Source organism: Flammeovirga pacifica, from assembly GCF_000807855.2.
In the GTDB taxonomy this organism is placed as follows: Bacteria; Bacteroidota; Bacteroidia; order Cytophagales; family Flammeovirgaceae; genus Flammeovirga; species Flammeovirga pacifica.
Window position 1 is genome coordinate 1411224 of the sequence record NZ_JRYR02000001.1, and the last position, 461373, is coordinate 1872596.

Sequence of the window (461373 nt, forward strand, 5' to 3'; positions counted from 1 at the left end):
TTCAGCTTTGATATACTCTAAACGTACTTTCACCTCGTTTACAGCACCTGCATGTACAAAACCTTCAACAATAGATTTATAAGCATCTGGAAGCTCTACATATTTACCTACTAAACCGATTCTGATTTCTCCTTGTGGATTTTTCAATTTTTGTAGGAAACTTAACCAATTATCTAAGTTTGGTTCTTGGTAAGCAGGAAGACTTAGTTTCATCAATACGATTTCATCTAATTTTTCTTTCTGCATTAATAAAGGCACATCATAAATTGTAGACGCATCGCATGATTCAATCACTGCGTTTAGATCTACGTTACAGAATAATGCAATCTTACGACGCATCTCCATAGGAATATGATGTTCAGTTCTACAAACCAAAATATTTGGTTGAATACCTGCTTCTAATAATTGTTTTACTGAGTGTTGTGTAGGTTTTGTTTTCAACTCCCCTGCTGCTCTTAAATAAGGCACCAAAGTAAGATGAATAACCATAGCATTCTGAGAACCTAATTCTAATCTAGCCTGACGTACAGCTTCTATAAAAGGTAATGCTTCGATATCACCAACACAACCACCAATTTCTGTAATAACGATATCGTAATCGCCATTTTCTGCTACTTTGTAGAAGTTTCTTTTAATCTCATCAGTAATATGAGGAACGACTTGAACGGTTTTACCTAAGTAAGCCCCTTCACGTTCTTTAGTGATGACATTATTATAAACTCTACCTGTTGTAACGTTATTTGCTTGAGATGTAGGAACGTTTAAGAAACGCTCATAGTGTCCTAAATCTAAATCTGTCTCTGCTCCATCATCTGTAACATAACATTCCCCATGTTCATAAGGGTTCATTGTCCCTGGGTCAATGTTAAGATATGGATCGAATTTTTGGATGGTGACAGAGTAGCCTCTTCCTTGTAATAATTTTCCAAGTGAAGCAGAGATGATTCCTTTACCTAATGATGAGGTAACACCTCCGGTAACGAAAATAAATTTGGTTTGTGTACGAGAAGACATACTTCGATGATTTCACATTATGTTTGTGCAAAACTAAAGCAACGAATTAGATTTAACAAATAAAGTATGTCAATGCTTGTAACTACTTTAAAAAAGTGCTCTTTGTTCGGCTTTTTCTCTTAAAATTGGGTAGGTAAATTTCCAATTGTAATCATTTTCGGATTTTTTACCGATATGATTCCCTATTTCTGGACACAAAATATCTTCGGGTTGATGAGCAAAAAAATAAACTTCTTGCAATCCTTGTTGTTTAAATCTATCTATTCTTTTTAACCAAAGATCTACCCTACTAAAGTCTGTTGGACTTAACTCATTCCCTACAAATCTGATCAAAATTACAGGGGTAGTAACACGCATATGTAACACATCTCTTCTACCTGCAACATCTGTAATGATCATTGCTTGACTTCTTTCTGTCATTATTTCAGATAAGTCGTTTAAAACGGCTTGATCTTTAAACCAAGAGTCATGTCTTAGCTCTAATGCCAAAGGTATATCTGATGGGTATTTTTCTAGAAAAGTAAAAAGCGACTTCCTTTCTTGTATATCAAAATCTGGAGGCATTTGTAACCAAGTATACCCTAATTTGTGTTCAAACAACCTCATTTGATCTGTAAACTCATCGACATCAGATTGCACATTATTTAAACGTTTTCGATGAGATACGCTTTGAAGCATCTTAGGGCAAAAACGGAAATAATCTCCTACAGAAGATTTCCATTTAAGAATAGTAGCCGATTGTGGTATACCATAGTGCGTACTATTTAATTCTATAGTATCAAAGTGTTGTGCATAGTGATGTAGAAAAGTAGAAGGACTTGATTTATCTGGGTAAATTTTACCTTTCCATTCTGTACAAGACCATGCTGGAGCTCCTAGTCTAAAATCAAAATTACCAACAAAATTTGGATGATTTCTTAACACCATTTGAGAATAAGGATCCTCTTCTGGTAAAGAAAAATCAACTCCCGAAATATCTTTTAGTCTTCCAAAATCCATACACATAGTTAGAAATTTAGATCAATTTTTGAAGGACAATATATAAAAAATGACTTACTTCTCCCCCTTTCTCAGATGATCTCAAGATTAATCTTTAGTCACTACAGATTGTTCTTTTATAAAATTATCTATCTCCTTATAATGACATTTACTGATTAATGTATTGATTTTCTCTTGGATTACTTGATCAGACTCCACATTTCTACTTCTTAAGGCTTCTTTCATCAAAGCTGAAATTTCAGATGTATGTGCCTGAGCCAAATCTAATAAGGGCAACTCAATAAGGTTATGGTATAAATTAGACTCTCTAGGAGAAAAAGAAATTTGACGGGCTGTTTCCAAAAGTGTTTGAGTGTACCTTGGAGCTAATTGAAGTAATTTTCCTATGTATATATAATCATCCAAGTTATCATCACTTGTTTCTATATAATACTTTAATTCTTGCAATCCTCCTGTATTCACTTCACTTTCAGCCATCATTTTTTCAAATGCAGTGATTGCTTCATCATGGGTTAGTTGATGAATTTCTTGAGCGAAACTTTTAAATCCAATGAATAAGAAAACAGATAATAGAAGATGTTTCATTTTTAATATATTTATATCTTGATATGCAAATTTAAATGAAAATGGTTCTTTGATAATCTTCAAGTAATTGTTTTTAACATTGTTTGTGTCATTTTTAAGATTTCACCACTTTCATTACTCCTACTTTACATGACTTCTATTGTAAGACAACAAACATTATCCATTTGTTTCATTGTATTCTTGATACAAACCTCTTTTTGTCAAGGATTAGAAAGGAAGACCAATGAAAACATAAGTAGACAATTTGCCTTAATCATAGGCACTGATAAATACAATGGTAAGCCGGATTGGGCTGATTTACAAAATCCAATTTTTGATGCTGAAACTATAGCTGATGTTTTCATTAATGAATACGGATATCAGACTCAAATCCTTAGAAACCCTGATAGTAATACTCTGTTAAATACCATCATTGATTATCATGAAATTCTTAAGAAGAATGATCGTTTCATTATTTACATTGCTGGGCATGGAGATTATGATGAAAGAATTTTTGATGATGGATTCATAGTTTGTCATGATTCCAAACCATTAAAAAATGATATGAATCGCAAAACATATATCTCTTATAAAACTGTAAGTAGTGTGGTCAATAAATTACCTGCAAAACAAATACTTCTACTTCTTGATGTTTGCTTTAGTGGTTCCTTTAATTCTAAGATGAGAAATTACCGATCTGCCCATCGATCGGATATCTACTCTGATATTGATGCTAGTGCATATGCCGCAAAAAAAATGAAACTAAAAACCAGAACAGTCATTACTTCTGGTGGATTAGCACCTGTTTTAGACGGAGTTGCTGGTCAACATTCTCCTTTTGCCTATAAATTAATTGAAGGATTAAGAGTATTGCCTGATCAAAAAACTATCATTACTTCTAACGATTTATATTCTTATGTATCAAGAGTTAAATCTCAACCTATAATTGGGCATTTTGGCGATCATGAACCTGCAGCTGAGTACATTATTGGAATGGCCAACTCTCAAAAAGGAAATGAAATAAAGGTAAAATATGAACCTACAATAGAAGATTTCATTCAGTCGAGAGGTGTTTCATCTTCTAATTACAATTATGATAAAATTCATGATTTAACAGGAAAAACAGTAGTTCCTCAAAAGTATTACATCCAATTATTATCGGAATCTAATGAAAAGGCTCTAGAAGAAAGTATTGATCTTTACAATCAAAAATTAAAACAACACTTATTGATTCAAAGAATTTCTATAGAAAATAAAGATTGGTATCGATTGTTTGTTGGTGGGTATGATGATCTGAATTTCGCGAAGAAACAATTATCAGAATTAAAACAAAAACACACCTCTGACAAACATTTTAAAGACGCATACATAAAAGGGTTCGAGCATCCACAGAATGACCTATTGAAAGATAATACATTGTATAATCTTCATTTAAAACCCATCAATATCAAAGGGTATGGCATTCAAGTATTTTCAGACCCCTCTTTATCTTTCACCTTGGATAAGGCAAGGGTTTATGAAGAACAATCAATTCCTGCATTTGTAGAAAAAACTAAAGTAAACAACAAAAATTATTATCGACTTATTATTCAAAATTTTAAGGATAAAAATAAAGCTGATCAATACCTCAATAAACTAAAAGGAAATACAGAAGATGTGAATATTCAGGGGGCGTATATCCGGAGTTTTTAAAATAAATAACCATAGAAGAGCATCAAAAAAAAGGGCTAGTTTCTATATAAAAAGAAAACACACCATTCCTATAAGAAATGATGTGCTAAATATAATCTGAATTGGTTAAACGACTCCTTCCCTCTATCAAGGAGTCGTCTTAAAATATACTTAAATGAAATGTGTACTATCCAGTAAAGGACCTAAATGAGAACTTGTACTCATTATTCATAAAAAAAATCTCTTTTTTTTAGAATTGATTCATTTTTCATCACTTATAGACAAAAAGTTATCCCACAAATCATCATCTAAAAAAATCAACGAAGAGTATAAAGACGTTTTTTGATAAAAAAAATAGGCTGTCTCATTCAATAATGAAACAGCCTATTTTTATATATTTAATTGAATCTTATTTCAATTATTTGCTCACTTTTAGCTTTACCTCTACACCGTCTAAATCTAGAACAGTAGCGTCTGCTACAGAAGATTCTACAGTAAGTGATAATGCTTGAGTTTCATCACAGATATATCCTTTAAATGACTCAAATGCTGCATTTACTAAATCTTCACCTTGCTCAGCAATGATGTTGATTTTGTCTTGCACTTCTAAGCCCATGTCTTTACGGAGATTCTGAACTCTGTTGACGATATCACGAGCGATACCTTCTTTACGAAGTTCATCTGTTAATGTAATATCAAGTGCTACAGTAATACCTTGATCTTTTGCCATTGACCAACCTGGGATATCATCCGAAGTGATCAATACATCTTCTACACCAAGAACTACTTCGTTGCCATCTACATCAAAAGTACATGAACCTGTAGATTCGATTGCTTTGATATCCTCTTGTGACATTTGGTTTACAGTAGCTGCGATACCTTTCATCAATTTACCATATTTTCTACCTAAAGTAGCAAAGTTTGGTTTGATGTGCTTCACGAACATACCTTCATTTTCCTCAGTCAGGAACTCAATCTCTTTGATGTTTACCTCATGTGAGATCACATCTTGAACCGCTTTAATCTGACCCGTCACCTTTGTATTAACATCAGGAATTAAAATACGTTGTAATGGCTGACGTACTTTCATCTTCTCTTTCTTACGGATAGAGTGAGTTAATGATGAAATTACCTGAGCCAAATGCATCTTTTCTTCCAAGTCGATATTGATCAAATCTTCGTTTACTTGAGGGAATTTCGCCAAGTGAACTGATTCTGCTTCGTCTTTACCTGTAGCTTTATTCAAATCCTGGAACAAACGATCCGAGAAGAATGGAGCAATTGGGGACATCAATACTGAGATAGTCTCCAAACAAGTGTATAACGTTTGGTAAGCAGCAATCTTATCGGCAGCATATTCACCTTTCCAGAAACGTTTACGGTTTAAACGTACATACCAATTCGACATATCTTCGATAGTGAACGATTGGATGGCTCTTGCCGCTTTTGTTGGCTCGTAATCGTTTAATGCCTCGTCTACTTCTTTGATCAAAGTATTTAATCGAGACAAGATCCAACGATCCGATTCGTGACGTTCTTCCATTGGTACTTCAGCTTCTGAATAAGTGAAGTTGTCCAAATTCGCATAAAGCGAGAAGAACGAGTAAGTATTATAAAGTGTTCCGAAGAACTTACGTTTCGTTTCTTTTACGCCCTCCAAGTCAAACTTTAAGTTATCCCAAGGGTTAGCGTTTGAGATCATGTACCAACGAGTAGCGTCTGCACCGTGCTCTCCCATTGTATCAAATGGGTTAATCACGTTACCTAAACGTTTGGACATTTTTACACCGTTCTTATCCAATACAAGACCATTAGAAATCACGTTTTTAAACGCAACATTGTCTTGTGTCATTCCAGCAATTGCATGTAAAGTGAAGAACCAACCACGTGTTTGGTCAACACCTTCCGCGATAAAGTCTGCAGGGAAAGAACCGTCAAAAATCTCTTTATTTTCGAATGGATAGTGCCATTGAGCGTAAGGCATTGCACCTGAATCGAACCAAACGTCAATCAAGTCTAGCTCACGATACATCGGCTTTCCATCTTCTGATACTAAAATAATATCATCTACGTAAGGACGGTGTAAATCGAATTCCTCTACTAGTTCACCGTTTGCATCGATGTACTTAGGATTCTTAGGCATTACTCCTGCCGCTACAGATTTCTTTACTTCTTCGGCTAACTCAGCTACAGAACCAATACATTTCTCCACTGATTCATCCTCTGTTCTCCAAATAGGAAGAGGAGTACCCCAATAACGAGAACGAGATAAGTTCCAATCTACTAAGTTTTCTAACCAGTTACCGAAACGACCTTCACCAGTAGCTTTTGGTTTCCAGTTAATCGTTTTATTCAACTCTACCAAACGATCTTTTACTGTAGTTGTACGAATAAACCATGAATCTAACGGATAGTACAATACAGGCTTATCAGTTCTCCAACAGTGAGGGTAACTGTGGACATATTTAGCTACTAAAAACGCTCTATTTTCCGTCTTTAATTTAATGGCTAAACGAACATCCATCGATTTGTATTCCTTCGCAGCAGATACTTCGTCTTCTTCGTATTCAGCTTTAACGAATTGCTCACCAAATTCTCCCATTTCTTTTACATAGCGACCTGTACGATCTACTAATGGAAGAGGCTTGCCTTTTTCATCAAAAACTACAACTGCAGAAATACCAGCTTGATTGGCTACTCTTTGGTCATCGGCACCAAAAGTTGGAGCGATGTGAACGATACCAGTACCGTCCTCAGTAGTCACATAATCACCAGGAATTACTTCAAATGCTTTACCTTCAGGTTTCACATATGGTAATAATTGCTCATATTTCACCCCTACTAAGTCAGCACCTTTATATTCTCCGATTACTTGAGCAGGAACTAGTTTAGCACCTTTCTCATACGCATCGAAATCAGCATCCAATTGCTTTTTAGTCACATAAGCATTCAAACGATCTTTTGCTAAGATCACTGTAATTGGCTCATGTGTATAAGCATTGTATGTTTTCACCTTTACATAGTTGATTTTCTCACCTACCGCTAAAGCAGAGTTAGAAGATAACGTCCAAGGAGTTGTTGTCCAAGCAAGGACAAATACATCGCCGTGTGCTCCTTCAAAAAGAGAAGCAGACTTATCGTCTTTTTCCACTTTAAATTGAGCTGTAACTGTTGTATCTGTTACATCTCTATAACAACCTGGCTGGTTCAACTCGTGAGAAGACAAACCTGTTCCTGCTGCTGGAGAATACGGTTGGATAGTATATCCTTTATAAAGAAGATCTTTTTTGTATAACTCTTTTAGCAAGTGCCAAAGAGTTTCCATGTATTTTTTATCAAATGTGATATAAGGATCATCAAGGTTTACCCAATATCCCATTTGTCTTGTTAGCTCATCCCACTGCGATTTGAATTCCATTACAGTCTTCTTACATGCAGCGTTATAATCATCAACAGAAATCTTAGTACCAATATCTTCCTTAGTAATACCAAGCTCTTTTTCTACTTTAAGTTCTACTGGAAGTCCGTGAGTGTCCCAACCTGCTTTACGCTTCACTTGGAAACCTTTCAACGTTTTGTAACGGTTAAAAAGGTCTTTTACAGCACGGCCCATCACGTGGTGAATACCTGGAGCACCATTAGCTGAAGGCGGACCTTCATAAAAAACAAATGATGGATTTCCCTGTCTTGATGAGACAGACTTATCGAAGATATTTTGCTCTTCCCAATATTGGCGAATCTCTGTGTTCGCTGCTACAAGGTCAAGGCCTTTGTATTCTTTAAATCCCATTGGATGATGTAACTGTCAATTATTATATTAAAACTCGACCCATAAGGGTACAATTCGCACAAATATCGTAATTTGTTTCTAAATGAGAAACTAACTTTTGATGATCTTCGATATTATTTGCAACAAGGGATTAATAGTCAAAGAAATAATGATTTTTTAAATTGCTTTTTGAAGCGAATATTCGTGTTTATTTACAGAAAAAGAAGATTATTTTTTGATTCAACTAAAAAATAGACCTTTTCCATTAAAATGTTGTTAGGTGTACAAGCTTTCTTATCTTCATCAATTTATTTTCCTATTGATCAAAAGTATAATTGTCGATACTATAGAATCATGAATTTTAGATCTAAATTTTCTAATAAGAGGTTTATATCACTATAAACATCAAGCATTACATTTTTTTTGATTAATAATTTCCTCTTAATACAATTTCCCTCATCTCAGTCTCTTATGATAAATCACATAAATCCCCTATTTTTATAATTAAACTATTACTCTCTAAAATCAAAAATGCAAAACCTTCAAAAATCAACTACTACAGTTTTAAAGAAAAGAAAATCCACACTCTCTAATTATAAAATAGATGGCGAGATATTCATCCCCTATACTTCAGTAGGATTTCAAACCAAAAACAATATTGTAGGAAAACTTAAAAGGTGGATAGGAGGATTATCATTAGGAATGCTTTCAGTAAATCTAAGCTTCAATTTTTATGAGCTCTATACCCACGGCCTTGACTATTATGATTTTTATGATTGGATAACTTTCGTTCCTGATGTAATAGAAATAAGTGGAATTATTGGCCTATATACATTCGCACGTAGAATGAATAAAAAGTCTTTTTTATTCGAATTTCTCGGATTAACTGATGACGAAATTCAAATCAACTTATTTTATAAAAAACACAGAATTAAATTAAAAGATGTTTTAAACTATAGATTTTCTACCTCTCGCCACAATGTTAATTACTTGATTTTTCAGCTAAAAAATGGAAATGAGTATAAAATCAAATGGCTACAAACTTTTCTCATCAAAGAACATCAAGAAATTGTAGATGATTATTTTGAGGAAATTGATAAAAGAATTAATCAATAACAATCAATGAATATATATTTCATTTATTGTTAAGTATATAAGTTTTCCTTTTTTAATTACATGATACTATGCGATTTAATATAAATTTCCTCTTAGAATCAATCTTTTTTATCAGCACAAAATTTTCGTCGTAAAAATTATAATATTTGACTTCATTTCCATGGTCTCCAATGAATGTTACTACTTGTTCATATTTATAAATTTTATCATAAAAAACTCCCTCTAAATTACCTTGATATTCCGTCAATAAAGTATTTTTGATAACCTCCTGATGGATAATATATTCATTAAATGGATGTTGATATATTATTGATTCTCCCTTTGTTAATGGTAGATATTTCAATTCAAACTTTCTTGTTTTATATAATTTTTCTCTTTCAGAGTCATTTATATCCGAAAATTCTAGATGTGGATCAAAAAATATTTTTGTAGAATCCCAGTCTAACATTTTATAAACATATTTTTCTTTAATTAGAAATTTATCTTTTTGAAATATTCTTCTATTTTCGTATTCATATTCAATTTGAGAAAAATCATCTGTTCTATGTAAGTTACATTTAACAAATTCTTCTCTATCATATACTTTTAACTTATAACAATACTGCTCCTGAAAAACTTTGCTTTCACAGCCTGATAATAAAAAAAGAAGAAAAATTATTTTACTGGTATTCTTTTTTTTAATTCCCCACATGCCATTTTCATATTATTAGATTGAATAACCAATTCTATTCAAATAACTGAATTTCAAATTATTTGCAGTAAGCTAGACATTCCAAAATGTGATATATAATTAGTTTTTTTTGTAAAAAAAATTGTGAAGTACACTTGTCGATATTCTTTTAGAAATTTATTTCTAATAATATCATCCTCAATAGATTAAAATCTGTCTACTCTACTATTAAATATTAATACTCTTTACTAACTTAAGTGGTGTAAATTCAATCTCAAAAAATATGTTGATAAAAAAGTACTACTCCATAAAAGATATGATTTTATGGACCCGAAGAGAAACTATTATTTTCATTCTTTTATCTGCTATTCCTACTATTGCATTTGATCTATTCGGACAAACATGGATTGGATTACCATGGACTCCCATTGCTCTAGTGGGTACGGCAGTTGCTTTTGTTGTTGGTTTTAGAAATAATGCTGTATATGGAAGACTGTGGGAAGCCAGAAAAATTTGGGGAGGTATCGTAAACGATTCGAGAACATTTTCTATTCATGTTGGTGATATGGTCACCAATGAATATGCAAAAGAAGGTGAAGAGCTTACAGAAGAACAACTATTCTTAGAAAGACAACAAATTGTGCGTAGACATATGGCTTGGCTCACAGCATTAAGATATGCAATGAGATCAAAAAAGTCTTGGGAATCTTTTATGGATCATAGTACGAATAGAGAGTGGGCTCAAAAAATCCACATTCCTGAATTCTGTATTGATGAGAAAGACGCTTTATCTGAATATTTATCCCCTGATGAACTCAAATGGGTAATGAATATTGGAGGTAATAAAGCTGCATCTATTATAAAGTTACAATCAAAACACCTTAGAAAATTAAAAGAAAAGGGATTGATCTGGGAGTTTTCATTTCTAGCGCTTGAAAATATTTTAAGAACATTATTAACTCTGCAAGGTAAAAGTGAACGTATTAAAAACTTTCCATATCCCAGACAATACGCCACATTAAATGTCTATTTTGTATGGATTTTCTTGATCATCTTACCATTCGGTGTTACCCCTGAATTTGCTAAACTAGGTGATTCTATGTTAGGTGATTTTCCATTAATTGGTGATTATTTTATCTGGTTCAGTATCCCTTTTTCTACATTGGTTTCTTGGGTATTTCATACTATGGAACGTATTGGTACTGTAGGAGAAAACCCTTTTGAGGGATCAGCTAATGATGTCCCAATTTCAACGATTGCACGTTCTATTGAAATTGATGTACTCACTTGTGTTGGCGACCCGAACATACCTGCTCCTTTTGAGGTAAAAGAGAATGTTCAGATGTAATAAATAAGAATTCAGTATCAGTACCATATAAAAGTTTTCTCAATTATATTTGGGATACAAACTCTTTTAATTTTAGAATATATAAGATTTAAAGAGTAGTAATTTCTAAATATTAACACTTTTATATGATGTTGATCACTTTTTTATGATGATTATCATTACTTTTACAGAGTTGATAACAAAATAAGTTTCATCTCATACGCTCATATAAACCCACTTAATGATCTACGAAATAAAAAATAATGATCAATACGTTGTTCTTGAAGTAAATGGAGAACCTGATGTAGAAATCATGATTCATGCTTTAATGGATACTAAAGAATTCCTTAATGTAATGGATCAACCAATTCTTATGGTGATTACAGATCAATTGAATAAGCCATTTGAAATATATGAGAAGCATTACATTATTTCATCCCTTGATAAAATACATTTATCTAAGAAAACAAAAATATATATCATGACAAGTCTTAAATCAGGAGACCATCATTTGATAGAAACTTTTGGAAAAAACCGTGGATGGAATATTAAAACGTTCAAACACCTACCTCATGCAGAAGATATGATCCAAAGAGAGATATCTCCTTCCATGACTAAGAAAATATAAAACAAAAAAGGATTAGCTACTCACTAATCCTTTTTTTTATAAACTCATATAATATCTTATGGACTTTTCTATATCTTCCCATTCGATAAATTGATCGTAAGTACACTCTCCTATTTTAGTTAATAAAGAATGACTTAACTTTTTACCTGTATTCTTTTTATCTTGAAGTAAGTATGCATACAAATGCTCTAAATCACTTTCAAGTAACTCTACTTTACCATAAACTGATAAAATATATTTTTGGATATCCTTCAATTCTTCATCAGATAACCCAGTAAACTTTGTGGATAACCAAGCTTCAGCAATCATACCTACAGCAATAGCTTCTCCATGTAATAGTTTTCTACCTGGAATATCAAGTAGATAAGATTCTATAGCATGACCTATAGTGTGCCCAAAGTTTAATATTTTTCTTAATCCTTTTTCAGTAGGATCAGAAGTTACCACTTTGTCTTTTATATTAATAGAATGTGGTATAATAGCTTCTAAATCTTGGTCAGATAATGGTTTTGAAGACACTGTTTTCCAATGCTCAGCATCCTGAATCAAACAATGCTTAATAACTTCTGCAAAACCAGATCTTAACTCATTCGCAGGTAAAGACTGAATAAATTTCGGGTAAATTAAAACATTATTAGGTACTCTAAATACACCAATGTGATTTTTCAATTTACCAAAATCAATCCCTAATTTACCTCCTACCGAAGCATCTACTTGAGATAGTAAAGTGGTCGGCATTTGCCAGAAATCAATACCTCTTTTATATGTAGAAGCACAGAAACCACCCATATCACCAATAACACCACCGCCTAAATCTAAAACAGCTGCTTTTCTATCAAACCCAGCGTCCGTTAGTTCTTGCCATATATGCTGACAAGTCATTAAGGTTTTATTTTCCTCACCACTTTCAATTTCGATCAAAAGGTGATTTGGAAGGAATTCTTTAACGATTGGATAACAATCTCTTTTTGTATTTTCATCTACGATGACCCCTAGGTTGGTATAACCTTTAAGATCTTCAAAAGTAGAAGCGTCAACGCTTTCTAAAAAAGTAACTTTGTTGATACTCATCATACGTTTTTTAATACCTAATAGGATTCTTTGATGTATTATCAAAAAGAGGCGATCTCTTTTATATTGAAAAGTAGAGAACTATGATAAAATCAAAAATGTTTCATCCTCTCTACCGTAAAATAAAACGAGGTTGTCCCATTAAATAATGGAACAACCTCTTTTATGTATCCTAAAAAGCTTATGCTTTTTCTGTGTTTACTACTTTAGTTTGAACACGGATAGACTCATCGTGAATCAATTTGAATAATTGTTCCATGAATGATTTGCCGATACCTAATTTCTCAGCTTGTTCTGGACGGTTTTGGAAAATATCGATCCAACGACCTGCTTGGAATACAGTCAAGTTGTTTTCTCTTTTGTAATCTCCAATTTCGTTCACAACACTCATTCTTTGAGACATCACATCAAGAAGTTCAGTATCTAAACGGTCAATTTTCGAACGAAGATCATCCAATTTATTATTTACTTCTTCAGCATCAGTTGTGCTCTTTCTAATTTTTACCTCATTTAAGATTTCAGCTAAACGCTTAGGAGTAACTTGTTGAGAAGCATCAGACCATGCATTATCAGGGTCTCTATGCGTTTCAATCATTAATCCATCAAAATCTAAATCGATAGCTTTTTGAGATACTGGATAAATCAAATCTCTAGTACCACCAATATGTGACGGATCACAAATTAAAGGTAAGTTTGGTAATTCAGTTTTTAGGGCAATAGCTAATTTCCACATAGGTACATTTCTGTACTTAGTTTTCTCAAATGATGAGAACCCACGATGGATACCAGCAATTTGTCTGATACCTGCACCATAAATACGCTCGATAGCGCCTTTCCATAATGCTAAGTCTGGATTAATTGGGTTTTTGATCATTACAGGAACATCAACACCTTTTAATGCATCCGCAATTTCTTGGATGGTAAAAGGGTTAACTGTAGAACGAGCACCAATCCAAAGAACATCTGCACCATACTTAAGAGCTAACTCAACGTGTTGAGCATTTGCTACCTCAGTAGTAATAGGCATATTCAATTCTTTTTTTACATTGGCAAACCACTTTAAACCTTCCTCACCGATTCCCTCGAATGATCCTGGTCTAGTACGTGGTTTCCAGATACCTGCACGAAGCATAGTGATATCTATCTCTTCAGTAATCTGACGGCAAGTTTCCATCAACTGCTCTTCAGACTCCGCGCTACATGGTCCTGCAATGGCAATAGGACCGCCATTTTTAACTACAGACCAACTTTCTAATGGTTGTATATCTTTCATATCAGATTCTATTCAGATAGTTTATATTATTGCAAAATTACAAAAAATTAAAAATAATCAAGAACTTATTAAAATAATTATACGTATTAACATACATTTTTGATTATTTACAATAAAAAACACTTTATAAAGTGAATTTCGTATTAAGAATTACAATTTTGGCTTTACTTTGTATGTTTTGAAATTGCAAAGAAAGTAAATAAACAGCATACTTGTAAATTGAAACAGGTATGTTATGATTTTATTGGTAACGATTCGTTACCTTTACTTAAGAACCAGTATATATTTAACACGTGGGACAAGAAAAAAAACATTCTCAATTTCTGGAAGATCAAAATGTCATTCCTGATATCTCAAAAATTGCCGTAATTGGTGGAGGTAGCTGGGCAACTGCATTAGTAAAGATCTTATCTGATGGAGGTAAAACAAAATTACATTGGTGGATTAGAAATCAAGACGATATAAATCATATTAGACAATACAACTCTAATCCTAGATATTTACCTTCAGCTAAAATATCACCAGAGAATGTAATTCCGTTCAGTAACATAAAAGATGCGATTCGAGAAGCTAATACAATTTTATTAGCTGTTCCTGCTGCATTTATTTTAGATGCAATCAAAGATCTTACGCCAAAAGACTTTGAAAATAAATTTGTCATTTCAGCTATTAAAGGTTTAATACCTGATCAACATATTTTAGTCACAGAACACATCGAACAAAATTTCAATGTGCACCATAAAAGAGTAGCTGTAATTGGAGGCCCCTGCCATGCTGAGGAAGTAGCTATGGAAAAACAAGCCTACTTAACAATTGCATCTGGCAGTAAACGATTTGGTAAGGCTTTATCTGAAGCCATGCAAAATAGATATATTAAAACCACTTCTATTCGTGATATCTATGGCGTAGAATATTCTGCAGTAATGAAAAATATTGTTGCCATTTCTTGCGGTATAGCACATGGGTTAGGTTATGGGGATAATTTCCAAGCAGTACTTGTGTCTAACGCTATGCAAGAAGTGCAATATTTCTTAAAAGCAGCTTATCATATTAAACGAAATTTATTAGGTACTGCCTACTTAGGTGATATGCTAGTTACCTCTTATTCTCAATTTAGTAGAAATAGAACCTTTGGTAATATGATTGGTCATGGTTATTCTGTGAAAGCTGCTCAATTGGAAATGCAGATGGTAGCAGAAGGGTATTATGCCGTAAAAAGTATCTTTGAAATTGCCAAAAGATTAGATATCGAAAAAGAAATGCCTATAACTAGGGCTGTTTATAACATCTTATATGAAAGAATTTCACCAATTGTGGAGTTCAGAATTTTGAAAGATCAACTTAACTAACTATTTTGACGTTATAACACATACACTACTTGCTTTTACTTTGAAACAACATTAATTAAAATATAAAGGTGGTTTGACCACCATAAAGAGCATGGCTTATAATATGATGGCATTTATTAGATCAATTATATTGATTTCATAATGGCTGAAATATTAGATTCATGCTCTTTTTATATCCTGTTTGCAACAGTTCTTGTTCAAACATTGTTTTACACATACCAATTTAAACACACAATTATTTTTACTCACATGCTAACATCGGAGAAACAACTGCGTACAGATGTAGATTTCTTACCTATAAACGGTACAGATCACATCGAATTCTATGTAGGAAATGCAAAACAAGCAGCCTATTTTTATCAGACTGCTTTCGGATTCAAACAAGTAGCCTATTCAGGTCCTGAAACAGGCGTAAAAGAAAAGGCAAGTTATGTCTTACAACAAGGCAAACTAAGATTTGTCTTTACCACCTCACTCAACACCAATTCTGAGATCGCAAAACATGTACACCAACATGGTGATGGAGTTAAAGTCTTGGCACTTTGGGTAGATGATGCTCGTAAATCTTATGAAGAAACAATAAAAAGAGGTGCCGTTTCTATTCAGGCTCCCTACTCTATTTCCGACGAAAATGGAGAAGTAGTTTTATCAAGTATCAAGACCTATGGAGATACTATTCATACTTTTGTAGAAAGAAAAAATTACTCTGGCGCATTTTTACCTAATTTTGTTGCTAAAGATCCTCTAATGGAAGTAAAAGACGTAGGACTTAAATACGTTGACCACTGTGTAGGAAATGTTGAATTAGGTGAAATGGACCAATGGGTTAATTTCTACGAAGAGGTCATGGGATTCAAGTTATTGTTAACTTTTGACGATAATGATATCTCTACAGAATACACTGCATTAATGTCTAAAGTAGTGTCTAATGGTAATGGGTATGTAAAGTTCCCTATTAATGAGCCTGCTGATGGTAAAAGGAAGTCTCAAATTGAAGAATACCTAGAATTCTATAATGGCTCAGGTGTTCAACACATTGCAGTAGCCACGGATGACATTTGCTATACTGTTAAAGAACTTAGAAGAAGAGGCATTGAATTTCTTCATGTTCCTGAAACCTATTATCTAGATTTAAAAGACAGAGTGGGTGAAATTGATGAAGAAATCAACCACCTAAAAGAATTAAATATTTTAGTTGATAGAGATGAAGAAGGTTACCTTCTACAGATCTTTACAAAACCTGTAGAAGACCGACCAACATTATTCTTTGAGATTATTCAAAGAAAAGGTGCCAAGTCTTTTGGCAAAGGGAATTTCAAAGCATTATTCGAAGCTATTGAAAGAGAACAAGCTTTGAGAGGTAATCTTTAGATCGAAGTATTTCACATTAACAAGAGGTCCTATTTAAACAATCAAGAACAAGTTGATTATTTAAATAGGACCTCTTTTTCATTCACTCAACAACAATTCTGAATTATTGAGTTAAAGAATATTTGAATTGTACACCAAATGCAGTTGAAGTTCTTCTGAATGCATTTGAAACTTTAGGATCATTAATTGTTCGATCAAAATAGAATTGTAAATTAGCTCTATCGTTAAGCATATAATTGATTGTTGGTCTAAAGGCAAAGTTCATATTACCTGCAGTCACTACATTCTCTTCTTCCATTCTATATTGAGTAGTTTGATTATCTCTAATAGACATCGCCAAACGGAAAGTGATATCATTCTTTAACGTTGTCGTTCTACCTTTAGAACGGAAAGGCAATTTCATTCCTGCTGCAGTATAGCCAATATCAACGGTAAAATCATTACTTAATTGTTCTGTTACCTGAGCATTTGATAAATTTAATGATAACATTCTACCTTTATTATAATCAAATTTGATTTGTAAGTCATTCATCAATTTGATATTAATACCAATTAAAGGACCGAATCTTTCTTCAATATTCACTTGGTTAATCACATAAACAGGAACTAAGTTTCCTTCACTATCTGCTCTTGCATTTGGCTGATCATTTAAATCTCTATCAGGACCAATTTCTGTAGCATTATAAAGTAATGAAGAGTTATAATTACCTACTGTATAATTTGATTGATAAGCGTGAGCCAATGTTATTGACTTCACTTTATCTTCAAAAACTTTCCATTTTGACAAACCAGTATAACGCACATCCCAGTTAGGAATTGGAATTGATGAAGGGAAAGCTGATAGACCAACTCCTGAAGCACTTTGTCCGGTATAAGCTGCAATAAATGAAGGAATCAAAACATCCTGATCATTTTCAGAATATTGAGCACCTGTATTCGTAGAATTTAACCTATCCTTTACTGTAGTTCTATTATTAGCAAACTGATTAAATACTTCAGATTCATTATTTGCATTAGGTTTTGAGAAAGCAGTCCCCATTGAGAAGAAGCTAATTCCAAAAGTACCCGTTCTTGTTGGTGAAAAAGAATTATAACCACTAGCACCTTGATCAAATCTAAATACCTCAGAATATGATTCTGTTTTATTTGACGTCGAAGTCAATATCACTTTGAAATCTTTGAACGGCTCTAAGTTAGCTCGAATTCTATATTCTTCTCTTTTTGTTTGTACAAATTGATTATTCAGGTATTCACTTGGAGCCAACCATCCACTTTCTGCAGCTTTAAACCTAATATTAGGATCTTGACTACCTAATAAGAACGGCAATCCTGGAGCATTATTCTTGGAGTCAAAGCCCACATATTCTGCTGTAGGCATATAACCAGGAAGAGTAGTAGTATTATTTGCAGAATAAGTCATATCTATATCTTTCAACATAGTTAATAAACGAATTCCAGCATCACCTAATTTCTCACCTCCACTCTTAACAGGTTCTTTTCGTTCTTTTAGTTGATCATTTACTGCTAATAGTTCTTTTTCGGTTTCTTTGATCTCTGCAGCAATTTCTTCCAACTTTTTATTTTTCTTAGGATCTTCTTTTGTCAACTGAGCGTCCAAAGTATCCATCTCTACATTATAGGCTAGAATTTTTTCCTCTAGTGATGAATAATCCTTTTCTTTGATCTTATACTTTTCAATCTTAGATTTTAGCTTTGTTATTTTAGCTTCAATCTTTTTCTTATCAGCACCTACTTTATCTTTTTCAGCGTTTTGAATCTCCGTTTGCTCAGTTCTTAGGCTTTTTAGCTTATCTTTTAATTTTACTTTCTGATAAGCCAACCTAGTATAATCTTTCTTCGGCTTTTTAGGCTTTTTATTTTTATTTTTATCACCTGTTTGTTGTTGTTGATTTCTTGATCGAGAACGAGATCTACTTCTAGTACTCACACCGTTTTCTAAGTGGTTTACGTACCCAATCTTTTTATATATATTTTTGAAATCAAACTTAGAGTTCAATGATATTTGTTGCGCATTGCCTATTGTATTACCCAAAGTATCTGCAATTCCTAATGTTCCTGCAGTCCAATTTGTTCCTGCTACATATCTTGCATTTGCACCAATAAAGTCCAAACCAGGTATTTTATTGATTGGAATATTATACGTACCAGATAGATTTTGGGTGAACAACTTCATACGTCCAAAATCAAGTAGATTATTAATAATAGAATCTTTAGCGAAATCAGTATCCACTGCTCCTTCAGGTTCGTCTACTAATGCATTGGCTGTAGCTTGATAATCTATTTTCAAACTCTTGGCTAAATTCCAACCTAAGTTATACCCTCTATTGAATAAGAAACTCTTTTCGTATGTTGGTAATATTCCTTCAGTTACAAAACCTTTATCTTGTTCATAAGATCTAAACTGAGTATATCTATACTGACGGTCTAAATCTCCTCGAACCGTAATAGAACTAGGTAAAGGGTTCAAGTTAAAATCGGTTACTAAAGAAGACCAATCTCCTCCTTGGTTATCTTTAAAAGGCTCCCATGCTTTTAATGGTGATTGATAAGAATACGCTGCCCCTAATTTCCATTGTTTAAAATCTTTAGCTTCTGTATTCTTGTCTCTCATATTTCTATCAGAATATGATCCACTTAAACTAAAGTTTTCAATGTCCCAAGGGAAACTTTTGGCCTCAGGATTCATTTTTACCTTTGTAAGGTTTGCAATATTAATACTTCTCGCCTCTTCAAAATATTGTACCTGTTCTGCGTAATAATTACCCCTTACTTCTGATGATACATCGAGTGGAACATCAGGGTCTAATGGATCAAAATATGGATTAGAGCCTTTTCGATCATAACTCATATATATCGGTACAGATAAACCAATTCTATTTAAGAAAATCTTATCTAAATTGATATTAGCAGCTATACCAAATTCTAAATTATCTTCCATCTGACGATCTCCAATTTTATCTTGAATACCACCAAAACCTACTGTACTATATCTAACATTTGACTTGATATTAGCAAAATCAGCTAAAGTAGCATCAATTGAAGCATTTGCAGCCCAAGAAGAGAAAGTAGAATATTCTGTGGCTCTCAATTCATTGGCCCAAATTTTAATATCTTTATTGGCATTATCAGTTGTTTTATTCCTAACACCAATCATTGCAGTTTGCACAGCACTCATATCTGGATTACCGACAACCCTCACCCTATATTGTCTAACGTTAGGTCCTGCTGTTTCAAGGTTTGTTGGATAAGGAATGTCTCTATCTGCATTTTCGGAGTTACGTTGAATTTTAATTTTATATAACTCCTCTATGGCGACATTAATCTCATTTTCTCTAGGCCAAATAACTTCAGGTGTAGTCGATCCTTTAGGTGTGATCTTTAAAGGAACTTCTATTTCATAATAGTTATCTGTTAAATCAGTACCTATTCTTAAGAAACCCCTAACCTCATCATCTCTTGTTATATCTGAAGGAGATTGGGCATGGAGTTCCATCCGTAATCTTTTATAGTTGACTAGATTTAAGCTAAAATTCTTAAAAATACCTACTCCTTCATCTACTCTTAAATCTTCAACATTTAATTGAATAGATTGTTCATTGATTCTTCTTGTTACTGTAGAAGTTGCATCATAGTCACGTTCAAAACCTGGAGGAAGAACGTAAGGGATTTTTCTAGTTTGATCGTCTGTAACCCCATTTTGCTCAATATTTACTGATGAAATTTCAACTTTTGCATCTGCAGGTTGTAAATCTTCATCTTCAATATTATCAGTATACTGACGCCATTGAGCTCCTACTAATTGGAAGTTTAACATACGAAGTACAACAGGTTGTTCCCAATCTGTCATGAATAAACGCATGAACTTGATAGATTTAAAACTATCAATACCACCCACTTTAGTATAATTATTATCATCACGAATCGGAATTCTAACTTGGTACCAAGTCACTAATTCTCTTGACTCAGGAGCTTCTGATGTAACACGATCTACTACGAATTTATTATTTTCTAATTGTCCAGGACGGAAATCTAATTCATACTCAAAATAAGCGTTTAACTCATTTAAAGTATTATCGCCATTCAAATCTTCATTATTAGGATAACTTGAGTTAGAAGGTGTATAAGTCCCTCCTCCTTGATTTTCTGGAGAGTTACGTTCAGTACCATTAAAGCGTTTATATCTTTCTAAAACTTTTAGATTTTGAGCATCAGCAGCGTCTCCTAAATAATATTGGAAATCATCTCCTGAAGGGTCATCAAGGATAGCTTGGAGTGCCTCAGGTGTTAATACACCTGGTAATCTGTCTATAAATTCACTTCTAAAGAAATCAGCCTCTTCCGCACTGTTCAAACCATCGTAACCAATATCTTGAGCATCTCTAGGTACGGCAGTACTAAACACATTATTGACAAATTGAGTAGTTGGAGTATAACCCCAAATTGAACGGTTTAGTAGGTCTTTATTGGTTGTCATACCATTCTCGAAGAAATGTCTTCCATCAGGAACGACATCTTCAGAGACACTACCTAAATCGATAAATAGTTTACCACCAGTCGTATTGTTTCCTCCCTCAATTTCTGCATTTTTACCCGATATAAAAGGGTCCATCATCCAGAACTCGATATATTGTACATTTAGATTATCAAAATCGACGTCTGTGGTAATTGCTTTAGTTATTGCACCAAAATTTTCTTTTGGATTTCTCAAAGACCCATCATTATTTAAATCAGTATTATAATTATAAGGGCCTCTTTCTTGTGGATAATAAGCTAAATCAAAAGTGACTTCATTGGTGTTAATTTGATTTGCTTGACGATTTTTGAAGACTTCATCAAAAGGTACTAAACGCACATAATGATTTTGCATATCTTCATCAGTTATGTTATTAGGTCTGGAAGTATTACCTGTAGTATAATAGAAAACATTATCAATATTATACCAAGCCATTAATGCTCTTCTGTGATTATATGAAAGAGAATCTTCAGCAGTTACTGGAGGAGATATATTCCAACCTTGTTGATCTAAAATATATTCTGGTGTACTACCATGAGCCCAAGAAATAGGGTTTAATCCTAAATCATAAGGTACCTCAGCTCCTTCAAAATCATCAATATAACCAGTCCCATCAGTACCAATTAACGATGGTGTTCCGGGAATTAGTTGAGCAAATTCACCTTTAAAAGTAAACATGGATTTCTCTTGAGTATCTATACCAGGTATAGCATCTACCATTTTTGTTAAGAACCTCGATTCTGTAGTGTAATCCATTGTAAGACCCCACATTGTATTTTTTACAGGTTCAGATCCTACATTCACACGAGAAATTAAAGGCTTTTCAGAAAGGTGCATCAAAGTACCAGAAATGATAAAATCTTCACTTACATGATATTCTAAATCAACCCCTGCTAAGGTTTTGGTTTGGAAGTTAAATAAGTCGGCTCTTTCATACGTAATTCTAATATCTTTACCTGAATTCAAAACACCTTCATCTAAGATAGTTACTCTACCAAATTGATAGTCGACGGTATATTGAACTCCCTCTGTTAAAGTCACTCCACCGGCAGTAATGACCACAGAATTTTCAGCGATATTAATTCCTGGCAACAGTATTTCATTAGAGGATCCACCTTTATAGCTACCTTTCATGAAATATTTGTTCTGTTTCGTATTTAGAACAGCATCTGCTTGAGTTTTATCATACAAATCTGTGAAGACGTATTTATTTACTAAATCTGCTTCTCCAGTTGTAAATTTATTTTCTAAAGTTGTTCCAAAAGGTTCTAGTACAGGAAAAATAATTCTACCATTCCTTGAATCAATAGTCACTCCTTCAATATAGTCAAAGTTACCATCCTTTTGTAGTTCCATGTTCATATTCAAACGGTCTAAACCTGTCACCTCAATTAAAGGTACATTGGCTAGGTTCACACCTTCTTGAATAGAAGGATTGTCTACTCCTGTTCTATCATCTCTGTAGATAATTCTAAATTGAAAGTCTTCCTTTTGTATTGAATTAGCTTGTAATGAATAAATGTTTTTCATCATCAATTCCCACATAGGAAATACTTTCGAAGGGTCATTGGGGTCTGTAGTAATAATAGTTGAAGGACTTAACATTTTCATGTACATCACTTCATCTTGAGCTAGGTTCGGTAAATCTTCATTTAATTCACCGACTTTATATGTTTGTCCGTTATAAGTATATTCAAAAGCAATAGCTAAGATCTCATCATTTCTTAATGGAGTATTAATAGATAAATAGGCTAATTGCTGATTATAACTAAATTCTGTTGGTCCTAATTCTCTTGCAGAGCGTAAAATTTCAAATTCAGTACCATTCTGTAAACCTAAATTTTCTAATTGCCCTTTGATGGCATCAGAATTACGATTTAAATTTTTCACATTATCATATAATGTGTTGGCATCATTACTTGCTGCTGGATTTGCACTTCCTCCCCATGCAGGGTTATAAGGATTAGCTTCACCAAGGTCCATTAGACCTACTAAGTTTCTTTGTGTTTGTGTATCATTAGACCTATTGGTAACGTACACTTTCATACGAGTAACAACAACTCCAGAAATAATATTTGGTGTTGTTTTTAAAGCTTCTTCGTATTTATCTCGGAAAAAATGACCAATAAAAAAGTGTTTGTTATTATCGTATGTATCTGCTCTAAATTCGAATTCTCTATTTTGTCCACCATTCTTAATTGTGATCGTTTCTTGAGAACCTCTTTGACTAGAAAATACACTTGATACATAGAGGTTACCAAACCTCAATTTACTGTATACACCAAATAAGTTTTGTGCTCCCGAAATAAGGGAGTTACGTACATTAAAACTCACATTACCTACTTGTATATCTTGAATAATGTCATAATCATAAGCAGTGTATGACATATTATATTGTTGATCAAATTGGAACGTACTTTTAGTATCAAAATTGGCTGACATTTCTAATTTGTCTCCAATCTTACCAACCATACCTAAACCTACTTGCTGATCAAAGTTAAAACCTCCGTTTCTTTGTTGTGTAACTGGAACCTGTGGATTATCTACCCTTTGAAATAGAAATCCAAAATCTAACATCGCATTACCGTTCAATTGAAAATCTAATGTTGATCCTCCAAATAAGAAGTCGGCCACTTTACCTAATTCTATATCTGGAATTAGTTTACCGTTGCCTTGTCCTGGTAATGCATCACCTCCATCTTGTTGTACCGATAGATTTTTATAATAATTGGCCATATTCTTCCTATACAGATAATCTCTGTAGGCGTCATATGGTAAATATGATGGGTTTCTATATTGTACATCATCTCCTATAGTTTCTTTTACATCATAACCTGTTCCAGAGGAATCAAGTTTAATTGTTGTATTCACATTAGGACTCGTACCAATTATAGGGGAACTATATTGTGGTGTAGACACAGGGTCTCCTAGCCTATCTTTTTCGTAAGGCTTTTGCGGTTTATACAGCGTTGTATCTTGGTCCTGCGGGTTAACCTGAGGATTTGATTGCTGTAATACGTTCAATACTACTAACTTTTTAACGTTTGCTGTCACATCAAACATTGATGTAAAAAAAATAAAAGCTAGTAAGTATCTTAAATTTGCTATGTTGAAGCGGAACAAAATGAAGTCAAGTATTTATGTTACTAAAATCTTAGGTTCGAAGACCTATAGCATTTATACATAAGAGTAGCAATAGATTACTATTGCAATTGTGAATAGAAAGACAAGCATGTTTGTATATAAAGAGTAATTTATAATATATACAATGATTATTTTGCTTAAGTGATAATTTGCTCAGATAAATGCTAAAAAAAAGTAATAGTAATATGCTTATAGGCTAATTCTGTTTTAATGCCAATTTAATTAATTTCTCCACAGATAGATCGTTGCCATGTTTCTTTTGAATAAGTTTGACAGATTTTTGAGCAGCTGCCCTAGTAAACCCTAAAGCTACTAATGCATCTATTGCTTCGTTGACAATACTTGTGTCTTGTGCATTTGCTATTGCGTTTTGAACAAGTTCTCCAGAGTACTGCAATTTAGAAATTTTATCTCTTAATTCAATAACAACACGTTGTGCTGTTTTAGCTCCAATTCCTTTTACACTTTGTATCGTCTTTACATCTTCTTGCATAATTGCAGAACATATTTCTGCGGTAGTTAAAGAAGATAAGAAAGCCAATCCAGTTGAAGGGCCTACGCCAGAGATACTTATAAGTTGTAAAAATACCGTTCTATCATTTTCAGAAAGAAAGCCAAACAATTGTTGCATGTCTTCCTTTACATAAAAATAGGTATAAAGTTTTACATTATCACCCTCATTGGCTGCACTATATGCACTTAAAGGCCATCTTATTTCATAACCTACCCCATTTACATCAATAATTGCTGAGGTAGGTGTCTTTTTGACCAGTTTACCACTTATATAGTAATACATTTTTATTAATAATCTTTAAATGTCTTCAATTGTGCTTCCATATCTCTCATCAATTCTCTTTTATCCATTGATGGAGCAAAAACAAAACCTTCTAAATAATATAAATGAGTACCCTCTTTGTCTGTAAGTAAGTAGCTAATAAAAGGTCCTCCCATCGAATAAGTATTTGTTCTCCACAAACCTCTAATTTCGACAGCTTGTCTACCTGCAACTTTTGCATTTTTAATTTCAGGAGTTACTTTATCTTCTGTGATCACATATGATTCTTTATTTTCAGGATCTCCATATAGATATGTTTTAGCCAGTTCATTTCTTAATTTAAGAATATGGTTGGCATCAAACTGCTCTTCATTAGTATATGGAATTTTCAAAAAGAAGATATTATTATCAAACGCGATCTCTGGATGTCTTAACCATAAGAAATTCTCATCAGAACGAGCTACTTTATATCCTTTTAGTAAAGAAATTTCAAGATTATATTTTTCCTTTAAGAATCTAGTAATTTTATGATCTCGTTCTTTTGTTATTTTTTCAGCCAAACGTTTATTTTCAATTTCATGAAAAGGTTGAGTTAAATAATAGATCTTATTTGGATCATCTAATATCTCCGCCATTTTAGCTTCATTTTCTGCGAAAAATAACATTACTGTTTGCCCTTTAGCCCAGACATCTTTTTTCACATAAAAGAACTTCTTAGTATCTTTCGCTAAGGCATCAATCACACCCTCTCCAAAAAAAGAATTTAATATAGCAGATTCTCTTCCTCTGTTATCAAATGTAGTTACAATCATTACATTTCTAGCTTGTCTTAATATACTATTAAAGCCAGACGGTTGCACTTGAGTTACTGTAAACTGAGGTTCATTTTGTGGTAAAATACCTCTTGTAGTACCAAGTACTTTTGTATACAATTGTCCTCCTATACTTTCTTTGGTTCCCCATTGTGTGGAATCTATCACTAAAACCATTTCACCTGGTTTACCTTTAGAAGAGGGTAAATAAGATTTTTGAATTTCAGTATGAGCTCCACTATTATCCATACAAGAAGTAAAAGCTAATAATACGAAGCCGAAGTAAGTTAGATATTTGATGATATTCTTCATGATGTAAGTTCGTTGTCCAATTTCTTTACATTGTATTTTTTTTCAATATAAAGATTTGAGTTGTGAATTTAACTTAAAATATTTTTGTTGACAATGAATACTTAGATATTGTCTAATATTAAACTAATAATTATAACCTATTCTATATAATCGTTCCTAAGACGTATTAAAATAGACTTTTCATCAGTAAGTAATTTGATATAATGTTGAAATTTGTCCTTATCAATCATTTTTGTATTTATAGGAAAAGACAACACCTCTCCTTTCATAACACTTCTAGGTAATTGAATGGGTTGTAATTCTAAGGTATTACTACTGATCGATTTTATATGTAATGTTTTCTCTCCAACATTTGTCACATACAAAGGAACAGTTATATCCTCTCCTTTTTGTGATTTGATGGTATACTGGTAATTGGATAAAATGGGCACAGACTTCTGTTGCGTCGCCCAATTCACTTTTATGGGTTCTTGGCCATGCTGATTGGCATCATCAGAAACATTCCCTTGCAGAATTATTGTGTAATGTGATATTTTCCCATCAGAAAGCATGACAATATTCTTATAGAATGGAGTCTCGCCTTCTACAGGAATAAATGTTATATTTAAGTGGGCGGTATCGCCTTTTACTATTTTCTGATGATTGACATAAGCATCTGAACAACCGCAGTCTGTATCTACCTTTAAAATATTTACTTCAGAATTACCGATATTTACAAAGGGGATGATAATTTGATAATTCTGACCTGCTTGTACATTACCTAAGTCTATTTTCTGATTCGCGAATCGCAGTACGCCATCTCTCTTTTGAGCTTGAAGCTTAGTTAAACAACAAACAAAAAAAATAATGATGAATCTAATAAAATACTTTTCTCTCAATACCTTTTTTCTTTCTTAAAATGCCTCTGATAATCTTATTTACATCAGCATTGTCTTTATATTTTGAAATGGCTTTTTTTAATTTTAGTGGATCATAATTACCACTTTTCTTCACATAACCAAATCCTTTATAAATGCCATTTTCAATTTGAACAATTCCTCTTTCATTGTCCTCTCGGCCTTTATCAATTAAGAACACATTTGGAGCACCGTAACTAAATCGCATCGCCGCTTCTAATGCTCTTTTATTATAATCCTCGGCTTGTTCATCTCCACAACATGCACCTTTACAGCTCTTTAAGTGATATCTAAAACATGCTTTTGGACTATGATCTACACCACAAAGTTTCTGACAAAGTGTATTTTTTTCGATCATTCTGTCGAGAATACGATCCGCTTCTTTTCTAGAAAACGTTGTTGTCACAGGATAATCACCTTCGCTTAATGGTGCAACTCTAAAGTTGATATAATCATTATCATCAAGATATTTATATATACCAAAATATTGTTTTGTTCTTCTCTGTGCTCTATTAAATCTAGGTTGATTTTTTTTGATCTCATCAGATTCTAATAGTAGAGCAATCAGTTCGCTACCTGTAATAGTGGTCTTTACATTCCTCACCATCTCAGCCATTCGAATGGCTCTAGGTGCACTTTTATTTGATAAATGTTGAAGAATTCGTTTTCTGATATTTTTCGACTTACCGATATATATCAATTCTTCTTCTTCGTTATACAAATAATATACTCCAGTTTCATCAGTTAAAGCATCAATAACTTCCTTTTTGATCATATAGTGTTTCTTTGAACTATACACATCATAAACAGTCATTTCTTCAAGGATATTTTCTGCATTCTCCTGTGCTAAAAGTAACTGAAAAAGCTTTGCAGTTGCTTCAGTATCACCAATAGCTCTATGTCTTTTATTATGAGGAATCCCGATCTCGTCACACAGTTTACCTAAGCTATATGATTTTTTTCCGGGTAGAAGAATTCGAGATGTTTCTACAGTACAAAGAGAGTTTCTAAGATAGGTATACCCTAGAAGTTTGAATTCGTCTTTTACAAAATTGTAATCGAATTCGGCGTTATGTGCAACAAAGGTACACCCCTCAGTAACTTCAACTACTTTTTTGGCAATTTCAAAAAACTTTGGTGCTTCTTTCACCATTGCATTTTTAATTCCAGTAAGTTGTTGGATAAAAGGAGGGATACTCATTTCTGGATTTACAAAAGATTCAAATCGATCTATCTCGACACCATTCTCTAAAACAATAATGGCAATTTCGATGATCTTTCCTCCTAAGGCTACAGAACCTCCTGTTGTTTCAAGATCTATTACAGCATACTTCATAAGTGTACAAAATTAATAAAAAAAGCACTCCTAATGGAATGCTTTTCTATAAATATTTTCATATTAAGATCGAATCATACAATATTTTACAATTATTGAATAATTCAGAGGAGGATTCTATTTTAGTTTAAGGGATGTGTAGACAGGAAAATGATCAGAAACCTCTCCTAAGTCATATAAAACCTTCCAATCTAAGAGTTCAAAGTGTTTTGTAGAAAAGAATACAAAATCCAATTGCTCTATAGGTTTATCTGTAGGATATGTAAGTGTTTTATCACATAATAGATCTTCTTTAGAGCACATTGCTCCAATTCTATCATCGTCATACATTTCTAAAATTGCTGCATTATCATAAGAAGGGTCTGAATTAAAATCACCCAACATAACAACAGGCATTGTTTCCGCAGTTCTCAAAAACCAATCTTTTAAGAATAATATCTGTTGAGTTCTGGTTTTTTGGTCAAATGCTTCAGTGTGAGCATTAAATATCATTACTTCTTGATCTCCTACCTTAACTTTAATTCTTTCTACTAGACGGTCTAAGTACATTGATGAATAATAGTAAGGTTGACTTTGCACTCTTGACAAAACCACTCTTTCGTAATCAACAATTTCAAAGTTTGACATGACTGCTTGCCCACTCAACATTTTTTTAAAATGCACAGAAATTGGGAAATAAGGAAATGGCACGTATTTCTTATCCCAATTAATTGAACGACAACCATTGTAAAACTTTAATGCTTGCGCAAGTTCTTGATATTGATTGACATGATACGATCGATTCCCTCCGAAGTCTATTTCTTGTAAAGCCAAAACATCTACAGGGTACTTTTTTAATCGCCCAATAATATCTTTCAAATTTTTATCATAAAATTCTTCAGTGGGTCTTACTGAAGTATTATTAGTCATTCCAGATAAGTATCCAATATTATATGTAATTAATGAAATGGTAGAATCGTTGTTGTTTTTAGATGATTCATTCCCATCAAATTTCATCACTTTAGCGTACTCCGACTTGTCTAAATTGGGTGATTTAGCCCAAAAAAAGAAAGCAAGTATCCCTAATATTAATACAATAATTATGTATAACACGATCTTAAATTTATTTTTCATAAATATTACAAATGAAGTATATCTGTTATTTTGGTTGACTTTAAGAAAAGTCTTATCTAATTAAAATAAAAACCTATTTAAATATTGAGGATTAAAAATCAAAATCATAGTAATAGTTCTCTTTTTTATCATCATTTCAATCTACTCTAAATAGAATTTATATAACATCAACGGATTGAAATATCAACTTTTGATAAAACAATTAAAATAGGTGAAAATTTTACTATCAATTGATTGAAATTTGAAATAATACCTATAAATTGTATTCAATATATTTCTGTCCTTATTTTTTTGACATTACATACTCCCTTAACAAACATACCGAATGTCTAATAAAATTAACATCTTATTTGTATGCCTTGGTAATATCTGTAGATCACCTCTTGCAGATGGTTTAATGGTTCATGCTATTGAGCAGAGAGGTTTAGACATTTATTTTTCTATTGATTCTGCTGGTACTTATGCAGGACATGCAGGCAATAGAGCAGATGAAAGAATGAGAAGAACTGCTTCTAGTCATGGTGTGGAATTACATTCAATTGCAAGACAATTTGTAAAGGCTGATTTTGATCTATTTGATCATATTGTTGTAATGGACGATAGCAATTATTCTAATGTAGAACGATTGGCTAAAAATGATAATGATAGGAATAAAATTTTTAAATTAAGATCATACGATAATCAGCAATCCAACAAAGACGTTGATGATCCTTATTATGGGGGAATGCAAGGCTTTGAAAATTGTTTTAGTGTGGTCAATGAAAGTGTTAATAATTTTTTAGACTTTCTTGTTCATGAGAACCAAATAAATACTAACAAGTAAAATGCTACATATTTTTAAGCAATCATTTACAACTTTACTTTTAATTTTCGCTTTATCCCTTCTACAATTACCATCTTTTGCCCAAACTAAGAATTTCGTGGTCGTTATTGACCCTGGACATGGAGGAAAAGATCCTGGTAAACCAAGAGGAAGCAAGGTACATCGTCATGAAAAAGACCTAAACCTCATCATTGCAAGAAGAATTGGAATGTTGATTAGGAATTCTATGCCCGATGTTCAAATATATTACACAAGAACAAATGATAATTATGTCAGTTTAGATGATCGTGTGAAATTTGCTGAACATGCGAAAGCAAATTATTTCATAAGTATACATAGTAACTCTAATCCAAATAAGTGGATTGTAGGGGCTAAAGCTCATATTGATACAGATGCTGATAAAATAAGCTTAGACTTAGCACATAGTATTCTAAATAGTATTGAAAGAAACACATTGATTCAATCTAGAGGTATTATGAACAAAAATGACAGAGGATACAATCTTTTTGTTCTTAAAAACACTTCGATGCCCTCTGTTTTAGTAGAATGTGGATTCCTTTCTAATCCTCATGAACGCATTTACCTTAACTCGTATAATGGACAAAAGGAAGTAGCTGAGGCTATTTATAAAGGCTTTAAAGAATTTCATGAAAAGATGCATCAGCAACAAGAGCTATACAGTGTACAAGTTTTAGCTACTAATAAAAAAGTACCTCATTCTAACTCTACTTTAAAGAAATTAACTGGTGCAGGTTTAGTAATCAATGAAAACGAAACAACTAGAAATCATTCTAAAATTTATAAATATACTGTTGGTACCGTAGCCACCCCTCAAGCAGCATATAGATTAAAAATGAAGGTAAGAAGCCTTGGTTTTAAAGATGCTTTTGTTGTGGCCTCTCCTCATTAAAATTGCCCATTTACCCTAGTACCAAAAAAATCATTTCTAAAATAATTTGGAAGTTTATTTTATACACTTTATAATTGTGTATCAATTCACTTATTAATAGTCTAATAATGTCATTAAAAACAATTACATATTCCCAGTATGTTTTGGTTGGTCAGTTCTTTGACACATCCCAGTTGTTGGCATTCTCATAATTATTAGATCTTATATTTCACTTCTATTTTCCTAGTGTACTCTCCCATTTCCAACCATAAATGGGTTTAAAGTCGTACATCATAATATTTCATTTAGATACACATCATGGACATTAAACTTCTTACTGTTCGTTCCGAAATTGCAGCAGGAACGAGAGGAGCTGGTATGGGCATTGACGCCCTTATCGTCGCATCATTAGATCAAAAGTCTACATTTTTCAGCGATAATCACGTACAAAATATTGACGACGTCAACAATATACTTTTCAAAAACAATCAATACCCTAATGCAAAACATATAGATGGTGTCCATACTATGCTTGAGAGAGTTAGTAATGCCACTTCAAATGTTTTAGCTAAAGGAGAAACTCCATTTGTTTTAGCAGGAGATCATTCTACAGCTGCTGGAACTATTTCTGGGATCAAAAAAGCATTTCCAAATAAAAAATTAGGCGTAATATGGATAGATGCTCATGCAGACTTCCACTCCCCTTTTACAACTCCATCAGGAAATATGCACGGAATGCCATTAGCAATGGTCACACATTTAGACAACCAATCCGAAGCTGTTAACCAACCTGATGAAGAAACTTTAGATTATTGGGAGAGAATTAAATCTGTGGGTACTTCTGAACCAAAATTAAGTCCTGAGGACATTGTATTTATTGGAGTTCGAGATACTGAAACTCCTGAAAATACTATTATGAATAAGTTCAACATCAAGAATTTCACAGTAGATGAAGTAAGAAAAAATGGGGCTATAGAAACTGCTTCTCAAGCATTATCTCATTTAAATGATTGTGATATGATTTACATATCATTTGATGTAGACAGCATGGATCCTAGTATATCAAAAGGCACAGGAACACCTGTTGCAAATGGTTTAACAGTAGAAGAAGCTTTAGCAATTAATACTACTTTAGTGAGTAATCAAAAAGTAGTTTGTTGGGAAATGGTTGAAGTCAACCCAACTCTAGATCAGCACAATACAATGGCGAATAACGCCTTTCACATACTTACCGATACGGTAAAATCATATAAACACTCAAGAATTGTCAAAGTATAATTACTTTACTATTCTTTATAAACATAAAAGCCACTTGACAATTCAAGTGGCTTTTTTTATATTTTAATTTATTTCAAATTATCTATTTACATCATACAATGTTGTCTCTGCAAATTTGAAATCAGAAATATTTTGAGAATTATCTTTAAACTTAACAAATACTCTCTTGATACCTGCTCCGGCTTCCAAGCTCCAAGTAAAGCTTTCTGCGTATGGTCTCCATACTGCTCCTTGGAATGATTGAGAATTTGATATCATCATAAATTTAGCATCTCTCGCTTTGGTGTTCACCGTAACTGTAGGCGAATCAACAGCTGTTGCACCACCATTAATTTTAACGTATTGTGGTATTGGAGGTGTTGTATCCAGAATAATTCGTCCTTCTGTTATTAAAGACTCGTTTCCTGCTTCATCTTTAAATTTCACATAAACGAATTTCTGACCATCAGTTGAGTGCTTGATTAACCAATCTTTAGAAGTGGCATAAGGCTCCCATTTGATATTTTGTTTAAAATATCTATCGTTAGATACTTTCATTTTCACAGCATCTTCCGCGTATATTTCTAAAGAAACTCTACCAGACTTTTCATTTGTATATTCTTCACCGTTGTTGATAATTAACTTCTCATTTACCGGCTCTTGTCTATCTAGAATAACACTTGAAGAAACCATATCAGTTACATTTTCTGCATCATCTTTAAACTTAGCATACACTGTTTTTTCACCGTCTTCTGCTGCTTCTAAATAATGATCATAAATATAATACTTGAACTTTTGCCATTTAGCATCAGTAAAATCTTTATCATTAGAAATCATCATTTGGGTCGCTCCTCTTGCGTTAAGTTTCACACGAACAACCGCATCAGGATCAGTACAGTATTTATCACCATTTGATACCAAAATACTACCTTCTCTTGGTGCATCAGTATCGACACCCACAGAAGCATATGTTGGTCTTGACAAATTGCCTACTTCATCTTTGAAGATTACATAAACGAATTTAATACCATCACCTTGTGGGAACTTCCACTTTCTAGCTTTAGAATACTTCTCCCATTCAGCACCTTTAAAGTCAGATCTTTCAGACAACTTCATTTGATGTGCTCCTTCAGCATTAATTACAAGGTTTACATCAGTTAAATTTGTCAACTTATCTTTTGCTTCAAGGATTTCTACACTTCCTTTAACAGGCGGTGTTCTATCTAAAGTTACATTCACAGAGTAAGTATCAGTAATATTACCTGCCTCATCCATAAAACGTGTATAAATTTCTTTTACACCGTCTTCACCTGGAAGTCTCCAAGGAATATTATATTCTGAGTATCCTATCCATCTGATTTTCTCAAAATTAGGATGGTTACTAATTTGCATTTTAATTGCATCTTCTGCGTTAACACGAATAAGTGCAATAGCATCTGGGTGATTCACTACACCATCCTTATGATTTTTAACTAGAATTGAACAGTTAAACGGAGGCTTAGTATCTAACTTAATATTATTCGATGCAGGTTCTGAAATATTCCCCGCTAAATCTTTAAAACGAACGAAAACAGTTTTCACACCATCTCCACCGTCTAATTTCCAATTTTTGATGGTATTATATGGCTCCCAATTTATATTCATAAATGTAGGATCATTACTCACTTGCATAAAATCAGCTTTACGAGCAAAGACCTTTAGTTTAACCATATGTTCTTTATCGATACTGTATTCTTTATTATTATCAATCACCAATTTACCACCAACAGGAGGCTCTGTATCAATTAGAATTCTATCAAAAGCAGGTTCTGAAACATTTTTTGCTCTATCCATAAAACGAACAAAAACACTTCTTAAACCATCAGCACCGGGCTGAAGCTTCCAATTCTTCATCTCTTCCTTATAAACCATCCAACGTGCACCATAGAAACTCTTTTGATTTGAAATCATCATAAAACGAGCATCTTCAGCACTAATTTTCAGATCAACAATTTGCTTATCATTCTTTAAAAGCTTGACGTTGTTTGCAGTGTCTTGCACTATACCTTCAGCAACAATATCAATTTTAGGATTTTGAGGAGGAGTTGCATCTAGCATTACAGAAGAACTGTAAATCTCTGATTCGTTATCAGATTGATCTTTAAATTTTACAAATACTGTTTTCTTCCCATCTCCAATAGGGAAATTCCAAACAGGAACAACAGGGGTATATGGTATCCATTGGGCATCGCTTAAAGATTCATTATTTGAAATCTTCATATGAGTTGCTCCACGAATAATCAATTGTAGTTTATGTTTCGCATGATTATCAATGAATTTTCTACCATCATCAATAATAACTCTTCCTAAATCTGGAGGAGTGGTATCAACAATTACTCTACCTGAAACAATCTTTGAATAGTTACCCACTTCATCTCTGAAACGAGCATACACTACCTTTTCACCTTCACCAGGAGGTAATTTCCATTGTACTTGTTCTGCATAATCAATCCAGCCATCACCACCTCTAATTTGAATATGTGATGCACCTTCTGCATAGAAGTTAAGCGTAACAACAGAATCTTTAATGTATTTCTTCCCGTCATTAATTTTCATTTTTCCATTAACAGGAGGCGTGATATCGATTGTTATTTTAGAACTAATAACTTCAGTTTGGTTTCCTGCGGCATCTTTGAATTGCACAAAGATTTCTTTTTCACCATCAAGACCAAGTAATTTATATTTTTCTACTTTTGGACGGAAAGGCACCCATTCTACTCCATGAAAGTCAGGACGGCTAGATATTCTCATCTTTTGAGCTTCATCAGCTGACAAGAATAAAGTCACCATTCTAGACTTATTATTAGTATATGGTAAACCGCCATTAATAAGTAATTCCGGATTTTGTGGAGGGGTTCTATCCAGTTCCACCATTAAAGTGGCAACCTCAGAGACGTCTCCTGTATCTTCGTTTTTAAAAACTGCATAAATAGTTTTTAAACCATCTCCTGCTCCTCTTCGAATAATAGGAAAATCAGGTTTTTCCCAATTCACTCTTTCCCAAACAACACCTCTAAAACTCTCATCTCGAGAGATTTTCATATGAGTCACTGCAGAAGAAGCCTTTATTCTCAAATAAACTCTTCCTTGTGGATCATTGGTTACAATCTTATCACCTTCAACATATATTGAACCTGAAACTGATTGAGCAAAACCAGTACTAACGGTAAGAAGAAAAATAAATCCTAGTAAAAAAATCTTCATAGAAGCTTTATTAAGCATATTGAATGCTACCCTTTTCTGTATAATCGAACAACAATAAATCATTAACTCTACAACGCAAGAATCTTTGAATTATTGAGTAATAATGACTCAATAATCAAATTACATACCAAGTCGAGTTTTAAACACTTATTTCTTTCAATATTTATTTAGGTAAGGAATTCTATATTTATTCTAAATATTAGTTCTCAATTGCTTAAAATATTTTATTTCTACCCGATTAAAATGTAAGTTTATACATTACATTATATAAACGAATTAAAAAATATAAGCATCTTTAAAAAATGGCTAGACAACGATTTGATGCATTGCGATTGGTAGAGGAAAGAAAACCCGTGAAAATTACTCCTCCTAGTAGCAAAGTTTCCGATTATTACGGTGAAAATACTTTTGGCTTAGCGGTCATGCAAGAACAGCTCTCCTCTGATATATATGAAAAACTTCAGAATGCAATTCATAGAAGTGAACAAATAGATCAAAATGTTGCTGATGCTGTTGCGACCTCTTTAAAAGCTTGGGCATTATCTAAAGGTGTGACCCATTATACTCACTGGTTTCAGCCATTAACTGGATCTACTGCAGAAAAACATGATGCTTTTTTTGAATTGAATAAAGATGGGCAAGCTATCGAACGATTTAAAGGAAGTGCATTATCAAGACAAGAACCTGATGCTAGTTCTTTTCCAAGTGGAGGCTTAAGGCAGACTTTTGAAGCTAGAGGCTATACTGCATGGGATCCAACATCTCCTGCTTTTATTATTGAAAGTGGTGATGGAAAAACATTATGTATTCCAACAGTCTTTGTTTCATATACTGGCGAGTCTTTAGACAATAAGGCACCATTATTAAAAGCATTAGAACGTGTAGATAAAGCAGCTACATCTGTATGTCAGATTTTTGATAGAAGCATAGAGAAAGTGCAAGCTTCATTAGGTTGTGAACAAGAGTTCTTCCTTATTGATAGAGCCTTGGCCGATGCTAGACCTGATATATTATTAACTGGTAGAACCTTATTTGGACGTACTCCTCCAAAAGGTCAACAATTAGATGATCATTATTTTGGATCAATTCCATCTAGAGTAACTCGCTTTTTACAAGAACTAGAAATTGAAGCTTACAAGTTAGGTATTCCTATTAAAACAAGGCATAATGAAGTAGCTCCAAGTCAGTTTGAAGTGGCTCCTATATTCGAAGAAGTGAATGTAGCCAATGACCATAACGTTTTATTAATGGACTTGATGAAGAAGGTTTCATCAAGACATAATTTCAGAGTTTTATTCCATGAAAAGCCTTTCGAAGGTATGAATGGAAGTGGCAAGCATAACAACTGGTCTTTAATTACTGATAAAGGCAAAAACTTGCTTCAACCTAGTACTAAAGCTAAAGAAAATCTAATCTTCATTACCTTCTTTATTAATATCCTTAAGGCGGTGTATGATTACTCTGATTTACTAAGAGCTTCTATTGCTTCTGCTAGTAATGATTTTCGTTTAGGCGCTAATGAAGCTCCTCCAGCGATTATTTCTGCCTTTATAGGTACTCAACTTTTTGATATTCTAACCGAATTAGAAAATAACGGTGATATAAAAGTAAAGAAAGGTGACAACATTTATATGAAGCTTGGAATTAGTAAGATTCCTCCTATCCTTTTAGATAATACTGATAGAAATAGAACGTCTCCATTCGCCTTTACTGGGAATAAATTTGAATTTAGAGCTGTGGGCTCTAACGCAAATAATGCTCGCCCTATGACTGTTTTAAATACAGTTGTTGCTAATCAATTAGATTTATTTAAAAAAGAAGTAGATAAATTGATTGAACAAGATGAGAAAAAAGAAGTGGCTATTATTGATATCTTAAGATCTTATATTCCTTCTGTGAAGAAAGTCATTTTTGAAGGTAATGGCTATGGCAATGAATGGGTAAATGAAGCTAAAAAACGTAAGTTATCTAATAATAAAAATACACCTCGCGCATTATCTGTATTAAAAGAAAGCTCAACAGCAAGGTTATTTAAAAGAATGAAAATCATGTCTCAGGTAGAATTAGATGCCAGACATGAAATCAGGCTTTCGAATTACATTATGAAGATGCAGATTGAATCTAGAGTAATGGCAGATTTAGCGCTTAACCATATTGCTCCAACGGCTATCCGATATCAAAATACGCTGATTGAAAATGTAAAAGGGTTAAAAGATATTGGGCTTGAGGATCAAACTGAAGAAACGATGATTACCATTAAAAATGTAGGTAAACATCTTATTCAAGTGAAAAAGTTAGCTCATGAAATGACTCAAGAACGAAAGCGAATCAACTCTATGGAAAACGTAGAAGAAAAAGCAATCGCTTATTGTGATGATGTCAAAGAAAAATACTTTGAAGAATTACGTTGGCACGTTGATAAGTTAGAAACTCTAATTGATGATGAAATGTGGCCACTTCCAAAATACAGAGAGTTATTATTTTTAAGGTAATCTTAAAAATTAGTCATCAAAAAGCCCGTTTAAAAACTGATTTTTAAACGGGCTTTTTTTTCTTCCACTAAAACAATAACTATCTAATTGCTTGCCTCAACCATCATTCCTCTACTTATCAAAAGCTGAGCAAAAATATAAGTCAGCATAATATAAGCTGTGGATAAATCAAACTCTTTGAATGTATTTAATCCTATCATTATATCTGAAATAATAAAAAGAAGAGCTCCTACTGCCGTAAAAATTGCCCATTTATCCTTTCTAATAAAGATTCTAATGAAAGCAAATGAGAACATCACTGAGATCATAATACTATATGCTAAAACTGGTGCATACAATATAGAATGATTAGAAGCGATATGTTCAGCGACATATATCCCTATTAGAGATAATACAAAAGGAAACACATACCATATAGGCTTATCTTTTACACCAGAAAAGAAAAAAGCAATTATATATAATACATGACAAATAAAGAAGCATCCTAAACCTATTAGCATAACATCTTGATCTTCACTAAACATCATGTATAGATCTCCTATCCAAGCAAAGAAAAAACCGATCATCATCGTTTTATATATGATAGAATTTTCTGATGTTTCTTTCCATGTTGCTGAAAAATAAATTGCTATAAACGGCATTAGTAAAGGTTTGGAGAACTTCATTAAAAGCATATCTCCTACATAATTACTGTAGATGTTTATGAAAAATATGAGTGAAAAAAGACCCCAGAAAATTTTCCTTTGTCGGTTATTCAAGGGTTCTTTTACAATTTTAGTTTGAGACATTAATAAAATATTTATAATACATTTCAATTAATCAAATCATGATTAATTTATTCAGAAGCGTCCATATCTTCAACTAAATCTCCTGCTTTTAATGTTTCTGAAATGATTCTGAATGGACCTTTAATAATTACTTCTCCATCTTCGATTCCACTAAGAATTTCAATATTATCGAAATCTGAAATACCCGTTTTCACCTCTCTAGGAGTTACTTCTTTTGTTTCTTTATTGTAGACAAATACAACTTCTAATAATTCAGAATCTTTTTTCTTAGAGTTGTTCAACATCGTTTTATTTTCATCCTTCACATCATCATCCTCGTCATCTTTCTTTTTCATTTCAGAACGTTTACGAGTAGTTACAGAAGTTAAAGGCACTGTAAGAATATTGTTTTTTGTCTGAGTAATAATATCAACAGACGCTGTCATACCTGGTCTAAATGGAGATTCAGCATTTTGATTCTCTACCATTAAGTTAGCATATGAATTTGGCAAAACACGAATTTTCACTTCAAATTCTGTCACCACATCTGAAGATGTTGCATCTTTTGCTGAGTTGGCAATTGCTGTGACCACTCCTTTAAATTTTAGATCTTTAAAAGAGTATGCATCTACATCGATTATAGCTGTATCAAATTTATGGACACGAATAATATCATTTTCATTCACATCTACTTGTGCTTCCATTTCAGATAGATTGGCAATACGTAACATTTCTGTTGCCGACATTTGACGAGCACCTACAACCATCTCCCCTTTTTCTACTGAAAGCTTAGAAATAACACCAGACATTGGAGCAAATATTTTTGTTAGTTGAAGAGACTCTTTGGCATCATCTACCTGAGCTTCTGCACTTTTTACAGTATATCCAGAGGCTCTCATACTTTCTTTCGCTGCTTCTAAATTGGCTTGGGCAATCTCAAACTCGGCCTTACTATTTTCAAACTCTTGGTCAGAAATCACTTTATCTTCCCATAATTGTTTATTTCTATTAAATGTAAGTTCTGATTGCTTTAATCTTGCTTCGTTCTGAGCGACATCTGCTCTAGATCTTGCCAACTGTGCTTTTTGAGAATTCAAAGATGCTTTAGCTTGATCTAAAGCTGATTTAAAGTTATCTGGACGAATCTGTGCTAACAATTGTCTTGTATGTACAGAATCCCCTTCTTTAACATATAATTCACGAATTTCTCCTGAAACTTCTGATGACAAAGTCACTTCATTAATAGGTTGCACTTTTCCAGAGGCACTTACTTTTTCAGTAATTATTCCTTTAGTTGCGGTAGCAAACTCTACTTTAATAGACTTAACTTTTGATTTATTATAAAAATATCCTCCTGCCATCATTGCAACAAGGATTATACATAATATGATATAAATTGTAGTATTGGAGCTCTTTTTCTTTGCCATAATAGTTTAGTGACTTTATGTTAGTATTCTAAGAGAAGTTTATATTGATTGGACTTAATTTGACTTTCAAATCAAGATAAAAAAATAATTTTAGTAAAAATATAGAATAGTTTCGAATTTCAAGCGTTATAAAGGCATGAATCGAACTAATTTTAGATAAAAATAATGAGCGTTTATCATTCCATCCTTGATTTACTTAAAAATAAGTGGATATTGTTCTCCTCGCCTGATTACCCTTCTGGAAAAATTAAAGATTTAAATATTCTTTGGGCTGATTACTTAGAGTGTTATCAATTACAAATGACAATCATGTTATTTAATTCCTCCGAAGTAAAAATAAGAATACCTTTAGAAAATGATAATGAAGAGTATTACATCAAGTTATTAAGAGGAAGTTTAGGAATTCTTTTTGATAAAGAAGAAGAACTTCGAAAGCATATTAATGCAGAAAAGGTGATATAAAGAAATTATATCACCTTTTTTATCACTTATATTTTTTCTAAAATAACAGCAGAGGCTCCACCACCACCGTTACAAATTGCGGCTAAACCTTTACTTCCTTTTTGAGCATTAAGAACACCCATTAAAGTTACCATTATTCTCGAACCTGATGCCCCTAAAGGATGTCCCATTGAGACTGATCCTCCATGAACGTTTACCGTATCGAGTGATAATCCCAATTGTTTTGCAAAAGCAAGTGTTACTACAGAAAAAGCCTCATTTACTTCCCAGAAATCAATATCCTCTTTAGTTAACCCTGCTTTTGACAATGCTTTCTCAGCAGCATCAGGTGGAGCAATTGTAAACCATTCAGGAGCTTTAGAAGCATCGGCAAAGCTAATCACCTTAGCGATAGGCTTTAATCCTAACCTTTTCACTGCATCTTCACTTGCTAATATAATTGAAGCTGCCCCATCATTTATTGTAGATGCATTTGCTGCTGTAACTGTCCCTTCTTTAGTAAAGACTGCTCTTAATGCCGGAATCTTCTCAAATTTTACTTTTGAAAATTCCTCATCCTTATCTACGATAACATCATCACCTCTTCTTTGAGGAACTGCCACAGGTATTATTTCATTTGAAAATAAGCCTTCTGTAGTTGATGAAGCTGTCCTTTTATAAGATTGAATCGCAAATTCATCTTGTTCTTCTCTAGAAATCTCACATTTAACAGCTGTAGCATCTGCACAGACGCCCATTGCATTTCCATTGTATGCATCTGTTAAGGCATCTTTTACTAGACCATCTAAAAGTTGACCGTGACCATAACCATGACCATATCTCCCTTTTGGTATGTAGTATGGAATATTAGACATCGATTCCATGCCACCAGTGACAACAATATCGTTGTCACCTAACATTATGGATTGAGCCCCTAACATTAAGGTTTTCATGCCAGATGCACATACCTTATTAATAGTAGTACAAGGAACATCATGCCCAATACCAGCGCCTAGTGCTGCTTGTTTTGCTGGTGCTTGACCAAGGTTGGAGGCAATTACATTTCCCATAAAAACCTCATTTACTTCTGATGCATTTATGTTTGCTTTTTCAAGAGCTCCTTTAATAGCAGAAGTTCCTAATTGAGTGGCTGATAGTGAAGATAATACACCTCCAAAGCTACCGATTGGCGTTCTTACGGCCGATACGATATATACTTCTTTCATAGTGTTATTAAGTGTTTAGTGTTTATTGGTATAAATGAATGATCTTTTCGGGATCATATCACAATATTAGTATTTTTTTTGAAATAAACGATATATCTTAAGATATCCTATATCAATAGTAAATCTGATAGTTATAGTGATATACTAAAGACCTATTTCCTCTATTCAGTAGCAAAAAAAGAAGGCGAAAATATTGACGTCAAGAGTTTAAATATCAGAATTAAAAATAGATTGAATACATTCTTCTAATTTAAAAACTTGTTGAGCATATTGATAGTTCAACCATACATAACTGTAAGGACTTAGTGGTGTATGTTCATCTGAATTTTCATTATATAATTTTTCTAATTCAGCTCTAGTAGAAGTTAACTTTAAATTGACTACTTCAGGTTTGTGGTATTTATTCAATCTTAATTGATTAACAATTTCATGAATTCTTGTTGAAATGAATTCTTGTTTTTCTTTTATAGAGTAAAGCTGACTTATGTATTTATTCCCAATTTCTGAAGCAATTGCACTTGAATTAAGTAATTCAACAATTCCGCCTAGTTTTCTCAAAATAATAGTACAATTCTCTAAATCTTTTCTTTTTGATTTCAGGTGTTTACTTTCTCTTATCACATGATCATAGGTCTTCCTCTGTAAGCGTAATGAATTATATACTTTTTGAATATCATCTAAATACTCTTTATACTGGAATTTCCCTTCTATTGTTGAAATATATAACTTATCAATCAACTCAATACTATTCGCCATTTCGAAACGTAATTCTTTAACTCCTCTAACAGGAAAAATGAAAGAAAATAATAAAGTAATTAATCCTCCACAAATAATATTACCAGATCTCCAAAGAGCTGATTCAATAGACTTATCCTCAGAAACTCCTAAAATAATAAGCGTGGTAAAAACGGAGACCAAATAAGCATATGGGTATTTTCTAAAGACATAATAAAAAGTGGGAATCAAAATAATTATTGCAATTGTTTGAAACCATAAATTGTTATGAAAAAAGAAATAGATGGTTACTGAAGTAGTTGAACCAATTATGGTTCCCAATATCCTTTGTTTAATTCGATGTATTATTCCTCCAAATTCAGCATAAGCACCTAAAAGCACAGTAACGGTAATACACATCCAAGTGCCATGAGGTATTTTTAAAACATTGACAAAAACAAAAGTGAAGGTGACAACAAAAATAGTTCTATAGAGATGAACTTTGTCCACATTCTTATAAATGTAGTCATCAATAGATTTTAATAGAGTCATATATAGTTTAAGAATTTATTAAGTGTACAATATAAAGTATTGTAACGAAAAAAGGCTACTTCTTTCGAAGTAGCCTTTATATATGTAGATTATATTCATCTATGAATTACATAGACTCATGGAATGTTCTTTGAATCACCTCTAATTGGTGAGCTCTTGATAATCTGATGAAGTTCACAGCGTAACCCGATACACGGATTGTCAACTGAGGGTAGTTCTCAGGATTTTCGTAAGCATCCATTAGTGTTTCTCTATTCAACACGTTTACGTTCAAGTGATGAGCCATACCGCCTTCTTCAGCAAAGTAACCGTCCATCATTGCTACTAAGTTGTTCACTTGAGTATCACGATCAGAACCAAGAGATTTAGGAACGATTGAGAAAGTATTTGAAATACCATCTTGAGCATCGTCATAATCTAACTTAGCCACAGAGTTTAATGAAGCAATTGCACCATTAGTATCACGACCGTGCATTGGGTTAGCACCTGGAGCGAATGGCTCACCAGCCTTACGACCGTCAGGAGTAGCACCAGTTTTCTTACCATACATTACGTTCGAAGTAATTGTCAATAATGACATTGTTGGAACTGCGTTACGGTAAGTTTTATGCTTCGCTAACTCAGTGAAGAAAATATGAGTGATTTCTTTAGCGATATCATCTACCTCGTCGATGTCGTTACCATATTTAGGGAAGTCACCTTCGATTTCGAAATCTACAGCTAAACCGTTTTCGTCACGAATAGGTTTCACTTTAGCATTTTTAATTGCTGATAATGAATCGGCAATAATTGAAATACCTGCTGCACCATAAGCCATATCGATACCTGGGTTAGAATCCAAGAATGCGAATTGTGCTTTTTCATAATAGTGCTTGTCATGCATGTAATGAATGATATTCATTGTTTTTACATAAACACGAGCAACGTCTTTCATTGTTTTCTTGAATTGCGTCATTACTTTGTCGTAATCCAAGTACTCATCACCAGTCATTGCATCAATATCATCAGCAACAAGAACATTTTTGTTCTCATCATGACCAGCGTTGATTGCCATTAATAATGCTTTTGGCAAGTTTGTACGAGCACCGAAGAATTGAATACGCTTACCAATATGTTGGTAAGATACACAACATGCGATACCGTAATCATCAGAACCTCTATTTGGTCTCATCAAGTCATCATTCTCATATTGGATTGATGAAGTATCGATTGATACTTGAGAACAGAAGTTTTTGAAACCTTCAGGAAGATCGTTAGACCAAAGTACAGTTAAGTTTGGCTCTGGAGATGCTCCTAAGTTATAAAGTGTTTGTAAGAATCTGAATGATGACTTAGTTACTTTAGTACGACCATCAGAGTACTGACCACCAATTGCTTCAGTAATCCAAGTTGGGTCACCACCAAAGATTTCATCATAAGCACCAGGACGTAGGTGACGAACCATACGTAACTTCATTACGAAGTGGTCGATATATTCTTGTGCTTCTACTTCAGTAATAGCACCAGTTTCAAGATCTTTTTCAATATAAATGTCCAAGAAAGAAGAAACATTACCAAGAGACATTGCAGCACCATCTTGTTCTTTTACAGCAGCAAGATAAGCGAAGTATACCGCTTGAACAGCTTCTTTTGAGTTTTTAGCAGGACGAGTTACATCACATCCATAAGATGCTGCCATTGTAGCAATATCTTTTAATGCTGAAACTTGAGAACTAATTTCCTCTCTTAATTGAATTTGCTCCGCAATATCAGCACCTGATCCAGTGATTAAACCACCTTCGATAGCTGCGTGATCATTTTGCTTTTGAGCGATTAAGAAATCAGTACCATATAAAGCTAAACGACGGTAGTCACCAATTATACGACCACGTGCATAATTATCAGGAAGACCAGTAAGGATACCTAATGAACGGTAAGTTCTAATTTCTTTATCATATGCAGAGAACACTTGGTTGTTGTGATCTTTAGCATAGTTGAATACATTTTCTACCGCTGGGTTAACTGTTTTACCTTTTTCTTCTACAGCGTTTTTAACTACTCTGTATCCCCCGAAAGGTTTCATTGCTCTTTTAAGCAACTCATCAGTTTGTAAACCAACAATTGTTTCTAATTCTTGGTTGATATAACCAGGATTATGAGAAGTAACAGTTGAGATTGTATCCGTATCGATGTCACGGCAACCGTCATTTTCTCTCTCCTCTTTCATTCCTGCTAAGCAGATGTCCCAAAGTTTTTTTGTTGCTTCAGTCGCTTCAGCTAAAAATGAAGAATCTCCGTAAAATGGTGTTACATTATTGATCACAAAGTCATATACATTAACTTCGTTCTGCCAAGCAGTACCTTTGAACTGAGATGTTTTTACAGCGTTTTCCATGTTATTTTTTTTGTTTTTCTTTACAATCTACATCAACACTAACGGTAATTTTTCACAATTAGATTAATGTATTTGAATTTATTAAATAAATCGGTGTTAAAATATGATTATTGTTATTGTTTAATCAACTCTTCCTCGATTTGTTTTTCTTGTTTATCTGCATCTGGTTTTACAAACATCCACCAGTAGATAGTTCCGACAAAGAAGGCTCCACCAGCAATGTTACCTAACGTTGCAGGAATTAAGTTTGTAATGATAAAATCTGACCATGCTATATCTGCTCCATTAAAGATGGCTGCAGGTATTACATACATATTTGCAATACAGTGTTCAAAACCAAAAGTTACGAATGTCATTACTGGAAACCATATTCCAATGACTTTACCCATAACATCTTTAGCAGCATAAGCTTGCCAAGCGGCTAAACATACCAACCAATTGGCTCCTACTGCTTTAAAGAATGTTTTATAAAATGGATTCCCTACTTTATGATGAGCTACATTTAATAATGCATCATGAAATACTTGTCCATCAACCACTCCTGTTAGTGTAGTAATAAAATAAGCTACAAACAGAGAACCAATGAAGTTACCTAAGTAACCAAACACCCATACTTTACCTAGCTTAGAAATTTTTTGATCTCTAGACAGTACTGAAACAGTCATTACTGCTGTACTCGAAGTAAATAATTCAGCACCTGCTATAATACACAGAATTAGACCTACTGGGAAAACAGCTCCCATAGCAAACTTTGCTAATCCTGGGTTTTCTGCTGCAATACCTGGCATCCCTCCTCCAACTACGATGGCTAGTAAGAAACCAAATGCAACATATGCACCGCCTAAAAAGCCAAATACTAATAGTTGTTGAACGGACATTCCGCCTTTTTGTAAAGCACCATTTCTGATGTTACTTAAAATATCTTTTGGTGATGAATAACCCATGCTTAAATTTATTATGAGATTTACCTCTCTTGGTTGTTACAAATATGAAGTGGCCTAAAATCTGTTTTGGTGACGACCGTCATCAATTTCACTTTTACAATAATTTACATATCATAAAGCTCACTATTACAGTCTTTTACCCACGATTTACTAACGATATTTTTTTTGAAATAGTTTTTAAAATTCATGTTGTTTTTCACTCATTACGAATCATTTAGAAATGAAAATTCTCACTTAGCGTAATGCCTCAATTTGCGAAAATTCGCTTTGCTTATAACGTATTTTGTACACGTTTATAATATCCTATTATTTGATTATCTTTATTTGATATAAAGTATTTGATAAAGTATAAAGCTAATACCATTATGGGACATCATCACAATCATCATCATACACACGGGCAACATGATGATAGTACTTCTAATATTGGATGGGCATTTTTTCTCAATCTAATATTTACCATTCTAGAATTTATTGGAGGCACCTTAACTAATTCAGTTGCTATCCTATCAGATGCGATTCATGATTTAGGAGATACTATTGCTATTGGTCTCGGATATTTCTTTGAAAAGTATTCAAATAAAAAAGAAAACAATACCTACACTTATGGCTATAGAAGGTATTCAACTTTAGCGGCTATCATTAATGTAATTGTTTTGACAACGGGTTCTATCATTATGCTTATTAAAAGTATACCTAGAATATTTGCCCCTGAAGAAGTGGATGCAAAAGGGATGGTAGTTTTTGGAATTTTAGGTGTGCTTGTCAATGGTGCTGCTGTTATCAAATTAATGAAAAATAAAAATTCAGCGAATCAAAGAGTAATGATGCTCCATATGCTTGAAGATACACTAGGTTGGATAGCTGTATTAATTGGAGCAATAGTCATCTATTTTTTCAATTGGCCTATTATTGATCCGATATTATCTACAGGGATAGCTATATATATACTATATAATGCTGTAAAAAACCTTTTTAAAATTCTTCCTATCTTTCTTCAAGCAACACCCTCCAATATTGACCCCAATAAAATAAAGGAGAGAATAAAATCATTAAAAGGTGTATTCAACATACATGATTTACATTTATGGTCATTAGATGGAGAGTTTAATATTATGAGTTTGCACTTGGTTCTTGATCACAATGTAAACAAAAACCAAGCTGCTCATATTAAAAAGGAAATACGGAATATTATCCAAAAAGATGAAATTAGACACATTACTATAGAAATAGAATGGGAAGATGAAAACTGTGATCTTCTTAAAGACTAAACTTTTCGAAGAGGTACTCCAGCCGTTTTTTCAGATGCGATCGCCACTTTATGGAAAGCGTCACCTACCCTTAATATTTCTTTTTTCAAAAATCCACCAACTTCAGCCAAATCAATTGTACCCGTAGTTATAGCTCCTCTGATATTGACGATGCTATCCTTGCCATCCAGTTTCTCTAATGATTTGAAAAACTGTTCTGCCTTTGTTTCAAATTTTTCTGTTTTTGTATTCTCCCAAACACAATACATTCCATTTAATTCGTACTTATCTACATTTCCTTTATGCTTAAATAATTCTTGGTTGATCTTATATGAAAGCTCTTGAACCTTTTTTAGCTGATCTACTTCATTATCTAAACTATAATCCCATCGAATATGCATTACAACAAATTCTTTTTGTTTTGGGTGATAAAATCTAGAAAACACCATATCAAATAAATCTGTTGCCCCTAAAAATTTATCGACCTCAAAAATAAAATGATACAGACCGAAAAGGACGATCATATATATTGCCCTGCCTAAGAAAAAGTCAGATTCAAAAGAATGAATGATATGTTTTATAACTTCACTAAAGGTTAAATCATCCGATACCATCCCTTTAATAATATCTTCGATTAAGATTGTTATAAAGATAACAGCAGTATACAGTAAGGATTTTAACCAAACTATATTCAATAGTTTAGTTCTATTCAGTTTTAAATCTATACCTACAGACTCTAAAATAACTACAACCTTACCTGTTAAAGCAGCAGAAAATGTAGCTGCACCTATATAGCCCCATTTAAAATCGATTTTGTCAGATATTAGCACTGCGAGTATCACTAATAAATTTAAGCCAATGGCAAAGTAAGTGGTAACTAAAAATGTTTTCTTTACCTCGTGTACAATTTTTTCTTTAAGGTTGCTCATCAGATGATTTTATTTTTTTGGTTAATTTTTGAAGTTCTCGTCTCAAATATACGCCTGCTAAACTAATAGATACTAGATCTGAAAAAAAGAAGGAAAACCAGGTGCCATTAATTCCCCAAAAATAGGAGAATATATACACAAACGGAATTCTAAAAAATAATTGTCGCATTAAAGTAAGCATCAATGCATCTCTAGCTTTTGCTAATGCTTGAGCATACATACTCGATATAATACCTACTGTTATAAAAGGTAAAGCAGCCATTACTCCCCACATTGCTGGAATACTTTCTTTTATTAATTCTTGATCTTTTGTAAATAAACCTGTCAGGGGTTCATCAAAAAAGAATAACAAAACAGTGATTATACTATTAATTACTACACCGTACTTTATTCCATTTATTACGGTCTCTTTTACTCTATGATATTTGGCCGCACCATAATTAAAACTACAGATAGTTAAAATACCTTGACCTAATCCTATGATTGGAAAAGTAGCTAACAAGAATAATCTACTCACCACACCATATACTGCTACACTTACTTCTCCTCCGTAATTAAATAATATATGATTTAATATTATTGCAATGATACTTGATGCAGCTTGCCTAGCAAAAGAGGCTGAGCCTAACCCTAAGATCTCTTTTACAATCTTTTTCTTGTATTTTAAATAGGTAATGGATAAACTTAAATGAGTATTACCTTTAATAAAGAAAAACACTAGAAATAAGAAACCAATCAAATAGGAAATAAGAGTTGCATATGCAGCACCTTCCATTCCCATATCAAAAGTTATAATAAAAATAGGGTCTAGAATGATATTACAGATACTTGGTACTACCATTGCAAACATTGCTGTCTTTGCATGACCTTCCGATCTTACAGCATTGTTTACTATCATGGACCAAGTTAAAAAAGGCATGCCCCATAATACTATATTAAAGTATGATTCAGCATAAGGATAAATATCTCCATTTGCTCCAAAAAAAAGCAACAGTTCTTTTTCAAAAAAAAAGCCCACAATAACTGCTAAAACAGTTAAAGTACCTCCAACTATTATCTGATTACCTAATACATTATTGGCTCCTTTTATATTTTTAGCTCCTAACGAAATTGAGATTAACGACGCCCCTCCCATTCCAATTGCCATACCAATAGATTGAATCATTAATATTAATGGTGAGACAACAGAGATACCCGCAAGGCCTAAAGTTCCTACCCAACGTCCTATAAAAAATGTATCAGCCATTTGATAAATAACCATCACCATCATTCCTGCAGCAGCAGGTACAGACATTTTAACTAATAGTCTTGGTATTGTCTCTTTCCCCAAATTAGTTTGTTTGGCCATTTTTTACATTTAGAATTTTGGATATATCAATTTACAATGAAGTTAATTAAAGATACTTTGAAACTATAACTTCTCGCTTTTTATTTTGCTGGTATTGCAACTCTAAATGTTGAACCTATATTTTCTTCTGATTCACATACAATGACACCCCCATGAATTTCTACAAATTCTTTGGCAATCACTAAACCTAAACCTGTACCTTGAATATGATCTGTGTTACTTGCTCTAAAAAAAGATTCGAATAAATGGGAGAATTCATTAAGAGGAATTCCAATACCTTTATCAATTATTTCAAACAGAAAAGACTCTCTTCTTACATTTATATTAATAATCACATCCTTACTAGAATATTTTAGTGCATTTGAAATTAAGTTATCAAAAACATGAGAAATTAAATCCATATCTAACCAAAAATGTGAAGTAGATAAATCAAAATTTAATTTTACCTCTCTATCATTAGAGGTTCGATCATTATACTCTTGCAAATAGGAAGTAAGAAACAATTCTACATCTACATATTCAGGATAAAAGGGTGTTTTACCTGCTTCAATTTTACCCAACTGCAATACCTCATCCATTAAAATATTTAAACGGTGAGACTCATTTTCCATTCTTGAAATGTATTTATCAATTTGTAAATCTTGGAGAGATGCTCCCTGTTTCTGTAATTTCAATTCCAATAAATCCAAATTGGTTAATATTGTAGCTAATGGGGTTTTAAATTCATGAGAGGCCATTGAGATAAATTTCGACCTCATTTCATTTAATTCTTTCTCCCTCTCAAGGTTTTTTCGTAATTCAAATTCAATACGCTTTTGGTTAAACACATTCCTAATAATCATAAAGTAGAGATAGTTATTTGAGAGGGGTAACATAATCATACTAATTTCAGTAGGAAACTCTTCACCATCAATACTCATAAATTCCCATTCAAATCTTAATTCTCCTTGTTTATCAACACTGCTTTTCATGTCTTTGAAAAGACTTAATGAGTTCATTCCTTTAGGCTGTTCTATAGGAGAATTTCTTTCTACCCAATCTAAGAAGTTCACCTCTCGTAATTTCCCAAAAAAAGTATTTACTTTCTCATTATATACATTAATCCTAAATTTAGAATCAAGTATAAAATAAGCATCAGATGATTTATCAAAGATTGTCCTAAATTTCTCTTGCTTAAATTTTAACTCATTAGGGGTATTAACAATGAATTGAGCAAGAGAACTTATTGGAGAGGTTGTTTTGTTTTTTTCTCTTTCAATCGTCTTTTTGTTCTTGAGTATTATTTCCCAAACAAGACACATAAATGTTAAAGTACATAATGCTATTTTTAATAGATCATTAGTAGATAAATAACATATAATGCCAACACTAAGAACTAAGAGTAAGGATTTGGGTTTGAATAAAATATATAGTTTCTGAATCATTTAAAGTAAATTATCAACCTTAATGAAGTTAATAATTTCACGTCAAATTATTTCATTTTCGACTTATCAAACATGGAATAATGCTGATTAAAATACTTTTTAGCCATTTCGTAATTAGTCATTTCTCTATCGGTAACACGAATTGGAGTTGTGGTTTTAAAATATACAGTAAGTACATTAAAAGTTGATTTCCCTATCACTCTTTGGTTTTCCTCCCAAGCAAGTAGTTGTTCTTTTATTTTCACCTTCTGTTTACTTCCTAATCTTAATGGGTAACTTTCAGTCATCTCACCTTGATCTATAGTTACTTTTTTATAGGCAAACATCACTCTAACTAACATCATTAAAGTAATTAATGAAAATAGTATTAATAATAACGTATTGTACCAAGTAACACCTGCAAATGACATCCACCTTAACGACCCAACCGTTAATGTGGTTGTGATTAATAAGAAAATACCTAAGGCAAAAAATGCGGGGGTTTTAGGATATAAAGCGATTGGCTTACTAACTTTCTTCTTTCCTTTCATTTTTATCCAAATAAAATGATTAATGCAGATATAAATGCTCCACCTGTTATAAAGATATTCCAATCACGTTGAGTACAAGCGGTAAAGCCCATAACAATTGCATTTACTAACATTACTAAGGCTACAATTGCTAATTGACCTAACTCTAAACCGATATTAAAGGCTAATAATGGTTCCCAAATTGATTCTTGACTACCCAACAAAGTTTTCAAATAATTAGAAAAACCCATTCCGTGTATTAAACCAAAGATAGTAGCTTCAAAAAAGTACCTTTTGAATGGTATATTTCTATGAAGATAATGTGGTTGATTTTTTTGATCTTTTGTATTAAATAAATTTGAAATACATACAATTAAAATTGTAATCGGAATTAGTGTTTCTATTAAAGCAGGATCAAATGGAATAAGATCTAAAGTGGATAAGGCTAAAGTAATAGAATGTCCTAAAGTAAACCCAGTTACTAACCAAACAATGTATTTTAGTTCTTTAGTACTAAATGTAGCTATCAAGGCTAATATGAACAAAATATGATCATGCCCTTGAATATCTGTAATATGTTCTATTCCAAGTTGTAAGTATAGCCAAAAATCTGACATTTGATATTATTAGTTTATATAAGTTTATACAAAGGTATATTAGAAATTTACTATAAAATCCCAATATCTTTTAATATGATTTTTCAATATTTATTATTAACAATAATCTTTCCTTTTTTGACCTTAATCAAGTAAGGATATCAAAATCATTTCACTCAAAATAAAGTTTATTCTTCTTTAGACTATTATTATATGTTAGAAATGAATATTTTTGATACTTCTAAACCATTCAATATAGTTTTCATGACGTTTTTATTTAGACTTTTTACTTTCAGCATTTTTGTGTTACTGCTTACCACGAATAGTTACAGTCAAGATTCTTGGGATAAAATCAAAAAGGAACACAAAGGGAGCATTACAGTATACTATATCCAAAACAAACCATTCATTTATTCCTTAGCCAATGGAAGTATGGGAGGCATTGAGTATGAGATGTTTTCTGAAATGATTAAAGAAAAGCGCAAAGAACTTAAAGCTGTTATTGATATTAAATGGGAAGCTGTAGATACATGGGATCAACTTTATAATACTATTTCGAATGAAAATGATGGGGTCTTTGGTATGTCCGGAATCACCCTCACAGACAGCAGAAAGGATCAAATTGACTTCTTACCTCCTTACATGCCTGATATAGAAATCATCATTTCATCAGAAGAAGTCAATATATTTCAGAAAAAAGAGAATTTTAATACCGCAATGCAATCGTTACAAGCGGTAACCATCAAAAACTCTACTTTCGAAAGAAATTTGGTGAAATTAAAAAATGAAAAACTTCATGCTTTAGAATATTCATACGTAAATAATGTAGAAGATTTAATTAATGAAATCGCCAATTCTAATGAACATTGGGGTTACACTAATTTATCAAATTATGCTTATGCACTTTCTAAAGGATTACACCTACAACGTCAACTTTTTTATCAAACAGAAAATCAAGGACTAGCAGTTATATTACCATTGAAGTCAACTTGGAAAACTCCACTTTCTGAGTTTTACAACTCTCCTACCTTCAAACCATATATCAATGATTTAATTCGTAAATATTTGGGTGATAAAATCACCGATTTGATTTGGGATATTTCATCTGATAGTAATAGTAGCTTAATTGATACTCTTAGAAATCAACAAAGAGAAATTGGTTTATTAACTGTAGAATCTGAAATTCGATTATTGAGATTAACTCAAAAAGAACTTGAGATTTCTCAACAAAATACTATTCGAAATATCTTAGTAGTTTCTCTATCTGTGACGTTACTATTTTTAGTAATGTTATTTCACTTTAATAATTTAGTAAAGAGATCTAATCAGAAATTAGGGCATCAAAATCAAGAAATTGAAGAACAAGCTAAATCATTAAAGAATGCCTATAAAGATCTTGAAACATTAAGTCAGATTGGAAAAAATCTTACAGCTAAGTTATCTGTAAATGATATTATCAAAATCGCATATCAAGAAATTAATGAGCTAGTAGGCACCCCTATTTTTGGTATTGGGCTGTATGATGAAAAAGATAACCAACTTAAATTTCCTTATGTTTTTGAGGGGGATGAACTCCTCAAAAATAAAGCTTATGATATGAATGAGAAAATGAGATTAGCAGTCATGTGCTTTGATCAAAAGAAAGAAATTTTCATTCAAAAATTCAGTACAGACCATAGAAACTATGTAAAGGAAGTATTAAAACCTATTGCTGGTAATAATGCTGAATCTATTATTTACATTCCGTTAATAGAGAAAAATAAAAAACCAATAGGTGTTTTCACAATTCAATCATTTGAAGCCAATGCTTTTGATAGCTATAAATTAAACTTAGTAAGAAACATAGCGATCTTTATTCGTATTGCTTTACAGAATGCTAGTACCTTCCATGTAAAAGAAGAGAAGCAGTTAAAATTAATGGAAGCCAATATCCATATTATGGAGCAAAAGGAATTGATTGAAGAAAAAAATCATGAACTGCAAACCGCTAATGCTGAAAAGAACCATTTATTAGGTATTGTAGCTCACGATTTACGTAACCCTTTAGCTAGTTCTATTACTCTTCTATCTATGTTAAATGCCAATGAGGATAAATTTGACGAAGATGAAAAAATGTGCATTGAAGGGTCGTTAAAGGCCATGCATCGTATGAACAATATGATAGAAGAAATCTTAGACGCTAGGGCTTCTGCAAACAAAGAGGAACAAGCCACTCAACAAGCAGCAAAAGATATCATTTCTGCATCAGAAATTGTTCAAAGTGTGATCAATGATTTTGAAACTTATGCAGAAAGAAAAAACATAAAACTTGGTCTAGATATACAGTCTGATGGTTTAGTTGAAGTGAATGAACAACATTGTCTTCAAGTAATTGAAAATTTGGTATCGAATGCCATCAAATTCTCTCCAAAAGGTACAAGTGTTGTTACAAGTATTGAAAAAACACCTGATTTTATTCAAATAAGAATTATTGACCAAGGGCCTGGTATATCTGATATAGATCAAAAGAAATTATTCAAGAAATATCAAAAGTTAACTCCTAAACCGACTGGTGGTGAAAAGTCTACTGGACTAGGGCTATCCATCGTAAAAAAATATATTGAAGAAATGGGTGGTGAGGTCGAATGTCAAAGTGAAGTGGGTGAAGGTAGTACGTTTAGTGTATTTTTACCTTATTTATAAAATATCATACATAAAAAAAACTTGATGAAAATAAATTATTCATCAAGTTTTTTATCAAGCTATAAACTTTCTTTTAACTGTTTAATACGCTCTTCGAAAGTTACTTTCGATATATCAACAGAGTTATTTTGTATTGTTTTAAGGTAATCCAATACCTCTGGCTGATGATCAGTACTTTTACCTGATCTCGGGTCAATATATTTCATTGTAGACCATAGAACTGTTTTTAATGACTTCTTAGCATCATCTAACATATAATATTCTACGGTGATAGAGTTTTCATCTACATTTATAATACTTGACTTTATACGTACCCACTCCCCTACAGCTGCTGGTCTTAAATAAGAAATTTGATGGTTGTATATTACCCAACCTGTACCAAATTCTTTATAAACGTCTGCAATATTATACCCATATAATTGAGGCACCCTATCTTCTCTAGCATTGAAAAAGTAATCAAAGTATTTTGCATTATTCAAATGGCGAAAAGGGTCACAATCCTGAAATCTAATGATTACCCTAGATTCAGTTTCTTGTGGATAGCTTTTTTGGTTATCGTGGTAAAATGGCATTTTTTATTGGAATCTATCGTTTCTATCAATCCATGAGTTACGTTTCTCCCATTTTAAGTCCTGAAGCATGGCTGCTTTTACAGCAATAGTAATATTGTATGACTGACGAGGACCAAAAGGAATCCAATTGGCAGTAAGTTGCCAACAGTGCAAATCTCTGGTTAAATCTAATGAGGTATAAGAAAATGAACCTAATTTAAAATCGTAACCAGATCTAAAAGCAACTTTCCACTTAGGGGTTAAAGACAAGTCACCACTAAATGTTAGTGTCTGAGTTACGGTAGGTTCTGCTAGTCCTAATTTACTATAATTTAAACTATAATTTAAAGACAATGACCAAGGAATATCAAAATCCATGTATAGATCTGGATTACGTCTCATTTCATCTAACATTTGACGTTCCATTTCATTTCTTGGCTCCATTTCATCTAGTTTCTTCTCTTTCTTTTCTTTACTTCCTTTGGGTTGTAATCTTGTACCAACTGCCACAGTTAAGTTACTTAATTGAGCTAGCCCTCCATTCGTTTCAGCCAATAAAAATTTTGATTTGTATTGACTAGTCACCACTTCTTTTCCTAATTCTTCATCGTATTGAGTATCTTGAGCAATGTAACGGTACGGGTCCCATCTTGAGTTTACACTTACATCTACTTTCTTAAGTAATGTTGTTCTAAATCCTGCATTAATATCAGACCAATTTAATGAATCTCGTTCAAAGTCATAACCAGAAGACATATTCAGGTTATTCAATATCATCGTTTTCTTTGCTTTTCCGTCTTCGCCTTTTCTTCCTGATTTCAGCTCAAGAATATTGTTAATTGAAAAACTCAATGCTTGACTTCTAGCACCATTAGGAGCTCCTACTAAACCTCCTTGAGATCTAAATACTTTTGTTCCATTAGTATTCGACTCATTAGTTTGAACCCATTGGTAATAATCAAAAGTAGGGTCACCAAAGTCAGGGTTAAAATTATAAGATATTGAAGGCTGAATTGTATGTCTTATTATTGAACCACCTTTCATGTTATAAAACATAAACATGTTAGTGTTAAAGCCAACTGATGTTCTATACTCGCTATATCTAGTCAATTCATTTGTTGTATCAACAAGAACAGCATTTTCAGATTCAAGATAAGTATAATCGTAACTTACAGGGTGCCAATATTCTTTGTAAGAAAAACTTGGTGATAAAGTAAAGTACTTCAACACTTTCATTTGAGTAGAAACAGGAATATCATGTGTTACTCCCCATCTAAACTGATCAGAATAATCACCTAAATTGGCCAATAGATCAGGATACTTTCCATCTTCACCTAAACCATCATCATCCGTATTGTCCGCTCCTACAACATCAAAAGGCAATTTATTCGTACCTAATTTGTTTGTCATCTCACCTCGGGCACTCATATTATAAGTAATACCTATTTCTGATATTGGGTTTGACTTTTTGAATAAAGTTTTGAAAGGTCTCGCTCTAGCCATATTCAAACTGGCTTCAGGTGCTAAAGTAGCTTCACCAGTTTGTACATTCTGTTGGTAACGTGTTTGTGCAGTAGTTGAGAAATTAACATTACCTACAGCAAAACTATTACTGTAACTTACAGAAGAGTTCATTGATGATTGCAAATAATCATTTGGGTTTTGAGAGTTATTTCTATTATAATCTGAATTGGCAATATTTACATTGGCAGAAAATCTAGAATTCTTTTTACTCTCTTGAGAGTGAGTCCATCGTATTGAGTAATCTGTCTGTGTTGAGACAGAACCATCATTTTCTTGAAATAGGTTATTGATATAATCAAACCCGAAACTACCACTAAACGCGTATCTCTTACGGTATTGTGATTGGGTTCTAACACCCCATCCACCTAAAGTGTAAGCAGATCCCAAAACTTGTAGGTTAAAGTAATCTGTTAGTGCTAGGAATACACCACCATCTCTTAGGTAAAATCCTCTATCTGTAGATTCTCCATAAGTTGGCATTATAAAACCTGATGTATTGTTTGTTGTTGCAGGGAAAATACCAAAGAAAAAGCCTAATGGTAAAGGACTTTCATTTAATTCCACTAAAAAGGGACCAGACACAATGTTTTTTTCTGGAACAACTTTCAATTTCTGAGTTTTAAAACCAAAATGAGGGTGTTCTAATCTACAAGTAGTGTATACATTGTCAGACATATACATCTCTTCACCGGCTGTCTTTTTCACTAGTTGAGAAGTAATAATACCATCACTTTCCTCAGTCACAATACCTTTAATTAAACCTTTACCAGTCTCATAATTATAAATCATTTGATTGGCATTAAAGGTAGATTGTCCATCCACAAAGACTGGTTTCTCTACAACATGACCTGTTGAATCTTTTATACCTTGTGCCTTTACAATATGCGTCACAAAGTTCATTTCTATTGACCCTGAGTTAAGCTTTTGTTCTCCAAACTCTACCTCAGCATTTCCTTTGAGGTACATCGTCTGTGTTCTCATCACAAAATCAGATGAATCAGCAGTATATTCCACAGGATCATCGATTGGATCTTCAACAGATGCAATAGACTCTGCTCCTTCCGTTTTTAAAAGGTCTAAAGTATTATATATTTCTTCAGGGCTTACATAATTTTCACTGTTAGAAAACTCTAATAAGATATTATCTAATTCATCAAAAACTTCAACATCAACATTGTCCCATTCGAATTCATCATCAGATACTAAAGCATTGTTTAGGTCAACGATTTGTTCTACGATATCTGGGTCAGACATATCTTTCCTCACCTGCTGCAATTCTCTATCACCTCTAAAAAGTATAGAATCAGAGAATGCATACAAGGCAGCCGCATACTTTTCTAAAGTCTCATTTTTAGAAGTAGCATTCAACTGTCTAATAGTTTTTGACAAAGTACGTACAGCCTTTCTACTTTTGGCTGTATCATTTTCTACTTTATAGAAAAAGGCGACATCTTCTTCGCTCAATTCTCCTGCTTCAGCATGTGTTCCTGAAAAACAAATAATCAGAAAGATGCTAGCAAGACCATACAATAGGTTTTGCAAAAAATTAAGTATATTTAGTGAACGACTAAAAAGCTTAAACATAAAGTCAGCATATAATTTAAGACCAACTTCATACAAATTTAATGTAATATTTTGAGTCTTCAAGATCAAAATCCAAAAGAAATGTAGATAAAATAATATTCTTTGATAAATTTGAGGAGTCTTAATGAAGCTGCAAGCTACAATTAGAACGAATAAATTCAAATCAAAACAATTAATCGTGTCCAAATTAAAAATCGAATTTTCAAACGAAGTAAAGGTCGCATTATTTGCAACTATCTGTTTTGTTGTACTTTGGGTAGGATATAACTTCCTAAAAGGAATAGATGTTTTTTCTAACCAAAAAGTCTATTACGTCGTTTACGATACTACTCCAGACCTACAAGTCTCTAATAATGTCACAATAAATGGCGTGAACGTTGGAAGAGTATCACAAATGGAATTGATGCAAAATGCTAATAATAAAGTTAAAGTAACCTTAGAAGTAAATAAAGACTATGCCATTTACAAGGGTACTGTAGCAACTATTGCCGATAAAGGAATGCTTGGAGATAAACAAGTAATTTTATCTTTTCCTGAAAAAGGAGGACTTGCAGAAGAAGGAAGTACTTTAACTGGAGATGTTGAAATGGGTATGATTGCCGCTTTGTCTGATAAAGCAGCGCCAGTACTATCTTCATTAGAGGCTACTTTAGATACCGCTAGATATGTTATGTCTACTTTTAAGACAACAAGTTCAAAAGTAGATCAGTTGATAGAAACTGCCAATTATAAGATGGCAAGTATAGACACAAAATCTTTGAATGAGTCGATTCATAATTTCGAGAAAATTTCTACAGATTTTTCTAAAGCATCTGCTGATTTACAACCTATGTTAGCATCTTTCAAGAATATTGCAGATTCTTTAGACAATGCGGACCTTAAGAAAACAGTAGAAGAAGCCCAATTATTATTAGCCAACATGAATAAAACGTTGGATAATGTAAACAATCCAGATGGTACTGTTGGTGCGTTACTTACACAAAAAGAAATGCATGATCAAATGGTGAAGACTTTAACAGACTTGGACTCTTTATTTTTAGATTTCCAAGCACATCCTAAAAGATATATTCACTTCTCTGTTTTTGGTAAAAAAGACAAAGCACCAAAAGAAGAGAAGAAAAAATAATTAGATTCAAAATAACAACCTAAAATGATCACAGGTAGCGAATTAATTACCCTTGTTAGGGATAATGAACTTTACAATGCCATGACGGCTTTAAAAAGAGAGTTCTTAAAAGTAGATCCTGCTTTTATGGACCTCAGTGATGACGACTTCATATCAATCACACTAATTTCACCATCCATTGGAATTGCACTTGCGAATGGCAGTGTAAGTCACTATGAAGAGATCACTTTAAGAAGAAAAGCGAGAAAACTTTCTAGAAGAAGCTTTTTTCAAAAAAATGATCCTTTAGCCCCTGCGTTAAAATATCTATCTTACAATTTCCCTGAATGGGAAGATCGTTTTTATGAATTAATTAAATTCACAATGCATTCTTCTCTAAAAGCGAATGATGTAATTCTAGAAACACTAAAAAACCCAGGTGCATTAACAGGAGATCTTAAAAGAGATATTTTAAATGCTCCATTTATTTTTGTGAAATTCCTTTCATTCTTATTTATGGAAGAAGATGATGATCTATTAAACGAAAGATCTATTACTGAAGTGGAATTAGAAAAAATTAAACTGATTGCTAAAAAGTTGGAAATTGATAATGTCCCAATTTTTCAATCATTTTTAAATTCTTTCGTCATAAGACCTTCAGGTATCAACTAGAAAACACCTTCAAATCAACAACTTTCTATGTTGATTTGAAGATATATTACTATAAGACGTTAAGTTTATTAAAGCGGGTAAGTAAAATTACCCGCTTTCTTTTATTTTTGTGATATGAGTAAGGAAGCCATCGAAATATTAAACAATGCAGACTTAAGAAGAACTGCAAGCAGAATAAGTATTCTAAAGATTTTCATGAGCATTAATGTTGCTTTATCAGAAAATAACTTAGAAGATCATTTATCTGGTATTTGTGATCGTGCAACTATTTACAGAACTCTAAAAACATTTATCGAGAAAGGAATACTCCACCGTGTTATTGATGAAAATAGCATCGTAAAATATGCTATGTGTAACTCAAACCATTGTTCGGAGCATGAACATTCTCACGATCATGTGCATTTTAAATGTCAAAAATGTGGTGATACAGAATGTATGGACGATTTACCAATACATGCGGTAAAATTACCTCAAGGATATTCTATAAACGAAACCAACTACCTTATTGTAGGAATATGTAAAAATTGTAACAAATAAGGTCACCCTTCATTTGTTACTGATTTATCCAATTAATGCCCTCTCAAAAAACTATTTCCTCTCAATTGCTAAAAAATAATATTATTTTAATATCACTGTGCAACCTTTCTAATTTTCATAAGTCTTTAAACTGAATCGAAACCATCGAAAAAATGACTGCAACACTTGAAAGATGTAGAGAAGGTGATAGAAAAGCACAATTTGAAATATATCAACAGTACTCTAAAGCAATGTACAACGTAGCTGTAAGAATTGTAAATAATTTAGAGGAAGCTGAAGATGTATTACAAGAAGCTTTTTTAAATGCATTCCGCAACATTCATCAGTTTAGTGGTACTTCAACCTTTGGCGCTTGGCTAAAGAGAATTGTTGTTAATCACTCTATCAACCATGTAAATAAAAGACGGATAGATTTTGTAGATACAGAAACGCATCCAATAGATCAAATAAAGGAAGACACTCCTATTGATGATGAATCGATGTACAACATCGAAAAAATTAGAGAAGCACTACAATTACTTCCTGATGGATATAGAGTTGTTTTTTCACTCTATTTATTGGAAGGATACGATCATAGTGAGATTTCTGAAATATTAAACATTAGTGTTTCAGCCTCTAAATCCCAATATAGTCGTGCGAAAAAAAAATTAAGAGAAATTTTAATTGCATCAATGTAAATATGGAAAAATTAGAAAAATATATCCTCGAAAATAAATCGTCTTTGGATGTCTATACTCCATCTACAAAATGTAATGATCGTTTTAAATCATTATTATTTGATGATATTGAAAAAATATTTGTAAGCCAAAAATCTTTATTAGATAAAGAAGAGGCATCCGATAAAGTTTGGGACAATATCGCTGAAGCGCTAAATGATCAAACTGACGAACCAACTATAAATATTTCTTCTCCTAAATCTTTAGATAAATTTGAAGCCCCGTCTAATTTATGGGACAAAATTTCTACTGAATTAGATCAAGATGAAATACTGAAAAACGAGTTAACTAAAACATCAAAAAATAATACACAAACTAAAGAAGTTACTTTAAAATTTATTTATAAGTGGTTAAGTAGTGTAGCCGCTGCAATTGTCATTGGTATTAGTATTGGATTGCTTTTTAATCAATCAAATACAACACCTATTGAAAGTAATTCTGTTGCAGGCACTAAAACCGAGTGGAAACAAGCAGAACAATATTTTCATCAAGTAATTGATTCAAAACAGCTACAAATAAAGAAATTAAACTATCAAGATGTCAGATTATTATCCGATTTCGATTCACAGTTAGGTACTCTTAAAGACAATTACAAGGACCTTAAGAAGGAACTTAAAACGTCACCTCAGCCGGAGATCATTAAAAAACAAATGATCATTGTACTGGAGCTCCAAGTAGAGCTACTTAACAAACAAATGGAAATAATTATAGACCAAAACAAAGAAGAGTCACAAAATGAAAACATTCAACAATATAATATATAGTCTCCTTTTCTTCTGTGTTGCGATAAATGCCTCTGCCGCACAACAGCCTAATTTAATAGAAAAGAGAATTAATAAATCCTTTGATAATATCAATGCTAATTCGCTATTGAATATTAGTAACAGGTATGGCGATATTAATATTGAAACATCTAAAGATATTAATAAGGTCACTATTGAAATTATCTTAGAGGCTTGGCATAGTTCGAAATCAAAAGCAGAAAATACATTATCTTCTCTTTCTATTTCTGACAATTCTAGTGGAAATAACATTTCATTTAAAACGAATACTCCGAGTAACTCTTCTATTAATGATAGAAAAGGTTTTAAAATCACTTATAATATCAAAGCCCCTACTTCTATCAACATCAATTTAATTAATAAATTTGGTGGGATATTTTCTGATGATATTGATGGCAAAGCATTTATAGAAGTAAGCTACGGTAATTTAACTATTAAAGAATTACGAAATGAGGATAATGAAATTATTATTAAGTATGGCAACGGCGATATAGATTTTATTGAAAAAGCTTCTTTAGACACTAAGTACTTAGGTAAATTAAATATCGGACAAGCCAATGAGTTAGAAGTGACCGATTCTTATGGAAATATAAACCTTGGAACAGCTGGTATTATTTCTGGTTCATCAAAATATTCTAATTTGAATATCTCAATATTAAAAGGGCAATTGGATTACAAGATAGGCTATGGTAATATTAATATTGAAGAAGTTTCTAAAAGTTTTTCTGGTATCAACGCTAGTAGCTCATATGGATCTATCAAATTAAACTTTAATACTAATACAGAATTCTCTTATGAAGCTTATGTTAGGTATGGTTCTTTTAAGTCTAATTTATCTACCATAGAAAACTACTATCAAGTAGAACAAAATACATCTTCAGAATTCAAAGGGTTTAATCTAAAACGAAATAGTGAGAATAAAGTCTATTTAAAAGCGAGCTATGGTAGTTTAAAAATCAATTAATTCTGTTATTTTAATAAAATATTATTTTTAGAGACCTCCATTTCTTAAATTTGGGGGTCTTTTAATTTGGGATATAACATGTTATCTTTTTTGACTTATCCTCTTCTAAGATTTTCATCAAAAAAACGATTATATCTTCTATATTTACGTTGAATTAAAAAAAATGGACAAGCTAATTTAAGCCGACAAATTTAAACTCCTTATAATTAAAGAGTTATCATCTTTTAACATCGATGATATTTAAAACCTTTTTTTATCCGTCGCCTTAAATCTAGATTTGCAGTTATGTTGAGTAAGAGAATTATTATTGCTTGTGCAATTTTAGGTACATTATCCTTTTCTTGTAGTAAGTTTTCGAGAATATCTAAAAGTAGAGACATCAACGAAAAATATGATGCCGCTCTAAATTATTACGATAATAAAGATTATTACAAAGCCTCAGTATTATTTGAAGATATTATGGGGGCATTTGTTGGTGCTGCAGAATACGAGAAAATTCAATTTTATTATGCTTATTCTCAATTTGAGCAAAAGCAATATTTAATTGCTGCACATCATTTCAAAAGTTTCTTTGAAACTTACAACCGCTCTCCTTTTGCTGAGGAGGCTTTATTTATGAACGGTTATTCTTTATATAAAGATACACCAGATTATAATCTTGATCAGTCGGGTACTTCACAAGCTATTGAAGAATTACAAAACTTCATTAACAGATACCCTACAAGTCAATATGCTCAACAATGTGATGACTTAATCAATGAATTAAGAGCAAGATTAGAATTAAAAGCTTTTGAAATATCTAAACAGTATTCACACTTAAGATACTATAAAGCTGCTGCAATTGCTTATGAAAACTTTATGAAGGATTATCCTGATTCTGATTTCAAACCTGAAGCAATGTTTAAAAAGATGGAAGCTGAATACGAATTAGCTAAGATGTCCGTCTTTGATAAACAACAAGAACGATATGAATCTTCTGTAGAAACTTATACTAAATTTGGACAAAGGTACTCTGATAGTAGTGCTTATGCCGATGCTACTAAGCTTAAGAAAGATGTCGATAAAGACCTTAAAAAACACCTTTCTAAGAAAGCTGCTTGGGAAAAAGAACTAGCCAAAATTAAAGCTGATGCTGCGGCAGGAAAAATTTCTAAGGAACAAGCTGAAAAAGAAATGAGTGATGGTCCTAAAGAAACTAGGAAACAGAAGCGAAAACGAGCGAAAAACCTCGAACAAATACAGGAATCGGAAAGAGAAAATGAAGAGCCTGTAGCACCTGTTGAAACAGAAAAACAATAAAAATTGTCAAAGAAAGGACGTTAATAATGTATTAACGTCCTTTTTTTTTGATATTAAATCTCGAATTAAACATATTTAGCTAGTAATTGATGATTGCATTAAGTCCACATGTTTTTTAACAATTGACTTTTTAATACATCAAGACAAGAAATAATTATCAATAGTTATTCTTATATAACTTAACTTTTTGGACAAACATGCTCAATAATATCAGCTTAAAATTATCTTGGATATTTTTTCTTCCCCTTATTCTTGGAAGCTGCTCCACGACTTTAACATCAAAAAAACAATCTGTAAGTGAGGCTTCTCCTACTTTGATTTTTATTGACGATCATGCGATAAGTAAAGAAAACTTTGTTTACTTATATGAAAAGAATTACAAGCAAGACTCTTCATTTTACACTACAGAAAGTATTCAGGAGTATTTAGACCTATTCATCAATTTTAAATTGAAAGTTGTTGAAGCAGAGGACTTAGGTTATGACACATTAGATGCCTTCAAGAATGAATACAAAATGTATGTTAGTCAACTTGAAGAACCTTATCTAACAGAATCTGTATTCAATGATAGTTTAGTGAAGCAAGCATATGAACGTCAAAAAGAAGAAGTTCGAGCTGCACATATACTTATCAACTGTACAGAAGATGCTAGCCCAGAAGACACTTTAACGGCATACAATAAAGCTTTAGAAATTTTAGAACAATATAAGAGTGGAAAAGACTTTAGTACATTAGCTTTTGAATTTTCTGAAGATCCTTCGGCAAAACAAAATAAAGGAGATTTGGGTTATTTCACTTCACTTCAAATGGTTTATCCTTTTGAAGAAGCTGCATTTACTACTGCAGTAGGTGAAGTTGTTGGTCCTATTCGTACTCAATTTGGATATCACTTACTTCATGTTACTGATAAAAGAGAAAGATATGGAACACTTCAGGTGCAACATATCATGATTAAATCAAGTAGTAGAGCGTCTGAAGAAATTAGAAAAGAGCAAATTAAAACAATCAATAACATCTATGATAGCCTGCAAAACGGAGGTCAGTGGGATGTTTTATGTAAGACTTTTTCTGAAGACAAAAGAACATCTACAACCAAAGGTATTTTGCCTTCAGTAAATGAAGTTCGCTTCCCTCCTTCTTTCTTACAAGGAATAGAATCACTTAAAAACATAGGCGATATTTCTAAACCTGTGAAAACTGATTTTGGATGGCATATTATACGTCTGTATAAAAAAGAACCCGTTAAACCATATGATGTAATGTATGCATCATTAGAAAAAAAGGTAAAAAGAGATAGTAGGTCTTCTACAAGTAAGCAACAATTTGTTGAAAAACTTAAAAGAGATAATCAATTTGTAGAATTTCCTGAAAACAAAACATTGGCTTATTCTGTGATTGATTCTACTCTATTTGAAGCAAATTGGAAGCTGAATGATGAGGTTACTCCTAAAACTCAAAAGAAGACATTATTCAGCTTAGGTAAAAAGAAAGTGATAAATAATGACTTTTTTAATTTCATTCTAGAAAATCAAAAAAGAACAAACCAAGATAGTCTTGCCCTACTTTTAGATCAGTACTATGATAGATTCGTGAATAAGGTCTTAATTGAAGCTGAAAGAGAGCAATTACCTACTAAATATCCAGAGTTTGCTCACTTATCTCAAGAATATAAAGACGGGTTATTACTGTTTAGGGTAATGGAAGATTCTGTATGGAATAAAGCTACCTCAGATCCTGTCGCTTTAGAAAATTATTATAAAAATAATATCAATGATTATCAATTTGAAGATCGCGTTGATATTGACATTTACAATACAGGAAGTAAAGAGTTGGAGAAAGAAACTTTATTAATGCTTGATTCTGGTTATTACAAAGTTTTACCAACAGATATTACTTCTCTCTATTTCAAAAATGGAAGTTCATATCTATATAAATCAACTATTGGTGATTTGAACAATATTACAAATACGTTAAATCAAAACAATCAGTTATTTGTTGTATTCGATATTCAAATGCCAAAAAATAGTGGTACTGTACTTAAGAAAAATCGAATTAAGAAAATCACTGCATTCTTACAAAAGTCAAAAATTGACACACAAAAAATTCAATTTGTAGAAAGTGAAGGGAAACAAAATGTTGGTGTTAGTTTTTACAGCACACAATTATCAAACTATATTCCTACAAAAAATCAGATAAGTAATTTGTCTGTAAGCTTTGAAAAAGGTGTGTTTACTAAGGACAAACTTCCTTATGGTAACCAAATTGAATTTAAAAAAGGACGTTATCTATTTAAAGATAATGATAGATACATTATAGCAGTTGTAAAGGATTTCTTACCAAAAGGCCCAAAACCTTTTGAGACATCAAAAGGTGCTGTTATTGCAGATTACCAACAATACATTGAAAAAACGTGGCTAGACGAGCTACATAAAAAACATAATGTACAAGTAGATAGTGCTATATTAAACTCTTTATACGAGCATAAAAAGGCTATATAAAGTTAATATTAGAGGCACAATGTTAACTTTAAGTGAACATAGCAACTATATTAAATTACTCTTGGAGTAAATGCTTTGAAGAGTGCTATCATATCAATAAATTAGAGGAAATTCTAAGACAAATTAAAGTTATCAATAAGAATGCCTACTGAAGTTGAACGTAAAATACTCGTAGTAGATGACGAGCCAGATATAGTAGAAATATTAAGTTATAACCTAGAAAAAGAAGGATATAATGTAAAAACTGCTAATGATGGGAAACAGGCTGTTGAGATTGCAAAAAAGTTTTACCCAGAACTAATCATTTTGGATATAATGATGCCTGTTATGGATGGTGTTGAAGCATGTCGTCAAATCAAAGAGAATCCTGAATTATCAGAAGCACATATTATTTTTCTTACCGCAAGAGCAGAAGAATATTCAGAAGTAGCTGCATTTGATGTAGGTGCTGATGATTATATAGTAAAGCCTGTGAAGCCTAGGGCTTTAATGAAAAGAATTGAATCTATTTTTAAAAGAAAGAGTAAAAACAAGACATCGAAAAAAGACATTATCAATATTGGTAAGTTTTCTATCGATAAATCAAGTTATACTTTATACATAGATGGTGAAGCTAGAACTTTACCTAAAAAAGAATTCGAATTATTATACTTCTTGGCAGAAAGCCCTAACAAAGTGTTTAATAGAGACGACCTCTTGAGAAACATTTGGGGAGCCGATGTTTATGTTTTAGCTAGAACAGTAGATGTTCATATTCGACGTGTTAGAGAAAAAATAGGCGACGGATACATTAAAACAGTAAAAGGAGTTGGGTATAAGTTTGAAGCTTAACCTACATTTTACGACATTTGTAAACCTCATAACTAAATGTTGTGGGGTTTTTTATTTCAAAACATATCTAATATGTATTTCAACGCGAAATCTGTATCTCTATTATTAGCACTATGTGTTGGTGGCATTACTTCTGCCTTTTTATCCATATTGCCGGAAGTATCTACCATGGGGGCAATAGTAGGGTTAATCATATCGTTTTCTTCTACTTTCCTACTCACTTACTTTGTACTTGAGTTTATTTTTTTTAAAGAGATTGGAAACATCCATAGACAGATCCATGAATTAAGACAAAAACAAACCAAGAGTTCTTCTAAAGAAGTCAAGCAAAAAAATCCTATAGTGGATATTAAATCTCAAATAAACCACTATGCTAAAATGAAGGAGGATGAAATTGCTCAATTAAAAAAAATGGAGCAATATCGTAAAGAATTCTTAGCTAATATATCTCACGAGTTAAAAACCCCTATTTTTGCAACTCAAGGTTTTATTTTAACATTATTAGATGGTGCTGTAAATGATAAAAATGTGAGAGATCGTTTCTTAAAAAAAGCAGCTAAATCTCTAAATGCACTTAATATTCTTGTAGAAGACCTTTTGACTGTCTCTAAAATTGAAGCCGGAGAAATCAATATGGAATTTGAAGAATTTGATGTACAAATAATGCTAGTGGATGTTCTAGAACAAATAGAGCAAAAAGCTGAGAAAAAAAATATAACCGTTACCTTTGAAGCTCCAAATGATGACCCTATCTATATAAATGCTGATTACAACCGCTTAAAACAGGTAGTATTAAACTTAGTTGTTAACGGTATCAAGTATAATAAAAAAAATGGGTGGGTTAAGGTAATTTTGGAAGTAAAAGAAGATATAGTAACAATTAACGTGAAAGACAACGGTCAAGGTATTCCTGAGGAAGATCAAAATCGTATCTTTGAACGTTTTTATAGAGTTGAAAAAAGTAGAACAAAAAAACAAGGTGGATCAGGCTTAGGTTTAGCCATCTGTAAACATATTTTAGAACGCCATGATACTAGTATTTCTGTGGTCAGTACAAAAGAGGAAGGTTCAACTTTTTCGTTTGATTTAAAATTACTGAACGATACCGAAAATGAAGATACCGAGCTTTAAAAAGTGGATCATTTTTGAAAATGATAATTATATTTTAGTAAATAAACCCCCTTATATATCTAGTTTAGAAGATAGAGATAAAACTCTTCCAACAGTATATCAAGAGGCTAAAAAATACGCCGGAGACACTCAACTTTGTCATAGATTAGACAAAGAAACTTCTGGCGTTATGGCTATTGCTAAGAACCCTGAAGCTTACAGAAACCTTGCGATTCAATTTGAGAAAAGACAGGTAGAAAAAGTATATCACGCTGTGGTTGATGGTGTAGAAAATTTTGATGGAATCATGGTAGATAGAAACATTTTAGTTTCTGGTCGTGGTAATGTGAGAATTGATATCGAAGGTAAGCCTTCTCAAACACTAGTAAAAACAGAAGAGATCTATAAATTCCATTCTTTAGTTGCTTGTAAACCTTTAACTGGTAGAATGCACCAAATTAGAATTCATATGGCCTATTTAGGTAGTCCTATAATTTCTGATGAAGTATATGGTGGCCAAATCCCCTACCTTTCTCAAATTAAAGGAAGGAAATTCAAATTAAAAGAGGGTACTGAGGAACAAGCATTAATGTCAAGAGTTGCTTTACATGCAAGGTCTTTAAGATTTAAAGATGTGGATGGATCAGAAATATTTATTGAATCTGAATATCCTAAAGATATGAAAGCAGTGATCACACAAATGAAAAAATTCAAATAATATGATTTCTCCTTATTTTCAAGATCATATGTTGGGAAATGTTTGTTTTGGTTGTGGACTAGACAATCAAGATGGACTCCACATAAAAAGTTTTTGGGAGGGTGATCAAGCGATATGCGAATGGTTACCTGAAGAAAAATACCATGGTTGGGCTAACTTATTAAGTGGTGGTATTTTGGCTACTGTCATAGATTGCCATTGTATGGGCACCGCTATGGCTGATGCTTACAAAAATGAAGGTAGGGAACTAAATTCTGCACCTCATTATCGCTATGCAACTGGTACAATGAATATTAAATATTTAAAACCAACCCCAGTTCATCAAAAAGTTAGAATTGTTGCAGAAGTAACAGAAAGAAAAGGTAAAAAGGTAGTAATGACTTGCTCCTCGTGGTCAGGTGATACAAAAACTGCTGAAGCAGAGGTAATTGCTATTCAAGTCTTCAATAGCAATGATACAAAAGACACGAATCCATTTATTGATAAATAAATAACTTAATGCCTCACATTACACATCCCCTTATCGATCAATATATTGAAGATGTAGCTACTCCAGAAAATGAAATTTTAAAAGCATTAGACCGAGCTACACATTTAGAAGAAAATATGCCTCATATGGTCTCCGGCCATCCACAAGGTTTATTTCTTACAATGTTAGCTAAAGGAATGTCTGCAAAAAAAGTACTCGAAATTGGTACTTTTACAGGATATGCGGCTATAGCGATAGCACAAGGAATGCAAGAAAATGGTGTGTTACATACTATAGAAGTTGATGATGAAAAAGAAAAAATAATTTCAGAATACATAAAAAAAGCTAAACTCGATCATATAGTTCAACTTCATATTGGTAAGGCCGTTGAAATAATTGAAGGTTTAGGCGATCAATTTGATATCGTTTTTATTGATGCTGATAAAATGAACAACGATACTTATTATGAAATGTGTCTACCATTATTACGAAAAGGCGGATTTATCCTGATAGACAATGTTTTATGGAAAGGAAAAGTGGTCGATCAAAATGCCAATGATAAAATGACACAAGCAATTATGTCATTCAACAATAAAGTAACTTCAGACAAAAGAGTACAAAGTTGTATAATACCCTTACGTGATGGGATATTAATGGCTCAAAAATTGTAATTTCGCCATACAATAATTAATTTATTACGGAGAGTTATACTCTCAACCATTAATGACTTCACAAACTCAAGGTATACATAACCTATTATGAAAAAAATATATACTATAAGTTTACTTTTTGGAGCTTCAACACTGTTTACCTCCTTTAATAAACAGACTGATAATATCTCCTCAAATAAATCAGAAATTGTTGTCAATTATCAACCATTACAATCTGATAACCCTTATCCTATTATCACTAATGTTCAAACTAAAACAGTGAATGGTGAGGAAATCACTTTAGTTGATGCCAATAATATTCCAGCTTTTATTGCAGGACCAAATCAGAATTTAATGTTAATTGCCAATGCCTTGGGAGTTGATGTTAAAAAAATATACAAATTTAATGATATGGACTCTTTTGATGATCTTCAAGAGGGACATGTTTATTATCTAAAAGCTAAAAAGAGTAAAGGGCTAATCGTAAATCATACTGTTGATACTGAAAAAAACCTTTGGGAAGTATCACAAAGATATGGTATTAAGCTTTCTAAATTAGCGAAGAAAAACAGAATGAAAACAGACGAACCTCTAGCTAGAGGTCGTGTTTTATTCCTTCAAAAGAAAAGACCTAAATCTGTTCCTCCAAAAGTGGTAGACCTTCCACCTTTAGAAGAACCAATTGTTGAAGAAGAAATACAATCTAAGGAAGCCCCATTGGTGGAAACCACTGCTGTTATTTCTATAGGTGTTGATAGCGCCGCTCTTAACATTGATCCAAACAGCAAAACCCATACTGTTCAAGAAGGAGAATCTCTATTCACAATATCATCTATGTATGATGTTACTATGCTTGAACTTAAAGAATGGAATGACATTGGAGATAATTTAGCATTAGAAGAAGGACAGGTACTTGTTGTTGGTAAAGATGACGAAGTTGCTGTTGAAAATATAGTAATTTCAAATGCTGTTGCAGAAGAAGTTGCTGTTGAAGAAACAGACAACTCATTTGAAATAATGCCTTCCAATCAGAAAAGTTCTGGTGGTACTATTACTATTGGAGAAGCTGCTGTCGCAGGTGGTGCTGTCGTTGTTGCTGCTGGAATTGCAGAAGAAGAAGATAGCGGTAACACTGAAATGGCTGCTATACAAAAACACACTGTTCAGCCAGGAGAATTCTATTATGGTATTGCACGTCAATACGGAGTATCCGCTAAGCAGTTACAATCTTGGAACAATAATGTAGAATTACACCCTGGTGCTGAAATTTATGTTTCTAACCCTGAAGGACAAAATGCTTATAAAGCTGTCGCTGCAAACACAGCGATTGATGCGACAGGTGAATACACAGGCACTGTTTTAACACACACGGTTGAAGACGGAGAAACGCTTGCTTCAATAGCTAATAAATACGGTGTATCAGAACAAGATGTAATTAACCAAAACAAGAATCTTCAAGACCAAGGAGATTACCATAGACTTCCTATGTTCTTACAGATTCCTCAAAAAAATGATTCAGAACCTACTTTTACATCAAGAGGCCCTGCAACAACCACTGTTGATGAAACAATGTATCATCAAGCTGCTGCAGAAGTAAAAGAAGTAGACCCATATAATCAACCTGCTAAAGAAACTGAAGTAGTAGTTGCTACTACACCTGTAGCTGTTACAGCAACTGCAGAAGTTGCCTCTACTTCTAAAGCAGAAACTCATACTGTAGCAAAAGGTGAAACATTATTTGCAATTTCTAGAAAGTATGAAGTTTATCATAAAGATTTAATCCAATGGAATAACCTTCCATCAAATGGTGCTATTAATGAAGGGCAAGTTTTAAAGCTTACTGATCCAAACAGTGGAAGTGACACTTCTTTTCCAGAGTATCATATGGTAAGTGGTGGAGAAACTCTTTATTCTATTTCTAGAAAATATGGAATATCAATTAATGATATTAAAAAATTAAATAATATGGATTCTAACAATGTCAACAAAGGACAACGTTTAAGAATCAAATAATTTAATTCAAAATCTTATGAGCCATGATAGTCTTTACTATCATGGCTTTTTTTATGCCGTTAATTATAATTGACGATAATGTATAAATGATCTGCTTTTTCATACAAATCATTGATAGACAAAACTGAGACCTTTGTAAGGTTATCAATCACTAGATAATCTTTAATAATTCAATCTTAAATATTTCAATTTTGCTATCACTTATGAAAAAGAACATTATTATATTCGTTTTGATCCTTATTTCATTTATTTCAGTTCAAAACTCATACGCTCAAGGCTCGGTTTCAAACATCGCTATTGAAGATGAATTTCAACGTTATACCGATAGCTTAAAACAAACAGAATACGAATGGCATTTTCCTATTATGGGTGCTAAATTAAGAAAAATGGGATTTGATTTGCCTTTCCCAAATGGTATAATGATTAATTATGCTTACTCAAGTCAAGATCTAATGGTCAGTAATCTTAATGTTGGCTTCTCTCCTGATAAATTAATGAACGTTGATGGTTTAGCACGCTTTAATAGCATTACTCCAAATGTAAAAGCTGTTTCAGCAAGATATGACTTTTGGTTATTACCTTTTTTAAATGTTTATGGAATTGGGGGTTATATAAAATCAGAAACTCAAGTTTCATTAGGACTACCTTTTAATGCAGATTTCACAGCAAGAAGTGAAGGCCCTACAGTAGGTTGGGGTACTGTTGTTGCTGGAGGAGTTGGTCCTTTAGTTGTTTCATTTGATTACACCCAAGTTTATACTTTTACAGGGAGTACAGATAAAGCAACTAAAACGAATGTCTTTGGAGCAAGAGTCGGTCATATGTTTCGATTTAGAAAAAAACCATACAAAAATATAGTGGCTTTAGTAGGAGTTCAATATTTAGGCCTCAATAAATCTAGTGGTGGTAAAGTAGACATTGAAAATTTAGTAGGTATTACTCCTGAAGGAAAAATTAGAGCTAGTCAAAATTTAGATACTTGGTATGGTCAGCTGAACCCGACCGAACAACAAATTCTTAACCCTGTATATGAAGGGGCTAGTAGATACCTAAACAGCACAGACCCTGCGAATCTACATTATACTTTTGATAAAGCTTTATATTACCCTTGGAGTATGTCATTAGGTATTAATTACCAACATAATAAAAGGTACCAATTTACAGCATTATATTCTTTTTTAGGGAGTAGAAATCAAATTGTTTTTGGCGTCAATTATCGCTTTGGCTTTAAAGGTAAAAACCTTTTGAAAGGAGTAACTTTATAAGATATAAATCAAAAAACACTGAAAGGTATTCGAATAACGGATGCCTTTTTTTGTATATCAACCTATCATCAATTCGCACCGAACATTTATTAACAACAAATATTGACAACATCAATCTTTGAAGTGTTATTATACTGGGCTAGTCCAAAAATTTAATGAATGATCAATATATCACTAGATAAATTTTTGTACCTTTGCCGTGTTAAAAGTAAACGAAAAATTATTCAATTTTAATTATATAAATTATGCCAGGAACGGAATATTTTGGTGATGAAGAAAGAAAAGAAGTAATGGACGTTTTAGAGTCCGGAATGCTTTTTAGATACAATCATGATGATCAAAGAAATGATCATTGGAAAGCTAGAGAATTCGAAGAATTATTCCAAAATTATACTGGTGCAAAACATGCTCACGCTGTTTCATCTGGATCTGCTGCTGTAGCTTGTATGATGGCTGCCGCTGGAATCGGACATGGCGATGAAGTTATTTGTACTCCTTTTACATTTATTGCTCCTATCGAAGCTGTATTATTTGCTGGTGCTATTCCAGTATTTACTGAAGTAGATGAGACATTAAACTTAAGTGCTGCCTCAATCGAAGCTGCAATTACACCGAGAACTAAGGCTGTATTATTAGTGCATATGTGTGGTGCTGCTGCTGACTTGGATGGTATTAAAGCAGTTTGTGATAAACATAATATTAAATTATTAGAAGATGCTGGACAAGCTTTAGGTGCTTTCTATAAAGGAAAACACGTTGGCCTTTTTGGTGAAGCTGGTGCTGTATCTTTTGACTTCTTCAAAATTACTACTGCTGGAGAAGGTGGTGTTTGTTTTACAAACGACACTGATAAATATGAAATAATGGGTCAGTTCTCAGATCATGGTCACTCTCACGTAGGTGATAACCGTGGTATGGAACCTCACCCAATTATGGGTTTCAACTACCGTTTAGGAGAGCTTAATGCTGCTGTTGCAGTAGCTCAAATGCGTAAGTTGGAAATGATTCGTGAACAAAACAAAAAGAATAAAGCTATTCTAAAAGAACGTTTACGTAAGGAAGTGCCATTTATTACTTTCCGTTGTCTTCCAGATGAAGAAGGTGATTCTGCAACATTCTTAAACTTCTTTATGGAAACTCCTGAATTAGCGCTTAAAGCTTCAAAAGAAGTTCAAGGAGTAGCATATTGGTACACTAACATGTATCACTTTATTAATCAATGGGATCATTTAAAGGCATTAAAGTCTCCATACAAATTGGCTATTCATGATTATGAACATCGTCAAGATTGGAACACTATTGAATTGCCTAAATCACAAAACATCATTGGTAGACTTTTATCTATCGGTATCCGTGCAACATGGACTGAAGAAGAAATCAATGCTTTTGCTGACCAGTTAATTTCTCAATTGAAAAAAGTTGTAGCGTAAGACTTATGCATAAGAATTTTAAAAATATCGACAAAATCGTTTACGGTAAAGGTTCATTCAATCAAATTGATGACATCCTTGCTCCTAAGCGTGTAGAGAATGATAAATTCATGGTATTTATTGTAGATAAATACTTTGAAGGTAAAGATCTTGCAGATCGTATTCCTGCTCATGATGGTGATATGGTATTCTTCGAGGATATCGATCAATATGAGCCAACTACAGATCAAGTAGATAAATTAAGAGATCAAATCCTTGCAGACAAGGGTCTTCCTGCTGGTATCGTTGGTATCGGTGGTGGTTCTATTATGGATATTGCGAAAGCTTTATCTTTAATGGTAAATAACGAAGGGTCTTCTCAGTTATACCAAGGATTAAACCTTGTGAAAAACCCAGGTATCTACCACATGGGTGTTCCTACTGTTGCCGGTACAGGTGCTGAATGTTCTATGACAGCAGTTTTAACAGGTCCTGTTAAAAAGCTTGGCTTAAAATGTGATTGGACTGTATTTAATCAAGCAGTTCTTGATCCTGAATTATTAGCTACTGTTGATAGAAACCAATGGTTCTATACTGGTATGGACTGTTATATTCATTGTATTGAAGCTGAAAGTGGTTTATATTTCAATGCTTATTCAAAAGCATATGGAGACCAAGCTTTAGCTCTTTGTCGTGAAATATATTTAGGTGATGATGCAGGTCAAACTTTAGAGAACGATGAGAAATTAATGATTGCTTCTTTATTTGGAGGTCTTTCTCTTACTTACTCTGAAGTAGGTGCATGTCATGCTATTTCTTACGGTTTATCTAAAATCTTAGGAATGCGTCATGGTTTTGCTAACTGTATTGCTTTCAATCATCTAAAAGAATTCTATGGCGAAGCTGTAGATGAATTTAAAACTATGATTGAGACACATAAAGTAGATTTACCTCAAGGATTATCTAAAGAATGGTCTGAAGAAACAATCGACGCTATGGTAGAGGTTTCTTACAACCTACCTCACATGTGGAATCATGCGATCGGTCTTGATTGGGAAGAAAAATGGACAAGAGAAGATATTAAAAAGATCTTCAAACGTCTCTAATAATATAAAGATTGAAATTAAGTCCTCCATAAATTGGAGGACTTTTTTTATCTTCTTATTTTTTGACAACCATATTTATTTAAAACTATTCAAATGACTTCAAAAACAAACATTATTCTTGAAAAAGGTGAATGTAAAAATTGTAACTACCCTATTGATGACGACAAAAGGTATTGTCCCAATTGTGGTCAAAGTCGAGTAGATTACAATGTTAGCTTTTCAATATTAATAAAAGAATTTGCGGAAGAATTTATTAATTGGGACTCAAGACTTCTACATACAATACTACCTTTTTTATTCAATCCTTCTAAACTCACCAAAGAATACTTAAAGGGAAAAAGAATTAGATATGTACAACCTTTCAGAATATATTTTATTTCCTCTGTCATTTTCTTTTTTGTAATGAACCATTTAATCATTAACCCTGATGACATTACAATATCCAAAAACAATAATTTGACTGCTGCTGTTGATTCTATCGATTTAGCTTTAAACAAAAGTATAAAAGCTGAAATTGATCAAAATAAGAATAAACAAGATGATATTGATATTAATTTTGACGCTTCAGATATCACCGATTCTAAACCAAAATTCAGAAAAATCATTAATGCATATAAAAATAAAGATGATATTTCATCTGAATATATTAGAGATTCACTTGGAATAAATTCTTGGTTTGAATCAAAAGTGATTGAACAGGGTAAGCATGTATTTGATGATAATGGAAAGTCGTTTGTTAATGCAGCCTTAAGTAACCTTTCTATAGCATTTATGTTATTGGTACCACTATTTGCTTTATTCTTAAAACTGCTTTATATCAGAAAGAAAAATACAGATAATTTATATATTCAACATCTTATTTTATCTACTCACCTTCATGCCTTTTCATTATTCTGGTTTACAGTAATGTTGATGCTTGGGTACTTTTTCAAAGGTGAATTTATCACTCAGGTGAATGTTGTTATTTTCTTATATACTATTGTTAGTATCTATTTTATGCTTAAAAACTTTTATGGTCAATCCTGGTTAAAAACGATAATTAAAGCTCAAATTGCTTTTGGGTTTCACTTTTTTATCATCCTCATTTTATCCATTTCAGAATTGATCATATCCTACATCATATTCTAAAAAAAAGAAACCCACTGAGAGACGCTTTTCTCAGTGGGTCATAATATCAACCTAAATCCGTTTAATTAAACAGAAGCAGGTTTTTCATCGAAAATCGATTCTAAAATTGACATGGCAGCTTCTCTACCATCAAGTGCTGCAGTTACTACTAAATCTGCACCTCTTACGCTATCTCCACCTGCATAAACATTCTCTAAAGAAGTCATTCCTTTAGCATCTGTTTTTACAGCTCCCCACTTGTCAGTCTCCACTCCTGCATCGGTAATCCACTTCAATTTTTCATTATTGAAACCTAATGCAAGAATAAAAATATCAGCCTCAACAATAGCTTCAGATCCAGCAATTTCGCTTACTGCTTGACGACCTGACGCATCTGGCTCTGATAATTTCATATCTACGAATTTAGCTCCGTATACATTTCCATTATCATCTGCTACGAAAGATTTTGGAGATTTCAAGAAATTAAATTCAACCCCTTCGTCTTTTGCAGCTCTAACTTCTTTTCTAGAACCCGGCATGTTTTCTTCATCACGACGGTAGAAACAAGTTACTTTAGCAGCCTTTTCACGAATTGAAGTTCTCACACAGTCCATAGCAGTATCTCCACCACCAATAACAACTATACGCTTACCTTCAACATCATATTTCTTATCGAACTGCTTGTCTCCAATTTTCTTTTGAATGTTAGTCAAGAAAGGAACAGCCATATAGATGTTATCAGTATTGTATACCTCATCATCTAATGATCTACCTGCCATAGCACCTACTCCTAAGAATACGGCATCATAGTTTTTTCTCAACTCATCTAGAGTAATATCGTGTCCGATATCCACACCTAAATTTAACTCCATTCCAGCTTCTTTCAGCAATTCAACTCTACGTTCTACTGCTTCTTTTTCTAGTTTAAAACCAGGAATACCGTAAGTTAAAAGACCACCAGCTTTATCTGCTTTATCAAATACTACTGGCTTAACACCTGCTCTTAATAAGAAAGTAGCACAGCTAAGACCTGCAGGGCCAGAACCTACGATAGCAACAGTTTTACCTGTCATCTTATCAGCAAATTCAGGTTTGAAACCCTTTTTAAAGCCTTTCTCTGAAATCGCTACTTCAATAGATCCAATTGTAATTGCTCCAATTGTTTCTTCTTCATTACCATCGTTTAATGTACAAGCACCTTCACAAAGACGGTCCTGTGGACAAATACGACCCAAGATTTCAGGGAATGGTGAACTTTCGTTCGATATTTTAAACGCTTGCTCTAAATCTTTCTCAGCAATAAATCTTAACCACTGAGGGATGTAGTTACTCAATGGACAACCTACTGAAGAACAATAAGGGTTACCACATTGAACACATCTAGATGCTTGAGAAGCAGTTTCTGAGGTAGTATATACCTCATTTATTTCATTAAAATTTCCTACTCTTTCATCCGCAGGACGAAGTGTAGGTGTAATTCGTTCTATTTTAGTGAACTCGTACATAATAATTTCTTTTTGGTAAGGTATTGATTATATCTCGAGAAGGAGGTCTACTCCTTCTCGATAATCTATTAATTACCCTCCATTGGGTTTAATGGAGATTTCATGTCTTTAGATGTTACCATATAGAAGTAACGAACCTCTTCACGGAAGTGATCAAGAATATGCTTCGCTTTAGTAGAACCTGTTCTAAACAAGTAACTACGAAGAATTCTTTGTAGGTAGAATCTACCTTCATCTCCTTCATCTGTGTCAATACGAGTTGCTTTAATCAACTCTTGGTTCATTTTATCTATAAATGAGCTGTCTTTGTCATAAACAAATGCAACACCACCTGTCATACCTGCACCGAAGTTATTTCCTGTTTTACCAAGAATAACTACTGTACCACCTGTCATATATTCACAAGGGTGATCTCCTGTACCTTCAACAACTGCTAAAGCTCCAGAGTTTCTTACAGCAAAACGTTCCCCTACTTGACCTCTAACAAAAAGTTTACCTCCAGTAGCACCGTATAAACATGTGTTACCTGCTAAGCTTCTTCCTTCTGTTGCACCGTCTTTTGGAGTAATAATGATGTGTCCACCACTCATACCTTTACCAACATAGTCGTTACCAGTACCTTTTAAAGAAAGTAACATACCGTGGCTCAATAAACATCCGAATGACTGACCTGCTGTACCATTAAGATTAATCGTGATTAATTCTTTTGGCAATCCTTTTTTACCATGGAATTCAGCAATTTGTCCAGAAATTCTAGCACCGAAACTACGGTTAGTGTTTACTATATCTTTTTCAAGAACTGTTCTATAATGTGGGCCTTTAATTACAGGCATTAGTTCTTCTAAAATATCTTTTTCAAATTCATTTGGATCAAAAGGATCGTTAGATGCTTTCTCTCTGATATTTTTTCCTTCAGCGTAATATAATACGTCTTTGAAGTCGAACTTCTTCGCAAAATCATTGTCAACCACTTTTAACAAGTGAGTTTTACCAATCACTTCATCTAATGTCTCGTAACCAAGTTCTGCAAGGATTTCTCTTACTTCCTGAGCCATAGCTTGTAAGTAATTTACCACCCCTTTCACAGTACCCATATAGTATGCTCTCAATTGTTCAGACTGAGTTGCAATACCTACAGAACATTTATTTAAATGACAAACTCTTAAGATTTTACAACCAATAGTTGTCAATAAAGAAGTACCAAATGCAAAACTTTCTGCACCGATGATTGAGGCTTTTACAAGGTCTAAACCTGTTTTTAAACCACCATCAGTTTGTACTTCTACAAAATCTCTAAGTCCATTAACTTTTAAAGCATTGTGTGCTTCTGCCAAGCCTAATTCCCAAGGGTTACCTGCGAATTTAATTGAACCTAATTGAGCTGCACCAGTACCACCATCAGCACCTGAGATAATAATTTTATCTGCATATGCTTTTGCAACACCCACTGCAATTGTACCTACACCTGCTGTAGATACTAACTTAACACAAATTCTAGCCTTAGGATTCACTTGCTTCAAGTCATAAATTAACTGAGCTAAATCCTCAATAGAATAAATATCGTGGTGTGGTGGAGGTGAGATTAATGTCACACCAGGAATTGTACATCTTAATTCTGCAATCAATGATGTTACTTTTGATCCTGGAAGCTGACCACCTTCACCTGGTTTTGCACCTTGAGCTACTTTGATCTGAATCTCTTCTGCATTTCTCAAATAGTGTGGCGTTACACCAAATCTACCTGATGCTACTTGCTTGATCTTAGAGTTTTTGATGGTATTGAAACGAGATGGATCTTCTCCACCCTCGCCTGAGTTCGATTGACCACCAATAGTGTTCATTGCTTGAGCAAGTGCTTCGTGTGCTTCAGGTGAAATAGAACCTAAAGACATCGCTGCAGAAGTAAATCTTTTAGTAATTGATTCAATTGGCTCTACTTTAGAGATATCAATTGGCTTACGTTCAGATTTAAATTCAAAGAAGTCACGAATCATACGTAAACCTCTATTATTTACTTGATCTCTCAAATCTGCATAATCTTCTGCTCTACCTGTAACAGCAAACTTTCTTAAGCTTTTAGCAACAGTTGGAGCAAAATCATGATACTCACCACCTTCAGCATACTTGTAGAATGAACCTACTTCCAAAGGATACATCTTTTTGATATATCTTGTTTTGTATGCTGATTTATGATAAGCATTCAATCTTTCTTCGATATCTGCGAAATCAAGACCAGGAATCAATGCTTCACTTCTACGGAAACATTGACCTACAATGGCATTGCTTAATCCAATCACATCAAATAATGATGAATTTTGATAAGATTCGATAGTTGCAATACCCATTTTAGACATGATCTTTAATAAACCTGCATTTAAAGCCTTTTGAACTCTAATTAAAGATTTTTTACGAGTCATGTAAGAATCTGCACCTAAGTTTTCTGCTACTTGAAGTGCTGTACCGAATAATAAGTATGGATAAATACCTGTTGCTCCGGTAGCTAATAGAACGGCTGCTGAGTGGGAGTCATACACCTCACCTGTAACTGCAACGATTGATACTTGAGATCTCAGACCTTTATCAGCTAAATAATTACTAATGTAACCTACTGCCATTGGCATTGGGATCAACAACTGAGAATTAGATAATTGTCTATCATCTAAAATAACAATTGCAGTATCTTCGTCTCTTACAGACTTTTCTACTTCTTCACCTAAACGATGTAGAGATTTTTCTAAATCTACAGTAAAGGCTGTGTTGAATATTTTTGAATTATATTGATAATCATATAACGAATCTCCTTCTGTACCAAATCTTCTCAGTACATCGTAGTGTTCATATGATAATATTGGCGACATTGATTTTAATCGGTGAGCATTCATTGCTCCATCAATTAAAACGTTATTGTTTCTACCGAAAGTAACCGCAGTTGACATCACCATTTTCTCTCTTAATGGATCAATTGGTGGGTTGGTAACTTGAGCAAATTTCTGACGGAAGAAGTCTGTGAAGTTTCTTTGAACATTTGAGAAACAAGCAAGTGGTGTATCATCACCCATTGAACCTGTATCTTCTTTACCCGTCTCTATCATAGGACGAATAACACCTTCAAGAACTTCATTGGTAAAGTTATGGTAACGTTGTTTATCAACAACATCGTCATATCTATAATCACTCATAGACAAGAAATTCTTATCTACGTGCTCCATTAAGTACGCACTGTTTTCGTGAATCCATTTACCCCAAGGACGTGCATCCTTTAAGTAAGTATTGATTTCATCGTGCTTTAAAATTGTTCCATAACGAAGATCTATACCAATCATTTGGCCAGATTGCAATTTACCTTGCTCTCTGATATTATCTTCTTCAAGATCAATTACACCGTACTCAGAACTAATAACAATTCTATTATCATTAGTGATAATATATTTTGCAGGTCTTAAACCATTTCTATCCAACACACAACCAAGGTGACGTCCATCACAAAGGTTTAAAGCGGCTGGTCCATCCCATGCTTCAAAGTTACTTGCTGCATATTCATAGAATGATCTTAGTTGAGCATCTAAATTAGGAACGTTTTGCCAAGGCGCAGGAACTAATGATCTAGCTGCTTGGAAAAAGTCCATCCCTGCCGTTACCAAAAATTCAAATGCATTATCTAATGATGCTGAATCTGAACCTCCAGGAACTAAAATTGGGAATATTCTATCTAATTCTTCTTCTGTGAAAACATCAGATTTTAGTACTTCTTCTTTAATTGAGAAGTTGAATCTGTTGGCTTGAATGGAATTAATCTCACCGTTATGAGCTAATGTTCTAAACGGCTGAGCCAATCTCCATTGAGGAAGGGTGTTTGTTGAGAAACGTTGATGGAATACCGCAAAAGACACTTCAAATTCCTCTTGTTGTAAATCAACAAAAAGTTCTTTGATATGCGTAGGCATTACCAAACCTTTATATGAAACTACTTTTTCAGAAAAAGAAGGAATATAAAAACCTTCATCCTCTTTCAAAGCGTGTTCTACTTCTTTTCTCGTTAAATAAAGTAAAGCTGAGAAACGTTTTGTTGACATTAAAGCATTAGGAACTACAAATGCCTGTACAATTTCAGGTAGTAATTCAAAAGCTTGTTTACCCAACACTTCAGTATTTAAAGGTACTTTTCTTGTAAAAAGGACTTTTAAGTCATTCTTTTCACAATACTCTGAAAATACTTCTTTTTGTTTTGTTGGATCTGTCAAAAACATCATTGCCACTGCATAACGTTGCGGCAAATCAATTCCATTCATTTCAGCCTCTTTTCGCATAAAGCGATCTGGCATAGAAAATAAGAAGCCGGAACCATCTCCACTGACACCATCTGCAGCAATTGCACCACGGTGGATCATACGAGAAAGGGCTTCAATAGCGTCTAAAGTCATTTGCCTTGAGGGCTGGTTCTTGTAGTTGGCGATCATACCAAAACCACAATTATCCTTAAAGGCCGTTAATCTGTGTTCCATAAATAAAGCGTCTTCCGATTTTCGATATTAGTTTGGACTTTGGAGGTTTGTTGTTAGCTATAGCAACTTTTTGTTGAATTTCCTCAGAATAATAATTACTATCTATTCTATTTGTTTTGTCTTTTCCTCCTAAATCTCCTTTTCACAACACTCTCAAATATAAGAGTATTTTTTAATAAATCATTAATAAATACCACATCTTAATGAATATTTCGCATTAGAATTGAATATTATGACAAAATATATCAAGGTTGTTATATTTGAAACGTATAGTCTACTTGTTTAAAAATTGTATTTTATACATTTTATTTACGAATAATTCACTTCTTAAAATTATAAAATTATAGTGTATTTTTAGTCCATTGCAGAAATTAAAGCTTTTTTATTTTTTAGTGTTATCGAAGTTCTAGTATAATCAATCCAACCTTGCTTTTTATACTTACTCATTTGCTTTGAAACTGTTTCTCTAGAAGTCCCTATCAATTTAGCAATATCATTTTGAGAATAGGGATGTTTTATCGTTTCATTTTCATTAAAATTATCATCAAATAGATCTTTGATAAATTCTAACAAGCGTTCCTCTGCATCTTTACACACTAAAATCTCTAACCTTCTTTCAATTTTTTTTACTCTTAAGCCTATCAATTTATAAATAAACAAACCAAACTGTTCATTATCTCTCATTAGGTTCCTCATCTTATCAATAGATAAGAGACATAAGTATGTAACATCTCCTTCTGCTATGGCATATTCTTCTCTTTTAGCTTGCCCTAATAAAGTCTTCTCTCCAAAAATCTCTCCTTTAGATAGGATTAATTTCACCACCTCTTCCCCATCCTGATTGTAATTACAAAGCTTTACTTTGCCTTTACTTACCAAGTATATTTTTTGCTCATCATCTTCTGGAAAGTAAATTACATCCCCTTTTTTAAAAGAAAGGCCATTGGTTTTAAAGTAATCTTTGATTTTTGAAGGGCATAATATTGAATAAAGATCAAAATTATCCATGTGCCATATTTCACTCATATAGATTTTCTTTTAGGGTAAGATTAGTTAGTATGAATAAATTCTATTGTCATACTCTATTAAAAATAACCTTTTTAAAAAATAGAATCAAAGATTCTGCGTATCACTTCAAATTTAAACATAAAAAAAGGTGTCCGAAGACACCTAATCGTTTTTTTAATTTTTTATTGCTGGCTCAATCATCTTAAACAATTGATAATCGTACAATTCTTTATCCATAAGATGAGAGGGTGATACATTTTTTATTGAATTAAAAATCACTTCAGACCTATCTGGGTAATCCTTTTCCCAATCTTTCAGCATCTGCTTAATCATTTGCCTTTGTAGTTTTGGTTGAGAACCACATAAATTACACGGGATAATAGGAAATTCTTTTAACTGAGCGTATTCTTCAATATCTTTTTCTTTACAATAAGCTAATGGTCGTATAACGATATGTTTTTGATCATCTGTCTTGTAAATAGGCGGCATTGCTTCTAATTTACCACTAAAGAACATATTCAATAAAAAAGTCTCAATAATATCATCTCTATGATGCCCTAAAGCTATTTTTGTAACACCTAATTCTTCTGCGGCTGTATATAAGGTACCTCTTCTTAATCTTGAACACAAAGAACACATTGTTTTTCCCTCTTCTAACTTTTCAGTGACAATAGAATAAGTGTCTTTATTTAGAATTTTATAATTCACCCCTTTGTTTTCAAGGTATTCGGGCAAGATATGTTCTGGAAAACCAGGCTGTTTTTGATCTAAATTTACAGCGATAATCTCAAAGTCATATTTTTTTGTGGATTGTATATGAAGTAAAATCTCTAACATTGCATAACTATCCTTACCTCCAGAAAGACATACCATTACTTTATCACCATTTTCTATCAAATGGTAATCATCTATTGCTTTCCAAACGTTTTTGTGAAGACGCTTTTGAAGCTTTATTTGTTCTGCTGTTAATATTGCTGTCATTATAAAATCAAATTTCCACAAAGATACATGATTATAACAAAGTACCCTTGTGGAATATTTAAATGATTATTTATATCAAATGATAATCTAGTGTCCTACAACAAATTTGATTGGATTTCCAATAACATTACCATCTTGACTATGTCTTAGAATATAGACTCCAGAAGGCAGATCGTCCACATCAATTTTATATTTAATACCTGAGAATACACCTTCTGAAATTTTCCGCCCTTCTAAATTGGTTAATACCCACTCACAATTCATTATTTCTTTAGGAGCAGTAATATTTACCGTTTCTGAAGCTGGGTTGGGATACAATGACCAAACCAATTGTTCATAATCAATAGATGTTACATCAGAAGGGTCTGTAGAAACTAGATGACTGACAGGTACTCTAATCGCTTGATAAATTTCTTTGGTAATATTGTTTTGCACCAAGGCAATGACTTCCGCTTGAGAAGTATCATATACTTGAGGGTTATCCCATTGCACCGTAAATGTTTCAGAACTGCCTTTTGTCCAAGAACGGCCAAAGAAATTAGTCCCTTCTGCACCAGGTGCAGGTGACATAGATTTCATCACATTTTTATGTGTATATAATCCTTCAGATACTTCTATGCCGTTAATTTCTCTTTCGATAGTAATTAAATGTACTATCACTTCTGTTTCTTCTGCTGTAAAATTATTATTAGCAGTGATCGTAATTTGGATTTCATCTGCTTCTCCAACATTTGGTAATTGTAATGATATATCAAACTCAGGATCTAGAAGAATTCTCGACATAATTGGTTGGACATAATTCTTATTATTGATAAGGTCAAATGTAAAACCTTTGAAAGCATTACCATCTACAATAGTTGTTGGTGCATCAGAAATACCATATTGGAAAGTACGTCCACTTGGAGGTTCTGGGTTATCTAAATTAAGAGAATCTGATCGACCATCTTGTTGAATATGATAATTAATAGATATTACATCAGAGCTAAACTCATCGTTTATCACACTATCTAATCGATACATATTATTATTTACAGAAGCCTCTCCTGCATTGGTCATCGATTCTAAAATTACCGATTTCCTTCTATTTCCTATCCAGAAATTATCAATAAGGACACCTTCATCTTCTAAGTCTGAATTCGATTTGAAGGCAAACCTGAATCTTAAATGCTCCCTTTCGTCTCCTCTAAATTGGTCTAAGCTATGACGTATAGATTTTGACTCTCTAAAAATACCTCCTTCCGCTTCTGTAGAACCTGTCCATCCTACTGGGTCAGGTTGTTCTTGAGAAGACACTTGTCTACCTGGGTTAGAACGTATATTATTACTATTATACCAATTGATAGGATCATTGGTATTACCTAATACTTGCCATGTTTGTCCAGAATCAATAGAATATTGTAAAACAACACCATCTGTACCTGTTTCACAATCCAATTGCATATCAAAGGTTAACATTGGACGATCTAATCCAGAAATATCAAATGATGGGGTATTTAAGTATGATTCTTCTAGAATATTATAATTAGAGGTAAGATCGGTTACCCAAGCATTTGATGCAGATATTAACCGTTCTCCAGCCGCAAGGCCATATTCCCATGAACTTAAAACCCCTACTTGAATCCAATCGCCGTCATCTAAGTCGAAGTTTTCATCATATTCATCATCAGCTGAAGTTAAAAATACTCTTGGAAGAACATAAACTTCTTTCGTAAGAATCTGTGAACATCCCTTTACAGTGTTTACACTTAGTACCACATTGTATTTACCAGGGTTTGCGTATTGATATGAAGTACTCCCCTTCATGGTTAAGTCATTCAAATCTGCCATAATAGATTGGGAATTTCCATCACCAAAATCCCAATTCCAACTAAAGATGGAATCCCTTTCTGCTGGTGAAGAGAGATCTTCAAAAACCATATTTGCCCCAAATTCTGACACCATCCAGTTAAAATCAACTGTTGGAGGTGAGCCAATAAATACATTTTTAGATATTGATATATTCGAACAACCTTGACTTGTAAATATGGTAAGAGAAACATTTTTCTCTCCTGATGTTGCAAACTGATGAGTATAAGATTGTGCTAAAACTGGATCTGTAATAGTGTGTGATCCTTCATCTCCAAAATCATAAACCCACCTAACGATAGATGTAGTATCCATGATAACAGTAGAGTCTGTTAATACAACCTCTCTACTATCACACAATACTTGAGCTCCAAAATTCACCTCTGGAACATCAACTACTAAGAATGCATAATCAATAGAATCTTGACAATTATTTTCGTTCGTGTATATATATCTTATCACATGTGCACCTAATGGTGAATCTTCAACATCAACTGAGAAATTAGAATTATTTTGAATGATTGATGCCCCTGTCGGTGATGTAAAGAAACCTCCAGTGGGAGAACCACTTACACCAATCTCCCCTTCACTTTTACAATAAACACTGTCTTCCACTAATGAACCAACCATCGTTAATTCGGGTAATGGATGAATGGTTACTGTCACAGGAGTGGCTGGTCCTTCACAACCTAAATGAGTATCTGTCACATAGTAAGTATAACTAGTCTCAGTTGTTACAGTAGTACTTACTGTTGGAGTATAAGCTAAATTATTTCCGATGGTTGCGGTTAAACCGATATCTGAATACCAAGTCACATTATTATCAACCGAATTTGTAATTGCTAATTGATTGAATGTCCCACCTGAACAGATTTCAAATACACCATTAACTACAGGTGCATCTGGTGTTTTATTAATTATTATAGTTACCTGAGTAGTATCACTCTCACAGCCATTTACAGTTTGTGTCACATAATATACTTGTGAGTAATCTACTAATGAATTAGGATCAATTGGTGTAAATGTAGTATTAGTAGAGATTACCGTTGATAATGTAGGTTCATTATACCACTTCACATTCACACCTGATGTAATATTAACTGGATTAATAGTTTCACCTGAACAATACACATGGTAATTATCATCCACTATTGGTTTAGAAGCTCTAGGATATACTGGGATATCTACTTTTGTTGGTAAAGATGTACAACCTCCTACAACCTGAACTACCCAATAGTTTAATGTATCTAAAGTTGGGTAACTAGGTGCATTAATCATTGGATTAAATGTTTGAGTAGTAGATACTGAAGCTGTTAAAATTTCATCAGAAAACCATTCATAACTGGCCCCAACCTCTCCCGTTGCTGTGATTGACGCCAAAGGCTCATCTTCACAATATACAGGTATTGAACTTATGGATGGTGCTGCCGGTAAAGCTCTAATAATTATATCTACTTGGGCTGTTGCACTTTCACAACCACTAGCAGTTGATGTTGCATAAAAACTCACAATGGAATCATTAACAACATTGGTATCAAATGATGGTGTATAACTTAATGCATACGATGGATTTAATGCTGGATTAGTCTTCGCTGCATCGTCATACCAATTGACATTTTGACCAGTAGATACGCTTAAAGATGGAGGCATATCTCCTGAACATATTTCTGCCACTGGATTAAATGTAGGAGCATCTGGGGATTTAAATACACTAATGTTTAAAGTTGTTGCTGGTCCCTCACAGCCATTAGTCGTTTCGGTAACATAATAAACAAACGTAGTATCCCTAGGAACTACCGTATTTATCACTGGCGTAAAGTCATCACCTAAACCGACAGGTGTTACCGTATTTGTAGATGTATACCATTTCACATTAACTCCTGGATTTTGAACAGACATTTGTCCAACAGTTTCTCCCGAACAGTAAGATGTGATATTTGACACAGATAATACTGGGGCGACAGGTTTTGGGTAAATGGTGATGTGTACTTGAAGAGTATCACTTGTACAACCTTCTAAACTAGTTTGAGTAACATAATACGTCTCAATTCGTGTACTACTAACAGTTGGAGCATCATTAGGAGTTAAAATATTAGTAGTACTTTCCACTAAGGTTAATAACTCATCAGAATACCAAACAAAAGACGCCCCTGTTTCTCCAGAAACTTGAATATTTGCTAAGCCAGTATCATCTGAACAATAATCTGGTATTGTTGAAACTAAAGATGGTTTTATTGGTAATGGCTTTACATAAATTGTGTCATTAAAACTGTAAGTACAGCCCAATGAATTGACATACGCAAATGTTACAATATGTTGAGAATAATCACCTGTACTTGTTTCACCTGCAGCAACTGCAGCTACCGAAGGGTCAAATGATGCAGTACCATCTCCGTTATCCGTTAAACCTCCAGTATTTATTGTATAAGTACCACCAGGCATATATTGGGTAAGACCAGACATTGCTGTAAAAGTAACATTAGATTCTGAATAACAGATAGAATCACCTGAGGCATTAGTTGCTAAAAATACATCTTCATACCCATATACAGTAACAATTGAATCTACATTATTCGAACAACCTGTTGTTGGGTTTACATACTCAAAATTGATAATAAAATCTTCATCTCCATCATATAAATCTCCTCCAGCTAACATTGGATTAAAGGTTGCTGTACCATCTCCATTATCAACTAATCCTGGGTTTCCTGTAAATGTACCTGTACTCACATTTACCCCTCCTACTTTACCTTGTAAAGTAATTGGTGATTGATTAAAACAGAAATCGCCATTATCTGTAGGATTTACATAATCGTAACTTACTTGAGGTAATGGATTAATAGTAATTGTTGTATCTGTTGTTACGCTACAACCATTCCCATCTGCATAAGTATATTCTATATTATAAGAACCTGGGGTACTAGAAGATGGTTGTATAGTAATTGGATTTGATCTTGATGAGCCACTATTTACTCTAAAAGTACCTAATGTAGTATTCTGAACATTATCTAAGATAACATCCACTTGAAAATCAGGATCTGTTAAACAATAACTAATACCAGATATATTAATTTTTGCAGTGTGACTTTCTGTTACAGTAACTGATTGATCAAAACTATAATTTATCGAAAGTATGGAGTAACTACCCGTCACTACTACATCCTGACTTTGGCCTGGTCCTAATCCCAAAGCAGCACAAGCTACATCAGGGTCAAAAGTGGCTCCCCCAACAACACCTGTTCCTGAATAAGTAATATCTCCTTGACTCGGGCCTCCAGTTAATGAAGCAGGGTTAATTGCTTGAATAGTTACTGTTGGGTCATTTCTACAATATTGAGGATCTAAATTAAATGTACTTGATCCATCATAAACTGTATAGGTCACAGATTCTATTTTTTCACAAGGTCCATAAAGAATATGATAATTAATCGTATGAGTACCTTGTCCTGCTATACTTGGTATAAATTTATTAGATAAATTACCGTTACCATTACTAACAACACCTGGTCCAGAACAATAAAAATTTGAACTACCTAATCCTGTCATCGTCAAATTGACTGCTGTGCTTTGTAAATCAGAATAGTTGGTTGTACTTGGTAATGTCACATAAGATGATGGTTCTGCAGGTACATTCACAGAAACTACATTTGATTCTACTATACAATTTCCTGAAGTAGTAATTCTTTTAAAATTATAACTACCAGCAGTAGCAATATTACTAATAAAATAACTTTGAGATGTAGCACTCATTATATTCGAATACCCTCCTCCATTTAGTTCTTGTTGCCATTGGTAAGAATATGCTCCTGTACCTCCTGAAGATCCATCTCCAATTAAAACAATGGCATCATTTATACAAACAGTACCACTAGTAACATTTGTAATGTTTGTTCCTGCAACAGAAGGGGTTAATTCTATGGATATTTCATTTGAAGTACTTGTACATTGTCCACTCGATACTATTCTTCTGTACAGAATTGTACCACTAGTTGTGATATTACTGGATTCTGTAAAGTTTACTGTTGATGTCCCCACAGTTGACCAAGAACTTCCGTTATCAGTACTTTTTTCCCATTGATAAGTAAATGCTCCACCTCCACCTGTTGGCACAGCTCCGGTAAATGTTAGAGTACCTCCAGTGATTGAGCCACAATATTGTGTTTGTCCTGGTGCTGTAAGTATATTATTAGAAATAACTGGATTTATAGTAACAGTCACATCCGTAGTTGAAGAGACTGTTACCCCCCCGCTACTAACCTGCCTTCTATATTGATAAGTACCAGCAGGTAATGACACATTTTCCGTATAGTCTTCCCCACTAAAACTTAGTGAAGTGAACATTCCTCCATTAAAATTACGTTCCCAATCATAGGTGAAATTTGCACCATCTCCACCAGTTGCTGCATCTCCATTAATAGTAAATGTATTTGTTCCTGAACAGTATTCTATAGTCCCAGGTGCATTTATAGTATTCACTATTGGAGGTACAATTTTCACTAAACTACCATCTGTTGTTGTTGTAACAGTAGAAGAATTTCCAGCTGCATCTAAAACACTAATACTAAAGCTTACATCTGAATAAGTAGACATACCATTTACAACTAATGTCTTTGTAGCGGTATAGTCTAAAGAACTATTAGATGGAGTGATGGCTGAAGCATCTAGTGTTACAATATTAGTGGTAATCAAAGTTTCATCTGAGGTAAAGCTTAATGTAACATCATCGTTATTAACACCAATACTTGTATTAGCATTATTAGAAGCAATTGATACAGCTGTTAGCGTTGGTGCTGTTCTATCAATTTCTAAAACTAATACCTGAGAAGCTCCTTGATTTCCATACTCATCTTCTAAATAGTAGGTAAGATTATGAGTCCCTTCACTTAAAGTTGAAGTAATATTTTCTGATTGAGTACTAACTGTTGATACCGTTGCTCTTAGTACCTCCCCATCCAAATCACTTGTCACTACAATTACTGGATTGTTGGTAAGAGTAAGTCCTGTAAAATTTAACTGTGGTAATTGGTTACTTGTGATACCATCGCCCGTAACACCTGTATCTTCAGTAGGATCAGCATCCAAAGAAGCACTAATTGTTCCTATTGTTAAATCTTCTAATATATCTACATTGACAACATTTGAATTACTCGATTCATTTCCAGCTGCATCTGTAACAGTAGCATGATAAGGAAAATTAGCACTTGGCGTAATAGCTGAAGAGGTAACTATGTCGCTACCAGTTGAGATCCCCACCCCTTTTGATGTTAAGCCTGTATATAGCGTAATTGATGTTCCAACTTCTGAAATAACATTAAAAGATGGAGTAGTATCAGTTGTTTTTAAATCACTATTTGAAGTACCTGTATCTGATGATGGGTCCAAAGATATTGAAGGTGAATTGGGAGCTGTTGTATCAATTGTCAAACTAAAATCAGAGGTAGCTCCACTTTCGTTTCCTGCAGAATCTAATAAAACTGCTGTTAAAGTATGTGTCCCTTCAACTAAGGTCGATAATGTAATTGTTTCAGATGTTGACGCAACTACTCTATTCCCAACATCTCCATCATAGTTACTTCTCACAACAACACTGTATACGTCAGAAGTCGGGATACTATTTATTGTTACCTGAGGTGTAACATTATTGGTTATTTTATCTGAAGTAGATGAACCTGTATCATTGATAGATGTTGCTACCCAATCAATTGTAGTAGAGGAAATATCAGGGTCATCATTATCAATTCTCACTTTTTGTGGTGTTGATGTATAGGAAATATTCCCACTTGCATCTACTGAGTAGGCATAAAGATAATATGTCCCCTCTGACAAAGAAGATGTAATAATATTATCAGACCCTGTTGATATCGTGGAAGCAATAGTAGTCTTACCATTTTTTACATAAACTGTTTCACCTGATGTAGCGGTTACAGAAAATACTAAGCTATTGGCACTTGTAATTCCATCCGAATTAGAATAACCACTATCTGAAGAGCTTGATAATACTGGTACAGTGACTGGCGTTAGATTTGATGCCGATTCATCAATTGTAATGATATCTGTCGCATTCGTGTTTAAACTTGATTGTGTATAATTTAAAGTATACAGAGCTCCATCTTCGTAAGAGTCTCCTAATGCTACATAAATGTAATAACCTGTCCCTCCATCTGAAACATTATAAAATTCACAACTAGTAGTTGCATCACCTCCATCTTTATCCATGGAAAATGTACCCATACTTGTGTCTAACAAAGTACCTGTTAAATGATAGGCAAGAACTGCACTATTTGTAGTTGTAGCTCCTCCAGGTTTAACCGTAAAAGTCGAAACTGTTTGAGCAAAAATCTGGCTATTGATCAAAAATAAAGAAAACAATATCAATAGTCTGATTCTTGTTAGGGAGTAGATGTTATTCATGTGAGTAGTAGCAGTAAGAATAGAAAAGTTTAGTTTGAATTAATTACAAGTATAGATCAATCAAACTTATTAAACTTTATTAACTTTTAATAATTTACGTAAGTTTCTTTAATAAGTTATAGAAAACAACATTTTTCTAAGGGTTAGTATGTATGAAAAATCCAATTTTATTCTTTTTCTGAATTATCCACTAATTTAGATAAGTTGCCATCCTTATCTGTTTTTATAAGACAAATCTTTGATAGGTTACCAAAAATAGCAGAACCCACAACTAGAATATCACCATTGGATTGAACATAAATCTTTTCACCATAATCATCGCCTTCAAAGCCAAATCTCTTCTCCCACAACAACTCCCCATTTGGTGTGATCTTCATGATGTAAATATCAAAAGTGTTGTTCCCAAAATTACTAGCTCCAGTAATGAATATTCCTTCAGGAGTTACGTACATATCTCCAGCAGTTTCTTCTTTTTCACTTCCAAAAAAATAAATCGACCCTGGGTTACCATTGTCATCAAGTTCTGTGACTAAAATATTTGAATTTGTTTCCGATTTATGTTGTTCACCCAACACAAATCTAGTATTGGCATAATTGAGGATCTTCTTTCCATAATCATTGAAATTAGACTCAGGCTTTTTATCCCACACTGGATCTAAGAAAGAATTCACTCTAACGGTTCTCACATCAGAAATAAATTCTGAATTTCCATTAATCACTTTCTCTACGGTTACAGATCCAAATAAGTAATAATTCTGATTAGGCCCCTCTACAATAGAATTACCAAAATCATCTGAATTATTTAAAAAACCATTCACTCTTTCTAATGATAGGTTCATACCTACATCATATTTAATACTGATCATATTCCAATCAGAATTTGGTATTGATGTATCTACGTTTTCAAAATTTCGAACCTCTCCAATGATAATAAAACCATCGTCAGAAGTAGCTTCAATATCATTAAAATGTACTTGATTTACTGTGACGGTAGTGGGAGTAACTTCTTTATAGGTAAAGGATTCTGGATTACTTAAATTGACTTTAATAAGTAGTCCTTTGTTTACCCCATCTTCTTGACGGTTTCCTAAAATTACCAGTTCGCCATTATTAAGCTTAGCAATACCAACTGCATTGTCTGTAATTTCCTTACCTTCATTGTCGCCGGCTTCTAGATTTTGCTGCCATATTTCATTCCCTTCTAGATCTGTATAAATAAGAAGCATAGAAGAGTTTAAAGTAGCATTATCTGTATTTCCTAAAAGTAAAATTCCATTGTCATCAATTAAAAAATCCACTCCCTGTTCCATTCCTTCTGTCTGAAAGAATTTAATATAAGTGTCTCCAATTTCATAAGTTTCTTCATTTTCACAGGCCAAAATAAATACTGTGAAAATATATATGATATATCTATTCATTTTAATCAAGTGATCTATATTTTCTATAAATTTTTGGTTTGTAAAAATCAATGGCAATACCAACAGTTAAAGTAAGTACATCCATTCTAACATCGTTATCAACATATCCATAACTAAAGATCAATTCATTATTGCTATATCTTTGATTAGGAAGGTTGAAGTTCTGTAAAGCATAATAATAAGAAGCCATCACAGTCCAATGAGAATAACGCGTTTTCAAATAAAACCCAGCTTGTAAAAGACCTCCATACATCAATGCTTTTCTTTGTGAAGTTATATCGATGGGCGTTGCTTCAATATCTGCGATTTCATCATTATCATAATCCATTATACCTTCAATAGACGAATTCAATAATAATTTTGCACTTCCTCCAAATCCAATAAATGGTTTCATTTTCTTATTAGGGAGAATAACAAATCTCAATGTTAAAGGTATATCAAAATAATTTTGTGTTTCTTTTAATGTAGATGTGGAATAGTTTAGAGGTCTTTCAACTGTTTCAAAAGCAACACTTTCATAATTAGGTGAAGCATTAATTTGTAGATGGTGACTTAAAAAATAATTAAATGAAACACCAACCTTAAAATTAAGAGCTGATTTATATTCTACATCTTGATGATTGACTTCCGGTCCCACTCCAAACGTTTGTTTAACATTGGCTTGGTTATATGTAGCCCCACCAAAAATACCCAATGACATAATTGGTCTGGTTCTAAATTTTTTCCACAGATTTCTTAATTCTGCTGGGTCAGATGAAGTTGGTTTATATTCTGCATTTTCTCGTAATAAATCCATCATTGCCATTTCAGCTTCATCAATCCTATCTGAATATAAATAAGAAAGAATTACAAGTCTTCTGGCACTCAATTGTTTAGATGAGGATTCAAATTTACTATCAATACAATTTTGTAAAATAGTAGGCACTTGTAAAAGTTTACCTTCATTGTAAAAGGTATTTGCCTTATTAAAGGCTTCTTCACATTCTTGAGCATGAAGGCTTCCAAGTGTAAAAAATAAGATGAATAGCAAAAAATTGCATTTCCAATTGAATTGAAACCGCATAATAAATAGTTATTTTGATAGTTAATCAGACAATAGTTTTATTGGTCAAGAGTTTCTCCATTACAAACATTTCTGTTTTCAATGCCTTCTCCTACATACCTCACCCATTCTTTATCTGTCATTTCTTTTCTAGGCATTAATTCACAAACATTTGCCGACATTGTAGGGATATCTAATTCATATCTTCTTAAGTCATGTCCGGAAGTTCCGACATATAACAAGTTACCATGTTGTGCAAATGTTGCTTCAGAGGCCCAAGCTCCTAAATCATTTAATATAATTGGAGATTCGTTTGTTCTTCCATGTTCAACATTCCAAATACGTGCTGATCCATCTAAACTAGTACTTACTAAACGATGTTTGTCTTCATCAAACTTAAGACTGGTCACCTTAGTATCATGGCCTTGAAGGTTATCAATTTCAACCCCTTTTATTCTATCCCATAGAATAAGTTTACCATCTTCAAAACCTAATGCAATGGTCTTCCCATCCTCTGAGAATGCTAAGGCCGTACCTGCAATATTTTTCCCACCATAAACTACGGTTTCATCACAACTGCCATCCAAACAATATTTAGATACTTCGCCAGAATATTTTGTCACCCATAAAGAGCCATCTAAATTCGAAGTATGCATTGAGGTAATTTTTGAAGTGGATGATTTCAATTCTGAAAGAGCGTAAGATTCGGTATCAATAGTATAAATTTTCTGGCTCTGTCCACTCACAAACAATCGATCTCCATATTGATCAAATGATCCTGCCCAAAGCTGACCTTTGCTTACTTTTACCTTTTTCAATTCTTTAAATTCTGGATAAGAGAAAATCCTAACCGTGCCGTTTTCAGAATAAATGGCCGCTCTTGCTTTTGATTTTGATATAATTAAACCACGGATTACCCCGTTATTATCCGATACAATGGTTGATTCTAACTCACCATCTTTCCAAGATCTAATTGCTCCATCAGATCCAGCAGAGAATAAAGTATTTTGAGATTGATCATAAAACAGTGTTCTAACATAATCCTCATGACCTTTCATTAGATTAAAGTTTTCACCTTTAAAACCTTTAATTGCCTGATATAAACCTTGGAATACATCTGGATGAGGATTCAACCCTTTATATTGATCATTGAATGCATTGGCTTGAGAAGCTAATAACGCTTTTTGATCTGACGCTTTTAACTGTAATGATTTTACGGCCAATGCTTGTGCAATTGAAAGGAAACGCAAAGTATCAGCTGATGCTTTTGCTGCATTCGCATTGAGTTTTTGTATCTCTGCTTCTCTAGTTCTTTCTTCTGCTAATTGTGCACTTGCCAAAGCTTCTTCTTTGGCATTCTCCGCATTTACTCTTTGATTTTCTGCCTCTAATTGTGCTAACAAGGCTAACCTTGTTTGTTCTAAGGCTAAATTTTTCTGGAACTCAGCAGAGTCCAATGCCGATTGAGCAATTAAAGTTTGTTTCTGTGCTTCTTTGGCAGCTGCTTCGGCTTTTCTTTGTTCTTCCTCTGCTCTTTTTAAGGCATTCTCAGCTGCTTTTGCATTTTCGTTAGCCTTTTCTCCAAATTCTTGTGCTTCTTCTTTTGCTGAATCGGCTGCACTAGCTTTCATTTGTGCAAAAATCACAAGCATAATAGCCCCAATAGTTGCTGCAGCAAGAATTAAAGCTATAATTTTTGTTCTTTTGACTATTCGTTTTTGGAGCCTTTCTTTTACCCTTTGTTCTTCTTCGTATTCCTCTTGAGAATTTTTAAGAAAAGTAATTGCTCGTTCATATGATGCTTCATATTGAACAGCCCAAGCTAGGTTTGGTTTAAACCTTTCTCTCCATTGTATGGCAATGTATAAATCTGGAGGTCTCCATAAGCCTGCCTTTCCTTGTTGGTAAAGACTAGCCGCTTCAGACAAACGTTTGTATATTTTTACAGCTTCAAATTCCTCATCTACCCAATCTCTACAACGTATCCAAACACGCATTAAAGATTCATGAGAAATATCAACTACAGATTCGTCAGTTAATTCTACAGTTTGATCAGGGGTTAGTAAAGTACGTCCATTTGTTCTAAAACAATCAACTATATTTTTTACAACACTAATTTCAGTCCCAGCTATTTTGGCTAAGTTTTTAACTTTTGTAGGACGACGAATTCCTCTACCATCTTCTCCTTTTTCTGTTAGTGCCTTGAAAATTTTCTCACACACTAACTTTTCTTCCTCAGATAATTCTCGATAAGCCTCATCCGCATGTTGTGATAAAGCTTCTGCCATACCACCAATTGCTTCGTAATGGTGAATATCTAATTCATCTGATATATTCGAATGTCCTGTCCAATACTCCCAAGTTCTCATTAATGCGTGTTGCATAATGGGTAACTGGTCTTGAGTATCACCAAGATCGTTTAATAGTCGTTGTAATAACCTTGAACTAACTTTTGCTCCTCCAACAGCAGCAGGTCCATAAATTGCTTCCTGCTTTTGTGTTCGAGTCATCTGTGGAATCAAATAATGACTCTCATTAATCAAGTAAGTTAATTCAGGAAAACGAGCACAGTCCCCAATATAATCTGAACGCATTGTCATGACTACATAAATAGGAACTTTTACTTGTTTGGTGGCTTCTACTAGTAGTTTTACAAAAGCAGATGCCATTCCCATTGATAAGTCTTCTGATTCAAGTCTTGAGAATCTAAATAATTCTTCAAACTGATCAATAAGAATCAGAAAGTTCTCTCCTTCTTCTTCTTGAAGCCTTTCCACTAAAGTTATTAAACCTTTTGACGAAGAAAGTAGCATGGTTACAGCTACATTTAAAAGTAATTCTTTGTCTTCATCAGATTTTTGATGATAACTTTTAGTAGATTCTAATACCGCTTTCGCTAAGTTCTTTATCGGATCTGTACCAGGTCGAGAAGAGGAAACGTTCCAATGAGAACCTTGTTTCTCCATAAACCCACCTTGTAGGGCAGGAATTAATCCACAATAAATTAAAGATGATTTACCTGAACCTGATGCTCCTAGAGCTGCTACAAATCGATTTTTCTCTAATCTCCAAAGTACTTCTTCTGTTTGTCCATCCCTACCAAAAAACAAAAAAGTCTCATCCGTGCGGAATGGTCTCAATCCTGGAAATGGATTGAACTGTCCTGCAATGATCAGTTTTTGTGCATCTGTATTTGTAGATGAAAATGAATTCATATTAGAAAACTAGAGAAATCTATTTATTAAAATACAAAAAATCTTATTAAAGAGTTGATAAAAAACTAATTAAATCGTCTGAAATCATTACATCATCATCTGTAAAGACTCCAACCGACTGATATAGTGCATTTTGTTCTAACAACTCGGTTAATTTAGTGGCTAAAGAAAAAGAAGAACAAACAAGCGCTTTTATTTTCAAGGGTTCTTTTCTACCTAATCCAGAAGCTCTGAGATTATCCTGAAGCTTTGCTTTAATCCAAGCTTCAGGTGCTTCATCAACATAAATAATTGTGCTATTACACAACTGTAAATGTCTCTGATGCTGCCTTCTCATCATTTTAGCCCCTTGTCCAACATCCAAATTCAAAACACCAAACCCCATAGAATTGAGTTTCTGCTTAAGCCCTTCAGCTTTAACTTTATCTATATTATCATTCATAATATAAACCTTACGTTTATACATATCATCAATATCTTCTAAGTCTTTTTCATGCCTAGAATCCATTAATTCGCCGTGTAATATAGATTTGAACTTCTCAAGATCAGTCCTAAAAGTTAGGGTAAATTCGTGTTCATCTATATTTTTCAATAGCTTTTCAACATAAAACTTACGTTTATCGGTTTGAAAACGAATAGCTGGCGGCACCCAAACAAACTTTTTTAAAGCATTTTCATTCTGTTTTACATAGGTTTCTGACACTTTTTCTTCCCATTCTTGAATAGAGAATAAATCGTTATCAGAAGGTGTCCCATTCCTTCCACCTACTAGATGGATAGATAATTCAGATTTTTGAAGATCTTGCCATTGAGATTTTGATATTTCTTCGGTTTCCATACCATAATTTGAAGTAGGAAGTAATTTATACCCATAAGCTTTTAAGTCTCTTTTGAGTAGAATTCTTTCCATTCTTAAATCATCTGATGTCTCTCCTAAGAAAAGATATCTTTGACCTCGGCTACTTATTGATCTATCATTGTATTCATGAATATCTAAAGCTAAATCAGAGATTAATAACCAAAAATACACACGATACCCTTCTTGAATGGGTAAAGTTAAAGTGATCTTTTTATTTATTCTTGTCTCAAATTTAGATAAGTAATAAGGTTGAATTTTTTTTAATGAATCCGGTTGATATTCATAGGGTAAATCATGTAAGAGTAGCTTATAATTACTTTTTAAAGGATCAATTTCAATATCATTTGTGTATTTAGTATTATCCATCAAAAAATAAATAACTACATCTGAATCTGAAAGAATATGATGATCTTGGCTAACACGTGTTTCAATATCTACTTCTTTCATCTCTTTAAAAGAAACTTGAAGTGCATCAGATAATAAATATCCAAGCTCTTGATGTTCTTCATCCCGATCAGACTGAATAGAAACACATACAATTTGTATTAGCATAGAAAAATCAATTAGTTCTTCAGTAGTTTAAAATGTTTACCTAAACAAATATACATTCATTAACAATAAAGCAAATACGGTAAAAAAAACGACCCAACACAACATTGAATCGTTTTTTATCTTTAAAATTTATATTTATCAAAGAATTATACTAATTCACTCTCTGAAATTTCATCTAATAACTTCATATCTTTTTCAGATAATTCAAAATTAAAAAGTGCGGAATTTCTCAATAAGTGGTCTCTTTCTTCTGCTTGAGGTAAGGTTACCACTCCATTTTGAAGAATCCACCTAAGGGCAATTTGAGACGCATCTACATTATACTTTTTTGCCAATTTTTTCACTTCTTCTAATTCTAAGACCTCTCCATGCTTTAAGGCACCAATAGATATCAATTGAATACCTGTACTTTCACAGAACTCCAACATTTCTCTGTTCATTACAAGAGGATTGAATTCTATCTGATTAGTTACTGGAAAAACATCTGCATTATCAATTAGCATTTGTAATTGTGTAGTAGTGAAATTACAAACCCCTATAGCACGCACTCTTCTTTCTACATATAGTTGTTCTAAAGCACGCCATGTCTCTTCAGTTGATTCGTCTAAAGGATGTTCAATTAGCAGTAAATCAATATATTCTAGGTTTGACTTTCTTAGTGTCTCATTAAAAATGCTGATTGTTGACTTAAAACCATGAAAATCATCTCCTATTTTTAATGAAATAAATAAATCACTTCTGTCGATTGGAGATTCATTGAGTGCCTTTCCAAAGCCAATCATGTTGTTATACCTTGTGGCACAATCAAAATACCTGTAGCCGATACTTAAAGCTCTTTTTGTGGCGTTGTAAATTGGCATTCCTTCGGAAATTTGCGACACATTCATGCCTAAGAAAGGCATTTTTACGGTGTTACGAAGTGTGAAAGTTCCATTAATATCAAAGATATTGAACTTACGTCTGTTAAAGCTAATCATAATTTCTGTTGTCTATGGTTGTTATGTTATCGTTAATCTGTGTGTTTGTCTTTATGTATTAGCAATATCAATTAAATCTTCTTTACAAACATTGATAAATATCAGTGTAAAAAGTACTTTTAATCAGTCAATTTTTTGCGACCTTTTTTATATATTAGGTGTCTGCTTCAAGTGTCACAATACGACTTATCATCAGTTAATAATTGTACTTATTCTTCCACATATTCTTTAGTCGATTAAGCATTTCTTGTTCTCTTGGGTTTTGCTTTGGCTGATAGATTATTTTCCCTTCTAAACTTTCTGGCATATATTCCTGAGGGTGAAAGCCTTGAGGGTCATTATGAGGATATATATATGACTCTGAATAACCTAATTCTTTCATTAAGGACGTTGCTGCATTTCTTAAATGAAGTGGTACAGGTAAATCGCCCGTTGTCTTTACTATTTTTTGAGCATCTTTTATTGCTGCATATGCTGCATTACTTTTAGGCGAACTAGCAAGATAAGTTGTTGTTTGAGATAAGATAATTCTTCCTTCTGGCATACCTACAAAATGTACCGCTTGCATACAATTATTGGCCATAATTAATGCTGTTGGGTTAGCATTTCCTATATCTTCCGCTGCAGAAATGATTAAACGTCTTGCTATAAATTTAGGGTCCTCACCTCCTTCAATCATTCTAGCTAACCAATACACGGCCGCATTAGGGTCTGAACCTCTTATTGATTTTATAAATGCTGATATAATATCATAATGAGCATCCCCTTTTTTATCATAATGAACAGCTTTCTCTTGTGCAATTAAAGCCACTAGATCATCATCAATCAACAGTTCATCCTTCTCATTCTTTTTAGCTGCTTCTACAGACAATTCTAAAAGGTTCATCAAACGTCTCGCATCACCTCCAGAATATCTTAAAAGTGCCTTGTGTTCCTTAATATTGATTTCCTTCTTTTTTAATACTACATCCTGACTTAATGCTCTATGTACAAGTTGAAGAAGATCCTCTTTTTTCAAATTTTCTAAAACATAAACTTGTGACCTTGAAATTAAAGCCGAATTAACTTCAAAAGAAGGATTTTCTGTTGTAGCGCCAATTAAAGTGACAATACCCTTTTCTACCGCATTTAACAAGGCATCCTGTTGAGATTTAGAAAACCTATGTATTTCATCAATAAATAAAATAGTACCGTAAGCAAAACTAGCCTCTTTAATCACTTCTCTCACCTCTTTTACCCCTGCACTTACAGCACTTAATGTTTTAAAAGGTCTTTTGGTTGATTCTGCCAAAAGTCTAGCTAAAGTGGTTTTCCCAACGCCAGGAGGTCCCCATAAAATCATTGAAGGTATAGTTTTACTTTCAACCATTCTTGTAAATACTCCTTCAGGACCTAATAAATGTTTTTGACCAGCCACTTCTTGAATGGATCTTGGACGCATACGTTCTGCTAGTGGGGTAGCTACCATAATACTTACTTTAATTATTGATGTTGCAATTTAAATCAAAAAATGATTCTATTTATAGCAATTGTTTAATTTATTAGAATACTCTCATTAAATTAAATGTTATTGAGAAATCATCAGCATAAAAAAAGGCCAGATGATGTTTCACCTGACCTTCAAAGTATATTTTCTTAAAACTATCCTTTAGAAGAGTAGTTTGGAGCTTCTCTTGTAATTGTTACATCATGTGGGTGAGATTCCTTCACACCTGCACCAGTAATTTTCACAAATTTAGCTTCATGCAATTGTTCAATAGTACCAGCACCACAGTATCCCATACCTGCTTTTAAGCCACCTACTAATTGATACAATACTTCTTCTACTTTACCTTTGTAAGGAACACGACCAGCGATTCCTTCAGGCACTAGTTTTTTAACATCATCTTCTGCATCTTGGAAGTAACGATCTTTTGAACCTTGATTCATGGCTTCCACAGAACCCATACCACGGTAAGATTTAAATTTACGACCTTCAAAGATAATCATATCTCCAGGAGATTCGTCAGTACCTGCTAATAATGATCCGATCATTACTACATTAGCACCTCCAGCGATAGCTTTCACTAAGTCACCTGAGAATCTAACACCACCATCTGCAATAAATGGAACGCCCATCTCTTTCAAGACTGAAGCCGCTTCAAACACTGCTGATAATTGTGGAACACCAACACCTGCGATAATACGTGTAGTACAGATAGAACCAGGACCTACACCTACTTTAATACCATCAGCACCTGCTTCTGCTAAAGCTTTAGCAGCTTCTGCAGTGGCGATATTACCAACGATAACATCTAGATCTGGAAATTCTTTCTTTACTTTTTTCAAGCAGTCGATTACACCTTTAGAGTGTCCGTGTGCTGTATCGATACCGATTACATCAACACCAGCTGCTTTTAATTCTGATACTCTTTCCATGATATCAGCAGTAACACCTACAGCTGCACCAACTCTTAAACGACCGTACTTATCTTTACAAGCATTAGGTCTGTTTTTATTCTTAAGAATATCTTTGTAAGTGATCAATCCAACCAATTTGTTAGACTTACTTACGATAGGAAGTTTTTCAATTTTGTGTTCTTGAAGAATGTCTTGAGCTTCTCCTAAAGTCACACCATCTGCAGCAGTGATTAGATCACCTTTAGTCATCACATCTTTTACTGCAATAGTTAGATCTTTTTGGAATCTCAAATCTCTATTGGTTAGGATACCAATAAGAATTCCCTCATCATCAACCACTGGAATACCGCCAATTTTGTATTCCCTCATTAATTCGTTTGCTTCGAATAATGTTTTGTTTGCGGTTAACGTCACAGGATCTAAAATCATCCCTGACTGAGAACGCTTGACTTTTCGTACTTGGGAAGCTTGTTGTTGAATGGTCATGTTCTTGTGGATAAAACCTAATCCACCCTCTAATGCCATAGCAATTGCCAGGTCAGCCTCTGTCACTGTATCCATCGCCGCTGAAACTAAAGGTATGTTTAGTGCGATGTTTTTTGTCAACATTGTTGTAGTGGTAGTATCTCTTGGAAGAATTTCTGAGAAACCTGGTCTTAAAAGCACATCATCATATGTGAGTGCTTCGTACAAAACTTTACTTGGATCGATAGCCATTTGAAGCAAATAATTTAACTGTTATTATTTGCGATGCAAAATTATAACTTTAATCGGTTTCTCAATTATATTTTGAACTTTTTTTTCCGAATATACTATAATACTTAAAAAACTGATTTTCAGAGCATAAAAAAAGGACACACCTATTCATTTAGGAGTGTCCTTATCTTTTATGTGGGACGTATTGGATTCGAACCAATGACCCCCTGCTTGTAAGGCAGGTGCTCTAAACCAACTGAGCTAACATCCCAATTTACACTAAAACAAGTGTAGATTGGTGGGACGTATTGGATTCGAACCAATGACCCCCTGCTTGTAAGGCAGGTGCTCTAAACCAACTGAGCTAACATCCCAATAAATAATTTGATTGTGGGGCGTACTGGATTCGAACCAGTGACCCCCTGCTTGTAAGGCAGGTGCTCTAAACCAACTGAGCTAACACCCCAATAACACCTTCTGTGTAATAGGTGGGACGTATTGGATTCGAACCAATGACCCCCTGCTTGTAAGGCGGGTGCTCTAAACCAACTGAGCTAACATCCCAAAAAATAATTCTGATCGTGGGGCGTACTGGATTCGCACCAGTGACCCCCTGCTTGTAAGGCAGGTGCTCTAACCCAACTGAGCTAACACCCCAATAACACCTTCTGGGTAATTGGTGGGACGTATTGGATTCGAACCAATGACTCCCTGCTTGTAAGGCAGGTGCTCTAAACCAACTGAGCTCACACCCCAATAACACCTTCTGTGTAATTGGTGGGACGTATTGGATTCGAACCAATGACCCCCTGCTTGTAAGGCAGGTGCTCTAAACCAACTGAGCTAACATCCCAATAAATCTTTTTTCTTGACACCGTTTGTGTCATTGCGAGTGCAAAGGTAAGGGTAGATCTTATAGTTACAAACATTCTTGTGTAAAAAAAAGTAAATGATATAACTAAAGACTGAAATTCAAGCGTATAAAAAATTTAATTTTCTCAATAATAAAATCTTTATACGCTTGAAAAATATTATTTCTCTAACCTTTTGATTGCTTTTGCTGCAATTGTATCACCAATCGCTAAAGATGATGTTGCTGCAGGAGATGGTGCATTTAGCACATTAATCATTCGATCCTCCTCCACAAATAAGAAATCATCAATTAATCCTCCATTCTTATCACATGCTTGCGCACGAACACCAGACCCTCCAACTTTTAAATCTGATTGTTTTAAATCAGGAAGTAAACGCTGTAAAGCCTTTGTAAATGCTCCTTTTGAATAAGATCTATATACTTCACCCAAACCTGTAGGCCAGTACTTTGATGCCACTTTTATGAATCCTTTCCAAGTTAGCGATTCAGCTAATTCAGAAATATTAACGTCGGTTTTCTTATATCCTTCACGTTTATACGCTAGTACAGCATTAGGACCAGCCTCTACACCTCCGTTTATCATTCTAGTAAAATGAACTCCTAAGAATGGGAATGCAGGATCTGGCACTGGGTAAATCAAGTTTTTCACTAAATAGTGCTTACTTGGCTTGATTTCGTAGTACTCACCGCGGAAAGGAATAATTCTAACATCAAGTTGTTTTAATGCTAGTTGTGCTATTCTATCACTGTATAAACCTGCACAATTCACAATCAATTTAGATCGGAATGTTTCACGTCCAGTAATAACTTCAACACCAATACTTCCTAAACGAATTTCTTCTACTTTGCTATTGAATCGTATTTCACCATTATATCTATCAGTAAATACTTCAAGATATTTTTTAGTGACTTCAGTATAATCAATAATACCTGTTTGAGGTACATAAAGACCTGCTATACCTGTACAATAGGGCTCGTATTCTTTGATTTGAGCAGCAGTCAATCTTTTTAAATCAGTTAAACCATTTTCTACTCCTCTTTCATAAAGAGTATTTAAGTTTGCTAATTCTTTTTTATCTGTTGCTACTACAATCTTTCCACAAAGGTCATAATTTACACCCTCGTCGTCACAGAATTTAATTAATTGATTATAACCATCAATACAGTTGAGTGCTTTATGAGACCCTGGTTTATAATATAATCCAGAATGAATGACACCACTATTATGTCCTGTTTGATGTTGTGCTACATCACCCTCTTTTTCAAGTACAAGTACTTTAAGATCTGGTTTCTGTTGTTTAATTTTCATTGCGGTTGCCATACCTACGATACCAGCACCTACAATGATTACATCATAGACCATACTTTGTTGTTATTTTAGTTTGTTATTTACTAATAATGAGCTATCAAAAAGTTTGATAGCTCATTATATATTTATTTAAATTAAACTGCTGTTTCTTTCTTGAAAAGCTCAACGAAATCAGCAACTGTCATCGTTCCGATATCGCCTTCTCCTTTCTTTCTTACAGAAACCGCATTACCATCCATTTCTTTCTCACCTACAATTAGCATGTATGGTGTTTTCTGAACTTCTGCATCACGGATTTTTCTACCAATTTTCTCTGCTCTTGCATCTACAGTACCAGTAAACCCAGCTTCTTCTAATTTAGACATGACATCATATGCATAGTCGTTGTATTTATCAGAAACAGGAAGTAATGTAAATTGCTCTGGAGCTAACCAAAGAGGGAAATTACCACCAGTATGTTCAATCAAAATCGCAATGAAACGTTCCATTGAACCAAATGGAGCACGGTGAATCATTACAGGACGCTTCATTGAGTTATCAGAATCTTTGTATTCTAACTCGAAACGTTGAGGTAATTGATAATCTACTTGAATTGTTCCTAGCTGCCATGATCTACCTAAAGCATCTCTTACCATAAAGTCAAGTTTAGGACCATAGAATGCAGCTTCGCCATATTCTACTACCGTCTTCAAGCCTTTCTCAGCTGCTACTTCTTCAATATCTTTTTCTGCTCTATCCCAATCAGATTCATTACCAATGTACTTGGCTCTATCTTCTTTATCACGTAAAGAAATTTGTGCTAAGTAATCTTCAAAACCTAAAGATTTAAATACATGAAGTACTAAATCGATTACTTTACCAAATTCTTCTTTTACTTGATCTGGACGACAGAATAAGTGGGCATCATCTTGAGTAAAACCACGAACCCTTGTTAGACCGTGTAATTCTCCTGATTGCTCATATCTATATACAGTACCAAATTCTGCTAATCTCACTGGTAAATCTCTGTAAGAACGAGGTCTTGATCTGTAGATTTCACAGTGGTGAGGACAATTCATTGGTTTCAATAAATACTCTTCACCTTCGTGAGGAGTACGGATTGGTTGGAATGAATCTTCTCCATATTTAGCATAGTGACCAGAAGTTACATATAAATCTTTCGATCCAATGTGAGGAGTCACTACCTGTTGGTATCCTGCTTTTTGTTGTGCTTTTCTTAAGAAGTTCTCTAAACGCTCTCTAAGTGTTGTTCCTTTTGGCAACCATAATGGTAAGCCCTGCCCAACTCTTTGTGAGAAAGTAAATAGATCCAATTCTTGACCTACTTTACGGTGATCACGTTTTTTAGCTTCTTCTACTCTTTCTAAATGCTCTGTAAGCTCTTTCGCTTTCGGGAAAGTGATACCGTAGATACGAGTTAACATTTTGTTTTTCTCGTCTCCTCTCCAGTATGCACCTGCTACAGATGTCAATTTGATTGCTTTGATAAAGCCTGTATGTGGAATGTGAGGTCCTCTACAAAGGTCAGTAAACCCGCCTTGCTCGTAGAAAGTGATTTCACCGTCAGCCAAACCTTCCAATAAATCCAATTTATATGGATCTTCTTTTTCTTCAAAATAAGAAACTGCATCCGCTTTTGAGATATCCTTACGAACATACAAGTTTTTAGCTTTTGCTAGTTCTTTCATTTTCTGCTCTACTTTAGACAGATCTTCTGAAGAAAACTCGTAATCACCAAAATCGATATCGTAATAGAAACCGCTTTCAATTGAAGGACCGATACCCAATTTAACACCTGGGTACAATACTTCTAATGCTTCCGCCATTAAGTGTGCTGATGAATGCCAAAAAGTTTGCTTGCCATCCGTATCATTCCACGTTAATAATTTTACATTTGAGTCCGTTGTTAATGGTCTTGTAGCATCCCAAACTTCACCGTCTACTTCAGCGGCTAATACGTTTCTTGCTAGGCCCTCGCTAATACTTTTAGCTACATCGAGAGAAGATGCTCCACTCTCGAACTCTCTTACCGAATTATCCGGTAATGTAATTTTAATCATTGTGGTATAAAATTTTAATTATTCATTCTCCCATTTGTGCCCCTACAACTGACCACAAAATTTGCTGTGAGAATTTCGGTACGCAAGCTAACATTTTTACCTCTTTTTTCCTTACTATTTATTGGAATAAGTGTTATATCTTGTTTCGTTTAAAAATCATTACACTAATTATTGGAATAAAAGCCTAAAATTCGATTGATATTTTAACTACTCTTGATTTAAACGAAATAAAAAAATCAGTATCTGCTTTTTACTCATTAAGACAATTAAATCTGAAAATTCACAAAAACTTTTCAAACACTCAAAATGATAAAGCTTATTAAAAATGACGCTATAGTATCATTTTATATATATCATATTATAAAATTCTTAGGATTCCGTCATTTCTTTCCTATTTTCGCATACTTACAACCTGAGATTTAACTTGGGCCATTATTCACATACTTTCATTTTATTTACACAATGCAACAATTAAACGAGATATTAAGTCTGATCGACAGTTATATCGGTGGTTCTAATTGGTTTGTTGCTCTACTATTGCTAACAGGCTTATTTTTTACAATTTATCTTAAGTTTCCTCAAATACGATATTTTAGACACGCACTAGATGTTGTTAGAGGTAAATTTGATGAAAAAGATGACGAGGGAGATACATCACATTTCCAAGCTTTAGCAACAGCTCTATCTGGTACAGTAGGTACCGGTAATATTGCCGGTGTAGCTTTAGCTATTCACTTAGGTGGACCAGCAGCTTTATTTTGGATGATTGTTACCGCTTTCTTTGGTATGACAACAAAATTTGTTGAAGTATCATTATCACACAAATACAGAGAAAAAACTCCTGACGGAACAATGGCAGGTGGACCAATGTATTTCATGAAAAATAAATTAAACATGAAATGGTTGGCCGTTCTATTTGCTATTGCTACTGTTCTTTCTTCTTTTGGAACGGGTAATTTACCTCAAGTAAACAGTATAGCTTCATCTATCCATGCTACATTTGGTGTTGAAACTTATATTACGGGAGCTATATTAGCTGTTTTATTGGCATTTGTAATACTTGGTGGTATTAGTAGAATTGCTGCAGTAACTGAGAAACTAGTTCCTTTAATGGCTGTAGTTTACTTCATTGGCTGTGTAGCCGTTATTTTCTATAATATTGAAAATATTCCAAGTTCTATAAGTCGCATCATGTCAGATATCTTTAGTGGAACATCTGCTACAGGTGGTTTCTTAGGTGCTTCTTTAGCTTATGCATTTAACAGAGGTGTAAACAGAGGATTATTTTCAAACGAAGCCGGTCAGGGTTCTGCTCCGATTGCACATGCTTCTGCCAAAACAAAAGAACCTATATCTGAAGGTATGGTGGCTATATTAGAACCATTTATAGATACTATAATAATATGTTCACTTACAGGTCTAGCCTTATTATCATCTAATGTTTGGAGAGAGAAATTAGACAATAAATTTCAACAAACAGATTTAGTTGTATTAAGTCAGCAATATGATGATAGTAAGGAAAATCCAAATAACGATAGAGAAATATTAGCTAAACATATAAGTGGTGAAAACAAATTACCGTTATATACAGGTAGCTTAGAAGTAGTAAATGGTGAAATATTAAGTCCAATATCTATTATTCATGCAAGATCATTAGCTGAAAATGTTTCTATTATTTATGAGGATGCTAAGTTTACTGGAAAACTTAATGTTACTGAAGGTAAAATTAAGTTTTTAGACAAACTTCAGATTCATGGCAAATCATTAATTCATAGTTCTCCTTTAACAAGTGAGGCTTTTAAAAGAAGTTATTTTGGTGAAAAGGGTAAATATATTGTCTCAATAGGCCTTTTATTATTTGCTTTCTCAACAGCAATTTCTTGGTCATATTATGGTGATAGAGCTATGACTTTCCTTCTAGGACCAAAATCTGTGATTTACTATAGAGGTGTTTATGTCGCTTCCTTCTTTATTGGTTCTTTTGCTGATACAACTATTATTTGGACGCTGTCAGGCATAACCATTGCCTTGATGACAATTCCGAACTTAATTGGTATTTTGATTCTCAGTAAAGACATGAAGAGTAGTTTAGCCGAATACAAAGATCATATGAAAAATAAATTTGGGGCAGATATTTAAACTGTCTTCACATGAAAAACAAAACGCCTACCTTTAAAAAAAGGTAGGCGTTTTACTTTATGTAGTAACATAAAGTACGTAAACGAGTTGTTTACGATTTCAACCAGCTATGAAAACAAAGGTTAAGACATAATCTCAACTTTTGAATAATTAAATATAGTATAATCTTTTTATTAACAAATGAAAATTAAGAACATCAATATACATTTTATACATATACTGTAAGAAATTCTTTATATAATACAAAAAAGACAGCGATTGAAAATCACTGTCTTTTTTGTATTATTTTTATCTTAATGTCACTATTGTAACTCCAGCTCCACCTCGATCTGGGTGGTCATCAGCTACATTTTTTATACCTCTAAATGATTTTAAGTGACTTCTCACTACCTCTCTTAGTGCTCCTGTTCCTTTGCCATGCAGAATTCTAACTTCTGTTTCACCAAGCATAATTGCAGAATCCATAAAATCGTCTAAAGCATACATTACCTCTTCAGCTCTTTTACCTCTTAAATCTAATTGAGTATTAAAATCAATTCTTTTTTGAGTAAGATTAGATGCAGCACTCATACTCGAATGCTTTTCTCTAGTTTCTTTTCTGAAAGTCTTTTTACTTATTCTTTCTAGGCGATTTAATTTTACTTTTGTTCTTAATTCACCAACAAGTATTTCAGCCTCTCTTTGAGAAACAGAAGCTACCTCACCCATTGTATTTTGACCCTTAACTCTTACAGCATCGCCAACAACAATAGTTCCACCAATCACCTCAAAAACCTCTTCAGGTTGTTCTTGAGTCTTCTTACTTGGTTTATTAGAATTTTTGAAGTTTTCAATATTCTGTCTTAGTAATTTGGTCTTTTCTTTATCTGCTTTTGTTTCTTGAATTTCTTTAATTGCCTTTTCAATCTTCTGATTAGCAGTATCCAATACCTTCTGAGCATCTTCTCTTGCTTTATTCATGATCTTCTGTTTTTTATTCTGAAGATCAATAGATTGTTTTTCAAATTTTTCTTTTGCAGAAGACAGTTTCTGCTCTAATCTTATTATTTCTTTATTTTTTTGGTTGAGTTCTTTTTTCTCTTGTTCAAGATTTCTTAGTAACTCTTCCATGTTGATCTTTTTACGTCCTGCTTTATGACGTGCAATATTGACAACTTTCTTAGGCAACCCAATTTTCTGAGCAATCTCTAATGCAAAAGATGAACCTGGCTGACCTTGCTCTAACTTGTAAAGAGGTTGTAAATTCTCCACATCATATCTCATGGCTCCATTTTGAAGTCCAATCTCTTTTTCTGCATAGAATTTAAGGTTAGCATAGTGAGTAGTAATCACTCCCCACATTTCTTTCCTGTTCATTTCTTCCAAGATCGACTCTGCAATTACTCCACCCAGTTCAGGTTCTGTACCCGATCCAAATTCATCGATCAACATCAATGTTTTATCTCCTCCTTTGGTTAACATTGCTCTCATGTTAGTAAGGTGAGAAGAGTAAGTAGAAAGGTCGTTTTCTAATGACTGATCATCACCATAATCCATCATGATGTCATTAAAAATACCCATTTTAGATCCCTCAACCATAGGAACCAACATACCACATTGAAACATGTATTGCACTAGAGCTACAGTTTGCATAGCAATTGACTTACCCCCTGCGTTTGGTCCAGAAATGACCAATATTCTTCCTCTTTCTTGATCTAGTTCTATTTTTTGTCTTACTACATCTTCTTTTCTTCCTTGTTCTGTAAAAGAATTCAAAAGAATAGGATGAGCAACATGATACCAAGCTACAAGAGGCTCATTGACTATTACAGGCTTAATTGATTCTTGGTGCATGGCAAATTTTGCCTTTGCATTTATAAAATCAATAATACCTAAATAATTGTTTCCTTTTCTTAGACCAAGAACTTCAGGTCTAATTTTGTTAGTAATTTCAGTAAGGATTCTTATTACCTCTTGACGTTCTCTTAATTCTAAATCTTTAATTGAGTTATTTAGATCGAGTAACTCCTGAGGTTCAATAAATACTGTTTGACCTGTTGATGAAGCATCATGTACAAAACCTGTAACATGCCTTTTATGCTCAGCAGGAACAGGAACTACAATTCTACCTTCACGTAAGGTCGGTTTAGCATCATCTTTAGCATATCCACTTTTCTTCATTGTCTGAAGAACAGTAGCAGTTTTAGATCTTAAACTGTTTAATTGCTTATTTAATTGAGATCGTATACTTACTAATTCAGGAGATGCATTATCACGAATCTTCCCTTTGTCATCCAAAATCATATCAATCTGACTTAGGATCATAGGGTTAAATTCAACATGCTCACTCACTTTTACCAACTCAGGATAAATAGTAGGATCACATTCATTAAAGAATTGTAGACATTCTTTTAAAGTAGTTAAAGCAGTTTTTAGATTGAATAGCTCTTCTTCTAGTAAGAAAGCATTAATAATCTCCGATTTATCTAAATAATTGGCTACATCAATATATCCAGAGTGAGGAAAAGACTCCCCTGTTTGATAAATCTTGACACATTCGTCAACTTGAGCAGCTCTTTGTGTAATAAATCTTATATCAGATGTAAATCGCATTTTATCAACATAACTACGACCTACTTCTCCATTACATTTATCCTTTAAAATTTCTCTCAGCTTATCGAAGCCGAGTTTCTCTTCTAAATTTTTCGGATATAACATTGTTTTTTCCTCTTCTTTAAATCGCAAAATGATGATGCATTTTAATACATCATCATTGCTAAGTGTATATTATTAAATCTAATTTACCTTAGATTTTCTTTCATTAATTGAATCTCCTGCTCTAATTTCTCATACCACTCTGCTCCATATTTAGCTGTCAATGGACCTTTAAGAAATTGGTATACAGGAACTTTTAATTCTTTACCTAAGATACAAGCATCACTACATATTTCCCATTTATCATAGTTTACTGCATCATAAGCTTCATAATTTGTAATTCTAGCTGGATACAAATAACAAGAAATTGGTTTTCTGTATGTGATCTTCTCATCTAAGTATGCTTTTTCTATAGCACAGTGAAGATACTTTTTATCATCATAGATTGCATAGGCACATTCTCTGTTGTTGATAGTTGGCGTTGAGTAATCACCTTCAAAGTCTTTGATGTATTTCCCTTGTCTTTCCACTTCTTTAATGCCTTCTTCAGACATATATGGTTTTACAGCTTCATATACTTCTTCTAACTTTTCAAGTTCGTCATCATTTAAAGGTGCACCTAAATCACCTTCAACACAACATGCTCCTTTACATTTATCTAAGTTACAGACAAACTCTTCTTCCATCATGTCGTCGCTTAAAACAACTTTATCTACTACAATCACGGTATTACTATCTAAACATAAATTTTTCACAAAGTTACAAAAAACGTCTTTCTATCTGAAGAAATCACGAAATTCAAGTTAACTTTTGAAAATCAATTCAAACAATTATAATAAAATTGTAGAATACTAGACGTAATTATCAAAAAAATTAGAATAAAAAATACAACTACCTCTAATTCATATCATCATCTTCATAAAAAATGATGATTCAACCATAGCTAAATTTAAATCTCTCAAAAATAAAAAAGGTCGATTTATTAAATAATAAATCGACCTTTTCATATCTTATAAAAATACTATACAGAAACGTTATTGTCTCTTAAAGCATTATTTAATGATGTTTTTCTATCAGTACTTTCCTTTCTTTGACCAATGATGATAGCACATCCTACAGAAAATTCTCCAGCTGGGAATTTCTTTGTATAGCTACCAGGAATCACTACTGATCTTGGAGGTACATAACCTTTATATTCTACTGGTTCGTCACCTGTTACATCAATAATTTTTGATGAAGCAGTTAAAGTAACATTTGCACCTAATACCGCTTCTTTACCAATGTGAACACCTTCTACCAAGATACATCTTGATCCAACAAAAGCACCATCTTCAATAATTACAGGAGCTGCTTGTACTGGCTCTAATACACCACCAACACCAACACCACCTGAAAGGTGAACATCTTTACCAATTTGTGCACAACTACCTACAGTTGCCCAAGTATCTACCATAGTACCCGAATCAACATAAGCACCGATGTTTACATAAGAAGGCATCATGATTACTCCTTTGTTCACAAATGAACCATAACGAGCAATAGCATGAGGAACTACACGAACACCTTTTTCTGCATAATTGCTCTTTAAAGGAATTTTATCGTGGAATTCAAAAGGTCCAACTTTGATTGTTTCCATTTCAGCCAATGGGAAGAACATAATCACTGCTTTCTTTACCCACTCGTTCACCTGCCATCCATCTGCAACAGGCTCAGCACATCTCAATGTACCTTGATCTAATTCTTCAACTGTTGCTTTAACAGCATCAATATATTCTTGTTGTTGTAATAAGGCACGGTCATCCCATGCAGCTTCGATTAGTTGTTGTCTTGACATTTCCGAAAATGAAAACTTAATGTTTGAGATTATAAAAGCCGGAGCCTTTAATTTGAGATGCAAAAATACAAATTCAATTTGATGTTTCTATTGAACGCTAAAAAATAAACATAATACAACACTATCCGTTATATTTATAACAAAAAAAATGCCAACCCTAAGGTTAGCATTTTTATTTATTATATTGAATGTTTTAATTATTCAGAAACTTCTTTTGATTTGCCTTGATGCTCCTCCCAATCTTTTTCAAATTGTTCCACTACTGATCCATTAAATTGATATTCGTGCATCATTTCAGAATTTGGCTTTAAGATACCTTCCACTTCGTCTACCCAATCATCTTCAGCAACAGCAACAATTGCACTTGTTCCAGGCTGTAAAGAATTTTTGATATCTTTTAATAAATCAATTGGAATATCTAATGCATCACTTTTTAGCCAACCTGCTAATGCACCAACCCCCATACTTGCAGCAACAGAACCAGCGAGTACTTCAGCTGTGAAGATGGCAGCTCCATAAATGGCACCAAAAGGGCCGATCAATAACATTACTAAACCTCCAATTACAGCACCCCAAAAAGCATCTCGCCCTTCGGTATTGTGTAATTCAGTTTTTCCATTTTCTTTTTTTGTGATTACGGTGTAAGCATTCAAATCAAGCTCATCATTCTTTTCTTTTCCAAAAAGAATATCAAATTCTTGTTCTGCTTTTTGTACATCATTATAGACGGCAACGATTAATTTTTTATTAGAACTCATAATAGTAGATTTTTTAGATAATTGTGACTTATACGTTAATATTACACTTCTAATATCACTATTTTAATATAAGTTTTTGATGACGACCGTCATCTAATCGAATTCTTTAGTCATTGTAAATTCCTCATTATCAATTAACTTATTGATGATGACCCAAGATGCTTTTAATGCCGAATTATTTAAATCTATTACTACATTTTCCGTGTAAGGTTGTGGTAATATGATATTTTGAAATGTTGGATATTGAGGTAAAACAGCTTCACTTTCGTTTTGCAATTGATCTAAAGAAGTGATTAAATAAGTATAATCTTCTAATCTAGAAGTTCTCTTATCTATAAATTCAAAACAATTATTAGGTACAATTTTTAAGATCTGTGATGGATCTTCAATGTTAGGCAGTTTCCCACGTACAGTTGAATAAATCACGAAATATTTAGGGTAATCTCCATCTTCTGCTTTTTGAGGCATTTCCCATTTTATTTCAACCCCCTGATTAGATGCCATAATTTTTACATTACTTGGACTATGAGGTGCTACTCCATCAATCCAAGGCATTCTAGGCATTAATGCAGGTGTGCGATAAATTGATTTTAAAGAATCTGCAATCCCTCCTTGATTATTCCAAACCGAAGTTGAATTATATAAGATACTTCCATCTACTCCCTTCATATTCCTGGCAGTGATTAACTGTGATGGCATCTCTTTCTTATCTCCCCAACCTCTTTCAAGAGATCTATCTACTCTGTAAACTGCATGTCCTGCATAAAGATGTTTTCCAAATGTATTTTCAGACCACCATTCTAAAGTTGGGGTAAAAGGAATTGTTCTATGCTGTGTAGATTGATACAATTGAGGAGCAACATAATCTACCCAACCATTAATTAACCAAAATCGAACATCAGCATATAAATGGTCATAAGATGTATATCCAGATCTTGTTGGAGAACCATCGATATCCTCTTTTTCATTTCTCCATACACCAAATGGACTAACACCAAATTTTAATGATGGCTTTTTTTCCATTATTAATTGATGTACCCCTTCTACAAAAGAATTTATATTGCTTCTTCTCCAATCTCGGATACTTTCATTACCTACTCTGTATTTTTTCCACGTAGATCGATCAGATTTTATTTCTCCATGATCGGGATAAGGATAAAAATAGTCATCAAAATGTAGGGCATCAATATCATAATTTGAAATTAACTCGTCGATAACTGAATACACATATTGATGCACCTCTGGTATTCCAGGATTTAGAATCTTTAGTGTTTTATAGTCCATAATCCACTCAGGGTGAGTTTTAGAAATATGATCCTCACAAACTTTTACATATTGAGAATTTGTCACCGCTCTAAATGGATTAACCCAAGCATGAAATTCCATTCCTCTTTTATGAGTTTCTTTGATCATAAAATCAAGTGGATCATAAAATGGTTTCGGAGGACTCCCCTGCTGTCCGCTAATACTTAGCGCCCAAGGCTCTATATTACTAGGATAAATTACATCTGCACTTGATCTAACTTGAACAATTACAGCGTTCGCCCCTCTGTTTTGATGAAAGTTTAATAAAGAAATAAAGTCTCTTCTTTGCTGTTCTGCAGAGTCTTTTTCACTAAATGGCCAATCAATAGCATTAAGCGTAGCAACCCATACTCCTCTGAACTCTCTTTTAGGTAATGAATTCTGAGCAAATAATTGGAGTTGAGTAATAAGGAGAACAAAAAGCGTTAAATTAAAAAATATCCTCATTATGCTAGAGAGTTATGCCAATTAACTAGTGGAAAAAAATATATTTCATAAATTTGTCTTTCACAAAATTACGATAATGAATCAATTCTTTATAGAAAAATCAAAATACTTCAAGATATTATTTTTTTTACCACTTACCTTATTAGTAAGTTGTGATTTTTTTGGTCTTGATAGTGAAATGAAACACTTGACTTTAAAAAATTTAGAGTTACAATCCCAAATGGAAATTTATGAGCTTGACCCTGCCGGTGAATGGGTCGAAGGAAACACTGTTAATTATTATAATACAAGAGATAGTGTTGTTCAAAAGAATTTCATTGATATCAATCAAATAAGTAAAGGTAGTATTAATAGAATTCAAATTCAGTCTGTATATCCAACAGATTCTACTTTATATACTATCGACTCTGTGAAGATTTTCTTTTCTAACTTAAGTAGAGACATAGAGGTAGGTTATTTATATGAAATACCAGCCAATTCTACTCCTAAACTTGAGGACGCTCGTATCAATAATGTAAATAATGATGATTTAGGAGCCCTATTCCGATCAGATACGGTCATCATCAAAACAGATTTCCACCTAAGAGCACTCGTTCGTACTGACACACTGAGATTCCAAGTAAACGCCATTTATGGTTTAACAAATCACTAATTCTAACACATACATGAAGACCTTTTTTTATATTTTTATGGCATTATTATGCCTCCCCATTTTTTCAATTGCTCAAAACAATCAAAGTCCATTACAATTAGAGGACATAATGGGTGGTGAACATTTTGTTGGACAAACACCTCACAGCCCATTTTGGTCAAAAGACAGTAAAACAGTTTATTTTTATTGGAACAAAGAGGACAAATCATTTGATCAGTTATATAAAGTAGACGTTAAAACAAGAAAACACGAAATAGTGGATGCAGAGGAGCAAAAAAACCTTCCTTCTTCTAAAGCTGTTTGGAATAAACAAAGAACACTCTCCACCTATTCAAAAAATGGAAATATTTATCTTTTTGATGTTAAAAAAGGAGCTATTAAGCAACTGACAAATACCCTTGATAGGGATAGATCTCCTCAATTTTTAAATGAGAGTCATCAAATATCATTTAGACGTGGTAATAATATTCTCATTATCAATTTGAGTACTGGATTGATACAACAAATTACTAATTTCAAATCGGGTACTGCCCAAAAAGCGAAAATAGATAGTAATCAAGATCAATTTCTTAAAGAACAACAATTAGAGCTTTTTGAAATTGTTCAAAATAGAAAATCTAGATCTGAAGAAAAGAAAGCGCACAATAAAGCTTTAAAACCTTCAACTCCATCAGAAATTTATATGGGCAATCAATATTTATCTGATATTAAGATAAGTAAGGATGCAAATTTTGTAGTTTACTCTTTAGGAAAGTCTGCTGGTAATTATAAGACAGAGATGCCGGTTTGGGTAGAAGGCACAGGTTATGTGAAAATGCAAAATGCCAGATCAAAAGTGGGAAGTCCAGAAGATACTTACTCTAATTATATTTATAATGTTGAAGAAGATACAGTTATCAAAATAGATTTATCATCTCTTGATGGCCTTTCTACTTTACCATCATTTTATAAAGATTATGACCGAAAAGATGCCAACTACAAAAAAGATGTAGTCATGCATCCTCCACACTTTTCTCCTAACACAGGTCATGCCGTTGTAGATATCAGATCATATGATAATAAAGATCGTTGGATAGCTCTATTAAACCTAAATGATGGCACGACTACAACTATTGATCATCAACATGATGAAGCTTGGATCGGAGGACCTGGTATTAGTGGTTGGAATTTCTGGGTTGCTCCTATTGGATGGGTAAATGAGAGTACACTTTGGTATCAATCAGAAAAAACTGGATATTCTCATGTGTATACATATAATGTTTCTTCAAAAGAGACAAAGCAAATTACTAAAGGTAATTTCGAAGTATATACTACTGAAGTATCAAAAGATAAATCACATTTTTATCTAACATCCAATAAAGAAAGACCTGCAGAACAACATTTGTATAAAGTAGCTATTGAAGGCGGCGAGATGCTGAAAATAACTACAGAAGTAGGAAAACACGAAACATTGTTATCACCTAATGAGAAATTTATTGTAGATCGATATTCTTATTCTAATAAACCTTGGGAAATCTATCTTCAACAAAACAAAACAGGTGCTGAGAGTATACAAATCACAAAATCAACTTCGGAGGCTTTCGATAATTACTCATGGAGAGATCCTGAAATCATTACATTTAAAGCAGAAGATGGTCAAAATGTACATGCTCGAATTTATAAACCTTCTACTGAAAAAGATCAACATAAAGCTGTGATTTTTGTACATGGCGCAGGTTATCTTCAAAATGTGCATAAATGGTGGAGTGCGTATCACCGAGAGTATATGTTTCATAACATGTTAGTAGATAATGGATATACTGTTTTAGATATTGATTATCGAGCTTCTGCCGGATACGGGCGAGATTGGAGAACAGGCATCTATCGTCATATGGGTGGTAAAGATTTATCGGATCATGTAGACGGAGCTAAATACTTGATAGATACACATGGTATTGATGCTAATAAAATTGGTATTTATGGAGGCTCGTACGGAGGTTTTATTACGTTAATGGCAATGTTTAATGAAGGTGATGTATTTAAGGCAGGTGCTGCAATTCGTTCAGTGACTGATTGGGCACATTACAACCACCCCTACACTTCAAATATCTTAAACACGCCTGCATTAGATCCCAATGCATACAAAAAAAGTTCTCCAATTTATTTTGCTGAGGGTCTAAAAGGAGATTTATTAATTCTTCATGGTATGGTTGATGACAATGTTCAATTTTCTGATGTTGTTCGTTTATCACAAAGATTAATTGAACTTGAAAAAGACAATTGGGAAATGGCCGTTTACCCTATTGAACCCCACGGATTTAAAGAAACAAGTAGTTGGATCGATGAATATAAACGAATATTCAAACTCTTCCAAGATAAATTATAATCTAAAAAGGTAGTCAAAAAAGGCTACCTTTTTTTTGGTTTTTGAAGTATATTCACTTTTATTTATCAAGTAGAGAGTTGTAATATTTATTACATCCACATATTTTTTTAGCTTTAAAATTCGTTATATTAACATGGAATCACCTGAATTAAAGAAACTTGACTGTTCTTCATTAAATTGTCCTATGCCAATTGTAAAAATTGCAAAAGCTATAAAAACAATGGAAATAGGTGAACAAGTAGAAGTAGTAGCTACCGACCCTGCTTTTAAAGCTGATGTTGAAGCTTGGATTAGAAAAACAGGGCATAAAATGATTTCTTTTGTAGAAGAAGGAAAATCTAAGACTACAGTCATAGAAAAAACTAAATAAACCGAAATTATATTTCTCATGCAGCTAGAAAACCAAGAACTTAAAGCATATATCGACCAATTGGTTGAAGAAAAAGTGAATGAAAAAACTCATCATTTTCAGGATGAATTAAAAAAATTACAGGAATCACTTCCTCAAAATTTAGGAATACAGCAAAAAGATAAAATCACTATGCTTATTACAAGTTTTGAATTAGATAAAGTTATGCCTGCATTTATCATTGCTAATGGTGCTGCTAGTTTTGGAATGGAAGTTACCTTATTTTTCACCCTATGGGGCATCAATGCCTTAAAAGAGAAGAGCATTTATTCAGGAAAAAACATCAAAGAAAAAATGATTACTATGATGTTGCCTAGCCATCCAAAAACCACAACTATTTCACGTTTAAATATGATGGGAATAGGTACTGGTATGATGAAGAGTATGATGCAGGAAAACAATATCGAAACTCTGCCAGACCTTATGGATTTATCTATAGAAATGGGGTCAAAACTTATTGCTTGTCAGATGACAATGGGTATGATGGGCATCACAACGGATGAAATTCGAGATGGTGTTGAATATGGTGGAGTGGCTTTATATATCGAAGAGGCTTCTGAATCTGGTGTTACTTTAACTTTTTAGAATATCGTTTATCCTAATGAAAAATCTTAACGATTTAAATAAAAGAATTGAAGAATTAGAACTCCTTAATAAAGAAAAAGAGGAAAAAATTGCCGCTCTTGAAAAAAGTGAGAGAGCACTTGCTGATGCCAATGTAAGAGTTGCTGAACTTTACATGAATTTAGAAGATGCTCAAGAGAAAATTGTGGATCAAAAAAATGAGATCTTACAACAAAATGAAGAATTGAATGAACAACTTGAAGAACTTTCTCTTATAAATGAACAATTAAATATTGCTCAAACATTAAATGAAAATCTTCATAAACAACAAATTCAAGCAGATATAATAAAAAAAGCACACAATAGAATACTAAGTAGTATTCATTATGCTCAAAATATTCAAAAAAGTATTTTCCCTTCTTCTCAGAAAATAAAAAGTGTTTTTAATAATTATTTCAAACATTTTATTCCGAAAGATTTAGTAGGAGGTGATTTCTACTGGGTAAATAAACAAGGAAATTATGATATTCTTATTGTTGGTGACTGTACAGGACATGGTGTGCCAGGTGCCTTCATGACATTAATTGGTATTTCCTTAATAGAAAGAGTGGTTAATGTTTTAGGAATTACAAACCCCTCTGAAATATTATCACAATTAAATCAATTGATTAATGAACTCTTAAAACAAAAAGATATTGATTGCACTCGTGATAGTATTGATATGACCGTTCTAGTTAGAGATCGTTCAGAAAATACCATTACAATAAGTAGTGCCAAAAGATCATTCATAAAGGTGAGTGAAGATAAAATTCCTCAAATTATTAAGGGCTGTAGATATACAGTTGGAGATTTTAGTGATGGCAATAAAAGATTTATCAATCATGTATTTGATATTAAACCTAAGGATCGCTATTACTTATTTTCAGATGGATTAACTGATCAATTTGGTGGACCTAAAAATAAAAAATTAGGTAATAAAAACTTCAAAGAATTAATTACCTCTATACAAAATGAAGAGTTATTTCAACAAAGTATATCTATAGAAAAGTTCTATACTGAATGGATGGTTGATGAAGCACAACTAGACGACATGGTACTTATGGGTATCGAATTATAACATAATATCCTTATATTTCAATTAAGGTTGAGAACATAAAAAAAGGCGATTTCATAAATAATGAAATCGCCTTTTTAATATCAAATAATAAGATTATTCACCTACTTTTACAAGTACACGGCCGCTAATCCCACCTCTAATAATTTGATTTATTTTTTCTAACAAACCATCTAAAGTCACCTCTTCTGTAATATCTCCAGTTTCTGGTAACCATGATGTTGCAATATTATTCCAAACTTTCACTCTTTCTTCGTAAGGGAAGTTTTGAGAATCAATACCAATAAGGCTCACTCCTCTTAAGATAAATGGGAATACATTTAATGGTAAATCAAATGATGCTGCATTTCCACAACAAGTCACAACACCTAAAGGCAATGTTGCTTTAATTGCAGTAGCTAAATAATCTCCACCAACTGTATCGATAGCTCCAGCATAAAGTGGTTTTAATAAAGGTCTTTGATTTCCTTCTAAGAATTGATCTCTTGAAACAACATTTGATGCTCCAATTCCTTTTAAGTAAGGGATTTTTTCTTCTTTTCCAGAAACAGCGACAACACTATATCCCATTTTTGATAGCATTGCAACTGCATAAGAACCTACACCACCTGTGGCACCGGTTACTAATATATCACCATCTTCTGGTTTAACTTGGTTTGTAAGCTTATAGATACTCATAGCTGCAGTAAGACCTGCTGTACCTACTTCCATAGCCGTTTTTACGGTAAGACCTTTGGGCATTGGAACTACCCATCCTGCAGGTACTTGAATATACTCAGAGTATCCTCCCCAAGTATTCATACCTAAATCATAACTAGTTACAATTACTTCATCACCTTCTTTGAAATTATCATCTTTCGATGATACAACTACACCTGAAGCATCAATACCTGGTGTGTGAGGATAGTTTTTTGTCACACCGGGTTTCCCTAGAGCTGATAATGCATCTTTATAATTTAAAGAAGAATAGGCAACTTTTACCAATACATCACCTTCTGGTAAATCATTTATCGTTTTCGTTGCAATAGATTGTGTATATTCTTTATCACCAATCTTCTCTGTAACGAATGCTCTAAAATTTGTCATTTTTAATTATAATTTATGAAGTTATTATGTAGACTTAATTTAAACAATAAGGTTCACATTTACTATCTACAAACTGTATTAACGATGACAAAAAAAAAATGGCTTAGTATTCTTCTTAATGTTAGTAAATTTGTCCTATTTCTTACTAAAATATAATTTTGGATACTCGAAAAAAAGTTCTGTCGCCTCAGATAGCTCAGACCAATCATTTGCTTCTTCAAAAGACAAAGCTACACAACCACATGTAGGTACATTTTCTAAATAATCTTCCAAAAAATGATTTCGAATATCTGTAATACCAGGATTATGTATTACAAACATCACTGTATTTAAAGAATTATCGAGCAATCGAATTTCACCCAAAAGCTCATCATCAAGAATATGATAAAGATCTTTATTAAAATGTAAAGGAACATCTAAAGTTTCAGACATTTTTGTTGCAGTAATTTTAGTTCTTACAGATGGAGAACTAAAAATAACATCAGGTACAATTTGCTGCTTTAATATTTCTGATGACATTCTATCGAGGTCTCTTTTTCCTCTTTTATTTAATGGTCTATCAAAATCTGATATATCGGGATCATCCCAACACGATTTTGCATGACGCATGAATATTAACCTTTTCAAAGTCTCATTTTAATGATAATAGGTAAAATTAATAAGGGATTTTGTTAATTTAAAAATCATCAAACTTTATATTTGATATATTATCACTAAATTTAGGTATATTAAGATCATACATCATAAATGACTTTCGATACCAAATCAATTTGGCTTTTTCTTTTCATTTATGATGTGTTAAAGTGTACCTATTGTTGATCATCTGTTGAACAGACCCATTTTATAAATGTATTCATCTTTTTTCTGCCGCTATTCATATTTTAAGTCCTTAATATTCATTCTATTCTCGACTTTATCATTCACCGTTGAAGCACAAATCAATGCTCCTAAATATGTCAATGAATATTTAGCTATTGGTGTTGGTGCAAGAGGGTTAGCTATGGGTAATGCACAAACAGAAACTGTAAATGATGCAACAGCTGGCTATTGGAACCCTGCTGGACTACTTAATTTAGAAGATAGATTTTCTTTATCCCTAATGCATGCTGAATATTTTGCGGGTATTGCAAAATATGATTTTGCGGGTTTTGCTACTAAGATTGACAACCATTCTGCATTAGGAATCTCAATGATACGTTTTGGTGTAGATGACATACCTGATACGCGATATTTATTCGACCCTGATGGGTCAATCAATTGGGATAATGTACAAAGTTTTTCTTCAGCAGATTATGCTTTCTTATTTTCTTACGCAAGACAATTTCCTAAATTACCCAACCTTCAATTTGGAGCAAACGCTAAAGTGATCTATAGACATGCTGGTCAGTTTGCAAATGCTTGGGGATTTGGATTAGATATGGGTTTACAATGGAAAAAAGGTGCTTGGCAAGTAGGTGTAACTGCTAAAGACATTACAGGTACCTATAACGTCTGGGCTTATAACCCTGCCACATTTTACGACATATTCAAACAAACTGGCAATACCATTCCTGAAAACTCTATTGAGGTAGCCGCTCCTCGATTAATTGTTGGTGGCGCTAGAAACTTTTCTATTTGGAAAGCAAGTCAACAAGAAGATGCTGAAGAATTAATAGGTGCTTTAGTTTCTTTTGGAGCTGATGTCACTTTTGATGGCAAAAGAAATACCGTTCTTAAAACAGATCTTTTAAGTATTGATCCAAGAATGGGAGTTGAATTCCATTATAAAAAGATGATTTTCTTGAGAGGTGGTGTTTCACAATTTCAGTACATTAAAGAATTTAGTGGTAATGAAAAATTAGAATTCCTACCTAGCTTTGGAGCTGGTTTTGCCTTTAAAGGGTTTGTACTTGATTATGCACTAACAAACATTGGAGACATATCTACAGTATCTCTATATTCTCATATTTTTAGTTTAAAAGTTGATTTTGGGCGCACTCTAAAAAGAGCTTCAAATGCTCCAAAAACTGAAAAGTATTACTAACCTCACTTCAATCGCCTACTTATCAAACGATTAATTGGAATTTTTACTTTATTTTAATATCATTGGTAATTACTCTTACTTACACGTTATACTTTTTAACTTTAATGAACTTAAACAAAAGATCTTTACTTATTCAGCTCTCTTGTTTTATCTTTCTATTTTTATCTTTCTTTTCTTTTGGTCAAACAGATAATCATTATACAGCACCGAAAAACACTGTCACCTTTCATTCAGGAGACCCTTTAAGAGCTCTTTATGAATGTAATAGTTTACTTAAAAAGAATGCTAAGAATAAAGATGCTTTATTTAGAAGAGCTATAATAAAAACAGAATTAGGCGCTTATCATAGTGCTCAAAATGATTTTACGCAAGCACTAAATTTTAATCATAGTAATAAAGTTGAAATTTATTACCGTAGAGGCATCACCTATTTTTTGGAAAATGACTTTCTCAATGCCATCACAGATTTTGATAGTGCAATTAGCATACAACCAAATCATGTGGATGCTCTCTGGAAAAAAGCACAGTCTTATTATCATATAGGCGCTAGATCTCTCACTTTAGAGTCTTTAGATCAGATTTCTATCATACAACCAAACGACCCTATTATATGGCATGATATGGGTACTTTATACTATAAAAATAAAGAATTAAACAAGGCCAAAGACTGCTTTACTAGGGCTATCATAATTGATCCTAAAATGTCTGTTTCCTACAATCATAGAGGTATCATTTTTGAAAATCTAAAAGATGCTGCAAAAGCCTTTGATGATTACAACAAGGCTATTTTTTACGATAGTTGTTTTGTGGAAGCATATAACAATAGAGGACTGATATATCTTCAATTTGAAGATTATTATGAAGCTGAGAATGATTTTACAACCGCACTTAATAAGGACCTTCACCTTAATAAAGAAGCTTTAAATAATCTAGCCATTACAAAATATCTGACAGGCAGACCAAAGGATGGACTTGAAGATATAAACAATGTCATTCAACATTATCCATTTTTTGCCATGGCCTATATTACTAGAGGTAATATTAAAGAAAGACTTCACGATGATGCCGGTGCTTGTTCTGATTGGCATAAGGCTGCTGAATTGGGGTTACTAACTGGACTAGAGTACGCACAAGAAACTTGTCAATAAAATTATTTTATGAAGAGATTACTTATCATACTATTTTCTCTATTTATAGGATCAAATCACATATTCGCTCAAGAAGATCCCGATACTCAGAATATCACCTTAAGTGAAGATGAGTTTGGGTTTGTCTGGCAATTAATTGGTTTAGGTGATAGTCTTTTCTATAATTTTGAACAACCTGATGAAGCTTTAAAGTATTATGAAGGTGCCTACGATTTCTTATCAGATAACTATAGTTTAAATAAAAAAATTGGCGATTGCTATCTTAAATCTGTCACAGAAGATAAAACCCTAAGCTTACCTTATTTAAAAAAAGTAATTCAAAATCATCAAGATTCTTTAAAAAGTGATGATTATTATAACATGGGTAGCTCCTTTCATTTTAATGAAGAATTTGATAGTGCAATTCATTATTACGAACTAAGTTACATCCAAGCAGACACAAGCTTTATCTCTACTATTGAAAAACGTATTTATGAATGTATCAATGGTAGTAAGTTCTATAAAAACTTCAATAATCATATCATTATTAAAAATCTAGGACCATCAGTTAATTCTAAATATGCTGACTTCTGTCCGTTAGTAGATGCTGTTGAAAATAGACTTTATTTTACAAGTAGAAGACACGAATTTAGAAACGACAACCCAGATATTCGTGACCATTTATCAGAAAACATCTATTACAGTCAGCGAAAAGATTTTATCAATTGGAATGAACCTGTACCATTACCTTATCCCGTAAATAATGATGATCATTCAGCGACAGTATCCATTAGCATGGATGGTTCTGAAATGATATTATATGGTAATGGAGATTTACTTTCTTCCTCAATGGAATCTGAAGGCTGGAATAAACCCAAAAAACTTTCTAAGAATATCAATAGTATTTTTGTAGAAACGTCTGCTTGTATAAATACTACAATGGATACTTTATATTTTGTGAGTAATAATGAATATCTATCTCTTGGTGGACTGGATATTTTCATGTCTATCAAAAATGCAAAAGGAAAGTGGGGTAAACCTATCAATATAGGTCCTGAAATAAACACCAAATATGATGAAGAAGGGGTGGCTCTATCCATGGATGGAAATACACTTTACTTTGCCTCAAGAGGACATGATTCTATGGGAGGTTATGATATTTTTAAATCAACAAAAGATTTTCAAGGAAATTGGTCAAAAGCTGAAAATTTAGGTATACCTATCAATTCTCCTTTTGATGATGTTTATTTTATGATCCGAACTAATGGTCGTCACGCCTATTATTCTTCTGCAAGAAAAGGCGGGTATGGAGAAAAAGACATCTACAGAATATCGATATTAGATGATGAAAAACCGTTATCAATAGCACGTAGAGATATATCTTACTTGTATCTAGATAAAGACTCTGTACATTTAGAAAGAGCAAAAACTCATCATGATCCTTTGATGGATATTAAGAAAAATACATTGACTGCAACCACTGATCTTCTCAAAACACTTTTCTTTCACGCTAGTTTAACAACTAAAGATTCTGTGAATCAAGTAGAATAACGTCAATAAATTTAACTGAAAAGTAGCACGTAATGTCTAAGTTGTTATTTTTGCATCTCAAATTTGAAGAAATATGATTTATATAAACAGAAGAGAGTTTTTTAACGCAGCTCATAAATTATATAATCCGAAATGGTCAAAAGAGCAAAATGAAGCTTTTTTTGGTCCTTGTGCAAATGAAAATTGGCATGGACATAATTTCGAGATGGTCATTACAGTAAAAGGAAATCCAGATCCTGATACAGGTTATGTAATGAATATGAAAGACTTAGGTCGTATCACTCAAGAACATATTATCAACAAAGTGGATCATAAAAACTTGAACATGGATGTTGATTTTCTTGAAGGTAAGATGACTAGTTGTGAAACTTTAGCTATGGAATTCTGGAAAATTCTTGCACCTAAAGTAAAAGAGTTTGCTCCTAATGCAGAATTACACTGCATCGAACTTCATGAAACTAGGAAAAACTTTGTTCAGTATTATGGAGAATAATCCTCTGTAGTGATGAACTATTAGATATTCTGAATATAAATAGTTATTCAGGATACAATACAAATAGAAAAGGCTCAATAATTACTTATTGAGCCTTTTCTATTTATAGATGATTATTAGTATATAATCAATAAATCTTTATTGTAAATATTTTTTCTTCTTGCGTTGAAATTTATTTATGCGTTTTTCATTTTCTTTTGATAATTGAAAATCACTTAAATACCAATAAACATTTCGACTAATTAATATATCTTCAGCATCCAATAGAGGAAGTAATTTGGTGATGATAGCATCGTTAATCAAATGGTTTTCTGATAAATGTGTAGTTAACATATTCACCTCTTGATAATCTCCATAATTCAGCTCCTCTAATAGCTGCTCTTGAAATGATGGGTTTTCCAATATATGACCGATCATCAATTGTCTGGATTGTTTTTTAAAGGTCATAGAAAGCAATTGTAGTTGCTGTTCTTCATCACTTATTTGAAGTAATTCTTTGATTTCGGAAGCATAAAGATCATTGGCTTTTCCTAGAAAGTAGACCCAATTCGCCTCTAGTTCTTTTGGATTGGAAATGAAGTATTCAAGAAGATAACTAATTACTCTTTCTTCATCTACATTCATCAATGTTTCAATTTCTTCTTTTTGTAAATGCGATAAAGATTGCTGTCTGATAGCCGATTTTATTTCTCTACTGTTCACCCAATGCCATAATGTAAAACAAGACAACGTGGCCCCTACTACTACATCTTTCTCTGTGATAAATGCTTTTGTTGCTCCAGAATATCCGTCCAATCCTTCTTCTTCATCAAGTTGTAAATCGTTATAAGTAAGACCATCTAAAATAGAAAATGGATCTCTTATTATTTGATTTAATTTCTGATAATCTTCTTGATCAAAGTCCAATGCTTTACCATCAACATATTTTTCAAGAGCTTGTCCTTTAGGAATAATCAATGCTGAAAAATCACCAAACTGATCCCACTCTAAAGTAACTGTAATGATTTTACATTGGTTTGTAAAACAGATAACTGATTCTACATTAGTTGTATATTTATTGTCCTCAGAAATATTTATAGTCAAATGCTGAGGATTTTCTTTCAACCCAGGATGGGATGCTTCCACTTGAAAAGAAGAAGGAGACTGAAAAAATAAAAAGGGTTGAAATAAAAAGAGTAAAATGAAGTTTATTTTCATCATAGTTTAAACACCTATTTCTTGATAAGGTGATAAGTTAAAAAGTCCCGGTATTTATTAGATTTCAGTGTATGTCATCTACTAAATACCGGGACAATATCATAAATATTATTGAGATTATGAATAACAACGAACTTCGTATAATCGAATATTCTTTTCTCCCCAAGTATTTTTTAATTTAAGTCGCATTCCAGTCGTTTTCTTTTGTTCAAAATCTAATTTGATCAACCTACTGATATTGTCCTCCACTTTAGCTACTGATTGCCACTTGCCATTCACTCTTATCTGAGCATCAAAATTCTTGATTAATTCTGGTGGTATATCATTTATCTGATCCTTATTTTTAGCAGGGTTCTTATGCATCATCAAATTACGATGAAGGTTGGTATTTCCTTTTAATTCAATTTTGGATAATGCCACAGGTATATCCCATTCAAAAATAACTTCAGCATCTAAACCATTTGATTCCCAATGGTGAATCTTATTATCAATATCTCTAGATGTACCGTCTACTAAGTATTGAGCGTCTCCAGATGCTGTAGAAGACACTGTGATTTTTGATGCCTTTTTAGCTAGATCATTCTCATCTTGAGCAGCTCTTCTAGGAATATATACATCATCTCTCAATAATTGCTCTTGTAAGAGATTAATATTTTTATTAGCCAACTCTCTAGGTGTCCATTTTTTATCCACACATATTTGTGCTGCTGTACCAATTGCTTGTCCCATTAAACCACATGTCGCCATAATTCTAGTAGACGATAACGCCACATGAGTAACAGATACATTACGACCGGCAAACATTAGGTTACTAATATTTTTAGAATATAAAGAGCGGAAAGGCACTTGATAAACTTCTTTAAACCTTGCATGAAAATAAGAAGGAGGCTCATTAGGGCTTTCAATTCCACCAGGACAGTGCTCATCAAAAGACCAACCACCGTAAGCTACAGCATCTTCAAATTGTATATTGTCTTGCATGTCCTTTTGAGAAAGGATATGATCTCCCATAAATCTTCTAGACTCTCTTCTTCCAGGAAATGAACCTACCCAATCTAAAGCAATATTCTCAGCTTCAGGAAACTTACCAGAGTTTTTGACATAGTCCCAAACACCGTGCATGTATCCTAATAATTTATGTCTATTTTCTTCAAAGTCTTCAATAATGTCGAATTCACTTCCTAGTTCAACCCACCAATAACCTTCTTTAAAATTCTTGATTCCTCTATCATGCATTTTGTCAGCTTCATACGGAATAGTAAACTTTGGAGCGTTATATTTAACAGGCTTGCCCATATCTTTTGTAATCATCATTACGGTAGCTCCCATTTGCCAACCATCTGCTTTATCTGGAGCAAAAGATTCATCAAATTCCGCTTTTCCTTCACGACCAGTTCTGTACTCTGCTCCTGCTTGTGCAGCCATTAAACCATCGCCAGAACAATCACAAAAAACATCTGCTTTGATCGTATAGTAAGTTTCTGTGGTAGACTGCCAACAAAGAATGTCCGTTATTTTATCTTTCTTAGTTTGAGCATCTATTGCTTGTGTGTTTAACATCACATCAAGATTTTCCTCTCTTGTGACAAAATCATATACAACATGATCCCAAACTGGGTAAGATTCCTGAGGATTATAATGCCAATTTTCTATTAATAATTCCTCAACAATACCTGTTTCTCTCTCAGTTCTATTTTTTCTTTTTAATCCTTTTACTCCATTTAAAGTCACTCGGATTTCAGAAGATGCATTACCTCCTAGAACAGGACGATCGTTTACTAATAACGTTTTTGCTCCCATTCTAGCAGAAGAAACTGCAGCACAAATACCTGCAATACCAGCACCTACAACTACTACATCATAAGTTACTGTTTTCTCTCTAGAAGGTATTCCTTTTTTACCGTTACCGACTTGGTACCAATTGTCTTTTTGCCTTTTCTTAGAGTCTGTAATCTGCCCCTTTTTGTCTTTAGCATTAGCTGATGATAGTCCTATTCCAGCGGCAACAGTCGCCATGGAAGTATTCTTAAAAAAATCTCTTCTTTTCATTTCTTTCTTTGTTGATGTTGTAGAACAAATATCAATACAACACCATAACTAAGTGTGATTGTCAATAATTTTAATGTCTTGTATAATATATTTTCATGTATGAGACACTCAAAAATAAGCTTTCCTTTCTTCCTCGTAAAAAAGATGACATTTAGATCCTATAATATAATTAGTAGACTATATCACGGTTCATTACTTTTTGATTAGCATTTATAAATGCTGAAACCACACCTAATTAATTAAAAAATCAGATCATTACTATCCCATAATTTATTTTAAGATGCTTTTTAATAAGTATCCTTTTTTTTATGCCCTCTCCTGTTTAGCTTTGTTCATTATCGTATTCTTAATAATGTAGCAGATGAAATACTATTTAATTGCTGGCGAAAAGTCAGGCGATTTACATGCCTCCAACTTAATGAAAGAAATTTTGGTCAACGATCCAGAAGCTGAATTTAGATTCTGGGGAGGAGAGGAAATGCAAAAAGTCGGTGGCACTATGATTCATCATTATTCTGATATCTCATTTATGGGGTTTTTAGAAGTTGCCAAAAATCTGCTTACTATTAGACGTTACCTCAACGAATGTAAAAAAGATATCTTATGCTGGAAACCTGATGTAGTCATCTTAGTTGACTTCTCTGGATTTAACCTTAAGATTGCTAAATATGTAAAACCTCGAGGAACAAAAGTCTTTTATTACATTTCTCCAAAAGTTTGGGCGTGGAATCAAAGTAGAGCAAAAAGAATACGAACAGCCGTTGATAGAATGTTTGTAATTATGCATTTTGAAAAAGCATTTTACAAAAAATATGATTACGATGTAGATTATGTGGGTAATCCACTTTTTGATGCTATCAAACAATTTACACCTTCTCCAACTTTCCTAGAAGAAAATCAAATTGATGAAAACAAAAAGATTATTGCAATACTTCCTGGCAGTCGCTATCAAGAGGTAAAAATGATCTTAGAGACTATGTTAACCATCATTCCTAAATACAATAAAGAGGAATTTCAATTTGTGGTTGCAGGAGTAGATAACCTTCCTAGCGAACTTTATAGTGAGGTAAAAGATCTAGGGGTAAAATTGGTTTTCAATCAAACTTATGATTTACTAAGCAAAGCTACCTCTGCTGTTGTTACCTCTGGTACTGCCACTTTAGAAACCGCATTATTTGATGTACCTCAGGTAGTGTGTTATAGAACAAGTCCGGTATCGTATAACATCGCCAAAGCATTAATAAAAGTAAGATTCATTTCTCTAGTAAATCTTATTGCTGATAAAGAAGTAGTTAAAGAATTAATTCAAAATGATTTCACTACAGAGAAATTGGCAGAAGAATTAGCTTTAACTCTTACATCAAAAAGAGAAAAGATCTTATTCGATTATAAAGAAATGAAAGATAAAATAGATACAGAAGGAACTTCTAAAAAAGCTGCTTCCTTGATGTATAAATATCTTACAGAAGGAATTCCAGAACAGAATTTCTAATTAAAAAAAAGAAGGTTGTCTTATTACAAAATGAGGCAACCTTTTTTATTCCCCCCACTCTACTCTTAAACTGTTTTCCATCCAAGGAAAATGTACTCGACTATACGTCCAAGGTAAAGTATTCATAAGAATATCATAGGTTGAATTTTCTACTTTAATGAGTATTTCATTACCGAAATTTAATCTAGCGTTTCTCATCAAAAACATGACTCGCAGACCATCGTTATCTTTATTTTTATACACCTTCCAATGTTGCTGTACAACTTCTAATAAATGTTCTACTTCATCCACATAAGATGATGGCAATTCTTCATCAAATTCTAAAAATTGATCTATAGGACATCCAGTAAGAAGTTTCAAAAAGATAACATTATCATCCAATTGAATATTACGCTTTTTCGTGGCCATATAATGAAGCACTTGTATGGCTAATTTAAGATTACCCTCTTCTTCAAATTGTTGATTAACTATTAAATCTAAAGATTTGAATAAATGTGGAATATATGGTGATAATAGACACAGACCAGTATTTTCTATAGCCAATTCTTGTCTTCCATTTTTCGATTGATAAGTAGAAGAATAAGAAGCAGAATGATCAAATAATGAATCGATGGTTTCTTCAGGTAGTCTAAAGAACTCTACGATTGATTTTTTAAAATTGATCACCTTTCCTGTCTCTTTCCTCCATAAATGCTTCTTCCAAAGCAATTGTAATAATTCCTTATAATTGATTTCACTTTTCTGAGTGGATAGCTTTAAATAACCTATCAAACAGTCTTTAAATACAAACACATCCATCAAGCTATTCTTCACTAATAAATTTTTGATGTATACATGTTGTTTGTTTTTTGTATTCATCTCTATCCATAACTCAAGATCATTACCTTTTATATTTGATAATAAAGACATCTCCGGTAGTTCATTTACCATCTTATTTAATTCGGATACATGATTTTGTATACATGTTTTAAAAAAGTGTTTTGGAAATTGAAGTTGATGTTTCAGCCAAGATGTAAATAATTGGTCTACTTGCTCATTAGTATCTTTTTGATGAATAATTTCCTGTTTTTCGTGTGCAGATAGCTCTAAATCATTCAAAAACGAGTTATCCAATACTTTAGGATATCTTTTATACATCCATTGTAGAAAGGGAATAAATTTCACCTTACTATTACCTATTTGAGTTTGAATCAATGATTTTACCTCATCAAATTTTGACTGGATTAGTAGATCAAAAAAGTTGAATATCGTTACTTCAGAAATCACATTTTCCTTAGATAAAAAAATCACCTCGTCTGTTTCTAGAATCAGATTTTGATTTAGTATATACAATTCAAATGATGTAAATGAAGAATACTGACTATCATAACACTTTGCTATTTTCTCCCAAGGGACAAACTGTAATTTCTCTTTTGCTATCAGCTTAAATTGTCGAAATAATTGTACCTCAGAATAAATAGATTTTAATCGATTACCTTTTAATAGTACATTGATTTCATCTAAAAAGAGATTGTTAGTTTTAAATTCACGTATGCTTTTTGAAGCAACACTTTCTTTCACCCAATTCATCAATTTTGATTGTAATTGAGCACCTAAAACATCACTTTTCTGAATTATAGAAAGCGTTTGTTCCTTTTTTTCTTGATGATGATTTAAAAGAATCTGGATAAAAGTATGTAGAAGTCCAATATTGATGTTCATCAAATCACCAATTAACTTATCAAGTATATCTTGAGGAAAGATGCTTGAAAGCTGATGACAATGTTTTACATAATGGTAAATCAAAAAATAGTCTTTAGCTATCAATTCTTTTGAGGAATGATAAATTATTACCACTTCATACCATTTTAATGTCTTTAATGGATTAGAAATTTCAAAATTGAAGGAAGCATTTTGATTTGAGAATGAAAATAATTGATCATACACTAACTGAAAATAGATTGTTTTTTCCTTGTTGACTTTTAGAAAAACATAAATATCTTCCACTATCTCTGTTTGATAATGTTCCATCAAAAGATCATTTAAAAATTGTCTTCCTAATTTTGATAAAACAAGCCATCTAAAATCTCTAATACTACCTTTTTCTCCACTTGTAAATCGCTTAATTTTCTCCTTTAAAAAGGTAGTCAATTCCTTTTGTGTCATTAATGATAAAAAAGAAAAAGCCTCATTTAAAGATTGTATATTCAACAGAGTATTTTCTAAGGTTATTCCTTTTGATTTCCCCTTTGTATTTAGATTTTCATCCCATTCTACCTCTTCATCCTCATACTTATACTCTTTCTCATTCTCACTCTCACTCTCAAGTTGTATAGAATTATCTTGATGATTAAAATCGAATTGTTTTTCAACGATTAGTTCTTCTACTTTCCATTGTATCTTTTGAGGGAGCGATTTTAAATCATCTTGAGCATTTAATTCAAGTATTTCAATCTCTAAACAATCAATGAGGATATCAGATGATACTTGAACACCTTGAAGAGCATTCATGATAGGCCCCACAAGAAACCCTTCTAAATTAGAATGAATGTAGTTTTTGATTTTTTGTAACTGAAGAGAATCAGTTTCAACGTCAATATTGACTTCAGAAATAGTTACGTTAAGCATAGTTAGAATCGTTGTCGTAGCCAAACTATTGATAGGAATAGCATATCACAAACATATAAAAAAAAGGATTAACTCACTTACAAATAGCGAATTAATCCTTTTTTTATCATGAATTCAATCTTTATGGATATTCTCAAAGAAATATACACTTGAATCTATAGTGTAAACCACCTCTATTTAAGGTTTCTTTTTTCTAGCTCTGTTCTATCCACAATAGTATATTTTGAAGGAATCTTAAAAGGCATTTTTATAGCCTCTTCTTCCACTTCAATTTTTGATAGGTTAATATTGACAGATACCTGAGTTGTAATATCAGATTTTTGAGTCCCCTGCCCAATATATACTTCTGTTTGGAAAGGAGCGATTTGTGTACTTTCTTCTTTTAATTTTTGAAAGTTTTTATAATCAACTACTGCAATTTTTTCATCCTTCTTTAGTTTCACTACAATCTCTTCTAACATTTGAGTAGAACGGTTAATAAAAGCACTCGACTCGTATATTTTATTTTTTTGAGTTAAAGAAAACATTTCCTCTTCTACTTTCACCTTAGAATTATCTATGAAAGTTTGAGGTAGATCTCCTGTAAATATCGATTGAAGTAGATCGTAATCAATCTTTGCTCCTAAAAGTAACTCAACATCATAATAACTTAATTTATAGGCTTCTTTACCCATTTTATCCAAAGCAAAAACACTATCTGTTGTTGCCAAAACTCTTAATCCTTCAATCTTTGCTACACGCATCGACATCCACATTTGTTTCCCTTTTTGAATTCTTGTATCAATGGCTAATTTCTGCTCCTTAGTCGTAGACTTAAATACTAATTTCCCTTTGGTTGATAAGTATTCGTAGTCTAGGTTCTTTACGTTCAGTTCAGACGATTTGCCATTAACCGTAATACCTGTTGATTTTTTTGCACATGAAACACCAACTACTAAAAGAAGCACTGATGCCATAAATATATTTGTAATTTTCACTTTAGCGAGGATCATGAGAGTTTAAAAAAAGGCAATTGAGTAGTTACCCAATTGCCTTTCAAATATAATCAAAAAGTTTTTAGAGTTTTGCTATCGCTTCCTCTAAAGCTTTGATTTTATCTTCAGCATCTTGCTGCTTCTGACGTTCCTTTGCCACCACTGCATCTGGTGCGTTGGCTACAAATCTTTCGTTAGAAAGCTTCTTTTGTACTGAAGCAATAAAACCTTTAGTATACTCTAACTCTTTTGTAAGCTTTTCAATTTCAGCTTCAACATCAATTTGATCTGCTAAATCGATAAAACATTTATCTGATTTGTAAACAAATTGAGTTGCTCCTTCTACTTCAGAATCAACCATTGATAGAGACTCCAAATTAGCCAACTTCGTGATGATACCACCGAAACGATCGTATACAGTTGCATCAGAAGCTAAAACTGACATCGGAAGAGGTACTTTAGGACCAATTTGGTTCTTGTTACGAATATTTCTCACTTGAGAGATAATTTCGAAAGCTGCAGTTGCTTGATCCAATAATGTTTTATCAAATGACTCAACCGTTGGATAATCAGCTACTACTAAAGCATCTTTAGTTTCTCTTTCACGTACTGCATGCCATATTTCTTCTGTTAAGAATGGCATGAAAGGATGTAGAAGGCTTACAATCTTTTCAAAGAAATTAATTGTCGCTTCTAAAGTTGCCTTATCAATTGGAGAACCGTATTCTGGCTTCACCATTTCTAAGTACCATGAACAGAAGTCATCCCATACCAGCTTATATACTGACATTAATGAATCTGACAATCTATATTTCTCATAGTTGGCTTCAACATCTTCCAATACTTGATTGAAACGTGCTTCGAACCAATCGATCGCAATTTTATTTGATTCAGGTTGTGCTTCCTCACTTACTTCTAGACCTTTTACTAAACGTAAAGCATTCCAGATTTTATTAGCGAAGTTACGACCTTGCTCACATAATTTCTCATCAAAAAGTAAATCATTACCCGCTGCAGCTGATAATAACAAACCTACACGAACACCATCAGCACCGTATACCTTCATTAAGTCTAATGGATCAGGTGAGTTCCCTAATGACTTAGACATTTTACGACCCTCATTATCACGAACAAGTCCCGTTAAGTATACATTTTTAAATGGTAATTCGCCTTTCCACTCATATCCAGCGATAATCATACGTGCTACCCAGAAGAATAAAATATCTGGACCAGTCACTAAATCATCTGTTGGATAATAGTAGTTGATCTCCTCATTTTCTGGTTGAGTAATACCATCAAATACTGAGATTGGCCATAACCAAGAAGAGAACCAAGTATCCAACACATCCTCATCTTGAGAAAGTTGGTCGATAGTGATATTAGCATCAATTTTTTGAGCTTCTACCAATGCTTCTTCTGCAGTTTCTGCCACTACAAATTCACCGTTTGGAAGATAGAAAGCAGGAATTCTTTGTCCCCACCATAACTGACGTGAAATACACCAGTCTTTTACATTTTCCATCCAGTGACGGTAGGTATTCTTGAATTTTGCAGGATGTAATTGAATATTATCATTCATTACATTCTCCAATGCAGGCTTTGAAATTTCTTTCATTGATACGAACCATTGAGTTGAAATTCTTGGTTCGATCACAGCACCTGTTCTTTCAGAAGTACCTACTTTATTTTGAAGTTCTTCTACTTTTACCAAGTTTTCAGAAGCTTCTAGATCTTTAACGATTTCCTTACGAACAACAAAACGATCTTTACCAGCGTATTGTGCACCACCTTTAGCGTTAATTGACCCATCTTCTTCGATGATATCAATTACTTCTAAGTTGTGCTTAAGACCTAATTCGTAGTCATTAATATCGTGTGCAGGAGTTACTTTTAGACAACCTGTACCGAATTCTATATCTACATAATCATCTCCAAAAACAGGGATTTCTCTATTTGTTGTTGGAACGATCACTTTTTGACCAATCAAATGCTTGAAGCGTTCATCGTTAGGATTCACACAGATACCAGCATCAGCAGGAATAGTTTCAGGACGAGTAGTTGCAATTGTAACAAACTCACCTTCTTGTCCTACGATTGGATATTTTACGTAATATAATTTAGAGTTAACCTCTTTGTGGATTACTTCCTCATCTGATAAAGCTGTTTTCCCTGCCGGATCCCAGTTCACCATTCTTGCACCACGGTATACCCATCCTTTTTTGTAAAGGTCTACGAATACTTTGATAACAGCTTTAGACAATTCGTCTTCCATTGTGAAACGCGTACGGTCCCAATCACATGAAGCACCCAATTTTTGTAATTGGTTCAAAATGATTCCACCATACTTTTCTTTCCACTCAAAAGCATATTTCATGAATTCGTCTCGAGAGATATCAGATTTACCAATACCATGCTCGTCCTTTAACATCTTTACTACTTTTGCTTCTGTAGCAATCGATGCGTGGTCAGTACCAGGAACCCAACAAGCTTCATATCCTCTCATTCTTGCACGACGGACCAATACATCTTGAATTGTATTATTCAACATGTGCCCCATATGCAACACCCCTGTCACGTTTGGTGGTGGGATGACGACGGTGAATGGTTTCTTATCAGGATTAGGCTCAGAATGAAAAAATTTGTTCTCTAACCAGAACTGATACCATTTGTCCTCTACGTCACGAGGATTGTACTTAGTCGCAAGCTCCATTGCTTTGATTTAAAAATTTCAGAAACAAAAAATAATAAAAGGCCAATTTCACCACTTGATAAAATTGGGAAAGCAAATTTAAATAAAAAGAAGAATAGTTAATGATGAATTAAGAATTAATAATTAGATTTTATTTCTGAAGGAGTGATTTTTTGAGATTAATCGGGTAAAAACGGAATAGGAATAAGTAAAAACTAAATAAAATTAGACTTAAACAAGAAAATATTGGACGCCGAGACACCGGATTTAGACAAAAACAAGATAATATTAGATTATAACCAACATGAATACCTAAAAAACAAAAACGAATTAGATAAAAACAAGATGAAATGTGACAAAATAATACTCACACCACTAGTTCAACTCCAATCATAGGTAACTTACCATAATTGGAGTTGAATCTTCTTTATCAAAAAGAAATGCTTTATTCTAAAAAATAAGTTGTCATAAAGTAACCTCTAGCTATTTAAGAAGCTCTTTACATTTTCCAAAGTTATATTCAACAGCTTTCTTCTTGCTTCTAAACTTGCCCAAGCGATGTGTGGGGAATAAAGAATTTTACTCTGATCTTTCACATCCTTAAATGGACTTTCTTGTACCATTGGTTCTACAGTAAACACATCTACACATGTTCCTGCAATTTGATTTTCATTTAAGGCATCCACCAATGCACTCTCATCTACAATTCCACCTCGACCCGTATTTAAAAGAATACTTGAGGGCTTCATCATTTTTAATTCTTCTACAGAAACGATGTTTTTAGTTGCATCATTTAACGGCGAATGAATAGAGATAATATCAGATGTTTGGAATAAGGTTTCTTTATCGACCAAAGTAAAACGTTCGTCTCTAGCAATACCGGAAGTGGAATAATAGATCACATTCGCACCAAAAGCTGTTGCAATCTCTGCCACACGTTTGCCTATATTCCCAAGTCCTATAATTCCGAATGTTTTACCATGAATTTCCTGAAATCCCTTTCCTATCCAAGTAAAAGAAGGGTGATTACTGTAAGAATCATCTTTCACAAACTCATCGTATTCATGAATATTATTCATCAATGACAAAAGCATAGCAAAAGTTTGTTGAGCCACACTTTCTGATGAATACCCTACTGCATTTTTCACAGGAATATTCAAAGCTTTCGCCGCCTCTAAATCGACGTTATTAGTTCCTGTCGCTGTAATTGCTATACCTTTTAGTTGAGTACAAGCCTTCATCATTTCTTTTGTAATCACCACTTTGTTTGTCACAATTACATCAGCCTCTTTAATGCGAGATAATGTGCTTTCTTTTGGTGTTAAAGGATAATGAATTACCTCACCTAATTGATCAAATTGTTGAAGTTCTGTTTGTACGTCGTTCCCTAGGGTTTCCGCATCTAAAAATACGATTTGCATAATTTCTTTTTTGTATTGACTGATGCCACAAATTAATAAATAATATCTCCTCACCACTATATCATCAGTTGATTTTTAACTTAAAATCTACCACTATTCTAAATGCTTAAATTATTGATCAAAGATGATGGTGTTAGTACAATCTTTCCAGAATATTAAATACCTTTGATCCATCCATCGGACATCAAAAAATCGAAAATTTGGAAGAAAATAAAAAAGTGATTGTAACAGAACAGTTTACTGTCTCAAAAAGGGAATTACTTCATTAAAGAAAATCTAAAACAATACGTCGACCAAATGGTCATCAAATAATATGCAAATCACTACTTGGAATAAATTAGATGATGCTTGGAAAAAGATCATTCTATTCAGCATTAAAGTACAAGAACACACTATTGAAAGTGATAAGGTTCATCAATTAATTGAAAAAGAAAACGACCTTAGTAAAGTCTATCAATCATTATTTGATGAAACTTTAGAAGTGATAAAATGGCCTGATTTCACTTTTTTCAATCGACTAATTCCTTTAGATCGCATTTATGCTTCTTATCAAAAAATTGATACGACAGATCCTTTAATGTTTTTCCCCTTAATTAAGGTAGCTTATCTCAATAATACTTCAATTTTTGAACTAGATGCATTAATGCTTTGTTCTTCTTTAGAGGAGTTATACATCAATGATACAGATGTCATGGATCTTCAACCTATAATGAATCATTCATTAAAAATATTAAACATAACTGGATTGGACATTGAACAATCCGACTTAGATACAGTTATTTTGAGACAACCCAACGTCGAAATAATAAAATAAAACGATCATGGAAAGTAAAGTGATCTTATTTGATGGTATCTGTAATCTATGCGACAAGAGTGTCCAATTTATTATTAAAAAAGAAAAAGGGGATATATTTCAGTTTGCCTCATTACAATCGGAAGAAGGGAAAGTACTTTTAAAAAAGTATCACTTAGATCCCAATTATACCGATAGTATAGTCTTAATCACTGAATCAAAAGCTTTTCTAAAATCTGAGGCAGCCTTGGAAATAGCAAAAGATTTGAAATCCCCCTATCAACTGTTAAGGTTTGGTACAATATTTCCTATATCCTTCACAGATTTCATTTATGATCTTATTGCAAAATACAGGTATACTTGGTTTGGAAAAAAAGAAGAATCCTGTGTGTTAATCCATCAACAGAAGAAATTTAAAGGAACTTCATAGTAAGTCACACAATATGCAATAAAATCAAACGTAATTAATATAGACACTAACATTTATATAATAATGATCGCTTTTGATTTAAAAAGAAAATTAGTATTTCTACTATTGGTCGTATTTACCTCTTCAACGTTTGCCCAAGACAAGCTAACGATGGAATGGTGGAATGGTCTTGATAAGTATTGGAAAGGAATCTTTACTTCTCAGATCATGTGGGATCAAGACGAAATGAATAACGAGGGTTTGCAAAAAATTGAAGAACTTACTTCAATTAATGCCTCTGGTTATGATGATTTTGGTGATGAAAGAATTGTTACTAAACTCACCCCAATTGAAAACCTCAGTAAATTAGAACATGTTGATATCTCTTACACAAGAGTAAAAGACTTATCTCCTCTTCAAAAATTACCCAATCTAAAAAGTTTAAATTTAGCATTTAGCAACGTAAGAGACCTTGCGCCTTTGAGTGGTCAAACTTCTTTGTCTGCTATTTATTTGTCAGGTACAAAAATCGCATCTCTTAAAGCTGTTGAAAACTTACCTTTAGAGAATATCGATTTATTCCAAAATAAATTATTTAACGATTGGGAATCTTTAGGTTCATTCAAAACATTAAAAATGTTATCTATTGATGAAACTAAAATTGAAGATTTATCTTTCCTATCAACATTAAGCAGCTTAGAAGAACTTAAATTATCGTATACAAATGTATCAGATTTGAGTCCTATTGCATCGCTTAAAAGCTTAAAGCTACTACAGCTTCAAAAAACGAAGGTGACTGATTTGTCTCCTTTAAAGAAATTGAAGCAACTAGAGCATTTAAACATTAGTAATACAGAAATTACTGATATCTCTAGTTTAAAAAGACTGAAAAATTTACACACTTTCTATTTCTCTGATAGTAAAGTTGAAGATATCGCGGCATTGGCAAAAACAAAAGCGATGAACGAATTAACGTTTTCGAACACGCCTGTAAAAGATTTGTCCCCAATCGCAGCCTTACCAAAATTAAGCATCTTGATTATTACGGGATCTCAAGTAGCCACACTAGATCCATTGGATAATTCTTCAAGCTTATCGATAATCTATTTCAGAGACGCTAAGGTTTCTGATGAAGATGTTGCAAAGTTTAAAGAAAAACACCCCAATATCGAGACTGATTATTTTTAAGACATAAAAAAATCAATCTTAAGGAATCATTTAAAGTGATTCCTTTTTTTATGCCCTATTTTTAAGAAAACCTTTGTTTTTTTAGCTGTAATTGATGATTAATCAATAAAACGACTACATGTATATGATGATTTAAAGAATTAATTTCACTTTAAAATCACTTATATAAAATTGCATTAACAAATTATTTCTTACTTGTTTTTTGGGTATGTAGATAAATAAGACTTTTTTTGCACTTGGATTTACATTTAACCTTCCTAGTCCAGTGAGTGAAGTAATTAAACACGAGTGCGGCATAGCCATGCTACGCCTAAGAAAACCGTTGTCATACTTTATTGAAAAGTACGGTACTCCTACTTATGCTATCAGTAAAATGTATTTACTGATGGAGAAACAGAGAAACCGTGGTCAAGATGGTGCAGGTATCGCAAGTATCAAGTTAGGTATGAAACCTGGCAAACCATTTATTGATAGAGCAAGATCGGTAGAGTCAGACCCGATCAACGACATTTTCAAAAAAGTAGGTAAGAAATTAAACAAGCTTAGTAAGGATACGGAAAAGTACCTTGACGCAGACTACTTACGTTCCAACATTCCTTTTGTTGGAGATGTTTACATGGGCCACCTTCGTTATGGTACTCATGGCAATAACACTATCAACCACTGTCATCCTTTCATGAGAAATAATAACTGGCGTTCAAGACAGTTAATCATGGCAGGTAACTTTAACATGACCAATGTAGATCAATTATTTGATCGTTTGGTAGAGTTAGGACAGCATCCTAAAGAAAATGTGGATACTGTAACGGTGATGGAAAAAATTGGTCACTTCTTAGATCTTGAGGTACAAGAATTATTTGATAAGTACAGAAAGACTGAAGATGACAACACTGTTATTTCTGAGAAGATTGAAGAAGAACTAGACCTAGGTCGTGTGCTTTCTCGTTCTTGTAAAGATTTTGATGGTGGTTATGCATTTATGGGTCTTACAGGCTTTGGTGGCGGTTTCGTTGCTAGAGATGTAAACGGTATCCGTCCTGCATATTACTACGCTGATGATGAAATTATTGTTGTAGCCTCTGAAAAGACAGCTATTAAAACTGCATTTAATGCTGACTACGACAAAATTCAAGAGATCAACCCTGGTCACGCTTTGATCATCGATAAACAAGCTAACTACAAAGAAGTTCAATACTTAGAACCTCAAAAGAAATTATCTTGTAGCTTCGAACGTATCTACTTCTCAAGAGGTACAGATCCTGCGATCTATAACGAGCGTAAGACACTAGGTAAGTTGCTTATTCCAAAAGTTTTGGAAGCAATCAATTACGATCTTAAAAATACAGTATTCTCTTACATTCCAAATACCGCAGAAACTGCTTTCTTGGGTATGATGAAAGGCTTAGATAAGCATTTAGTGGCTAAGCGTTTAGAATCTATCGAAAAAGGTGTATCTGGAGAGGAATTAGAGAAGATTTTATCTTTCCGCCCTCGTCAAGAGAAATTAGTTATCAAAGATGTGAAAGCTAGAACTTTTATTGCAGATGATGCAATGAGAGACGATATGGTTGCACACGTTTACGATACTACTTACGAGGTAATCCGTAGAGATGTAGATACTATTGTAGTTATCGACGACTCTATTGTAAGAGGAACAACATTGGAGAAATCGATCATACAAATGTTAGATCGTTTGAATCCAAAACGTATTGTTGTGGTTTCTTCTGCTCCTCAAATTAGATATCCTGACTGCTACGGTATCAATATGTCTAAAATGAAAGAATTTGTTGCCTTTAGAGCAATGATCAACTTGATCAAACGCAATGGCAAAGAAGATCTTTTAGATGAGGTATACTACCGTTGTAAATCAGCGCTTAGAAAAGACGAACCAATGTCTATCAACTATGTTCAAGAGTTGTATGATCAGTTTACTTATGAGGAAATCTCTGATGAGACTGCTAATATCATTAAATCGCACAATATCAAAGCAGATGTGAAGGTAATCTTCCAAACTGTAGATAGCTTACATGAAGCATGTCCTAATCATTTAGGTGATTGGTACTTCACAGGTAACTTCCCAACGGAAGGCGGTATGAAAGTAGCTAATAGAGCTTTTGTAAACTATATGGAAGGTAAAGAAGGCAGAGCTTATTAATATACAGAATAATATAAAATATTGGTCCAGTAGCACATACTACTGGACCTTTTTTTATATTTTGATATTTGAATAAAACAATCTTAAGCAATAGGCATTATTATAATATGAGCAATAGAATACTACTTCCTAATATTAGGTATATACATGGTTTTAAGAACAAAGAAGAGCGATTAATAAAAAGAGCGTTTAACGACTTCTATTTTCTAATTGAAAGCCATCACCAAAATCAAAATCCTGTAAAATTTAAGTCCGCCTATTGTGTGGCTTTAACAAAAACAATCATGGATGCAGATCTGCTACCTGAGGATGCAGACATTGAATCGGAAATTAACCAACGCTTCCCATCTATTGAAGCTGATAACATAATCGAAGAAATAGAAATTAAATTTAATGATGACGACCTTTTACTATTAAAGTTATATTATAACCACAAAATTGATACTAAAAGTATTGGAATGAGGTTAGATAAGTCACCTGTAGAAATAAATGATAGACTTGAAAAGTTGAACCGTTTGTGGCAACAGGACCTGCCACTTACAGAATACTTAAATCAGATTTATAAACGTGAAGTTTTCAAATCTCTTGATGCTATGATGATTCCCGTTCCTCAGAAGACTATTAAAAATGGTAGAACAAATACGGTAGGAAGTATTACTAAAGTTCAAAGAGGGTTCTTTAATAGAATTATTAACCTATTTAAATAAGGTGATTTAATCATATAATTGACAATAAAATAATAGAAAGAGATATTTGTGTTTTTATACTAATTATGTATAATTTGCTTTATGCTTTTAAAAAAAATTAAAGCATGGGTATCATGTCAAATAAATTATTTTTTTAATGAACAAACTATATTATCTGGGGTTGATTCTTTTTGGTTTAAGTACTTCAATCACCCTATCTCAAGAAAAAACCGACTTATCTAAAACCATAATCAAAGAAGGAAACTGGCACGGAGAATTTATCTATAACAGTGGATTAAGCTTTCCGATCTCAATTGAGGTTGAAAAAAGTAAAAAAGGTAAATTTTCAGGAACGCTTTATTGGTATAATTACTTCAATACAAAAACAAAGATATCTGGAGATCTGACCAAAAAACAGCCTGAATTTCATGAATATGAACTTGAGTTTGGTAAAGCAATGAACTTTGGTGATTATTTTATTGAATCAGTAAAAAATGACACCTTAATCGCCTATTCCACTAATGATGATACAAATCAAAAAGACGCTACATTTAGATTAATTCATGAGAGTAAAATCGACCAAGAAGCTTTAACTCAAATTGAAAAAAATATACAGGTTAATGTCGATAAATTTGGTACACAAGAGTTCTCATTTATCAAAAATGAGAAACTCCAACAAGAAGTTTTAGATAAAACTAAAGCGGTTGCTTTAGCAGATACATCTTATAGTAAACCTTTTAGAGTTGTTGGTTCGGTCACTCAAGAAAATCAGTTTTCTGGTGAGTTAGAAGGTTATTTCAAATTACCCAATTACACCTATCTGAAATTCAGAATCATGGGTATTGAAGTAATGTCTGGTAAAAACCCAATGGAGTCTTGGACCTACTCATCTATTGAAAATAAGTTGACTGTTAATGCTACAGAAAAAGATACTGAGAGTGAAGAATCTTCACCCATTATGAAAAGTAATCTACATGATCTTATTGAAAAAGGATATAAGGTTAGAAACTTTGGCGAGGGTAAAGTAAATGGAGAGGATTGTTATAGAGTGGTGATTGAAAAAGGAATGGATTACAGAGGTTTTTACTTCTCAAAAGACAACTTTTTCCCATTAAGAGAAGAAAAAGAAAGTGGTATTAATGAATACAAACTTAGAATGGAAGATGTCACTCCAATTATGGAAGAAATAGTCCAAATAGGTATGAAAGATAAATTTATCATGACTTTCGATTCTGTTTTTAGAAATCAAGAAGTGGATACTTTACTATTCTATCCTACTGAAGCAATGTTAGCTGTAAAAGTCAAACAAGAAAATTCACAAGTAAAAGGAGCTGATTATTTTAATGATAAAGGCATTGCGTTTTTTAAACAAGGCGATTACGAAAAAGCTAAAGCTGAATTTGACAATGCAATCAATATCAACAGAAATAATTCTACTTACTTTTCTAATAGAGGTAGAACTAATTTAGAATTAAGTAATTTTTATGAAGCTATTTCAGACTTTAACCAATCCAATCAATTAAGTGAAGGTCCAAAAGAAGAATTACATTATTATTTAGGTCTAGCTAAATTTAACCTAAAGGATTACAATAATGCCATTGTCGATTTTAATCGTGCTGTAAAAGAAGATACAGCACATTTAAATCGAAAATTTTATAATTACTTGGCTTTGTCGTATTACAACTCAAATCAAAAGGATTCTGCCATGGTCTATTTTGAAGTCTGTGCAAATCAAGAGGACGCTATTGCTATGGACTATTATAATTATGGCTATCTACTAAGAGGAAGTGAAGAGTATGAAAAGTCAATTCCCTATTTTCAAAAAGTCACTGACTTAGAACCAGAAAATGATCATTATAAAAATCATTTTGGTATTTCATTATATGCTGCCGGAAGATTTGATGAAGCAAGGGTTCAGTTTAAACAAGCAATATCATTAAACCCAAATGTTGTTGATTATTACAATAATTTAGGAGATGTCTATTATCAATTAGACTCAATAAATAATGCATTAGTCAATTACCAAAAAGTTGAAAACTTAATAGAGAAGGATAATGACAATATCTTTTTTAAATTAGGAAGGACTTATCACGCAGATGGAGATTATATAAATGCCATGAAATACTATGATAAAGCCATTGCGTTAAACACAACTAATGCTAAATATTATGATAGTCGTGGGTATCTAAAAAAGATTGTAAATGATAAAAAAGGGGCTATTCAAGACTTTACTACAAGTATCAATATTTACAATAAAGATCCTGAGATTTATTATCAAAGAGGACTAATTCAGAAAGACCTACATAATAATCAATCGGCATGTAATGATTTTCATCTAGCGGTAGAATACGGCCACAAAGAAGCCCAAAAGCTTATTGATGAAGATTGTAATTTTAAAGAACAATAATTCGGTTTATAAAAAAATCCCCTTGACTTTTACATCAAGGGGATTTTTTTATTTTCCTTCTTTATTTCTTAATTCCACAACGTGATCAGAAAGACGTTTACATAACTGATGTATCTCAGCAGCCATTTGTTCATCTCCTGTGGCATTCACTATATTTTGAGCCATACCACCCATTGCATCTATATAAAAGAATTTAAGCTCTTCGATGGTCATTTCTTTACCCCAAAGGCCAATTCTTAATGTTTCTTTCTTCTCATGATCCCAAATATTAAGATCAAATGCTCTTGTTTCTTGTAGTCCAACTTCTCCTGAGTCATCTGCTTTCCAAAAAATTTTTTCCGGTACATTTTGCTCATCAAGTTCCACTTTTAAACGAATCTGTGATTCTTTCATCTCCTAAAAAATAAGTTTGACTAAAACGTTTTGATTAATGATGCAAAGGTGCAATTTTTGGAGGAGTAATAAAATTATATTTACAATTGATTCCCTATGCTCCACAGATTTGTTAGAATGACTTTCCAAAAAGAAAAAATTGATGAATTTAAACATCTATTTAACCAAGTTCAACCAATAATTGAAAACTTTGAGGGTTGCCATTCAGTACGTTTATTAGAAGATGCTGATCAGCCTATGAAAATGATGACATTTTCTATTTGGGAAAATCAAACAGCCTTAGATAGCTATAGAGATTCTGAATTTTTTATAACCACTTGGAGGAAGACTAAGGTGATGTTTGAAGATAAAGCAGAAGCATTTTCTATGTTTGAGGTATAAAAAAGGGAAGTCTTTCGACCTCCCTAAATTTTATAAAGTATTGTCAATCACTACTAGTTTAGTGAGTTTACTTTTAAATGTTTTTTTGTTATTCCCTAAATAAGAATTCTCACCAAGTTTCACGTAACTATCTGGAATAAATAAATACTTATCAATAGCTCCATTTTTTAAAGGATAAACATCTTTTGAATCAATATTTCCTTTATAATCAACTTCTGCATATTGAATAAAATCAGTATTCAAATTGGTATAAAAGAACATTATTTTATCATCATATTGTTCCAAAAACATCCCTTTACTCATATAGGAATACCTATCAAATACTTGGTTTTTATGATAATTTTTAATCCAATTGATATTTCCTTTTTCATCAAAATTTACAAAGCATACATCACCATATTCTAGTTTAGAATTAGTCTGTGTAGACATCTTTCCAGTATTTGGGTCTGTAGATGAACTTACTTGAATAGTTTCCACAAAGTTCTCACTAACCAATGTAAATGTATTATTTTTATGGAAAAATAATCGTATTGGATCAGTGTCTGAATCAATTAAAATATCTTTTCCCTTAGCAAACTGTTTATTAATTTTCTCATCTTTATTTACAAATTTCGATGCTTTTTTAACGGTTTTGGGGTAGGCATCCGATACCATAAAATCTTTACGCTGCTCATTGGTAAAAGGAGTTCTAATACTATTCAGTGTTTTTAGTGTAATAGGATCCATCATCTCTACCATTATACCCTCTATATTTCTATCTTTATTTTTGATATCAGAATAATAACCAACAATACCTATACGTTCATTATATGGCTGTAAATAGAGTCCATTAGCAAAATATTTCGGGTGCGAAAAATCCTTGATAATCGCATTTCTTTTCCCATTTGAAAAAGCATATAAAAGATACTTAGCGTGCTTTTCTTTTTTTATCTTTACATTAGACAAATAATAAAAGGAACCTGCATCAGTTAATTTAATATTTTCTGATTTTATATAAGATGCCTTATCTAATGATGTTTCAATGGTAGATAAGTATCCGTTTTTGTCATACTGAGGGATTTTATTTAGCATCACCCATTGTCTCACACAATCTCTGTCTAAAACTTCTACATATACATCTGTTGATTTGCTCTTTTTAATAGCATTAAAAGAATAGATACATAAAAGTTCGTTATTTGGTGATAATTTATAATTGTAAGTACCTTGTCTGTTATGATTCTTATCTCCAGACTGTCTCGATACTAAAATAGGTTTCTCAAAACCAGAGTTATTGTCCATCATTTTCATTCTGTATAAATGATTGGCACCCTTGGAATAAGTAGAGAAAAATAACCATATTTTTTGATCTATATCCTGATAGATAAACTCATAAGTTTTATCAGGTGCTCCGTTTAAAACACCAAGTGAGACGTCTCCTAAAGAAAGTTCTTTCTTCATATTTAGAGCATGATCAAAAATCTGTAACTCAAGTTTAACTTTTGTACCTATTCCGACAACAGGTCCAAAAACAGGTAATCCTACGCCTACTCCTTTCCCTTTTCCACTGAGAACATAAATGAATTGATCATTTTTAGCTACTACACCAAAACTCATCTCTGTTAGTCCATTTTTAGTCTTTTCTCCAAATTGGAAATCTAAATTGTACTGAACTTGCCCGTTTGTGTTGAGCACACAAAAGTAACACATTAAAAATGTGTAAATAATAGTTTGCTTCATTAAAAAAATTAGTTGAATATAAAATAGTTGCTTATAAAAAAAGGATACCTAAGTATCCTTTCAAATATAATAAATTTTGTATTACTTTCCACAATATTCAGTTCCCGCTTCAGGAGTTTCGAATATTACCACTTTATAAAGTGCTGGTAAAGCTGTTTTAATCTTATTCCATACCCACATAGAAATCACCTCTGAAGTTGGATTTTCTAAACCTTCTACTTCATTTAAGAAATTATGGTCTAAAACTTTCCAGATAGGATTTACTACTTCATCAATTTCATTAAAGTCAATTACCCATTCGTAAGGCATTACTAATTCGCCATCAAAATGTAATTCCATTTTCCATGAATGACCGTGGATTCTTCTGCAAGGGTGACCTTCTGGCATATGAGGCAAAAAGTGAGCTGCCTCAAACATATAGGATTTAAATATCTTCATTGTGTTTGGTATCTATTTATAAAACACGCAAAGATAACAGTGCAATAATTGACTAATGGAGGATTTTAAACACCAATTCTTTAAGATTTTCGTCATCGGAAAGTGATGCTCTAATGCCTTTTGCTTTTAAATCGGCATCTTGAAGCGTTTCTATGACTTGTATCACCTTTATTTTGGGGTAATTAGTAGCAGCCTCTCTGTAGTCTTTGATAAAGTAAGGGTTAACTCCAATCATTTTTGCTAATGCTTGCTCATTCTGATTAAAGTTCTCATGCATTACTAATAACTTAGAGAAGTAAGAGAACAATGTACCAACCACTACTACAAAAGGGTTACTCTTAGGGTTGTTATTAAAGTACATAACAATTCTATTGGCTTTTAGAATGTCTCTTTTACCTAAGGCATTTTGTAACTCAAACACATTGTAATCTCTACTGATTCCAATATGTTTTGAAATTAGGTTTTCTGTAATTTCAGTTTGTTCATCATAATTTAGCATTAACTTTTCCATCTCATTAGAAATACGACTTAAGTCGTTTCCAATGTATTCAGCAATCATATTTACTGCTCTATCTTTAATTTTAAAGTTTTTGCTTTTACAGAAATCCTTTACCCAAGTTGGTACTTTATTATCGTATAGTTTTTTAGTATCTAATAAGATGGCATTTTTATCTACTGCTTTTTTTGCAGCTCCTCTCCCATCTAATTTTTTATTTTTTAGACATAAAACCAAAACAGTAGATGGCACAGGATTATTTGCATATTGAGCAAACATTTCTTGACTAGGTTTTCTATTAAAGTCTGGAAGATCTTGTGCTTCCTTCACAATAATTACCTGTCTCATGGCCATCATCGGGAACCTCCTTGCACTCTCTAGTACTTGCACAAGAGTTGTATCCTTACCGTAAAATATGGTTTGATTAAAACTTTTTTCGGCTTCTGTTAAAGCATTTTCTTCAACATATTTTGCTATTTGATCGATAAAAAAAGGTTCATCCCCTTGTAACACGTACAAAGGTGAGAAGTTTCCTTCTTTCATTTTTTTAAGTATCGATTCACTTGAAAACGCCATAAAAAGTTGATAATTGTTTGTCTTAATTAAGGTTGCAATTTATACCTTACAATATTGAAAAAAAAGAATATTGAAGTGTTTATCATCAATAAATATTTATAGAAGAAATGATGGGTATTAATTACCTGGCCTAACATTTATTCCATACTCAATAATTTTTTGGTTTATCGTAGTTCCCACCACATTATATCCAAAGAAAAAATCTGGATTTAGAATAGCAATAGAATAAATTTGTCCTGTTTCTGAACTTTGGCCAAGGGTACTTACATTAACAATCGGCGGATTCATTGCATTATCCGAATATTGAGTAATCCAATTATTAATAGCTTGTTCTTTCTCCTCTGGAGTATTGCCTTCTAAATTCCCCTCATAAATCGGGTTATAATCACATGATGGATTTCCATAAAACGGATTATCTACTAAACTACCATCACCAAGTCGAACAATAGAATCGTTGACATGATTACAATACGGGTTGCCAATTAATTCTGGATCAGTACTTTTAAATACGTAATAACTTCTACTTAACTTAGAGTAATCTAAATGAACTAATCCAATGTCTTTAGCATAATGAGCCACCTTTGTTTCAAAATCTTCTTGGTTGTCATCATTTTCTACATTGATCTCATTTATTGTGGCGGTAATATCAAATTGTTTATCATCAAACCCATAGAATCTCCCTACAGAGGCTACTTCATAACGTAAATCTGTTCCATCTTCACCTTGTTCACCTTGATTATTGTAAGCATTTTGATTCCACTTTAATCGATCATAAAGAGGATTGACCAACTTGACATAAGGAATCCCATTTTCATACTTTATAATTTGATTATCACGATAAGTTAAAACCCATACAGAATCTAAAACCCATTCTGCATTATTATTTTCCCTTTTAAATCGTTCTAACCGATAATTGGTATGTCCAAACCCATCATCAAAAGGTTTATCTATGCGCTCCATCAATTGAATTATATTCTCTCCAATAATCCCATCTGGATTTTCAGCTTCACCATAATTTAGTATAACACTATCCACCTCATATGTTATATACCATCCTTCTTCAATTGGATAATAAGATAACGCATCTCTATATGTTGGAGGTACAGTATTCGTCTGACAAGAATAAAAAGGTATTAGAGATAATAGGAAAACTATGTTTTTTAATTGTGCTATATGTTTTATAGTTCTTTGCATGTGTTATATCAAGTATTTCTTCCCTCTAAATTATCGAAAGAAATCAGAAATAAATAATTGAAGGATAGTAAAATAATATCAACACAAAAAAAACTGCTATTCATTTAATAATAGGTGAATAATTTATTTAATATTCAATCAGTAGTAAAATGATTGAAATAAAAAAAGAGCACCTAAAATTAGGTGCCCTTAGATTGTTGACGGCTTACACCTTCAACATGGATACTTCTGATAAAGTATATTTTTATATCACTATTAGATAAAAGGATTTGCCTCTCTATGATCTGACAGTTTTTTCAAACCATCCTCTAATTGTACCAAATCTTCTTCTTCTGGTGTATTAGATGAAGTGGTTTCTGATAATGGAACGTTTTGAGGGATAAAATCTCCATGACCATCTTTGTCAGAACCTGGTTTCGATAAATCGTACGGCCAACGATAAACGATTGGCAATGCACCTGGCCAGTTACCGTGACCTGGTTTTCTTGGAGTTGTCCACTCTAATGTAGTAGACTTCCAAGGGTTAAGTGGTGCTAAACGACCTTTGAACATACTCCAGAAGAAGTTGAATACAAAGATAAATTGACCAGCAACTGTTACCATTGCAGCAATTGAAATGAATGTATTCAAATCTGTAAATGTAGAGAATGCATCAAAGTTGGTAAATGAGTAGTATCTTCTTGGGAAACCTGCAATACCAATGTAGTGCATTGGGAAGAATACCAAGTATGCACCTAAGAAAGTCAACCAGAAATGAACATAACCTAAGGCGTTGTTCATCATTCTACCAAACATTTTAGGATACCAATGGTAAACACCTGCCATCATACCGAAGAACGATGCAGATCCCATTACCAAGTGGAAGTGAGCTACTACAAAGTAAGTATCGTGTAATTGAATATCTAGTGCAGAGTTACCAAGAATAATACCTGTAACACCACCTGAGATAAATAAAGATACTAGACCAATTGAGAACAACATAGCCGGTGTAAATACAATATTACCTCTAAACAATGTTGTAATGTAGTTGAATGCTTTTACAGCGGATGGTACGGCAATAATCAATGTCAATAACATGAATACTGTCCCCAAGAATGGGTTCATACCTGAAACGAACATGTGGTGTGCCCATACAATAAATGATAAGAAGGCAATACCCAACATAGAACCAATCATTGCTTTGTAACCAAAGATAGGCTTTCTTGAGTTCGTTGAAATCACTTCTGATGTTAGACCTAAAGCTGGAAGTAATACGATGTATACTTCTGGGTGACCTAAGAACCAGAATAAGTGTTGGAATAAGATTGGGCTACCGCCAGAATTGGACAATAACTCACCTTGAATAAAAATATCTGATAAGTAGAATGATGTTCCAAAAGAACGATCAAATACTAATAATAATGCTGCTGCAAATAATACAGGGAATGATAAAACACCAATAACCGCTGTAATGAAGAATGACCAAATTGTCAAAGGTAATTTACCAAATGACATACCCACTGTTCTTAAGTTAATTACAGTAGAGATGTAGTTGATAGATCCTAATAATGAAGAAGCAATGAAAAATACCATTGAAACTAACCATAGAGTCATACCTAATCCCGATCCAGAAACGGCTTGAGGTAAAGCTGATAATGGAGGATAAATTACCCAACCACCTGATGCTGGACCTGTAGAGATAAACAAAGATGCCAACATGATTACTGAAGCTAAAGCAAATAACCAATAAGACAACATGTTCATAAAACCTGACGCCATATCTCTTGCGCCAATTTGAAGAGGAATCAAGAAGTTAGAGAATGTACCACTTAGACCTGCTGTTAATACAAAGAATACCATAATGGTACCGTGCATTGTCACTGCGGCCAAATAGAAAGTAGTATCCATTTTACCTCCTTCAGTAATCCAGTCTCCTAATAGTGGTCTTAACCACTCTAGATCAGCTTCTGGGAAACCTAACTGAATACGGAATAATAAAGACAAACCACCACCGATGATTGCCCAAAGAATACCTGAAATTAAGTATTGCTTAGCGATTACTTTATGATCGTAAGAGAATACATAATTTGTCCAGAAATTGCCATGATGGTGATCGTCGTGATCATCATGACCTACTGCATTATGTTCTACGTCTAATACTACGCTTGCCATGTCTATATATTAAATTTTATATTTAATTCTAAAAAATTAGTTTGCTTGAGCTACTGTATTTTTTTCCGCTTTTTTAGCTTCCCATACAGCCATGTAGTCAGGGTTTTTCTCTAACCATGTCTTTTGCTTCTGTAACCAAGCATCGTACTCCTCTTGTGAAACTACTTTCACAATTTTTCTCATACCGAAGTGACCAGAACCACAAACCTCTGTGCAAGCCAACTCATAGTTGAACTTAGGGTTGTTAGTTTTTGCTCTCATTTCTTCAGTAGTGATTGTAGGAGTAAATTTAAATCTTGTAGGCATACCAGGAACAGCATCCATCTTAACTCTAAAATGAGGTAAGAATACTGAGTGAAGTACGTCTATTGCTCTAATTTTTAATTCTACTTCCTTATTTACTGGAAAATAGATTTCACGAGCCATAAAGTCATCCGTTGCGTTAACATCATCGAAGTCAACACCCATAGAGTTAGTATTATCGATGTTTGCCACATCATATTTACCTAACTTTAAATCTTTACCAGGATAACGAATCTCCCAAGCAAACTGCTTACCCATTAATTCAATTTGTACTGCATCATCAGAAGCAGGTGCAGTAATGTCTGACCATGCTCTCCAACCAAAGAATACTAAACTTGCCATTACAACTGCAGGAACGATTGTCCAAGCAATTTCAAGTTTATCGTTATCTGGATAGAAATCTGCAGTTCTTTTTTCAGAATGCTGAAAGAAGAAAGGGAATGTGAATAATAAAATGTGTGTCAAAGCAAATGCTAAGAACACAACAAGTAATGTAGTGTTGAATAAGAAATCAGTTTCTTTTCCATGAATTGACGCTGCTTCCGGCAAAAAATATTGTGATGCATCGTTGTAAGACCAATAGATTCCTATAAATCCTACTACGAGTAACACTGGAAAAAGTGCAGCATTAATCTTGTTACTTGATGATACTTTCGTGTTATCTCCTTTAGCTATCCCTACTAAAGTGATAATTCGATAAACCAAAGCTAAAACAGCTATGATAAGTATCGCTCCTGTGGCAAATAATAAAGCCGTTGTCATACCTTCTAAATAGTGTGTAGTTCGTGATATACTTTACATAGTGACATTTTGATCACCAAAATTGTTTTATGTGAAGTTTAGTTCCATAAAATTCTCTCAAATATATTAAAGAAATTCTTTATTGATGACATATATCATACTTTTTTAATGACTTTAAATGATATTTTATATAAGTTGATTGAATTTCAGCTCCTTAAAATCAAAAAAGGTCACTTTTTGTGAAGTGACCTTTATTATCAAATACCGGTTGAAACAGCTAATAATCAACTTTGATTACTTCTACCCCTGCCTTCTTCAATAAATCGATTCCAGAAGTATCTCTGTACTCTCTTTTGAAATAAAATTTCGTAATACCTGCTTGAACGATCAATTTTGCACAACCAAAACAACAACTGTCTGTACAATATATAGAAGCACCATCAGTAGAATAAGTAGATTTTGCAGCTTTTGTTATAGCGTTTGCTTCGGCATGCAAGACCTCTTCTTTAGTTTTTAAAACGATTTGTTTTTCGCCTGTTTGTTCATTTATTGTTTCCAACTCAAGCTCACAAGTATTTTCAAAACCTTTAGGAGTGCCATTGTATCCCATAGAGATAATGTTCCCTTCTTTTACAATGATTGCCCCTACCTTCAAACGCACACACCTGCTCAATTCAGCTATTGACTCAGCACAACGCATGAAAGCAATATCAAATTCTAAACTTCTTGACATAATTAAAAAAAATTAGATGTGAAAAAAGCCCACAGCCGAGGCTGTGAGCTTTATATAGTATTTCATGACTGAAATTATCTACTTAAATATAAGTTTCTTCTAGAGTAAATATCTAAGAAGAACTCATCCTTTAATGAATCAATGAAGTAAATTGCTTCACCTGTAGATTTCATTTCAGGTCCTAATTGCTTATCAACGTTAGGGAATTTATCGAAAGAGAATACTGGAATTTTGATTGCATAACCTTCTTTCACAGGTTTGAAATCAAAGTCAGTCACTTTCTTATCACCTAACATTACTTTTGTAGCGTAATTTACATAAGGTTCTTGGTAAGCTTTACAGATAAATGGAACTGTACGTGATGCACGAGGGTTAGCCTCAATGATGTACACTTTATCATCCTTAATAGCGAACTGAATATTTAGTAAACCTTTTGTTTTTAATGCCACTGCAATACGCTTAGTGTAATCTTTGATTTGTTCAATCACTAAATCACCTAAGTTGTAAGGAGGAAGAACTGCATATGAGTCACCAGAGTGAATACCTGCAGGCTCGATATGCTGCATAATACCAACGATGTACACATTTTCTCCATCACAAATTGCATCAGCTTCCGCTTCAATAGCTCCATCCAAGTAGTGATCAAGGAGTACCTTGTTACCAGGGATGTCGCGAAGTGTTTCTACAACATGTTGCTCTAACTCTTCCTCATTAATTACAATCTTCATTTTTTGACCACCTAATACATAAGAAGGTCTCACTAGAAGAGGGAATCCTAAGTCTTCTGCTTTCTCTAATGCTTCATCAGCAGTTTCGATTACATCAAATTTAGGGTAAGGGATGTTATTTTCTTTCAACAACGTTGAGAAGCTACCTCTATCTTCAGCCAAGTCAAGTGCTTCGTAAGAAGTACCTAAAATCTTGATACCATATCTAGTTAATTTTTCAGCAATTTTCAAGGCAGTTTGACCACCTAACTGAACAATTACACCTTCTGGATTTTCATGAAGGATGATTTCGTAGATATGCTCCCAGAATACTGGCTCGAAGTATAATTTATCTGCAATATCAGGGTCAGTTGACACTGTTTCAGGGTTACAGTTGATCATGATTGTCTCATAACCAGCTTCCTTAGCAGCTAATACACCGTGTACACAGCAGTAATCAAACTCAATACCTTGACCAATACGGTTAGGTCCTGCACCTAATACAACAACTTTTTTCGTTTTTGTTTTTGGTGATTCATTCTCACCATCAAAAGTAGAGTAGAAATATGGAGTTTTTGCTTCAAATTCAGCAGCACATGTATCTACAAGTTTCCATTGACGTTTGATATCAAAATCTTTGAATCTCTTATCAAATACTTGTGATTCAAGGCAACCTAATAAGTGAGCGATTTGACGATCGCCAAAACCTTTTTGTTTTGCTTCTAATAGAAGATCTTTACTGATTTCTTCTAGTGTAGTTTCTTGGATCTTTTTCTCAACAAGAACAAGATCAAGAATTTGACGTAAGAACCACTTATCGATTTTAGTAACATTACGAACTGTACGCATTGCGATACCCAATTTCATGGCATCCCAAATTCTAAACAGACGGTCCCAAGATGGATGTTCTAATCCGTGTAAGATTTCTTCTTGGTTTGTTACTTCTTTTCCGTCCGATCCAATTCCATTACGCTTAATCTCTAAAGATTGACAAGCTTTTTGTAATGCTTCTTGGAAAGTACGACCGATACCCATAACCTCACCTACTGCCTTCATTTGAAGACCTAGTTCACGGTTAGCACCTTTAAATTTATCGAAGTTCCAACGAGGGATCTTAACAATTACATAGTCTAATGCAGGCTCAAAGAACGCTGATGTAGTACCTGTAATTGGGTTTTTCAATTCGTCTAAGTTGTAACCAATGGCTAACTTAGCAGCAATCTTAGCGATTGGGTAACCTGTAGCTTTAGATGCTAAGGCAGATGAACGAGATACACGAGGGTTAATCTCGATACCGATAATTTCATCATCATTAGGAGAAACTGAGAACTGTACGTTACAACCACCTGCGAACATACCGATACCATTCATCATCTTGATCGCAAGATCTCTCATTCTTTGATAAACTGTATCTGGTAGTGTTTGAGCTGGAGCAACTGTAATAGAGTCACCAGTGTGAACACCCATTGGGTCAAAGTTTTCGATTGAACAGATAATGATTACATTACCAAGATCATCTCTTAACAATTCCAATTCGTATTCTTTCCAACCTAAAATAGATTGTTCGATAAGCACTTCGTGTACTGGAGACATCTCCAAACCTCTTTTTAATGCTTTCTCGAAATCTTCAGGGGCATTTACAAAACCACCTCCTGAACCACCTAGAGTAAATGATGGTCTAATTACTAGTGGGAATCCAATTTCTTGAGCAATCTCTTTTCCTTCAAGATAAGATTTTGCAGTACGTCCTTTACACACACTAACGCCAAGCTCAAGCATTTTCTGACGGAACAACTCACGGTCTTCTGTAGTTTGGATGGCATCGATATCTACACCAATGATCTCTACTCCGTAGTCTTCCCAAATACCTGCTTCTTGACAATCAATCGCTAAATTTAGTGCTGTTTGACCACCCATAGTTGGTAGTACAGCATCTATTTCATGCTTTTCAAGAATTTCAATTATGGATTTCTTCTCAAGTGGACGAAGGTAGACATTATCTGCGGTCACAGGGTCTGTCATAATCGTCGCTGGATTCGAGTTAATCAATGTAACTTCGATACCTTCTTCTCTTAGGGAACGTGAAGCTTGAGTTCCTGAGTAATCAAACTCACAGGCTTGTCCAATAACAATTGGTCCACTCCCGATGATAAGTACCGATTTGATGTGATTCTTTTTAGGCATTTTGCTATTCTTTAAAAAACATGTCTTAACACTCGGGATGCAAAACTAATCTTATTTGTAGAAAAAACATCATAAAAAATGGATAAAATCATCAAAGTAAAATTATAGTAAAAATTACTACACATTAACAAAAACTTCATCTATATTTGTATTTTTTCCAAAATCTACCTTTATGCTAACAAAACGAATAATTCCTTGTTTGGACATCAAAGACGGTAAAACTGTTAAGGGTGTCAACTTTGTAGAATTAAGAGATGCAGGAGACCCTGTGGAGCTTGCACAAATATATTCTGACCAAGGGGCAGACGAATTAGTATTTTTAGATATTACAGCTACAGTCGAAAAAAGAAAAACACTAATTGAATTAGTACAAAAAGTAGCCTCTCAAGTAAACATTCCTTTTACAGTTGGTGGCGGAATATCTACTATAGAAGATGTTTCTGCATTATTAAATGCCGGTGCTGATAAAGTATCAATTAATTCATCCGCAGTAAAACGCCCTGAATTAATTAATGAATTAAGTAATGAATTTGGTGCACAATGTATCGTAGTTGCTGTAGACACTAGGTATGTAAACGGAGAGCATATTGTACACGTAAGAGGTGGTAGAACTCCGACAGAATTACGCACTATACAATGGGTACATGAGTGTCAGGAAAGAGGTGCTGGAGAGATACTTCTTACTTCTATGGATCATGACGGTACAAAAGCAGGTTTTGCAATTGAATTGACAAAAGAAATCTCGACAAGTCTAAATATTCCTGTCATTGCTTCTGGTGGTGCAGGCTTAGAAGAACACTTTATTGATCTTTTTTCTCAAAATGCCGCTGATGCAGCATTAGCTGCTAGTATATTCCATTTTAAAGAAATCAGTATTCCAGACCTTAAACAACATCTAAGAGAAAATGATGTAGAGGTGAGAATTACACATTAGTTTTTTGACAAGATGAACACATTCATTCACGAAAATTGTTAACATCGGAGTAATCTGAAATTGTTCATTTAACAAATATGTCTTATTATTGCATCCACAAAAGAACACACTTTTTTGTGGATTTAGGTTTATTAATTGTATATCAGTCACTTAGAACAAACTTCTGTTTTTAAGTTTCGTATAATTGATTGTAGTAATTGTCAAACCTTATTCAGACATAAAGAATAAAACACTAACCATGTATATTGAAGTTTTAAAATCGAAAATTCACAGAGTTAAAGTAACACAAGCCGAATTAAATTATGTAGGCAGTATTACAGTGGATGAGGATTTAATGGAAGCAGCCGATATTATAGAAGGCGAAAAAGTTCAAATTGTAAATAATAACAATGGAGAACGCTTCGAAACTTATGTTATTACAGGAGAAAGAGGCAGTGGTACAATTTGCTTAAATGGTGCTGCAGCTAGAAGAGTACAAGTAGGTGATATTTTAATTCTTATTTCTTATGCTTTGATGAAACAAAAGAAAGCTAAAGAATATACACCGAAATTAGTTTTCCCTAATGATGACAATAAATTAGAAGATTAATCTTCTTAAGATAGATATTTTAAATTTGCCAACTTGATTTATTAAATTAAGTTGGCAAATTTATTTTATATTGAAGAAATTTTTCAATACCTCTTTTAAAAATCTGAGGTTACATTATCGTAATGAATATTAAAGAAATACTTAAATATATTTTCTCATTTTTTTTAGCGGGAGCGCTACTTTGGTTTGTATTAAAAGGCCAAGACTACGAGGAAATAAAAAAAACAATTATCACTTCTCATTGGCAGTGGCTTTTTGTTTCTGCATCTATTGCATTATTTAGTCATTATATTCGCGGTTTAAGATGGGGATTAATGCTAAAACCATTAAATCTAAAGACCTCTCAATCTAATTTATTTATGGCCACAATGAGTGGATACGCCGGAAATGTGGTATTACCTCGATTTGGCGAATTTTTTAGATGTGGAATTTTACAGAAGTTATCTGGAATCTCTGCTAAAACATCCTTTGGGGCTGTACTTATTGAAAGAGCCGTTGACATGATTGTATTCATCATTTTATTCGGCATAGCATTTCTAAGTCAATTTGATAAGCTTTACAAAATGGTCACCCCCCACTTCGAAACGCAAGGGGATGCCATCGAAAAACGTTTCATTCTTTTAGGTGTATTTCTTTTTCTATTTATATTAATAGGTATTGTCTTATTTTCCATCAGAAAAAGATTAACATCCACTGTCCTTTATAGAAAAATCCAATCCATGTTCATGGGAGTTTATGATGGAATGAGAGCCATTTTAAAACTAGAAAGAAAAGATCTTTATATCTACATGTTCTATACTTCTATTATTTGGGTTTGTTACTTTTTTATGTCATACGTGGTATTCTTTGTGTTAGACGATACTTCTCATCTATCTTTAGGTGTAGGTTTCGTTATGATGATGATGAGTGGATTAGGTATGGTTATTCCAACTCCTGGAGGAACCGGTTCTGTTCACTTTTTTGCGACACAAACGTTAATGGCTTATGGAATTGCTGAATCAGAAGCTTCCTCTTATGCCTTAATCATGCATACCTCACAAACAATTTTAGTATTAGTAGTTGGCGGATTAAGTTCTCTAATTGCCAACCATAAACAAGGACATTCTCAAGAAGTAATTTTAAGCGAAAAAGATGCACTCTAAAAATAAAATTGTCACTCTAGAAGACGCTCAAAAAATCCGTCAAGAATGGAAAAGCAATGGTGAAAAAGTAGTTTTCACCAATGGATGTTTCGACATTGTACACCTTGGCCATGTAGATTACCTTGAGCAAGCCAGGTTAAAAGGATCTAAAATGATTTTAGGTTTAAATACTGATGACTCTGTAAAAAGGTTAAAAGGAGAAGAAAGACCTATTAATAATGAGTACGCAAGAGCACGTTTATTAGCCGCTTTTGAGTTTATTGATATGGTCATTTTATTTGGTGATGACACTCCTCTAAACTTAATTTCTACACTATTACCCGATGTATTAGTAAAAGGAGCTGATTACACTATTGATAATATTGTCGGTGCTAAAGAAGTGATGAATAATGGAGGGTCAGTAGAAACAATAACTCTAGTTGAAGGATTCTCAACTTCTTCAATTATTGAAAAGATAAGAAAACATGGTCTTTAAGGATCATAAAAATATAAATCAAAAAAAATGCAGTGAGCTAATAACTCACTGCATTTTTTTATCCTTCTAGTTGATTGACCAGAATGACATATTTTGATTCTGCATCTTCTGCAGACATCCCTTCAATGTTTTTCCATGCATCCCATTTGGCATTGCCTTTAAAATCAAATCCTCCTGGACGTTCAGTATTCACATCACCTTCAGTTGCTTGTTTAAAAAAAGCGTAAAGCTTTAATAAATCATCATTTGAAGGTCTTTCTGACAAATTGTTTACTCTAACTTGTGCGTCGTTAAATGCTTCAGAAGCCATAAATAAAATTAATAGTTAAGGTGTAAATAATATATTAAAGAGAATCGCGCATCCACAATTCTGTTCTTCCAAATAGTTTAATACCTACATATCCTCTCATTTTTAAAACATTAGGACCGGCATTTTGAATACTCCCGCTATATGTTTTACCAGAATCAGGATCATAAACCTCTCCATCTTCCCATACGCCATTACCTTTGTATTGAAAATCCGAAAGCATAATCATGTTTTCTAACAACACTTCTCTTTTTGATGAATCAGGGTTTAACTTATCGATTCTAGGACCTCCATCCTCTTCTTTATCTCTAAGCATCCATACAATTCTACCTTGTGCTTTACCAGTATCATCGATCGTTATTTCTACCTTAGCATCTTTCAGTCCTGTCATCCAAATGCCTTCGATATTTTTTATTTGATTATCAGACATATTTTATATGTTTAGAGTATTTTGTTAAGTATTCAGACTGAAAGTAGCAAATAAAATTCATATTATAAAAAGAATCATTCACTAAAAGATTTATATCATTATAATATTAACCCAAAAAAAAGCACTTATCAAAAAATGATAAGTGCTTGAAAGTTAATTTACCAAATCAAAAAAATATTTTGATTACTAATGTATGCAATACTCTATATTGCTTCCATTGTATATTTATAACTTCCTTTAGATGGATCTAATATTAAAGTGATTTTGTAATTACCAGCACTCACTTGAATATTTGGACCTCCTTCAGAAAGTTCTCCCTCAGCTTCTCCTGCTCCTAAGTTAAAATCATCCCAAGAATGATTGGCTCTAAATTTCATTTCACCACTTGTTAAAGTAGTTTCAATAGACCAAGAAGAAGTAGCTGGATCTAATGTCATTTTTGTTTCATCGTTCCAACCGTCAGGTGTTGCATCTCCAATAATACCCCATTCTACAGGGATCATTTCATAAGTAAGTTCATCAATATTTACTTTTAATTGATATTGATTAGGGTTACCCACAGGAATATCGCCACCCGAAGCAGATAAAGTACCTTCAGTATCACCTACTCCATAATTGGTTCCGTCCCAGCTCTTGTCTGTAGAGATCTTGAAATTACCACCTATAATTTGTCCTTCTTCTTCTGCAGCCATCCAGAATGAATTCACATAATTTCCAGGTGCTTCATCATTATGGCTTATTACATCAGCATCATTATGACTCCATCCGTTGAAGTTACCCGCCAACCATAAAGTCGGTTGATAACCTAAATAAGGAAGTACATCAAAATTAGCAAGAGAAGTTGATAATTTAGGGCTATTATCGTGTCCGTCTCCAATATAAGATTCCACTCTAATTGCAACTCTTACTGTTTCTAATTTACTTGGATCAACAACACCAGTAATAGTATTTACTGTCTTACTAATTTCTTTTTCTAGTAAAACCGTTGATGTTGCACTTGATGAAGCCACTGTAATTACTTCTTCGGTATCATAACCTTCTACAGAAGCAATAACATTATACTTATATTCTGTTGCTTTACCATAGTCAGCAGCAGACCACTCTAATGTGGAGAACTCATCTTCTTGAGTTTCCTCTGTAAATTCGTAATATTTATCTTCAGGTCCATTAATTAATTCTGGACCTATCCATGTATTTTCACCTCCAATTTGAGCTAACTCTTTGTCATTATTACAAGAGAAAATACTAAAGGCAATAACTGCTAAGATTAATAATTTTTTCATAACTATATATTTTTAAGGAATTGATGCTTTCCACACCTCCTATTAATATCCAGGGTTTTGGTTTAAATTAGGGTTAGCACCAATTTCTGATGCTGGAATTGGGTACAATTCATATTTTGAATCCACATTATTGATACCATTTGGTGTAGATGTGTTTGTCCCTTTAAATGGCCAAGCCTCAACATTTTCCGATTTTGTAAATGAATTAAATCTTCTCAAATCTTGACGTCTATGTCCTTCCCAATACAACTCTCTAGCTCTTTCTGCTAAAATATTCTTTAGGTTCATTTCTGGAGTCTGCCCTTGTCTATTAGCTCTAGCCCAAAGTTTAGCAAATACCCCTCTATCATGAGCACCATATTTTCTCACTTTGATTTCTGCCTGCATTAACATTGCATCAGCTACTCTAAATACAGGGAAGTTCACTTCAGCAAATGTTGCATCACCTGGATTGCCATTAGAGTCCACATTTCTAAACTTAGTTACTGGAACACCTTCACTAAATTCATAGAAATTAGACACTTCTCTTGTATGACCATCACCATAAAAGAACAATGCTCTATCATCTGATACATTTTCAAAGTATTTATCCAAAGAAACTAAAGAACGGTTACCTCCCCATCCTGGAGCGCCCATGTAATCTCTATCCATTCCACCACCTGTAGCTGCATTTATTAGGTAAGTCATACCACCCCATGTACGGGTCTGATTACCAAAATAATTTATCGAGAAGATCACCTCATTAAACTCTTCGTAATTATCCATTAAGAATAATGACTGATAAGCTGATTCTTTATTTTTTGAATTTTCTGATAATGAATATCTATTCAATACTTGTTCTACATAAGTTTCTGCCTTATCTAAATAATCACTAGGAACTAATGCTTGATCCAAATAAACAGGAGCGTTTAAATACATTTTTGTCAACAGCATGTAAGCCACACCAACATTAGCTTGACCAAACATACTTTCATTCGTTTTCACTAATTTTTGCTCACTGTTTTCATCAATAATTGATTCTAATTCAGTAACGATATAATTGAAAAGTTCATTTCCATTATGCTTTGCTCCCCAAGGTGATGGTAGGTCTGAACCTACTGCATTCTCTTCAGTAACTTTAGGTACGCCATTTCCATATAAATCCAATGCATGCCAATAAGAATAAGCTCTTAAAAATCTAGCTTCTGCGATTTGACTATTTAAATCAAAAGAAGATGCATTACAATCTCTAATGAATTGGTTAGCGATAGATATTTGATAAATTACTCTATAATATAAAGCCTCATTCAAAGTATTTGTTGCAGACCAAGTCATGGTAGACATATCAGGTTGTCCAGGATCACCCCAGCAATTTAATGCTTCATCGGTTGGTAATTCTTGAGCCTCCCAATATCTACGTAAATACTGAGACGCACCTTCATCAATACCACCTAAATCTCCATTACCATCAGGTCCTTGCTGTCCAGTAACCGCATAACCTGCATATAATTTCGCAAGACCTTTATTATAATCTTCTACTGATTGATATACTCTATCTTTAGTATCCACATTTGGATCTACAGGGATAGTATCTAATTGGTGTAAGCAAGACGTAAATGTAGTTGTTGCTAATACAGTTACTGCTGCTATATATTTTTTAAATGAATTAAATTTCATCTTGATTTCTATTTAACCGGTTATTAAAAGTTCACGTTAAAACCAATCATGTAAGTGGTTGGTCTTGGGTACATATTGTTATCAATACCACCTTGGATCTCAGGGTCAATACCTTTATAGTTTGAGAATACACAAGGGTTATTGACAGTACCAAATACTCTTAAAGTAGATTTCCCTTTTAAGAAGTTATTGAAGTTATAACCCACCATGATATTATCGATTCTCAAGAAATTAGCATCTTGGATATAGTAATCAGAATGCAATTGTCTTGTCTGGAATCCTGTATTATAAATATCAGTAGTTACGTTGTTTGTATTATTATTGGCAGATACATACAATTGATCGTAAGCAGAGTTGTTTGAATCTACGTTATTGTAAACCTGTGCACCAAATTGAGCACGTCCTGCTAAACTAAACTCCCAGTTTTTGTACACAATACGTGTTGTAAAACCGAAGTATAAGTTGGCCATTGGGTCACCTGCGATATATTTATCTTTCTCATCGATCACGCCATCACCATTTCTATCAACATATGCACCTTCGATTGGTTTACCTGCATCATCATAGATTTGTTCATACACTAAGAATGAATAAGGAGTATGTCCTACTCTATGAATTTGAATAGTTTCACCAGTACCGCCTGCAATTCCTCCAACTTTTACACCTTCGTAATTTGGATCATCAACTGAAGTTAGTTTTGTGATTTTTGAATCATTCCAAGTCATGTTCACACCAAAATCCCAATGGAAGTCTTGTCTTTGGATTAACTTCGCGTTTAATGCCAATTCCACACCTTTATTTTCCATTGATCCTACATTGGTTAATAACATATTTGTTAGGTTAGAACCTGCTGGAACAGGAATTACATTCAACAAATCATTTGTTACTCTATAATAAGCTTCAGCAGAACCAGTTAAACGATCATTAAAGAAACCAAAGTCTAAACCTGCGTTATAAGTAGTTGTTTCTTCCCACTTAATATTCTCATCATATCCTTCTGGACGAATTGTATTAATATATTCCCATTGCCCAGTTGCTGGGTTATAGAATCCATACTTTGAGTTATCATCACCCACTGTATAAGTAGGCATATAAGGATAGTTACCTGTACCAATACTTTGTTGACCAGTAACACCCACACCTGCTCTAAGTTTTAAATCAGAAAGGAAAGTTGCTGATTGCATCCAAGGTTCTTCATTGATTTTCCATGCCAATGCTAATGAAGGGAAAGTACCCCATCTATTATTTGAAGAAAATCTAGAAGTACCATCCTGACGTAAAGTTACAGTAGCCATATACTTATTATTGAAAGTATAATTTGCTCTACCAAAGAATGACATCAAATAATACTCTGTTGCCCAAGTTTGATTTTTAGTTTCATAACCATAAGCATTCGATTCTACTGTTGTACCTTCTTCGTAGAAGTGTTGCCATGAGTAACCACCCATCACATCAAATTTATGCTTACCAATTTGTTTATTGTATTGAGCATAAACATCAAGTAGTTCATTTCTTTTATTCTGAGTATAATCTGAAACATATCCACCTTTTTCATCACTTCCTGCAGGACCGTTATTCTCGTTCCAAGAAGTTTCCACACCTTCATAAATTCCACCTTTCGATGAAGAATAATCATAACCTGCATTTACTTTAAAAGTTAAGTCTTCAAAACCATGTACTTTATAATCTGCTTGTGCATTACCAATACTTCTATTTACGTTAGAGGTATTAGAGTTTTGGTTAATCATTGCCATTGGATTGGAAGGAGCATTTACTGATCTACCAGACAATGGATCATCTGAGTTTGTCCAAGTATGGTATCCTCCATATTGTGGGTATCTACTATCATATACTGATTGAGTAGGATCATATGACACTGCACTACCAATAGCTCCTGTGTTACCAAATTTGTTATTAACAAACATTCCTTTAACAGAGGCATTTACTGATAAATGATCATCTAAAAATTTAGGAGAAAGGTTTAAGTTCAAAGTAGTACGATCCATTGAAGAACCCTGTAATGTACCATTATCTAATGTATAACCAACTGATGCACGATAAGGTAACCAACCATTCACATTACCAGAAACCCCTAAGTTATGATCTGTTGATACAGATGTTTTATACACTTCATTTTGCCAGTCAGTATTCGCATCTCCTAATAAATGTTCGCCTGGTCTCCCCGACATGATGTCTCTATACTGATTTGCCGATAATACATCGATCTGATCATTTAAAGTATTTACAGATACTGAACCATTATAGTTTACATTAATTGTTGAAGCATCTGACGATCCTTTTTTAGTTGTAATAATGATTACACCGTTTGAGGCTCTAGAACCATAGATTGCGGTTGCTGACGCATCTTTTAAAACTGTCATTGACTCAATATCAGCAGGGTTAATGGCATTAAGAGGGTTTCTCATTCCTGATACTCCATCGTTATCTACTGGCACCCCATCAATTACAATTAACGGGTCATTAGATGCATTTAATGATGAACCACCACGAATACGAATTGTTGAACCAGAACCTGGAGCACCACCACCGGTAGTTATCTGAACACCAGCAACTTTACCTTGCAATAGCCCTTGAGGAGAATTAATTGTTCCTTTATTAAAGCCATCTGAATTAATTTGTTCAACTGAACCAGTTGCATCTTTTTTGGTTGTGCTACCATAACCAATAATTAGAACCTCTTCTAACTGCTCAGCATCAACTTCCATATTGATATTGAAGTCATTAGTAGTACCAATCTCTACTTTTTTCTTCTGATAACCAATATAACTAAACTCTAAAAATTCAGAATCAGAAGGAAGGTCTAGCATAAACTTTCCATCAAAATCTGTTGTTGTTCCTTGTGTTGTTCCAAAAATAATAACTGCAACACCAGGTAGAGGACCACCTTGTTCATCGACAACGGTTCCTTTGACTGTTTTTTGTTGTGCATATGCATTATTCCCCAATAAAAATAGGGACGCAAAAAGCAGGGCACAAACAAATAACCTGTTTGTGAATAGTAATCTTTTGATCATAATTAGGTAAATAAAATTTTAGGTGTACTCGATTAGACGTAATATGATGCTCATATTCGAAAAAATATTTTCAATTGATTTTTAATGTATTACTAATAAATACAATGATGTATATCGATAAGATATCACATACGAAAAAAAAGTACAGATTTGTTTTCTACATCTAGAGGGTTTTACTCAAGAGGTAATAATTGATTAATAATAATTCTATTGAAAGGTTTACCTCATAAGAGGATTTTTGATTTAAAAGGATATAAATTTAGGTTAATAATAACAAGATTATTTAGTTTTCACATTTCATTCTACTGATTAAAATTAGTATTTCGAAAAATACTACATGATTGCTTTTCCTGTAGTTTCTGTATGATTACAAGTGCAATATAAACACTTATGACATAGCTTCAACTTTAAAAAATGATAAAAAAATATTCAACATTAACACTCAAACAACCCGTTTCATGTGTATTATATTGTTTAAATTTGTTAGTTATGAAACTAATTTGTGAAACAAACTTAAACAACCGTTTGCAAGTACTGTGAAAGAAAGTTATAAAAACACTTTTTGTTTAACATTTTACAATATGTAAATAAAAAAAAGACTGCCTTATATTAATAAAGCAGTCTTAAATATTATCTATAATAAAATTCTAGTAAAGAATTCTAAATTTAATCGTATGATCGATTGCCTTCATATCTTCTAACAATTCAGGTTGATAAGACTGATCAATATCCGTAATTACATAACCAATATCTTCGTTAGTCTTTAAATATTGTCCTAGAATATTACAACCTCTTTTAGCAAAAACGTTGTTCATCTGTGCTAGGATACCTGATTTGTTTTCATGAATATGTAATAGACGATGTCCATTCTCTAATCTAGGTAATTGTACATTAGGGAAATTAACGCTATTAAATGAAGAACCTGTATTAACATACTCAATCATTTTACCCGGTACAAAATCAGCAATGTTCTCTTGAGCTTCAAGAGTACTACCACCAATATGAGGAGTCAAAATCAAGTTATCAATATTCTTTACAGGAGCATCAAATGTATCTTTATTGTTTTTTGGTTCAACTGGGAATACATCTATAGCTGCACCTGATAAATGTTTTGATTCTAATGCTTCTTGCAATGCTTCCAGTTCTACAACTGGCCCTCTAGCAAGATTCACAAGAATTGCCCCCTTCTTCATTTTCTGAATATATTCTTTAGTAAAGAATTTTTTGTTCTGAGGTCTACCATCAACGTGTAAAGAAACTACATCAGAAATAGCTAACAATTCGTCTAAACTAGAAAGTTTAGTTGCATTACCTAAAGCTAACTTCTCTACTACATCATAGTAGTAAACATCCATACCCATTGATTCTGCAAGAATAGAAAGTTGAGATCCGATATTACCATACCCAATAATACCTAATTTCTTACCTCTTACTTCAAAAGATCCACCAGCAGACTTACTCCACTCACCTCTGTCCATTTGACGCATTCTTAAAGGAATTTGTCTCATCAACATAATGATTTCTCCAATAGCCATCTCTACTACAGAACGTGTGTTACTGTAAGGCGCATTGAACACACACACTCCATTTTCTGTACAAGCATCTAAATCAATTTGATTTGTACCGATACAAAATGCTCCAACAATCATTAAACGATCAGCGGCTTCTACTACCTTACGCGTAAGCATAGTTTTTGAGCGAATACCAAGAATATGTACTCCTTTGATTTTTTCGCATAATTCGTCTTCGTCAAGTGCTCCTCCTAAAAGTTCCACTTGATAACCTTCTTGAACAAGTTTCTCTCTAGCATCCTGATGAATGTTTTCTAACAAGAGTACTTTGATCTTACTTTTTGGAAATGATGTTGCCATAGGGTGTTTGATAGTGAAAAGTATTTCTTCAAAACTATTGGCTTCCACATCCGCTTTAGCCAATACTTTTTCTCTTTTTATATTTTCTGTGAAAGCAAAGAATGTTTTTGCATATCCTGCTTCTCTTATTTCGTAGTCTGTGTATCCGTCACCAATTACTACAACTTCTCCATCAAGAGAAAGTTCTTTCATTAGTTTTACTTTTCCTTTGTGCTCTGAAAGAGGGTTGGAAGCATCAAAACCAGTTACTTCTTCCTTATCATTGTAAGTAAAAGTATTGGCATAAATATTCTCTTCTTTTATTCCGAACTCCGTCACTACAGGAGTGATAAAGTCTTTAAAACCACTAGAAACTATATAAACATTCTCTTTTTCTTGAGAGAAAAATGCTCTGTTTCTTTTTACTGACTCTGAAACTAAATGTTTCAATTCATCAGAAAGTTGTTTTACATCTTTTTTTGTTGCCTCTAGTAAGGCTAACCTTTGTTCCAATGCCTCTCTGAACGACAGTTCTCCGGCCATTGCTTGATCAGTAAGGTCTTTTATCTTCTTCCCTACGATCTCTTTTTTATCTGTACCTTCGTATAAAATATCACTTAATACATCAAGTGCTTCTACTTTAGTGAAAGTACTATCGAAGTCTATTACAAAAAATGTTTTGTCAGCCATGGTATAATCTGTCTTTCGTTGTTCCAATCGCAAACTCAAAAATATTATTTAATCATGACATTTTCATATTTTTAGTCCATTTATTATAAATTTAGCAACAAATTATCCGTATTAATTAGGTATTTATAGTTATTTCAATAAAAAATAAATCTAGAATTAAGGAATTAGTGTATCTTTTACCCTCTTAGGGAGCTTATCAAATACTAATTGATAGGAATGATTTATCCAGTCTTTTACGTCATTATCATTCATATCAGAATTTACATCAATCGTATTCCAATGTTTTTTACTCATATGATATCCAGCCCTTACTGCATCGTATCTTTCCCTTAATTCTAATGCTGTTTCTGGATCACATTTAAGATTAATACTTTCAAAAAGATCCACATTGGTTAAAGCAAACATTTTACCTGCAACCTTATAAACTAAGGTTTTCTCATCAAAAGGAAATTCTTCTGTCACCCCTCTTTTTTTTAAGCAAAAGTCTCGGAAATCTTCAATATTCATTGTGTTGATTTTTTTAATGGATATGACAAATTCATCATATTAAATCAATCTTCAAAAAGTAAAAGAGTTTAGTGAATATTTTTTCTTAAAATATTTTAAAATACAATAATGATCGTTTAATTTGCATCACTTTTTAATAGAAGACCTAATTGTTCTTAAAACTCATCAGAGATAACTTCTCAAACCTTAATATATGTCGATCAAATTTCTGTATTAAACACCTCCAACCCTATATTTTTTTTTGTAGCTCAATGGGATATTGTAGCTGAACACAAAAATATTTGTTCAAACAAATACTAAACTAAAACAATTCATTTTTTTATCAGTTAATGAATTGAAACAAAAACAAATTACTATGAAACTTAGTTTCCTGACACTTTTTAGCATCTTCATATTCTCTTCTACCTTATTTGCTCAAAAAGGTATTATTAGAGGAAAAGTTACAGAACTCCCAAGAAATGAGGCAGTTCCATATGCAACAGTTGTAATTCAAGGCACATCTAAAGGTGCAACGACTGACGACAACGGTAGTTATGAAATAACAGGTTTAGAACCTGGACTTTATAATTTAGTGGTAAATTATGTTGGATACGCTCCTGCTTCTCAAGAAGTTGAAGTAACCAATTCAAGACCTGCAATGATCAATTTTCAACTAAAAGCTTCTACACAAGAATTAAATGAGGTTGAAATTGTAGCCAATGGTTTTTACAAATCAGACGAAAGCCCCGTTTCAGTGCAAAGAATTGGTGTCACTGAAGTAAAGAGAGCACCTGGTGCCAACAGAGATATTTCGAGAGTACTACAATCTTTACCTGGTGTTGCCTCTACAGCTTCATTTAGAAATGACATTTTAATTAGAGGTGGTGCACCCAACGAAAATAGATTTTACCTTGATGGTATTGAAATCCCAAATATCAATCACTTTGCTACTCAAGGAGCTTCAGGTGGACCTGTGGGGATGATAAACGTTGATTTTATAGAAAATGTAGAATTTTATTCTGGTGCTTACCCATCAGGAAGAGGAAATGCTTTATCATCTGTAATGGAATTTACTCAAAAAGATGGTAGAACTGATCAGCATACAGCAAACATCATTCTAGGAACATCTGATATCGGGGTAACTTTTGAAGGACCTGTAACGGAAAAATCATCAATAATAGTTTCTGCAAGACAATCTTACTTACAAGCATTATTTAGTGTTCTAGGGCTTCCTTTCCTTCCTACTTACAATGATTTCCAAATGAAATATAAGTATGAATTTGATCAAAGGAATAAACTATCAATCATTGGACTAGGAGCTATTGACCAATTTAAATTAGCAGACTCTCCAGGTGATCCATCTGACGAAGATTATGAATCTAATGTTTACACATTAAATAACCTTCCAGAACAAAATCAGTGGAATTATACTGTAGGTGCTAAATATGAACATTTTCGTGACAATTCAACTTTCACATTTGTTGCATCAAGGAATATGCTAACTAACAATCAGTTTAAGCATCCTAACAATGATGTCAACCAATCAAAAATATATGATTATAATTCAACAGAGGCTGAAAATAAATTTAGGCTTGAAGGTATTACATTTACCAACAATGGATTTACTTTCTCTTATGGATTGAATTATGAGTATGCCACTTACACGAATCAAACGTTTCAAAAATTATATGATTATGATGATGATAAGTTAGTCACAGTTACTTTTGATAGTAATTTACCAATCAACAAATGGGGTGGCTTTGCAACTATTTCAAAAAAGTTAGTTCAAGATAAAGTAACATTATCCCTTGGAGCAAGAGTAGACGCCAACGATTACTCTGATACTATGGGCAATCTTTTGGATCAATTCTCTCCACGTTTCTCTGCATCATATCAGTTTACACCAAGATGGAGTTTAAACTTTAACACAGGTATTTATTATCAATTACCAACTTACACCACTTTAGGATATAAGGAAGATGATAAATTTGTAAACAAAGACAACGGTGTAAAATACATTAGAAACAAACAATTGGTAGGAGGTTTAGAGTACAAAATCCCAGAAAAGAACTTGAAGTTTAGTCTAGAAGGATTCCAAAAATTATATGATCAATATCCTTACTCTATAAATAATCAAATATCATTAGCCAATTTGGGAGCTGACTTTGGTGTTATTGGTTCAGAAGCGGTAACAAGTACTTCATTAGGTAGATCTAGAGGTATCGAATTCTTAGCTCAACAAAAATTCTATAAAGGTTTCTATGGTATCTTAGCTTATACGTATGTTCAATCAGAATTTACTAACGCAGATCCTAACACATATGCTCCTTCATCTTGGGACAGTAGAAACATTGTATCATTAACAGGTGGTAAGAAATTACAAAGAAACTGGGAAATTGGAGCAAGATGGCTTTACTCAGGGGGTACACCTTATACTCCTTATGATGTTGAAGCTTCTATGAATAGAGAGGTTTGGGATGCCGAAAGAAGAGGTGTTCGTGATTATGCACAAATCAACACATTAAGATTAGATGCATCACACCAATTGGATGTAAGAGTCGATAAACATTATTATTTTGATAAATGGAGTATCAACTTCTTCTTCGACATTCAGAATATATACAACAACAAAACAAAAGGACAATCTATTTTAACTACTGAATTAGATCAAAATGGTAGTCCTTTAGTTGATCCAAATGATCCAACAAAGTATGTTCCTAAAGAAATTGAAACTACAAATGGTTTACTACAACCATCAATTGGTATCATCGTAGAATTGTAATATTCTTAAAAAAATAAAGATTTACCCTTGTTTCTTTTAATTAAAGTGACAAGGGTTTGCTTTTTTATAAAATGTACCTTTATTTTGAAACCGCAAACCATTTACATCTTTTGTAGACGTAAGTGTTTATAAAGAAGAGGCAAGAGACTAGGCTCAAAGACCCTCTAGCAACCTTCATTCGTTGAAAAGGTGCTACATCCTAGCCTAAATATTTAGGAGCTATAAGCAAAAATAGGACGTCAGGAAGATTTCTTCTCTACTACTTATCCAATCTTTGTATCCTTTAATGTCTAGGCTTTGAAAAAAGTCTTTTTTTATGTCTCATTTATTAATTCGAAATTAAGAATAATTGATGCAAGAGCATTTTTATACATACAAAGAAAAATTTGACCTTGAGTTTGGTGATCACTTGGAGGGTTTTACACTTTCATATCACACATATGGTCAATTAAACAAAGACAAAAGCAATGTCATTTGGGTATGTCATGCACTCACTGGCAACGCAGATGTTTTTGATTGGTGGAACGGTTTATTTGGAGATGAAGCACTATTCAATCCGAATGATCATTATATCATTTGTGTTAATGTTTTAGGTTCTTGCTACGGATCTACAGGCCCTACATCTATCAATCCAAAAACATCTAAACCTTATTATTATACCTTCCCTAATATAAGTATTAGAGACATTGTTAATTCTCTAAATTTACTTAGAGAAGACTTGGGTATAAAAAAGATAAATACTCTCATTGGTGGATCACTTGGTGGGCAACAAGCTTTAGAATGGGCTGTATTGTACCCTACTCTAATGGAGAACCTTATTATTTGTGCAACGAATTCTAAACATTCTTCTTGGGGCATTGCTTTTAATGAAACTCAAAGAATGGCAATAGAATCTGACCCTACTTGGAAAGAAGAAACTGATACTGCTGGACAAACAGGTTTAAAAGCTGCTAGAGCGATTGCCATGTTATCTTATAGAAACTATAGTACTTATGAGGCTACTCAAAGTGAGAATGGAAATGAAACAACCGACTCATTTAAAGCATCTACCTATCAACAGTACCAAGGAGACAAGTTAACAAAACGTTTTAATGCTTATTCTTATTGGACTTTATCTAAAACAATGGACTCTCATAATTTAGGTAGAGGAAGAGAATCAGTAGAGAAAGCATTACAAAGTATTCAAGCATATACTCAAGTTATTGGTATAACAAGTGATGTTTTATTTCCTGTTTCGGAGCAACGTTTTATTACACAACATATCCCAAATGTAACCTATGAAGAAATCACTTCTTTGTACGGTCATGATGGATTTTTAGTTGAGACTTATAAGATTGCAGCTGCAATCAGTGCTTTTTTTAAACAAAAAAATAAAAAAAGAGTATTGATCTAAAGTTAGGCACACATTTTGATTTTGCTAAACTAGATATCCCTCGGGATTATTTATTCTATAAAGCAATATCAAATACCATGAAAAATATCAAAAAAAGACTCTTAGCTGCCCTTGCATTTTTGTTATTAGGAGTTTTATCTTTTTCTTGCTCTAACAAATACGGCAACGCTTCATCGTCATATTTCAAAAAAGAAAGACAGAAATATGAAGTAATGGACCAACATGCAGATTGCCCACAATTGGTAAAATCAAGAAGATAATTTCCTCTTATTAAGATATATTCTAATCCTTTTTTCGTGCATCTATGAAAAAAGGATTTTTATTATTTCAAATTATAGTAGAATAACGTATCTCAGATTTTTTTCATCTTCTCCACAACCAATCCAATATAATGCAACGTGAGATAGAAATTGCAGAGCTTAGAAGGCTAACCCAATATATAGACGATCAATTTGACTATGACTTTAAAAACTACGCAATGTCATCTTTTACTCGTAGAGTAAGAAGAGTCGTTGAATTGTATAAGTTCACTTCGGTTGATGCACTTATTAAACGGTTTAAGGAGAAACCAGAGTTTTTTCAAGAATTCGTTTCTGAAATTACAGTTAATGTAACTGAAATGTTTCGTGATCCTACTTTTTGGATTGCTCTTAGGGATGAAATTATTCCAGAAATATTAACCGAGCATAAAAAAATAAGTATTTGGCATGCTGGGTGTTCTTCTGGGGAGGAAGTGATTTCGATGTGTATTTTATTATCTGAGGCCGAAGCTTTAGATTCTGCTGTAATTGTTGCTACTGATATTGATAAATCAATTATTAATAGAGCAAAGAAAGCTGCTATTAGCGCAAAAAACATGGAATTAAATCAATCCAACTATGAGCGTTATGGTGGCAAAGGATCATTGCTTGATTATTTCATAGAAAAAGATGGCTTTTTTTATGTAAAACCAGAGCTATTAGATAAAGTTTCTTTCAGAATTCAAGATCTTGTCAAAGGGAATCCTTTTTCAAAATTTGATTTGATTTTATGCAGAAATGTAATGATTTACTTCAATCAATCATTGCAAAATGAAGTACTTAATAAACTTCATAATAGTTTATTTAAATATGGAAATCTTGCAATAGGATCAAAAGAATCATTAATTTGGTGTGACATTGCAAACAAATTTGTAGTGGTTAACAATGAGGAAAAGATTTATAAAAAGATTAAAGAGTAATTGATCCTATGTTTTTCAATGTTGACAAATCAGTTTTTGAAAAAACCTATAAAGGTATTGTCATAGGAGGCTCTGCAGGTAGCTTCAAGCCGATCACTCAATTGCTTGCTGATCTACCAAAAGATTTTCCCATTCCAATATTTCTTTGTTTACATCGTTTAAAACATGTAAGGCACGGTTTTATAGAAGCATTGTCTATTAGAAGCTCAAAACAAATAATTGAGCCTCAAGACAAAGAAAGTATTAGGCAAGGAATGGTCTATTTGGCTCCTGCTAATTATCATATGTGTATTGAATTAGGAAATTCAATCTCTTTATCAACTGAAGGGTTGGTAAACAACTCAAGGCCAGCTATTGATCTAACTTTTCAGACCGCTGCCTATACTTTTAAAGATAAAATGATCGGCATTTTATATTCTGGGGCCAATAAAGATGGCGCACTAGGTATGAAAGCCATAAAAGATAAAGGTGGTTTTACCATCATACAAGATCCTGAAGAAAGTATGATGAACACCATGCCGATGGCCGCAAAATCAGTTACAGAAATTGATTTAAGCCTCGAAGCAGAAAAAATTAAAAATTTTCTACTACGTTTATACAAGGCTCAGCAAAAATAAACGTTAGTAAATAAAATCTTGTGTAATATTTTCAGGCAATCTTCTTAGCATTTTGAAAACAACGCAGAAAAAAACAAATATTAGAAGAAAAGGGTCGAGATCAGATATCCGACTATATGGCATCATTGGCAGTGGTATTTTTGCTGCCCTTTTCACAATAATCATTTTTCTTGAAATCAAATTCCCGAACATCTTATCATTAGTGGGAATTTTAGATACAAAGCAATTTAATAGAGAGACTTACCTTTTAACTTTACGTTATTTGGATCTCACCTTTTTCTCAGCTTGTATCTATTTCATATTAGACAAATCCAAACCATTTAATATCTATCTAGGTATTGTCTTCCTTTTCATGTGTATCTATTCTATTTGGGATATTCATGAATTACCTACTTTAATTTTATCAAGTATGGAAATTACCGATGATAAAATTATAGGACAAGTGAAGGAAGTGGCCAATCCTACTTTTTATACTTTTGGATTTACATTCGCTATTTTATTCTTTTTCCTTTTTCGATTGATTTCGGACTTAATGAAAGATCCAGAAGATCAAATCATTTATGTTCCCAAATATTACAATAAAGAAAATCAAGAAAGTGAAGAAGAAAGGGCTGATGCGATTAAGGAACGATCGCAATTAATCAGAAATAATATACACGCAGCTATTGTAGATAGTACAGATACTGCAGATAAAGATCAAAAGCTCTTAAATGCTATTTGTAAAGAATTTAATGTAAGTACAGGTATTTATTATAAAGTAATTCAAAAAGGCGATGAACAATTGCTTGAGTACACAAAAGGTTTTGCTTTTTACTTACCTGACAATGATAAAATATCTTATCAATTTGGAGAGGGACTTCCAGGTCAAGTAGCCAAAACAAAATCTTCTATCATCACTAATAATATTCCTGAAAAATATATCAATGTAGTTTCAGGATTAGGAGATTCATCTCCACAGTCACTGATGATTTCTCCAATTATTAATGGAGAAAACACTCTAATAGGTGTTGTTGAACTTGCTTCTTTTAAGAGCTTTTCGACAGATGATAGAGAAATTCTAGATAAGGTAACGATCTGGTTTACTGAAGATAATTAATTAGAAAAGAAGAAATAAATATATATGTTCTTTCAAGATTTAAAGATACGTACGAAAATCACGATAATCATGCTCATGGTAGTTACTATTACCGTGGCAATTATTAGTTTTCTTTCCTATATACAAACTGAGGACTCTGTAGAACGACGTTACTCGGAAACATTTGATGTGGTCAGTACTCTGAAATCTGAACAAATTGATCAGAAATTCAAATACATTGAGCAAAACTTGAAATACATGGCTAAATCTGCTTTGATTGTTTCAAGTACCACAAAACTAAAGTATCTATTTAAAACTAAATCTAGAGCATATAAAGATTCTACTTATTATGCTATCAAAAGAACATTAGATAATGATTTGTTTCCAAAGCAAATTGTAAATGGTTATTCAAATATTATTATATCAGACGATAGAGGTAATGTATTGTACACCTCTTATACTTTCCCAGCTTCTGTAATTGTTGGAGATAGAAATAAAAAGTTTGAAAAAATAATCAAAAAAGCAAAAACAAAAACTTACTTTTCAGAACCTTTCAATACTGAAAAGGGTGTTCACATGTACATTGTCTCTCCAAGAATGAAATCTAGATATGGAGAATTAGGTCATGTGATCATATTATATTCCCTTCAAAAAAATATCTACCCTATTGTTGAAAATAGAACAGGATTAGGAGATACTGGTGAAATTCTATTATCTAGAATGTCTGAAGGTGCATCAAAAAATGTTACAATCATTTCTCCTCTAAAAGGAAGTCAAAACCTCTTAACTGAAGTAATTTCAGAGGGAGACCCCACCAATACTGCCATTCAAAAAGCAGCAAAAGGAGATTCTAAAGACTTTAACTATGATATAGATTGGAGAGGTAAAAAAACAATCTCTTATTGGAATTATATCCCTACTACTAAATGGGGATTAGTTGTGAAAATTGATTACGACGAAATTAAAAGTGGTCTAAACGGACTTATTCTAACCTTCGTTTATACAGCCATTATCATTATATTAATTGTAATGTTAGTTGCCGTCACCTTCTCTAAGTTCTTGACCTCCCCTATTATTCGACTAAAGAACAGACTAAATTATATTGCCAAAGGTATTCTTCCTCATGAAGTTTCTGATGACATTCAAAATGATGAAATTGGAGAAATGCAAATGGCCGTTCAGGAAGTAGTCAATGGTATGAAACGTACCGCTAACTTTTCTGAACAAATTGGTGATGGAAATTATGACGCGGTCTATTCGGCATTATCTGATGATGATACATTAGGTAACGCCTTAATCTCTATGAGAGATAGTATCCAAAAAGCTGAAAAGAGAGACTTTGAAAGAAATTGGATTATTACTGGTGAGGCAGAAATTGGACAAATTCTTCGTACTCATAATGATTTAATAGCTCTTGGTGATGAAGTTGTTGCTTATACAACCGAAAAAATCAACGCAGTTCAAGGAGCGTTTTATGTAGTTGAAGGTGCTACTGATGAATTAGCTATTGAAAAACAAACCATAGAGTTAATTAGTACATACGCTTACAATAAGAAACGTTTCCTTAAGAAAAAATTCAATTTCACTGAAGGCCTAGTAGGTCAAGCAGCAATTGAAATGGAAATGATTCTAAGAACAGAAATACCAAACGACTATTTATCGATTACCTCAGGTCTATTAGGAGAGCAAAAGCCAAAGGCTATACTTATTATGCCACTAATAGCCAACGAGAAAGTTTATGGTCTATTGGAATTCGCTTCATTGGATGATTTCTCTACAATGACATTAGAGTTTGTAAAAGAGATTTCTCAGATCATTGCTCGTACGATATTTAATATCAAAATTAACGAAAGAACGGTAAGACTCTTAAAAGAATCTCAACAGATGTCTTCTGAATTATCTGTTCAACAAGAAATTTTAAGGCAAAATGCTGAAGAAATGGAGTCTACTCAAGAAGAACTCCAAAGAACAAACCATCGATTAGAGGATCAGGTTGAAGAAGTAAAACATTCTCAAAATAGACTTCAGTCATTATTAGAAAATGCGTCAGAAGTAATTACTATTTTTGATAAAAATGCAAAGATTAAATTTGTATCGCCTTCTTCAAAACACATTTTAGGATATAAACCTTCAGATTTGATTGGCACTTCATACATGAGTAACCTGCATAAGGATAGTAAAGATCATGTAGATGAATTTATCAATAATCTTGTAGAGTCTGAAGGAAGAAAAACTTTAAGTTTAGAATATAGATACCAACTTCAAGATGGAAGGTATATTTGGCTAGAAGCAACCGGTATTAATCTTAGTGATGATCCTGCTGTTGAAGGTATTGTAATAAATGCACAGGATATTACAGAAAGAAAACAAGCTGAAGTAGAAAGAAGAATGAGAACGCAAATGCAGGCGTTATCAGAAAATTCTCTTGACTTGATTCAAAGACTGAATGCTGAAGGGCATATATTCTACACTAACCCAATCATTGAAGAATATACAGGTTTAGCGGCTGAACTTTTTACAGGACAGCAAATTGAAAACACAAGCTTACCTGTCAATATTATTCAATTATGGAAAGAAATGCTTATTGAAGTCTCTTCCACTTCAGAAAAGTGTACGAAGGAAGTTGAATTCCCAACCTCCCAAGGAACACGTTTTATGACAGTTACTGCAATTCCAGAATTTAATGATGAAAAAGAATTTGAAAGTGCTCTTTTCGTTTCTCATGATATTACTGAAAGAAAGAAAGTAGAATTAGAAGTTCTTCTTAAAAACAAGAAAATTACAGAATCTATTAATTATGCCAAACGTATTCAAGGAGCTATTATTCCTGATACTGAGCAAATTAAAAAGGATCTAAATGACTGTTTCATATTCTATAAACCAAGAGATGTAGTCTCAGGAGATTTCCCTTGGTATTTCAAGAAAGGTGACTCTATTTATATTGCTGCCGTTGATTGTACAGGTCATGGTGTCCCAGGTGCATTAATTTCATTAATTGGATATTTCATTCTAAATGACATTGTTCAGAATAACGAAAATATTGAACCAGGTGATGTTCTTAACTTATTACATGAAGGTGTTACAAAAACTTTAAGGCAAGATTCTAATAGTAGCACAAGAGATGGAATGGATATTGCTCTTTCAAAAATCAACTTGAAAACCAAAACTGTTCAATACGCTGGAGCTCATCGCCCTTTATATATATATAAATCTACTACTAAAGAATTTACTCAAATCAAAGGTGATAAATTCCCAGTTGGAGGAGAATATAAAACAAGAACTTCATTTAGCACACATCATGTTGATCTTGAGTCAGGAGATGAAATCTTCATGTTCTCAGATGGTTATCCAGATCAATTTGGAGGTGCAGAAAACAGAAAATTTGGTGCAAAAAGAATTAGAGAGCTTATTATAAATACGGAACACTCAAACATGGAAGATATTGCTAAATCATTTAGTGATACATTTATGGAGTGGAAAGGCAATTATAAGCAAACTGATGACGTTATAATGATAGGCATTGGATTCTAACAAGATATTCTTGTTAGTCTGCAAGGTTTGATTATATTTGAAAATATTTTTTTATAAATCTCTTAATTTTAAGAGAATCAGTATCACAGCTGAAGCAAATAGTGTTCGGAAATATGAAATACATCTACGAACTCCATAAGACAATGTTAGATAAGGATCTTATCTTAATCTATGAAGGTGAGATCACTCAGGACATTACTAAATCTGTTCTTTCGATGGCGGAAAGGAACATGGACTCTTACGGCGAACAATCTAAAATCAAAAGAAAGGTTTTCAATGTAATGGTCGAATGTCTTCAAAATATCAGTAAATACGCTGTCCCTATGGAGGTAACTTCTGACAAGAAAAACAGTGCTGTCTTTATGATTGGTAAAGAAGACAATTCTTATTTTATCACGTCAGGCAACCCAATTTTATCCAAAAATGTCCAAAACATTGCTGGTAGATTAGAAAAAATTAATGACCTCGACAAAGACGGTCTTAAAAATTTATACAAAGACATTATCAAAAATGGTAAGATCTCTTCCAAAGGTGGAGCAGGTCTTGGTTTTATTGATATGGCCAGAAAATCAGGCGAGAAATTACGCTTTGATTTCGAACCCATCAATGATGAGTTCACATTTTTTTCCCTTAAAACGACAATTCCAAGAAAACTTAAATAGCGTTTATACATGAAAGTCCTTAATTTAGCAGGAACAGAAGATACTCCTAAGGTCATCCTTGATAAAGAAAATGAAATTTTTGAAATATCAGGAAGATCTCTTCCAGAAGATTCAGCAGAATTTTTTGCACCTATATTAAGTTGGATTGATGAATATGCTGAAGAAAATAATAGTGAGACTAGATTTTTATTCAAACTAGAATATTTCAATACAGCATCTTCTAAATTAATACTCGATATTCTTTCTAAATTAGAAGAAGTTGAAGGCGTCACTGTGATATGGTACTACCATGAAGACGACGAAGATATGCAGGAAGCAGGAGAGGAATTTGAAGAATTAGTAGAATTAGAATTTGAATTCGAAACTTACTAAAAATACTATCACAGAATTAAACACTTGATATTTAGTTACAAATCAAGTGTTTTTTTATTTCCTAAAAGAAATACTTAACATTACACAATATTTACAACCTCTTTTACATTAATAATGTGTATGCTTTTTGCTAATACACTTTATTATTATTTAAGAATCTGAATTTCCGCATTACGACGGTTATCTATGAGTGAAGAAATATTAAAAGCACTGACGCAACTTTTTGCCATCATCTCTACACAAGGTGAAGGATTAACAGAAACGGAAAGAAACTTCGTTATCAAATTTCTTAATCAAGAACTTGAGAAAAGCTCCGTTGATGAATATATCAATCTATATGATCAATTAGTTCAGGAGGAAGAAGAAAGAATTGCCAAAAGAAAGGCAAAAGCTGCTAAGAAAAGAGCTGACAAAGGAGAAGATCCTAATAGTGTAGACTCTCTTGCAGATGCTGTTTCTGTTCGTAATTCTGTAAGGACTCTATCAATTTGTAGAAAAATTAACAAGACACTAGATCAAAAGCAAAAAACTATTGTTCTAGTAAAGCTTCTTGAAATTGTTTCTTCAGATGAGAACTCTTATACTCCACAACGTATGGATATCATTCATACGGTGGCAGATGTGTTTAATATTCCATCCAACGAATATAAATTATTAGAACGCTTTGTAATAGAGCAACATTCTTCTAAAATTGATAACGAAGAAATTCTAATATTTGATGATGAAATGCCTCCAGAAGGCAGTAAAATTAAATTTATTGACTCTGGACTTCTTGATGGTGAAATTATTTTCATCAGAATGAAAAGCGTTTCATTATACTTTACTAAATATACAGGTACAGAATTAGTCTATCTGAATGGTCAATTGATCAATTCTAATAATGTCTATCTATTCTCTCCTGGTAGTATATTTAAAACACCAAAAGGAGCCCCACTATATTATTCAGATCTTGTCAATAAATACAATTCTGATGAAATAGGTGGTAGTATTTCTTTTGTTGCTGAAGATCTTGAGTATCGCTTCCCTAATGGTCAACTAGGATTAAGAGACATCAATTTTGGTGAAAACACTGGTCAGTTAGTAGGTATTATGGGTGCTTCTGGCGCGGGTAAGACTACATTATTGAATGTTTTAGCCGGCTTAGAAAAACCATCTGCAGGGTCTGTAAGAATAAATGGTTACAATATCCACACTCAAAAAGATAAAATTGAAGGTGTAATTGGATATATCGCTCAAGATGATCTTTTAATTGAAGAATTAACTGTATTCCAAAACTTATACTACAATGCTAAACTCTGCTTTAAAGACATGTCTGAGCAAGAGCTTACGCAAAAAGTAAATGAAGTATTATTAAGTTTAGGTTTAGATAGAATTGCACACCTAGTAGTAGGTAGTGTATTAAATAAAAAAATCTCTGGTGGTCAAAGAAAGCGTTTGAATATCGCTTTAGAATTGATTCGTGAGCCAGCAGTAATGTTTGTTGATGAACCTACCTCTGGATTATCATCAAGAGATTCTGAAAATGTAATTGACCTTCTAAAAGAACTTTCTTTAAAAGGAAAATTAATATTTGTTGTTATTCACCAACCTTCATCAGATATCTATAAGATGTTTGATAAGATGTGGTTACTAGATACTGGAGGCTTCCCTGTCTTCTATGGTAACCCAATTGAAGCAATTACCCATTTCAAGGGAGCAGTAAGACAAGTTGATAGCGACCAAGGTCAGTGTAATACTTGTGGTAATGTAAACCCAGAACAACTTTTCAATATAATTGAAGCACAAGTTGTGGATGAATATGGTGAGTTTACTAACAAAAGAAAATCACAGCCAGAGGATTGGCATCGTATTTATCAAACTACTTTCTCAAAACCAGAGATAGAAGAGGTGAATGTTGAGCCACCAAAAACTTTGAATATTCCTTCAAAGTTAATGCAGACAGTCATATTTACGATAAGAGATTTCTTATCTAAATTCAGTAATAAGCAATATCTATCTATCAATTTATTAGAAGCTCCTTTCCTAGCATTATTGCTATCGTGGGTTATCTATTACATTAAAGATGGAGATACTGAATATGTATTTAGACACAACGAAAACATCCCTCCTTATATCCTTATAGCTATATTAGTAGCCTTATTTATGGGTATGACGGTAAGTGCTGAAGAAATAATTAAGGATAGAAAGATTAAGAAAAGGGAATCGTTCCTTAACCTCAGTAGGAGCAGTTATTTGTTCTCAAAACTGATAATTCTTTTTGGATTCTCTGCCATACAGACGTTTACGTTTGTCTTAATAGGGAATACTCTCCTAGAAGTACATGATTTAACCTGGCAATATTGGTTAGTATTATTTACAGTCTCATGTCACGCTAACTTAATAGGATTAAATATTTCGTCTGCTTTTAACTCAGCAATTACAGTATATATTTTAATTCCTATTCTACTAATTCCACAAATGATTTTAAGTGGATTAATATTTGATTTCTCAAAGCTTAACAATACAATTAGTGAACATGGTAAGACGCCATTAATAGCCGATATTATGGCTTCTAGATGGGCTTACGAAAGTTTATCAGTAGAACAGTTTAAAGATAATAGGTTCAAAAAGCCATTCTTTGATTTAGATATGAAATTAAGTCAGAGTAATTATAAAAGTGCTTATTGGGAACCAAGAATGGAAGAAATATTATTCAGTGCACAAATGAATAGTAAAAACACCAATGACAGCACAGGCAAAATACTTGCTAATGATATCATTACTTTAGTGAATGAGATTAATGCTGACAATTATTTTTCTACTCATGCAGATAAGAAAAAAGAAGCCTTATCTTTCTTAGAGGATGGTAAAATAAATTCTCAAGAAGGTAATCAGCTAAGAAAAATATTATATGAATCTTCGATTTATTATAATGATCAATTGATCAAAGCTGAAGAAGAGAGAGATAAAAGAATTTATGCAATGAAAAAAGAGTTTGGTGATGACTTTAATCTCTCAGAAGCAAAAGATTTATACCACAATGATCAGTTGGAAACATTTGTGAAAAACAAAAATGTACTCAACAGAACAGTGGTTGATAAGAATCGAATAGTACAACTAATCGATCCAATTTATTTTATCAAAGAGAATACTGCAGGGCCTTTAGACTACAGAACACACCTTTTTGCTCCTGCAAAGAAAGTATTTGGCACATATATTGACACGTTTACATTCAATGTGCTAATGATATGGGTAATGTCACTATTCTTATATATATCTTTATATTTTGAATGGTTGAAAAAACTCATAGAGGGAACTGAAGTAGTTTTCACTAAATTTTTCTCAAAAGAAGCATAATATAAATTTTTTCAACGCTGATTTACAATTGATAAAACTACCTTTGAAAAAGCAAAGTTAAGATGAATACCAAATATTTGAATACATTGGCGGCCTCGGTAATGCTAGCTGCTACAACTGTTTCCGCAGGTGATATACCGAAAAACGATCCTGCTAATAACTTACATACGCCGGCCCCTGCTAGAGTTACTCAAGAGGTTCTTCCAGTAAGTGAAGTATTACAATCAATCCCCTCCCCTCTTGAAATTTCAGTTCTTATTAAAGAAAGTGGAACTATATATAACAAGGCCGATTTAAATGCTCCTGAAGCTGTATCACGTTATAATACAGCATTTCAAAAAGCAATTAATTTAGGGATTTACGGCACTGATTTGGGTTTTGCCAACATTTATGGTAAAAACCAAGATGCAATATCTTTTCTAAACTCAGTAAGAGACTTAGCTGACGGTTTAGGTATTGGTGCATTTTTTGATTATGAAACAATAAAAGAATTAGCCGAAAGTTCAAATAGGTTAGATGAATTAATTCAACAAACTACCTTGAACTTTGAAAAAATAAACAATAACCTTCGTGAGAGAAAAAGAGAAAATGTTTCTGTTTTAATTCTTACAGGTGGTTGGATTGAAGCTGTTTATTTAACAACGATAATCAATTTAAGAGAACCAAATGATCTTCTAAAAGATAAAATTGGTGACCAAAAAGTAGTTTTAGATCAACTATTACTTGTTTTAGATATCTATAAATCTACTCCTGGTTTTGAAGATTTAATCAATGACTTAACTGCTCTTCAAGAAATCTATGATCAGATTGAAGTAGAAGTTATAGTTGGCGAGCCTACTATGGAAGAGATTGACGGTGTACTAGTGGTAACAGACGGTACTAGAAGTGTTGTTCATGTAACTGACACCGACATTCAAAAAATTACAAGTTTATTAAAATCAATCAGAAATAAAGTTATTAGATAACTCATACTTCTCAGAAAAATTTCGGAACGATGAAAAAAATATTATTAGCTATCACTTTTATCTTCGCCTTATTCGCAGTTGAAGAGGCATCAGCTCAATGTAATGCAGAGTTGTACGTAACGAAAAGTATGAAAGAGCTTAATCCAGGCTTTCAATTTTCAAAAAGTTACAGAATAGACGGTCGTAACGGTACACGTCGTAAAATTGAATATACTTGCGTTCTTGCAAAAGACACAAGCTACCAAATTACTATTTCTGGTAAAGATGGTGGTGCTCAAGGTTTAATTTCTACTTTATACAATGCTAAGAGACGTAAAATTATCTCTTCATTCTATAATAACAGATTTTTAAATACTTGGACGTACAAGTGTACTTCTACAGGTATTTACTATTTAAGTTTTACATTTAAAGATTCTAAAAGTTACTGTGGAGCCGCTGTTTTAGGCTTCAAACGTTAATTGAATCTTTTATATAACTTAAAAAAGGACAGCAGCTTTAAGCTTCTGTCCTTTTTTTATTTTTCAAAACTGAAAAAAACAATAGATTTGTAAAATGAAGAAACTAAAGATGTTTCTTTTTAGAGTATATCATTATAAAAAAGTGCGATAAATGGACTTACTATCATTAAGAAATCAAATAGATGCTATAGATAATCAACTTTTAAGGTTATTGAACGAACGTATGGATGTCGTTAAAAAAGTTGGTGAATTAAAAAAGCATGAAAAGTCAGTGATCTATCGCCCAGAAAGAGAAAAATCGATCATTGATCGTCTACATCATATTTCACAAGATGACAAAGGCACTTTAAATCATTCAGCCATTGAAGCTATTTTTCTTGAAATTTTTGCTGTAAGTAGAAATTTAGAATTACCAGAAAAAGTAGCTTTCCTAGGACCTGACGGTAGCTACACTCATCAGGCTGCAGAAAATAGATTTGGAGCGATGAGTGAATATATACCGTTAAAAACAATTAAGTCTGTTTTTGACAATGTAGAGACTGAAAGAGTACGCTTTGGTGTTGTCCCTATTGAGAATAATCAAGAAGGTACGGTAGCTGAAACTATTGATCAGTTATGCTATAGAGACGTTAAGATTGTTGCAGAACTACCTTTATCCATAAGTTTTAGTTTAGCATCAAATCATGATGATTTATCTAAAATCACAAAAATATATTCTAAAGATATTGCATTTAGACAATGTAGAAACTTCTTAGAAGACTACTTTGGTGATGATATCAGGTTAATACAAGTATCTTCAACTTCTCGTGCTGCTGAAATGGCTTCTAAGGAAGAAGGTGCTGCTGCTATTTGTTCTCATATTGCAGCTAAATTATTCCAATTACCTATCAGGTATAATAACATCGAAGATAGTCAGGATAATACTACTCGATTTTTAATTATTGCTAAGAATTTCGTAAATCAAGCAAGTAGCAACGATAAAACATCAATTCTTGCAAAAATTGGTAATCAACCTGGTGATTTGGCAAACTTCTTGGAAGAATTCAGACAAAGAGACATCAACCTTACTAAAATTGAAAGCAGACCTGCTAAAATGAAAGATAATTTCAACTATTGGTTTGTGATAGACTTCGACGGACATTTCAACGACTCCAAAACTCAAGAGATAATTAGAGCCTATTCTGATACAATTACCTTCTTGGGAAGCTATGTTAAAATGGTCTAATAAAATAACTTTCAATTTTAGTCGTTTGATAAGTAGATAATCAATTTGACCTAATACTAAAGAATGAAACATTTTTTTTCCATATTACTTTTATTTGTTTGTGTTCAGTTTTATGCACAAGCAGAAAATATTCCTGCTATTGCCTTATCCACTTTTAATAAAGTACTTGGAGGAGGTAAATACGACCAAGGTAAATGCATTATTAAGGCACACGATAGTGGGTACATAATTGCAGGACGTTCTGTTGGCACTAGTGGCAATATGGACATGAGTCTTTGGAAAATCGATGAAAGCGGTAATGTAAAATGGAATTTCAAGTTTGGAGATACTGAAACGGAAGAAGTATATCAAATTATTCCTACATCTGATGGTGGATACATTACTGTTGGTAGTTCTGACTCTTATGGGTTAAGTATTGATTTAAAAGATACTTGGGTTGTTAAAGTAAACGCACAAGGTAAACAAGTGTGGATGCAAACATATGGTGATGAAAACTCTATTGAAGAAGGTACTTCTATTGCAGAAACTAAAGATGGTGGTTTTATCATTGGAGGAGGAATCCTTAAACTAGATAAAGAAGAACCATCTGAAGATGCTTTCCTATTAAAAATTGATAGTAAAGGGACTCAAACTTGGAGGAAGTTCTTTGGTGGAGCTAAAAACGATAGAACTGTAGATATTATTGCCAACGATGATAGTTACACAGTAGTAGGTAATACTGAATCGCTTGGTCGTGGTAAATGGGACATTTGGATGTTCAAAACTGATTTAGAAGGAAATAAACTTTGGGAACGCACTTACGGTGGTGGCGATACTGAAAAAGCCAATCAATTTGTAAAGACAAATGATGGTGGATATGCTATCGTTGGTTATTCTTACACGTTTGCTGAAGCTTCTTTGGATGCTTGGATTGTAAGAACAGATGCTGATGGTCAACAATTGTGGCATAAATCATTTGGTGGTTTAAGCTACGATGAAGCTCATGGTATTACAAAAACTAAAGATGGTGGTTATGCAATTGTAGGATATACTGAAGTATATGTTCCTGATGAATATGGTGATAACACAGCTTTAGATGGTTTCAATACATTGTTAGTTAAAATTGATGATAAAGGTCAAAAACAATGGGAAAAATCTATTGGTGGTATCAAAGAACAAAGAGGTAATGCGGTAGTTGAAGCTAGTAACGGTGATTTTATTATTGTAGGCTCAAAACAAACAAGTGATCAAAATAATTTTGGAATATTACTTATTAGAACAAACTCACAAGGTTCAATTTAAAAGAAATTAGTCCTCTGAATTTACCTAAACTACATATCGCTCTTTTTTTAATTCTTCTTTCCTTTTCTACTCTCTGGGCACAAAATCCATCAGAAATAGAATTGGCTGATATCGCATATCAAGAAGGTAATTACTTTCTTGCTTTAGAAAAATATCAGAAGGTAGAAATTCGAGATATGCATTCTTGTGAGTTAAAATATAAAATCGCAAAATGTTACCTCAAATCTCCCTTTAAGGTAAAAGAAGCACTTCCCTATCTTAAATATTTAATTCAAAATGATTGTGATGATGTTGCTGTAGATTATTTATATTTCTATGCACATGTATTACAACTTCAACATAATTATATTGAGGCTATTAATTATTATAATGAATACCTCGAAAATGAGACTACACTCAAAAAAGAATTTGATGATGTTGAATTAAAAATCAAACAATGCGAAAATGGAATTAAGTTAGGAAGTATTCAAAGTAGTTCATCTGAAACTACGGCGATTATGGATATTCCAATCAATACTTCTTATGATGAATCTGCTCCTATCATTTCAAAAAGAGATAATTTCATCGTATTTAGCTCAAAAAGACAAGTTGATAGTTATAACTATGTTTATGGAGATCAATATGCTTTTCTTCCAAAAGATTTAGAAAGTGCTGATAGAGATATCTATTTATCTTATCGTAAAGGTGTACAATTCTCACACCCTTATCCTCAATTCGACGGAGATTACAGAGAAATATACCCCTTATATGTAGAAGATGGTTCGTATATGCTTCTTTACATAGAGTATCCATCAGATGCTATAGATAAAGGAAATATCTATGAGACAAAAGTGAAAAAAGGGAGATGGCAAAAACCAAAGAAACTAAATTCTAAGATAAATTCTAATCATACAGAAAAAGGTGCGATTATAGCCAATAATGGCACTACTATTTATTTTTCATCGAACAGACCTGGAGGACAAGGTGGTTTTGATTTATACAAATCAATCCGCGTTGGAAAAGACGATTGGTCAAAGCCTATTAATTTAGGACCTACAATCAATGGACCTAATGATGAAGTATTTCCTTATGTACATAATGATAACAAAACGCTTTATTATAGTACGAATGGAATTTTATCTATGGGAGGTTTTGATATTGTAAAATCAACAAAAGAAGGTGCTAATTGGAGTAGACCTAAAAATTTAGGTGCTCATGTAAACTCTCCTTTTAATGAAATGCAATTCTCTCAGATCCCAAGTAAACGGTATTCGTATTTTACTTCTGATAGACAAGACCAACAATCTGTAGGCGGAAAAGATATTTATGCCATTTTCAAGCCTGTTCATAAAATGAAACGTGCTATTGTTACAGGTAAAATTAAGGTTTTAAAAAATGGACAAAGCCTGCCGATTACCTTATTGGTAAAAGACAATAGCAATATTACCTACAAAAAATACGTCTATGACCCTTCTCCAGATGTAGGTAAGTTTTTCATGATTTTACCTCCTTCTAAAAATTACAGTATTATCATTAAATACAACGATAGCGAACTGTATACCTTAAATATTGACCTTCCAAAAGACACTTACAGGTATCAGTTAGATAAAGAATTTGAACTTAAAGAAATTGAAGTTTTCAATAAGGTGGTTGGGTATGATGTTATTCCAAATGAAACTAGATTTGAGGTTACTACCTTTGATGAACTAAAAAACCAAAATCAGGAAGAAGTTACTGATGCAAGATATGATGCATTGCTAATGTTGATGGAAATGATTGTCGATAGAACAGATAAAGATGGCTTAGCCAATTTAAATGATTTAGACGATCCTATTAAAGACATTTCCCTTCCTAATACTTCCAATACTTCTAACAGTCCTGATCCTTACTACACACCTTTATTGGATCTTATAGAGAAAGCTTTTAACGAAGCCGACCCAAGTTTACTAACCTCTTTGGATAGTGTTCGAGGAGATCAAGGCGATAAAGTGGTTAAAGTACCTAGCTTGAATTTAAAACAGAATGTAATTGTTGAAGAAAGGTATTATTTCCCTGAAAAAGAATTTGATATATCAACCGAAAATAAGTTAAGCTTAAATGAACTTTCTACCTTCTTAAAAGAAAGAGACAACATTGTTCTTGATGTCGTTTGGTTCTCTTCTGAAGATGAAAATAAAACATTATCTAGCGTAGATCAACTCAATGAAATGAGAATGAATTCTATACTAAATTACCTTGCAGCAAAAGGTGTTTCGCGATGGAAATATCATATCAAGAATAAAACAATAAAAACTTCCCAGGATAATGCTTGTATCCTATTATCCGTAAGAATAAAATAAATTGAAAAAACATTTTCAAGACATATCGTTTAAAAAACTACTACTAATTATCAGTGGATTTATTTTTCTATTATCTATAGAAAATGCACATGCTCAGTTTGATGAATATGAAAGAAAAGCCGCTATGGTGAATACTTTCGCAAAATTTGTCAATTGGCCAACTAAAGCATTTAAAGAAAATAATAAGCTTGTATTAGGCATTTTAGGAGATGATCCATTCGGAGATGTTATTGATAACATGTTCAAGAATAGATATGTCAATGGTCGACAATGGGAAATCAGAAGAGGAAACAGTATTAAAGACTTAAAAGGTTCACATATTGTTTTTATGACACAAGGTTTTAGTAATGATGAAATAAAAAGCCTTTTATCTGAAATTTATGAAAAGAATAATTCCTTTGTTTTGACCATAGGTGATAATATTCCTAACTTCTGCAAAAATGGAGGTATTATAAATCTTACTCCCAATGGTTTATATACATTAAACATTGTTTCTGCCAATAAAGCACAACTAACAATCGACGTTAAACTCCTTAACTTAGCAAGTGATATTATTCCGTATGACCCAGATTAAAAAACTATATCAGCAATCTTTAAGAATTAGACTTATTGGTATCATACTATTAGTAAGTTTAATCGCCTCATCTCTCTCTACAATTTTGTATTGCACCTACGATTTTCAACAATACAAAATGAAATTCATTAACGACACCCAGCAATTAGCTAAAATTATTGGCGATAATAACGATGCATCAGTTGAGTTACAACAAGTAAATGCCGCACAGAGAAATCTAGCAGAATTATTAGTAGAACAAGAACAAATTCTCACAGGTGTTATTTTTGATAAAGAACAACGCTTATTCGCTTATTATAATCACAATGCAGTCAAATTAGCTGAAGCTGATTCTACTTATCAAACTAAAAACATTTTACTTGATAAGGAATGGCAGTTATCTCATGCTGATTTCATCCCTAAATACACTCAGAACGAAACCAATTTCTCATTAATTGACAATCATCTAGATATTTATGTAAGTACATTTGATGAAAATGGTAGAATAAATACGGTTTTTCTTAGATCGAATTTAAATACTATACAAGGTCGACTTACTACCTACTTTATCATGTTTATTGTTATCGTTGGTTCTGTTGTACTCTTAGTATTCTTTCTCTCTGTTCCTTTACAAAGAACGATCTCAAAGCCTATTCTTGATCTTGAAAAAACGGCGCATAATATTTCTAATAAAAAAGATTTTTCAATTCGTATCAGTGAAAAGCGTAATGATGAAATAGGTCAATTAATCAATGCTTTTAATGATATGCTATCAAAGATTGAAGAGCAAAATGAATCTTTAATACACGCTAAAGAAGTCGCAGAAAGTTCTGCTAATGCAAAACAAGAGTTTTTAGCGAATATGTCCCATGAAATTAGAACACCTATTAATGGGGTAATGGGCATGGCCGATTTACTTACTGACACCCCTTTGGATGATGAGCAAAAACACTTATTAAAGGTACTCAAAGGATCAGCAGACCATCTATTAGTAGTGATCAATGATATTCTTGATGTTTCCAAAATCGAATCTGGGAAATTAGCATTAGAGACCACTAAAATGGATCTTTATGAAATCCTAAATAACATCATAGAAACACATCAATTAGAATCTGAGAAAAAAGGGTTAAATGCTCTTTTAGATATTTCTAAAAATGTCCCTCAATTTGTAATTGGTGATCCTGTTCGATTAAAACAAATTTTGATTAACCTAGTCTCCAATGCTATTAAATTTACTTTTGAAGGTAGTGTGATTATTACGGTTAGATGCTTAAGTAGTAACGAAGAAGATACAAAGCTACAATTTGCTGTAAAAGATTCAGGGATAGGTATACCAAAAGATAAAATAGATCAAATATTTGACAGTTTCACCCAGGCATCAAATGCTACAACAAGAAAATTTGGTGGTACTGGATTAGGTTTAAGTATATCGAAACAGCTTGTTGAATTACAAGGTGGAGAAATGTTTGTTGAAAGTAAACCCAACTACGGAAGCACTTTTTATTTTGATATTACTTTCAAGAATTATGTTGAAATAAAAACTGATAAGGTCCACAATCAAGAAATTCCTAAAGTAGTAACTGAAAAGAAAGATACTATTGAAACAGTAAAAAAAGTACTCTTAGTCGAAGACAATGAAGTGAATCAAATGTTGGTGCTTCGCTTATTAAAAAAATGGGGATACGAAACGGATGTTGCTGACAACGGTCTTATCGCAATAGAAAAATTAGAAAAAGAGGCATTCCATCTTATTTTAATGGATGTACATATGCCTGAAATGGATGGATATACAGCAACAAAAAAGATTCGATCGGACTTTGAAGAACCGATCAAATCTATTCCTATTATTGCCATGACTGCTTCTGCCTTAAAAGGCGAATTCGAAAGATGTAAAGAAGCAGGAATGAATGATTATATCTCTAAACCTTTTAAGAAAGATATTTTAGAGGGAAAAGTACAAGAACTAATTGATTCTAATTAGTCTTCCGTAAAATACCTTACCCCTAATTCATATCCTTTTAATCCTAAACCTGCAATTGTACCTACACAGTTTTTAGCCATATAACTATGATGTCTAAATGCTTCTCTAGCGTGCACATTAGAAATATGTACTTCAATCACTTTTGTTTCTACACCTGCAATAGCATCAGCAATAGCTACAGAAGTATGAGTATACGCACCTGCATTAAAAACTATTCCATCATAACTAAACCCAACTTCATGAATCCAATCCACAAGAGTTCCTTCATGATTTGATTGTCTATATTCCAAATCAACATTAGGAAATGTGTTTTTTAACTGCTTAAAATAATCTTCAAAACTTTGATTACCGTAAATTGTCGGTTCTCTTTTTCCTAATAGATTTAAGTTTGGTCCGTTTAATATTAAAATCTTCATTTTGAATAAATATTAGTTAAATTAGTGTCAGAACAATAGGTAATAAAAAATTATACTAAATACATGATTACTTTTGTTTATTGATCGAACACATATTTGATTAACAAGAAACTATTTTTTATTTCCACCACCAAATTACAAGATATGTTTATACCTAGTATGTTATTAAAGCAACTCTATAACAGAGGCAGTTTAAAAAACACTGATAAAGGTATTAGTTTTTCTATTAAAAATAGATTAAAAGATGCTGAGCTAAAAGAAATTTCACACATTAAAATTAATGGCAATGAGATAGACCTTAATCAAATCATATTAACTACATCAGAATCAACTGAAATCAAAGCAACTTCAATTACAAAAGATAATCGTATTGATTTCCCTTTAAGAAAAACTATACAAATTAACATTTTGAATCATGATCCTTTACCAATTGAAAGACATGAATTAGAAGTAAGTGTTAAAGCTTCTCCTTTTGGGAATCTAAAATTATCAGTCAACGATTCTGTTGTAGACCCTGCCAAGGTGGAAAAAAAATTACCTCGTGATGAAATGGACGACTTTGGAGATGAGATCATCAAAGAACGTCAAAAATATATCTCTGAGTTTGCTAAAAAGCCTATAAATCATATCGGTAAATACTCGATTGACCCTCATGATTTGGCTGGAAATATTGAGCATTTTACTGGGGTTGCTCAAATTCCTATGGGATTTGCCGGACCAATTAAAGTGAATGGAGAACATGCTATTGGAGAATTTATGATTCCTATGGCTACTACAGAAGGAACACTTGTGGCGTCATATAACAGAGGAATGAAAGTGGCAAACATGTGTGGTGGTATCAAAGTTTCTGTAGTAGACGATGCAATGCAAAGAGCTCCTGTTTTTGAGTTTATTGATGCTAGAGGTGCTAGAGATTTTGTTCAATGGATAAAACTAAATTTTGATAAGATAAAAGAAGAAGCAGAAACCACTTCTTCTATCGCTGATTTAGTTTATATCGACCACTTCCTATCAAACAAATTCGCTTTCTTAAGATTTAATTTTAAAACTGGAGATGCAGCGGGTCAAAACATGGTGGGTAGAGCCACTTTTGCAGCTTGTAGTTGGATTCTAGATCAATATCCTGGAATTAAAAATTTCTTCTTAGAATCTAACTTTGCCACAGATAAAAAAGCTTCTCAGATCAATATTATGAGAACAAGAGGTAAACGTGTCACTGCTGAGGTAACATTAAAAAAAGAGATCTTACAACAATATATGAGAGTTGAACCAGCACAATTGGATCACCACTCTAGAATTGCTGCTATTGGCTCCTTTTTGTCTGGTGTAAATAATACCGGACTGCATTCTCCAAATGGCATTACAGCTATGTTTATTGCCACTGGGCAGGATGTTGCCAATGTATCCGAATCTTCTGCTGGTATTATATATACAGAATTAACAGAAGAAGGAGATTTATACCTTTCTATGACAATACCTTCCCTAATTATTGCCACATATGGCGGAGGGACAGGAATTGGCACCCAAAAAGAATCATTAGAATTATTAAACTGTTATGGCAAAGGCAAAGCTTATAAGTTTGCTGAGATTGTAGCTGCTGTAGTACTCGCAGGAGAAATTTCTCTAGCATCAGCCATTTCTTCTTCTGATTGGGTGAGTTCTCATGAACAATATGGAAGAAACAGGTAACGAGATATCTTCACAAAAACAAAAAAGTACAAGGCTTAATGTCTTGTACTTTTTTGTTTTTTATACTAGTGATTTGAATCAATTAGTATTAAATATGCTGTAATATCTCATGATTTGAGGAAGCCAATAAATAAGTCTCTACCTCATTTTTTGATACCCAAACAGCTGCATCGTGTTCCAATAATTTTATATCCCCAGATACTATTTTCACCCTAAAAGTATGTAAATCCAAAGAGACTTCGGGATAATGATAGACATGCTGACAAACTTTATTGATTACCTCTACTTCTATATCAAATTCTTCTTTTAATTCTCGAACTATAGCGTGTTCAGGATCTTCTCCTTCTTCAATTTTTCCTCCTGCAAATTCCCATTGCCCTCCTAAATGTCGATCTAACGGTCTTTTTGCTAGTAAGAATTCTTCTGGACTATCAGGATTTATAATCACTGCGGTAGCCACTTGAAGTAATTGTTTTGTTGTCATAAAGTAGTAGTAATCAAAAGTGATGAATGATTAAAGCTATAAATATTAAACAAATAAAAAAAGGGTAGTATTGACTACTACCCTTTTGCTATTATTATTTCAATTAGAATAACCTTAATGAATCGTGACCATCATTAGCGTCATCATCAGAATTATCTTCTTTTTTTACCTTGATATCTGTAGTATCTACTGGGTCATCCTGACTTAATATTTTGGCATCAGTCACTCTATCATGAGGTATTTTATTACCTAATGCTTTCCAGCCTTTCACTTCTACAAATTCTTTAAGATTTACCTGATACTTTTCACGTTTCCTACCATTGGTATAAGTTAATTCTACCAATGGTGACATTTGTGTAGTAACTACTAATAACCTCGAAGCATTCGATTCATTTATAAATTTGAATTTCTTGTTCATTGTTGAGGTTTCGATATGGAAGCGTTTGATATAATACTGTCTATTGTTCGTATCATAATGCACCGCTGAAATTGCTTTGTACGGTAAGAACTTCTCAATTAGTACTACCTTTTTAGCATCATATCGGTTAGTAATTTCAAAGTTGGTCAGTTCATATTCTCCATCTTCATAGAAAATAATAATTCTATCCTCGTCTTTAAATTTACCTAAATATTTACCATTCTCGTCTTTATTCAGTAATCCAACTGCTTCATCGTACCATAGATCAATTGCTGGTAGTGTTGAAACACCTTCCCTTTTTAAAGTGACTCTTCTAACAGGATATTTGGTCAAAATATTACCTTGAGAACCTCTACCCTTAATTTCTAAATCAGCAAAATCATATTCAAAAGATTTTACTTTAGCAGAACAATTAGGTGAAAGAGATACCCCAACTACCTCTGCTTCTCCATTTGGATTACTAGAGAAGTAAGTTACTTTTGATTTTGGAGATCCTTTAGTGACGTTATATTCTTTATCCCTAGTAAAACTAGGTACTTGGAAACGTTTTACTCTAGTGATACCTGTAGCTCCGTCTAAATAGATTGCGTTAAATACTTTACGCTCATCCCCTTTTACATATACCTCTACATGGATGATATTCTTGCCTACAAATTTCTTGTCACCAATTTTAGTAACTTGGTATTCACCTGTATTTCTAAAGACGATAATATCATCGATATCTGAGCAATCCATAACTTCTTCGACACCTTCTTCTTTCTTGAGATTGTAACCTACAAAGCCTTCTTTCTTATTGACATAAAGTTTTGCATTATTAGCCGCAACCTTTGAAGCTTGGATTGTATCAAACGTAGTTAATTCTGTAAGACGCTCATGATCTTTTCCGTATTTCTTCAATAAGTTTTGGAAATAATCAATGGCGTATTCAATAATATGAATCAAATGATGTCTTACTTCTTTTAACTCTTCTAATAAAGTACGAAGTAATTCATCTGCTTTAAATGTATCGAATTTTGAGATTCTTTTGATTTTAATTTCAGTCAAACGAATGATATCATCTTCGGTAATCTCACGGTAGAAACTTGGTTTAAATGGCTCCAAGCCTTTATCGATGGTTTCGATAACTGCTTCCCAAGTTTCACATTCTTCAATGTCTCTATATATTCTATTTTCTATGAAGATTTTCTCCAATGAGCTAAATAAAATTTTCTCTTGAAGTTCACTTTCACGAATTTTTAGTTCCGTTTCTAAAAGTTTTACTGTAAAATCAGTATCACTTTTTAATATATCTTCTACTCCAATGAAAACGGGCTTATCTCCAATAATTACACACGCATTTGGAGAGATAGATACTTCACAGTCAGTAAAAGCATATAAAGCCGCAATTGTAACATCAGGAGATTGACCACTTGCTAATTGGATTTCTATTTCTACATCCTTAGCCGTGTTATCAATTACTTTTTTGATTTTGATCTTTCCTTGATCATTGGCTTTAATAATAGAATCAATTAAACTTGAGGTAGTACAAGTATAAGGAATCTCTTTAATCAATAAAGTCTTGTTATCTGGAGACTCTATTTTAGCTCTATTCCTAATTTTGCCACCTTTAAGACCACTATTGTAATTAGAACAATCGGCAAGACCACCTGTTGGAAAATCAGGTAAAAGGTGTACTTTTTTTCCTTTTAAAACATCTATTGATGCTTTGATTAATTCCTTAACGTTATGAGGCATGATCTTGGTTGCCAAACCAACTGCAATACCTTCAACACCTTGAGATAATAATAAAGGGAATTTTACTGGTAAATTGACGGGCTCTTTTTTACGTCCATCATAAGATAATTGCCATTCTGTTGTCTTTGGATTAAAAACAACTTCCAATGCAAATTTGGATAATCTAGCTTCAATATAACGAGGAGCAGCTGCACTATCTCCTGTTCTTATATCTCCCCAGTTACCTTGTGTTTCTATTAATAGTTCTTTTTGCCCTAAGTTAACAATAGCATCTCCAATAGCTGCATCACCATGTGGGTGATACTGCATAGTTGAACCAATAATGTTTGCTACTTTATTAAATCGTCCATCATCCAGTTCTTTCATAGAATGAAGGATCCTTCTCTGTACAGGTTTTAAGCCATCAAAAATACTAGGCACCGCTCTTTCCAAGATTACATAAGAAGCGTAATCAAGAAACCAGTTCTGGTACATACCATCTATATGTATGACGTTATTATTATCTGAATTTTGTTCGTTTTCCACGTTGTCCTCAAAAATTGGTAGTCAAAAAATATTGCCTAGATCACAAAAATATAGATTTGTTATTCACATACAAATGAATCTAATCATATGTGGTAAAATAACACTTATTAATTCATCAAATAATGATCAATATGCAATAAAGTAACAATACTTGATCAAAATATCAACAATTCAATCTAATTTATTTTCATCGTTTCCTTTATACTCTTAACAATATTTAAGTTTGGCTACTTATATTTTAAGTTTTTCGTTATTAATTAAGTAATAAAAGCAAAAAGATCATGTATTCATCTAAATACTTATACTCACTAATCATATCATTTATATTCATTGGACATATCAATGCTCAAGAAATAAAAAATAATCTAAAAATTAGTCATTCAAAAGAAACAACTACCCTTACTTGGGTAGACCATTCTAAAGAAGACTATCCTTATGAGATACAAACTTCAGAAGACAAAATACATTGGCAACATGAGAGTGTTACTGCTAATGATCAAGGCATTTATCAATATTCTATTGCCACAAAAAATAATACAGAGATTTATTATAAAGTAATAAAATGGGAAACTGATTATTTATGTGTTGTATTGTCTCAAGGGAATACCAATCAGTTGGCTGATAAAAATGTTGTCATTAAAAAAGAAAAAGATGGTTTCTTTATTGAAGGCAAAAAAGATGAAACTATTGGTATCATTGTTTTAGATGCCAATGGTAATCTTGAGTTTCAAGAACCTTACGGAAAAATAAATAAGTTCTATAAATTAGGCAGTGGCGAACACTTTGTGAAAGTAAGTGTTGGTGGTGTGGTCGAATTTGAGAAAATCAATATTAAATAACTTCATTTAAATTATAGCATAAAAAAACACAATGTTAATGAAAACATTGTGTTTTTTTATTGAAGTTTTCTAAACCTACTTCACCATACCTGCGGCAACTGTTTCATTTGTATCTAAATCAATCAAGATTAAGCTACCAGTTGCTCGATTTGTTTTATAACTATCTAAAGCAATTGCTGATGATAATTGGATTTCAACAACACCAATTTCATTCATTTGAAGACCTGTATCAGTACTGATATGATTCATTGTATTAATATCCAATTTATCTATAACAGCAGTAACTGTGGCATTCACTTCAGTTGTTGTGTGCTTCAATAAGTATTTACCTCCTACAGATAATCCTTTTTGATTCATCCAACAAACAGTTGCTTTCAATGTTTCTACTTCAGAAGGTTTATTATCAGCTTTCGCGATCATATCACCTCTCTTAAGTTGTAAATCATCTTTTAAAGTAACTACAACAGACATTGGAGGAAAAGCCTCTTCGATTTTTCCATCCATTGTTTCAATAGTTTTAATCACAGAAGTCTCTTTCGATGGGTAAGCAACTACTTCATCACCTACTTTTAAAATACCACCGTCTACTCTTCCTGCAAAACCTTTGAAATCGTTATTTTCTATAATTCTTTGAACAGGGAAACGACCATTATCTAAATCTAGATCCTGATCAATCTCTACTTTCTCCAAATTACTTAACAAAGATCCATCTGTATACCAAGGTGTCTGTGTAGAATCATCTACAACATTATCTCCTTTTAGTGCAGAAATAGGTATAAATCGGATATCCTCAATACCAATCTTGTCTGAGAATGCTAAGAAGTCTGTTTTGATTTTATTGAACTGCTCCTCAGAGTAATCCACTAAATCCATTTTATTTACTGCAACAACAATGTGTTTGATCTTCAATAAAGAAGCAATAAATGTGTGACGTTTAGTTTGCTCAACAACACCATTTCTAGCATCCACTAAAATAATAGCTAGATTAGCTGTAGATGCACCCGTAACCATGTTTCTTGTGTATTGAATATGGCCAGGAGTATCTGCAATAATAAACTTACGTTTTGGTGTTGCAAAATATCTATAAGCAACATCAATTGTGATGCCTTGCTCTCTTTCTGCTTTTAATCCATCAGTTAATAATGCAAGGTTAACGTTTTCGTCACCTCTTGACTGACTAGATTTCTCGATCGCTTCAAGCTGATCTTCAAAAATTGCTTTGGTATCATACATCAGACGACCAATCAATGTACTTTTCCCATCGTCAACACTACCAGCAGTAGTGAAACGAAGAAGGTCCATATTCAAATAAGATTGATCTACAGCAGCAGCTGATTCCTCTCTGATGATACTTGGATGATTTAATACTTCGCTCATTGTTTTAATGTCTGAATGTTAGAAATAACCTTGTAATTTACGTTCTTCCATTGCGGCTTCCGATCTCTTATCATCAGAACGGTTACCTCTTTCTGTTACTCTAGAAGACGCTACTTCTTGAATGATACCTGATAAATTATCAGCATCAGACATAACTGCACCTGTACAAGTCATATCACCAAGCGTTCTGTAACGAATTAAACGCTCTTCATATTCCTCATTTTTTAGTAAAGTATTCCAAGGAGATTCAGCCAATAAAATTCCATTTCTCTCTACTATTTTACGCTTGTGAGCAAAATAAATAGAAGGTAAAGCAATTTTTTCTTGAGCTATATATTGCCACACATCCATTTCTGTCCAATTAGAAATTGGGAAGATACGGAAGTGCTCATCTTCATTGTAATGACCATTATAAAGTGTCCATAATTCAGGACGTTGATTTTTTGGATTCCATTGGCCAAATTCATCACGATGTGAAAAGAAACGCTCTTTCGCTCTAGCTTTTTCTTCATCACGACGACCACCACCAAAGGCAGCATCAACCTTATATTCTTCTAATGTTTCTAAAAGAGTAATTGCTTGTAATCCATTTCTACTTGGATTCACTCCTCTTTCTTCAACTGCAGTACCTTTATCGATTGAACCTTGAACAGAACCAACAATTAAGTCTAGATCATATTCTTTAACCATCCAATCACGATAATCAATTGCCTCAGGAAAGTTATGTCCTGTATCAATGTGAATTAAAGGAAAAGGTACTTTACCTGGCCAGAATGCTTTTATGGCAAGGTGTAACATAACGATAGAATCTTTTCCACCAGAAAATAGCATTGCTGGGCGCTCGAACTGTTCTGCTACTTCTCTGAAGATATAGATAGCTTCAGATTCCAGCTGTTTTAAGTGAGTTAGTGTATGAGTTTGCATACCTATTTGTTTTCGTCTAATTTAATAATTGGCACTACGGCTTCAATAAGCTGTTTTAAGCTATCTTCTAAAGATTGTTTATGAGTAGGAATACTCACAAATGGATTTTTAGGGATATCAAATGGAGAATCTAAACCTGTAAAGTTTTTGATTTCCCCTGCCAATGCTTTTTTATATAATCCTTTTACATCACGTTCCGCACACACTTCAAAAGGACAATCAATATGTACTTGTTTAAAATCTTCTTCACCAATAATTTCTTTGGCTACAGCTCTAATTTCCTCTGTTGGGCTAATTAAAGAACATATGGTAATAATTCCTGCAGAAGCAAATAACTTAGACACTTCTGCTGAACGTCTAATATTCTCCATTCTATCCTCTTCAGAAAAACCAAGGTTGCTGTTTACACCAGTCCTTAGATTATCTCCATCTAACAACATGGTAAAGTAACCTAAATCGTGTAAAGCAAATTCTAATGCCTTTGCTAAGGTACTTTTTCCTGAACCTGATAAACCTGTCATCCATAAAACAACACCATTTTGTTTTAGTTGACCTTCTTTCTTCTCTCTACTTAATAGAGAATTAAATATGGGATGAATATTTGTAGCTTCGCTCATATCATTAATTTGTCAAGGTAATTTTTATTAATTCTATTACCCTATATATTTAATAGGCAAATATAGAGTATGCACTTTTGAATACAAATATTTTTAAAAAAAATTGATATTTACCTAGTCAAATAGGTATAAAAACACCCAAATCATTGTAAATTTCTCAATCATTAACAATTTGGGTCTATAAATTAAAAAATGTCGCCTACAACAGAATATAAATCACTTTTCAAATACCTTGATGATCATCATATTAGTTATCAAACGATAATTATGAAGGAAATCTCCCCTTATCCTTTTATCAAATGTGATGAATCAAATTTAATCATTCACTTGATTTCACCTCAGATTGAAAATGCTGAATGGCATTCTTCAGCATCCCCTCTTCAAAATATCAACAATTACTTTAGCACTTATAAAGTGATCCATTTATGGAATGATACTTTTGTGCTTAAAACGGAAGCTTGTTTATCCAGAATATCTGCTTCTTTTGGATTATCCAAAGTAATTTATGGTAGAAAAGTTTCCGTAAAAAAGATTAATAAACCCGATTTAGATCAATTTTTAGAAAAGAATCATACTGGAAGAATTACAAATGCTAGAATTAAGTATGGTTTATTTTTAAAAGATGAATTAGTAGGTGTAGCTTCATTTAGTGGAAAACGTAAAATGACCAAAACAAATATAGGTCATGAATCTTATGAGCTGATTCGTTACTGTAATAAAAATGGATATACAATTATGGGAGGACTTGGAAAGATATTGAAACAATTTGTATCTGACTACTCACCTGATGACATAATGACTTACACAGAAAGTGATTGGTCTAATGGAGAAAGTTTTTCTAATCTAGGCTTCAAAAAGTCAATGAATAACCATTCAGTTAATTTTATTTGGAAAGAAAAGTTAAAAACAAGAGAATTAATACCTTACAATCAGACAATCAGCGACTTAAAAAAAGATGAGATGATATTTTATACATTAGGTAGCATAAAATATATTTTTAACTTTAATTCGATTAACGTTTAAAATTCCTTAAGTAACCTAAAAGTTATTATATTTCAACTATGAAAAAATTTAGTTGGTAGATATTACCCTCTAAATCACACAAATTACACTATTCAAATACACCTAGTATCCTAGCATATTGGATCAGCTAACAATGAGAAGAAAACTATTATTCTTGTATATAATAACTTTATGCTTTAGTACGATATCATTTTCTCAAAAGGCCAAAATAGATAGTTTAAAAAAAGAACTAAACCATTTGACAGGCGATGAATTGATTGATGCGTACTTTAAAATCATGTGGAACTCTAGAGATTTATCTCCGGATTCAACTATTATTTTTGGTGATAAAATTTTAGAACTCACAAAAAATAAACCTGATTTTAAAGAAAGAGCAACTGTCTTAAATCTTGTGGGAATTGCAAAAAGGAATAAAGGTCTTTATACAGAGGCTTTTGAGAACTTTAAAGAAGCAATGTTACAAGCTGATGTATCTAATAATCAAATCCAAAAGAGCTATGCATATGTGAATATTGGAAATTTATTTTTTTATGAGGGCGACAATTATGAAGCACTAAAAAATATAAATGAGGCACAAATCATAGCTAAAAAAACAGAAGACTATATTTTAATTGGATACACCTATCAGGTCTTAGGAAACATTCAATTAGCGAGAGGTAAATATGAATTGGCTTTAGAGCATTATCAAACGACCTTAGATTATAGGCTAAAATCAAAACACAAACAACTTATTGCCTCTGCCCATCAAAGTATAGGAGAAGCTTATTTACAAGCTGGAAGCCCTTATGAAGCACGAGCTCAATTTGAAAAAGCAAAAACTATTGCCATAGAAACAGATTATGAATCACTGATTTATACAACGGAAGCATCTATTGGAGAAACATATTTCGAAAGTAGTAAGGATAGTTTAGGTATTGTCTTACAACATTATGGTATAGCTTATAAAGGATTTTTAAAGCTTGAACAATTATTAAAACAAGCCAAAATTCTTGAGAAAATTGCTAGAGTCTATTTAGTTCAAAATAGTATTTCTAAAAGTATTGAAGCTGCAAACAAAGGTTTAGAAATTGCTGAAAAACTGCCAGCTATTCAAGAAGCCTTATTATTATCTGATGTATTAATCGAAGCTTATAACAAAAGAGAGGATGTTTTAAATGAAGCGATTGCTTTAAGAAAATACATCTATTACACTCGATTATATCAAGATGAAGAGAAAATGAGAAAGGCTCAGATTATTGAAAATAATATGGTGCTCGCTCAAAAACAAGAAGAAATCAATGAGCTCAATCAACAAAACTCAATATCTAAAGAGAAAATTGTCTACAGAGAATATGCTCTAATTTCTATCCTTATTTGTGTTTTACTTATGGGGGTAATCATATATCTAGTCAATCAACAAAAGAAACGTTTTAAAGAGTTTAGTCAAACTCTAAAAATAAAGACCAAGGAAATACAGGATCAGAAATTCATTATCGGCGAAAAAGTTGTGCAAGTTTTGGAGCTTAATGAAAAAATGACTGAAAAAAATAATGAGCTAAAAGAAAACTTAGTACAAACTAAAAAAATTCATGAACAGCTAGCACGTTCTGAAAAATTAGCTATTGTTGGTCAAATGATGGCTGTAGTTGCCCATGAAATCAATAACCCTTTAAATTTCATCACTAATAACATTATTCCTATAAGTGATAATCTTAAAGAAGTGGATGACATGGTAAAAGATATTGCTATTGATAATAAAGAAGAACTTCAAGAAGATATCGAAGAATCAATTCTTCTTTTACAAGGTATTGATGATGGAGTGAAAAGAATTAGAGAGATCTCCCAAGACCTTAAAAATGCTGTAAAATCAAACCATGGCGTACCACAACCTTTCAATATCAATGATAGTATTAGTACGACATTAAATTTATTGACGAAGAAATATAAATATGATGGAATTGATCTTCAAATAGAATTAGAAGAAACTCTTCCTGAAATCATCTGTCTTGGCGGGAAAATATCTCAAGTTTTTATTAATGTAATTGATAATGCATTCCAAGTATTAAAAGAGAATGATACATTAGAAAACAAAGCCATTAAGATCTCTACAAAGAAACTTAAAGTAGATCGAATTGGTATAAGTATCTCTGATAATGGAGGAGGAATTAAAGACCTTGATCATTTATTTGAAGCTTTTTATACTACAAAAAAAGAAGGTTTAGGACTTGGTCTTATTATTAGTAAAGATATTGTGGTACAGCATAAAGGAAGTATAGACGCCTTTAATAATAAAGACGGAGGAGCTACATTCACTATACAATTACCATTGGAAGGAATTAAGGAATAAAAAAAGGGCTATTAGTAGCCCATTTTCTTTTCTATCAACTGAATGATAATATGTATAACTTTAATATGTATTTCTTGTATTCGATCTGCAAAACCAAAATGAGGAACTCTGATTTCTACATCTGCTAAACCAGCCATCTTTCCACCATCTTTTCCTGTAAGAGCAATTACCTTAATATTTTTCTTTTTCGCGACTTCTATCGCATGAACAATATTCTGAGAGTTTCCGCTAGTACTTAACGCAAATAGCACATCACCTGATCTCCCTACCCCTTCTAAGTATCTTGAAAACACATATTCAAATCCATAATCATTACTTACACATGATAAATGACTTGCATCTGAAATAGCAATAGCCCCTATAGCTGGCCTATCTTCTCTATACCTACCTGTCAATTCTTCTGCAAAGTGCATAGCATCACAATGAGATCCTCCGTTACCACATGAAATTACCTTACCTTCTTTTTGAAAAGAATCTACTAATATATCTGCAGCAGCTTCAATAGAAGTAATATTATTTTCTTCAGAAAGAAACTTTTCTAACACATTTTGTGCCTCTTGAAGCTCCCCTTTTATAAGTGATTTAAAATCTGACATACGTAATTTTCAAAAATCTTTTTTATTTAATTCTGTAAAATTGCTCTTGATCTTACAAAAAACTAAAAAAACTTTCTATTTTTATAAAATATTAACTCAATCTAAACACATCTTAAAAATTAATATTGATGGATTTAAATTCTTCTGATTTTCAAGATAAGCTTTTAAGCTTTATCACAGACTTTGGACTTAAGGCCGGAATGGCTTTGTTATTTTTAATCATTGGCTTTATTATCGCTAATAAGATTTCTTATATTGTAGCTAATCAAATTAAAAAGAAATCTTCAGATAATCACGCATTAATTGATTTTGTAACTTCATTAATCAAAATTGGTTTAAAAGTAATTATTCTTATTGTTGCTATTGGTATTGCAGGTATTGAAACAACATCTTTCATTGCAATGTTGGGTTCTGCAGGTCTTGCCATTGGTTTAGCATTACAGGGGTCATTAGCAAACATTGCTGGTGGTGCATTATTACTAACATTAAAACCAATTAGAAAAGAAGAACTAATAGAAGCACAAGGTCATTTAGGAGTAGTTGAAGATATTGGATTATTTGCAACCTCAATTGTAACACCGCATAGAAGACATGTTTTTATTCCAAATGGTGCTTTAGCAGGTGGTGTAATCAAAAACTACACTAGAGAAGGGTATGCAAGATGTGATGTACCTATTGGTATTTCTTATGATTCTGACATAAAAAAAGCTAGACAAGTACTATTAGACGTCATTAAAGACGATAAAAGAGTTTTATCACAGCCAGAAGCCCCTGTAGTTTGGGTAACAAACCTAGGTGATAGTTCTGTTGATTTACAATTAAGAGTACATCTACAAGTAGATGATTATTGGGCTTTCTTATTTGAAACATTAGAAGCTGGTAAAATAGCTCTTGATAATAATGGCATTGAAATCCCATTCCCTCAAAGAGTGGTACATATGAAACAAGAAGGAGGAGAATAATTCCTAAAAAAATCATATATTTAAACCTTACTATTCAATTAGTAAGGTTTTTTTTATGTCTATAATTAACAAACACCAACAATTATGAAAGCTTACTATTTACTATCATCTCTTCTATTATTACCCATTTTTTCTTTTAGCCAAGTTGGATATAAAGAGTATTATGGAATTTCAAAAGAGAAGGCAGAATATCTTATTGACTCTCTAAGTCAATACGAACACACAACTAAAGAAGAAAAAATTGAATTTGGTTTTAATAAATCTTATTTATACAAACATTCAAAACAATTAGATAAAGCCATCAATGAAATTTCTGAATTAATTTTATTCTATCCTAAGGACTATGATCTGTACGATTTAAGAAGTAATTATTATCAAGATAATGGCCAACATAATAAAGCCGTTCAAGATCTATCTATAGCTTTATTATATGCACCGGATACAGCTTTTCTAAACCTTTACGTCAATAGAGCATCTGCATACTCTGCACAACAAAAATTTCAAAAAGCTTATGATGATTTACAAAAAGCTATAAAAATTGATAGTACAGACACTGGTGTCTTAAATAATTTAGGTGCCATTTCTGATGAGCTTGGAAGACCTGAAGAAGCTTTTATATATTTTAATAAGATCATTAAACTTGAACCTGATTTCATGCCTGGATATCTAAATTTAGGTTTTAAATATCAATTGATAGGCGAACATGAAATGGCAATTGAAATGTTTGATAAAGTAATAGAAAGTGATCAATATCTAGGTCTTTCATTTAATAACAGATCATACAGTAAATTAAAATTAGGGGATATAAAAGGAGCATTTGATGATGTTTCTGTCTCCTTATATGTCGATGACTCTAATTCATATGCTTATAGAAACCTAGCACTAATCTATATTGAAATGAAAGATTTTGATTCAGCGTGTAAAGCAATTGAAGAATCTATTAATAAAGGTTTTATTCAGAGATACGGGAATGAAATAATCGATCTAAAAAATAAATATTGTGAAGTAAGTGCTACTCAATAGTTTCATTTACCTCATAGCAAGCATAAGGACCTATCAAATAATAAATTGATAGGTCCTTTTTTATATATTTTATTACGCTATTTAGAATTAATCCAATTAAATTTATATATTTGAAACACTAATAAGAATAAGTCTAAATAAACAGAAGACATGAATCAACAAGATCCGCTATTTTTAAGTACAACAAGTACTAGACTTCTAGATATGCTTTCTTTGTCTGAAGATCTTTTAGGAGAAGAAGTTACTTGCAAGAAAAAGAACTGCTGCAAAAAGTATAAAAGAAAGGGTAAACACTGTAAAAAATGCCCGAAAATTTAGAAATACTTGAAATTTACATTTCAATTTAGACTTATACATTGACAGTTTTTGTGTAACTTTGCGTTACTTAGGTAATCGAACAAATTTGAAAAATGCTTACACAAGAGCTTAAAAATAGAGCAGATCAGCTAGGATATATTGATGTAACAGAAAATAATCCTACTGACCTCAAGAAAGAAATCACTCGTTTAAAAGAAGAAAAAAACGCAGTATTTCTTGCCCATTATTATCAGGATGCTGAGATCCAAGATCTTGCAGATTTTGTTGGAGATAGTTTAGCACTAGCTCAAAAAGCCGCAGATACTGATGCAGATATTATCTTATTTGCTGGAGTTCATTTTATGGCTGAAACAGCTAAAATCATTAACCCTGAAAAAAAAGTAATCCTCCCGGATTTTAAAGCAGGTTGCTCTTTAGCGGAAGCTGCTCCTGCAAAAGAATTTTCAGAATTCGTAAAACAACATCCCGATCATACTGTTGTTACCTATATCAACTCATCTGCCGAGGTAAAAGCATATACAGATATTACGGTAACTTCTACCAATGCATTAAAGATTATCAATTCACTTCCTGAAGATGAAAAGATCATATTTGCTCCAGATCGTAATTTGGGTAAATATATCATGAAAGAAACCGGAAGAGATATGTTACTTTGGGACGGTGCTTGTGTTGTTCACGAGGCTTTCGCATTGGAAAAAATAGTAGATCTTCATAAAGAAAATCCTCATGCAAAGATAATTGCTCATCCAGAATCAGAAATGCCTCTTTTAAAGGTGGCCTCTTTTGTTGGTTCTACGGCTGCTTTATTACGCTTTGTTCAAGAAGACGAAGGAGATGCATACATAGTTGCTACAGAAGCAGGTATTTTACATAAAATGAGAGAAGCAGTTCCTCATAAAAATTTAATTCCTGCACCTTCAAAAGAAGACAATACATGTGCTTGTTCTGAATGTCATTTCATGAAAATGAATACATTAGAAAAAGTTTATAACTGTCTTCAATATGAATATCCTGAAGTAAATGTAGAAGAAGACATTCGAGTGAAAGCCATTGGCTCGATCGAAAGAATGTTTGAATTATCATAGATTGATTTTTATAATGCTGTTTTTATACAAAGTAAAAACAGCATTATTTATTTTTTTAATTTCTATCAATGACAAAAGTAGATTTTCTAGTAGTTGGGTCTGGCATTGCAGGACTCAGTTATGCCCTGAAACTTTGCGAATTTTATAAAAACAAAAATTATCATCCTAAAATATGTCTCATTACTAAGGATGAACCTTTTGAAAGCAACACTAGGTATGCTCAAGGTGGTATTGCGGCTGTCATTGACGCAAAAGATTCCTATGAAAAACACATTCAAGATACTTTAATTGCTGGGTCACACATCAACAATGAAGAAGTTGTAAAACTTGTCGTTGAAAATGGTCCCGAACGCATTAGAGAACTTATTAATTGGGGTGCTCAATTTGATAAATCCGACGACGGAGATTATAAATTAGCAAAAGAAGGTGGACATAGTGACCATAGAATTTTACATTTTAAAGATGTCACAGGCCAAGAAATACAACGAGCTCTACTCGATGCTATAAAAAAATACGATAACGTAGAAATTCTCCAAGATTATTTTGCAATAGACCTTATTACACAACATCATCTAGGTGAAGATGTAACAAAGTATAGAAAAGACACTCAATGCTATGGGGTGTATGCATTAAATAAAACCTCTGGAGAAGTTGAAAATATCCTATCAAAAGTTACTTTATTAGCCACAGGAGGTATTGGACAAGTTTATAAAACAACCACCAATCCAAGTGTTGCTACCGGAGATGGCATTGCGATGACTTATCGCGCTAAAGGTCATGTTCGTCAAATGGAATTTGTTCAATTCCATCCTACTGCTTTATACCAAAGAGGCCATGAAGGAAATGCTTTCTTAATTACTGAGGCAATGAGAGGAGCTGGTGCTATTCTAAGGAATAGTAAAGGTGAGGACTTTGTCAAAAAATATGATGAAAGAGGATCTTTAGCTCCTAGAGATATTGTAGCTAGAGCTATTGATTCCGAAATGAAGAAAGAAGGTAAGGAACACGTTTGGTTAGACGCATCAGTTATTGATGAAAGTGAACTCAAGGATCACTTCCCTTCTATCTATAGTCATTGTAAAAATATCGGTATAGATATTACAAAAGATTATATTCCTGTTGCTCCAGCATCGCATTATTTATGTGGTGGCATTGTTGTCAATACGAAAGCAGAAACGTCTATCAAAAACCTATTAGCATGTGGAGAAGCTACTTGCACAGGATTACATGGAGCCAATAGATTAGCATCCAATTCTCTTTTAGAAGCTGCTGTCTATGCCCATGAAGCTTTTGAAACTGCTGTTCGAAATATTGCCTCTACTGAGTGGATGGATAACATTCCTGAATGGAATAAAGATGGCACCACAGTTCCTGAAGAATTAGTTTTGATTAACCAATCAAGAAGTGATCTACAAAGAGTCATGTCTAATTATGTTGGTATTGTTCGATCTAATGAAAGGCTAAAAAGAGCTTTTCAAAGAACGGGATTAATCTATGCTGAAACGGAAGATTTATACAAAAAAACAGTCATTTCTCAGCCTCTTTGTGAATTGAGAAATATGATCACGATTTGTTATTTAGTGATCAGTGGAGCCAAAGAAAGACATGAAAATATAGGACTGCATTATTCTATTGATTACGAAAACCAATAAATCTAGTAGTCAAAAAATAAAAAAGCCAAGTTATAATATATATAACTTGGCTTTTTTATTTATCAAGAAACTATCTCCTAGAATCTAACAAGTTGAGTTAGGATTTTCAAAGTTTTTACTCTCATCTTCATTCCTATCAGTTAAACATTTGAAATCTTTCTCAATAAGTAATTTTAAAGACGATCCATCCTCATTTTTTTGAACAGCTGAAAATCCAACTGTTGATGTATCTACCCATTCTTTAATTTGATCAACATTCAACAGAAACTGTAAACGATTACCATCCATTTCAGCTGAAATTTCACCTCTTTCAATAGATTTAACACCATAAACAAAAGATGTTTTTCCTAATTGTGAAGTTGTCCAAACCTCACCATTATTATATAATTGATCGATATCTTCTTTATTTAATCGAAGTCTGATACTGTTGTCTAATAATCTTAATTTCATAATCTATTTTTTATAAAACCATACGGTATATTGTTGTCCTTTTTCATGTATATCTACCTCGGGATGCAATTCTAGAAATGCATTTGCTGCTGTAAGTTTTGCTAAGTCTCCCGAGCCTCCCCCTTTTACAGGTTGAGCATATAACAGACCATCTTCTTTATAATAAGTTTCTACTTGTAAGAAGAAAGTAAGAGGTTTATCAAATTTAAACTCTTTATCTAAAATAGCAGTAGTGGGAAGGTATTTTTCTTTTCCTAATTGATTATTTAACCAAGGAATCATGTACCTATTAGAACACAGGAAAGTAGAAACGGGGTTGCCAGGTAAAGCAAATACAACTTGTTGCTCTGATTTACCAAACCAAAATGGCTTCCCAGGACGTTGTTTCACTCCATGAAACTCCTTTTTAATTCCTAAAGACTCAAATACTTCTGGAAGAAAATCAAACTTACCTTTTGAAACCCCTCCACTAAAAACTAAAACGTCAAAATCTTTTTTAAGCTGATTAATTTTCACTATTAATGATTCCTTATCATCCGTTAAATGGAAAATTTCTGAAGAAAAACCATTTTCGGATAAAGAGGCTTTTAAGGAGTAGCAATTAGACATCCTGATCTGATATTCTTTTGGTACTTCGTTAACCCCTACTAATTCATCTCCAGTAGCAATCACTGCAATTTTTGGTAACTGAATCACCTTCACTTTAGTTTTACCAACAGTGGCTAAAATCCCTATTTCCGCAGACGACAATTCCTTTCCTTTCTTTACTAAAAGATCGTTTTTCTTTTTATCAGTTCCTTTTTGATGAACATTACTCATTACTTGAGCATTTTTAAAATCAAGAACCTTAATTCCCTCCTCTGCCTTTTCTGTCCATTCATATGGAATAACTACTTCAATATTTTGAGGTAATATGGCACCTGTCATCACTTCAATACAATTTTCATTATTCATTAATGATAATTGAGGACTCCCTGCAGCCTGAATTCCTTCGACCTTAAATAATTTAGTTTTTCCTAATTGAGAAGAATGAATACCTATTCCATCCATTGCCACCCTATCGAAAGGTGGGAAATCTCTATCAGCATGAATATCTTCTGCTAATGTTCTACCTAAGGAATCAAATAATTCTACTTCTTCTACTTTTAAAGTTAAAGATACTTCTCCTAAAACTTTATCAACAACTGAAGGTTCTATCAACTGATTTTGCATTGTATTTCTATTATTAAGGAATTGAAGTCTGAATTTTTTACTTTTACATTCATGAATAATCAAGAAGAAAAAAACACTACACTAACACACTTGGATAAAGAAGGTAACCCTTCTATGGTGGATGTAGGAGAAAAAAATATAACTACTCGTGTAGCTGTTGCCCAATCCATCGTGGAATTTCCACTTGAAGTTGCACAGACTATTCAAACACAAGATAATCTTACGAAAAAAGGGTCGATTTTTCAAACTGCAATCATCGCAGGGATCATGGGAACTAAAAAAACCTCTGAATTAATACCTTTATGTCACCCTTTACCTTTAGATAAATGCAATATTGAAATAGAATGGACTTCAGATACTGAACTTATCATTAAAAGTACAGCAAAGGTAACTTCAAAAACAGGTGTAGAAATGGAAGCTTTAACCGGTGCAACTGTTGCTGCATTAACTATCTATGATATGTGCAAAGCATTATCCCAAGATATCGTCATCAAAGAAACTAAATTATTCCACAAATCTGGAGGAAAAACTGACTTTAATAGATAATGAAACATCAAAAACACGCTAAACTTACAAGAAAAAATATAGGTAATTTCGCCACAAATGAACTTGCTATCATGGGAACAACATGTGGTGAAATTAAATCATTTGCAGGTAGAATTTCAACATTACTATCTCATAGAAACCCTGCATTTTTAGATATGGACCACAAAAGTGATGAAGAAGAGCTAGACAATTCTTTTCATGGAGGGGTACATTTACAAATGACAGATAAAATTAAATTTCATCGTATTGATGTCAAAAATTCCTACAACTCATTTGAAAAAAGAGGATTTTTTAATGAAACAGATATTGTTTTAGTCAACGGCAACCATTACGAAGCCTCTGAACAATTGGTTTTTATTGATGATAGAAAACCTCTCATAAAAAAAATCCAAAAAGTAAAGCACCCTATTGGTGTAGTATTTTCTAATGGGCAGAAGTCAATTCCTAAAGAAGTCCTTGATGTTTTACCTGAATTAGAAAATCTCCCTCAATGGAATTTGGAGAAGGACTTTGCTATTGAAGAGATCTCAAAATTTATTGATCTATATTATCAAAAACCTATACTTAAAGGACTAGTATTGGTAGGTGGAAAATCAACTAGAATGGGGGAAGACAAAGCCAATTTAGAATATCACGATGTTCCACAATGGAAATATGCACAATCTCTATTAAATAATTATTGTGATGAGGTTTACCTTTCAACAGCTCATTATAATAATGATTTTAAAGGAGAAAAGACAATTTCTGATAAGTTTATAGGGTTAGGTCCTATGGGTGGTATTTTATCTGCATTCCAAGAAGATCCTAATGCGGCATGGGTAGTTATTGCCTGTGACCTTCCTTTATTATCTGAAAAAACGCTAGACACTTTGGTCAACAAAAGAGATACCTCTAAATATGCTACTTCTTTTAAAAGCCCTACATTAGATTTCCCAGAACCATTAATTTGTATTTGGGAACCTAAAGCTTATGGTAAACTCTTAGAGTTTTTAAGTTGGGGGTATTCTTGCCCAAGAAAAGCTTTAATCAATAGTGATATCAATTTACTTATTCCCGAATTTGAAGAGGAATTAACCAATGCGAATACTCCTGAAGAGTACAAAAAAATAAAAAGTGAAATTTAATTTTCAATAAAAAAGGCTGATTCTTTATCGAATCAGCCTTTTTTATTGTTTTATTAATTTTTAGAAACCGAATCTATAATTCACACCCGTCAAGATAAACTTACTATAATCAGATACACCATACTCACCTCTAACAGACCAATGTTTACTTAAGTCATAGTTAAAGCCAAATTGGAAAGTCCATTTTTTGATCAAATCCTTTTTAATAAAATATGAGATAGGTAAATCAGTAATATTATCGTAGTCTACATCTTCTAATTTTTCATCAATTTTATCTTGTACCCTATCAATAATTTCTTGTTTTAGAGGTGGTAAACCATCGTACCACTCTTGAATCTCATTATCTAAATTAGGCAATGCCTCTCCAATGGTTACGCTACCAGTGTTTCCTTCATTATTCGTAAAGTTTCTATACATTGTACCAATATAGAAAGCTAATTTTGTCTTGTTCTTGAATTGAAATCTTCTACCAATTCGCATAGAAGAAGTAACCAAACCAACACTTTGTTCTAATAAAGCTGATTTAGAAGAAGTATAGTTTGCATCAACACTAATAAAATATTTTTTGTATGCATAATGAAATGTTGCACCACCACCTATAGTTGCAGCATCAAATTCAACTTTACTACTGAATTCAGGAAAAGTAACACCTTCAAATTGTGGTTGTAAACTTACTTCAGTACCACCAGCAGATCTAGAAAATAATCCGTAGACATTCATGAAAGGTAAAGCAAATAAATCTGCCCTAAGGTTTAAACCATTCGTAAATGCTCTTGTTTTCTTAAATCCTAAAGTTTGTTCATTAAGAATTTCTGTCATATCAATACCTGCAATACTCATGTCAAATTGAGTAATATCAAGGTACATCTCATTGAATACATAGTTCACACTGATTCCTGCAGGTAAAGGAAAATCAATTCCTCTATCCTGTACTTGTTGCCCTAGTATTGGAAAAATGTATGGATACTTTTTTTTAGTTTTAGTTGAATCAGAAGATTGAGCTAAAAGTGAAGTTGTAGAAAGTAATAATAAAATTACTTTAAGTATGTTTTTCATAGTTTTGTTAATAGATAATAGAAAAAAATTAGAAAGCCTTTCCTAAACCGATACTCATCGACCAAGTGTCATATCCTTCTTTTAAATCATAAAATATGCCTACAGGAATGGACCATTGATTACCGATTCCAAAATTGTACTCTGTACCTATTCTAAATACACCGAGATTGTGGTGTTTTTCAAATTCCATACCTCCACCTACAAAAGCATTCCAATTAGGCATTAATGTATATGTAGCCACCCCGACTAACACAATAGCATGATCCCTAACTAAATCTTCTTTATGTGGGATAATATACCTCCCTAACTCAAAATCAGCCATTATACCTAATTCAAATCTTGGTTTTATTTTATAGAGATAATCAAAACCAATACCCGGAACAAGATGTCCTTTATGGTTTAAGTTATCCATATTCGACCCTTGAGGAATAAAAGTTTGTGCGAATGTTATTGAGATATAATGTCTTCCTTCTTCTTTTTCATGTTCCTGACTAAAAAGATTGAAAGTACATATGAAATATAAAAGAGAGGTTATTAAAAAAGCTTTCACTATTATTTTATTAGATAGTACAAACAAATATTTAAATAAAATTTAACAAAAAAAAGCCTATCACTTAAATTGTGATAGGCTTTTGTATTTTATATTAATTATTTTCTTCACAGCCTGTTAAATCTCCACTTTTTGCCCAAAGCCTAATATCAATATACTCTGGTAAAGTTTCATTATCTCCGCCTGTACTATCCATAAAGAATCTCATTCCATCTACAGGAGGGCTATCGGGACCATCGTCATCATCTCCCATAAGCATCGCTAATTTTCTTAAAGACATGTAATAATTTTTTGCATCTTCGTCCCACATAAAGAAATCATCAGCTGCTATCATTTCACCAATTGCACCATCCCCTTCTTCATCTAACTCACATGTAGAGGCATCATAAACTGTATATTTAGACATTCCCGTAGAGTCAGCAGTAAATGACCATGAAAAATCGTCTCCTTGGGTAGTAGTAGCTAGCTCTACAGAAGATTCTTCAAAATATAACATCCCTTCTCCATCCATTGCTCTTCTTACTGAATCTCTTGGATCTGGTGCCGGGCTTGGTTCAGAATCGCTATAATACATTACTTTTGTTGAGAGGTACATCATTTTAGCCTCTGGATCGAACTTCACTTGGATATTTATTGGCTCATCCAATTGAATTGTTTTTCCCCCATCTGGTAATGAATCATGCTGAATAGTAATTTCTGTAAGGTCACCTCCAGTTGTGAAATAAAGATAAGTAAAGTCTTCAGGGTTTATATCATCATCTCCTCCACTTTCTTCGTCACATGATATAAAAGCAAACGCTAAACTGATCAAGAAGAAATACTTCCAGATTTTATTGATTTTCATAAGTAGTAATAATTATAGGTTACAAATAGTTTTACTTTAAGACTGCAATTGGTGCAGAATAATTGATTTTGGGTAAATTACAATAGAGCTAAATTTCAATTTGAAATAAAATACAATCCTAAATTATAAGGCTAAAATATTCAATTCAAATTCATTAACAGTTTTCTTGAAATCAATCTATTTTCTCTGAAAAAAATAAAAAATCACCATTTAGAATGGTGATTTTAGTTTAAAACAAATATTAAATACAGAATTTTACTTTAATAAGGATTTTCTTAGATATGCTTTAACGATAAATTGGAGGTTTTATTCAGTAAAAGATAGACAATCGGAACTATAGCAAATTCCATGATTACATATAAAACTAACAAAGGTGAAGGAACACCATCAACTATAATACTTAGAAGACGACCAATACCTAATCCTCCACAAAATAATCCAGTAACAAAAATGGTAGCATCCATATGTTTATTAGTTATTGCGCTATAGTAAACCCATCCGACCAATGTTAAATACAAACCTGTTACAGCCCTTAATATATGTGCTGCATCTGTTGTGATGTAAGTCGTTGAGGAAAGGAAAGTATGAGTAAACCAATTAGGTACAATACCATATAATAAGGCTATCACTGATAAAGTTGTCGCAAAGAATAATAAATAAGCTTTTTTCAGATTCATAATTTTGTATTTTTTGATTCAATACAAAAGTAGTTTAATATCAAACAATTTAAATTGATGTAGGGTAAGAAAATAAAAAAGGCCATAATTTTCATTATGACCCATCAGATATATATAATTAAAATGTATTTTTATTAATTGTTTTGGGCAGATGCCATTTCAACAATTTCTGTTTCTTTACCTAATTTCACAACCTCGCCAATGACAATGATTGCTGGAGGTCTCACATCATATTGATTTGCTTTCTCCACAATATCACTCAGAGTACCAATCACCACTTTTTGGGTTGGTAATGAAATATCTTGTACTAATGCAATTGGTTCGTCTTCATTTCTGTACATACTGAATAATTGAGATATCAATTCTAACTTACCCACTCCCATTAACACTACCACAGTGGCACTTGATGAAGCAGCACATGTTAAGTCTTTAGACATACCCCCTGAACATGTTGTGGCAGTTACTACCCAAAAACTCTCGTTTATTCCTCTTTTTGTAACAGGAATACCTGCTAAAGTTGGCCCTGCTAAAGAGGACGAAATTCCTGGGACTACATATGTATCAATACCAAACTTTTCTGCAAATTCAATTTCTTCTTGTCCTCTTCCAAAAACAAAAGAATCTCCTCCTTTTAATCTAGTTACAGAACCGTACTTTAATGCCATATCAACAATTAGTTGATTTGTTTCTTCTTGTTTTAGATAATGTGCCCCTGCCCTTTTTCCTACATATATTTTCTCTACATGATCAGGAATAAATGATAACACATCATCTGAAACTAAAGCGTCATATAAGACTACTTTACTTTCTTTTAAGATTCTAACTGCTTTTAATGTTAGTAATTCGGCATCTCCTGGGCCTGCTCCGATTAAGTGAAAAGTAGGTGTCATAAGTGTATTTGTTTAATATCAATAATCAAAACTACGTATTTATACTTACTTATCAAAATATTACGTAAATATTTAAGTAGATATAAAAATAACACTCTCTATCAGTTTTCTTAATTACTTATATATACTCTATATACATTTACGTAAAAATGTCGTTTCAATTATAAACAACCCACCAATTACTTATATATAATCAATCAAAATAAGTACTTTTTCACAATTTGTTTAAAAATAAGTTTGCATCTTAAGTATTATTACGTAGTTTTGACTAAACTTTCACTTAAAAGACATCAATTATGACAAAAATAGTAATAGTAGGAAACGGTATGGTAAGCTATAAGTTATGCGAAAAACTTGTAGAGAAAAAGGCTGCCGCTTCTATCACTGTCATAGGCGAAGAACCACGTCCTGCTTACGATAGAGTACACTTAAGTGCATATTTTGAGGATGCTAATGCAGACAAACTTTCTATGGCCTCTAGAGATTGGTACTCAGAAAATGGTATCCAACTCGTCACTTCTGAAAAAGTATCTCAAATAGATAGAGATAATAAACATGTTACTACACATAATAATTCTACGTACTCGTATGATTACTTAGTATTAGCAACAGGTAGCTCAGCTTTTGTCCCTCCAATTAAAGGAGTTGATAAAAAAGGGGTGTTTGTTTATAGAACTATTGAAGACCTTGAGATGATGATGGCTTATGGCAAGAAAGCATCATCTGCGGCTGTTTTAGGTGGTGGTCTATTAGGGTTAGAAGCGGCAAAAGCTGCTTTAGACATGAATTTAAAAACTTCGGTAGTAGAATTTGCTCCTCGATTAATGCCAAGACAATTGGATGAAGTTGGAGGAGAATTATTAAAAAGTAAAATGGAAGACCTTGGGGTGGAAATTTTACTTGGAAAAGCTACTTCTCAAATTGCTGGTGATGAGACAATGACCGGTATGGATTTCACTGATGGAACTAAACTTGATGTGGAAATGCTTATTATCTCAGCAGGTATTCGCCCAAGAGATGAATTAGGTAAAGAAGCTGGTTTAACTTTAGCTGAAAGAGGTGGTTTTGTAGTCAACTCTTTAATGCAAACAAACGACCCGACTATTTTTGCTGTAGGTGAATGTGCTTCTCATGAAAACATGATTTACGGTTTAGTAGCTCCAGGTTATGATATGGCCGAAGTTGTTGCTGAACAAATTGCAAAAGACAACAAAGAATATAAGTTTGAAGGATTCGACATGTCTACTAAATTAAAATTAATTGGTGTAGATGTGGCTAGTTTTGGTGATCCATTCTGTGAAAATGTCCCTCATTCTCCTATTTCAATTGCTGATCAACAAGCTGGTGTATACAAAAGATTAAACATTAGCGAAGATGGCAAAAAGCTACTTGGCGGTATTCTAATTGGTGATGCTGATGATTATAATATGCTTCATCAGATGTATATTAATGATATGGCTTTACCTCCTCACCCTGTAGACTTAATTGCTAAAGGTAGCGGAGATGGAGGAGCAGCTATTGGCGTTGATGCACTTCCTGACACAGCTCAAGTATGTTCATGTGAGAACGTTTCTAAAGGAGACATTTGTTGCTCTATACAAGAGGATGGTATTACTGATATTAACGGTATTAAAAAAGCAACTAAAGCTGGTACAGGCTGTGGTGGTTGTTTACCAATGGTGAATAACATCTTAGAAGATACTTTGAAAAAAATGGGTGCTACTATCCGTAAGGAAATTTGTGAGCACTTTACATATACTCGTCAAGAATTATTTGATCTGATTAAAGTAAATGAGATTAAAACTTTCGACGAACTTTTAGCCAAATATGGTAAAGGTGCAGGTTGTGAAACTTGTAAACCTGCTGTTGCTTCTTTATTAGCATCAATTTGGAATGACTTAATTCTAAAAGAGGCAACTATACAAGATACAAACGATAGATTCTTAGCCAATATCCAAAAAGGTGGTTCTTACTCTGTAGTTCCTAGAATTCCAGGTGGTGAAATCACTCCAGATAAACTTATTGTTATCGGTGAAGTAGCTAAAGAATTTGATTTATATACTAAAATCACTGGTGGTCAAAGAATTGATTTATTCGGTGCTACATTAAATGACTTACCATTGATATGGGAACGTTTAATTAATGCAGGTTTTGAGTCGGGCCATGCTTATGGTAAATCTCTTAGAACTGTAAAAAGTTGCGTAGGTAGTACATGGTGTAGATTTGGTCTTCACGATTCTGTAGGCTTTGCTATTGAAATTGAAAATAGATATAAAGGTCTTAGATCTCCACACAAATTAAAAGGTGGTGTATCGGGTTGTATTCGTGAATGTGCTGAAGCAAGAGGTAAAGACTTCGGTGTTATTGCTACTGAAAAAGGATGGAACTTATATGTAGGAGGAAATGGCGGTGCCAATCCAAAACATGCTGTTCTATTAGCAGGAGATATTTCTAAAGAAGAAGTGATCAGCTATTTAGATAGATACTTAATGTTCTATATCAAAACTGCTGAACCATTGCAAAGAACTGCCCCTTGGCAAGAAAAAATTGAAGGAGGTATTGATTACTTAAAACAAGTAATTATTGAGGACTCTTTAGGTATTGGACAACAATTAGAGGATGATATGGAAGTATTAATTGCTAATTATAGTTGTGAATGGAAGGAAGCGATTAATAATCCTAAGATTAAAAAGCGTTTTGCCCACTTCAGTAATACTGATCAAGATGATCCTAACCAAAAATTCAAAAGGGAAAGAGGACAACGTTTCCCTGTTGCTTGGTAATTCTTTTTAGATTTCTCAATGGTTACACCATTAAAAATATTGATACTATGATTTTTGAAAATAAAACAATTGAAGAAGTAGAAGTTTGGGTCAATGCAGGTACTGTAAATGACTTCCCAAAAGACGGTGGTTCTAACATATTATATGAAGGAGAACAAATTGCCATCTTTAATTTCTCAACTTTAAATAAGTGGTTTGCTACACAAAATCTTTGTCCTCACAAAAAGCAGATGATCCTTTCGAGAGGAATGCTTGGAACTGAAGGGGAAACACCTAAAGTAGCTTGTCCATATCATAAGAAGACTTTTTCTCTAGAAACTGGAGAGAATCTTAACGGATGCGAGGATACTATCAAAACATACCCTGTGAAGATAGAAAACGATACGGTATTCGTAGGATATTATGAGATAAAATAGGTGAAAAGTAAATTGATTGAAAACACCCTTAATTGGGGTGTTTTCTCTTATCACACAATAACCTCCACGCATTTTCAATTTTACAATAAATGTGGAGGTTTTTTTATGTCTAAATTTTAATGAGGTGGTTATTTTCTATTTTTTTTGAAATAATTTGAAATTTATGTGACCAACCTTCACTTACTTGCATCTAATCTATACAACATCACACAGAAGCTTCTTATTGATGTTAAATTAGTGTTTAATCATTTAATCATAGATTATTATGCAATACGGATTTGGCGTATTATTCGAAACAATAAATTACTTAGCATTTTTTGTTGCTATCACCTTTTCTTATTTCTATTACTTAAAGTTCAGAAATCAAGAACGAATAAAACTAATAGAGAGAGGTGTAGATGTAACAGAAATTTATAGTAAGCCCTCTGGAAAGAAAAACTTCCCATGGATCACTTTAGCGTTCTTTATTATGTTTGTGGGTATTGGAATTGCGTTAAGTATCTTAATATCAATGTCCAACGATCTTTCTAAACAAATTGGTGTGCCTCTAGGATTTGCTATTTGCCTTATCTCAGGATCAATTGGTTTGCTTATAGGAAGAAAAAACGAGAAGAAGCAAGATTAAAGAATGGAAAGCATCTATATTAAAAAGGTGCTGGAAGGCGATACTCAATCATTTCAACATTTAGTCAATAATTATAAGGAAGAAGGGTTTTCAGTAGCTTTTTCTATTGTCAAAAATCAATATTTGGCAGAAGAAGTTTTACAAGAATCTTTTATTAAAGCTTTTGAAAAACTAGATCAGTTTAAAGAAAAATCTAGCTTTAAAACATGGTTCATACGAATTGTCATCAATGAATCTCTACAAAAAGTAAGAAAAGTACTCCCCGAAGAGTATAAAGATTTTGATTTAGATAAAGAATCGGAAGTCAATAAAGCTTTAGAAGAGATGAATCTTGAAGATCAACGTAATATCATTTCTGATGTTTTTGAAACCCTTACTCCTAACGAGTCATTGGCACTTGACTTATATCATTTGAAAGAATACAGTATTAAAGAAATTGAAGATGTAACTGATTGGAAATCCTCCAAAGTAAAAATGCTTTTATCAAGAGGACGAAAAAACTTTTACAATAAACTCCTTTCAGTATTTAAAATCGATAAAAAATCCATCTTATGATGAATAATGATGAAAACCTAAAAAAGGTTTTAAATAAAAAACAGGCACCTACATTAAGTGATGATTTTGAACAAATTGTCATGCAAAAAATACATAAAAAAGCCGCTTTGGACAAACAGAATATTCACTCCTTAAAATGGATGTTGATCTATTTTTTCTGTGGGCTATTTCTTGGCGTATTTTTCGTATTCAATCACTTCAATTTACTATCAACTAACCAATTAGGAGCCGTTTTAGCAGTCGCAATCATTATTTGCTCTGCGCTTATCTTTATTATTGAAAAGGTGGCAAAATTGATTTTATATCAAAAAGGAAAAATCAATATAAAAGAATTATAAATTCTTAACCATAAAAAAGGGTCTATAAAATAAATTGTAGACCCTTACTAATTTTATAGAGTTTGGTTATTTCACTGTATAACCTTTTCCTTCCATACAAGCTGAAAAAGCTTTTACAAAATTATCTTTCATTTCTTTATTTTGAGCTGCAGCAGCTTCATTGTTTTGTTTCTGCTCTACTGCATCACCATAGGCTTTTGCTCGACGACCTCTAAGTCCTCCAGCAACAGCACCAATTGCAGCACCTTTTCCAGCATCACCAGCAATCGCTCCGATAGCTGCACCTGCTGCTGCTCCACCTGCAGCACCTTTAACTGCAGAACCATCTGCAGAAGTATCTGCTTTTTTTGCTTGAACAACCGTTGGATTTAATGGATCGTAACCTGTTTGTTCAATTGCCCATTTATAACATGCCATTTCATCAGCATCCATTGTTGCTTGATCTTGATTGTTAGATGGGAATATATATATTCCTAACCCCTTGCTTACAGATGTTGTAGGAGTAGTAGGAGTATTTGTTGTTGCCTCTTGTGTAGGTTGTGCTTGATTTGTTGAATTATGAGATTCATCAATATTGTAATTTGTTTGAGCAAATAGTACTATAGATGAACATAAAAATAAAGCGATAGATGACAATAATTTCTTCATGGAATTAGAATGATTTTTTGTTTGATTTGTAGTTAATAAAACGACAACAAATAGCGAATGAATAACAAATTCTATTTTTAAAATATCAAATTTTGTTTTTTTATTGAGAGCTTGGATGTAGTAACATTATTCACAATAATAACATGCTAATGTTGTCCTGCAAATATATGTAAATACCGCTCTTTTTATTTATAAAAATTGATTTTTTTTTAAATAATACTCCCTTGTCTTATTTTTGTATATGCAAAAAACAAACAAACAAACTCGAACTCTAACTCATCGTATTGAGAAACTAAGCTTGAAGAAACTTTGGACGCTATATTCTATAGCAATCACTATCATTATATTACTTCTAACTTTTTCTCAAATCATAAATTATTCTTTTACTCAAAAACAAAGTGTTGATGCTGATATTATAAATAAAGCAGGTAAACAAAGGATGCTGAGTCAAAAAATAACAAAATGTATTTTATTAATTCATGCCAACCAAAATGTCGATTATTACCAGAAAGAATTAAATCTAGCTATTGTAGATTGGCAAAATGCACATATTGATTTAGGGAAAAACAACAAAGACATTTCGAACAACATCATTAAAAATGATGCTGATTTTTTATATAGCAAATCTGATGTTTTTTTAAATAAAATATTGAAGGATGTAAAGAACTTCTCAACATCATCATCAAAAGATCTTGTACAAGATATCTTAGCCAACGAAGCCTATTATTTAATTAATATGGATCAATTAGTAGATATCTATTCTGAATATGCGAATGATAAATTAAATTTAGTTCAAAACACCTCGATTCTATTATTTGTCATCACTTTAGTTATTTTATTCTTTGAACTATTTTATGTTTTTAGACCTACCGCTACTAGAATTAATAAAACGATAGCTGAACTTGAAAAGACGAAAAGTATCAATCAAGAAAAAATAGTAGAAGTTGATCAATTGTACCGATCATTAGGTCAAGCTTATCAACATTTATCAGAGGCAAAAGAAATAGACGAGCAGCTCCATAGTACTTTAGCAAAAGTGGATATAGAAGGTAATTTTACATCAATCTCTGAAAAAATATTAGACATCGTTCAAGTAGAAAAAGAGGAATTCCCTAACAACCTATTTAATTGGCTTGCTCCTGATGGCTATAAAAGAGAGATGATCCAAGAAATATTAGATACAGTTGCAAATGGAGATACATGGGTTGGTACAATTAGAGTAACAAACGATGACGGTGACTTTATTTGGTTAGATGTAGTACTTACGAAGATCATAGGTCAGTTTGGTGAAATCTTAATTGTAGGTCGAGATATTACTGATCAAAAGGAATCCGAAGAGAGATCAAAAGAAATTAATCAAGAAGAAATTGATAAGCATATTGAAACTCAAAAATCTAGATCATTACTTATTCTAAAAGGTCAAGAAGAAGAAAGAGGTCGTATTTCAAAAGACATACACGATGGTATTGGGCAGTTATTAACAGCCTTAAAATTCAGCTTGGAATCTATTAATTTAAGTCAAATCAAAACATCAAGTAATAAATTAAAAGAATCTAAAAACTTACTAAAAAATATTATTAGAGAGGTTAGAAGAGTATCCTTTAATTTATCACCAAATACCTTAGGCGATTATGGTATCCATGCTGTACTTACTCGTTTTGCACAAGAAACAAGTAGACTTTCTGATGTTGAAATAAAATATGAAAACACCTCAGATTTTAATCAAAGATTTGATAAACATATTGAGACTAATATTTATAGAATTGTTCAAGAGGCTGTAAATAATGCGATAAAATATGCCGAAGCAATAGAAGTAAATATCAATTTAAAGCATGATTTTGAAGCACTTCATATTGAGATTATTGATAATGGCAAAGGCTTTGACATGGAAAATTTAGAAATTAAAGGCGGTGGTAATGGCCTTCTAAACATGAAAGAAAGAGCAGGGTTTGTTGGAGGGGAAATTAGCCTAACATCAGCAAAAGGGCAAGGAACAAAGGTATCAGTAGAAGTACCTATTGAGGAAAACTAAGTAATTTTTATATATTGCAGATATTATCCATTTAAGTAATATGATTAAAGGTTACTAAAAATAGTGTAACCCATGCACTGTGCTCAATTAAATCTATTAAAATAGTGATTGTGACACAGTTTCAGCCACAAGCTGAAATGATTACTCAAAGAAAATAGAACTCACATCAAATTTATATTTATAATTAATGACGCAAATTTCAGTAGTATTAACAGACGATCATGTAGTTGTACGTAATGGTATTAAACTCTTACTTGAGAATAGTCATGAGATCAATGTGATTGGTGAAGGTGCTAATGGTCAAGAAGCTTTAGATTTATGCCGACAATTACAACCAGATGTTTTGGTAATTGATATTAGAATGCCTGTTATGAATGGTATTGAGGCTACTTCCAAAATAAAAGAATACAGTCCCAATACAAAGGTACTTATATTATCTATGCACGATGATGCTGAATATATTTTAGACGCTGCAGAAAAAGGAGCTAGTGGCTATTTACTTAAAGATTCAAATAGTGATGAATTTTTAAAGGCTATTAAAACCGTTCATGAAGATAAAAAATACTTCAGTGGTGATATATCAAAGGTTTTAGTGGAAAGCTATTTGAATATCAAAAACAATTCTTCTACTACTTCTACTACTCCCAAAAAAGAAGCAGCTAGTATTGATTTAACTAAAAGAGAAAAAGAGATCCTCAAATATGTTGCTGTAGGAAAAAGTAGTAAGGAGATCGCTTCCACTCTTAATAAAAGTGTTCGAACAGTAGAAACGCACCGTTTCAATATCATGAAAAAAATGGAAGTGAAAAGTGCCGTTGAACTTATTGCAAAACTGAATGAATACCCTTCTTTAAAAAGTGAATTAGAATTATAAATCAAATTCATTAGAAATTAAAAATATACTGCCTATCTACTTAGTTTGATAGGCTTTTTTTATACCCTAAATATCAGTACTTGAAAGTTTTTACGTAAAATATTCAATTTTTCACCCCAATTATTACGTATTATTACGTATTTTTACTTACTTTTGAATTATACATTACTTACTTATGTTTATCGCAAGCATCCCACTCGGTAAAACATTGTAGTAATAAAACAAACACATGCTTTTTTGGGGGAGGCATGTAAAATGCTTCCTCCTTCTTTTTCACTAAGCAAAAAAAGAAGATGAAAACAATCACAACCTATAAATCTACTTGTTCCTATTGTGGTGTAGGCTGCGGTATTGACGTTCATAAAGATGCCAAAGGTAAACTATTCGTTGAGGGTGATGCAAATTACCCAGTAAACAAGGGAAAGCTTTGCTCTAAAGGCATGAACTTACATTACGTAGTTCAAGACACTTCTGACCGTTTATTATATCCTCAGATGAGATGGAGTAAACAACATGAATTACAAAGAGTAGATTGGGATACCGCTTTCACAAGAGCAGCGGCTGTTTTCAAATCAATTATCAAAAAATATGGTCCTGACTCTGTAGGAATGTATGTTTCTGGTCAGTGCTTAACAGAAGAATATTATTTAGCCAATAAACTAACAAAAGGATTTTTTCAAACCAACAACATAGATACCAACTCTAGACTTTGTATGAGTTCTGCTGTTGTTGGTTATGTTAAAACCCTAGGAGAAGATACCGTACCTATTTCTTATGAAGATATCGAATTAGCAGATACTTTCATGATTGCAGGAGCGAACCCAGCTTGGTGTCATCCTATTTTATTTAGAAGAATTGAAGCTCATAAAGAAGCAAATCCTAATACTAAATTAATTGTTGTAGATCCTAGAAAGACACAATCTTGTGCTTTGGCTGATTTACATCTTCAATTAAAGCCAGGGACTGATATTGTTCTTTATCAAGCAATTGGTAGAGCTATTATAGAAGAAGGCGATTTAGATTGGGATTTCATCAAAAATCATACAGATGGATTTGATGCTTACCGTAAAGAAGTGATGTCGAGAACCTTTAAAGAGGCGGCAGCAATCACAGGTGTAAGTATTGATGATATCAGATTAGCGGCAAGATATATCGGTAATTCAAAAGGTTTTATTAATATGTGGGCGATGGGTCTAAACCAATCTGCTCAAGGAACCAATAAAAACTTAGCTTTATTAAACCTAAATTTAATTACTGGTCAAATAGGCAAACCTGGTGCAGGACCATTCTCATTAACAGGTCAGCCTAATGCAATGGGTGGTCGTGAAGTGGGTGGTATGGCTTCGTTGTTAGCCGCTCATCATGATTTAAAAAATCCTGAACATAGAGAAAAAGTTGCCAATTTCTGGGGCGTGGATAGCATTCAAGAAAAGCCAGGTAAAACGGCTACAGAAATGTTTGAAGCTTTGCACTCTGGTGAAATGAAAGCTGTTTGGATTGTTTGTACAAACCCAATGGTCAGTCTACCAGATTCTAAATTAGTAGAAGAAGCGCTTAAGAAAGCAAAATTTGTTATCGTACAAGATATCTCAGGAAAAGCAGATTCTATTGAACATGCTGATCTAATCTTACCAGCTGCAGGTTGGTTAGAAAAAGAGGGAACAATGACGAATTCTGAAAGACGTATCAGTCATTTAGAACGTGTTATACCATCTCCTGGCGAAGCACTACCTGATACTGAAATATTCTGCCGTTTTGCTCAAAAAATGGGCTACCACGGATTTGATTATCAATCAACAGAGGATATTTTTAAAGAACACGCTGCTCTTACAAAAGGAACAAATATTGACATCTCTGAGGTTACTTACGATACTCTAAAAAGAGAAAGATCAATCCAATGGCCTTATGTAAATGGCAAAAGTCAAGAAAGATTATTTACTGATCATCAATTCTATACACCAAATAAAAGGGCTCAAATTTTAACATCAGGTCCACAAAATGAATCAGATGTTATTAATGAAGATTTACCATTAGTATTAACTACTGGTAGAATTAGAGACCAATGGCATACGATGACCCGTACAGGGAAAGTAAATAAACTAAATCAACATATTAGTCTTCCTTTCCTTGAAATGCACCCTCATGATGCAAAATCAAGAAACTTAAATGATGGCGATACAGCTGTTATTCAAACAACAAGAGGAGAATGTAGAGTGAATGTAACTATTACTACTGACATCAAAAAAGGAGTAATATTTATGCCTATGCACTGGGGTAAGATTGGTGATCAAAGTTTTGCAAGAGTCAATAACTTAACGGCCAATCACATTGATCCTATTTCTAAGGAGCCCGACTTTAAATTCTCTGCTGCTCAAGTTGTCAAGTATAAAAAAGAGAAAGAAAGAATCTTAATTATTGGAGCTGGTGCAGCTTCATATCGTTTCTTATATACTTATAGAGAGCTGAATAAAGAGGATACTATCGAAGTGTTCTCTAACGAAGCAACTCCTTTTTATAATAGAGTACTTTTACCTGAGTATGTCAACGAAACATTACTTTGGAAAGATCTTCAAAAGTATGATAGCTTAAAAGAATTTGATGATTTAGATATCAAGATTCATATCGGAAAATCAATTCAAAGTGTTGATAGAAAAACAAAAGCCATTACCGATCAATTTGGTGAGGTGTATCAATATGACAAATTAGTTATTGCCACAGGTAGTAGACCATTTGTTCCGGCTGACGTCCCTATTCATTTAGAAGGGGTATTCACAATGAGGAATAAAAAGAATGCTGATAACTTAAAACAATATCTTGGTGGACAAGGATCTGTAGTTATTGTAGGTGGTGGTCTATTAGGACTAGAACTTGCAGCATCATTAAGAGAAATCAATATTGATGTCACTATAGTACAGTTAGCAGGCCGTTTAATGGATAGACAGCTTGATCCTACAGCATCAGAACTTCTATTGAATCATGTTGAAGATAAAGGAATAGAAGTACTACTTAACGATCAAGTTCAAACCATTGAAAAAGTAGGTGATAAATCCTATAAAGCAAAACTAAAAGGTGGTAGAACTATCGAAAGTCAAGCCATTGTTTATGCTATTGGTACAAGACCAAATGTTGAACTTGGTAAAGAATCTGGATTAAAAACATCTAGAGGTTTGTTGGTAAATGAATACTTACAAACGTCTGATTCCGATATTTTTGCAATGGGTGAGATTGCAGAATTTGATGGTCAGATGAATGGAACAACAGCAGGTGCTGAAGAACAGGCGGACTCATGTGCTCGTTTCATTTCTGGCGATCTTCTAAGTAGATATAATGGCACCCTTCCTATGAACATTCTTAAATTCTCGGATTTATCACTTTGTTCATTAGGTATTATAGATTATCCTAGAAAAGATCGTTCTTACGAAGAGGTCATCTTACTAGATAAAGCACAAGCCTTTTATAAAAAGTGTATTATCAAAGACGACAAACTTGTTGGTACTGTTTTATTGGGCGACAAAGCTGAATTTGCTGATTATAAAAAGCTTATTGAGTTAAAGACAGAGCTGGGCAGCAGAAGATCAGAATTACTTAGAGGAAAAAGTGATGCTGAACCTTTAATGGGTGAAGTAATTTGCTCTTGTGGTAATGTTGGTTCTGGTAACATCGATAAAGCAATTAATAATGGCTGTACAAACCTAAATTCGTTATGTGAATCTACAGGTGCAGGCCTTGGTTGTGGTAGTTGTAAAACAGAATTACAACAAATTTTAAAGAACCATGAAGAAAAAGTACTTACTTTGTAAAAACGCAAACTTTCAATTATGATTGACCAACTATCAACAGAAACAATAGAAAAAGAAGATTTGGTAAGGGTTTTCGTCAAAGGTGGTATTTCATCTCCTGGCGATCTTCTCAAAATCATTCAAGTAGCTGATGAATTAGATGTAGAATATTTACATTTTGGTTCTAGGCAAGATATATTATTCGCTCCACCAAGAATCAGTAGACCGAAATTAAGAGAGACTTTTGAATCTATTAAAACGGGTTATGATTGTGACGGAGAGTCTTATCAAAATATTGTAACGTCTTATGTTGCTTTAGATGTAATACCAAGTACTTCTTGGTTAGCAGCACATACTTATCATTACATACTAGATACTTTTGATTTTCAACCAAAGTTAAAAATCAATATTACTGATCCAGCACAAACGATGGTACCTTTATTCACAGGTCAATTGAATTTTGTAGCTTCAGAAAAAGAAGGGTATTGGTATTTATATATTCGAGAAGAGGAGCAAGCTGAAGTACTTTGGGAATGCCCTAATCTTATCTACAATTATGATATAGCGAAAGTTGCAAAAGCTTTTGAAGGACTTTATATACCTGGAAAAACAATTGAGTCAGCTAAGGTGTGGAAAACTATTGTAGCCACTCTAGACATCAATACACTAGCTAAAACAAATAGACTAAACTTACCTACAGGACCTTTTCCTTATTATGAAGGATTAAACAGAATGATTAGTGGTAAATATTGGTTGGGTTTATATTGGAGAAACAATTGTTTCGATCTTCCGTTCTTGAAACAACTTTGTGAATTATGTCTTCGTACAAATATTGGTAAAATCACTTTAACACCATGGAAATCATTTATTGTTAAAGGGATTGATGCGAAACATATTATAAGTTGGGAAAAGCTTTTGGGAAAATATGGTATCAATGTAAGACATTCCTCATTAGAGTTAAATTGGCATTTACCTGTATTGGATCAAGAAGCCTTAGATCTGAAAGACTTTTTAGTAAGAGCTCTAGACAAACAAGACATAAGTACTTACGGTTTAACATTTACTATTAAGACTAAACCGGTAATTCTTTTCACTTCGGTTGTTATTGAATCTATTCCATCAAGTAGTGGTAACTTGTTCAATGTTCTTTATGCAAAAGACTTCAACTGTAATGAACCAAAGTACATTACTTATGTCAAAAGGGTACCTAAGGAAGCTATTCCTCCTATTCTAATAGAATTAAGTCATCTATACTATGAACAACTAGACAATAGTAATTACGGTGTTGATGAGCCAAAAGCGAACACTTCACAACAAACAGTAAAAGTGTATCAATGCAATAATTGTTTAAGTATTTATGATGAAAGTTTAGGAATGCCTGAGGAAGGAATACCTGCAAATACGCAATTTGAATTCCTACCTAGTTCTTTTACTTGTCCATTATGTGATGCAGAGAAGGAATCTTTCCAAGAAATTGAAATGCCTAAAAATTAATTAGGTCTATAAAAAATTCAAGGCATCTATTGATTTATTTCAATAGATGCCTTTTTTTATTGTTGAATGTTATCCCAAAATTTCAATAACTCAAGATAAGGGTCTCCTTCTAATTCCAACAATTTTGCAAAAGCAGGTTCAGTTTTTAAACCATCTGCCTTTAATGCGATAATTTCTTTTTTGAAATCTTCTCCTTTTAGACCAAGAAAATAATGTTCAATGAGCATATGTCGGTAAGCATTTTGTTCATTAGTTGGTTTATTCTCTGCAAATATTTCAATTTGCATACCTTTTACAAAAAAGGAATAGGTAACATATTCTTTTTGATTTCTAATCTGAATCCCTGAATAACTGTAGTCATCATGATGAGCATAATTCTTTTCAATTATCTGATGAAATTCTGAGAAATCACTTACCTCACAAATAATATCTAAATCACTACCTTCAACATCAATTCCAATAGGTATTGTTCCTGTTAAGATAGGGTGATATTTCATAAGGATAGAGAATAGATCAACTTCTTTCAATAATCTATATGAAAATTGTTGTATCGAACTCCCCTCTTTTAAATAAGAAATATCTATAAAGTCACGCATCATCTGCTCATTTTTTATGGGTGAGAAAAAACCCAATGTGAACCGTCTTCAAAAAACTCTTTTTTCCAGATAGGAACTGTATCTTTTAATGTATCAATGGCATATTGACAACCATCAAAACTAGCCTTCCTATGGGGCGTAGCAACAGCAATTACAACTGCAATCTCCCCTACTTTACAATCTCCTAATGCGTGAACAATACTTACCTTTGAAGCTTGATATTGATTTTTTACTTGATCAGCAATTTTTGTCAATTCTGAAATGGCCATTGGCTCATAAGCTTCGAAAAACAACTTGGAAACGTTTTTTCCTTTAAAGTTATTTCTTACCGTCCCCACAAAGATATCTATAGCACCACAGGCATCTGACTGTACAGAAGCTGTAATTTCATTGACATCAATTTCTTGAGTAGATTTTAATGCTATCATAATATATTTATCAACCTCCTGACATAGGAGGAATCAATGCAATTTCGTCTGTTTGTTTAATTAATTCTGATCCATCTGCATGCTCACCATTAACGGCTAAAGCAATTGATCTCAGTTTTTGTAATTCTGGGTAACGTTCTTTTAAAGCATCTAAAAGGTCATTAGATGTTTTTTGATCTTCTTTAAGTTCCCAAACCAATTGAGCATCACCGATAATATCTTTAGTGATGCCAAAGAGTAAAATTTTCATTCTTAAAATTAATCATAAAGTTGATTATTATACCAAGTTAACTATGATAAGTCTTATAACAATGGGTATAAATAGGTGAATTTATCAAAATGAATATATAAAAAAAGGCTTCCACTGAAGTGAAAGCCTTTTGAATTTCATCCTTAAAAGACTAAAGAGAAATACCCATGAATGACATGAATGCCAAGCCCATCAAACCAGTGATGATGAAGGTAATTCCTAAACCTTTTAATGGAGCAGGTACGTTAGAATATTTCATTCTCTCACGAATTGCTGCTAATGCAACGATTGCAATTAACCAACCAATACCAGAAGAGAAACCGTAAACAGTTGCTTGAATGATATTGTAATCTCTTGGTACCATAAAGAATGCAGCACCTAAGATTGAACAGTTTACCGCAATAAGTGGTAAGAAAATACCTAATGAACCATATAATGAAGGAGAAAATTTCTCGATAATCATCTCTACTAACTGTACAGTAGAAGCTACTACAGCAATAAATAAGATATACGTTAAGAAATCAAGGCTAATACCTGCGTAAGCATCACTTACCCAAGCCAATGCACCTTCTTTCAAAATATAATTATATACCAACCAGTTCAAAGGAACTGTGATTGTCAATACGAATGTTACAGCTGCACCTAAACCGAATGCAGTATCAACTTTCTTAGAAACGGCCAAATAAGAACACATTCCCAAGAAATACGCGAACACCATGTTGTCGATAAAGATCGACTTGATTGCAAGATTTAATAAATCCATTTTTGTGTCGAATGTTTTTTAATGAAATTGTTCTTAAGCTTCTTCTACGTATCCGTTTCTCCAACGTTGAACCCATATAATCATACCAATGATAATGAAGGCACCTACAGGTGATGACATTAAACCATTGTTTACATATGCTTCAGGAAGAACACGAATATCAAATAAAGTACCTGATCCTAATAACTCACGGAAGAAAGCAACCACAAGGATTACCCATGCATAACCGAAAGATGAACCAAGACCATCAAGGATTGAATCGTAAGGTTTGTTTGCCATAGCGAAAGCTTCCAAACGTCCCATTACAATACAGTTGGTAATAATTAGACCAACATATACCCCTACTACTTTTGATACATCATATAGATAAGCTCTTAAAACTTGGTCTACAATAATTACCAAAGATGCTACAATACCCAACTGTACAATAATACGGATACGTTGTGGAATAGTATTACGTAATAAAGATACGATCAAGTTAGAGAAGATAACTACGAAAGTTACCGCCACCGACATTACTAAAGTTGGCTCTAACTTAGAAGTTACCGCCAATGCCGAACAAATACCCAATACCTGTACTGTTACTGGGTTATCATCATCAAGAGGATCAGTAATGATTTTCTTTCTTCTCTTCGAGAATAAAGCCTCTGATTTTTTTGCTGCTACAGTTTCTGTGCTCATTTCTTTTTTTGCTTTTAAAATTTACAAATCAAAAACTACTGGGCCATTGAAACCGCAGAAGCACCTTTCTTTAAAAATGGCTCGTATTCTTCAAGGTACATTTTGACCATGTCGTTCAAACCATTTGCTGTTAAAGTTGCACCTGACAAACCGTCAACCTCATGGTTAGAAAGACCTGCATGTCCTTCACCTTTAACCATGTGAATTGGCGTCAAGCTACCACCATCAAATATTGATTTCCCAATATAGCGATCTTGAACAGGTCCATCACTAATTCTAGCACCAAGACCAGGAGTTTCACCTTTATGAGAGAATACTACACCTTTTACAGTTTTCTTATCTGCATTCAAGGCAAAGTAACCCCAGATGTCATTCCAAAGTCCATATCCGTACATTGGTAGGATATATGCTTCAACTTTTGATCCGTCTTCTGACAAGAACTCATAGATTGGTAGAGTTACCTCACCTACTTTAGGTTCTTCCTTAGCTTTTAATGCTTTTTGAATTTCTTTTAATTTTTTCCATTCTTTAGCAATGCTAAGTTTCTCCAATTTCTCTGGAGCAATTGTTTGACCATCTACGTTAATTACTTTAATTCTTTTATCGTAAATAGCGGCAATTTCGCTCTTTGGAGACTCACTCATTTCTGGCATCACAGAAAGCATAATTTGCTTTTTGGTGTCAAGAGCGATCTGCTGTTTTTGTGTCGCATTTAATGATCCTGCGATAGTTGCTAATAAACCGCCAAGGACGATCGTCATAACAACTGCAAAACCAATGACATAACCGTTAGACTGTTGCACGTTTTAATCTTCGTTTTTTGTTCGCATTTACTACATAGTGATCGATCAATGGAGCCATTACATTCATAAGAAGAATAGCCAACATGATACCTTCTGGATACGCAGGGTTTAACACACGGATAATCACCGTCATAACACCAATTAACGCACCATAAATCCACTTACCAGTACTGGTTTGTGAAGCCGATACAGGGTCAGTTGCCATGAATACGATACCGAATGCAAAACCACCAACAATTAAGTGATAGTAAGCAGGCATATCAAGGTATGCATAGTAATGAGCACCTTCTACTCCATTCTTAACAGCTTCCATATCTCCAGCAAAAACGTTTAATAAAACGCCCATAGCTAAAGCACCTAGAATACCAGAAAGAATAATTCTATAATCTGCCACTTTCGTCCAGATCAATACTAAAGCACCGATCAAACACATTAAAGCAGAAGTTTCACCAATTGAACCTGGAATCAAACCAATGAATGAAGTCATAGCTAATTCAGCAGGAGATTGTACCCAATGAGCAGCGTTTGCAACAAAATCAACAACAGGTTGACCTGCTTTTTGTGCTTCAACTGCTAAACCTAAGAATGTAGCACCAGTGTAACCATCTACAGTAGCCATTGCTTGACCAGCAGCAGATTCACCGATTTCAATCCATACTTTATCACCTGAAATTTGCGCAGGATAAGCAAAGTATAAAAATGCACGTGCTGTTAAAGCAACGTTTAAGATGTTCATACCAACACCACCAAAAACTTCTTTTGCTACAAGTACTGCAAAAGCAGAAGCAAAAGCAATTTGCCAAAGTGGTAATGAAGCAGGAACTACAAGTGGAATAAGGATACCTGTTACCAAGAAACCCTCTGTAATTGGGTGATTTCTAAATACAGCAAAAGCTGCTTCAACAGCACCACCAGCTGCGTAAGAAACTATGATTAATGGCAAAGCCAATTTCAAACCATATAATAATTGCGCACCGAAAGAAGCTACTTCAGCATCTCCAGTAGCAATATGGTGTTGGAAACCTACGTTCCAAATACCAAAAATTATAGCAGGTAATAAGGCAATTACTACAGTCATCATGACACGCTTCAAATCGACAGCGTCACGTACCTGTACACCTTTTGCTTTAGTTACTTCCGGAGGAGTAAACATAAAGGTCTCTCCTGCTTCAAAAACATAGTAAAGCTTTTCTAGCTTACCGCCTTTTTCAAAAAGAGGCTTTTGTTTTTCTAAGAGATCGTGTAAAAATTTCATTGAACTTAAGCTATTTTCTACTTAATAATTTTGCACCAAATTAGTCCAAACGCATTGTATCTAGACCTTGACGAACAATTTTCTGGATATCATGCTTAGATACATCAATAAATTCGCAAAGAGCTAAATCCTCTTCTGCTACTTCATAGATACCTAAAGCTTCCATGTTCTCATAGTCATATGCTAAGATGGACTTTAATAAATACATTGGATATATATCCATAGGAACTACTTTTTCGAAAGCACCAGTTACAGCAAATGGTCTGTCTTGACCGTTTGTGTTTGTATCTAATGCATATTCTTTTGATGTAGAACCCAACAAGCCAAATGCTTTATGGAAAGATAAACGGCTTGTGATTGGTGCTAACCACCCATCAGTAAGGAAGAATCTAGATTTCTTACCTTCTTCTAAAGCAGTTACCATGTTCGAATAAAAGCCTAAGAATCCGTCTTTACTGATAGCTGTACCAGTTAAAACGTTTCCAGAAACTACACGAACATTATCTCCTTTGATTTTAGATGCTACAATAGTGTCCACAGATGCACCAACGTACGTTTCAACGTATTCAGGAGTATCTACTTTAGGACCTGCAACAGCAATCACTTGTTTAGCATCGTATTTACCTTCTTTAAAAAGTTTTCCGATTTGTACTAAACCTTGAGGTGATATTGTCCAAACCACATCATTGGCATTTGCAATTGGAGAAGTGTGATGAATTTGAACACCAACGTTACCTGCAGGGTGAGGTCCATTGAATTTGTTCTTTTCAACACCTACTACATTATCAAATAACTTTGATGGTGTAGCTCCATTTAAACCAACGTATACTTTTGGAGCAAATTTCTTAAGAACATCTACACCCGCTTGGATGTATGCTTCTTGTCCTTGAAGAGTGAAATCATTATTTGGAGCCAAAGGATGACTATCAAATGATGATACAAAGATTGCTCTTGGTTGATCTGAAGGATCAGCAACTATTGCATAAGGACGACGAATTAAAAGAGGCCAAACACCACTTTCTAACATCGTAGCTTTTGCATCTTCAACTGATACTTGATCTACTGGTTTTACTGGAAATTCTTTGTATTCTATTGTGCTATCCGCTTCAACAACGATAGCCAATAATTTACGGCGTTCTCCTCGTTGAATTTCAACGATTTCGCCACTTACAGGTGAAGTGTATTTTATTTCTTCTTGTTTCCCGTCGATTAAGATCGGGTCACCTGCCTTAACTTTTGCGCCTACTTTTACCACAGACTTTGGGCGATTCATGCCCAGAAAATCTTCTGGTTTTAAGGCGTACCTTTTGGGTGCTTCGACATTCTTGGCAATGCTTTCTGATGCTTTACCAACAAGCTTAATATCGAACCCTTGTTTTAATTTCACGTTATTAGACATCGGATATTATCGAGTGACAGAGTAAACGCTCCTATTTTTTTCAACGACAAACTTACTAAATTCATATTATTGTTGAAACTTTATACCCCACTGTTTTAGTAAGTAAATTCAAATATTTAGGTATTTGAATAAATAAAGTTAAACTTTAACATAAAAAATCATCAATTTGGTATACTAAATGAGGTATATAAAGACGTTGTATTAAAAAGTATTATAAATTTCAACTAAGAATGCAAACGATAAACAGTACAGAAATTGCTGCGATTTGGGATCAAATCAAGCACAGAAAAGATGTTATTAGTGTTCATAATTTGCACTTTGTAAAAGTGAGAGATGCAGCATTAAAAAATCCTCATTTAATTACATGGGATTTTCATAAAAAAGAAGTAAACATCTCTGAGGTACCTTACATCAACACTGTTGATGATGAGCCAATTAACCTTAGTGATTATAAATATTTATGGGTAAAAACCGGCGATCCAAAAAATCAAGCTTTATTCAGAATTTTGATGCATAACGACGACAGAAGCTTCGATTTAAAGACACTTTTTCATCCAGCACATCAACAACAAGAGTTAAAAGTGAACTACCTTGCTTTTAATGAAGAACCTGTTGAAGTATAAAAAAAGGAGCAATTGCTCCTTTTTTTATACTTCAAAAATTACTTTATCATTCGGCACTCTTACTCTTTCGTTGTAAATCCCACCTTCTCCGGCAGGTCCACAGCCGATGATCATGCTAATTTCAGCATCTTTAGGAAGATTTAAGATTTTTTTAATTCTTTTACTATCAAATCCCTCCATCGGACAGGTGTCATAACCTTCCGATTTCATAGAATACATAAAAGTCATTGCTGCTAAAGCAACACTTTTATGAAGAGTTACTGTGATATCCTTCTTTGATACTTGCCTTACCATTGGTCGTTTTAAACCAACAGCCCAAGAAAATATTTTCTTACCAAAACTTCTTATTCCTAGTCTATCATTTTTATATAAAATAGGAACTAATTTCTGATAATAACTAAGAGCTCTATTTTGATCTTTCTCGCTTAAAGATTTTTTTTCAAAACCTTTTTTCATCTCTTCTAAGTTAAACTCTGCTCTTTCCGACCATAGTGATGGGCGTACAGTGAATAAAACTAATTCTCTAGCTGTTGTAGCTGCCTTCTGCTTCATACAGTTAATAGCAACCTCTTTTTTTAGATCTTCTGATGTGACTCTATAGAATTCCCACATTTGCATGTTGGAACTGTTTGGGGACAAAGTAGCTCTCTCTAAACTTCTCTGCACAGATGCATGATCAAATTCTGCTTCTTGATCATATACTCTTACAGATCTACGTTCATTTACTAGATCGTCAAAATACTTGGCGTTGTTAGTCATGTTTTATTTGTCCTTTTTTATTATTTAATTGTCATTCAATTGTAACACAGTTAGATATTACAATAATAATCCTCTTTAAATTCATCAAAAACTATTGATTACTAGTTGATTACATTATTACACGTATTATCGGCTTCTTGGTTACTTTTTTGAATTTGATTACAAAATTAATCAATAATTAAATAAACATGAGAAAGTTCATTTCAAAATTATCAATCATAAGCACATTAATTGGCTTAGCTTTTATCTTACACTCTTGTAGTACTGACGGAGAAGACCCTGCTACAATAGGTAACGCATCATTTTTCGCAGACAATACAGTAGGTTTTACCCAACAAGCAATCACTATTACAATCACTGATAAAAATGATGATGAAGTAACAACACATCAACTTAGACAGTATGCTACCAACCCTAATTGTGGATTACCATCTGCCATTGATGTTTTTACTGCAGAATTACCTGAAGGTAAATACAATGTTTATGCTGTAGAAGCTAACGACGGTGATGCTCAAGGTGCTTGGTTTACGGGTGTTGAGGGTTATGCTCTTACAATTACTGCAGGTACATGTCAACGTTTTAAATTAGGAGACAATCCTTTTGAAGAACAAGAACCTCCTGCGAGCCCTGCTGCTTCAGCTCGTTTAGCTAGCAAAGGAATGAAACTACTAACAATCACACCATATGAATGTGATTGTGAAAATAACTAATCCATAAAAAAAGCGAATCCTTGGATTCGCTTTTTTTATATCTTTCAATTTCTATTACCCACCAATTAAGGACATAGAATCTAAAGTAGTATTTTCTTTTTCTTCATCCCATCCACTCTTTTTCTTGGTGGCTAAATGCTTTTGAATTTGATTTAGGATTTCTTTATCACTCTTATTTGTTCGTAATAGGTCTTTTAATTCCAATCCCTCTTTAGAGTAAAGGCAATTTCTAATTTGACCTAATGATGTTATTCTAAGACGATCACAAGTACCACAAAACGTTCTACTAAAGGCAGGAATTATCCCTACTTTTCCTTTCAAATATTTTGTTTGATAAATTTGAGCAGTAGACATTTCAAGATCATTCACTTTAGCAAAATCAGAAAACTCATCTGATAATACCTTTTCAATGTCTTTATAGTTCCAAGTTTTGGCTACTTCCCTACCTGTGCCATTAAAAGGCATTTCCTCAATATATCTAATTTCTAACGGTGCATTCTTTGCTAATAATGCCATAGGAATAATCTGATCAGTATTCTTTTGATCCATTACTACCATATTCACTTTAACATTGAAGTCCAAATCAATCATTTTCTGTAATGAATTAATTACTTTAGAAAAATCATCTCTTCGGGTAATTTCTTCAAAACGCTTTCGTGATACGGCATCTAAACTTAGATTGATATCCTTTATTCCTAATGTATGTAACTTTTCAAGATGCTCTTCTAGCAGAACCCCATTGGAAGTAATACCAACTTTTTTAATTCCTTCAATTTTTACTAGTTCTTCTAAAAAGTGCATTAATCCACTTCTAACAAATGGTTCTCCTCCAGTAATCCTCACTTTTTCTACCCCGTTTTGAGCAAGAATAGTCACCAACCTCAACAATTCTTCAAAGGTCAATAGCTTATTCTTCTGTACAAATTTCATATGCTCGGGCATACAATAGGTACATCTCAAATTACAACGATCAGTCACTGCTAATCGTACATACTTTATTTGTCGGTTAAACTTATCTGTTAGCATATGTTGCTAAGATAATTAAGAATTAAGAAATATGGCTTATGAATTGAAAAATTCATTCATCATCCAATAAAAAGGTCAAACATTAATAATCGTTTCCATAATTATCTTCAAATTAGATGAAAAAAGGCCTTACTCTTTTTACAAGTAAGGCCAATAATATTTACCTCTAAAATAGAGTACTATTAAAGAAGATTTGATTTTGTCAAGTCTTTATATACTTCCCATAAAACTAGCATTACTGCAACAGCTATACATGGTTGTGCCACAAAAACAAACAAAAACATTAATATAGGTCCTGGATTAATGATGTAAGGAATGGAAATAGCCAAACCTATAATCACTAGCATCGCTTCAATAAATACTTTTCTCATAATTTAATTATTTTTTTGATACTGCAAGGTTGGAAATATATTCCTTCACTTCGTTTGCGTCTTTTACTGAGATCTCTTTGTTCTTAGGGTTAGATAACCATTTGTAGTCTTCATGACCCGGAGTTCTACGAGATGGCTCTGGATGAGCTCTACCGTGACAGTTTAAACAAGAAATTGATGCGTCATCACTCTTCAAGTTTTCAACTACAGGCTGATGCTCTTCTACTGCCTCGAACGTTCTTGAACCTTCGTGACATCCGTAACAGTTCATTGAATTAAACTCTCCTCTATAACGGATAGGTTCTTCATATGTTTTTGTTACATATCTCATCAAGTGTCTATAACCGTCTAATTTAGCCTTCATAGTTCCTTGGAACCCATAATCAGCATGACAGCTATAACACTCGTGTTCGGCAATCCATCCATTTTGGTAGTGTCTAGCGGCCAATGTTTGAGATTTAGTATCAAACATCATATCGTTAGCCATTGGAGCCATTACGTGACAACTTTGACATGCAGTTGATTCTTTAGTAGTAACAAATACATGATAGTTACCTAACATTACTGCTAAAACCGGAAATAAGATAATGGCTACAAGAACCATTGCTCTCACCCCTCCCGTAAGTTTCTCTTGAAACCTATTTTGTCTCAGTTTATAAAGTAGGATCACTTCAACGATTAGGATCACTACTGCTAAAATATCTAAAATTGTTTCCATTGATCGACGAAGTTTAACTTAATTTTTTAACACTGATTGCAGTCACCTTATAATCAGGCTCCTTAGAAATAGGATCATGATCATCAGAAACTACATTGTTTACTAAAAACTTTTGGTCATAGAAAGCTGCAAAAACAACTCCTGGCGTTTCGTGATCTCTTGATATATCAACGATACCTTCCATTTTGCCTCTAGAACTTTCTACTTCAATACGATCACCTTTTTTCAACCCGTGAGGACCTGCATCACTTGGATGGAAGACAAATCTACCAGGACCAGCAGAACGATGTAATTCTGGTACTCTGTAAGTCATTGTTCCTGTATGCCATTGTGAGACTACACGTCCTGTAGTTAAGAATAATGGTTTCTCTTTAGAAACATCTTCTTTACCTGGAACATAAGGTCTAGCAAATACAACTGCTTTACCATCAGGCTTGCCATAAAAATGCACCTTATGATTAGCATCAATATGTTTATCTGCAAAAGGATCACCTTTGATATACCTTCTTACAGTACCCGGATGATCTTCTGTAGGACATGGCCATTGTATACCTCTTTCTTTTCTCAATCTTTCTCGTGTAATACCAGAGAAATCATATTTCGAAGATTTAGAAATAATTCTATACTCATCCCAACATTCTGTCGGTGTTTTATAAGTAATCAGATTGCCTTGCCCCATTCTATTGGCGAAGTCAACAAGAATATCAAAATCAGAACGAGCTTGTCCTACAGGCTCTCTCAATTTATCAATAATTTGATATCTTCTTTCTGTTTGACCGTATACCCCTTCTTTTTCGATATAAAGTGCGGCAGGTAATAATATATCTGCAAATTTAGCTGTTTCTGTATCTTCAAAGATTTCAGCAACTACTAAAAATGCTTTTTCCATACCCTCTCTGTAATACCTATTATTCGGTAGTGATTGAGCAGGGTTTGAACACATAATTAATGCTGTTTCTACATCACCTGTTACCATACCATCAAACATAGCTAACGCATGTCTACCTGGTTTTGGAGCAATAGTTCCTTTTGGTACCTTCCATAGCTCCTCCATTTCGTTTCTATGCTGTTCTTTAGCAATCAAACGACCATTTGGAAGTAAATGAGCTAATGAACCAGTATCACGAACACCACCACATGCATTAGATTGACCCGTTAGAGACAACGGAGTTGCACCCGGCTTACAGATTTGACCTGTAATTAAGTGAAGTGAATTCAATGTATTATTTAAGAATACTCCTTGCACTCTTTGGTTAATACCCATGGTCCATAAAGACATCGTAGCTTTAGAAGAAGCAAACTGATAAGCAACTTCTCTAATTTGACGAGGAGTAATACCCAATTCATCCGCTACTTTTTCTGGACGATAATCTTTAAGGAAATTCTTATATTCTTCTATTGAAATTCCTTTTTTACCATCATTGAAGCTGACATACTTACTGATAAATTCTTCATCTAATAACCCTAATTCTGCAATTACACAGCACATTGAGTTAAGAAGTAACATATCTTTACCTGGTAAAACTGGTACATAAACATCTGCATGATCAGCTGTTTTCGTTTTACGAGGATCTACTACAATAATTTTTACATTTGGATTGGCCTTTTTACGCAACATGATACGCTCCCATAAAGGAGGGTGGCATTCATAAGCGTTTGATCCAATTAAGAAAAATGTTTCTGCATGATCAATATCTTCATATGCTCCTGGAGGTTCATCCTTACCAAAAGTTTGAGTATAACCTACTGCTGCAGATGCCATACAAAGTCTTGGATTACCATCAACGTTATTTGATTTAAAACCAGCTTTGAAAAGCTTATTGGCTGTATAAGATTCTTCAATTAGTAATTGTCCTGAACCGTAGAAGCCAATACTAGTTGGTCCACTCTTTTCTAAAGACTCTTTGAACTTCTTGGTCATTAGCTCCATTGCTTCTTCCCAAGTAGATTCTACTAATTTTCCGTTTTTCTTAATCTTAGGTACTTTTAGACGTTCTGGACTTTTCATTACTTTGTCCAACATCGACCCTTTAATACAGATAACTCCCTTATTGTGTGCCTCCTGATCTCCTCTTACTCGAACAAGTTTATCTTTGTTCATTCCTAACATCACTCCACAACCTGTACCGCAATAACGACAAACAGATTTGTGCCAAGATTTAACAGGTCCTTCATCAACAATAAGTTCAGTAAGTCCCCATCCACTTAAAGCAGCACCACCAACAGCGACAGTACCACCCGTTAGTTTTAGGAAATCACGTCTTGATAAATTCAAGTCGTCTTTTTTATTACTCATCTAACAGTAGTGTTTAATTCTGAATATTTATATCAATAATGTGTTTTGTATTCTAAAATTTAGCTTTTAGATTTCGATTTGTAATACTATATTCAAAAAAATTGACTTTTAATGATATAAGTCACCCAAAAAAGATAACAATAAACATAAATTAACTTCCGTCTCCTCATTATTATTGCATTCGAAAAAAAATTAAGTAATTTTATTATTAATAAAATTAGATTTTAACTTTTATTTATCTTTAATTATGCTAAAAAAATTACTCTCAGTAATTACGCTACTCACCTTATTTAGTGGTGCTTATGCACAGGATTTTACGATTGATGCTCAGCTAAAACCTCGTTATGAACATAGAAATGGCTTTGGTGCATTAAGACCAACTGATGGTGCAATGGACCGTGCTGCTGATATGGTTTCCCAACGTGCAAGAATCCGTTTTCTTTTCAATGATAAAAGCGAAAAGTTCAGAATGGGTTTCTCAATGCAAGACGTTAGAACTTGGGGTGAGATCAATCACTTCGCTAACAAAGATGTAGGAAACTTCCATGTCCATGAAGCTTGGGGTGAATTGTTGTTTTCTGATGTATTTTCAGCAAAAGTAGGTCGTCAAGAATTAGTTTATGATGATCACCGTATTTTTGGTTCTGTAGATTGGGCGCAGCAAGCGAGAAGCCATGATGCCTTAGTATTAAAGTATGAAGGTAACTTTAAATTACATGGTGGTATTTCAATTGCTACAACAGGAGAAACTCTATTTTATGAGCAAAACCAAAGAAACTCATATAAATCAATGCAATACTTATGGTTCCACAAAGATTTAAGCGAAAATGTAAAGCTTTCTGCTTTAGCAATGAACTTAGGTCTTGAGAACGATAAAGATCCTGCTACTAATAATAGAACAGATTTTGAAACAGTATACCAACAAACTTTAGGTGCTAGAGCTGAATTTAGACCTGGTAAAATTGGTGTTAACGCTGCTTTCTATTACCAAATGGGTAAAACTGGAGTTGATATTGCAAATGCACAAACTCAAAAAAACCTTAGTGCTTATAACGCATTGGTTGAAGTTTTATTCTCGGCTAACGATGCTTTATCATTCACTTTAGGTGGTGAACTTCTTTCTGGTACTTCTTACGATGCGGATGCTGATGTAAACAACTCGTTTAACCCTTACTTTGGTACTAACCACAAATTCAATGGTCATATGGACTATTTCTATGTTGGTGGTAGAAACCCTAAAGGTGGTTTAACTGATATTTACTTAGGTGCTACTTATAAAATGGAAGAGTGGAAATTCTATGGTAGAATTCATTCATTCATGTCGGGTGCAGAAATTTCTGACGGACAAGGAGTAAAAGTTGACAGTAACTTAGGTACTGAACTTGATTTAAATGCAAATTACAAGTTCAACGAATACATCTCAATTCAAGGTGGTTGGTCAGCAATGTTTGCTACTGAATCTATGCAATATGCTACAGCTGCAAACGCAGGTGGCGATTCAGGTAAATTCAATAATTGGGGCTGGATGGGCTTAGTAATCAAGCCAACTCTTTTCTCAACAAAGAAAAAAGAAGTAGCGGCTAACTAATCGCTATTTTACCAATATATAAAAAAGAGGCTATCATTTATTTGATAGCCTCTTTTGGTATATGTCTATTGATAGAATGATTAAGATAATTCTATCTTTTTCTTTGCCAGATTTAAAATACTAGCCACTTGCTCTTTAATAGTTAATCCAGATGTATCGACCACTACAGCATCTTCGGCTTTCTTAAGTGGGCTTTCTTTACGAGTAGAATCTAAATAGTCTCTATTTTCAATATCAGCAATCACATCGCTTAAATTCGTTTTCTCTCCCTTATCTTCCATTTCCTTTAATCTGCGCTTTGCTCTTACTTCTACATCCGCTGTCATAAAGACTTTTAATTCGGCAGTTGGAAAAACGACTGTACCGATATCTCTCCCATCCATTACGATACCTTTGTCCTTACCCATCTTCTGCTGTTCGATAACACAGAACTGTCTTACTTCTTTGATAGCAGCAACATCACTCACTCTACGGGTGATATTCATGTTTCTAATAAAAGGTTCAACGTTAACATCATTAAGATGGATTTCGCCAAGACCTTTTTCAGGATTAAATACAAATTTTAATGAAATAGCATCTAACGCCTTTGACACTTCTGTGGGGTCTGCAAAATCTATATCATTTTCTAAAAAAGAATAAGTAACTGCCCTATACATGGCTCCTGTATCAATAAATACATAGTTTAATTCTTTTGCTACTGATTTTGCAGTAGTTGATTTTCCGCATCCTGCGTGACCGTCAAGTGCTATTATAATTTTATTCATTAATTTCCATTAATTTTATTCGTAATCAATATAGAAGAGAAAACCCTATGTAAGCAAATGTCACATAGGGTTATTAAGGTAATAAATTTATATCTACTTTTTGAACATATTCTTGAATACTACAGCGTAGTAATCAGTATCAAAAAGTTTCACATCATTTTTAGCTTGGTAAGTGAAGAATAGTCCAAATACCAATAAGAAAATATTTGACAGCCAAGTACCAAGAATAGGATCAATTAAAAGCTCTTTCGCCATTTTTTCTCCTGTAATTGTAATGATATAATAAATTACAAAGAAAAATACAGATACTAAAACAGGTACACCAAGTCCACCTTTTTTAATAATAGCTCCTAGAGGTGCTCCGATCATGAACATCAATAATATTGCAATTGCTGTTGAGATCTTTTTATGTACATCAATAGTGTACTTCACATCCTCTTTTAATTGATTTGCGTGTCTTGATGCGTTTGATTTCAAAACATTATAGAAACTTGAAGCACTATTGTAAGCTGAAGAAGCAATTCTTAGCTTATTCTGTTTTGATTCTGGATCAAACTTCTTTTTTGTAAATTTATCTGCGTTGTGTTCACCTTTAGCAGACGTATTTCTATAGTAGAATTGTGTAGCACCATTCTTAGCTAGCATGGCACTATAATCTACCATTGCTTTTTCTAAAGAATCTTGTTCCACTTTCAATTGACTACTATTTTTCATCAAGTTATGCCCCATGAATAAGTCTTCTCTTGTTTCATTCATCGCATAAGATTCCATTGAGAAATAGAAAATTGATGAATCAAACTCTGAGTGAACATATTGAATATCGGCTTTTGACTTTTTGTCTTCTACTTCACTATAAGCATTCCCTTCAAATAAAGTCAACATTAAGAAAGTTTCATCATTGATCAATTCCATTTTACCGTGGTTTGCCAAGATGACTTCTTTATTTCCTCTATGACCTTCGTGCTTATAAATAATCACATCATGAATACCAATACCATCTTCGTCTTTTTTCGAGACTTTGATACTATAACCATCTAAACCATTGTAAAATGCCCCTTCTTTAAGGTTCATGGTTGGTTTAGTCTGTTTGATATCATAAAGTAAACTATATGCTTTTAAATTGGCATGTGGTACAACTGTATCATTGTACACCAATTGAAATAGTGTTACTATGATAGTAAAGAAAAACACAGGTCTTAAAACTCGAATTAACGAGATACCTGCTCCTTTAATTGCTGTTAATTCAGAATGTTGTCCTAAACTACCGTAGGTCATTAACGAAGCCAACAAGACGGCTAAAGGTAATGCCAAAGGAAGTAAGGCTAATGCAAACCAAAAAAACAATTCCGCATATACGTCGTATCCTAAATCTTTGCCTAAGAAATAGACAAATTTTGAGATCATGTATTGCGACCAAAAAATAAATAAAACAATTGCAGAAGTTAATGCAAAAGGTCCTATGTATGCTTTTAATAATAGCTTATCTAGCTTCTTCATTCTTGCTATTTGAGTTCTATTTTACTCAAGACATATTCATGAGTACCACAAATCTAAAAAACTGCTTACTAAAATAAATGATCATTTAGGCGTTATAGCGAGTTTTTTAAAACTTTAACAACTATTCGGTATAATCGTATAAAGCGTCTTCAATTGCACTCATTTTTGAAGGGGAATATTTACCACTTGTTACAAATAAAATTTTCCCTTCTGGTGATAATATAAAAAAGTATGGATCGTCTTTCGCTCCAAGGTTCAGTTTTTTCTTATATTCTTTTACACTTCCTAAAACTATGGCAACATTATCGTGAAGTTTTTTATCAATATTCTTCTTCATGTTCCCTTTTAAAGTCTTTTCTGCTGCTTTTGCAATTCCTCTTGCTAATGCGACAAATTGCATGTTTACATTATAAGTTGTAGACCCAAATAAATCTGATTTTGGAGGATTTATAAAAGTTGAATAAATAGGTTGCATCCAACTCTCTAAGTTTTCCTGAGATTTTTTTGAATAAGCAACACCTATTAATGTTGCTTTCCCTTTTGTGTGATCTGGTAGAGTAATCACTTTATCGTTTATTGTTTCCGCTTTCATAGTGGGGAACATTTGCCCTTTCTGAGCAAATAAGCCATGAAATGTAAAACATAATACAATAAACGCAAGAATAGTTTTTGAATTAATACTTAACATGATGAACTTCGTTATTTTCTGTGTACAATAATATTAATTTAATTTGTTTGAAACCCATTTTCTTTAGTGCAGTACCATATCTTTTGATTTGGATTTCATGCTGATCATTATAATTACCTGTTTTATAATCTATCACAACTGCCTCTTGACCTTTGTACATTAATCTATCTGGACGATCGATAATAGAAGCTTTCATTACTTCCTTTCTTGGAGAAATAATTTCAGTTTCATTTAGGACCGTGTAACCTGATTTTTTATCAAAGTAACTACCTACCTCTGGATGACTGATAATCTTAAGAATAGCGTCTTTATACTCCAAGACTTCTTGCTCTTCTATTAAGCCTTTTCGTTCAAGATAGTTAGATGCCTCATCAATATCTTCTTTAAACCTTATTTTCTCAAAGGCTTTATGGATAATGACACCTTTATTTTTTGCTAAAGCGATTTCCTCTAAATGAATTTCTTTTTCTCCTAGTTCTAAAGCTCCACTCTTCAACCTTAAATATTCTGATTGATCGGTATGAATTATTGTTTTGATCTTATTCTCTACATCCTCTTTTTTTGATGAACTATTGATACAATCATCACTAAAGAATTCATACTCCTCAAATAAAACATTATCTATGGTGGTTGATTTTAATTCGTTTGTATCAAAGTTACTTTGCTTTAGAGCGAAATCTTTAAACGATAATAGAAGTTTAGTAATACTTGTAGAAGAACTACGGTTTTTTGATGTAAAAATATGTAGATGTTTCTTTGCCCTAGTAGTGGCAACATATAACATATTAATTGCATCTATGTAAGTATCCCTTACTTCTTCTGCATATCCTTCTTTAAAATCTGTTTTTTCTAAGAATTGCTGTAAAGGCAGATTCGTAGCACTTAATTCTGGAACAACACTATTCCCTTCCCAAGCAAACCATTTTCTAGATTTCACCATTGGTGTTAAAGACCAATCGGCATAGGGTAATAAAACCACCGGAAATTCTAATCCTTTTGATTTGTGTATAGAAAGAATTCTAACCGCATCGATATTATCAGGTACTGAAATAGCCTCTTTCTGTTGAAGGTTTTCCCACTTACTTAAAAATTCTTGAGCACTATTGCCTTGCTTTTGTGTATGAGCAAGCATAATACCTAAAAATTTCATCATATAGGATTGTTCCGTTGTTCTTTTGAATAAAGAGAAAGTTTGAACTAAAAATTCTGTTTGATCAAAAAGTGTTTTTCTTCTAAAAACTGATAGATCAAAAGTTATATCAAACTCTTTTTTTAGGAGTTCCTCAAACTTTTTTTGTTGATCACATTCTTTGATCAGATCACCCAATTGAATATAAGTATCTCCATCTATTTCAGTTGGTGATACATTCTTTTGCTCCCATCTATTCGCTTCAATATCCTTATAATGGGAATATAAGAAACGAATGATCTCCATAAATAACATCTTATCTGCTCTTCTAACAAGCAAACGAATCATATTCACTATGAATTGAATAGAAGGTGCTGAATTCACTAATAAAGACTCAGAAGATATCACTTCAACATCTTCTTTTACTAAATACTCTGCTATTTTAGAACCATTGCTGTTATTTCTTACCAAAATAGCAATATCCTTAAAACTATATCCTTCCTCATTGACCAAGTGTAGAATTTGTTGATGAATTCTCGATAAATTCATTTCTTCTACCTCACCTTTACTTCCTGATTGTTGACAAATAGTTAGACGTACCTGACCTCCAACTTTTTTGTGTTTTTCTTGTTCACCTCCAAGGTAAAACTTCGACAATAAATCGTCGTTAGTATCTTGACGAATAAACTCATATAAACTATTATTGAACTCAATAATATTAGGGAAGCTTCTATAGTTCTTTCCTAATTTTAATGGCTGAGCCTGTTGTTCGAAAACATATTCCTCTTCTTCTAGTGCCGTACCTTTAGCTGTTGGTAACTTCGGTAGTTCAACTAGCATTTCAGCTTTTCCTCCCCTCCATCGATAAATCGACTGTTTTGCATCACCTACTACTAAACATTCATGCCCTTCATCCTCAGTTAAAGCGTTTGCAACTAAAGGAATAAGGTTATGCCATTGTGTTTTTGAGGTATCCTGAAATTCATCAATTAATATATGATTGTATTTTTCTCCCAACCTTTCATAGAGGTAAGGCATTGGAGCATCTTCTACTATCTTATTAATGTTATCTCCAATCTCCGAAATATGAATCCAACCTTGTTCCTTCTTTTGTTCTTCCAATTCCTTTTGAAGCACCAAAGCAGTAGCTACCAAGTAAATGGTATCGTACACTAAACGTATCAATTTTGTTTTCTTTACCGTTTCAACAATCAAAGAAACTTGTTCTTGAATGGTTGGGTAAACGGCATCATACCCTGCTGGCATTTTTTTATAATTCTGTTTTGTCGCTAAACATGAAGGATCGCCACTATCCATCACCTTCTCCATTGTTTTGGAAAGCTTCAAATCAATACTATTGATCTCTTTATCCAATTTTTGAATTCCGGTACCTACATGCTTAGAAAGATCATCAAACGCCACATTATTTGAACGCATTGAATCTACAATTGCTTGATACGCGTCTGATATTATTTTTTGGTTTTCATCATAAATCTTTACCCTAAGCTTATTCGCAATTTCAGAAAACTCGGTAATTGTTAATTCTTTATTATTGATTTGATTGACACCTAGCTTCTCCAAAACCTTTCGTTGACTATCATCAAACAATGCTTTTCCGAAATCACTAATATTGGGTACAATATTCCAGCTTCTATCTTCTTCCGCCATCTTGATGGAAAACTGTGTTAGTGCATGAGTCAATTCCTTTTGATCTTCCCTGCCCAGTTTATCCATCAGACTATAAATGGCATCTTCTATTAAGTTTTGAGCATCTAAGACTAATTCAAAATTGAATGGAAAGTCTAAATCTCGTTTAAATGCTTGAGCCACTTTTTGAGAAAATGCATCAATTGTACTTACAGAAAAGTTAGAATAGCCATGTAATATCTTTTGATGCACAATCTTTGAACGCTCTTTTATTCGTTTAAATAGTTCAGGTTCATTTTTATTTTTTTGAACATCGGGATCAGGATCTTCATTACCAAAACCATAAAATTCGTTGACAATACTTTTAAGCATATCATCATCGAGTTTAGAATTAGCTTTAGAAAAGACTAGCATTTGAGAAAGTATCCTTTCTTTCATTTCAGCTGTTGCCAAATTCGTGAAGGTTACTGCCAAAATATGCTGGAAATAATCAGGATTAAATTCTTCATCAAACTTATCCAACTGAAGGGCAAGTTTGATATATTCTTTAGCTAAAGTAAATGTTTTCCCTGCCCCTGCAGAAGATCTATAAATTTTAAAGAATTTGGCGTTTTTCAAGTTAAAAAGTCTTTGAAAGGATGATGTTTAGAATTAACTATTGAAGATACATTTTTTATATGAATGTAAGCACTTACAAGGTATCATTTTTACTTTTCGGATAAAGTTTTAAATATCCTATCTCTATATGTTTTTCCAATTGGAATTTCCTTATCACCAATCCATACCATATGCTTTTCAAAGGCTGTCACTTCATTTTTATTAATGATATATGACCTATGTACTCTTAAGAACTCATATTGTTCTAATTCTTTTTCCAGTTTGGTTAGAGAATATAAAGAGACTATTCTTTCATTACTCTTCAGGTAATAAGATACATATTCTTTTAACCCCTCAATGTACTTTATAGAAGAAGGGTTTACCTTGTGTGTTTTTTGATCCCCTTTAATAAGAAGAACCTCTTCTTTGGAAATTGCTTCCACTTTGTCGGATTTCAAATCAATCCATTCTATGGCTTTATTTATTGCTTTAATAAAACGATCCAAACCAAATGGTTTCAACAGATAATCTATCGCGTTTAAATTGTATGAATCGACAGCATACTCAGAATAAGCCGTAGTGAAAATGACTACTGGAGGATCTGATAAACTTTTCACTAAATCTAACCCCGTTAACTCAGGCATTTGAATATCCAATAGTAGTATATCTACTTCTTGATTTCTCATCACCTGCATCGCCTCAATAGGTGAAGCACACGCTGCCACTTCTTCTAAAAATGGAAGTTTAGAAAGATATACTGAAATTAAATTTCTCGCTAATTGTTCATCATCAACAATTAAACATTTATAGGTCTTTTGCTTTTCCAATTTGATGTCGTTCGTTGTTCAAAAAGATGTATAACTAACTTATACAAACAAAAACTACCCCTAAGTTCTGAAAGAAGTCATAACTTTTCAACTGATTTCATATTGCAGTCCGTATTGTTTTATTAGATTTGTATGAAATTTTTATAATAAACAATGAGCGGAGAAACTTTAAAAATAGTTATTGTAGCTATTCTGACTGGCGATTTTGTATTAGAAAGAGTACTTAGTCACCTCAATATTAAAGCAATGAGCAAAAAGCTCCCTTCAAAATTGGAAGGATTGTATGATGCAGATGAATATAAAAGATCTCAAAAATATCAAGCAGAGAAAGATCAATTAGGTCTTTACAGTAGTGCTGCTTCTTATTTATTAACAATGTTACTGTTACTAACAGGTGGCTATGCATGGATAAATAACTTCTGCGTAGATAATTTTAGTAGTAACACAACACAAGTATTAGCGTTTTTTGCAATAATTGCTCTTATATCTGATGTAATTGGGATTCCATTTGAATGGATGAATACATTTAAAATTGAAGAAAAATACGGCTTCAATAAAATGACGGTAAAAACCTTCTTGATTGATAAACTGAAAGGTTATGCCTTAGGTGCAATTATTGGAGGTTTATTATTATGGGGATTTATCAGCTTTTACCACTACTATCCTGATACCTATTGGGTAATTGCTTGGGTGGTATTTATGTTGTTTGCTTTAGGAGCAACAATGTTTTATGCTAATGTCATTTTACCTATGTTTAATAAATTAACTCCTTTAGAAGAAGGTGAATTATTAAGTGCAATCAAGGATTATGCAAGTAGTGTTGATTTTCCTTTAGGTAAAATCATGGTAATGGACGGTTCTAAAAGATCGACAAAAGCCAACGCATTCTTTAGTGGATTAGGTGGCAATAAAAACATTGTTCTTTATGATACGCTGATCGAGAAATTATCAACAGATGAAATTGTTGCAGTTCTTGCACACGAAGTTGGTCACTACAAGAGAAAACACACATTACAGATGTTTTTTATCTCTGGTGTAAATATGTTCATTACACTTTGGTTATTAAGCTTATTTATCGATTCTAAAGAATTGTTGGTAGCTATGGGAGCTGATTCCTTTAGTCAGGTAGGGAGTTTATTGAAATCAAGCACCGGTGGGTACTTATCTCCTTTAAGCTTAATTGCATTTTCTATGCTTTATAGCCCTATTTCTATGGTTACAGGTCTTATTGTGAATGCTTTCTCTAGAAAGAATGAATTTGAAGCTGATGCATATGCTAAAGACACCTCATCAAGTAGTTCTTTAATAGAAGCATTAAAAAAATTATCGGTAGATTCTTTAAGCAATCTTACCCCGCATGATAGCTATGTAAAAATGCATTACTCTCACCCTCCTTTAATTCAAAGGATGGACGCAATGGAAGAGTAGGTATTATACTTTAGATAAAAAAAATCACTTCTTTACCTTAATGGCAAAGAAGTGATTTTTTTATGATCATTATTTTTAAACCGAATAATTTTCAGGAAGTAAATCAAGAATGGTTTTCTTCTTGAGAATTTCAAGCTGAGCATCTCTTACATCTAGCATAACTGCTTTTAATGTACAATTCACCTCATCTTCACAATCATCACAAGGTTCATAATAATTAAGGCTTACACATGGTAAAGGTGCTATAGGGCCTTCAATCATTCTATGAATATCACATAGAGTAACTTCTTGAGGGTCTTTAATTAAATAATAACCTCCCCCTTTTCCTTTTTTACTGCTTAGGACTCTTCCTTTTCTTAATTCCAAAAGGATACTCTCTAAGAATTTCTGAGAAATATTTTCTCTTTTGGCAATATCAGAAATAAGAACGGGGCCTTCGCCATATTTTGAAGCCAAAAACCTTAATGCTTTTAAAGCATATTTAGTCTTTTTGGATAACATATTAAGTCTATATTTTTAGTTCGTTATTGCAATCAAGATACGAATTTATATAAATCTTTTATAATAGTTTTGAGAATAAAATTAAAGTAATAAGAAATGAAAGGCCCTGTAAATGATTATTCACTAATTCATCTCTTTTTTTGCTTTTAAATAAAGATTTTATCAACTTTCTTTTTTAAACTGTGTATTAACTACATTATTTTATGATTGATCAAATACAAGATTTTTTTGTTGGATTAAGTCAAGGTCAACTTTCTACCTTATTTATCGCTGTAATCGCAATTGTTATTGTATTCTGGAAAGTAGCTAAATCAATTATTAGACTAGTAATTATTGGTGTAATTATATTTGCTGCCTTTTTTGCATACCAGCAATTCGAACCTGGAACATTTGATAAAGGAATCAATAAGGTAAAACAACTTACGAATTAAAAGGCATTACAGATTACAAATCTCCTAATAATCAATATTATAATACCAATATTATTGTTTGATAGGAAATAGTTTTGTTTATTGTAGTACCAAATAAGAAGGTATAGAAATATATCTTCCCTTAACAATTAAAAAAGGGCTGAGTAGTATCACTATTCAGCCCTTTTGAGTTATATCAGATCAAACTTTATGATTAATCACCTGATGTATCGTTCTGAACTTCTTTAGCTTCTACTTTATCTTTTTTGACAAAAATAAAATCTCCACCTTCATCTCCTGTAGCATTAATAACCCCAAATTGAGGAACATTTTCAGAGTTATTCATTACTGCATCTCTAAAGCTATCAAATAATGCTCTAGCACTAGTATACTTCTCTGTATTTTCTAATAATCTCTTTTGAAGGTACTTTACAAAAACACTTTCATCGGGCACTTCCTTTAGAGTTCCACTTGTCATTGCTTTTCTAGAAGGCAGTTTTTCTAGATTATTAATGGCTTTAGGTGCATCGGTAAAAGCAGCTCTAGTTTTAAAAATACCTCCTGAAAAGCAGGCATCAGATATTAATAAAACATGCTTAGCTTTATAAGAAGCTATATATTCTTTTATAGTAGAGTTCCTTACCCAATTTGCTGTACTTTTAGCTTTAGCGTCTGAAGGTAACCAATACCCTGCCTTTCTTTTAGAGTCCCAATGTCCATGCCCAGCATAAAAAATTAAAATATGGTCATTTTCTTTGGCTACTTCCATCACATTATCTAAAGTCTCTATGATTTTCTCTCTTGTTGGGCTTTTTAGGGAAATAACATTCTCTTTCGGAAAAGTATAATGTGTGGTTAATATTTCTTCAAAGGCAGCAGCGTCATCAACAGGACGATCCAAATTGGCAATTTTATCATCCTGATACTCATTGATACCTATTATTATTGCTCTATAAACTGGCGGTTGTTTAAAGTCAATAATATCAAAACCTAAATCAGAGAATGAAGATATACTTGGTCGGGTGGTTTGCTTTTTAGTCTCCGTTTGTTCTTCATTATCTTCACCTGTATCGTTATTTCTTGTTTTTGCGATTTCTTCTTGAGGTGCATCCGTTTTTAAAATATGTCCCCAATGTAACATTGCTAATTTACCTTCTTGAGTAAAATAGGCCATTTGATTGGTTCCATCCATACATGGAGGGTGAGCATAATTTTGAGCATTTAAAGCATCGATTGGAAAAGGCTCTCCCCAAGATTCGTCTTCATTTTTAATTGCACACATCACCTCATATTCTTCTTCGTCATCACTTATTTTAGACATAAAGAACAACGTTTTACCATCGGGCATTATTTTCGGTTCTTTTTCAGAATAAAGATTGATAGGCTGAGGCAGTATGTTTACTGATTCTACATTTCCTTTTTTATCAAATGCAGCATAGTAAATTGCATATTTCAAATTTGTTGGCTCAGATTTATCTTTTAGTCGACAAAAATAAAGCCCTTTACCATCTTTTGTAGGTGATGGAAAAAGTTCATATCCTCTAGAATTGATTTTAGAAGAAAGAATTTCTGGTTTTGCTAATCGTCTACCCCATCTTCTCATTCTGTAAATATCACCGTTGTTTCCTTTATTATAGGCAGAAAAATATATCCATCTCCCATCGTGACTAATCACAGGACTTGTTGGATACGGCATATTATCAGGTAAAATAAGTTGAGTAGGTGGCATGAATTTTCCGTTTACCTTATTAGATAAAAAGAAGTCAAAACCTTTCTTCTGTTCTCTTGCGAAAAGTAAAGTGTTTCCATCAGAAGTAATACTTGGAAACCTTTCATCTCCATCTAAATCAAATTCTTTCGGGAAAGAGGTTTGTGAAAACCCTGTAGTCACTAGAATAAAATTAAATAAAAGAATAAAAATTTGACGTCTATTCACAGCCTGTATTTTTAAGGGATTTAATAATCAGTATCTTTGTGCGTTTGGAAGCACGATTCTATACTTACTATAGTTCAGTTTGTCTGATAGTAAAAATCTGCTTCAAATTTAATAAGAAGTATCAAACTTCATACCTCAATAGATAGATATGCAAGAAGTAAAGGTTGTTAAGAAAAAAGAATCTCCTTTGTGGAGTTTAGTATTTAATATTGTTATTCCAGTTTTAATTCTTTTAAAACTTAGTGATGAAGCTTATTTAGGTGATTTATATGCCGTAATTATTGCCATCTCCTTTCCTATCACTTATAGTTTTTACGATTTTATTGTAAGAAAAGAGGTAAGTATTATTGCTGTTTTAGGTGTAATTAATGTTGGTTTAACTGGTGGAGTGAAGTTACTAAACCTGCCTCCAGAATATATCGCTATCAAAGAAGCTCTTGTGCCTCTTGTTATAGCCGTATTAATATTCTTCTCTACTTTTACAAAATACCCTTTAGTCAATAAGTTTATCTATAATGATATGATTATGGATATCAATAAAATTGAATCAAAGCTAAAGGAAACAAATAACGAAGGTCCGTTTGCCAAACTATTAAGAAACACTTCATTTATAGTTGCTGGTTCTTTTTTAGTTTCTATGGTCTTGAATTATGTTATTGCTAAAATGATTGTTGTTAGCCCTGCTGACTCTAAAGCATTTAATGAAGAGTTGGCCTATTTACAGTCTATCAGTTTTGTTGCAATAGCATTACCGTCTATGGCCTTTATGTTTTTAGGTTTATGGTACTTAACTAATGGAATCACCAAACTTACAGGATTTCAGTTCCAAGAAATTCTTGCAGGTTATGATGAGGAAATGTCGAAGAAAAACGAATCAGAAATAAAAGATAATTAAGAAATGGCAATTATCGATTCTTCTATATCAAAAGCGAAAGCAGTATTAGATAAAGGTGGGTTGATTGGTCTACCTACTGAGACTGTTTATGGTTTAGCAGGTAATGCCTTAGACGCAAAAGCTGCTGCCCATATATTTGAAGTTAAAGCTCGCCCTAGTTTTGACCCTTTAATTGTTCATAGTGATTCTCTTGAAAGATTATCACCATATATCAAAGAACTTACTACGCAAGCAAAAAAATTAGCCGAGGCTTTTTGGCCTGGCTCATTAACAATGGTCTTACCTAAATCTGATAAAATCCATGATTTAATCACTTCTGGTTTAGACACAGTGGCGGTTAGGGTACCTAAACATCAACAAACATTAAAGCTTTTATCACAATTAGATTTTCCAGTAGCGGCTCCTTCTGCCAATCCGTTTGGCTACATTAGTCCTACTTCTGCACAACACGTACAGGATGGTTTAGGCGATAAAATAGAATATATTTTAGATGGAGGCGATTGTTTTGTAGGGGTTGAATCAACTATTATTGGCTTTCCAAACGGTATACCTACAATATATAGAAAAGGTGGAATTCCTGTTGAAGAAATTGAAAAGGTAATTGGAAAGGTTGAAGTAAATGCTCAGTCTTCTTCTCAACCTAAAGCACCAGGAATGTTGCATAGACATTATGCTCCTAATGCTCAATTACTTTTAGGTGATATTGAAAAATTAATTGAAGAGCATAAAGATGATAATTTTGTTACTTTATCATTATCATCCACTTTCGATCAGATTCCATCAGAAAATCAATTTATTTTATCTGAGTATGGTGATCTAAATGAAGCTGCTAGAAATTTATTCAAAACACTTCGTTTAATCGATAAAAAAAATCCATCCTTCATACTTGGAGAATGGATGCCTGAAGAAGGTCTTGGTAGAGCTATGAATGATAGAATAAAAAGAGCTGCTTCTCTAGGTTAGTGCTATAATTTCTTCCTCTGTATGCTTAGGTTCAAAAGTAAACCTAAGTATACATTGGGTACCTTTACCTTCCATAGACTCAACTACCAGTGTTCCATTATTTCTTGTAGTAAAATCTTGTACCAAGATCATACCTAACCCTACCCCTTTTTCCTTTGAAGTTCCTTTAGTAGAGTACTGTACCTCTGGGTTCATCAGTTTATCTAAACTTTCCTTACTCATACCCACCCCATTATCAGAAATCACAATTTTAACTTCGTTCTCAATTTTTTGGGCTACTATTTTAATGATACCAGTACCATCGTCTGCAGTAAATTTTAAGGCATTAGAAATAATATTTCTCACCACGCAATCGACACTATTGTAATCAATAAAACTATATAGCTCATCTTCTGCGACTAATTCTAATTGAATGTTTTTCTTTTTGGCAGTACTACTGAATAGATCAATATTTTTTGATAATATCCTGTTGATAGAATTGAGCTTCTTATCAATTTTTAGTGAGTTGGATGCAGACCTTGACCAAGAAAGAAGATTTTCCATAAGTCCCATGATGTTTTTCATAGAGAAATACATATCCTTAGATAGAATTGTAATTTCTTCTGGGCTGAAAGCATTAGACCTCTCCATCATCAGTTTTAAAAATCCTATTTGGGTATTAATAGGACCTTTTAAATCGTGTGATATAATAGAGAAAAACTGATCTTTCATCTTATTACTTTCAGTAAGTTCTCTTTTTGAGTTCTTAAGCTGACGATTACCTTGTTCCAATTCCTTAAATTGATTTTGGATCATATCATACATTTCCTGAAAAGAATTGGCTAATGAAGCAACTTCACTTGTAGGCTTTCTTAATGATTTAAAGTCCACATTCTTCTCTGTTTGCATATACCCATCTTCAATCACTTTTCGAGTTCTGCCTTCTAAAACAGTAATTGGCGTAGATACTTTTAAGGCAGTGTTATATCCAACAACTATAGTAAATAAAATTGCTATAAGACTAACAAGAGCATAGGATAATTTAATTTTCCACATCAACTCAACAAATCTATTGGAAACACCCGTACTTAAGGAATCAAATTCAGACTCAATATAAGCAGCCCTATTATACAATTTCCCTATTAAGCCTCCATTTCTATCTTGACCAATTCTATATTGTATCAAAACTATTTCATTAAATACTAAAAGGTATTGATCTACATTGTTTACTAAGTGAGCATCTTGAGTACCTTTCATTCTAGACTTTAACTCCCCTGCCAGCTTATTAATTTCTAAAACATAAGATGTTTTCGGCTCTAAAAAATACTTTACTGCTAAATATTGCATCTTATTATAATAAGACATATTCACACTCCCTTTTAAGCTAAGAAGAGCATCTCCGCTACCTAGAAAGTCTTTATATAAACCTGAATTTTCTGACCCTAGTTTTCTTTTTGCATTCACCAAATCGTAAAAAGCAGTATTATAACCGTCAATAAGACTATCCACAAATAAGAGGTTATTACTAATTTCCCATTCTTCTAATTTTTCATCAGTTAATAACTTATCAATACTTGCGGAAACTAAATCTATTTTGTTTTTCCTATTTTCTAAAAAAGAATCGATTTCCCTATCACCGACAAATGGAAGTGCTGAATCGTTAAATAAATCTGAGGCGTCATGTTTAATTAAGTCTAATACACTTACCTCCATAGTAATTAACCATGCCTTCACCTGGTCCAAATCCTCACTTCTATTAATGTATTTATAAGTAATAAACGAGATACATGTAAAGAGTATTGAAAAGGATATAAATGCTGTTAGTATTCTACTTCGTAAACTTCCGTTTAACATAATAATAGTCAGTAAATTAATTGAATAGCAAAAAATCAGACAGCTTAAAATCTTATATTGAAAGCTGTAACTTATCTAAGTAATTAAAATAATACATTAATTTATTAAAAAATCTATATAGTACAAAGTTAAATAAACACTTCAGTGTTAATACATTACTTAACAAAAAGCACTTTCTATTATTAAACCACTTTAAAACCAATTAAAGTTTGATCATCATTGACAGGTTTATTTTCTCTCCATTCTATTAATGTTTTATTGATGTATTCGTGTTGTGCTTCAATATTTTCAATTTGAACATCAATAATTAACTCTTTCAATCTATTTTTGGTAAACTCTTGATCAGAAGGATTTACTTGTTGAATTATGCCATCAGTAAATAGGTATAGATAACATGATTTCACTCTATTTAAAGGTATGTAGTGAGTAATAAATTTTAATTGAGCCTCATTTCCAATACCACCGACACCATAATTCTCACCTTCGAACTCATCATATTTTTCATCTCTAGTGATAAACAATGATTGATTTGCTCCTGCATATTCGATCATTTGCTTTTGTCTATCCCAAACACAAACAGATAAACATAATTCTTTATCAAATATCTCTTCTCCTTTAATAATAAGATCATAAAGAGATTTATGTACAAACTCTAATATTCTTTCTGGCGATGATACCTTTTTTACTTTTATCACTTCGGTTAAAAGATCACTTAAGACTACTCTAATAAGTGCTGCTTGATGATCATATTTACCTGTATCAGCCAATATTACAAATGCTCTACTTTCTCTTTCATGCACCCAAATAAAGTCGCCACTAATCTCACTTTTATTCTCTTGGATGATAAAGCCTCCATAAGAATTTAGTTGATAAAAATTATCATCAAAAATGGTGGTTTTTAATACGTTATTGATAGACGTGATGTATTGTGAATAGAGGTTTTTATATTCTAGATATCCCTTACTAAATTGTTCTTTTTCTATATGTAACTTCTTGCTATCTACCGTTTGATTTTCGATGGTTGCATTCATTTTTTCAGAATGAATATTCGCCATTTTCAACTGATTCTTAAGTTGATCATTATGTTCATAAAGTTTACTTACTTCTGAACAAATTATTTCTAACTGCTGTAACATATCAGATGTTACATTTCGGTATTTATGACTGTTTGATAAGAATAGTTTAGGATTATCAATAACATCTTTTAATGCTTCTTTAAAAGCCAATACAGGTTTAGTTAGCTTTTTACCTCCATATAAAATTCCCAATAAGAAAAATATGGCAATAATAGCTATCGCACTATTGATAAATACCCTTAAAGTCTCCCATTCTGCAAAGGCTACATCCCTACTCCATTCTACCACCATATACCAGTCTAAGCCAGCTCTCTTTAATTGGGTTGTATGTGCTAACACATGAATACCATTCACACTTTTAGCCTCTACAATTTTATCTTCAAATTTTTGGATGTTTTTTAAAATTACATCATCAACTTTTTGAAACCCAATGACCGAATTCCTCTTTTTAGCCTCCTCTAAATCATCTAGATTATATCCTTCCTGAGACATTCTTAGTAATACAGCTGAAGAATTTTTTCTAAACAAAGAAGAGTTTGTTCGCATTAACCCATCTTTTCCTGTTAAGAAAATATCTGTTGAATGTTCTTCTACAGAATTATTAAAAGTCCAATGATTAGTATTGAATGCATAAAGCATTACATATTTTTTCTGATCTCCTACTTTGGTGGCTAAATAGCATCTAGTATGGTCATTATTTATTTTTGATTTTGAAACATCAATCCAATAGTATTTTCGTTTCCCCTCATTCACCATCAACAGTTTTTCTCTAATATCTCTCTCAGACAAAAGAGAATCAAAAGCTGACTGTCCAATTTCTGCTTGATTGACGGAAGAAGCTATTATTCTACCTTTTTCCATATTCACAATCATCACTTCTTCAGACAACATGATTTCTGAGAACTGTTTTAATTGCTTTTGTAAAGAATAGAATGTCCTGTAAGCTATTTCATTTGAATTTTTCTTATTGTTGAGCCACAGCATAAAAGGAAGACCATTCTTATCAAAATTATTTTGAACTAATAATTGACCTAACTGTTTTCCGTTAAACTTCCCTTTGTTCTTTTTACCATACTCACTATAAATTCTATCAAAGTTTTTCTGGAGTTCTTTTGGATCAAATTCTTTCCCCTCCAGTTTTCTCATTGTAGTATAAAGAGGTTGTAAATCTTTATCGGTAATTGTCTTTGATAAAGTGAGCGCTGCTTTTTCTTTGTCTTCAAACTCTCTTTGTATAAAGTCTTTTAATGCTAAGCCTACATCGTGTAATCGCTCTTCAACTGCTTTGTTTTCTGTTTTAGTAATAATTGTGTTGATAATCACAACCAATACTAAAAAAGTAATGATCACAACAGAAAAAAAGTAAGAAAATATATTGGATTGTACCCTTTTAAACATGATGATTTTCTCTTATGAGAATTTATTTTTATTCGTTTAATTCGATAATTGAATTAATGAATAACCTCCAGTAATGATATATGCCATTGATCACCTTATTCCAAAATAGGAATCAAAATGAGTTGCTAATTATAGATATAAGGTAATTTGACATCTAAAATTACAATTTTTATCAAAGGATTAAAAGCCTTAGGATTTTTGGTATTACTAAATTGATTAATCCTCTTAATAAATTTATAAAATGATATCTCCAAAGTTGAGATCCATTGATATTATAAAACAAAAAACCCGACCATTTTACTGATCGGGTTCCCATTGAAATAAGATGAATTATCTCATTTCTTTATATTTATTGATCAACTGATTCGTTGAAGAATCATGTGATACTACTTTCTCTTCATTTTGCAATTCAGGAAGAATTTTGTTTGCCAATTGCTTACCTAATTCTACACCCCACTGATCGTAAGAGAAGATGTTCCATATAACACCTTGAACAAAGATCTTATGTTCGTACATAGCGATCATTGCACCTAAAGTGAAAGGAGTTAATTTTTTCATCAAGATAGAGTTCGTAGGACGGTTGCCATCAAACACCTTGAATGTTTTTAATCTTTCGATCTCTTCATCAGATTTACCTGCTGCTTTAAATTCAGCTACCACAGTTTCTTCTGTTTTACCTGTCATCAATGCTTCTGTTTGAGCAAAGAAGTTAGATAATAATTTCGGATGATGATCTGAAATAGGGTTTTGTGATACTGCAGGAGCAATAAAATCTGCAGGAATCATTTTTGTTCCTTGGTGAATCAATTGATAAAAAGCATGCTGACCATTAGTACCTGGCTCACCCCAAATAATTGGACCTGTTTGGTAGTCTATAGGATTGCCTGCTCTATCTACACATTTACCGTTAGATTCCATATCTCCTTGTTGGAAATAAGCTGCAAAACGGTGCATGTATTGATCGTAAGGAAGTAAAGCATGAGATTCAGCACCATAGAAGTTATTGTACCAAACACCCAATACTGCTAATATCACAGGAAGATTTTCATCAAATTCAGCTGATTTGAAGTGATTATCCATTGCATGAGCACCTTTCAATACTTCTTCGAAGTTATCAAAACCGATGTTACAAGCAATTGATAAACCAATAGCAGACCATAATGAATAACGACCACCTACCCAGTCCCAGAAACGGAACATGTTTTCAGGTGCGATACCAAATTCACGTACTTTTTCTTCGTTAGTTGATAAAGCAACGAAGTGCATCATGATATGATTTTCGCTTTTTGCTGACTCTAAGAACCAAGTTCTTGCAGAGTTAGCGTTCGTCATTGTTTCTTGAGTTGTGAAAGTCTTAGAAGCAATAATGAACATTGTAGTTTCTGGATCTAAAGTTTTTAGAGTCTCAGAAATATGAGTTCCATCTACGTTAGATACATAATGTACGTTTACATTAGTAGCATAAGGTTTTAAAGCCTCAGTTACCATAAATGGACCTAGATCAGATCCACCAATACCAATATTTACAACGTCAGTAATAGATTTTCCAGAAAAACCTTTCCATTCTCCTGAAATAACTTTCTCAGAGAATTCTTTCATCTGACGAAGTACGTGATTTACTTCTACCATTACATCCTCACCATCAACCTTCATTGGAGTGTTTGATTGGTTACGTAATGCAACGTGATATACTGCTCTATCTTCTGTTTCGTTAATGTGCTCTCCATTAAACAGACTTTGAATACCTTCAGCAACACCTGTCTCTTTTGCAAGATCAAGTAATAACTTCATTGTTTCGTCTGTTGTGATGTTTTTAGAGTAATCAACAAAAATATCTTCGAATGTTTGTGAAAACTTTTCTGCCCTTGAAGCGTCTGTATCAAATAGATCCTTCATTTGCACATCTTTCATTGTTTCAAAGTGTGCTTCCAAAGCTTTCCAAGCGTTTGTTGATGTTGGATTGATTTGTTTCAACATGATTATGATACTTTTATATTTTAATTCTTTACGTTGTGTACCCTAATCATAATGGGCACTTCAACACAGCCACAAAATTACATTTTATTCGTTCTCTATCAAGAAGAAATGATAACGTATTTGGTGATTTTAGTCCCTAAAACGTACGCAACGGATTGTAAAATGACTCCTACCGCTGTTTTTTATCAAAAAAATCTGAATGGTAAGCAAAAAAAACACCCCTCTCTACATTGTCGTAAAAAGGGGTGTCTATAGTATTATTAATGTTTACAAGAAAGCAAACATTTCTACATCTTTATTAGTAATTTCTGATGGAGACATGATGGTTAATCTTTCCACCACATTTCTTAGTTCACGAATATTACCTGTCCAATCAGGCTCTTTCAATTTTTCAAGAGCATCATCAGTGATCTGAGTTTCCGGCTTTCCATATTCACCTGCAATGTCTTTCAAAAATTTCTTCACCAATAAAGGAATATCATCTTTTCTATCTGATAAAGAAGGAACTTTGATTACAATCACACTTAAACGATGGTATAAATCTTCTCTAAAATCACCTGATTTAATCATGGCTTTAAGATCTTTGTTTGTGGCAGCCACCACACGAACATTCACCTTAATTTCTTTATCGCCACCTACTCTAGTGATTCTATTTTCTTGTAAAGCACGAAGAACTTTTGCCTGTGCTGATAAACTCATATCACCAATTTCATCAAGGAACAGCGTCCCTTCATTAGCTTGTTCAAATTTACCAATACGCTGCTTATGGGCAGAAGTAAAAGACCCTTTTTCATGACCAAACAATTCCGACTCAATCAATTCAGAAGGAATAGCAGCACAGTTTACCTCTACTAATTGTTGTTTAGATCGAGGTGATTTACCGTGAATCCAACGAGCCACTAATTCTTTACCCGCTCCATTTGGACCTGTTACTAAAACTCTAGCTTCTGTAGGTGCTACCTTTTCGATAGTATCCTTCATTAACTTAACAGGTTCAGACTCGCCAATAATGTCATATTTTTTAGCTACTTGCTTTTTTAAGACTTTAGTTTCTTGTACTAGAGAGTTTTTATCTAAAGCATTTCTTACGGCAAGTAACAGTCGATTTAAATCTGGGGGTTTAGAGATAAAATCAAAGGCACCTTTTTTAGTAGCGTCTACAGCAATATCAATATTTGCATGTGCAGATATCATTATAAACTGAGGTGCTTTACCCATTTCCATTGCTTTAGTAAGTACTTCAATACCATCTTTTTTAGGCATTTTCACATCACATAAAGCAACATCATAGTTATTGACTACTAATTTCTCCAACGCTTCTTCGCCATCTTTAGCTTCGTCAACTTCATAGTTTTCGAACTCTAAGATTTCTCTTAAGGTGTAACGGATACTCTTTTCATCATCGATAATCAGAATTTTCTTTGGCATTCTGTTGTTGATTTGACTTTTAAAAATTAATTAATTACCAGGCTACCTCTATACAGTACTCGTTTCCTTGACATTCACCAAAGTCAAAATCCATTTCTGCCTCTGAGAAGTGTTTTGTAATGATATCCATTACTTTAGCCACTTCCAAGGCAGGTAAGCTTTTTAGATTAGTAGGAGTTAAAATAGCAACTTCAAGTTTATTAGAAGAAACTTTGCTTTTAAAATAATTACATTGTTTTTCTGTTTCAGAAATTAGCTCATCTATTGATGTTCCTGCTGCATTAAAGTTTCTTCTCATCGTTAAAAAGAGGTAGTTGAAATAAAAATTATACAATAAAGTTTAGCTAAAACTAATTGAATTTTTCTACTAAACTTTATTTATACTCAAAAATAGCCATCAACTAAGCAATCCCAAATTATTTTTTCATAAAAAATTCATTAACATTCAATAAATCCTTAGATTGATGTCGACACATAAATTAACAATTGAATTTTTACTTAGCACTACTTATATGAGAAAAGATTATCAAAAGCTCTTACACCTATATTCCAGAGCAGGTTTTGGTATTAATAAAAGAGAAGCAGACACATTAATCGAAAGCAAAGATTGGGTAAAACAACTGACTAATGTTAAACAAACAGAGCTTTTAGACTTTGATTTACCAGAATTCAAATCCAACTACATGAAACTCTCTGCTGATGAGAGAATGAGCATGAGGAAGGAGATGAGAAAGCTTTCTAGAGACATTAATATCTTTTGGTTGGATCAAATGTCGAAAGGTAAAGACCCTTTGGTAGAAAAAATGTCTCTCTTTTGGCATGGTCACTTTGCTTGTCGTATTGTCAACCCATACGAAGCAATTCAATATACCAATGTACTTAGAGAAAACTGTCTAGGGAATTTTAAAACTTTAGTTGTAGAGGTAGCCAAATCTTCTGCAATGATTAAGTATTTACATCTTCGTCAAAATAAAAGACAATCTCCCAACGAAGATTTTGCTCGCGAATTATGTGAACTTTTTACTCTAGGAAGAGATCAAGAATACACTGAAAATGATGTAAAAGAAATTGCTAGAGCATTTACTGGATGGAATACTCGAAAAGATGGTACTTATCATTTCAAGGAAAAACAACACGATTCTGGTGAAAAAACCATTTTCGGTAAAACAGGTAATTTTGATGGGAATGATGTGATTGACATGATCCTAGAAAAGAAACAATGTGCGAAATTCATATCCACCAAAATATATAAAGAATTTGTTCATCCTGATGTAAATGAAAAACATTTGGAGGAAATCACTGACGTCTTTTATAATAGTAATTATGATATCCGTCAACTGATGAATCATATTTTCAATGCAAAATGGTTTTATAGTAAAGATGTTATTGGTGCAAAAATTAAAAGTCCAATAGAATTAATTGTGGGGTTAAAAAAATCATTTGATTTATCACCTAAGAAAGATAAAGTTTGGCTCATACTTCAAAGAAATTTGGGTCAAGAATTATATTACCCGCCTAATGTCGCGGGCTGGCCTGGAGACACTTCCTGGATAGACAGTAGTCGACTAGCCATGAGGCTTCGTCTACCCTCTGTTTTATTAAATAATGGTCAGATTCCTATTGCTTTTAAAGAAGATTATGACACTAATCCTAATGAGAATAGAAAGAAGATGAAGCAATTGGCAAAATTCCAATGTGAAATTGACTGGAATGAAACTCAATTAACGCATCAAGACGATCCTAAAAAATGTACCCTTGCAGAATTAATGCTAAGAGGTGAGCTGTCTAATGATGCAAAAGAGTTTATAAAAGGACACCAACTGTCTTCTTTTAAAAACCAAATGATACAATTATTATCACTACCTGAATACCAACTTTGCTAATCATGAAAAGAAGAGATTTTATTAAAAGTGCTTCATTATTAACGGCAGGCACATGGTTTACACCACTTTTCCTTCAGCAAACTATGGGAAAAGATTTTACTCCATATAAAGGAAAAAGGGTAGTTGTAATACAGTTTTCTGGAGGTAATGATGGCCTAAACACTGTTGTCCCTTTTTTAGACGACAACTATTTTAAAGCAAGACCTGAATTAGCTTTACAAGAAAGTGATATCATTAAAATGGATCAGGATCTTGGTTTAAATGGGCAAATGAAAGGATTGTCTGATTTATATCAAGAGGGGTATGTTTCTGTTATTAATAATGTTGGTTACCCTAACCCGAATCGATCTCATTTTAGAAGTATGGATATCTGGCATACTGCTTCTGGGAGTGATGAATACTTACAAACAGGGTGGTTGGGTCGTTATTTAGATGCGCACTGTCAAACAGCAAGAGAAGGTATTGAACTTGATAATACTTTATCATTGGCAATGAAAGGCCAACAAATAAAAGGACTTGCATTAGAAGATGCTAAATCACTTTACTTTAAATTAAAATCTGATCAGTTTAATGAATTATCTGATATAGATGATAGTTTGAATGAAAACAATCAAGGCTATTTATATAAAACGCTAGCAGAAGCACATCAATCTGCAAAATATGTTTTTGACCATAGTAAGATCTATTCTTCCAAAGCTGCTTACCCTAGTTCTGATCTAGGAAGACATTTAAAAAGTATTTCTGAGATGATTGTTTCTGGTATGGATACAAAAGTATACTATGCATCGCTAGGTGGTTTTGATACACATGCGGGACAGAAAAATATCCAAAACCGTTTGCTAAAAGATTATTCTGATAGTATCTATGCCTTTGTTCAGGATTTAAAGAAAAATGATTATTTCAAAGATACCGTTATTCTTACTTTTTCTGAATTTGGTAGACGTGTAAAACAAAATGCGTCTAAGGGTACAGATCATGGAGCGGCAAATAACGTTTTTGTTATTGGTGAGAAGCTCAAAAAACCAGGAATTTTTAACGAAGGTCCTGATTTAGCCAATTTACACAGAGGAGATTTAATTCATAAAGTTGATTTCAGATCTATATATGCCGATTTATTGGATAATTGGCTTGATGTTGAAAGCCAGGGAATATTGAATAAATCGATTGATAAAATATCTATCGTTTAATCACAAACTCAAAAAACATTTGAATGAAGTAATTTATTGCTATTCAAATGTTTTTTTATGGTTAAAAACCCTAAAATTAGCATTTTACTAATAGGATTTTGTAATTTTGCTTTACAATTATTTGATATATATAATTTTACTGTGATATTTTAAAATCATACCAACGACTTCCATAATGACATTACATATTCGAATTATCTCAACTCTACTATTTTCTATCACATTACTTTTTTCTTGTGATCAGAAAGTTGAAAAAAGAGTAATGATTAAAAAAGAACTTAATTCTTCTCAAGACGATTTGCTATTGAAAAACTTTGGTGATGATGCCGTAGAAATTAAAGTTAAAGATATTAGTGTAAATGATAATAACTTTGAAATTACAGCTGACGTCACAAATAATGATGGCATCAAACAAGAAAAAACCATTGAATTAACAAAGGATGTTTTTATGGCTACTATGGACCAACATACCCATAAAACCATAGAATTCTCTGATGAAGAAAATACTTTCACTTGGCAATCTGACGAAGGGGAAGAATTCACTCCTAAAAAAGGAATGTTTATTTCTGATGATGGGTTCGAAAAAGAAATTTCTGAAGAAATTGAGAAAGAATACGGACAGCCTATCAAAAACATTAAGACTATTGATGTAAACATCGAAAATAAAGATGTGGTGATCAAAGCTGATGTTATCCTTGAAGATGGTAAAGAAGTAAAGAAAACGATTATAAAAGTTTTAGATAAAGACTTTGGAAGTGAAGAAGAAAATGTAAAAGTGAAAATGATCCAAATTGAAGGAAAATAATCACTATATTTTTTTGAATAAAGAGAAAGGGAAGTCAAATGACTTCCCTTTTTTCATATCTTATTTTTTACCTCTATACATTTCATATTTAGCCAATCGACATTCGATGGCGCCATTGTATAGTTCTATTTTTTTACTCGGACGTAGACCTACATGTTTTAAGGCTCCCATGTTTCCACTAAATATCCAAGCATCATAACCAGAGAAATCTTGTTTTAATTTATCTCCCATTTTCTTATAAAGCTCTTCAATATCTTTTCCGATACGTTCACCATAAGGAGGGTTACAAACAATCACTCCGTTTTCTCCAATCGCTTTTCTATCGAAGAAACTTTGTTTTGAGATCCTTAGATCTTCATCTAGTTCCGAACGACCTGCATTTGCCATAGCCACTTCAATTGATGCTCTATCAATGTCAGAACCAACAATAGGAACTTCAATTTCTTTAATTTCTCTTTTGGCCTCTCTGAAAACTTGATTCCAAAGTCTTCTATCATATTTAGACCAGTTCATAAAAGCAAACTTCCTTTTTAAACCCGGAGGTGTATTAGAGGCAATCATTGCTGCTTCTACAATAATAGTCCCAGAACCACACATTGGATCTAAGAAAGGTCTATCCCCTTTCCAACCCGTTAATAATATTAATCCTGCAGCCAATACTTCATTCAAAGGAGCTGCTTTTTGTTCCGAACGATAACCTCTTCTATTTAAAGCCTCGCCAGAACTATCTAAAGAAAGAATACAGCTATTTTTAGAAATATGAATGTGAATTTGAACATCAGGATTTTTGATCTTCACATCAGGTCTTCGCTTGAACACTTCCATGAAATGGTCAGCGATAGCATCTTTAGTTTTTAAAGCAACATATTTGGAGTGTCTAAAAGTATCCGACCAAACTGTCGAATCAACGGCAAACGTTCCATCTTTGTCAATATATTTTGCCCAATTGACCTTTTTTACTTTCTCATATAAGTCCGCTTCGTTTCTTGCGTTAAATTCTTTTATGGGCACTAAAATTTTCAAAGCAGTTCTACAATATAAATTTGCTTTATAAAGAATTTCAAGATCGCCTTCAAAAGTGACTACACGTCTACCTGCATTTACTTTTGATGCTCCTAAATTTATCAATTCTTGTTTTAAGACCTCTTCTAAACCAAAAAATGTTTTAGCGGTCATTGAGAAAATATTTTCAGTCAATTTATTATCAATTTTTTGATGATAACACAAAGGTAATCCTTTTAAGAGGGATTGATGAAATTTCTTGTCGTAAATTAAAATTATCCTTAATAAATTTTGATTCATTAGGAGATTATCAAAGCAACATTCCTATTTGACACATCATTTTACATTCTAAAAATTAAAACACACTTTCACATAAGAATATAAATATCAAATACTTACAGAATCACATTCTTAGCTAAATCACAAGAAAATCATTATATTTATAAAGTAATAAAAACTCAAAGTGATGAATCAACACCAATTACGACAGCTCATTCAAAAAGGCGAAAGTCGCAACTTAGAATTCAAACAAAGAGTAACAAAGCCTGAACGGTTTGCAAAAACTGTCTCTTCAATAGCCAATACACAAGGTGGTATTTTATTAGTTGGGGTAAACGATGACCATAGTATTAGTGGCATTGATCCTTTTGAAGAACAATATGTATCAGAAGAAATCATCAAGTTCAATATTCATCCTCCTTTAGCCATCAAATACGCTACAATTGAAACAGATGATGGATTGGTTTTAATGTTGAAAATACCCAATAGTGATTTCAAACCTCATCGTGCTTTATCTAAAAAAGGCGAATGGCAAACTTATGTGAGGTTCAATGATAAAAGCGTACTTATGTCAGAACGACAGCAAAGATTACAAACAAGAGGAATAACAAATGCTTTAAGACCGATCAAAAGAAAATTATCACGACAAGAAAAATCATTATTAGTGTATCTTCATGAAAATGAAAAAATCACACTCAAAAAATTCTGTCAGTTAGTCAATTTCTCAGAACGAAGAGCCCGAAAAACACTTAATGATTTACTGCATTTCGGACTACTTCGGGAACATACTTTTGAAAAGTCAATATTTTATTCTCTATAAGATCTAAAAGTACATCTCTTTATTTGCAAGAGGGATCATTGCTAATATTAAAGCTTGAACATAATATTCTGTTCTACCTAAAGCACCAAAAGTTAGAGAGCCTACTGCTCCTCCTTTTTGTTTAGAACCATGTTCATTAAATACTTGATCATTTGCATGCCCTAATTCAATCCCTTCTTCTACCAATTGTTGTACTTTGGGAGGTAAATAAAATAAGCCAGTCATCCCCTTTCCGATATCACCATCTTGATCTATAACACACATCCAAGCAAAAGCATACATTTTCCCATCATCATCTTTATCAATCCCCCCTTCCATGCCGATCCAATAATCTGCATCTACTACTTCTGCTTTCGCATTCATTGCTCTATTCAAAGCTCCTTGCCATGTTTCATTATTACTCATTGGCTGATCTGATACCCCTGAAGAAACATCAACACCAATCACTTCAAAATTAATTTTTGGTAATATTTTCTTCATTCCCTCGAGAGAAGCGTTGATTTTTACGGTATTTTTGGATGCAATAGCTATTTTTTTATTCATTTTTTAAACATTTCTATTAAATTTGGCAAAAGACGATTTTTTTATCATTTTTGAAATGACAAGAATATTGTCTTAAAGTACAAACGTAATTAAAAAAGAAGATACCTTCAACACACTATATTCTGCGTTATGTTAAAGAATCTATTGATAAAAAACTATGCACTTATTGAGCATACAGAAATTGATCCTGATAAAGGGTTAAACATTATCACTGGTGAAACAGGTGCCGGTAAATCTATTATGCTCGGTGCACTTGGGTTACTTAAAGGTGGAAGAGCAGATAGCAAAGCACTCTTTGATACTGATAAAAAATGTGTCATTGAAGGTACTTTCAATATATCCTCTTATAAATTAAAAAGCACTTTTAAAGACTTAGAGTTAGACTATGAAAAAGTAACTATTCTAAGAAGAGAGATTACTCCTAGTGGTAAATCAAGGGCTTTTATTAATGATACACCTGTACGTCTTGATGTCATGAAAAAAATTAGTGAAAAGCTAATGGATATTCATTCACAACATGACACTCTTCAGTTAGGATCAAATATATATCAATTGAACCTTGTTGATGCTTACGGGCAATTAGAGAAAAAAGTAGAGCACGTTTTTGTTGCATACAAAGAGTATAGAAAAACAGCTCAGTCGTATCAACAACTACTTGATGAATACAATCAAATAAAAGAAGAATTTGAATTTAATCAATTCCAACTTAAAGAATTGGATGATGCCGATTTAGATGATATCGATCAGACTGAATTGGAGATGGAATTAGAGAAACTAGAAAATGCTGAAAATATTAAAGTAGCATTAAATACAGTTCTAGAAGCCCTAAGCCGTTCAGATTTTTCTGCTGACAGTAGTATTTATTCATCAATTACTGATTTAAACGGATTAACCGATTATTCTAAAAAGCTATCTGAAATTCGTGATCGTCTTGACAGCTGTCATATTGAACTTAGAGATATTATTTCAGAAATTGAAGGTGAAGAAGATGCATTGTTTTTTGATCAGGAACGTATTTTCATGATTAAAGAAACTTTAGATACTGTTTATGGTCTTCAGCAAAAACATAGAGTACAAGATTTACAAGAACTTATAGAGAAAAGAGAATCTATACGTTCAAAAGTAGACAAAGTAGAAAGCTTCGATGAAGCCTTACTAGAAGCTGAAACTGAAAAGAAAGCAGCCTATGAAGCTTTAATGGAAATAGCTGAAACACTTTCTGAAGCTAGAAAGAAAGCTATTATACCATTAACTAAAGAATTGAATAAAACTTTAGCCGATTTAGGTATGCCAAATGGTTTAATCGAAATTGATCATAGAGTTACTGAACCTACAGTCATTGGTATTGACGAGGTTGAAGTCTTATTTACAGCCAATAAAGGAAGAGCTCCTCAAGCTTTAAGAGAAGTAGCTTCAGGTGGTGAGTTTTCTAGACTTATGTTGGCGATTAAATACATCTTAGCAAGTAAAACTTCGCTTCCTACAATTATTTTTGATGAAATTGACACAGGTATTTCTGGGGAAATTGCTATAAAAGTAGGTAGCATTATGGAGGAAATGGGAAAAAGTCATCAGGTATTTACCATTAGTCACTTACCACAAATTGCTGCATTAGGTTCAAAACATTATTATGTATATAAAGACCATGGTGGGGATTCTACGGTCAGTAAAATAAGAACATTAGATCAAAATGGTAGAATTCAAGAAATTGCACAAATGATAGGTGGTGCACAGCCATCAGAAGGTGCTATTCAATCTGCTAAAGATTTAATAGGTATAAAATAACAAAGAAATAAAAGTTCTAGAGGCAACCGACAAATTCTGTTTCACCGCTTCTAGGACTTTCTACTTTAAAGCTTAACATTTTATTGTAAGCATCAATTTTACCAGATAAGTGTTCGTCCTTATCATCACAACTTACCTCAAAAACATCTGTATTTACTTCTTTTGTAAGTAGATTCATTTCTCCACTACCACAACCATCCATAAATATTTCAAGTCTTAAGTTGTTGCTATCATCAAAAGTCAAGGACGTTTTTGCTTCCACTTCATATTTAAAATCGTCTACTACTTTAAAAAGTTTTCCAGTGTAGCACCCTGTGACTTTATTTAACTCGTTTTCTTCTAAATTTAACATGAGAATAAAAAAATTTAATAGTTACGATAAGTAGTTATTGCAAAAAAAATCACCCCATCCATATGTAGTATTGATTTCTTAATTACTTAACGTACAGTAAAAAACTGTCTCCAAATATAATTTTTTGAGTCCAAAAGATCAATAAATTATCATATTATTTCAAGGAATCTTTATAATACATTTTTAACAGGTATAACATTATTGTCATATTGAAGATACGAAGGTATTCTTTTAAGGATTGAAATTGTTCAGCAAAAAAATTGTAATAAATCAAACTTACTGTGTATGTTTGCAGCAAATTTTTATTCTAAACTTAGATTTAGTACATCATTTTTTAAAAATATGGACGCAATTAAAAGTACATCACTATCATTCGAGAACGCAACGGATGTATACAAAGGTAAAGTTAGAGACGTTTATTACTTCGGTAAAAAAATTGCCATCGTCGCATCAGACCGTATATCAGCCTTTGATGTTGTTTTAGATAGAGCAATACCTTACAAAGGGCAAGTACTTAACCAAATTGCCGAAAAGTTTTTAAAAATGACTGCTGATATTGTTCCTAATTGGTTAGAATCAGCTCCTCATCCTAATGTGCATGTTGGTAAAATGTGTGATGCATTTGCTGTTGAGATGGTGATTAGAGGTTATTTAGCAGGTCATGCTTGGAGAGAATACAAGGCAGGTAAAAGAATGCTATGTGGTGTTGCTTTACCTGAAGGTCTTAAAGAAAACGACCGTTTACCTACTCCAATCATTACCCCTAGTACTAAAGCTAAAGAAGGACATGATGAAGATATTTCTAGAGAAGAAATCATCTCTCAAGGAGTAGTTAGTGAGGAAGATTACAAAAAGTTAGAAGAGTATACTTTTGCTCTTTTTGCTAAAGGTCAAGAATTTGCCAATGAAAGAGGTTTAATATTAGTAGATACTAAATATGAATTTGGTAAATTTGACAACGAAATATATTTAATTGATGAAGTACACACGCCTGACTCATCAAGGTATTTCTACCAAGAAGGTTATGAGGAAAGACAAGCTAATGACGTCCCTCAAAAACAACTTTCTAAAGAATTTGTAAGACAATGGTTAATTGAAAATGGCTTCCAAGGAAAAGATGGACAAAAACAACCATTTATGTCGGAAGAGTTTGTAAAATCTGTTTCTGATAGATATATTGAACTTTACGAAAACATAACAGGCGAAACTTTTGAAAAAGCTTCTTATACTAATATTCAAGAAGAAATTTTCAATTCTATCAAAAATGAATTAGGATAAAACTAAGATCCTTGTATTTTTGCATTTAATAAAACGTCTAAAATATAACAGACTATAAAGATATTATGAGATTTTCAGTCAATAAAAGCGAAAAATATACTGTTTTAGTACCTGAAGAAGAGAAATTGGATTCATTAAAAGCTCCTCAATTAAAAGCGGAGATTGTTACAATGTTCCAATCTGGTACTGAAAACTTAATTATTGATTTGAGCAACGTAAAATATGTTGACTCATCTGGATTAAGCTCAATTTTAGTTGCGAATAGATTAGCTACTGAAGTGAATGGTAAGTTAGTATTAGCTGGCTTAAACGAGCACGTTATGAAATTGATCAAGATTTCTAAATTAGAATCAGTTTTAGAGCTTCACCCAACAGTACAAGAAGCTATTGAAGCTATCTTTTTACACGAAATTGAAAAAGATATTGAAGGTGGAGATGACAACTAGTCTCTAAAAACTTCAAAAAAAAATTTAATTAAAAGCTCGGACCACAATTTTTGAGGTCTGAGCTTTTATATCCTAATAGATTATCCCCTCAGTATAATTTTTGTCATTCGAAATCACCATATTAGGCTCTAGTGCCGCCATTCCTTCAAAAGGAAGACAAATGACTTCTCAACACCTTCGAATTGGTAACCAACAGTTTTTAATTGATTGTGGCGAAGCTACACAGCATCAATTATTAAACCTGGGAATTAGTTTGCATAAAATTGAGCACATTTTTATAAGTCACTTACATGGAGACCACTTCTTTGGGCTACCTGGATTATTATCCACAATGCATCTACAAAGAAGAACAGAACCGTTATATATTCACGGTCCTAGGGGATTAGATGAAGTATTGTTAGCTAGTTTCAAACATTCAAAAACAGAGTTAAACTATAAAGTTTTTTTATACGATAACCCTACAATGTTCTCTGAAGTTATTTATGAGAATGAAAAGATTACTGTTGAAACGATTCCATTAACACATCGAGTACCTTGTACTGGATTCTTGTTTAGAGAAAAGAAAAAACAATACCGAATTATACCAGAAAAATTACCTTCGGGCTTACCATTTGAAGCTTTCAGAGCGCTTAAAAGAGGTGAGAACATAGAATTTAATAAAAATAAAATTAATTACGAGGATGTTACACTCCCTCCTAGAAAATCTAGATCTTATGCTTTTTGCTCAGATACTAAATATTCAAAGAGTGTAATTTCTAAAGTATTTGGTGTAGACTTACTTTATCACGAATCTACTTTTATGGATCGTCATAAAGAAAGAGCAAACATCACTTTTCATACCACCGCCAAACAAGCTGGTTCTGTTGCCAAAGAAGCAAATGTCAAACAATTATTGATTGGTCATTTCTCTGCAAGATATGCTGATTTAACAGAACTGCTAGAAGAAGCTCAAACAGAATTTAACAATACACAACTTGCAATAGAAGGACATAAGTTTTCTATTGTGGAATGTGATTAATTAATCGTAACTTTAAAGAAAAAACATCATTAAATACGATTAAATTATGCCTTTCGGATTTTTCAAGAAAAAAAATAAAGAAGATGAGGAGCCTAGTTACGATCCTACCAACATCACAATAAGAGATTTACGTTTAGGATACATCTTTGATTTTGAGATGAAAACCTTTGAGGTAACCGGTGAATATGAATATGATTGGGGTGATAATGACAGATCGTACGAATATAAAATAGAATCGGCAACCGATACATTTTTTTTACAAGTTGATGACGAAGATGAACTTACAGGAACTGTAAATCAAAGTATTCTTTGGGGAAAATTACCTGAAAATGTTGAAGAAGATATCTTAAAAAAAGGTAAACCTCCTAAATCTATTTCATTTAATGGGAAAGAATTTTTTAGAGATGAAAAATCTGTAGGTTATTGGAGAGATGTACATAGTATGTCTTCTGATGAGAGTACAGAATATATGTGTTGGGATTATTACGATGAGTCTGAAAAGTTTGTACTATGTATTGAACAACATGGTGACGAAGCTTTTAACGCATCTTTAGGAATAGTAGAGCCAGCACGAAAATTCACTAATATATTACCCAACTCAAAAGGTTAAATTGCGTAATATTAAATAATAGTGTCAAACAAAAGTATTACTAAGAAGTCAAATTACTTCATGAAAAAATTAATAATAACATTCCTATCTACTTTAGTCCTTTTCTCTTGTGGCAGTAGTCAGGAAAAATTCACAAAATCACCTGTAGATCAGCTTAATACTGAAATGATCAATGTTGATAATTATACCATCATTTTACAGGACATGGATGCTGAAGAGCACCTTTTTACAGAAGATTTTTATAAACATAAGTACAAAATAGTAACGATAGGTGCAGATAGTGTTCCTCAAGTTCAAGAAACGGAATGGTATGATGTTTCTCAAAGCTTTTTCCAATTACATTCAGGTGATATAGGAATGGAAATAGCTACTAAAGTAGACGGTAAATTATCAAAACAAGTATCTCCTCCTGGTTATTCGGGATATGTGGGTAATGAACAGTATGGACATTGGAAAACAGACCAAAGATCTGGAACAAGTTTTTGGGAGTTCTATGGTCGATACGCTATGATGAGGTCTATATTTAATATGGGTTATTATGGACCTATTTATAGATCAGGGTACATGGATTACAGAAGCAATTATAGCCGCGGAAGAAATTATTATGGTAGCGGTCCTTCTGGATCACCTCGATACGGCACCTATTCTAGTGGGGCTGCGAAAGCAAACCCAAGCTTCTCTAGAAGAATGAGCTCATCAAGTAATTTCAAAAATTCTGTAAACAGGAATGTTTCTCGATCTCCAGCTAGATATGCTGCAGGGTCTAGAGCCTCTTCTTCTAAGAAAACTAATTCTTCTTCTCGCTATGGAAGTGGATCATCAAGTAGATCTCGTTCCTATTCTAGGGGAGGAAAATAAATTAAGATTTTATACTATTAACCCTCCTTTGGAGGGTGTTTTTTTATGGCAAATTTTCTTTCAAAGTCGAATACATTAAAATTAGCATTATTCGCAACAGGTTTATCAGGTATAGTCGCTGAATATGTATTATCTACATTAGCCTCTTATTTCCTTGGTAATTCTGTTTTTCAATGGACAATGACCTTATCCTTTATGCTATTTGCAATGGGGCTAGGCAGTAGATTCAGTAAATACATTGAGCATAATTTATTGGAGAAATTCATTATTGTTGAATTTATCCTCTCCTTATTGGTTTCCTTTTCTTCTATCATAGCTTATAGTATAAGTGCTTTTATCAGTTTTAAATCTGAATATAGTATTTACCCATTACCTCTTGATGGCGTAATTATTTATAGTACAAGTATATCTATCGGCTTTTTAATAGGGCTTGAAATACCACTAGCTACAAGATTAAATGATCAGTTTGAATCATTAAAAGTAAATATTTCCTCTGTGATGGAAAAAGACTATTTTGGTAGTCTTTTCGGTGGTTTATTCTTTGCTTTCATCGGTTTACCATTTCTAGGATTAACATATACACCTTTTGTCTTGGGTTTTGTCAATGTATTCGTTGCCATTCTTCTATTATGGAGATTAGATCATTTATTAGAAAATAAATGGAGTATCAAACTTAAAACCAGTGGTGTAATTGTAGTTTCTTTGATTGGTATTGGTATGTTTTTCTCCAATGATATCATCAATTATGGAGAGCAAAATTTATATAAAGACAAAGTAGTTTTTCAAAAACAGACTCCTTATCAAAGGTTGGTCGTAACACAATGGAAAAATGATTATTGGCTATACATCAATGGACATTTACAATTAAGTACTTTTGATGAATGGCTTTATCATGAACCCATGGCAATTCCTGCTTTATCTCTATCACCAATTCCCCAAGATATATTAATCTTAGGTGGAGGCGACGGTTGTTTAGCAAGAGAAGCCTTGAAATTCCCATCAGTAAAAAGTATCACTTTAATTGATTTAGATCCTGAAATGACCAAATTAGCTAAAGAAAACCCAATATTTAATCAATTAAACGGAGGTGCTTTAAAGGATCCAAAAGTAAAAGTGATCAATATGGATGCTTTTACTTATTTAGAACAGGAAAAACAGTTTTTTGATGTCATAATGATGGATTTCCCAGACCCTAAATCGATAGAATTAGGTCGTCTTCAATCCTTAGAGTCTTTTAGACTTTGTCATCGAATGCTCCGACCCAATGGTGTAATTGTTACTCAGGCAGGTAGTCCTTATTATGCGTCAGAAGCCTTTTATTGTATAGAAAAGACTATGAGTGCAGCTAATTTTTCAACCATTCCACTTCACAACCAAATTCTAACTTTAGGAGAATGGGGCTGGGTGTTAGGAGCAAAAAATATGACTTCGGATGAAATGAAAAGTAAAATAAGACATGCTGATCTAAGCAATATCCCTACAAAATGGCTTAATAAAGAAGGTTTATATAGTATCACTTCCTTTGGAAAACCCATTTATGAATTTGACAGTACTAAAGTAAGTGTCAATACGGTTCACAATCCGGTATTACCCACTTATTATAGTAAAGGAAATTGGGATCTATTCTAAACCTTCAACTTGTTCATCATTGTCAATACTTTGTTCCACCAGTTCTACAGGGAGTTGGTGGGACGTTTTAATATTCCCTTTTTCTTTCAAATCAGTCAGAAGCTTAATCATATTACCCTTTCCTTCTGTTAATTGCTTCATCGCTTTATCAACATCCTCTTTAGTGTTCCCAATTCTTTTTTGTAAAGAAAGCATGGTATCAACAAACAGCCTTGCTTTATTATAAATACCAGAAGCTAATTTGATCACATCTTCAATATTCTTTTGTTGATGTTCATTTCTCCACAACTCTTCAATCACCTTCAGAGTAGACATTAAAGTGGTAGGACCAACAATTACTACTTTCTTATTGTAAGCATAATCCCATAATGATTCATCATGTTGTAAAGCAATTAAAAAAGCAGGTTCAATGGGAATAAACATTAAAACATAATCAAGGCTTTTTATGGTAGGTAGACTTTGATAATCTCTTTGATTTAACTCATCAATGTGTGCTTTAATGGCTCTAACATGTAGATTCACCTCTATTTGCTGCTGTTCAACATCTTCTGCACTTACAAAGCGATCATATGCATTTAAAGACACTTTAGAATCAACAATTACTTGTTTATCGCCAGGGTAATGAATTACAACATCGGGTCTTTGTTTATCTCCATTTTCATTAGCATATGTTGGTTGTACATGGTACTCAAAACCTTGCCTTAATCCAGATTTTCTAAGCACAGAATCTAAAATTACTTCACCCCAATCTCCTTGCTTTTTCACGTCTCCTTTAAGTGCCCTTGTTAAGTTTTTTGCTTCTTCAGAAATTTGAAGGTTCATTTTTCTTAGGAGTTCTATTTCTCTTTTTAAAGCATGTCTTTCATTAGACTCTTTACCATAGGAGTCTTCTATCTTCTTTTTAAATAGATCAATTTGCTCTTTAAAAGGATTCAGAATAACATCTAAATTCGTTTTGTTTTGGTCAGCAAATCGGTTAGACTTTTCTTCAAAAATCTTATTTGCCAAGTTTTCAAATTCTAGCTTAAACTTATTATTGAGTTGGTTTATTTCTTCTTGATGGGTTTCTATCTTTTCTCTTAAGTGTTCATTATGAGTCTTCAATTCGACATTATCTTGTAGTAAGTTTTCATTAGCATCTAAAATTTCATGATAAGTGGCCGTTAATTCTTTCAACCTATCATTTAACATGATTAATGCCTTTTGATTTTTTGCTTCTTCTTGTGATAAAAACTGATATTTTTCTTTATAAAAATTTTCAGATTGTTTCACCTCTAATAATTGATTAGACTCTTCTTTATATTTTGTCTCAATTACAGCTAAAGATTGATTGACTCCATTCAATTTTTGCTCTAATTCTTTATTGAGTTGTTGAAGATGGTTATGATCACTAATCCTTTTAGTTTCATTAGTTTTTAAATCTTCCCATTCCCAGATCACTTTATTGTACCTATTTTTTATGATAAAATAGGTGATTACAGCACTTCCAATACAAAAAAGAAGTCCTATACAAATGATGATAATATAATTTTCTATAATCATAATACTTTTCTATATGCTCACTAATTTAATAAAAAATGATATTTTTTTAATCAAAAGTTCAAATATTTATCATAATTATTTTAGTATGAGAATATTAAAGTTTCAGAAACTAAAAATTATTACTTATTAAAAATCTAAAACAAGAGTTCAAAAGAACTTAACAAAAATGAAAGGTGTAATACTATTGTAGAAAACTTAAACTATTGATTTTTATATATGCCTAATTATAATTCAATTCAAGAGATTGCCCATACATTGCATAATGATATCAGAAATAATCCGAATATTGATTTTAATAGAATAAATACACTGATAGATAATGTTGCCTCTGATTTAAGACAGAAAAACAATCATAAAAGTGAATTAGAACTTATACATCAATTTTTACCACATGATTTCATCAATGATTCATTGATTGGTCATTTAATTCAAAAACCTTATGGTTACCCAGAAGATTTCAGATTTTTAGATGGTATTCATACCAATTTCATCTCCGATAATTACCCGAACTGGGATCAATTTTTACAAAATTCTTCGTTAGCAAAATCCTTGAGATTTAGAAAACAATATTTTGAAAAAACAATAGAGGACACTTTAAGAGAAAAGTCAAAAATTAATGCCTTAATAATTGCAGCTGATAGTGGGCATTTACTTCCTTCGACATTAAAAAAATATGCTAAATCAATGACTGTTGATATACTTGAATGGAATGATAATGCAGTACACTACAACAAAGTTTTGACACAAAAATGGCTTCCAAATATTCGATTTTTTAAAAATTCATTCATGAATTATCATCCCGAAGAGAAATATGATATTGTATGGATTGCGGGTATATTTGATTATTTGGATAATCATTCTTTTGAAGAACATTTAAATAGAGCCTTGTCTTGGAAAAAAAATAAAGGCGAAATAATATTAGTAAATTTCAGTCCTAATAATGCATCCAAAAACATAATGGAAATTTTATTGAATTGGAAAGTAGCTCACCGCTCCAAAACAGAATTAATTAATCTAGCCTATCATTGTGGCTTCCATAGATCACAAATACGATTAGAAACTGACATAACCAAGTCCAATCATTTTATGCATCTACATAAAAACATGGTGCATTAATTATAGATATTAATGAATTTTAGCACTAGATTTTTGTTGCATTATAATGTATTTTTATATTTGTTAAAATTATATAATCCAAAAAAAATCAAATTCATTTACAATGAGACTTCTTTTAACTGCTGCCTTTATCTTCATCAGTTTATTTTCATTTGGTCAAATCGATTCACTTGTTCTTACTAATGGCGACGTAATTGTCGGTGAAATTAAGAGTATGGACAGAGGTGTAATACAAATTGAAACTCCCTACTCCGATTCCGATTTTAAAATTGAATGGAGTGGTATTAAAGAGATATTCGGCGAGACAAATTTCATGATCACTACGACTGATGGACAAAGATATGACGGTAAAATATCGATGGCGGAAGATGGTGCTTTTCAATTAAATACTAAAAACAATGGTTTAGTTGAAATTAATAGAAATGAGATTGTCAATCTTAAATCCGTAAATTCTACTTTCATAAGTAAATTATCTGCAAGTATAGATGTTGGTTACAGTTATACCAAGGCCAACAACTTATCTCAATTAAATGCAAATGGTTATGTTGGATATACCACTAACCGATGGAGTACAGATATAAATCTCTCTAGTTTAAAATCAACTCAAGATAATGTTGATGCAATTGAAAGAAATGAAGGAACTTTAACAGGAAATTACTTTTTGCCAAGAGACTTCTATATCACTGCATCAGGTAGTTACCTTTCCAATACCGAGCAATCAATTAATTTACGATTAGTAGGAACAGGTGGTCTTGGTAAATATGTTTTACATACCAACACTGCTTATTGGGGTTTCTCTACTGGTGCATCGTTCTTGCAGGAAAGTTTTGACCCAGTTTTTAATGCTGAAGATTCTACATTTACAAAAACACCAGATAGGTCAGAAGCGGAATGGTACCTTGGTATGGAGCTTAACCTTTTTGATACTGGTGATCTCTCATTCAAAACTTCAGCAAAAGGTTATAGAGCACTTGCATCTTATGATCGTTGGCGTGCTGATGTTAATGCAAATTTAAAATATGATTTACCCTATGACTTTTATGTTAAAGGAAGCTACAATCTAAACTACGATAGTCAACCTGCAGAAGCTGGTAAAGAAGTCGATTATCAATATACCATAGGCTTTGGTTGGGAACTGTAATGTCTCAACCTTAGTTTTAGCATCTTTTTTTCATAAAACTCAAGTTATAAATTTGAAAAATCACTTTTCTACAGCTATTTTAGTGTGATTTTGCACGTTAAATAGCATATGAATAGTCATAATTTTTTTAGCTCAATAAGTAGTAGACGTAAAATTGTCATTGGCTTAGTTATTACTTTGCTTACTTTAAATCTTTTACAATTATACCTTAGGTCTGATGAAGAAAAACACTTAAGTGATAGAGTTCAAAGTAAAAACATTGAACTTGTGCTTACGTATGCAAAATTAGATTCTATTTCGACAGAGCTAAATAAACAAATTCAAATCTTGACATTACTCAATGAAGATGTCTCTGTACTTGAAAATGTAAAAGACAGCTTAGAAAGAGAAAAGAAAGAATTAAGATCTACGCAACTTATACAATCAAAAAGATATCATATCATCAAGTCAAAAGTTGGTGTTTATGAGAATATTTTAAAACAAAAAGATGAACACATTTCATATATGAAACGTGTCAATGATTCTCTTTTAATTGCCAACTCAAGTCTTATTAAAGAGAGTTCGGTATTAAAAAGTAAAATCAATGTTTTAGAAAATCAACAAGGAGAATTAGAAAAAGAATTGGATGTTGCAAAACGTTTAACTGCTTTTGATTTCCAATGTTATTCCTCTGATACAAAAGGAAAGAAAACATATGGCAATATACATAAAGCCAAAAAAGTCAACTCCATTTCTATTGAATTTAAACTGGCAAAAAATACTTTACATCACTCTGGTGAAAGAAATGTTTACCTCTGTTTGGTAGACCCGGATGGGGCTACAATTTATAATTCTAGCAAAGAATCAAAATTCTTTACCTTAGCTGAAAGTAAAGAAAATATTTTTTACACCTCAAAATCTGTATTCTTTTTTGATAGTGAAGAAGGCTCTAGTACTACTATTTCCTATCAAAATAACAGTTTTTTAAATAGTGGAAAATATAATGCTAAAGTGTTTACAGAAGGATATTTGATAGGTGAAGTAGATTTTATAATTCAGTAATTCATTTTTTCCTTAAAAAATTCCATTTTTTCATACTTCTTAGATAAATTATGAAAGAATTTCACCAAATTCGTTTTCTATTTTTTTAGGATCTCTTATTCACCTTTCAATGAAAGCTAATACATATAAAACAGTTGTAGAAGAAGCACCGAAAAAGAAGCGTCCATCCGTTCTTGATAAATGGAATAAAAAATTCTTGAGATGGAAATTTATTTCTCAAGATGAGGAAGAAGAGAACAGTCAATATATTCAAAAAATTGTCTTTGTTACTTTTCTTGGTATTCTATATATCGCTAATAGTTTTCAAGCCGAAAAATCTCATTTAAGAATCAATCGGTTAGAAAAATCTGTTGAAAAAATGAGAGTGGAATATAGTACTTTAAAATACGATTTCATTAATGAAAGTAAGAGAAGTCAAATAGAAAATAAAGCCAAAAATTTGGGTTTAGTTCCTTTAGAAAATGCCCCTGTGGTTATTAGTATTCCAAAATTAGAAGATCAGTAATTCAATATAAATTATGGGAATAAGAAATTCCATATTATTAAGAGTAAGAATAGCGTTCCTATTTATTGTGATGATTGCTGTAGCTATTGTCGTAAGAATATCAGATTTACAATTTGTAGAACATGATAAATGGGAAAAAGCAGGAAATGCCAATCGTGTTAAGATAAGACGTGTTGATGCAACAAGAGGTAATATCATGGCAGAAGATGGTTCCCTTTTAGCTACCTCTATCCCATTCTATAAATTAGCCTTTGACCCTATGGTCTCTCCTGATAGTATTTTTGATAAAGGAGTTGATTCTTTAGCCTATAATCTATCTATATATTTTAGAGAAAAAACAAAAGCACAATACGATAGTCTACTTCGAACTTCAAGAAAACGAAAAAGACGTTACCTTATCTTGAGTCAAAAACAAATTAAGCATCAGGATAAAAAAATAATTGAGCAATGGCCAATCTTTAGAGAAGGTAGACATCGAGGAGGTGTTATCTTTGATAAGGTAGAGAAACGTTTCAAACCATTTAATGACCTCGGAAGAAGAACAATTGGTTTTATTCGAAAGGATGAAGAAGCTAAATTTACAGGACGTGGATTAGAATTTTCTTTTAATGTGGACCTTGCGGGTACAGATGGTGAAGCTTTATTCCAAAGAGTTTCCGGAAACCAATGGAAACCGTTAGACAATGGAGCTCAGATTAGAGCTAAAAATGGATTTGATATTCAAACTACCTTAAACATGGAGTTTGAAGAACATGCTCATAAAGTTTTACATGAAGCCTTAATAAAACATGATGCCAATTTCGGTACTGTTTTACTTATGGAAGTACAAACAGGAGAAATTAAAGCCATTGTAAACCTTGGAAGGAATAAAGAAGGGAATTATGTAGAAGATTTCAATTACGCAATCCAAGGTGTAATGGAACCCGGTTCGACTTTTAAAGGAGCTTCTATGCTTGCCGTGCTGGAAGAATCTGATATCAATATTACTGATTCGGTCAATACTGGCGAAGGTAAATATCAATTTTATGATGAATGTATTATGACGGATGCACATCAAAATGGTTTTGGGATGATATCTGTAGAAGAAGTAATTCAAAAATCATCCAACATTGGTATTTCAAAATTAGTATTCAAGAACTTTAGAGAAAACCCTGAACGCTTTTTTAGATATTTAGATAAATATAATCTTACGTCTACAATTGGCTTCCAAATGGAAGGTGAAGGACAACCTAATATTAGTAGACCTGGCGATCCGAGCTGGAGTGGTTGCTCACTACCTTGGATTTCTATTGGGTATGAAGTTGAAGTATCACCTCTGCAAATATTAAATTTCTACAATACTATCGCTAATGATGGTAAAATGATAGAACCTTATATTGTAAAGCGTATTCTTCAAGGGAATGAAGTAATTGATGAACATCACACGAAAGTCATTAGAAAAAGTATTGGTAGTGAACGTTCTATTAAAGCTTTACAAGGCATGTTAAAGAAAGTAGTTTCTAGTGGTACTGCCAAAAAAATCAATACTACTGACTTTAATATTTCTGGTAAAACGGGTACGACACAAAAGCTTAAAGCTGGTCGATATACAAAAAGTTATTTCACCTCTTTTGTAGGATACTTTCCTTCTGAGGCACCTAAATATACCATGATTGTAGCTATTGATGAGCCAAGAGGCAATCAAAAGTATGGTGGAGATGTTTGTGCTCCTGTGTTTAGAGATATTGCTGAGGTAGTTTATAACAGAACTACTGAAAGAAACATTGAATATGTTACCAATGAAAATGAAGCCGCTTTCCCATATATTAAAGCAGGTAATTATAACGATTTAATATTACTTTCTGATGCTTTTGATATTCAACAAGTTTCAAAAAATACATCTAACTGGGTAAGAACTCAGGTACAAGGTGATACGATTGCTTGGGTGAATGCAAGAGTAAAAAAGGGATTAATGCCCGATGTGAGAGGAATGACTCTTAGAGATGCTATTTATTTAGTAGAATCAGAAGGTGCATCTGTTACCTTTTCTGGTTCTGGAAGAGTTTCCACTCAATCAATTTCACCAGGAGGACGAATTAACGGAAGAACAAAAGTACATTTAAAACTTTTATAAGATATACCACGTGAATCAACGTAAATCAATACAAGTACTGCTAAAAGGAATTGAATTTGAACTCATACAAGGAGATTTAAATCAAACTGTATCTGATGTTCAGATAGATTCTAGACAACTAATTAACGATAGTGCATTCATTGCCATAAAAGGCACTCAAATGGATGCGCATAAATTTATTCCTAAAGCCATAGAATTAGGCGCTAAATCAATCATTTTAGAAGAAATTCCAGAAAATTTGGTCAGTGGAGTTACTTATATTCAAGTAAATAATACCCACCAAGTGGCTGGTTTGATTGCCTCTAATTTTTATGATAACCCTTCAGATCAAATTAAAGTAATAGCCATTACTGGTACTAATGGAAAAACAACTGTAGTTACCTTACTTCAGAATCTTTTCATTAAACTTGGCTACAATACTGGGGCGTTAACCACCATTGAAAATAAAATCAATGATGAGGTTATCCCTACAAAGTTAACTACTCCTGATCCAGTTACATTACAACGTCTTTTAGCTGAAATGGTGAAAAAGAATTGTACCTATTGTTTTATGGAAGCAAGTTCACATGCTATTGTCCAAGGTAGATTAAGTGGTATCAATTTAACAGGAGCTATTTTTTCAAATATCAGTCATGATCATTTAGATTATCATGGTACGATGAAGGATTACATTAATGCAAAAAAACGATTATTTGATACTCTCCCCAAAAAGGCTTTCGCTTTGGTTAATGTAGACGATAAAAGAGGACCTGTGATGCTACAAAACTGTGTAGGAAAACATGTGACTTTTGGTTTACATACAATGGCCAATTACAAAGGCAAATTAATCGATAATACTTTTGAAGGTATACAAATGGACATCAATGGCCAAGAAGCTTGGTTTCAGTTAATTGGTTCATTCAATGCTTACAATATACTTACTGCCTATGCTACTGCAGTGTGCTTAGAAGAAGATTCTTTTGAAACTTTACAATGTTTGTCAGAACTACGCCCTGCCAGAGGTCGTTTTGAACAAATTGTATCTAAAAAGAATGTGAGAGGAATTATAGATTACGCTCATACACCCGATGCTCTCGAGAATGTCTTAGAAACTATCAAAGACATCAAAGAAGATGGCGAAAATATCATTACAGTTGTTGGTTGTGGAGGCGATAGAGACAAAAGTAAACGTCCTATCATGGCTAAAACTGCCGCAATGCTAAGTGAAAAAGTTATTTTAACCTCTGATAACCCTAGAACAGAAAAACCTGAAGATATTCTTGAAGAAATGATGGATGGCATTTCTCCAACACAAGAAAGAAGAACTGAGGTCGTTCTAGATAGAAAAGAGGCTATTTTAAAAGCTGTAGCAATGGCTGAACCGCGTGATATTATTTTACTTGCGGGTAAAGGTCACGAAACTTATCAAGAAATTGACGGCATCCGTCATCACTTTGATGATAAAGAAGAATTATTTAAAGCATTTCATGCATAATTAAAAAATTACACACAACAATATAATATGCTCTATTATTTATTTAATTATTTAGACAAGCATTATGATATAGCTGGTACTGGACTGTTCCAATACATCACTTTCAGAGCGATGTTAACTACGATATTCTCTGTGCTATTTATTGCCTTTTTTGGTAAAAAAATCATTCAGATGTTGCAAAAAATGCAAATGGGTGAGATTGTAAGGAACTTAGGGCTTGCTGGTCAGATGGAAAAGACCGGAACTCCAACAATGGGCGGAATAATTATTATTGGAGCCATCGTTTTCCCTGTTCTTCTATTTGGTAATCTAGCCAATGTTTATATTCAATTACTACTCATCACCTTAATATGGACTGGTGCTATTGGATTCTTAGATGATTATCTTAAAAGAATTAAGAAAAACAAAGATGGATTATCTGGTAAGTTTAAAATCTTAGGTCAGATTGGTCTTGGTCTTTTGGTGGGATTAACCTTAGTAAGTAACGAAGACGTTGTTGTTCGTAAATTTTCAAAAGGCATAAAGTCTACTAAATCTGTCTCTGAATATGTAAAAGGAGTTGACTATAATGACATCCGATCATTAGAAACAACTATTCCTTTTTTAAAGGATAATGAGATTAATTACTCAGAGATATTACCAGATAAAACAGCCTCAAATATTTTATATATCATTCTAGTCATTTTTATTATTACTGCTGTTTCAAATGGCACTAATATTACAGATGGTTTAGATGGATTAGCTGCCGGAACTTCGGCTATTGTCGCCACCGTTCTCGCCATTTTCGCCTACTTATCTGGTAATATAATATTCTCCAGTTATCTCAATATAATGTACATACCACAATCCGGAGAAATTGCAATTTTTGCTACGGCCCTTGTAGGTGCATGTATTGGTTTCCTTTGGTTTAATGCTTATCCAGCTCAAGTATTTATGGGCGATACGGGTAGTTTAGCATTAGGAGGTGTTATCGCTAGTTTAGCTATTGTATTAAGAAAGGAATTGATGTTACCTCTTTTATGTGGTGTTTTCTTAGTAGAAAACTTATCAGTGATTATTCAAGTTTTCTATTTTAAATACACCAAGAAAAAATACGGCGAAGGTCGTAGGGTCTTCTTGATGGCACCCCTTCATCATCACTATCAAAAGAAAGAAATTCCAGAACCTAAAATTGTTACTCGCTTTTGGATTGTTAGTATCCTATTAGCTATTGGAACCATTTTAACCTTAAAAATCAGATAGTTTTGACAAAAGATAAGTTATTGGTACTTGGTGCCGGAGAAAGTGGTATTGGAGCTGCTCTATTAGGTTTGGCACAAGGTTTTGATGTATTTGTTTCTGACTTTGGTAAAATTGCCGATGATCAGAAACAGCTATTAAATGAACAAGGAATTCCCTTTGAAGAAGGTTCACACGATCTTGCTCCAAAGCATCCTAAAATTGTAGTCAAGTCACCTGGAATCCCAGATACTGCACCTATCATCAAAGAATTAAAATCCAATAATGCTAAAATATATTCTGAGATTGAGTTTGCCTACCAATATACTGATGCAAAAATAATTGCTATAACCGGTACTAATGGTAAGACTACCACTACAAAACTAATTTATCACCTCCTAAAAGAGAGTGGTTTTAATGTAGGCCTTGCTGGAAATATTGGGATCAGTTTTGCAAAAGAAGTTCTTCAAAATAATTATGATTGGTATGTTCTAGAAATTAGCAGCTTCCAATTAGATGATATAGAAACTTTTGCCCCTGATATTTCTCTCCTTCTAAATATTACACCTGATCATTTAGACCGTTATAATTACGATATTGATCAGTATGCTAAATCAAAATTTAGAATCTTAGAAAATATGTCTATGAAAGGTGTTTTTATCCATAGTGCAGATGATGAAAACATTAATAGACATATCAATAAAATAAATATTAAACCTTGGGCACTACCTTTTGATCATACTTTTTATCATGAACAAAAGCTTTCCATTCCATTTAAAGGACAATCATTCACTTTTGATCAATTACCTTTAAAAGGCCCACACAATGAATGGAACATGAGTGCAGCCATCTTAGCAGCATTGTCTGCAGGTGTGGATGCATCTGATATTCAAAAGGCATTACCTTCTTTTATTGGTGAACCTCATCGATTACAATTTGTAAAAGAGGTAAATGGGATAAAGTATATCAACGACTCAAAAGCAACAAATGTTGAAGCTGCTTTCTTTGCATTACAATCTTTTGATACTCCAATCATATGGATTGCAGGAGGTACAGACAAAGGAAATGATTATAGTTTGTTACACGATGCAGTAGAAAGAAGAGTGAAATCCATTGTATGTCTTGGAGTAGATAATTCAAAACTTTTAGCCGCATTTGGAGATCAAAAAGTAATGTTTGAAACGGAAAGTATGAAAGAGGCCATTTCTTTAGCCACTCAAAATGCTGATCAAGGTGATATAGTATTACTTTCTCCGGCTTGTGCAAGTTTTGATCTTTTCAAAAATTACATGGACAGAGGAAATCACTTTATCGAAAGTGTTCAAAACCTATAAATTATGGAAAAACTATTAAGTAAATTAGAAGGAGATCGAATGATCTGGGGGGTAATGATTACCCTTTCCATGTTTTCTGTTTTAGTGGTTTATAGTGCTACTGGATCATTAGCATATATGCAGGCTGGAGGAGATAACGAACATTACTTATTACGTCATTCCACTCTTGTATTAGTAGGTCTGATTGGAGCTTATGTTTGTCATAAAATTGATTATATCTATTACTCTAGGCTTTCTAGATATGCATTGCTACTCTCCATTCCATTACTATTGTTTACTTGGTTTTTTGGCTCTGAAATCAATAGTGCATCACGTTGGATTGAAATACCATTTATTAATTTTACCTTTCAACCATCTGATTTAGCACGACTTGCATTAATTGCCAATATGGCTTCGATGTTATGGAAAAGACAAAGAGACATTGGTGAATTTAATAAAGCAATTGTGCCCTTATTGGTCTGGACTGGTATTATATGTGGTCTTATTGGAGTCTCTGATATTTCAACCGCATCACTTCTTTTCTTAACAATAATGCTTCAGTTATTTATTGGCCGTGTTCCAATAAGATACCTTTTCATGCTTGTGGCTATTGGCTGTTTAGCAGCGTTGTTTGTATATGAATTCGGTCAAAGAGGAGGCACAGCAGTTTCTCGTCTTTCATCATTTATGAGTGAAACTGAAATACCTTATCAAGCAGAACAATCTTATATTGCTATCTCTACTGGAGGTATTTCTGGAAAAGGAATTGGAGAAAGTACACAAAGAAACTTCTTACCACACTCCTACTCCGATTTTGTTTTTGCCATCGTTGTCGAAGAATATGGATTAATTGGGGCATTAATTATCATTGGGTTATACATCACTTTACTTTATAGAGGGATGACTATTGTGGCTAACAGTCAAAAAGCTTTTGGTGGTTTATTAGCCGCAGGACTTACATTCAGTCTTATTTTACAAGCCTTTGTTCATATGGGTGTCGTCACTGGTCTACTTCCATTAACAGGTCTTCCCTTGCCTCTAATAAGTATGGGTGGTACCTCACTATTATTTACAGGTATGACCGTCGGAATCATCTTAAGTGTGAGTAAATCTACTCAAGAAGAATCTGAAGAAGTAAGATTAAAAAGAACTGAAAGAGCAAAAAAACGTAAAGGTTACGATGGAATAAATCGCCCTAAAAACGTTAGATTGAATGAATAAAGCGTAAAAAAATTACATAAAAAATATGCTGTAGGCAACACCTACAAAGTAAACGGCTATCTTCCTCTATTAGAAGATAACCGTTTTTTTATTTATATAAGTCTATCATTACAATGGTATAATACCATTGTCTATTTGTCTACAATTGAAGTAGAAACCCTGTAAATGGGAGTTAAACTTCATTTATTGATCTTTTTATGACATATACCCAACTGTGCTCGGAAACTTTGAGAGGTAGTATAGGTGTTAAGCAGTTAATTTCCTGTTAAACCTATTATATTATTTATTATCAGTACTTGTAATTTGACTTCTCATGACCCTTAACACGACTACTATTAAGGAAAACCTACTTGATCTAAGAGAGTGCATTATCAATCAATTAAAAAACAATACAAATGGTGAACTAGAAATATTACATGCTAGTATTCATCAACTTTGTGCATTCACAGATTCAAAATATGGATTTATTGGCTTAATTGAGAACACAAAAGATCACATACATTTTTCAAATCTGATTGAATGTAATTCTTTTCAAAACTCCATTCCAATGTTAGGTAATGGACCATTAAACACCTCTTCCATGGCTAATCGTTATTTAAAATTAGTACATGGAAAACAAAATGCTTTTTTTAATTATGATGACCATCAATTTCAATTAGGGAAATCTTGGTATTCTTTCCTCTTAATACCTATCATTAATAATCATAAAATGATAGGTTTAATAGGCTTATTTGATAAAAAAGGGGGGTATAATAAAACTCTTTTAAGTGAAATAAATCTTTGTTCTACAGCTTTATACCATGTCATCACTCAGCATCTAGAAAAAATTGATATTGAAAAGGCATTTCATGTTTCAGATTCTTCTCGTTTTTTTTGTGACCACAATATCTACGATATCATGTCGACCATAGATAAAAATGGTACTATTGTGTTATCTAATATCATGTGGAATGAATGTTTTGGCTGTACTAAAAACAAGATTTTACAAATGATTTTAAAAGAAGATCATTCTACTTTCCACCATCTAATTAATACCACCCAAAAATCTGGATTGACTGAAAGTGCGATATTAAGAATGAGGAAAGAAAATCAAATAATTTATTTGAGAGTGAGAGTTATTTATTTGAAAAAGAAAAATCAGATACAATTAATAGCACAGAATATATCTCAAAATTACACACAAAAACAAAGAAAAATCAGAAAGAAATCACTCTTTTAACCCACCAATCTTTTATCAATTTCCGATCTTATTTTTTCTAATAATGTATTACCGTAAAACTTTGGCACAGAATAATCTGACTTTCCTCTTAAGCCTAATAGCTTTTCGGCTTGAAGCATGGTCAAATTTCTATACTTTACTTGCTCAGAATTAGTGACGAATTGATTTTTTAATACTTGATAGCATTCATCTAATGTTAATTGAAACGGTTCTTTCTTTGCCATAATGTTTAATTATAGTATGATACAATTCAATGAACATCAAGAAAAATGGGGTGATTTAGTTTTTTTGTCTAGAATCGACCACATCGTTTTTACCACCGTGGCTACATTGCTCGGTTGGTACCCTAAAGGTTCTTGATGATTAAGTTGCAATTCTAAACTCTAAGAATATAAATTCCAAAATATTAAAACTGATTAACAAAAAATAATCAAATTTATCTCCTTTTGATGATGAGAGACATTCTCCTTTTAGGATGAATAAACCATCTTTATTTTATCAGATAAAGAATGGTAAGACCATAATACATGCTTTCTTAATTTCAGGTAGTTCAATAATTTCTTTTTATTCTTTAAATGATTCACTAAATTAAAGTAAACCTATCTATCATTCATGAAACTAAATTTTCTTTTACTTTACTTCCTAACGATCTTATTCTTTTCAGCATGTGATCATCAACAAATCGAAGATGAAAACACTGCTTTTGATCTAAACATCCCTACCCATTTTGGACCTGGATATATTTTACCAGAAAACAATCCCACTACAACTAAGGGGGTAGAATTAGGTAGAATGTTATTTTATGACCAGCAATTGTCTAGAGATGGTTCAACTTCATGCGGCACATGTCATCAGCAAGCATTATCTTTTACTGATGGAAAAGCACTCGCAGAAGGTATTCATGGTCGTGTTGGCGATTTTAGTAGTATGTCTATTGTAAATGCAATGTGGCAAGGAAAGTTCTTTTGGGATGGTAGAGCCGTAAGTTTAGAAGAACAAGCTTTAGGACCCATCGAAAATGTTCTAGAAATGGACATGACCTTAGATGAAGTGGTCGAGAGATTACAAGCTGACCCCAATTATCCTTCCCTATTCGAAAAGGCATTTGGTAGTGGTGTTATTACTTCAGAAAATATAGGGAAAGCCATTGCTCAATTCGAAAGAACTTTAATTTCAAGTAATTCAAAATATGATCAATATTTAAAAGGTGCTTATATTCCTACAGAAGAAGAACTCTTAGGGATTCAACTTTTTTTCACTCATCCCGAACCAAGTATCAATTTAAGAGGTGGCAACTGTGGTGACTGTCATTTGAATATCCTTACATCAGGAGACAATAAAGGCTACAGAGGCTTTCATAATAATGGACTCGATACAAATGATGATTTGAAAATAGGACTTTCTGACGTTACTGGAAGTGATTTTGATAAAGGTAAATTTAAAGCACCTAGTTTAAGAAATATAGCTGTTACAGCTCCTTATATGCATGATGGAAGGTTGGCTACTTTAGAAGATGTATTAGAACATTATGACGAACATATAAAAGAAAGCACCACTCTCGATGCCTTTATTCGAGAAGGAAGCAATGAACCTATTTTCCCAGGAGACCCTATTAAACTTCATCTAACTAATAAAGAAAAACAGGCCATTTTAACGTTTTTAGAAATGCTTACTGATGATGATTTTTTGACTAACCCAGCATTTTCAGATCCTTTTTCTAATGAATGATTTTAAATATTCGTTTACAAAAAATACAAACTGATTATATTTTCTGCATTTTTGTACAGAAAGTAACCTTTAAAATCGATCATTTGTAATGATTGTTATCTAGTTACTTTTGATAAAGTCATTTAAATTATCAATCTACATCTATGAGTTTAGAAAAAGATTTACATAAAAGAAGTAATGGAGCTTGTGAGTTATGTGCTTCAACAGAAAATGTTTCCCCTTTTTTAGTAGAACCAAAATCATCTACTGATGCTGGAGATCACGCCCATCTTTGCCAGAATTGTCAAGAACAAATTCAGGATAAAGACAAAATGGACGCGAACCATTGGAGATGTTTAAATGATAGTATGTGGAATGAAAATCCAGCTGTACAAGTTTTAGCATGGAGAATGTTACACAGATTAAAGTCTGAAGGTTGGCCTCAAGACCTTTTAGATATGCTTTATTTGGATGAAGAAACATTAAAGTGGGCTGAAGCTACAGGTGAAGCTGAAGACGATGAAAACAAAGTAATCCACAGAGATGCTAATGGAGCGATCTTGGAAAATGGTGATTCTGTAGTTCTAGTAAAAGACCTTGTTGTTAAAGGGGCTAATTTTACTGCAAAAAGAGGGACACCTGTTCGTAATATTTCTTTAGTGCATGATAATCCAGAGCATATTGAAGGAAGAGTAAATAGTCAACATATTGTTATACTTACGAAATTTGTCAAAAAATAAAGTTCACTTTATTTCATACAATTTATCTTTAAATGTTGAATTGAAATAAGGTTCTTGTCTTTTTTCATGACACAACACTTTTGGGTATAATTGATATAACAATAAAAAAGCTTTCCACTTACAGTGGGAAGCTTTTTTATTTAGGTATAAATAGCCCTCACCATTTCCATCTAAAGCTGTTTTATCAAAAAGATTTAAAGTTCTTCAAATTTCACCTTAGATACTTGAAATAATTATATTTATTACCATAGTACAATATTCATCTTGATATAATTACATGATATTCGCATTATTTTGTATCAATTTTAGTCAAAATGATCAGATAATTAAGTTTCACAAAGATTGTTTACAAATATTTGTAACTAAAAATCATTACCTCCCGTTACTTATATCAACAACAACAAAGAAACTAACTTAAAGAAATTACACACTATCTACTAATAACTTAAGCTATTGAATTTTATATTTTTAAAGCAAATGAAAAGTATATTTCACTATGTGAATCTATAGCTGACTCCTTATTCTAACCCTCTTTACTATCATTGTTTTCCAAATTATATTAACGTGGGTACTATAAGGTACCCACGTAATACAACCTACCCATTTATTTATCATACTCTATATAGAGTAAAAAATATTATTTGTTGCTTTTAATGACTTAGACATCCCATAATTTTTATGGTCTTGCTTTCACGTCATTTCTAATTGAGGGACATAGTTCCTATTTTACAAAACACACAGTAGAAAAATAAACCTGCTCTCTCAGAGGGTGGGTTTTTATCTTTATTGAAATACCTGCTTTTAATAGGTTAAAGAAAATAAATAGAAAAAAGAGGTGCAGTAAGGGTGGAATCAAGTGGATTTTTTAAATTGTGTTACAAAGTGATCCGTTTGAATATAAAAATGATTATTTTCAATAAGCTATCAGTGCATAGTTTTGAAAATCAAAAAGATAAATCCAAAAATGAGTTATGCTGTAAAATCAGGCGATACTTTATATAGTATTGCAAGAACACATCAATTATCTACTGATGAATTGTTAGACTTAAATGACTGGGATAGTATTCCTACCCTTCAAATTGGTCAAATAATAATAGTAAAAGAAAACACTACTTTTCAGGGTGATAGTAGTGATGATGATGATGTCATACATACGGTTGCCAAAGGCGATTCTTTATATTCTATTGCTAAAAATTATAACGTTAGCCCTGCTGATATTATCGAAGAAAATGATTTAGACCCTAGTACTGGAATTTACATAGGACAAGAACTCTATATACCAGAATTAGAAGAAAATGAAACGAGTACAACAACTTCAAGTGTTTCAAATGAAATCAAAAAACATATTGTAACAAAAGGTGATTCTCTGTATAATATTTCAAAAAAATATGAGATTACGCCACAGCAACTTCTAGATAAAAATCAATTACCAAAAAACAGTCCTATTTACATAGGTCAGATATTATATATTCCTGAGGCTGATTCGTCTGTAAATGAAACTCCTCTCCCATCGACTTCTGAAGTAAAGAAAAAAACTCCACCGGCAATCTATACGGTTTTACAAGGGGATACTTTATATCAGATTTCTCAAAAATTTGGTATAAGTCCTCAAAAATTATTAGAAATGAATGGTTTTGATGCAAGTCAACCCATTTATATTGGGCAACAATTAAAGGTTAAAAACGATCAGCAAACAATTATACCTCCTCTGCCTAAAAAAGAAGATAAAACTTCAGGCAAAACACATACAGTGAATCGAGGAGAATCTTTGTATGCGATTAGTCGTAAATATGATTTATCGCCAGCCGAAATTTTAAGTGCAAATGGTTTATCTATTGGGGCTACTATTTATGTGGGTCAAGTACTTAAAATACCTTCTCAAAAGATCAATATTAAACCTAAAGTAACTTCTACAACATCAAAAAATGAAATAAGAGTTTACACAGTAAAACCAGGTGATTATTTATCAAAAATTGCCCAACAATTTGATGTCACTCCTCAAGCATTAGTTGCTGCAAACCGTATCCCTAAAGGGAGAATTTATGTAGGGCAGCAATTGTTTATACCTACAAAGAAAACAACGACATCAACGAATAGTAATGCACCTCAAACTCCAATTAAACAAGCCCAAGGTCAGAGTATTTATGAACTATCAACATTAGATGGTCAGCAATTATTTTCTAAAGGGATGTATAATAGAATTGGAAGTAATTACAATGTACACCCTCAAGATTTAGCCAATGTTCAAACTCGTTTGATTCAATTGAAGTTGTTATCGGAGCATCATAAAGAAAATGCTCAACAACTCTCAAACAATGGGTCGTCTAATATTTCTGGTAAAAGTATTCCTCAAACTTTATCTGCAATTAGAAAATTACAAGATAGATATCGTTTAAATTGGTGGGTTGGATCTGCTGCTCGTATAGAAATGTTAGGTACAAGTAAATTTACTTATGGGGAAATTGTTCCTAATGATGTTACCTATAAATTTTTGAAAGAATATAGTCAGTACACACTCAAATTTCCTCACCCAATTAGTGGACAAACTCAGGTAGCTGAGTTTAGTAACTTTGTTTACAGTGGCTATAATCAATTCTATAAGGGGGTTGGATATATTGGAAAATCATTCCCTAATGAAGTGCCTATTTCTGTATTTAGGGAAGCAGGACTTTCTACAGTATTGGCAGAAGCAATGAAAGTAGTATCTAGCCATGAAGGAAATTTTGATGCTATTAATTCTTATGACAAAGCCTTTTTCTCTTATGGATTTATTCAATTTGCAGGAGGTGGTAGAGGTTTAGCTCCTTTACTCGCCAGAATGAAAGTGATACAACCTGAATTATTCAAAAGTATCTTTCAAAATGCAGGAATAGATGTAGAATACACCACTAGAAACAACGATATACATCAAGGTGAATTAATTATTCAATTCCCTAAAAAAGGAACACTGAAGGGTATTGAGGCTGAAAAAGAATTAAGAAATCATCATCAAATGTATGGTCCTTTCTTAAGAGCAGCATTCCATCCAGAATTAATTAAAGCACAAATCATTCAAGCTGTAAAAGCGTATGCTTCTCCAGCATTGGGTATCAAATTATCAATTAATACAGGACAATTTAGCCAAAGTAATATTCCGATTACTGATGTTATTAACTCTCCAATGGGACTAGGTTTTGCTATTGACATGACAGTGAATAAATGGATTGTTAAAACCGGAGAGATGTTTAATAATGCTGTGAGTTCATTGTGTAAACAAAAAGGTTGGCATCAACTACATCAGATTTCTATGATAGATGAACGAGAGGTATTACAAGAAATTGTTCGTCAGGAAGGAGGAGCTGACAAGCGTGTTGCTGACAGAGGAAATAGCATGCTAACAAGCGGGTTAAGTTACACTAAATCACCAAACAAGGGACAAGGGTTACTGGCATAAATACTCAAATGGTTGACGAAATAAGGTAGTAAATGAAAAAAAAAGTATTCATTACTACCTTATTTACCCCTGATTATAAAAACATTAGGTTTCCTTCTTCGTTTTTATATTTGTGAACATTCAAGATTTTACGACATTCGCAGAATATTCTCTTCATTTTTGAAGACTAAGAATTGCAATTATAAAATCTTGTATTTAAATTATATAAACCATGAAAATTGAAAATCCTATTAGCATAACAGAACGTGCTGCTAAAGAGATTCAAGAAATATTAACCCAGAAAAAAGTTCCTGAAGGATACTCTCTACGTGTTGGCGTAAAAGGCGGAGGAGGATGTGGAGGCGCTCAGTTCACGCTTGGCTTTGATCAGCCTAAGGAAAGTGATGTGGAATATACTACTAATAACATACCTGTTCTTATCGATAAGAGACAAATGCTGTTTCTTATAGACCTTGAAATTGATTTTGAGGATAGAAGAGAAGAAAGAGGTTTTGTATTTAATAAGTTGTCCGACCAGTAGCTTTTTGTATAACTTTCAAAAAATGACAAAAGACAGTTCTAATTCATCAAAAAATGTAGACACTAAAGCGTGGCTGCCCTTAATTATAGGGGTTTCTATTGGTTTTGGTGTTCTTATTGGTTCGCATTTGAGGGCTCCAAATCCGGAAACCAATAGACTAATGGTGGATAAAAATGCCACAAAATTTGAAAGATTATTGAATTATGTCGACAAATATTATGTGGACAGTGTTGATATTAATGAATTAACACAAGAGGCTATTGATCATATTTTAAAAGACTTAGACCCCCATACCGTTTACGTTCCTGCAGATGAGGCCGATATTATGTCATCCCGATTAGACGATGGTTTTGAAGGTGTTGGTATCGAGTTTAGAGTGATGGAAGACACCTTAAAGGTATTGTCTGTCATGCCTGGCGGTCCCTCTAAAAAAATAGGCATTAGAGCAGGTGATAAAATAATTACGGTGAATGGTGATACGATAGCTGGAAAACATATAGATAACTCATTTATCGTCAAAAAATTAAGAGGTAAAAAAGGGACTACTGTAAATATTGAGGTAAAAAGGAAAAAGCAAGATGAATTGCTTGCTTTTACAATTACAAGAGACATCGTTCCTACTCCATCTGTTGAAGCCCATTATATGATAGATGATGTTACTGGCTATATAAAAATCAGCAAATTTGCTGTCAAAACTTATGATGAATTTCATAACGCCCTATTGTTTTTAAAATCTGAAGGGATGGAAAACCTAGTCATTGATTTAAGAAATAATGGAGGTGGATTTCTTGGTCAGGCTGTAAAAATTGTTGATGACCTTTTACCTAAAGATGACCTTATTGTTTACACTGAAGGTAAAGGAAATGAATTTACAGAAAAAGAATTTAGTCAAAGAAACCCTGATTTCGATGGACCTATTGCTGTATTAGTCAACGAAAGAAGTGCTTCTGCTTCTGAAATAGTTACTGGCGCTTTACAAGACCATGATAGAGCTGTTGTTATTGGACGAAGAACCTACGGTAAAGGATTAGTTCAAAGACAATTAAGATTAAAAGACAATTCGTTATTAAGATTAACCATTTCTAGGTACTTCACACCTAGTGGTCGAAGTATTCAAAAACCATATGGAGAAGGAATATCTTATGGAGATGATATTTCTAATCGTTATGAAAGTGGTGAATTATTCAATAAAGACAGTATCAAGACGGATAAGATGCCTCAATTCAAAACTGATAAAAATAGAATTGTTTATGGCGGAGGAGGAATTATTCCAGATAATTTTATCCCACTAGACACTACCTCTATGGGTATCTATTATTATACTCTTGAACATACAGACATCTTGAGAGATTATGCAATTGAATACGCTAATGATCACTATATTGATTTAATGGAAAATGGCCTAGATCACTTTATTAAGTCTTTTGAAGATGAAAAAAATATTATTAATGATTTAGAAAAGTTTGCTGTTATGATGGGTATAAATAAAAGAAAACCTAATCATAATGATGTAACCATCAATATAAACTTAAAGCACAGGTTAAAAATATTAATAGCTCAAACTATTTGGGGCGATAAAGGATACCACAAGGTAGCTAATATGCGTGACCCTATGGTGAAAGAAGCTCAAAAAGTTTTTGATGAAGGAATTGCTGAAGATGACACCACTTCGAAGGTAGAAAGTTGATAAAAATTAGTTATATTAGTTATAGACCAATATAATATTATGTACTATCAATTTGATAACTTTAAAGATCAATTAAAAACCCAAAAATTACAATCTAAAGAGGCTGACGTTGTTTATTTATTTCTAATCACCGAAAACGATAATCAACATATTCCTCAATTAATTGAGTATTGTAATAGTTTAGGCATTTCCTTTTTTGGAGGTTTCTTTCCAAAAATCATATATAAAAATACGATTTACGATGATGGATTTATTTGCTACCCCATTCACACAAAAAATAAACCTATAATCGTTTCCAATAATAAACCATTTGATAAAAATTCACTAAAAGATACCCACGAGAAAGATATCTTTTTAATGTTCGATGGTTTGTCTCCATATTTCCAAAATATCATTGAGGATTTGTATTTTAAATTAGGAAGTGATTACACCATCTTTGGGGGAGGGTCAGGACCTTTAAGTTTAGAACAGCAACTATGTGTTTTTGATAATAATGGAATATATAAGGACTGCGGTATTCTATGCTCTACTTCGAAAAAATTCAATACTAGTGTTCAACATGGATGGAAGAGAAAATACGGTCCATTAATCGCTACTAAAACTGAAAAAAATTGGATTTTCGAATTGAATTGGAGAAATGCCTTTGAAGTTTATAAAGAAGTCATAGACAATCAAGCACTTAATACAGAAACTTTTTTCGAAATCTCTAAAAATCATCCTTTTGGGGTAATGAAAGAAGGTCATGAAGATATTATCAGAGAACCTATCTTTGTAAATAATAAAGGCTCTATCAAATCTATTGGTGACATTATGGAAAACTCTGTTTTATACATAATGACAGCCGAAAAAGAAGATCTAATCAAGGCCACTGAAAAAGCGGCTGCATCCATAGCCTCACAAGCTAAAAACCCACAGGTCTTTATGGTAGATTGTATTTCGAGATATTTATTTCTAGGAAATGATTATCAAAAAGAAATTGATGCCTGTACAGAAAAATTAAAAATTAATAATGAAGTAAAACCGTTAATAGGAGTCTTATCATTAGGAGAAATTTCTTCCACTGAGAAGAATCAAATGGTAGAATACTTTAACAAAACTATTGTCGTAAATGCTATCGAAGAGTGAAAATAATGAGGTGGTCCAAGACATGATGCTTCTTTACGAACTGTCATTACAAACTGGAAAGACATTACACTTTTATGAAAACTTAAATAATTTCATTAAGCTTTTTATTCACAGAAAAAGTATAAGTAACGTTTCTGTTTGGATGAAAGCTTCGAGCATTAAAGAGACTTCATTAATTCAACTTGATGAAGATATAGATAACCAATCATGGATTAATATCCTTAATTTCCCCTATCAAGAAAACAACAATGTTGATACACTAAAAGTAAATCATTTATTAGGGTTTCAAAACGTTGGTGATATTTATAGTTTGACAATTGATAAAAACTATACTATACACAATTCAATCAACATTAAAGAGGGCACCTATCTATTTCACAAATTAGACAAGTTTGGAATAATTCAATACCATTCAAATATAAAAAATGACCCTAGATTAAGTCCTTATTCTATCAAAAAAATGAGTGTGGTTTTCAAGCACTTTAAGAATTCAATTATTGCTAGTCTTAATCAACTAAAACTTGAAAAGGCAATAGAATTGTCAAATCAAAAGAGTAAGGAAATTGTAATGCTGTCGAAGTTTGCATTAGAAAACCCCTACCCTGTAATGAGATTTGATAGCGAAGGAGAGCTAATTTTTCATAACAAACCATCAGAATCCATTCTTACTCATTTTATTGAATTAAAATGGGCATATGCTACCATGTTCAAAAAGACTTTGGATACTAATGAAATGAAAGTCTATGAACAAGTGATCCATGGTAAACATTATTCTTTTACCGTAAGGCCTATTCAAGAGTTTAATTATGTCAATATCTATGGAATGGATATAAGCCATAGAAAAAAAGTAGAGCAAAAATTAAAAGACGAAAAAGATAAAGCCGAAAGGTTAGCCAACATCAAAATGGAGTTTTTATCGACAATGAGTCATGAAATCAGAACACCAATGAATTCTATTATTGGTTCTATTAATCTTTTATTTGATTCTGATTTAAATGATTATCAAGATAAAAAATTACATATGATGCAATTTGCAGCTAACAATTTATTGAGACTCATTAATGAAATTCTTGATTTTAATAAATTGGAAGCCAATAAAGTCCATTTAGAAACAATCCGATTTTCGATTCCTGAAACTTTAGATAATCTTCTTTCTATGCATGTAGACAATGCTGAGAAGAAAAATATAACCCTTCAATTACAATTAGAAAAAGTACCTGTTGATTTTGTTGTTGGCGACCCCACTCGATTATCACAAATACTTTTAAATTTAATTTCAAATGCCATAAAGTTCACAGAAAAAGGAGGTGTAGAAATTAAGGTGAGGAGTACTTTTAATAATAAAACTACCGTGGTCTATGAATTCGAAATTGTTGACTCTGGTATTGGTATTTCTCAAGAAAAAATTGATACTATTTTTGAAGCCTTTACTCAAGAAGATTCTAGTACTACAAGAAGGTTTGGAGGATCTGGCTTAGGGTTAAGTATTACCAAAAAATTGATCGATTTATTAGAAGGAAGCCTAGAAGTAAAAAGTGAAATTGGTAAAGGGACTTCATTCATAGCAAGAGTTCCTTATCAAATTGCAGATAATCAAGAGAAGAAATCAAAGAAAAAACGTAAACAAATAGTCCTTGATCATCAAAAAGATTTAAAGGACATCAATGTGCTTTTGGTAGATGATAATGAATTTAATATTCTAATTGCTACCGAATTCCTAAATAGATGGCAGGCAAACATTATCACTGCTAGAAATGGTGAAGAAGCTATCAATGCCATAAAAGAAAATAAAGAAGCTATTCAACTTGTATTAATGGATCTTCAGATGCCTGTTTTAAATGGGTTTGAAGCCACAAAACTAATTCGTTCTTTTGATGGAGACTATTATAAGAAACTTCCAATAATTGCCTTAACTGCTGATGTTACTAGTGATGATATTCATGGAATTGAAAACAAAGGCTTTAATGATTTCACCTCTAAACCATTCGATCCTGAAAAACTTTTACAAAAACTTTTACATTATCTTTAAAAAAACTAATAATCTTGATGATTCTCCAAATTTGACTGTATTTTTGCCCTTTAGTCGAGTCTCATATTCTCACACTTTGAATTCATAAACCAACAAAAACGGCTTTTCTATGGATACGCAACAGCAAAAAATGCTTAAAAATTTAAGCCCTACCAAAACACTTATCCCTGTGTTTATTGGAATTGCTATTTATGCCTACATGGTTTGGTCTGATGATAGTTTCCATGGAGATACTATTCTTGAAAGCTTAGGTAATATGAACATTTGGTGGATTCTATTATCCTTTGTGGTTTTAATAGGAAGAGATGCTGGCTATATGTATAGAATCAGAACACTTACAAACAATCATCTAAGTTGGAATTCTAGCTTCTTTGTCATCATGCTTTGGGAGTTTGCTTCTGCAGTTACTCCTTCTGTTGTTGGTGGCACTAGTGTGGCTGTTTTTATAATGAACAAAGAAAAGATTTCTTTTGGTAAAGCATTGAGTTATGTAATGCTCACTGCGATTTTAGATAACCTATTCTTTGTTTTTGCTTCTATACTCGTCATTCTATTATTTCCTGGATCTATTTTCCCTACCAATAATTACTCTGCAGAACTACTTGGAGTCACTCTCGGGTTAAAACAAATATTTGTAGTAAGTGTAAGTTTAATTGCTATTTATACTGCATTTATGGCCTGGGGACTATTTATCGGACCTAAAACTTTTAAGAAGTTTTTATGGTCTTTGACTTCTACTCGATTTACAAAAAGATGGAGAAGGTTAGCTGTAAAAAGTGGAAATGAAATGATTGTTGCTTCTCGAGAATTAAGAGGTCATCCTACTAGTTATTGGTTAAAAGTTATTCTATCTACCATATTTATTTGGTGCTCAAGATACGCAATGTTGAATTGCCTAATTAATGCTTTCTTATATATTGATTTGTTTGCGATGTCTCAAGGACAATTACTTGATCAATTCTTGATTTTTGGTAGACAGATTATCATGTGGATTGTCATGTTAATTTCACCAACTCCAGGAAGTGCTGGAACTGCTGAATACTTCTTTGGAGAATTTTTTAAAGAGTTTTTCAATGACGGTGGTATTGTAATTATTGTCGCTTTATTCTGGAGATTATTCACTTATTACACCTATTTATTGATTGGAGTTATCGTTTTACCTACTTGGATAACGAAAAGGTTCAAATAATTCTATCTAAATACCAATTTTCAACTTCTTTCTTACGAACTTTGTGTTCACTTGCCATATCAAAACTTTTAAGGCTACTTGTTGTTGATATAAAGCTACTTGTACAAATCATTTAATATTTGAGTTTGTCACAGCTCAACTTCCTTATAAAGTTAGAGACGGTATTAGAGAATTGTAATTATGATAAGAAAGGAAAATAAGTTATCTGATTGGTTGCCTATCACTAAAAAAGAGATGGAACTAAGAGGATGGGATAGTTTAGATGTCATCATCATTTCTGGTGATGCTTATGTTGATCACCCTTCGTTTGGTGCTGCTGTGATAGCAAGGCTTGTAGAAGCTGAAGGTTTGAAAGTTGGTATTATTCCACAACCCAATTGGAGAGATGATCTAAGAGATTTCAAAAAATTAGGTAAACCGAATCTGTTTTTTGGCGTTACTGGTGGTTGTATGGATTCTATGGTAAACCATTATACAGCTGCAAAACGTAAGCGTTCTAATGATGCTTATACTCCAGATGGGGCACCTAACTTTAGACCTGATTATGCTACTGTTACCTATAGCAAAATTCTTAAAGACTTATACCCTGAGGTACCTGTGCTGATTGGAGGTATTGAAGCCTCTCTAAGAAGAGTAACACATTACGATTATTGGTCTGACCAACTTAAACCTTCTATAATGGTAGAATCTGGTGCTGATATTTTAGTATATGGCATGGGAGAACAACCACTTAAACAGATTATTAGTTTGGTTAAAAAAGGCGTTCCTATGCGCTCTTTAAAAACAATACAACAAACGGCTGTTTTGCAACCAATAGAAGACGATATCCCGAAAGGAGTACATTGGAAAACTATTGAGTTGAATTCTCACGAAAAATGTTTAGAAGATAAAATTGCTTTTGCTTCTAATTTTAAGCATATCGAAAGAGAATCAAATAAACAGTATGCCGATCGTTTAACTCAAGAAGTTGGTGAACAAAGATTGGTTATCAACCCTCCTTACAAAACGATGAAGGAGAAAGAAATTGATGCCTCTTTTGATCTTCCGTATACTCGTCTACCTCACCCTAAATATAAAAACAAAGGACCAATCCCTGCATTTGAGATGATTAAGTTCTCGATCAATATGCATAGAGGTTGTTTCGGTGGATGTAGTTTCTGTACGATTTCCGCACATCAAGGTAAAATGATTGCCTCTCGTTCTGAAGAATCAATCTTAAAAGAAATCAAGGATGTAACAACAATGCCTGATTTTAAAGGATACCTAAGTGATTTAGGAGGACCAAGTGCTAACATGTACAAAATGAAAGGTAAGGTCCAATCTATTTGTGATAAATGTGTAAGTCCTTCTTGTATTCATCCTGTTGTATGTGATAACCTAGATTCTTCGCATAAAGCGATGACTCAACTCTACAGAAAAGTAGATAAAATGCCTGAAATAAAAAAGGCATTTGTAAGTAGTGGTATTCGCTATGACTTATTAGTTTCTGATTACAACAAATCTGATGAAACTAAAAGTTTAACTGAATATATGGAACAAGTAGTAACACGCCATATACCAGGTAGATTAAAAGTTGCCCCTGAACATACTTCAGATCCTGTATTGAGAATCATGAGAAAACCTTCATTTAAACACTTCCATACGTTTAAGCAAAAGTTTGATCAGATCAATAAGAAACATGGTTTAAAACAACCTCTTATTCCTTATTTTATTTCATCTCACCCAGGTTGTGAAATGCAGGATATGGCTAACCTTGCCTTGGAAACCAAAGAAATGGGTTTCCAATTAGAGCAAGTACAAGACTTTACTCCTACTCCAATGACTACGGCTACGGTTATCTATTACACTGGTGTTCACCCTTACACTTTGAAGCCCGTAGAAACAGTTAAAGATCCTAGACGAAAGAAAGATCAGAATAAATTTTTCTTCTGGTATAAGAAGGAGAATCATAATTGGATTAGAGAGACTTTAAGAAAGACAGGGAACTCTAAAATGGCAGAAGACCTTCTTAAATACCATGCTCAGCAAAAAAGGGAGGAGAAGTTTAAACAAACAGATAGTGTTGGTAAAAAACCTTCTACTAAAGGAAAAGGTGGATCCGTTAAATCGAAATCAAGAAATAAGAAAAGGAGAAGATAATCCCTCTTCTTTATATTATTAGCAATAAAAAAAGCCTGTCGTACGACAGGCTTTCTTCTTTAATTATAATATATATTTCTAGAATTTAGAAATTCAATGAAAAGTTGAATGGAATTACCACCCAAGATGGAACTGCTTCTGCATCTCCTGTTGTATTATTAATAACTATTGTTGGTTCAAATTCTAAAGACATTACAGCTGATTCCACTGCTGAAGCCAATCGATGATCTGACCCTTCCATTACTGTATATTTTTGAACTGTACCGTCAGCATCTACATAAACTCTAACTTTAACGGTACCTTCTATTGCTAAATTTTTTCCTACTGCAGGATATTCTACCATTTTCATGGCCTCTTCATAATTTAGTGCCTTAGCTTCTTTATATGAGAATAATGGTTTATCGTCATCTACTTTAGATGCCATCGCGTTGTTAATAAATAAACCAAATGTTAGTAATAATGCTGATAAGATATTGAATGTTTTCATAGTTGTATTATTTATGTTGTAGTTACATCAGTGTCATCCTCAGTTAACATTGACTTAACAAATATAGATAAATAATTAAAAATTGTACGATATACAATTAATAATTTTTAGTGATTTATCTCAGTATATTTCTATGATATAATCAAAAAACGACATTAATATACTGATTTACTTAACATTACAAGATCGTTGACCTTTATTTACGTTCTTAACATTAAGTTCACATTGGATACTTTATTTAACCGTAGATGAATAAAATTAGTTACAAAAACCAACTAAACTTTTAGTTATTTAACTATTTTTTTAGTTTGAATTCTTGTAAACTAAATCTTTAGTTGATACATTGCAAACGTATTCAAATACAAAACACATCTTCTTTTCAAAAAATTATCTGATAAAAATGAAAAAATTAACCACGGCAGAAGAACAAGTAATGCAAGTTCTTTGGCAACTAAAAAAAGGTTTTGTGAAAGAGATCATTGCAGAACTACCAGAACCAAAACCCGCTTACAATACTATCTCTACAATTATTAGAATACTAGAACAAAAAGAGTTTGTTGGGCATGAAACGTTTGGGAAATCACATCAATACCACCCAATAGTAAGTAAAGAACAATATTCTCATCAATATCTAAAAAGTTTTGTAGGAAGGTTCTTTAGTGGTTCTTTCGAAAACATGGTTTCTTTCTTTGCTCAAAAAGAAGATGTAGATATTAATGAATTAGAAGATCTATTAAACGATATAGAATCAGACAAGAATAAAAAATAATATCATTATGCTCCGTTATTTATTTATCTCTTCAATAGGAATCACCCTACTCTCTGTGATATACATTGCTCTATTAAGGAAACAAACGTTTTTTCAACAAAATAGAATCACCTTATTAATGGGAATGATCATGAGTTTAATATTCCCTTTAATAAATATACTAAGGTACACTCCTGAGATCACAATTATTCAGTCCTTACCAACTGTTTACTTACCAGAAATTACGGTGAGAAGTTCAGGAGACATAGCTAGTTCTACCATTAATATTAATTACTGGCAAGTAGTTTTAGGAGTTTATTCAATGGTAACAATATTATTATTTATAAAATTTATTATCTCAAACTATAAATTAATACGGTTTATTAATAAAAATGAGGTAGAATATTATAATGAGTACCCCCTTATTAAAACAGAAGGTCGTTATCCTACTTTTGCCTATTTAAAATATATTTTTTGGGATAATTCAATTCCTCTCAACAAGAAAGAACAACTATTGATACTCAAACACGAAGAAACACATATAAAGGAGTATCATTCCGTAGACATTTTATCGATGGAAATACTGAAAATTATTTTTTGGTTCCATCCTGCTATATATATCATTGATGCTGCACTGCGCACGCAGCATGAATTCATTGCCGATAAAAAGGCTAATGATCTGACTAACGATGCATCGTACCGTCAATTAATGGTCCGTTCGCTTTTTGAAGAGCTCTCATTAAGTGTTGGGCATGGATTTCAATTTTCAACTGTAAAAACAAGAATCAAAATGCTTAAAAAACAACGCTCTGCACAATGGAAACGTGTATTTTCGATCTTATCTCTAGTATCTATTCTAGGTTCAATTGTCATTCTTCAATCATGTGTTGATAACGAAGTTAGAGCAATGAATGATGCCCTGAAAGATATTCAAGTAAAATCATTATATGGGTTTAACTTTGGGGACAAAACCTATTGGGATGTTCATGGTACTATATTCTCTCATAATCTTAAAGAAGAAACAACAACTATATCATCAGACCAAATAAATGCTGATTACATAGTATCTGTTCATGTTATTAAGGATAGAAGTAAAATGCCAGATATTTTTAAAGGGAAAGTAGATGATATTATTCTGATGAGTTTTGAAGATGAATTAGAGGCACCCATCATTTCAGAAATTCAGAAACTTCCTTATACTAATAGAGACCTTGATGCAGAAAAAGAATTCGCCATGAAAACTAAAGAAGTTTCATCCTCTTCTGATGATGACGTTTTTGAGGTGGTAGAAAACCCTGCTTCTGCTCCTAATGGTATGAAAGCTTTTTATGATGATTTGGGTAAAAATATCATTTATCCAAATGATGCTAAAAGGAAAGATGTTGAAGGTAAAGTTTACGTTCAGTTTGTAGTAAATAAAGAGGGAGTGGCTGAGGATGTAAAAGTGGTTAGAGGTTTTGATCCAACATTCGATAAAGTTGCAGTAGACGCAGTAGCTAAAACTGTTACAAATTGGAACCCAGCCACACAAAGAGGACAAGTGGTAAAACAAAGAATGGTATTACCAGTAGTCTTTAAACTTTAAGGTTATAAATTTAATTCTTATTATAAGACCCTAAGTACACACTTAGGGTCTTTTTTATTTCATATAGATTAATATCAAACATATAAAAAAGAAACTGATCTTTATTAATCAAAAGCCTAACTCAGTCATTAAATACCTAAAAAAGGAGTTTATTTAAATATTATTGTTAATCAAAGTAAATATTGCAACCTAACTCAAGTTTAACCGTTTGGTTAATTATAAGTTTAATATCAATCATTAAAAACAAAGTTGATAAAACACTTACTCTCTGGTTTGAATAAAAAATAAAGTCAAATCTTTAAAAAATATTTAAATCATAATACAAAATTATATCAATCAATTAACCATTTGGTTAAATAAAAAATTAAGACATGAAAAAGATACTATCTCTATTTACAATTGGTTTCTTTATGACATTCTCTCTTATTGCTCAGGATGATCAAAGACCAAACGATTATAAAGGCAATTATAAAGGTTCGGGAAAAGGTAACGCTGGTTACGTGAATAAAAAAGAATCTGTTGTAACGGATGACATTAATGATTATAAAAATCAAAAAGATATTTTCCAGACAGATCAAGAACAATTAAAAACAACAATGACCTCAGGTCTTCCAATGGGGAGATGGAACGAAGGTTTGATGTTTGAAGGTATTGCTCCTATGGACCATATGGTATCAGCAGCCAATTGGTATCCTAACACAGAAGACATTCTCGAAGATGAAATTAGAATCATCTTCATGGGATCTTCTCCAATGATTCGTCCAGGTCAAGCCAATACTTCCATACTAATGCAGTTTGGAAATGGTAAAAACTTAGTTTTTGATATTGGTGAAGGATCAGTTGCCAACTTTGTTGGAGCAGGTATAGCCTTAAACGAAATTAACGATATATTCCTGACCCACTTACACGTCGATCACTATGGTGCTTTACCATATGTATATATGTTTGGTGCTTGGAATGGTAGATGGAATGAGCCTCTAAGAATAACAGGTCCTTCTGGAGCAGAAGCAAAATATGGTACTGCTCATATGGTAGAAGGTATGAAAATGATGACGGAATGGCACAGAGATGCTTTTGATGTATTCCCTATTGGTAGAGGTTGGGAAGTTGAAGTAAATGAGTTTGATTTTAGTGATGATGGTGGTGTTGTTTATGACCAAGACGGAATACAAGTAATTCACTGGCAACAAGCACACTGTAAAGATGGTGCTTCTGCTTACAGAGTTGAATACAAAGGGATGTCTATTGTATTCTCTGGTGATGGTAGACCCAACAAATTAACTGCAAAATATGGTAAAGATGCAGATGTTTTGATCACAGAGATGCAAGCAGAAGTAGTTGCTATTTCGTCACAAGTTTACGGTGTACCGGCTGTATTATCTAGATACACCATTGATACTCACCACAACCCAGCTTATGCAGCAGGTAAATTGTACGATGATGCTAATCCTAGATTAGCAATGGCTACTCACACATTTGATGACTTGTATGCTAACAACGAGATGGTTGCTGAGGTTAGAGAACACTATAACGGTCCTTTCCACTTTGGTTTTGATGGTGTAGTTGTCAACGTAACAAAAGATAAAATCTGGGTTAGAGATGGTCAATTACCTGATTATCCAAATGCAACACCTCCTCAAGCAGGGTCTCAAGTAGCAGAAAACGGTGGTTTAATCGTTCCAACACCAAGAAAGAAAAGAGAAGACATGCAAAATCAGTATATCAGAGATATGCAGTACAAACCAGAAGAATATTATCCAGAAGGATTTACACCTGAGTTAACGTACATCTGGCCATCTGATAAGCCCATCTTTGTTCCAACTGAAAAAATTCCTTCATCTATGAAGAGAAGAAGAACAGACTTTGATGATCAAGGTAACTTTATCAAAAAGAGAGATTTTAAACTAGACAATGTCGAAACTACTAAATAATTAATTTTTAAATCAGAAGCTGGCCTTAGGGTCAGCTTCAAAAAAATAACAATCATGAAAAAGCTTATACTTTTCGTCTCATTCATCCTTATCAATATCACTTTATCTGCTCAATCTAAAGAACAAGCTATAATGGCACTAAGAGCAGAAGAACACACCAAAGTGACAATTGAAGATAATACAGTCATATTTACAGATCATTTTTCCGCAATTGAAGATGTTGAAAACTACAATTATTTGGCTCTTGAGTTGGCTGAAAGTCTATACAATCAGATGTGTGACGAGCAACAAAATTATTATTTTAATGCATTATTTACTGAGGATTTAGACTATCAAAATATCATAGAATGCAAAAATGGAGTGATACTCAATCTTAAAGCAGATACTAAAGGAATTCAAGTAGTAATTACTACTTACCCAGATGGCGAAGTAGCCAACGAGTATTTTTCATTCAATGATTGACCCTATTCTAATTATTAAAAATAAAAAGGATTTGATGATTCACTTCATCAAATCCTTAATAATAATGTTTTTTGATTGGTTTTTAGTATGATTACAGCTCTTCAGATGTTCGTTTCCTAAACTTAAATTTTATCTTATTTACTATACTCACCTTTCTAAAGAATGAATAATAAATAAATAAAGCTCCTGCACAAAAATCGATTAACACCCAAACTAATTTATTCCCAATCTCTACTGGGAAAATCGGATTGAAGACCACTAAAATAGAGATAAACCCTAAGAAATGTACGGTAAGCTTTTGAAACATTTTCCACTCTCGTAAAGACGCTGTTATAGCACCAATACTAATAATTACTTTCAGAATAACATAATATTCGGTTGGTAAGGGAAAAACTGAGAGAAATAATAATGTCGCGCAAATAACAAAAAAGTTAATCATTTTTCTAGTTGAAATTGGATGATGGATAATAATTACACTCAAACTCTAAAAGGGAACCCTTAAAGAATCAAAATGTTTAAAGTAGTATTCGATAATGCTATGTATTGATTATTGAATGTTGCTTTTCATTTTTCAATATTCTTCTAATTACACAACAAAAACAATACCTAGTCCAATAAACCCCTGTAAAACAACTATTTTTTTACTATTAAAAACATAAATTGATCTAATTAATAAAATATTATTCCGTGATATTGATGATAAGAAAACAATTCATCTTAGATCTAATTTAATTTACCATCACAAATGGTCCCCAAAAATAAGGTCGTTTATATTTTTCCAACATATCCAATTGAGCTTGTCTAAAGGCAACATACCTATCGGATGTTTCATTCCAATGTTTGTAAAATTGAGTCATTAATTCTTGGGTAGCTTTATCATCTACACTCCATAGACTCATAATTACTGTTTTCACACCAGCTATTCCAAAGGCATATTGTAAACCAGAAATACCCTTACCTTCGGTCACTTCTGATACTCCCGATTGACAAGCTGATAAAATCAACAAATCTGTATTTTGAAGATTTAACCCTGCCACTTCAAATGCCGTTAAAATGCCATCATTTCCTGATTGATAAATCTCTTCTAAAGAACGAGCTTCACTATTAGTATATTCAGAAAAGAACAACCCTGATCTCAATAATGAATTTTCATTAATCTCATTTTTTAAGTGATTGATAAAAAAACCATGAGTAGCTATATGAATCACCTCTGCTGATTTTTTTAAAGATTTCAGCACTTCTTCTTTAGCTGCATCTCTTGTAAAGATTTCTACTTCCCACCCATTTTCAGTAAGCATATCTTGAGAGTTTTTAATCTCTTTTCCTGTACCTGGTAATTCTGCTAACTTCACATTCAAACCTTTACTGATAGTACCTCTTGTATTGGAGTTTTTTATCAACTTTTCATCAAAGACAGGATTACCAATAAGTAAAGCCCTTTGATGTTTCTTTCTCACTTTCGGTTCATTATTATACTCTGCGGTTGTGCTTGTTAATTGCCTTACAAAATCTTCTTGTATAACATATTGTTCTGTGTTAGGGTTCTTTAGAGTATTGATATTTATCAAGTTATATATCCCATCCGCTACTAAATAGATTTTATCGGCAGTAATAGATAATTCAGCTAATTTATCTTTAATAGGCTTCCAATAATTATTATAAGGATCATCGTCATTGGCTTCATTGACAAAGGTTAAACCTCTACCTAATGGTAAACTTTGTCTCTGGTAATTAAAAAATACCTTTCCTTCTAAAAACTCATCCTCTCCTAAATCTATTTTAATCGGATATTCCGATTGACTATGTACCAATAAAGCAATGTATTTTGTTACTCTTTTTCCCGATGTCCTTAATTTCACAATCTCTATTGCTACCTCATTCTCTTTTACTTTTTCTTTTACGTTTTCCCAAGTAAGTCTTTTAGTCATCTCTTGTTTCCCAACATATTCGTTACTGGCTAAAACTAAGGTCTTCTCAAGGTTATTGATTTTAAATTGAAGTTTTGATTGATCAATATTTAATTTCTCTCTCTGTTCCTCTGTAAAAAAATTGAGTGTAGCTATTTGGTCTCTACCTTTTAAAATATTGCTAGTGTATGATGGAAAACCTTGCTTAATCCTTTCTTGTCGATATTTATACATATGGTTCAAACGATCTCTTGTTTCTACTAAAAAGAAATCTCTAAACTGAAGTTGTATATCATAACAATGTTTCAGCATCAAAGGAGAAACCTCATCTCCCATCATGTCAAAAATCTCAAAAAATCGATCAAATAATGTATTCGTGTTTTGAAGGTATTTCATTTTTTCTTGTGAACTGGAATATCTCATCGTTTGCTCATAAAAACGAAATCTATCTTCTACAGCTGCAATAATAATCTCTTCTGCTTTACTCCATTCCTTTAACAGTGCATATGTATAAGCCCATCCCGATCTCACTCTCGTGTTTAGGATAGTCCCACTTATAGTTTCTTTCGATAATTCTTCATAGATGGATAAAGCACTCTGATAATCATTCGTTTTTATTGCAAGTAACGCTTTATACATCCTTGCTTGAATAAAATGAACTTCGCTTGCTGTTACATATTTTTGAAATAGCTCAAGAGATTCATTGATATAAACATTAGCAGAATCGTATTGATGTAAGTGATAATAATCTCTGCCTATTTGCTCATTAACAATAGCCATAGCATAATGTCTTTCTCCAAAAATATTATGCATCAATTGTAACGATTCTTGATTTTTCTTTAATGCTGTTTGAAAATCCATTTCACTTTCTGCCAAATAAGCTTCTACAGCAAGTACTTCAGCAAAATTGATGGTGGAGTCTTGTTTCACTTTCAATAATAAAGCTTTGCCTTGTTTAAGTAGTTTTTTGGGTCTTTCTACTCTCCCCATATAAATTTGTAATTCTATGAGGTCTAAATAAGACTCCACAAAATTTCTAGTGTACATGTTATGAGTAAACCTTAATTGTTCTAGCTGAGATGTCAAAAGAATTTCCGCATCTACAAACCGACCGTTTATGATATACCATCTCGCTTTTGTTGTCTCAAAATAGAGATTATTTCTTGCCTCTTCTCCCAATAAAGATTCTACCTTATTCAACATCTGCTCAACATCAGAATAATCTCCCCTCTTTATTTTGATATTGATAAGCCCAACAAAACACTCCACATACTTAAACTTTTCTTTAGTATCTTTTTGATAAATTTGAATGGAAGTATTTAATAACTGTTCTGCTTCTAAAAATCGACTTTGATGATAAAATATTAAAGCTAATGTTGTGTTGATAGAAGCATAAGCAAAATGATTCTTACCCAACATCTCTTCGGCAATGTCTCTCACTTTCGTTACCTGTTTTTCTGCTTCTTCATAGAGACCGTCAAGCATCATTGCTTCTCCAAGTACTAACTTACATCTTGCATAATTTGCCGATTTATCCCATCCTTTTTCTTTTAATCGAGATAATTCTTTGTTTAAAACTTCTTGTGCTAAATCTTGTCTATTGGTTGCGTTATATAGCTTACCTATATAAATTTTCAGATCAGAAAAGTCATTATCAAAAGTAAATTTCTCTTCTATTGTTTTGGATAATGAATCAGCTTCTGTGAAATATTGCTCTGCATTTCTTATATCTCCATTTCTAAATGCAATTAGTCCTTTATTTCCTAAATAATGTACTTGATTGGCATTTGTATTCCCTAAAGTATTGTCTAAAATACTCAAGATTTGATTCATCCACTTTTCTGCTTCATCCTTTCTTCCTTGTAAAATATAGGATGTACATAAGTAATTTAACGTAAGAGCATAATCAGGATAAAGCCACCCGGTTGTTTTATCAAATATTTCTAATGTTTTTTTAAACTGATTGGAGGCTTCTGTGTATTCTTGTCTTGTTAAACATATTCTGCCTAAAATAATTCTAGGTAATGTTTCATGAATAGTATTTTCACCATGAATTTTAATTTCATGATCCACCCATTTCTCAGATTTCTGTTTCGCCTGATTTAACTTACCCTGATTGGATAACAAAATAATATCACTAACAGAGAAATTTTCTTTTTCAACACCTATTGAAGGAGCGATGAGGTAAAAACTAAAGAAAATAAAAAGTAATGAAAATGATGAATTCATGGGATGGAATATAAAAAATGCGAGAATTACTCAAAATATACAATTTCATCTAATATAAATGATTAATATTTTTATTAAATGAAGATTTAAGGACATATCTGTTTTAATATTTGATAAAACAATTTAGCCGAATTTATATTAATAAAGCCCTATTTTATTTAATATTTTATTTTTTTGTTAAACCCCTAACAACCATTTTAACAAAGAATGAGTCAATAATAATTGATTCACCTTTTTTGAAATAATTTCACCAGTTAAAAGAGATCTACATAAATATTGACTTTTATAAATATGACACACATTATCACATTACTCACAGCATTAATCCTTATGGTTTTAGGTAGTATTAAATTCACGAGTATTTATAGATACTTAGGTTTAATTAAATTTGAAGCAGTTTCTTTGAGTGTAGTCACTTCCTTCTTATTGATTGTAATCTTTGCTAAAATCATCAAAGAGCTTATTGATATTTTTGCCTATTAAGGCTGATAACAAATAGCGATAGCAACTTCATTACCTATCGTTTTTATATCAAATGTCCAATTATTTTGATTTTGTAATTGAAGCTTCCATTCATTACCCACAAACCAGAAACTAAAATCCGACAATAAATAATTTTTATCTGTCGCTTTTATAAATGCCTCTTTCATTGTGAACAATTGAAATAGAGCCATTTTTCGTTTATTGGTATCACTAATAGATTGTACCTCTTGTAATTCTTGTGGAGATAGAAACCATTTTAATTTTTTCTCATCCAAAGAAGTAATAGGTTCCATATCTACCCCTATTTCTTTTTTTGCTACAGCCACCACAAAATATCCACTACTATGGGATAAATTAAAAAATATCTCATTCCCATATATAGACGATAAATAAGGTTTTCCATTTAGGGTATAGCTAAATGATATTTGCTTAGGAGAAACATTTAAATGTTTAGAAAGACAATGTTTTAGAAAAGTACGTCCTAATAAAAACTCTTCTCTTTTCTGATCTGTCAGAAAGCGTTTATATCTTTTTCGTTCATCTCCATCTAAAAGGCTTAAATCACCTTTAATACTATCTTCTGCTGAGGTATATAAATCGTATTTTTTATTGATCATTGATTACTAATTATATCACGAAGATCAAAAATAATAAAAAATCCCTGCTGAAAAATCAACAGGGATCAATTTATGATTAGTTAGGCAATACTGCGTAACCTATTTCGTCTCCATTATCATCTAATAGTCTATAATGTCCTGCTCTTTCCATTATTTCATCAAATGTGATTTCTGCACCATCCGCATCCAAATAAGGGGACTTCTCTAAATAACCTTCGTAAGATTGATCAATTGTGGCAATTCTTACTACTTCTCTTGCTACAATCGCTTCATGATCCGTACCTGTATATAGTTTTAAATCATGATCCGTTTGATCATCTGTATAATCTGATCCGTCAATTTCTATGTAGGTTAAACCATTTAGTCTTTTATGGATCACTATTTTCATATTTTCTGAAAGATAATCTACATCTGTAAATGTTATATCTGCTTCATAACTAATCTCTGATAATGCTGCTTGCCCAATATCTGAAACCATCACATAGTTCGGGCCATTATAATCCGTATCCGCAGACTGATTCATCCTTACAGAATAGGTACCGCCAATTATATCATTATAAGTAATCGGTGAACCATCCTTTAACTCTGATACATCCGCATAAAAAATATCCCCAGATTCTGCTTTGTATTGACCTAAACTCGCGACATTAGCTCCATGTTGAATATAATCATCATCATTTAATGCTACAGCATAAGTAAGAGATGGTTTCTGATCGGTAGTTACTTGATAAGAAAATAATACATGACCATTTAAACGTTCTTCCAATTTTACCCAACCTCCTAGGTTTTCTTCGTAATTGGGTTTATCAAAGTCATAAGACATCGAATTACCAGACAAAGCATTTCCTCCTATATCTGTTTTAGAATAGTATTCTTCACCCTGAATTAGTGGTACTCTAACAACTCTTAAATATCCATCTTCTATGGAAATAGGTGTAGGATAGTCTTCAGATATATTAGTGTATGAAGTAGCTGTGCTTGTTCTTTGCATAACATCATTCAACTCAATCAAAACGTTTTGATTATTTCCAGCTAGAGCTGTTCCGGTATATATAGCAAGGTCAAAACCTTGATCAAATTCCTTTTCATAAAAAGAAACACCCACCATCATAGGACCATTTAATCTAGGAACAAGTGCACACATGCCGACTTCTCTACCTTCTTTTTGTATCGAATATTGTTCTGCTTCTGTTGTATTAAATGTATTTACTCCTATATCTGTAATAGATACTACATCACCATTATTAGAATTAAGTACACGAACATGAAAATCTCCAGTGGTTAATTCATCAAATGAGTAACTTCCTGTAACATCTGTAATTGAAGTAGTATTCCCTGTTTCTATAGAAGTTAAATCAAAAACAGACTCTAATTCCGTTTCAGAATCAATCTTACCATTAAAAATTTTAATAGAATATGTTTCTGTAGCAGGGGTCGTTAATTCTAGATGCACCACCACACTTCCATTTTCAGATTTCGATATATCTAATATCCCATTTTTAGTAAAATTAATGGCAGAAAACATAGTATGTACCTTAGATTCTACTGGAGACTGATCGGGATTCATATCCTCATTATCGCTACAGCTAAAAGTAAATAAAGTGATTAATAGGGTTATTAAAATAGAAAAATAGTATTTCATAGTATTCGTAATATTTGTTTTATCAACACAACGTCAATAATTTGTTTAAGGTTTAACTATTTACAATTATTAATTTTATTTAAGTATTTGATAGACAAACAAAAAAGCACCCTACCATAGTTTATCAACAATAGTTCAGTTCAAATTTTTTAGTTAATTATTCTATTTAAAAATGATTATTTTTGAGGTTTAATAAGGTCTACTTAGTAAATGATCCACTAATAATTTTAAGTATATTACTCTAATTTTGAGATGAAAAAGTTAGAGTATTTAACACTTTACCCTTAAATTCATTAACTTAATTTTTTTAATCTAATGACTCACTTTTTTATGTATCATTTAAAACTAAAATACTTCACAATATTACCTATTATTCTACTTCTGGCTTTTTCTTGTTCATCACCTGAAACAAAAAAGAAAGTTGACCTAAATGGAGTTTGGACTTTAAAGAAAATCGTCATCAACGATGAAGCCTTAGCTGATGAATTTTCTGAACAAGAGATTTTAGCAAAAAAAATGTCTTATAATTCTCTTTTCAAAAAGGTTATAAAACCCAATTATTACGTCTTAGTTTTTGAGGGAGATTCTTTACTTACCAAATATAGAAGACCTACTACCTTAGATCCTAAATATTTTATGCAGTATAAGAAGCAATATCTTCAAGAATTTAATGAACTTTATAAGGTTGTTAAGAAAGAGAAGAAGTTCTATATGAAAATTGGAGACGATGGTACTCAACCAAGAATTATTAAATTATCAGCAGACGAGTTGATTTTACAAGAGGATGATTCGGACTTTACATTCCAAATTTTCACAAAGGTTGCTGATAAAGAAGAAGACCAAGTATAACAATAAGACTTTATGGAAAAGAGGTTGTTTTATTTTGTAATAAAACAACCTCTTTTTTATGCTAAAAAATATTTCAGCCATTAATATTGATGATTAGCTTTAAAAAACGATACTAATTAAATAAATTAGTACCCATTTCAGCATTCTGATTTTTCTGAGGACTCTTCTTTTGTCCATTACCTCCAATTCTATATCTAAACATTAATCGTACTACTTTCGATTCCCATTCGTACACTTTATGTTCTGAGAAAGTAGGTTGATCTCTATACATAGTATAATGTTGAGAATCTAATAAATCGTCTACTGTTAAAACCAAACTTCCTCTACCTTTATGAACACTTTGTGATAAAGAAGCTTTCATAAAATACCTGCCATCTACTGTACCTTGTGGATTAAAAGAAGGTGATAAATAAGTAAACGAAAGTTGTAATTGACTTCCTTTCCACAACGCCATACTCGAAGTGATTGATGTTCGCCAATTCACACTCTCCTGATAATTTCCAGGGTCAATCGATGTTCCATCGATTTCAGAATAAAACACACTAATATTACCATTCACATTCCACCAATCCAACAATTTAACATCGCCTACTACTTCAACACCGGCATCAACTGCATGATCCATATTTACGACTGTATTGATCATATAATCTCCTTCACCGTCAAATGTATACCAACGGGCTGGGTCTGTATGATACTTATAAAATCCAGTAAACTTTAATTGATAATTGTCCTGATCAATGCCATAACCTAATTCAAATATATCTAGAAATGTAGCATCTAATGTCGGGTTTCCTTTATGAATATAACTAGGGTTCGATGTATCCTCAAAAGGGTTAATCATTCTCATACTTGGTCTTTGCACCTTACGGCTATAAGAAAAGAATAAATGATCATTCTCTGAAAGACCTTGTTTTAAATTGACACTTGGATATAGATTAAAATAATCATTTACATAATTATTATTTGGTTCTGTCATCAAATAGGAATCAATATAAGTATACTCCCCCCTTACTCCCAACTGATAGGAAAAGCTATTTTTCTGACCTGACACCATAAAGTAGGCTGCAGAAACACTTTCATTATAGATAAACGTATTACTTCTATCGGTATTGAGAATAAAATCATCTCCTTGTTCGTTGTAATCAAGAACTTCTAAACCTTGAGACTTATTTCTATAGGTTTGTTTAATACCTGCTTCCCAGGTCATACCATTTTTCAATTCTTGCTGATAATCCAATTGAAATGCGGCATTATTAAAAGTAGCATCAGTATTATTAATTTCACTATCACCAATATTTTTTTGATGCTGTACACCACCTGTTGCCCATGCAACACTCGTTGATAATTCCCCTTCATTATTTGTTTTAAACACATAATCAAGACGGTTATCCATCACCTTTTTTTCTCCAAAGTGATTATTGTATTGTGCATTATGTAAATAGTCGTCTCCTTCAAATTCTTCTGTAGTTAGTGTCCCTCCTCTATAAAAGTTGACACCAGAAACATTTGTTGATATACTGAGGGAATGTTGATCATTAAAATCATACTGTCCGCCTAATTGAAAATTATGTTTTTCAAAAAAGTTATTGCCATAGTAATCTTGATAGGTAGCTTTTTCCTCGCCATTATCGAAATTCAACAGCTCTGCATCCATAGTTTGATAGCGATTTTCCTGTTTATAGTTATATCCAGCATTGACAGACAACTTCCCTGTATTTTTGCTAAAACCTAATCCTGCATCATATTTATTATTATTACCCATTCCTAACATCACGTTAGTTGTAGTAGAATTCATGTTTTTTCTATCTACCTCTAAATTGATAATACCAGCAGTACCATCTGCATCATAACGTGCTGAAGGATTTGCAATGATTTCTATGTACTTGATATCTTGAATAAAGATTTGCTCAAGTAAAGGACCGTAATCTCCCGATTGACTTGCAGGTCGATTATTGATAAATACCTGTACCCCATTATTTCCCCTATAACTAACCACGCCATCTGCATCTACATCGACAGACGGAATTAGTTTAAGTGCATCTATAGCATTACCATCCACAATTTTTATATCCTTACCGATAAAATATCGGTTGTTATTCTTTTGGTCTTTTGTCTCCTCATTTTCTTGAGTGAAGGCAACAAAAGGGATACAAAAAAAGAATAGTTGTAATATCAATCTTCGTAGCATAAATAAATTAGTTTGTATAAATCTACGAGAGAAATAGCTTTATAGCTACATCTATTTAATCATATTAATGATTGAGATCAAACAAATATTATTTGATATTTTTCGAACAAAATATAACAAACTAAATTATTTTAAAATAATCAAAAAAGACCTTTATTATTCATAAAGAATAAAAAAAGGTCAAAAACCATAAATGTATAAATTTAAAAAAGTGGTTTGATATTACGATTAACACCAAACCACTTTCAATTATCATTAAATAAAATGAGTAATAATATTAAAAACAAAAGAACATTAATACCGCAAATAGAATTGCAAAAAGTCCATCCATTAACCCTACTCCAGTATTTTTCTCATTCACTAATTCATGGTATAAAGCAGACTTTGGTATAATCACCTTATCAAATAAATAAGTGGATATAAATAACAATACAGTTAAGATAGAACAGTCAATAAACATTGTTACAAAAGTTTCTTTCCAACCAATAAATTCATGACTTAATGTTACCATAATGATTAAACCGATCGCTATAATTTTCCCTGTAACAGATAAAGCTACTGCTACATTATTATTTTTTATATCATCTTGAATATGGAAACGTGAAAACTTGATATATCCTTTCACATAAGATACTAAAAATGCTTGACCAAAAATGAAAAATAAAAGGGTTTCTTCCCATCCTCCAGTATCACCTGATACAGAACTTGCGATCATTAATCCAGTAGCTACATAGGTTCCAAATTGAACAATACCAACAGAGACATTCTTATTATCAATAATCTCTTTCATATTATCTACCTGATTAAAAATCATAAAATCGTTAATCAATCGTGAAACAAACAAGGCTAAAATACCACCAAACGCGTATATACCTACAGAAATAAGGTCATTAACTAAACCATTTGAGGCACCAATGTTTGCTCCAAAAAAGATGATAGCAACCCCCATAAAATAACCCGAAATACTGATACTATACGCTAAATTATCTTTATCGGTTAACTCCTTATTTACATTATCCTTTATGAATAGTCCTTTTAATAATCGAGCAATAACAAGCATTGTACTAAAAAGTAAAATGTATGCTCCTCTAGCAATCCATACGTCAAAATTAAATTCAGTGATGTTATCCATGTCAGTTTATATATTATAATTTAAGTTCACTTACAGCCATTATACCAGAATCAATAGCTTCAATTAAAAAAGGTAATCGACCATTATCCACACCTGCGAAAACAAAATTTTTGAATTTACGATTAATATTCAAATCATTTCCCAAATACCCCACTCCAATTTTAGGCATAGCATGTCCCATCAGATGAATAAATGATTGCTCAATTTTAGGAGTAATATCAGTTGTTTTCAAGTCTAAAAAAGTAGCTATCTTCTCTAAAGTATAACGAACCAATAAGTTAGGAGTTTTCTGTATACTAATCAATTTTTCTTTTTGTTGATGTGCAAAACAATAATAAGCAGTTAAAACTCTTTGCTCTTGTTTTTTTTGAGTAATGTTATCAACAAACCCTAAAAACTCACCATCAAACTGTTCCAAATTTTCATTTTGCCAAAGACCACCAAAAAAGTCTACATCCTTTTTAAACACAAAATTTACTACAACCCAGCCCGATGTTTCCATTGTGTTACTAGTACTTTGTAATGCTTCTCGGAAAGTATATTTTAATGTATGCTTAGGAGCAGCATAAATGATATTTTTTGCTTTAAATCTTTGTTTTTTTTGTGAATCAAAATCAATCATTTCTATCAAAAAATTCTCTTCAGAAGGTACATAATTGATATTTTGACATAAATGATTCAAGTGTTTTTTATGATCAGGTAGTTTTTCTTCCAACTTATCTACAAAGTAAGCATTCCCTTGTGGTGGCGAGAAAACATCAGCCCATTCATCTTCATGGGGGCGATTACAATAATAACTTATTCCTGCTATTGCACTCACTTCATCTATGGTTGTTCCATAATCATCTAGCATATGGTAATTAATCCCCTCCCAAAAAATCTCAGAAAATTTTAAGTTATGTTCTAATAACCATTCTTTAAATGTGATATCGTTTAAATACTGTAGGCTTTTGTCATTTAATCTTGAAGGTAGAGTAATCTTATCATCAAACTGATGTAAAAGTTGATAGAATTGAGAAGCTTCTTCTTCATTAAATAGAATATTATTATAATACTCTCTATCATATTTACACAACATCAGATCCCTTTTCGGAATAACAAATTCAGTATCCTTAAAGTGATAAACCTCCCCTTTCTTGTATATAATATTTTGATTTTGAAGAAAATTTAATACCTCTGTTCCAAATTTTTGAGGGTAGCTCAAGTCATAATGTGCTCCTTGTGCAAAGTAATTTTGATGATACTTTTCTGCACTACTTGTCCCACCCCAACGGTCTGATAGTTCAACAATATGATAATCTTTTTCTTCTAAGGCTACAGCAGCAGACAGCCCTGCTATTCCTCCACCAATAATTAATGTATCCGTATATATCAGTTGTTCTTTCTCCTTAATATCTTCCTTTTGAAAATACATATGCCCTCTTTTCATATCAGACCTGACATTAATATCAAAAGGTAATTGATCTTCATTTGTAACAGTACATCCATTTAAAAAGTACAATAAAGCAGAAGATGATAATTGTAAAAAACGACGTCTATGCATCCAATAATAAGGAATTAGAAGTTAGGAATAAGATGTAATTACCACACCTTAATAGTTACTTAAAATTATAGAATTTATTTTATTAAATAAACAAGGGTTCCTCCAAATTACAAATTCGAAGAAACCCTTACTTATTATTTTTTACCTATTACTTTATATTTACCCTCTAGTAAATACCCAGTCATTACCTTTTGAAAGATCTTGATTATAAATATAGCCTTCATAATCAAATCCTTTTAATAATTCCGGATCTGTAATAGCATGATCTGCGATATATCTCACCATTAGTCCTCTTGCTTTTTTAGCAAAAAAACTAATCATTTTATATTGATCGCCTTTTTTATCTTTAAAATTAGGAGTAATTATTTCTGCCTTTAATGCTTTTTTATCTACCGCTTTAAAATATTCATTAGAAGCCAAATTAATGAGCACTTCCCCTTTCTTCATTTCCTTATTTAAAGCTGGAGCAATAGTTTCTTTCCAAAATGAATATAAATTTTTATGGCCTTCAACACCGAATTTAGTACCCATTTCTAAACGATATGGCTGCATTAAATCCAAAGGTTTAAGTAAACCATAAAGTCCTGATAATATTCTTAAGTTATCCTGTAAAAACGTGATTTGATTCTCTTCCAAAGAATAAGCATCTAACCCTACATAAACATCACCTTTAAATGCAAAAAGTGCTTGACGAGCATTTTCGTCTTTGAACTTTCTTTTCCATTTATCAAAACGATCTTTATTTAAATCGGCTAATTTAGGACTAATCGACATTAAGTCTCCTATTTGTTCTGCAGATAATGTTTTTAAAGATTTAACTAATTCTTCAGACTGACCTAAATATTTAGGCTTACTCTCCAAAGATGTTTGTAGCGGAGTTTCGTAATCTAAACTTTTAGCTGGTGATATTACAATTTTCATATTTCTCTTTTTTTGATTTTCTCTTGTACAAAAATAAAAGAGCAATCATTATAAAACCAATCAATAATGATGATAGGACTATAGATTTGAGTGATTAAGGTTGTACCACTTTTCCACCACCGTTTTTCCAGCTATCAAAACCTCCCTCAAGGTCTACAACATTTGTAAAACCCATTTCTTGTAAAATTTTCTTCGCTTTAGCAGATCTTACACCACCTTTACAAAATACCATTACAGTTGCATCTTTATCAATGTCTTTTACTTGATCTCTGAAGGTATCACTTTTAACATTACAATTTTGAGCACCTTCCATTGTTCCTCCTGAATATTCTCCTGGAGTACGAACATCAATAACAATAGCATTCGGCTTGTCAGTTCTTATTTGAGCAAATTCAGAAACCGAAACTTGAGGTTCGTTCTGAGCTGAGGTAGAACTACAAGAAAACACTAAAAAACAGGCGATAGACAAGCAAGTCAGCTTAAAAAAGTTTAAAAAAAAATTCATTGAAAATATAATTAATTGATTATTAACATGTTAAAATTAGTGGCATGATTTTAATTTCGTTTCCACAACAAAAAATCCTATTTTTCGTCTTTAATAACAAAAACCCTGATGGTGTTATCATTTTAATCAGTGCAATATAGTTAATATTTGTTTGCACAAGAATAAATTTTCCATCAACTAATGCTTTTTTAAGCAATTTATAAATTGAACTGATTCAATAGACTTAAAACCACCGAATCAGTCAGTAATTTTTAATTTTTTGACTTCAAGACCATGTTAAAACAGGCACAGAAGCTCAAGCAGACACAAACATTATCGCCTCAACAAATCCAATTCATTAAATTGTTGCAGGTGCCCACAATAGAGCTTGATAAGAGAATTCAAGAAGAGCTGATGGAAAATCCTGTTCTTGAAGAGGGGAAAGAGGGCGAAAAAGAAGAAGCTGATTTTGGTAATGATGATGGTACCAAAGAAGAAACAGACAACGTCGATGACTTTGACATTGATGATGTTCCCGATATTGACCCAATTGACGAAGTAAATATTGATGATTATGTCACTAATGATGACATAGCTGGATATAAAATGTACGGGGACGGAGATGTAGCTGAAGACAAAGAACTTCCCATCCCAATGATGGATACACTAAGTGATACTTTACTTAGTCAATTAAGTTTTCTAAACCTTGATACGGTAGAACAACAAATTGGTGAGCAACTTATCGGTAGTATAGAGGCTGATGGTTATATCCGTAGACCTCTGGAAGCGATCGTTAATGACCTAGCCTTTTTACAAAATGTTGAAACTGATCTTAATCAAGTAGAGAAAGTTTTAGCAATGATCCAACATTTTGATCCTCCAGGAATAGGTGCTAGATCTTTACAAGAATGTCTTGAAATTCAATTAAGAAGAAAAGACACAGATAACCCTACTGTCAAAATAGCCATCAAGATGATTGTATTATGTTTCGAAGAATTTAAAAAGAAACATTACACAAAAATCCAAAAAAGGTTAGCTATTGATGATGAGCAGATGAAAGATGCTATCGAAATGATTACCCACCTCAATCCAAAACCAGGCGGGACAAACATGATGGTAGCTTCGGCACAATTTCTTACACCCGACTTTATTGTAAAAGAAATAAATGGCAGAATTAATATTTCATTAAACGGTAAAAATGCTCCTGATTTAAGAGTAAGCCGACAATATGGTGATATGTTAGATGCCTTTGATAAAACACCTAAGAAGACCAAGAAAATGAGGGAAGAGGTTCGTTTTGTCAAGCAAAAACTAGATGCTGCAAAATGGTTTATTGATGCCATTAAACAACGTCAGGATACTTTATTAAGAACCATGAATGCCATTATTGATTATCAAATGCCATTCTTCTTAAGTGGAGACGAAGGGAAATTAAAACCCATGATCCTGAAAGATATTGCAGAGATTATTCAAATGGATATTTCTACAGTTTCTCGTGTTGCAAGTTCTAAAGTGGTAGAAACAGATTTCGGTATTTATCCTTTAAAATATTTCTTCTCAGAAAGTATTTCTACAGAAAGTGGAGAAGATGTAAGTAGCAAGCAAGTTAAATCTGTCCTTAAAGAAATGATTGATAAGGAAGATAAACGTAAGCCTTTATCCGATGATAAATTAGAGAAATTACTTCGAGTTAAAGGATACAATATTGCTAGAAGAACAGTTGCTAAATACAGAGAACAAATGAATATTCCTGTAGCAAGAATGAGAAAAGAACTTTAATGAACACTACCCGATTTTTTCAAAGTATTTCGGTAGTGCTCCACCCTATTTTTATACCCTGCATTATTGCAGGGGTATTTCTTTTTGGAGCACATGAAGCACCTTGGTTGGATATTAAGGCTAGATGGTCTTTGTTTAGTCTTATTGGAACTATCACTACTTTACTCCCAATTAGTTGTTTACTTCTAATGCAACGTTTTGGAGTGGTTCAAAGCCCTCATCTACACCAAAGAGATGAACGTTCTTTTGCTTTATCCATCATGATTTTAGCATTAGCTATAGCCTGTTACATCTTACTCAACAAGATTAATGTAAGCACCAACTTAAATATTGCTTTTGTCACCATGACGCTAACCTTGATAGTGGCCACAATAGTCAATTTTCTTGATAAGATCTCCCTTCATTGTATTGGTTTAGCGGGGTTCATCGGAATTTGCATTTACTTTATCACTTCTAATATCAATGCACCCATTATTCTTTTTGATGCATTAGGATTAAGTATTATTTTCTTAGGGGTAATCATGACTGCAAGATTACAATTAAAAGCACACACAAACTATCAGGTATATCTAGGTACTATTATTGGCCTTTTATGTGGCTATTTTGGAGCAATAGGAAGTGCACTACTTATTGGTGGTGGCCAATAATAATACACTCCCTAAAATCTTAATGACCTAATTATTATATCTCTCTTCACTATCATCAACTAATGTTGACGGATCATTTTTTATCATATTGGCAATTTCATCTTTTCTCATAAAAACTACTCCTTCATGAGATTGCACATACTCGAAAAATTCTCCCATAATCTTTACCATAGCTGGAGAACCTCCAATTCTATCATGCAAACTAAATGACATCATTCTTCTTGCGTCCTTACCTTCTTCGTAAAGCACATCAAAATCTGCTTTCAATTGAGCTAAATGTTGTTGTGGTGTCCAATGTTTCCCTTCAATATTGACAATATCATTATTTCTTAGAGTATAGGGTACTACTATAAAATCCTTTCCTCTAACATGTGTAATAAACGGCTCATCTCTACTAACATCATCAATATGGTATTCATATCCAGACTCTTGTAACACCTTTAAGGTATTAGGTGACCTCCTCAGCCAATTACAATTGTATCCTATAGGTTTTACACCTGTGACAGATTCAATAGCTTTATCTCCGTCTTGTACAAACTTTAATTCATCTTGATAACTTAGTTTCCATTGATCGCTCCAAGCGATACCATGCCCTGCCACTTCATGTCCTCTCTTTGCAATCTCTTTCGCTACTTCGGGATATTTTAATACAGCCTCTCCTACCATATGTGAGGTGATTTTCACATTATACTTATCAAATAAGTCTAACATTCTATATACTCCCTCAGTTGCTCCATATCTAAACCAAGAATCGGCGGGTAAATCAGGTTGTCCTTTAGGTAATGGATTCCCTGAAAATGGGCTATCTGCCCCTTCAGGCTGACCTCCTGTCTCAAACTGCATGGACCCTGATATAACAAGTCTTGCACCATTTGGCCAATAGGATTTATTCTTTTTATCTTCTTTCTTATCTAGTACTGTATAACCAAATAATAGGGCACTCGATAACGCCAACACCGAAGTATATATAAATTGTTTCATTGGATGTGAATTTTAGATTGAAGTAGATTGATTTTTACAAAGCAGGATAATCCGTATATCCGTATTCATCTCTACCACCAAATAATGTATGGGTATCTTTTATTTTTGCTAATGGCAATTGATGTTGTACTCTTTTTGGATAATCTGGGTTTGGTATAAACTTTCTTCCAAAACCTGCTAAATCAATAAAGTTTTTACTTAAAAGTTCTTCCGCTTTTTCTGGAGTCATATTTCCAGTTGCAATAATGGTTTGTTGAAATTCCTCTCTTAATTCTACTCTAAAATCTTCTGGAACTTGTGGAGCATCATCCCAATCTGCTTCACATAAATGAAGATATGTTACCTTTAGACTGTCTAATACAGGAACGGCATACATGATAGTATCCAATATCTCAGGATCTTCCATGTCTTTAAATTTAATAAATGGAGATAACCTAACGCCTACTTTATCTGCTCCAATTTCTTCAACAACAGCTTTAGTTACTTCTAATAAAAATCGTGTTCTATTTTCTTTTGACCCTCCATATTTATCTGTTCTTTGATTGGCATTTGATCTCAAAAATTGATCAATTAAATAGCCATTTGCTCCATGAATTTCAACACCATCAAAACCTGCTTCTACAGCATTTTTTGCTGCATCTCTAAAATCTTGGATAGTATTATCTATATCCGCTTGTGTCATTTCTTTAGGTGTTTCAACATCCACGAAAGTGGCGTCTTTATTCTCTCCTTCAAAAATGTATACATTCGTTTTATTGGCTTTTAATGCTGATGGTGCTAAGGGTTGCAAACCATTCACTTTACTACTACTTACTCGACCTACATGCCATAACTGAACAAATATTTTCCCTCCTTTTTCATGTACAGCATCAGTTACTTTTTTCCAAGCTTCTACTTGTGCATTATTGTAAATACCAGGTGTATTGGCATATCCTTGCCCTTGAAGTGAAATTTGTGTTGCTTCAGTTATTTCTAATCCAGCCCCCGCTCTTTGTTGATAATATACAGACATCATATTTTGAGGAACTCCTTCTTCTGTTGCTCTTGAACGTGTCATAGGAGCTAATACCATTCTATTTTTAATCTCTTTTGTATTTAAAGAATATCTTGAGAAAAGTTGGGGGAAATTTAAATTTTTCATTTTGTTTTTTGTTTAAGTGATAATACAAATATCGTTACACACCAACTTTCCACATGGTACAAACCAAGGTTTAACTTGTAAATAATAACTATTTTGAAGTATATTTAAAGGAACAACAACACATCATGAAGAAATACTTACTTTTCGACGACCTCAATTACCTTGAAATAAACCTTGATACTTGGAATCATCCAATACACAATCACGATCATTACGAATGGATTATCGTCTTAAAAGGAAAAGGAAAACATCATATCAATGATGAAACTTATGAGTACACCGCTGGAGATATTTTCTTCTTAAAGCCCAATGATGCCCATTTTTTCGAATTCACTTCCCCTACTCACTTGGTTTACTTTCAGTTTAGTGTAGATCTAAAAATATTTAAACATGAACTTTCATTAAAAAAGAAAATGTTTTCAATATTAAAGATTCATGAAAAAGAAAATGCGGGTAATTTAAAATCTCATTTTCAATCTTCAGATATATTACTAGAACAGGTTGCACTTATTACTAAAATGATCAAGAAGTCTGTAGCAGATAAGGATTATATAAAGTATCAGTTATTTACTTTTTTATCTTTTATCGTATCTAAAGACACTTCCATCGAAGAACAAAATGACACCCTCAATGAGATTATCATTTTCATTAGAAGTCATATAAAAAATAGAAAATATTTAACCATTGATTTTCTAGCAGATCATTTCAATAAATCGCCTACTTATTTTGGAGAATATTTTAAAAAGGGAATGGGAATTAGCGTTAAAAAATATATTGATCTGTTAAGAAGTAGTTATTTAGAAAAGGATTTAATCTATAGTAAAAAATCACTATCTGAATTATCGTATGATTATCAATTTACAGATTTAAGTCATCTGAATAAATTCATTATTAAACACTTCAATAAATCGCCTAAACAAATAAGAGAAAATAAAAAATATTGAAACTATTGATCCAATATCAATCTTAATATTTAAAACCTGAGTAAGCTGATCGGTATAAAGTTCTCGATTAAAAATTGACAAAAAAAAGAGGTCCATAAAGAACCTCTTTCTAAATAATATATTTTTTAGTCTGTTAACCTACAGAACCTTCTAATGATAACGCAAGAAGTTTTTGAGCTTCAACAGCAAACTCCATTGGTAGCTTATTCAAAACTTCTTTACAGTAACCATTTACGATTAACGCTACAGCTTGTTCTGTATCGATACCTCTTTGGTTACAATAGAAAATTTGATCTTCACCAATTTTAGAAGTGGTTGCTTCATGTTCCACTTTGGCCGTATTGTTATCTACTTCAATGTATGGGAACGTATGTGCACCACACTTATCTCCCATTAGTAAAGAATCACACTGAGAGAAGTTTCTAGAATTAGAAGCTCCTTTGATTACTTTAACTAAACCTCTGTAAGAGTTTTGAGATTTACCTGCAGATACCCCTTTAGAAACAATTCTTGATTTGGTGTTTTTACCAATGTGAATCATTTTTGTACCTGTATCTGCTTGTTGCATTTTGTTTGTAACTGCAACTGAGTAGAATTCACCTACTGAATTATCTCCTTTAAGGATACAAGAAGGATATTTCCAAGTTACTGCTGAACCTGTCTCCACTTGAGTCCAAGATAATTTAGCATTATCGCCATCACAGATTCCTCTTTTAGTTACAAAGTTGTATACACCACCTTTACCGTTTTCATCACCCGGGTACCAGTTTTGTACAGTAGAGTATTTAACTTCAGCATCTTTGTGTACAAAAATCTCAACAACAGCAGCGTGTAGTTGGTTTTCATCACGTTGAGGTGCTGTACAACCTTCTAAATAAGAAACGTAAGAATCATCTTCTGCAACAATCAATGTTCTTTCGAACTGACCTGTACCAGATGCATTAATTCTAAAGTAAGTAGATAATTCCATTGGACATCTTACTCCTTTAGGAATGTAACAGAAAGAACCATCAGAGAATACCGCTGAGTTCAATGCTGAAAAATAATTATCAGTAACTGGTACTACAGAACCTAAATATTTTTTCACCAATTCTGGATGATCTTTCACTGCTTCTGAGAACGAACAGAAAATAATACCCTTTTCAGCTAACGTATCTTTGAATGTTGTCGCAACTGAAACCGAATCAAAAACGGCATCAACGGCAATATTAGAGTCTTTTACACCTGTAATTCTTTTTTGCTCGTCTAGAGAAATACCTAGTTTTTCAAAAGTAGCTAGTAATTCAGGATCAACTTCTGCTAAAGATTCTAGAGATGGTTTTTGTTTAGGAGCCGAGTAGTAAATAATATCTTGATAATTTACTGCTTCATAAACAACATTTGCCCACTCTGGATTCTCCATTTTTTGCCATGCTCTGTAAGCATCTAATCTCCATTCAAGTAACCATTCCGGTTCTTCTTTCTTTGCAGAAATAAAACGGACGATTTCTTCGCTTAATCCTTTGGGTGCTTGGTCAGCTTCAATATCAACTGTCCAACCGTGCTCGTATTCTTTGGAGGTGAAATCCTCTAAAATTTTATTATCCTGATCTGCACTCATATTATTATGAAACGTTTATCTACGTTTAATTATCTACAAAACAATACCTTCACTAAGAGAACAAATACATCCTCAGGAAGGTTTAAAAAGAATCGAATAAATATAGATTAATTATCTATTATCATTCTAAATAACAAAATTAGTAGAATAATTTTAGAAAATAGGACTTTTACCTAAAAAACTTGTCTTAAAGTATCGAATTAGTTGTTTAAACATAAATACAATAAATATTAATCTATGTTTTTGTCACAATAACTGTGAAAATAGCGTTCCTAGTAGATTTTTATGTTAATGAAAAATAAATTCCAAATGATACAAGAATATAACACCCCACACTTAATAAAAATTATAAAACACTATAAAACAACGATTTACAACTATTCGCATAAAATACATTGCCTATAAGTTTAATATCTTCTTAGAAATGTTATATTTACAATTGTAAAGTTGCTGACCGCAGTATACGCCTCATACTGTCTGGTTACCTGGTATCAAATTCATGACTGTATACCAACTTTTAATTTATCAGTTTAATACTAAAATATAATTACAACTGGGTTATCTCGACGGAAAGGGATGACCCTTTTATTATGTCTATTATTTAGTTTCTAATATATTGATTGCTTCTAATGTTGTCTCTATCCTTACATTTGAGAAATCTTTCATCTTAAACCCCTCGTCAGGTGAAATGTTAGTGGCAAAGAAATAAATAGAATCTTCACGTTCTAAATAGCCTACAAACCAAGCATTATGTATATCACCAACTACAGACCATCCTGTTTTACCTCTTAATGTGTGGTGCTCATCACTTTCAATGATCATCATCCTTTTCGCTACCTTTTCTGTTTTTTGAGAGATTGGCAAATTAGAATTATAAAGACTCTTCAAAAATTCAATTTGTTCAAATTGGGAGATTTCTGATGCCCCAACTAACCAAAATAGGTCTAAATTGGTAGAATCAACCTCCATATGACCGTAGTTGAGCTTATCTAAATAGTGATTCATTTTCTTTACCCCAATTTTTCTAGCAATATCTTGGTAACAAGGTACGCAGGAGTAATGAAAAGCGTCTCTCATTATAAGATCTTGCTCCCATATCTTTAGCCTCCTATCATCCCCATCCCATTTTAGTAGAGAACTATCATTATTGACAATTTTAGTTTCTAGAGCAATTATCGAGTTAGGGATTTTGAAAGTAGAGGCCGGTAATTTCCCTTTGGAAGCCCAATCAAAATTATTCGAATAATATTTATTGTTACTTAAGTCATAAATCAAAATAGCACCTTTTACACGCGTAGAATCTAGTATCTTTTGAAAGGAGGACATATGAATTTTATTGTCCTTAACCTTTGTATCATTACTAGATTGATTTTGTAACTGGCAAGAAGTAACAATCACTAGTATAAAGAAGAAATTAATTAGTTTCATTAGTATAGTAAAGTTGTAGTTTTTAGAAACTTAAAGATAGGTAAGAATATTTCGTAATAATTAATTGATTATGGATTATTCAGTAAATAAAAAACCCAATGTATTGCTACATCGGGTTTTAATATGACGAATTTAGGGTGATTAAAAATCTCCTAAAGTTTCTTCTAATTGAGATAATGCGGCTTCTGTTTGCTCTGCATTTGGAGCAACACCATGCCACTTATGCGTTCCCACCATAAAGTCGATAGGGAATCCCATTTCAGTTTTCATGATGATCATGATTGGCTTACCATTACCTGAAAGTTCTTTTGCTTTTGTTAAAGCTGCATCTAACTTCTCCATATCGTTACCATCAGCAACAATAGTTTCCCAACCAAATGCTTTGTATTTAGCTTCGATATCGATTAAACTCAACACATCAGATACATCACCATCAATCTGACGGTTATTGTAATCGATAACACCTACAAGATTATCAATTTTGTTGTGTGCTGCATACATTGCTGCTTCCCAAACTTGACCTTCTTGTTGCTCACCGTCTCCCATAAGACAGTAAACCATTTTGTCATCTCCGTTAAGCTTTTTAGTTAAAGCTGTTCCTGCCGCTACAGAAAGTCCTTGACCCAAAGAACCTGATGCCATACGAACACCTTCTAAATGCTCATAAGGAGTTGGGTGACCTTGTAATCTAGAGTCGATCTTTCTATGAGTAGCTAATTCTGCTACTGGGAAGTAACCTGCTCTAGCTAATGTACTGTAAAAAACAGCGGAAATATGACCATTAGAAAGATAGAAAACATCTTCGTTTTTAGCATCCATAGAAAACTCAGTGTTGTGTTCCATGTGCTTGAAGTATAGTGCAACTAAAAGATCGGCACAGCCTAACGCTCCACCTGGGTGACCATTTCCTGCTGCATTAACCATTCTAACAATATCACGTCTTACTTGAGACGCAACTCTTTTCAATTCTGCAATTTCTGCCATTTTTCTTTGACGTAAGCTATTGATATTATAATTAAAGAGGTTTCCCTCATTTTTTTCTAGTTGCAAACTTAATTAATTATCTGCTTAGTATGCTCTTTAGTCTTGACCTTTTTTATAATATCGGTTAAAATTCCTTCTTCATCGATCACAAAAGTCGTTCTAACTGTTCCCATGTACTCTTTTCCAAAGGTTTTTTTTAACTGCCAAGTTCCATAAGCTTGGTGTACGCTTTGGTTTTCATCAGCTATTAAAGGAAAAGGAAGTTCGTGTTTTGCAATAAATTTCTGGTGTCTTTCTTTAGAGTCAGTACTTACTCCCAAGACTACATAACCTTCTGATAAAAGTTTATCATAATTATCTCTTAAGTCACAAGCCTGTGTTGTACAACCTGGCGTCATGTCTTTTGGATAAAAATACAATACTACTTTCTTACCTTTAAATTGAGACAAAGTAATTTCATTACCGTCTTGGTCAATACTTTTAAAATCGGGTGCTTTTTGTCCTATTTCTAACGACATTATTTTTAGGTTTGAGGTGAATACAAGTAGTGCTTTTGTAAAAAAACTAATTTTCAGCACTGCAATTATCTTTTGATTTACAATATTGCGTTTTTAATCAAACATAGACAACCTTCTGACTTGGAAATCCTATACTTTATTTTAGTCATCAGTTACGTTTTTCTATTGATCATCTTAAGTTTTTCTTGGATAAGATTACCTAAGAACGATTTATCAATGATAAATTCTTGTGATTTACCTAAAGTAAGTATTGTAATTTCATTAAGAAATGAAGCACCTAATGTTTCATCACTTATTCAAAGTTTGCTTCATCAAACCTATCAACAATTTGATATTATTTTGATTGATGACCATTCAGAAGATGCTACCTATAGTTTACTAAAGAAAAATCTAACCGATAAAATCCAGCTTTATCAATTACCAGAACATCTTAAAGGTAAAAAGCAAGCGATCCGATTTGGTATAGAGCGAACGGATGCAAAGCTGATCATTACTACTGATGCGGATTGTTTACATCAAAAAGATTGGGTGAGTACTTTTGTTGGCATTTACATTCGAACAAAATCTAAGATGATTTCAGGCCCTGTCCGTTTCTCATATCAAAATAGCTTATTTCAAAAAATAATGAATGCTGAATTTGGTAGTTTAATTCTTACAGGAGCAGCATCAATTGGCCTCAAAAAGCCAAATATGTGTAATGGTGCTAATTTGTGCTTTGAAAAAAATGCGTTTCTTGAGCAAAATGATTATGCTCTTCATGCTCATATCCCTACTGGTGATGATGAGTTTTTCCTACATCAGTTAGCAAAAGAAAATCCCGAAGAAATCGTATTTGCTAAGGAAAAAGCTGCTATTGTCACTACTTCTCCACCAGCGGATGTTCATCAGTTTATTCAACAAAGAGTGCGTTGGGGTAGTAAATGGAGGTATTATCAAAATAAAAGTCCACTAATTGGTAGTATTTTTATTTTCCTTTTTCACCTTTGCTTCTTTATTACCTTTTTTTCTATTTTCTTTGGATCTGGAAATTATACTTTTTTCATCGCTACTATTATTGTAAAAGCAATTATTGAAACAATTTACAATCAGCTTATCTTAAGGTGGCAAGGAGATAAAAGGAATATATATTTGTTACCATTCATATCTTTGTGTTATCCTTTTTATGCAGTTTTTATAGGTATTTTATCTACTGTAGGAAATTACCAATGGAAGAACAGATTTATTAATGGTAAGTAAATAGAATTTACTATTTTTGAAAAGTATTCGAAATTTATTTTATATGACAGAAAAAGAATACGAATTAATTGATGAATTATATTTCGTTACTGCCTACGATCAATTACAAAAAGAATTGGAATGGGCAGGAACTGATATTCTAAGTATTTTAAAAGAGTGTATAAAAAATGAGTGGGTAAGATGTTACTCTGCTCCTGATGTTGAGATAGAGAATTCTAACCTTGATCTTGATAATAATTATACTAAATATCTTTATCTTGCTTCGAAAAAGGGGTTATTGAAACATAACACTTTATAATTTATCTAAAAGATAAATACAAAGACTTTTAATGAGTATATACGATCTACATAAGTCTCCTTCTCATTTCGTTAAAAAAAGATTTAAGAAGAATAAATTAGCTGTTTTATCAACAGTATTTATCCTCGTACTCAGTTCTGTGGCTGTTTTAGGGTATCTTATTATGCCCGATAGTACACACTTTGCCAATGATGGATTGTTGGAGATTTCTAAAAAGCCTCCGATGTTCACGGTGAATATCCTGAAGGAAAAAAAGAATTTACACATTCCCACACCTCCAGTGATAAAAAAGATCATTAACGGTCAAGAAAATAGATATAAAGAATTTCCTATTGTTGGCACTCCTAAGGTAGAAAGAGACTCCGTATTTTTTATTGTTTACCCTGGTTTAGAAAAAAAATCTTTACATACCACAACAAGACTAGAAATGGGGCTACCCTTAATTAGTGTTGTAAAAAGTATTTATGCTTCTCCTTCTCAGAAACTAGGTATTAATTTGGCACACAACTATATCATTAGAGATAAAGATGTTATTTACTTAGACGAACTTCAGAATGTTCGTACAGTAACCAAAATACAATTAGTTAATGAGTTTCATGAAAAATGTTTATCTAAGAAAACCTACATTTTAGGTACTGATAAAATTGGTAGAGATGTATTAAGTCGTTTGATTTTTGGCTCTAGAGTATCTCTTACTATTGGATTCATTTCCCTTATAATTTCCCTAAGTATTGGTATTTTATTTGGTGCTACTTCTGGATATTTTGGTGGAATCATCGATAAAATATCAATGTGGTTAATGACTATTACTTGGTCTATTCCTACTATTATGCTTGTAGTTGCAGTACGTTTAGCACTACAAAACGATGATATATGGGTAACCTTCGTTGCGGTAGGATTAACAATGTGGGTAGAAGTAGCTAGGGTGGTTCGTGGACAAATTTTATCCATCAAACAAAAAGACTATATTGAGGCCACAAAGGCTATGGGGTATTCTAATTATAAAATTATTGTACACCATATATTACCTAATATTCTAGGACCATTAGCAGTAATTAGTGCTTCTAACTTTGCCTCTGCAATATTAATTGAAGCAGGACTTAGTTTCTTAGGTTTAGGTGGACCTCCAACCATGCCATCATGGGGAACCATGATAAAAAATGGTTTAACAGAATTAACACCAACAGGACACTGGCATTTAATCATTTTCCCGTGTCTTGCTATAAGTATAACTGTTTTAGCGTTTAACCTTATAGGAAATGGGCTTAGAGATGCCTATGATCCTCACTCTAAAACAAACAATTAAAGTAGTATTTAATAATAATGGCGAATAATATGCAAAAGCGTTTAATGCTCAAAGAGATGCAACTTGAATCTTTATTTGAGACCATCAGTGCCATTAACGCTAATAAATCAGAGGAAGATTTATACACAATTTATAAATTAACCCTATCATCGAATCCTAGTATTACCAACTTGGCCCTATACGTTATTGATGAAGACGATCAAGTGTATCATAGATTTGTCAATTACGGAACACATGATAATCAATTAACGCAGTCTTTGCCCCCTATCTTTACAGAACTTGAAGTAAGAGCTCCAATTACAAATCCACCTAATGGATTTACAGCTTTTGACACCATTATTCCTATTAAACATAAAAATGATGTACTTGCTTATGCGCTAGTAGGAAGTGCTGAAGGTAGAGATGATTTCAAAGATGAAAGCTTTACAGAAGCTTTAACCAATATTATATTGGTGGCTATCGAAAATAAAAAATTAGCCCGAAAGGAAGAGGTTCAAAAAGAAATGAAAAAGCAGTTAGAAATTGCTTCTCATGTTCAACACATGCTTTTCCCAAAAGAACTTCCTTATGGTGAAGATGTCCCTGTTTCTGTTCACGCTAGTTATATGCCTCACCACTCTATTGGTGGCGATTATTATGATTATGTGAAACTAAGTGATACCAAATTTTTGATGTCTATAGCAGATGTATCTGGTAAAGGTGCTCCTGCTGCTTTATTGATGTCAAACTTCCAAGGTACGATTCGTGCAATGGCACGTAGAGGAACTGATTTAGAACACATCGTAAATGAGGCCAATACACAAATTTTAGAAAGTGCTGAAGGTGAAAGCTTCATTACTGCTTTCTTTATGGAATTTGATCTTTCAACCGGTATATTAAGATACATTAACGCAGGGCATAACCCTCCATTTATGTACCGAAACGGACAGTTTGAAAGATTAGAAATTGGTACCACAATTTTAGGATCATTCCCTAATTTACCTTTCTTAGAAATCGGTGAAATTGACAATTTACATCAGTTTTTTGTCTTCGGCTTTACAGACGGATTTACAGAAACTTACAATGATGAAGATGAAGAATTAGGTGATGAGAAACTACAAGAATTTCTTGAAGCTAATATTGATTTCCAGCAGAAAGAAATGCACGAAAATCTCATCTCTTTGTTGAATACATTTAAGGGACATCAGGCCTATGCAGACGATATAACTTTATTGTCTTGCAAAATAGATCTGGAAAAAGCGTAAATCCTGAAACTAAATCATTATTGAAACGTTATTTATATTCAATAATGATAATTATATTTAAAAAACACATATAACTTTTATAGAATTATTACTAACCTCTTTAAATCAAAATGCAAGAACTCGAATTAAATAGTTTCATGCAGGGTCTTACAAGAAGAAACCCTGGTCAGCCAGAATTTCACCAAGCGGTAGAAGAAGTAGCTGAAAAATTAATTCCTTTTATTAACGAAAATCCAAAATACCTAGATGCTAAGATTCTGGAAAGAATGACTGAACCTGATAGAACAATCAGTTTCCGTGTAACTTGGCAAGATGATGAAGGAAACATTCGTGTAAACAGAGGGCACCGTGTTCAATTTAACGGTGCTATTGGCCCATATAAAGGTGGTTTGCGTTTTGACAAATCAGTTACTTTAGGTACGCTTAAATTCTTAGGATTTGAGCAAGTATTGAAAAACTCTTTAACTACTCTACCTATGGGGGGTGCTAAAGGTGGTTCAGACTTTAACCCTAAAGGAAAAACAGACGGAGAAATCATGAGATTCTGTCAAGCATTCATGACAGAACTTTATAGACATATTGGTAAAGATACTGACGTTCCTGCCGGTGACATTGGTGTAGGTGGACGTGAAGTAAGTTACATGTATGGTCAATACCGCCGTATTGCAAATGAATTTACTGGTGTACTTACTGGTAAAAATTTAGCATTTGGTGGATCTAACGCTAGAACTGAAGCTACAGGTTATGGTTCTGTATATTTCGGTAGAGAAATGTTAGCGGTTAGAGGAGATGACTACAATGGTAAAACTGCAGCTGTATCTGGTTCAGGTAACGTAGCACAATATACTGTTGAAAAGCTAACTCAATTAGGAGCTAAAGTTTTAACTATGTCTGATCGTGGTGGATTCCTCCATGATCCTGATGGCATAGACTCAGAAAAGTTAGCCCACATCCAAGATCTGAAAAACGTGCAAAGAGTATCATTAGCAGAATATGCTACTAAATACCCTAATGCAACGTATACGAAAAATGCTAGACCTTGGGGTGTAAAAGTAGATTTAGCATTCCCTTCTGCTACTCAGAATGAACTAGATGAAAATGAGGCACAAACTCTTATAGACAATGGTTGTATCCTTGTTTGTGAGGGAGCCAATATGCCTTCTACCATTGGTGCCATTAAGATCTTTGAAAAGAATCAAATAATGTATGGCCCTGGTAAAGCAGCTAACGCAGGTGGTGTAGCCATTTCTGGTTTGGAAATGACTCAGAACTCAATGCGTTTACAGTGGTCTTTTGAAGAAGTAGATGCAAAACTACAAGACATTATGAAGAAAATTCATTCAAAATGTCAAAAATATGGTCAAGAAGACGGATGGGTCGATTACGTTAAAGGAGCTAACATTGGTGGTTTCGTTAAAGTAGCTGATGCGATGATTGCTTATGGCGTTATCTAAGACATTTCACTTCTTTACAACAAAGGTGATGTATTCAATTACATCACCTTTTTTTGTTCAAATAAAAACAACATTGCTTTACCTCTTCATTTATTGTATATTATATACAAATCAATTACATCACCCACTTTATTAAACAGAGTAGTTATCTAAACTCTACTAATTATTACGATATACTTTATTAAATGAGCCAAAACAACATTAAAATTATTGAATGTCCTAGGGATGCAATGCAAGGACTTTCCACATTTATACCCACTCAAATAAAAGTAGATTACATCAATTTATTACTAAAAGTAGGATTTCATACTTTAGACTTTGGGAGCTTTGTCTCTCCAAAAGCTATACCTCAGATGAGAGACTCCAAAGAAGTATTAGAAAAAATTGACTTATCAAGTAGTTCTACAAAACTATTAGCTATTGTTGCAAATTTAAGAGGGGCACAAGAAGCTGTTTCTTACCCTGAAATTTCCTATTTAGGGTTCCCTTTATCTGTATCAGAAACTTTTCAGAGGCGTAATACTAATAAATCTATTAATGAAGCTTTGTATAGTTTAAAAGAAATTGTTACACTTTGTAAAAGGCATGGAAAAAGTCCGGTAGTTTATTTATCTATGAGTTTCGGAAACCCTTATAATGAATACGTCCCTAAAGAAAGAGTCGTAGAACTAGCATTAAAATTAAGGGAAATGGGAGTCAAAATCATTTCATTTGCGGATACAATTGGAGCAGCAACCTTAAAAGATGTTGAAGAGATGTTTGAAAATGTCTCAAAAATATTGTCAGATACTGAATTGGGTGTACATTTGCATTGTCATCCTTCTGACGCCTATTCATTTGCTAAAACTGCTATAGATGTTGGTTGTAAAAGAATAGATTCTGCCTTGGGTGGATTAGGAGGGTGTCCGATGGCCAAAGACGACCTTACAGGTAATTTGGCTACTGAATCTTTAATTAAAGCATTAACGGAAACAACAACGCTTTCAGACACTTTAAACTTACATGTGTTAGAAGAAGCTAATGCGTTCCGAAGAAAATATATTGGATAATGATTAATATCGAAACCTGTCTTACACCTGAGATTCTTCACCTTCATCAACTTGAGGGGAAAATTGCTGTGGTTACAGATGTTTTGAGGGCAACATCTTGTATGGTTGCTGGTTTAAATGCAGGTGTTAAAAGTGTGATTCCTGTAAAAAAAGTAGAAGAAGCTTTAGCATATGCAGCTAAAGGATATGTTACTGCTGGAGAAAGAGGTGGTATTAAAGTAGAAGAATTTACTATTGGAAATTCTCCATACGAACATATGGAAGAGGCCTATCATGGTAAATCTATCTGTATGACTACTACCAACGGTACTGTAGCCATTGATGCCGCTAAAAAAACTGCGGATCAAGTGGTGATAGGTGCCTTATTAAATGTTACTGCTGTTGCTGATTATATCAAACAGCAAGAAAAAGACATTATAATAATTTGCGCTGGCTGGAAAGGTAATCCAAGTTTAGAAGATACTTTATTTGCTGGAGCTTTGATTCATCAATTAAAACATAGGAGTGAAATAACAGATGATGCCTCTTATATGGCTCTTTCTCAATATGAAGCTTCTAATAGCAACCTAACTGAGGTGATTTCAAAGAATGCTTCTCATGCAAAACGCTTAAGTGGATTAAAAGCACAAAATGATTTAGCTTTTTGTGCAAAAGAAGATTATTGCGATATATTACCTATTTTAACTGGAGACGAAATAACTATCAAAAAGTAATGGGTGGAAAAAAATTAGAAATAAAACAAAAAGTAAAGATAAAGAACCGTAAAGCTTCTCATGAATACATATTCATAGAAAAATTTGTAGCTGGTATATCTTTAAAAGGAACTGAAATAAAATCGATAAGAATGCAAAAAGTAAGCTTACAAGATGCTTTCTGTTTATTTGTCGGTCAAGAAATGATTATTAGAGCAATGCACATCGCTCCTTATGAAATGGGTGGTAGCTACAATAATCATGAAGCTAAAGCGGATAGAAAACTGTTATTAACCAAAAAAGAATTAGGGAAATTAGATCGTAAAATCAAAGAAAATGGTTTTACCGTTGTACCTACTCAATTGTTTATTAATGATAGAGGTCTTGCCAAAGTTGAAATCGCTTTAGCTAAAGGTAAAAAGTTATACGATAAACGTAATGACTTGAAAGAGAAAGATCAAAAAAGAGAAATTTCTAAAATGAAGTATTAGATTGATGTTCTTATGAATTACATTCTGCTTAATAAAGAAATTATAAAAACTAATAAATCGAATTTACCTATCACAGATCGTGGTTTCCAATTTGGCGATGGCCTTTTTGAAACTATGATTACCAAAGATGGTAACATCCGATTTTTAAGGGATCATCTAGATAGAATTTCCAAAGGACTTAAGGAACTTCAAATTAATGTCTTAGACGATTTACTCACTGTTGACTTTATTAATGATCAATTCAAAATTCTTAAAAAGAAAAATGGAATTGAAAAAGAAAGTCGAGTAAAATTAATTGTCTGGAGATCTGGTGGAGGACTATATACTCCATTGAGTAAAATGGGACATGTAGCATTATTAGTGCAAGATTATCAACCTAAAAAGGAAATTCATAACCTTAAGGTAGATTTTGCCACTACTGTTCAAGTCGCACCTAACCCGGTTTCTTCATGTAAGACATTATCGTCTCTTACCTATACACTTGCTGGGTTAGAAAAGCAAAAAAGAAAATTAGATGATCTTATCCTCATTAGTCAAGAAGGCTACCTTGCTGAAACTATTAGCGGCAACCTTTTTTGGATAAAAAATAAAGTGATTTTCACCCCTAAAATATCAGTGGGATGTGTTTCAGGAATTAGTAGAAAAAACATCATTGCTGATTTAGAGTCCAAAGGTTATAAAGTAAAAAGAGTATTTGCAAGAAAGGCAGACCTAGTTGATGCTGATGCAGTACTCACTACTAATGTAACTGGAGTATCAATGATTACTCAGATAGAAAATCAAAATTATAAATGTTTAGATGCATGGAGAAAAGTGTTTGAAACAGTTTACTACTATTAATCTCCTGTATTGAGTACAAAAAAGGCATTTGATAAAATCATCAAATGCCTTTTTTATATTTTATGGAATATTTATAATGCTTTAAAAGCAGTTATAAATTTATCATTTTCTTCTTTGGTGCCAATTGAGATTCTTAATCCCTCCTCGCATAATAAAACATTGGCTCTGTTACGTATCACAACGTTATTATCGATAAGTTTCTTATAATCTGAAGTAGCATTCTCAACTTGAATCAATAAGAAATTGGCATCGGAAGGGTAAATATTTTTTACTTGTGGAAGTTTTTCCAATTCCTCTTTCAATCTCGTTCTTTCATTAATCATAGTTTCCACCATTTCATCTACCTTATCCACATGGTCCAAACATTCTAATGCTTTTTCTTGTGTCAATTGATTGATATTATATGGAGGCTTGATAATATTGAAAATTCGAATGATTTCTTGTGAGGCAAACATCATCCCTAATCTTAAACCTGCCATTCCCCAAGCTTTTGAGAAAGTTTGAAGTACTATTAAGTTAGGATATTGAGATAATCTCTGTGAAAAGCTTTCTTGATCAGAAAAATCGATATAAGCTTCATCCACTACTACAAGCCCATTAAAATTATCTAATAGAGTTTCAATTTTATCAATTGACATACTATTACCAGTAGGATTATTTGGTGAACACACAAAAATAATTTTTGTGTACTCATCTATGGAATTTAATATTCCCTTAGTATCAAGATCTAATTCCTTTGTTAAAGGAACTTCTCTTAATTCTACATTATTTAAAGTGGCAGAAACTTGATACATCCCATAAGTTGGAGGTAAAATAATCACATTATCTTGACCTGCTTCAACAAATGCTCTAAATAATAAATCAATGGGTTCATCACTTCCATTTCCTAAAAAAATATTCTCTTTCGGAACATTCTTTACTACAGAAAGCTTTTCTTTTACCGCTCTTTGATAAGGATCCGGATATCTATTGTATTTTTCTCCAGTTGCAGTACCAAAAGGATTTTCATTAGCATCTAAAAAAACAAAATCGTCTGAGACTTCTTCAAATTCATCTCTAGCAGATGAATAAGGTTTCATAGTACGGATATGATCTCGTAATAGAGATGTCATATCAAATACAGAATTTTCCATAAGTAAAAAATGAAAAAGTTATGTTCTTAACCATTATTATTCTTCAAAACCTTTATCAGATCAAGCATATAAACTGTAGAAGAATAATTTGATTTTCCTGATGAGGTAGTTTTGATTCCGCCAAAAATAACTAATTTTTCTTTAGAAACAGTAGCTCCCATACCTCTTAAATCTCCAATATTGGTTTGATACCTTTTTAGACTACCTTTATTGGTGTCATAGATAAACAATTGGCGTTCGCTAAATAAGATGATGTAGTCTTTGTATTGAGTTACAGCAGCATCAACAATTGGCTCTGGTAACTTCCCCACTCTTACCCATCTATTTACCTTTATATTATACATGTAGATGTCGTCCAATTCTTGGTCACCTTTCCCTCCAAATGTATAAATTTTTCCATCTACAGCAGCTCCAAAAGTAACCATCTGAACAGGCATATTGGCCAGTTGTTTCCAGGTTTTCAACTTCGGATTATAGACATATAAAGTATTAGAATAAGTATCATCATCGATCATACCACCAAAAGAATAAACTTGATCTTTATAGGTAGTTAAGCTATTCTTATGAAGAGGTTCTGGGTTTTCTGAAACTGTATTGATGTTGGGAATTTTTGCATTGAAACTAACCTCTCTAACACTCTCATCAATATCAGAAAAAGAGGAAGCATCATTTTTTGCGTCGGTCCCATTTAGTAATAGTAAGGAGCCATTAGCTATAATACTATTAATGTTTTTCTCTGCGGTAATATTTATTGGCGTTAATTCATGCCAATTTTCCCTTTCAACATTAAATACAAGTATATTATCAAAATTCTTACCTTGTTTATTTTCTCCTCCAATCACAAAACTTGAAGATCCGTTACTGGTATAACCCATGTAGGCTCTTGGTTGAGGTAAAGGTGATGTTTTAGAAAATCTCAAAGAGGCATTCTCATATTCTCTAATATTCACAGATGCACAAGCATTGATTATCAGGAATAAAAACAGAAAAATATATTTTTGATATGTTGAATAACTTAATTTCATCAAAAGATTCACTATTATTATTACAAAAGTAACATATAGATAAGTAGTATCATTGTTTGAAAGTTTCAATTGATGTTATGTTTAGTTAAAAATAGATAGTTTGGATTATATCAACATAAACCACTACTCTATTTCTTACAAATAAATGAATATTAATACTTTGTGAAATATATAAATGAAAAACATTAAAGGTATACTTTGTGATTTAGATGGTGTTTTATACAACGATTCTATACTTATTGATGGTGTGATAGACAGTATCAATAATTTAAAAAATAAAGGGTATAAATTTCTTTTTGTTACAAATACTTCGGGAGTTACTTCTGATGAGTTATTCGATAGATTGACAAATATGGGAATACCCGTTCAAGATAATGAAATTTTGAGTCCGCCATTAGCCGCCTTTAATTATGTAAAGAACAAAGGTTACAAATCTGCTGAAGTACTTGGTGGGAATAGTATCAAAAAGTTATTCTATGATCATATCGAGGAAAATACAACTTCTCCTGAAGTGATTGTGATTGGTGATATTGGTAAAAACTGGGATTATCAACTCATGAATGATTTGTTCAATAAAATTTTGAATGGCAGTCATATTGTTGGATTACACAAAGGTAAATTTTGGAAAGCATCGGATGGGCTTAGAATTGATATAGGTGCATTTATCACAGGTTTAGAATACGCTACTACAAAACAAAGTGTGTGCATAGGAAAACCAGAAAAAGCTTTCTACGAAGCTGCAATTAATAAAATTGGTTTACCGCCAGAAAACTTACTCATGATAGGTGATGATATTGTTGGTGACATTCAAGGAGCTAAATCTGCAAATTTAACTGCTGTACAAGTTAAAACAGGAAAATATCGACAAGAATTAACCGAAAATTCTCCCGTTCCCCCAGATTATTTGATTCAAGATTTTAATGAATTAATACAGTTATTAGATCATTAAGCCCCAGTATATCTACTTAAAGTTTGCCCTGTTGCTTGCGATACCATACTCCATGAAGTGAAATCAAAACTGATTACGAGTGCGTCTGCAGGTGACAGGGGATTCAATGCTTCTCCAGTAAGATATTCTGCTAAAAATGTAAGCGTCGGGTTATGGCCTACAATCGCAAAACAATCTGCTTCATCAGAACGCTGATTGATAAAATCTAATAGCTTACCTACATTGGCACTGTAAAACGAACTTTCTTCAAAAGTTGCTTCCTCAGGGATGTCCAAAGTCTCTACCAATACTTGAGTGGTAGTTTTCGTACGTTCTGCATCAGAATAAAATACAATATCTGGAAGGTAAGCTCCTGTTTTCACTCTTTTGGCCATATGCATTGCTTGTGCATACCCCTGTTGAGTCAACATTCGATTTTTATCTTCCACCCCAAAATAGACAGATTCTGCCTCTGCATGTCTTATTAGTATTAGCGTTTTCATTTGGCTCCATTGTTAGTAATCAGAACAATTTACACAAAAAATTGATCTAAAAAAAGAGTATCTAATGCGATCTAATTTTTAGTATTTTTTTTATATCTGCAACATTAAAATTTAGAAACTATAACTCATTTAAATTAAAAAAATCCATCCAGAATAAATGAATTATAAGTCATTTCATTTTTATCATATAAGTTTTTCAAATCCGATTATTTTTATTTATTATTACAACATACGAATTTAAATTACCTATATAAATTATTCTATTTATGAATGAAATTGAAGAAATAATATTCAATGCAATAAAAAAAGATAAAGAATATTTAAATCAGCTTCGAAAGCAACTAAAAGATACTAACCCATTCACTGTAGCTGTACAGATGCAAGAAGATTTAAAAGATGTAGAATCTCATCGAGCTATTTATGATACTATTTTTTCTAAAGTAGATTTATATAAAATAGCACAATCACTAAATCAAAAACGCGCCTACAATAAAAAAGGCGAGTAATAAAATATCAACTCTCCCAAAGTGAATTTCTAAGGAGAGTTTTTTTATCCAAAAAATAAAATATACATCAATGAACATTAAAACACATCGGTTCTCCATTTTAGTTTTAGGTATTGTTTTAAGCTTTTTAATAGGCTGTTCATCGCAAAATAAACAGGACAAAAAAAAATTGAAGCATTTATATGATATATCTAGCTCTACCGAAACAATAGAAGACCATAAAATAGTCGTTTATCAAATGATGACTCGATTATTTGGCAACACCAATACCACCAATAAACCTTGGGGGACTCTAAAAGAAAATGGAGTGGGTAAATTTAACGACATTAATGAAAATGCATTAAAAGGGATTAAAGACCTAGGAGCTACTCACGTTTGGTACACAGGAGTAATTGAACACGCTGTGATTACTGATTACAGAAAAAATGGTATTAGACTAGACGATGCTGATGTTGTAAAAGGCAGAGCAGGATCTCCTTATGCCATCAAAGATTATTATGATGTTAACCCTGACATGTCTGTAAATGTTGATCAAAGATTAGAAGAATTTGAAGCATTAATCAAAAGAACTCATGATCAAGATTTAAAAGTTATTATTGATTTTGTTCCTAACCATGTTGCTAGAGAATATTATTCAGATAAAAAACCAAAAGGAGTTAAAGATTTAGGCGAAGGTGATAATCTGAAAAAAGGATTTGCCCCTAATAATAACTTTTACTACCTCCCTAACGAATCGTTTGTGGTTCCTCAAGATTATAAACCTTTAGGGGGAGATAAATTTCCTCTTGCAGATGGTAAGTTTAAAGAAGTACCTGCTAAAGTTTCTGGAAATGGTGCTGTTACCCCTACTCCATCAGTAAATGATTGGTTTGAAACCGTTCGTTTAAATTATGGTGTCAATCACCTTTCTGAAAATGGAGAAAAAGTATTTAACATTGATGGCGATGTACCATCAACATGGAAAAAGACGTTAGCCATACTTTCGTATTGGGCAGAAAAAGGGGTAGATGGATTCCGTTGTGATATGGCTGAAATGGTACCCGTAGAATATTGGGGATGGATGATTCCTCAGATTAAAAAAATCAATCCTAATATCCGATTTATCGCTGAGGTTTATAATCCAAAAGAATATAAAAACTATATCTTCAACGGTAAATTCGATTACTTATATGACAAAGTAGGCGTTTATGATACTTTACGTGCTGTTATGGAAAACAGAGAAGGATCATCTTTAGCTCATCTTACTAAAGTCTGGAAAGATATGGATGGCTTTAACAATCATATGCTCCGATTCTTAGAAAATCATGATGAGCAACGTATTGCCTCTAAGGAGTTCTCTAACGATCCTATATTAGGCGTTCCAGGTATGGCTGTAAGTGCTGCCTTAGGAAGCGGCCCTGTGATGGTTTATTTTGGTCAGGAAGTTGGCGAACCAGGTGCTGGAAAATCAGGATTTAGTGGAAACGACGGAAGAACAACAATTTTTGATTATTGGGGTGTCCCAGAACATCAAAAATGGGTAAATAATCATTTATATGATGGTGGACAGTTATCTTCAGAGCAACGTACTCTTCGTAAAAAGTATAAAGATATTTTAAAATCAGTCCAACAAAGTGATGCTTTCCGTAAAGGAAACTTAATTGATTTACAACAATTTAATATCACTAATGCCCACTATAATTCTGATAAAATATATAGTTTCATCAGATATTATGGAGATGAATCAATACTTGTTTTAGCTAATTTTTCTAATAAAAAAGATCAATTAGAATTGATTATTCCTCAAATTGTTACTGATAAATTAAACTTGTCCTCTGAAATAAAAGGTAAAGATTTATTATCAGGTCAGACAATAAACATATCAATTGATAAAGCCAACGAAAGCGGTATTCCTCTTTCAATTGAACCTTATCAGGCTTTATACCTTGCTTTATAGGCTGATTAATTAATAATTATATCATTCAAACAGTTTATTTATGAAAATCTCATCATAAGTAAACTGTTTTTTTATGAAATTAATGACTGATTTTTTCATTCTATAGAAAGAATCGTAATTTTGATCTTTCAAGAACAATCTTCAACTAAGAAAAGAGATTCGTTCATCAATTATGCTGAAAAGCGTCATTTTAATAGCGAAACGATGAAAGTTGCTATCATTAAATACAATGCGGGAAATGTGCAATCTGTAAGATACGCTTTACAACGCATAGGTATTGACCCTATTCTAACAGACCAAAAAGAGGAAATCCTATCTGCTGATAAAGTGATTTTCCCAGGAGTTGGCGAAGCAAAGTCGGCAATGGATTATCTAAAAGCTAGAAATTTAGATACACTGATAAAAGAGTTAAAGCAACCCACTTTAGGTATATGCTTGGGACTTCAACTTATGTGTCAACATTCAGAAGAAAGAGATACTGAGTGCCTTGGCATATTTGACACTCATGTCAAAAAGTTTGAAAGTGACAGCTTAAAAGTACCTCATATGGGGTGGAATAACATCCATGATTTAAAAACACCCTTATATAAAGGTTTGAACGATGATGACTATGTGTACTATGTACATAGTTTTTATGCTGAATTATGTGAAGAAACTATTGCGGTAACAGATTATGTGCATCCATATAGTGCCTCTTTACACAAAAACAATTTTTATGCTGCCCAGTTTCACCCTGAGAAAAGTGGTGATGTAGGCCAAAAAATTATCCAAAACTTTATTTCAGAGTGCTAATATGAGTAAGAGATTAGAAATTATTCCAGCAATAGATTTGATAGATGGTCAACTTGTTAGACTTTCTCAAGGTGATTATGCTCAAAAAACAGTGTATGCCAAAGATCCATTAGATATTGCAAAACAATTTGAAGATGCTGGTATCACAAGATTACATTTGGTGGATTTAGATGGTGCTAAAGTAAAAAAAGTGGTGAATTACCCTGTTCTTGAAAGAATAGTATCCAATACCAATTTAATCGTCGATTTTGGAGGAGGTATTCAATCTGATGAGGATTTACAAAAAGTATTTGATCATGGTGCAGCCATGGTTACTTGTGGTTCTATTGCTGTAAAATCACAAGATAAATTTGTAAGTTGGATTGAAAAATTCGGTGCAGAAAGAATGATTTTAGCAGCTGATGCAAAAGATAAAAAAATTGCAGTTAGTGGATGGCAAGAAGACAGTCAACTTCCTTTGTTTGACTTTTTGAAAAACTATACAGATAAAGGAATCACTAAAGTACTTTGTACTGATATTTCTAAAGACGGTATGATGCAAGGCCCTAATACAGCTTTATATCAAGAAATTATTCAAGAATTCCCCGAAATGGAACTTATCGCCAGTGGTGGTGTAAGTAAGTTTGACGATTTAGTGAAATTAGATCAAGAAGGGATTCCTGCCGTTGTAGTAGGAAAAGCTATCTACGAAGGTACTATTAGTATTGAGCAGATTTATAAACATAATAGTCAATAAATATGATCCCTACACTGTCTTTTGATTTACTGAATAAACATGGTGTGCATCACTTTATCACTACTAGAAAAGGTGGTGTAAGTCAGCCTCCCTTTGATGAATTAAATCTTGGGAATAAAAAGTACGACAAAACAGAAGATGTAAATCAGAATCGAAAGATAGTACAACTACATTTAGGTGGTCATCATCTATTTATTGGAGATCAACAACACACGAATACAATTGGTGTTGTTAAAGAAGATAATCTGGAGGACTTGATATCAAGTCCTCTTCCTTTTCCAGCAACAGATGGCTTAATTACAAATGTAAAAGGGATTGGGTTACTTACCTTAGCAGCTGATTGCACTCCCATTTTACTATTTGATCCTATCAAAAAAGTAATTGGTGCTGTACACTCCGGATGGAAAGGTACGGAGCTAAAAATATTGACCAAAGCCATCCAAAAAATGCAAACTACTTTCGATGTGGACTCTACCTCATTAATTGTTTGCTTTGGCCCATTTATCAAAAAAGAAACCTATGAAATTGGTCTTGATGTAGCTCAGTTATTTGAAGCTGCATATCCTAAAAATAAAGACCAAATATTATTACCTCATCCAAACTCAGAAAAACAATATTTAGATATCACTACTTGTCAGAAAATCCAATGTGATGACATGGGGATAAAAAGCTCAAATATTGAATTTATGCCTTACAATACTTTTACAGATAAACGATTTTATTCGGCAAGACAAGCTTCTCCTAATCAAACAGGTAGATTTGGCGGTGCTATTATTCTATAGTTTCACCATTTTCAACAGTAAATTTCAACTGTTCTAAAGCCAATTGATACTGTGCTCCAATTTTCGTTTCATAATCAGACATGAATGCAATCACTCTTGCAGCTAATTGATACCCAAAATCCCCTTTCTCTTGCCAAGTAACTACGCATCCGTTTTGGTTAGATTGAATATCAAAGGCTATATCAGAAGTAAAAGCTCCATCATTTGTTGTCATTTGAAGAACAACTTTGTCAAAGGGTTCAGATGCTAATATTCTCAAATCAGCCTTACTCCCACTATAATTCAACCATGAATGAGTTGCACCTACTCCCTCGTCAGGCCCGGTAAAAGTTGGCGATAATCTTTGTACATCATTATCGGTCATAAATGCCCATTTATCCCAATTTCGTAGATTATTAATCTCAGGGAAGATTTTATCGGCTTTTGATTTAATTATTATTTTCTGATTAACATGATATGTTGAGGGTAATAATAATGCTCCTCCAGTAATTAAAAATAAAGCAGTAAATACACCTAGTGAGAAAAAACGTAAGATTTTCATTCAATAAAATTTGTTTGATTGCAAAGCTAACAAGGTAATAAATGATATGAAATTTAGATGATCATTTTATTTAATGAGTTTGCTAATTTTTTTTATGTATTTTTATAAAAATATATATTACTGATAGAATGGATCCAAAATTTATCGTAGCCATAGGAGCTTCCGCTGGTGGACTAGAAGCACTTAATCATCTTTTTGATAAGATTAAAGATAAAACAGACATGTGTTTTATTATTGTCCAGCACCTCTCTATGGAGCATAAAAGCTTAATGCCAGAGCTATTACAAAAGGTGACAAAAATACCAATAATTGAAGTAAACAAAAACCATGTATTAAAGCGAAATCATATTTATTTAATCAATAATCACACTACTCTGAGTATTGAGAAAAATATGATTATTGTAAAAGAAAAGCTTGCAGGTAAAAATAAGCTTTCTTATCCCATAAATATTTTATTTAAGAGCTTAGCAGAGACTTACAAAGAAAAAGCTATTGGTATTATTTTATCCGGTACAGGAAGTGATGGTACAGAAGGATTAAGACACATCAGTAATAATAAAGGGATCTCCATAGTACAACATCCTGATTCTGCTAAATTTAATGGCATGCCTTTCTCGGCAATCCAAACAAATGAAATTGATTTTGTTTCTAATATTGAAGATCTACCTCAGATTTTAGAATTCATATCAACAGAAGGATTAAATAGTAATAACGTCAATGGGTTTAAGGTTCTAGACAATATTATCAATTTAGTTAGTGCAAAGACAGAAATAAATTTCCACTTCTATAAAACACAAACGCTTTATAGAAGAATTTTAAAAATGATGGAATTACAAAATTTCAATTCCATTGAAAAATACTTCTATCATTTAAACAATCACTCTGGAGAAATACATCAGCTAGCCAATAGCTTCCTTATTGGAGTTACCTCATTCTTTAGAGATAATGATGAATGGCAATTTGTGAAATCTACTATTGTTCCTGATATAATAAAGGAAAAAGATATTATTAGGATTTGGTCTCTAGGTTGTAGTACAGGCCAAGAAGCATATACCATAGCTATTTTAGTTTTAGAAGAATTAGAAAAGCAAAATATCTCAAAAGAAATCAAAATATTTGCTACTGATTTAAATGAAAAAGCAGTACAATATGCATCAGAAGGGACCTATCTCTCTAAAGAAATTGAAACATTACCCACTCATTACCTAGATAAATATTTCATAAAAAATGGAGATAACTATACTGTTAAAGAAAATATCAGAAGCATTATTACATTTGTAAAACATGATATTTTAGAAACACCTCCCTTTTTAAATATTGATTTAATTACTTGTAGGAATCTTCTGATTTACCTTAAGAAAGAATATCAATTTAAGATTCTAAATACAATAAAGTTCTCATTAAACAAGGGTGGATATTTATTTTTAGGACCATCTGAAAAGAACTTCTCAGACAAATTTTTAAAAGAACTAGATATAAAGAAGAAATTCTTTAAGCTATCAGAAGACTTCAAAGCTATCGATATGGATCATAAACATCGTTTTGATAATCAGAAAATAATTTTTAATCGCAAACCAATAAACAAACCATCCAATAATATCTATCAACATGATGATTTGGAGAAAAAGTTGATTCAATTTTTCTGTGAACCATTAATTGTGTTTGATTTAGATGAAAACATCACGTATTCAACTAGAGAAACAGGTAAGTTTCTCAACTTCCCTCAGAAAGAACTAGTATTAAAAGAAGTTTTTGAATTTGAGGTGTACATTGATATCATCAGAGAGCTAAAAAAGGTAAAAAAAGATGGTAATAGTCGTAAACTAAAAAATATCTCTTTCGAGCATGTTACAGCAGATTTAAGATCTGACCTAATTATCCGAAAATTCCTCACTAATAAAGCTGATGAATTATATATTATCGAGTTTAAACCCGATAATCAAGTAAAGAAAGATGAGATTTTAGAACAAGATAATACTATTCAAAATCTCAAAGATGAAATAAAAAGTCTTCATTTAGAACTCAAAAATGCTAGAAAAAAATTAGAAAGTATTAATGAGAATTATCAAATAAACAACGAAGAACTGATGTCTTCTAACGAAGAGTTACAAAGTAGTAACGAAGAGCTTCAGTCAGTGAATGAAGAATTATATACAGTCAATCAAGAGTACAAAGAAAAGTTGACAGAGATTTCTGTATTAAACAACGACTTTTTCAACTTATTTAGGTCTGCTGGCATTGCCAGTTTGTATCTTGACAATGACATGAAAATAAGAAGAATTGCTCCAAATGCAAGTGACTTCTTTGGTATTGAAAATGAAGATTTAGGTAGAAGTATTCTTCAGTTTAATACCTTTTTTGAGATAGATGTTAGTCTATATCAGTCTATTGATAATTCTGTAAAAGCTAACAAAATTCAAGAACAAGAAATTTCTGATAAGGATGGTAAAAAATATCTATTAAGAGTTTCTCCTTGTAGGGATAAAAATAATAATCCTGATGGTATTATTTTATCATTTATTCCTATATCAGATTTCAACCCCACCAAAAGACTTATTAGCAAAAATAATAAGTTAGATGAAGCATTAAGAAAACAAACAATAGTACTAGAGGGCCTAGGTTATTCCACTTGGCATTGGGAGTCAAAATCAAAGAAACTAATTGTTGAACATCAAGAATTTGATGTGTCAACATTAGCTAATTTCCCGGATTTCTTTCTTGAATACTATAAGAGTTCAATTATCAATAAGTATAAGACAACTCTTAATGATAAGTTGGAAGATTGTTTGAAGTATGGGAAAGAATTCAATTTAACCATACCTCTGTTAGACCGTACAATAGAATTCAAGTGTTATCCATCGCACGATGGTCATACAATTATTGGTTTATATGGTACCTGCAAAGACATAACAGAACAGTTTAAACAAAATCTTAACCTTACAAGGTTGTCTCAAACATATTTGGAATTAATGGATCTTGGTCATTTTGGTACTATTAGTATTCCTAATATCAAAAAGGAAGAGATTGCATTTAATGATACACTAATAAATTGGTTAAAGGTAGATTCTTCAAAATTTGACTGTACCATTGAAAACTTATTTCAATTGGTGCATCAAGATGACAAACATCTATTATTTGATTTATTAAAAGCCAATAAAAAGACTTTTGATATTATTATTCGTGTATCAAATCTTAAAAATGAAAACCTATTTTTAAGGTTAGCAGGACGTATTAAAAAAGTAAATAATATTAATTCTTTACTTTGTATTGTTTTAGATATTACTGATAATAAAGCATTAGAATTCCAATGGAATGAAACTGTAAATTTGGCTGAAAAAACGGCACAGACTTTAGCGGTACAGAACGAACAATTAGAAAGCTACACTTACATAGCTTCTCACAATATTCGCTCTCCTCTTTCCAACCTTTTGGCTTTAATGGAATTGTACCATAATGAGGAAGAAAGTATTGAAAAAGAAAAGTATATCACGCTTTTTGAAAAAGCACTTGCTCAATTAGAGAAAACCGTCAATAATTTAACTGACGCCATTAAAGTGCAACAAAAAACAAGTTTAGAAAGAACTGAAATTAACATCAAAGATGAATTAATGAAAGTTTTGGATATCTTGTCTGGAAACATGAAAAAGCATGGTGTTTTAATTAGTTTAGATATTGAAAGAGGTTTAAACTTTAAATACCCTGAAGAATATTTAAAAAGCATTTTCTTAAATTTATTAAGTAATGCCATAAAGTATCGATCAGAAGAACGTTTACCTAAAATACTTGTTGAAGCTTATCTTGATAAAAATTCAATAATTATAACAATAGAAGATAATGGTATTGGTATTGATCTGAAAAAATTCGGGCAACGCATCTTTGGTATGAACCAAACATTCCACAAAAATGAAGACGCAAGAGGACTTGGTTTATTCCTTACAAAAACTCAAATTGAGGCTACTGGAGGAACAATTAATGTAGATTCAAAAATTGACCAAGGCACTAAATTCACTATCCAAATTCCTAAAGAAAAATAAATGATATACTCTTATATATATAGTAGTAAAACAAATAAAGCATTTACTTTGGAAGAACTCCTAGTTTTACAAAAAGAGGCTGCTACAAAAAATAAAGAGCATGATGTTACTGGTTACCTTACCTTCAAAAATGATATTTTTTTTCAATACATTGAAGGGCCTGAAAAGGAAATCAAACAGCTAATAAAAAACATCGAAAATGACCACAGACATGGAATTAGCAATAGTTTTATTCTTCCTGTTAGAGAAGAGAGAGTGTTTGGTGGTTGGAGTATGAGATATATAGATTTTAATAGTCTAGTTGAAATAGGATTCCATGAACTCTTAGAAACCGTTTTCTTCACAATAGATAATCAATTATTTTCTAATCAAGAAGTAGCTAAAAAAATAAATAGGATGCTTCTGAAAATAGCAGACAATATTAACGACTAAAAAAAAGAGTACCTAGGTACTCTTTTTTTACACCTTTTCTTTTATATCCGCAAGGCAATAAAGAATCTTACTTTTAGATAAAGGTTTTTCTATATAATCAGTTACTAACGGATGTATTAATGCTCTTTCTTTATCTTTAGGATGAATAGAGGAACTTAAAATAAATACTTTTTCATAACTATAAGTCTTTGAAGATTTTAGTAATTCATCTAAAACTTGCCAACCATCCATTCCTGGCATATTTAAATCCAAAAATAAAATGTTTTCATGAGTTTTTGTGCATGAAGGGTCTTGTAGAAGAAAGTCATCACCACTATTAAAAAAGTATTTAGGTAAATCTCTTGTTTCTTCTAAAGATGATGTGATAATTTTGACAATGTCAATCAAGAGATCATCATCATCAACAAAAATTAGTCTTTTGGTGTACATAGCTATAGTTCTTGTGTTAATAGAATCTACAATATTTTTCCAAAAAAAACACTCAATTCTCCAACAAATCATTCACATTATTAGAATTTTACTAACTTTGACCCTACTTAAGATCAAGTTTTTTGAATGAATAAGCCGTTTAACAGATCATTCTATCTCACTATTTTACTTTTCTGTATCACCTTATCTACACTTTTAGGCCAAGAAAGTGATTCAGTGATTTATCAGAAAATTCAAATCAAAGCATTTGTACCCATTGTCATTGGTGATTCTACGTACACGTCTCTTAAGGATACTATTATTTATGTTCAAAAACAGCAGATTGAAACCTATGATTCAGCTGCAATTTTAAAATCTGAAAATTTTTATAATTCTTTACAAGAAGCCCTAGAGAAAAGAAGACTGACTAAAGAGCTTTCCAATTTTTTACTAGTCAATCGAAAGAAGAATAATAAAGAAGATCAAAACCATAGTACAATTTCTGAAGGAATGTGCTTTGAAAATAAGATAGTAAGAAGTATTAATTATATTCGATTATACCCTTTTGGAGGAGATGTAAAAGACCCTTATCCTGAAACAGCCTCTCCTGTTGGTCATTATGCAAATGGTGTTCATAACAAAACCAAAGAACAAGTCATTCGTAAAAACATCCTTTTTAAAGAAGGTGATGTAATCAATGATTTTGATTTATCGGAAAGTGAGCGTATTCTACGTGCTTTACCTTTTATTAAAGATGCCGAAATATATGCTTGTGATCTCCCCAATAATGAAATTGACATCTATGTTGTATCAAAAGATCAATGGACTATAGGAGCAAAGTTTGATACCTACTTTGGTGATTATGGCGCTGGTTTATACAATACCAACTTTTTGGGAATGGGTCAATATGTATATGTTGGAGGCATTCTTCAGCCTAATGCACCAACCCCTATTGGCTTTGATGTAGAATATAGATATAATAACATTGGAGGATCATTTATTGATGTAATTGCGGATTTTACAGACAGTGATCAAGAATCTTATTATGGCATAGGAACAGTTAAAGATTTTGTTTCTTCTTCCACAAAGTGGGCGGGAGAATTATCCTATGAAAATGTTCGACAAACTTTTGGGTACACCACTTCTGATAGTGCTTTTATTCCCGAAACAGAAAACCCGGAAAGGTTTTGGGAACCACATAAATATGAAAAAGTTTATGCTTGGGCAGGTAAATCGGTTAGAATTGATCCGAAAAAAAATAGAAACATCACTTTGATTATGGGACGGTACCGTGAACAATTTTCTTCGAGACCTTCTCAAACCTCAAAAGACACTTTATATAGATATCAAGATAAAACTCATTACATAGGGTCCTTAACTTACAATCAAAGAAATTATAGAAAAATAAGTTACTTACAAGGCTTCGGTCGTAATGAGGATGTACCTAATGGGTGGCTTTTTAAATCGACATTCGGTTTGGAACAAAATGAATTTTTTGATGAAAATCGACCATACATAGGATTTAGAGGTGATTATGGTAAATTTACTCCCTGGGGATATTTCAGATTTAATTATGAATTTGGTCAATTTATTCAAAGTGAGTACAAACAACAAGTACAAGATCTTGGAATTCATTATTTCACTAATCTTTGGGCAGTAAAAAGAAACTATGTCCGTATATTTTTAGATTGGAATTTAACAAAAGGGAGTGACCTCATACCTGGTCAATATTTATATTTTATTAGTGATGATATTTTTAGTAATTATAATATCAATGTAAATACTAAAAGAGGAACAAGAAGGTCACAGTTAAAACAAGAATTTGTTTGGTTTACCCCATGGTATTTTTATGGTTTTAAATTTGCCTTTTATCAGCATTTTGAAGTAGGCTTCTTATTAGACGAGGAAGATGTTTCTATTTCTAGGGATCAAACTTTTACTAGTTTTGGTGGTGGTATTAGAACCAGAAATGAAAACCTTGTTTTTAATACCATTAGTTTAGATTTTAAATTATATCCAAATACACCTGATGGTCGATCTAATTATCAAATATCAGTTTCTACGTCTATACAATTACCTCTATTCGATTTTAAGCCATCACGACCTCAATTTATTCCTTTTGAATAGTCTAGAATTAAGATAAAAACGTATATTCACTCTCAATTATGAGCCTTTTAGGCTTCACCACTTATTCACCTTATGTCGAATAAAAATAATATTTGCGACAAAGGCTTTTTGAATAACAAAACCACTTTTAAAAATGGCAGTTGATATTTTTAAAAAATATACCAACGAACAGTCTAAATTTCTTGAAATTGATGGTTTAAATGTTCATTACCGTATTGAAGGGGAAGGTTTCCCTATTGTATTATTTCATGGCACTTTCGCTTCTCTACATACTTGGGATCGATGGACTGAAGTATTATCAAAAAAATATAAAGTAATACGTTTAGATATACCCGGTTTTGGGTTAACAGGGCCACGTCCAGACCGTTCTTATTCAATAGAAATTTATCTGAAATTTTTCGAATCATTTTTCAAAAAATTAGATATAAAGAAATTCTACCTTGCAGGTTCATCTTTAGGAGGATGGCTAGCTTGGGAGTATGCATTTAGGTTTAAACAACAAGTAAGAAGGTTAGTTTTATTAGATGCAGCTGGGTTTAATGATAGAGATTCAATTCCATTATTATTTAAACTAGTACAGAATCCTATTCTGAAAGAATTCAAAATGTTTCATGGGGTGGCAGAATATTTAAACACACCAAAAACGATTATTGAGTTCTTTCTTAAAAATGCTTATGGTAATTCTAAAAGGATTGAACCTACAACCACTTCTAGATACCATGAAATGTTTACTAGAAAAGGGAATAAGGAAGCATTTCTAAATATCGCAACAAGTTCTAATGTTGATCATTCTGATCATCTAAAGGATCTAGACACGCCCACATTAATTTTATGGGGTGAGAAAGACCGATGGATACCTCTGGCTAATGCCTATAAATTTGATTTTAACTTGCCAAATTCTTCCCTCATTATATATGAAGGTGTTGGGCATGTTCCTATGGAGGAAATTCCTGATAAATCTGCGAATGATGTTATTCATTTTTTAGAAAATGAGTCTTTAGATAGTGGAGCCAACATTAAAACATCTAACCTTTGTGATAGACACCCTAAAGAAGTGACTATCGGAAGACCTTTTTATTTAGAAAGTATCAGCCAGAAAAAATCTTTCCATGGTCAAGTAGTTTGTTTCAAAACTAACAATCCAGAAATGATTTTAGAGAGGATTGAAGAAGAAAATGGTAAAGGTCGTGTACTAGTGGTTGACTGGGAATCTGATTCTCCTGATGCATTAATTGACGATGATTTAGCTTTTGCATTGCTACATCAAGAATGGGAAGGTATTGTCTCTAATGCCAATTTTAGACACAAAGAAACCATTTCAAAATTACGAGTGGGTATTGTTGGTAAACACCCTTACCCCAAAAAAGCTACTCTTGAAACCGAAGCTATCGAAATTCATTATCATGCCGAAGTTGCTGGTGTTGAGTTTGTAGACGGAGATTTTGTTTATGTAGACGAAGATGGAATTGTAGCAAGTAAGAAGAACTTGATTGAATGGGAGAAGAAGTAATAAGAAATTACTAAAAACGAATAGGTAATAAGGGGTTAGGAGTTAATAATAGTATCAAGTTATCCATGAACATAGCTTCATTTCTTGATCATTCATTGGAGTTCATTTCTAACTCCTAACTCCTAACTCCCAACTCCTAATTTTAAAATTATTCCTTTTTATCGAATACCTGCTGAGTAATATTATTCAATTGTTTTACTTTTTCTTGAAAATCACCCGTTAATTTATCTCTTATTTCTTTTAAGTTATCGAGTAATTCTTGTGTTTCGCTTGGTAAAGCATCTTCTAAAAATTCTCGCATTCTTTTGGCTAAAGTAGGTGATTTCCCATTCGTTGATATTCCAACCTTGAGGTCTCCTTTTGTTACCACAGAACCTAAATAAAAGTCACATAGTGGTGGTGTATCAGCCACATTCACTATCTTATTTCTTTTACCACACTCCTCTTTGATCATCACATGCAGATTATAATCGTCTGTTGCACATAATACAATATGATGATCTTCTAAATCAGACACTTCAAAACCTCTTTCTATAGTTTTAACGTTAGGAAAATCTTTAGCGAGATCTAATAATGGTTGTCCGAATTCTTTAGAGACTACTGTAACCACAGCATCTGGACTATTTTTTAATATTGCTGATAATTTCTCTTCACCAACATTTCCGCCCCCTACAATTAAAGTGGAAATCTCTGACATTTTGATGAAGATGGGAAACATTGTATTCATAAGAGTAAGGTCTATTTTGTTCTGTGTATAATTATTCAAAAATTGAATTTAATGGATAAAAAAAGAAGAACAAAGCTTTCACCTTGTCCTTCAATTCGTATTCAGTTAAAGAGCAATCAGTGGTACGCAACCAAATCTGTTGAACCACTAACCGAAATTTTGCTTTTAATGTTACATTAAAACACACAATTGCTACGTAGCCACTGATCACTCTATTATTTTTTATGCCATTGCATTCACTACAACCTCCGTTAAAGTAGCAGGATATTGAGCGTGATGTTTTACCACTTCTCCAACAACTATAACCGCAGGGGAACCCAATTGCTTTTCATGCATCACTTGTTCAATATTTTGAACAGTTCCTAATCCTATTTTCTCTTGAGGTGTAGATGCATTTTGAATAATTGCAACAGGAGTATTTTCTTTTCCTGCCTTTTTAAAACTATTCATTATTTGATGTATCTTTTTTGTCCCCATTAAGATAATAACAGTTGCAGATGATTGTGCTGCTAAAGCGATATCTTCGGATACTTCACCTTCTTTTGTTGTTCCGGTGATGACCCAAAAACTTTGGCTATCTCCTCGTCTTGTTACAGGAATACCTTGCAATGCTGGAGCAGCAACAGAGCTACTGATACCAGGAACTAAGTTTACCCTAAGACCATGTTTCTGTGCATAAAGCATTTCTTCATGACCTCTTCCAAAAACAAAAGGATCTCCACCTTTTAATCGCACAACATGACCACCTGTAATAGCATGAGAAACAATTAGCTTATTTATATCTTCTTGCTTAAAAGAATGCTGTCCTACACGTTTACCTACATAAACCTTTTTTGCTGTGGGAGCAGCATACTCCAATAACTCTTCAGATACAAGTGCATCATATAAAACTACATCTGCACGACGTAGTGCTTTGATTCCTTTTAAAGTAATCAAATCCGGGTCTCCAATTCCTGCCCCTACTAAAGTCAATTCCGGTTGTATAGTCTTTGTCATGAGATGTAATAAGTTTGTTTGTAATGATGCCTCAAAAACCTAAGCTTCTTCCAATGCTGCTTTTCTTAAAGCTTCTACATTTACTAAGAATACTTTGATTTCTTCAAAATAAGTTTTTGCAAATTCTGCTGTAGGTTCGTTTTTGTTGATTCTTAAAACGTGATCTACAAATGAACCTTCTGCAAACTGTAGCTTTTCATCATAATGCTCTGCAAAACGATTAATTACTGTCATATGAGAGTTTAATTTCACTTTCTTATCCAATAATAACGCTTTTGCTGCACTTACATAAGCTTGGTAAGTATGGTATACTGCATCAGCATACAATCCCTTAGAAATTGCTTCATTTGCCCAACCTACTTTTTCTTCAGCTTCTAAAATAAGTGTTTGTACAAGGTCAATAATAACACCAGCACACTCACCTACCGCTTTGTGTAATTCAAACTTATCAACTTCTGTATACCAATCTAAATAATCCTCTGGTACTAACGTTGATAAATCACCAAGATGCTTTAAAAGATCATAGAAGTACTCTTTTCCTTTTGCTTTGTAATAATCTACAAAGTACTGACCTTCAGGTGCATTTTGATCATAATCATCTACTACTGCTCTAAATGCATCTTTGATACGTTTACTTGGTAATTTGATGACCTTATCAGCTATATTTGGATTACCCTCTCCATCAAAACCTCCACCTAGAAGAATTTGAGCAGCTGGCAATAACATTTTATTTTCTTTGTTTCTTAAAGAAGAACCATGAATACCAAATTGTGCAATTGTATGCTGACCACATGCATTCGGGCAACCAGATATTTTAATTTTGAATGTATCGTCTGTTAATAAATCAGGATACTCCACTTTAATTAAATCGCCCAATACTCTTGCTACACCTGTACTTGATGAAATACCCAATACACATGTATCTGTACCAGGACAAGCCGTAATATCTGCAGTAGTATCGTAACCAGGTTCAGCAAACCCAATAGCATCTAGTGCATTGAATAAAGCTTTAAGATTTTCCTTTTGTACATACTTCAACAAGATACCTTGACGGATCGTCAAACGGATATCATCTGCTGCATAGTCTGTAACAATTTGGTTTAATGTTCTTGCAGTTTTAGTATCAAAGTTACCCAAAGGCAAACGTACTAAAACACCATAATAGCCTTTTTGCTTTTGTTCGAAAACATTGGCTTCAGACCATTTATCAAATTTAGCTTGATCTGCAATTTCAACTTCTACTGCAGCACCTTTTTGTGGTATTTCAGTAGCATCTACTTTTGAACGATCAACCCAAATTTCTTTATTTTCAAGAGAGTTGTACTCTTCTTCTGCTAATCTTAATAATTCCTCTTTACCGATATCCTGAATTAAGAATTTCATTCTTGCTTTCATTCTACGGTTACGTTCACCGTATCTATCGAAAACTCTAATTAAAGCTTCTGTAAAAGGAATTAATTTTTCTTCTTCAAGGAATTCATAGGCTGTTTCAGCCATGTAAGGTTGTGCACCTAGGCCACCACCAATCAACACTTTAAAACCTCTTTTTTCTTCACCGTCAATTGTTTTCACTACTGGTATAGCTCCAACATCATGAATGAAAGCAAAAGCAGTATCTTCAATTGATGAAGAGAAAGCAATTTTGAACTTTCTACCCATTTCTTGACAAATAGGGTTTCTTAAAAAGTATTCAAAAGTTGCATGAGCATAAGGTGTTACATCAAAAGGCTCAGCAGGATCGATACCAGCTAGCTCAGATGCTGTAATGTTACGCACTGTGTTACCACAAGCTTCACGTAATGTCACTTCATCTTTTTCTAATTCGTGCCATAAACGTGGAGAATCGTCCAAGCTGACATAGTGAATTTGAATATCTTGACGAGTAGTAATATGAAGTTTACCATTTGAATATTCATCTGATACATCACAGATTCTATTCAATTGTCTAACCGTTAATTTACCATAAGGAATTTTAATTCTGATCATTTGAACGCCTGGTTGACGTTGACCATAAACTCCTCTAGCTAAACGTAAACTTCTAAATTTATCATCATCGATTTCTCCATTATGGAATAATCTAATTTTCTTTTCTAAATCAAGTATGTCTTGTTCTACAACAGGATTCTCAAGTTCAGTTCTAAAACTTTGCATAATGCGTGACGTGGTTATGTTATATTTATCCTTTACTCTATCGAATTACTATACTAAAAGTATAAAATAAAAGACCATCGAGATGATCTATGTCACAATATTAAGGCTATTATAATTGAATTAAAAAGAAATGAGGTGATTTTTTACAAATCACCTCATATTTCACGTTATTATTTAAAAATCTCACATATTAGTTTGTGAAATCAAAATATTTTAAAACGATTATGATTGCTGTGCATCTAAGTTTGCAATGGTAATCATATCCAAAATCTGTTGCACATTTGCTCCCATTTGAAGAACGTGAGCAGGCTTTTTCATACCCATCACAATTGGACCAACTAATGTTGCATCAGCTAATTCTTCTAATAAGGTAAGAGCGATATTGGCTGCAGATAAATTAGGGAATATCAATACATTTGCTGCTTTGTCTGCCAAGTCTGAAAATGGGAAACTCTCTTTTGTGCTTGTTGGATCTAAAGCAAAGTTTGCTTGAATATCACCATCCACAGGTAATGAAGGATTGCGTTCTTTAATAATCTGACGAGCATTCTTCATTTTGTTAGAATCAACACCCTTTTTAGATGAGCCGAAGTTAGAGTAACTCAACAATGCTACTCTTGGATCGATTTTAAAGAAATCTTTCACTCTCTTCACCACAGCCTCTGTAATTTCAACTATTTCATCGGTTGTTGGATTTTCGATCATTGTTGTATCTGCTAAGAAAAGAGGTCCCTTCTTAGTTAATACCATATACATTGTAGCAATAGACTTATTCTCTACAGTTCCAATTACACGTAGTGCTGGAGCTAAAGAAGAGATATAATTTCTGTGAGCACCCGAAATCATTGCATCGGCATCGCCTTGTTCTACCATCATTGCTGCATAGTAAGATCTTTTATTCATAAGGTCATTGGCCTCATAAATAGTAGCTCCTACTCTTTGACGTCTATCGTAAAAGATTTTAGCATATTGCTCTCTTACTTCATTCGATTCGTCAGCACGAGGGTTGATAATTGGCACTTTTAATAACTCATCCAATTCCAAAGCTTCAATCATAGCTCGGATTCTAGATCTTCTACCCAATAAAATTGGTTCGATAATACCTTCATCCATAGCGATACGAGCTGCTCGTAGAATATGTGGATTATCTGCTTCTGCAAACACCACTTTCTTACGTACATTTCTAGCCTGTACCCCTAAACGTCTCATAATATCGTTACCAGTACCCATACGACGAATAAGCTCTTCTTTGTAAGCTTCCATGTCGTCAATTTCGGTTTTGGCAACACCTGTGTCCATTGCAGCTTGTGCTACAGCTGGAGCTACAGTAGTTAAAAGACGTGTATCTAATGGTTTTGGAATAAAATAACTACGTCCAAATACCAAACGATCTACATTATATGCTTGTGTTACTGTTTCTGGAACAGGTTCTTTTGCTAGAGCAGCAATAGATCTAACACAAGCTAATTTCATTTCCTCATTAATTTCTGTAGCACGTACATCCAATGCTCCTCTAAAAATATAAGGGAAACCTAATACGTTATTCACTTGGTTAGGATGATCAGAACGACCTGTAGCCATCATTACATCTTTCCTAGTATCCATTGCCAATTGATAATCAATTTCAGGTGTTGGATTAGCTAAAGCAAAAACGATAGGGTCTTTTGCCATAGATAACAACATTTCTGGTGTCATTAGATTACCTCTTGATAAACCAAGAAATACATCAGCATCTACTAATGCTTCCTCTAAAGTATGTACATCAATATCGGTAGCCAATTCTAATTTTGATCCTGATAAACCTTCACGATCCGAACGAATTACTCCTCTACTATCACATACAATTGCATTTTTAGGATCTACTCCTAATTCAAAAAAGATTTTAATACAAGAAATTGCAGATGCTCCTGCACCTGAAACAACCACTTTCAAATCTTTTAAATCCTTTTTAATGATTTCTGCAGCATTTATTAATGCCGCTCCAGAAATGATGGCTGTACCGTGTTGGTCATCATGCATTACTGGGATATTCATTTCTTTCTTTAAGGCTGTTTCGATTTCAAAACAATCAGGTGCCTTAATATCTTCTAAGTTGATACCACCAAAAGTTGGCTCAAGTGTTTTTACAGCATCAATAAATTTTTGAGGATCTTTAGCATTGATTTCAATATCAAATACATCAATACCTGCAAATATTTTAAATAGTACGCCTTTACCTTCCATTACTGGTTTTGATGCTTCAGGTCCGATATCACCCAAACCTAAAACGGCAGTACCATTAGAAATCACACCTACAAGGTTACCTTTTGCTGTGTATTTATATACATCTTCAGGATTTTCTGCAATTTCTGTACAAGGGTCTGCAACACCTGGTGAATAGGCTAATGAAAGATCTCTTTGTGTCTTGGTTTTTTTAGTAGGAACTACTTCAATTTTACCTGGAATTGGATTTTCATGATATTCCAAGGCATCTTTTTTTCTGATAACGTTTTCCGGCATAAAAGATTATTTATATACGTTAAGTATGTGTCGACGATTAGTGTCTCAAAGGTAGATATTTATTTATACAAACTACTAAATAAAAAAGAGAAAAATTGGAGCTAATCACCTAATTTTGACGATTTCTATCACCTATTATTCTAGAAAATTGATTTTGTAAAACAATAATAATTAAATTGATGTTCACTTTTTGTAACTAATCCTATTTTTTCGGTATGAATTTCTGTAGTAATTGTGGAAGTAATCAGCTTCAATTTATAGTCCCTGAAGGGGATAATAAGCAACGTTTTGTTTGCCCTGATTGTGATACTATACATTATCAAAACCCCAGAATTATTGCTGGTTGTCTCCCTGTTTTTGAAGGGAAAATACTACTCGGTAAAAGAGCAATTGATCCTAGAAAAGGATATTGGGGATTACCTGCCGGTTTTTTAGAGAACGGAGAAACGCCGGAAGAGGGCGCTTTAAGAGAATTACATGAAGAAACTTTAGCCAAAGGACATATCAAGCACTTACAATCTGTCTTTTCTTTACCACAATTTAATCAAGTATACCTCATATATTTGGTAGACTTAATTTCTGATGAAATGGGCACTACATCAGAAACACTTGAATCTAAATTGTTTGAAGTAAAAGATATTCCTTGGGAAGACATTGCTTTTGAATCTACCACATTTGCCCTAGAAGAATATTTGAAAAATCCAGAGGCAAAAATGACAAAAAGAGGACATTTCATATGGGAAAAAGAGAAAAGATTCGGTATTTAGTTAAAGGATAAAGGGTTTAAATCTTTTAGCTCAAAATTACTCCATTTTCTTTCAATGCGAATGGTTGCCATTCATTGTTCCATAAACAATAAATTTCTTTCAGCCCTAAAGATAAAAGTAGTTGTGCTACTTCTTTAAAACCTTTGGTTATTTCAAAAGTAGTATGACTATCAGAATTTAATGAGATAGGTACTTTTCTATCAATTAACTCTTTAATAATCCAATTACTAGGATAAAAATCTTTAGAATAGCCTTTATAAAACCCTCTTGTATTAATTTCCACGATCACCCCACTTTCTTGGATAACTCTTAGATATTCTAAAACCATTTTTTTATACCACTCCTCGTCTTCAGAAAACCAATTCCCGGTACTATTGTGCATTTTAAATTTATCCATATGCCCTAATACATCAGGTGTATCTTCTTCTAACATCTCCATAGATAAATCGTAATACCTTTTAAATGCTCTTTGAATATTGCCACCGAAAATTTCCTGTAATCCTCTTTCAAAAATTGTTTTTGTATTATCAATTTCCCAATAAGTACCGTCTTCAAATTTATCTACAAAATGAACAGATCCCACAGTATAATCTAATTGAGGAAAATTATGAACACCGCATTTTTGACTCACAAAATCAACTTCTAACCCTGTGTATAGTTGTATTTGATCTTTGTATTTTTCCTTTAATCTCTTCGTCTCTTTAATATATTCGCCTAACCTACCCATTTCCATATTCCATGTGGTTGAAAAGGGTACCGGAGAATGTGAAGAAAAGCCAAAGGATTTCACATTTTGTTCAATAGCTGCTATCACGTGTTCTTCTAATGATGATTTTCCATCACAGAAATGGGAATGAGAATGAAAATTAGTCCAATTGGTTTGCATATTCTTCAATTTAAAGACGCCAACGCACGGTTAGCCCTATTAAAGATGGTATTAAAATATTGATTCCCCAAACGATTAGTGAGGACATTAAGGCAATATTTGTATCTCCTCCAAAATAGTGGAAGATATAAAAAGCTGATATTTCTCTAGCCCCTAAATCCATCACCATGTTTAAGGCTGGTGTTATTGTTTTTAAAAGATAAATGATGGCTATCCATTGGAAATATATCCACCAAGGTTGCCCATCACTGAAGGTGTACAATACCAAAACAAATTGTAGGGTAAATATCAGGTAGCGTAATCCACTTAATAGAATTACATCAACAATTAATTGCTTAGAGTAGCTTTTAATAAGCTTTAATTGATCTTTTACTTTATACTGAAATTTGGGAAAATAAAACCATAGACCTCCTACAAGAATCATCAGCACAACCCCAACAAATAGCATTAGCAATAAAGAGGTAAATTTTATGGAACCTTCGATAAGATCTATCCCCAAAATAAAAAAAGAAAGACCTCCAAATAAATAAGTAAAAAGCCCTTGAATCCATTGTCCAAATAGTATTGGAGCCACCACTTTTTTTCTATCCATATCTTTAGGTAAAGCCCAATATCTACCTAAAATACTACCAATCGACCTACCGGCAACTAAAGAACTTCCAACACCAGAAAAAACACTCCATATTGCCGAAGAAAAAGACAATTGAATAAGAGGAGACACTAATCTTTTCCATTTAAACGCTTCTATCCCCCAATTTAATGGCATAAGAAGTAAGGCTAAGACTAAAAAGACAGGATGCTGAAAACTCACTTCCTCCCAAGGAGATAAAGTGATAAGTTTTTGTAAGGCAAAGATAAAAAAGACAAAAGCGATTACCTTTAAAATTAAAGCGATAGGCTTTTTATTTACCATACACTAAAATACATAGGGACTAATAATAATATGGCTGCTACGACCATCAAGATACCCAATAAAGGCCCCATCCATTTTACCCAAACACCATATGGTATTTTTGCTATAGATAACACTCCCATTGTCACTCCACTTGTAGGTATAATCAAATTTGTAAGACCGTCTCCAAATTGAAATGCTAGCACAGCAGACTGTCTCGAAATACCTAACAAATCACTTAAAGGAGCCATGATTGGCATTGTTAAAGCGGCTTGACCTGAACCCGAAGGAAGGAAAGTGTTTAAAGCACTTTGGAAGATAAACATAGCCTCTAGAGACATCACTTTTGGTAAATCGGAGACCACTGTAGCAATACCATACAACACAGAATCAATGATTTTACCATCAGACGCAACGATCAAAATCCCTTTACAAAAAGCTACTACCAAAGCAGCTGTCATCATATCTTTGGCGCCACTTGTAAAACCTTTACTGATCTCATCTACATGAATTTTACAAATGAGACAAGATAATAATCCAATGGCAAAAAATAACCCTCCAATTTCTATCATATACCATTCGTACTTAGCTACTCCAATGCCTAAGCCTACAATTCCTAAAACAAATAGAAGTAGCACCAACATTCTTTGGTAATTGAAATCTATATTTTCTGTTGTATCTATTTTAGTTTCCCCTTCCTCATTTTTCAATAAAGATGCAGAGGGGTTATCAGACAATTTCATCACGTAAGACATGATATAGATGATGGTAATTATGGTGAATACAAACCAAACAAAGATTCTATATTCCCAACCACTAAATAACGGTACCTCAGCAATTCCCTGCGCAATTCCAATCGTAAATGGGTTACTTACTGCCCCAGCAAAACCGGCTCCTGCCCCTACAAAAGGAATGGCTACACCAACAATAGCATCTAACTTCATTGCCTTAGCCATAGGAATAGTAATAAGTATAAATACCAGTACTTCTTCCGACATACCGAATGTTGCTCCTGCAATAGAAAATACGACAATTACAAAAGGGATAATTATTTTTTTATAGATCGCATGTTGATTACTAAACTCTACTAAACGTTGTAAACCAGCTTCGATTGCTCCCGTTTTATTCAACATCCCAAAAGCACCACCAACAATAAAAATAAAAGCAATTACTTCACCTGCAGAAATAAATCCTTTCATGGGTGCTGTAAAAAATGAAGCAATACCTTGGGGTGCTTCTTCCACCTGTTGATAAGAGTCAGGAATCAATACATTTCGACCGTTCATGATCTCTCTACTGTATTCACCAGCAGGAATGAGCCAAGTTAAGCCGATAAAAAGGAGTAGAATCGTTGTGGCTATGACTAAAGTATCAGGAAGTTTTTTCATTTCTTTAACTAAGTGAAAGTTCTCTCATTACAAACTTATTGAACACATATTAAACAAACTAAAAAAAATCACTTTTATTAATGCGTACTATTGACTATTTTTCCTAAGCAATTATTATAAATTGGAAAATACACACAATGAAAATTAAAGAATTAGATGAAATTTTTGATGATTATGAAAGTTATAAAGCATTAGGAGAAGATAGTTACATAGTTGGTGCACAGCACCCTCAGAATTTTAAGCAGCATAAAAAATTTATAATACCTTTATTTTATTTTGATGGCGAAGAATGGTTTAAATTAGATATTAATAAGTTAGGTGAGACTATATTTTTAGCAAGTGCACCATACACATTAACCACTGATTTCAAGTTAGAAGAATTAATAAAAGTTAAAGGGGTACGTCCAAATAAACAACTTACGGATGATGACTCCTACAATAAAGAAAATTCTTTAACGAAGCATATCACTCATGCAGATCGCTTAAGCTCTTTATCTGAAGATCAACTATTAGAAATTTTCCCTGGTGAGATTGACTTTGAACTTCACCTTTTCCACCCTGACAAACAATATTATGACATTATTAATGAAATATATGTCGCTCAGGAAAGGAAGTTCTTTGCACAAAACAAGCAAGGATTAATTTATGGACCTTTTGTAGGTGTTAAAACAAGTTCGGAAGCAAAATCCGTACGTTTATCTGCAACAGGAGTTCGTAAAAGTGTAGAAGCCTATGAGGTGCCTTCTGATGCATTTTTAGAATTTAATATGCCAGAAGAAGGGTTGAAACGTAAACTCATACGCTCTACCCAAGATCTTGAATACTATATTGTTGATACTGTTGACTTTATTAGTAGAAAAGATTTATTCAATTGGGCGGAAGATCAATTGAATAAAAAACAGTCATTAGAAGTAGCTGACAATGTTTGGCAAGCCATTTCTAAAGACAATACCATTCACTCTTTTAAGGAGAGGTATACTCGTTTGGAGAAGCTTTTTGCTAAACCTCAGGAAAACCTCACCTACTTACAGCAATTTATTACTTCTCTGGCAGAGAATGATTTCTTCAAAGCAAGTTTAGATGGTTTACAAAACGAAAAACTTGATTTAGATAATCAAATTGCTCAATTAAAAAGGGAGAAAGATATATTCCGTAAAGATTCTGCTCGTTTTCAAGAAGAAATTCAAGATTTAGAAGACGGCATTCAGAACCTTAAGGATAATGAGCAAAAAATTAGAGAGAGTCTTCAAAAAGAAAGAGAATCTGCCATTAACAGGGAGATCGAAGAAGGGTTAAAGAAGTTAGATAAAGTTAGAGAAGAGCTTTCTGATAAAGCAGAGGCTATTGAACTAGCTCATACTTTCGATAACTTGGCCCGTCTGAATGAAGAAATCGATAATGCTAAAGGTGAAAAACATAATCTTTCGGTAGCTATTAGTGCATTGAAAGAAGAATTCACTCAAGCACAAGAAGATGCAGATACTGCACTGAAGAATTTGTTGAAGACTAAAATGCAATTTGATGCTTTTAGTAATCCTTCAAATAATCAGCTCCAAAATAATGAGCAAGAAATTACCATCAAAGACTTTAAGATTGAGAATGAAACCTCTCTCAATTCGTTAAAAGATCTTACACAAAAGATCCATAAACGTTTAGGTCGAATGGGACGTAATTATCCTGATCATTTCATTGCAAATATTCTTATTGCAATGCATCAAAACTCTTTGACTCTTATTTGGGGCCCTCCAGGTTCTGGTAAGACGTCTTTAGCGAGGTACTTGATGCAATCGATCACTAAAAAACCTAGATTTTCTGAAATCTCAGTGGCAAGGGGTTGGGCATCACAAAAAGATTTAATCGGTTTTGCCAATCCATTATCCAAAAGGTTTCAAAGAGCAAATACAGACTTGTATGATCTCTTAAAGCAGTTGGATGGTGAGTTCCATAACTCATCTTATCAAAAATCGCCAATGGCTTATTGCCTTTTAGATGAGGCAAACCTTAGTCCTATTGAACATTATTGGGCTTCATTTTATTCATTAACTGATGCAAAAGCACAAGTGAATAATGGCTTAAAAATATCACTAGGTAACAACGAGAATATAGAGTATGCCAACAACCTTAGGTTTTTAGGCACTCTAAATTTAGACTCAACCACTGAGCAAATTTCTGCCCGTTTATTGGACCGTTCTCATATTATCCGATTGGATTTACCGAAGAAGGACACTCCTTTGATCAGTTCAGAAATTATCATGCCTGAGCCATACGAAATCAGTTATGATACTGTTCGACAATTGTTCGACCTTAAAGACTTTAAACAAGAGTTAGCCCCAGATGCACTTGAGTTTATTGATACTGAACTAGAGGAGAGATTTGGAGAGATTGATAATGAATTACAAAACTTGGGTATTCAAATCAGTTTACGTACTAGAAAAGCAGTGATTGAATACTGTAACCTTGCTCATTCAGCGATGAATGAACAATTTAGACCGTTAGACTATTGTTTGGCTCAACGTATATTCACAAGAATCAATCTACAAGGACCTGAAGTAAGAGAAGGCATTAAGTCGTTATTAGCCATTGTAAAAGGCTTTGGCTTAAAAGATTCTCATGCAGAATGGACTCTTCAGAAAATGTTAGAAAAAGGAGGTAAAGAAGGATTTAATCATCACTTCTATAATTACTTCTCAATAGATGGATAATTTATGGAGTTTAAGATTTTTCATATTAGAAAAGAAAATACTCCACCATACAATATAAGTAGAGAAGAGGTGCTCTTAATGGACAACTTAATTGTTGCCCTGGAGCACCACTTTTACGAATTGGAATTTCATTATTATGAACTTCCATTAGACACAAAAATTAGTATTGATGGAGTTGAAGTAGAACCCTCTTTGATATCAAATGATATCCAAAAAGGGATTATTACTGTAGGCTTAAGTCAACATTTCTCCAATCAATTAGGGTTAGTTAAAGTCTCTTGTGGTAAAGAAACTTTTCAGGTAAGAGTCGATGCATCTAAATTAAGTAGTGATGATGCTGAAGAAATGATCACTTATTTGTATAAAAAAAATAAGTCGCTCATTTTAAAACTTTTCACCAAAGAGGAGGAAGAATCTATAGACCAAAAGAACAAGTCTCACCTTATTTCTACGACTCGATTACAACCTCTTGAACAGTTTTTGATGAACATGGAAAACCTACTCCCTGCATTATCGCATAGTCCAAGGTCTTCTACTATTCAAGCAAGAGAAATTCAAGATTTTGCCTCTGCAGATATTGATGACAAAAGTATCGATTGGTTAATTGAACATCTAGATGAGTTGTATTTTGATGATTCTCTAAAAGATCACCCTGATGCCATTGAGATCAATGGGATGTATACTGTTATAGACCGTATAGATGCCCCTGTGGTTAAGATGGAGTACGCTACTTATGAAAATGAGTGCATCCTAGGTGGCTTTTATTGGGCGAGAAAATTGATTGATAATTTACTTTCTCATTTAGAATACATCAATTATCAAAAACAAATCACTCAGAATGATGGGAACGGGTATGCTACTTTTGAAGCTGCTCAAGTGATTATCAATGCACAAGCAGTAGAAGATGTCAATGAATTAAAGACAAGGTTATTTAGAGTAGAAAGAAAGTATAGACAACTTTTACCAAACACTACTCCTAATACACATCCACCGAAGTTAACGAAACGCTTTAGTTCGATGAATGTGTACTCTAATATTTTCCTTTCTCTTTTACAGGTCTATAATCTCAAAATTGATACGAATGAAGATTCAGGTTCTTTAAAGACCTCTTTCTTAGATCAGATTTATGAGTTATATACTTATTATCAATTAAGGGATGCTTTGGAGGACCACTTCAAAGACTTTAATGTGAAAATTGAAGAAGAGGAGGTAAAAGAAGGTGAATTCATTCCAAAGAGATTGTCCATACAGCCTGTGAAAGGAAAATGGATGTTGAACTTCTTGTATCAACCACAAATTGGAAGAGAACCTAATGACACCCACTTAGTGTTACACGGAAAGCCTCATAGAGATAGTTTCTATTATACTCCTGACTTTGTGGTAGAGTATTGTGACCCTAGCCTTTCGTTACGTTATGCGATCTTAGATGCGAAGTATAAGATGGCTAAAACAGTATTAGAACAGGATTTAAAAGAATCTTCTTTCAAATATTATACTTGTGTGAGAGTTATTGGAGAAAAAAGAGATCATCAAAAACCTGATTTCTTATGGTTAATTTGCCCGAATGCATGTTATGGTCGTCCGATATGGACAATGAACTATGACGAGAATTTCCTTCCTATTATTGGTATAGTAATGAATAATGCTGAAAGTAATGATCCAATAAAAAATTGTATCAAAAAGATGGTCAAAGAATGGAATATTGGTCTTTAAAAAGTAGTCTTCATCTTTTTATGATGATGATATAAGTATGAAGTCAAAAAATCTATCAAAGACAGTATGATAAGACGTTTTAAAAACTGTCATTACAAAAAGAGGTTGTCCCATTCAATTATGAGACAACCTCTTTTTGTATAAATAATCCGTTGAGGTTATTATTCACCTCAATCATTTGATTATTCCAATCCTTTATCTTCCATGTCAGATTCGTCAAAGGCGAGAGGCCTATTAAATTTCTCTTCTAAAGAGATAAATGTCTCTGTTCTTGAGATGCCAGGTATACTCTGAATCTTATCGTGCAATACTTGTCTTAGATGATTTGTATCTCTACATGCGATACGAACAAAAATACTCCAGTCACCAGTAGTATAGTGCAAGTTCAAAATTTCTGGAATTTTAGCAAGTTCAGCACAAACTTGTTCATACAAACTACTTTTCTCTAAATATATTCCTAGAAAAGAAGTAATATCGTACCCTAATTTTGTGAAATCTAGATCTAATGTTGATCCTTTTACGATCCCCATCTTCTCCATTTTTTTCATTCGAACATGAACTGTACCACCCGATACAAAGATCCTTTCTGCGATTTCTGTGTAAGGAGTCTTAGCATCTTTCAGTAATTCCGACAATATTTTTATATCGACATGATCAATTTCTGGTATTTTTTCCATTAGTTATGCCTATTTATTAAATTACGTTCATCAATACCCCAAATTTATTACAATTATTGAAAAGTTGGATTAATAAATTTAAAAAGATTTCAAATTTTTGAAATATCTAGTAAATTTGTATTTCAATTAGAGCTAAAAAGCATGAATTGATGGCAAAAGTCATGGAATTATAAGGTTCGAATCCTTACATTGCTTCAAGCATGTGTTTATTTTATGTGTTGTTTATTGGTTAAGGTTAAAGGTATGTGAATTTTTCGCGTACCTTTTTCATTTTTCAGCACAATCTATTCTTTAAAAATTATTGTTGTATCAAAAAAATGGGCACAAAAAAAAGGCAGCAAATGAATGCTACCTTTTGTCAATACTTTATGAATGGATTAATTCGATTGTGAAATAAATCCAACTGAAGTTAACCACTTATCTACCTCTCCTTCGAAAGGTACTCCATACTGTTGAGAGATATAAGCGTTTACTTGATTCGAAATTTCTTGATCATTTCCTTGAATTTGTAAAGCAGTTAGTAAAGTAGCTACTTCCTTCTTCAAGGACTTTGTGTTTACATAACATAACTTAAACTCGGCAAGTTTAATAGATTTCTTAGAAATGACATTCGTAAAGTAAAATTCTACTTTTGAACCATTTTCAGGAATGTCATAACTTTCAATTGGGTATAAAGCTTTTTTATCTAGACGAATTTCTCCATCAGCAATACGCATCACCTTATTGATAGCATCTTTACCAATATAGTATTTATAAATGTAGCTACTACCTCCTTTCTTTTTGAATACAGTAGGATCTCCATGTATAATATATTCGTCTCCTATAATAGCTCTTTGCTCTTCCCCAAAGTAAGATTGTAAATCTGTTACATCTTCATTTTTTGTTTCAATTGATTTACGAGTACTCATACTTTCATTTGAAGCAACAGGAAATAAGACATTCTTTACTAAATCAATAAATTCTCCTTTATATGATTTCTTGCCTTTACTGCCGTCAATTAACATTCTACCAGATTCCTTACTTATCACAATAACTTTAGCAGATTCTGATAAGAATTCTAGTTCTGTCTCGGCCTTGATTACATCTCCCACCATTAAATTCCTTTGAGAGTCGGTTTCTTTCACTTTTCCTGATAAATGAAGTACATAGTAATCTTGAGCAAATAATAATGATGTCAGCAGAACACCTATGAGGGTTAAAATGTAAGTTTTGTTCATTATAAATTAGTAGTAATAAATATCTAAAAGAATATTTTACAAATATATATTTTTTTAAGTATAACGTCTATATTCATGTAATGTTATATAATTAAGTGCTTTAGAAGCTATTTACTTTTCCATTTTATCAAATGATATCATTGTTTATCAACAGACAAGAGGATAAATTTGTTGAAATACCTACGGCGCTTTTTAAGTATAGGAATGATAGTATTCACAACTTTCTTCTGTCGTAATACTAAATCAGTTTAATAAAAAAAACAGCACCAATTACTTGATGCTGTTCCTATATTCTTCCTTAAAAGGATATTTTTAGTGCTTCTTAAGGTAATCTGCTACACCTTCTTTTGTAGGCTTCATAGAGTCTTTACCTTCTTCCCAGTTGGCAGGACAAACTTCACCATGCTTTTCAGTAAATTGTAAAGCATCTACCATACGAAGTGTATCTTCAATATTACGACCTAGAGGGAAATCATTTACAACTGAGTGTCTGATATTACCCGCTTTGTCGATTAAGAAAGTACCTCTTAATGCAATTGGAGCACCTTCAAACGCCCACTGCATAGTATCTTCATCATATGTATACTCACCACCAAGAACACCATAGTTCATGGCAATTGTTTTAGCTGTATCAGCCACAAGTGGATAAGTAACACCTTCGATACCACCTTCTGCTTTTGGTGTCATTAACCAAGCTAGGTGAGTTTCTTCAGTATCTGTAGAAACACCAATTACTTGAACTCCTCTTTTTTCGAATTCAGGTAATTTTTCTTGGAATGCCAAAATTTCAGTTGGGCAAACAAAAGTAAAATCTTTAGGATAGAAGAAAAGTACTACTTCTTTCTTTCCGATGAATTGGTCTAATGAAAAATCTTCTACGATTTCTTCACCGTTAATTACAGCACCTGAAGTAAACAAAGGGGCTTTTTTATTCACTATAGACATAGTCCAAAAAGTTTAATTAAGTGTATGTTTTTTTAGTAACACAAAGCTAAGGTAAATCATGCTATTTCCTAATATTTATCAATATAAATTGATGGATCTAAAAAGCACTTATTGGATGGATTTATAGAATATATAATCATCCATTACATAGCCTTGTCCTATATCTGCTACAACTTCATCTATCACTTCAAAACCATATCTTTTATAGGCTTTAATAGCAATTTCATTGTATTTATTGACTGTAAGCTTCACCCCTTTTAATTGATAATCTTTAGCAAAATCAAAGATAAATTTCAAAGATTTTTGTCCTTGTCCTCTTCCTCTTTCAGTAGTCAATAAATAAAGCTTACTTAAAAATAAAGCTCCCTCTTCTTCAGTAAACCCAATGTAACCAATCGCTTTATTATCACTTTCAATTAAAAAATAATGATACCCCTTTTCTACTTGAGATTTCATTACATCAAAATTTTGAAACTTCTTAAGCATATAGTCAACTTGTGCTTTACCGATAATTGGGGTGTAATGCTCGTTCCAAATTTTATTGGCCAACTGATCAACTATTAGAAAATCTTGATCTGTGGTTACTTTCTTAAAATTGATATTCATTGTCTAATTAAGGGTTAGTACTCCAAACACTCACTTGAGGAATAAATGCTCTTCTTGGTAATTCTAACTGGCTGATAATAACTTGCGCCATATCAGATGCGGTAAGTCTTGATGTATCTAAAGGGATTTCAGTTCCTTTATTATTATTGTTTGTACCTGTCGTCCATGATGGATCAATATGGAAAACTCTAATATTATCTTTCCTTACTTCTTTCATTAATGTTTGAGAAAAGTTAAGTAACGCAGCCTTACTCGACGCATAGGCTGCCCCCTTTTCAAAGCCATAACTACCTCCTGTTGCACCTATATTGACAATGTCACCTATTTTTCTTTGCCTAAAATTAGGTAATACCTTCTTTACAAGCATTGCAGGTGCTATAACATTAATATTGTACATCAATTCAAAATCTTGACGTGATAATTCCTCTAAAGGAGCCACCACTACAAAACCTGCATTATTTATCAGTACATCAATTTCACCTAATTCCTCTTTAATGAATTGATAAAATTGATCAATTCCTTCTTGTTGAGATAGATCTACACAAGCCCCTTTGGATTTTGTTTCATCCATCACAGCCTTGACTTGTCCTTCTTCTTTCCCACAAAAAACTACTTCCGCTCCAAGTTCAATTAACACTTTAAGAGTGGCTTTTCCGATACCTGATGTTCCACCCGTTAAGGCCACTTTTTTAGAAGACCACATCATACCATGTAACTATTGATCGCTTCAATCATTTCATCTGCTTCAAAATAGCCTGCTGCTAATTTTTCTACTGTGGCTGTAGTATCAATAAATAAACTAGGGAAACCTGCAGCCATTTTTCTTGATTGATTAATTTCATCAACGGTCTGTTTTTGATTCTCATCATTACCCCATGAATCCATGAAGGGTTGAGGATCAATATCTAATTTTTGTAGAATGGTAATGTAGGTTTTAAAATCATCGAACTTTTGTCCGAAATGAAATTGTGCTTTTTGTAATTCAGATGCAAACTCCACTGTTTTCTCGGGTGCATGATGTTTTACCCAATTAATTGCTAATGACGGTTCAAAGCTTGAAAAAGTATAGGTTTCATCTTTGGCTAGTTCATAATATTCTGTAGATACTAAAGCACCTGTTTTTTGTTCCATTGCTGGAGAGTGCTTTTGAATAAAATCACTTAAATCTTTTCCGCCAGTTGGTGCTTGTTCTCCAACCCACATACCTCCCACCATTAACTCAAACTTGAGATTAGGGAAAGCCTCCATTACTTTTTGAACATTTTTGCTATTGCCGTAGCACCACCCACACTGAGGGTCCATGATATAGATTAATTTCATAACTTTTGATTGTTTGAACAAAGATTATGAAACAATAGTAAATAAAAAAGCCCAAGTAACTTCTTGGGCTTATAAAATTCTCTTTTTTAAATAAATTAAAGCATTTCTATTTGATCACAATTTTTTGATTGTGCACTAATTGGCCTTCATGATAAATTTCAGCTACATATATACCTGCGGCAACTGCACTTACATTATAACTCATTTTATCATAATTAGCCGATCCATGTAAAACTGATTTTTGACCTGTTTCTGCATTAATCAAAACCAGTGTTATTTCTTCTGCATCTTGATGTGTGAATTCTATATGCAATTCTGTATCTGCAGGGACTGGGTATATCCTAATATTTCTTTCATCCACTTCAGAAAGATGGACTGTCCTTACCCATTGCTGTGACTTTCCATCAAAATCAACTTCTACTAACCTATAATATAAAGTAGCCATTTTAGGCGGATTTTCATCTGTAAATGAATAAGATAGTTCAGTATTTGAATTCCCTGCCGCTTCTATCTTATCAGAAATAGCTTCGTACTTCTTACCATCTGTTGATCTTTCAATAATAAAATGAGAAGCATTTATTTCTTGTTGGTCTACCCATACTAAATCAACTTCATTATTATTGACTGTTACAGAAAAGTTAGACAATGTGATGGGTAGACTTACACAAGTTATACATTCCCAATTTGAATTTTCTGAAACAAACATTCTTCTATTATTTTGAGCCAATATGGTGACTACATCACTTGAGGATGTAGAAGAAACTTGAGTTGATCTATGATTTGATGATTGACCAACATTTGGAAGGTGTCTAGTACCAATAACTACATACTGTACAGAATCAGGTTTTGGAGAGGGTGGTGTATCTGCAAAATTGTAGATTTCAGTAGCCGTATTTGTTTTTTTACGAGATAAAATACTTTTAATCACATATTTGGTTGTATCATCAGTTGTTCTCCTTAAAATATAAAAGTATTTCATTTTATGAGAATTAGACATCGTAAAATCAACCTTTACTTGTTTTTGATGATCATCATATAGTGCTTTTGGTTTAGTATTATGAACCCCTATTGTATTAATTAATATGTTATCAATCGTTTGAATTCTTGTGTTACTAACTCCAGAACATTGCGTTGCCATTTTTTCATAAGCCTGAATCGCTTGTTCTAATTCATTTTCTTTATTAAAATTTGCAATATCCCCTAAAGCATTGATTTGAAAGATATTTGAATCATCCCCAACTTCTTCTAACCATTGATTATTAGTTTTGCTATGTTTATAAACTTTTCCAAGGATGAATGACCTTCCAGAATCATTATTTACGAAGCCAGGGTAGCTTTCAGTCATTACTTCAACTCCTTTATAATCCCCTCCTACTATTATACTTCCAAGGTTTAAAACTTTAAATTTAGTTTGAGAATATGGATTTAAATTATCAATAATAAGGTCTCCCGTAATAATTAAGTTACCATAATTTGACAAGTAGAAATTACCGTCTAAAATAAGGTCTCCACAAATTGTTAAAGTAGTATCTTGCCCGACATGCAAAAACTTCTGATGTAGATTTGTTGAAGATAGATTTTGTGAGCCTAACAATTCAAAATTTTTATTTTCATGAACACCTAAATTTCCTGCTCTTGTCACTAAATCAATAGGGTAAATATGTTCAACAAAAGTTCCTCTTGTTTGTTCACCTGCTTTTATTTTGTCACTTATTAAATGAAAATCTGAACCTTGACATTTCTCATTACTTTTAATTTTACTTTCATAAGTAAATAATGCCATTGTTAATAGTTCTCTATTCTTTTTAGTAGCATTTCTAGGTATGGCAAACTCTTTTTCTATAAAACTTGATTGTTGAAATACACCTTGTTTTATACCTCCATGGCTCTTGTAATAAGAATTTACCCACACACCGTCATCAAATTTACCTTTTGCTGTTGTGAAATCATTACCAACTACCATCAGACCTATTTGTTTTTGCAGCTTACCCATAAGGTCTTGAGTTGGGTTCGATAGGTCCATGTAATTATTCCCAACCATAATCACTCCTTTGTTAGAAAATGCATAGGCTCCATTGGTATAAAAAGAAGGCTTTTGTGTGAACATAAAGTCTTTAGTTACACCTAATATTCCTCCTTCATAAATATTTAAATTAACTCCATCATTATCAACAACTAAATCTCCGCAAATGATCACCATTTCGTTAGGGTAAACATCAAAATTGACAATTGAATTTCCACCTGTCTGCATCTTAACAACCCCATTCGCCGGTTTGGCAATAAAAACGGAATATGGCTGCCCATTAGGAGCTACAACAAAATCAGTTAATTCGATGACATCAGGCCCTAGCTTCCCTTTAAAATAATGCAATCTTGTAGATGATCCTTTTAGATATATCTCTTCTACTGTATCATCTTGTTTCACAACAACTAACTTATAATACTTTTGTAATAGTCTATCTCCACCTACATTTTCATCAGTAACAATAAATTTAGATTTATCTCTACTTGGTATCACTTCAGAAATTGTTGTAAATGTTGACGTATCTTTTGACACCTGAATTGTATAATTCTTAATGGTAGCGTTAAAATTATAATTTGGGTTCCATCGAATAGTCGTCTTTAAATTAATATCACTATAATTATAAAAATGATATTTCTTGATTAGGTTTTGATTGGAGGTACTACGATATGAGGCTTCAACATCTAATTTATTCAACTTAACATCCATTTCAGCTAAAGATTGATCATTGATGCAGTCTTTATCTTTTAGACGTTCAAAATGATGAACAAGGTGTTTCATTTGTAATATTTTGAGGATATTACTTTGAATATCTCCTTCACCTAAAATATATTTTACCCCTGCATATGTTCCATAATGCGGGGAATTAACTTTAGTTGTCCAAATAATACCAGAACTTGTTAAAGGATCATGGTCTTTTATTTCTCCATTCACCAACATATAACCAGAATGTAAAGTATGGGAATTTCCCTGAATAGGGTTTGATGATGATAAAGCTGTAATTTCATCTCTACCAAGTAGATCTCCACCAATAATTAGAAACCCTGAATTAATAAATTTTCGTGGATCCACATGAGTCGTTTTCACATTATCAATTTTTAATGAACCAGAAATTATTAATGTTCCTTCATTCATTAATTGAATATCAGTATTGATGATTAAATCTCCACAAATTGTCACTATTTGATTAGAACGAATGGTTAATCTTTTTTGATCATAAGGACTTCCTTGATTAAAAATTAAATGGCCATCGAATTCATAAACACCATCTCTTTTTTCTGCTTGAGATGATTTTAGTAATTCATCTGGGCCAAATTGAGATCTTGTTTGAGCTGAAATCTTATTTACCCATCCAATTGTAAAAAATAAAAGACAGTAAGTAAGAATGGAGTATAGTAAACGACTCATAGTTTTTTGGTTAATCAATTTTATAGCGAAATATTTAGTATTAAAATAATTGATTTTTATTCAATTTAACTATGGGTATAAAGGTATTATAACTACTTCTTGATTTGTTTATATACTCAACTTTTCAAATAATACTAGATGATAATCTGTAAATTATTCAGTCATATAACACTGTGTAGTAAATATTGTACTATTACAGAAAATAGAATAAAAAAGTATTTTAATAACTGATATTAACTCAAATTATCACCAATTTATATAAGTCATTAAAGAGATTTCTATTGAAAAATTCATTCGTATTGCAATACGATAACTTCATATTTATAATACCCAAACTATTATCACATCATCTTATGTCAAAACACAAAATACTATATAAAGTATTGGCTTTTATACTGTTCATTGCAATATATCCGAGTCAATCACTCGCTCAACCTTATTTAATGAATACCAACTCAGAAGGTGGAATTCAAAATGCCGGAGGTATTTCGATATATAATTTATCATCACCTGCAGGTACTGCTCCAGAATTTTATGATCACGGAGAGTCATTTACGGGACAGCCAGGTGATGACAGTGGTTTGTTTAAAGCTACTGATGGATTTATTTATGGTCACACAGAAGGTGGCGGAGAGAATAACAGTGGTATTTTCTTCAGAATTGACCCTTCGAATAACACCGTGCACCAACTTTTCTCATTTGATTATAATCAACATTATCCCGTTTATAATTTGGTAGAACACAATCAAATATTGTACGGTATAATGCGTAATAAATCTATTTCTGAAGATATAGTATTTGCAGTAAAATTAAGCGACCCCACCCATCTAATTGCTTTAAGCAATCTTAAAAACAAATACAAAATAAAAAGAATGGGCGGCGGGTTCTATAAGCTCAATAATAAATTATATGCTCCAATATTTGATGGATTAGACGGGTCATCTATTTCTACAGGTGGTATATTAGAATATGACCTTACTTCTGCCGACGATAAAATATTATGTAGTAATCCTTTTGGATTAATGTTAGCCTCAGGTAGTCTATCTCATAGAAATATAGGAGGTAATGATAGATTAGTCGTAGCAAATTCTGGCTCACAATACGGGTATGGAGGATTTTATGAAGTTGACATCAATAGTGGTGTTGTTCGAATTATTAGCATTGTAAAAGACAGAAGCTTTTTAGGTGAAAAGTTTTCAGGAGTTTTCAGAAATTCTTCTGGCACATTTTATTCTCGATCATTTTTGGGTGGAAGTAATCAATTAGGAACTTTAGTAAGTGTTGATCCAGATGCCAAAACGGTCTCCAAAGAATACACTTTAGGATCAAGAAATGGCGTTGCAAATACAGAATTATTAGTGCATGGCAGGGACCTCATTGGCATGACACAACCAGCATTATTTACAGAAAATAATTTCAAAGGAGTAATCTATAAATTAAGTAACTCAGGTCAATATTCAGAACTTGTTGAATTTAATGATTTCAACTATCCATGTGAATATTTTATTATCACAGATGATGATGGAGGGACATTATGGGGGATTAGTCAATTTGGAGGCAATAGTAACCAAGGAACGATATTTAAGTTTAACCTGACAACAAACAAGATGCAAGTTATTGCTAGTTTTGGTTCCGATACAGGTTTTGTTCCTGAATCTAGACTTGCTCTTTTTGAAAATGGGAAATATACTTTTTCTAACAGGGATGGCGGAATTGCTAATTATGGTACTCTTGCTACGTTTGATCCTAATAATGGTGCAATTGGTCATTTATATTCAACTGGTAATAATTCTCTTGCCTATCAAGGGTACTCGAATGGAGCATTTAAAGCTTCTAATGGAAAATTTTATGCTATTGAAAGAACCAAAGCTACCTCATATGACGTAGCAGATACCTTGTTTTACAGAGATCGTTTAATAGAATTTAATGATGATCTTGATTCGGTATCTATACTTTCTGGAAGGTTCCCAAATAAAATATACGAGGTAACAGAAGATGCTACTTTTAATGTTATTGGAGAAATCATCGAGATACAAGGTAAATTAGTATTTACTTACACCAATCAATTATATACTTATGATCTTTCTACAGGACAATTTGAGACCTTCGTAGATCTCTATCAAAAGAGAAATATTAATAATCCTGATGCCGCTTGGGATTGGGGTTTTATGTTCTCATCGGGAGTGACTAAAAAAGATGACAACACCTATTATTACTCGACACAAGGTTCTGGTGAAAAAATTATTGAAACTCATGGAGGAACAATATTAAAACTAGATGTTTCTAGTTCACCGTGGGTAATATCTCATGAATACACTATTGATGTATTTACCGCTGACAGCCAAAGAAAGACAGAAATACAATTAAGAACAAAATTTACTGGCGGACCTGGTATTAAAGGTAGTATGCTTCTTTTACCAGGTGCAAATTCTGACCCAGATACTCTAGTAGCTGCCTCAGAATATAATAGTCCCTCAACAATGGGTTGTATTTTTGCCTACCCTTTGGGAGATAACACAAACAGAATAAGTGTTAACCATATCATTAAAGAATTTCCAGAATCAGGTTTTGATCCTAATGTAAATTCTTCTAGTAATGATAGTACCGCAGGTTGGTTTCCTATGTCTGATTTAGGATATGACAATAACAAGATATACGGATTTACTAAAGGAGGGCCTGTAGGGTTCTACAATTCTAATGATGATCATGGTAAAGAACGGGGAACCGCTTCTTTCAATGGTACTTTTTGGAGTATAGATAGGGCTAACTCCGACGCTTTCTCCCTACTCTATACATTGGAAGAAAATACAGGTATTCGTCCACTTCAAACAAGTACAGATATTATTCAGCTAAAACCATTGACGGGTAAAAAATTAAATGCTGATACGATTGGATGTAGTATTTCTACAAGAACATTTAAAGTTTCAGATAATAAAAGAGGTACTTTACAATGGTGGAGTTCAGACCCTAATGTCACGCTAGTTCCTGGAATGACAAATGCGGATAGTGCTACCTTTGATTTTAGTGGAATCACTTCTTCCACAGAAAAAACAACCACAATTAGTGTCGCTGCTGTAAATATGAATGCAAGTGCTAATTATCAATATGGTGATACGATTAGCTGGAATGTACATCAATTTGTACTTCCTTCGATAGGGAACATCGAAACCTCAGTAGATTTACATTGTCCTACCCAACACGCCAAATTGAATTTATCAAATTATGCTCATATAGATTCTTTTGCTTGGGATTTACCTTCCGATATTACTTTATTAGATGCCGATTCTAATAAAGACAATATTCAAATTGATTTATCCAATGAACAATATGGCACACATCAAATAATTTGTCATGGATTTAATGGTTGTGGAGATCAAGTAAGTGATACATTAGTATTCAATTTGGTAGACCCTAACCTAGCTCCTTCAATAGTAGGTAGTTCAAAATCTGTTTGTTTAGTCGATACCCTTACTCTAACGGCATCAACGGTCTATCAAGGTCAAAAAGTAGAATGGAGTATTCCGCAAACTGCTGCAATTCTTAATACAAATGCTCAAGATTCTTCTGTAGTTCAGGTAGTCTTTGGAAATACACAAACAGGATCATATACAATTACAGCAAAAGGCAAAAGTAATTGTGGGCAAAGTAATGCAGGAACCTATGTAGTAGATATTGTTGAAACACCAATTATCTCTAGCATTACACCGAATAAAGTATTGGACTGTACCGATGATGAAGTAAGTATTGTGGTTGATGCCATTGGTGGAACCGGGTTTACATGGACTTACCCTGATGACGCAGTTGTGGTTTCAGGACAAAACACAAAATTCATTACTTTAAATGTAGAAGATGTTGAGGCAGATTCTATGACGGTAGCTATTCAAATATCAAGTAGCTGTAGTAGTAATGTTTCAGATTCTATTGTAATTGCTTTAGCTCAAACCCCTCAAATAGGAGATATTGAAGGTGCAGAAGATGAAATATCTATATCTGATACAGTTACATTAAGAGCAATAGATGTAACAGGGGTAACCACTTACTTATGGGAATTACCTCAAGAAGCAACCCCAATAAGTCCATTAAATGAAGCAACAGTAGTCTTTACAGTTCAAGAACTTGATATTGGAGATCATGAAGTACATGTCATTGGTACAGGACCATGTGGTACTGCTGAAAGAACCACTTCAACAATTAGAATTGAATATGATGTAGCTGCACTAAAGAAGTTTGACTCAGATGCATTTGTTCTCTATCCGAACCCATCTGATGGGCGTGTATCCATTCAGAATAAGAAAAATGAATATGTCTACATTTCTGTTAAAGATAATCTTGGTAAGGTCATTAAGGTTATTGAAGGAAGTATTCAAGAAGTTGATTTATCTGATTTACCGAATGGAAAATACTATTTAGATATATCATCAAAAAATAAAAATTATGGGCATTATCCTCTGATCATACAGAAGTAAGCAACATTTTATCAAAAGAGGCGATTTCTTAGTGGAAATCGCCTCTTTTACTTATCATCTATATACTCTTTAATTATTATCCTATTGGCTTAATATCTAGTCCTTTAAACTGCATCACTGCACTTGTACCAGAACATTGAATGCTATACGTCCCTCCTAATAAAAGAGGCGTATTTGGCACATCATGCCCACAACTAACATCAGTAATTACAGGAACATCTACCTTTTCCTTTATGATTTGTTTGATGGTTAAAGGAAAGAAAGGTGGTTCTTCATTGGGGATACTAGAAAATTGTCCCATAATGAGTGCTTTCATATTTTTTAATGCTCCAGATCTTAATAATCTTGTCATCATTCGATCCAATTGATATGCCTTTTCTCCAACATCTTCTATAAATAATATTTTACCTTCAAGGCTTAGTTCAGATGATGTACCAATTTGATCTGCCAAAAGACAGAGATTACCTCCCACAACTTCTCCTTCGAGTACCTGATCAGAAAACTCTTCTTTTACCTTACCTATTATATCGGGAACTTCATTATAGAATAATATTCCTTTTAACTGATTAATACTTACCTCCAGCTCTTTATTGGTAAATTGAGCCACCATTGGAGAGTGAATACTTGCAAAGCCTAAATTATTCACGGCAGAATGTAATGCTGTAACATCAGAGAAGCCAATAAGCCATTTTGGATAATCTATAAAGCCAGACCAATCTAACGTATCTATTATTCTGGTAATACCATACCCCCCTCTAACAAAGAATATAGCCTTTACTTCTTGATCATTAAGAGCATTTTGTAACCTACTTGCTCTTCTTATATCAGCCCCTGCCAAAGATCCCCACTCTGCAGCCCATTCTTGATCATCAGAAACCACTAATCCCCAAGATCTTAACAGTTCTATACCTTGTAAAACTAATTCTATATTAACGACTCCAGATGCCGCTACCACAGCCACTTTATCTCCTCTTGTAAGGGTTTCCATAGTTATTAAGTATTTATTTCGGTTATTTCACTCTAGATTTATCCTTGATTACTTAATTTCTAAAACAATCGTATAATAAAAAAGCCTAGACCACTTTATTTATGATCTAGGCTTCTTTTTATGCTTCTAAAACTTACACAGAAACTTCAGCTTTAATATGAGGATGAGGATCATATCCTTCTAACTTGAAATCTTCATATTTAAAATCAAATATATCTTTTACCTCAGGGTTAATTGCCATCGTTGGTAATGTTCTAAAATCTCGTGTCAACTGTAATTCAGCTTGTTCAATATGATTATTATACAAGTGAGCATCGCCTAAAGTATGTACAAAATCACCCGCTTCTAGACCACAAACTTGTGCAATCATTACCGTTAATAAGGCATATGAAGCAATATTAAATGGTACTCCTAAGAATACATCTGCACTTCTTTGGTACAATTGACAAGATAATTTACCATCTGCAACATAGAATTGGAACAAAGCATGACATGGCATTAACGCCATTTTCGATAGCTCTCCAACATTCCAAGCAGAAATCACTAATCTACGTGAATTAGGGTTCGTTTTAATTTCGTTAATCAACCATGTAATTTGATCGACCACTTCACCATCAGCACCTTCCCAACTTCTCCACTGCTTACCATATACTGGTCCTAGGTCACCGTTTTCATCTGCCCATTCATTCCAAATTCTTACTCCATTTTCAGTAAGATAGGCAACGTTTGTTTCCCCTTTTAAGAACCACAATAATTCATGAATTATAGAACGTAAATGTAGTTTTTTAGTCGTTAAAACCGGAAAACCTTCCGATAAATCAAATCTCATTTGATGACCAAAAACTGATCTTGTTCCTGTTCCTGTTCTATCTCCTTTCTCCGCTCCTTCTTTCAGGATTCTTTCTAATAATTCGTGATACTGCTTCATAGGGATTGTTTTTTAAAATCGGGTACAAATATGCTTAATTTCTTTCGATTAAAAAACTCTTTTCTTGGTCGTAATAGTACTCTGTTCTCATTGCCCCTCCATAGAATTGATAAGGCCATTGTTCGTCATCAAATTTTTGGAGTCCTCTTAAAACGTTCCTCCCTTCAGATGACAATACTAAGAGGTTGTTTTCAGCTTTTTCTATTAGATTAATTGACATCAACTTGAGTATTTTCTCGTACTGCATGTCACCAAACCCTTCATATTTTTGTCTACGAAGAAGTTTTCCTATTAATTTATTTTCAGTGAGAGGTTCATCATTTAAAAATTTCAAAACTCTTCTCTCCAATTTATTCACTCCTGATTCCTTTTGAGGAAATTGTTCTAAGTAAGTACTCATCACCTCATTTAATAAGGGTAAAAATTTAGGTGATCTTTTAATATAGGTGACAAAATTATCTAAGTCAGCATTTGTGTAAAACTCCCAAAACTTAGAAGCAAAATATAAATCGTCTTTATCTAATTTTATTTTTTGATGATATAATTGACCAAAAGCCTCTTTTGAATACTCTCCAAGACCTTTTGTTCCTTCACCCATCACTAACCAAATCTCTATCTCTGAATTATTAATTTGATACAAATAATGAAGTGTTGCCATTAAATTGATATAGCAGAACAAATCATTTTCAAACCATAATGTAATTGAGGAAGCATTGATGAGTTGATTCATTTTCTGAAGTTCAACACCAGACAAATTGTTGTATTCTTCAAAAGTTACCCCATAATTAGTTAGAAAAAAGTGCTTCCTTTTTTCAAAGAATCTGTGAGTCCATAGTTCTGTCATACTCTCCCCTTCTACCAACATCTCTCTAAAAATTATAGGCTCTCCCTCATAATTTTGATGTTTCCAAGCTTCAAAAATTCCATCTCCGTTTAATATATGATAGTTTTTCATTGGATGTTTGGGTTGTAATAGCATTAACATTCATTGATTTACACTAAAATACAAACCTATTTAAATACTTGTCAACAAATCTTACTAAATGCTTATATTTTTTTAAAAAACTATGTTTTATAATTATTTTTGTATAATATGTAAATTGGAAATGCGTAATGACTAATGTCATTGTTTAAGATTGTGTAAATTACAAGTAACTTTTAACGACTACCATGAGACCACTATCAAAAAGAGAGCAAGATATCATTACTGTGATTAAATCTGCTTTAAGAGAATCTATGAAATTTGGTTTTATAGCTGATTACACTTCATTGTTAATTGAAAACCATAAAGAACAAGCTCAAGCCACTTTGGACAAACTTTGTCCACATTTAGGTGCTCAAGAGCATGAACTAAATAAAGCAGACATAGAAATTATTTTAAAAACGATGGATTTAATTTCAGATCCAAAGTTTCCTTTTGTCAATGTTATCCATCCTTATCATAGAGATTTAGCTTTAAACTTCTCTATTACTTGGATTTATAATTTAGCAGAACAAGGAACTCCAATGGTGAATGTACCTAATTATCTTAAAAAGTAGGTAGATTTATTATTGACAAAAAAACCACGATTAGTCATCTAATCGTGGTTTTTTTTATGAATTATCATTTTGTATTTATGACATCAATATTATTAATTAAACCAAAAATATTATACATCATACTCTAAAATATTCAATGACCCTAACAAATTGAATCCTTCAATAATTATTTGACAATTGACTTTATCTATACTTTGAGCTTGCACTGGAGTACTTCCACCTGTAAATGCCTTTTTTATTTTTTTTGTCCAAGTCTTACTCCTCTTTTTAAACACATTTTCTCCCAATACTTTATGTGATTGATCTGTGACAATAGTACCTGGAGCCACTTTAATTTTAACTTCGCCTAAACTTATCATTACTCTTAGATGTATTACAGCCCCTTCAAGACATTTGTCTCTTAAATCTATAACTGATTCACCTAATACATTTATAAATTCAAAACGAGAAGTTGCATTTGTATATTCTTCGCTACCTAAAGTTATTTTTGTTTCCCCTAAGAGAGTAAAAAACCTCGAGGGAGCAGTGGCTGTATTGGATAATACTTCTTTTCTTCCTGATAGAATAGATAAAGATAATTTGTTTGGGTCTTGATTAACGGCTATTCTATCTGAAGTAAAAGTAGAAGTTTTTACAGTTTCTTTGGGTTTATAATGAGAGGGGAAATCAGACAATACATCATCTAATTCTGATTTACTTTTAGCCTCTAAAGCTACTTCCAAACGGTTTTCGTAATCATGTTGATCAAGGTCTCCATCTGCAAAAGCCTTTTCTAATATATCTATTGTTTTCTTTCTTTTTTTTGGTAGACCGAATTCAGAGACGTGGTTCATATAGAGTAAGAGATAGTTTATATTGAAGTAATTTGATCACTATTTAATAAAGTTACGAAAAAAAAAAGATGTGGTTGGAATTACGATTTAAATTACTTTTAAACACTACTGAAAATATCACTAAAATTCTAAATAAAAAAAGCCTGTTGATAGCAACAGGCATTGTGTATGTGTATATGTCTTATGGTATGTAGTATATCGTTTTCTTTTACATCGAAAGTGCGAATGCGATCACGAATCCAGCTACGATAACTAATGATGCTATTGTGAAATTTCTCATAATCTTATATTTTTTGTATGTGGTAAGTGCTTATTTGATTACACTTCAAATGTATATTTTACGCTTTTTATTTACAAACTTTTTCTACACTATTTTTTTACAACACTTTTTGATCATTTTGTGATTTTTCAATGAAAGTTTGGTCAAATTATCAAATCATAAAAATGGAGGTTCATTTTTAAATTAAATTCTACTAATAAGTGTATTTTTTACGGAAAAAATAATTTACATATAGTGAATAAATAATGTTAATTAGAATTAATGAGTTATTTTTACTCTCAATTATTAAAAATAAGTAAACAGGTAGCACACATTAAGAGTATTTTTTGTGCAGCCTAAATTTTAGTTTTTAAGCAAATATGATTTCAATTGTCCCTTTCGGAAAAACAAATAAATATACTTCAAGAGTAGGTCTAGGATTAGCTGCTCTAGGCAGACCTGGATACATTAATTTAGGACATGGCAATGACCTAAAGAATAATTATCAAATAGATCATATGCAGCAAAAGTGTGTTGATATGCTCAATTTGGCCCACGATAAAGGTATCCGCTATTTTGATGCAGCACGTTCATATGGTAAAGCAGAACAATTCCTTAATAAATGGATCGCATCTAAACAGGAACACCAAGCTGTTATTGGCTCGAAATGGGGCTACGAATATACCGCTGAATGGAATGTAAATGCTGAACACCATGAAATTAAAAATCATAACCTTCAGCTGTTAAAACAGCAATGGGGTGAAAGTATTAATCTGCTTCATGATCATTTAGATGTTTATCATATACACTCTGCCACAGTTGGATCTGCTGTTTTAGAGAACGAGGAGGTGATTAACCAACTATGGAATATCAAAAATGAAGGTGTAATTATTGGTTTATCGCTTAGTGGTACTCAACAATCTGACACTCTTTCTAAAGCCTTAGAAATACAAAGAGATGGTGAACATTTATTTCAGTCTGTTCAAGCTACTTATAATATCTTGGAAAGATCTGCCGGAAAAATGCTTCAAGAAGCCAAATACCAAGGATGGGGAGTAATTATTAAAGAAGTTTTTGCTAATGGTCGTTTAACCAATAGAAACCAAGAACCAGCATTTGAAAGTGCTCTCCAAAAACTTCAGTTTATTGCTCAAAAACATCAGGTAGATGTTGATGCAATTGCAATGGCGTTTGTACTTTCACAACCTTGGGTAAGCGTTGCTTTAAGTGGTGCAACTACAGAAGAAATGCTGACTTCCAACTTAAAAGGTTTAGATATTAAACTAGATTTAATGGATTTTCAAATGTTGGATGAAATTCAAGAAGAATCGAATGATTATTGGACAAAACGTTCTGCTCTTGAATGGAATTAATTGAACAATAAAATAAATAACTTAAGGTCTTTAATTGAAACGATGACACATCAATTCAATTAAAGACTTTTTTTATCAAAAAAACATCATTTCTCTGTATTTCAACACAATATATTCTTTGTGATATCCTTTAGATTGACTAACTTATTTGTAGTAAATTAAATAAAAACTAATTATTCATGAAAAGCTCTCTTTTGGCCATACTTTTTTTGGCCTTTTCATTGACGACTTCATTCGCCCAAAAAAAGAAAAAAAAATCCTCTACTTCAGACAAACCCAATATCTTAGTGATATGGGGAGATGATATTGGTTGGGGTAACATCAGTAAGTACAATCATGGAATGATGGGGTATCAAACTCCTAACATTGATAGAATTGCCAATGAAGGGGCAATGTTTACAGATTGGTACGCACAACAATCTTGTACAGCTGGTCGTGCTGCATTTATTCTTGGTCAACATCCGTTTAGAAGTGGATTGCTTACTATTGGTATGCCGGGCTCTAAACAAGGTATCCGTGATGATCAGCCTACTATTGCTGAACTTCTTAAGCCTCTAGGTTATACCTCAGGACAATTTGGTAAAAACCACTTGGGCGACCAAGATATGCACCTTCCTACAAATCATGGATTTGATGAGTTCTTTGGTAACCTATACCACTTGAACGCAGAAGAAGAACCAGAAACTTATTACTATCCAAAAGATGAAGAGTTTCATAAGAAATTTGGTCCTCGTGGTGTGATCCACTCTTATGCTGATGGACGTATTTCAGATACTGGTCCTTTAACTAGAAAAAGAATGGAAACAGTAGATGATGAATTTACTGGTGCAGCTTTAGAGTTTATCGAAAATGCACACGAAGCAGGTAAACCTTTCTTTGTATGGTTAAGTGCTACAAGAATGCACGTTTGGACTCGACTAAAAGAAGAATCTGTTGGAGTTACTGGTATTGGTTTATATCCTGACGGTATGGTAGAACACGATAAAAATATTGGTGTTGTATTAGCCAAATTAGAAGAACTAGGTATTATTGATAACACGATCATTATGTATTCTACAGATAATGGTGCAGAAAAATTCACATGGCCTGATGGTGGATCAACTCCATTTGCTGGTGAAAAAGGAACTACTTGGGAAGGTGGTTTTAGAGTACCATGTGCAATACGTTGGCCTGGTGTAATTAAACCTGGTACTATTGATAATAATATTTATTCTCATGAAGACATGATGCCTACATTATTAGCTGCTGCTGGTGTTTCTGATGTAAAAGAAAAGATGCTAAGTGGTTATGGTGCTGGAGATAAAAACTTCAAATGTCACCTTGATGGATATAATATGCTTCCTTTCTGGGACGGGTCTACTGAAGTTGCTCCTAGAAATGAAATCTTCTACTTCGATGCTGCAGGTAATTTAAATGCACTTCGATATAAAGACTGGAAACTTCATTTTGCAATCATGGAAGGAGCAATTAACACCGCTTACAGAAAAACTCCATCTTGGCCAATTCTTATCAATTTAAGAGCTGACCCTTATGAAGTATCTTATAAGTCCGCCTTATATATCAGATGGTTTGCTGATAATATGTGGACCTTCGTTCCTGCTCAAGCTTACACCGCTAAGTTTTTAGCTACTTTTAAGGAGTTCCCTCCTGTTCAAGGCTCATCACTCAGTATTGATGGTGTGATGCAAACTTTGAAAAGTAAACCACAGAATTAATCTTCTATTTATACAAAAAACCTCTTCCTAAAAGGAGAGGTTTTTTCTTACATCAATTATTCGTCAATCATTTGTATTTTTTTGTTATAATTTATAGATGCTCGCAGATGACAATCATAAAAGGTTATTTATCAGAGTTGTAATTACTCAAACAGAACTTTCTTTATCTCTTTTAAAGTTCTATTCCAATAATGAGAACATCATCTGTCTGCTCATTCATACCTTTCCATTTTTCAAATACCCCATTGAGTATTTTTTTCTGCTTCTCCATACTGAACTCATTTGTTCTATTAAGTACATCAATAAAACGTTTCTGTAAAAATTTAGTATCGCTATTCCCTCCAAACTGATCTTGAAAACCGTCTGTTGCAAGATAAACCCTGTCTCCTTTTTGATACGTAAGAATTGTACTTTGAAATTCCTTCTTAATATCTTTTGTATGGTAACCGATAGTAGATTTTGAGCCAGCAACTTTTTGAATATCTTTTGAACCTGAAGCAAAGTATAACGGTCTCTTGGCTCCAACAAATTCAATTTCTCTATTTTCTGAATTGATAGCCACAAGCCCCAAGTCCATACCGTCAGAGATTTTTTCTACATTTTTTAAGTTCATTAAAGAGTAAAGCTCCATATCTAAGAAATTCAAGATTTCTTTTGGTGAACTCACTTTTTGATTGACTACTATATCATTCAATAGAAGGTTACCAATAATGGTCATAAAAGCTGCAGAAACACCATGTCCAGTACAATCAGCCACTACTATAAATTTCACTCCTCCTTTATTATAATACCAATAAAAATCTCCTGAAATAATGTCTTTTGGTTTATCAATGATAAAACCATCCATAAACTGTTCTAAAATATCCTCTCTTTTACTGAAGATAGACTGCTGTAATTTCTTAGCGTAACTTATACTATCAGTCAATTTTCTATTGATATTTGAAACAACATTATTCTGTTCTAACAATTCGTTACTTTGTTGAAGGATTTCTTCTTTCTGTTCCTGAATTTCTTGAGTCCTTTCTTCAATTTTCCCCTCTAGATCTTTATTGTAATTTAATTGCAAATTATGGTTCATCTGTAATTGTTCGAAAAGCTCTTTTTCTACAGTTTCTTTTTCCTGATTGGTAGATACAATACTCTCATGGGCCTGCTTTAATGCCATTCCTTTTTGTATAGTTTCATTCAAAAACTTATCAATTGTAGCCACTGCAGGTCTAAAAATAAAAATGGCTTCTAAAAAAATAAAAACTAGAGTGATCATCAATAAAATGGTTTCTATAGTTTCTACTTCTTTTATTCTACTAGTCGATTCGTGATCATATTGAAAAGTAATCACGTTCATTTGGTTTAGATAAGAAGCTTCATTTTGAAGAATAATATTGACATATTCATCAATCCCTTTAGGTGAATTGTAGTCAAAAATACTATTGGCTGCAGTAAAAATTCTTTCATAATTAACTGCTATCCCCTCAAACATTTTAGTCACTGATTCACTATTTTCACCTTCAAGGGACATCTCCGCCGAACGGTCTTTTAACCCATGATGAGATCTTGACCAAAGGTCTATCACTTCAACAAATTCTGATTTTAATTCTGCAAATTGTGTCGATGATGTAGCTGTTTCTAGCTGTAAGGCTATCTTACTAATCTTCTGACTCAACATCCTTTGCCTTCCAGAGATATTGATTACTCTTGCATCTTTTTCTTGTTTAGCTAATACTGTCCTAATAACTACTTGGCTTGCAATGCTTAATAATGCAATGAGAGAGAGAGCAATAATATATGAAGTAGTTAATCGTTTTTTTGGACTTTTCTGATAGTTCATAAAATAAAAAATTAGTCGTAAGTTTTTCGCAGGTGTATATTCAATTTAGTGCTATTAATGATTTAAGAAATCCATCAAATATCCTCTATATTGATAATAATCAGGATGTTCTAAAATATCTACACGGTTTCTTGGTCGCTCAAATGGAATTTTCAGTTCATCTCCAATTTTAGCAAAAGGACCACTGGTCATCATGATCACCCTGTCTGCTAAAAAGATAGATTCATCTACATCGTGTGTAATCATAATAGCTGTGATTTTTTCTTTTTGCCATACTTCTAATAGTACATCTTGCAACTCCCCTCTTGTCAGAGAATCTAGCATACCGAAAGGTTCATCCAATAGAAGTACTTTTGGTTTTAAAGCAAACGCTCTTGCTATACCCACTCTTTGCTGCATACCTTGTGATAATTCTGAAGCCCTTTTATGGAAATCATTTCCCAAGCCCACTTTATCCAAGTAATATTTACAGATATCTTGTTTTTGCTTTTTAGTAGCATGAGGAAATACTTGCTTTACCCCTATCATTACATTTTGTAAAGCGGTCATCCACGGGAACAAACTTGGAGACTGAAATACAACAGCTCTGTCTGGCCCTGCCTCTCTCACTTCTTCCCCATCTACAAAAACATGACCTTTACTGATGTCATTTAAACCCGCAATCATTGTAAGTAACGTGGATTTACCACAACCTGAATGACCAATTACAGAGATAAATTCTCCTTTTTTCACAGTCAATTGAAGGTCTGATAATACGGTATAATCTCCTTTTGGCGTTGGATAGATCTTAGCAATATCCTTACACACCAACATATCCGGTCTGGTGTCTTCTACAATTTCCTTTTGAGGATTGATGATGCTTTTAGTTGTCCCTACAATAGGGTTTATATTATATTGATTCATAATTGATGACGTTTTTGATAATTGTGTAGCCTAGAAATAACATTTGATAGAACCTCTTAATGGATCTTTAAAAGAACTTTTGTTTTTCACTTTTCTTTCTGATACCCCACTTAATTCTCCCCGGCATCACCGGTTTTAAATCAGGCAATTCATATTGATTACTTTCTTCCGATTTTCTTGATAATCCAACCTCAATTAAGTATTCCAGCACTTCATTTCTTAAGTGCTTGTATTCATCCAGTTTATTGATTTCGGCAATCACTCTTGGTCGTGGTAAATTGACTTTAAAATCTGGCCCCAAAGAAGCTTGAGGTCCTGGGTTTAAAGGAATTATCCTATCCGCCATGACAACCCCCTCATCTACATCATTGGTAATCAACAAACAAGTCTTTTTATCTTCACTCCATATATTAACAATTTCTTCCTGAAGTGTACCTCTAGTCAAGGCATCTAAAGCAGACAAAGGCTCGTCCATTAATAACATTTTCGGACTCATGGCTAAAGCTCTTGCTACTGAAACTCTCTGTCTCATTCCACCAGATAATTCTGCTGGTTTCTTATCAATGGCATGAGTTAAATGAACCATTTCGACGTACTTCTCTATTAAAGTATCTTTTTCTTCTTTTGATTTTGATGGATATACTTCATCAACTGCCAACTTCACATTTTGACGAACCGTTAACCAAGGAAGCAAAGAATAATTCTGAAAAACTACTCCTCTATCTGGTCCTGGTCCGGTGATAGGTTTCCCTTGTAAAAGCACTTCGCCCTCATCAGGAAACTCTAATCCGTTGATCAAATTGATTAAGGTTGTTTTACCACTTCCAGTAAATCCTACAATAGCAACAAACTCCCCTTCCTCAATCGATAAATTTATATTACTAAGTACCTCCACTTTATCTTTCCCAGATCCGAAGGACTTACTTACATTCTTTAATTCTAAATAGGCCATATTAATACTCTTTTTGGTTAAATCACTTGATCATTCCTAGACGAAATCTTGCTTACATTCCTAAGCCACTTCTTTGTTAAATGACATCATTTTTTGAATAACCATCATGATTCTATCCAGACCAAATCCAATCATACCAATCACAAACATGGCTACGATAATTTTAGCATTAGAATCGTTGGCTCCATTTTGAAATTCCTCCCATACAAATGATCCTAAACCTGGTGATTGTGCCAATAATTCAATCGCAATTAATACCATCCAAGCCACTGATAATGTAATCCTTAAACCCGTGAAAATCATAGGTAAAGAAGATGGTAAAACTACTTTAAAGATATTCTGACCTATACTTAATTTTAATACTTTGGCTACATTCACAAAGTCTTTATCCACCGTAGAAACTCCCATTGAAGTATTCACCAACGTAGCCCACATCGAACATAACCCAACAGAAATAAATGAAATCATAAACGATTTATCCATGTCTGAATCCGACATCAGAGTTTTCACAATCATGAATACAAGCAATAACCAAACTACCGGAGAAACAGGTTTTAATATTTGTATAAGCCAGTTCATTGATGTTCTTAAAGTAGAAGACAATCCAATAATAATTCCGATAGGAATAGCTATAAATGCCGCCAATAAAAAACCTGCAAATACCGTTTTTAAACTTGTTCCAATTTGATCCACAAAAGACGGACGTCCTGTGTAAGTTATCGCTGCTTTTCCTTGTTCTGCTCTCTTCGCATTGGTCTTTTCTACTTTCTTAGCAAAAGCCTCTTTTTTACCAGATATAATCTTATGATCTGCTAATAACGATAAATAAGCCTCCCATACTTTTGCTGGTGATGGTAAGGTATTGGGCTGACAGCCAACTTCACCAGAATAAATACAATTTTGTACTTCTAATGCAGCCGCTTCACCTCTTTCTGCTCTTGCTTTTTCTATTTTTGATGTTGCCTCCTTATTGTAAAGGTAAGTAGCTCCTGTATGCCATACTAAAACAAATAATAGAATAGATAGCAAAGGAAATATATAAGATTTCAATAATATATTGATGTTCTTCTTGGTTTCTTCGCCTTTAAAAATATTCACCCAAGGCGATAAAAAAGACTGAATACCTGTTAGTTGTAAAATTTTATCTTTCATGATTGTTGATTGTTCTCTGTTTGAGTAATTGATGTTTTTGAATAAATCTAATCGTGTTTTTAAGTGGGCATTAGATGGAAGTTATCCTTCTAATGCCTTTACTTTCTAGCTTAAAAAATGATGGGGAGTAAAAGACTACATTGCAGCATCTTTGTTACCAATTTTAAAACTGTTGATGTATCTAATAGGATCTTTACCATCGTATGATACTCCATCAATAAAGTCTTTGGTAGGCGCTTTATAACCATCTGTTGAAGGAATATCTGATGCTGAAAGATGTCCCTCTTCTACCAATAGTTTAGCTGCTTGAGACCAAATATCAGGACGGTAAATCTTTTTGATCGTCTCATCGTACCAACCTTTTGATTTTGCCGTAGGAATTTGTCCCCATCTTCTCATCTGAGTTAAGAACCACACACCATCAGAATAGAAAGGATACGTTGCATGATGACGGAAGAATACGTTAAAGTCAGGCATAGAACGTTTGTCGCCTTTTTCGAATTCAAAAGTACCTGTCATCGAATTTGCAATCACTACAGAATCAGCTCCAACATACTCAGGCATAGATAAAATACCTACTGCTTTAGCTCTGTTCCCTGGCTCATCTAACCATTTACCTGCACGAATTAATGCTTTAGTTACAGCAACAGAAGTGTTAGGATATTTCTCTGTAAATTCTTTAGTCATCACGAATACTTTTTCTGGGTTATTTTTCCAGATATCGTAGTTTGTCGTTACAGGTACACCAATCCCTTTAAATACAGCTTGTTGGTTCCAAGGTTCACCTACACAATAACCAAAAATTGTCCCTGCCTCTAAAGTAGCTGGCATCTGAGGTGGAGGAGTTACCGATAATAAAACATCAGCATCTACCTGACCTTGAATATTCTGCTTAGTATAAAAACCTGGATTTACACCAGCTGCAGCCAACCAATAACGAATTTCATAGTTGTGTGTCGAAACAGGGAAAACCATTCCCATTTTGAAAGCTTTACCTTCATTCTTGTATTCTTTAATAACAGGAACTAAAGCATCTGCTTTGATAGGGTGAATTGGCTTACCTTCTGCATCTTTTGGAACATTTGGTTTCATCTTAGACCAAACATCGTTCGATACAGTAATACCATTTCCGTTTAAGTCCATAGAAAATGAGGTAACCAATTCAGCTTGACGACCAAACCCAGCTCCAGCTGCAATAGGTTGTCCTGCTAACATATGAGAACCATCTAACTGACCATCAATTACACGGTCTAAAATGTTTTTCCAGTTCGACTGCGCTTCAATGGTAACAAATAATCCTTCATCCTCGAAATAACCTAATTCCTTCGCAATGGCTAACGGAGCCATATCAGTTAATTTAATGAAACCGAAAGTTAATTGTGGCTTTTCAATATCCAATTGATTTGTTGATGAAGTTTCTTCAGTCATATCAGTCTGTGTTTCTGATGATGTTTTTGAAGATCCACAACTATACATCAGACCTGATAATGTTAAACCTATTATCGCTTTAGCGATAGTATTAAATGATATTTTTTTCATGAGTAATATTGTTTTTGATATAAAAAATAGGTGAAGAAATTGATTATTTTGCTTCTGCCTGTTTTACTTTTGATGTAAATAAAGTAGGCTTGAATGTGAGCATAACGAAAGCCCAATTATTAATCATTCCAGAATTTCCTCCTTTTAAAACTTCCATTGATTCTGTAGCAAACATTTGAGAGTATCCCACTACTAGCGATGCATCTTTACCTAATGCTCTAGCATAAATCAAATCGATTTCTGTACCTAAGTTGGAAGACACTTTCTCAAACTGACCATCTGTAGCGGTAGTGTTGTACATGTCTACAGCAGAAAAGAATTGATGAACCTGTGCTTTGAATTTCCCTTTCCCTACTTTGAAAGCAGTATTTAAATAGATGTCTTGAAGACCTACATTGTTTCCTTTCTTATCGTTATGAGCATTACCTACATAGAAGTAATCCATGAAACCGTTAAACTTGTGGTTAGTACCATAAGCAGGAGTAAAGTTTTTGATCTCACCTGAATCAGGATCTCCACCAGATAAAGTTTGGTAACCTAAAGTGATTGGAGTAAGCTTTGTCTTTAAAGTCAGATTTAAATCTAATAAGTATGCATTGATCGAAGCGGTAGCCATTTTACCTGTTTGGTAGTAACCTTCTCCGGCCACTGTTAAGTTTCCGAAAGTTTTAGCGCCTACTAAACCTAAAGTTTGTCTGTTAGAAACACTATCTGATGTTGCTCCATACTGAAATCCATCATTGAATACTAAAGCAGAAAGTTTACCTGATTCCCAAGTCTTGTTTGCCCAGATATACTGCATTGTCTTGTAGTTATTCACACCAGTATAGTCGTTTCCTACCAACATTCCTGGCTCAAAACCTACTTGGTTAAATGCTAAACCTAAGTGTACTTTTAACTTTGATTCTTTATTATTATATACAAACAAAGCAGCATCATGTCTCCTACCTTGTTGCGCCCATTCTAGCCCACCTAAAAATCTTTGATTGTCATAAGAGAGAATTTGACGTCCTACTTTTAAGCCAAATTTGCTGTTGAAGTTGTATTGTGCCCAAGCTTCTGAGATATTCGAAAGTGAATTTGGATCTGTTTTATAAATTTGGTTTGTCGAACCCCAAACTCTAACATCTTGTAAAGAAAGTCTCATAATGATCTTTTCCGACTTGTAATCCAAGTTTAATCTTGAACGCTGTTCTGTAAAGAATGCTGGCTCTTGAGAATCAGTTCTCAATTTTTTAAAACCATTTCTTAATTCAGACCTAGGACGAATCTCTGCTGATAGTTTAAACTCTTGAGCTGATACTTCTGATACAGCTCCACATAATAGCAACACAATAGCGTAAATTAATTTTTTCATTTGTTATACGTAGTTAAATAAGTATTATTACTTAGTGATACGCAAACTTAAAGTGATTAATTCAACATATTTAGGGGATATCACAGCCTATAAAATGTTTTTAAAACATACCAAAAGCTGCTTTTTATCATATTATTTATTGACCACAACTGACTGTCAGACACTTACAAAAGAAACTACGTATATTTAAACAAAACTACGTAGTTATTTTTTCATTAATTATTGAATGGAATTTCATCCATAGTTGTAGATTTTCCTCATTATGATCAATTCATTAAAAAAATCAGGGTAAAAAAAAATCACCTGAGAGGAAATATATTTTTTCAACTCAGGTGATCATAATTACTTTACTCTATATAAAAGAACAAGACTTAATGAAGAATATTATATTTCCTCCAATATAAATCCCTCTTCTTTATTTTCTTTTGGTGACACGAAAAGGTGAACATCTCCATTTGTATTTTGATCTTTTATATAAAGGTTTCTCCATACATTATATTCGACCTCATCAAGAAAGCTTTTAATGGCCTTCTGGTATTTATTGTCTATGACTTGTGCCTCACTATAGAATTTATTGCTTTGATAAGCATTCTGTTCAAAGTTAGCACACATCTTTTTATACTTTTGATAATCCACCTTTGCCCATTTTTCAATATTCTGATCACTCACTAAAAATCTCTTTAAGATCTCTTTCTTTTTATAGGAGAATACCATTTGTGCTAATTCCTTATCACATTCTTCATCTAAATTAGTATAGATATACGTTAACCCATCCGTATTCTTAGGAGTAAAACTTATTTCTTTTTTAGTGGTATAAGATATCACCGATTTATCATATCTTTTTAGGTCTACACTCACAACTCCCTTAGTCATTGGTAAATGAAAAACGGTAATTCCTTTATTCGCTTTTCCAAGAAATTGACCATTACAATACACCTCCCCTTTTTCATTTAAAAAACTGACCACCTCAATACTATCTTCACTCCCTTCAGGAAAAAAGCTATTATCATATTTCACAATTACTTCTGTCTTTTCATTAAATTTTGAAGGATATGCTTTATACGCTGTAATTATCATTTCTTTTTCTAGAAAACCTCCTTTATTTAACCATAAATTTTTGTAATACTTTAATAATAATGCATAACCATATCCATGATGAATTTCAGGAAATATATGAGTACCATTATTGACCTGATTCCAAGAATCAATTCGAATGAGATCGGCATCTAAATTCACCGCTTTCCCCAAAATACTTCTATAACCCTCCGTTAATTTTAAGTTGTGGTTCAATAAATAGATATCTGATAATTTCAATGTTTTTGATAATTCACTTCTACCTTTCACTCTTACATCATTCGCTTTTGTAATCATTTGGGTATTAAAATTATCTGATAATGCTGTAAAGACTAACCCTTTATTTTTATCCTTACACATCTCCTTTATAAATGCTATTCCTTTAAAATTTAATAGCTCATTCTTTTTTAAACTTATCGCATCAAAATACTTAAATAACTCTTTATGAAAATCTATTCTATTTGGAAATTTGGTTTCATATACAAAAGATAATGGGTAACTGACTTTATTATTTACCTTTTGAAATTGATGGTACATCCTCTCTACGATACCTTCTTTGGCTTCCAATTCTTTCATCTTTAAGCTCAAAGATTCATCTAAAATACTTTCTGGAGTTGAAGTGAATACAATTATTTCATTTTTTTGATTTCTCATCCACTTCTCTGAAAAGCTTGTTTTTGAATAAATCATTGACAGTATCTTTCCTACTTTAAAAAGTAGTTCTTCTTCAGAAGTTTCATTAGGGTTTCTTCTAAAGTTGACTTTTAAAGCAAAAGAAAAATCTAACTTTTTCTCATCTGCAAGGTTTACATATTGGATAATTGTTTTAGTAAGACGATCTAAATAATATGTATTGGTATTGATATATAAAGGAAATTCAAACCCATCTATACCTGCAGCTTTAGCCATTTTTATTTCCAACTCTAAAGCTTGTTCCGTCGATAGAGGATTGGTCAGAAAAGGTGTTAGAGGTTGATATGTTCTATATTTCCCATACATTTCATTTTCTTGAGCACCCAATAAAAATTCATACTTTAAACCCTTTAAAAAGCCAATATCCTTACTCATATTAAGACTGGGGTTACAGATAGCGATAACCTTTTTCTCTTTGAAATAATTAGGTGTTTGAGAAAGTGCAGAAGAACTCCATAATAATGTAAGGAGTAAAAAATGAGTAGTAATTTTCATTTTATACAGTTATGATTCACAATGATTTGCAATTGTGAATTACCTCTATTTTTGCTATTTAACTGTATTGAGAAATAAATTTTTTGTCGTTTTATGTTTAAAAAATAAAAGGAATGAATCAATGATGCATTCCTTTACTAACCTTGGATTAAGTTAATATGTATTTTTCTTAATAACTTGGATGACATATGAAAAGCCATCTAACAAGGTTGAGATGGCTTTTCATTGTATATATATTCTAAACTTATTTGATTGCTTCTAATCTCTTTTTCTCTCTCTTTTTATTCTTTGGTAAAAGATAGATATAAGAATTTTCTTCTGTTACTTCATCCCAACCTGCGTATACTTCTTCTTCCCATGCGAGTAACTCTTTCTTCATTTGCTCCACACGTTTAGTTTCGGTTTGTACTAAATTATTCTTCTCTGAGATATCATCTACTACATTAAATAATTCAAACTTACCCGAATGGTATTTCTTCAATTTCCAATCACCATTCATTATTGCAGCATATTGATCTTCATATGAACGCATGAAATACAAGTTTCTTTCCTCTATTTCTTTACCTTGAAGTAATGGTATTATACTTTTTCCTTGGATATTTTCATCCGTATATTTTTTACCTGAAGCTACTTCCATAAATGTAGGGAATAGATCAATAGTTTGAATTGGTGTGTTACATTCCGATCCTGCTTCTATCATTTTAGGATATTTGATGAACATTGGTACTCTTGCTCCTCCTTCACCTAAAGTATTTTGTCTTTTACCTCCAGCTAATGGACCATTTTCGAAGAAACCACCTTGATCAGAAGTTAAGATCACCATTGTGTTATCGTCCATGTTCAAACGTTTTAGAGTTGCCATGATCTTACCCACCGAAATATCCAAACATTCTACCATTGCGTGGTATTCTGCATATTTTTGGTTCATACCTTGATCCAAATACTTTTGTATCAATTCTTTCTTACCAATATGAGGTCCGTGTACAGTGTAATACCAAACTGACAACATGAAAGGCTGATCTTTATCGTAGTTTTCTAAGAAATGGATGGTCGTATCAGTCATCACATCTGTTAGATAAACTCCTTTTTTATCATCAAATTCTGTGTAGGCATTATTGTCTTTAAAAAACTTAGGATAGTAACTTCTTGGGTGACCATAATTACTCACTCCAATTTGTTCATCAAACCCTTGATGAATTGGGTGATAAGGCTCATGACCTAAGTGCCACTTACCAATAAAAGCATTGTAATATCCAAACTCTTTTAGTTTTTCAGCATAAGTTATTTCTTCTAAAGGAAGCCAGTTTCTTGAACCTCTTCTTACAGGATCAGTTTCCCATTTATGGAATTCTTTTGTATTTGAACCATCCTCATGTTCGTGAGGAATATGACGTGGCATTTGTAAACGCGCTGCCTCTTTACCCGTTAACATTGATGCTCTACTTGGGCTACAAGTAGGTGTTGGAATATACGCTCTTGTAAATTCCATACTTTCCGTTTTGAGTTGGCTAATATTAGGTGTTTGGAAAGATTCTTTTCTGCCTTCCAAATCAGCCCAACCATAATCGTCAACAAATAGTAAAACTATATTAGGTTGTTTTTCTTCCGTTTGCTGTGTTTTCTGTGCAGATGTACAACTTATTGCTCCTACAAATAATAGGAAAAGTAAACTATGTTTCATCATTTTCATTTCGTTTAATTGATGTTTACAAATGTCGAAAAGAAGACTTTCAATGGTGTCCATTTACATCTAAAAAATGTGCCTATTCGTCAATTTATCACCAATAGGTATCATAATATGTTGTTTTCGATTATTGACTTAAAAGTGCATCAAATATTAAGCGAAAAAAAACACCTCTTTATAGAGGTGTTTTTATTAAATAAGTGGTCACACATCTTAATTCTAACTATATACTACTGTCTATTTTGATTTCACTGATTGTTTTTTTTTCTTTAGCTAAGTGTCTTTTGTATAATTTTGAAAACTTCTTATGTCCAATTTCTTCTCCATCCACCATTCTTTGATAGTCTTCCGGATAATGTTCTTTCACGAAGTTCACTGCCGCCAATCCCGGTACAGGTTTTGGATTATAAACATTAGAAACGGGTGTCATTTTCTTATCCATCTCTAACGCTTCTTCTCTCATTTTAAGTAACACATTCTTATACTCAGGGTTATTCACCAAGTTTTGTGTTTCATTAGGATCATTTATAAAATCGTACAACTCTTCTACAGGTTTAGAAGAAGCAAACCAACGTTGTTGTATATCGTTTAATTTTCCTTCCTTTTCTAAAGTACGCATCACATGAACTGCAGGTCTATACCATTCCAAATAACCTTGATGTGCATCATAAGGTATCTCTGGTTTATCATTTCTAATATATCGAAAACGATCTCCTGTGATAGAACTAACTTGCTCTGGAATTTCATCCCACAAACCTCTAAAAGAATAGACATTTTTACGATCGAAGTGCTCGTCAATAAATGATTGGCCTGTTAAATAATCAGGAAGCTCGACTCCTGCAATATCTAAAATGGTAGCCGTAATATCTGTACTTGCAATTATTTGCTGTGATTCTTTATCATGTTCATATCCTTTTGGCCATTTTACAATTAGAGGAATTCTCGATCCTGGATCGAATAAATAACCTTTACCTTTGATATTACAACGTCCATTATCTCCAATAACAATAATGATGGTATTATCATATATACCTTTTGCTTTTAATTCTTCAATCAGCATTTTCATTTCATTATCGGCGTATTCGATTTGATCTAAATACTTGGCCCAATCCAAACGAATAGCAGGATGATCTGCATATTCTGGTGGAAGTTGTACATCTGCTGGGTTAACCGGATGTTTTGATTGCTCTCTTACATCAGACCACCAATCACCTCTATGTGTTACAGCCAACTGAATCTGAGCAAAAAATGGCTGATCATCTGCTGTGAATTCATCAAACTTATCAAAAAGTCCATAATCTTTTTCCCAATTACCAATAGGTTTGTGTTTGAAGTTTACATCAATTTTACGCCCCTTTTTCATCACATTTTTATGACCTAAAATGTTGGTGTATCCTTCTTGTTTTAATAAATAAGTGAAGGGTTGAAAAGGTGCCGATAGAGGTTCATCTCTATTACTTCTATGATGTTGTGTATTAGTTAATCTTTGGTGGGCTCCAACCATCATGGCAGAACGGTTAGTAGAACAGATAGAGGCTGTTCCATAACAATTGTAATATAACGTTCCTTCTTCAGCTAATGCATTAAAAGTAGGTGTTTTTACTGCTGGCATACCGTAACATTCAAAGTCATTACTAATATCTTCCAACATTACCCAAACGATATTAGGTTTATCCATTGTTTTTGTTTGCTCTTCACTTTTACAAGAGAAGAATAAACATAATAACGCTACTAAAAAACAGGTCTTAAATAATTTCATTTCAATCGAAAAATGTTTGTTTGTATAGTTCAAATGTCATTATTATTCATGAATAAAATGTATCCCTCCATAATAATTGTGTTATAATTAGATGAATCATAAATAAAAAACAAAAGCTCATCATCGTTTTTATAAGGATAATGAGCTTTCATCGCTAGATCAAAATATCTTTAAAGGTTTTATTATTTAGGAACGGAATTCTTTTTCATAAAAAAACCCACTAAAAAGTGGGTGAAAATTTTTCTATTTTTTGTTTTGTATCAAGTTGAGCTTGCTTCACCCAACGTTGAAATTGTTTCATTTTTCTATCTAATTCAGACGGTTGAGCACTCACTATAGAAGAATAAACCACCAAATCATTATGATTGACTTCTTCTATACCAAAAGACTCTCTAAACTTACTATTAGATAATAATTCTCTGTTAATTTTTTCAGAACGATCACGGCTCTCTTTTATGTTATGTGATAAGACTTTAAATGCAAAAGTAGCTGCATGTACTGAACCTCTTTTTAATTTCAGGCCCCATTTAAAGTCAAGCCGAGTAGTCGAAAATAACTCTGTGGATACTTGGCTCATTTTATATGTGTTATATATGTGTGTAAGTGTGTAAACTAAATATGGATAAATAGATTGTTATGCATTCCTACTTATCAAGTATAGTATAAATATACGCAAACCAATTTTCATATTTAAGTTTTGATAGATAAATAAACGTATTTTTTACACTTTGGTTTTATAATCAGAACATTATTTTTGGGATTTGAGTTTCTTTATGATTTCACACACTACTTTTTTCTTTAAAATTCATCTCCTTTTTATAAGAATCAATAATAAAAAAAGAGGTGTACTCAAGCTTTGAGCCACCTCTTAATAATTATATAAAATAGGATGTTTATATAAATAATTTTAATATTCTATATCATGCATGCATGAGTGGTTCATTTTTTAGAGAACTCTCTTTTAGAACACTTAATTGCCTTAATGATTCTTCTATATTTACTTTTTCTCCTCCTGCATCAATAAAAGCTACTCTCTCATTTTGAATTAAACCATCTCGATATGATTTACTTAGATCAATAAAATTTTTAATGTTAATTAGATTGTATCCTTTTCCTGAGACCTTTATAGAAGCATATTGTATTTTCTTCTCTCCTTCTTTTTCATAAAAGTCCTTTGGCATTTTTCGTCCTGCCATCATTCCTCCTAATTCTTGTTCCGGAGATACTCTTAAACCATATAAGGATTTAATAGTTTTGAACATGATAAAAGAAACTAATACTGTAAAAGCAATACAAACTTCCACTCCAATAGCTTGTACTAAAAGTTGTTCCCAACGTGGTAACATCAACAACTCCTCTTTACCGAACAAAGCCACGCATAATGTACCGAAAATACCACCAAACCCATGTACTGGGATAGCACCAACAGGATCATCGAATTTCAATACTTTCAATATTAGATCAAATGATAAATTATGAATAATTCCAGCTAAAAGTCCAATAATTAATGCACTTGAGGGAGATACAACATTACAACAAGCTGTAATTGCCACCAACCCTGTCAAAGCACCTCCTGCCATTTTCTCAATTAATTCAGTACGATCTTGGAAAAAATAACAGAAAATAAACGCTGAAAAACAAGAAGCAGCACCTGCCACATTTGTATTCAATATGATTGTATATACATCGTTGCCAAAGGTTAAAGTGCTACCTCCATTGAAGCCCCACCAACCTACCCAAAGTAAAATTACTCCAAGTATTGAATAAGAATAATCTGATGCTTTTATAGGTAAGATTTTACCATTCATATCAAATCGACCTAGTCTTGGTCCGACAAGAATAATTCCTACTAAGCCTACAGTTGCTCCTAATGTGTGTACTACTGTAGATCCTGCAAAATCCATAAATCCGATTTCAGCCAACCAAGCATGATTGGTTGGATCTAAAATATTTCCCCAGGCCCAATGACCAAATACCGGGTAAATAATAATAGCTGTAATTAAAGATCCTATTAAATAAGGTAATAAACCTGTTCTTCCTGACATGGCTCCAGAGACGATGGTTAAAGCAGTACCTGCAAAAGCCACCTGAAAAAGGAAAAAGACGATTCCAGGAATCCCTATTCCTGATTTTGTTAGATCACCACCTGCAAACAGATCGGTATTAAATCCGATGATACCATAAAGTGAATCTCCAAACATGAATCCATAACCTAGCAGAAAAAAGCCTAACATACCTGCTACCATATCCATCAAGTTTTTTGCTCCTACTCCGGTTCTATGCTCGGATTTAACAAGTCCTGTTTCTAAAGTTTTAAAACCAGCTTGCATAAGAAAAACAAGAATCGCACATAATAGCACCCAAAGGCTGTCTATATTAAATGACTGTTCGCTTGTATCGTAAATTGTGTCATTGGCCCATAAAAAAATAGGCATAGTAAGGCCAATGCATAAGAGTTTTAATCTTAACATAAAGTAATAATGTTAGTTGTATAAGGTGAAAAATAAGATCGAGATGCACACGAAAATTTTGTTACGCAATTATACGTACAACAATATTAAAAAAGCAAAGAAATGATTAAAATATTACATTATTAGTATAAAAAATATGTAAATACCCTTATTTCACATAAAAAAAGAGTAATCACTTTACGTAATTACCCTTAAATTTTATAACAAATATTGATTAGTTATTACCATCAACATAATCTTGTAAGTATTTAAACTTAGGTGTTAAAGCTTTACCATGAGTGATGGTTGCTCTTTCAATCACACCTTTATCTTTTACAAACAGATCTTCTAATACATTATCAATCATTTGTCTTCCGAATGCTTCTGAAGCATCTCTTGGAAGTTCATTCGGTAGATTATCAACAGCCATCACTGTTATATTTTCTTTACTTGATAACGCATCCTCTACTTCACCTGTTGTTGGATTATAATCATATAAAGGATCTGCAATCGTAGATGGTTGTTTTGTTGATGGAATAGAACCTTCAATATCACAAGTAATATCAGCAATCACTTTAATTTTAAAATCGCTCTTATTCATATCCTCTTTTGTGAATAATACTGGAGATGCAGGATGCCAAAATGCTCCGGCCACCAACATATCCGCAATGTTATTTAACTCACTAAAAGTGGAATTGTAATCAGAAGGAGCATCAAAAAACTCTTTGAGCACAAATGGCTTACCTTCTTTATGTTCATGATAATCTTTCGATCTTAACTGTACAAATACAGGCTTTTCAAATGAGTTATCTATAAAATCTTGCTTACTCACTTTCTTTAACCCAGCCGCTAAGAGAGTCTCAACAGCACCATTAGATACTCTACCAGATCCTGTAATTGCAATTTTATAATCATTTGGCAATTTTACCTTTTTGCACTCAATCCACATCTCATTTAAATCATGACATAAATGAGCAGGTTTAAGATCATAGGTACCCATTCTTTTACCATAGGCTAATAACCCATTATACGCCCCCACTAATCCTGCAAAACGACCAAAGGCAATTACTCTAGAACCATCTTCTCTAGTTAGCACCTCGTAATCCATAATGTCAATATTGTTTTTTAATATTGCTCTTAATAACTCCCTATTATAAGGTTGCTTTTTTATGGTATGAGAGAAGAAAAAGTACTTTTTATCTGGAACTAACTCAGGAATTGGCACCTCCTTTATTCCCAAAAGGATATCACAATCAGAGACATCGTCTACTACAGCAATACCAACTTCTTCATATTCTGCATCTGTATAACATCTAATTGGACTCTTTTGAACATAAATTTCAACATTAGGATATTGCTCTAATACTTCCTCACATTGTGCGGGAGTAAGTGCTACTCTTTTGTCTTCAGGTATTTTACCCTCCTTTATAATTCCTACTTTCATATATGTGTATGTGTTTAAACTTTCTTGTAAATGCCTATTTTGGCTATTTAAGTGAAGATGTAAAAAAAAATGTAATTGCCCAAGTGCTTTAACTTATGTATAGTTCGATTTAGTACTAAAGCACATCGTGATAAATAATCATTTGATTATAATTCGGGAATAAATTTATCTACATAACCCTGTAGACCAATTTTCGTCCCCCTTTCCGTTGGTAAAAACTTCCACCCTGTTGCCTCTCTTACTAAACGAGCAAACTCTACTTCTGTATCATCACTAAAGTCTGCATCCAAATCGTAATGTAAAATTTCTTGACTGTTCGATAAATTAACTACACGAATGTATGCCTCTTCCAACTGCCCGAAGTTATGTCTTCGAGCTTTTGCATCATATATACTTACAATAAAACGAAGTTCTTTTACCACAGGAGAGATATATGGTAGATTAATCAAGATTTCTTCATCATCACCTTCAGCATCTCCAGTTCTATTATCACCTTTATGTTTGACCATACCATCAGGAGAGGTCAGGTTATTGTAAAAAACAAAGTATTCATCAGAAGGCAACTTCCCGTCTTCACCCAACATAAATACAGAAGCATCTAAGTCTAACTGACCACCTTTCCTCACTTCCCATCCAAGACCTACTTTAACCTTAGATAGAATTTGATTATCCTCTGCACTTAATTTTACTCCTTTTCCCTTTTTTATAATTTCAGTTGGCATAAAAATCTATTATTTAGCAACTACAAATTTCCATAAACACCTGTTTATTACTACTAAGTAAATACATCAATACATATAATACCAACAAACATGGCTTCAAAAATAATTAACCAAGAAATACATTAATGTTTATCAATTCAAAAACACAAAATATTGAATCACCTTTTTTTATGGATAACCCTGTGATTCTTTATTAATTACTTCATTTTTAAATCTTACCTATTGAGCATCTTAATCCATTGATGATAGCATTAAAAGCAGGCATATTAACTAGTTGAACATCTCTCCCATCAGAATCAATAATAAAATAGGATTATTCATTACATAATTATAAGATGACCAACGCTAGAAATTATCAAACATTCAGGAAACTATGAAAGCATTGGATGATGTGATTAATAGTATTGACATGGAAATGACAGGTGGTTTTCTTGCGATTGATATTCGATCTTCATTGCATCACCTTGGATAAATTAGTGGTGAGGTAACTATAGATAAAGTGTTGGAGTATATAATTAGTAAGTTCTGTTTTGGCTAGTAGGTATAAAAAAATAGCTTTAATGATATTGATAATATGAGGGGTGATATAATAATATTAATCTTTCTCATCTCCCAAGTCAAGATTATACATCTCCTTTTCATATTCTTCCTCTCTTAAGTCATCTAACCTTCGATTATCAATTATTTGAACTACTGATTTAAGTATATATAATTGTTCCTCAAATGAAAATAAATTGGGATTACTGTTGAAAAAGGCTACAGTTTCTTCAATGGTTTTAATGGAAGTTAAATTATGCATTGAAATTTCATTTTCAATATCAATAAAAAGTAAATAAGAATGAAAGTGAGGGCCTAATATCCCAAATCTATAAATCCCGCTTCCCAATTCTTTTTGTTCAGACTTTACAATATTCTGATATGTAGTATCTAAGCTATTAACTATAAATAAGCTATTTCTATTGATCTCATTAGATGAGATTTCTCTTACTTTTATTAGGTATTGAAAAATTTCTGATTCAATTTCATCAAGAGTAATTAAAAATTTTAAAACGTTGATTACAGCTACAAAATTTATTTGATTATTGTCTTTGTACTTAAGGTTTTTAATATTAGGCACAAATGTAAAAGAGTAAATATATGACTCAATTTCATTTTTGTTTTTATAAATTAAATAAGGTAAAGTAAACCAATATACCTTATCATTTTTCTCTGAAGAAACGCTTATTATTGTTCTCTTTCTTTGTTCTGAAATAAATGCAATTTCTTCAAAAAAATACTCTTGTAATTCTAATTCACGATTTAATCTAGCATTTATTTTAAGGTATATTCTTATTATTTCAGATTTATCACTTTTAATATTTAAAATACCATTTTTAGGAAGTTTAGTTGAGATTTCCTCAATATGTTCTGGGGGTAGATATATGTTTATACTGTCATTTATCTGTCCATAAATATTAATTTGAAAAAGAAGTATTAAAGTGGTGATTAAGTATTTCATTTTTTTAATTGAGGTTGGAGAATTATTTACATTATGTAGTTAAGAACTATGATTTTGAAGAATATACTTCCCTATCTCAAATAATTCTTTTTCAAAATAAATTTCTGATTTCGTAATAAATTTCAAATGCACTATCAGTTAGGTTTTCATTTGACACCAAACTATCATATCCTGCGGGTATAAGCTTAAATTTAGAGATCACATGTCCATCATTTTCTACAATAAATTCAATGAATTCAAATCCACCTTTAGGAAATCCAAGATCAAAGTAAATAGTATCTTTTTTAATGGAAAGAAGTTCAGAGTAAATAGTATTAATATTTATTGTATCTGGTTTTGATATTGAAACCTCTGATATTTTTTCAGTTCTAATGTATTGGTTCTTTGAGATAGAATTTTCCGTAATTATATATTCCTTTGGAAAATATCCACTGTCAAAAGAAGCATCTATGATTCTTATTTTTTGTTGTCCAAAAGTATTAATTGACATCAAAAAGAAGATTAATTTAATTGTCGTACTTAATCGTATCATTTTCATATATCCAAAAGTCTCTTTCATATCTATCTGGTATATCCAACCTTATTTTATTCATATTTCAAAGTGTCTGCAGATTGTTTAATTTTTTTCTATATCTCTATAATATTCTTTTTCGATTTAAGAATTGAATAAGTTTAATACAAACTTATCTAAATCATGATGTCTTCCACGATTATCTCTTCTACCTGCTAACTCTCTTGCAAACTTCTATAGAAGTCTTTAATTTGTTTATTTAAGATGTATTTATGTTTTATTGGAATTCAAAATACAACAGATTGAGTCATCTTATTTTTTTATAAACAAGCCCTGTACCAACAAACACATGATTAGCTATTGGGAAAAAGAAAGTTTTCTAAACTATCATCTTATAATTATCGGTAGTGGCATAGTAGGATTAAGCACTGCCCTTGAATACAAAGAAAAACATCCTAATAAGAGAGTTCTGATTTTAGAAAAGGGAATTCTACCCTCTGGTGCCAGTACAAAAAATGCTGGTTTCGCCTGTTTTGGGAGTCTAACAGAAATTTGTGATGACCTCAATAACTACTCTTATGAATTTATTCTACAAACTGTTCAGAAAAGAGTAAACGGATTACAGAGACTTAGAAATAGAATTGGAGATAAAAATATGGATTATTCCCCCTATGGTGGATATGAATTAATTCAAAAAGATCAACTTCATTATTTAAGTAAGATCGACTCCATAAATGAAATGCTTCATCCTATCTTTCATCAAAAAGTATTTTATGATAGGACATTCAAAATTAAACGATTTGGCTTTGATTCCTCCTCAGTAGAAGAGCTACTTTATAACCCATTAGAAGGACAAATTCATACTGGAAAAATGATGAGTACGCTTCTTCAGAAAGCTAGAAGTAACGGTATTGAAATATTAACCGGGGTAAAAGTAGAACAGCTAGAAGAAAGTAATCATCATGTTGATGTTATCACACATCAAAGGATAAAATTTAAAGCTGAACAAGTGGCTGTTTGTGTCAATGGCTTTGCTTCTGATCTATTACCAGACTATGAGGTAAAACCAGGAAGAGGTCAAGTAGTCATTACTTCTCCGATCGAAAACCTACCTATAGAAGGAACCTTCCATTACGACAGAGGTTATTATTATTTTAGGAACATTGATAATAGAATATTAATTGGAGGTGGTCGACATTTAGATTATGAGGGAGAGACTACCACTGCAATGGAAACAACCAACTCAATCATTCAACCTATCAAAAAGTTATTAGAAGAAGTGATCTTACCTGATATAGACTTTACAATTGAACAACAATGGTCTGGTATTATGGGGTTTGGTGATAAAAAAGCACCTATTATAGAAAAACTAAGTGATAGAATTGCTGTAGGAATACGGATGGGAGGAATGGGTATTGCTATTGGTAGTGAAGTAGGACATGAATTGGTGGATATTATCTAACATCAATTTAGTTGAAATATCTTCTCTGAATTAGAAAACAATCTATTGGGTATGGTGTTTTAAAATTTATTGATGCATATTGCGTCGAATAATTGATTTTTTGATTTAGAGCAATGGTTTACACCGCCATTTTACTTTAAACTTTACATACAAATTTAATATAATAATGTCACACGTTTTTTTGACGCACAGAATTGTAGTATCACTTTTTCTATTGATCTACGTTATTAAACTTATCTTGATTTTCGCCAACAAAGACACTTTCAATAAGTTTGGTAAAATCATTAAAGTACCTGAAATGATTATTTCGTTTACTTTCTTGGCTACAGGCTTAGCAATGATTTTTGTGTATGATTCTATCCTTTCTAATGCCTTATGGATCAAATTTGGTTTTGTCGCTATATCTATTCCATTGGCAGTGGTCGCTACTAAGAAGCAAAATAAATTCTTGATGTTAGCTGGCGTACTTTGCGTATTTATGGCTTATGGTTTTGCAGAAATGCACCGTGCTGGAGTAAAGAAAGGTACAATTAGAGCAACAGAAGAAACAGCAGCACCAACTAGAGACTTAACAGAAATCGAATTAAAAGGTCAAGCGATCTACGAGAAAAACTGTACAAACTGTCATGGTCCAAGTGGTGATTCTCAAAGAAGTGGAGCAGCTCGTTTATCAGAAACTTCTTTAAATCAAGAAGGAATTGAAAAAGTAATTAGAGAAGGAAAAGGATTTATGCCTAAATACGATAAGAACCTTATTTCTCAAGAAGATTTACAGGCTTTATCTAATTATGTGTTAACTCTGAAAAAGTAGTCAGAAAAAAACATTGCATTTTTCGATGTTATCTTTATATTTGTGACAACATCATGGAAAGCATCTAGAAGGGAGCGAAAATCGTCTCCCTTTTTTGTTTACTTTTTTTAATGAAGTTAATGGCAGGAGTCAATGATACCAACTCATTATCAGAGATTTAAGTCATCACTTTTAAAGTACAACAAACCTGATTTTTCCACCATGTTTTTTTAGAAAACATAAAATTTTAAAAAAAACTATGGGTTTAGTCGAAAAAATTAAAGAAATCGTTGAACAACATATTCCTGACGAATCTGTTTTTATTGTTAAAATAGAAGCAAAAGGAATGAAACGCTTAAAAGTCTTGATCGTCTTAGACGGTGACAAAGGTGTATCTATCGAACAAGTGACGGAGGTATCAAGAAATGTGGGTAGAGAATTGGACGAAAGAGAGTTGATCAAAGATGAATATACTTTTGAGGTTACCTCTGCCGGTGTTGGCGAGCCATTAGAACAACACAGACAATATATTAAAAATATTGATCGTAAGGTAAAGGTCACTAGAAGCAACGAAACTAAATTTGTCGGTCAACTAAAATCAGTGACTGAAGAAGCTATCGTTATCGATGCTGAAATCAAAGAAAAAGGAAAAAAGAAAGTAGAGATTAAGGAAATGGAAATTCCATTCTCTGATATTAAAACCACACAGGTGGAAGTTTCCTTCAAATAATCTTTAAAAAAATATTAAAACAAAACACTTGCAGATATGAACAGCTCAGAATTAATCGAATCGTTTAAGGAATTTGCAAAAATGAAAGGGATTGACCGTCCAACTATGATTAAAATCCTAGAGGACGTGTTCAAGACGATGATTCGTAAACAATATGGAGATGATGCCACATTCGACGTTATTATCAACGTAGATGCTGGTGACTTAGAAATATGGCGTTACCGTCAAATTGTTGCCGACGATGCTGAAGATTTCGATCCTCAAACTCAAATTCACTTGACTGACGCTAAGAAAATCGAGGAAGATTTTGAAGTAGATGAAGAAGTAGCTGAAGCAGTAGAAATTGATTTCTTCGGAAGAAGAATGGTACAAACTGCTCGTCAGACTTTAATTCAAAAAGTAAAAGATTTAGAAAAGAAAGTTCTTTTCGATCAATATAAAGAAAGAGTTGGTGAATTAATCATGGGTGAAGTATACCAAACTTTACACCGTGAATTTATTATCATCGACCAAGATAACAACGAATTGTCTCTTCCTAGAAACGAGATGATTCCTAAAGACCGTTACAGAAAAGGCGATCATATCCGTGCGGTAATCGATCGTGTGGAAATGAACAACAACAATCCTAAGATTGTATTGTCTCGTACTTCTCCTCTTTTCTTACGTCTTTTATTCGAAAACGAAGTTCCAGAAATTTTCGATGGCTTAATCGCTATTAAAAATATCGTACGTGAACCAGGTGAAAGAGCAAAAGTTTCTGTAGAGTCATTCGATGATAGAGTTGACCCTGTAGGTGCTTGTGTTGGTATGAGAGGTTCTCGTATCCATTCTATTGTACGTGAATTACAAAACGAGAATATCGATGTAATTAACTACACAGAGAATTTAGATTTAATGATCCGTCGTGCTTTATCTCCTGCTCATATTGCTCACATCAATATTAATGATGAAGAGAAAAGAGTAGAAGTTACATTGCCTCAAGATCAAGTTTCTTTAGCTATTGGTAAAAATGGTCAAAACATTAAATTGGCTTCTAAACTAGTAGGTTACGAAATTGACGTATTCCGTGAAATGGAAGGAGAGCAAGAAGAGGACATGGATTACGATGTAATGGAGTTCAACGATATGTTTGAAGATTGGATGCTTCAAGAATTCAAACGTATTGGTTTAGATACTGCAGGTGCTGTACTTGATCATAAAGTAGAAGAGTTAGAAAGAAGAACTGATCTTGAAGAAGAGACTATTATTGCCATCATGGAAGTAATGAAACGTCAATTCGAAGAGGACAAAAAATCTTCTAATGGTTCTAGTCGTCCTCAAATCAACAATAACGCTGCTGATGAGGACAACATGGATGATCTAGTAGATTACTCTGATGACATCGATGAATACCAAGAAACTGAAACTTCTGTTGCTGAAGATGTAGATCTTTCTACATTCAACGCAGTGATTGAAGATTGGGTAATCGATGAATTCAAAAAGGCTAAATTAAACACTGTTAATTCTATCCTTTCTATCTCAAGAGAAGAAGTGATCGAAAGAACAGATTTAGAAGACGAAACTGTTGATGAAGTTTTAGCTGCAATCAACAAATAGTTTATACTAATATTGAATATTCCTAAGGAAAATTCTTATGAATGGAGATTATTTTTAATGATAGTCTCCATTCATTTTGTCTCGATTTCAACTTTTTGAAAAAAAAAACGAGGCATAAACCTAATTTTCTGATGAAAAAAGGGAAGAATACCTATAATAAGTGCAAAAAGGTAAAGATGATTAGCAATTAAATTTAAGATTTAAAAAGTAACTCATATCTTTGCATCTTAGAAGTGTTCATGTAAGCGTTCGTCATCGAACATTTCATTTAAGCTTTTTGCTTATAATTATTTTAATTGCTGTGACAGCAATATATTACGAACAAAGTATTACGAAAAAGAATATATGGCAGATCAAAAGATGATCAGAATTAATCAGGCGGCCAAAAAATTAAACGTTGGACACCAAACACTCATCGAGCAGTTGAAGAAGAAAGACATTGATGTGGGCTCTTCTCCTAATGCTAAAATCACAACCGATCAATTCGAGTTGTTGAAAAAGATGAATGCAAAGTCTATGCAAGACAAAGAAGAGGCATCTCAAATCTCTATCTCGTCTCAAGTGGGGAATACTGTTATTGAATCTAAAAAACCTAACAGAAAAAAATCTGCTGAGCAAGATGACGATCATCTGATTATCAAAAATTCTTCTGCCGAAAAACCAACGGCTCCTGCTCCTAAAAAAGAAGTTGAAGCACCAAAACCAGAAAAGGCACCTGAAACATTCAGTGCTAAACCTAGTCTTAAGGTAGTTGGTAAAATAGATCTGGAAAACACTAAGAAACCAGCAGAAAAGAAAAAACCTGCAGCTGAGGCTAAAAAGCCCGCTGAAGAAAATAAAAAACCTCAAGCTCCTGCTAAAAAAGCTACACCGAAGCAAGAAGCTCCTAAAAAGGAAGCTCCTAAGAAAAAAGTAGAGGAACCAAAACCTGAGAAAAAGGTTGAGGAACCAAAAACTACTGCTAAGGAAAACACACCGCAGAAGCCTGAAGCATCTGAAAAAGCTCCAGTAAAACCAAAAGAGGAGCAACCTACAAAAGAAGTGAAGAAACAAACGACGAAACCAGCTGCTAAGACAGAACAAGCAGCTCCTTCTGAAGCTCCAAAGAAAGAGGCTCCTCAAGAGACTCCTTCATCATCAGAAGCTCCATCAGCAATTGCCGCAAAAGCTGATGAATTGAAAGGTCTTACTGTAGTCGGTAAAGTAGACTTATCTTCTTTTGAAAACCGTCGTAAGAAAAAACAACGTCCAGTTGCTTCTTCTGATGATAAAGGTGGACAAAAGAAACAACGTAAGAAGAAAAGAGTACCTGTAGGGAACTCTGAATCCGGAAACGCACAAGGTGGCAACCGTAACCAACAAGGTGGAAACAGAGGTCAAGGTGGTAACCGTAACCAACAAGGTGGTCAAGGTGGTAACCGTAACCAACAAGGTGGACAAGGTGGTAACCGTGGACCTGGTGGACAAGGTGGCAACCGCAACCAACAAGGTGGTCAAGGTGGTAACCGTGGACCTGGTGGACAAGGTGGTAACCGTAACCAACAAGGTGGACAAGGTGGTAACCGTGGACCTGGTGGACAAGGTGGCAACCGTAACCAACAAGGTGGACAAGGTGCTAACGGTCAAAACAAAGAAAAAACATTCCGTAACGCTGATGCTCAATCAGGCAGAACAGGCGCTAACAAGAGAGGAGGAGCTAAGAAGAAGGGTAAACCATCTGAAAAAGACATCCAATCAGGAATGAAGAGAGCCAACGCGCAAATGAACCAATCTGGTTTCAAATCTACGCGTGGTAAACATAAACAAGCTAAGAAAAACAAACGTGAAGCGGAAAACGAAGCACGTTTACAAAAAGAGGCTGCAGAACAACACATCATTACAGTTACTGAGTTCGTTTCTACAAACGACTTAGCAAACATGATGGAAGTGAGTGTTTCTGATGTGATCATGACATGTATGAACAGTGGTATGTTCGTGTCGATCAACCAGCGTCTTGATAAAGAAACAATTGAGCTAATCTGTGCTGAATTTAACTTCGAACCTAAATTTGCCTCTGCTGAAGAAGAAGTAGATGCTCCTTTAGAAAAAGAAGATACTCCAGAAGATTTATTAGAAAGAGCTCCAATTGTTACAATCATGGGTCACGTTGACCACGGTAAAACGTCATTACTTGACTACATCCGTGATGCAAATGTAGCCTCTGGTGAAGCAGGTGGTATTACTCAGCACATCGGTGCATACGATGTTAGAACTAAGACAGGTAGAAAAATTGCCTTCTTGGATACTCCAGGTCACGAAGCCTTTACAGCGATGCGTGCTCGTGGTGCAAAAGTAACTGACGTTGCAATTATTGTAGTTGCGGCCGATGATCAAGTAATGCCTCAAACAAAAGAAGCAATTAACCACGCATTATCAGCTGAAGTACCTATCGTTATTGCAATTAACAAGGTAGATAAGCCAAATGCGAATGTGGAAAATATTAAAACTCAACTTTCAGCATTGAATATCCTTGTTGAAGATTGGGGTGGTAAATACCAAGCATTTGAAATCTCGGCAAAAACAGGTCAAGGTATCGATGATTTATTAGAAGGTGTACTTCTTGAATCTGAAGTTCTTGAATTGAAAGCCAATCCTAATAAAAATGCTGTTGGTACTATCGTTGAAGCATCATTAGATAAAGGACGTGGTTACCTTGCAACTGTACTTGTACAGGCAGGTACTATGCGTGTAGGTGATGTAATGCTTGCAGGTGGTTACTATGGTAAAGTGAAAGCAATGCTAGACCATAGAGGTAACAGACTCAAAGAGGCTGGTCCTTCAACTCCTGTTCAAGTTCTTGGTTTATCAGGTGCTCCTCAAGCAGGTGATAAATTGAATGTTCTAGATACAGAACGTGAAGCTAGAGAGATTGCTAACAAACGTGAGCAATTAGCTCGTGAGCAAAGCTTAAGAGCTGCACAACGTCCTAACCTAGATCTATTCAAGCGTCTAGCTCAAGGTGAGTTACAACAATTGAACATGATCATCAAAGGTGACGTGGACGGTTCAGTTGAAGCATTATCAGATTCATTACTGAAACTTTCGAACGACGAAGTAGAAGTAAGAATTATCCACAAAGGTGTAGGTGCCTTAACGGAATCAGATATCTTGTTAGCGGCTGCCGATAAGGAGAACCCAACAATGATTATTGGTTTCCAAGTACGTCCTACTCCAAATGCAAGAAAGCTTGCTGAGAAAGAAGGTATTGAAGTACGTCATTACTCTGTAATCTATAACGCTATTGACGATGTTAAAGCGGCTATGGAAGGTCTTCTTGAGCCAGATATGGAAGAGAAAATCGTGGGTAACGTTGAAGTACGTGAAGTATTCAAAATCTCTAAAGTGGGTACTGTTGCCGGTTGTTATGTTACAGACGGTTACATCAAGCGTAACTCTAAAATCCGCTTAATCCGTGAAGGTGTTGTAATCTACGGTGGTCAAGACGGTGGTGATGTTGGAGCCTTGAAACGTTTCAAAGACGATGTCAACGAAGTGAAATTCGGTTACGAATGTGGTATGAGTATCGCAAACTACAACGACATTAAAGTTGGTGACGTTGTTGAGGTCTTCGAAATGAAAGAGACAAAACGTACATTAAGCTAAGCTGAAGTACTTTTAAATATAAAATCCCGTAAGTTTCGGCTTACGGGATTTTTTTGTGCTATAAAAAATAAAGTCCTTAATTATCTTTTGCTGTGGAAAGCGTCTTAAAAAAGTCATCTAGAATGGCCTTTTCATCAAAAAACTCCCACATAATTACTTTTCTATGGTCTTTACTGATTGTGTTCCATCTTTCATTCTCAAAAACAAAAGCAGTCACTTCAGTTTTCACTGCCCAATCAGGGTTCTTAATAATAGCTACTGCTACCATGTCAAAAAGGGATCTTGATGGAGGTGTTGAGTAATATTTGATGTGCTCAAAAAGGCTACTTAAGTAATCTCCTAAATTGGTAAATTCTCCTCCATGTCTACCTTCAATACCTTTATTTACTGTTGGACCTAAACCCTTCATTTTATCAACAATCCCCTCTTCTTTGAATACTTTTACATGGGCAGATCCTGAATCCATGTTATAACGACAAGGAACTATTTCAAAATGTGCATCTGTTCTAGCAATGTAATTCATCGCAGCATAATCGTTTACAAAATTATATTCTCTAAAGTTAGGGTAGTTGGTTCCTAACCACACCAAATTTAAATCTGGGATTATACTTGGGTCTTTTTCTATGGCTAGTGCTACATTAGTCAATTTACCCACAGCTAAAACCACTACTTCTTTCTTGTACTTTTTTACTTGTTGAATGATAAAATCAACCGCCTCATAGCCATCATGTTTTTTTTCTTTTAATGTCGGTTTTATGGTTTCAAAATCGCCATTTACACCTGTCAATAATTTGGTTCCCTTTTTATCACACAATTGGACAATCCTTTCAGCCTCCTTGTAATGCTCACTTACATCACCTCCATTTCTAGTTGCATTGATGGTGACACCTAATACCTCAAAAGTGGCCTCATTCAGTAATAAATAGGCTAAAGCATTTTGATCGTCTAATTCGTTATTGGTGTCAGTATCAAAAATAACCTTAGTCTTCTCCACTGCCATTGTGAATTGTACAGAAAATAGTGATACGATTAAAAAATTAATGAATAAATATTTCATACCTTAGTTTGATTGTTAATTTTTAAACTATTAGAAATTAATTCATCTTCTCCTATTTTCCATTTGGTTTTATAAAACAGTATAGAATAATAGAAAAATGATGTGGATTTCCCTCTTTCAACTACGTTTAAAACAATTATATCGTATTATAAAAGAGCTTGGTGCGGTTAGAATTCCCTTCTATCTTATCGGTTTTTTATTGGGATATAGGCTTCTTTTTGAGTTTATATCCAAAGAAGAAACAGTACAATGGGTAACTCTAGGTTTTGTTTTTTTAGAATTGATGATTCAACTTAAAAGAGCAGACCTTACTTTCTTAAAAAGTCATGTCCCTAATTCTAAGTTCTATTTAATGGGGGAGTACTTCCTTTTTAGCCTGCCATTTACCCTTCTCTTATTGATCTTTCATCAGTGGTATTACTTCCTTGCACATACTTTATATTTATTCATTTTACCTTTTCTATGGCTTCCTAAAAGTGATAAATCCTCCATTTTAAATAAATATATCAACCGATTATCCTCTGAAAATTTCGAATGGAAGGCAGGTATTCGTAAAAACTTATATTTGATAGTACCATTGTATTTTATTGGTATCATAGGAAGTATTTATCTCGGTATTGTTCCTGTTATTTTACTTGTTCTATGGTTGATTTGTTTTAGCTTCCATGAAAAGGGGGAACCTATTACTTACATCATTGCATTTGAAATGTCGGCTAAAGATTTTATCCTGATGAAACTTTCCAAACAAGTCACATTATTTATCTACCTCACTATGCCTTTATCCTTAGTGTTTTTGATATTTCATTACGAGGAGTGGTTCTTATTAATAGGTATTTTATCTGTATTGAGTTTTCTGAATATTTATATTCTCCTTACAAAATATGCTTTCTATACTCCTAATAACACCTCTCCTACTTATCAAACGATGAGTGGTTTTGGTTTAATCAGTTTATTTATTCCATTCCTTTTACCTGTAACTTTAGGTTTGAGCATTCAATATTATAGAAAAAGTATTCAAAATTTAGACTTCTATTTACATGATTTCGCTTCATAATATCTCCATCAGTTATCAAAAAAACAAAGTAATTAATAGTCTTGACTTAACTTTGGATATTGAAAAAATCCATGGTTTAGTGGGGTTAAACGGGGCAGGAAAAAGCACCCTTCTTCAAGGTATATTCGGATTACTTCCTTTAGAAGAAGGAAACGTATTGTATCATCAAAAAGACATTTCAAAAAAAGACATTGCCTTTTTAAGTACTGAAAATTACTTCTATAGTTACACCACAGGAAGAGATTACCTTTCATTATTCAGCGATGATAAGATTAGAATCGAGGAATTAAATACTCTATTTCAGTTATCAATAGATCAAATGATTGATGATTACTCTACAGGAATGAAGAAAAAGTTAGCACTGATGGGGGTTCTACTTCAAGATAAAGACATTTTGATACTCGATGAGCCCTTTAATGGAGTAGACTTAGAATCTTCAAGAGTTATTCATTTGATTTTAGATCAGTTAGCATCAAAAGGAAAAACAATTATTATTACCTCTCACATATTGGAAACATTGACTTCGTTATGCCATCAAATACATTATTTGAAAGGTGGAGTGATCAAATCATCCAAAAACAAAGCACAATTTGATGAGTTTGAAAAGGATATATTTGGGGAGATACATCAGAAAAATGAAGAAAAAATACAGCAGTTGTTTAAATAATATATCACATCAATAAAAAAGCTAACTTATCGGGTGATAAGTTAGCTCTAAATAAAATCAGTTCAACGAGGAAAGCGGGCAACTATTCCACCAGTATCTTTTTATACACTCTATTATTTTCTGATTTTAATGTTAATATATAATGACCTCTTTCTAGGTCTTTAATTAAAAACTCTCCATTCGTAGAATATCCTTCCAATACTTTTCTTCCCAATAAATTGAAAAACTGTAGTTCCACAGCTTCCCCAACTATTAACTTTTGACCATTTGAGATAGGATTAGGATAGATATTCACTTCTTTTTTATCAGGTGATAAACTTGTGATAATAGTATCTAGTCCACCACAATCTCCATTATTGGTCATCGATTCTTCCTGCATTTCTGAAGTCGAAAAGACAACGTCTTCAATCACTAATCCTCCTACTTTAGCCGATGAAAAAATCCCATAATTAACATACACTCTAATTCCAGCAACTTGTGAAGGAGCTGAAGTAAATGTATGCGTATACCTCCAAAGATTACAATCTGTATTTAAATTGGATGAATACCATCTTACAAAATCATTGGATAAGGTATTTCCATTTCCATCTAATAATTCTACCCTTAATGCATCAGGCTCTTTTCCTTCTGCATTTTTTATGTTGATAGAAAAGTTATTATGTTCTGTAAAATCATAGATGTTATCAAAATGATATTCTATGTAAGGGTTCGTAGATGGATCTTCTATATCAAATTTTACCAATACAGAATTTTCACCCTCTTTTTTAATCTCAAATTGAGAAGAGAAATTCTCTGATTTAAACCATTGGATATTTTCATCTAAGATTGCGGGGAAATTAATGCTTTCCCCTTGGGGCTTTCCCACGACAACTTTCACCTCCTTAGTAGCTTGATAAGTTTGACAATTACCCTCTACTTCAGCTTTTATTTCACCTGTCTCTGCATTTTCTGCTATTTCAACTTCTATAGTAGATGTACCTTGTCCACTGAGTATAGTTATTCCTTCAGGTACAGTCCAGGTTACATTTCCATCCATTCCTTTAAGGAGGTAGGTATACTTTGTGTTTTTCTCAATTATTGATGCACCATCTAATGATATTTCTCCCACTTTTTTTTGGTAAACTCTCACATATTCAACCTCCATTTTTGCAGGTAATGCAGTATCATCTGTAGGACCTCCGGCGCCTCCCCAAAACCCTCCAATAGCGATATTTAAAAGTAAATGGAAACGTTTATCAAATGGCCATTCTTTGTATGTTCCTCTCTTTGGAAAGGTAAAATACATTTGGTCATCATACCCAACTTGTAATCCATCTTCATTCCATTCTAATACATAATCATGATAAGCAGAGGTGGCATCGTCTATTGTTACCTTCTCTCCTCTCTGTGTATTATTCATGTGATTGTAAGCTTCTGTGTGCACTGTACCGTGTACCACATTAGGATCGTAACCTACATGTTCCATGATGTCAATTTCTCCACTTGCTGGCCATCCACCATATTCCCAATCTGTAGGAAGCATCCAAATAGCAGGCCACGTGCCTTGTCCTGATGGTAATTTAGCTCTTACGACTACTTTGCCATATAACCAGTCTCCTTTACCTTTAGAAATCAAACGAGCTGATGTATATGCTTTCCCTCCATAATTTTCTTTTCTAGCAGTAATGACAAGTTTACCGTCAATTACTTGAGCATTAGTTAGTTTATCTGTATAGTATTGGTCTTCGTTGTTTCCCCAACCATCACCACCAATATCGTACCCCCATTTATTAGGATCTGGAGCACCATTAACATCAAATTCATCCGACCAAACCAACTCATAACAATCGGATTGGGCAAAAATGATAGATGTATTCAATAGTAAATAGAATAAAAAGTAATATTTTTTCATATTGTTATTAGATGTAATGATAGGGAACCCAAGTGTATGAGTCCCCTATGATAACTATTTGTCCAAATAAAGTTGTTAGTTAGACTGTTTATCAAATTTCTTTGTATTAGTTACATTCACATTGGCTTGTTGATCACCCACCATGAATCTAAATTCTCCTTTTTCTACTGTCCATTTTAAGTCAGCATCAACAAAAGCTAAATCTCTACCAGACAACGTGAAAGTTACTTTTTTACTTTCACCCGGTTTAAGATTGACCTTTTCAAATCTTCTTAATCTTTTATTATCTGGAGTAATTGAAGCATACATGTCTTTTGTATACAATTGTACTACTTCTTTCCCTTCAACTTTACCTGTATTTTTTACTTCTACAGATACCGTCACTTTATCGTCAGGACCAAAATCTTGTTTTGACACCTTCAGATCTGCATACTCAAAAGTGGTGTAACTTAATCCAAAACCAAAAGCGTATTGGAATGGTAACGATGAATTATAATCATACATCCCCTCCATTTTTTCTGATGCTTCAGATGGTTTGTGATCATACGTTCCTAATGAATTTGGATACATAGGGTAACTGTAAGGTAATTTACCACTTGGATTCACTTTACCAATTAGAATATCAGAAAGAGCATCTCCACCAAAATTACCTGGTAGATACGTATGAACTACCGCTTGCATTTCTGATTCAAATTGAGAGATTAAACGAGGTCTACCTTCATTTAAGATCAAAACAACTGGCTTACCTGTAGCCGCTAAAGCCTCAGCTAATTTTCTTTGGTTTTGTGATATATATAAGTCATGAAGGTTACCAGGCGTTTCTGTATAGGTGTTTTCACCAAGACAAAGTAAAATCACATCTGAACTTGCTGCAGCTTTAACAGCCGCCTGTATATCGATGTTTTTTTCCTCGTAATAATGTCCTTCGTGGTTGTATTCCACTCCATGTACAAGGTTTACATTTTCTTTACCAAAATTGTTTTGAACTGCTTCAAAAATGGTATTGTAATCCTGTGCAAATTCTTCCACTTTTTCACCTTGCCAAGAGTACGTCCAACCTCCATTCAATGTACGCATTGAATTAGCATTTGGACCTGTAACAAGTATTTTCGTTCCTTTTTTCAAAGGAAGAATCTCTTTATCATTTTTAAGTAAAGTTATGGATTCCGATGCAGCATTATAAGCAATTTGCTCATGTTCTTTGCTTCCAAAATTAGGATAATCTTTTACTTTTGGTGCTGGAGTATCGAATAACCCAAGTTCCATTTTTACTTTCAAGATTCTTCTTACTGCATCATCAATACGATCCATTGATACCTCGCCTTCATTCACTAATTCGACCAAATGATCGCAGAAGTTGAAATTGTAAGGGACCATTGACATATCGATTCCTGCATTTATAGATTGCTTCACCGCTTCTTTATGAGAATCAGCTACTTTGTCTCTATTATGAATATTTTCGATATCCGCCCAGTCTGTTACCACAAGACCTTCGAAACCTAATTCTTCTTTTAATAACTCCGTTAATAATTTGTATGAAGCATGAACAGGAGTACCATTGATAATACCAGAGTTGATCATAATCGTATGAGCTCCAGCATCAATAGCGGCTTTGTAAGAAGGTAAATAGTGCTCTCTTAACTCAATTTCAGGAAGGTAAGAAGGTGTTCTATCTTTTCCCGATTTCTCACTACCATACCCTAAGAAGTGCTTGATACAAGCGGCAACTTTTGTATTATCTGATAGGTCATTATTTGTTCCTTCATAACCATCAATAGCAGCAATACCCATTTGAGAGGTTAAGTAAACATCCTCTCCATACGTTTCCCATATTCTTGGCCATGATGGGTTTCTACCCATATCAAGTACTGGTGAAAAATCCCATGGTATTGAACTAGCTCGTGTTTCGTAAGCGGTTACTTCACAACCTTGGCGGTTTAACTCAGTGTTCCAAGTAGCCGCCATACCAATTTGTTGTGGGAAAAATGTAGCTCCATCAGTATATGTAGTACCGTGAATTGCATCTACACCATAAAGTACTGGAACACCAATTTCTTTCATGGCTAATTTTTGGATTTGAGAAATCACCTCATTCCATTTTTCTGGTGTTCTGGCTCTGTTATTCGCTGTGTTTAATACAGAACCAATTTTATATTTTTTGATGGCTTCTTCCAATAGTTTTTTATCTAAAGAAAGTGGCTCATCACTAACAAATACATTCTCTCCTTTGGTGATAACATCCAAAGTGATCTGAGTCATTTGTCCTACCTTTTCTTCTAATGTTAGTTGTTGTAAAATTTGTTCTACCTTTTCCTCTACCGAAAGGTTTGATTTAACGATAATATCAATATTTTCTTCTTGTGATGGGGTTATATTAGGCGAGTTAAACCCTAAAGTTACTGAGCATAATGCCGCAGCCAAAACTCCTTTGATCCAGTTCTTTTTCATCGTTGGTCTTATCTAGTAATTTAGTGTTTCAAGGAAGTTACCTAAGCAACTTCCTTGAATTATTATTTTATTGTTCTAATCTGAAGTCTGATACATAGAATGTACCTGGTCTTGTATGACCTTCGCCTCCAATTTGAATAATAATTTTATCAAAATCAGTTCTATCACTAACTCCTGAGAAGTCGAAAGTTAATTCAACCCAAGTTCCCATTTGATCTGTTGTGATTGTTTGAGAAACTTCTGCACGAGTTTCCCATCCGTTACTTCCCATTTTAGTATCTTCTAATCTTAATGCTACTGTTGGCGTCATCGCTACATCTCCTAGCCACTCTGGCGTTTCTGCAGCCGGAGTAGCAGTTGTAAAGTCATTAGATGATAGCATTAGCACTTTCATTTTAAATATATTTCTTGATGATAAATCAACTCTAAAAGGAAGTTCTGCTTGATAGTTTTGGAACCAACCGTCATCTCCTCCTGCTTCAGTTCTTACATATCTACCAATTTGAGCAGCAGTGTTGCCCATTTGATCGAAATTATCTACACCAGCAGTAAAATCTAAAGTACCATCTGCAATAAAAGATAAGCTATTATTTCCTGCAAAATCATCAAAAATGTCATTTGCTTCATATGGTTTCTCTACTGGAGGAACAACAGGCCTTTCAAAACCTTCACGTATAAATCCATAATACCAGGCATTACCATCATCACCAATTGTTCTTAAATACAATTCATCTTCATTTAATGTGATGATTTCATATTCTTGGTTTCCTCCTGTGTGCCATGACATAAAAGCATCACCGCTTAAAGAAAGGTAAGATTTACCATCTCTCTCAGAAATAGCCCAATTCCAATCCGATTGATCATCAAAAGTGATAGCATAAGTATTATCATCATCATCTTTTACAATTGTACCACCTCTCGATGTAAACCAATCATTCATATATGACTTTGCATATGAATCGCCATTGTTAGTTAACCCAAACTTAAAACCATTTAAATTAAAGTTGACTAAATCATCATAAGCACCTCTACCGTCTTTTGACATTGGATCTGCTTGCCACCATTCTGGAGTTGATCCCTCTGGAGGTCCAATACCCATATGACCTCTAGTCATCTTGTCAAATTTCCAGTTCTTACCATCTAGAGAATCTCCTCCACCAGTAAGGAAGTTATAGTCTTCTCTATCTAATAAAGTAAAATCTGTTTGATCAATAGTGATCACTTTAGAAGAAGTAGCTTGTCCGCCAGATTTAATCACTGTCAGTTCTGCAGTATATTCCCCTTTTACAGCAAACTCAGCAGTTACTTTTTCTCCTTTATCAGATGCTCCTGTACTAAATTTCCAGAATGCAATAGATTCAGGGGTGGTGTTGGTAAATTCAACAATATTCGGATTATCTGATGTAGGTGTCACAGTAAAAGTAACGTCATCTGCCGTTGGTGTTGGCCCTACTTCTGGCTTTTGTTCTGAACAGCTTGCCATGGCTAAAACCATGACAAAGCTTAAAAATGAATGAATATATTTTTTCATGATTATTAATTCTTTGGATTAGTAACCTGCGTTTTGTTTTAACAATGGATGCAAATCAATTTCAACTTGAGGAATTGGTAAAAACCCTCTTTTTGCTTTGTCAAAATTAATTTCGAAAACTGTTGGATCTGCTGCGATATCACCTGTTAAGTTTTGACCTTGATCGTTGATATATTGTGCATCAGTATCTGTAGGAGGTGTTAATGTATAATTTGTAACATCTAACTCCGTCTTCGCTGCATCTAAACCTCTTCTTAACACATCAAAATATCTGTGTCCTTCAAAAGCTAATTCTACTCTTCTTTCTTGCTGAATATCTGCAAGTGATACTAAACTGATATCTGCAAGACCTGCTCTTCTTCTCACTACATTAACATATTGAGTAGCCATTGCAGGATCAGTATCTACCATTAGTTCAGCGGCCATTAAATAAACATCTGCTAAACGTATATAGTGGTAATTTTGTGCCCAGTTTAATTCAACATTTACCTCTGCTTGATTCCATGTATGTGTTGTATACTTGTTAGAGTGCATACCAGTGTAGTTGAAATGAGGCTCATGAACACTACCAACTTCATCAATAAGATCTTTGGCATATTTAATTGTTGATCCTAAACGAGCATCACCAGCTTCAAAAGATTGTTCTAAATCTCTAGATGGGGCAATGAAACCCCAGCCTTGAGCAAAAGTTGGTCCGTTGTGTGCTCTTGGACCAGCCATTTGACACATAATGTTACCGTAAGAATAATCACCCCAATCACCAGAGCCAGTGTTTGCAAAAGCAATTTCAAAAATTACTTCAGGATTGTAATTTCCATTCTCATTAAATAAATCTGCATAATTAGTAGCCAAAGTAAATCTACCTGAGTTAATTACATCTTTTGCCATTTGAGTAGCATCTGCCTTCGTAATTGCTGTACCACCTTCAACGGGCAGCTCAGTTTGACCATAGAAACCGGTGTAAAACAAATACACTTTTACAAGCTCTGACATAGCAGCATATTTTGTTAAGCGACCTGCTTCGTTAGCTGGAATTTCTTCAGCCATTAAAGCAATGGCATCTTGCATATCTTTTGCTATTTGAGCATATACAACTGAAGGTTCACCCTGTTCTACAGATTGCCAAGAATCGCCCACAAGTGGCTCAGTAATTAGAGGGATATTTTCAAAATATCTTACCAACTCAAAATAGAAGTGACCTCTTAAATAAGTAGCTTCACCTTTATAATTATTTTTCAAATCTTCTTCATTTGATTTGAAGTTAATCTGATCATAATTAGCCAATAAGGTATTTGATCTTTGGATAGCACCATAACACTTATTCCAAGATTGTTGTGCTGCTTCTGAGTTAGTTAATGCTTGGAAACGCATCATTTGTTGTAACCAAAGCATATCCGTTCCAGAACTAGCACCACCTACATAGGCATCATCACCTAAAGTTAATTCTAGTAATGCATTGTTGTTAGGAATTGTAGCATTGTAGTCCGAACGTAATTTCTCATAAATACCGTTCAATGCTTGTCTAGCTTCTACCGAAGTAGAGAAGAATGTATCTGATGTCTGAGCATCAGTTGGGTTAATATCGAGGAAGTTTGAGCAGGAAGTTGACATCATTAATGATGACAAAGCCATTGTACCTGCTACTAATATATTTTTAAGTTTCATTTTTGATCAGCTGATTAGAATGTAACATTTAAACCAAGTAAGTAAGATCTTGCTTGTGGATAAGAACCGAAGTCAAATCCATAGCCTAGAGCTCCACCGTGACCTACTTCAGGATCCATTCCAGAGTAGTTTGTGAAAGTGAACAAGTTGTTTCCTGAAACATAAACTCTTAAGTTAGACATACCTGCCTTTTTAGAGATGTGAGTTGGCAACGTGTAACCTACTTGAAGGTTTCTTAATCTTAAGTAAGAAGCATCTTCAATGTGAACCATATCATTGATTCTAGTGAAGTTTTGGTTATCATCTTGGTAAGTAAAACGAGGGAACTCGTTTGTTGATCCTTCACCTGTCCATCTATTTAAGTAACGTGCTGGGTAATTTTGATCTTGCTGTAAATCTGGACGAAGTGTACCATTTATCAATTTACCACCTGCTTGACCTTGCCAGAACATTGTAAAATCGATGCCTTTGTAAGCTAATCTCACATTTAAACCGTAAGTCCATGAGTGAACAGGAGTACCGATATCAGTTCTATCTTCATTATCAATTACACCATCACCGTTAATATCAACATATCTGATATCACCAGGCTGAGCACTTTCTCCATACATCTCATTGTATGCTTTTGCTTCATCAGCATTCTGAAGAATTCCATCTGTTTTCCAACCCCAGAAGTAAGGAAGAGCGAATCCTTCTTCCATCATTGTTTGACCTTGAGTTTGGAACATTCCGTTACCGTAAATTCTACCGTCGCCATTATCTACTTTAGTTACTTTGTTATCGTTGTAAGCACCCACAGCAGTTACACCAATTTCAAGGTCTCTAATCTTAGTATTGTAAGTTAAACTCATTTCAATACCTTGGTTTTGTACAGTACCTAAGTTAGAAAGAGGACCACCAACACCTGTAAAGCCTGGTACTGGTTTAGTACCTAATAAGTCAATACGTTGTCTGTTGTATAAATCCACCGTAGCAGTTAAAGCATCATTAAAGAAACCTGCATCAATACCTACATTAAGCTCTTGTGCTGTTTCCCATTTTAAATCTGGGTTAGCCATTCTTGTAATCGCAAAACCAGGTTGCATTGTTTGGTTTACACCGAATGGATAAGAAGGTGTACCACCGAATAATTCTAAGAAACCGAAGTCTCCAATGTTTTCATTACCTACTTGACCCCAACCAGCTCTAATTTTTAAGAAGTTGAATTTTTCTCCACCTTTCATGAAGTCTTCGTTAGAAACAACCCATCCTGCTTGTACTGAAGGGAAGAAACCATATTGATTATTAGGACCAAATCTTGATGAACCGTCATAACGAGCAATTACATTTAACATGTACTTATCTTCGTAGTTATAGTTTACTGATCCAAAGAATGATAACAATCTATGTTGCCAGTAGTAACCATATCCTTTTTGAGTTTCATCATCTGCTCCATTACTTACATAAGCATAATCCCAACCAGGAATTTGTAAATTATTTCTTGCTGAACCCAATCCATTACCATAAGATTGACGCATTGTAGTACCTAAAAGGAAATCTAATTTATGCTTTCCAAATTTCTTTTTATAATTCGCTGTGTTTTCCCATTGTATAGTTGTGTAACCTGTAGAGTTTTGGTTTACTGATGATACAATGCTTTGATTTACGTTATTATAATATGCTTCGGGAACATAACCTCTAGTATATCCACTACCTGTTACTACACCTAAATCAGTTCTAAATGTTAGACCTTCAATACCGGGAGTTAATTGTAGATACACATTACCTGTAATATTATTACCTGCATTCTCAGCATAAGTATTTTCAATTCTAGCCATTGGATTAACTACTTCTCTCAAAGTTTGATCTGAAATAGCGTAATATCTTCCATTTCTATTGGCTGGAGTTACTGCATATGCATCATATGCTTCAATTACATCTTGTCTGTCCTCCCATACTGGAGTTAAAGGGTCATGCAATAAAGCGTTTTGTAGTACACCACCAAATTGATTTTGTTCGTTGATACCTTTAGATTCTTCTCTTGAGAAGGTAAAGTTCGTACCCGCTTTAAAATATTTAGATATATCGTGAGAAGAGTTTAGTCTTATTGTATAACGATCAAAATTAGACTTTTCAGGAGCGATGATACCTTGTTGACCAAAGTAAGATACACTTGTCATGAAAGTTGATTTTTCAGTACCACCAGACATCTGAATCGTATGTGATTGGATTGGTGCCTGTTGGAACATCTCATCCTGCCAATTGGTGTCCGTAGTGTTAGCTGCCATTTGATCTGGCGTAAACTTCACCCCTTGACCTGCATTTAAAGCTCCTTCATTATGGAACATCATGTACTCTTGAGAGTTCATTAAAGGTGTTTTTCTCCATGGCTCCTGCACCCCGTAATAACCATCATAAGAAACGATAGTTCTACCTGCTTTACCTTTCTTAGTAGTTACTAGTACTACACCGTTTGCTCCTCTTGAACCATAAATAGCTGCAGATGCGGCATCTTTCAATACTTCAATTGATTCGATATCTCCTGGATTCAAGAAATTGATGTTATCTAGTTGAACACCATCAACAACATATAAAGGAGTGTTATTTCCATTTGAACCAGTACCACGAACTCTAATATCAATACCAGAACCTGGTTGGCCTGATACTGGAGTGACCAAAACACCGGCTGTTTTACCTTGTAATGATTGTGCTGCGTTTTGTATAGGCACTTGAGTTATATCTTCTGATTTAACTGAAGCAATTGCACCTGTTACAACACTTTTCTTTTGAACTTGGTAACCTACTACTACTACTTCTTCAAGTTGCTCAATATCCTGAGTCAACTGCATGTTAAGTATTGAGTTTTGACCAATTTCTACCGTTTCAGGTAAATAACCAATGTAAGAGAATAGAATTTCTTTGTGGCTATCATTTATACTTAATTTAAAATTACCATCAAGATCTGTAATTGTTCCTACAGACGTATCTACTAATTTAACATTTACGCCTGGTAATGAACTACCATCAGCGGCATCTGTTACTTTACCAGTAATCACTCTTTCTTGCGCGGAAACACTAAAGGACAAAAGTGTTATCATTCCGACAATAAGAGCGAGACTTTTTCTAGCTTGTAAAAATAATCTCATTTCAAGTTCTTTGTTCGATGAATAAAAATTTAATGAAAGAGTTTTAATTAACTCTTGTTAGTTGATAAAAAACAGGGACGTCATCTGCTGTTTGCCATTACAAAGGTTGAGAGTTAATATTTCATTACCAAATACGTTTTTTTTAGATGAAAAAAAATTATCATTTAAAAAAAATAGTCATTAATAGCTAATTAACAGTGTTTTATCAAATAAGTGTACTAACTACAAGTTAAACAGCTATCATTTAAAAAAAATACATTTTAACACATTTTTCTTGAAATAGGTGACAAATATCAACCGGTTTAGGTCAAAATAAGTGCCTCCCAACCTTGTTTTCTTAAGGCATCATCAGAACCTAACACCTCACTTTTACGTAGCATAGCCTCGTTTATTTTCTTGGAAAACTTCCAACATGTGTTTTGCCTCATATCTAAAGTCTCTGATAATTTTGTGGAAGAGATATCCCCTTTTTTAGAAAAAACTATAAATACCATGTAAAAGGCCTTTTTAATTGGAAAATGTAATCGATGGAATAAAGTCCCTGTTGTTACAGATTCATTGTAATTACAACTCTTACATCTCCTAGCATTATTTCCTGTTCCAACAGCAAAGTCAGTATGTTCACATTTTCGACAAGAGAATCCGTTTTTCCATTTTATTTCTTCTAAGTATTCATAACAACTTTCATCAGTTGGGAACATGCCTTCAAATTCCTCAAAAGTAACTTCTTGCATCAAAACCCTAGCAGTTTCTAAGTGTTCTACATCTTCATGTAACTTTTCATTTTCGGTTTTAAGTTGTTTGTTCAGATTCTGGATCTGAATTCTTTGTTTATTTAACTCATCGTTTACCCAACCTAACTCCTTATTTTTATTTTCAATGATGATACTTTGAGATTTAATTTTCTCTGTTCTCTCTTCTACTTTATCTTCTATTATACGTTCTCTAATTTTTAAATCTTTAATGAGTTCTTGTTGTGCCTCATCTTTTTCTTCCTTTAAAATTTTATAACGCTCCGTTTGAGATAACGTCATAAATAAGCCGGTGATAAGTAATCCCATATTATAAGAATACACCACAAAAATATTATCGGAAATAAAGATGTTATAACTTCTTAGGGTCTGGAAAACTAGCCCCGTTAGTATCACCAAGTAGCCAATAAGAAAATATCTAACTTGGTTTTTCTTTTGATTTCTATGCGTAAAGATATATCCAAAAATGAGTAAGAAAGGAATTAGAAAGGTAGGTAACTTCCAGATATTATCATTTAATGACTTAAATACCAGGAAATATAAAGCATTTAAACTAGCGATACCTATAATCAATAAATAGACGCGAAAATTCTCCTTACGTATGCCTAAGAATTGTGTTGCCATCAATACAATCGAAAACATACTTATTGCTGCTGAATACTTTAGTAATATAAAATTTAAGTAAGGGTAATTATGAAATAAATATTCTGATGCTAAGTTATCTTCCGTTAACCCTACTGCGATACTTCCGAATAAGAAAAAGATTAAAAAGCCTAATGATTTATCTTGAATTGTAAGATATAAAAGTACGCCAGTAAGTATTAAACATATTAATATTCCATAATTAAGCCCCAGTAAAAGATATTCTGTATTGGAATATCTTAAAAATGCATTCGTTTTAGATAACTTGTAAAATAACACATTTTGAAATGGAGAGTCATATCTCAAATAGACATCAATCTCATCCGCATTTTGTGTATTTTGATGATCTAAAGGAAAAATGATGTTTTTATGTTTATAATCTCTAGACTTAAAAGTGTGATAATACCCTGCCTTTTCCATCTTCATTATGGTATCCCCAGGCACATGTATGAATGCTTGAATTTCTCCAACATGAGAATCAGGGATTTCAAAAATCCATCTATCATTTTTAAAAAGTTGATTATCAAATCTTAGTTTAACCCAAAAAACTTGATCTTCTCCTTTGGTTATCACAAGGGCTTCTTCATTATTAGATTCAAATTCAATGGAAGAATCACTTATGATATTTTCAATACTTAAATGTTCAATATTTTTTTTATCATACATTCTTACCTTTTTGGTTGGAACGTACAAAACATCATCTGGTATTTCCTGATGAATTAAGAAATTATCTTGTCCATTTACTTTTTGTATAAAAAGAAAAAACAAAAAAATACAGAAACTAAAGTGATGTAATTTCATTGATGGATTTAGACGTTAGTAAAACAATCGAATATTAACTTGTAGAGTGATAAAATTTATTATTTTCAGAAAGGACAGTTGAATAATAAACACACAAAAGATGCTGTGATTTATTCTGAATTTAGTTAAACAGGCTATTCATTTCATTTTAATTGCACTTTCACATTAAAGAATCAACTTAAACATGAATATACAAAGATAAAAAAAACTGCTCCTTTAACAGAAGCAGTCTCTTAATTTTTTTCTTGTTGATTAAATAGAAAAGCTTTCACCACATCCGCAAGTTCTACTTGCATTTGGGTTTACAAATTGAAAACCTTTTCCATTTAGACCATCAGAGAAATCTAGGGTAGTACCTACTAGATACAATAAGCTTTTCTTGTCCACAAAGATTTTCACCCCCTTGTCTTCAAAAACATCATCTGTTTCTTTAATTTCTGCATCAAAGGCTAAGTCATACATTAACCCTGAACAACCTCCTCCTTTTACAGAAACACGAACATTTTGATCTTCTTCTCTGTTTTCTTGTTCTCTTAATTCAATAATACGCTTTGCAGCTGCATCAGATACTTGAATCATATTTCTTTATAATTTAGATAAAAGACGAGTCTCTTATTTGTTTAAACAATTTTTGTAACAAGCACAAAGGTAATACTTTTTTGGAACTACTTCAATAAACCTGCTCTTCTTAATAAAGCATCTACCTTAGGTTCCTGTCCTCTGAAACGTTTGTATAATTCCATTGGATCCTCTATGCCTCCTCTAGATAACACATTTTCTTTAAAACTGTTTGCTGTTTCTTTATCAAAAATGCCTTTTTCTTTAAATAATTCGAAAGCATCTGCATCAAGAACTTCCGCCCATTTATAAGAATAATAACCTGCAGCATATCCACCTTGGAAAATATGTGAAAATGCTACACTCATATTTGTGCCATCCACTTTTCCTAATTGATCTATCGAAGTCGATTTCATTGCTTCTTTTTCAAAAGATGAAACATCTTCAATTTTTCCATCAGATAATTGATGGTACTTCATATCTAACAAACCGAAACTTACTTGCCTTAATGTTTGATACCCTTCCAAGAAGGTCGACGATGCTTTAATTTTATCAATCATTTCTTGAGGAATTGCCTCGTTCGTCTCATAATGTTTGGCAAATAAATCAAGTGTTTCTCTCTCAAAACACCAATTTTCTAATACCTGAGAAGGAAGCTCTACAAAATCCCAATAAACTGAAGTTCCTGTAAGGCTTTCATATTTCCCTTCAGCCAACATACCATGTAAGGCGTGTCCAAACTCGTGGAATAAAGTAGTAACTTCATTAAATGTTAATAAAGAAGGTTTTGTTTCTGTTGGTTTTGTAAAATTACACACAATAGAAACGTGTGGTCTTTGTTCTACACCCTCAACAATACTTTGCCCTCTAAATGATGTCATCCATGCTCCACCTCTTTTTCCTACTCTTGGAAAAAAGTCTGCATAAAATACAGAAATATGTCTACCATTATTGTCTGTCACCTCATAAGTCATGACATCCTCATGGTAAGTTTCAATATCATTTCTTGGAGTAAAATTTAGATCATATAATCTGCTGGCCACCTCAAAAACGCCCTCTAAAACATTTTCAAGTTTGAAATAAGGTTTTAAAGCTTCATCATCAATAGCAAATCGTTCTTTCTTTAATTTTTCAGACCATAAAGCCCAATCCCAACGTTTCACTTCTGTTGCTCCATTCGCTTTAGCATAAGCTATTACGTCATTTACTTCTTCCTCTGCTGCTGGCCTTGCTTTTTGTTCTAAATCGTTCAAGAATTCAACCACAGCACTTGGAGAAGGGGCCATTCTTTTTTCAAGAATGTAATCGGCATAATTATCAAACCCTAGTAATTGTGCTTTTTGATTTCTAAACGAGACCAAATTCTTCACAATCTCTTGGTTATCATTATCATACCCATCAAAACAACGACTACCGAATGCAAAAAACAGTTCTTTACGTAGGTTTTCATTTTCTGCGTAAGTCATAAAAGGAATATAAGAAGGATATTGTAGTGTAAATACCCATTTACCTTCCATTCCTTTTTCTTTAGCTGATATAGCTGCTGCTTCTTTAACTGCTTCAGGTAAACCTTTTAAGTCTTCTTCCTTGTCTACAATCATTGCATAAGCATTGGTTGCAGCCAAAACATTTTCTCCAAAAGTGAGAGATAGTTTTGACAACTCAAGATCTACATTTCTAAGTTGCTCTTTTTTCTCCTCATTTAATTCTGCTCCATTTAAAGCAAAATCGCTATATGTTTTTTCTAATAACTTCAGGTCTTCAACGTCAAGGTTTAATTGATCTTTTTGATCATATACCACCTTCACTTTTTCAAAGATTCTTTGATTTAAAAGAATATCATTTCTTAATGCACTTAACTTAGGTGAAACTTCTTGTGCTATTTTCTGAATCTCGTCATTTGTTTCTGCTGAATTGAGATTAAAAAATATACTACTAATCTTACCTAATAAATCAGAACAATGTTCTAAATCCACAATCACATTTTTGAATGAAGGTGATTCAGAAGACTCTTCAATATTTTTTATATTTTCTTTGGCAATTTTAATGGCTTCATCAAATGCTGGAACAAAATGTTCTTCCTTAATCTTTGAAAAAGGGGCTGTTCCAAAAGCCGTATTAAAGGGTGATAATAAAGGGTTTTGCATCATCTATATGAATATCATTTTTTGCTTATAAACAAGTATAGCCTTCTACATGTGGTAAAAGGCTATACAATATCGTAATCTTAATCTTAAATTCTAATTCATTCTTATATTCTTTGCTGCATTTGCGAAAACTTTATACTTCCCTCCCATTTCGTTGAGAACTAGCTTCCACAAATCGTCTACAGGATAATCTAATATATTAGTTAATCTCATGTTAGACACCATCCAAGAATCTTCTTTTAATTCTGTTCTTAGTTGAAATTCATCCCAACCGGCATATCCCATAAAAAAACGACAGTTGTTATCATCTAAAAGACCCTGAGCGTTTAAATCTTGGATCTCTTCGTAATTTCCTCCCCAATACAAGCCATCCTTTAAAGGGATCGAATTTGTAATATCTTTGAATTTATGGATATAATGTAAAGTATCTTGTTCTACAGGGCCACCAACATAAATAGGGCTATCAATTGATAGTCTATTCTCTACTTCCTCTATTGTTACTAAAGAAGGTTTATTTATGATCAAACCAAATGATCCTGTATTTTCATTGTGTTCACATACCACGATAATAGATCGTGAAAAGTTTTGATCTTTTATGAAAGGCTCAGAGATTAATAAATCTCCACTTTCTATAGGTCGGGCTCCAAAATTGATAGTAAAATCCATAGCAAAAATAATTAATTACACATTCAATGCATGTTTAGGTGTTTTTGAATTGATATTTAACTTCAGTCTTCATTTAAAGTAATAAACTATTGAATTACAGACTGTTTATCACAACAACATATACAATTAATTATATATGAGTGATTTAGTTTTCGAAATAATAAAATCTCTTAAATTATCACGGTCATAAGTTCTAAATATCAATTAAAAATGCAAAATGATTAAGAATTTAATTGAAATAATTCTAACAATTTCTTAGAATAATACAACATTCATTCAGTTTCAATTGATGTTTACTTTATTATGATTGATTCATTTTATTAGTTAATTAAACAGTTTAGTAAAAAAAAGGTTTATACCCTTTTAAAGGGATAAAAACATCAAAAATTTAAAATGAGTATTTTTTTATCTACAATAATTCAAAATGTATAAAAATGTAACAAAATTGATTGTAACTTAGCAATTCAGACAGGATAGAATTATATAATGGATTATTTAGAAGGATTAAACCCACCTCAGCGAGAAGCTGTAGTCACTATGGACGGCCCTATGATGATCATTGCTGGTGCAGGATCAGGTAAAACTAGGGTATTGACCTATAAAATTGCTCACTTAATTGCTAATGGCGTAGAACCTTTCAATATTCTCTCATTAACCTTTACTAATAAGGCTTCAAGAGAAATGAAAGAACGTATTGTCGATGCCGTTGGAGACGATGCTAAAAACTTATGGATGGGTACTTTCCACTCTGTATTTGCCAGAATATTACGTTTTGAAGCAGAAAAGATAGGGTATCAATCTAATTTTACCATTTATGATTCTGAAGATGCTAAGTCTGTGATTAAAGGCGTGGTAAAAGATTTTAGATTAGACGATAAACTATACAAACCAAATGTAGTTCTATCAAGAATTTCATCTGCAAAAAATAACTTGATCTCTTGGCGTGCTTACGAACAAAATAATGATCTGAGAATTGAAGACGAAGCTTCTGGCCGTCCGAAAATAGCAGAGATTTATAAAGAATATGCCATTCGTTGTTTCAGAGCCAATGCTATGGATTTTGATGATTTACTTTTCAATACGAGTGTATTGTTCCAACAACACCTAGATGTATTGAACAAGTATCAAAGCAAATTCAAGTATGTACTCATAGATGAGTTTCAGGATACCAATGTTACTCAATACTTTATCACTAGAAAATTAGCGGCCAGAAACCGTAACATTTGTGTGGTAGGTGATGATGCACAATCTATTTATGCTTTTAGAGGTGCCAACATCCAAAACATTCTTAACTTCAAAACAGATTATCCTGAACTGAAAGTCGTTAAGTTGGAGCAAAATTACAGATCTACTCAAACAATTGTTGAGGCAGCCAACTCTGTGATTGCTCACAACAAAAATCAACTAGAAAAAAATACGTTTACTCAAAATGCTATTGGTGATAGAATCGAAGTATTACGATCGCCAACAGATTTAGAGGAAGCAAGATCAGTAGCTAAAGGTATCCAAGAGGCAATGATTAAAGATCATATCCCTGCAAAAGATATCGCTATTTTATATAGAACCAATTCTCAATCTAGAGCGTTGGAGGAAGCCTTAGTAAAGCTTTCAATAAAAGCACAAATTTTTGGTGGTCTATCTTTTTATCAACGAAAGGAAATAAAAGATATGATTGCTTATTTGAAATTTGTAACCAACCCTAAGGACGAAGAAGCTTTTAAAAGAATCATCAACTACCCTAAAAGAGGGATTGGTGCTACTACCGTAAACAACTTGTTTGTAAAAGCGGCAGAAAATAAGCTAGGCATTTGGGATATTGTGGCCAATATCCGTAAGTTTTTTGGTGGTAGAGTGGCTACACAAGTAGAAAACTTTGCCAATATGATCAAGGTGTTTCAAATGCAATCAGAACAAAAGAATGCTTTTGAAACTGCCTCATTTATTGCCAAAAACTCTGGTGTATTAAGAGAGCTATACGATGATAAAACTCCAGAAGGTAAAAACAGATACGATAACCTTCAAGAATTACTGAATGGTATCCAAGGGTTTACTGATGATCCCAACAAAGAAGATAAAAGTTTAACCACTTATCTAGAAGAGATCTCTTTAATCACTACACAAGACAAAGAAGACGTTTCTGATGCCATCACTTTAATGACAATACACATGTCGAAAGGTTTGGAGTTTGATTATGTTTTCCTTGTGGGTATGGAAGAGAATTTATTCCCTTCTCAGATGATGTTGGAGACTAGAGAAGACTTAGAAGAAGAACGACGCTTATTCTATGTGGCAATAACTAGAGCCAAACAAAAGCTATACATGTCTTATGCATTACAGCGTTATCGCTTTGGTAAAACAATCAGTTGTGACCCTAGTCGCTTTATCGATGAAATTGCCCCTCAATACATTAGTATGAGAAGAAATAGTATTTCGGATGATCTTGGACCGGGTAGTACTCCTGGGTTTTCAAATTTCAGATCTTTGAGACAACAACCTTCTAATTTTATCAGAAAAGCTGTTGAACCAAAAGATGACCGCCCTTTTGTTCCTTCAAAATCAGAAAGCTTGATGGTAGGACAAACCGTACGTCATGGTAAGTTTGGTGATGGCAAAGTAGAAAAAATCACTGAAGAAGGACTAGATAAACGTGCGATTATCAATTTTGAAGCTGTGGGCAAAAAGACCTTAATACTCACTTTTGCTAAATTGATGATCATTGAAGATAATTAAGCTTTAGTTTTGACATCAACCTTTTTGATATAATTGCTTATATTTATTGACGGGAGACTTTTCTGAAATGTCTATTTAATAGCACAATTTTAGAAAAGTCTCTTGATACTACATTTATTTGTAGCTAAACCTCCCACATCCTGATGTGGGATTTTTGTACAGCAACACTTCCTAATTATAGAATGAAAATTTTTTCATACATATTACTTTTCCAACTAATCACTTTTTTAGCAGTGGGTCAGGAAATAAAAGCTCCTTCTTATTTTCTTGAATTTATTGAGGAAAATCCTGAAAAATTTCATCTCACTTACAACGATAACTCGGGTAAAATCATCAAATGGAGAGACAATGAATTGTCTACAGTAGGTGGACTTGTTTATTGGCTTTATGCACTTGAATATACCAGACAAGTAAGTAATGGAGGTATAAGACCAGTGGAAAGAATAGATATGGAGGAGATTCAAAAATTCGATACCTATTCAAATAAAATGAAAATTTGGTCGGATTACCTTAGTTACAAAAAGAAGCTATTAAAAAATAAAGTTCGTCTTAGAGAGGTGGTAAGCGGACTCATCAATTTTGCTACGGATGCCAACGGAGACTTTTTGATGAGCAGACTCGGTTTAGACTCTGTACAAAGGGCTGTAGGCACATTCCACATGCACACCACTACTACATTATACCCTATTTCTTCCGCAATCATTCATGTTCACAATCCATTTATGGAAAATGAACAAGAGTTTATGCATCGTATTAAAAATGAAAATCTAAATGATTTTAGACAAAACGTCTTTCAATTATATGATAGTCTAAACCAAGACTCTTTAGGTATTTTAAAAGATAGCTTTCAGTTTAACCCTGAAAAGCACAAAGTATATTCTGGATTATTGACTGAACATTTGCCTATGGGTATTATTTCAGACTACAATTTATTGATACAAAACATCAATATGAGATCGAAAGAAGTATTTTGGAATGATATGGAGGAAGAATGGATTAATGCTGTTGAAGCTCCATTGATGTCAGATCCAACAATGGCTAAACATTATAAGCATTGTGGGCGTTTGGTTTATTCCACTGTTAATTCTGTTTCTATATCGTTGTATGGCACAATGAAAAATGGGAGAACAGCACAATTAACGGCTACATTTGAAAACTTAACGGAAACCGAACATATTGATTTAGCTTTAGTTATAAACGACTTTGGATTTTCTATGATAGAAAATAAAGAGTACTTACAGAAAGTTATTGACAAAATCGATGTGATCAGACTAAAAAAATAAAATGATTTTAGATAATATTATTGTTGGAGGAGGACCAATAGGACTTGCATGTGGAATTGAAGCTGAAAAAAAGGGCTTAAATTATATTATTATAGAAAAGGGATGTTTAGTGAACTCATTATATCATTACCCTGTAAATATGACTTTCTTTTCGACCTCAGAAAAATTAGAAATTGGCAATGCCCCTTTTGTCTCTCATAACCACCGACCTATTCGACGTGAAGCATTAGAATATTATCGTAGAGTACAGACCACATGGGATCTCAACATTCAATTATTCGAAAAAGTATTAAATGTTGAAAAACAAGATGCAGCCAATGGAGTTTTTTGTATCAAAACTACAAAAGGAGAATACCTTAGTAAATCGGTAACTATTGCAACTGGTTTTTATGATATTCCCAACCTAATGCATGTGCCTGGAGAAGACCTTCCTAAAGTAAAGCACTATTACGACGATCCTCACCTCTACTCTTTTACTAATGTTGCCGTAATAGGTGGAGCCAATTCTGCTATTGATGCCGCTCTGGAAACCTATAGGAAAGATGCAAAAGTAAGTCTCATCATTCGTGAAGAAGAAATAAATGATAGAGTTAAATATTGGGTAAAACCCGATATTGAGAATAGAATTAAGGAAGGCAGTATCAATGTTTATTTCCAACATGAAGTAAAAGAAATTACGCCTACAGAAATAGTAATTCAGCATTTGATTACGAAAGCAGAAAAGAGAATTCCTAACGATTTTGTATTAGCTATGACGGGTTATCAACCCGATTTTGATTTCTTACAAAGAATTGGCATCAATTTATCAGACGATCATATTAAAGCCCCTGCCTACAATACAGAAACACACGAATCCAATCAAGAAAATATTTACTTGGCTGGTGTTGTTTGCGGAGGTATGAAAACTAACTCATGGTTTATTGAAAACTCTAGAGTACACGCAGAAATGATTTACGAAAACATCCAACATAAATTAAACAAATAATGAGTAGTAACATTTTTATCACCGGAACCAGTAAAGGGCTAGGAAGTGGCTTTGCAGACTATTACTTAGGCAAAGAAGATAAGGTTTATGGACTTAGCAGAAGTAGTGCTGATCAATTTGGATCCGAAGATAACTATCAACATATCCAAGCAGATGTATCTGATTTTGATCAAATCAAGGTGAAAGTCAAAGAACTTCTAAAGGATGTGGAATATCTTCAATTAGTCATTCTTAATGCTGGTATTTTAGGTGAAATAAAAGGGATTACTGATGCCTCAATTGATGAAATGAAAGAGGTTATGGATATAAACTTATGGGCCAATAAAGTCATTATTGATACGCTGTATGAAATGAAGATTAAGGTCAACCAAATTGTTGTCATATCTTCGGGTGCATCGATCAATGGTAATAAAGGATGGTCCGGCTATTCTATTTCTAAGGCAGCTGTAAACATGCTCGTTAAACTTTATGCAGTAGAGTATCCAGAAACTCATTATACCGCATTAGCTCCAGGTTTAATAGACACAGGTATGCAAGATTATTTGTGTGATGTTGTTGATCACGAAGCCTTTCCTAGCATGACTAGGTTAAAAGAAGCTAGAGGCACTGATAACATGCCTACACCTAAAGAAGCTGCAAAACGTATTGGAGATATACTTCCTGCTCTTTTAATGACACCGAATGGATCTTACGAAGATGTTAGGAAATTATAGTGATCGCTAAGTTTCACTACAAATTAAAGGCTATTCAATCTGACACATGACAGGTTTAATAGCCTCTAAATTTTTTAAAGAAAATATTTTTTGTTTAGACATAAAAAAAAGGCTCGTAAAACAAGCCTTCTTTTTCGCTATTTCTCATTGCTACTTTCTACTATGAGAGCAAAATTGGGAATCGAACCCATACCTTGAACTATTCTAGGAATATTCACGCTCTTCCACTGAGCTATTTTTGCTTATAAGGGAGGTTAATTGGTTTCTCCGTTTTGTTTGTAGTACAATAATACAAAGATGAAAACAGCTTTTAAAGTGTTTTTAATTGATTAAATGCTAACAAATTCAAACAACAGGAACAACGACATTTAAAGACCTACAAACCAGTTATTTACAATCATTAAGCAAGTGTGTGAAAATTGTTTAATATAAATAACAAAACCTTAAATCAATAATATTAAGGTTCCTGTTTAATTTTAATTAATTCCGTTTTTTGATATCAAGCAATAATTCAGATAAAATTATAATAAAATTAAGAAATTAAAATAAGTACAATGTGTTAGGCGATATAAATAAGCACTTTTAAAATAAGTTTTGTTAAATAGTAAATAAAGTGTAAATCATTTCATTTCTTTGTATTAAGCATTGTATAGTGTTTAGTAAAAGTTGATTATATCGTGTTTGTTTTAGCAAATACAATAGGTTAATGTTGAATTCTTATTAACAAAGCGCTACTTTGTTACCTATAAATCTCAAATGGATACAGCTGATATTATCAGTTTATAATCTCATATGACAAAAAGACGACTCATTACCATCATTTCATTGATGTGTATCGCCATGTTTGGCCTTGCTGCCTTGCAATATTATTGGATCAAAGAAGCTATTTCTGAAAGAAAAAGTCACTTTGAACAAGAAGTTGGAGAAACACTTACCAGTGTTGTAAAACGTTTAGAACAACAAGAAATTCTTACTGTTACCAAAAGGTACATGGATGATATATCTGTATCTAATAGTGATATTGTTGTAAAATATGATTCCTCAAAGCAACAAGCATATTGGACTCATAAACAGAACATCAAGATTTCACAAACTATTAGTTCTGATAAGTTAGCACAAGATGGTATCGCTTACAAAGTGCAAGAAAAAGCTGTCATCAAAAAAACAGGTACGGCTACCAAAACCGTTTTATCTGATATTGAAGAATCTAAATATGGAATTAGTGGAGATTCATCCATTAGAAAACATAATAATATTTTAAATAACATCACGAATGATTCTACCGCTAAAAAGCGATTAGACAAAGCGATGGATTTGATCATGAAAAAAACAGACTTGGTCAATCAAGTGGTTTCTGAAATGATCTTATCAGAAAATACGATGCTACAAGATAGAGTTAACTTCGGTACATTAGATTCTCTATTAAAACAAGAAATGGAATACAGAGGAATCAAAACAAAATATGATTTCGCTGTAAAACAGAAAGATGGTATCAAAGAGACTGTTATTATGAGTAGCAATGTTGAAAGAAATGCTATGATCATAGAAAGTAAGTATTCTATTACTTTGTTTCCA

Annotated in this window: 350 protein-coding genes, 8 tRNA genes, 1 pseudogene and 2 riboswitches (2 of these 361 running past the window's edge); of the genes and pseudogenes, 172 read left to right on the top strand and 187 right to left on the bottom strand. The window is 33.0% G+C overall.

The window, feature by feature from the left end:
• The 3 genes from NH26_RS05705 to NH26_RS05715 form a co-directional block, all read right to left on the bottom strand.
• A protein-coding gene (locus tag NH26_RS05705; protein WP_044219135.1) for a CTP synthase crosses the window boundary here: on the bottom strand, positions 1-1014 show its 5' portion. It extends 633 nt beyond the left edge of the window; 1014 of the gene's 1647 nt are visible here — the first part of the coding sequence; its start codon is at positions 1012-1014; the stop codon falls past the left edge of the window.
• Between the two features lie 87 nt (positions 1015-1101).
• Positions 1102-2013: a DUF72 domain-containing protein gene (locus NH26_RS05710; RefSeq protein ID WP_052431812.1), complete on the bottom strand. Its 912-nt coding sequence runs from the start codon at positions 2011-2013 to the stop codon at positions 1102-1104.
• An 87-nt stretch (positions 2014-2100) separates the two neighbouring features.
• Positions 2101-2598, bottom strand: a complete 498-nt coding sequence (locus tag NH26_RS05715; RefSeq protein ID WP_139262898.1) for a hypothetical protein — start codon at positions 2596-2598, stop codon at positions 2101-2103.
• Positions 2599-2727: 129 nt separating this feature from the next.
• Here NH26_RS05715 and NH26_RS05720 point away from each other — a divergent pair, with 129 nt between their 5' ends.
• On the top strand, positions 2728-4269 hold the full coding sequence (locus NH26_RS05720; protein ID WP_044219133.1) for a caspase family protein: 1542 nt from the start codon (positions 2728-2730) through the stop codon (positions 4267-4269).
• Between the two features lie 397 nt (positions 4270-4666).
• Here the strand turns inward: NH26_RS05720 and ileS are convergent, their stop codons facing one another.
• On the bottom strand, positions 4667-8038 hold the full coding sequence (gene ileS / locus NH26_RS05725; RefSeq protein WP_044219131.1) for an isoleucine--tRNA ligase: 3372 nt from the start codon (positions 8036-8038) through the stop codon (positions 4667-4669).
• 510 nt (positions 8039-8548) lie between these two features.
• Here ileS and NH26_RS05730 point away from each other — a divergent pair.
• Entirely contained in the window at positions 8549-9133 is a 585-nt protein-coding gene (locus NH26_RS05730; RefSeq protein WP_044219129.1) for a hypothetical protein, read from the top strand.
• Between the two features lie 52 nt (positions 9134-9185).
• On the opposite strand, the gene NH26_RS05735 is transcribed toward NH26_RS05730, so the two are convergent.
• Positions 9186-9824, bottom strand: a complete 639-nt coding sequence (locus NH26_RS05735) for a hypothetical protein (RefSeq protein ID WP_044219126.1) — start codon at positions 9822-9824, stop codon at positions 9186-9188.
• A 262-nt stretch (positions 9825-10086) separates the two neighbouring features.
• Between NH26_RS05735 and NH26_RS05740 the strand changes: the two genes are divergently transcribed.
• Both NH26_RS05740 and NH26_RS05745 read left to right on the top strand, forming a co-directional pair.
• Positions 10087-11151 carry a bestrophin family protein gene (locus NH26_RS05740; RefSeq protein ID WP_044219124.1) on the top strand — a complete coding sequence of 355 codons (1065 nt, stop codon included), beginning with the start codon at positions 10087-10089 and terminating at the stop codon, positions 11149-11151.
• 220 nt (positions 11152-11371) lie between these two features.
• Entirely contained in the window at positions 11372-11758 is a 387-nt protein-coding gene (locus tag NH26_RS05745) for a hypothetical protein (protein WP_044219121.1), read from the top strand.
• A 36-nt stretch (positions 11759-11794) separates the two neighbouring features.
• Here NH26_RS05745 and aroB read toward each other — a convergent pair whose 3' ends face one another.
• Both aroB and NH26_RS05755 read right to left on the bottom strand, forming a co-directional pair.
• Positions 11795-12829, bottom strand: coding sequence for a 3-dehydroquinate synthase (gene aroB, locus NH26_RS05750; protein WP_044219119.1), 1035 nt, complete (start codon positions 12827-12829; stop codon positions 11795-11797).
• Positions 12830-13010: 181 nt separating this feature from the next.
• Complete coding sequence (locus NH26_RS05755) at positions 13011-14102, bottom strand: chorismate mutase (RefSeq protein ID WP_044219115.1); 1092 nt, start codon at positions 14100-14102, stop codon at positions 13011-13013.
• 293 nt (positions 14103-14395) lie between these two features.
• On the opposite strand from NH26_RS05755, the gene NH26_RS05760 reads away from it, so the two are divergent.
• The gene (locus NH26_RS05760; protein ID WP_242427300.1) at positions 14396-15451 is read left to right on the top strand and encodes an NAD(P)H-dependent glycerol-3-phosphate dehydrogenase; all 1056 of its coding nucleotides are present in this window, start codon (positions 14396-14398) and stop codon (positions 15449-15451) included.
• A gap of 249 nt (positions 15452-15700) precedes the next feature.
• Positions 15701-16822, top strand: coding sequence for a 4-hydroxyphenylpyruvate dioxygenase (hppD, locus tag NH26_RS05765; RefSeq protein WP_044219112.1), 1122 nt, complete (start codon positions 15701-15703; stop codon positions 16820-16822).
• Positions 16823-16925: 103 nt separating this feature from the next.
• Here the strand turns inward: hppD and sov are convergent, their stop codons facing one another.
• The 6 genes from sov to NH26_RS05795 all read right to left on the bottom strand — a co-directional run bounded on the left by sov (position 16926) and on the right by NH26_RS05795 (position 29723).
• Positions 16926-24419 (bottom strand): T9SS outer membrane translocon Sov/SprA, encoded by a 7494-nt coding sequence (gene sov / locus NH26_RS05770; protein WP_052431811.1) that lies wholly within the window; start codon positions 24417-24419, stop codon positions 16926-16928.
• 277 nt (positions 24420-24696) lie between these two features.
• The gene (ruvA, locus tag NH26_RS05775) at positions 24697-25296 is read right to left on the bottom strand and encodes a Holliday junction branch migration protein RuvA (RefSeq protein WP_044219110.1); all 600 of its coding nucleotides are present in this window, start codon (positions 25294-25296) and stop codon (positions 24697-24699) included.
• Positions 25297-25301: 5 nt separating this feature from the next.
• Positions 25302-26399, bottom strand: coding sequence for a DUF4837 family protein (locus NH26_RS05780; protein WP_084812071.1), 1098 nt, complete (start codon positions 26397-26399; stop codon positions 25302-25304).
• A 137-nt stretch (positions 26400-26536) separates the two neighbouring features.
• Complete coding sequence (locus tag NH26_RS05785) at positions 26537-27277, bottom strand: DUF1573 domain-containing protein (RefSeq protein ID WP_044219104.1); 741 nt, start codon at positions 27275-27277, stop codon at positions 26537-26539.
• The gene (locus NH26_RS05790) at positions 27255-28631 is read right to left on the bottom strand and encodes an exonuclease domain-containing protein (protein ID WP_044219103.1); all 1377 of its coding nucleotides are present in this window, start codon (positions 28629-28631) and stop codon (positions 27255-27257) included. Before NH26_RS05790 ends, NH26_RS05785 begins: the two co-directional genes overlap by 23 nt.
• 117 nt (positions 28632-28748) lie before the next feature.
• Positions 28749-29723, bottom strand: coding sequence for an endonuclease/exonuclease/phosphatase family protein (locus NH26_RS05795; RefSeq protein ID WP_158021892.1), 975 nt, complete (start codon positions 29721-29723; stop codon positions 28749-28751).
• Positions 29724-30069: 346 nt separating this feature from the next.
• Between NH26_RS05795 and NH26_RS05800 the strand changes: the two genes are divergently transcribed.
• The 3 genes from NH26_RS05800 to rocF all read left to right on the top strand — a co-directional run bounded on the left by NH26_RS05800 (position 30070) and on the right by rocF (position 32734).
• Positions 30070-30567: a low molecular weight protein-tyrosine-phosphatase gene (locus NH26_RS05800; RefSeq protein ID WP_044219098.1), complete on the top strand. Its 498-nt coding sequence runs from the start codon at positions 30070-30072 to the stop codon at positions 30565-30567.
• Between the two features lies 1 nt (position 30568).
• Positions 30569-31477 carry an N-acetylmuramoyl-L-alanine amidase family protein gene (locus tag NH26_RS05805; protein ID WP_052431810.1) on the top strand — a complete coding sequence of 303 codons (909 nt, stop codon included), beginning with the start codon at positions 30569-30571 and terminating at the stop codon, positions 31475-31477.
• Between the two features lie 294 nt (positions 31478-31771).
• The gene (gene rocF / locus NH26_RS05810; RefSeq protein WP_174549718.1) at positions 31772-32734 is read left to right on the top strand and encodes an arginase; all 963 of its coding nucleotides are present in this window, start codon (positions 31772-31774) and stop codon (positions 32732-32734) included.
• A 78-nt stretch (positions 32735-32812) separates the two neighbouring features.
• Here the strand turns inward: rocF and NH26_RS05815 are convergent, their stop codons facing one another.
• On the bottom strand, positions 32813-35956 hold the full coding sequence (locus NH26_RS05815; protein ID WP_139262901.1) for a hypothetical protein: 3144 nt from the start codon (positions 35954-35956) through the stop codon (positions 32813-32815).
• 302 nt (positions 35957-36258) lie between these two features.
• Here NH26_RS05815 and NH26_RS05820 point away from each other — a divergent pair, with 302 nt between their 5' ends.
• Positions 36259-38448, top strand: coding sequence for a glutamine synthetase III family protein (locus NH26_RS05820; protein ID WP_044219091.1), 2190 nt, complete (start codon positions 36259-36261; stop codon positions 38446-38448).
• 83 nt (positions 38449-38531) lie between these two features.
• Here the strand turns inward: NH26_RS05820 and NH26_RS05825 are convergent, their stop codons facing one another.
• Both NH26_RS05825 and NH26_RS05830 read right to left on the bottom strand, forming a co-directional pair.
• The gene (locus tag NH26_RS05825) at positions 38532-39236 is read right to left on the bottom strand and encodes a lysoplasmalogenase (RefSeq protein ID WP_044219088.1); all 705 of its coding nucleotides are present in this window, start codon (positions 39234-39236) and stop codon (positions 38532-38534) included.
• A gap of 47 nt (positions 39237-39283) precedes the next feature.
• Entirely contained in the window at positions 39284-40642 is a 1359-nt protein-coding gene (locus NH26_RS05830) for an efflux RND transporter periplasmic adaptor subunit (protein WP_044219086.1), read from the bottom strand.
• 165 nt (positions 40643-40807) lie between these two features.
• Here NH26_RS05830 and NH26_RS05835 point away from each other — a divergent pair, with 165 nt between their 5' ends.
• Positions 40808-41104, top strand: coding sequence for a hypothetical protein (locus NH26_RS05835; RefSeq protein ID WP_044219084.1), 297 nt, complete (start codon positions 40808-40810; stop codon positions 41102-41104).
• 26 nt (positions 41105-41130) lie between these two features.
• On the opposite strand, the gene NH26_RS05840 is transcribed toward NH26_RS05835, so the two are convergent.
• The 4 genes from NH26_RS05840 to NH26_RS05855 all read right to left on the bottom strand — a co-directional run bounded on the left by NH26_RS05840 (position 41131) and on the right by NH26_RS05855 (position 46893).
• Positions 41131-42309: an acetyl-CoA C-acyltransferase gene (locus tag NH26_RS05840; protein ID WP_044219082.1), complete on the bottom strand. Its 1179-nt coding sequence runs from the start codon at positions 42307-42309 to the stop codon at positions 41131-41133.
• Between the two features lie 207 nt (positions 42310-42516).
• Positions 42517-43575, bottom strand: a complete 1059-nt coding sequence (locus tag NH26_RS05845; RefSeq protein ID WP_044219079.1) for an FUSC family protein — start codon at positions 43573-43575, stop codon at positions 42517-42519.
• Positions 43576-43681: 106 nt separating this feature from the next.
• Positions 43682-45949 carry a formate C-acetyltransferase gene (pflB, locus tag NH26_RS05850; protein ID WP_044219077.1) on the bottom strand — a complete coding sequence of 756 codons (2268 nt, stop codon included), beginning with the start codon at positions 45947-45949 and terminating at the stop codon, positions 43682-43684.
• A 113-nt stretch (positions 45950-46062) separates the two neighbouring features.
• Positions 46063-46893, bottom strand: a complete 831-nt coding sequence (locus NH26_RS05855) for a formate/nitrite transporter family protein (RefSeq protein WP_044219075.1) — start codon at positions 46891-46893, stop codon at positions 46063-46065.
• A 365-nt stretch (positions 46894-47258) separates the two neighbouring features.
• Here NH26_RS05855 and NH26_RS05860 point away from each other — a divergent pair, with 365 nt between their 5' ends.
• Positions 47259-48164, top strand: a complete 906-nt coding sequence (locus NH26_RS05860) for a cation diffusion facilitator family transporter (protein ID WP_044219072.1) — start codon at positions 47259-47261, stop codon at positions 48162-48164.
• Here NH26_RS05860 and NH26_RS05865 read toward each other — a convergent pair.
• From NH26_RS05865 to NH26_RS05885, 5 genes are all read right to left on the bottom strand, one after another.
• The gene (locus tag NH26_RS05865; RefSeq protein WP_044219069.1) at positions 48161-49072 is read right to left on the bottom strand and encodes a hypothetical protein; all 912 of its coding nucleotides are present in this window, start codon (positions 49070-49072) and stop codon (positions 48161-48163) included. The genes NH26_RS05860 and NH26_RS05865 overlap by 4 nt on opposite strands.
• Positions 49059-50420, bottom strand: a complete 1362-nt coding sequence (locus tag NH26_RS05870; RefSeq protein WP_044219066.1) for an MATE family efflux transporter — start codon at positions 50418-50420, stop codon at positions 49059-49061. The genes NH26_RS05865 and NH26_RS05870 overlap by 14 nt, the downstream gene beginning before the upstream one ends.
• 80 nt (positions 50421-50500) lie before the next feature.
• Positions 50501-51721: a PAS domain-containing sensor histidine kinase gene (locus tag NH26_RS05875; protein ID WP_044219063.1), complete on the bottom strand. Its 1221-nt coding sequence runs from the start codon at positions 51719-51721 to the stop codon at positions 50501-50503.
• Between the two features lie 170 nt (positions 51722-51891).
• Positions 51892-52374 (bottom strand): hypothetical protein, encoded by a 483-nt coding sequence (locus NH26_RS05880; RefSeq protein ID WP_044219060.1) that lies wholly within the window; start codon positions 52372-52374, stop codon positions 51892-51894.
• A 2-nt stretch (positions 52375-52376) separates the two neighbouring features.
• Positions 52377-52970: a HupE/UreJ family protein gene (locus NH26_RS05885; RefSeq protein ID WP_044219057.1), complete on the bottom strand. Its 594-nt coding sequence runs from the start codon at positions 52968-52970 to the stop codon at positions 52377-52379.
• Positions 52971-53213: 243 nt separating this feature from the next.
• Between NH26_RS05885 and NH26_RS05890 the strand changes: the two genes are divergently transcribed.
• Entirely contained in the window at positions 53214-55631 is a 2418-nt protein-coding gene (locus NH26_RS05890; RefSeq protein WP_158021894.1) for an ATP-binding protein, read from the top strand.
• Positions 55632-55690: 59 nt separating this feature from the next.
• Here the strand turns inward: NH26_RS05890 and NH26_RS05895 are convergent, their stop codons facing one another.
• Positions 55691-56203, bottom strand: coding sequence for an acyl-CoA thioesterase (locus tag NH26_RS05895; RefSeq protein WP_044219053.1), 513 nt, complete (start codon positions 56201-56203; stop codon positions 55691-55693).
• A gap of 3 nt (positions 56204-56206) precedes the next feature.
• Positions 56207-59248 (bottom strand): putative LPS assembly protein LptD, encoded by a 3042-nt coding sequence (locus NH26_RS05900; RefSeq protein WP_139262904.1) that lies wholly within the window; start codon positions 59246-59248, stop codon positions 56207-56209.
• Positions 59249-59468: 220 nt separating this feature from the next.
• Between NH26_RS05900 and NH26_RS05905 the strand changes: the two genes are divergently transcribed.
• The 18 genes from NH26_RS05905 to NH26_RS05990 all read left to right on the top strand — a co-directional run bounded on the left by NH26_RS05905 (position 59469) and on the right by NH26_RS05990 (position 78562).
• Entirely contained in the window at positions 59469-60416 is a 948-nt protein-coding gene (locus tag NH26_RS05905; RefSeq protein WP_158021895.1) for an MlaD family protein, read from the top strand.
• 24 nt (positions 60417-60440) lie between these two features.
• Positions 60441-61067, top strand: coding sequence for a hypothetical protein (locus NH26_RS05910; protein ID WP_044219044.1), 627 nt, complete (start codon positions 60441-60443; stop codon positions 61065-61067).
• A gap of 114 nt (positions 61068-61181) precedes the next feature.
• Complete coding sequence (locus NH26_RS05915; RefSeq protein ID WP_044219041.1) at positions 61182-61604, top strand: Fur family transcriptional regulator; 423 nt, start codon at positions 61182-61184, stop codon at positions 61602-61604.
• A 152-nt stretch (positions 61605-61756) separates the two neighbouring features.
• Entirely contained in the window at positions 61757-62281 is a 525-nt protein-coding gene (locus tag NH26_RS05920; RefSeq protein ID WP_044219038.1) for an RNA polymerase sigma factor, read from the top strand.
• Positions 62282-62283: 2 nt separating this feature from the next.
• Positions 62284-63084 (top strand): hypothetical protein, encoded by an 801-nt coding sequence (locus tag NH26_RS05925; protein WP_044219035.1) that lies wholly within the window; start codon positions 62284-62286, stop codon positions 63082-63084.
• On the top strand, positions 63056-64066 hold the full coding sequence (locus tag NH26_RS05930; protein WP_044219032.1) for a DUF4097 family beta strand repeat-containing protein: 1011 nt from the start codon (positions 63056-63058) through the stop codon (positions 64064-64066). Before NH26_RS05925 ends, NH26_RS05930 begins: the two co-directional genes overlap by 29 nt.
• Before the next feature lie 285 nt (positions 64067-64351).
• On the top strand, positions 64352-65365 hold the full coding sequence (locus NH26_RS05935) for an outer membrane protein assembly factor BamD (protein WP_052431809.1): 1014 nt from the start codon (positions 64352-64354) through the stop codon (positions 65363-65365).
• A gap of 197 nt (positions 65366-65562) precedes the next feature.
• Positions 65563-67863, top strand: coding sequence for a peptidylprolyl isomerase (locus NH26_RS05940; RefSeq protein WP_044219029.1), 2301 nt, complete (start codon positions 65563-65565; stop codon positions 67861-67863).
• Between the two features lie 141 nt (positions 67864-68004).
• Positions 68005-68694, top strand: a complete 690-nt coding sequence (locus NH26_RS05945; RefSeq protein ID WP_044219026.1) for a response regulator transcription factor — start codon at positions 68005-68007, stop codon at positions 68692-68694.
• Positions 68695-68766: 72 nt separating this feature from the next.
• Positions 68767-69825, top strand: a complete 1059-nt coding sequence (locus tag NH26_RS05950) for a sensor histidine kinase (RefSeq protein ID WP_044219476.1) — start codon at positions 68767-68769, stop codon at positions 69823-69825.
• Positions 69806-70522 (top strand): RluA family pseudouridine synthase, encoded by a 717-nt coding sequence (locus tag NH26_RS05955; RefSeq protein WP_044219024.1) that lies wholly within the window; start codon positions 69806-69808, stop codon positions 70520-70522. Before NH26_RS05950 ends, NH26_RS05955 begins: the two co-directional genes overlap by 20 nt.
• A 1-nt stretch (position 70523) precedes the next feature.
• Positions 70524-71012 (top strand): PaaI family thioesterase, encoded by a 489-nt coding sequence (locus tag NH26_RS05960; protein ID WP_044219022.1) that lies wholly within the window; start codon positions 70524-70526, stop codon positions 71010-71012.
• An 8-nt stretch (positions 71013-71020) separates the two neighbouring features.
• Positions 71021-71662: an O-methyltransferase gene (locus tag NH26_RS05965; protein ID WP_044219019.1), complete on the top strand. Its 642-nt coding sequence runs from the start codon at positions 71021-71023 to the stop codon at positions 71660-71662.
• A gap of 87 nt (positions 71663-71749) precedes the next feature.
• Entirely contained in the window at positions 71750-73654 is a 1905-nt protein-coding gene (locus NH26_RS05970) for a muramidase family protein (protein ID WP_044219015.1), read from the top strand.
• Between the two features lie 203 nt (positions 73655-73857).
• Positions 73858-74919, top strand: coding sequence for a hypothetical protein (locus tag NH26_RS05975; protein WP_044219013.1), 1062 nt, complete (start codon positions 73858-73860; stop codon positions 74917-74919).
• A gap of 245 nt (positions 74920-75164) precedes the next feature.
• Positions 75165-76349 (top strand): DegT/DnrJ/EryC1/StrS family aminotransferase, encoded by a 1185-nt coding sequence (locus tag NH26_RS05980; RefSeq protein ID WP_044219011.1) that lies wholly within the window; start codon positions 75165-75167, stop codon positions 76347-76349.
• Between the two features lie 5 nt (positions 76350-76354).
• Positions 76355-77434: an iron-containing alcohol dehydrogenase family protein gene (locus tag NH26_RS05985; protein WP_044219008.1), complete on the top strand. Its 1080-nt coding sequence runs from the start codon at positions 76355-76357 to the stop codon at positions 77432-77434.
• Positions 77435-77527: 93 nt separating this feature from the next.
• On the top strand, positions 77528-78562 hold the full coding sequence (locus NH26_RS05990) for a DUF3667 domain-containing protein (protein ID WP_044219007.1): 1035 nt from the start codon (positions 77528-77530) through the stop codon (positions 78560-78562).
• 65 nt (positions 78563-78627) lie between these two features.
• On the opposite strand, the gene NH26_RS05995 is transcribed toward NH26_RS05990, so the two are convergent.
• The 21 genes from NH26_RS05995 to thrS form a co-directional block, all read right to left on the bottom strand.
• The gene (locus NH26_RS05995; protein ID WP_044219004.1) at positions 78628-80046 is read right to left on the bottom strand and encodes a glutamate synthase subunit beta; all 1419 of its coding nucleotides are present in this window, start codon (positions 80044-80046) and stop codon (positions 78628-78630) included.
• Positions 80047-80114: 68 nt separating this feature from the next.
• Positions 80115-84548 carry a glutamate synthase large subunit gene (gene gltB / locus NH26_RS06000; protein ID WP_044219001.1) on the bottom strand — a complete coding sequence of 1478 codons (4434 nt, stop codon included), beginning with the start codon at positions 84546-84548 and terminating at the stop codon, positions 80115-80117.
• A gap of 354 nt (positions 84549-84902) precedes the next feature.
• A complete protein-coding gene (locus NH26_RS06005; RefSeq protein WP_044218999.1) occupies positions 84903-85574 on the bottom strand; it encodes a Crp/Fnr family transcriptional regulator in 672 nt (223 codons plus the stop codon).
• Positions 85575-85730: 156 nt separating this feature from the next.
• Positions 85731-86537: a tRNA 2-thiocytidine(32) synthetase TtcA gene (gene ttcA, locus NH26_RS06010; protein WP_044218994.1), complete on the bottom strand. Its 807-nt coding sequence runs from the start codon at positions 86535-86537 to the stop codon at positions 85731-85733.
• Positions 86538-86624: 87 nt separating this feature from the next.
• Positions 86625-94793 carry an Ig-like domain-containing protein gene (locus NH26_RS06015; RefSeq protein WP_139262907.1) on the bottom strand — a complete coding sequence of 2723 codons (8169 nt, stop codon included), beginning with the start codon at positions 94791-94793 and terminating at the stop codon, positions 86625-86627.
• Between the two features lie 167 nt (positions 94794-94960).
• Positions 94961-96211, bottom strand: a complete 1251-nt coding sequence (locus NH26_RS06020; protein ID WP_139262910.1) for a hypothetical protein — start codon at positions 96209-96211, stop codon at positions 94961-94963.
• A gap of 1 nt (position 96212) precedes the next feature.
• Positions 96213-97241 carry a porin family protein gene (locus NH26_RS06025; RefSeq protein WP_044218985.1) on the bottom strand — a complete coding sequence of 343 codons (1029 nt, stop codon included), beginning with the start codon at positions 97239-97241 and terminating at the stop codon, positions 96213-96215.
• Between the two features lie 71 nt (positions 97242-97312).
• Positions 97313-100468: an nSTAND1 domain-containing NTPase gene (locus tag NH26_RS06030; RefSeq protein ID WP_044218982.1), complete on the bottom strand. Its 3156-nt coding sequence runs from the start codon at positions 100466-100468 to the stop codon at positions 97313-97315.
• 46 nt (positions 100469-100514) lie between these two features.
• Positions 100515-101879: a hypothetical protein gene (locus NH26_RS06035; RefSeq protein ID WP_044218980.1), complete on the bottom strand. Its 1365-nt coding sequence runs from the start codon at positions 101877-101879 to the stop codon at positions 100515-100517.
• A gap of 146 nt (positions 101880-102025) precedes the next feature.
• Positions 102026-102856, bottom strand: coding sequence for an aldo/keto reductase family protein (locus NH26_RS06040; RefSeq protein WP_044218977.1), 831 nt, complete (start codon positions 102854-102856; stop codon positions 102026-102028).
• A 196-nt stretch (positions 102857-103052) separates the two neighbouring features.
• On the bottom strand, positions 103053-104324 hold the full coding sequence (locus NH26_RS06045) for a replication-associated recombination protein A (RefSeq protein WP_044218975.1): 1272 nt from the start codon (positions 104322-104324) through the stop codon (positions 103053-103055).
• Between the two features lie 173 nt (positions 104325-104497).
• Positions 104498-105973 (bottom strand): IMP dehydrogenase, encoded by a 1476-nt coding sequence (gene guaB, locus NH26_RS06050; RefSeq protein WP_044218972.1) that lies wholly within the window; start codon positions 105971-105973, stop codon positions 104498-104500.
• A gap of 175 nt (positions 105974-106148) precedes the next feature.
• Positions 106149-106223, bottom strand: a tRNA-Val gene (locus NH26_RS06055).
• Positions 106224-106248: 25 nt separating this feature from the next.
• Positions 106249-106326, bottom strand: a tRNA-Val gene (locus tag NH26_RS06060).
• A gap of 17 nt (positions 106327-106343) precedes the next feature.
• A tRNA-Val gene (locus NH26_RS06065) sits at positions 106344-106418 on the bottom strand.
• Between the two features lie 23 nt (positions 106419-106441).
• A tRNA-Val gene (locus NH26_RS06070) sits at positions 106442-106516 on the bottom strand.
• Positions 106517-106534: 18 nt separating this feature from the next.
• Positions 106535-106609, bottom strand: a tRNA-Val gene (locus tag NH26_RS06075).
• A gap of 20 nt (positions 106610-106629) precedes the next feature.
• Positions 106630-106707: transfer RNA gene (locus NH26_RS06080), tRNA-Val, on the bottom strand.
• 20 nt (positions 106708-106727) lie between these two features.
• Positions 106728-106805 (bottom strand) — tRNA-Val (locus tag NH26_RS06085).
• Between the two features lie 178 nt (positions 106806-106983).
• Entirely contained in the window at positions 106984-108189 is a 1206-nt protein-coding gene (gene lhgO / locus NH26_RS06090) for an L-2-hydroxyglutarate oxidase (RefSeq protein WP_044218969.1), read from the bottom strand.
• An 80-nt stretch (positions 108190-108269) separates the two neighbouring features.
• Positions 108270-110195 (bottom strand): threonine--tRNA ligase, encoded by a 1926-nt coding sequence (gene thrS / locus NH26_RS06095; protein WP_044218967.1) that lies wholly within the window; start codon positions 110193-110195, stop codon positions 108270-108272.
• A 462-nt stretch (positions 110196-110657) separates the two neighbouring features.
• Here thrS and NH26_RS06100 point away from each other — a divergent pair, with 462 nt between their 5' ends.
• Positions 110658-112334, top strand: a complete 1677-nt coding sequence (locus tag NH26_RS06100; RefSeq protein ID WP_044218964.1) for an alanine/glycine:cation symporter family protein — start codon at positions 110658-110660, stop codon at positions 112332-112334.
• A gap of 288 nt (positions 112335-112622) precedes the next feature.
• Here NH26_RS06100 and NH26_RS06105 read toward each other — a convergent pair whose 3' ends face one another.
• From NH26_RS06105 to NH26_RS06125, 5 genes are all read right to left on the bottom strand, one after another.
• Positions 112623-115058, bottom strand: coding sequence for an endonuclease MutS2 (locus NH26_RS06105; protein ID WP_242427301.1), 2436 nt, complete (start codon positions 115056-115058; stop codon positions 112623-112625).
• Positions 115059-115114: 56 nt separating this feature from the next.
• The gene (locus NH26_RS06110; RefSeq protein WP_044219474.1) at positions 115115-115693 is read right to left on the bottom strand and encodes a DUF3109 family protein; all 579 of its coding nucleotides are present in this window, start codon (positions 115691-115693) and stop codon (positions 115115-115117) included.
• 296 nt (positions 115694-115989) lie between these two features.
• Positions 115990-116802 (bottom strand): 2,3,4,5-tetrahydropyridine-2,6-dicarboxylate N-succinyltransferase, encoded by an 813-nt coding sequence (locus NH26_RS06115; protein ID WP_044218959.1) that lies wholly within the window; start codon positions 116800-116802, stop codon positions 115990-115992.
• A gap of 197 nt (positions 116803-116999) precedes the next feature.
• Positions 117000-117560: a DUF1269 domain-containing protein gene (locus NH26_RS06120; protein WP_044218956.1), complete on the bottom strand. Its 561-nt coding sequence runs from the start codon at positions 117558-117560 to the stop codon at positions 117000-117002.
• Positions 117561-117653: 93 nt separating this feature from the next.
• On the bottom strand, positions 117654-119312 hold the full coding sequence (locus NH26_RS06125) for a glycoside hydrolase family 10 protein (RefSeq protein ID WP_052431807.1): 1659 nt from the start codon (positions 119310-119312) through the stop codon (positions 117654-117656).
• Positions 119313-119388: 76 nt separating this feature from the next.
• Here NH26_RS06125 and NH26_RS06130 point away from each other — a divergent pair, with 76 nt between their 5' ends.
• The 5 genes from NH26_RS06130 (at position 119389) to NH26_RS06150 (ending at position 124419) form a co-directional block, all read left to right on the top strand.
• Positions 119389-119964 carry a hypothetical protein gene (locus tag NH26_RS06130; protein WP_044218954.1) on the top strand — a complete coding sequence of 192 codons (576 nt, stop codon included), beginning with the start codon at positions 119389-119391 and terminating at the stop codon, positions 119962-119964.
• Positions 119965-119977: 13 nt separating this feature from the next.
• Positions 119978-122329: a S9 family peptidase gene (locus NH26_RS06135; protein ID WP_044218952.1), complete on the top strand. Its 2352-nt coding sequence runs from the start codon at positions 119978-119980 to the stop codon at positions 122327-122329.
• A gap of 133 nt (positions 122330-122462) precedes the next feature.
• Complete coding sequence (locus NH26_RS06140) at positions 122463-122699, top strand: sulfurtransferase TusA family protein (RefSeq protein WP_044218949.1); 237 nt, start codon at positions 122463-122465, stop codon at positions 122697-122699.
• 18 nt (positions 122700-122717) lie between these two features.
• A complete protein-coding gene (locus NH26_RS06145; protein WP_052431806.1) occupies positions 122718-123323 on the top strand; it encodes a DsrE/DsrF/DrsH-like family protein in 606 nt (201 codons plus the stop codon).
• A 16-nt stretch (positions 123324-123339) separates the two neighbouring features.
• Positions 123340-124419, top strand: a complete 1080-nt coding sequence (locus tag NH26_RS06150; protein ID WP_044218947.1) for a PP2C family protein-serine/threonine phosphatase — start codon at positions 123340-123342, stop codon at positions 124417-124419.
• Positions 124420-124512: 93 nt separating this feature from the next.
• Here the strand turns inward: NH26_RS06150 and NH26_RS06155 are convergent, their stop codons facing one another.
• Positions 124513-125502, bottom strand: coding sequence for a YhdH/YhfP family quinone oxidoreductase (locus NH26_RS06155; RefSeq protein WP_044218945.1), 990 nt, complete (start codon positions 125500-125502; stop codon positions 124513-124515).
• 135 nt (positions 125503-125637) lie between these two features.
• Complete coding sequence (locus tag NH26_RS06160) at positions 125638-126129, bottom strand: SixA phosphatase family protein (protein ID WP_044218943.1); 492 nt, start codon at positions 126127-126129, stop codon at positions 125638-125640.
• Between the two features lie 220 nt (positions 126130-126349).
• Between NH26_RS06160 and NH26_RS06165 the strand changes: the two genes are divergently transcribed.
• From NH26_RS06165 to NH26_RS06180, 4 genes are all read left to right on the top strand, one after another.
• The gene (locus NH26_RS06165) at positions 126350-127525 is read left to right on the top strand and encodes a putative type IX sorting system protein PorV2 (RefSeq protein WP_084812074.1); all 1176 of its coding nucleotides are present in this window, start codon (positions 126350-126352) and stop codon (positions 127523-127525) included.
• A gap of 104 nt (positions 127526-127629) precedes the next feature.
• Complete coding sequence (locus NH26_RS06170; RefSeq protein WP_044218940.1) at positions 127630-128673, top strand: tetratricopeptide repeat protein; 1044 nt, start codon at positions 127630-127632, stop codon at positions 128671-128673.
• 9 nt (positions 128674-128682) lie between these two features.
• Complete coding sequence (locus NH26_RS06175) at positions 128683-130203, top strand: PD40 domain-containing protein (protein WP_052431804.1); 1521 nt, start codon at positions 128683-128685, stop codon at positions 130201-130203.
• Positions 130204-130276: 73 nt separating this feature from the next.
• Positions 130277-130696 carry a 6-pyruvoyl trahydropterin synthase family protein gene (locus tag NH26_RS06180; protein ID WP_044218937.1) on the top strand — a complete coding sequence of 140 codons (420 nt, stop codon included), beginning with the start codon at positions 130277-130279 and terminating at the stop codon, positions 130694-130696.
• Positions 130697-130834: 138 nt separating this feature from the next.
• On the opposite strand, the gene NH26_RS06185 is transcribed toward NH26_RS06180, so the two are convergent.
• Complete coding sequence (locus NH26_RS06185; RefSeq protein ID WP_206780198.1) at positions 130835-131893, bottom strand: hypothetical protein; 1059 nt, start codon at positions 131891-131893, stop codon at positions 130835-130837.
• 117 nt (positions 131894-132010) lie between these two features.
• On the bottom strand, positions 132011-133942 hold the full coding sequence (locus tag NH26_RS06190; RefSeq protein WP_044218933.1) for an FAD-dependent oxidoreductase: 1932 nt from the start codon (positions 133940-133942) through the stop codon (positions 132011-132013).
• Between the two features lie 361 nt (positions 133943-134303).
• Here NH26_RS06190 and lpxB point away from each other — a divergent pair, with 361 nt between their 5' ends.
• Entirely contained in the window at positions 134304-135434 is a 1131-nt protein-coding gene (lpxB, locus tag NH26_RS06195) for a lipid-A-disaccharide synthase (protein ID WP_044218931.1), read from the top strand.
• 45 nt (positions 135435-135479) lie between these two features.
• Here the strand turns inward: lpxB and NH26_RS06200 are convergent, their stop codons facing one another.
• From NH26_RS06200 to NH26_RS06215, 4 genes are all read right to left on the bottom strand, one after another.
• Positions 135480-138041: a contractile injection system tape measure protein gene (locus tag NH26_RS06200; protein ID WP_044218928.1), complete on the bottom strand. Its 2562-nt coding sequence runs from the start codon at positions 138039-138041 to the stop codon at positions 135480-135482.
• Positions 138042-138214: 173 nt separating this feature from the next.
• A complete protein-coding gene (locus NH26_RS06205) occupies positions 138215-139033 on the bottom strand; it encodes a DUF4292 domain-containing protein (RefSeq protein WP_044218926.1) in 819 nt (272 codons plus the stop codon).
• A gap of 64 nt (positions 139034-139097) precedes the next feature.
• Positions 139098-141725, bottom strand: coding sequence for a valine--tRNA ligase (locus tag NH26_RS06210; RefSeq protein ID WP_044218922.1), 2628 nt, complete (start codon positions 141723-141725; stop codon positions 139098-139100).
• 458 nt (positions 141726-142183) lie between these two features.
• Positions 142184-143125 carry a D-2-hydroxyacid dehydrogenase gene (locus NH26_RS06215; RefSeq protein ID WP_044218920.1) on the bottom strand — a complete coding sequence of 314 codons (942 nt, stop codon included), beginning with the start codon at positions 143123-143125 and terminating at the stop codon, positions 142184-142186.
• A 313-nt stretch (positions 143126-143438) separates the two neighbouring features.
• Here NH26_RS06215 and NH26_RS06220 point away from each other — a divergent pair, with 313 nt between their 5' ends.
• From NH26_RS06220 to NH26_RS06245, 6 genes are all read left to right on the top strand, one after another.
• A complete protein-coding gene (locus NH26_RS06220) occupies positions 143439-143939 on the top strand; it encodes a hypothetical protein (RefSeq protein ID WP_044218916.1) in 501 nt (166 codons plus the stop codon).
• 7 nt (positions 143940-143946) lie between these two features.
• Positions 143947-144348 (top strand): thiol-disulfide oxidoreductase DCC family protein, encoded by a 402-nt coding sequence (locus tag NH26_RS06225; protein ID WP_044218914.1) that lies wholly within the window; start codon positions 143947-143949, stop codon positions 144346-144348.
• Between the two features lie 63 nt (positions 144349-144411).
• Positions 144412-145515, top strand: coding sequence for a leucine-rich repeat domain-containing protein (locus NH26_RS06230; protein ID WP_044218911.1), 1104 nt, complete (start codon positions 144412-144414; stop codon positions 145513-145515).
• 265 nt (positions 145516-145780) lie between these two features.
• On the top strand, positions 145781-147670 hold the full coding sequence (locus tag NH26_RS06235; protein ID WP_044218908.1) for an amidophosphoribosyltransferase: 1890 nt from the start codon (positions 145781-145783) through the stop codon (positions 147668-147670).
• Positions 147671-147777: 107 nt separating this feature from the next.
• Positions 147778-148377, top strand: coding sequence for a hypothetical protein (locus tag NH26_RS06240; RefSeq protein WP_044218905.1), 600 nt, complete (start codon positions 147778-147780; stop codon positions 148375-148377).
• Between the two features lie 136 nt (positions 148378-148513).
• Positions 148514-150763, top strand: coding sequence for a tetratricopeptide repeat protein (locus tag NH26_RS06245; RefSeq protein ID WP_044218902.1), 2250 nt, complete (start codon positions 148514-148516; stop codon positions 150761-150763).
• A gap of 48 nt (positions 150764-150811) precedes the next feature.
• Here the strand turns inward: NH26_RS06245 and gldC are convergent, their stop codons facing one another.
• Positions 150812-151156, bottom strand: a complete 345-nt coding sequence (gldC, locus tag NH26_RS06250; protein ID WP_044218898.1) for a gliding motility protein GldC — start codon at positions 151154-151156, stop codon at positions 150812-150814.
• 96 nt (positions 151157-151252) lie between these two features.
• Between gldC and NH26_RS06255 the strand changes: the two genes are divergently transcribed.
• Positions 151253-151537, top strand: coding sequence for a putative quinol monooxygenase (locus NH26_RS06255; RefSeq protein WP_044218896.1), 285 nt, complete (start codon positions 151253-151255; stop codon positions 151535-151537).
• Between the two features lie 30 nt (positions 151538-151567).
• On the opposite strand, the gene NH26_RS06260 is transcribed toward NH26_RS06255, so the two are convergent.
• The 8 genes from NH26_RS06260 to carB all read right to left on the bottom strand — a co-directional run bounded on the left by NH26_RS06260 (position 151568) and on the right by carB (position 162776).
• Entirely contained in the window at positions 151568-153253 is a 1686-nt protein-coding gene (locus NH26_RS06260; protein ID WP_044218894.1) for a hypothetical protein, read from the bottom strand.
• Between the two features lie 81 nt (positions 153254-153334).
• On the bottom strand, positions 153335-153691 hold the full coding sequence (queD, locus tag NH26_RS06265) for a 6-carboxytetrahydropterin synthase QueD (RefSeq protein WP_044218890.1): 357 nt from the start codon (positions 153689-153691) through the stop codon (positions 153335-153337).
• 52 nt (positions 153692-153743) lie between these two features.
• Positions 153744-154730: a DNA polymerase III subunit delta gene (gene holA, locus NH26_RS06270; RefSeq protein ID WP_242427302.1), complete on the bottom strand. Its 987-nt coding sequence runs from the start codon at positions 154728-154730 to the stop codon at positions 153744-153746.
• A 150-nt stretch (positions 154731-154880) separates the two neighbouring features.
• Positions 154881-155957: a hypothetical protein gene (locus tag NH26_RS06275; protein ID WP_044218885.1), complete on the bottom strand. Its 1077-nt coding sequence runs from the start codon at positions 155955-155957 to the stop codon at positions 154881-154883.
• Positions 155958-156212: 255 nt separating this feature from the next.
• Positions 156213-158108 carry a cytochrome c oxidase subunit I gene (locus tag NH26_RS06280; RefSeq protein ID WP_044218882.1) on the bottom strand — a complete coding sequence of 632 codons (1896 nt, stop codon included), beginning with the start codon at positions 158106-158108 and terminating at the stop codon, positions 156213-156215.
• Between the two features lie 36 nt (positions 158109-158144).
• A complete protein-coding gene (locus NH26_RS06285) occupies positions 158145-159173 on the bottom strand; it encodes a cytochrome c oxidase subunit II (protein ID WP_044218879.1) in 1029 nt (342 codons plus the stop codon).
• Positions 159174-159429: 256 nt separating this feature from the next.
• On the bottom strand, positions 159430-159885 hold the full coding sequence (locus NH26_RS06290; RefSeq protein WP_044218876.1) for a deoxycytidylate deaminase: 456 nt from the start codon (positions 159883-159885) through the stop codon (positions 159430-159432).
• Positions 159886-159959: 74 nt separating this feature from the next.
• Positions 159960-162776, bottom strand: coding sequence for a carbamoyl-phosphate synthase large subunit (carB, locus tag NH26_RS06295; protein WP_044218873.1), 2817 nt, complete (start codon positions 162774-162776; stop codon positions 159960-159962).
• Between the two features lie 172 nt (positions 162777-162948).
• Here carB and hisF point away from each other — a divergent pair, with 172 nt between their 5' ends.
• The 4 genes from hisF to rfaE2 all read left to right on the top strand — a co-directional run bounded on the left by hisF (position 162949) and on the right by rfaE2 (position 165916).
• Positions 162949-163710, top strand: a complete 762-nt coding sequence (gene hisF / locus NH26_RS06300; protein ID WP_044218869.1) for an imidazole glycerol phosphate synthase subunit HisF — start codon at positions 162949-162951, stop codon at positions 163708-163710.
• Between the two features lie 238 nt (positions 163711-163948).
• A complete protein-coding gene (gene panD, locus NH26_RS06305) occupies positions 163949-164299 on the top strand; it encodes an aspartate 1-decarboxylase (RefSeq protein WP_044218868.1) in 351 nt (116 codons plus the stop codon).
• A 122-nt stretch (positions 164300-164421) separates the two neighbouring features.
• Entirely contained in the window at positions 164422-165441 is a 1020-nt protein-coding gene (locus tag NH26_RS06310; protein ID WP_044218865.1) for a lysylphosphatidylglycerol synthase transmembrane domain-containing protein, read from the top strand.
• Positions 165431-165916, top strand: a complete 486-nt coding sequence (rfaE2, locus tag NH26_RS06315; protein WP_044218863.1) for a D-glycero-beta-D-manno-heptose 1-phosphate adenylyltransferase — start codon at positions 165431-165433, stop codon at positions 165914-165916. Before NH26_RS06310 ends, rfaE2 begins: the two co-directional genes overlap by 11 nt.
• A gap of 58 nt (positions 165917-165974) precedes the next feature.
• Here rfaE2 and NH26_RS06320 read toward each other — a convergent pair whose 3' ends face one another.
• From NH26_RS06320 to NH26_RS06350, 7 genes are all read right to left on the bottom strand, one after another.
• Complete coding sequence (locus NH26_RS06320) at positions 165975-166226, bottom strand: acyl-CoA-binding protein (RefSeq protein WP_044218861.1); 252 nt, start codon at positions 166224-166226, stop codon at positions 165975-165977.
• Positions 166227-166260: 34 nt separating this feature from the next.
• Entirely contained in the window at positions 166261-166653 is a 393-nt protein-coding gene (locus NH26_RS06325) for a DUF2147 domain-containing protein (protein ID WP_044218859.1), read from the bottom strand.
• A gap of 203 nt (positions 166654-166856) precedes the next feature.
• Positions 166857-167936, bottom strand: a complete 1080-nt coding sequence (locus tag NH26_RS06330) for a SusE domain-containing protein (protein ID WP_052431803.1) — start codon at positions 167934-167936, stop codon at positions 166857-166859.
• Between the two features lie 42 nt (positions 167937-167978).
• Positions 167979-169592 (bottom strand): RagB/SusD family nutrient uptake outer membrane protein, encoded by a 1614-nt coding sequence (locus NH26_RS06335; RefSeq protein ID WP_044218856.1) that lies wholly within the window; start codon positions 169590-169592, stop codon positions 167979-167981.
• Positions 169593-169615: 23 nt separating this feature from the next.
• Positions 169616-172627: a SusC/RagA family TonB-linked outer membrane protein gene (locus NH26_RS06340; protein WP_044218852.1), complete on the bottom strand. Its 3012-nt coding sequence runs from the start codon at positions 172625-172627 to the stop codon at positions 169616-169618.
• Between the two features lie 647 nt (positions 172628-173274).
• Positions 173275-175167 carry a phosphoglycerate dehydrogenase gene (serA, locus tag NH26_RS06345; protein ID WP_044218850.1) on the bottom strand — a complete coding sequence of 631 codons (1893 nt, stop codon included), beginning with the start codon at positions 175165-175167 and terminating at the stop codon, positions 173275-173277.
• Between the two features lie 156 nt (positions 175168-175323).
• Complete coding sequence (locus NH26_RS06350) at positions 175324-175674, bottom strand: MmcQ/YjbR family DNA-binding protein (RefSeq protein WP_044218847.1); 351 nt, start codon at positions 175672-175674, stop codon at positions 175324-175326.
• A gap of 355 nt (positions 175675-176029) precedes the next feature.
• Here NH26_RS06350 and NH26_RS06355 point away from each other — a divergent pair, with 355 nt between their 5' ends.
• The 16 genes from NH26_RS06355 to NH26_RS06435 all read left to right on the top strand — a co-directional run bounded on the left by NH26_RS06355 (position 176030) and on the right by NH26_RS06435 (position 199421).
• Positions 176030-178435 (top strand): TonB-dependent receptor, encoded by a 2406-nt coding sequence (locus NH26_RS06355; protein ID WP_044218844.1) that lies wholly within the window; start codon positions 176030-176032, stop codon positions 178433-178435.
• A 123-nt stretch (positions 178436-178558) separates the two neighbouring features.
• A riboswitch (SAM riboswitch) is annotated at positions 178559-178663 on the top strand.
• Between the two features lie 124 nt (positions 178664-178787).
• Positions 178788-179828 carry a homoserine O-acetyltransferase MetX gene (gene metX / locus NH26_RS06360; protein ID WP_044218841.1) on the top strand — a complete coding sequence of 347 codons (1041 nt, stop codon included), beginning with the start codon at positions 178788-178790 and terminating at the stop codon, positions 179826-179828.
• Positions 179829-180219: 391 nt separating this feature from the next.
• Complete coding sequence (locus NH26_RS06370; protein ID WP_044218835.1) at positions 180220-181047, top strand: CheR family methyltransferase; 828 nt, start codon at positions 180220-180222, stop codon at positions 181045-181047.
• 8 nt (positions 181048-181055) lie between these two features.
• A complete protein-coding gene (locus NH26_RS06375; protein WP_044218830.1) occupies positions 181056-181664 on the top strand; it encodes a chemotaxis protein CheB in 609 nt (202 codons plus the stop codon).
• Positions 181665-181716: 52 nt separating this feature from the next.
• Entirely contained in the window at positions 181717-182760 is a 1044-nt protein-coding gene (locus tag NH26_RS06380; RefSeq protein ID WP_044218828.1) for a GAF domain-containing protein, read from the top strand.
• 75 nt (positions 182761-182835) lie between these two features.
• Positions 182836-186270, top strand: coding sequence for a PAS domain S-box protein (locus tag NH26_RS06385; RefSeq protein ID WP_242427303.1), 3435 nt, complete (start codon positions 182836-182838; stop codon positions 186268-186270).
• Between the two features lie 113 nt (positions 186271-186383).
• On the top strand, positions 186384-186932 hold the full coding sequence (locus tag NH26_RS06390) for a SiaB family protein kinase (RefSeq protein WP_044218825.1): 549 nt from the start codon (positions 186384-186386) through the stop codon (positions 186930-186932).
• A 9-nt stretch (positions 186933-186941) separates the two neighbouring features.
• Positions 186942-187304, top strand: a complete 363-nt coding sequence (locus NH26_RS06395; RefSeq protein ID WP_044218823.1) for a DUF1987 domain-containing protein — start codon at positions 186942-186944, stop codon at positions 187302-187304.
• Between the two features lie 186 nt (positions 187305-187490).
• Positions 187491-190640, top strand: a complete 3150-nt coding sequence (locus NH26_RS06400; RefSeq protein WP_044218822.1) for an ATP-binding cassette domain-containing protein — start codon at positions 187491-187493, stop codon at positions 190638-190640.
• 62 nt (positions 190641-190702) lie between these two features.
• Positions 190703-191605 carry a hypothetical protein gene (locus NH26_RS06405; protein ID WP_052431801.1) on the top strand — a complete coding sequence of 301 codons (903 nt, stop codon included), beginning with the start codon at positions 190703-190705 and terminating at the stop codon, positions 191603-191605.
• 29 nt (positions 191606-191634) lie between these two features.
• Positions 191635-192063 (top strand): hypothetical protein, encoded by a 429-nt coding sequence (locus tag NH26_RS06410; protein WP_044218820.1) that lies wholly within the window; start codon positions 191635-191637, stop codon positions 192061-192063.
• 151 nt (positions 192064-192214) lie between these two features.
• Positions 192215-193288, top strand: coding sequence for a prephenate dehydratase (pheA, locus tag NH26_RS06415; protein WP_044218818.1), 1074 nt, complete (start codon positions 192215-192217; stop codon positions 193286-193288).
• A gap of 63 nt (positions 193289-193351) precedes the next feature.
• Positions 193352-194569 (top strand): hypothetical protein, encoded by a 1218-nt coding sequence (locus NH26_RS06420; RefSeq protein WP_044218817.1) that lies wholly within the window; start codon positions 193352-193354, stop codon positions 194567-194569.
• Between the two features lie 101 nt (positions 194570-194670).
• Positions 194671-196887, top strand: coding sequence for a PD40 domain-containing protein (locus tag NH26_RS06425; protein WP_044218815.1), 2217 nt, complete (start codon positions 194671-194673; stop codon positions 196885-196887).
• A gap of 1 nt (position 196888) precedes the next feature.
• Complete coding sequence (locus tag NH26_RS06430) at positions 196889-197461, top strand: YfiR family protein (protein WP_052431800.1); 573 nt, start codon at positions 196889-196891, stop codon at positions 197459-197461.
• A gap of 118 nt (positions 197462-197579) precedes the next feature.
• Entirely contained in the window at positions 197580-199421 is a 1842-nt protein-coding gene (locus NH26_RS06435; RefSeq protein ID WP_052431799.1) for an ATP-binding protein, read from the top strand.
• On the opposite strand, the gene aroQ is transcribed toward NH26_RS06435, so the two are convergent.
• On the bottom strand, positions 199418-199837 hold the full coding sequence (gene aroQ, locus NH26_RS06440; RefSeq protein WP_044218814.1) for a type II 3-dehydroquinate dehydratase: 420 nt from the start codon (positions 199835-199837) through the stop codon (positions 199418-199420). The two genes, NH26_RS06435 and aroQ, sit on opposite strands and share 4 nt — an antisense overlap.
• Before the next feature lie 144 nt (positions 199838-199981).
• Here aroQ and NH26_RS06445 point away from each other — a divergent pair, with 144 nt between their 5' ends.
• Positions 199982-201526: a hydroxymethylglutaryl-CoA reductase gene (locus NH26_RS06445; protein ID WP_044218813.1), complete on the top strand. Its 1545-nt coding sequence runs from the start codon at positions 199982-199984 to the stop codon at positions 201524-201526.
• 88 nt (positions 201527-201614) lie between these two features.
• Here the strand turns inward: NH26_RS06445 and NH26_RS06450 are convergent, their stop codons facing one another.
• Complete coding sequence (locus NH26_RS06450) at positions 201615-202010, bottom strand: (deoxy)nucleoside triphosphate pyrophosphohydrolase (RefSeq protein WP_044218812.1); 396 nt, start codon at positions 202008-202010, stop codon at positions 201615-201617.
• A 103-nt stretch (positions 202011-202113) separates the two neighbouring features.
• Positions 202114-204636 carry a DNA gyrase/topoisomerase IV subunit A gene (locus tag NH26_RS06455; RefSeq protein ID WP_242427348.1) on the bottom strand — a complete coding sequence of 841 codons (2523 nt, stop codon included), beginning with the start codon at positions 204634-204636 and terminating at the stop codon, positions 202114-202116.
• A gap of 332 nt (positions 204637-204968) precedes the next feature.
• Here NH26_RS06455 and NH26_RS06460 point away from each other — a divergent pair, with 332 nt between their 5' ends.
• Positions 204969-205526: a hypothetical protein gene (locus NH26_RS06460; protein ID WP_044218810.1), complete on the top strand. Its 558-nt coding sequence runs from the start codon at positions 204969-204971 to the stop codon at positions 205524-205526.
• A gap of 75 nt (positions 205527-205601) precedes the next feature.
• On the opposite strand, the gene NH26_RS06465 is transcribed toward NH26_RS06460, so the two are convergent.
• From NH26_RS06465 to cysC, 3 genes are read right to left on the bottom strand one after another with little or no spacing between them, the layout of a single operon-like run.
• Positions 205602-206903 (bottom strand): sulfate adenylyltransferase subunit 1, encoded by a 1302-nt coding sequence (locus NH26_RS06465; protein WP_242427304.1) that lies wholly within the window; start codon positions 206901-206903, stop codon positions 205602-205604.
• An 18-nt stretch (positions 206904-206921) separates the two neighbouring features.
• Positions 206922-207827, bottom strand: a complete 906-nt coding sequence (cysD, locus tag NH26_RS06470; protein WP_044218809.1) for a sulfate adenylyltransferase subunit CysD — start codon at positions 207825-207827, stop codon at positions 206922-206924.
• Positions 207828-207829: 2 nt separating this feature from the next.
• Complete coding sequence (gene cysC / locus NH26_RS06475) at positions 207830-208444, bottom strand: adenylyl-sulfate kinase (RefSeq protein WP_044218807.1); 615 nt, start codon at positions 208442-208444, stop codon at positions 207830-207832.
• A gap of 192 nt (positions 208445-208636) precedes the next feature.
• Here cysC and NH26_RS06480 point away from each other — a divergent pair, with 192 nt between their 5' ends.
• Together NH26_RS06480 and NH26_RS06485 are read left to right on the top strand one after the other, a co-directional pair.
• Positions 208637-209467 (top strand): hypothetical protein, encoded by an 831-nt coding sequence (locus tag NH26_RS06480; RefSeq protein ID WP_052431798.1) that lies wholly within the window; start codon positions 208637-208639, stop codon positions 209465-209467.
• A 133-nt stretch (positions 209468-209600) separates the two neighbouring features.
• Positions 209601-211793, top strand: a complete 2193-nt coding sequence (locus tag NH26_RS06485) for a tetratricopeptide repeat-containing sensor histidine kinase (RefSeq protein ID WP_044218805.1) — start codon at positions 209601-209603, stop codon at positions 211791-211793.
• A gap of 11 nt (positions 211794-211804) precedes the next feature.
• On the opposite strand, the gene lpcA is transcribed toward NH26_RS06485, so the two are convergent.
• On the bottom strand, positions 211805-212389 hold the full coding sequence (gene lpcA / locus NH26_RS06490) for a D-sedoheptulose 7-phosphate isomerase (protein WP_044218803.1): 585 nt from the start codon (positions 212387-212389) through the stop codon (positions 211805-211807).
• 128 nt (positions 212390-212517) lie between these two features.
• Here lpcA and NH26_RS06495 point away from each other — a divergent pair, with 128 nt between their 5' ends.
• From NH26_RS06495 to nadB, 4 genes are all read left to right on the top strand, one after another.
• A complete protein-coding gene (locus NH26_RS06495) occupies positions 212518-213351 on the top strand; it encodes a mechanosensitive ion channel family protein (protein WP_044218800.1) in 834 nt (277 codons plus the stop codon).
• Between the two features lie 84 nt (positions 213352-213435).
• Entirely contained in the window at positions 213436-214374 is a 939-nt protein-coding gene (locus tag NH26_RS06500; RefSeq protein ID WP_044218797.1) for a tetratricopeptide repeat protein, read from the top strand.
• A 410-nt stretch (positions 214375-214784) separates the two neighbouring features.
• The gene (gene nadA / locus NH26_RS06505) at positions 214785-215777 is read left to right on the top strand and encodes a quinolinate synthase NadA (protein ID WP_071397100.1); all 993 of its coding nucleotides are present in this window, start codon (positions 214785-214787) and stop codon (positions 215775-215777) included.
• A gap of 68 nt (positions 215778-215845) precedes the next feature.
• The gene (gene nadB / locus NH26_RS06510) at positions 215846-217429 is read left to right on the top strand and encodes an L-aspartate oxidase (RefSeq protein ID WP_044218794.1); all 1584 of its coding nucleotides are present in this window, start codon (positions 215846-215848) and stop codon (positions 217427-217429) included.
• Between the two features lie 84 nt (positions 217430-217513).
• On the opposite strand, the gene NH26_RS06515 is transcribed toward nadB, so the two are convergent.
• Both NH26_RS06515 and NH26_RS06520 read right to left on the bottom strand, forming a co-directional pair.
• The gene (locus tag NH26_RS06515) at positions 217514-217879 is read right to left on the bottom strand and encodes a DUF7009 family protein (RefSeq protein ID WP_044218791.1); all 366 of its coding nucleotides are present in this window, start codon (positions 217877-217879) and stop codon (positions 217514-217516) included.
• 3 nt (positions 217880-217882) lie between these two features.
• Positions 217883-219091, bottom strand: a complete 1209-nt coding sequence (locus NH26_RS06520) for a molybdopterin molybdotransferase MoeA (RefSeq protein ID WP_084812263.1) — start codon at positions 219089-219091, stop codon at positions 217883-217885.
• A 51-nt stretch (positions 219092-219142) separates the two neighbouring features.
• On the opposite strand from NH26_RS06520, the gene moaC reads away from it, so the two are divergent.
• Both moaC and NH26_RS25010 read left to right on the top strand, forming a co-directional pair.
• Positions 219143-219637, top strand: a complete 495-nt coding sequence (gene moaC, locus NH26_RS06525; protein ID WP_044218788.1) for a cyclic pyranopterin monophosphate synthase MoaC — start codon at positions 219143-219145, stop codon at positions 219635-219637.
• Complete coding sequence (locus tag NH26_RS25010; protein ID WP_052431797.1) at positions 219637-220761, top strand: NTP transferase domain-containing protein; 1125 nt, start codon at positions 219637-219639, stop codon at positions 220759-220761. Before moaC ends, NH26_RS25010 begins: the two co-directional genes overlap by 1 nt.
• A gap of 60 nt (positions 220762-220821) precedes the next feature.
• On the opposite strand, the gene NH26_RS06535 is transcribed toward NH26_RS25010, so the two are convergent.
• From NH26_RS06535 to cobA (NH26_RS06555), 5 genes are all read right to left on the bottom strand, one after another.
• Positions 220822-221817: a porin family protein gene (locus NH26_RS06535; RefSeq protein ID WP_044218785.1), complete on the bottom strand. Its 996-nt coding sequence runs from the start codon at positions 221815-221817 to the stop codon at positions 220822-220824.
• Between the two features lie 28 nt (positions 221818-221845).
• On the bottom strand, positions 221846-222367 hold the full coding sequence (locus NH26_RS06540) for a hypothetical protein (protein WP_052431796.1): 522 nt from the start codon (positions 222365-222367) through the stop codon (positions 221846-221848).
• A 94-nt stretch (positions 222368-222461) separates the two neighbouring features.
• Positions 222462-223211: a hypothetical protein gene (locus tag NH26_RS06545; RefSeq protein WP_044218783.1), complete on the bottom strand. Its 750-nt coding sequence runs from the start codon at positions 223209-223211 to the stop codon at positions 222462-222464.
• A gap of 275 nt (positions 223212-223486) precedes the next feature.
• On the bottom strand, positions 223487-223888 hold the full coding sequence (locus NH26_RS06550) for a DUF4345 domain-containing protein (protein ID WP_052431795.1): 402 nt from the start codon (positions 223886-223888) through the stop codon (positions 223487-223489).
• A 134-nt stretch (positions 223889-224022) separates the two neighbouring features.
• Entirely contained in the window at positions 224023-224778 is a 756-nt protein-coding gene (gene cobA, locus NH26_RS06555) for a uroporphyrinogen-III C-methyltransferase (protein WP_044218777.1), read from the bottom strand.
• 296 nt (positions 224779-225074) lie between these two features.
• Here cobA (NH26_RS06555) and nirB point away from each other — a divergent pair, with 296 nt between their 5' ends.
• From nirB to NH26_RS06580, 5 genes are all read left to right on the top strand, one after another.
• A complete protein-coding gene (nirB, locus tag NH26_RS06560) occupies positions 225075-227561 on the top strand; it encodes a nitrite reductase large subunit NirB (RefSeq protein WP_044218774.1) in 2487 nt (828 codons plus the stop codon).
• Between the two features lie 47 nt (positions 227562-227608).
• Positions 227609-227977, top strand: a complete 369-nt coding sequence (gene nirD, locus NH26_RS06565) for a nitrite reductase small subunit NirD (RefSeq protein ID WP_174549706.1) — start codon at positions 227609-227611, stop codon at positions 227975-227977.
• Positions 227978-228242: 265 nt separating this feature from the next.
• On the top strand, positions 228243-228602 hold the full coding sequence (locus NH26_RS06570) for a DUF6249 domain-containing protein (RefSeq protein WP_044218771.1): 360 nt from the start codon (positions 228243-228245) through the stop codon (positions 228600-228602).
• Between the two features lie 3 nt (positions 228603-228605).
• Positions 228606-229157 carry an RNA polymerase sigma factor gene (locus NH26_RS06575; protein WP_044218769.1) on the top strand — a complete coding sequence of 184 codons (552 nt, stop codon included), beginning with the start codon at positions 228606-228608 and terminating at the stop codon, positions 229155-229157.
• Complete coding sequence (locus NH26_RS06580) at positions 229157-229495, top strand: DMT family transporter (RefSeq protein ID WP_206780199.1); 339 nt, start codon at positions 229157-229159, stop codon at positions 229493-229495. The genes NH26_RS06575 and NH26_RS06580 overlap by 1 nt, the downstream gene beginning before the upstream one ends.
• A 66-nt stretch (positions 229496-229561) precedes the next feature.
• Here NH26_RS06580 and NH26_RS25650 read toward each other — a convergent pair whose 3' ends face one another.
• Complete coding sequence (locus tag NH26_RS25650) at positions 229562-230143, bottom strand: YMGG-like glycine zipper-containing protein (protein ID WP_084812076.1); 582 nt, start codon at positions 230141-230143, stop codon at positions 229562-229564.
• A gap of 241 nt (positions 230144-230384) precedes the next feature.
• On the opposite strand from NH26_RS25650, the gene NH26_RS06590 reads away from it, so the two are divergent.
• The 4 genes from NH26_RS06590 to NH26_RS06605 all read left to right on the top strand — a co-directional run bounded on the left by NH26_RS06590 (position 230385) and on the right by NH26_RS06605 (position 238322).
• Positions 230385-232175, top strand: coding sequence for a sensor histidine kinase (locus tag NH26_RS06590; RefSeq protein WP_044218764.1), 1791 nt, complete (start codon positions 230385-230387; stop codon positions 232173-232175).
• A gap of 187 nt (positions 232176-232362) precedes the next feature.
• Positions 232363-233049, top strand: coding sequence for a response regulator transcription factor (locus NH26_RS06595; RefSeq protein WP_044218762.1), 687 nt, complete (start codon positions 232363-232365; stop codon positions 233047-233049).
• Positions 233050-233342: 293 nt separating this feature from the next.
• Positions 233343-236849 carry a nitrate reductase gene (locus tag NH26_RS06600; protein WP_044218760.1) on the top strand — a complete coding sequence of 1169 codons (3507 nt, stop codon included), beginning with the start codon at positions 233343-233345 and terminating at the stop codon, positions 236847-236849.
• A gap of 18 nt (positions 236850-236867) precedes the next feature.
• Positions 236868-238322 (top strand): rubredoxin, encoded by a 1455-nt coding sequence (locus NH26_RS06605; RefSeq protein WP_044218757.1) that lies wholly within the window; start codon positions 236868-236870, stop codon positions 238320-238322.
• 56 nt (positions 238323-238378) lie between these two features.
• Here the strand turns inward: NH26_RS06605 and NH26_RS06610 are convergent, their stop codons facing one another.
• From NH26_RS06610 to NH26_RS06645, 8 genes are all read right to left on the bottom strand, one after another.
• Positions 238379-238918, bottom strand: coding sequence for a DUF4269 domain-containing protein (locus NH26_RS06610; RefSeq protein WP_044218754.1), 540 nt, complete (start codon positions 238916-238918; stop codon positions 238379-238381).
• Between the two features lie 14 nt (positions 238919-238932).
• On the bottom strand, positions 238933-239346 hold the full coding sequence (locus NH26_RS06615) for a molybdenum cofactor biosynthesis protein MoaE (protein WP_044218751.1): 414 nt from the start codon (positions 239344-239346) through the stop codon (positions 238933-238935).
• A gap of 10 nt (positions 239347-239356) precedes the next feature.
• A complete protein-coding gene (locus tag NH26_RS06620; RefSeq protein WP_044218749.1) occupies positions 239357-239596 on the bottom strand; it encodes a MoaD/ThiS family protein in 240 nt (79 codons plus the stop codon).
• A gap of 151 nt (positions 239597-239747) precedes the next feature.
• Positions 239748-240359: an NADH:ubiquinone reductase (Na(+)-transporting) subunit E gene (gene nqrE / locus NH26_RS06625; RefSeq protein WP_044218748.1), complete on the bottom strand. Its 612-nt coding sequence runs from the start codon at positions 240357-240359 to the stop codon at positions 239748-239750.
• Positions 240360-240392: 33 nt separating this feature from the next.
• A complete protein-coding gene (locus NH26_RS06630) occupies positions 240393-241040 on the bottom strand; it encodes an NADH:ubiquinone reductase (Na(+)-transporting) subunit D (RefSeq protein ID WP_044218745.1) in 648 nt (215 codons plus the stop codon).
• 35 nt (positions 241041-241075) lie between these two features.
• On the bottom strand, positions 241076-241843 hold the full coding sequence (gene nqrC / locus NH26_RS06635) for an NADH:ubiquinone reductase (Na(+)-transporting) subunit C (RefSeq protein ID WP_044218743.1): 768 nt from the start codon (positions 241841-241843) through the stop codon (positions 241076-241078).
• Entirely contained in the window at positions 241830-243098 is a 1269-nt protein-coding gene (locus tag NH26_RS06640; RefSeq protein ID WP_044218741.1) for an NADH:ubiquinone reductase (Na(+)-transporting) subunit B, read from the bottom strand. The genes nqrC and NH26_RS06640 overlap by 14 nt, the downstream gene beginning before the upstream one ends.
• A gap of 40 nt (positions 243099-243138) precedes the next feature.
• On the bottom strand, positions 243139-244485 hold the full coding sequence (locus NH26_RS06645; protein ID WP_317040967.1) for a Na(+)-translocating NADH-quinone reductase subunit A: 1347 nt from the start codon (positions 244483-244485) through the stop codon (positions 243139-243141).
• A gap of 242 nt (positions 244486-244727) precedes the next feature.
• Between NH26_RS06645 and NH26_RS06650 the strand changes: the two genes are divergently transcribed.
• Positions 244728-245120: a hypothetical protein gene (locus tag NH26_RS06650; RefSeq protein WP_044218737.1), complete on the top strand. Its 393-nt coding sequence runs from the start codon at positions 244728-244730 to the stop codon at positions 245118-245120.
• A gap of 24 nt (positions 245121-245144) precedes the next feature.
• On the opposite strand, the gene NH26_RS06655 is transcribed toward NH26_RS06650, so the two are convergent.
• The gene (locus NH26_RS06655) at positions 245145-245879 is read right to left on the bottom strand and encodes a nitroreductase family protein (RefSeq protein WP_044218735.1); all 735 of its coding nucleotides are present in this window, start codon (positions 245877-245879) and stop codon (positions 245145-245147) included.
• 188 nt (positions 245880-246067) lie between these two features.
• Here NH26_RS06655 and NH26_RS06660 point away from each other — a divergent pair, with 188 nt between their 5' ends.
• Positions 246068-246589, top strand: a complete 522-nt coding sequence (locus NH26_RS06660; RefSeq protein ID WP_044218733.1) for a hypothetical protein — start codon at positions 246068-246070, stop codon at positions 246587-246589.
• A 54-nt stretch (positions 246590-246643) separates the two neighbouring features.
• Here the strand turns inward: NH26_RS06660 and moaA are convergent, their stop codons facing one another.
• From moaA to NH26_RS06680, 4 genes are all read right to left on the bottom strand, one after another.
• On the bottom strand, positions 246644-247615 hold the full coding sequence (gene moaA / locus NH26_RS06665) for a GTP 3',8-cyclase MoaA (RefSeq protein ID WP_044218731.1): 972 nt from the start codon (positions 247613-247615) through the stop codon (positions 246644-246646).
• Between the two features lie 182 nt (positions 247616-247797).
• Entirely contained in the window at positions 247798-247986 is a 189-nt protein-coding gene (locus tag NH26_RS06670; RefSeq protein WP_044218729.1) for a hypothetical protein, read from the bottom strand.
• A 7-nt stretch (positions 247987-247993) separates the two neighbouring features.
• The gene (locus tag NH26_RS06675) at positions 247994-248704 is read right to left on the bottom strand and encodes a NapC/NirT family cytochrome c (RefSeq protein ID WP_044218726.1); all 711 of its coding nucleotides are present in this window, start codon (positions 248702-248704) and stop codon (positions 247994-247996) included.
• A gap of 13 nt (positions 248705-248717) precedes the next feature.
• Positions 248718-251000: a molybdopterin-dependent oxidoreductase gene (locus NH26_RS06680; RefSeq protein ID WP_199880230.1), complete on the bottom strand. Its 2283-nt coding sequence runs from the start codon at positions 250998-251000 to the stop codon at positions 248718-248720.
• A gap of 247 nt (positions 251001-251247) precedes the next feature.
• Between NH26_RS06680 and NH26_RS06685 the strand changes: the two genes are divergently transcribed.
• Positions 251248-252588 carry an alginate export family protein gene (locus NH26_RS06685; protein WP_044218723.1) on the top strand — a complete coding sequence of 447 codons (1341 nt, stop codon included), beginning with the start codon at positions 251248-251250 and terminating at the stop codon, positions 252586-252588.
• An 80-nt stretch (positions 252589-252668) separates the two neighbouring features.
• On the opposite strand, the gene cmk is transcribed toward NH26_RS06685, so the two are convergent.
• The 5 genes from cmk to NH26_RS06710 form a co-directional block, all read right to left on the bottom strand.
• On the bottom strand, positions 252669-253352 hold the full coding sequence (gene cmk, locus NH26_RS06690) for a (d)CMP kinase (protein ID WP_044218721.1): 684 nt from the start codon (positions 253350-253352) through the stop codon (positions 252669-252671).
• Positions 253353-253445: 93 nt separating this feature from the next.
• Positions 253446-254849: an LptF/LptG family permease gene (locus NH26_RS06695; protein ID WP_044218718.1), complete on the bottom strand. Its 1404-nt coding sequence runs from the start codon at positions 254847-254849 to the stop codon at positions 253446-253448.
• A gap of 121 nt (positions 254850-254970) precedes the next feature.
• Complete coding sequence (locus tag NH26_RS06700; protein ID WP_052431792.1) at positions 254971-255537, bottom strand: hypothetical protein; 567 nt, start codon at positions 255535-255537, stop codon at positions 254971-254973.
• Complete coding sequence (locus NH26_RS06705) at positions 255524-258931, bottom strand: UvrD-helicase domain-containing protein (protein WP_044218715.1); 3408 nt, start codon at positions 258929-258931, stop codon at positions 255524-255526. Before NH26_RS06705 ends, NH26_RS06700 begins: the two co-directional genes overlap by 14 nt.
• 89 nt (positions 258932-259020) lie before the next feature.
• Positions 259021-259737 carry a LytR/AlgR family response regulator transcription factor gene (locus NH26_RS06710; RefSeq protein WP_044218713.1) on the bottom strand — a complete coding sequence of 239 codons (717 nt, stop codon included), beginning with the start codon at positions 259735-259737 and terminating at the stop codon, positions 259021-259023.
• A gap of 153 nt (positions 259738-259890) precedes the next feature.
• Here NH26_RS06710 and NH26_RS06715 point away from each other — a divergent pair, with 153 nt between their 5' ends.
• The gene (locus NH26_RS06715; protein ID WP_044218711.1) at positions 259891-261165 is read left to right on the top strand and encodes a M48 family metallopeptidase; all 1275 of its coding nucleotides are present in this window, start codon (positions 259891-259893) and stop codon (positions 261163-261165) included.
• A 75-nt stretch (positions 261166-261240) separates the two neighbouring features.
• Here the strand turns inward: NH26_RS06715 and NH26_RS06720 are convergent, their stop codons facing one another.
• Positions 261241-261666, bottom strand: a complete 426-nt coding sequence (locus NH26_RS06720) for an RrF2 family transcriptional regulator (RefSeq protein WP_044218709.1) — start codon at positions 261664-261666, stop codon at positions 261241-261243.
• Positions 261667-261869: 203 nt separating this feature from the next.
• Here NH26_RS06720 and NH26_RS06725 point away from each other — a divergent pair, with 203 nt between their 5' ends.
• Positions 261870-262097 carry a hypothetical protein gene (locus NH26_RS06725; protein ID WP_044218707.1) on the top strand — a complete coding sequence of 76 codons (228 nt, stop codon included), beginning with the start codon at positions 261870-261872 and terminating at the stop codon, positions 262095-262097.
• 193 nt (positions 262098-262290) lie between these two features.
• Here NH26_RS06725 and NH26_RS06730 read toward each other — a convergent pair whose 3' ends face one another.
• Positions 262291-264012 (bottom strand): caspase family protein, encoded by a 1722-nt coding sequence (locus tag NH26_RS06730; protein WP_139262916.1) that lies wholly within the window; start codon positions 264010-264012, stop codon positions 262291-262293.
• A gap of 148 nt (positions 264013-264160) precedes the next feature.
• Between NH26_RS06730 and NH26_RS06735 the strand changes: the two genes are divergently transcribed.
• Together NH26_RS06735 and NH26_RS06740 are read left to right on the top strand one after the other, a co-directional pair.
• Positions 264161-264907 carry a VC0807 family protein gene (locus NH26_RS06735; protein ID WP_044218704.1) on the top strand — a complete coding sequence of 249 codons (747 nt, stop codon included), beginning with the start codon at positions 264161-264163 and terminating at the stop codon, positions 264905-264907.
• A 3-nt stretch (positions 264908-264910) separates the two neighbouring features.
• Positions 264911-265870: an L-threonylcarbamoyladenylate synthase gene (locus NH26_RS06740; protein WP_044218702.1), complete on the top strand. Its 960-nt coding sequence runs from the start codon at positions 264911-264913 to the stop codon at positions 265868-265870.
• Here the strand turns inward: NH26_RS06740 and NH26_RS06745 are convergent.
• The 5 genes from NH26_RS06745 to NH26_RS06770 form a co-directional block, all read right to left on the bottom strand.
• Complete coding sequence (locus NH26_RS06745) at positions 265862-267703, bottom strand: sensor histidine kinase (RefSeq protein WP_084812078.1); 1842 nt, start codon at positions 267701-267703, stop codon at positions 265862-265864. The genes NH26_RS06740 and NH26_RS06745 overlap by 9 nt on opposite strands.
• Positions 267704-267885: 182 nt before the next feature.
• Positions 267886-270177, bottom strand: coding sequence for a PP2C family protein-serine/threonine phosphatase (locus NH26_RS06750; RefSeq protein ID WP_044218699.1), 2292 nt, complete (start codon positions 270175-270177; stop codon positions 267886-267888).
• Between the two features lie 330 nt (positions 270178-270507).
• On the bottom strand, positions 270508-272154 hold the full coding sequence (pgi, locus tag NH26_RS06755; protein ID WP_044218697.1) for a glucose-6-phosphate isomerase: 1647 nt from the start codon (positions 272152-272154) through the stop codon (positions 270508-270510).
• A 267-nt stretch (positions 272155-272421) separates the two neighbouring features.
• On the bottom strand, positions 272422-273582 hold the full coding sequence (locus NH26_RS06765; RefSeq protein ID WP_044218693.1) for a sigma-54-dependent transcriptional regulator: 1161 nt from the start codon (positions 273580-273582) through the stop codon (positions 272422-272424).
• A gap of 34 nt (positions 273583-273616) precedes the next feature.
• Complete coding sequence (locus NH26_RS06770; protein ID WP_044218690.1) at positions 273617-273880, bottom strand: hypothetical protein; 264 nt, start codon at positions 273878-273880, stop codon at positions 273617-273619.
• Between the two features lie 166 nt (positions 273881-274046).
• On the opposite strand from NH26_RS06770, the gene NH26_RS06775 reads away from it, so the two are divergent.
• The 3 genes from NH26_RS06775 (at position 274047) to NH26_RS06785 (ending at position 277457) form a co-directional block, all read left to right on the top strand.
• Positions 274047-275465: a DUF1800 domain-containing protein gene (locus NH26_RS06775; RefSeq protein WP_084812079.1), complete on the top strand. Its 1419-nt coding sequence runs from the start codon at positions 274047-274049 to the stop codon at positions 275463-275465.
• Between the two features lie 2 nt (positions 275466-275467).
• Entirely contained in the window at positions 275468-276652 is a 1185-nt protein-coding gene (locus NH26_RS06780; RefSeq protein ID WP_044218685.1) for a DUF1501 domain-containing protein, read from the top strand.
• 175 nt (positions 276653-276827) lie between these two features.
• A complete protein-coding gene (locus tag NH26_RS06785) occupies positions 276828-277457 on the top strand; it encodes a hypothetical protein (protein ID WP_044218682.1) in 630 nt (209 codons plus the stop codon).
• 60 nt (positions 277458-277517) lie between these two features.
• On the opposite strand, the gene NH26_RS06790 is transcribed toward NH26_RS06785, so the two are convergent.
• The gene (locus NH26_RS06790; RefSeq protein ID WP_044219425.1) at positions 277518-278633 is read right to left on the bottom strand and encodes a THUMP domain-containing class I SAM-dependent RNA methyltransferase; all 1116 of its coding nucleotides are present in this window, start codon (positions 278631-278633) and stop codon (positions 277518-277520) included.
• 292 nt (positions 278634-278925) lie between these two features.
• Here NH26_RS06790 and NH26_RS06795 point away from each other — a divergent pair, with 292 nt between their 5' ends.
• Complete coding sequence (locus NH26_RS06795; RefSeq protein WP_052431791.1) at positions 278926-279558, top strand: AlbA family DNA-binding domain-containing protein; 633 nt, start codon at positions 278926-278928, stop codon at positions 279556-279558.
• A gap of 3 nt (positions 279559-279561) precedes the next feature.
• Here NH26_RS06795 and yjjX read toward each other — a convergent pair whose 3' ends face one another.
• A complete protein-coding gene (gene yjjX, locus NH26_RS06800) occupies positions 279562-280101 on the bottom strand; it encodes an inosine/xanthosine triphosphatase (protein ID WP_044218681.1) in 540 nt (179 codons plus the stop codon).
• A 129-nt stretch (positions 280102-280230) separates the two neighbouring features.
• Here yjjX and recN point away from each other — a divergent pair, with 129 nt between their 5' ends.
• Positions 280231-281886 (top strand): DNA repair protein RecN, encoded by a 1656-nt coding sequence (gene recN / locus NH26_RS06805; RefSeq protein ID WP_052431790.1) that lies wholly within the window; start codon positions 280231-280233, stop codon positions 281884-281886.
• A 16-nt stretch (positions 281887-281902) separates the two neighbouring features.
• Here recN and NH26_RS06810 read toward each other — a convergent pair whose 3' ends face one another.
• Entirely contained in the window at positions 281903-282238 is a 336-nt protein-coding gene (locus NH26_RS06810; protein ID WP_044218677.1) for a hypothetical protein, read from the bottom strand.
• Positions 282239-282580: 342 nt separating this feature from the next.
• On the opposite strand from NH26_RS06810, the gene NH26_RS06815 reads away from it, so the two are divergent.
• From NH26_RS06815 to NH26_RS06840, 6 genes are all read left to right on the top strand, one after another.
• A complete protein-coding gene (locus NH26_RS06815) occupies positions 282581-283516 on the top strand; it encodes a phosphoribosylaminoimidazolesuccinocarboxamide synthase (RefSeq protein WP_044219420.1) in 936 nt (311 codons plus the stop codon).
• A gap of 65 nt (positions 283517-283581) precedes the next feature.
• Positions 283582-283962 (top strand): STAS domain-containing protein, encoded by a 381-nt coding sequence (locus tag NH26_RS06820; protein ID WP_044218673.1) that lies wholly within the window; start codon positions 283582-283584, stop codon positions 283960-283962.
• Between the two features lie 100 nt (positions 283963-284062).
• Positions 284063-284980, top strand: a complete 918-nt coding sequence (locus tag NH26_RS06825; protein WP_044218670.1) for a ribonuclease Z — start codon at positions 284063-284065, stop codon at positions 284978-284980.
• A 46-nt stretch (positions 284981-285026) separates the two neighbouring features.
• Complete coding sequence (locus tag NH26_RS06830) at positions 285027-285590, top strand: DUF4178 domain-containing protein (protein WP_044218667.1); 564 nt, start codon at positions 285027-285029, stop codon at positions 285588-285590.
• A 60-nt stretch (positions 285591-285650) separates the two neighbouring features.
• On the top strand, positions 285651-286448 hold the full coding sequence (locus tag NH26_RS06835; protein ID WP_044218665.1) for a hypothetical protein: 798 nt from the start codon (positions 285651-285653) through the stop codon (positions 286446-286448).
• 45 nt (positions 286449-286493) lie between these two features.
• Positions 286494-288077 (top strand): polyamine aminopropyltransferase, encoded by a 1584-nt coding sequence (locus tag NH26_RS06840; protein ID WP_044218663.1) that lies wholly within the window; start codon positions 286494-286496, stop codon positions 288075-288077.
• On the opposite strand, the gene rmuC is transcribed toward NH26_RS06840, so the two are convergent.
• Positions 288069-289619, bottom strand: coding sequence for a DNA recombination protein RmuC (gene rmuC / locus NH26_RS06845; protein ID WP_052431789.1), 1551 nt, complete (start codon positions 289617-289619; stop codon positions 288069-288071). The genes NH26_RS06840 and rmuC overlap by 9 nt on opposite strands.
• A 216-nt stretch (positions 289620-289835) precedes the next feature.
• On the opposite strand from rmuC, the gene NH26_RS06850 reads away from it, so the two are divergent.
• The 10 genes from NH26_RS06850 to NH26_RS06895 all read left to right on the top strand — a co-directional run bounded on the left by NH26_RS06850 (position 289836) and on the right by NH26_RS06895 (position 301980).
• The gene (locus tag NH26_RS06850) at positions 289836-290735 is read left to right on the top strand and encodes a hypothetical protein (RefSeq protein WP_044218661.1); all 900 of its coding nucleotides are present in this window, start codon (positions 289836-289838) and stop codon (positions 290733-290735) included.
• Positions 290736-290838: 103 nt separating this feature from the next.
• Positions 290839-291876, top strand: coding sequence for a DUF481 domain-containing protein (locus tag NH26_RS06855; RefSeq protein ID WP_044218658.1), 1038 nt, complete (start codon positions 290839-290841; stop codon positions 291874-291876).
• Between the two features lie 108 nt (positions 291877-291984).
• A complete protein-coding gene (locus NH26_RS06860) occupies positions 291985-292917 on the top strand; it encodes a hypothetical protein (protein WP_044218655.1) in 933 nt (310 codons plus the stop codon).
• 109 nt (positions 292918-293026) lie between these two features.
• Positions 293027-293422: an FtsL-like putative cell division protein gene (locus NH26_RS06865; RefSeq protein ID WP_052431788.1), complete on the top strand. Its 396-nt coding sequence runs from the start codon at positions 293027-293029 to the stop codon at positions 293420-293422.
• A 13-nt stretch (positions 293423-293435) separates the two neighbouring features.
• Positions 293436-295535 (top strand): penicillin-binding protein, encoded by a 2100-nt coding sequence (locus tag NH26_RS06870; RefSeq protein WP_044218653.1) that lies wholly within the window; start codon positions 293436-293438, stop codon positions 295533-295535.
• A gap of 10 nt (positions 295536-295545) precedes the next feature.
• A complete protein-coding gene (locus NH26_RS06875; RefSeq protein ID WP_084812081.1) occupies positions 295546-297009 on the top strand; it encodes a UDP-N-acetylmuramoyl-L-alanyl-D-glutamate--2,6-diaminopimelate ligase in 1464 nt (487 codons plus the stop codon).
• Positions 297010-297036: 27 nt separating this feature from the next.
• The gene (gene mraY, locus NH26_RS06880) at positions 297037-298251 is read left to right on the top strand and encodes a phospho-N-acetylmuramoyl-pentapeptide-transferase (protein WP_044218652.1); all 1215 of its coding nucleotides are present in this window, start codon (positions 297037-297039) and stop codon (positions 298249-298251) included.
• Between the two features lie 2 nt (positions 298252-298253).
• Entirely contained in the window at positions 298254-299561 is a 1308-nt protein-coding gene (gene murD / locus NH26_RS06885) for a UDP-N-acetylmuramoyl-L-alanine--D-glutamate ligase (protein ID WP_044218650.1), read from the top strand.
• A 3-nt stretch (positions 299562-299564) separates the two neighbouring features.
• Positions 299565-300761, top strand: coding sequence for an FtsW/RodA/SpoVE family cell cycle protein (locus tag NH26_RS06890; RefSeq protein ID WP_044218647.1), 1197 nt, complete (start codon positions 299565-299567; stop codon positions 300759-300761).
• A gap of 313 nt (positions 300762-301074) precedes the next feature.
• Positions 301075-301980, top strand: coding sequence for a GAF domain-containing protein (locus NH26_RS06895; RefSeq protein ID WP_044218644.1), 906 nt, complete (start codon positions 301075-301077; stop codon positions 301978-301980).
• Here NH26_RS06895 and NH26_RS06900 read toward each other — a convergent pair.
• On the bottom strand, positions 301977-302204 hold the full coding sequence (locus NH26_RS06900) for a hypothetical protein (protein ID WP_044218641.1): 228 nt from the start codon (positions 302202-302204) through the stop codon (positions 301977-301979). The two genes, NH26_RS06895 and NH26_RS06900, sit on opposite strands and share 4 nt — an antisense overlap.
• Positions 302205-302254: 50 nt before the next feature.
• Positions 302255-302348, bottom strand: a riboswitch (SAM-I-IV-variant riboswitch).
• Between the two features lie 244 nt (positions 302349-302592).
• Here NH26_RS06900 and NH26_RS06905 point away from each other — a divergent pair.
• The 9 genes from NH26_RS06905 (at position 302593) to NH26_RS06945 (ending at position 316549) form a co-directional block, all read left to right on the top strand.
• Entirely contained in the window at positions 302593-303708 is a 1116-nt protein-coding gene (locus NH26_RS06905) for a cytochrome-c peroxidase (RefSeq protein ID WP_044218639.1), read from the top strand.
• A 143-nt stretch (positions 303709-303851) separates the two neighbouring features.
• Complete coding sequence (locus tag NH26_RS06910) at positions 303852-304427, top strand: PhnA domain-containing protein (RefSeq protein WP_044218636.1); 576 nt, start codon at positions 303852-303854, stop codon at positions 304425-304427.
• 964 nt (positions 304428-305391) lie between these two features.
• Positions 305392-307860 carry a muramidase family protein gene (locus NH26_RS06915; RefSeq protein ID WP_044218634.1) on the top strand — a complete coding sequence of 823 codons (2469 nt, stop codon included), beginning with the start codon at positions 305392-305394 and terminating at the stop codon, positions 307858-307860.
• Positions 307861-308071: 211 nt separating this feature from the next.
• On the top strand, positions 308072-308380 hold the full coding sequence (locus tag NH26_RS06920) for a HesB/IscA family protein (protein WP_044218631.1): 309 nt from the start codon (positions 308072-308074) through the stop codon (positions 308378-308380).
• A 22-nt stretch (positions 308381-308402) separates the two neighbouring features.
• Entirely contained in the window at positions 308403-310067 is a 1665-nt protein-coding gene (locus tag NH26_RS06925) for a S41 family peptidase (RefSeq protein ID WP_044218628.1), read from the top strand.
• Between the two features lie 39 nt (positions 310068-310106).
• Positions 310107-311192, top strand: a complete 1086-nt coding sequence (locus tag NH26_RS06930) for an FIST signal transduction protein (protein ID WP_044218624.1) — start codon at positions 310107-310109, stop codon at positions 311190-311192.
• Entirely contained in the window at positions 311176-313221 is a 2046-nt protein-coding gene (locus NH26_RS06935; RefSeq protein WP_052431787.1) for an ATP-binding protein, read from the top strand. The genes NH26_RS06930 and NH26_RS06935 overlap by 17 nt, the downstream gene beginning before the upstream one ends.
• A gap of 109 nt (positions 313222-313330) precedes the next feature.
• Entirely contained in the window at positions 313331-314410 is a 1080-nt protein-coding gene (locus tag NH26_RS06940; RefSeq protein ID WP_044218621.1) for a lysylphosphatidylglycerol synthase transmembrane domain-containing protein, read from the top strand.
• Between the two features lie 180 nt (positions 314411-314590).
• Positions 314591-316549, top strand: a complete 1959-nt coding sequence (locus NH26_RS06945; protein WP_044218619.1) for a YgiQ family radical SAM protein — start codon at positions 314591-314593, stop codon at positions 316547-316549.
• Between the two features lie 85 nt (positions 316550-316634).
• Here the strand turns inward: NH26_RS06945 and NH26_RS06950 are convergent, their stop codons facing one another.
• Entirely contained in the window at positions 316635-317036 is a 402-nt protein-coding gene (locus NH26_RS06950; RefSeq protein ID WP_071397103.1) for an energy transducer TonB, read from the bottom strand.
• A gap of 400 nt (positions 317037-317436) precedes the next feature.
• Between NH26_RS06950 and NH26_RS06955 the strand changes: the two genes are divergently transcribed.
• The 4 genes from NH26_RS06955 (at position 317437) to NH26_RS06970 (ending at position 321762) form a co-directional block, all read left to right on the top strand.
• On the top strand, positions 317437-317805 hold the full coding sequence (locus NH26_RS06955) for a BlaI/MecI/CopY family transcriptional regulator (protein ID WP_044218614.1): 369 nt from the start codon (positions 317437-317439) through the stop codon (positions 317803-317805).
• 130 nt (positions 317806-317935) lie between these two features.
• On the top strand, positions 317936-319369 hold the full coding sequence (locus NH26_RS06960) for a TonB family protein (protein ID WP_158021896.1): 1434 nt from the start codon (positions 317936-317938) through the stop codon (positions 319367-319369).
• A 371-nt stretch (positions 319370-319740) separates the two neighbouring features.
• A complete protein-coding gene (gene gntH, locus NH26_RS06965) occupies positions 319741-321300 on the top strand; it encodes a guanitoxin biosynthesis MBL fold metallo-hydrolase GntH (RefSeq protein ID WP_052431786.1) in 1560 nt (519 codons plus the stop codon).
• Between the two features lie 54 nt (positions 321301-321354).
• Positions 321355-321762: a hypothetical protein gene (locus tag NH26_RS06970; RefSeq protein WP_044218609.1), complete on the top strand. Its 408-nt coding sequence runs from the start codon at positions 321355-321357 to the stop codon at positions 321760-321762.
• Positions 321763-321853: 91 nt separating this feature from the next.
• On the opposite strand, the gene NH26_RS25835 is transcribed toward NH26_RS06970, so the two are convergent.
• Both NH26_RS25835 and NH26_RS06980 read right to left on the bottom strand, forming a co-directional pair.
• A complete protein-coding gene (locus NH26_RS25835) occupies positions 321854-322201 on the bottom strand; it encodes a DUF6804 family protein (RefSeq protein ID WP_044218606.1) in 348 nt (115 codons plus the stop codon).
• Between the two features lie 289 nt (positions 322202-322490).
• Complete coding sequence (locus NH26_RS06980) at positions 322491-325898, bottom strand: CHAT domain-containing protein (protein WP_044218603.1); 3408 nt, start codon at positions 325896-325898, stop codon at positions 322491-322493.
• Between the two features lie 291 nt (positions 325899-326189).
• Between NH26_RS06980 and NH26_RS06985 the strand changes: the two genes are divergently transcribed.
• Positions 326190-326381 carry a hypothetical protein gene (locus tag NH26_RS06985; RefSeq protein WP_044218601.1) on the top strand — a complete coding sequence of 64 codons (192 nt, stop codon included), beginning with the start codon at positions 326190-326192 and terminating at the stop codon, positions 326379-326381.
• On the opposite strand, the gene NH26_RS06990 is transcribed toward NH26_RS06985, so the two are convergent.
• Both NH26_RS06990 and NH26_RS06995 read right to left on the bottom strand, forming a co-directional pair.
• Complete coding sequence (locus NH26_RS06990) at positions 326378-326998, bottom strand: 4'-phosphopantetheinyl transferase family protein (RefSeq protein WP_052431785.1); 621 nt, start codon at positions 326996-326998, stop codon at positions 326378-326380. The two genes, NH26_RS06985 and NH26_RS06990, sit on opposite strands and share 4 nt — an antisense overlap.
• Positions 326999-327074: 76 nt before the next feature.
• Positions 327075-328640: a hypothetical protein gene (locus tag NH26_RS06995; RefSeq protein WP_139262919.1), complete on the bottom strand. Its 1566-nt coding sequence runs from the start codon at positions 328638-328640 to the stop codon at positions 327075-327077.
• A 315-nt stretch (positions 328641-328955) separates the two neighbouring features.
• On the opposite strand from NH26_RS06995, the gene NH26_RS07000 reads away from it, so the two are divergent.
• A complete protein-coding gene (locus NH26_RS07000; RefSeq protein ID WP_206780200.1) occupies positions 328956-329489 on the top strand; it encodes a hypothetical protein in 534 nt (177 codons plus the stop codon).
• Positions 329490-329601: 112 nt separating this feature from the next.
• Here the strand turns inward: NH26_RS07000 and NH26_RS07005 are convergent, their stop codons facing one another.
• The 5 genes from NH26_RS07005 to NH26_RS07025 all read right to left on the bottom strand — a co-directional run bounded on the left by NH26_RS07005 (position 329602) and on the right by NH26_RS07025 (position 335781).
• Positions 329602-331680 (bottom strand): outer membrane beta-barrel family protein, encoded by a 2079-nt coding sequence (locus NH26_RS07005; protein WP_044218593.1) that lies wholly within the window; start codon positions 331678-331680, stop codon positions 329602-329604.
• Between the two features lie 277 nt (positions 331681-331957).
• Complete coding sequence (locus NH26_RS07010; RefSeq protein WP_044218591.1) at positions 331958-332812, bottom strand: DUF350 domain-containing protein; 855 nt, start codon at positions 332810-332812, stop codon at positions 331958-331960.
• A 13-nt stretch (positions 332813-332825) separates the two neighbouring features.
• Positions 332826-334355 carry an FAD-dependent oxidoreductase gene (locus tag NH26_RS07015; RefSeq protein WP_044218588.1) on the bottom strand — a complete coding sequence of 510 codons (1530 nt, stop codon included), beginning with the start codon at positions 334353-334355 and terminating at the stop codon, positions 332826-332828.
• Between the two features lie 159 nt (positions 334356-334514).
• Positions 334515-335276, bottom strand: a complete 762-nt coding sequence (yaaA, locus tag NH26_RS07020) for a peroxide stress protein YaaA (RefSeq protein ID WP_044218585.1) — start codon at positions 335274-335276, stop codon at positions 334515-334517.
• Positions 335277-335370: 94 nt separating this feature from the next.
• Positions 335371-335781 carry a rhodanese-like domain-containing protein gene (locus NH26_RS07025; RefSeq protein ID WP_084812083.1) on the bottom strand — a complete coding sequence of 137 codons (411 nt, stop codon included), beginning with the start codon at positions 335779-335781 and terminating at the stop codon, positions 335371-335373.
• 273 nt (positions 335782-336054) lie between these two features.
• Here NH26_RS07025 and rpoN point away from each other — a divergent pair, with 273 nt between their 5' ends.
• Complete coding sequence (rpoN, locus tag NH26_RS07030; protein ID WP_044218583.1) at positions 336055-337539, top strand: RNA polymerase factor sigma-54; 1485 nt, start codon at positions 336055-336057, stop codon at positions 337537-337539.
• Entirely contained in the window at positions 337539-338186 is a 648-nt protein-coding gene (locus NH26_RS07035; RefSeq protein ID WP_044218580.1) for a hypothetical protein, read from the top strand. Before rpoN ends, NH26_RS07035 begins: the two co-directional genes overlap by 1 nt.
• Positions 338187-338213: 27 nt before the next feature.
• On the opposite strand, the gene NH26_RS07040 is transcribed toward NH26_RS07035, so the two are convergent.
• Both NH26_RS07040 and NH26_RS07045 read right to left on the bottom strand, forming a co-directional pair.
• Complete coding sequence (locus NH26_RS07040) at positions 338214-339167, bottom strand: polysaccharide deacetylase family protein (RefSeq protein WP_044218577.1); 954 nt, start codon at positions 339165-339167, stop codon at positions 338214-338216.
• A gap of 34 nt (positions 339168-339201) precedes the next feature.
• The gene (locus tag NH26_RS07045; protein WP_044218574.1) at positions 339202-340308 is read right to left on the bottom strand and encodes an alkene reductase; all 1107 of its coding nucleotides are present in this window, start codon (positions 340306-340308) and stop codon (positions 339202-339204) included.
• 125 nt (positions 340309-340433) lie between these two features.
• Here NH26_RS07045 and NH26_RS07050 point away from each other — a divergent pair, with 125 nt between their 5' ends.
• Positions 340434-341252 (top strand): AraC family ligand binding domain-containing protein, encoded by an 819-nt coding sequence (locus NH26_RS07050; RefSeq protein ID WP_044218571.1) that lies wholly within the window; start codon positions 340434-340436, stop codon positions 341250-341252.
• Between the two features lie 133 nt (positions 341253-341385).
• Here NH26_RS07050 and sufB read toward each other — a convergent pair whose 3' ends face one another.
• From sufB to bcp, 4 genes are all read right to left on the bottom strand, one after another.
• Positions 341386-342852, bottom strand: coding sequence for a Fe-S cluster assembly protein SufB (gene sufB, locus NH26_RS07055; RefSeq protein ID WP_044218569.1), 1467 nt, complete (start codon positions 342850-342852; stop codon positions 341386-341388).
• A 597-nt stretch (positions 342853-343449) separates the two neighbouring features.
• On the bottom strand, positions 343450-344280 hold the full coding sequence (gene blaOXA, locus NH26_RS07060) for a class D beta-lactamase (RefSeq protein ID WP_044218567.1): 831 nt from the start codon (positions 344278-344280) through the stop codon (positions 343450-343452).
• Positions 344281-344421: 141 nt separating this feature from the next.
• Positions 344422-345288 (bottom strand): transketolase, encoded by an 867-nt coding sequence (locus tag NH26_RS07065; protein WP_262494300.1) that lies wholly within the window; start codon positions 345286-345288, stop codon positions 344422-344424.
• Positions 345289-345332: 44 nt separating this feature from the next.
• On the bottom strand, positions 345333-345782 hold the full coding sequence (gene bcp, locus NH26_RS07070; protein ID WP_044218564.1) for a thioredoxin-dependent thiol peroxidase: 450 nt from the start codon (positions 345780-345782) through the stop codon (positions 345333-345335).
• Positions 345783-345998: 216 nt separating this feature from the next.
• Between bcp and NH26_RS07075 the strand changes: the two genes are divergently transcribed.
• The 9 genes from NH26_RS07075 (at position 345999) to NH26_RS07115 (ending at position 354392) form a co-directional block, all read left to right on the top strand.
• Entirely contained in the window at positions 345999-347018 is a 1020-nt protein-coding gene (locus tag NH26_RS07075) for a glycosyltransferase (RefSeq protein WP_071397105.1), read from the top strand.
• Between the two features lie 43 nt (positions 347019-347061).
• Positions 347062-347316 carry a hypothetical protein gene (locus NH26_RS07080; protein WP_044218559.1) on the top strand — a complete coding sequence of 85 codons (255 nt, stop codon included), beginning with the start codon at positions 347062-347064 and terminating at the stop codon, positions 347314-347316.
• Positions 347317-347347: 31 nt separating this feature from the next.
• Positions 347348-348622 (top strand): ABC transporter permease, encoded by a 1275-nt coding sequence (locus NH26_RS07085; RefSeq protein WP_044218556.1) that lies wholly within the window; start codon positions 347348-347350, stop codon positions 348620-348622.
• A 29-nt stretch (positions 348623-348651) separates the two neighbouring features.
• Positions 348652-349866, top strand: a complete 1215-nt coding sequence (locus tag NH26_RS07090) for a PP2C family protein-serine/threonine phosphatase (RefSeq protein WP_242427305.1) — start codon at positions 348652-348654, stop codon at positions 349864-349866.
• 110 nt (positions 349867-349976) lie between these two features.
• Entirely contained in the window at positions 349977-351320 is a 1344-nt protein-coding gene (gdhA, locus tag NH26_RS07095; RefSeq protein ID WP_044218550.1) for an NADP-specific glutamate dehydrogenase, read from the top strand.
• 185 nt (positions 351321-351505) lie between these two features.
• Positions 351506-352369, top strand: a complete 864-nt coding sequence (locus NH26_RS07100) for a hydroxymethylglutaryl-CoA lyase (protein WP_044218548.1) — start codon at positions 351506-351508, stop codon at positions 352367-352369.
• Positions 352369-353082 (top strand): 2-phosphosulfolactate phosphatase, encoded by a 714-nt coding sequence (locus tag NH26_RS07105; protein WP_044218545.1) that lies wholly within the window; start codon positions 352369-352371, stop codon positions 353080-353082. The genes NH26_RS07100 and NH26_RS07105 overlap by 1 nt, the downstream gene beginning before the upstream one ends.
• Positions 353082-353552 (top strand): SsrA-binding protein SmpB, encoded by a 471-nt coding sequence (gene smpB, locus NH26_RS07110; RefSeq protein WP_044218543.1) that lies wholly within the window; start codon positions 353082-353084, stop codon positions 353550-353552. Before NH26_RS07105 ends, smpB begins: the two co-directional genes overlap by 1 nt.
• A gap of 12 nt (positions 353553-353564) precedes the next feature.
• Positions 353565-354392, top strand: a complete 828-nt coding sequence (locus NH26_RS07115) for an aminotransferase class IV (protein ID WP_044218540.1) — start codon at positions 353565-353567, stop codon at positions 354390-354392.
• Positions 354393-354463: 71 nt separating this feature from the next.
• Here the strand turns inward: NH26_RS07115 and hisC are convergent, their stop codons facing one another.
• Both hisC and NH26_RS07125 read right to left on the bottom strand, forming a co-directional pair.
• Positions 354464-355525, bottom strand: a complete 1062-nt coding sequence (gene hisC / locus NH26_RS07120; RefSeq protein WP_044218537.1) for a histidinol-phosphate transaminase — start codon at positions 355523-355525, stop codon at positions 354464-354466.
• Between the two features lie 26 nt (positions 355526-355551).
• Positions 355552-356475, bottom strand: coding sequence for a Kelch repeat-containing protein (locus NH26_RS07125; protein ID WP_158021897.1), 924 nt, complete (start codon positions 356473-356475; stop codon positions 355552-355554).
• Positions 356476-356725: 250 nt separating this feature from the next.
• On the opposite strand from NH26_RS07125, the gene NH26_RS07130 reads away from it, so the two are divergent.
• Positions 356726-357499, top strand: coding sequence for a TIGR01458 family HAD-type hydrolase (locus NH26_RS07130; RefSeq protein ID WP_044218533.1), 774 nt, complete (start codon positions 356726-356728; stop codon positions 357497-357499).
• On the opposite strand, the gene NH26_RS07135 is transcribed toward NH26_RS07130, so the two are convergent.
• Entirely contained in the window at positions 357496-357981 is a 486-nt protein-coding gene (locus NH26_RS07135) for a SixA phosphatase family protein (RefSeq protein ID WP_044218530.1), read from the bottom strand. The genes NH26_RS07130 and NH26_RS07135 overlap by 4 nt on opposite strands.
• 266 nt (positions 357982-358247) lie before the next feature.
• On the opposite strand from NH26_RS07135, the gene NH26_RS07140 reads away from it, so the two are divergent.
• The 5 genes from NH26_RS07140 (at position 358248) to pgeF (ending at position 362733) form a co-directional block, all read left to right on the top strand.
• On the top strand, positions 358248-358487 hold the full coding sequence (locus tag NH26_RS07140) for a hypothetical protein (RefSeq protein WP_044218527.1): 240 nt from the start codon (positions 358248-358250) through the stop codon (positions 358485-358487).
• Positions 358488-358557: 70 nt separating this feature from the next.
• Positions 358558-360423, top strand: a complete 1866-nt coding sequence (locus NH26_RS07145) for an alpha-amylase family glycosyl hydrolase (RefSeq protein WP_071397106.1) — start codon at positions 358558-358560, stop codon at positions 360421-360423.
• 204 nt (positions 360424-360627) lie between these two features.
• Positions 360628-361215, top strand: coding sequence for an imidazole glycerol phosphate synthase subunit HisH (gene hisH, locus NH26_RS07150; protein ID WP_044219395.1), 588 nt, complete (start codon positions 360628-360630; stop codon positions 361213-361215).
• Position 361216: 1 nt separating this feature from the next.
• Positions 361217-361951: a 1-(5-phosphoribosyl)-5-[(5-phosphoribosylamino)methylideneamino]imidazole-4-carboxamide isomerase gene (gene hisA, locus NH26_RS07155; protein WP_044218525.1), complete on the top strand. Its 735-nt coding sequence runs from the start codon at positions 361217-361219 to the stop codon at positions 361949-361951.
• Between the two features lie 2 nt (positions 361952-361953).
• Positions 361954-362733 (top strand): peptidoglycan editing factor PgeF, encoded by a 780-nt coding sequence (gene pgeF / locus NH26_RS07160; RefSeq protein ID WP_044218522.1) that lies wholly within the window; start codon positions 361954-361956, stop codon positions 362731-362733.
• On the opposite strand, the gene NH26_RS07165 is transcribed toward pgeF, so the two are convergent.
• Entirely contained in the window at positions 362723-363274 is a 552-nt protein-coding gene (locus NH26_RS07165) for an SRPBCC family protein (protein ID WP_044218520.1), read from the bottom strand. The two genes, pgeF and NH26_RS07165, sit on opposite strands and share 11 nt — an antisense overlap.
• A 128-nt stretch (positions 363275-363402) precedes the next feature.
• Between NH26_RS07165 and NH26_RS07170 the strand changes: the two genes are divergently transcribed.
• Positions 363403-367308, top strand: coding sequence for a CheR family methyltransferase (locus tag NH26_RS07170; protein ID WP_044218517.1), 3906 nt, complete (start codon positions 363403-363405; stop codon positions 367306-367308).
• A complete protein-coding gene (locus NH26_RS07175) occupies positions 367309-367740 on the top strand; it encodes a BLUF domain-containing protein (RefSeq protein ID WP_044218514.1) in 432 nt (143 codons plus the stop codon).
• Positions 367741-367767: 27 nt separating this feature from the next.
• Here NH26_RS07175 and NH26_RS07180 read toward each other — a convergent pair whose 3' ends face one another.
• Positions 367768-368169 (bottom strand): response regulator, encoded by a 402-nt coding sequence (locus tag NH26_RS07180; protein WP_044219393.1) that lies wholly within the window; start codon positions 368167-368169, stop codon positions 367768-367770.
• Between the two features lie 126 nt (positions 368170-368295).
• On the opposite strand from NH26_RS07180, the gene NH26_RS07185 reads away from it, so the two are divergent.
• Together NH26_RS07185 and NH26_RS25380 are read left to right on the top strand one after the other, a co-directional pair.
• Positions 368296-370275: a BamA/TamA family outer membrane protein gene (locus tag NH26_RS07185; RefSeq protein ID WP_044218511.1), complete on the top strand. Its 1980-nt coding sequence runs from the start codon at positions 368296-368298 to the stop codon at positions 370273-370275.
• Between the two features lie 133 nt (positions 370276-370408).
• The gene (locus NH26_RS25380; protein WP_052431781.1) at positions 370409-371785 is read left to right on the top strand and encodes an alpha/beta fold hydrolase; all 1377 of its coding nucleotides are present in this window, start codon (positions 370409-370411) and stop codon (positions 371783-371785) included.
• A gap of 148 nt (positions 371786-371933) precedes the next feature.
• Here the strand turns inward: NH26_RS25380 and NH26_RS07195 are convergent, their stop codons facing one another.
• The 4 genes from NH26_RS07195 to NH26_RS07210 form a co-directional block, all read right to left on the bottom strand.
• Positions 371934-372512, bottom strand: coding sequence for a precorrin-2 dehydrogenase/sirohydrochlorin ferrochelatase family protein (locus NH26_RS07195; RefSeq protein ID WP_044218510.1), 579 nt, complete (start codon positions 372510-372512; stop codon positions 371934-371936).
• A 222-nt stretch (positions 372513-372734) separates the two neighbouring features.
• Positions 372735-373508 carry a uroporphyrinogen-III C-methyltransferase gene (gene cobA, locus NH26_RS07200; protein WP_044218507.1) on the bottom strand — a complete coding sequence of 258 codons (774 nt, stop codon included), beginning with the start codon at positions 373506-373508 and terminating at the stop codon, positions 372735-372737.
• A gap of 39 nt (positions 373509-373547) precedes the next feature.
• A complete protein-coding gene (locus NH26_RS07205; protein WP_044218505.1) occupies positions 373548-375659 on the bottom strand; it encodes a HEPN domain-containing protein in 2112 nt (703 codons plus the stop codon).
• Between the two features lie 222 nt (positions 375660-375881).
• Positions 375882-378158 carry an NADP-dependent malic enzyme gene (locus tag NH26_RS07210; RefSeq protein ID WP_044218502.1) on the bottom strand — a complete coding sequence of 759 codons (2277 nt, stop codon included), beginning with the start codon at positions 378156-378158 and terminating at the stop codon, positions 375882-375884.
• A gap of 215 nt (positions 378159-378373) precedes the next feature.
• Here NH26_RS07210 and NH26_RS07215 point away from each other — a divergent pair, with 215 nt between their 5' ends.
• A complete protein-coding gene (locus tag NH26_RS07215; RefSeq protein WP_044218499.1) occupies positions 378374-378925 on the top strand; it encodes an NUDIX hydrolase in 552 nt (183 codons plus the stop codon).
• 25 nt (positions 378926-378950) lie between these two features.
• Here the strand turns inward: NH26_RS07215 and NH26_RS07220 are convergent, their stop codons facing one another.
• Genes NH26_RS07220 through NH26_RS07230 form a run of 3 tightly spaced genes read right to left on the bottom strand, consistent with a single transcriptional unit; the run spans position 378951 to position 382091 of the window.
• Entirely contained in the window at positions 378951-379811 is an 861-nt protein-coding gene (locus NH26_RS07220; protein ID WP_044218497.1) for a histidinol-phosphatase, read from the bottom strand.
• Positions 379812-379821: 10 nt separating this feature from the next.
• Positions 379822-380724, bottom strand: coding sequence for a lysylphosphatidylglycerol synthase domain-containing protein (locus NH26_RS07225; RefSeq protein WP_044218494.1), 903 nt, complete (start codon positions 380722-380724; stop codon positions 379822-379824).
• The gene (locus NH26_RS07230; protein WP_044218491.1) at positions 380718-382091 is read right to left on the bottom strand and encodes a YfcC family protein; all 1374 of its coding nucleotides are present in this window, start codon (positions 382089-382091) and stop codon (positions 380718-380720) included. Before NH26_RS07230 ends, NH26_RS07225 begins: the two co-directional genes overlap by 7 nt.
• A gap of 137 nt (positions 382092-382228) precedes the next feature.
• Between NH26_RS07230 and NH26_RS07235 the strand changes: the two genes are divergently transcribed.
• Positions 382229-384793, top strand: a complete 2565-nt coding sequence (locus NH26_RS07235; protein WP_044218489.1) for an ATP-binding protein — start codon at positions 382229-382231, stop codon at positions 384791-384793.
• A gap of 3 nt (positions 384794-384796) precedes the next feature.
• The gene (locus NH26_RS07240; protein ID WP_044218486.1) at positions 384797-386506 is read left to right on the top strand and encodes a hypothetical protein; all 1710 of its coding nucleotides are present in this window, start codon (positions 384797-384799) and stop codon (positions 386504-386506) included.
• Between the two features lie 182 nt (positions 386507-386688).
• Here the strand turns inward: NH26_RS07240 and NH26_RS07245 are convergent, their stop codons facing one another.
• The 7 genes from NH26_RS07245 to NH26_RS07275 form a co-directional block, all read right to left on the bottom strand.
• Complete coding sequence (locus NH26_RS07245; RefSeq protein ID WP_044218482.1) at positions 386689-387183, bottom strand: Lrp/AsnC family transcriptional regulator; 495 nt, start codon at positions 387181-387183, stop codon at positions 386689-386691.
• 377 nt (positions 387184-387560) lie between these two features.
• Positions 387561-388400 carry a hypothetical protein gene (locus NH26_RS07250; protein ID WP_044218480.1) on the bottom strand — a complete coding sequence of 280 codons (840 nt, stop codon included), beginning with the start codon at positions 388398-388400 and terminating at the stop codon, positions 387561-387563.
• A gap of 312 nt (positions 388401-388712) precedes the next feature.
• Positions 388713-389345, bottom strand: coding sequence for a peroxiredoxin (locus NH26_RS07255; RefSeq protein ID WP_044218477.1), 633 nt, complete (start codon positions 389343-389345; stop codon positions 388713-388715).
• Between the two features lie 108 nt (positions 389346-389453).
• Entirely contained in the window at positions 389454-389951 is a 498-nt protein-coding gene (locus NH26_RS07260) for a GNAT family N-acetyltransferase (RefSeq protein ID WP_044218474.1), read from the bottom strand.
• Positions 389952-389958: 7 nt separating this feature from the next.
• Positions 389959-390657, bottom strand: a complete 699-nt coding sequence (locus tag NH26_RS07265) for an SDR family oxidoreductase (RefSeq protein WP_084812084.1) — start codon at positions 390655-390657, stop codon at positions 389959-389961.
• The gene (locus NH26_RS07270; protein ID WP_044218469.1) at positions 390654-391271 is read right to left on the bottom strand and encodes a DsbA family protein; all 618 of its coding nucleotides are present in this window, start codon (positions 391269-391271) and stop codon (positions 390654-390656) included. Before NH26_RS07270 ends, NH26_RS07265 begins: the two co-directional genes overlap by 4 nt.
• Before the next feature lie 106 nt (positions 391272-391377).
• Positions 391378-394701 (bottom strand): T9SS type A sorting domain-containing protein, encoded by a 3324-nt coding sequence (locus NH26_RS07275; RefSeq protein WP_139262922.1) that lies wholly within the window; start codon positions 394699-394701, stop codon positions 391378-391380.
• A gap of 443 nt (positions 394702-395144) precedes the next feature.
• Between NH26_RS07275 and NH26_RS07280 the strand changes: the two genes are divergently transcribed.
• Positions 395145-399167, top strand: a complete 4023-nt coding sequence (locus NH26_RS07280) for a choice-of-anchor tandem repeat GloVer-containing protein (protein ID WP_044218463.1) — start codon at positions 395145-395147, stop codon at positions 399165-399167.
• A 76-nt stretch (positions 399168-399243) separates the two neighbouring features.
• On the opposite strand, the gene NH26_RS07285 is transcribed toward NH26_RS07280, so the two are convergent.
• The 3 genes from NH26_RS07285 to NH26_RS07295 all read right to left on the bottom strand — a co-directional run bounded on the left by NH26_RS07285 (position 399244) and on the right by NH26_RS07295 (position 402038).
• On the bottom strand, positions 399244-400155 hold the full coding sequence (locus tag NH26_RS07285; protein WP_044218461.1) for a S66 peptidase family protein: 912 nt from the start codon (positions 400153-400155) through the stop codon (positions 399244-399246).
• A gap of 133 nt (positions 400156-400288) precedes the next feature.
• Complete coding sequence (locus NH26_RS07290; protein ID WP_044218458.1) at positions 400289-401083, bottom strand: thymidylate synthase; 795 nt, start codon at positions 401081-401083, stop codon at positions 400289-400291.
• Positions 401084-401117: 34 nt separating this feature from the next.
• Complete coding sequence (locus NH26_RS07295) at positions 401118-402038, bottom strand: hypothetical protein (protein ID WP_139262925.1); 921 nt, start codon at positions 402036-402038, stop codon at positions 401118-401120.
• Between the two features lie 215 nt (positions 402039-402253).
• On the opposite strand from NH26_RS07295, the gene NH26_RS07300 reads away from it, so the two are divergent.
• Positions 402254-402622, top strand: coding sequence for a hypothetical protein (locus NH26_RS07300; RefSeq protein ID WP_044218454.1), 369 nt, complete (start codon positions 402254-402256; stop codon positions 402620-402622).
• A gap of 110 nt (positions 402623-402732) precedes the next feature.
• Here the strand turns inward: NH26_RS07300 and NH26_RS07305 are convergent, their stop codons facing one another.
• Positions 402733-403455 carry a DUF1707 SHOCT-like domain-containing protein gene (locus NH26_RS07305; RefSeq protein ID WP_044218451.1) on the bottom strand — a complete coding sequence of 241 codons (723 nt, stop codon included), beginning with the start codon at positions 403453-403455 and terminating at the stop codon, positions 402733-402735.
• Positions 403456-404094: 639 nt separating this feature from the next.
• On the opposite strand from NH26_RS07305, the gene NH26_RS07310 reads away from it, so the two are divergent.
• A complete protein-coding gene (locus tag NH26_RS07310) occupies positions 404095-405087 on the top strand; it encodes an aldo/keto reductase (RefSeq protein WP_044218448.1) in 993 nt (330 codons plus the stop codon).
• Positions 405088-405266: 179 nt separating this feature from the next.
• Positions 405267-406802: an arylsulfatase gene (locus NH26_RS07315; RefSeq protein WP_084812086.1), complete on the top strand. Its 1536-nt coding sequence runs from the start codon at positions 405267-405269 to the stop codon at positions 406800-406802.
• 172 nt (positions 406803-406974) lie between these two features.
• Here the strand turns inward: NH26_RS07315 and NH26_RS07320 are convergent, their stop codons facing one another.
• The 15 genes from NH26_RS07320 to NH26_RS07390 all read right to left on the bottom strand — a co-directional run bounded on the left by NH26_RS07320 (position 406975) and on the right by NH26_RS07390 (position 426911).
• Positions 406975-408630, bottom strand: coding sequence for a SpoIIE family protein phosphatase (locus NH26_RS07320; RefSeq protein ID WP_044218446.1), 1656 nt, complete (start codon positions 408628-408630; stop codon positions 406975-406977).
• Positions 408631-408684: 54 nt separating this feature from the next.
• Positions 408685-409533, bottom strand: coding sequence for an ABC transporter ATP-binding protein (locus NH26_RS07325; protein ID WP_084812087.1), 849 nt, complete (start codon positions 409531-409533; stop codon positions 408685-408687).
• Between the two features lie 67 nt (positions 409534-409600).
• Positions 409601-410485 carry an ABC transporter ATP-binding protein gene (locus NH26_RS07330; protein ID WP_044218443.1) on the bottom strand — a complete coding sequence of 295 codons (885 nt, stop codon included), beginning with the start codon at positions 410483-410485 and terminating at the stop codon, positions 409601-409603.
• A gap of 60 nt (positions 410486-410545) precedes the next feature.
• Positions 410546-411637 carry an ABC transporter permease gene (locus tag NH26_RS07335; protein WP_044218438.1) on the bottom strand — a complete coding sequence of 364 codons (1092 nt, stop codon included), beginning with the start codon at positions 411635-411637 and terminating at the stop codon, positions 410546-410548.
• Between the two features lie 135 nt (positions 411638-411772).
• Positions 411773-413176 carry a CmpA/NrtA family ABC transporter substrate-binding protein gene (locus NH26_RS07340; RefSeq protein ID WP_044218436.1) on the bottom strand — a complete coding sequence of 468 codons (1404 nt, stop codon included), beginning with the start codon at positions 413174-413176 and terminating at the stop codon, positions 411773-411775.
• Between the two features lie 43 nt (positions 413177-413219).
• On the bottom strand, positions 413220-414533 hold the full coding sequence (locus NH26_RS07345) for an alginate export family protein (protein ID WP_044218434.1): 1314 nt from the start codon (positions 414531-414533) through the stop codon (positions 413220-413222).
• Positions 414534-414917: 384 nt separating this feature from the next.
• A complete protein-coding gene (locus tag NH26_RS07350) occupies positions 414918-416795 on the bottom strand; it encodes a hypothetical protein (RefSeq protein WP_044218431.1) in 1878 nt (625 codons plus the stop codon).
• Positions 416796-417039: 244 nt separating this feature from the next.
• The gene (locus NH26_RS07355; protein WP_199880231.1) at positions 417040-418479 is read right to left on the bottom strand and encodes a sulfatase; all 1440 of its coding nucleotides are present in this window, start codon (positions 418477-418479) and stop codon (positions 417040-417042) included.
• 223 nt (positions 418480-418702) lie between these two features.
• The gene (locus NH26_RS07360; RefSeq protein WP_199880232.1) at positions 418703-420238 is read right to left on the bottom strand and encodes a sulfatase family protein; all 1536 of its coding nucleotides are present in this window, start codon (positions 420236-420238) and stop codon (positions 418703-418705) included.
• A gap of 220 nt (positions 420239-420458) precedes the next feature.
• Positions 420459-420815 (bottom strand): hypothetical protein, encoded by a 357-nt coding sequence (locus tag NH26_RS07365; protein ID WP_044218429.1) that lies wholly within the window; start codon positions 420813-420815, stop codon positions 420459-420461.
• Between the two features lie 343 nt (positions 420816-421158).
• Positions 421159-422709: an ammonium transporter gene (locus NH26_RS07370; protein WP_084812088.1), complete on the bottom strand. Its 1551-nt coding sequence runs from the start codon at positions 422707-422709 to the stop codon at positions 421159-421161.
• 214 nt (positions 422710-422923) lie between these two features.
• The gene (locus NH26_RS07375; RefSeq protein WP_044218428.1) at positions 422924-424132 is read right to left on the bottom strand and encodes an NAD(P)-dependent oxidoreductase; all 1209 of its coding nucleotides are present in this window, start codon (positions 424130-424132) and stop codon (positions 422924-422926) included.
• Between the two features lie 146 nt (positions 424133-424278).
• On the bottom strand, positions 424279-424854 hold the full coding sequence (locus tag NH26_RS07380) for a TerD family protein (RefSeq protein ID WP_044218427.1): 576 nt from the start codon (positions 424852-424854) through the stop codon (positions 424279-424281).
• A gap of 595 nt (positions 424855-425449) precedes the next feature.
• Entirely contained in the window at positions 425450-426352 is a 903-nt protein-coding gene (locus NH26_RS07385; RefSeq protein WP_044218425.1) for a hypothetical protein, read from the bottom strand.
• Positions 426353-426443: 91 nt separating this feature from the next.
• Complete coding sequence (locus NH26_RS07390) at positions 426444-426911, bottom strand: hypothetical protein (RefSeq protein WP_139262928.1); 468 nt, start codon at positions 426909-426911, stop codon at positions 426444-426446.
• Positions 426912-427212: 301 nt separating this feature from the next.
• Between NH26_RS07390 and NH26_RS07395 the strand changes: the two genes are divergently transcribed.
• The 5 genes and pseudogenes from NH26_RS07395 to infB all read left to right on the top strand — a co-directional run bounded on the left by NH26_RS07395 (position 427213) and on the right by infB (position 435083).
• Entirely contained in the window at positions 427213-428325 is a 1113-nt protein-coding gene (locus NH26_RS07395; RefSeq protein WP_044218420.1) for an NAD(P)/FAD-dependent oxidoreductase, read from the top strand.
• A 166-nt stretch (positions 428326-428491) separates the two neighbouring features.
• Positions 428492-429136: a c-type cytochrome gene (locus tag NH26_RS07400; protein WP_084812089.1), complete on the top strand. Its 645-nt coding sequence runs from the start codon at positions 428492-428494 to the stop codon at positions 429134-429136.
• A gap of 238 nt (positions 429137-429374) precedes the next feature.
• Positions 429375-429845, top strand: a complete 471-nt coding sequence (locus NH26_RS07405) for a ribosome maturation factor RimP (RefSeq protein ID WP_044218415.1) — start codon at positions 429375-429377, stop codon at positions 429843-429845.
• 36 nt (positions 429846-429881) lie between these two features.
• Positions 429882-431126 (top strand): annotated as a pseudogene (gene nusA, locus NH26_RS07410) (transcription termination factor NusA); the annotation flags it as partial.
• A 660-nt stretch (positions 431127-431786) separates the two neighbouring features.
• Positions 431787-435083 carry a translation initiation factor IF-2 gene (infB, locus tag NH26_RS07415; RefSeq protein ID WP_071397110.1) on the top strand — a complete coding sequence of 1099 codons (3297 nt, stop codon included), beginning with the start codon at positions 431787-431789 and terminating at the stop codon, positions 435081-435083.
• Positions 435084-435159: 76 nt separating this feature from the next.
• On the opposite strand, the gene NH26_RS07420 is transcribed toward infB, so the two are convergent.
• Positions 435160-436140, bottom strand: a complete 981-nt coding sequence (locus tag NH26_RS07420; RefSeq protein ID WP_044218412.1) for a nucleoside hydrolase — start codon at positions 436138-436140, stop codon at positions 435160-435162.
• Positions 436141-436237: 97 nt separating this feature from the next.
• Here NH26_RS07420 and NH26_RS07425 point away from each other — a divergent pair, with 97 nt between their 5' ends.
• On the top strand, positions 436238-437194 hold the full coding sequence (locus tag NH26_RS07425; protein WP_139262930.1) for a hypothetical protein: 957 nt from the start codon (positions 436238-436240) through the stop codon (positions 437192-437194).
• The gene (locus tag NH26_RS07430) at positions 437178-437861 is read left to right on the top strand and encodes an ATP-binding cassette domain-containing protein (RefSeq protein WP_044218408.1); all 684 of its coding nucleotides are present in this window, start codon (positions 437178-437180) and stop codon (positions 437859-437861) included. Before NH26_RS07425 ends, NH26_RS07430 begins: the two co-directional genes overlap by 17 nt.
• A gap of 82 nt (positions 437862-437943) precedes the next feature.
• Here NH26_RS07430 and NH26_RS07435 read toward each other — a convergent pair whose 3' ends face one another.
• The 9 genes from NH26_RS07435 to NH26_RS07475 form a co-directional block, all read right to left on the bottom strand.
• Positions 437944-439752 carry a family 16 glycosylhydrolase gene (locus tag NH26_RS07435; RefSeq protein WP_071397111.1) on the bottom strand — a complete coding sequence of 603 codons (1809 nt, stop codon included), beginning with the start codon at positions 439750-439752 and terminating at the stop codon, positions 437944-437946.
• A 75-nt stretch (positions 439753-439827) separates the two neighbouring features.
• Positions 439828-442200, bottom strand: coding sequence for a glycoside hydrolase family 3 N-terminal domain-containing protein (locus NH26_RS07440; protein WP_084812090.1), 2373 nt, complete (start codon positions 442198-442200; stop codon positions 439828-439830).
• 67 nt (positions 442201-442267) lie between these two features.
• A complete protein-coding gene (locus NH26_RS07445) occupies positions 442268-443731 on the bottom strand; it encodes a hypothetical protein (RefSeq protein ID WP_052431778.1) in 1464 nt (487 codons plus the stop codon).
• A gap of 18 nt (positions 443732-443749) precedes the next feature.
• Positions 443750-445396, bottom strand: coding sequence for a RagB/SusD family nutrient uptake outer membrane protein (locus NH26_RS07450; RefSeq protein WP_044218402.1), 1647 nt, complete (start codon positions 445394-445396; stop codon positions 443750-443752).
• 14 nt (positions 445397-445410) lie between these two features.
• Positions 445411-448521 carry a SusC/RagA family TonB-linked outer membrane protein gene (locus tag NH26_RS07455; protein WP_071397113.1) on the bottom strand — a complete coding sequence of 1037 codons (3111 nt, stop codon included), beginning with the start codon at positions 448519-448521 and terminating at the stop codon, positions 445411-445413.
• Between the two features lie 302 nt (positions 448522-448823).
• A complete protein-coding gene (locus tag NH26_RS07460) occupies positions 448824-450716 on the bottom strand; it encodes a 7TM diverse intracellular signaling domain-containing protein (RefSeq protein WP_044218399.1) in 1893 nt (630 codons plus the stop codon).
• 252 nt (positions 450717-450968) lie between these two features.
• A complete protein-coding gene (locus NH26_RS07465; RefSeq protein ID WP_044218394.1) occupies positions 450969-451295 on the bottom strand; it encodes a HesB/IscA family protein in 327 nt (108 codons plus the stop codon).
• A gap of 86 nt (positions 451296-451381) precedes the next feature.
• The gene (locus NH26_RS07470) at positions 451382-453421 is read right to left on the bottom strand and encodes a M3 family metallopeptidase (RefSeq protein WP_044218387.1); all 2040 of its coding nucleotides are present in this window, start codon (positions 453419-453421) and stop codon (positions 451382-451384) included.
• A 93-nt stretch (positions 453422-453514) separates the two neighbouring features.
• Complete coding sequence (locus tag NH26_RS07475; protein WP_044218385.1) at positions 453515-454087, bottom strand: YqgE/AlgH family protein; 573 nt, start codon at positions 454085-454087, stop codon at positions 453515-453517.
• A 486-nt stretch (positions 454088-454573) separates the two neighbouring features.
• On the opposite strand from NH26_RS07475, the gene NH26_RS07480 reads away from it, so the two are divergent.
• The 4 genes from NH26_RS07480 to NH26_RS07495 all read left to right on the top strand — a co-directional run bounded on the left by NH26_RS07480 (position 454574) and on the right by NH26_RS07495 (position 459798).
• Positions 454574-456817, top strand: coding sequence for an ATP-dependent helicase (locus NH26_RS07480; RefSeq protein WP_044218382.1), 2244 nt, complete (start codon positions 454574-454576; stop codon positions 456815-456817).
• 182 nt (positions 456818-456999) lie between these two features.
• Entirely contained in the window at positions 457000-458100 is a 1101-nt protein-coding gene (locus NH26_RS07485) for a hypothetical protein (protein WP_139262932.1), read from the top strand.
• 1 nt (position 458101) lies between these two features.
• On the top strand, positions 458102-459085 hold the full coding sequence (locus NH26_RS07490) for a YpdA family putative bacillithiol disulfide reductase (RefSeq protein WP_044218376.1): 984 nt from the start codon (positions 458102-458104) through the stop codon (positions 459083-459085).
• Positions 459085-459798 carry an SDR family NAD(P)-dependent oxidoreductase gene (locus tag NH26_RS07495; RefSeq protein ID WP_044218374.1) on the top strand — a complete coding sequence of 238 codons (714 nt, stop codon included), beginning with the start codon at positions 459085-459087 and terminating at the stop codon, positions 459796-459798. The genes NH26_RS07490 and NH26_RS07495 overlap by 1 nt, the downstream gene beginning before the upstream one ends.
• Before the next feature lie 168 nt (positions 459799-459966).
• Here the strand turns inward: NH26_RS07495 and NH26_RS25385 are convergent.
• Positions 459967-460042 (bottom strand) — tRNA-OTHER (locus NH26_RS25385).
• Between the two features lie 548 nt (positions 460043-460590).
• Between NH26_RS25385 and NH26_RS07500 the strand changes: the two genes are divergently transcribed.
• Positions 460591-461373, top strand: partial view of a sensor histidine kinase gene (locus NH26_RS07500; RefSeq protein WP_084812091.1) — the 5' portion only. The gene runs 864 nt beyond the window's last position; 783 of the gene's 1647 nt are visible here — the first part of the coding sequence; the start codon lies at positions 460591-460593; its stop codon lies beyond the right edge, outside the window.

Bases quoted from the DNA above. Each gene is read 5' to 3' on its own strand.
- NH26_RS05710 (WP_052431812.1), bottom strand. From the start codon at position 2,013: ATGGATTTTGGAAGACTAAAAGATATTTCGGGAGTTGATTTTTCTTTA.
- NH26_RS05715 (WP_139262898.1), bottom strand. From the start codon at position 2,598: ATGAAACATCTTCTATTATCTGTTTTCTTATTCATTGGATTTAAAAGT.
- NH26_RS05720 (WP_044219133.1), top strand. From the start codon at position 2,728: ATGACTTCTATTGTAAGACAACAAACATTATCCATTTGTTTCATTGTA.
- ileS (WP_044219131.1), bottom strand. From the start codon at position 8,038: ATGGGATTTAAAGAATACAAAGGCCTTGACCTTGTAGCAGCGAACACA.
- NH26_RS05730 (WP_044219129.1), top strand. From the start codon at position 8,549: ATGCAAAACCTTCAAAAATCAACTACTACAGTTTTAAAGAAAAGAAAA.
- NH26_RS05735 (WP_044219126.1), bottom strand. From the start codon at position 9,824: ATGTGGGGAATTAAAAAAAAGAATACCAGTAAAATAATTTTTCTTCTT.
- NH26_RS05740 (WP_044219124.1), top strand. From the start codon at position 10,087: ATGTTGATAAAAAAGTACTACTCCATAAAAGATATGATTTTATGGACC.
- NH26_RS05745 (WP_044219121.1), top strand. From the start codon at position 11,372: ATGATCTACGAAATAAAAAATAATGATCAATACGTTGTTCTTGAAGTA.
- aroB (WP_044219119.1), bottom strand. From the start codon at position 12,829: ATGAGTATCAACAAAGTTACTTTTTTAGAAAGCGTTGACGCTTCTACT.
- NH26_RS05755 (WP_044219115.1), bottom strand. From the start codon at position 14,102: ATGAAAGATATACAACCATTAGAAAGTTGGTCTGTAGTTAAAAATGGC.
- hppD (WP_044219112.1), top strand. From the start codon at position 15,701: ATGCTAACATCGGAGAAACAACTGCGTACAGATGTAGATTTCTTACCT.
- sov (WP_052431811.1), bottom strand. From the start codon at position 24,419: ATGTTTGATGTGACAGCAAACGTTAAAAAGTTAGTAGTATTGAACGTA.
- ruvA (WP_044219110.1), bottom strand. From the start codon at position 25,296: ATGTATTACTATATAAGTGGTAAACTGGTCAAAAAGACACCTACCTCA.
- NH26_RS05780 (WP_084812071.1), bottom strand. From the start codon at position 26,399: ATGAAGAATATCATCAAATATCTAACTTACTTCGGCTTCGTATTATTA.
- NH26_RS05790 (WP_044219103.1), bottom strand. From the start codon at position 28,631: ATGAAGTATGCTGTAATAGATCTTGAAACAACAGGAGGTTCTGTAGCC.
- NH26_RS05800 (WP_044219098.1), top strand. From the start codon at position 30,070: ATGTCTAATAAAATTAACATCTTATTTGTATGCCTTGGTAATATCTGT.
- NH26_RS05805 (WP_052431810.1), top strand. From the start codon at position 30,569: ATGCTACATATTTTTAAGCAATCATTTACAACTTTACTTTTAATTTTC.
- NH26_RS05815 (WP_139262901.1), bottom strand. From the start codon at position 35,956: ATGAAGATTTTTTTACTAGGATTTATTTTTCTTCTTACCGTTAGTACT.
- NH26_RS05820 (WP_044219091.1), top strand. From the start codon at position 36,259: ATGGCTAGACAACGATTTGATGCATTGCGATTGGTAGAGGAAAGAAAA.
- NH26_RS05825 (WP_044219088.1), bottom strand. From the start codon at position 39,236: ATGTCTCAAACTAAAATTGTAAAAGAACCCTTGAATAACCGACAAAGG.
- NH26_RS05830 (WP_044219086.1), bottom strand. From the start codon at position 40,642: ATGGCAAAGAAAAAGAGCTCCAATACTACAATTTATATCATATTATGT.
- NH26_RS05835 (WP_044219084.1), top strand. From the start codon at position 40,808: ATGAGCGTTTATCATTCCATCCTTGATTTACTTAAAAATAAGTGGATA.
- NH26_RS05840 (WP_044219082.1), bottom strand. From the start codon at position 42,309: ATGAAAGAAGTATATATCGTATCGGCCGTAAGAACGCCAATCGGTAGC.
- NH26_RS05845 (WP_044219079.1), bottom strand. From the start codon at position 43,575: ATGACTCTATTAAAATCTATTGATGACTACATTTATAAGAATGTGGAC.
- pflB (WP_044219077.1), bottom strand. From the start codon at position 45,949: ATGGAAAACGCTGTAAAAACATCTCAGTTCAAAGGTACTGCTTGGCAG.
- NH26_RS05855 (WP_044219075.1), bottom strand. From the start codon at position 46,893: ATGGGTTATTCATCACCAAAAGATATTTTAAGTAACATCAGAAATGGT.
- NH26_RS05860 (WP_044219072.1), top strand. From the start codon at position 47,259: ATGGGACATCATCACAATCATCATCATACACACGGGCAACATGATGAT.
- NH26_RS05865 (WP_044219069.1), bottom strand. From the start codon at position 49,072: ATGAGCAACCTTAAAGAAAAAATTGTACACGAGGTAAAGAAAACATTT.
- NH26_RS05870 (WP_044219066.1), bottom strand. From the start codon at position 50,420: ATGGCCAAACAAACTAATTTGGGGAAAGAGACAATACCAAGACTATTA.
- NH26_RS05875 (WP_044219063.1), bottom strand. From the start codon at position 51,721: ATGTGTCTTGTTTGGGAAATAATACTCAAGAACAAAAAGACGATTGAA.
- NH26_RS05880 (WP_044219060.1), bottom strand. From the start codon at position 52,374: ATGAAAGGAAAGAAGAAAGTTAGTAAGCCAATCGCTTTATATCCTAAA.
- NH26_RS05885 (WP_044219057.1), bottom strand. From the start codon at position 52,970: ATGTCAGATTTTTGGCTATACTTACAACTTGGAATAGAACATATTACA.
- NH26_RS05890 (WP_158021894.1), top strand. From the start codon at position 53,214: ATGACGTTTTTATTTAGACTTTTTACTTTCAGCATTTTTGTGTTACTG.
- NH26_RS05895 (WP_044219053.1), bottom strand. From the start codon at position 56,203: ATGCCATTTTACCACGATAACCAAAAAAGCTATCCACAAGAAACTGAA.
- NH26_RS05910 (WP_044219044.1), top strand. From the start codon at position 60,441: ATGATCACAGGTAGCGAATTAATTACCCTTGTTAGGGATAATGAACTT.
- NH26_RS05915 (WP_044219041.1), top strand. From the start codon at position 61,182: ATGAGTAAGGAAGCCATCGAAATATTAAACAATGCAGACTTAAGAAGA.
- NH26_RS05920 (WP_044219038.1), top strand. From the start codon at position 61,757: ATGACTGCAACACTTGAAAGATGTAGAGAAGGTGATAGAAAAGCACAA.
- NH26_RS05925 (WP_044219035.1), top strand. From the start codon at position 62,284: ATGGAAAAATTAGAAAAATATATCCTCGAAAATAAATCGTCTTTGGAT.
- NH26_RS05930 (WP_044219032.1), top strand. From the start codon at position 63,056: ATGAAAACATTCAACAATATAATATATAGTCTCCTTTTCTTCTGTGTT.
- NH26_RS05935 (WP_052431809.1), top strand. From the start codon at position 64,352: ATGTTGAGTAAGAGAATTATTATTGCTTGTGCAATTTTAGGTACATTA.
- NH26_RS05940 (WP_044219029.1), top strand. From the start codon at position 65,563: ATGCTCAATAATATCAGCTTAAAATTATCTTGGATATTTTTTCTTCCC.
- NH26_RS05945 (WP_044219026.1), top strand. From the start codon at position 68,005: ATGCCTACTGAAGTTGAACGTAAAATACTCGTAGTAGATGACGAGCCA.
- NH26_RS05950 (WP_044219476.1), top strand. From the start codon at position 68,767: ATGTATTTCAACGCGAAATCTGTATCTCTATTATTAGCACTATGTGTT.
- NH26_RS05955 (WP_044219024.1), top strand. From the start codon at position 69,806: ATGAAGATACCGAGCTTTAAAAAGTGGATCATTTTTGAAAATGATAAT.
- NH26_RS05960 (WP_044219022.1), top strand. From the start codon at position 70,524: ATGATTTCTCCTTATTTTCAAGATCATATGTTGGGAAATGTTTGTTTT.
- NH26_RS05965 (WP_044219019.1), top strand. From the start codon at position 71,021: ATGCCTCACATTACACATCCCCTTATCGATCAATATATTGAAGATGTA.
- NH26_RS05970 (WP_044219015.1), top strand. From the start codon at position 71,750: ATGAAAAAAATATATACTATAAGTTTACTTTTTGGAGCTTCAACACTG.
- NH26_RS05975 (WP_044219013.1), top strand. From the start codon at position 73,858: ATGAAAAAGAACATTATTATATTCGTTTTGATCCTTATTTCATTTATT.
- NH26_RS05980 (WP_044219011.1), top strand. From the start codon at position 75,165: ATGCCAGGAACGGAATATTTTGGTGATGAAGAAAGAAAAGAAGTAATG.
- NH26_RS05985 (WP_044219008.1), top strand. From the start codon at position 76,355: ATGCATAAGAATTTTAAAAATATCGACAAAATCGTTTACGGTAAAGGT.
- NH26_RS05990 (WP_044219007.1), top strand. From the start codon at position 77,528: ATGACTTCAAAAACAAACATTATTCTTGAAAAAGGTGAATGTAAAAAT.
- NH26_RS05995 (WP_044219004.1), bottom strand. From the start codon at position 80,046: ATGTACGAGTTCACTAAAATAGAACGAATTACACCTACACTTCGTCCT.
- gltB (WP_044219001.1), bottom strand. From the start codon at position 84,548: ATGGAACACAGATTAACGGCCTTTAAGGATAATTGTGGTTTTGGTATG.
- NH26_RS06005 (WP_044218999.1), bottom strand. From the start codon at position 85,574: ATGAGTGAAATATGGCACATGGATAATTTTGATCTTTATTCAATATTA.
- ttcA (WP_044218994.1), bottom strand. From the start codon at position 86,537: ATGACAGCAATATTAACAGCAGAACAAATAAAGCTTCAAAAGCGTCTT.
- NH26_RS06015 (WP_139262907.1), bottom strand. From the start codon at position 94,793: ATGAATAACATCTACTCCCTAACAAGAATCAGACTATTGATATTGTTT.
- NH26_RS06020 (WP_139262910.1), bottom strand. From the start codon at position 96,211: ATGAATAGATATATCATATATATTTTCACAGTATTTATTTTGGCCTGT.
- NH26_RS06030 (WP_044218982.1), bottom strand. From the start codon at position 100,468: ATGAATTCATTTTCATCTACAAATACAGATGCACAAAAACTGATCATT.
- NH26_RS06035 (WP_044218980.1), bottom strand. From the start codon at position 101,879: ATGCTAATACAAATTGTATGTGTTTCTATTCAGTCTGATCGGGATGAA.
- NH26_RS06040 (WP_044218977.1), bottom strand. From the start codon at position 102,856: ATGATTAGCTTTAACAGACGTAAGTTCAATATCTTTGATATTAATGGA.
- NH26_RS06045 (WP_044218975.1), bottom strand. From the start codon at position 104,324: ATGGTAGCTACCCCACTAGCAGAACGTATGCGTCCAAGATCCATTCAA.
- guaB (WP_044218972.1), bottom strand. From the start codon at position 105,973: ATGGCTATCGATCCAAGTAAAGTTTTGTACGAAGCACTCACATATGAT.
- lhgO (WP_044218969.1), bottom strand. From the start codon at position 108,189: ATGGTCTATGATGTAATCATTGTAGGTGCTGGTATCGTAGGTATGGCA.
- thrS (WP_044218967.1), bottom strand. From the start codon at position 110,195: ATGATTAAAATTACATTACCGGATAATTCGGTAAGAGAGTTCGAGAGT.
- NH26_RS06100 (WP_044218964.1), top strand. From the start codon at position 110,658: ATGCAACAATTAAACGAGATATTAAGTCTGATCGACAGTTATATCGGT.
- NH26_RS06115 (WP_044218959.1), bottom strand. From the start codon at position 116,802: ATGTCAAGACAACAACTAATCGAAGCTGCATGGGATGACCGTGCCTTA.
- NH26_RS06120 (WP_044218956.1), bottom strand. From the start codon at position 117,560: ATGAGTTCTAATAAAAAATTAATCGTTGCCGTCTATAATGATGTACAA.
- NH26_RS06125 (WP_052431807.1), bottom strand. From the start codon at position 119,312: ATGAGGATATTTTTTAATTTAACGCTTTTTGTTCTCCTTATTACTCAA.
- NH26_RS06130 (WP_044218954.1), top strand. From the start codon at position 119,389: ATGAATCAATTCTTTATAGAAAAATCAAAATACTTCAAGATATTATTT.
- NH26_RS06135 (WP_044218952.1), top strand. From the start codon at position 119,978: ATGAAGACCTTTTTTTATATTTTTATGGCATTATTATGCCTCCCCATT.
- NH26_RS06140 (WP_044218949.1), top strand. From the start codon at position 122,463: ATGGAATCACCTGAATTAAAGAAACTTGACTGTTCTTCATTAAATTGT.
- NH26_RS06145 (WP_052431806.1), top strand. From the start codon at position 122,718: ATGCAGCTAGAAAACCAAGAACTTAAAGCATATATCGACCAATTGGTT.
- NH26_RS06150 (WP_044218947.1), top strand. From the start codon at position 123,340: ATGAAAAATCTTAACGATTTAAATAAAAGAATTGAAGAATTAGAACTC.
- NH26_RS06155 (WP_044218945.1), bottom strand. From the start codon at position 125,502: ATGACAAATTTTAGAGCATTCGTTACAGAGAAGATTGGTGATAAAGAA.
- NH26_RS06165 (WP_084812074.1), top strand. From the start codon at position 126,350: ATGTATTCATCTTTTTTCTGCCGCTATTCATATTTTAAGTCCTTAATA.
- NH26_RS06170 (WP_044218940.1), top strand. From the start codon at position 127,630: ATGAACTTAAACAAAAGATCTTTACTTATTCAGCTCTCTTGTTTTATC.
- NH26_RS06175 (WP_052431804.1), top strand. From the start codon at position 128,683: ATGAAGAGATTACTTATCATACTATTTTCTCTATTTATAGGATCAAAT.
- NH26_RS06180 (WP_044218937.1), top strand. From the start codon at position 130,277: ATGATTTATATAAACAGAAGAGAGTTTTTTAACGCAGCTCATAAATTA.
- NH26_RS06185 (WP_206780198.1), bottom strand. From the start codon at position 131,893: ATGAAAATAAACTTCATTTTACTCTTTTTATTTCAACCCTTTTTATTT.
- NH26_RS06190 (WP_044218933.1), bottom strand. From the start codon at position 133,942: ATGAAAAGAAGAGATTTTTTTAAGAATACTTCCATGGCGACTGTTGCC.
- lpxB (WP_044218931.1), top strand. From the start codon at position 134,304: ATGAAATACTATTTAATTGCTGGCGAAAAGTCAGGCGATTTACATGCC.
- NH26_RS06200 (WP_044218928.1), bottom strand. From the start codon at position 138,041: ATGCTTAACGTAACTATTTCTGAAGTCAATATTGACGTTGAAACTGAT.
- NH26_RS06205 (WP_044218926.1), bottom strand. From the start codon at position 139,033: ATGATCCTCGCTAAAGTGAAAATTACAAATATATTTATGGCATCAGTG.
- NH26_RS06210 (WP_044218922.1), bottom strand. From the start codon at position 141,725: ATGGAGCTTGCGACTAAGTACAATCCTCGTGACGTAGAGGACAAATGG.
- NH26_RS06215 (WP_044218920.1), bottom strand. From the start codon at position 143,125: ATGCAAATCGTATTTTTAGATGCGGAAACCCTAGGGAACGACGTACAA.
- NH26_RS06220 (WP_044218916.1), top strand. From the start codon at position 143,439: ATGCAAATCACTACTTGGAATAAATTAGATGATGCTTGGAAAAAGATC.
- NH26_RS06225 (WP_044218914.1), top strand. From the start codon at position 143,947: ATGGAAAGTAAAGTGATCTTATTTGATGGTATCTGTAATCTATGCGAC.
- NH26_RS06230 (WP_044218911.1), top strand. From the start codon at position 144,412: ATGATCGCTTTTGATTTAAAAAGAAAATTAGTATTTCTACTATTGGTC.
- NH26_RS06240 (WP_044218905.1), top strand. From the start codon at position 147,778: ATGAGCAATAGAATACTACTTCCTAATATTAGGTATATACATGGTTTT.
- NH26_RS06245 (WP_044218902.1), top strand. From the start codon at position 148,514: ATGAACAAACTATATTATCTGGGGTTGATTCTTTTTGGTTTAAGTACT.
- gldC (WP_044218898.1), bottom strand. From the start codon at position 151,156: ATGAAAGAATCACAGATTCGTTTAAAAGTGGAACTTGATGAGCAAAAT.
- NH26_RS06255 (WP_044218896.1), top strand. From the start codon at position 151,253: ATGCTCCACAGATTTGTTAGAATGACTTTCCAAAAAGAAAAAATTGAT.
- NH26_RS06260 (WP_044218894.1), bottom strand. From the start codon at position 153,253: ATGAAGCAAACTATTATTTACACATTTTTAATGTGTTACTTTTGTGTG.
- queD (WP_044218890.1), bottom strand. From the start codon at position 153,691: ATGAAGATATTTAAATCCTATATGTTTGAGGCAGCTCACTTTTTGCCT.
- holA (WP_242427302.1), bottom strand. From the start codon at position 154,730: ATGAAAGAAGGAAACTTCTCACCTTTGTACGTGTTACAAGGGGATGAA.
- NH26_RS06275 (WP_044218885.1), bottom strand. From the start codon at position 155,957: ATGCAAAGAACTATAAAACATATAGCACAATTAAAAAACATAGTTTTC.
- NH26_RS06280 (WP_044218882.1), bottom strand. From the start codon at position 158,108: ATGGCAAGCGTAGTATTAGACGTAGAACATAATGCAGTAGGTCATGAT.
- NH26_RS06285 (WP_044218879.1), bottom strand. From the start codon at position 159,173: ATGACAACGGCTTTATTATTTGCCACAGGAGCGATACTTATCATAGCT.
- NH26_RS06290 (WP_044218876.1), bottom strand. From the start codon at position 159,885: ATGTCAAGAAGTTTAGAATTTGATATTGCTTTCATGCGTTGTGCTGAG.
- carB (WP_044218873.1), bottom strand. From the start codon at position 162,776: ATGCCTAAAAAGAATCACATCAAATCGGTACTTATCATCGGGAGTGGA.
- hisF (WP_044218869.1), top strand. From the start codon at position 162,949: ATGCTAACAAAACGAATAATTCCTTGTTTGGACATCAAAGACGGTAAA.
- panD (WP_044218868.1), top strand. From the start codon at position 163,949: ATGTATATTGAAGTTTTAAAATCGAAAATTCACAGAGTTAAAGTAACA.
- NH26_RS06310 (WP_044218865.1), top strand. From the start codon at position 164,422: ATGAATATTAAAGAAATACTTAAATATATTTTCTCATTTTTTTTAGCG.
- rfaE2 (WP_044218863.1), top strand. From the start codon at position 165,431: ATGCACTCTAAAAATAAAATTGTCACTCTAGAAGACGCTCAAAAAATC.
- NH26_RS06320 (WP_044218861.1), bottom strand. From the start codon at position 166,226: ATGGCTTCTGAAGCATTTAACGACGCACAAGTTAGAGTAAACAATTTG.
- NH26_RS06325 (WP_044218859.1), bottom strand. From the start codon at position 166,653: ATGTCTGATAATCAAATAAAAAATATCGAAGGCATTTGGATGACAGGA.
- NH26_RS06330 (WP_052431803.1), bottom strand. From the start codon at position 167,936: ATGAAAAAATTATTAATCTTAGCAGTTATTGCCTTTAGTATTTTCTCT.
- NH26_RS06335 (WP_044218856.1), bottom strand. From the start codon at position 169,592: ATGAAATTTAATTCATTTAAAAAATATATAGCAGCAGTAACTGTATTA.
- NH26_RS06340 (WP_044218852.1), bottom strand. From the start codon at position 172,627: ATGATCAAAAGATTACTATTCACAAACAGGTTATTTGTTTGTGCCCTG.
- serA (WP_044218850.1), bottom strand. From the start codon at position 175,167: ATGGCTGACAAAACATTTTTTGTAATAGACTTCGATAGTACTTTCACT.
- NH26_RS06350 (WP_044218847.1), bottom strand. From the start codon at position 175,674: ATGAATATTGAAGATTTCCGAGACTTTTGCTTAAAAAAAAGAGGGGTG.
- NH26_RS06355 (WP_044218844.1), top strand. From the start codon at position 176,030: ATGAAACTTAGTTTCCTGACACTTTTTAGCATCTTCATATTCTCTTCT.
- metX (WP_044218841.1), top strand. From the start codon at position 178,788: ATGCAAGAGCATTTTTATACATACAAAGAAAAATTTGACCTTGAGTTT.
- NH26_RS06370 (WP_044218835.1), top strand. From the start codon at position 180,220: ATGCAACGTGAGATAGAAATTGCAGAGCTTAGAAGGCTAACCCAATAT.
- NH26_RS06375 (WP_044218830.1), top strand. From the start codon at position 181,056: ATGTTTTTCAATGTTGACAAATCAGTTTTTGAAAAAACCTATAAAGGT.
- NH26_RS06385 (WP_242427303.1), top strand. From the start codon at position 182,836: ATGGTAGTTACTATTACCGTGGCAATTATTAGTTTTCTTTCCTATATA.
- NH26_RS06390 (WP_044218825.1), top strand. From the start codon at position 186,384: ATGAAATACATCTACGAACTCCATAAGACAATGTTAGATAAGGATCTT.
- NH26_RS06395 (WP_044218823.1), top strand. From the start codon at position 186,942: ATGAAAGTCCTTAATTTAGCAGGAACAGAAGATACTCCTAAGGTCATC.
- NH26_RS06400 (WP_044218822.1), top strand. From the start codon at position 187,491: ATGAGTGAAGAAATATTAAAAGCACTGACGCAACTTTTTGCCATCATC.
- NH26_RS06405 (WP_052431801.1), top strand. From the start codon at position 190,703: ATGAATACCAAATATTTGAATACATTGGCGGCCTCGGTAATGCTAGCT.
- NH26_RS06410 (WP_044218820.1), top strand. From the start codon at position 191,635: ATGAAAAAAATATTATTAGCTATCACTTTTATCTTCGCCTTATTCGCA.
- pheA (WP_044218818.1), top strand. From the start codon at position 192,215: ATGGACTTACTATCATTAAGAAATCAAATAGATGCTATAGATAATCAA.
- NH26_RS06420 (WP_044218817.1), top strand. From the start codon at position 193,352: ATGAAACATTTTTTTTCCATATTACTTTTATTTGTTTGTGTTCAGTTT.
- NH26_RS06435 (WP_052431799.1), top strand. From the start codon at position 197,580: ATGAAATTCATTAACGACACCCAGCAATTAGCTAAAATTATTGGCGAT.
- aroQ (WP_044218814.1), bottom strand. From the start codon at position 199,837: ATGAAGATTTTAATATTAAACGGACCAAACTTAAATCTATTAGGAAAA.
- NH26_RS06445 (WP_044218813.1), top strand. From the start codon at position 199,982: ATGTTTATACCTAGTATGTTATTAAAGCAACTCTATAACAGAGGCAGT.
- NH26_RS06450 (WP_044218812.1), bottom strand. From the start codon at position 202,010: ATGACAACAAAACAATTACTTCAAGTGGCTACCGCAGTGATTATAAAT.
- NH26_RS06455 (WP_242427348.1), bottom strand. From the start codon at position 204,636: ATGTACCAGAACTGGTTTCTTGATTACGCTTCTTATGTAATCTTGGAA.
- NH26_RS06460 (WP_044218810.1), top strand. From the start codon at position 204,969: ATGTATTCATCTAAATACTTATACTCACTAATCATATCATTTATATTC.
- NH26_RS06465 (WP_242427304.1), bottom strand. From the start codon at position 206,903: ATGAGCGAAGTATTAAATCATCCAAGTATCATCAGAGAGGAATCAGCT.
- cysD (WP_044218809.1), bottom strand. From the start codon at position 207,827: ATGCAAACTCATACACTAACTCACTTAAAACAGCTGGAATCTGAAGCT.
- cysC (WP_044218807.1), bottom strand. From the start codon at position 208,444: ATGAGCGAAGCTACAAATATTCATCCCATATTTAATTCTCTATTAAGT.
- NH26_RS06480 (WP_052431798.1), top strand. From the start codon at position 208,637: ATGTCGCCTACAACAGAATATAAATCACTTTTCAAATACCTTGATGAT.
- NH26_RS06485 (WP_044218805.1), top strand. From the start codon at position 209,601: ATGAGAAGAAAACTATTATTCTTGTATATAATAACTTTATGCTTTAGT.
- lpcA (WP_044218803.1), bottom strand. From the start codon at position 212,389: ATGTCAGATTTTAAATCACTTATAAAAGGGGAGCTTCAAGAGGCACAA.
- NH26_RS06495 (WP_044218800.1), top strand. From the start codon at position 212,518: ATGGATTTAAATTCTTCTGATTTTCAAGATAAGCTTTTAAGCTTTATC.
- NH26_RS06500 (WP_044218797.1), top strand. From the start codon at position 213,436: ATGAAAGCTTACTATTTACTATCATCTCTTCTATTATTACCCATTTTT.
- nadA (WP_071397100.1), top strand. From the start codon at position 214,785: ATGCTTACACAAGAGCTTAAAAATAGAGCAGATCAGCTAGGATATATT.
- nadB (WP_044218794.1), top strand. From the start codon at position 215,846: ATGACAAAAGTAGATTTTCTAGTAGTTGGGTCTGGCATTGCAGGACTC.
- NH26_RS06515 (WP_044218791.1), bottom strand. From the start codon at position 217,879: ATGAAATTAAGATTATTAGACAACAGTATCAGACTTCGATTAAATAAA.
- NH26_RS06520 (WP_084812263.1), bottom strand. From the start codon at position 219,091: ATGCAAAATCAGTTGATAGAACCTTCAGTTGTTGATAAAGTTTTAGGA.
- moaC (WP_044218788.1), top strand. From the start codon at position 219,143: ATGAATAATCAAGAAGAAAAAAACACTACACTAACACACTTGGATAAA.
- NH26_RS25010 (WP_052431797.1), top strand. From the start codon at position 219,637: ATGAAACATCAAAAACACGCTAAACTTACAAGAAAAAATATAGGTAAT.
- NH26_RS06535 (WP_044218785.1), bottom strand. From the start codon at position 221,817: ATGAAAAACATACTTAAAGTAATTTTATTATTACTTTCTACAACTTCA.
- NH26_RS06545 (WP_044218783.1), bottom strand. From the start codon at position 223,211: ATGAAAATCAATAAAATCTGGAAGTATTTCTTCTTGATCAGTTTAGCG.
- NH26_RS06550 (WP_052431795.1), bottom strand. From the start codon at position 223,888: ATGAATCTGAAAAAAGCTTATTTATTATTCTTTGCGACAACTTTATCA.
- cobA (WP_044218777.1), bottom strand. From the start codon at position 224,778: ATGACACCTACTTTTCACTTAATCGGAGCAGGCCCAGGAGATGCCGAA.
- nirB (WP_044218774.1), top strand. From the start codon at position 225,075: ATGACAAAAATAGTAATAGTAGGAAACGGTATGGTAAGCTATAAGTTA.
- nirD (WP_174549706.1), top strand. From the start codon at position 227,609: ATGATTTTTGAAAATAAAACAATTGAAGAAGTAGAAGTTTGGGTCAAT.
- NH26_RS06570 (WP_044218771.1), top strand. From the start codon at position 228,243: ATGCAATACGGATTTGGCGTATTATTCGAAACAATAAATTACTTAGCA.
- NH26_RS06575 (WP_044218769.1), top strand. From the start codon at position 228,606: ATGGAAAGCATCTATATTAAAAAGGTGCTGGAAGGCGATACTCAATCA.
- NH26_RS06580 (WP_206780199.1), top strand. From the start codon at position 229,157: ATGAATAATGATGAAAACCTAAAAAAGGTTTTAAATAAAAAACAGGCA.
- NH26_RS25650 (WP_084812076.1), bottom strand. From the start codon at position 230,143: ATGAAGAAATTATTGTCATCTATCGCTTTATTTTTATGTTCATCTATA.
- NH26_RS06590 (WP_044218764.1), top strand. From the start codon at position 230,385: ATGCAAAAAACAAACAAACAAACTCGAACTCTAACTCATCGTATTGAG.
- NH26_RS06595 (WP_044218762.1), top strand. From the start codon at position 232,363: ATGACGCAAATTTCAGTAGTATTAACAGACGATCATGTAGTTGTACGT.
- NH26_RS06600 (WP_044218760.1), top strand. From the start codon at position 233,343: ATGAAAACAATCACAACCTATAAATCTACTTGTTCCTATTGTGGTGTA.
- NH26_RS06605 (WP_044218757.1), top strand. From the start codon at position 236,868: ATGATTGACCAACTATCAACAGAAACAATAGAAAAAGAAGATTTGGTA.
- NH26_RS06610 (WP_044218754.1), bottom strand. From the start codon at position 238,918: ATGCGTGACTTTATAGATATTTCTTATTTAAAAGAGGGGAGTTCGATA.
- NH26_RS06615 (WP_044218751.1), bottom strand. From the start codon at position 239,346: ATGATAGCATTAAAATCTACTCAAGAAATTGATGTCAATGAAATTACA.
- NH26_RS06620 (WP_044218749.1), bottom strand. From the start codon at position 239,596: ATGAAAATTTTACTCTTTGGCATCACTAAAGATATTATCGGTGATGCT.
- nqrE (WP_044218748.1), bottom strand. From the start codon at position 240,359: ATGGATTTATTAAATCTTGCAATCAAGTCGATCTTTATCGACAACATG.
- NH26_RS06630 (WP_044218745.1), bottom strand. From the start codon at position 241,040: ATGAGCACAGAAACTGTAGCAGCAAAAAAATCAGAGGCTTTATTCTCG.
- NH26_RS06640 (WP_044218741.1), bottom strand. From the start codon at position 243,098: ATGAAATTTTTACACGATCTCTTAGAAAAACAAAAGCCTCTTTTTGAA.
- NH26_RS06650 (WP_044218737.1), top strand. From the start codon at position 244,728: ATGCAAACGATAAACAGTACAGAAATTGCTGCGATTTGGGATCAAATC.
- NH26_RS06655 (WP_044218735.1), bottom strand. From the start codon at position 245,879: ATGACTAACAACGCCAAGTATTTTGACGATCTAGTAAATGAACGTAGA.
- NH26_RS06660 (WP_044218733.1), top strand. From the start codon at position 246,068: ATGAGAAAGTTCATTTCAAAATTATCAATCATAAGCACATTAATTGGC.
- moaA (WP_044218731.1), bottom strand. From the start codon at position 247,615: ATGCTAACAGATAAGTTTAACCGACAAATAAAGTATGTACGATTAGCA.
- NH26_RS06670 (WP_044218729.1), bottom strand. From the start codon at position 247,986: ATGAGAAAAGTATTTATTGAAGCGATGCTAGTGATTATAGGTTTGGCT.
- NH26_RS06675 (WP_044218726.1), bottom strand. From the start codon at position 248,704: ATGGAAACAATTTTAGATATTTTAGCAGTAGTGATCCTAATCGTTGAA.
- NH26_RS06680 (WP_199880230.1), bottom strand. From the start codon at position 251,000: ATGAGTAATAAAAAAGACGACTTGAATTTATCAAGACGTGATTTCCTA.
- NH26_RS06685 (WP_044218723.1), top strand. From the start codon at position 251,248: ATGCTAAAAAAATTACTCTCAGTAATTACGCTACTCACCTTATTTAGT.
- cmk (WP_044218721.1), bottom strand. From the start codon at position 253,352: ATGAATAAAATTATAATAGCACTTGACGGTCACGCAGGATGCGGAAAA.
- NH26_RS06695 (WP_044218718.1), bottom strand. From the start codon at position 254,849: ATGAAGAAGCTAGATAAGCTATTATTAAAAGCATACATAGGACCTTTT.
- NH26_RS06700 (WP_052431792.1), bottom strand. From the start codon at position 255,537: ATGTTAAGTATTAATTCAAAAACTATTCTTGCGTTTATTGTATTATGT.
- NH26_RS06715 (WP_044218711.1), top strand. From the start codon at position 259,891: ATGAGCGGAGAAACTTTAAAAATAGTTATTGTAGCTATTCTGACTGGC.
- NH26_RS06720 (WP_044218709.1), bottom strand. From the start codon at position 261,666: ATGTTATCCAAAAAGACTAAATATGCTTTAAAAGCATTAAGGTTTTTG.
- NH26_RS06725 (WP_044218707.1), top strand. From the start codon at position 261,870: ATGATTGATCAAATACAAGATTTTTTTGTTGGATTAAGTCAAGGTCAA.
- NH26_RS06735 (WP_044218704.1), top strand. From the start codon at position 264,161: ATGCAAGAAGTAAAGGTTGTTAAGAAAAAAGAATCTCCTTTGTGGAGT.
- NH26_RS06740 (WP_044218702.1), top strand. From the start codon at position 264,911: ATGGCAATTATCGATTCTTCTATATCAAAAGCGAAAGCAGTATTAGAT.
- NH26_RS06745 (WP_084812078.1), bottom strand. From the start codon at position 267,703: ATGTTAAACGGAAGTTTACGAAGTAGAATACTAACAGCATTTATATCC.
- NH26_RS06750 (WP_044218699.1), bottom strand. From the start codon at position 270,177: ATGTTTAAAAGGGTACAATCCAATATATTTTCTTACTTTTTTTCTGTT.
- pgi (WP_044218697.1), bottom strand. From the start codon at position 272,154: ATGTTGAAACAAATCAATCCAACATCAACAAACGCTTGGAAAGCTTTG.
- NH26_RS06765 (WP_044218693.1), bottom strand. From the start codon at position 273,582: ATGCCAAAGAAAATTCTGATTATCGATGATGAAAAGAGTATCCGTTAC.
- NH26_RS06770 (WP_044218690.1), bottom strand. From the start codon at position 273,880: ATGAGAAGAAACTTTAATGCAGCAGGAACATCAATAGATGAGCTAATT.
- NH26_RS06775 (WP_084812079.1), top strand. From the start codon at position 274,047: ATGTCGACACATAAATTAACAATTGAATTTTTACTTAGCACTACTTAT.
- NH26_RS06780 (WP_044218685.1), top strand. From the start codon at position 275,468: ATGAAAAGAAGAGATTTTATTAAAAGTGCTTCATTATTAACGGCAGGC.
- NH26_RS06785 (WP_044218682.1), top strand. From the start codon at position 276,828: ATGACATTACATATTCGAATTATCTCAACTCTACTATTTTCTATCACA.
- NH26_RS06790 (WP_044219425.1), bottom strand. From the start codon at position 278,633: ATGACCGCTAAAACATTTTTTGGTTTAGAAGAGGTCTTAAAACAAGAA.
- NH26_RS06795 (WP_052431791.1), top strand. From the start codon at position 278,926: ATGAATCAACACCAATTACGACAGCTCATTCAAAAAGGCGAAAGTCGC.
- yjjX (WP_044218681.1), bottom strand. From the start codon at position 280,101: ATGAATAAAAAAATAGCTATTGCATCCAAAAATACCGTAAAAATCAAC.
- recN (WP_052431790.1), top strand. From the start codon at position 280,231: ATGTTAAAGAATCTATTGATAAAAAACTATGCACTTATTGAGCATACA.
- NH26_RS06810 (WP_044218677.1), bottom strand. From the start codon at position 282,238: ATGTTAAATTTAGAAGAAAACGAGTTAAATAAAGTCACAGGGTGCTAC.
- NH26_RS06815 (WP_044219420.1), top strand. From the start codon at position 282,581: ATGGACGCAATTAAAAGTACATCACTATCATTCGAGAACGCAACGGAT.
- NH26_RS06820 (WP_044218673.1), top strand. From the start codon at position 283,582: ATGAGATTTTCAGTCAATAAAAGCGAAAAATATACTGTTTTAGTACCT.
- NH26_RS06830 (WP_044218667.1), top strand. From the start codon at position 285,027: ATGCCTTTCGGATTTTTCAAGAAAAAAAATAAAGAAGATGAGGAGCCT.
- NH26_RS06835 (WP_044218665.1), top strand. From the start codon at position 285,651: ATGAAAAAATTAATAATAACATTCCTATCTACTTTAGTCCTTTTCTCT.
- NH26_RS06840 (WP_044218663.1), top strand. From the start codon at position 286,494: ATGGCAAATTTTCTTTCAAAGTCGAATACATTAAAATTAGCATTATTC.
- rmuC (WP_052431789.1), bottom strand. From the start codon at position 289,619: ATGATTATAGAAAATTATATTATCATCATTTGTATAGGACTTCTTTTT.
- NH26_RS06850 (WP_044218661.1), top strand. From the start codon at position 289,836: ATGCCTAATTATAATTCAATTCAAGAGATTGCCCATACATTGCATAAT.
- NH26_RS06855 (WP_044218658.1), top strand. From the start codon at position 290,839: ATGAGACTTCTTTTAACTGCTGCCTTTATCTTCATCAGTTTATTTTCA.
- NH26_RS06860 (WP_044218655.1), top strand. From the start codon at position 291,985: ATGAATAGTCATAATTTTTTTAGCTCAATAAGTAGTAGACGTAAAATT.
- NH26_RS06865 (WP_052431788.1), top strand. From the start codon at position 293,027: ATGAAAGCTAATACATATAAAACAGTTGTAGAAGAAGCACCGAAAAAG.
- NH26_RS06870 (WP_044218653.1), top strand. From the start codon at position 293,436: ATGGGAATAAGAAATTCCATATTATTAAGAGTAAGAATAGCGTTCCTA.
- mraY (WP_044218652.1), top strand. From the start codon at position 297,037: ATGCTCTATTATTTATTTAATTATTTAGACAAGCATTATGATATAGCT.
- NH26_RS06890 (WP_044218647.1), top strand. From the start codon at position 299,565: ATGGAAAAACTATTAAGTAAATTAGAAGGAGATCGAATGATCTGGGGG.
- NH26_RS06895 (WP_044218644.1), top strand. From the start codon at position 301,075: ATGACCCTTAACACGACTACTATTAAGGAAAACCTACTTGATCTAAGA.
- NH26_RS06900 (WP_044218641.1), bottom strand. From the start codon at position 302,204: ATGGCAAAGAAAGAACCGTTTCAATTAACATTAGATGAATGCTATCAA.
- NH26_RS06905 (WP_044218639.1), top strand. From the start codon at position 302,593: ATGAAACTAAATTTTCTTTTACTTTACTTCCTAACGATCTTATTCTTT.
- NH26_RS06910 (WP_044218636.1), top strand. From the start codon at position 303,852: ATGAGTTTAGAAAAAGATTTACATAAAAGAAGTAATGGAGCTTGTGAG.
- NH26_RS06915 (WP_044218634.1), top strand. From the start codon at position 305,392: ATGAGTTATGCTGTAAAATCAGGCGATACTTTATATAGTATTGCAAGA.
- NH26_RS06920 (WP_044218631.1), top strand. From the start codon at position 308,072: ATGAAAATTGAAAATCCTATTAGCATAACAGAACGTGCTGCTAAAGAG.
- NH26_RS06925 (WP_044218628.1), top strand. From the start codon at position 308,403: ATGACAAAAGACAGTTCTAATTCATCAAAAAATGTAGACACTAAAGCG.
- NH26_RS06930 (WP_044218624.1), top strand. From the start codon at position 310,107: ATGTACTATCAATTTGATAACTTTAAAGATCAATTAAAAACCCAAAAA.
- NH26_RS06935 (WP_052431787.1), top strand. From the start codon at position 311,176: ATGCTATCGAAGAGTGAAAATAATGAGGTGGTCCAAGACATGATGCTT.
- NH26_RS06940 (WP_044218621.1), top strand. From the start codon at position 313,331: ATGGATACGCAACAGCAAAAAATGCTTAAAAATTTAAGCCCTACCAAA.
- NH26_RS06945 (WP_044218619.1), top strand. From the start codon at position 314,591: ATGATAAGAAAGGAAAATAAGTTATCTGATTGGTTGCCTATCACTAAA.
- NH26_RS06950 (WP_071397103.1), bottom strand. From the start codon at position 317,036: ATGAAAACATTCAATATCTTATCAGCATTATTACTAACATTTGGTTTA.
- NH26_RS06955 (WP_044218614.1), top strand. From the start codon at position 317,437: ATGAAAAAATTAACCACGGCAGAAGAACAAGTAATGCAAGTTCTTTGG.
- NH26_RS06960 (WP_158021896.1), top strand. From the start codon at position 317,936: ATGAGTTTAATATTCCCTTTAATAAATATACTAAGGTACACTCCTGAG.
- gntH (WP_052431786.1), top strand. From the start codon at position 319,741: ATGAAAAAGATACTATCTCTATTTACAATTGGTTTCTTTATGACATTC.
- NH26_RS06970 (WP_044218609.1), top strand. From the start codon at position 321,355: ATGAAAAAGCTTATACTTTTCGTCTCATTCATCCTTATCAATATCACT.
- NH26_RS25835 (WP_044218606.1), bottom strand. From the start codon at position 322,201: ATGATTAACTTTTTTGTTATTTGCGCGACATTATTATTTCTCTCAGTT.
- NH26_RS06980 (WP_044218603.1), bottom strand. From the start codon at position 325,898: ATGAATTCATCATTTTCATTACTTTTTATTTTCTTTAGTTTTTACCTC.
- NH26_RS06985 (WP_044218601.1), top strand. From the start codon at position 326,190: ATGACACACATTATCACATTACTCACAGCATTAATCCTTATGGTTTTA.
- NH26_RS06990 (WP_052431785.1), bottom strand. From the start codon at position 326,998: ATGATCAATAAAAAATACGATTTATATACCTCAGCAGAAGATAGTATT.
- NH26_RS06995 (WP_139262919.1), bottom strand. From the start codon at position 328,640: ATGAAATACTATTTTTCTATTTTAATAACCCTATTAATCACTTTATTT.
- NH26_RS07000 (WP_206780200.1), top strand. From the start codon at position 328,956: ATGACTCACTTTTTTATGTATCATTTAAAACTAAAATACTTCACAATA.
- NH26_RS07005 (WP_044218593.1), bottom strand. From the start codon at position 331,680: ATGCTACGAAGATTGATATTACAACTATTCTTTTTTTGTATCCCTTTT.
- NH26_RS07010 (WP_044218591.1), bottom strand. From the start codon at position 332,812: ATGGATAACATCACTGAATTTAATTTTGACGTATGGATTGCTAGAGGA.
- NH26_RS07015 (WP_044218588.1), bottom strand. From the start codon at position 334,355: ATGCATAGACGTCGTTTTTTACAATTATCATCTTCTGCTTTATTGTAC.
- yaaA (WP_044218585.1), bottom strand. From the start codon at position 335,276: ATGAAAATTGTAATATCACCAGCTAAAAGTTTAGATTACGAAACTCCG.
- NH26_RS07025 (WP_084812083.1), bottom strand. From the start codon at position 335,781: ATGAATTTTTTTTTAAACTTTTTTAAGCTGACTTGCTTGTCTATCGCC.
- rpoN (WP_044218583.1), top strand. From the start codon at position 336,055: ATGTTAAAACAGGCACAGAAGCTCAAGCAGACACAAACATTATCGCCT.
- NH26_RS07035 (WP_044218580.1), top strand. From the start codon at position 337,539: ATGAACACTACCCGATTTTTTCAAAGTATTTCGGTAGTGCTCCACCCT.
- NH26_RS07040 (WP_044218577.1), bottom strand. From the start codon at position 339,167: ATGAAACAATTTATATATACTTCGGTGTTGGCGTTATCGAGTGCCCTA.
- NH26_RS07045 (WP_044218574.1), bottom strand. From the start codon at position 340,308: ATGAAAAATTTAAATTTCCCCCAACTTTTCTCAAGATATTCTTTAAAT.
- NH26_RS07050 (WP_044218571.1), top strand. From the start codon at position 340,434: ATGAAGAAATACTTACTTTTCGACGACCTCAATTACCTTGAAATAAAC.
- sufB (WP_044218569.1), bottom strand. From the start codon at position 342,852: ATGAGTGCAGATCAGGATAATAAAATTTTAGAGGATTTCACCTCCAAA.
- blaOXA (WP_044218567.1), bottom strand. From the start codon at position 344,280: ATGAAACTAATTAATTTCTTCTTTATACTAGTGATTGTTACTTCTTGC.
- bcp (WP_044218564.1), bottom strand. From the start codon at position 345,782: ATGTCGTTAGAAATAGGACAAAAAGCACCCGATTTTAAAAGTATTGAC.
- NH26_RS07075 (WP_071397105.1), top strand. From the start codon at position 345,999: ATGATAAATTCTTGTGATTTACCTAAAGTAAGTATTGTAATTTCATTA.
- NH26_RS07080 (WP_044218559.1), top strand. From the start codon at position 347,062: ATGACAGAAAAAGAATACGAATTAATTGATGAATTATATTTCGTTACT.
- NH26_RS07085 (WP_044218556.1), top strand. From the start codon at position 347,348: ATGAGTATATACGATCTACATAAGTCTCCTTCTCATTTCGTTAAAAAA.
- NH26_RS07090 (WP_242427305.1), top strand. From the start codon at position 348,652: ATGCAAAAGCGTTTAATGCTCAAAGAGATGCAACTTGAATCTTTATTT.
- gdhA (WP_044218550.1), top strand. From the start codon at position 349,977: ATGCAAGAACTCGAATTAAATAGTTTCATGCAGGGTCTTACAAGAAGA.
- NH26_RS07100 (WP_044218548.1), top strand. From the start codon at position 351,506: ATGAGCCAAAACAACATTAAAATTATTGAATGTCCTAGGGATGCAATG.
- NH26_RS07105 (WP_044218545.1), top strand. From the start codon at position 352,369: ATGATTAATATCGAAACCTGTCTTACACCTGAGATTCTTCACCTTCAT.
- smpB (WP_044218543.1), top strand. From the start codon at position 353,082: ATGGGTGGAAAAAAATTAGAAATAAAACAAAAAGTAAAGATAAAGAAC.
- NH26_RS07115 (WP_044218540.1), top strand. From the start codon at position 353,565: ATGAATTACATTCTGCTTAATAAAGAAATTATAAAAACTAATAAATCG.
- hisC (WP_044218537.1), bottom strand. From the start codon at position 355,525: ATGGAAAATTCTGTATTTGATATGACATCTCTATTACGAGATCATATC.
- NH26_RS07130 (WP_044218533.1), top strand. From the start codon at position 356,726: ATGAAAAACATTAAAGGTATACTTTGTGATTTAGATGGTGTTTTATAC.
- NH26_RS07135 (WP_044218530.1), bottom strand. From the start codon at position 357,981: ATGAAAACGCTAATACTAATAAGACATGCAGAGGCAGAATCTGTCTAT.
- NH26_RS07140 (WP_044218527.1), top strand. From the start codon at position 358,248: ATGAATGAAATTGAAGAAATAATATTCAATGCAATAAAAAAAGATAAA.
- NH26_RS07145 (WP_071397106.1), top strand. From the start codon at position 358,558: ATGAACATTAAAACACATCGGTTCTCCATTTTAGTTTTAGGTATTGTT.
- hisH (WP_044219395.1), top strand. From the start codon at position 360,628: ATGAAAGTTGCTATCATTAAATACAATGCGGGAAATGTGCAATCTGTA.
- hisA (WP_044218525.1), top strand. From the start codon at position 361,217: ATGAGTAAGAGATTAGAAATTATTCCAGCAATAGATTTGATAGATGGT.
- pgeF (WP_044218522.1), top strand. From the start codon at position 361,954: ATGATCCCTACACTGTCTTTTGATTTACTGAATAAACATGGTGTGCAT.
- NH26_RS07165 (WP_044218520.1), bottom strand. From the start codon at position 363,274: ATGAAAATCTTACGTTTTTTCTCACTAGGTGTATTTACTGCTTTATTT.
- NH26_RS07170 (WP_044218517.1), top strand. From the start codon at position 363,403: ATGGATCCAAAATTTATCGTAGCCATAGGAGCTTCCGCTGGTGGACTA.
- NH26_RS07175 (WP_044218514.1), top strand. From the start codon at position 367,309: ATGATATACTCTTATATATATAGTAGTAAAACAAATAAAGCATTTACT.
- NH26_RS07180 (WP_044219393.1), bottom strand. From the start codon at position 368,169: ATGTACACCAAAAGACTAATTTTTGTTGATGATGATGATCTCTTGATT.
- NH26_RS07185 (WP_044218511.1), top strand. From the start codon at position 368,296: ATGAATAAGCCGTTTAACAGATCATTCTATCTCACTATTTTACTTTTC.
- NH26_RS25380 (WP_052431781.1), top strand. From the start codon at position 370,409: ATGGCAGTTGATATTTTTAAAAAATATACCAACGAACAGTCTAAATTT.
- NH26_RS07195 (WP_044218510.1), bottom strand. From the start codon at position 372,512: ATGAATACAATGTTTCCCATCTTCATCAAAATGTCAGAGATTTCCACT.
- cobA (WP_044218507.1), bottom strand. From the start codon at position 373,508: ATGACAAAGACTATACAACCGGAATTGACTTTAGTAGGGGCAGGAATT.
- NH26_RS07205 (WP_044218505.1), bottom strand. From the start codon at position 375,659: ATGCAAAGTTTTAGAACTGAACTTGAGAATCCTGTTGTAGAACAAGAC.
- NH26_RS07210 (WP_044218502.1), bottom strand. From the start codon at position 378,158: ATGCCGGAAAACGTTATCAGAAAAAAAGATGCCTTGGAATATCATGAA.
- NH26_RS07215 (WP_044218499.1), top strand. From the start codon at position 378,374: ATGAATTTCTGTAGTAATTGTGGAAGTAATCAGCTTCAATTTATAGTC.
- NH26_RS07220 (WP_044218497.1), bottom strand. From the start codon at position 379,811: ATGCAAACCAATTGGACTAATTTTCATTCTCATTCCCATTTCTGTGAT.
- NH26_RS07225 (WP_044218494.1), bottom strand. From the start codon at position 380,724: ATGGTAAATAAAAAGCCTATCGCTTTAATTTTAAAGGTAATCGCTTTT.
- NH26_RS07230 (WP_044218491.1), bottom strand. From the start codon at position 382,091: ATGAAAAAACTTCCTGATACTTTAGTCATAGCCACAACGATTCTACTC.
- NH26_RS07235 (WP_044218489.1), top strand. From the start codon at position 382,229: ATGAAAATTAAAGAATTAGATGAAATTTTTGATGATTATGAAAGTTAT.
- NH26_RS07240 (WP_044218486.1), top strand. From the start codon at position 384,797: ATGGAGTTTAAGATTTTTCATATTAGAAAAGAAAATACTCCACCATAC.
- NH26_RS07245 (WP_044218482.1), bottom strand. From the start codon at position 387,183: ATGGAAAAAATACCAGAAATTGATCATGTCGATATAAAAATATTGTCG.
- NH26_RS07250 (WP_044218480.1), bottom strand. From the start codon at position 388,400: ATGAACAAAACTTACATTTTAACCCTCATAGGTGTTCTGCTGACATCA.
- NH26_RS07255 (WP_044218477.1), bottom strand. From the start codon at position 389,345: ATGTCTATAGTGAATAAAAAAGCCCCTTTGTTTACTTCAGGTGCTGTA.
- NH26_RS07260 (WP_044218474.1), bottom strand. From the start codon at position 389,951: ATGAATATCAATTTTAAGAAAGTAACCACAGATCAAGATTTTCTAATA.
- NH26_RS07265 (WP_084812084.1), bottom strand. From the start codon at position 390,657: ATGATGTGGTCTTCTAAAAAAGTGGCCTTAACGGGTGGAACATCAGGT.
- NH26_RS07270 (WP_044218469.1), bottom strand. From the start codon at position 391,271: ATGAAATTAATCTATATCATGGACCCTCAGTGTGGGTGGTGCTACGGC.
- NH26_RS07275 (WP_139262922.1), bottom strand. From the start codon at position 394,701: ATGAGTCGTTTACTATACTCCATTCTTACTTACTGTCTTTTATTTTTT.
- NH26_RS07280 (WP_044218463.1), top strand. From the start codon at position 395,145: ATGAATACCAACTCAGAAGGTGGAATTCAAAATGCCGGAGGTATTTCG.
- NH26_RS07285 (WP_044218461.1), bottom strand. From the start codon at position 400,155: ATGGAAACCCTTACAAGAGGAGATAAAGTGGCTGTGGTAGCGGCATCT.
- NH26_RS07290 (WP_044218458.1), bottom strand. From the start codon at position 401,083: ATGAAGCAGTATCACGAATTATTAGAAAGAATCCTGAAAGAAGGAGCG.
- NH26_RS07295 (WP_139262925.1), bottom strand. From the start codon at position 402,038: ATGAAAAACTATCATATATTAAACGGAGATGGAATTTTTGAAGCTTGG.
- NH26_RS07300 (WP_044218454.1), top strand. From the start codon at position 402,254: ATGAGACCACTATCAAAAAGAGAGCAAGATATCATTACTGTGATTAAA.
- NH26_RS07305 (WP_044218451.1), bottom strand. From the start codon at position 403,455: ATGAACCACGTCTCTGAATTCGGTCTACCAAAAAAAAGAAAGAAAACA.
- NH26_RS07310 (WP_044218448.1), top strand. From the start codon at position 404,095: ATGATTTCAATTGTCCCTTTCGGAAAAACAAATAAATATACTTCAAGA.
- NH26_RS07315 (WP_084812086.1), top strand. From the start codon at position 405,267: ATGAAAAGCTCTCTTTTGGCCATACTTTTTTTGGCCTTTTCATTGACG.
- NH26_RS07320 (WP_044218446.1), bottom strand. From the start codon at position 408,630: ATGAACTATCAGAAAAGTCCAAAAAAACGATTAACTACTTCATATATT.
- NH26_RS07325 (WP_084812087.1), bottom strand. From the start codon at position 409,533: ATGAATCAATATAATATAAACCCTATTGTAGGGACAACTAAAAGCATC.
- NH26_RS07330 (WP_044218443.1), bottom strand. From the start codon at position 410,485: ATGGCCTATTTAGAATTAAAGAATGTAAGTAAGTCCTTCGGATCTGGG.
- NH26_RS07335 (WP_044218438.1), bottom strand. From the start codon at position 411,637: ATGAAAGATAAAATTTTACAACTAACAGGTATTCAGTCTTTTTTATCG.
- NH26_RS07340 (WP_044218436.1), bottom strand. From the start codon at position 413,176: ATGAAAAAAATATCATTTAATACTATCGCTAAAGCGATAATAGGTTTA.
- NH26_RS07345 (WP_044218434.1), bottom strand. From the start codon at position 414,533: ATGAAAAAATTAATTTACGCTATTGTGTTGCTATTATGTGGAGCTGTA.
- NH26_RS07350 (WP_044218431.1), bottom strand. From the start codon at position 416,795: ATGAAAATTACTACTCATTTTTTACTCCTTACATTATTATGGAGTTCT.
- NH26_RS07355 (WP_199880231.1), bottom strand. From the start codon at position 418,479: ATGATGAAACATAGTTTACTTTTCCTATTATTTGTAGGAGCAATAAGT.
- NH26_RS07360 (WP_199880232.1), bottom strand. From the start codon at position 420,238: ATGAAATTATTTAAGACCTGTTTTTTAGTAGCGTTATTATGTTTATTC.
- NH26_RS07365 (WP_044218429.1), bottom strand. From the start codon at position 420,815: ATGAGCCAAGTATCCACAGAGTTATTTTCGACTACTCGGCTTGACTTT.
- NH26_RS07370 (WP_084812088.1), bottom strand. From the start codon at position 422,709: ATGTTAAGATTAAAACTCTTATGCATTGGCCTTACTATGCCTATTTTT.
- NH26_RS07375 (WP_044218428.1), bottom strand. From the start codon at position 424,132: ATGAAAGTAGGAATTATAAAGGAGGGTAAAATACCTGAAGACAAAAGA.
- NH26_RS07380 (WP_044218427.1), bottom strand. From the start codon at position 424,854: ATGCCAACTGAAATTATAAAAAAGGGAAAAGGAGTAAAATTAAGTGCA.
- NH26_RS07385 (WP_044218425.1), bottom strand. From the start codon at position 426,352: ATGAAATACTTAATCACCACTTTAATACTTCTTTTTCAAATTAATATT.
- NH26_RS07390 (WP_139262928.1), bottom strand. From the start codon at position 426,911: ATGAAAGAGACTTTTGGATATATGAAAATGATACGATTAAGTACGACA.
- NH26_RS07395 (WP_044218420.1), top strand. From the start codon at position 427,213: ATGATTAGCTATTGGGAAAAAGAAAGTTTTCTAAACTATCATCTTATA.
- NH26_RS07400 (WP_084812089.1), top strand. From the start codon at position 428,492: ATGTCACACGTTTTTTTGACGCACAGAATTGTAGTATCACTTTTTCTA.
- NH26_RS07405 (WP_044218415.1), top strand. From the start codon at position 429,375: ATGGGTTTAGTCGAAAAAATTAAAGAAATCGTTGAACAACATATTCCT.
- infB (WP_071397110.1), top strand. From the start codon at position 431,787: ATGGCAGATCAAAAGATGATCAGAATTAATCAGGCGGCCAAAAAATTA.
- NH26_RS07420 (WP_044218412.1), bottom strand. From the start codon at position 436,140: ATGAAATATTTATTCATTAATTTTTTAATCGTATCACTATTTTCTGTA.
- NH26_RS07425 (WP_139262930.1), top strand. From the start codon at position 436,238: ATGATGTGGATTTCCCTCTTTCAACTACGTTTAAAACAATTATATCGT.
- NH26_RS07430 (WP_044218408.1), top strand. From the start codon at position 437,178: ATGATTTCGCTTCATAATATCTCCATCAGTTATCAAAAAAACAAAGTA.
- NH26_RS07435 (WP_071397111.1), bottom strand. From the start codon at position 439,752: ATGAAAAAATATTACTTTTTATTCTATTTACTATTGAATACATCTATC.
- NH26_RS07440 (WP_084812090.1), bottom strand. From the start codon at position 442,200: ATGAAAAAGAACTGGATCAAAGGAGTTTTGGCTGCGGCATTATGCTCA.
- NH26_RS07445 (WP_052431778.1), bottom strand. From the start codon at position 443,731: ATGAAAAAATATATTCATTCATTTTTAAGCTTTGTCATGGTTTTAGCC.
- NH26_RS07450 (WP_044218402.1), bottom strand. From the start codon at position 445,396: ATGAAACTTAAAAATATATTAGTAGCAGGTACAATGGCTTTGTCATCA.
- NH26_RS07455 (WP_071397113.1), bottom strand. From the start codon at position 448,521: ATGAGATTATTTTTACAAGCTAGAAAAAGTCTCGCTCTTATTGTCGGA.
- NH26_RS07460 (WP_044218399.1), bottom strand. From the start codon at position 450,716: ATGAAATTACATCACTTTAGTTTCTGTATTTTTTTGTTTTTTCTTTTT.
- NH26_RS07465 (WP_044218394.1), bottom strand. From the start codon at position 451,295: ATGATTCAAGTATCTGATGCAGCTGCAAAGCGTATTATTGAATTAAGA.
- NH26_RS07470 (WP_044218387.1), bottom strand. From the start codon at position 453,421: ATGCAAAACCCTTTATTATCACCCTTTAATACGGCTTTTGGAACAGCC.
- NH26_RS07475 (WP_044218385.1), bottom strand. From the start codon at position 454,087: ATGGATTTTACTATCAATTTTGGAGCCCGACCTATAGAAAGTGGAGAT.
- NH26_RS07480 (WP_044218382.1), top strand. From the start codon at position 454,574: ATGGATTATTTAGAAGGATTAAACCCACCTCAGCGAGAAGCTGTAGTC.
- NH26_RS07485 (WP_139262932.1), top strand. From the start codon at position 457,000: ATGAAAATTTTTTCATACATATTACTTTTCCAACTAATCACTTTTTTA.
- NH26_RS07490 (WP_044218376.1), top strand. From the start codon at position 458,102: ATGATTTTAGATAATATTATTGTTGGAGGAGGACCAATAGGACTTGCA.
- NH26_RS07495 (WP_044218374.1), top strand. From the start codon at position 459,085: ATGAGTAGTAACATTTTTATCACCGGAACCAGTAAAGGGCTAGGAAGT.